We start from the raw sequence: 327762 nt of genomic DNA, 5'->3' as shown, positions 1-327762 counted from the left end.
GCGCATCGGCGAACTGCTTGATCGCTTCCCGCCCTGCCAATGTGCCAACTTCTTCCAGGCCGCTGGATATCAACGGTCAATGTGAAATTGCTCTAAAGTTCTCGGCCTCAGATTTCCTTGGCTGGGCAAGAAGGTGTGGCATGAAGGCATCGATTTTCACGGACGCGCAGAAGGCGTTTGTGATCGAATAGGGTGAGGAAGGTACGCCGGTGGCGGAGGTCTGCCGCAAGGCTGCGAGAAGCTGGACCGCTGGCGTAGACACTACAACGAAGAGCGACCGCACAGCGCGATCGGAAATATTCCCCCGATCATGCTGGCGAACTCGGCGGGAGCCACCAGCCCTCCGCACCTGGGTCAGGCGGCAAACTTTAGACCCGAGCGGTCCAAGGTTGGGCAGCAGAGCACAACCGGCGGACTCTCGTTATGACTGCGGGACCAATAGGGGGCAGGTCATGAACAACACGCTGTTCGCGTCAGCCAAGGCCGCCAGCATATCCTCGCTCCAAAACCGCCAAAACGGATTTCAGCCGCTCACGAGTACGAGTGGGCATAGAATTCGAAAGCCTGTTCGATTTGATCAAAGCTATGGAGCCGGCCACGATCGAGCACGACAGCACGGTCGCAATGTGCGCGAATATAGCCCGCATCATGCGAAACGATCACGAGTGCGCGATCGGCGCGCTTTTCGAACAGCTCGATCCGGCACTTCTCGTGAAAGCGCGAATCGCCGACGGAGATAACCTCGTCAATGAGGAAACAATCGAACTCAATGCTCATCGAAACGGCGAAGCCAAGGCGGGCGCGCATCCCGGCGGAGTAATTTCTTATCGGCTCGTAAAGATACTCGCCGAGGTCAGAAAACTGCTGGATGAAAGGAATCCGCTCCTCGATATCCACGCCGTAAATTCGGCAAATGAAGCGGATATTGTCCATGCCGGTCAGCCCGGACTGGAAACCTCCGGTATAAGCGAGCGGCCACGACGCGGTCATGGTGCGCGTGACGCTGCCGCTCGTCGGCTGTTCTGCACCGCTGATGATGCGGATCAAAGTCGACTTGCCCGCACCGTTGCGACCAAGAATTCCCAACTTTTCGCCGGGCGCAATCTCTAGGTTGATATTGTCAAGGATCTGCCGCGGCCCACGCCGCGTTCGATAGAATTTATCGACACTGTTGAGCGCGATCATTCCGGAATGACCTCCCGACTGACCTTCCGCAACTGCGCCAACGCAAGCAGGGTCATGCAGGCACTGACGATCAGTGCGTACGACATATCGTAGTGCGCGTGAAACTTGCTCCCGAAAAACCCTTGGCGGATGAATTCGATACAATGAACCATCGGCAGATAGAGCACGACCTCCTGCGCCTGCTTGGGCAGTATATCCACGAGGAACGCCGCGCCCGACAATGGGAAGAGCAGATAAGCGGACGGGTGCCAAAGCTTGTCGACGAGCTCGGACTGTTCCGACCAGGCCCCGAGCAACAACGCCGCCGACATGCCGAACCACGCAAGCGCAAGCCAGCCCCCGATCACCTGCAGCAGATCTTCGGGGGGGTCCAGCCAGCCGATCGTGATAAAGAAGACTGCCAAGATGAAGAAAGACGTTGTCGTGCCAGCGACCTCAAGCAGGAGCCGGGCGATAAGGATGTCTATCACCTTCACATGACGGTGATAGAGTAGCGACAGGTTCGGTTTGATCGCATCGATGCACCGCGCCGGCATGTTGCGCCACAAAAGCACGGACGAATAACCGGTCAGCGCGAAAGCGACGATCGGCAGTTCCAACCCATGCGTAGCCTTGGTGATACTCCATAAGGCCGTCACGCCGAGCGTGAACAGCATAGGCTCTACAAAGAGCCAGAGGAAACCAATGTTGTGCCGGCCGTAACGGGTCAGCACCTCTCGCATGAACAGCGCATAGATTACCCGCCGCTGGATAGCCAACGCAGATGCATAGAACGCGAGGGATTGGCGATTAGCCGACATCTCAGCCCTTGTGCTCCCGTACGCCTGCTAACAGCATCGTCATAATGCCCCAGGCGATCAGGCCCAACACCAACGTCGCGAAAATCCCACGCAGGCGACGGGGTTCTAGCGCTTCGTCCGGCACGCTCGGTTCAACGATGCGCTCCAGATATGCCTGCTTGCGCCGCGCCTCGTTGAAGGCGTCCTGCAAGGATGCCATCGCGGCGGCGAGCTGCTTATCCGAGAACTGGCTCTCCAGCTGCAGGCGCTGATACCGCGCGGCGGTCGAAGAAAGTGATTTGCTGCCCCCCGCCACCAGCGAGAGTTGCTGTTCCATCTCGTGCTCCAGCCCCTGCACCTTCGTCGCGAGAACGGCGATCTGCGGATTTTGCGGGGTAAACGCCCGCAGCTGTAGCAACTCGGAACGCGCGGCGATAACTTCGTCCTGAAGCTTCGATATCATCTGGAGCTGGACGGTTGCCTGCTTCTCGGGATCGACGACGCCTTGGCTGTTGCGGAAAGCAGACAAGGCCAAGGCCGCCGCATTGGCCCGCGCCTTCGCTTCGCCCACCTCAACGGAGGCGAAGCGGATGAGATCCTGCCGACCACGTTCGTTCAAACGATTGACCGTCGCCTCCGCCATGCCGATCAAGGCGGCGTTGATACGATACGCCTCCCGCGCAGAATAAGCGCGGACCTTCAGCGTCGTTATCGAAGCGTTGGTCTCATGTTCGATCGAAATCTTGTTGCGGTAGTATTTGTAGAGCTCTTCTGAACTTCGGTTGCCACCAAATCCGTTAAAACGATCGAAAACGGAAATTTTTGGATCAGTATACGCTTTTTCAAACAGGTTGCCCTTGTTCAGAGCGTACAGTGCATCACGCGACTCAATGAAGCTCTCAGCCGCGTATATTTCATCGCTACCGCTTGTGAAGCCAGAAGATTTTAGCAGCACGCCCAGACCGGTTGAAGCAGGCTTATCTGGACTACGAACAACAAATCGCGATTCAGATATATACACATCTGAAGCGATTAGACCGAAGTATATGACTGCAATGATCGTCGGAATGATGACTGCGATCAGAAAAAGCCGATCGACATTCTTTATCCGGCTGATAAAGTTATTATTCATATAGATCCGTATTCCGCAACGATCATAAAATACTGCGTTTGCCGCGATGGTCTATTTGCAACAGACGTCAGCGGAGCCGCAGTTCGTTGATTGCAAGAAGATCATTACAATCCGATCGTTCTTAGCGCAGCAATCGGGAAGACCGTCGATGAGATCACGCCGACAAACTTCTGAATGTCGGAAAGCGGTGCATTGGACACGTAGACGACATCTTTATCGCGAATCGGGAAGCTCTGCGCGACGAAGAAAGTCGAGGGATCCTTGAGATTGACGCGGTATATGACAGGCACCTTACCATCAGGCGTAAGGTGCGCAGTTTCGCGCACCGTCGTATCCAGCGCCGCAGGATCCTCAAACCGGAAGATGAAGACGCCCTTCACGTCGGCGCGCGCATCCTGCAGACCGGCGACCCGCCCCAGCGCCTGCGCAAGCGTCAACCCCGCCCCCTCGAAGGCAATCTCATCATTCTTCGTCGTCGCACCCAGCGCGGTGAAGCTGTACGGCTGGTACAGCGCCGTTACGACGTCGTCGGGTTGCATGCGAATATTCTGGTGCGGATCTCGAATAATCGCACCCAAAGGCATAGATGCCACCTGCGGACCACGCGTGACTTGGATCGACACCTTCCCGACCGGCTGGCGTACCCCACCAACCGTCGCCAACACGTCAAGAAGTCGTTCCCCCTTGGCGGTGACTGGTACACGCGCGCTGTTCGCTACATCACCAACGACCGTGACGTTGGAACTGGTGTTATTGATAACGCGTACAATCACCTGCGGCAAATGCGCCTTACCAGCCAGGCGGCTAACGATCTCGCGCTCGATCTGCGTCGAAGTGCGGCCCGCCGCGACAACCGAGCCAACGAACGGGATATTGATCTTTCCGTCGCTGTCGACCATCTGTTCCGGCAGCGATGAAGCGCGCGCAAGCGCCGTGGAGGAGGTTGAGGCGCCTAGCAGAGCCTGCCCGCCTGCGGCCCCGAACAAGGCGGCTGGCGGCGCTTCCCAAATCGCAATGTCAAGGACGTCGCCGCGACCTATGACCGATCCGACCACATGGCCGTCCCCTAGCGCTTCGGAAAAAAGTGTGGCGCGTTGGCTCGCAAGCACCCGGCGCGCGACATCCTCGGTCACGTCAACGATTCTGATATCCGCAACCGCCAAGGACGTACTGTCAGCCCGCGCCACAGCCCGCGTGGAGGGGCCGGTAGCGGGCATCACCGCGCAGGCTGACAGGGAGACAGCACTGAGGAGAACAGGACCAAACTTGTAAAGCACACTGTTCCGTCGGGTCCACCGAGAATGCGTCATCATATTCCTTCAGTCGGCCCCATTCATCGCCATACGGTACACGCCGACGGTTTTCTCATACCCTGTTCCCAGCTGTAATATGGGCAGGACCGCCGGCCCTGCGCTTATAGCGTGATGCGCACCATGTCATCAACCAAAGCGATCGCGTCCAGCCGCATGGTTGCGGCGTGGTTGCAGCACCCCTGAGGGCGGGCTCGACGGCCGGGCCGAGCACCTCGCGCCGGCATTCGCTGTTGATACGCACCGCATGGCCAGCGCGCCTGGGAGACGATCCGATAGCCCGACGTACCTTGAAGATAGGGCGGGTTCACGATGGGCGGAATCGCGAGGGTTCCCCTTGTCGCTGATCGTGTGATTCACAGGCTGCCGTCACAGCGGAGGTGGCGATGGGTCGGCGATCTGGGCGGAGTTCCTCGCAGGATTTGCGGCATCGGGCCCTGGCTGGGGTCGACGGCGGGATGCCGGCCGCGAGGCGGCGGTGCTCTTCAAGTCAGCCTGGCCTATATCTACAAGGCGCGGACCCGACGGCGGCTGGCCGGTGATGCCGGCATAAACCCGAACCGCGGTCGTCTGCCGCGCAAGCGCTTCCCGGCACAGGGGTGGCGGTAGCTGCGCACATGCGCTCGCAGCCAGGGATCACGCTGGCGCAGGCGCAAGCGTGGCGGCTGGCTGAACGGTGTCATGGTGCTCGACAATCTGCCCGCCCACTAGGTGGGCGGTATCCGCGGGGCGATCACCGCCCGGCGCGCCCAACTCTTCTCCCTGCCGCTCTACAGCCACGACATGAACCCCATCGAGATGGCCTTCGGCAAGCGCAAGGCGGTCCGGCGCCAGCGGCCAGCCCGAACCGTCGATGCCTTTGTCGAGCGCATTGGCGACCCGCTTGATCGCTTTCCGCCCCGAGAATGGGTCAACGTCCTGCGGGCCGCCGGATATCAACGGTCCATGTGAAAATGCTTTAGGCAAACCAACCAGCACAGGTTTCTGGTCACCGCCGGATGCGAGACGCGGGGCACGTCAACGACCTGACGGCCCGCTGCATCGCCCATGCCGACTGTACCGATGCATCCGCGCCCCGATCCTGCGACAGGCCGCTGCCCCCCCCCCCAACATCCCGCGCAAGACCAACCGACGCTGGACAGACGTTTTCCGCCGGAGCTTCTGCAACAGCCGCAATACTACCGTCCGATGTTGTGCGGCCTCAAGGGCGGCTGACGTCTTCCGTTACCCGTTCTCACTGCGCCGACGCGAACAAAATATCGACCGGAGTCTTGGCCACCGGCTTATCCGCGACCCAGGCTTGATAATAGATCTGCTTGAGTTGCTCAGATATTTTCTCAAACTCTTCGAGATGCTTCACGCGCATAACGACCCGCTCCGGCGAAAAATAGGCGGCATTCCCCGCCGGATCATCTCCTAGGATTTCATTCCACCAATGCAGAAAGCCTTGCATGAAATGCGCGCGCCATTTGTCGACCTGACGCTCATCCGCACCCAGTCGTTCGGCAAGATCATGTGCTTCGGGAAAGCGCTCCAGAATGAAGAGCGCCGCGAACTTGGTCCAGGAAACGTTCAAATTCACCACGACGATGGGATCGCCTATCCAATAGGCATTCTCCTCCATCATGTAGTTCAGGACGTAATAGGTCGTCGGGATCGCAGTCCGCATCGAGGAAAATTCGCGTCCGGTCGTATCCTGCGAATAGGCCCGGATCGCATGATCACGACGCAAAATAAGTGCGTAGATCGCCGTAAAAAGATTTTCGTTGTTCATCCCGACGGTTTTGACCTTGCCGAAATGATCAGGCGACACCGGAACAATCGGTGGGCACTTCTTCAGAAATGCTGAAACATCTTCAGCATTTTCAGGGTTTTTCTCGGAGGTATGCGCATAATTGGGATAGATGAGTGCAATGCCGGGATTTTCCTTGACAATGCGGATTACCTTGGGAAAGGCATCATTATAAACAAGGTCATCATCCCCCAATATCCAGATATATTCTCCCCGTGCCTCGTGCGCCGTAACCGTCAGATTGCCGAGCATGCCGACGTTGCGAACATTTCGAACATATCGGAAATTCGGATGCTTCAGGAACGGCTCGACGACCGCTTCCGTATGATCGGTCGAGGCATTGTCGACCACCAGCACCTCTACGTCCGTCAGCTCTCCATCAATTTGGGAGAAGATATTTCGCAGATTGAGGCTGAGCCAACCAGCCCGGTTGTACGTGCTGATGCACAGCGAGAGCAGCGGCCGGCGCCTCAACTGCGGCAACTCCTGATATACGTCTTCCGGTTCCCCCGCCAAGGTCAGCAGGTTTTCCGACAAGCGATCGGACGCTATGTCTGCGATTATGTCGCGCGCGTACTCCTCCCAAGTCGACAGGGGGCGGGAGACTGACTGTGCGGACAGGTCGCGGCGCAGCGCATCATTTTCCGAGAGCTCGAGAATGGCGTCGGTGAGCGCCTGCACATCCTCCATGTCGACGGTGACGCACCCACCCTGTCGTGCGATTTCCGCCATCGAACCCTTGTCGTGAACGATGCAGCCGCACCCATTCCAAAGACTCTCGACGATCGGAAGCCCGAACCCCTCTTCGATCGATGGATAAACCGAGAAATCGACCTGTTGGTACAATTTCCTGAGCCCCTCGTCGTCGACATCGGTCAGCCAGGTGCAGTCCGCGATCTCCTCCACCCGAACCGCGACTTCCTCGGCGAGCGTCGGCCAGGCTGCCGATGCCTTACCCACGATCGTCAAAGAAAGACGCTTCGTCGAAACTCTCGAGGCACGCTCGAAAGCCTCCAGCAGGATGAGATGGTTCTTGCGCGGCTCGATCGAGCCGACCGCGACGATCTGTATAGCATCGGATCGAGCGCGCTTGATGGCGGTATGCCGCTCGTACCCGCTCATCTCGCAGGCCATCGCCATAGTTTTCAGCCGATGATCAAGGCTACTCGTCTTTTCAGGCGACGAGAGAAGGAAGTGCTGAAGATCGGTAGCGGCCGTATCGGACACCGGGAATATCTTGTCGAAGCCTCCCGTGCTTTCCATATATTCGCGATGATTGATGTACCAGGCTTCGCTATATAGATCCCGCCGCTTGTAGGGAATGGCGTCGTGGAAGATCGTCGCACAGCGGAGGTGTTGGGATCGCGCATAATTCAGCACGTCCGCGAGATAAAGATGAACGACCTCCCCCACCATCAGCCACTTGGGGGCACCTGCTTCGGATGGATCTTTCCATTTAGCCCATTGTTGAGCACTGGGGCCATTCCATCTCGCCAGATGATCGAGATGTTCCTGTTCTGCAGGTTGAAGGCGCTTTTTGTCGTGATCCCAACGCACCGGTATCAACGCGACACCCAGCGACATCATCGCCCGCGCCGTCTGTCGTACGACACGTTGAATCCCTGTGTTGAATGGCTGCTCGGCAGTATCGTTGACCCAATAGTACATCGCGCCGAGCTGGCCGACCGGATTGGCGGTATTGTCGAGCAGCGCCGCCACCTCCTGCGAATATTCATTCCAGGTCTTGATGTGGCGGACGGAGGCGTCGTGCTTCAAGCGCCGGAAGAGAGCCTCGTCTCCGGCGAGCTCAGCCAGTGCCCGGGTGAGTTCGCCGACGTCGCGCGTATCGACCGTAAGCGCGCCGCCATCTTCCGCGACCTCCGCCATCGCACCGAAATTGGCGCAGATGCACGGCACGGAATACCAGAGGCTCTCGAGAATGGGCAGACCGAATCCTTCCTCGGTAGAAGGAAATACGGTGAACCGGGCCGAGCGGTAGAGACGATCCAGCTCGGAATCCGAAGGATGCGGAATATAGCGGATATTGGCGTTTTTCGCGATCGCCGCGTTGACGATCGGCGCGATATCGCCGTGCATGTTACCCGCCAGGATTAGCGACCAATCCTCGTTTCCGGGCAATTCCGAAAACGCTTGGAAAGCCTTTAGCAGACGGGCGTGGTTTTTGCGCGGTTCGATGGACCCTACCGACAATATTGTCTTGCTGTTGTCGCCAACCTCCGAAACGACGCGCTTCGACAGGTTTGTCTCGCCTGGCAGCAAAACAGCTGCGATCTTCGGCGCAGTTTTCGCGCGCTGATGCTGCGAGAAAAAGAGCCGTATCTCTTTGGCAGAGCGCTCTGAAATTGGTATCAGCAGGTCGGTGAGAAGCAGCGCCTGCATATACTTCTCATGCGCTTCCAGGCCGGCGCTATACGCGGCCAAGCGCATGGGGATCGCGTCGTAATAGACAGCAGCGATCTTCGCGCCAAGCGCCCGTGCAGCGAGAAAGGCATCCACCGTCGGCGCGACTTCATGGTAGGTGATGTGGCTGACTTCAGGCTGGAAAAACCAGCAGTCCAGCGCCATGGCCGCCGCATCGAGTTGATTCTCGACGCTGCCTACGTCGGGATAAAGTCGCGCCTCGTCAGCGGAGAGCTGCGGCCCATTCCACTGCGCCAGATGGCCGAGCTCTTCCTTGTCGATTAGCGCGAACCGCTTTTCCTCGGGCACCCACTTCACGAAGCGAATGCGCTCGCCATTCTCGACCAGGCCGCGGGCCAATTGGCGCACGACCCGTTGCATGCCCGTATTGGTCGGACATTTGATCGTGTGATCGACGTAGAACAGTACCACGCGCTTGGCCGGGGCAAAACCGCCAAGGCGTTGCGCCGAAGTCAACGCCTTGCCGCGCGCGACAACCTGCGCATGCAATGAGCCCGCCCCCCCGGCTTCTGCCGCCATCAGTCCGGCGTCCAGTTTCTTGCCGAGGGTGAGTTGCGCCTCGTGAAGTTCGACAAGCTGCCGCTTCAGAACCTCGAAACGTACCTCGTCGCGCGCGTCTTGCGCGTACAGCGCATTTTGAATCGCAGATAGCTGCATCGCAGCCTTGGAATCAGATCGACCGGTCAGGCGTGAGAGCTTGCCGTAAGGCTCGATCGAGCGAACCACCGATTTGAGGCCGGGCAGGTTTGCGTCCCGCCCCTCCTTGGAAGATGCCATGTCGGCCAAAATTCGGCGCCGATCCACGCCGCCGCGCAGCTGCAGCACGTAATGCGCGAGACCTGCCGGATCAGCTTCTCGCCTTATGATAGCGACATAGGCCGCCTTGACGAAATCCTCGTCCCAGAAATTCAGGAGGTCGTAAGCAGACGTTACTTTAGTGCCACGATAACTAATGTTTGAAACCGAGGATCGAAGAGACAGTAATTTATCGATCCTCCGTCTTTTCTTCCAGGCACGCAGACCGAACGAGAACTTTGACAGTCGAACGGCAATCTTGGCCTGCTTCAGACCTTCGATCTGAGCGTCAAACGCTCGACCTTCTTTGGACTCATGTAACTGGACGATGATACGCAGCTTGCTCTCGCCCAGCCTCAGGGCGTCCGCGTAATGAGCCCGCCCCGCTTCGTCGGCTGGGCGCCCCAGCAAGGTCAGGTATGCGCTGTGGATAAAAGCATCATCGTTCAAGGCAAGTAATTGCTGCACCGATCCTGCAGGCTTGCGGTGTCTATATCGCTCTACCATCTACACGCTTCCAAAAGGCATACCTGCCAGGCGGCAATCAATCACATTGCGCCGCGCCAATCCCCGGCCTGAGTAAATCAGAGTGGCGCGGAAATCATCCAGCGTAACGTGTCTTCCAGCCCGATCCGATCAAGCGGGCCGACAAGTGCGTCGAGCCGAGAGGAATCCCCCCATAATTGCTTAACGTCGTTGGCACGGACCAACGTCGGATCGACCTCGACCTTCAAATCGTAGCCGACGATCCGTGAGATCATTTCCAGAATACTCGACAACCGATAGGCGCGGCCGGAACTGACATTCACGGTCGCGCCAACGGCGCTAGGGCAGGTCAGGAGCCTGGAGTAGGCTTCCGATACGAAGCGCACATCCGAGAAATCTCTCGCAACGTCGAGGTTGCCTAGCGAAATTGTGTCCTCCCCGGCATGAATGCTCGCGACAATCTTGGGGATGAGAAAATCGCGCGACTGGCCGATTCCCGTGTAATTGAAAGGGCGCGCCACGACGATGGGCAGCTTGTCCTTGAAGAGGCCAGCCACGAGTTCGGTGGCGACTTTACTCACCGAATAGTCGTTTACCGGATCGATGGGGGAATCCTCCCGCATGATCCCTTCCGTCCGGTTGCCGTAAACATTCGAGCTGCTCGCCACCAGCACGGCGGACAGCGGTCCACCGACACCCTCGAGCGCCGCCAGAAGGTTGCGCGTTCCGATGACGTTCGTGCGATATATCTCCTCCACATTGCTGTGGAGAATGAAGGATATGGCGGCCAAGTGCGCGACATAATCGGGTTTTTCTCGTGCGATGATGTCGCTGATCAACGCCCCGTCCGTCATGTCGCCCACATGAATGGTTTCCACGCCGGGAAGCGTACAATCGGAATGCGCCAGTCCGACCACGGTCATCCCCCGCGCAAGCAAGCTTTGCGCGAGGTAACGACCCGTGAAACCTCCGATGCCGGTGATCAAAGCCTTCATGTGCAGACACGCTTGAAGGCGACGTGTCGCTGACCCTTCTCGGTCCGCGCCACGCTCAATCGCTCATGTTTCATTTTCCGCTCCCAGCCGGCGTTTCCGCCAACGCCTTCAAGACATGCGACACCGTCCGACCTGTGTCAGACGATCTCGATTTCGGGGAAGGGGAAGATGAACTTGCCACCCGAATTGAGGTATTCCTGCTCCCGACGGATAATGCCGTCCTTGAAGTGCCAAGGCAGAACCAGATAATAATCCGGCTTCATCGCGTGCGCGTCGGCTTCGCTGATGATCGGGATATGCGTACCGGGCGTTACTTTGCCGAACTTCTCCGGGTTAACCTCGGCGATCGCAGGAATATCTTCGGTCGTGAAGCCGCAGAACTGCAGGACGACATTGCCCTTTGTCGATGCGCCATAGCCTAGCACCGTCTTGCCGTCGCCGCGCAGGGCACGGACCAAGCGCACCAGATCGTCGCGATGGCGGAACACCCGCTCCTCGAACTCGCGGTACGGCTTGGGCGTATTGATGCCCATGCGGTCTTCCTGCTCGAGCAACCAGTTCACGACCGCATCATTCACGCGGACGCTCGTGTTTGACTTGTGCGCGGCAGTCACCGCGAAGCTACCGCCGTTGATGTTATTCATTACGACGTCGACGATCTTGAGACCCGCTGCCTCAAGGATCAGGCGCACAACGCCGAGCGAATAATATTCAAGATGCTCGTGGCAGATCGTGTCGTACGAATTCAGACGAAGCATCGAGGGCATATAGCTCTGCTCGAAATGCCAGATGCCACCCGGCGCCAAGCACTGAGCAATCTGCTGCGCGAAGGCGATCGGATCGTCGAGATCGTAAAACATCGCGATGGACGTGATGATATTCGCCGGCTGCGCACCGGTTGAGGCATATGCAGCTGCCGAGAAGAATTCTGGCACCAGCTTGACGTCATCCGGATAGTAGGCCGCGAACTTGGCGCCGGTAGGATCGATGCCAATACGGTTCAGCGCAGGCTTGTCGTACGCCTTCAGCGTGGTGCAGTCGTTCGAACCGATGTCGAGAACGGTATCGCCGGACTTCAGATCAGCGAGCTTTTCGAGATAACGGACTTTGGCCGTCAAGTGCTCGACCATAGATTTGTTGAGGCCGGATCGATAGCCGTAATTGTCTCCGTACATTTCCGAAGAGTCATAGGTATGATTGAGTTGCAGCAACCCGCTTTCCGGGCAAAGCACCAGTTCGAGCGGGCCGCGCGTCACCGTTTCGTTGGCGTTCTTCGGGAATACACCGGTCAATTCCTGATGACCCAGGTTCAGCACGGATATAAGATTGTCAGACTTTGATACGCGGCAACGTTCCAGGGTCTTATAGGCTTGCATCAAATTCTCCATTAAATTCGCGTTGAACGGCGGCGCCATCTGACCGGGCCCGTCTATTGAACTTTGCTCGCGGCTGCAACGCCCCCTCACCCTGTGACGGTCCATGCCGGCGCGGCGTGGCCTTGCCCTGCGCGGCAGCCGAAAGACCTTGGGCTCAAGCCATTATCCTTCACTTGCGGGTATCAAGCGACCTGCTCCCCTTGGCTTTGAGCGAGCATATTTTGTCGAAAGAGAGATGGCCTAGGCGCGGCGAGGGTCGGGCTCAAACACATTCTTGGACCATGTAGATGGCCGTTGACAAACCCTTCGTCGGTTCCGCTGGCAGCGTGGCGCGTCGATCCTGAGGCTTGCCGCCTCCACCGCCCGCGCGATCGTCGGGTGTAGATAGCCAACGGCGCGGCACGTGCGTGCGCTCGCCACGACAACCTTCGGGGGGAGTTCGACATCCTGCTGTTTGTCGGCGCCCCGTATCACATTGATATCCCATTCCTGTCCGAATGGCCGCCGCGCGCACGTCCTCGGACTATCTTGCCCATGCGGCGGAGCCTGACCAGCTTTCGAAGCTCCGACGCAGCAGCGCTGCAACTGACACTCCAAATCTTCCTTGTCAAAAATGGAGGCGCACGCGTGGCCGCCCGCCCCCTGGCAATCCGCTCAGCCTAAAAACCCGACTGACACTGTTGACGAGGGTGGGCAACAGTGCAACCCATCGCGGCATCACTCACGCTTGACGTTAAGGCTTCACTCGATGACGTCCAATCCAGTATGAATTCGTTCGATCCAACCGAGTTTCTAACGAATTGAACGCTCCGGAACGACGCTGTCGATAGCGAAAACTCTTTAGTAAATATAACCTCCAGCAAGTCAGCAATCAGGGAAAAACAGTGCGGGCTTCTCCCAACATCGTTTACGTGGACGTTCGGCCTCTTCAAGATCCGGATTATCGTTTTCGCGGCGTAGGCCAGCACAGCACCTCGCTGCTGACGGCGCTGCGTCAATGGGATTGGGGGGCGAGCCGGCCCAAGATGGTGGCACTCGCCGACCCGATGCGAGAACCGCTCTACGCCGAACATGCGCGCTTCTTTGATGAGGTGCGGGCGGGAAGCTGGAAGAATGCCGAAAGCAATAGTTGGTTCCTGACGCTCTCGCCGATGACCCACGACCCGCTTCCAGTCTCTGCATTCCTGCTTGATCCGACGGTCTTCAAGATCGCTCTGTTCTACGACTTCATTCAACTTAAGTTCCCCAACCGTTATCTACATGTTACGGAATGGCGAACGACATTCATGAATGCCTTCGCTTGGCTGGAATTTTATGATGCCTTCGCTACAATTTCGCAGGATAGCGCCAATGACTTGATCAAGTATCGCAACGTCGATCCATCGAAAGTCTATGTGTCGGGCGTTGCCGTGCGCCGCTCGCTCGAACCGCCCGAGGGCGAAAGCCCCCTCCCCCGCTCCGAGCGTGAGCATATTCTCGTTGCCGGTGGCGGCGATCCCCGCAAGAATCCCGAGTGCGCGCTTATCGCTCATGCCCGGACACCCGAATGCCGGGGCGTTCCGCTACATGTGTTCGGCAATTACCCACCGGCGCACAAGGAAGCGCTCCGCAACACTTTCGCGGAAGCCGGCGGCGACAATCTGCTGCTTTTCTTCCCACAGCACCTCGACGACGAAGAACTGCGTCAGCTCTACCGCCACGCAATCATGACCATCGTCCCTTCGCGCGCCGAAGGCTTCTCGATCCCGATCATTGAGAGCGCGGCGGCAGGCACGCCGGTCACGGTATCCGCGGTCGGGGCACACCCTGAGTTGATCGGGGACCCGGATCTGCAGTTCGGGCCGGATGATTTCGACAAGCTCAGCCAGATAATGACGCGAATCGTAGGCGACGAAGGGGAATGGTCGAGCAGACTCGAAGCAGTCGCGCCACTGTGGAAAAGCTATACCACCGAGAATGTCGGCAGCCGCTTCATGGAGGGCGTACTGGCGCGCCAGCCGAACGCCGAAGCCATTGAAGCACCGGCGATATCACGGAACCTCCGGCCAAGGCTGGCCATCGTCACACCGCTTCCGCCATCGCAGTCGGGCGTTGCGGACTATTCCAAGGCAACATTGCAACCCCTGGCGAAATATGCCGATCTGCATATCTTCACGGACAGCCCGGGAGTTGAGCCGACACCGGCCTATTCCTCGCTGGCACCGGTCGCGATGGCACCATATTCGCCGAAAACCTTCGATCAGCGGCTTTCGGTGCTGGGCAATTCCCATTTTCACACCTCTGCCTTCCGATATCTGCTCGAACATGGCGGCGCGGCGCTCGCGCATGATGCGCGGATGATCGACTTCTATTTCCACGAGCTGGGATTGAACCGCACCTTGCAGGTGGCGAGTGCGGAAGCCGGCCGCCCCGTACCCGCAGCCGATCTGGTACACTGGCTCAAGCATCAGCGCGATCTTCCGGTTCTTTTCCTGTCTGAGATCGCGAAGGCGGCAGAGCCCCTGCTGGTTCATTCGGCCGTTGGCGCGAAGGGCATAGAGACGCTTTATGGGGTGCAGCCCAAAGTGCTTCCCTTCGCGCAATATCGTCCGATGAGTCTGGAAGCCATCACGTCGCAGGAACGGCGCAAGCGCCGCGAGAAGTTGGGCTGGACCGACAAGGAATTCGTCATCACCTCCTTCGGCTTCGTTTCGCCGGACAAGGCGCCTGAACTTCTGATCTGGGCCACCAACTTCCTGCGCACCTGGGGCGTCGAAGCGCGCCTCGTGCTGTGCGGGCTGATCGGCGAAGATATCGAAGCCGGCCTCCACAATCTCCGCGAAGAGCTCGGGCTCGAGGACGCGGTGACGTTGTTTTCGGGTCGGGCATCCGAAGAGACCTATATGGACCATCTTATCGCGACCGACGCAGCCATCCAGTTGCGCACCTATTTCATGGGAGGGCTCTCCGGCGCGCTCAATGATTGTATCGCAGCGGCCGTGCCGACTGTCGCAAATGAGCATCTGGCGGAATCGTCGTTGGCCCCGCCTTTCGTTCGGCGGGTAAGCGACGATCTTTCGCCGCTTCTGATCGCAGAGGCGTTTCTGGATATCCTCCGATCCGGCGAGCATTTGTCACGACCGATGGAACAAGCGCGCGCGTTCGCCGTCGACCATTCCCTTGAGCGCTATGCGGTTCGCATGATGGAATCGCTTGGTTTCGACGTTGCGAAAAATGCCTGATCCGATGCGACCCATCATCGTCGACCTGGGGGAATTCTACGGCGCCCCCTTGCGCACTGGAATTCAACGGACGGTATGCGAACTGCTGGCGCATTGGCCCCAGGACGTGCCGGTACGCTTCGCGCGGTATGATCCGCACGTCGATGGCCTGATTTCGATTTCCAGCCGGGCACTTGCGTTCCTAGTCAAGATGTTCGGTAAAAACACCCTGTCACCGGCCGAAATCAGCGCCGAGGCGCGAATGATCGACGCGGGCATTCATTCCGAGAAGATCGTCCTGCACCCCGAAGACAAGGTTTTGCTTCCGGAGCTTTTCTACCGCTTCGACAGGAGCGCGTTCTATCAACGTGCGATCGAGCATAAATTATTTCAGCCCTATATGCTGATTTATGACTTCGTGCCGTGGCTCAAGCCGCATCTCTACGGGATAGGCGGCAACATGTACCTGTTCATGCCCTATCTCAGACTGGTCATGGCAGCGACTAAGCGTGCATATATAAGCGCGGCCGTGCGCGACGATCTCGCAAAGCAGATCTTCCGTGGAACCGGCGAGGTTCAGGGCCCGGCGATCACCCTCGGCGCCGACGGCATCAACCTAGAACCCCAGCAATATACTGCGGATCGGCGCAACATCGTGTGCCTGGGAACCTTCGAGGCCAAGAAATTTCAGAACGTCGCCTTCGAGGCCTTTCGTTCGCTGCCGCCCGACCCCGCCGGCGGCAAGTTGCAATTCCTGGGCAAAATCCCGTCTTTCCTACAACCCCAGCTCGCGCAGATCGTCGCGTATGTCGGTGCGGACGTGGAGGTGATCGACAGTCCGTCCGATGACCAGATACGCGGCCATCTACGCCAAGCGCGGGCAAGCCTGTTTATCAGCCCTAACGAGGGGTTCGGCCTGCCTGCCCTCGAAACGTTGTTCTGTGGCATCCCAACCGTGGTCAGTGCGAACCTGCCCAGCGTGTCGGGACTGCCCGATGAGGGTCAGATCCGGCTTGAGACCGTTGACGTGCATTCCGTCGCAGCGGCACTAACGCGCCTGCGGGACGAGGGGGAAATTGAGATGCTTTGGAGCGCGGCGGCAAAATTAACCCTGCCACGCTGGAAGGATTTTGCGGTCAGCCTGGCGAGCTGGGTCGCACAGAACTGATCTTTCCCAAGTAAAGCCCTCTTTGTATCTGCGTGAGCTTGGAGACGTAGTGATGTCCGAGATGAACTCTGAAAAATTAGGTGAATTCGTCCGGATCATCGACGAGGAATACGCTGGCAACCTCGGCGCACCTGGCGTCTCCGAACGCTTTTATCCGATCGATTTCAAATTTAAGACGTCGGTCGATCAGAGTCTGAATCCGTTTTCGCCCGAATATTATGATCAGCAACTGGCGCTCTATCGCGAGATCGCAGGTCGCGAACTCAACCAGTGGGATGGCGAGCTCCATCCGGTCGACGTGCCGTCGCTGGTCAGCGCGCCGAACCCATTAGGTCTGGGCTTACCGAACTTCGTCAGTGAGCACGTCCGCGCGATTTCGACGATGCTCGGTGTTGCCGATCTCCCGTCCAGCCCCTTTGTACTGGATCTTGGTGCGGGGCACGGCCTCAGTTCGGAAATCCTGGCGTTCTGCGGCTGCATCGTCCGTGCCATCGACATCGATCCCGCGCTTGGCGAACTCAGTCAGTTGCGCGCTACCGCCCGCAGCCTGCCGATCCAGCGCAGCATCCTTAGCTACGATGATATCACCACGGTCCCCAACGGCGGATACAAGGCCGCTTTCTTCTTTCAGTCGCTACACCACTGCCTGAAGCCGTGGAGGTTGATCGCGGACCTCTCGACGAAGCTTGAGCCGAACGGGGTGATCGCCTTCACGGGTGAGCCCATCCAGGCAGGTTGGCGAAACTGGGGCCTGAGGCTGGACCAGGAGTCGCTATACGTCGCTCGGAAATATGGCTGGTTCGAATCCGGTTGGTCGCACGAGTTCATCCGCGCCTGCTTCATGCGCAACGGCTATACCTTGCACTTTGTCAGCGGCGGCCACGGCGGCGGCGAGATTGGTTTTGCCGCGCTGGACCCGGCCAAGGCAGCGCTATGCCTGGCCAAGGCGCGGAGCATGGGTCTGGTGGAACGCTATCCGGAAACGGAGGCTGCACGCGTATTGAGCCAATATCCAGCCGACGTTCCGACCGTCGATTTTCCCCTGAACGTTTCGGTTCTCCGTTCTCCGGCCGGTGCCCCTGTTCGACAGGAGGGTGCTGCGTTGATCTGCGAGGAAACAGGAAAAAGCTATCCGATCATCGACGGGAATGCGCAACTTTACGATCCTGAGGACGTGCCCGACACATTAATCGAGGAAGCGTCATCGTTCGGTGAATATATCGAGAGCGCATTGATCCCAAACATGAGCGTTCCTGCCGAACGGCAATATGCGGATGCAAAGACAGTGAACACTGAATTCATGTTCAGCAGTCTTCAATATACCCATCCGGAAGAACGTATAGTTGTGGAACTGGGCGCTTGGCGCTGCGAAACGATCAAGCGCTTCGCGGAAATGGGTTTTGATTCATACGCCGTAGATTTTTTCCCGGGAATGGTCAATGCTGCGGCACGGCTTCATAACGGCCGCCCCTTCCATCGCCTGTCCGCACCAATGTCTGTGCTGCCATTTCAAGACGGAACGGTCGATATTCTGTACATGCATGCAACACTCCATTGCGCGCTGCCCCGGAACAGGGAAGACTTTGCTTGGAGCGATCCTGGAAACATGCATGATGCGCTTTGCGAAGCCCGCCGGGTCCTGAAGCCGGACGGTGCGCTTTTCCTCATGGGCGAGGGCGTTTATCCCGAAGGATTGTCGATTGACGATCGTTACCTTGAAAAGCGGGCTCAAGCGGGCGAAACGTTCTACAAAAGCTGGTACACGATGAGCGAATATGAGCGCGCTTTTGAAAAAGCGGGCATCTATCCGAAGCTCATGAGCAACCAGACTGCGCTCGAGTTGGAACTCCATAGCTATGATAACGGGAAACGCGTCGATCTGGTGAAGATCGGTGATCTTGTAACGATCGACGCTTATGAGCGCCTGGAGCAGATGGCCGCGTGGAACGCGGGGCCCGACTGGGACGTGCGCTTGTTACCGTCCTGGATGCGTGTTCGCCATGCCTGAAGCAACTCACCGCATCGTGCTATTTTAGCGGGATCGTGGCGATCGTTTTCGACCAGATGTTCTTTTGACTCTCGATGAAGCGACTTTGCCGCATTTGCTGTGCCACCTGAAACGCAAAAAGCGCATGCGGATTCTGGAGCAAGTCTGCAGCGATCCGCGCTGCCGCCGCAGGGTCTTCCAGATCGATAGCACCATGGCCTTCCAGCTGCGGCAGCCCGAGATGCGTCTGTCGAGACGCGAGCAACGGCGTGCCGTAGGACAGAGCCTCCACCGCCTTGAACTTGACCCCGTAGTCGTTCTCTATCGGGCACAGCATTATGTTCTCCGATAGAAACAGCGCCTGCACGGTTTCTGCGTCCGCAGGCCCGAGGCAGTCGATGTTGGGGACGTTCGAGGGGAGCTGGTCAGGTCTCGCGCCGACGATGGAGATCCGCGCGGCGGGGCAAAGCGTCAGCAGCTGCGGGGCGAACTGCTGCGCGATCCATTCGATGGCCAACCGATTTGGATAATGGGCGATGTTCCCCACGAAAAAGAGCCTTTTCCCGGGCTGAATAGACCATTTCTCTGGCTTTGGGTCGAGGTAGGGTGTGATGCAGACCGGCGTCGATCGGAGCGGATATCTGGGGGCATCGGGCTCGCCGATCACGACAACTTTGTCGACCTCCGAATTCTTGCGTCGCTCGAAGAGACGTGCGCGGAACAGGCTGATCTTCGCTGCCAGGCGGCCGTGATGACTCATCCCCAGCTTGATCATGTCGGCGTAGAAATCGCCCTCGCGGTTGAGTCCGATCAGGACCGTGCGGACATCGCTTCGCGGCAGCTTCAGAAACAACGCGCTCGGATGATAGTCGATGATGATCGTATCGATCTTATGGGCTCGGATGGCCCAATCGACGCCATCGCTCACGTGGTGCTGATTGAGCCTCTGCGTTTCCCAAGGAAATTGAAACAGCATTTTCCAGGCGAAGGTTGCCAGCGCCCGAAGGGATTTGCCTTCCGGATAGTATCGATCGACGTAATAGGGCTGATAATATGCCGTCACGCCGAGCGACGCGAAGAACTGCATCGTCGCTGCTTCGGCAGCGAACGATCCTGCCACCATCGCAACCAATTCGATGTCGTCGTCTTCGGCGAGCCGCCGGACATGGTTGCGGCAACAGATGCTACCTCCGTTTCCTTCATCCCCGAGTGGCGTGACGGTGAAATAGAGAACGCGCATCTGGCGCTGGTGCAGGACAGCAATTTTACGGTCAAGCGGCATCCGCAGAAACTTCTCACGCCGCCGACCAGCGTATGTGGACAACCTAAAAGAACCTACGCATAGGTTCCGTAACCGCGGCCGCTGGCAGCGCTCCTAAGGTGGTGACGTCAGATGAAGAATTGGATCAAACGTCGTATAAAAAGAGCGGAGGCAGAGCAATTGGTTGCCGACGCTTATCGCATGATATTGGTGCGGGAGCCTGATGAACTGGGTTTGAAGGCGCACGTAGAAGCGCTTGTCAGTGGTCGTATTGATAGGTTTTCGCTGCTCAAGCATTTGCTCGAGTCCGAGGAAGGTATTGCAGTTCGACAAAACGTTTCGGCTTTTATTGCGCAACGGACTCGCCTCTCGGCCAATTTTGAAGAAATTGTCACCGAGGCTTATGAACTTGCCCTCGGGCGATCACCGGATGCCGATGGCATGAAGTATCATGCAAACGCCTTACGTATCGGACAGCAGGATGAATTTGGCCTGCTACGTGACCTGCTGAATTCTCCTGAAAGCAAGACTTATTTTTCCCGTAACGCTCCAATTCAGGCGCAGGGAGTATCGGAAGAAATCGTTCTGCTACTTCAGGAATTGATCGCTATCCGCCTCGCTGACCGGGGATGCGCATGGGCACTGCCGCCCATCTTCCCTTCCGGAAGCGTCATTCCGCCTGCGCAGGCCACCGGATTGATAAGGACCTTGGTCATGCTGTGCGAAACCAAGCCCGCTTTGCCGCATGAGGGCCCCCCGGTTTCTCATCCAGCCTGAGCGTGAGTATCCGGGGTTCATTCGGCGACGATCTTGGCCGCGGCTGCAGCATATTCGACCGGCGTCAGCCAGCCAGGCGATGTGTGAGGACGGCTCTTGCTATAGTCCCGGCGCCAGGCCTCGATCTTGGCCCGGGCATCGGCCAGCGACAGAAACCAGTGCGCGTTCAGCCACTCGTCGCGCAAGCGGCCATTAAACGATTCCACGAAGGCGTTGTCGGTGGGTTTGCCCGGCCGGCTGAAGTCCAGCGTGACGCCGTTCTCGTACGCCGAGCGGTCGAGTGCCTTCGAGATGGACGCCGGTTCGTTGTCCACGCGACGGCGCCCTGCGCCCCCGCGATCAACGAGATCCGCGCCGTGCGCCCACATTTTGAGACACCTGGACGTGCGCAACGCTCTCGCGGCGCCGTCCAGGTGTCAGGGCATTTTTGCCAGAACATCCTGCAGGACATGCTTGTCCAGATTCAGATCCGCGGCCAGCTGTTTCCGTGTGCCGCGATTTCTTCATGTCCCGGCGCCTTGCGGGCAGGCCCACAGGGCCGGGACCTTTCGCTCAAACCAGGCTAAAAAGCTGGCCGGGCGTCAAATTAGAACGACCACCCTGCAGTGTTGCGGCGCATGTCGGCTTCCATCATCAGCTGCGCAAGCTCCTCCAGCTTGACCTTTGGTGTCCAGCCCAGCTCCCGTTCAGCCTTGCCGGCGTCCCCGATCAACAGATCGACCTCTGCCGGACGGTAAAAGGCGGGATTGACGCGCACGAGCGTCTTACCGCTTTTACGGTCGATCCCTTTCTCGTTTTCTTCCTTGCCCGACCAATCGAGTTCAATCCCAACGTGCGCAAAAGCGAGCTCGACGAAGCGGCGGACGGGCTCGGTGCGGTTGGTCGCCAGGACGTAGGTGTCTGCAACGTCGTGCTGGAGCATCAATCGCATGCCTTCGACATAATCCTTGGCATAGCCCCAGTCTCGCTTGGCATCGAGATTGCCGAGTTCGAGCAGTTCGGCCTTGCCTTGCGCGATCTTAGCGACAGTGTCGGTAATCTTGCGCGTCACGAACTCACGCCCGCGCAACGGGGATTCGTGATTGAATAAAATGCCGCTAGTTCCAAAAATTCCGAAACTCTCGCGATAGTTGACGGTCAGCCAATGCGCATAAAGCTTCGCCACGCCATAAGGGCTGCGCGGGTAGAAAGGGGTATCCTCGGTCTGCGGGATCGCCTGAACCTTGCCGAACATTTCGGACGTTGATGCCTGGTAGAAGCGGATGTCGCGATTGACGGTGCGGATCGCCTCCAGAAGATAGGCGGCTCCTAGGCCGGTAATCTGACCTGTAGCGATCGGTTGATCGAACGAGACACCAACAAAGCTCTGCGCGGCGAGATTATAGATCTCGGTTGCCTCCGACGCTTCGATCAGTCGGATGGCCGAACCCATATCTGTCAGGTCGTATTCCACGAGCTTGAGATTGGGATGGTTGGTGATGCCGAGCTCGTCGATCCGCCAGAAATTGACCGAGCTGGTCCGCCGATATGTGCCGTAGACGGTGTAGCCGCTGCTCAACAGATTTTCCGCCAGATATGCGCCATCCTGGCCGCTGATTCCCGTAACGATGGCGGTTTTTGACATAGTTTCGTCCCTTGATGATGTGGCATCGCGCGATAGTGACGTTGCGCGCCGATAACCAGAGAATTTGGTATGAACCCGCGGCAGTCTCTGCTCTGCTCCCCGTTTTCAGGCCGCCGATAACTTCGCTTCGGTGTCCCTATGCCCTTGGCGGGGGCGGTTCGTAAACTCGGCGGGTGCCAAGGCGGCATGGCGGACGCACGGTGTTGTCATTTGTCCGCCATGCCGCGATGATCCGTCTTGCTGCGGCCAGCGATGGGAACAGGTGCCCGTTCAGGCACTTGTCCCCCAAGCGATCATTGAAGCTTTCGACGGAGCCGTTCTGCAGCGGCTTGCCCCGCGCGATGTAATGCCACTCGACCCCGGTGTCCTGGCGCGAGACAAGGACGGCGTGGCTGGTCAGCTCCGTGCCATTGTCGCTGCCTACCATGCGCGGCAGCCCTCTACGCTCGGCAATGGCGCTCAGTTCAGGAACGATCCGCCGGCCCGAGAGCGACGTGTCGACGATACAGGCCAGACATTGCCGATCATGATCGTCGATGACGTTCAGCATGCGCCACCGCCCGCCGCAGGCCAACGCGTCCGACACGAAGGCGAGCGACCAGCGCTGGTTGCGTTCCTGCGGCGGCGCCATCGGCACCCGCATGCCGAGCGCCCGCTTGCGGCCGCCACGCTTGCGCACCGTCAGTCGCTCATCTCGATACAGCCGGTACACCTTCTTCAGCTTGCCATCACGTCGCAGCAGGCTCGCCAGCCGCCGGTAGCCGAAGCGATGACGCTCGTTCGCGCGCTCGCGCATCCGCTCGCGGACAGCATCGGCCTTCCCGCGAAGCGGCTCATATTGCCACGCCGACCGATTGACCCCGACCAGCCTGCAGGCGCGACGCCCGGAGACACCGTGATCGGCCATCAGCTTCTCCAACGCAGCGTAGCGATCCGCAGACCGCGTCAGTTTTTCCCAGCAAGTTCTTCAACGCCGAAAAGTCGAGCATCGACTCCGCCAATAGCTTCTTCAGCCGACGGTTCTCGTCCTCCATTGCCCGCAACCGCGCGGCGTCGGAAACCGTCCGGCCCCCGCATTTCGACTGCCAGGTGTAAAGGGCCGCATCGCTGATCCCGTGCTTCCGGCAGGTCGGCGGTCTTCACGCTGGCCTCATGCTCCCGCAGCACTTCAATGATCGGATCCTCGGTCAATCGGCTTCGCCGCATCACTCTTCTTCAACTGACAAGCTAACGTATCAATCGCGAGATTTCTGGGGAGCAGGTCATCTCCAATCTGGGCGTCCTACCCCCGTCGGTCCGGAGCATCACGAGAGGCCGCTGGTTTGATATTCGGGCGTGCGCGCCGGCACAAGCGTGCCGGGGGCGGGAGCTGGCAGCATGGAGGCGTAGCGCCAAGCTGCCAGCTTGCGCCGGGTTGTCCCGCGCGCGAGTTGCAGCACGTCGGAGATACCGGTATCGCTCGCCACGCACGAGCTTTCGCGGCAGCAATCGTCGTTGATTGCCAGGATGCGCAGTCGCCGCTAGGCACCGAAGGTATCGGCGACGAAGTCCATCGACCAGCGCCGTTCGGCCGCAAGTGCGCTTCTGGAGTGCGCGATCATCGCCATGGCTTGTCGAATTGCAACGTACGAGATAGACATCAACCGCACATTCACCCGAGCCAATAAAGTCAAGCTGTTGCAGGAATATTGCAAGAAATTCGAACGCGTGACCGGCGTGTGCGATGTGCCTCCACGCGACGAAATGCCGCGGCGAACGATCGGGGCATAGGCATGTTGCTTGGCATAACGGTCGATCCTCTGTCGCCAAGTCTCACGGGTATCGGGCGCTACACCTGGCAATTGTGCCAAGGTCTGGCGGGGCACCCTGCGATCGACGAGCTGACGTATTTTCTGAGTGATCATTGGCATGCCGACCCGGGCGGGCTGCTTACTGGCGAGGCGCGTCGACGCGCCTCGCGATTGATCCCCCGTGTCGTACGGCGACGGCGCGCTCGCCAGGGGTTCAAGGGGCGCCTGATGCACGGGACCAATTATTTTCTTCCGGTGCAGGCAGAAACTGGCGTCATCACGGTTCACGACCTCTCGATCTATCTACATCCCGAAACCCATCCCATCGAACGAATCCGCGATTTCGAGAAGAATTTCGAACGTTCGCTAGATCGGGCTGCGCACGTCATCACCGATTCCGACGCCACTCGGCGCGATCTAATCGCGCATCTTTCCTATCCGGCCGCAAAGGTGAGCACGATCCATCTGGGGGTTTCCGAACGCTTTCGGCCGCAAACCAGGGAAGCGCTGGAGCGAGACCTGTTGCGCCTTTTTGGGCGTCCGGTTGGCGATTACATCCTGTCGGTCGCTACCTTCGAGCCGCGCAAGCGCATTGAGGCTGCGATCCTTGCTCATGCGCTCTATTGCGACCGGACCGGGAAGGATATTCCGCTTGTGCTGGTTGGCGCAAAGGGCTGGTCGAATGACCGCTTGCACGTGCTGATCGAGGATGAGCAACGCAAGGGCCGGTTGCTCATGCTGGGACGCGTTGCCGACGCGGATCTCCCGACGATTTATGCCGGCGCGCGCCTTTTCCTTTACCCCTCGATCTACGAAGGCTTTGGCCTCCCGCCGATCGAAGCGATGGCCTGCGGCATCCCGACGATCGTGTCCGATCGATCTTGCCTGCCCGAGGTAACCCGCGGCGCCGCGATGATGATCGACCCGGACGACATCGATCGTCTCAGCATCGGCATCGAGCGGGCGTTGAAGGATGACATCTGGCGGGACGGCGCGATACGCGCCGGAATGGCGGTGGCGGCGCACTACAGCTGGGCACGGTGTATCGAAAAAACCGTCGACGTGTACCGCATGTGTAATGACCTGGTCGCCTAGACCTAGTTTGGCGGAGGTTCAATTTCGGGGATTGGGGCGGGATGGTCTGGTCGATAGTGCGTTTTCTGCTGCCGGTTCTGTCGCCGCACTGGCTGGAACGGTGGCGCATCGCATCGGCCCGCCGCGTCGACCATGGCGTTTCGACACAGGCCGAGCCGTCAGGGCGTCTTCTGGTCGATCTTACGACCATTGCACGCCACGATGCGCGCTCGGGCATTCAGCGAGTCGTGCGATCGACCGTGACCGAGATGCGATCCCTGCCGCGCGGCCAGGACATTCAGGCAGTCCGGTACGACCGCGGGGCCTTTCGTCATACCGCTTGGCCCGCCGCCGACGTTACGCCGGACGTGATCATGAGCCCGCGACCCGGCGACGTCTTTCTCGGGCTGGACCTTTCGTTTGACGCGGTTCGCCAACAGGTTAGGCAATTGCTTCGATACAAGCGGCACGGCACGCGCTTCTGGTTCGTCGTTTACGACTTGTTGCCGCTGCAGAGCCCGCAATATTTCTCGGCCAAGGTCGCCGTACGCTTCCGCTGGTGGCTGGTCGCCACCGCCAAGCTGGCGGACGGCTATATCTGTATTTCGCCACACGTCGCAGACGAATTGCGGACAGTGCTGACGCAAAGATTCGCGCTGCGCGATGAGGTCGCCATCGAGGTCATGCCGATGGGTTTCGACATTCTGCCCGCCGGGGAGCAGCCGGCAGAGGAACTGGCTCCGACTACCGTGATCCGTGCCAAGGACGTCGTATTGGCGGTCGGCACCCTCGAACCGCGCAAAGGCTATGGCTTGCTTCTGGACGCGTTCGAATTGTTGTGGGGCCGGGGCTTCGATGCAACGCTGGTTATCGTAGGCGGCAGCGGGTGGAAGACCCAGGCGCTGCAGCAACGTATCTTGACCCACACCGATTTCCGCCGTCGGTTGCATTGGCTGCCGACCTTGGACGACACGGGTCTGGCGCGATTATACGATTGCGCGAGCACCTTAGTTGCTGCGTCCTATGGCGAGGGGTTCGGCCTGCCGGTTTTGGAAGCGGTTGCGCGAGGTTGTCCGGTTTTGGCCCGCGATATTCCGGCCTTCCGCGTTCATGCCCGATACGGTCTGCGGTACTTTCCTGCGGACGCAAGTCCCAGCCAAGTGGCCGACGCGATCGCCGAGACCGTGCGCGACAGTACTGCATTGCGGGCATCTGCTTCGGCGGCACCTCTCCCGCGATGGCGGGAAACTGCCGACACGATACTAGGCTTGCTGGGGCACGACTTTGCTGTCGCCACGCGTGAATGATGGTGCGATGCCCTGCGGCCCGATTGCCCTTTGATCGCCGCTGCAACCCTCGCCCTGTTTGAGCGGGAGCGCGAGCACATCGATGTCGAGGCTTTCGACATGAGAGTGAGCTGACGGTGCATGAAGTCAAAGCCATCGCGCGTGCCCCAGCCAGGGCCTGACCAACAGAAATGATCGTTCGCCAACACCTGCCACAGCGATCACCGGGACGATCGAGGTGCGCGGCATTTTGGAAGGGCTTCCAGCCCGCCGCGTGCCCGAGCGGACTGATCGAGACCGACACCGCGCGTTTCGAGGCCATCTTGGCAGGCGGCGACGCGCTGTTCGTCGAAGGGACATCTGGCGAATGGCAAATCGCAACCGCTTCTACCGCTACAATCTCGCGCTGTTCGGAGCGAGCGGTACCGCCTCGACCTAGCCGGCGACGCCGCGTCTTCTGCCTTCCGCTCGGCGGCCGCGCGGATGCTGGAACGATTGCACCTCAGTCGAGCGGCTCGTTGTCCCACAACTCGGTATCCACCTGTGCCTGCGCCGCGTTGGCATAGCGGGGGCCTGCCGCGGCATTGGGCGGAAACAGCACATCCACCGCCGCCAGCGCATCCGGCGGGACCGGACGCGCGAAAGTGGCGAGCAGCTCGTCGAGATGCTCGATCCGGGTCGTTCCCGGGATCGGTACGATGAAGTCGCGGCGCGACAGGCCCCACGCCATGCAGAGCTGCGCCATGCTGCAGCCCGCTGCCTCGGCAATCGCGCGCAAACGCGCGGCCATCGCCAGGTTCCGCTCGAGATTATCGCCCTGGAAGCGCGGCATGTCTGCGCGCAGGTCCCCTTCCGGTACGCCCTTTGCGTCCACTCTGCCGGCGAGCAGTCCCCGCCCCACCGGCGAAAAGGCTACGAACCCCACGCCCAGCTCGGCGCAGGCATCCAGTACCGCGATTTCCGGGTTGCGTGTCCAGGGTGAATACTCGCTCTGCATCGCCGCGATCGGATGGGCGGCATGCGCCCGCCGCAGCGTCGCCGCCGACATTTCCGACAGTCCGATCGCGCCGATCTTGCCAGCTTCGACCGCCCGAGCCAGGGCGCCGACGGATTCCTCGATCGGCACGTTCCGATCGAGACGGTGCATGTAATAGAGGTCGATATGTTCGGTGTTCAGCCGCCGCAGCGACTCTTCCAGCGTCCGGGTGATCGCCGCCGGGCTGCCGTCGATCCCGCGCTTGCCGTCCGATCCGCCCAGCACGCACTTGCTCGCCAGCGTGAACGCCGCGCGCCTCTGCATCACGGTGCGCCCGAGCAGTTCCTCGTTCGCGCCGAATCCGTACAACGCCGCGGTATCGAGGAAGGTCACGCCCGCATTCAGCGCATGGAGCAGCAGACGCTCCGCATCGGCAGCGTCGGGGCGAGGCAGATAGGCGTGGCTGAGGTTCATGCAGCCCAGCCCGATGGCGGAAACCGTGAAGGGGCCGAGCTGGCGGGTGGGCAGAGCAGTCATGGTCGGCGCGGCATCCTGTCTAGTTCTTGCGGTCTCGTCGGCGGAAACGAGGCCGCAGTCTGCCCAGTTGCCACGAAAGGGCGCCGAATTTCCAGCTGTCGGTTCGAGCTAACACGGCATCCGGCGAGGAACCGCGCTGTTCGCCATTGCGGCAGGGCGCTCCCAAGATGACGTTAACCTTCAATTTTTAGGCTTAGCGCGCAACCGCACGCCCTCCCCCACGTTCAAGGCAAAACCAGAGGGAGGACAGCACATGGCTGCGGCCGTTTTCGGCATCGGGTGCGCGCGCGCATGAGGCTGCCCGGTACCGACGATTCTTCGACGCTTCTCTACGACCTGCGCAGCGATACGCGCAGCGTCGGCATCCTCACCTTTCATCGCTGCATCAATTACGGCTCCTATTGGCAGGCGCGTTGCCTGGCGGAGGGCGTGCATGCGCGCGGCCACCGGGTGATGTTGCTCGATCATGAATCCCCCCGCGTCACCCGCGCGGAGTGGCGGAAGGCGCTGCAGCCGATGCTGCCGGCGCGCACCAGCGCCGAGGACCGCCGCCACTACGGCGCCAAGCTTCGCAAATTCCTCTGTGCGTTCGATGCGCTGCCGCTGTCGCCCGGCTTCGACCTGGTCGATCCGATCGAGATGCCGCATGTCGATACCGTGCTGGTCGGCAGCGACGAGGTTTGGAACCTGCGCCACCCCTGGTATGGCGGCGCCTCGATCTTCTTCGGCCAGGGGCTCAACGCAGAATGCGTCGCCGCCTATGCCGCCAGCTTCGGCAGCTATGATGCCGATGCCGGGCTGGACCCCTATTGGCAGGACCAGCTGCGCCGCTTCGACAATATCGCGGTGCGCGATGCCAACAGCCGGCAGCTGGTGACTCAGGCGATCGGCAAGGCCCCGGTCGTGGTGCTCGATCCCTGCCTGCAATTCCCGCCGCAGCCCGATGCTGCGACGCCGGTGCCAGAGGGTCGCTACGCGCTGGTCTATGGCATGGACCTGCCAGAGGATTTCGCCGCCGCCGCCCGTAACTGGGCAGGCCCACGCGGCGTCCGGCTGATCAGCATCGGCTATCGCAACGACTGGGCGGACGAACAATGGCTCGACGCGGGCCCGCACGACTTCGCTGCGGCGATGGCCGGAGCGCAGGCGGTGCTGACCAACTTCTTCCATGGCTGCGTGTTCGCATTGCTCAACGACACGCCCTTCGCCTGTGCGCCCGCGCTCGACCGGATGAACAAGGTGCGCGACCTGGCCGAGTTGCTCGGCGCCGAGCAGCATTTGCTGGTGCCCGGTGCGCCAATCGACCTCGGCGCCATCCTCGACGTGCCGCTCGACGCTGCGATCGGGGGCAGGATCGAGGCGATGCGCGACCAGTCGAACGCCTATCTGGACAAGGTACTAGGCTGACGGACCTTTCCCGGCCGAGCAGAAGCCCGGCCGGGAAGCGCGTTCAGGCGTCCACGTCGCTCTTGGTCCGCCCCGCGCCCGGGCCGGCGGCGAGATCGGCACCGGTCGTCGGGTTGGTCGAGGGATCGGATTTGGTCCGCTCCGCCAGCTGGGTCAGCGCGGCAGTATCGGCCGAGCCCAGCGTCACCGTCGGCATGCCGTCGCCATTGTCGGCGGGCAGCGTCTGCTGGAGATCGTCGACGCGGTCCCATTCTGGCCCGTCGTTCCACGGACCGCGCATGTCGCCCTCGCCCTGCGAGGTGTTGACGTACATGCTCGAATATTCCGGCACGCCCGGCAGCTTGCCCGGCGGGAAATTGTCCTCGATCGAATAGAGCGCCTTCTCGAACGACTTCTGGTGCGCCACCTCGCGCGTCATCAGGAACTTGAGCGCGTCCTTGATGCCGGCATCGTCGGTGATGTTGATCAGCCGCTCATAGACGATCTTGGCGCGGCTCTCCGCGGCGATGTTCGAGCGCAGATCACAGGTCGGGTCGCCCCGGCTATCGACATAGGCCGCCGTCCACGGCACGCCCGCCGAGTTGGTCAGCGCCGGGCCGCCGCCATAGAGAATCGCCTGGGTATGACTGTTGCCGCCCTGCGTGAGCGACATGTACAGCTCGGCCTCTTCCATATCGCCTTCGGAGATATGCGCCTTCACGCCCTTGTTGAGCATCGCGACGATCGATCCGATCACTTCAAGATGGCTCAGTTCCTCGGTGGCGATGTCGAGCAGCAGGTCCTTGCGGCCGGGATCGTCCTCGGCCAGCCCTTGCGTGAAGTAGCGCATCGCCGCGGCCAGTTCGCCGTCCGGCCCGCCGAACTGCTCGAGCATCAGCGAGGCGAGCACCGGGTTGGGCTCGGCGACGCGTACGGTATATTGCAGGCGTTTGTTGTGCATGAACATGCAGTCTCTCCTTGCGCATTGCGTACGGGAAGAGAGCGGATGGCCCTGCACATGGTTCAGATACTTATTCATTGATCGATTATTTGCACTTAACGTGCATCAACTGAGCGCCGCCGCGTCAATGACTGTGCGGCTCGTTCCGGCTTCTTCAACATAGCTGCCTTGACCGTACTGAACGACGCAGGCGATCAGCGGAACGCGCGCCCGAGTCGCTTCGTTGACCTGGGAAGAAGCAGCGAAAATCAGGAGCTTGGCGAATGAGCGACAAACAGCCGATGCAGGCAAGCGGCGGTGATGCGCGCAAGGGCGCGCCCGACGGCGTCTCCGACGTCGATACCCATGGCAAGTCCAAAGGGGAAAGCGAAGGCGGCGCCTATCCGAACCCCTATCCGGAAAAGGCGGAGAAGGAAGGCCCCGGCCACCTGATGGGCCATGGCGGGCAGAGCCATATCAACTACGAAGGCGGTCCGAACCCGAATGCGACGACCAAGGGGGAGTAGGACGTACCCACCTCCTGCCTTCTTTTTCCCCCTCCCGCTTCCGGGAGGGGGAGAGAAGTCACCCCATCGCTGGCGTGAGCGCCTGGGCACCGCCCGGCTCGATTGACGTGGCCTTGCCTTCGATCGCCGGTGGCGTTTCCGCAGATGCCGGGCTGTCGGCATTCGCTTCCTCCTCCTGCCCCACCGGCAGCGTCTTGCCCGTGGTGCGATCCAGCCCGATCGCGGTCACGATGTCGATCGCCGTTGCCGCCGCGACGAAGGCGATCGCGCCCCAAACCGCCTTGTTCTGCGGTGCCCGCCGCGCGGCGAGACCGAGCGCGGCGATGTCCATCGCGTCGCCCGCCACCCGGTTCCACACGCGGACGCTATGCGCCGGTCCCGAGAGCAGCGCCGCACCCGCCAGCAGCTCGCGCGCGCCGAACGCGCGCACCACGCCGTCATGGTCTTCCGCCGACAGCCCCCGCGCGATCCGCTTCGACGCGGCGAGTTCGGCGATGCCGAGCCCGATCGAGAAAACGCCCAGTCCAAATCCCAGCTTGCGATAGTCCATCGGTCCGCTCCTTGCGCTTCGTGTGATCGATGCGCCCGGCATTGCGGTGCCGGACGGCGACCAACCAACCGCCTGCAAGCAACGGCCGTTCCGACAATTTCGTCAATATTATCCTATGTTTAAAGAATCACTTACAGGGGAAGCGCTGCTGCATCATCGCAGCGAACGCCGCCTTCACGCTGATGCCCCGCTGCGTCGGCGGGATCTTCTCGAACGCCGCAATCAGATCATTGCTGCTCATCTTCGCCTGCCCCTTGGGCGGCGGGCAGCTGCTAGGCGTCTTGCCCGCCGCAGCCGCGGCGGCGAGGTCGCCGCGATAGGCGGTCGACGCGCCTTCGATCTCCTGCTTGAGCACCCCGATATCCGACGAGAACATCGCCATCGCCCCCTTGGCCTTGAGCGCGTTCACCTTGGCGAGAAACTCGGCCACGCTCATCGCCTGGGCGGGCACCGCCACGAGCATCAGTCCACCGGCCGCCAGAAACAGTCGTCGCATAGGAAAAACGCTCCCGGGAGGGGTTCCCGGGAGCGTTCTATCGGTGCGAAGCTGAACCTGGCAATGCCAGACCGCTCAGGCCCCCTGGGGCGCCGGGTTGCCGAACGGATCCTTGAGCTTGCGCGTCTTGGGGATCGAGGTGCCGCCCACCGCGGGCATGCCCGGCATGCCGGTGGGGTCGCCGCGATCCAGCGTCTCGCCGGCAATCAGCTTCTTGATCTCCTCGCCGGTCAGCGTCTCGTACTCGAGCAGCGCCTGCGCGATGGTGTGGAGCTGGTCGGTATGGTCGCCCAGGATCTGCCGCGCGCGGTTGAGACCCTTCTCGACGAAGGCCTTCACCTCGGCATCGATCAGCCGCGCGGTCTCGTCCGACATCGGCTTGGAGCGCTGCACCGAATAGCCGGTGAAGCTGTCCTCGCTCTCCGAGAAGTCGAGCGGGCCGAGATTGTCCGACAGGCCCCACTTCGTAACCATCGCGCGGGCGAGACGGGTCGCCTGCATGATGTCGTTCGAGGCGCCCGAGCTCACCTTGTCATAGCCGAAGATCAGTTCCTCGGCGACGCGGCCGCCAAAGGCCACGGCGATATCGGCGTGCATCTTGTCGCGGTGATAGCTGTACGAATCGCGCTCCGGCAGCGGCTGCACCATGCCCAGCGCGAAGCCGCGCGGGATGATCGTCGCCTTGTGGATCGGATCGGCGGTGGGCTCGTGCGCGAACACCAGGGCATGGCCGGCTTCGTGATAGGCGGTCATCCGCTTCTCGTCGTCGGTCATCACCATCGAGCGGCGCTCGGCGCCCATCAGCACCTTGTCGCGGGCGTCGTCGAATTCCTGCGCAGCCACCAGCCGCTTGCCGCGACGAGCCGCGAGCAGCGCCGCCTCGTTGACGAGGTTGGCGAGATCCGCACCCGAGAAGCCCGGCGTGCCGCGCGCAATGACGCGGGCGTCGACGTCCGGTGCGATCGGCACCTTCTTCATATGGACCTGCAGAATCTTTACGCGGCCCTCGATATCGGGGCGCGGCACCTGCACCTGGCGATCGAAGCGGCCCGGTCGCAGCAGCGCCGGATCGAGCACGTCGGGGCGATTGGTCGCGGCGACGATAATGATGCCTTCGTTTGCCTCGAAGCCGTCCATTTCGACCAGCAGCTGGTTCAGCGTCTGCTCGCGCTCGTCATTCTGGTTGCCCAGACCCGCGCCGCGCGAACGGCCGACCGCGTCGATTTCGTCGATGAAGACGATGCACGGCGCCGACTTCTTGGCCTGCTCGAACATGTCGCGCACGCGGCTCGCGCCGACGCCGACGAACATCTCGACGAAGTCCGAACCCGAAATGGTGAAGAAGGGCACACCCGCCTCGCCGGCAATCGCGCGGGCGAGCAGCGTCTTGCCGGTACCCGGCGAGCCGACCAGCAGCGCGCCCTTGGGGATCTTGCCGCCCAAGCGTGCGAACTTCGACGGGTCCTTGAGGAACTCGACGATCTCCTGCAGCTCCTCGCGCGCCTCGTCGATGCCGGCGACGTCGTCGAAGGTGACCTTGCCTTCCTTCTGCGTCAGCAGGCGGGCGCGGCTCTTGCCGAAGCCCATCGCGCCGGAGCCCGAATTCTTCTGCATCTGGCGCAGCACGAAGAAGGCGATGCCGAGGAACAGCAGGAAGGGCAGCGACTGGACGAGGATATACTGCCAGATCGACGGCGAATCTTCCGGACGCGCGTTGATCACCACGCCCTTCGAGCGCAGCGTCTCGACCAGCTTGGGATCGCCCGGGTTGTTCGTGCGGAACTTGCCCTCGCTCGTCGATCCGGTGATCACCCCGGAGCCGACCGCGATGTTGACGTCCTTCACGTCGCCCGACTGCACCTTGTCGAGGAAGGTTGAATAGGGAATCGCATTGCCCGTGGGCTGCGCGGTGCGGGTGTCGAACAAGGTGACGAACAGCGCCAGGGCTGCGAGAATACCCACCCAGATGAGCAGGCTCTTCATCCAGGGGTTGTTGCCCCCGTTTTCCGGACCCTGCTGCTTGCCGTTATCGCTCATCGTGTACCCGGTACCTTTCAAGCCCTAAGATAGGCGCGGCGGCGTCAATGACAATGGAACAACGTCGATCATGGTGATCGATGCGGGGGCGCCGGCGCGAACTGCCAGCGGGGCCCCGGTCGCACCACGACTCCGGCCAAGGTCGCCACCCTACCGGCATCCACCGCGGCGATCAGCCGGTCAAGCCCGGAACCGCGCGGGGGCGGGGCATCGGCCACCGTTTTGAGCGCGCGGGCGACGAGGCGGCGACGAAGTTCGCGAGGGAGATCGGCGAGGTCGAGCGTAACCTTGTGAGCGTCAACTCCGGCACGTGCGGCCCATTCGCGATCGGCCACCCAGTCCAGCGCCGCCTCGGCATCGCGCAGGTTGGTGGCGGCAAGGGCCAGGCGCGCGGGCGGCAGTTCCGGCGTTTCGGCGAGCAGGCGGCGGACCCGGCTGCGGTCGAAGCGGGGGTGGCGGTTGGAAGGGTCCTCGACGGGTTCGATGCCGGCGGCGTGGACCCGCGCCGCCAGTTCGGCCCGCGACCAGCCGAGCAGCGGGCGGACCAACAAGGTCGACGCGCCAGTGCGCAGCGGCCGGCAGGGCAGCATCGCGGCGAGTCCGCCCAGCCCTGCCCCGCGCCGGGCGCGGAGGAGGAAGGTTTCGGCGAGGTCGTCCTGCTGGTGTGCCACCGCGACCCAGGGGGCGCCAGCGTCGATCGCCCAGTCGGCGAGACAGCGGTAGCGCATCGCTCGCGCGCGATCCTGGAGATTGCCGCCGGCCAGCATCTCGGGCCGCGGCGGCAGGATCGCATGGGGCACGCCGATCCGCGCGCAGAGCATGCCGACGGAGGTTGCTTCGTCCGCTGATTCCGCGCGCAGCCCGTGATCGACCGTGGCGGCGACGACGGCACCGGGAAAGGCCGCGCGGGCGAGCAGCAGCAGCGCCAGGCTGTCCGTCCCCCCTGAAACGGCAACGCCGACCGGAGCATGGGCGCTGGGCGTCTGCCCGGCTACCTCGCGCCAGTCGGCGAGGAAGCGGGCGACGTCCGCGCCCGCGAACGCGTCGATCAGCGACGCGTCACTTGCAGCGCTGATCCGCACGGCCCTTGGCGACGCCCGCGCGCATTTCGGCCGAGAGCCCGGGGCCATAGACCTTGTTCAGCTCGTCATAGACCTTGCAGACCTCGCCCGACGGCTTGTTCAGCTTCACCAGCGCCTGCGCCAGATAATAGAGGCTGTCCGGCGCGCGCTCGCCATTGGGGTCCTTGGTGTAGTTCTCGTACAGCGCCACCGCCGCGAGGCTCGGCTTGTTGTCGTCGAGATAGGCGCGGCCGAGCAGGTTGCGCGCGAAGCTGGCGCGCTTGCCGGTCGGGTACTTGACCTTGTACTGCTCCAGCGCCTTGGCGGCTTCCGGGTAGAGCTTGGCCTGCCACAGGCGGAAGCCATAGAGATACAGGTCCTCGCCCGCATCGCCGGTGCTCGGCTTACCCACCGCGGCGACCTTGGCGGGGCGATCGCCCGAGGGCTGGGCCGGAGCGGATGCGGAATCGCCCGAAGCGGCGACGGCGCCGTCGGTCGGCATCGCATCGGCGACCGGCTGCGGCGGAGTTTCGAGCGCCTTGACCCGCGCGTCGGTGGCGGCCTTGTAGGCGCCAAACGCCTCTTCGAGCTGGCGCATGCGATACTGGTTCTGCTCGATCTGGCCGGTCATCGTCTGGATCTGGCTTTCCAGCGCCGCGACGCGTTCGGTCAGGTCGGCGAGCGGGGTCGTTGCCGGCACGCCCGGCGGCGTGTTGTCGACCTGCTGAGTGATCTGCGGTTCCACCGTCATCCCGGCGCCGCCGGGGAAGACCTTGCGCTGCACCGCGCGCATCTCGCGCTCGAGCTTGTCGACGCGCTGGCCGACATTGCCGTCCTGCGCCATCGCGGTGCCGTTGAAGCCGAATGCGGCAAAGGCCAGTGCCGCTGCGAGAGCAATACGCATCGTCGATCAATCCTTACGCGCCTCCCGGGGAACGGAGGCGTGGCGCCGCTATAGCCAAGCGGCGCCGGCTTGCGCCACCCCCTCAGGGGTTGGGCGTGTCACCCGCCGGCGTGGTGGCCGCAGGCGCGGCGGTCGTGTCGGTGCTGTCCGTGCGCGGCGTGCTGCGGCGACGCAGCGGGCGTTCGCGCAGCGGGGTCGCGCCGACGGTCGCGTCCGGCGTCGGCGACGGGGTCGCACCGGGCTGGCCGCGAGCCCGTAGCGCCGCGGACGTCAGCTCCGCCTCCACCACCTTCACCTCGGTGCCGAGCGGCGCGACTTCGCTGCCGTTGAGCAGCACCTGCAGCTGGTCCGGGCGCCCGGTGCGGATACGCGGATGATCGGCATCGTCGGGCACGTCGTAGCGCTCGCCGGCGGTCAGTTCCTTCTCGGCGAGCTTCTTGCCGGTCGCGTCGGTGATGCGGATCCAGGCCGGACCGCGCGCGACGAGGGTGACGTGCTCAACGGCGGGCACGGTCGGCGTCGGGGTCGGCGCGGGGGCTGCGGCCGTGGGGGTCGGCGTCGGTCCGAGCTGCTGGACGAGGCTGTCGCCCTGCGACGCGCTGCCGCCACGGAACCAGTCGGTGCCGTACCAGATGCCGATGCCGGCGACGATCACCAGCGCCACGATCACGCCGAACCAGACGATCCCGCCGGGCGCGGCGCGCGACGGCTCCTGCAGTGGATATTCGGGGGTGATCGCAGGCCGCTCGATCTGGCCGAGCTCGGCGCGGACGTCCTGTGCGATCGACACCTCGTCAACGTTGACCGCGCGGGCATAGGCCTTGGCGAAGCCGCTGGCATAGGTGATCGACGGCAGCCCCGAATAGCTGCCCTGCTCGATCGCTTCGAGGTGGCGCTGCGGAATGCGGGTGCGCGCCGCGATCTCGGGGAGATCCAGCCCCAATGCTTCACGCGCAGCGCGGAGCCGATCGCCGGGACGCGTGGTGGACGGGGTGAATTCTTCGGGCGTGTCGCCTTGCATTCTATCCTCCGGCGAACGCGTTAGACCCTGGAACGCCCGCCTTATGCTGCAGGGGATGCCCTCCCGGCCATGTTGCTGTCAACGCCGGGAGGAAATCATTCCGGTGGATGGTCAGGCCAGTTCGACGCCCTGTGCCTCGGCCCACTGGGTCAGCACGTCGCGCAGGGGTGCCTCGGGATGCCGCAGCATCTCGTCCATCGCCGCCATTACCGCGCCGCGATCGAGCCCGCGCAGCATCGCCTTGATCGGCCCCACCGCCGCCGGAGTGATCGACAGCCGGTCGATACCGAGCCCGATCAGCGCCAGCGCCTCGAGCGGGCGACCGCCCATTTCGCCGCACACCGCCACCGGCACGTTCGCTGCGCGCGCCTGGTCGCTCACCCGCTTGAGGAAGCGCAGGATCGCCGGGCTCAGCCAGTCGTAGCGCAACGCCAGCTTGGGGTGGGCGCGATCGGCGGCGAACAGGAACTGGGTAAGGTCGTTGGTGCCGATCGACAGGAACTGCAGCTTGGGCAGCAACAGGTCGAGCACCTCGGCCAGCGCCGGCACCTCCAGCATCGCGCCGTAGCGGATCTCGGTCGGCATCTTGCGCCCGCGCGCGGCGAGCCAGGCATGCTGCGCCTCGAACAGCGCACGCGCCTCGTCGAACTCCCAGGGCTCGGAGACCATCGGGAACATCACGTTGAGCGTCCGCCCCGCCGCCGCCTCGATCAGCGCGCGCGCCTGCGCCTTCATCAGGCCGTCGCGATCGAGCGCGAGGCGCAGCGCGCGCCAGCCCATGGCGGGATTCTCTTCCTCGCCATCCTCGTCATGGTTGAGATAGGGCAGCGCCTTGTCGCCGCCGATGTCGACGGTGCGGAACACCACCGGCCGGTCGCCCGCGGCTTCCAGCACGTCGCGATAAAGCCGGCGCTGCGCCTCGCGCTGCGGCAGGGTGGCGGAGACGAGGAACTGGAATTCGGTGCGGAACAGCCCGATGCCGTCGGCGCCCGTCAGGTCGAGCGCGGACACATCGTCGCGCAGCCCGGCATTGACCATCAGCGTCACGCGGTGCCCGTCCTTGGTCACCGGCGGCACGTTCTTGAGCTGGGCGAAGGCCGCACGCCGCTTCTGGCTGAGCGCAAGCTTGGCCTCGAACGCTTCCTCCATGGCGAGCGAAGGGCGGACGAACACGCTTTCCTCGCCCACATCGAGCAGCAGCAAATCGCCCTCGGCCACCTCGCGGCGGATCTCGCGGACGCGCCCCAGCACCGGCACGCCCATGGCGCGGGCGACGATGGTGACGTGCGCGGTCAGCGAACCTTCCTCGAGTACCACGCCCTTCAGCCGCCGCCGATCATATTCGAGCAGTTCGGCCGGCCCCAGGTTTCGCGCGATCAGGATCGAATCCTGCCGCAGCCCCAATTGCGCGGCGGTGCCGAGCTGGCCCGAGACGATGCGCAGCAGCCGGTTGGAGAGATCCTCCAGATCGTGCATCCGGTCGCGGAGCAGCGGATCGTCGATCTCGCGCATGCGCTGGCGGGTGCGCTGCTGGACGCGCTCGATCGCCGCCTCGGCGGTCAGGCCGGAATCGATCGCCTCGTTGATGCGGCGGCTCCAGCCCTCGTCATAGGCGAACATCTTGTAGGTCGCGAGGATCTCCTCATGCTCCCCGCCGACGCCGAACTCGGCCTGGCTGGTCATGCGGTCGATCTGCTCGCGCATCTTGTCGAACGCGGCATAGACGCGGTGGCGCTCGGCCTCGGTATCCTCGGCGACGGTGTGCTCGATGACGATGCGCGGCTGGTGGAACACCGCGACGCCGCGCGCCATCCCCTCCACCAGCCGGAAGCCGCGGATCGTGCCCGCCGCGGTCGGCTGAAGCCGGGTGGAGGTGCCGCCCGCCGCATCGATCAGCTCGGCATTGGCGATCAGCTCGGAAAGCACCATCGCCACGGTCTGCAGCGCCTCGATCTCGATATCGGCATAGCGCCGGGGATCGACATGCTGCACGGCAAGCACACCCACCGCCCGCTCGCGCCGGATGATAGGCACGCCGGCGAAGCTGTGGAAGCGGTCTTCGCCCGTCTCCGGGTTATGGACGAAATTGGGGTGGCTGGTCGCCTCGTCGAGGTTGAGCGTTTCGACATGCGCGGCGATCGTGCCGACCAGCCCTTCGCCCAGCCCGAGCTTGGTGACGTGCACCGCCTCCTGCGCCAGGCCGCGCGTGGCGAACAGCTCGAGCACGCCTTCGCGCAGCAGATAGATCGAGCAGACCTCGCTGTGCAGCGCCTCGCCGATGATGTTGGCGACAGAATTGAGCTTCGACTGGACCGGCAGCCGTTTCGCCATCAGGTCGTGCAGGCGGGTGAGGATTTCCCGGGCGGAGGCGGCTGCGGTCAAGGCCATGCTTCAGCGGTAACAGATTGTGCGCACCCGCGCCAAGCCGGGTGCGCAGCAAAAGCGCAATAGCCGGCGCCATCGACGCTGCGGCGGGCGCGGAATGCTCGCCGCACCGGCTATCGTCATTCCCGCGAAGGCGGGCATCCATTGCCAGGACGCTTGAGGGAGGAACCGCGGGTTCAGCGCCAATGGATCCCCGCCTTCGCGAGGATGCCGATGGATTTGTGAAAGGCGCGGCCTCTTACGCCGCGCGCTTCTCCAGCGCGTGCGCGGCTTCGGCCATCAGCGTTTCGATGATCGTCGCCACCGGCTCTTCCTTGGTGACCATGCCGACCGACTGGCCGGCCATCACGCTGCCATGCTCGACATCGCCGTCGATCACCGCACGGCGCAGCGCGCCGGCCCAGTAATGCTCGATCTGGAGCTGTGCCTCGGCCATTTCAATGCCGCCCTGATCGAGCGCCTGCGCCACTTCGCGCTGCTTGGCGGTGAACAGCTCGCCGCCGGCATTCTTGAGCGCGCGCACCGGGATCACCGGCAGGCGCGGATCGATCTGCACGCTGGCGATCGCGTCACGGGCAGAGGCGCGGATGAACGCCTTCTTGAAATTGGCGTGCGCGATGCTCTCGGTCGCCGCCGCGAAGCGCGTACCGAGCTGGACGCCCGCCGCGCCCATGTCGAGATAGCCGGCGATCGCCTCGCCGCGCCCGATCCCCCCGGCGACGAACACGGGCACTTGGGCGGCGACTTCCGGCAGGATCTCCTGCGCCAGCACGCTGGTCGAGACCGGGCCGATATGGCCGCCGGCCTCCATGCCTTCCACGACGAGCGCATCGACGCCCGAGCGGATCAGCTTCTTGGCGAGGCTGAGCGCCGGGGCGAAGCAGATCAGCTTGGCGCCGTGGCCCTTGATCGCGTCCAGCGACCCCGCCGGCGGCAGCCCGCCCGCGAGCACGACATGGCCGACGCCGTGCTTGCCGCACACGTCGATCAGCTCGAACAGCTGCGGGTGCATGGTGATCAGATTAACGCCAAAGGGCTTTGAGGTCAGCGCCTTGGTCGCGGCGATCTCGGCATCGAGCAACTCGGGGCTCATCGCGCCGCACGCGATCACGCCGAAACCGCCCGCGTTGGAGATGGCGGCGACGAGGTTGCGCTCAGACACCCAGGACATCGCGCCGCCGAGGATGGCGACCTCGCTGCCCAGGAATTCGCAGCCGCGCGCCATGCGGCGGGCCAGGCGCTCGGCGCCGATCGTGGAGGTGCTGGTCATGCGCGGCGCCTAGCGCTGCGGGGGCGGACTCTGCAAGGGGCCGCAAGCATCGCACTGTGCCGGTTTCATCCTTGCCCGCCTCGCCGGAAATCATCATGATAGCGCTATCAATGATAAGAAAATCCAGGAGTTGCGATGTCCTCCCCCGTTGATTCCACCCTCGCGGTCGATCGCCGCACGCTGTTGCAAGCCTCGGCCGCGGCCGCCGCGCTGGCTACGGCAAGCGCGCATGCCGGGACGGCGCCGGAGCCGCTGCGGCTGATGGAGGACAAGGGCGCCGGCTTCCCGCTGATCCACGGCGGCGTGCCCGCGACGCTGCTGGTGGACATGGGTGCCGACGCGGCCCTTACCCATGTCGCCGACGCGTTCGCGCAGGATCTGGCGCGCGTCGGCGGCGCTGCGCCCAAGCGTGTCCAGCGGCTGGAAGACGCGCAAAGCCCGGTGGTGCTGATTGCCCAGCTCGGCCGCTCGCCGATCCTCGACGCGCTGGTGCGCGACAGCCGGATCGATGTGCGCGATCTGGCTGGCGAATGGGAAGCCTATCGCCAGATCGTTCTCGACCACCCTGCCCCCGGCGTGCCGCAGGCGCTGCTGATCGTCGGGTCTGATCGGCGCGGCGCGGTCTATGGCACCTATGACGTGTCGCAGCGGATCGGGGTCTCGCCCTGGCACTGGTTCGCCGACGTCCCCGTCGCCCGGCGCGCGGACGTGACGCTCGCCCCCGGCAGCCGTCGGGACCAGCCGCGGGTGCGCTATCGCGGCTTCTTCATCAATGACGAGGATCCGTGTTTCAGCGGCTGGGCCAAGAAGCAATTCGGCGGGATCAACGCCGCGATGTACGCCCATGTCTTCGAGCTGCTGCTTCGGCTGAAGGGCAATTATCTCTGGCCGGCGATGTGGGGCAAGGCGTTCAACGACGACGATCCGCAGAACATGGTGCTCGCCGATGCGATGGGCGTGGTGATGGGCACCTCGCACCACGAGTCGATGACCCGCGCGCAGGAGGAATGGCACCGCAACACCGACAAGGGCATCACCGGCGGCAAATGGGATTATGCGACCAACGCCGAGAATCTCCGTCGCTTCTGGCGCGGGGGCATCGAGCGGATGATGTCGAAGGGCGACGGCAAGGGCTATGACTGCCTAGTCACTGTCGGCATGCGCGGCGACGGCGACGAGGCGATGGCGGAGGGAACCGCGACCGAGCTGCTCGAGAAGATCGTCGCCGACCAGCGCAGCATCCTGGCTGACGTGACCAAGCGCCCGGCCGAGGCGACGCCGCAGATGTGGGCGCTCTACAAGGAAGTGCAGGACTATTATGACCACGGCATGCGCGTGCCCGACGACGTCACGCTGCTGTTCGCCGACGATAATTGGGGCCAGATCCGCCGGCTCGCGACCGCCGATCTCAACCGCAAGGGCGGCTACGGCGTCTATTACCACTTCGATTATGTCGGCGCGCCGCGCAACTACAAGTGGCTCAACACCAACCAGATCGAGAAGACTTGGCAGCAGATGGACCTCGCCTGGCAGCGGGGCGCGCGGACGATCTGGATCGTCAATGTCGGCGACCTCAAGCCGATGGAATATCCGCTGAGCTTCTTCCTCGACCAGGCCTGGAACCCCGAGGCGATGACGCTGGAGGCGCTGACCGCCTATCCGGCGCGCTGGGCGGGCGCGGCGTTCGGCGCGGCGCAGGCGGAGAAGGTCGGCGCGCTGCTCACCCGGTACGGACAGCTCGCCGCGCGGCGCAAGCCGGAGCTGCTCGATGCCGACAGCTTCGCGCTCGGCCCGGTGCGGAGCGACGGCAAGCTCGACGGCGGCGAGTTCGGCCGCGTGGTCGCCGAATGGGAGGCGCTGGAGCGCGACACGGCGGCGGTAAAGCCGAGCATCACGGCGGACGCGCGCGACGCCTGGTTCCAGCTGGTCGAGCACCCGATACTCGCCGTCGCGAACGTCTATCGGCTCTATTACGCCGCTGCTTGGAACCGCCGCCTCGCCGCCGCGAACGACGCGCGCGCCAATGCCTTTGCCGAGCAGGCCGAGCGCGCCTTCGCCCGCGATGCGGAGATCACCGCCGCCTATCATGCACTGAACGGCGGCAAGTGGGACGGGATGATGGCCCAGACCCATATCGGCTATACCAGTTGGCAGGAGCCCAAGCAGCAGGTGATGCCGGCGGTGCGCCGGGTAGAGGGAAAGGCCGGACCGATCGTCTTCGTCGCGCCGACGCCGCCCGCCGATCAGATCGTGATCGAGGCACCGGATTTCGCCGCAGCCAGCGGCGGCAAGGGTCTGCGCTGGCGCCGCGTGCCGCATCTCGGTCGTACGCAGGGTGCGGTGACAACCTTCCCGCAGGGCCGCCCCGCCACCGCCGCTGCGGACGGGGTCCATATCGACTATGCAGTGGTGCTACCGAAGGGCGGGCCGCTCACCGTCGCGCTGGAGCTGGTGCCGACGCTCGACACCACCGGCCGCAACCAGCAGCGGATCGGCGTGTCGGTGAACGACGGCCCGGTGCAGATCCTCACCGACAGTCTCGTCCCCGCCCCTAACGACACCAAGACCGAAGCCCAGCGCGACTGGAACAAGGCGGTCGAGGAAAACGGCCGTACGCTCACCGCGCGCTTCCCCGCGGTGGCAGCCGGTCGGCATGTCGTGAAGGTCTGGCGCATCGACGACAATGTCGTTCTGCAGCGCCTCGTCGTGACGACGGGGGCGTAGCCGGACCGGCCACGCCCCTGCGCGGATCAGGCGGCGACGTCGTCCGCGTCGAGGCCATAGGCGGTGTGCAGCACGCGCACCGCCAGCTCGGTATAATCTTCTTCGATCAGCACCGAGACCTTGATCTCCGACGTGGTGATCGCCTGGATGTTGATGCCGCGCGCGCCCAGCGTCTGGAACATCGTCGCCGCGACACCGGCATGGCTGCGCATGCCGACGCCGACCACCGACACCTTGGCGACGCGCGTGTCGTGGCTGATCCCGGTGAAGCCGATCGACTCCTTCGACTGCGCCAGGATCTCCAGCGAGCGGGCAAGGTCCGCCGCCGGCACCGTGAACGTCACGTCAGTCGCACTGGCGCTGCCGGCGCTCTGGTGCGCGATGTTCTGGATGATCATGTCGACATTGATGCTGGCATCGGCAAGCGGCGTGAAGATCGATGCCACCGCGCCGGGCTTGTCCGGCACTGCGGTGAGCGTGATCTTGGCCTCGTTCTTGTCGTGCGCGATGCCGGTGATGAGCTGGCGTTCCACGTCCTGAATCTCCTCTTCGCCCACGATCATCGTCCCGGGCAATGTATCTGCCATCGGCGCGTCGTCGCCCGTGAAGGACGAGAGCACCTGCACGCGAACCCCTTCCTTCATCGCCAGGCCGACCGAACGGGTCTGGAGCACCTTGGCGCCGACGCTGGCGAGTTCGAGCATTTCCTCATAGGTCACGCGCTTCAGCTTGCGCGCGCGGGGCACGATGCGCGGATCGGTGGTATAGACCCCGTCGACATCGGTGTAGATGTCGCAGCGGTCGGCCTTCACCGCCGCCGCCACGGCCACCGCCGAGGTATCCGATCCGCCGCGTCCGAGCGTGGTGATGCGGTCCTCGTGCACGCCCTGGAAGCCGGGGATCACGGCCACTTCGCCCTTGCCCATGCTGGCGAGCAGCGCGTCGGTGCCGATATCCTCGATCCGCGCCTTGGCGAACGCATCCGAGGTCTGCACCGGCAGCTGCCAGCCGAGCCAGGAGCGCGCTGGTACGCCGATCGCCTGCAGCGCGATCGCCAGCAGGCCGCTGGTGATCTGCTCGCCGGCAGAGACGACGACATCATATTCCTTGGGGTCGTAGAGCGACGAGGCCTCGCGGCAGAAGCCGACCAGCCGATCGGTCTCGCCCGCCATCGCCGAGACGACCACCGCGACCTGGTTACCCGCCTCCCACTCGCGTTTGACGCGGGCGGCAACGCTGCGGATACGCTCGATCCCGGCCATCGATGTGCCGCCGAACTTCATTACGATACGCGCCATGGCTGGTTGCTTGTTTCCTGCCCTTGGGAGAGATGGGCGTGCCTGATAGGAGCCAGCGATGCCGAACGCAACAATAGCTACGATTGACCCCCGTGAAGCGGAACATTTCGGTCGTCTGGCGGCCGATTGGTGGAATCCGAAGGGTTCCTCGGCCATGCTCCACAGACTGAATCCTGCGCGGCTGGGATATATCCGCCGTGCGATCGACGCGCATTGGGGCGGTGATTCGGCGGATTTCATGCCGCTGACCGGCAAGACCGCGATCGACGTCGGCTGTGGTGCCGGGCTGCTGTGCGAGCCGCTCACCCGGCTCGGCGCGCGGGTGACCGGCGTCGATGCGGCGGGCGAGAATATCGGTGCGGCGCGCGCGCATGCCGAACAGTCCGGGCTGCCGATCGATTACGTCCATGGCGGCATCGAGGATCTGGCCGGCCGGACCTTCGACCTCGTCACCTCGATGGAGGTGATCGAGCATGTCAGCGATCCCGCCGCCTTTGTGCGCGGGCTGGCAGGCGCGCTGGCCGAGGGCGGGCTGATGGTGCTCTCCACCCCCAATCGCACGCCGCTGTCGCGCCTCGCGATGATCACACTGGCCGAGGGCACCGGCGCCATCCCCAAGGGCACGCACGACTGGAGCCGCTTCCTCAAGCCCGAGGAGCTGGAGGCATTGCTCACCGACGCCGGCCTCAAGGTCTTCGATCGGCGAGGCCTGACCTTCTCGCCCACCCGCGGCTTCGTGGTGAACGAGCATGACGCGCTCAACTATCTGGTGACCGCCGTCCGCGCCTGAGCGGGCGGACGGCGGCCGCCCGTCATTTGTTAAGATCGAGCAGCAGGATCGGCCCGACGTCGAACACCTGCTTGCCCGTGGCGAGCTGCAGCGACACGGTGAGCTCGCCCCCCGCATAGTCGCGATCGGCCACGCCATTGGCATGGACCATCTGCCAAGTGCCGCCCACCGCGGCCTCGCCGCGAAACACCGGCGTGTAGGGCGCCTTGGACAGGCCGAGCTGGATCCCGGCGATCTTCGCGGTCGCCGCCCCTTCGGGCAGGGTCGAGGCGCGCGCCCAGACCGCGATGACCAGCTTGTCGCCCTTCTTCACCGGTTGGTTGACGGCCGAATTGAGGCCGATCGTCCAGGGCTGGTCCGATGCCGCCGGGATCGCGATGCGCAGCGCCCGGCCGCCCTGCACATTCTTGTCCTTAACCACCGAAGGCTGCCCCGACACGCCGTAGACGGCGAAGCTTTCCGGCGCCGGTGCGTTGATGATCTGCTTGGAAACGTCCCCCTGCGCCTGCGCGGGCAGCGCAGCCACGCCGAGACAGCACGCGAACATGATCCGCCATAGGTTCATGGCACCCCTCCTCCTTGATTGTCGTTGTCGAACGCTTCTTGTGCGGCGAATGCTAGGGTTTGCGTCAACGCTGTCAACACGCGACGATTGACAGCGCGGGCCGGTCCCGGGACAGGTGCGGCCATGTCAACGATCAAGCTGCACCCGAGCTGGCTCGCCCCGCTCGAGGGGGAATTCGCCCAGCCATATATGGCGGCGCTGCGCGACTATCTCCGCGCCGAGAAGGCGGCGGGCAAGCGCATCTTTCCGGCCGGCAGCAACTGGTTCCGCGCGCTCGACCTGACGCCGCTGGAGCAGGTGCGCGTGGTGATCCTCGGGCAGGACCCCTATCACGGTGAGGGCCAGGCGCACGGCCTGTGCTTCTCGGTAAAGCCGGGCGTGCGCACCCCGCCGAGCCTGGTCAACATCTACAAGGAGATGGAGACCGACCTCGGCATCCCCCGCGCGCAGCACGGCTTCCTCGAGCATTGGGCGGAACAGGGCGTGCTGCTGCTCAACGCGGTGCTGACGGTGGAAATGGGCCGCGCCGCCGCCCACCAGGGCCGCGGCTGGGAGCGCTTCACCGACGCGGTGATCCGGCTGGTCAACGCGAAGGCCGAGCCCGTGGTGTTCCTGCTCTGGGGCAGCCATGCGCAGAAGAAGGCGGCGTTCGTTGACTCGATTGACAAGGGCGGCCGGCACCTGGTGCTGAAAGCCCCCCACCCCTCGCCGCTCTCGGCGCATTCGGGGTTCTTCGGGAGCCGGCATTTCAGCAAGGCCAATGCGTTTCTGGAGAGCATCGGGCAGACGCCGATCGATTGGGCGCTGCCGCCGTTGGGGTGACGCGTTGTGGCGTCGGTGGCTGCGTGCTATATTTGTATAGCAAGGAGGCGGCGATGCTCGCGGTACGGATCGACACAGATACGGAAAAGCGCTTGGAAGCGCTGGCCGCGCGGACCGGGCGAACGAAGACCTTCTACGCGCGCGAGGCGATCCTCGCCCATCTCGACGACCTCGAAGACTTCTACCTCGCCGAAGAGCGGATAAAGGATTTCCGTGCCGAGGATGCGATCCCGCTGGCGGACCTGAAGGCCGAGCTTGGCCTGGACGATTGAGTTCGCCCCCGAGGCGGCAAGGGAATTGCGCAAGCTCGGCAAGCAGGAAGCCGGGCGCATCCTCCGGACGCTGGAAGAGCGGATCGCGACGCTCGAAGATCCTCGGTCGCTGGGCGCCCCGCTCACCGGCGAGCATAGCGGCTATTGGCGGTGGCGGATTAGCGACTATCGGGTCATCGCGCGGATCGAAGATGCGCGGGTAGTCATCCTCGTCGTCCGCGTCGGGCACCGCCGCGAGGTGTATCGGTAGCGATCAGCCTCGCGGGCCGTGCCCATAGCGGTTCAACAGACCCACCATCTCCTCGGGAGGCATGCCCTCTTCCTGACAAACAGCCAGAGGCTCATCATCCTCGGCAACCCACAACAAAGGACATTGGCGGCCGGTGCGTAATTGTACCCAAACTCCCACTGGCGCATCGCCGACATAGTCGAGCAACTGGTTGCACAGCCAGCCGGTCCACTGCTCGTCGGCAGGGTAATCGCCCGCGTCGAAACCCGCGACATATCTCTCGAAGTTGGTGCGCGACAGCGTGGACCAACACCCGAAGCCGAAAGGCTGCTCCAAACCACGCACAGGGATCTCCAGCACCGCCCGCACGAAGAAATATTGTCCGCCGAGAACGCAGAAATCCTCGGACAGGAAATCACCCTCAAGACGGAGCGCGTTATTGGGCTCGTACACGGCCTCGTGCGGCCAAGGGTCCGGCGCTCGGGCAGCGAGATCAAATGGCCAGCCATGCTCGACATCGCAGGTGGCGCACTGCCACCGGCCGACCCGCAGGCGGTCGATGGCAGTGGGTGTCCTGCGCTTGCCGAACCCGAACACGCGCCGATCCGTTCAATCGTGCTCGCGGCCGCCGGCGCCCATGTAGAGCTCGCTGCCGGTTTCGCGGAACACCTTGCTCATTTCCGCCATGCCCGTCTCGGCATCCACCGTCGCCGGCGTCGCCGCCAGGAAGGTATCGGCCGAGGCGTTCTGCTTCGCCGCGAAGTCGCGCACTTCCTGCGTGATCTTCATCGAGCAGAATTTCGGCCCGCACATCGAGCAGAAATGCGCGGTCTTCGCACCCTCAGCCGGCAGCGTCTGGTCGTGATACTGCTCGGCCGTGTCCGGGTCGAGCGACAGGTTGAACTGGTCGCGCCAGCGGAACTCGAAGCGCGCGCGGCTCAGCGCGTCGTCGCGCACCTTGGCGGCCGGATGGCCCTTGGCGAGATCCGCCGCGTGCGCCGCCAGCTTGTAGGTGACCACGCCCACTTTCACGTCGTCGCGGTCGGGGAGCCCCAGATGCTCCTTCGGCGTGACGTAGCAAAGCATCGCCGTGCCGTACCAGCCGATCATCGCCGCACCGATGCCGCTGGTGATGTGGTCATAGCCCGGCGCGATGTCGGTGGTCAGCGGCCCGAGCGTGTAGAAGGGCGCCTCGCCGCACGCCTCAAGCTGCTTTTCCATGTTCTGCTTGATCTTGTGCATCGGCACATGGCCGGGGCCCTCGATCATCACCTGCACGTCCTGCTCCCAGGCGCGCTTGGTCAGCTCGCCCAGCGTGTAGAGCTCGGCGAACTGCGCCTCGTCGTTCGCGTCAGCGATCGAACCCGGGCGCAGGCCATCGCCCAGCGAATAGGCGATGTCGTACGCCTTCATGATCTCGGTGATCTCGTCGAACCGCTCGTAGAGGAACGACTCGCGGTGATGCGCGAGGCACCACTTGGCCATGATCGAGCCGCCGCGGCTGACGATGCCGGTGACGCGCTTGGCGGTCATCGGAATATAGGGCAGCCGGACGCCCGCATGGATGGTGAAATAGTCGACGCCCTGCTCGGCCTGCTCGATCAGCGTGTCGCGGAAGATCTCCCAGGTGAGGTCTTCGGCGATGCCGCCCACCTTCTCCAGCGCCTGGTAGATCGGCACGGTGCCGATCGGCACCGGCGAGTTGCGCAGGATCCATTCGCGGGTGTCGTGGATGTTGCGGCCGGTGGAAAGGTCCATCACCGTGTCCGCACCCCAGCGGATCGACCAGACCAGCTTGTCGACCTCGCTCGCCACATCGCTGGCGACCGCCGAGTTGCCGATATTGGCGTTGATCTTGACCAGGAAGTTGCGGCCGATCGCCATCGGCTCCGATTCCGGGTGGTTGATGTTGTTCGGGATGATCGCCCGGCCGCGCGCCACTTCGTCGCGCACGAACTCGGGGGTCACATAATCGGGGATAGAGGCGCCCCAATCCTGCCCGTCGCGAACATATTCGGCCAGCCGCTCGCGGCCGAGATTCTCGCGCTCGGCGACATATTCCATCTCGGGCGTGATGATGCCGCGCTTGGCATAGTGCATCTGGCTGACGTTCATGCCCGGCTTGGCGCGCAGCGGGCGCTTGGCCACGTTCGGGAACTGCGGCACGCCGGCCGAGCGATCGGGGCCCTTCAGCCCATTGTCCTCAGGGCGGACTTCGCGCGCGTCATAGGCCTCGACGTCGCCGCGGCCGAGGATCCAGTCGCGGCGGATCGCCGGCAGGCCCGCCATGATGTCGATCTGCGCGTTCGGATCGGTGTACGGGCCCGAAGTGTCGTAGACGCGCACCGGCGCCTCGCCACTGCCCGGCTCCAGATGGATCTCGCGCATCGCCACGCGGTGCTTGCCGACATGGATCTTGCGGCTGCCGCGGATCGGGCCGGTGGTGACGCCGATTTCGGTCTTGGCGGGGATGTCGGCCATGCTCGTCTACTCCTTGGGCGGACGTAGAGAGCGAACGGACCTCGGGGAACAAGACCCTCCCTCCCTACGCCGGTGTCAACCGGATCAGGTTCAGCGGGTCGAAGGCTGCAGCCTTCCTCTCAACCGCTGCGCCAGCGGTCCCCCGGGGAATGGATACCCGTCTACAGACACGCGGCGCGCCGGGCAATCCCGACGCGCCGCCATCCTACCAAAGGTTAGGGAGATCAGGCGAAACGCACGGCCGTCCGCGCACGGCGGCGGCGGAGTGCCCCGCCGGCCAGGCCGAAGCCGCCGATCAGCAGCGCCCATGCAGCCGGCTCGGGCACGCCCGCACCGGCGGTGGCGCCGGGGCTGAAATCGGCCTTGAACTGTACGTCGCCCAAGGCGCCGTGCGCGTCCTCCCACGGTGCTCCTGCGATCGCGTCGAGGCTGCTGCCGGCATTGGTGTAGACGAAGTCGCCGCCCGCATAGGCATTGCTGCCGAAGCTGCCCGCGGTGGGCATCCAGCTCATCTCGCCGCCCTGCGGCTGGCCCAGCCCTGCGGTCGTGAGGAAGGCGACATAGCGCTGGCCCGCGCGCAGATCGAGCGCGCCGATATCGAAGCGCAGCGCCTCGAAAGCATCGCCGGCGGTGCCGCCGAAGCTGCGCGCATCGCTCGCGTACAGTGCCGCACCGAGCGGACCCGAACGCCCCCAGGCATAGACAAAGGCGCGCACCCTGGCCGCGCCGCCGCCGAGATAGAAGGTAAAGCCGTTCAGGGCATTGTCGCTGCCGACGGTGAAGGTCTGCCCATAGGTCGGCGTGTAGCGCGCGCCGAAATAATCGATCTTCGACGCATAGCTACCGCTGGTATCGATGCCGGACGCCGCGGCTGGCGCCGCAATCGTCGCGCCCAGCACGCCCAGGCCGCCAATGAGTGCTGCAAGTTTCATACACCTCCCCCTGATGTTGCCCAGAGACCGCATAGGACGCGAGTCTCGGAAGGTCAGGCTACCCCCCAAGACTCGCCGCGGCAATTTGTAAGTAGTTAAAAACTCGGGCGTTCGTCGCAATTATCGGACAACGATCAAAAGGTATAGGCAAGCCCCAGCGCGCCGTACCACTGGTTGCGCGAACCGGCGATGCGGACCACCGGCGAGTCCGCCGCATCGTCGAGCATCCGCCGATAGGCAACACCGCCGACCATTGACAGCCCGTGGGTGAGGTCGCCAGTGAGCGCGACAGTGCCCATCGCGCCGAGCGTCCAGTCCTTCCAGCCCTTGCGGGCGTAGTAGACCGGCAGGCCACTGCGCGCGCTGCCGCCCGGCGTCACCCCGAAATAGGTCTGGGCATAGCCGTTACCCATGTAATTGGCCGAGAGGTTGAGTAGCACAAAGCTCTTGCGGCTGAGCGGCGTGCCGTAGCTGACCGAGGGCGACATCACATAGCTCTTGTGCACGCTGCCCACGTCATGGACGTAGGAGAAGCTGGCGGTCAGCTTGTCATAGTCGCTGGTGATCAGCCCCTGCTTGCCGATACCGACAAAGCCGCCCGCCTCGATCGCGGTATCGACCTTGCCGAGCGCCGCCACCTGGCGATCATCGATCCGCGAGGTACGGTTGAGGTTGACGTTGACCACCGGGCCGGCCTGGAAGTCCCAGCCCGGGCCGTTGTTGTCGGCGATCACGTCGGCCCAGGCGCGGCTGCCCAGCACGACGAAGTTGATGCCCGAGACGCGACCGCGGACGAGCGGTGCGGCGGTGACGACGTTCTTGTCCGAACCGTCATAGCTCGGCACCGTCGCCACCCCGACGCCGAGCGTCACGGTGTCGCGGGTCATGTCGGGCGGCGACTCGGCATTCTGTTGAGCGAGGGCGGGCGCCGCCGCAAACAGCGGAACCGAGGCGAGCGCGGCGCGCGTCGCGGTGCGCAGGAAAGGCATGGGGTACTCCGGGGAACAGGATCATGAGATCAGAGCCCGGGAAACGCCTGCAATCTCACGCAGTTCCTAGAGCAGGTAGCGCAGCTTCACTTCCTGCCGGTCGCTGCCGCCTTGCAGCGGAAACTGCGCCGCGGAGAAACGCGGCGGGCCGAAGCCGATCACCGGGTTACGCGAAAAGCCGAAACCTTCGCGTGGAATGCCCATGAAGGTGTCGAGCTTGCCGTTGCCATTGGCGTCGTGGATCACCGCCACGGCGTAGTCGCCGGGGGCGAGCCCACTCAGGCGCAGCTTGCCGTCGGCGGCGGGAATCGTCCGCTTGATTGCGCCGTGGCCGTCGCGGCAATCGGGAAACTGGCTGGCGGCGGGCGCGATGCAGATCTGCAGCAGCCCGCGGGTCGAGCGCAGCTTGGTGAAATCAAGCTCCAGTGTCGCCAGCGGCGCGGCGCTGGTCAGCAGCGGCAGAGCGACGAGCGCCCAGGCGCCGCGCCGCAGGATCGAACCGGCCCAGCCCCTGGTCGGTCCCGCAAAGCCGGTCCCAGAACCGGAAATATAGCCCATAGTTGCACCCATACCGCTCGTGATGCCGCTGGTGATGGCTCGCCGTGATCAGCCACGCACCCAGAGGGCCCCGCCACATCCAGGCCGGGAAGATCTCCCAGCCCATGTGATTGGTCACCCCCATAACCGTCATGATCGTCAGGACCAAGCCGAGCGCGCCGACCTGAATGGGAATTACGAAGACCAGCAGCGGAATCACGATCGCGCCAGACAGTGCTTCGCCCCAATGGAAGCTCATCGCCGCCCAGGCGGTGGGGGGGCGGCTGGCATGGTGCACGGCGTGATAACGACGGAACAGCGCGGGCACGTGCATCGCGCGGTGCGTCCAGTAGAACCAGGTGTCGTGGAGGAAGAGGTAGAGGAACACCGACACCGGCAAATACCAGAGCGGCCACGCGTGAACGTCGGCATAGATCCGCGTCCACCCTTGCGCCTTCCACCCCCAGGCGACGATGCCGGCGGGGATGCCGTAGATCGCCGCCGAAGCGAGGCTCCAGCCGATCTCCATGCGGATCTGCTTTGCCTGACCGTCATAGAGGCCGGGGTGGCGCAGCCGTGTCGCCAGTGCGAACCCCGCCGAGGCGGCGACGTACCGGACCCCGACGATCACCGTCATGGCGATCGCGGAGGCGAGGATGGCAAGGGCGATATCCATGCCTGCCGCTGCTACCCCTTCGCGCGGCGAGCGGCAATGCGGCGCAGACCCGATTGTACGCGCGTTCGAACCGTTGCCCGTGTGTAACATTCGTAATTCTACGAAGAAGCGCGGCACCGAAATATCAACACCCGACTGCGTAGATGGCACAACCCAGAAGAACACATACGGGTCGGGAGAGGTTGTCGTGAAACTACGGTATCTGCTGCTCGCATTTTGCTCGAGCGTCATCGTCCATCCTGCACTCGCCCAGTCGACGGACGAGGCGCCGAAGCCTGCCAAAGCCGCGCAAGTGCCCGAGAAGGAAGTCTTCTCGACCGGCGTCGCCAAGGGCCGTGACCGGCTGGACAGCGCGACCTCGACCAGCGCCTTCCGCGCCAGCGAGTTCGAGAAACTCGGGCCGCGCCCGCTCGGCGACGTGCTCCGCACCATGCCGGGCCTGCGCGTCGAGAGCGGCATCGGCGAGGGCAACGCCAATTACACCGTGCGCGGCCTGCCGCTGGCGGCCGGCGGCTCCAAATACATGCAGTTCCAGGAAGACGGGCTGCCGGTGCTCGAATTCGGCGACATCTTCAATGTCGCGGTCGACGTGTTCATGCGCGCCGATTTCAACGTGGCGGCGATCGAGTCTATTCGCGGCGGCTCCGGCTCCACTTTCTCGTCCAACGCGCCGGGCGGGCTGATCAACCTGATCTCCAAGACCGGCGAGACGCGCGGCGGCGCGGTGCAGGCCACGGTCGGGCTGGGTTATGGCGAGAAGCGCTTGGACATGGATTATGGCCAGCCGCTCGGTGATGGCTGGCGCTTCCATGTCGGCGGCTATTACCGCACGGGCGAAGGTCCGCGCGACATCGGCTTCACCGGCTACAAGGGCGGCCAGATCCGCTTCAACGTCACCAAGCAGTTCGCCGCCGGCTATGTGCGGGTGAGCGGCAAGTGGCTCGACGATCGCTCGCCGACCTTCGCGCCCTATCCGATCAAGATCACCGGCACCAACGACAACCCCGTGGTCAGCAGCGTCAGCGGCTTCGACATCCGCAAGGATTCGCTGCTCTCGCCGTTCATCGGCCCGGTGACGACGCTGGACGGTAACAATCAGCTCGCACGCTACGACGTGGCCAACGGCATGCACGCCAAGAGCAAAACGATCGGTCTGGAGGCGCAGTTCGACGTCGCCGGAATAACGATCAGCGAGCGTGCGCGCTATTCGGCCAATTCGGGCGACTTCCTGCGCGTCTTCCCCTCCGCCGTCGGCCCGATCGCGACGATCGCCGCGTCGCAGGCGGGCGCCGGCGCCACGGCGACCTATGCCAGCGGCCCGAACATCGGCAAGCTGGTGCCGACCGACGCCAACGGCAACGGCCTGCTGTCGTTCAACTACATGGCACAGACCCGGATCGGTGCGCTCGACAACTTCACCAACGATGTCCGCGCAACCAAGGTGTGGAAGCTCGGCCAAGGCGACCTGACCGTCACCGGCGGCCTCTACAAGGCCAACCAGAAGCTCTACGCCACCTGGCTGCACTCGGGCATCGATACCGATGTAGCGGGCGACGGACAGACCGCGATGGTCAACATCACCAGCGCCGGCGGTGTCGCCCAGACCCAGAACGGCTATTACACCTTCAGCCGCAACGGCAGCAAGTTCCGCCGCATCTTCGACGTATCGTACGACATCCTAGCCCCCTATGGCTCGGTGAACTACCATGTCGGCAAGCTCTCGATCGGCGGCAGCGTCCGCTATGACCGCGGGCGGGTGCGCGGCTCGTTGGTCGGCGCCGATCTGGGCGGCGGCCGCGTCGGCATCAAGCAGTTTGACATCAACGGCAACGGCGTGATCTCGGCTCCCGAGACCCGCGTCGCCTTCCTGCCGCTCGATACGCCCGCGCCGGTGAACTATAATTACGGCTATTGGAGCTATTCGAGCGGCATCAACTACCGCGTCGCCGAGCCCTTTTCGGTCTTCGCCCGCTACAGCCGCGGCGCGCGCGCCAATGCCGACAAGATCCTGTTCACGCCCGCGGTGAGCGCGGTCGACGGCGGCGTGCCCAACGCGGCGGATAAATATGACCAGGTCCGCCAGCTCGAAGGCGGCTTCAAGTTCCGCAAGGCGGGCGCGACGCTCAACGTCACCGCCTTCCGCGCGACCGCGGACGACCACAACGTCCTCAACGGATCGGCCAACCAGACCATCCGCAGCTACCGCGCGACCGGCGTAGAGATGGAGGGCGGCTACCGCCGCGGCATCTTCAGCATCACCGCCGGCGCTACCTACACCACCGCCAAGATCACCAAGGACTTCCTCGATCCAACGCTGACCGGCAAGGAACCGCGCCACCAGCCCGCCTGGACACTGGAGGCCACCCCGCAGATCGAGCTTCGCCACGCCACCTTCGGTGCGAACGTGGTGACGATCACCAGCAGCTATGCGCAGGACAGCAATCTGCTCAAGATGCCGGGCTTCACCGTGGTCAACGCCTTCGTCGTGGTGAAGCCGATCGATCGGGTGCAGGTAATGCTCAACGCGAGCAACCTGTTCGACAAGGCCGGCTTCTTCGAGTTCAACCAGAGCGAAGTGCCGGCAAACGGCATCGGCTGGGGCCGCTCGATCAACGGCCGTACCGTCTCGCTTTCGGCCAAGCTCGACTTCTGACGTAAGGAGGCGCCGGCTCGCCCGGCGCCTCCCCTATCTTCAGGCGAACACTGCCTTCTTCGCCCGGCGGCGCAGCGCGGCGCCGGCGAAGCCGAAGCCACCGATCAGCATCGCCCAGGCGGCCGGCTCGGGCACCGCGCTCGGCGCCAGCGTGGCGGTGAGGGTCAGGTCGTCGATCGCCAGGCCATGGTCCGACCCGCCGACATCGCGGTCGATCCAGCGAATCGCGAAGCCGCTGCCATCGGCGATCAACAGCTTGCCGATCGTCGCGCCGATCGCCTTGCGGTTGCCCGCGGTGTTGCCGTCGAGCGCGCTGCTCGCGCTGCCCGAACCCGTGCCATTCTTGATGCTGGCGAAGTCGAGCGCGTCGAACGCCGTCCAGCTGCCGTTCGACAGCGAGGTGGCATCGAGCGAATATTCGAAGCTGAGGCGATCGCTGCTCGCGGAGCCGAGGCGCCACTGCTCGCCGAAATAGCCGAGCGAGATCGACTCGATCGCGCCGCCCAGCGCGTTGGTGAAGAAGGCGCCGAACAGGATCGGCGTCGCGCTGCCCGAGGTGACGCTGCCCAGCGCCCGCTCGTCGCCGGTGCCGAAAGCATAGGCGGTGCCGGTATTGGCGTTGCTCTTCGCATAGGCGTCGTCCGAGCCGGCGCTGCTGCTGCCGCGCTCGTCGAGCTTCCAGCCCGTGGGCAGCGCCTTGCTGGTGCCGCTGGTCGCCAGCGTGTCAAAGTTCTGGGTGTAGGTCTTGCTCGTCAGCGCGACCTGGGCCTGCGCGACGGGCGCGCCGAGCAGCGTGGCGGCGACCAGCGTCGCGCCAAAAAGCTTCTTCTGCATTGCTTTGGTTCCCCTACTTCACAAACCGCAAGCGCGGTGGCCCAGCACTAGGGGCGAAGTGTGCAAGCCGTGTGACGATAGTTAAAAGAAAATGAACCACTTGGCCCTGCGCCGGGGCGCCCTCGGCCAGCGACCGTTTTGCACCGCGTCCCCAAGGGTGGGGTTCCCACACCCCCGCCCTTGGGCTAGGCGACGGCCATGCCTTCAACCATTAGTTGTGACGTCGCCATTGTCGGCGGCGGCCTTGCCGGCGGGCTTATCGCGCTGGCAATCCGGAAGAAGAAACCCGATTGCACCGTCCGGCTGATCGAAGGCTCGGCGCGGATCGGCGGCAATCACCTCTGGTCGTTCTTCGCGGACGACGTCGCGCCCGAGCATCGCTGGCTGTCGGCGCCGCTGATCGGCCATGGCTGGAACGGCTATGACGTCGCCTTTCCCGGCCATTTCCGCAGCCTGCCCTCGCGCTACTACTCGGTCGAGTCCGAGCATTTCGATCGCGTGGTGCGCGCCGAGCTGGGCGAGAAGAGCCTGTTGCTCGAGCGCGAGGCGGCGGATGTCACCCCCACTGCGGTAGCGCTGGCGGACGGCGACCTGGTCGAAGCCGAGGGCGTGATCGACTGCCGCGGTGTGAGCGACACCAGCGCGCTCCAGCTCGGCTGGCAGAAATTCCACGGCGCCGAGCTGGTGCTGAGCGACCTGCACGACGTGACGCGGCCGGTGATCATGGACGCGACCGTGTCGCAGATCGACGGCTATCGCTTCGTCTACTGCCTGCCGTTCAGCCCGACCCGGATGTTCGTCGAGGACACCTATTACAGCGACACGCCGTCGCTCGACATCCTCGCCACCGGCGACCGGATCGAAGCTTATGCCGATGCGGCGGGTTGGCAGGTCGACCGCGTGCTGCGCGAGGAAGTCGGCAGCCTGCCGGTGGCGATGGGCGGCGACCATGCCGCCTATTGGGCGGCCGGCGGCCGCGGCATCGCCAAGGCGGGGATGAAGGCCGGGCTGTTCCACCCGATGACCGGCTATTCCTTCCCCGATGCGATCCGCACCGCCGCGCTGATCGCCGAGACCCGCGACTATTCGGGCGAGGCGCTGCACCAAATGCTGTATGGCTATTCCCGCGCGCTCTGGCGCAAGCGCGGCTTCTATCGCATGCTCGCCGCGATGTTGTTCAAGGCGGCCGAACCCGAGGAGCGCTATCGCGTGCTGGAACGATTTTACCGTCTGGATGCAGGACTGATCCAGCGCTTCTACGCCGCGCAATCGACTTTCGGGGACCGCGTGCGGGTGCTTTCGGGCAAGCCGCCGGTGCCGGTGGGCCGCGCGCTTTCCGCGATCTGGGGCCGCTGATGCGCCGCGCAGTCGTGATCGGCGCCGGGTTCGGCGGCCTCGCCCTCGCCATCCGCCTCCAGTCGGCGGGGGTCGACACCACCGTGATCGAAGCTCGCGACAAGCCGGGCGGCCGGGCCTATTATTGGGAGCGCGACGGCTTCACCTTCGACGGCGGCCCGACGGTGATCACCGATCCGGACGCGCTGAAGGAGCTGTGGCGCCTGTCCGGCCACGACATTTCGGAAGACGTGAACCTCAAGCCGGTCACGCCCTTCTACCGCCTGTCCTGGCCCGACGGCACGACCTTCGACTATACCAATGACGATGCCGTGCTGGCGGGCGAGATCGCCAAGCTCGATGCCAGCGACATTGCCGGCTATCGCAAGTTCCTCGATTATTCCGAGCGCGTCTATCAGGAAGGCTATGTGAAGCTGGGGGCCAAGGCGTTCCTGGACTTCAAGTCGATGCTGAAGGCCGCACCGGCGCTGATGCAGAACCAGGCCTGGCGCTCGGTCTATTCGGTGGTCGCGGGCTATGTGAAGAACGAGAAGCTGCGTGAGGCGCTGTCGTTCCACACCCTGCTCGTCGGCGGCAACCCGATGGCGACCAGCAGCATCTATGCGCTGATCCACAAGCTGGAGCGCGACGGCGGCGTCTGGTGGGCCGAGGGCGGCACCAACCGGCTGATCGCCGGCATGATCACGCATTTCGAGCGGCTGGGCGGCACGGTGCGGATCGGCGATCCGGTCGACGAGATCCTGACGCTGGGCGATCGCGTGGTCGGCGTGCGGACGCACAGCGGCTTCGAGGTCGAGGTCGATGCGGTGGCGAGCAACGCCGACATCGTCCACAGCTATCGCGACCTGCTGCGCAATTCGCGCAGCGCACGCCGGACGGCGAACCGCTTGGTCAACAAGCGCTTCTCGCCCTCGCTGTTCGTGGTGCATTTCGGGCTGCGGGGTACCTTCCCCGACATCCCGCACCACATGATCCTGTTCGGGCCGCGCTATAAGGGGCTGCTCGACGACATCTACACCCATGGCGTGGTGAGCGAGGACTTCTCGCTCTACCTCCACCACCCCAGCGCCTCGGACCCGAGCATGGCACCTGCGGGGCATTCGACCTTCTACGCGCTGGCGCCGGTGCCGCATCTCGGCAAGTTTCCGGCCGACTGGAACGAGGTGGGGCCGATCCTGGAATCGCGGATCCTGGCGGAGGTCCAGCGCCGGCTGATCCCGGATCTCGCCGAGCGGATCGTCACCAAGTTCCACTATGCGCCGACCGACTTCCGCGACGATCTGGCGGCACATCACGGCTCGGGCTTCAGCCTCGAGCCGATCCTGACGCAGAGCGCCTGGTTCCGCGTCCACAATCGCGACGATGCGATCTCGAACCTGTATTTCGTGGGTGCGGGCACGCATCCGGGCGCGGGTATCCCCGGCGTGGTGGGAAGCGCCAAAGCGACGGCCGAGCTGATGCTGGGCGAGATGGCCTGAACCATCTTAAGCCCCTCCTCCTGGGAGGAGGGGTTGGGGGTGGAGGGATTCCAGAGCGCTTGTTGGTCTCGGTGAGACACGGCCCCACCCCAACCCCTCCCCTGAAGGGGAGGGGCTAAGTACCCCCTCTCCCTCCCCGCGAAAACACGCTATCAGCCCCGCCACAGGAGCATCACATGAAGCGTATCGCCGTCTATTGCGGTTCGGCCAGCCCGGCCGACCCCGTCTATATCGAAGCCGCCCGTACTCTCGGCCGCACGCTCGCCGAGCGCGGCATCGGCGTCGTCTATGGCGGTGGCCGTCTGGGTCTGATGGGCGCGGTCGCCGATGCGGCGCTCGAGGCCGGCGGCGAGGTGATCGGCGTGATCCCCACCCTGCTCGTCAACGCCGAGGTCGCACATAAGGGCCTCACCAGCCTCGAAGTCTGCGAGACGATGCACGAGCGCAAGGCGCGCTTCACCGAGCTGGCCGACGGTTTCATCAACCTGCCCGGCGGCACCGGTACCATGGACGAGCTGTGGGAGGCGATGAGCTGGGCGCAGCTCGGCTATCATGCCGATCCGATCGGCCTGCTCAACATCGCCGGCTATTATGACAAGCTGGTCGAATTCTGGGAGCATATGGGCAATGTCGGCTTCGTCCGTCCGCAGCACCAGGGGCTGCTGCTGGTCGACAGCACGATCGACGGCCTGCTGACCAAGATGGCCGAGGCCCAGCCGGTGGTGCCGATCGCGCAGCTGCGGCGCGAACAGCTGTAATGCGCTTTCCCGGCCGCGATGCGATCGTCGCGACCGCAGGCGAATCGATCGCCCGCGGCTCGCGCAGCTTCGCCGCCGCGAGCAAGCTGTTCGACCCCGAGACCCGCGAGCGCGCCTGGCTGCTCTACGCCTGGTGCCGCCGCTGCGACGACATCGTCGACGGCCAGGATCACGGCCATGGCATGACCCGCGTCGCCGACCCGGCCGCGCGGCTGGCCGAAGTCCGCGAACGTACCGCGGCGGCGCTGGCCGGCGAATGGGTCGGCGACGCCGCGTTCGACGCGCTGCGCATCGTCGCGGCCGAGACGCACATGCCGCACCGCTTCGCGTGGGACCTGATCGACGGCTTCGCGCTCGACGCCGAGGACTGGCGCCCGCGGACCGAGGACGATCTGCTGCGCTATTGCTACCATGTCGCCGGCGTGGTCGGCTGCATGATGGCGGTGGTGATGGGCGTCGCGCCCGACGACGACGCGGTGCTCGACCGCGCCTGCGACCTCGGTCTGGCCTTCCAGCTCGCCAACATTGCCCGCGACATCGGCGAGGATGCCGAGGCGGGACGGTGCTATTTGCCAGCAGACTGGCTTGCCGAAGTGGGCCTCACCGCAGCCGATCCACTGGCGGACCGGAATGCGCTGGCGATCCTCGGCACCCGGCTCGCCGATCGCGCGGAAGGCTATGAGATCAGCGCGCGGGGCGGTGCGGCGGCGCTCTCGTTCCGCTCGGCCTGGGCGGTGCTGGCAGCCGCCGATATCTATGGCGGGATCGCGCGCAAGGTGCGGGCACGCGGCCCGCAGGCCTGGGATAGCCGCACCACCACCTCGGGGAGAGAGAAGCTCGGCGCGATCGTGAAGGCGTGGGGCGAAGCCCGCCGCCGGGCACCGACCCCGCGCCCTGCCGGCCTCTGGACGCGGCCGCGCTGACCCGGCTCAACCGTTCAGCGCGTTGATCGCCGCATGCACCCGCGCCTCGATCTCGCGGCGGGGCAGGCCTGGCGGGATCGGCTCGCCGAAGCGGAAGACGATCTCGTCGGGACGCATCAGCCCCTTGCGCGGCCAGACAGTCCCGCTGCGCACCGCCACCGGCACCACCGGCAGGTCGAGCGCGCGGTAGAGCCCCGCAAAGCCCGAGCGCAGCGGCGGCGCCTCCCCCGGCAACACTCGCGTCCCCTCCGGAAAGATCAGCACCGAGCGCCCGCTCGCCCGCGCCGCCTGCGCCGCGCGCATCATCGCCCGCAGCGCCGTCGCATTGGCCTCGCGGTCGACCACGATCGTACCGTAGCGCTGCGCCGCCCACCCCCAAAGTGGAATGCGCGCCAGCTCGCGCTTCATCACCGTCGCCGGGCTGTCGAGCATCCGGGTCAGCTCCAGCGCTTCGAAATAGCTTTCGTGCTTGCCGGCGAACAGCAGCTGCCCCTCGGGCACCTGCCCCTCGATCCGCACCCTCGCGCCGACGATATTGCGCACCATCCATTGCAGCGTCCACGCCCAGAAGTTCGAATAGGCGCGCAGGAACCGGCTGCCGAACAGCGCCGCGATCGGCACGCACAGCACCAGCACGACCGACACCCCATAAAAGACGATTCGAAACACCCAGGTACGCAGCGCGTCCATCAATCGACCCCCAGCAGCAGCGCCCCCCGGCGCACCAGATATTTGTGATATTCGCGCATCAGCATCCGCCAGCCCGGGCTGCTCGGCACCCCGTCGCCAACGATCGTCACGCCCTGCAGCACATGGCGCAGCTCCAGCCGGGCGCGCGCCATGTGCCAGTCCGACGTGACCAGCCTTATGCTGCGATAGCCATGGTCATGCACCCAGCGCCCGGTTTCGTCGGCATTCGAGCGGGTGTCGACCGCCTCGTGCCCGAGATCGACGCAGCAGCGGAACAGCGCGCGGTCGGCGGGGAATTGCGCGGCCAGTTCGCGCGGGCGCACGTCCGGGTTCACGCCGCTGACCAGCATCCGCTGAGCATCCTCGCGGCGCAGCGCATCGAGCCCCCGCTGGATCCGCCCGGGCCCGCCGGTCAATACCACCACGGCATCGGTGCGGTACGCGCCTAGCGGCTTGCCGAGGCTGAACAGGAACAGCGCGAAGCCCGCGGCCCAGGCAAGCGCCAGCAGCACCAGCAGGAAGAACAGCCGCCGGATCACAGCTTGCGCCCCAGCGTGTGGAGCACGGTCAGCCGCGTCGCCACGGTGGCGAGCAAGGCAAAGCCGATCGGCAGCAGCAGGAGCAGGGTCCAGTCGACCGGCGCCAGCGTCGCGCCGCCCAGCACTTCCGATCCGGTCAGCGCCAGCTTGGTCTGGAACAAGGCGACCAGCGCCAGCGCCGCCAGCGTGCCGATCGCGCCGCCGAGCAGCGTGTCGCGGGCGATTCGGCGCTGGAGGAGGCGCGCTACCTGGAGGTCGGTCGATCCGAGCATGTGGAGCACGTCGATGGTATCGCGGTGCGTGTCCAGCCCCGCGCGCGCAACGAGCAGCGCGACCCCGGCGGTCGCCGCCGCGATCACCAGCACCAGCCCGATCGCGACCAGGCCCAGCGCGCCGAGCAGCCCCCGCACCGGAGAGAGCCAGCGCGCGCTGCTATCGACCCGCGCCTGCGGAGCAACGCGGCGGGCGGCAGCGGACACCCGCGCGGCCGATCCTTCGGTCGCGGTCACGTCGATCAGCACCGGCATCGGCAGCTCGGGATCGAGCCCGACATCGCCGAGCCAGGGCTTGAGCAGCGCCGCCAGTTCGGCACGATCGGCCTCGCGCACACGGGTGACGCCCGGCACCTTGGCAATGGCGGCGACCAGCGCCTTGGCCCGCACGTCGCGCAGGCCGGCATCGGGCTCGACCAGCTGCACGGTCAGCTGCCCGGCAAGCTGGCGATCGAGCCCGCTGGCCGAGCGCGCCACGCCAAGCCCCAGCGCGCCGGCCATCACGGTGAGGAACAGCATGATGCCCATGATGCCCGCCATCACCCAGCCGCGCTGCCCTTGCCCGAGCAGCCGCAGGTCGATCGCGGCACGGTGCCGAAAGCCGTTCATGCGCCCCCCGGCGGATGGCGGAGCAGGCCACTGGGATCGACCAGCCTGCCCCTCTCGACGCGCATCAGCTGCGCGCGCGGGATGCGGCCGATCAGGTGCAGGTCGTGCGTCGCGACGACGATGGTGGTGCCCAGCCGGTTGAGCGCCTCGAACAGATGCAGCAGCCGATCGGCCATCTCGGGATCGACGTTGCCGGTCGGTTCGTCGGCGACGAGAATCTCGGGCCGGGCGATCACCGCGCGGGCGATGGCGATGCGCTGCTGCTCGCCGCCCGACAGTGTCGGCGGCTTGGCGGTGACGCGCGCGCTGAGCCCCACCCAGGCGAGCATCTCCATCACTGGCGCCTCGATCTCGCTCTCGCGTACGCCCGCCACGCGCAGCGGCAGCGCGACATTGTCATAGGCGGAAAGCTGGGGCAGCAGCCGGAAGTCCTGGAACACCACACCGATCCGGCGGCGGAAGCCGGGCAGCCGCGCGCGGGGCAGCGAGCCCGCATCCTCGCCGAACAGCCGCACCGCGCCACGCGTAGGGCGCTGGGCGAGGTAGAGCAGCTTGAGCAGCGAGGTCTTGCCGGCGCCGGACGCGCCGGTGAGGAAATAGAAGCCGCCCGTCGCCAGCGTGAAGCTCACGTCCGACAGCGTTTCCGGTCCGGTCCCATAACGCAGGCCGACATTTTCGAAGTGCACGATGTTGCCCATGCGCCGTGCGGCCCGGCCTCCTTTTCGCGTGGTCGGCGATCGCCATCGCACAGCCCCGGATGGCGCTCAAGCCGCCGTCCGTCCCAAGCCGCTTGCTGGCCCGAATCGGCCCCGCTAGACTCGTACGTCCTGCCGCGTTTCGGGCAGGTACCAGGGGGTTTGGGCATGATCTTGGAGTGCAGCCAGTGCGGATCGCGCTACGAGGTGCCGGATTCGGCGATCGGCCCGGACGGCCGCACCGTGCGCTGCGCCAATTGCAAGCATAGCTGGTTCCAGTCGGGCGCGTCGCCGGCGCCCGCCGCCCCGCCGCCTGCCGCGGCCGCAGCCCCCGCGCCGGAGCCCGAACCTGCGCCGCTTCCCCCGCGCAGCTTCGCCGCGGCCGATCCCGTGCCGGAACCCAGCTACGATCCGTTCGTCGAACCCGCACCGAAGCAGGGCCACGGCATTCGCTGGACGATCGCGGCGCTGGTCGCGCTCGTCTCGGTCCTGCTCGGCGGCGCGGCGCTGCTCTACTGGAAGGCGCCGCAGGTGCTGACCCAGCTCGGCCTGCCGATCGGGGGCGCGAATGCGCAGCTGGTGTTCAGCGAGAAGAACGTGGCGCTCCAGGCGCGCGCCGACGGCAGCAAGCTGTTCATCGTCTCGGGCAAGGTGCTCAACGACAGCGGCGCGGCGCAGCATGTGCCGGACATCCGCATTCAGCTGCTCGATGGCGAGCGCCGCGAAGTCTATAGCTGGCGGATCACCCCGCCGATCCGCACGCTGGAGCCCAAGGCCGGCTTCGACTTCAACGGCGCCAAGGTCGACGTGCCGAGCGGCGCCAAATCGGTGAAGCTCAGCTTCGTGAGCGAATTCGACGGGTGACGACGAACAGGCGGCCGCCGTCGAGCAGCGCCGCCGCCACCATGCCCAGCCCAGAGGCGAGCACCAGCGCCTGCGCGCCCAAGCCTGCCTGGACCAGCCAGAGGCCCAGCCCGCCGGTCACCAGGAAGAAGGCTAGGATGCCGTTGATGCCGGCGGCAACCTGATCGCCCAGCGAGCGCAGCGCGTAGACGAACACCACCTGGACGCCGTCGAACAGGATGAACGGCGCCCAGAGCAACAGCATCGTCGCCGCCATCGCATGGACCTCGCCCGGCGCGGGGAAGCGCGCAACGACCAGCATCGGTACCAGCATCAGGCAGGCCGCGAGCAGCCCGGTGGCGAGCGCAGCGAGCAGCGCGGCGATTCCCGCGCGCCCCGCCGCCGCCTGCGGCACCCCCTCGCCCACCGCATTGCCGACGCGCACGCCTGCCGCCGATCCCAGCCCTAGCGCCACAGCGAAGGTGACGTTGTGGATCGAAAAGACGATCTGGAAGGCATGCGCGGTGGTCTCGCCCAATTGGGTGGAGAGCGCAATCAGGATCGAGAAGCCGACCAGCTCCAGCCCCGACGCGACCGCCGGCACCACGCCGAATCGGGCGAGCGCCCAGGCGCCGCGCCACGTCTCCGCCCGCCCCCAGTCGCCAAGCAGGCGCACGCCGCGCTGCTCGGCACGCGGCAGCGTCCAGGCGGCGGCGAGCATGCCGATCGCGCCGAGCGCCGAGGCGATGGCGGTGGCCGCCGCCGCGCCTACCGCGCCGAGTGCCGGCAGGCCCCAGGCGCCGGTCGCCAGCAGCCAGGCGAGCAGCGCGTTGATCGGCAGCACCGCTAGGTTGACCACCGTCACCCGTGCAGGCCGGCTGACCCCTTCCAGGAAGAAGCTGGTCGCGATGTTGAGCAGCTGGAAGGGATAGGCGAGTGCCATCACCTGCACCACCGGCGTGCTCGCCGCGACCAGATCGGGCGCGACGCCCATGCCGGCGAGCAACGGGCCTGCGAAGCCGAACAGGATGCCCATGCTCGCCAGGCCGAGCAACAGCGCGAGCAGCAGGCCTTCGTGGAGCACCCGGCCGGTCTGGCGCAGTTCGCCCGCGCCGTCGGCGCGCGACACATGGACGAGGATGCCGGTGAGCGCCCCCAGCCCCATCACGATTCCCGGGAAGGTGATCGTGCGGCTGGCGCCCAGGGCCGCGACCTGATGGGTGCCGGCCAGGCCCACCACCACCACGTCGGTGACGTGGAGGATCGTCCAGTTGAGCCCGGTCAGCATCACCGGCCAGGCCAGCGCGAGGAGGCGGCGCGTTTCGGCGGCGAGCGGCGTGGCAACGGACATGGCCCGGGGCATAGGCGGAAGCGACAATGCAAGAAACCCGCACAAAGCGGGTTGCCAGCCCCATTTCGCTTTGCTAGGGGCCGCTGCCTTACCAGCCGCTGGTATGGAAATGCCGGCGGAAATTCACGTGCGGTCGTGGCGGAACTGGTAGACGCGCAACGTTGAGGTCGTTGTGGCCGAAAGGCCGTGGAAGTTCGAGTCTTCTCGACCGCACCATGAATTCAGAGGATGGGGGCTCCGGCCCCCATTTTCGCATCCGCGCAACAGGCGCGACAATTTATCCGATAATCCGGCACAGTTTTGCGACATGTGCGTCGTACCCCGCTTAAGGACGAGCGGGCCTGCGGGCCCGCTTGTGATTCGGAAAAGGGACGGAGCAACGATGAAGCGACTGGGGACGACCCTGGCAGGACTGTTGGCTGGCGTATCGCCGCTGGTGGCACAGGCACAGACGACGACGCCTACAGGGCAGTCGGGCAGCCGTCCCGCCCAGTCCCAGCCGACCGCGCCGGCCCAGGACGATCCCTATACCGACGAGATCGTCGTCACCGCCAGCGAGCCGCGCGGCGCGGTGAAGGGCGACATCCCGCCCGAGATTCAGCTCAACCAGGCCGATATCCGCGCCTATGCGGTCTCCTCCGTCTCCGACCTGCTGACCCAGCTCGCGCCGCAGACCGGCAGCGGGCGCGGCAGCGGCATGCCGGTGGTGCTACTCAACGGTCGCCGCATCTCCAGCTTCGCCGAGATCCGCGACCTGCCGACCGAGGCCATCGAGCGCGTCGACATCCTACCGGAGGAAGTCGCGCTCAAGTTCGGCTATTCGGCGGACCAGCGCGTGGTCAACTTCGTGCTGCGCGAACGCTTCCGCGCGCTGACCACCGAACTGCAGGGCGGTGTACCGACCGAGGGCGGCAACAGCACCCAGCAGGTGCAGGCCGACATCCTCAAGATCAACCGCGACCGCCGCGTCAATCTCGACGTGAAGTACCAGGGCACGACAGGCCTGCTCGAAAGCGAGCGCAACGTGCTGCCGACCTTCAACGACGGCAGCGGCGTCAACCAGGCGCCCTATCGCACCCTGGTTGCGCCGAGCCAGGACCTCAACATCAACGGCAGCTATGCGCGCAACCTGAGCGAGAAGGTCGGCGCGACGGTCAACGGTACGCTTGAGGTGCAGCAGAGCGAGGCACTGCGCGGCCTGGCGCTGTCGCAGGTCGCCGCGCCGCTGGCGCTGTCGGGCGAGCCGAGCCCGCTGACCGCGAGCAGCCGCACGATCACCGCGCATCTCGGCACCACGCTCAACGGCGACGGGCTGCCGTGGAGCAACAGCTGGAGCTGGTCGGTCACCGGTAATTACGACCGCGTCGAGAGCAAGACGATCACCGATCGCGGCTTCGATTCGCTCGGTGCCGTGCGCTCGGCCGATCGCGGCAACTCGACGTCGAACGTCGGCACGGTCGACGCGCTGCTGCGCGGGCCGCTGTTCGCGCTGCCGGCGGGCGACGTCTCCACCTCGCTGCGGATCGGCGGCAGCCTCAGCGGCTTCGACAGTACCAGCTTCCGCAACGGCGTGGCGCAGACGCCCGCTTCGCTCACCCGCAACATCGCCAGCACCCAGCTCAACATCGACGTGCCGATCGCCAGCCGCCGGAAGGACGTGCTCCAGCCGCTGGGCGACCTCACGATCAACGGCAATGTCGCCGTCCAGCACCTTTCCGACTTCGGCACGCTGACCACCACCGGCTACGGGGTGAACTGGTCGCCGTTCAAGCCGGTGCGGCTGCTCGCCTCCTGGACCGATGCGGAGGACGCACCGAGCACCAGCCAGCTCGGCGGACCGATCGTCTCCAGCCCGAATACGCGCGTGTTCGACTATCGCACCGGCCAGACGGTTACGATCACGACGATCACCGGCGGCAACCCGGCGCTGCAGTCGGAAAAGCGCCACGTGATGAAGCTGGGGCTCGAACTGCGGCCGCTGGAGAAGACCGACCTCTCCCTCCGCGCCGATTACGTCACCAGCCGCATCCGCAACGACATCGCGACCTTTCCCGCCGCCACCGCGGCGATCGAATCGGCATTCCCCGATCGCTTCGTGCGCGATCCCGACGGCGATCTGGTGAGCATCGACAATCGCGCGGTGAACTTCGCCGAGAACAACACCAGGCAGCTGCGCTGGGGCTTCAACCTCTCGGTGCCGATCAAGTCGTCGCTGGAAGAGAAGATCGCCGCCATGCGCGCCCAGCGCGAGAAGGAACGCGCCGATGCGATCGCCGCGGGCAAGCCGCTGCCGGCGGAAGGCCAGGCGCGGCTGTTCGGCCAGCAGGGCCAGAACGGCCAGCGTCCACCCTTCGGCGGCAGCCTGTTCGGTCCGCCCCCGGCACCGCCTGCAGGCGCGGCACCGGGCGGTGGGGGCCCGGGCGGCGGTGGTGGCGGACGCGGTCGCGGCGGCTTCGGCGGGCCGAACGGCGCACTCGCCGGCCGGCTGCAGTTCAGCCTCTACCACACCTGGTATTTCAAGGATCAGATCAAGATTCGCGACGGCGTGCCGATCCTCGATTTGCTGCACGGCGACGCCGCAGGCAATGCGGGCGGCCAGCCGGCGCACCAGATCGACGCGCAGGCGGGCTTCACCAAGGACGGCGTCGGCATGCGGCTCGGCTTCAAATGGCAGAGCAGCACCAGCGTCTATACCGGGCTGAACAACACCAACCAGCTCAACTTCGGCGATCTCGGCACGTTCAACCTGCGGGTGTTCGCGGACCTCGGCCGCCAGTTCAAGCTGGTGCGCGCGCATCCCTGGCTGCGCGGCACGCGGGTGAGCCTGGGGGTGACCAACCTGCTCAACAGCCGCCAGCGGGTGACCGATCAAACCGGCGCGGTGCCGCTCAATTACCAGCCCGATCTACTCGATCCCACCGGCCGCGCGGTGACGCTCAGTATCCGCAAGCTGTTCTTCTGATCGCCAGGCGGGCGCGGCACCGGTTGCGTGCGGCGCCCGCTTGGCCCATCACCCGGCACGAACCGAGTGGGGGATGGCGAATGAAGCGTGGATTGCTGCTGGCGGCATGGGCCGCGGCGAGCGTGCTGGCGATGCCGGCGCAGGCACAGGTGAGCGCCGACTGGGTCCGCGCGCACGAGACCTTCCTCGCCGGCGACGAGCTCCGCGGCCGCGGCAGTGCGACGCCCGATGAAGCGATCGCCGCCGCCTATGTCGCCGCGCAATTCCGCGGCTTCGGCCTCCAGCCCGCACCGGGCATGGACGGTTATCTGCAGAAGGCGGAGATCGTCCGACTGAAGCTCAAGGCGCCGATCACGCTGACCGCCAACGGACAGGCGGTGCCCGGCGCGGTGCTGCTCGCCGGCGACGGCCAGGGCAGCGAAGGCGTGGCGCGCCTCACGCCCGCCAAGGCGATGTCGAAGATGGCCCCCACGCCGGTGATGCTGGTAACCGGCGACATGCCGGCGATGCAGCTCTATCGCATGGCACGGGCCCTCAAGAGCCCGCGGCTGCTGCTGATCCGCGAGAGCGCCGACACCCAGGCGATGGTGCAGGCGCTGCACGGCGAACCCCGGCTGCCCGGCGGGCTGCGCGGCGTGCCGCACGATCCGAGCCCGTCGGTCGTCGTGGTCCCGGCCGCCGCCTTCGATGCGCTCGCCGCGCAAAAGGACGGGAAGGTCGCGCTGACCGTACCGGTGGAAGAGAAGGTCGCGACCACCACCAACGCGATCGGCTGGCTGCCGGGGACCGACCCCAAGGCGGGGGTGCTGCTCCTGAGCGCCCATCTCGATCACCTCGGCGTCCAGCCCGACGGCACGATCATGCACGGCGCCAATGACGACGCCTCGGGCACCACTGCCGTGCTCGAACTCGCCCGCACGCTTGCCGCCAAGGGCAAGAACAAGCGCGGCATCCTGTTCGTCGCCTATGGTGCCGAGGAGATCGGCGGCTATGGCTCGACCTATTTCGGCGCGCACCCGCCGGTGCCGCTCGACCAGATCGTCGCCAATGTGGAGGTGGAGATGATCGGCGCGCAGGATCCCAAGCTCCCCGCCGGCACGATGATGATGACCGGATTCGAGCGCTCGACGCTCGGCGAAACGCTGAAGAGCCATGGCGCGCTGGTCACCAGCGATCCGTATCCGGAGCAGAACTTCTTCCAGCGCTCGGACAATTATTCGCTCGCGCTGAAGGGCGTCGTCGCCCACACCATCTCGGGCTGGGCGGTGGTGCCGACCTATCACAGCAAGGACGACACCGTCGCCAATATCGACATCGGCTTCATGACCAAGGCGATCCAGTCGCTGGTCGAGCCGCTGCATGCGCTGGCCAACAGCGACGCCAAGCCGGAATGGAAGCCGGGCGGCAAGCCCGAATGACCGGGCCCACGCTGGCGCCCCGCGCCGGCTTGCTCTAGCGAGGGTTCATGCACACGCCTCATATCGTCGCGCTGGGGGGAACACTGCGCGCCCAGTCCAGCACCGGTCGCCTGCTCGCCGCCGCTCTCGCCCGTGCCGAGGCGCGCGGCGCGCGGACTACGCTGCTCACCGGGCCCGACATCGTGTTCCCGCATTTCGAGCCCGAGCATGGCGATAGCGACGCCAAGGTGATGCGCTTCGTCGAAACGCTGCGCAGCGCCGATGCGGTGATCATCGGCTCGCCCGGCTATCACGGCACGCTTTCCGGGCTGGTGAAGACCGCGCTGGATTATGTCGAGTTGCTCAGCCGCGACGACCGCGTCTATTTCGACGGCATGCCGGTGGGCCTGGTCGCCACCGCCGCGGGCTGGCAGGCCTCGGTCTCGACGCTGCAGGCGCTGCGGACGATCACCCACGCGCTGCGCGGCTGGCCGACGCCGATGGGGATTGCGGTCAACACCGTCGAGACGCCGGACGTGGAAGCGCACTGCCAGGGTTCGCTCGACGTGATGGTCGGGCAGATCTTCGACTTCCTGAAGCGCTAGGGGCCGGCTCCGTCATCCTGGCTTCCGCCGGGATGACGGACTGAAGCGTCTACTCAAACCAGTGCCGGCGGAGGAAATAGCCGGTGATGCCGAGCGCCATTGCCAGGCACATCCCCACCACGCCCCAGAATGCCCAGGGCTCGTGCGCGTAGGGGATGCCGTCGACGTTCATGCCGAGCAGCCCGGTCAGGAAGGTCAGCGGCAGGAACACCATCGCGACGATCGCGATCACCAGCGAGCGCTGGTCGAGCAATTCGCCGCGCAGATCGGTGAGCGTTTCGTGGGTGAGTGCGGCGCGCTCGCGGATGCTCTCCACTTCTTCCGCCATACGCGCGGCGCGGTCGGCGGCGGCGGAGAGGTGCAGCCGGTCGTCCTCGCGCAGCCAGTCGCCCGGCAGCCCGGCCAGCTTCTCGATCGCGGCGCGCTGTGGGTTGAGGAAGCGGCGGTAGCCGATCGCCTGCACCCGCACCTTGTTGACCATCCGGCGCAGCTCAAAGGCGCGGTGGCCGGAGATCTGCTCCTCGCAATCGTCGAGCGAATCGCCGAGCTCGGCGACGACGGGGTCCAGTTCCTCGGTGATCGCCTGGGCGAAGGCGGCAATCAGGTCGCCGGGATCTAGAATCTTGCCGGTTTCTACTTCCTCGCGAACCGGCTGAAGCGCGGTCAGGTGCTTGCGGGTGACCGAGAAGACGCAGCCGCCCATCGCATAGATGCGGATCGAGGCGAGCGGATCGGAGGCGGTGGTGGCCTCGCTCGAAAGCCCGCGCAGGTTGATCACCGCGCCGTCGCCCACTGCGTCGCAGCGCGGCCGCGTCTCGGTCGCGGTCAGCGAATCGATTACGTAGGGCGAGAGCTTGGCCTCACCGCCCAGCCAGAGCTGGGCGCGCTCGTCATTGGTGGTGAGGTGGATCCAGGTCAGGCCGCCGCTCTCCGACAGCGCCGCGCGCATCGTCGGCTGCTCGACCTTCCCGTCCTTCACGACATAGGCGAAGCCGCTCAACCTGCCATCTCCAGCCAGAGCGACAGGCCTTCGCCGGGATCGGCAGGCGGACGGGCGAGGATGCGCGCGGCATCGGCACGCGCGCGGTTGAGGATGGCGTCGGGCACATCGCCTAGATGGAAAAGCCGATCGGCCTGCGCAAGCAGCCGGGCGTGACGCAGAGTGAGGTCCTCGGGATCGGGCGAAGACAGCCGCAGCGACACGAGTTGCGCCTGCGGTGCAGCACCTTCCGCCAGCCAGCGATCGACATCGCCGTCCCCCGCCAGCAGGTCGAGCATCCCGCCCTCGCCCAGCGCGTCCGCCAGCGCACGGCGGCGCGCACCGGCATCGGGCCAGCGCGCCTTCATCGCCGCCCGGCTGCGGCCCAGCCCTGTGGCAAGCGCGCCGAGGCTGGCCGGCAGCAACGCCTCCAGCCGCTGGCGCAGCGCTGCCGCCAGCCCCGCCGAGACCCCGCCGGTGCCGATCGCGATCAGCACCGGATCGCGGTCCAGGATCGCGGGCAAGGTGAAGTCGCACAGCTCGGGCCGGTCGACGCAATTGACGAGCACGCCGCGCGCCTTGAGCCGGGCGACCACATCTTCGGGTTCGTCGAGCGCGACGATGGCGAGCGCGGCGGCATCGCCCTCGCCCACCACCTGCGCGCCGGCGCGGTCGAGCAGGCGGCGCTTGGCGTCCGCCGGCTCGCCTTCGCCGACCAGAATCACCGGCCGCCCCGCCAGCTTCACGAACAGGGGCAGCGCGGCGAGCGTCACTTCAGCCAGTCCGGCACCTGCTCGGCGGCCATGATCTCCTCGGCGGAGATGCGGCCGGCGACGATGGCGTAGCGGTCGCCCGACACGAGTACCTCGGGCACCAGCGGGCGGCTGTTGTACGTGCTGGCCATGGTCGCGCCGTACGCGCCGGCGGTCTCCAGCACCGCGAGGTCGCCGGACTTCACGGCGTCGATCTCGCGCGCCTTCACGAACACGTCGGTGCTTTCGCACACCGGGCCGGCGACATTAGCGACGAAGCGCTCGCCCGTCGGCTTCGCCGCCGCGAAGCCGTGATAGGCGTCGTACAGCGCCACCCGAGCGAGATCGTTCATTGCCGCATCGACCACCACCCAGGGATGGACCTGCCCCGGCTTCACCCACAGTACTTCGGTGACCAGCACACCCGCGCTGCCGGCGATGGTGCGACCGGGCTCGAACATCAGCTCGACGTCCCAGTCCCTGGTCACCCGCGCGATCATCTCCGCATAGGCTTCCGGCGTCGGCGGCACTTCGCCGGGGCGATAGGCGACGCCCAGCCCGCCGCCGAGATCGACATGGGTGATAGTGTGGCCATTGGCGCGGAGCTCGGCGAGCAGCCGGCCGACACGCTCGAACGCCGCTTCCAGCGGCGCGAGGCCGAGCAGCTGGCTGCCGATATGCACCGCGATGCCGTGCAGATCGAGGCCCGGCAGCTTGCCGAGCCGGTCGAAGATGGCGGGCGCCTCGCCGATCGGCAGGCCGAACTTGTTCTCCGCCTTGCCGGTCGAGATCTTCTCGTGCGTGCCGGCATCGACGTCGGGGTTCACCCGCAGCGCCGCGCGCGCGGTGAGGCCGCGCTCGGCCGCCAGTGCCGCCAGCACTTCGCCTTCCTCGACCAGCTCGAGGTTGAACTGACCGATCCCGGCCTCCAGCCCCTTGACCAGCTCGCGACGGGTCTTGCCGACGCCCGAGAAGACGATGTCCTTCGGCGCCACGCCCGCGGCCAGCGCACGCGCCATCTCGCCGCCCGAGACGACATCGGCGCCGAAGCCTTCGTTGGCCAGCAGCTTGAGCACCGCAAGGTTGGGATTGGCCTTGATCGCGAAGGCGAGGTGGATCCGCCCCAGCGGCTTCAGCGCGTCGCGAAAAGCGCGGGCATTGGCCTGGAAGCGTTCGGTGGAATAGACATAAACGGGCGTACCCACCTCGGCAGCGATGCGCGCGAGGGGCAGCGATTCGACGTGCAGTTCGCCGTCGATCATCGAGAAATCGGTCATGGGCCTCTGGGTGCGGCGCGAATGGCCGCCAAAATCAGTTGGGTGGCAGGTCGAACTCGTCGCTCCGCCGTGCCTCGGACGCCTGGATCAGGTCGTCGCTGCGCGCGGGGCGAGTCTGCGCCGTGGGTTTGAGAAGATCGGGAGGCGTGGGCGTCGCCGCGGCGCCATACGGCGCCACCGGCAGCGATGCCCCCGGCGGCGGGGCCAGGGCCTCGCGCACGCCGCAACCGCTCAGCACCAGGCCCAGGGCCGGTACGGTGAGCAGCAGTCGCTTCCTCATGCTTCCTCCTCACGGCCCTTGCGCGCCGCTGCTATCGCCGCGCGAACCCGCGACGGTGCCGTGCCGCCGAAGCTGGTACGGCTGTTCACCGATGCGTCGACGCTGAGAACGCCGTACACGCGTTCATCGATCCGTGCATCGATTTCCTGGAGCGCTTCGATCGGCAGCTGGTCGAGCCGGATGCCGTCGGCTTCCGCCTTCGCCACCGCGCGGCCGGTGATGTGGTGCGCCTCACGGAACGGGATGCCGCCTTCGCGGACCAACCAGTCGGCCAGGTCGGTCGCGGTCGAGAAGCCGGCCTCGGCCGTCGCGCGCATCCGCTCCAGCCGGAAGGTCGCGCTCTCGACCATGCCAGTCATCGCCGCGATGCTCAGGCCGAGCAGGTCGTGCGCCTCGAACACCGGCGGCTTGTCGTCCTGCATGTCCTTCGAATAGGCGAGCGGCAGCCCCTTCATCGTCATCATCAGGCTGAACAGCGCGCCGCTGATCCGACCCGAATGGCCGCGGACCAGTTCGGCCGCGTCGGGGTTGCGCTTCTGCGGCATGATCGAGCTGCCGGTCGACCATTGGTCGGAGAGCGCGACGAAGCCGAAGGGCTGGCTCGCCCAGATCACGAATTCCTCGGCCAGCCGGCTGAGGTGCAGGCTGCACTGCGCGGCCGCCGTCAGATAATCGAGCGCGAAATCGCGGTCCGATACCGAATCGAGCGAGTTGCGCGTAGGCCCGTCGAAGCCGAGCGCCTTGGCCGTCGCCTCGCGATTGAGGTTGAAGCCGGTACCGGCCAGCGCCGCCGATCCCAGCGGGCACAGGTTCATGCGGGCGCGGGCGTCGTTCAGCCGCGAGCGATCGCGCGCGAACATCTCGAAATAGGCCATCAGATGATGGCCCAGCGTCACCGGCTGCGCGACCTGAAGGTGGGTGAAGCCCGGCATCACGCTGTCGGCATGCTGCTCGGCGCGGGCGAGCAGCGCGTCTTGCAGCGCGCCCAGCGCCGCATCGGCCTGGTCGATCGCGTCGCGGACCCACAGGCGGAAATCGGTCGCGACCTGGTCGTTGCGCGAGCGCGCGGTGTGGAGGCGACCCGCGACGGGGCCGATCTTCTCCGCCAGCCGGCTTTCGGAGAGCATGTGGATGTCTTCGAGCGCCAGATCCTCGGGCACGCCGTTCGCGGCGAATTCCTCGGCGATCTGGTCGAGCCCGGCGCCGATTGTGGCGGCATCCTCCGCACCCACGATCCCCTGCTGGCCCAGCATCGCGACATGCGCCTTGGAGCCGCGCAGATCCTGCTGCCACATCCGCTTGTCGAAGGGGATCGAGGCGTTTATCTCGCGCATCACCGCGGACGGGCCTTCGGCGAAGCGCCCTCCCCACATGGAATTGGAGCTGTCCTTGCGCTCGGTGATCGGTCTTCTCCTTCTGGGCGCCCTCGCAGTTGCGGGGTGCGATAAGCAATCGCAGCCTTCTCAGCAAGCAAACGTAACGGCACCCGCCACTGCAAGCGTCCCCGCCCCGGGCGGCGCCGTCGACCGCAGCCACAAGGGCGAGGCGGCACCGACGATTCCCTTCACCGATGCTGCAGGCAAGAAGACGACGGTGGCGGCCTTCAAGGGCAAGCCGGTGCTGCTCAACCTATGGGCGACCTGGTGCGCGCCGTGCATCAAGGAGATGCCGACGCTGGATGCGGTGGCGGGCAAGGCGGGCGACACGCTGGTCGTGCTGCCGCTCAGCCAGGACCTCAAGGGGATGGAGGTGGTCGGCCCCTTCTTCCAGAAGAACGGCTACCAGCATCTGAAGCCCTATCTGGATACGGATACCGCGTTCAGCGTCCAGCTGGGCGTGAACCTGCCGACGACCATCCTGTACGACTCCGCCGGAAAGGAAGTATGGCGCGTCTCGGGCGAATTCGACTGGGCGGGCGACGCCGCTGCGAAGCTGATCGCCGAGGCCAAGTGACGGGTCGGGTCACCCTCACCCTTCCGCCGCTTCGCGGCTCCCTCCCTCTCCCAAGGGGAGAGGGATTTTAGCGCCCTCTCCCTTTGGGAGAGGGAGGGGACCCGCCGCCGCAGGCGGTGGGGAGGGTGAGGGTGGCAGCCTAGTTCATCCGCGCCAGCACCTCGCGCAGCCACGCTTCCGTCTCGTCCGCATGGGTGAGCGGCAGCATGTGTCCGCCATCGACCAGCGTCACCCTGCCCCCCGCAATCTCCGCCGCAGTCCGCTCGCCGTGCAGCGCTGGATCGAGCAGCGCATCCTGCCGGCCATAGAGAATCGATACCGGCATCCGAATCTCGCCGTAGCGCGCGATCAGCGGCGGCATCGCCTGCTGCGCCATGCGGATCTCGAAGCTGCCCATCCGGTAGGCGGACGATCGCGCCGACAGTGCTCCCCCGCCCGCCGTGGCGAAGTCCGCCGGCACGGGATCGGGTGCGAATACCGCCTCCGCCCCCTGCTTGCCGAAGGCCACGGCCATCGGCACCGCGATCGTCCAGGCGAGCAGCTCGCGGACGCCCAGCGGCGCCATCAGCCCGCGAAACACCGCTGGCGGCTGTTCGACGATCTGGGTGAGCGGCGCGATCAGCGCCAGTGCGCCGGGCACCTCGGGCCGCTCGGTGGCGAGCGCCAAGGCCACCGCCCCGCCCATCGAATGGCCGACGACCAGCGGCCTCGTTAGCCCCAGCGTCTCGATTGCTTCCGCGATCATCCGCCCCTGCCGCGCGAGATCGGGCCGCGGTCCGGTCAGACGTGAATGCCCCCAGCCGGGGCGATCGACCAGGATCACGCGGTGGTCCTTGGCCAGCCGCCCGGCGAGCGAATGGCTGAAGTTGCGTAGCTGCGCCATGATCCCGTGGATCATCACGATCGCCGGCCCGGCCGCGTCTTGCGGCCCCAGCTCGACGATATGCAGCCGCGCCCCGTCGACATCGACGAAGCGGCCATCCGCCGGCACCATCGCCTCGGCCTTGCGTCCTGCCCAGGCCGACCATCCAGCCAACCCGAGCAGGCCCATGCCTGCCAATCCGAACGCTATCCGCATGCCGTCCCCCGCTGTTGCTCAGTCGATATAACCTGCCGCGCGCAGGAAGGCTGCCAGAGACTCCGGGAAGGGGGGACTGGGCGTTCGGTGTCCGGCCGGGCAGTCGCCCCCTGGCCAGCGGGCGCGCGGCATGTCGCAGCCTTCCCGGAAGTCGACGCCCTTTGGGTTATAGTGCCGCAGCATCTGCCGCCACGCGGTAGCGTATCGGCCGGCTCGGGCAGCCACTGCGACATAAGCAGCACAACTGCCGTTGCGATCGGCATCGGTACGATCGAAGCAGCGGGTGCGCAGCTTTGCCATCTCACGCTGGAAGAGGCCCCGATAGGCGCGCTCGCGTGAGACATCGACGGCCATGCCGTTTCGGAAGCTCAGCACCACGGGCGGCCGCGGGGTACATGCGTTGCACCCGAACGCGCTGTCGAACGCGCCATCGCCCAGCACGAAATCGGCGACGCCGTCACCCGACAGGTCCGATATCTTCGCCGGCAGCTCCCCCTGCAGATATCCCGGTAGGATTTGCTCGCGATATCCGCTGCCGTCTGGAAGCAGGATCTGCTCGCGCACGTCGCCGCCGGACCCGCCGGACTGATTCTCGAGGACGATGCCCGGGCGGCTGTCGCCAGGCTGCAGTCGGGCGACGGCGATTCGGTAGAAGGACGACTGCGAATCCCCCAGCGTCCGATAGTCCGGCAAGCCCGGCGCCGTGACCGTCACCAGCGGCTGATTGTTCACGTGGTCGAAGCTGCAGCCCTCGGTCTGCGGCGGGGTGCGGCAGGGCGCCGGCTCGATCCGGATGCGAACGCCTGCGGAGGTCCAGGTCACCACCCCATCGCTGGGCTTCCAGAAATGAAACGCGCCTTCGGCCACCGTCTCAGCCGGATGCCCGATAGCGGCAGGCGCAGCGAGCAGGAACGAAGCGGCAACCGTAGAAAAGAAGAGCAGGACTCGCATCTGATGCCCCGGTCTGGAGGAAGCTCGAAGCTACTCCCGCTTGCTTTTTCAGTACATCGCTATTTTGGAACGCTTCGTCGCAGGACTACTCCGCCACCGGCGCCTCGCCTTTCTCGCGCTCCTGTGCCTGCCGCGCCCACATCTCGGCATAGATGCCGCCTTCGCGCAGCAGTTCGGCATGGGTGCCCTGCTCGACCACCCTCCCCGCTTCCAGCACGACGATCCGATCGGCGTGGACCACGGTCGAGAGTCGATGCGCGATGACGATGGTGGTGCGACCCTGCTCGATCGATTCGAGCGTTGCCTGGATGTCGGCCTCGGTGCGGCTGTCGAGCGCGCTGGTCGCCTCGTCGAGGATCAGGATCGGCGGATTCTTCACCAGCGTGCGGGCGATCGCCACGCGCTGCTTCTCGCCGCCGGAGAGCTTCAGCCCGCGTTCGCCCACCCGCGTGTCGAGCCCGTCGGGCAGCGCCTGGATGAAGTTGGCGATCGAGGCGCCGCGCACCGCTTCGGCGATCTGCTCGGGCGTCGCGCCCTCGCGGCCATAGGCGATGTTGTAGCCTATCGTCTCGTTGAACAGCACCGTGTCCTGCGGCACGATGCCGATCGCGGCGCGCAGGCTGGCCTGGGTCACGTCGCGGATATCCTGCCCGTCGACGGTGATGCGGCCGCCGGTGACGTCGTAGAAGCGGTACATCAGCCGTGCGAGCGTCGACTTGCCCGCCCCCGAGGGTCCCACCACCGCGATGGTCGCGCCCGCCGGGATGTCGAGATCGATGCCCTTCAGGATCTGGCGATCGGCGTCATAGCCGAACTGCACGCCCTCAAACCGCACATGGCCCTGCTGGATCGCGAGCGGCTGCGCGTTCGCGGGGTCCTTCACCTCGGCGCCGGTATCGAGCAGGTCGAACATCGCACCCATATCGATCACGCCCTGGCGGATCGTGCGATACACCCAGCCGAGCATGTCGAGCGGGCGGAACAGCTGGCTGAGCAACGTCGACACCAGCACCACGTCGCCCGGGGTGAAGCGGCCGGTGGACCAGCCGAACACGATCAGCGCCATGCCCGCCGCGAGCATCAGGTTGGTGATCACCGCCTGGCCGATATTGAGCCAGGCGAGCGAATTCTCGCTGGTGACGGCGGCGTTCATATACGCCGTCATCGCCTTGTCGTAGCGCGCGCTCTCGCGGGCTTCGGCGTTGAAATACTTCACCGTCTCGAAGTTGAGCAGCGAATCCACCGCGTGCGCGACCGCGCCGGTATCGAGGTCGTTCATCTGCTCGCGCAGCTTGGAGCGCCAGTCGGTCACCCAGCGGGTGAAGGCGATATAGACCACCACCATCGCCAGCGTGCCGGCGACCAGCCACCACCCGAAACGCGTGCCGAAGATGCCCAGCACCATGCCGAGCTCGAGGATGGTCGGCGCGATGTTGAACAGCAGGAAGTAGAGCATCGTATCGATGCTCTTGGTGCCGCGCTCGACCACCTTGGTCACCGCGCCGGTGCGACGGTTGAGGTGGAAGCGAAGGCTCAGCTGGTGGAGATGGCGGAACACGTCGGAGGAGAGCCGGCGGGTCGCGTCCTGCCCCACCCGCTCGAACACCGCGTTGCGCAGGTTGTCGAACAGCACCGTGCCCAGCCGCGCGGCGGCATAGCCGGTGACCAGCGCGACGATCAGCCACACCGTATCGCGCGGGCCCGAGGCCATGCGGTCGATCGCGCCCTGCAGCGCGAAGGGCGCGCCATAGACCTGCACCAGCTTCGAACAGAGCACGAGCAGCAGCGCGAGCACGATCCGTACCCGCAGCCCCGGCGCATGGCGCGGCCAGAGGTACGGCAGGAAGCGCTTCATCGTGCCGAGCATGGGCCGGTCGAGCGTGGCGGACGAGGTTTCGGGAGGCATCCGCCCTAATCTGGGACGCCACGCCACGCGACGCAACCACGGGAACAGCCCGGAGGTCTGTCCGTTGAATCGGGCAGGAGGTCATCTGCCATGGACCAACTGCTCTACGTGCTGGCGATCATGGGCTGCAGCGACGATGCGCAAGCCTGCCGCCAGGTCCGCCTGGAACCCGTCAACTATACGTCGCAGGTCGCCTGCCAGGAAGCCATGGAGGGCGCACTTCGTCGCGCCACCGATGTCGACTATCCCGTCGTCCAGGCGGCATGCCAGCGGCGGAGCGAGCGACTGGTGTCACGCGAACCCCAGCTGCCGGTGACCGGCGGCTGACGCCTATTCGTGCGAGCGCCCGAAGTCCGGCCGGGCATCATCCTGCCCCTGGTCGATGATCGAGCGGCGGATCGCGCGGGTGCGGCTGAACAGCTCGAACAGCTCGTCACCCTTGCCCCAGCGGATCGCGCGCTGGAGCGCGGTGAGGTCCTCGGTGAAGCGCTGAAGCATGTCGAGCACCGCCTCGCGGTTGCTCAGGAACACGTCGCGCCACATCGTCGGATCGGAGGCAGCGATGCGGGTGAAGTCGCGAAAGCCGCCGGCCGAATATTTGATCACCTCGGACTGGGTGACTTCCTCCAGGTCCGAGGCGGTGCCGACGATCGTGTAGGCGATCAGGTGCGGCAGATGGCTCGTCACCGCGAGCACGCGGTCATGGTGCCCCGGCTCCATCGTCTCGACATTCGCGCCCAGCCGCCGCCAGAATTCGCTCACCCGCTCCACCGCCAGTGGATCGCTGCCCTCGGGCGGGGTGACGATGCACCAGCGATGGTGGAACAGCGAGGCGAAGCCGGCGGTCGGCCCGCTATTCTCGGTACCGGCCACCGGGTGTGCCGGAATGAAGGTCGCGTCCGGCAACGCCGCGCGCACCGCCTCGATCACGCTCTCCTTGGACGAGCCGACGTCGCTGACGATGGCGTCGGCGGGCAGGTCGGCAGCGAACTCCGCCGCCACCGCGCCCATCGCGCCCACCGGCACGCAGAGAATGACGAGGTCCGCATCAATCACCGAGGTGCCCGCGCTGTCCGCCACGTCGTCGCACAGGTCGATCGCCACCGCGGTTTCGCGCACGGCCGGATCGGCGTCATAGCCGGTCACCCGCACGCTCGGCATATGCTGGCGAATGCCGCGGGCGATCGACGAGCCGATCAACCCGAGGCCGATAATGGTAATGCGCGCGAAAGGCAGCATCAGGCGCCGAGCAAGCGGCGCAGCGAGGCCGCCACGCCCTTGATCTCTTCCTCGGTACCGATGGTGATGCGCAGCCCGTGCGGCAGACCCTGGCCGGGCAGCCAGCGGACGATATAGCCGTCCTCCATGAGGTGCTTGTAGGCCTGCTCGCCGGTCACCTCGCCCTCGAACAGGACGAGCTGGAAATTGGCCTTGGAGGGCACCGCGCGGACGCCCTTGTTGCCCATGCTGGTGATCTCGTCGGCGAACCACTGGCGCCACTTGGCGTTGTGCGCGCGGCTGTGCTCGACGAAATCCTTGTCGCCCAGCGCGGCGATCGCCGCGCGGCCGGCGCCGATGCTGAACGCGAAGGGCGCGCGGATGCGATGCATCGCGGCGATGATGTCCGGATGGCCATAGCCCCAGCCCACCCGCTCGGAAGCCAGACCGAAGATCTTGGAGAAGGTGCGCGTCACCAGCACGTTGGTTTGGGTGCGGGCGAGCTCGAGGCCGCCATCGTCATCTTCGGGCTCGAGATATTCGGTGTACGCCTGATCGAGCACCAGCAGCACGCTCTTGGGGAGCGCGGCATGGAGGCGGGCGATCTCCTCGCGCGCCGTATAGGTGCCGGTCGGGTTGTTGGGGTTCGCCAGGAAAACGACCTTGGTCTTCTCGGTCACGCAGGCGAGGATCGCGTCGACATCGGTCGCATAGTCGTGATCGAGCGCCACCACCGGCGTCGCGCCGACGCGGCGTGCCGCGATGTCGTACACCGCGAAGCCGTAGCGGACATAGATGATCTCGTCGCCCAAGCCCGCGAACGCACCGGCGGCGAGGTGCAGCACCTCGTCCGAGCCGGTACCGTAGACGATCCGCTCGGGCTCCACCCCGTAATGCGCGCCCAGCGCCTCGCGCAGCGCGACCGCGCCGGCATCGGGGTAGCGCTCCAGCTCGGTCGCGGCGGCGGCATAGGCGTCGCGCGCGGCCTGGGGCGTGCCGAACGGATTCTCGTTCGACGAGAGCTTGGCGGCGGGCTTGCCCGAATCGGTGGTGGCGCGGCCCGGGACATAGGGGGCGATGGCCATCACCCAGGGCTTGGGGACGGGTGCGTTCATGGGCCGGGGGATTGAAGGAATGGCGGCCGATTGGCAAGCCGTGCGGCGGGGAAGCTTGAACGCGCGGCCCGCTCCGCCTAACCGCCGGATATGTCCGATGATCCGCGTTTCGGCCTTCGCCGCTCGGTAACGCTGCCGGGGCCGTTGCGCCTCGACGGCGGCGTGCTGTTCTCGCCGGTCGACATCGCCTACGAAACCTATGGCACGCTGAACGAGGACGCGAGCAACGCCATCCTCGTCTGCCACGCGCTGACCGGCGACCAGCACCTCGCTTCCGAACATCCCGTCACCGGCAAGCCCGGCTGGTGGGCGCGCATGGTTGGCCCAGGCAAGCCGATCGATACGGACCGCTGGTTCGTGATCTGCTCGAACGTGCTGGGCAGCTGCCTCGGCTCCTCGGGCCCGGCCACGATCAACCCCGCGACCGGCCAGCCCTGGGGGATGCAGTTCCCGGTCATCACCATCCGCGACATGGTGCGGGCGCAGGCGATGCTGCTCGATCACCTAGGCATCGACCGGCTGTTCGCCGTGGTCGGCGGATCGATGGGCGGCATGCAGGCGCTTAGCTGGGCCGCGACCTTCCCCGAACGCGTCCGCGCCGCGGTGGTGATCGCATCGGCCGCGCGGCACTCAGCCCAGAATATTGCCTTCCACGAAGTCGGCCGCCAGGCGATCATGGCCGACCCCAAGTGGCGCGGCGGTGCCTATTACGAGGCGCAGGATCCTCCCGCTGCGGGCCTCGCCGTGGCGCGGATGGCGGCGCACATCACCTATCTGTCCGAGGCGGGCCTCACCGCCAAGTTCGGCCGCAAGCTCCAGGGTCGCGAGGCCAAAACCTTCGGCTTCGATGCCGATTTCCAGGTGGAGAGCTATCTGCGCCACCAGGGGCTGGCCTTCGTCGACCGGTTCGACGCCAACTCCTATCTCTACATCACCCGGGCGCTCGATTATTTCGACCTGGCCGAGGAGCATGGCGGGCTGCTCGCCAACGCCTTCCGCCAGTCGCAGGCACGGTTCTGCGTGGTGAGCTTCGATACCGACTGGCTCTACCCCACGGCGGAATCGCGCAGCATCGCCCATGCCCTCAACGCCGCCGGCGCGCCCGCCAGCTTTGTCGAACTCAGCTCGCCCTTCGGCCACGACGCCTTCCTGCTGGAGAGCCCGGAGCTGGACCGCGTGATCGGCGGCTTCCTTGCGGCGGGAGAACGCGCATGAGCCTCCGCCCCGACCTCGCGATCATCGCCTCCCATGTGAATCGCGGCGCACGCATCCTCGACGTCGGCTGCGGCGACGGCGCGCTGATGGCGGCGCTGCGCGACGATCGCGGCTGCGACGCGCGCGGGCTGGAGCTGGAGCCGACCAATGTCGCCGCCGCGGTGGGTCGCGGCCTATCGGTGATCCAGGGCGACGCCGATACCGATCTGGCCGACTATCCCGACGACAGCTTCGACTATGCCATTCTCAGCCAGACGCTGCAGACCACGCGGCGGCCCGACTGGGTGCTCGAGCAATTGCTGCGGATCGGCCGCCACGCTTTCGTCTCCTTCCCCAATTTCGCCCATTGGCGGGTGCGCGCCTCGCTGCTGTTCGGCGGCCGCATGCCGGTCACGCGGCTGCTGCCGATCGCCTGGTATGCGACGCCCAACATCCACCATGTCACCATCGACGATTTCCGCGCGCTGGTGAAGGAACGCGGCATCGCCATCGAGGGCGCCTGGTTCCTCTCGGGCGACCAGCAGACCGGTTCGGGGCTCGCCAATCTCCTGGCGGAACACGCCGTCTTCCTGTTGAGGCACGATCGATGACCGAGGTTACCCTGCTCGCCACCCACGTGGCGTACCGCGACGATATCGGCGACCTCGTCACCCGCCGACCGGTGCCGGGTCCGGGGCTGGAGCAGATCGGCGCCTTCCTGTTCCTCAACCATCACGGGCCCCAGACCTACCGCCCGAACAATGCCGGCCTGCCCTTCGGCCCGCACCCGCATCGCGGCTTCGAGACGGTGACCTTCATCCTCGAAGGCTCGCTCGCCCATACCGACTCGGCTGGGCATGAAAGCATCATCCGTGCCGGCGGCGTGCAGTGGATGACCGCGGGGCGCGGCATCGTCCATGCCGAGGTCTCGCCCGCCGAGTTCAAACGTGACGGCGGGCCGATGGAGATCCTCCAGCTCTGGGTCAACCTGCCGAGCCGGCTCAAGATGGCCGCGCCGCGTTATGTCGGGCTGCAGGCGGAGGCGTTTACGGGTGTGGCGGCGGGCGATGGCGCGACGGTGCACCTCGTCTCGGGCGATTTCGGCGGCCGCACCGGCCCGATCGAGTCGCTGACCGGCGTGTTCCTGTGCTGGGCCGAACTGGCGGCAGGCGCGACGCTGACCTTCGACGGCCTGAAGGACCGCGACCTGTTCCTCTACGCGGTGCGCGGGAGCGTGAAGGTCGGCGATCGCACGCTGCCCAACTGGCACCTCGCCAACCTCTCGGCAGGCGACACGCTGACGCTCACCGCCGACGAACCCGCGCTGATCCTGTTCGGCCATGCTGCGCCGATCCCCGAGCCGGTGGTCGCCCACGGCCCGTTCGTGATGAACAGCGTGCAGGAAATCCACCAGGCCTATGCCGATTATCAGCGCGGTACGTTCGGCGTGGCGGAAATCGTGGCGGGCTGAGTCCGCCCTACCCTCTTAGCCGTCATTCCGGCGAACGCCGGAATCCATCGGGGGTCGCCGTTACAGCGGGAGCGACGACCGAACGGCGTCTGGATCCCGACTTTCGTCGGGATGACAGAGAAAAGAGGCCGCCCCTGCTTCTCGCAGCGGACGGCCCCTGCGCTATCAATGCGCCGCCTGCTCGCCGCGGACGATGCCGCTCTTGCCGAGCTGGTCGTCGATCTGCGCCATCAGGCGGTCGAGGCCGGCCTGGTCCTTCGCCTCGGCACGCGCGACGAGCACGTCCTGGGTGTTGGACGCGCGCAGCAGCCACCAGCCGTCATCGGTGTTGACCCGCGCGCCGTCGGTACGGTCGACCTGCGCGCCGTCGGCCTCGAGCCGGTCGAGCACTTCCTCGACGACCGGGAACTTGCGGCTCTCATCGACCTGGAAGCGCATCTCCGGCGTGTTGACCATCGCCGGCATCTCGTCCTTGATCTGGGTGAGCGACTTGCCGATCACGTGTACCGCCTGGATCAGGCGGATCGCGGCGTACTGAGCGTCGTCGAAGCCGTAATAGTCCTGCGCGAAGAAGATGTGGCCGCTCATCTCGCCCGCGAGCGGGGCGCCGGTTTCCTTCATCTTGGTCTTGATCAGGCTGTGGCCGGTCTTCCACATCACCGGCTTGCCGCCGAGCTCCGCAATGCGGTCGTAGAGCGCCTGGCTGGCCTTGACGTCGGCGATGATCGTCGCGCCCGGATCGATGCGCAGCACCGGCTCGGCGAGGATGGCGAGCAGCTGGTCGCCCCATACCACCCGGCCCTGGCCGTCGATCGCGCCCAGGCGATCGCCGTCACCGTCGAAAGCAAGACCGAAATCGAGGTTCTTCTCGGCGACGAGCTTCTTCAGATCGGCGAGATTCTTCTCTTCGGTAGGATCGGGGTGATGGTTGGGGAAATTACCGTCCACGTCGGTGAACAGCGTATGGTGTTCACCCGGCAGCAGCTTGACGAGCTTCTCGATCACCGGGCCGGCAGCGCCGTTGCCCGCGTCCCAGCCGATCTTGTACGAACCGCCGGCATAGCCCGCGATCAGGCGGCTGACATAGAGGTCCTCGATGTCGGCATCGGTCACCGTCTCGGTGCCGTCACCCTCGTCCCAGTCGCCTTCCGCCGCCATCTTGCCCAGCGTCTGGATGTCCTGGCCGAAGAACGAGCGGTGCTGGAACACCATCTTGAAGCCATTGTAGTTGCCGGGATTGTGGCTGCCGGTAATCTGGATGCCGCCATCCACCTCCAGCGTTGCCTCGGCATAATATAGCATCGGCGTCGGCCCCATGCCGGTGCGCACCACGTCGCAGCCCGAGGCGGTCAGGCCCTCGATCAGCGCGGCCTCGAGCATCGGCGAGGAGATGCGGCCGTCGCGGCCCACCGCCACCCGGCGGCCGCCGGCGCGGCGCAGCAGCGTCGCGAAACCGCGGCCGATCGCCCGAGCGTCGTCCGGACCCAGCGTCTTCCCCACGATTCCGCGGATGTCGTATTCGCGCAGCGACGTAGGATCGAAACGGTGCGTCATGTAAGCCCTCCCGAAGGTAAAGATGCGCGCCTCTTCCGCGACTCGAAACGAAGTTTCAAGGCGCGCGAGACACAGAAAGATTAATATTTTGCACTGCAACATCGTCGCAGGCAAATGTTACGTGAAGAGGACGGACCTCAGCCGCGCAGCAACGTATCGCGGGCCAGATTGATCCGTCGGGTGAGCTCGGCCGAGCCCCCCTTGTCGGGATGCAGCGCCGAAACGAGCCTGCGGTGCGCCGCGCGGATCTCGTCGGGACCCGCCGCGGCATCGACGCCGAGGATCGCGCGCGCCTCGCTCTCGCCCAGCCTGGGCGGCGGCGCTGCAGGCGCCTTCTTCTTCGGCTGCAGCCAGCGCCACAGGATGTAGAGCAAAGCCGCCGCGATGAGGAGCTTCGCCATCAGGCGAACAGCGGCGCGTTAACGTCGGGAAGGGCCAGACCGGCCATCATCTCGCGCAACTCCTGCCGCGCCGCGACATGGCTGAGCCCCATCTCGCCGAACTCGCGCGAATCGAGCATCGTCAGCCCCTGGGGAAACAGCTCGCGATAGATCACGCGCTCGGAGAGCCCCGAGATCACCCGGAAGCCGACGCGCTTGGAGAGCTGGTCGATCGCCTCGGACACGCGCTTCATGTTGCGCGCCTCGATGTGCTGCATGCGGTTGCGCAGCACCACCCAGTCGATCGTCTCGCCGTCCGCCTTGGCGCGGCGCTTGCGCGATTCCCAGATCATCTCCGAATAGAAGCTGGGCCGCGTCACCCGGAAGCTGTCCGGATCGACCTGTCCGATCAGGTCGAAATCGACGAAGCTGTCGTTCATCGGGGTGACCAGCGTGTCGGCATTGGTCACCGAGATGCGGGCGAACTTGTCGTCGCGGCCGGGGGTGTCGATGACCAGGAAGTCGGCGCCTTCGCCGAGTCGATCGAGCGTATCGGTGAAGAAGTCCATGCTCTCGCCGTCATGCGTCTCATAGACCGGCATCGGCAGCTCGCGGCCCATCCGGCGCATCGTCGCGCGGCGATTGTCGAGGTAGCGGCCCATCGTCCGCTGGCGGTGATCCAAATCGAAACAGGCGACACGCGCGCCCTTTGCCGCCAGCGCGATCGCCGCGTGCACCGCGGTGGTCGACTTGCCCGTGCCGCCCTTTTCATTGGCAAAAACCAGCACATGCAGTCGTTTAGCGGGCTGATTCAACGCAGCTATTCCTTCACTTGATCGGGCGGCCTCCCCCCCATAGAAGGCCCCGCTTCCGTTCATATCGAAAGTGCCCAAGCGTGCAAACCGTTCGCCAGATCGACGATCTTCGCCAGGCGCTGGACGCCTTCCGCAGCGAAGGCGCCCGGCTGGCCTTCGTGCCCACCATGGGCGCGCTGCATGACGGGCATATGGCGCTCGTCGAAGCCGCCAAGCGCGCCGGCGGCCGCGTGATCGTATCGATCTTCGTCAATCCGATCCAGTTCGGACCAAACGAGGACTTGGCAAAGTATCCGCGGCGTGAACAGGCCGATTCGCGGCTGCTCGCCAATGCCGGGGTCGACCTGCTGTGGATGCCGACGCCCGAGATCATGTACCCGGAGGGCTTTGCCACCAGCGTCCACGTCTCGGGTGTGAGTGAGCCGCTCGACGGCGCGCACCGCCCGGGCCATTTCGACGGCGTGGCGACAGTGGTGTCCAAGCTGTTCCACCAGGTGCAGCCGCATGCCGCGCTGTTCGGCGAGAAGGACTGGCAGCAGCTCCAGGTGATTCGCCGCATGGTCGCAGACCTCGACATGCCCATCGAGATCCAGGGCGTGCCGACCCAGCGCGAGGATGACGGCCTCGCCCTCTCTTCGCGCAACGCCTATCTGATGCCCGAGGATCGCGCCCGCGCGGTGGCGCTGCCGCGCGCGCTCGGCGCCGCCGCCAAGACGATCGGCGAAGGCGGCGACCGGGCGGCGGCGCTCGCCCAGGCGCAGGACGCGCTGGCCGCCGCCGGGTTCGAGGTCGATTATGTCGCGCTGGTCGATGCCGAGTCGCTCGCCGCGCCGATCGAGGGCCGGCCGATGCGGCTGCTCGCCGCCGCCCGGATCGGCGGCACCCGGCTGATCGACAACATCCCCGTACTATGAACTAATACGGTTAAGCCGTTTAACCTTTTATTGTCCTTACCCCCCCAAATTCGGAGTCAACAAGGGCACCGAATCTGGGGCGGACCGACGATGGCGAATAGTGAAAAGAGTGCGCGTTTTCTGATCGAGAGCCGGCTGCGCGATGCTGCGCGCGGCAGTGCCGATGCCTGTTTCGATCTTGGCATTGTCTATTCGAGCGGCGCCGAGGGCGTGACGATCGACTTGGTCGAGGCGCACAAATGGTTCAACATCGCCGCGATGACCGGCAGCGTCGAGGCCCAGGCTTGCCGCGCCGACATCGCCGAGGACATGACCGCGCGCGAGATCATCGAAGCGCAGAAGGCCGCCCGCGCCTGGCTGCGGGGCCTGGAAAGCCGCGCCGCCTGATACGGCTCACTGGGCCTTCTGGCCCCAGTTGATTGACACGCGGGTGCGGCCGAGATGGCTTTCCACCACCACGCGCAGGCTGCGTTCGCTTTCTTCCCCGGCTTCATAGCTGAAGCCCGTCTCGCGACGATATTTGAGGCCCGAGGCATTGGCCTGGGCGCGCGACCAGCCGAGCACTTGCTTTTCCGGCGCATCGGTCTCGTAGACCAGATTGCCGCTGACATGCCGCCCGGGCAGCCCGTCCGGCGCCGCGGTGCAGCTGAGAATCGTCGCATTGGCATAGACCGGCACGAAGTCGGGCTTGTTGCTGCAATCGATCGCCGCCGAGACGTTCGCCGGCACCCCCGCGGCCGCGGCGGACGCGACATTCTGCGCCACCGGATCATCGGTTGTCTGCTCGCCGCCCCGGCCGCAGCTCGCAAGCAGCGCGAAGGCCCCGAGCAACGTTGCGCGCGCGATGATATGACGACGATGCATCCTGGCCCCTTTTCCGCCCCGTCGACCTCGCGTCGGCGCTAGCCGCTAGGAACGGCCCGGCGCGCGCTTTGCTCCCGCCCCTTGGTGCGGCCGATCGGCGCTGCTAGCGATGTCCCCGGGTCGCAAAGGCCCGCCTTGGGGATTGCCGCACACATGGTTCGATTGTCGTCCGCCGGGCTGGCGCTGGCCGGTGCCGTGCTCGCACTGCTCTTCTGCGGCGGGCTGCTGGTCTACGGTGCCGGGCGCGGCATCGATCTGACGGACGAGATCTTCTACCTCGTCTGGGCGCGCGATCCCGAAGCCTATGCGCTGCTCTACCAGCCCTTCGGCTATCTGCTCCACCCGCTCTATGCGCTGTGCGGCGGCGATGTCGCGCGCTACCGGCTGGTGGGGTTCGCGATCACCGCGGCGGCAGGCGCGCTCCTCGGGCGGCAGCTGGCGCCCGAAGGGACGCGGCACCGGACCTTCGCGACCTTCGGTGCGGCGGCGGCGCTGGTCATCTACTTCCCGTGGATCGTCACCCCCAGCTACAATTCCGCCGCCAATGTAGGCGCGATGCTGGTGCTGGCAGGGGCGGCGGCGCTTTTGCGCGGCGAAGGTCTTCCTGTACGCGTGACCGCAAGCCTGGCGATTGCCTGCGGGCTCTGCGCCGCCGCCTTTGCCAAGCCGCCGCTATTCGCATTGGGCAGCGTGCTGGTCGTCGCGCTGGCCGCATGGTCGTTCCGGCGGAACCGTGGGCGGAGCATAGCGCTGCTCGGCGCAATGGCGCTGGCCGTACCGCTGATCGCGCTGTTCCTGCCGCTACCCCGCATCCCGGGCCTGCTCGCACGGATCGCGGCGAGCCAGCACATCCTCGCGCTGCCCAACACCCCGCTGCACCTGCCGATCAAGGTACTCGGCGACTGGGCGGCGGTGCCGCCGCTGCTGTCCGCGTCGGCGCTGGCGGCGATCGGCGCACTGGCACTGCGGCGCGCGCGCTGGGGCAAATGGCTCGGCTACGCCGCCATCGCGTTTGGCCTGCTCTATCTGGCCTCGACGATTCCCGACACGCTCGACGGCGGCATCCCCGAATTCCCCGGACTCGCGCTGGTGCTGATCGCGACCGGCTATGCGGCGCTGGTCGCCCGCCGCGACGCACTGCTGCTGGCGCTGCTCCTGATCGCCCCATTCGCGGTGGCGCTGGGCACCTTCAACAACCAATGGGCCCAGCTGGATTTCAGCATGGTCTTCCCGCTGCTCGCGGTGTTCCGGCTGGCCAGCGAGGACGCCGTCCGCTGGCGGCAGGCGGCGGCCTATGCGGTGGGCATCGCCGCCGCACCGCTGCTGCTGCTCGCTGCGACCCAATCGCCGTACAGTCTGTCGGACTCGCTGTTCGCCCAGCAGATCCCGGTGCGCCACCCGCTCACCGGCAGTCCCCTGTTGGTCGATACCGAAACCGCAGACTTCCTGAACGGTGCGCATGGACGAGCGCAGGGTGCGCTGCTGGTCGATCTCTCGGGAACGGGACCGGGCGTCGCCGCCGCGCTGGGCGCAAAGGCGCCGGTGCTGCTCTGGCTCAATCCGGCGACTGCGACCTGGCCCGATGTCGTGTGGGACCGCCTGAGCGAAGCGGATCGGGAACGCGCCTGGTTCGTGGTGCCGGTGCTGCCGCTGTTCGCGCCTTCGGGACCGGCGCGCTGGCTGGCCGCGCATCGCGGCGGCTATTGCGCGATCCCGCTGCCGCGCATGATGTTCTGGTGGGAAGAGCGGGCGCTCGAACTCTGGCGGCCCTGCGCCGCGCCCGCACGGGGCGCAGGCCGCTAGGTCGGTCGATCAGAACGGCACGTCGTCGTCCAGATCGTCCGGGAAGCCGCCACCGAAGCCGCCGCCGCTGTTGCTGGCACCGCCGCTGCGCTGGCCGCCGCCGTTGAAGTTGCCGCCGCCACGACCCGCCGGAGCACCGCCGCCGAAGCCGCCGCCACCGCCGCCGCCGAACGAATCGTCCGAGCCCCAATCGTCGCCGCCACCGCCGCTGCTACGGCCGGCACCCTGGCCGCCGCCGGGGCCGTCGAGCAGGACCATCTGCGCGTTGAAGCCCTGCAGCACGATCTCGGTAGAATAGCGGTCGGCGCCGCTCTGGTCCTGCCACTTGCGGGTCTGCAGCTGGCCTTCGAGATAGACCTTGCTGCCCTTGCGCAGATAGCGCTCGGCGACATTGGCGAGACCTTCGGAGAAGATCTTCACCGTGTGCCACTCGGTCTTTTCCTTGCGCTCGCCGCTGTTGCGATCCTTCCAGCTCTCCGAGGTGGCGATGCGCAGCTCGACCACCTTGCCGCCATTCTGGAACGCCCGGCTCTCGGGGTCGCGCCCCAGATTGCCGACGAGGATCACCTTGTTGACGCTGCCCGCCATGCCGCAAAAACTCCGATATACGATGGTGCGCCCGCGCGAAGGGGCGCTAGAAAGACTCTGCTATGGCCGACATCCTTAACCTGAACAAAGCGAGAAAAGCGAGAGCGAAAGCGACGGCCAAGGCCGAAGCCGAGGCCAACCGCGCCCGCTTCGGCCGCACCAAGGCGGAAAACGCGCGCGATGCGATCGAGGCCGAGCGCAAGGTCCGCACGCTCGACCAGGCGCGGCGCGAAACGCCCGAAGATCCGGCCTGACCCGGCACGGGCGCCACCGCCAACCCCTACCCGGGGTTGGGAGGAACATGGTGAACGAATCGTATACGCACGCGGCGAACGCGCCTCCGGCGCGGTTGGGGGCGCAGGGTTCCCCGTCGCGTAGAGGAGTAGTTCGTGGTGTCATCCTGGTCGAAGCGCCTTGCCTTGCTGGCGGCAGGCCTGTCCCTGCAGGCGGTGTCCGCCGCCCCCGCCCTGGCCGCGAGCGCCCCGCGGTTCACCAGCACCGTCGAATTCGGCGACAGCCTGGTCGATGCCGGCAACTATTACATCACCAGCGGCGGCACCTATCCCGATGCCGCGGGCGGCTTCTTCGAGGGGCGCAACACCAACGGCTATGACTATACCGACCTGCTGAGCCAGCAGATCACCGGCACGGCGACCGTCGCGTCGCTGGCGGGCGGCACCAACTATGCCTTTGGCGGTGCGCGCGTGCTCGGCGGCGGCTATCCCGATTTCGCCGCGCAGATCGCCCAGTATCAGCAGCACCTCGCCGCGACCGGCGGCAAGCTGGACAGCCATACGCTCGTCTCGATCACCTTCGGCGACAACGACGTCGGTGCGATCGACAATGGCGATCTCGGCGGCTTCGCACGCGCGAGGAAGCGCTGCAAGCGATCGCCGGCAGCTATGCCGCGGGCATCCAGACGCTGGCGGACATGGGGGCGCGCAACATCCTGTTCACCGGCTTCCTCTATCTCGACACCAAGACCTCCTACGAGTTGCAGAACCTGCTGACCGCCGATCTTGCCAAGCTGGCGCTGCCCGAGGGCACGCATCTCTACAGCTACAACATTCTCGACTTCTTCCAGCAGGCCGCCGCCGATCCGACCAAGCTGGGCCTGCCCGCCGGGCTCGACACGGTGACGCCGTGCCGCGCAGCGGGCGCGCAGCCGGATTGCTCGCACTATCTGTTCTTCGACGGCGACCATCCCACCGCTGCCGCGCACCAGGCGATCCTCAACGATATCGAGCACAAGTTCGGGCTGCTGGGCACCGCCCCCAGCGCGGTGCCCGAGCCTTCGGTCTGGGGTCTGCTGCTTGCCGGCTTCACGCTGCTCGGCTGGCGGATGCGCCACCGGCAGGCGGGCGTGCGCGCGCCCGCGCTGGCGACGAACTGAGGCGGTTCCCGCTGTCAAAGCGGAACGCATCGTGTACAACGGCGGCAGACCGATGCTGCCGCCGCTTCCCTACCCCGCCCTCCACGCCAGCCATTCGGGCGTGTGGCTCGCCACGCCCGAGGGCACGCGCGGGCTGAGCCGCGGCGAGGCGATCCGCATTGCCGCCGATACGCCGGTGCTGCTGCTCAACGCGCCGCTCGTCGGGCAGCGGCTTGGGCACCCCGAGCTGAGCGGGCTCGACCTGCTCGAGCTGTTCGCCTTTCTCCGCCCCGCCCGCTTCATGGTGCCGACCCCCAAGGGCCTCGCGCGCGCCTGCGGGCTGGAGCCGCCCAGGGACGACGCCCATGTCGCCGCCTTCCTCCGCGACGCCGCCGCAAACCTGCTCGCGCTTGCCGAGGGCGACTGGCCAGAGCGCGAGGGCGCCTGGCATGGGCTGCAATCGCTGGGCCGCCTGCGCTGGCCGTGGAGCGCCGCGCTCGGCCAGCGCATCGCCAAGCCCGAGCGCGCCGAGCGCTGGCTCTTCTCCAAGCTGCCCGAATGGGAGGAAGGCGCCCCCCGCCCCGCCCCGCGCACGATCACGCTCGACCCCACGGAGGTCGCCGAGCGGCTCGCCCGCCTGACCGGCGCCACCGCCGAGCGCCGCCAGGGCCAGCGCGACTATGCCGAGGCGGCCGCCCAGGCCTTTGCCCCGCGCAGCGTGCCCGACACCCCCAATCTGGTGCTGGCGGAAGCCGGCACGGGGATCGGCAAGACGCTCGGCTATCTGGCTCCTGCCTCGCTCTGGGCAGAGCAGTCGGGCGGGCCGGTGTGGGTCTCCACCTTCACCAAAGCGCTCCAGCGCCAGCTCGGCAACGAAGGCGAGCGGCTGTTCCCCGATGCCGAGCAGCGCCGCGCACGGATCGTCACCCGCAAGGGCCGCGAGAATTACGTCTGCCTGCTCAACCTGGAGGACGCGCTGCAGGGCGGGTTTGCGGGACGTGCGGCAATCCTCGCCCAGTTGGTCGCGCGCTGGGCCGCCTACACCGCCGACGGCGACATGATCGGCGGCGACCTGCCCGGCTGGCTCCCTACCCTGTTCCGCCGCAACGGCTCCACCGCGCTCACCGATCGGCGCGGCGAGTGCATCTATGCCGGCTGCCCGCACTATCGGAAATGCTTCATTGAGCGCGCCGCCCGCGCCAGCGCCGATGCCGACATCGTCATCGCCAACCATGCGCTGGTGATGGTCAACGCCGCACGGGGCCGCGAGAACCAGACGCGCCCGACCCGCTATGTGTTCGACGAGGGCCATCACCTGTTCGACGCGGCCGATGCGATGTTCTCGGTCGCGCTCACCGGGCAGGAGTCGATCGAGCTGCGCCGCTGGCTGACCGGGCCCGAATCCGGTTCGCGCGGACGCCGGCGGGGCTTGGCCGCCCGCCTTTCGGACGTTGCCAGCTATGACGATGCGGGCGGCCGCGCCATTGCCGAAGCCGTCGATGCCGCCCGCGCGCTCCCGAGCGACGGCTGGCTCCAGCGGCTGAACGAAGGCGAGCCGTTCGGGCCGATCGAGGCGCTGCTCGCCGCCGTGCGCGGCCTGGTCTATGCCCGCGATACCAATGGCTCTGCGGACGCGGGCTATGGGCTCGAAACCGAACTCACCGAACCCGATGCCGCGCTGGTCGAGGCCGCCAGCGCCGCCACCGCCGCGCTCGACGCGCTCCTCCGCCCGATGGTGGTGCTCGGCCGCCGGCTCGAAGCGGTGCTGGCCGAGGCGCCCGACTGGATGGACGGGCCCGCCCGCGCCCGCATCGAAGGCGCGATCGCCTCGCTCGGCTGGCGGGTGGATACGGTCGGCGCCTGGCTGGCGCTGATCGCGCGGATCGGCGGCCCGGCCGATCCCGAATTCGTCGACTGGCTGGCGGTCGACCGCGTCGAGGGCCGCGAGTTCGATATCGGCCTCCACCGCCACTGGCTCGACCCCGCCAAGCCGCTCGCCAAGACGGTGCTGGAGCCCGCGCACGGCGTGCTCGTCACCTCGGCGACGCTGCGCGCCGGCGGCGACTGGGACGTGGCCGAAGCGCGCTCGGGCAGCGTCCACCTCCTCCGCCCCGCCCAGCGTTTCGAGGCGAAGAGCCCGTTCGACTATCCCAACCAGGCCGAGGTGCTGATCGTCACCGACGTGAAGCGCGGCGACATGCCCGCGCTCGCCAATGCCTATGCCCGGCTGATCGCCGCGGCGGGGGGCGGCACGCTGGGGCTGTTCACCGCGATTCGCCGGCTGCGCGCGGTCCATGCCCGCATCGCCGACCGGCTGGCACGTGACGGGCTGCCGCTGCTCGCCCAGCATGTCGATCCGATCGATACCGGCACGCTAGTCGACATCTTCCGCGACGATCCACGCGCCTCGCTGATCGGCACCGACGCGCTTCGGGACGGCGTCGACGTGCCCGGCGATTCGCTGCGGCTGGTGGTGATGGAAGGCGTGCCCTGGCCCAAGCCCAGCGTGCTCCACGCCGCCCGGCGGCTGGCCGGGGGCGGATCGGCCTATGACGATCGCATCGTCCGCGCCCGGCTCGCCCAGGCGTTCGGCCGGCTGATCCGGCGGGCGGACGATCGCGGCGCCTTCGTGCTGCTCTCCGCCGCCACCCCGTCGCGACTGCTCGACGCCTTTCCGCCCGGCACGCGGATCACCCGCACGACGCTGGATGCGGCGGTCGAGCGGGTTCGGCTTTCCTTGGGGCCCACGTTGCGGCATGAGGCAGGCGAAGCCGCCAGCGTCCAACTCGGGGAAGCATGAAGACCCTTCTCGTCCTCCGCCACGCCAAGTCCGGTTGGGACGATCCGGTCGCCCGCGATTTCGACCGGCCGCTCAATCTCAAGGGCCAGCGCGCCGCGGTGGCGATGGGCCGCTATCTACGCGAACAGGGGCTGCGCTTCGACCATGCCATCGCCTCGCCGGCGGTGCGGGTGGAGGAAACGCTGGCGCAGGTATCGAACGGCTATGGCGAGACGATCGCGCCGGCTTGGGACAAGAGGCTCTACCTCGCCTCGCTCGGCACGCTGCTCGATGCGATCGAGGCGCTGCCCGATGCCGCCAATGTGGTGCTGCTTTCCGGGCACAACCCCGGGCTGGAGGAACTGGTGCTCGATCGCGTGTCCGCGTCGGGCCCGCTGCGCGACGAAGTCGAGCAGAAATACCCCACCGCAACGCTTGCCGAACTGCGCTTCGATATCGCGCATTGGGCCGAGGCGTCCCGCGCAGACGCCGAACTCGTCCGGTTCGTGCGTCCGCGCGATCTCGATCCCAGCCTCGGGCCCGATGCCTGAGGCCTAGCGGTCTTCTTCCAAGGCGTCGGACAGCGAGTCCCGGATCGCCTGCAGCTCGGCGGCCTTGCTTCGGCCGCGCGCCGCTTTCTCTTCCGCCAGCAGCTTCTGCACGCCGCGGATAGTGTAGCCCTCCTCGCTGAGGAGTTGGTGGATGCGGCGCACGAGCGCCACGTCGTCTGGTCGATAATACCGGCGGTTGCCCGCACGGGTGAGTGGCTTCAGCTGGGGAAACCGGGTTTCCCAATAGCGCAAGATATGCTGCGGCCTGCCGATTTCAGCGGCGAGCTCACCTATGGTCCGCAACGCACCGGCGGCCTTCTCGGACGCCGGCATCGCGGGCCTCAGCGGGCTGAGACGATGCGGTCGCGCATCATCTGGCTGGCGCGGAAGGTAAGCACGCGGCGCGGTGCGATCGGCACCTCGACCCCGGTCTTGGGGTTGCGGCCGACCCGCTCGCCCTTGTCGCGCAGCACGAAGCTGCCGAAGCCCGAGATCTTCACGTTCTCGCCCTTCGCCAGCGATTCGCACATGTGCTTCAGGATCTGCTCGACGATCCGCGAGGCGTCGGCGCGCGACAGCCCCACTTCGCGATGCAGCGACTCAGCCAAGTCTGCCCTGGTCAGCGTTCCCGCAGCGTTCATTCCAGCAATTCCTTTCGTGTACTGGGGTACCCGTATCAGATTGTTACGCGCTATCAAGAATGATCTTGAAGCGGCAGTAACGCCTCAGACATATTCTGGAAAAACACGTAACTCGTCCAAAATGGGGATACCGGCCTGTAACGCCTAGAAGCGGACGACGGCTGCACCCCAGGTGAACCCACCGCCCATTGCTTCCAAAACGAGTAAGTCGCCGCGCTGAATGCGGCCGTCCCGCACCGCGGTGTCGAGCGCGAGAGGCACCGACGCAGCCGAGGTGTTGGCGTGGCGATCGACGGTGACGATCACCTTTTCGGGCGCAAGGTCGAGCTTGCGCGCGGTGGCGTCGAGGATGCGGGCATTGGCCTGATGCGGCACCACCCAGTCGACGTCGCCGGGCTGGAGGCCGGCCATCGCGAGCGATTCGTTCATAACGGAGGCAAGGTTGACGACGGCGTGGCGAAACACCTCGCGCCCCTTCATCCGCAGCTTGCCGACGGTGCCGGTGGTCGACACGCCGCCATCGACATAGAGCAGGTCGTTATAGCGGCCATCGGCATGGAGTTTCGTGGAGAGGATGCCCTGCGGCGCCTCGCCCTCGGTGTCCTGCGCCTCGAGCACGATCGCGCCGGCGCCGTCGCCGAACAGCACGCAGGTGGTGCGGTCTTCCCAGTCGAGCAGGCGGCTGAAGGTCTCGGCGCCGATCACCAGCGCGCGGCGATGGACGCCCGCGCGGAGCATCGAATCGGCAACCTGCACCGCATAGAGGAAGCCCGAACACACCGCTGCCACGTCGAAGGCGACGCAATCGAGGATGCCGAGCGCGTTCTGCACGCGCGTCGCGGTGGCGGGGAAGGTCTGGTCCGGCGTGGCGGTGGCGAGCACGATCAGGTCGATCGACGATGCCTCGATGCCTGCCGACTCCAGCGCGGCACGCGACGCATCTGCGGCCAGGGTGCCGGTGGTTTCATCAGGACCTGCGATGTGGCGGAAGCGGATGCCGGTCCGCTCTACGATCCATTCGTCGCTGGTATCGACGCGCTCCGCCAGCTCCGCGTTGGAGACACGCTGCGCCGGCAGGGCCGAACCCGTACCGAGAATCACCGAACGTACGGTCATGCGACCCCTTCTTATCCCGTCTTCCTACGCGGCCTTGGCCTCGAAGTTCCCCAGATCCTCGGCAATGCGCCGGGTCAGTTCGTCGCGCACCATCTTGGCGGCAAAGCCGATCGCGGTATCCACGCCGACTTCGTTCGCGCCGCCATGGCTCTTCACGACGATGCCGTTGAGCCCGAGGAAAACGGCACCATTATGATTGTTCGGGTCGAGATGGTGGCGCAGCAGCTCGGTGGCCGGCTTCGAGATCAGGAAGCCGAGCTTCGAGCGGAGCGAGGAACTGAACGCGCGGCGCAGCAGATCCGCGACAAAGCGCGCGGTGCCCTCGGCGGTCTTGAGTGCGATGTTGCCCGAGAAACCGTCGCAGACGATCACGTCGACATCGCCGCGCGACAGCCGGTTGCCTTCGATGAAGCCAGTGAAGTCGAGCGGCAGATGCTTGGCCGCACGCAGCTGGGCGGCAGCATCGCGGATGCTGTCGGTGCCCTTCATCTCTTCGGTGCCGATGTTGAGCAGCGCCACGCGCGGGCGATCGAGATCGAGCGCCGTGCGCGCATAGGCAGCACCCATTACCGCGAACTGGACGAGGTTGCGCTCGTCCACTTCGGTGTTGGCGCCGAGATCCAGCATCACCGTGTCGTTCGCGCCGAGCGACGGCAGCAGCGCGGCGAGCGCCGGCCGGTCGATCCCCGCCATGGTGCGGAGCGACAGCTTGGCCATCGCCATCAGCGCGCCAGTATTGCCCGAGGACACGGCCGCACCGGCACGCCCCTGCTTCACCAGATCGATGGCAATGCCCATCGAGGTGGTCTTGGCACGGCGAATCGCCTGGCTCGGCTTGGCATCGGACGCAACGATTTCGGCCGCGTGGACGACCTCCGACGCGGCTGCCAGATTCGGATGCGCCTTCAGGCCGTCTCGAATGCGCGACTCGTCGCCGACGAGAAGGAACTCCATCCCCTCGAAGCGGCGACGTGCACGTGCGGCGCCGGCGAGCATGACGGCGACCCCCTCATCGCCGCCCATTGCATCGACGGCGATCCGCGAGGGAACAGTCATACCGGCAACCCCCCGTTGCGGCCCTCGTTGCTAAACGTCGTTCAGCCCTCGACCGAAACGATTTCGCGGCCATTATAGTGGCCGCAAGCGTTGCACAGGTTGTGCGGACGCTTGAGTTCGCCGCAGTTCGGGCACTCCTGGAACGATTCGACGGTCAGCGAATCGTGCGAACGACGCATGCCGCGCTTCGAGGGCGAGGTCTTTCTCTTAGGAACGGCCATTTCGGCACCTTCAACAAGCTAAATGAATCAATAAGTCGCGATAGGCCCACAGGGTAATTCAGGCAAGCGACGGCTAGGCCGGCCGCTCGCCGGACCAGCGGACAGGTCACGAAGCGAGCCCGCGCGTATAGCGATTCTCGTCCGCGTTGCAAGCAGAAGCCGCACGTGGCAGGGGTTCGCGCCTTGGTTTTAGGGGGACGCGCATGTTTTTTCTGCCGGTTACACTCACCAGCGCGGGCGCTGCGGCGCTGCTCAACCTGTGGCTGGCGATTCGCGTCATCCAGCTGCGCTATGCGGACAAGGTGCTGACCGGCGACGGCGGCAGCCCCCGACTCCTCGCGCGTATGCGCGCGCAGATGAATTTCGTCGAATACACGCCCTTCATCCTGATCCTGATCGGCCTGATCGAACTGGCCCAGGGCACGCGACTCTATCTGTGGGTGATCGCCGCGGTGTATCTGATCGGCCGCGTGCTGCACGGCTTCGGCATGGACGGCTGGCAGCCGGGCCGCGCGATCGGCGCGCTGACCACCTTCCTCACCCTCGCCGGGCTCGGCCTTTATGCCGCGTGGCTCGGCTATACGGGTTCGAACCCGCTGCATTGAATCGTCAGGCGCGCGCCAGCACCGAATCGGCGACGAACGGGTTGGTGCGCCGCTCCTGGCCGAAATTGCTCGGCTGGCCATGGCCGGGGACGAACACGGTGTCGTCCCCCAGCGGCCACAACCGGGTGGTGATCGCGTCGATCAGGTCCTGATGGTTGCCCAAGGGAAAGTCGGTGCGCCCGATCGATCCCTGGAACAGCACGTCGCCGACGATCGCCAGCTGCGAGTCGGGATGGTGGAACACCACATGCCCCGGCGTGTGCCCTGGGCAGTGATAGACGTCGAGCACCAGTTCACCCACCGTCACCTGATCGCCCTGCTCCAGCCAGCGATTCGGCTCGAACGGCTTGCCCGGCACGCCATAGGCGCGGCCGTCATCCTCCAGCCGCGCGATCCAGTAGCGATCCGCCTCCTGCGGCCCCTCGATCGGCACGCCCAGTTCCTCGGCAAAGATCCCGGCCGAACCGCAATGGTCGATATGGCCATGGGTGATCAGCAGCTTTTCGATGGTGACGCCGTGCTGGGTCGCCGCCGCGCGCAGCCGGTCGAGATCGCCGCCCGGATCGACGAACGCGCCGCGCATCGTCTTGGTGCACCAGAGCAGCGTGCAATTCTGCTGGAGCGGGGTGACGGGCACGATCGCCGCGCGGAGCGGCGGCTGGGCGGCGTTGGGATCGGAAGCCATGCGCCCTCGCTACCCCGTGGGCGCGCGTGCGGCAACCAAGGCTTGCCCTTCGCAGTGCGGCTCTGCATTTCAGCGGGCTGATGGTTTTGCGTCCCCCCTTCGTCCTGCTCGACGACGCGCGCGCCGATGGCGAGGCGCGACTCTATGTCGATCCCGTCGAGATCGTCGTCGCGCACCGGCTGGACGAAATAGCGCCTGCGCTGGACCGCCTGCGCGCGGCGGCGTCCGAGGGTTTGGATGCCGTCGGATGGCTCGCCTATGAAGCCGGAGCCGCGCTCGAACCCGCCGCGCCCGCGCGCGACATGGAAGGTCCGCTGCTCTGGTTCGGCCTGTTCCGCTGCCACCAGCGGCTACCCGCCGACGCGGTCCCAGCGCTGCTCCCCGATCCCGACGGCGCCTGGGCCGGACGCCCCCGCCCGCAGCTCGACCGCGCCGCCTATGATACGGCCCTCGCGCGCGTGCTCTCTTATATAGAAGCCGGCGACATCTATCAGGCCAACCTCACCTTCCGCGCCGAGGTGCCCATCGCTGGCCACCCGGCGGCGCTCTACGCGCTGCTCCGCGCCCGCGCCGCCGCAGGCCATGGCGCGCTGGTCGCGACGGGGGAGCAATGGCTGCTCAGCCTCTCGCCCGAGCTCTTCTTCACGCTGGAGGACGGCACCCTCACCGCCCGCCCGATGAAGGGCACCGCGCCGCGCGACGTCGATCCCGCGATCGACGCCGCCCTCGCCCAAGAGCTCGCGACCGATCCCAAGCAGCGCGCCGAAAACCTGATGATCGTCGACCTGATGCGCAACGACCTCGGCCGCGTGGCACAGCCGGGCAGCGTCACGGTGCCGCAGCTCTTCCACGTCGAGACCTATCCCACCGTCCATCAGATGACCTCGACGGTCACCGCGCGCCTGAACGAAAGCCTCGGAGCCGTCGACCCTCTCGCCGCGTTGTTCCCCTGCGGATCGGTGACCGGCGCGCCGAAGATTCGTGCAATGCAAGTAATCGCCGAAGTCGAACCCAGCGCGCGTGGCGTCTATACCGGTTCGATAGGGAGGATCGATGCCGATGGTGGGGCCGAATTCAACGTCGCGATCCGGACCTTGGCCATCGACGCGACCGGCCGCGCCAGCCTGGGCCTCGGCTCGGGGGTCGTCGCCGACTCCTATGCTGATAGCGAATGGGCGGAGTGCCTGGCCAAGGGGGCGTTCGTGACCAAGGACGAACCGGACTTCGACCTGATCGAGACGATGCGCTTCGATCCCGAGGACGGCATCCTCCTGCTCGAACGCCATCTCGAGCGAATCCGCGACAGCGCCGCGACCTTCGGCTTCCCGTTCGACCGCCACGTCGTCCGCAACGAGCTCCAGGCCGCCACCTTCCGCCTGCGCGATGCCGCCAAGGTGCGGCTGCTGCTCGGCCCCTCGGGCGCGGTGGCAATCGGCATCTCGCCGCCCCCGGCCCCGCCGGCCGGGCCGGTAAAGGTCCGGATCGTACCCCATTCGGTGCCGCGCGACGATTTTCGCCTCGCCCACAAGACCACGCGCCGGAAGCTCTACGATGAACCCCGCCGCGCCGCCGGCACGTGGGAAGTGGTGTTCACCGATGCCGAGGGCTATCTGACCGAGGGCAGCTTCACCGCGCTGTTCGTCGAGCGCGACGGCGTGCTGGTGACTCCGCCGCGCTCACGCGGCCTGCTACCCGGCGTGCTCCGTGCCGAGCTGCTCGCCAGCGGTCGCGCGGTGGAAGGCGACCTCCGCCCGGAGGACCTGACTGGCGGCTTCCTGCTCGGCAACGCGCTGCGGGGACTGGTTGCAGCCGTTACAGTTGCGGAAGGCGCCGAAGCGGACCTATAGGCGCGCATCTTCCCCGGAAAAGGCGTCTAGACTCATGCAGACCTCCGCCGCGCTCCAGCGCATCCAGCCCTCCGCCACGCTCGCCATGACCAGCCGCGTGTTCGAGCTGAAGCGTGCCGGCGTCGACGTGATCGGCCTGGGGGCCGGCGAGCCCGATTTCGACACGCCCGAATTCGTCAAGGAAGCCGCGATCCAGGCGATCCGCGACGGCAAAACCAAGTACACCAATGTCGACGGCACGCCCGAGTTGAAGGACGCCGTGATCGCAAAGTTCAAGCGCGACAACGGCTTGGACTACGCGCCCCAGCAGATCACGATCAACGTCGGCGGCAAGCACACGCTGTTCAACGCGATCGTGGCGACGGTGGAAGCCGGCGACGAAGTGATCGTCCCTGCGCCATATTGGGTCAGCTATCCTGACGTAATTCAGTTTGCGGGCGGCACGCCGGTGTTCATCGCCGCCGGTGCGGACCAGGGCTACAAGATCACCCCCGCCCAGCTCGAGGCCGCGATCACGCCCAAGACCAAGTGGGTGATCCTCAACTCGCCGTCCAACCCCACCGGCGCCGCCTATTCGGCCGCCGAGCTCAAGGCGCTGGGCGAGGTGATCGAGCGCCACCCGCATGTCTGGGTGTTCGCCGACGACATGTACGAGCACATCCTGTACGACGGCTTCGAATTCGCCACGATCGCGCAGGTCTGCCCGTCGCTCTACGACCGCACGCTGACGGTGAATGGCTGCTCCAAGGCCTATGCGATGACCGGCTGGCGCATCGGCTTCGCCGGCGGCCCGGCGCCGCTGATCAAGGCGATCGCCAAGCTCCAGTCGCAGTCGACCTCGAACCCGTGCTCGATCGCCCAGGCGGCCGCCGTCGCGGCGCTGACCGGCGACCAGAGCTTCCTCAAGGATCGCGCCGCCGCCTTCCAGACGCGCCGCGACCTCGTCGTCTCGATGCTCAACGAGATCGACGGCATGAACTGCCCCACGCCCGAGGGCGCCTTCTACGTCTACCCGGAATTCAGCGCGTTGATCGGCAAGACCACGCCCAAGGGCAAGGTGATCGCCACCGACGAGGACATGATCGGCTATTTCCTCGACGACGCCCGCGTGGCGGCGGTGCACGGCGCTGCGTTCGGCCTGTCGCCGGCGATGCGGATCAGCTATGCGACCTCCGAGGCGCTGCTTCGCGAAGCCTGCACCCGTATCCAGACGGCTTGCGCCGACCTGCGCTGAGGGACCTGTAACGCGGGAGCTTCCGCGTCCTTATATGAGGGTAGCATGACCCGAAGCACGTTGAAGCTCCCGCTTTCGCTCGCTGCCCTCGCCGGCGGCGCCTTCCTGCTGATCGCGGCCGGAGGCTTGCGCATCGAGAAGGTGACCGCCGTTGCGGTGCCGGCACCCGCCGTGGACGTGTCCAAGGCCAAGAAGCCGCAGACCGCGGTGTTCGCGGGCGGCTGCTTCTGGGGCATGGAAGCGGTGTTCCAGTCGGTGAAGGGCGTGCAGTCGGTCACCAATGGCTATGCCGGCGGCGCGGCGGGCACCGCGACCTACGACCAGGTCAAGAACGAGAATACCGGCCACGCCGAGGCGGTGAAGGTGGTCTATGATCCCACCCGCGTCAGCTATGGCACGCTGCTCCGGGTGTTCTTCTCGGTCGCGCACGACCCTACCCAGAAGGGCGGCCAGGGCCCCGATCGCGGCCCCAGCTATCGCAGCGCCATCTTCCCCCAGACCGCCGAGCAGCGCCGCGTCGCCGGGGCGTATATCGCCCAGCTGACCCAGGCCAAGGCGTTCGCCAAGCCGATCACCACCAAGCTGGAGACGGGCAGCTTCTACCCGGCCGAGGAATACCACCAGGACTTCTTCTGGAAGCACCCGACGCACCCGTACATCATGCGCTGGGACCAGCCCAAGGTCGCCGCGTTCCGCTCGACCTATCCGCAGCTGGCGCACTGATCGCTTCTTCCCCCTCCCGAACGCGGGAGGGGAACGTAGCGCTTAAAAATCGATCGCGATGCCCTTCAGCTCCCAGTCGCCATAGCGGACGGGATCCTTGTCCAGCGGGTCCTGTTCGGGCCGCTGCATCGGTTCGGGCTTGGGCACCGGCGGGCTCTTCGAGAGATAGGCCGGGGGCTGCACATGATCGGGTCGCTTGCCCATCGGGATTGCCTTCCTTGGTTGCCCGGCCCATGTCGGCCGCCAAAGGAGCATGGTCAAGTGAACGGTTGGGTAGCGCAGGCACGAGCAGACAATATGATGGGAGTGCGCTGACCATGGCCCGCCCGACCACCCGCCGCCCCGCCGGTGCCGAGCCCGACGCCCCCGGCGTCCCCGCCCGCCGCGCCGCGCTCAAGCTGCTCGACGCCGTCCTCCGCCGCGGCCTCGCGCTCGAACAGGCGCTCGACTCCGCCGCGCAGGGCCTGGCGCCGAATGACCGCGGCCTCGCCCATGCCATCGCCGCCGAGGCGCTGCGCCGGCTGCCCGATCTAGACGCGCTGATCGATTCCGCCACCCGCCAGCGCCTGCCCGACGACGCCAAGGCCCGCTTCGCGCTGCGCATTGCGCTGGTCCAGGCGATCGCCCTGGGCACCCCCGGCCATGCCGCGATCTCGACGGTGCTGCCGCTGGTCGATGGCGGCCCGCGCAAGCTGGTCCACGGCGTGTTCGGCACGCTGATGCGCGGCGACGCCACGCTGCCCGACGTGCCGATGCTCCCCGATCCGGTGGCGCTGCGCTGGCAGGCGCAATGGGGCGACGCGGTGGTGCAGGCCGCCTGCGAAGCGATCGCCACGCCGCCGCCGCTTGATCTCAGCCTGAAGACCGACGGGGTGACGGTGGAAGACGCGACCAGCCTCGCCCCGCGCCACGCCCGGCTCGAACCCGGCACCAGCGTGCCCGACCTCCCCGGTTTCGCCGAGGGCGACTGGTGGGTGCAGGACCTCGCCGCCTCGGTCCCCGCCCGGCTGATCGGTGCGGGCACCGGCACCGTGCTGGACCTGTGCGCCGCCCCGGGCGGCAAGACGCTCCAGCTCGCCGCCGCCGGTTGGCAGGTGACCGCGGTCGACGTCGCCGAAAACCGCCTCGCTCGCCTGCGCGAAAATCTGGAACGCACCGGCTTGTCGGCACAGATCGTAACCGCCGACCTGCTGACCTGGAACCCCGCCGAGCCCGCAGACGCCGTGCTGCTCGACGCGCCGTGCAGCGCCACCGGCATCTTCCGCCGCCATCCGGACGTGCTCCACCGCGTCCGCCCGTCGCTGATCGCCGAGATGGCCGAGCTCCAGGCCAAGCTGCTCGATCGCGCCGCCGGCTGGGTGAAGCCGGGCGGCACTTTGGTCATCGCCACCTGCTCGCTGGAGCCGAAGGAAGGCGAGGCACACCTCGCCCCCTTCCTCGCCGCGCATCCCGAGTTCGCGCTGGTGCCGGCGACCGCCGACGAGCTTCCCGCCGGCATTGCGCCGCGTGAGGACGGTTCGGTGCGCGTTTTGCCCGGCATGCTGGCCGATCAGGGCGGGCTGGACGGCTTCTTCATCGCCCGGTTTCGCCGCCGCTGATCGCACGTTCAGGGCCCTTCGTCCCGCCTGCGCAGCAAGCTGTGGATAAGCCTGTGGAGAATCCGTGCGTAACCGGTGGGCACCCGCCCCCTCCGGTTGCGCCCGACTCGCCCCTTCCCTAGGAGACGACCATGTCCGTCCGCATCGCCCCTTCGATCCTCTCGGCCGATTTCGCGCGGCTCGGCGAGGAAGTCCGCGCCATCGACGCCGCCGGCGCCGACTGGATCCATGTCGACGTGATGGACGGGCATTTCGTGCCGAACATCACCATCGGCCCCGCGGTGGTGAAGGCGCTGCGCCCGCACTCCGCCAAGAATTTCGACGTGCATCTGATGATCACGCCGGTCGACCCGATGCTCGCCGCCTTTGCCGAGGCCGGCGCCGACACGATCTCGGTGCACCCGGAGGCCGGCCCGCACCTCCACCGCACGCTCCAGACGATCAAGGCGCTGGGCAAGCGCGCCGGCGTGGTGCTCAACCCGTCCACGCCGGTCGACGCGGTCGACTATGTGATGGACCTGGTCGATCTGATCCTGGTGATGAGCGTCAACCCCGGCTTCGGCGGGCAGAAGTTCATCATGAGCCAGCTGCCCAAGATCACCGAGCTGCGCCGCCGCATCGAAGCCAGCGGCCGCGCGATCGACCTGGAAGTAGACGGCGGCATCGACCGCGAGACCGCGCCCAAGGCGATCGCCGCCGGTGCCAATGCGCTGGTCGCCGGCACCGCGACGTTCACCGGCGGCCCGAGCCAGTACGCCGCCAATATCGCGGCATTGCGCGGGGCTTGACCGACCCGACACCGGACTCCGCCGCCGACGGAGTTGAGGAAGGCAAGCGGCTGATCCGGGTAGGCGGCGACCGCGGCCTGTCGCTGGTCGACCGCATCGCCGATCGCTTCCAGCGCCTCGCCTGGCGCTCGCCCTTCTACGCGATGCGGCTGAAGGGTCGGCACCCGCTCAAGCTGCTCACCGCCGCCGACGATCCCTTTTTCGGCGATCCGCAGCGCGGCAACGCCCTGCTCGACGGCGAAGTGCGGCTGTGCGGCGAGGTCCGCACGATCGAGACGCTCGACTTCGCCAAGCCCGACTGGTCCCCCGCCTTCACCCAGCATCTCCAGGGCTTTGCCTGGCTGCGCGACCTCTCCAGCGTCGCCACCCGCCAGCAGGGCGCGCCGATCGCCGAAGACATCATGCGCCGCTGGCTGAAGGTCCATGGCGAGCAGGTCGCCGACCCCGCCTGGCGCCCCGATCTGGTCGGCCGGCGTATCCTGGCCTGGGTGGCGCATGCGCCGCTGATCCTGTCCTCCACCGACCAGGTCTATCGCTCGGGCGTGATGCACGCGCTGGCCCGCGGTGCCCGCCATCTCGACCGCAGCGCCGACAAGGTGCCGGCGGGCGTCCCCCGGCTGGCGGCCTGGGCGGGTCTGACCGTTGCGGGGCTGGTCCTGCCCGGCGGCGACCCGCGTCGCGCCTTTGCCGAGGCCGGGCTCAACCGCGCGATCACCGCCTCGGTCTATGAAGATGGCGGCACCGTCGGCCGCTCGCCCGATGGCCAGCTCGATGCGATCCAGCTGATCACGCTGCTCTGCGAAACCTATGCCGCCCGCCGCATCGAGCCGCCCGCCTTCGTGCTCGGCGCGCTCAACCGGATGGTCGCGGCGCTGCTCGGCGTGTGCCACGGCGATGGCGGGCTCTCCAGCTGGCAGGGCTGCGCGCCGATCGGCGGCGAGTGGATCGAGCAGGCGATCGAGGCGACCGGCGTCCGCACCCGCCCGCTCAAGCAGGCACGCGACTGGGGCTATCAGCGCCTGTCCTGCGCCGGCACCGTCCTGATCCTCGACGCCGCGCCCCCGCCCGACGCCCGGGTGGCGCAGACCGGCTGTGCCTCCACCCTCGCCTTCGAACTTTCCGACGGGCAGGACCGGATCGTCGTCAATTGCGGCGGCAGCCGTGCGGCGGACGCGCGCCTGCCCGCCGAGCTGATCCAGGGCCTGCGCACCACCGCCGCGCACTCCACGCTGACGCTCGACGACAGCAACTCGACCGCGATCCACGCCGACGGCACGCTCGGCCGCGGCGTCAGCGAAGTGGAGCTGGTCCGGCAAGAGACCGAGCATGCCAGCCGCATCGAAGCGGCGCAGGATGGCTATGTCCGCCGCTTCGGCCTGCTCCACCGCCGCGAGCTCACCCTGTCGCACGACGGGCGCGACCTGCGCGGCGAGGATCTGCTGCTCCCCGCAGGCAAGCGGCGGATCGACTCCAAGCCGTTTGCGGTACGCTTTCACCTCGCCCCGCAGGTCGAGGCATCGCCCACCGCCGACGGGCACGGCGCGATCCTGCGCACCGCCTCGGGCATGCTCTGGCAGTTTCGCGCCAAGGGCGGCACGCTGGCGATCGAGGAGAGCCTGTGGATCGACGCGCGCGGCCGTCCGCACGCCACCCAGCAGCTGGTGATCCATGGCGAGACGCCCGCCGGCGGCGCCAGCCTGAACTGGGTGTTCCACCGTTCTAAATAGGCGCTCCAAATAGGGCTTGCCCCGGGCCGTCCGATTGAGGAGAGGGGCGGGCCATGGACATCAAGATCACCCGCGCGCTCCTCTCGGTCTCCGACAAGACCGGGATCGTCGAACTCGGCCAGGCTCTGGCTGCCCAGGGGGTCGAGCTCGTCTCGACCGGCGGCACCGCCACCGCCCTCCGCAATGCAGGCCTGGAGGTCCGCGACATCTCGGACCTCACCGGCTTCCCGGAGATGATGGACGGCCGGGTGAAGACGCTGCACCCCAAGGTGCATGGCGGCCTGCTCTCGGTGCGCGACAATCCCGAGCACCAGGCCTCGATGGCCGAGCACGAAATCGCGCCGATCGACCTCGTCGTGGTGAACCTCTATCCCTTCGCCCAGACCGTCGCCAAGGGCGCCGACCGCGACGAGATCATCGAGAATATCGACATCGGCGGCCCGTCGATGGTCCGTTCGGCCGCAAAGAACCATGAGTCGGTGGCGATCGTCACCGATCCGGCCGATTATGCGCTGGTGATGGGTGGCACGACGACGCTGGAGCAGCGCCGCAAGTTCGCCGCCAAGGCCTATGCCGCCACCGCGGCGTACGACGCGATGATCTCCAGCTGGTTCGCCTTTGCCGACCAGGGCGAGGCCTTCCCGGAGACGCTCAATTTCTCGCTGAAGCGCGGCCAGGCGCTGCGCTATGGTGAGAACCCGCACCAGCAGGCGGCCTTTTATGCCGCGACCGGCCCGGCCGCGCGCGGCATCGGCCAGGCCCGCCAGCTGCAGGGCAAGGAGCTGAGCTACAACAATTATAACGACGCCGATGCGGCGCTCGAGCTGGTCAGCGAATTCCGTGATGGCCCGCCGACCGCGGTGATCGTCAAGCACGCCAATCCCTGCGGCGTGGCGAGCGGCGCGACGCTGGCCGAAGCCTATGCCGCCGCCTTTGCCTGCGACACCGTCTCGGCATTCGGCGGCATCATCGCGGTCAACCGCCCGCTCGACCGTGCCACTGCCGAGCAGATCACCGGCATCTTCACCGAAGTGGTGGTGGCGCCCGACGCCGACGAAGAGGCGCTGGCGCTGTTTGCGGCGAAGAAGAATCTCCGCCTGCTGCTCACCGGCGAATTGCCTGATCCGGCGCGTGCGGGCCTGTTCGCCAAGTCGATCGCCGGCGGCTGGCTGGTCCAGGGCCGCGACAACGGCATCGTCACGCGCGACCAGCTCAAGGTCGTCACCAAGCGCCAGCCGACCGAGCAGGAACTGGCCGACTGCCTGTTCGCCTGGACGGTGGCCAAGCACGTCAAGTCGAACGCGATCGTCTATGCCAAGGACGGCAGCACCGCGGGCGTCGGCGCCGGCCAGATGAACCGCCTGGAAAGCGCCCGCATCGCCGCATGGAAGGCCAAGGACGCCGCCGACAAGGCCGGCTGGGCGACCCCGCGCACGATCGGCTCGGCTGTGGCCTCGGACGCCTTCTTCCCCTTCGCCGACGGCCTGCTGGCGGCAGTGGAAGCGGGCGCGACCGCAGTGATCCAGCCCGGCGGCTCGATCCGCGACGACGAAGTCATCGCGGCGGCGGACGAAGCCGGGCTGGCGATGGTGTTCACGGGCATGCGCCACTTCCGGCATTGAGGCACGCGCGCCGCGCTTCCGACGGGGCGCGGCGTTACGACACACCACCCGTCCCCCACGCTAAGGCGGGGGTCCATTGGTGCTGCAGCTGCGGTTCCTTCCCGGGACGTTCGGGTGAATGGATTCCCGTCTTCGCGGGTGTGCCCCCCCTCCACCACCGCCTGCGGCGGCGGTCCCCCTCCCCCGGCTTCGCCGAGGGAGGAAACAATTAGGCGGCCTCGCCTGCCATCGTCTCGGCGCGTGGCGCCTTGCGGAACAGCGCGCGGTCCTCGGGGCCGAAGCCGAAGCGGATGATCACGAACAGGAAGGTGATCAGGATCGCCGGCATGCCTAGGCTCATCTCGGCCCATTCGAAGCGATGCGGCAGCGCGGTGAAGGCGCCGCCCACCAGCCCGGCGATCGCCATCGCGGCGAAGAAGCTGGGGCGGATGCTCACCACCGGGGCGCCGAGCTTGGCCTGGAGCAGCAGCCCCTTCGCGATCGAGCCAATCGTGAGCGAGAGCGCCAGCGCCACCGCCGGGCCCGCCGACTGCACCGGCACCGGCCAGCCCTGCCCGCGCGCCACGAAGATCAGCACGAAGCTCAAGCCAATCTGCAGCATCAGCACGCAGATCGAGATCACCAGATTGGTATGCCGTGCGATATAGACCAGCGCCGTCTCGCACACCGCGCCGGGCGACGCGAGCACCTCGGCGAAGAGCAGGATGCACAGCACCGCCGAGCCGATCACGAACTCGCGGCCGAGCAGGCCCATCACCCCCTCGGCGGGGATCGAGAACATCACGGCAAGCCCCGCCTGCGCGCAGAGGATCCAGAAGCCCACCTGGCGCACCTGATTCGCCACCGCGGGGCGGTCGCCGGCGGCGAGGCTCTGGGTGATCACCGGTCCCAGGATCGGATCGAAGCTCGACTTCAGCCGCTGCGGAACCGAGGCGACCTGCTGCGCCATGTAATAGATGCCGACCACCGAGGGCGCGAACAGCAGGCCGAGGATGAAGCGATCGACATTGCGCGTCGCCCATTCGATCGCATCGGCCCCCGCTAACGGCGCGTTGAGTCGGGCCAGCCCCCAGATCTCCGCCAATTGCGGGCGCCAGCCGACCGGCAGGCCATATTCGCGCACGAATGGCACAATCGAGGCGACCAAGGCCGCGCTCATCGACAGCACATAGGCCATCAGCAGCCCGTCGCGCGACGAGACGAAGGAGAAGACATAGGCCGCGATGCTGATCGTCCAGGGCTCGATGATCGCGCGCGCGGTCACCGCCGCACCGATATTGTGGCGGTAGGCCAGTGCGGAGAGCGACACGTCGGACAGCGCGATCGCGATCACCGCGACGGAAAGGAAGCGCTCCAGCCCCATCACCGGGCTGTTGGGGAACATTGCCTGCGGGAACAGCATCATGATGCCGCTGGCGATCAGCGCCGCGACAAAGGCGACGACCATCGCATCCCACACGACATGGCTGTGCGGCCGCTCCGTGCGCGCCAGCGCCTGGGCCAGCCCCCGCTTGAGGCCGAGCGTCGCGACCAGCGCGACGAACTCGATGACCAGCACCGCGATCGCGTACCGCCCGACGATCTCCGGGCCATAGGAACGCCCGGCGATGAACAGGAACGGCAGCCGGGCGACCAGCCGGATGATGAAGCCCAGCATGTTTGTCCGCCCGCCCTTGGCGAGCGCGTTGATATCCTTGGACGCTTCCGCCTGGCTCAATGCGCGGCGCCCCAGCTGGGCCCGACGCCGATCTCCACGCCCAGCGGCACGGTGAGCTGGATCGCCGGTTCGGCGGCGGTGGCCATCACCCGCTCGATGATCGGCCGCGCCGCCTCGACATCGCCCTCGGGCAATTCGAACACCAGTTCGTCGTGGACCTGGAGGAGCATGCGGACCTTATCCAGCCCCGCCTCGCGCAACGCCGGGACCATGCGGGTCATGGCGCGCTTGATGATATCGGCGCTGGTGCCCTGGATCGGCGCGTTGATCGCGGCGCGCTCGCTGCCGGCGCGCTCGTTGGGGTTAGACGCCTTTAGGCGCGGGAAGTGCGTCTTCCGGCCGAACAAGGTCGTGGTGTAACCGCGCTCCTTCGCCTCGCGCAGCGTGTCGGCGATGTAGCGATTGATGCCCGGGAAGCGCTCGAAATAGCGGTTGATCATCGCCTGCGCCTCGTCCGGCGTCACGTCGAGCCGGCCGGCCAGACCCCAACGCGAGATGCCGTAGAGGATCGCGAAGTTGATCGTCTTGGCGCGGCCGCGAGTATCGCGGTTCACTTCGCCGAACAGCTCCATCGCGGTCAGGCTGTGGATGTCGTCGCCGTTGGCGAACGCGGTGCGCAGCGCGGGCACGTCGGCGATGTGCGCGGCCAGGCGCAGCTCGATCTGCGAATAGTCGGCCGATAGGATGACGTTGCCCGGCTCGGCCACGAAGGCGTCGCGGATCTGGCGGCCGGTCTCGGTGCGGACGGGGATGTTCTGCAGGTTCGGGTCGGTCGAGGACAGCCGCCCGGTCTGCGCGCCGGTGAGGCTGTAGCTGGTGTGGACCCGGCCGGTGTGCGGGTTGATCTGCGCCTGCAGCGCATCGGTATAGGTCGATTTGAGCTTGGAGAGCTGGCGCCAGTCGAGCACCTTGAGCACCATCTCGCGGCCGGGCGAATCCTTGTCGGCGGCAATGCGCTCCAGCTCGTTGACGTCGGTGGAATAGACGCCGGACTTGCCCTTGCGGCCGCCCTTGATCCCCATCTTGTCGAACAGCACGTCGCCCAGCTGCTTGGGGCTGCCGATGGTGAACTTGAACCCGGCGATGGCGTGGATCTGCTCCTCCAGCGCGGCGATCTGTTGCGCGAAGTCGGACGAGAGCTTCGAAAGCACCGCGGCATCGACCTTGATGCCGGTGGCCTCCATCTCGGCCAGCACCGCGACGAGCGGACGATCAACGCTCTCATAGACTCGCGTCACGCTCTCATAAGCGAGCCGCGGCTTGAGGCGGCGCCACAGCCGCAGCGTGACGTCGGCATCCTCGGCGGCGTAGCGCGTCGCCGCCTTGAGATCGACCTGGCCGAAGTTCAGCTGGCTCTTCCCCGTGCCGACCACGTCCTTGTAGGCGATGCAGCTGTGCGCGAGGTGCGTGGCGGCGAGCTCGTCCATGCCGTGGCCGTGCAGGCCGGCATCGAGGTCGAAGCTCATCACGATCGTGTCGTCATAGGGCGCGACGCGGATACCGGCGCGGCCGAGCACGATCATGTCGTATTTGAGGTTGTGGCCGATCTTGAGGACGGCAGGGTCCTCCAGCAGCGGCTTCAGGCGGGCGAGCGCCTCGGCGCGGTCGATCTGATCGGGCTTCTCGGCGAACATGTCCGTCCCGCCATGGCCGAGCGGGATATAGCAGGCGTTGTTGGGCGCCAGCGCCATGCTGACCCCGACCAGATCGGCCTGGGTCGCATCGAGCCCGGTGGTCTCGGTGTCGATCGCCACCCAGCCCTGGTGGCGGGCGGCGGCGACCCAGCGATCGAGCGCATCGAGATCGGTGACGGTTTCATAGCCGTCATGGTTGCAGGGCGGGTCCTCCTCGACGCCCGGCGCTTCGTGCACCTCCACCGGCGCATCGGCGACCGAGGACAGCCGCGACAGCAGCGTCTTGAAGCCGTGATGCTCGAGGAAGGCGCGCAGCGGCGCGTCGGGGATGCCCTGCAGCTCCAGCGCGTCGAGCGGCTCGGGCAGCGGCACGTCGCAGGCGAGCGTAACGAGCTTGTGGCTCAGTCGCGCGAGTTCGGCATGCTCGATCAGATTGTCGCGCAGCTTGCCCTTCTTCATCGATGGGGCAGCGGCGAGCACCGATTCGAGATCGCCATGTTCGAGAATCAGCTTGGCGGCGGTCTTGGGTCCAACGCCGGGCACGCCCGGGACATTGTCGACGCTATCGCCCATCAGCGCCAGCACTTCGCCGAGCTTCTCAGGGCCGACGCCGAACTTCTCGCGCGTGTCGTTCGGGCCCATGCGCCGGTTGTTCATCGTATCCAGCATGTCGACCGAAGGATCGGTCATCAGCTGCATCAGGTCCTTGTCGGAGCTGACGATCGTCACCGCCCAACCCTGTGCCAGCGCCGCCTTGGTGTAGCTGGCGATCAGGTCGTCGGCCTCCCAGCCCAGCTCCTCGATGCAGGGCAGGCTGAAGGCGCGGGTGGCGTCGCGGATCATCGGGAACTGGGGAACCAGATCCTCGGGCGCGGGCGGGCGGTGCGCCTTGTACTGGTCGTAGAGATCGTTGCGGAAGGTGTGCTCGGACTTGTCGAGAATCACCGCCATGTGGGTGGGGCCATCGGCCTTGTGGAGCTCATCCGCGAGCTTCCACAGCATCGAGGTGTAGCCGTACACCGCCCCCACCGGCTCGCCATGCTTGTTGGTCAGCGGCGGCAGCCGATGATAGGCGCGGAAGATGTAGCTGGAGCCGTCGACGAGATAGAGATGGGGCATGGGGCGGGAGATAGCAGCGCGCCGCGCCGCCGTCATCCCGCCGAGGTCCCTGTTTTAACCTCTAGTTTTCAGGCGCCCAGCTGATGCTCGGCGACGATCGCGCGCACCACGCCCTGCATCAGCAGCTGGCGCTCGTTGATAGGCCGCGGCGTGTCGCCGATCATCACCGCCAGCGCATAGGAACGGCCATCGGGCGCGGTGAGCAGCGCGACGTCATTATAGCCTGCCGTGCGGCCGAACAGGTCCTGGCCGGTGCCGGTCTTGTGCGCGAGCTGCCAGCCCGGCGGCAGCGCGCCGCGCAGCCGGTACTTGCCGGTGTGCGAGGCCTGCATCGTCGCGATCAGCCACTGGGTCGAGACCGGCGAGAGCAGCTCGCCGCGCTTCAGCCGGGCGAGCGCACCGGCGATGGCGAGCGGCGCCGCGCCGTCGGGCGGATCGGCGACATAGCGCTGGTAGGCAGCGACGCGGGTCTCGCGGGGCAGCTGCGCGCGGGCGACGGCGAAGCTATTGCCCATCGAATATTCGGGCTTCCACACGCTCAGCCCGGAGGTGCCGAGCTGGAGCAATTTCTCGCCCGGGCCGAAGCGGATCGAGCCCAATGCATTCCGCGCGATGAACGAGCGCACCGCCGGCGGCCCGCCCACCAGGCGCAGCAGCTTGTCGTTGCAGGTATTGTCGCTCATCGTCAGCGCGCGGCGCAGGATCTCGCCGACCGTGCTCTGATAGCCCTGGTCGCCCTTGACCAGCGAGGCGACGGGCTGGTGGAACAGGGTGAAGTCGGCGCGGGTGATGACAAGCGGGTCGTTCAGGTGGATGCGGCCCTGGTCGACCTGGTCGAGCACGGTCATCGCCACCCACAGCTTGGAGACGCTCTGCTGCGGCAGCTTGCGCGCGCCGCCCTGCGAAGCGGTCCAGTTGCGGTCGACGCTGGTCACCGCGATGCCGACGACGCCGTTGAAATTCTGCGCGAGATCCGAAAGCCGGTTCACCAGGCCCGCGGGCGGCGGCACTTCCGGGCGAGGCGCGGCCTGGGCGCGCGGGATCGGCATCAGCACGCCGTAATTGGGCGCGGGCAGATAGGCGGCGAGCTCGGGATGTTCGTGGACGGCGCAGCCCAGCAGCACCGCGGGCCCAAGTCCTGCCACGGTCAGCGCACGCTCGACTTTCGAAAACCGGATTTTACGCACCGCAACCAACCTCTTGCCCACTTCCATCATGCGTCTGCCCCTAGAGGCGGCAAAGCAAGGGATTCCCGCAATGCGACGAAGCGAGTCGCTGGAGCGACGAGATGCAAGTGTGTCCGCAACCCGATCAAGGCACCAGCACCGTGTCCACCGCCTCGGCTGCCGTCTCCGGATAGTCGAGCGTATAGTGCAGCCCGCGGCTCTCCTTGCGATGCAGCGCCGAGCGAACGATCAGGTCGGCACTTTCCAGCAGGTTGCGCAGCTCGATCAGGTCGGGGGTGACGCGGAAATGGCCGTAATAGTCGGCGACTTCCTCGCGCAGCAGCTTGATGCGATGCGCCGCGCGCTCCAGCCGCTTGGTGGTGCGGACGATGCCGACATAGTTCCACATGAAGCGCCGGATCTCGGTCCAGTTCTGCTTGATCACGACTTCCTCGTCGGAATCGGTCACCCGGCTCTCGTCCCACGGCCGGATCGCCGGCGGCGGGGCGAGCTCGCCCCAATGCGCGCTGATGTGATTCGCCACCGCCTCGCCGAACACGAAGCATTCGAGCAGCGAGTTGGACGCGAGGCGATTGGCGCCGTGCAGCCCCGACTGACTGACCTCGCCCGCGGCATAGAGCCCCGGCAGATCGGTGCGCCCATCGCGATCGATCATCACCCCGCCGCAGGTGTAATGCTGGGCGGGGACCACCGGGATGGGCTCCTTCGTCATGTCGATGTCGAGGTCGAGCAGCCGGTGGTAGATGGTCGGGAAATGGTGCTGGACGAACTCGGGGCCCATGTGGCTGATGTCGAGGTGGACATAGTCGAGGCCGAGCCGCTTGATCTCATGGTCGATCGCCCGCGCCACGATGTCGCGCGGCGCCAGCTCCAGCCGGGAATCGAAATCGGGCATGAAGCGGTGGCCCGCCTCGTCGCCGGCTTCGGGAGGCAGCAGCAGATGCCCGCCTTCGCCGCGTACGGCTTCCGTGATCAGGAAGTTCTTGACGTCGAGATTGTAGAGGCAGGTCGGGTGGAACTGCATCATCTCCATGTTCGAGATGCGGCAGCCCGCGCGCCAGGCCATCGCGATGCCATCCCCGGTCGCACCGCGCGGGGCGGTGGAAAACAGGTAAGTGCGCCCCGCCCCGCCCGTCGCCAGCACCGTCGCGCGGGCGGTGAAAAGCTCGACCAGGTTGGTCGCCCGGTTGAAGGCATAGACGCCCCAGACATTGCCCGCGCCCGAATAGCGCAGCTCATGCCGGCTGGTGGCAAGGTCGATCACCACCATGTCGGGCACCAGCGTGATGTTCGGATGCGCCTGCGCCGCGCGGAGGAGCGCGGTCTGCACCGCCAGGCCGGTCGCGTCGTCGACATGCGCGATGCGCCGGTGGCTATGGCCGCCCTCGCGGGTGAGGTGCAGCGCATTGCCCTCGGTATTGAACGGCACCCCGAGCTGGACCAGCCGCTCGATCGCGGCGGGCGCATTCTCGACCACCATCTCGACGGTCGCGCGGTCGTTGAGGCCGGCGCCGGCGACCATCGTGTCCTCGATATGGCTTTCGAAGGTGTCGCCCTCTTCCAGCACCGCGGCGATCCCGCCCTGCGCCCAAGCCGTGGAGCCCTCGGCAAAGCCGCCCTTGGCCAGCACCGTCACCTTGAACCGGTCCGCCAGATGCAGCGCGGTGGTGAGCCCCGCCGCGCCGGAACCGAGAACCAGGACATCGCTTTGGTGATTGGTGTCGGACAAAGAGGCACTCCTTTGCGGCGCTTAAAGCGCGCATGGGCCGGGTTCCGCAATCCCTACCCTCGGGCATAAGGGGTTAGCGAAGAGGAGAGATGCATGCGGTTGGGCTGGTGGATCGGAGTGGCGGCGCTGTTCGGCAGCGGCTCGGCGCAGGCGGCGACGTGCCGGCTTGGGGCCGCTGGAACGACGGTGCCGGTGGCGATCGAGGGCACCGGGCGCTCGATGCTGGTGCATGTGCCCGCCGGCCGGAGCGCCGCGCGGCTGCCGCTGGTGTTCGTGTTCCACGGCAGCACCGGCAAGGGCCGCGACATTCTCGCCCAGTCGAAGCTGGAGGCGACCGCGGACCGCCACGGCTTCCTCCTCGCCGCACCCGATGGCGGCATCCCGGCCGAGAAGGGCTTCGTGTGGAACATCCCCGGCGTGCCGACGGTGACCGGCAAGATCCCCGGCCCGGACGATGCCAACGACGTCGCCTTCGTGCAGACCGCGATCGACCAGTTGGCGGCCAAGGGCTGCGTGGATCGAACGCGCATCTACGCCACCGGCTATTCGGGCGGCGGCCGGATGACCTCGTGGCTCGGCTGCGTCGCGGCGAACCGCTTCGCCGCGATCGCGCCGGTGGTGGGCCTGCGTGCCGGCAATCCGCGCAAGGACCTGCCCCGCGTCCCCGATCCGGCAACCTGCACGCCCGCGCGGCCGATGCCGGTACTGGCGTTCGCCGGCGATGCCGACACCACCAACCCGATTCAGGGCGGCGGCGCCGGCTATTGGCAGTACACGATGCACACGGCGCTGGTCCGCTGGGCGGACTTGAACGGGTGCCGCATGGGGCCGGTGGAGCGCGCGGTGTCGGCGGAGGTGAAGGAAGAGCAGTTCACCCGCTGCTCTAGCGGCGCGGATGTGGCCGGGCGGGTCAAGCATGGTGCGAGCCATATCTGGGTAGCGGATAACGAGGCGATGTGGGCGTTCTTCGCGAAGCACCGGCGGTGAGCGCTCGATGACGAAATGGCTGCTTCTTTGCGGGGTCGCGTTTCTTCTTGGCGGCTGCGGCACGGAGTCGATGTGTTCGTCGAAAACGTTGCAGGTCGCGCGTGACCCGGGGAGCGATCGCTTCGCTGCTACGATTGTCAAAGACTGTGGGGCGACGACGGACTATGTGACGGCAATCCTGGTCGGTCACAGGACGGAATCGCCAAAGGCCGCCACCGAGGTTTTTGTTGCCGACAGCGACCATGGTGCCGCTGACGATGCCGGTGGTGGAGCGATCTGGACGAACGTCGTCTGGATTGCTTCTGGCAAACTAGCCATCACCCGTGCATCGAAAGCGCGTGTTTTCAAGCAGCTGCCCTCTGCGAAGGGAGCAAACATCACGTACAGGACAAGCGATCCGCTTGCATCGCCGCTGGTGGATTGAACGCCCGCTGCGCCACCTCGGCGAGAATCGTGGAAGGCCACAGCTTTCGTCCTGGCGACGGCGGAGCTTGCGAGAGCTGCTTGCGCCTGACACGCTGTTTTGCGTGAATCGATCGAGACCAATCTCGGTATAGCGGGAATCGTTGCGCTCGTGATCCTGACCCTACCCTATTGGGGTGTGGGCCCCGCCGTGTTCCTCGATTCCAAGCGCTCAGTCATTTCCCGTGCATCGTCACCCGACTGGAAGCGCGTTGCGCAGGTGGAACGCGTGGTCGTTGGCGGCGAGCCTTCGATCGTCATCCTCGTCCGGCGATCCTGGGAGCCAGACTGGTATCTGACGGGCTGTGTCGCGGCGTCGCATTATCAAGACGAGCAAGCCCGGATTGAATGGGACTCGAACACCCGTCTGATCATCTTCCACGGAGGCCCGCAAAGCTACTGGGACAAGTCTTCTGCCCCGTTCCATAACAATTCATGCAGCGACGTTACGGCCATCTTCCAGAAGAAGGGCTCATAGGAACCGCTCAGGCCGATCGCCCCCCTACGCCGCCCGCGTCAAATTCAGGAACACATCCTCCAGGTCCGCCTCGCGGGTCGACACATCGACGATCCGCAGCCCCGCCGCCTGCACCGCGCCCAGCACTTCGCCGGCGTTCGCCTGATCCTTGCGATAGGTGATCACCAGCACCCGCTCGCCCTTCAGCTCCACCTTCTGGAAGCAGGCATTGTCCGGCGCGGCGGCGATGTCGCGGTCCACCGTCACCTCGACCACCTTTTCCTGCGCCATGCCGACCAGTTCGCGCGTCGGCTTGTTGGCGATCAACTGGCCGTGGTTGATGATCGCGATGCGGTCGCACAGTTCCTCGGCCTCTTCGAGATAGTGCGTCGTCAGCACCACCGTCACGCCGCGCTGGTTGAGCTGCTTCACATAGGCCCAGAGCTGCTGGCGCAACTCCACGTCGACCCCCGCGGTCGGCTCGTCGAGCACGATGATCGGCGGCGCATGCACCATCGCCTTGGCGACCATCAGCCGCCGCTTCATGCCGCCCGAAAGCGTACGCGAATAGGCATTGGCCTTGTCTTCCAGATGCACCGCGCGGAGCAGCGCCATCGCGTCGAACTTGCCCTTGGCCACGCCGTACAGCCCCGCCTGGATCTCCAGCGTCTCCTTGGGCGTGAAGAACGGGTCGAACAGGATTTCCTGGTTGACGATGCCGATGCTCGCCTTGGCGTTGCGCGGATGCGCGTCGATATCGAAGCCCCAGATCGAGACCTTGCCGTCGGTCTTGTTGACCAGCCCGGCTAGGATGTTGATCAGCGTCGACTTGCCCGCGCCGTTCGGCCCGAGCAGCCCGAAGATCTGCCCGCGCGGCACATTGAAGCTCACCCCGTCCAGCGCGCGCTTGCCGCCCTGATAGGTCTTGCAGAGAGTGTCGATCGCGATCGCAGCCTGGGTCATGGCCGGCAGCTTTAAGACCCTGCGCATCCGATTGCGAGCCCCCGCGCGCTTTGCTAAGGCGCGGAACATGATCGCCCCGCCCGAAGTCATCCGCACCGCCCATGCACGTGTCGCCTGTGACGGCACTGGCCCCGGCCTGCCCGCAGCGCTCGGCCACCCGCGCGTCTATCTGCAGATCGATGAGACCGGCTATGTCGATTGCGGCTATTGCGACCGCCGCTTCGTGCTGATCGGCGGCCCCGCCGACGGCGCCGACCAGAGCCAGCTGCCCGACCATCCGGCAGGCGCCAGCATTTGAGATGGCGGAGCAGCCCAGTCGGAAATTCGGTTGGGCCGATCTCCTGCTCACTTCTGGCCTGGCAGCAACGGTGGGCGCGCTCGGGAGCCTGACCACCGAACTGCTACGCGAGAACCAGGCTGCGGGCACCAAGCGCTGCGAGATCGCGGCCGCTCTCTTGCAGGATGAGACCCCTTCCCCCTATATGGATAGGGAGATGCAGAAGCGGATCACGGCCGCTGCGGCCGCACGGTTCGAGCGCTGCATGAAGGAGTGAAGGCGATGATCGGTTTCAGCCTGGCGCTGCTCTCCGTCGGTATCGGCCTGACGCTTGCCGGTGTCATTCTGAAGGTCCGCGAACAAGCCGAACACCGCTGATCGTCGCGTCGATGCGTGACTCTTTGGTTGCGCATCCTATATCGTTGGCATGAGCATCCCCAACGATCCCCGCGCCTTCCTCTATCGCGACGGGCTCGATCCCGACGCTGCCGTTCGCCTGACCGCCGATGCGCTGGGCCAGGCCGAGGATGGCGAGCTCTATCTGCAATATCGCAAGTCCGAGGCGTTCGGCTTCGACGACGGCCGGCTGAAGACCGCCGCCTATGACACGCAGTCGGGCTTCGGCCTGCGCGCGGTCTCGGGCGAGACGACGGCCTTCGCCCATGCCAACGAGATCAGCGCCGCCGCGATCCGCCGCGCCGCCGAGACGATGGCGCTGATCGATCCCGCCAGGCAGGGCAAGGCCCCCCCGCCCCAGGGCAACAACCGCCACCTCTATACCGATGCCGATCCGCTCGATCTGGTGCCCTTCGCCGACAAGGTGAATCTGTGCCAGACGATCGACGCCGCCGCCCGCGCGCGCGATCCGCGCGTGAAGCAGGTCTCGGTCAGTCTCACCGGCCAGTGGAGCGTGGTCGAGGTGGTGCGCGCGGACGGCTTCGTCGCCATCGATGTGCGGCCGCTGGTGCGGCTCAACGTCTCGGTGGTGGTCGAGCAGAATGGCCGGCGCGAGACCGGCAGTTTTGGTACCGGCGGGCGGGTGGTCTATGACCGGCTGTTCCAGCCCGAAACCTGGAACCGCGCGATCGACGAGGCGCTGGCGCAGGCGCTGGTCAATCTCGATGCGGTCGCGGCCCCGGCCGGCGACATGACCGTGCTGTGCGGCCCCGGCTGGCCCGGCGTGCTGCTCCATGAGGCGGTGGGCCATGGCCTCGAAGGCGACTTCAACCGCAAGGGCACCAGCGCCTTTTCCGGCCGCATCGGGGAGCGCGTCGCGGCGCCGGGCGTGACGGTGGTCGACGACGGCTCGATCCACGATCGCCGCGGCTCGCTTTCGATCGACGACGAGGGCACGCCGACGCGCGAGACGGTGCTGATCGAGGACGGCATCCTCAAGGGCTATATGCAGGACCGGCTCAACGCCCGGCTGATGGGCGTCGAGCCCACCGGCAACGGGCGTCGTGAGTCGTTCCAGCACGCGCCGATGCCGCGGATGACCAACACCTTCATGAAAGGCGGCAAGGACGATCCCGCCGAGCTGCTCTCCCGCGTGAAGAAGGGCATCTACGCCAAGAGCTTCGGCGGCGGACAGGTCGATATCGTCTCGGGCAAGTTCGTTTTCTCGTGCACCGAGGCGTACCTCATCGAGAGCGGCAAGCTGGGCGCCCCGATTAAGGGCGCGACACTGATCGGCGACGGGCCGACCGTGCTCCACCGCGTGACCGGCATCGGCAACGACTTCGCGCTCGACGAAGGCGTGGGCATGTGCGGCAAGGGCGGCCAGTCGGTGCCGGCGGGCGTCGGCCAGCCAACGCTGCTGGTGGAAGGCCTGACGGTGGGCGGAACGGCGGCGTGATCAGCCGCTGCCGGTAAGCACGTCGATCGCGCCGAGGATGCGGAAACGCTCCTCGGCGAGCGATCCGACCCGCTCGCGCATTTCGGCGGTACGGATCGCGGCGGCGAATTCCGTCATCAGAACCCACGTCTTGCCGTTGATGTCGAATTGCGGGTGCAGGCGCGGCGTTGTCGGTGCGCTTTCGCCAGGCATTGCGAGCGGGATGACGAAGCGTGTGCCGATCGTGGCCAAGTTGTCGGCCTGGCAGTCGATCACCAGGCCCCCACCCGCCAGTCGATGCACGTCGAACTGGGCCATCAGAACAGGCGATAACGCTCGAGCGGCAATCCGTTCTCTTCGACCCAACGGTTATGGGCTTCGGCCCATTCGCGATTCTCTTCCTGCCAACGCCGGTCGCGCTCTGCCTTGGCGGCGGCGCGGATTGCGCCTTCGCAGACCTGGGAGAGATTCAGGCCCATTTCGCGCCCTGCAGCCACCACGCCTGTGTCGAGCGACAGGTTCACTGCCTTGCGCTTGCCGGACGCGATCGGATCGTGCTTCATGCGGATAAGCTATGCGCATGCCCCATGCGCGTCAACGCCGGGAGACGCCGCCATGGCCCTTGTCGAACTCGGCCGGTTCAACCGGCAGGAAGCCTTCATCGTCCAGGGTCGGCTGGAGGATGAGGAGATCCCCAGCTTCGTGTTCGATGCGGGCGCCAGCATCGCCGACGGCAGCTATCTGCTGATTCCGGTGCGGGTGATGGTGGACGACGAGGATCTCGCCGCCGCCCGCGCCATCGTCGACGCGGCGGGAGGTCCTACGCCGTAATCCCCTGAAGCAGCTTGGGCACGTCGCCGCTCTCGCCGCGCGCTTCGCCCATGAACCAGTTCTTCAGCGGCGGCAGCTTGTCCACCGCCGACAGGCCGAAGCGCCGTACCGCATTGGGCAGCGCGCCGGGGATGCCGAACAGCCGGGTGAGCCCGTCGGTCGCCAGCGAGACCATGAAGGTGTCGAGCCCGCGCCAGCGCTGATAGCGGGCGAGCAGCTCGGGATCGCCCATGTCGAGCCCCAGCCGCTTGCCGTCGACCAGCACCTCGACCAGCGTCGCCACGTCGCGGAAGCCGACATTGACGCCCTGGCCCGCGATCGGATGGATGCCGTGCGCCGCATCGCCGACCAGCGCCAGCCGCTCGGCGGTGATCCAGGCGGCATGGTGGAAGCCCAGCGGATAGGAGGAGCGCGACGACAGCGGCCCCAGCTTGCCCAGGAATCCGCCCATCTTCTTTTCCGCCTCGGCCAGATAGGCGCGGTGGGAGATCTTGTGCATCGCCGCCGCATCGCGGGCGTGGACCGTCCATACCACCGCCGAGCGATGGCCGTTTTCGTCGTCGAGCAGCGGCAGGATCGCGAACGGGCCCTGCGGGTAGAAGATCTCGTAGGCGATGTTCTCGTGGGACCGCTCATGGTTGAGCGTCGCGATCATCGCGGCATGGTCATAGGTCCAGCGCGCGACCTTGAAGCCGGCCGAATCGCGGGTGGGCGAGTTGCGCCCTTCCGCCGCGATCAGCAGCTGCGCGCGCACCGTCGCACCCGAATCGAGCGTCGCGACCACGCCGTGGGGGCCGCGCTCCACCGAGACGGCGCGAGTCTGCATCCGGACGTCCGCCAGGGGCGCCGTCTGGGCCGCCTCGAACAATGCGGTGCGCAGCACGCGATTCTCGAACATATGGCCGAGCGCGCCGTCATCGGCGTCCGGCGCGAAGTCGAGCTTGCCCGGTTCCAGCCCGTCGGAGACGCGGATGCCCTCGATCGGGCACCCCTTCCCCGCCAGCCGCCCGGCGACGCCGATCGCCTCGAACATTCGCATCGGCGCGCTTGCGATCGCCGAGGCGCGGCCATCGAAGGTCGCGGCGAGGATGGTTTCCGGGTTCGCCGGATCGATCACGATCGAGCTGATGCCATGCGCATCGAGCGCAACCGCCAGCGCGCTGCCGACCAGCCCGCCGCCGAGGATGAGAATGTCCGCCTGGTCCATGGCCCTGCCCTAGCAGGTTCGCACGCGCCTGCCAGCCGTCAACAGGTGCAGGGGCGGGAAACCCCTGCACCTGTGCGCCATCAATGCTGGTGGAGCCGCTCGATCATTCCGTCCATCCGCTTGGCGAGGAAGCCGGGCGAATAGCTGTCGCGATAGTTGCGCGGATCGGCCTTGGTCGAGGCCATCGGCTCGAACGGCACGAAGCTCGTGGTCAGCGCCACCGCGCCGCCCATCGTGCCCGCGCCCTGAATCGCCAGCGTCAGCTCGGTGACGTGGAGGATGAAATCGGGCGGGATCGGGCACGGCTCGCCCATCCGCAGCGCGCGGGCGGTCTCGGCGACGCCGAGCATTTTGTCCTGCGCGCCGACCTCGCGGCGCTTGGCGCCGGCGACCAGCTTCTTGAAGAAAGAGGTCTTGCCCGCGGCGTTGGCGCGCATCGTCGCGAACGACTTCCAGTGCCGCACGAAGGGCAGCACCCGCCCGCCAACACCGAAGCCGCGGCCGAACAGCGGCTGGAGCCGCAGGCTGCGCGCCTTGCGGGCGTTGAGGCTGAGCTGCGAGAAGCGCTCGAGGAACACCGGCGACTGGTAATGCCGATAGGTATCGGTGCTCAGCTCGCCCTCGTCGCCGATCACCCGCATGCGGTGGTCTGCCGGGGCCGCGATGCTGCAGGTGACGCGCGCAGTGACGCCGCTGACGAAATCGAGCGTCGCGACCGAGAAATCGGGCGTGTCCACCGGGTGCATCGGCTGGTCGGTCTTGTGCGGCACCACCACCTTGGAGAAGGCGGTGACCGAGCGCACCGGGCCGAACATCGCCAGCATCCACACCAGGTGATAGCCGACATGCTCGAAGGTGCAGCCCATCTCGTACTCATGGATGTACGGCCAGGGCGCGCCGGTGCGGCTGCGCCAGGTCTCGGGCTTCATCAGGTAGATGGGGTTGTCGTCGAACTCGGCATAGATCAGCAGCGGCTTGCCGATCGCGCCGTCGCGCACCGCCTTCCACATCGTCTGGACGCTGTCGCTGAGGAAGTTGCACGGCGCGCTCGACAGGACGAGCCCGCGTTCCTCGGCGATGCGGAGCAGCGTGCGCGCCTCTTCCAGATCGGTGGTGAGCGGCTTTTCCGAATAGACGTGCTTGCCGGCTTCGAGCAGCGCGCGGGTCAGCTCGAAATGCGCCTCGATGCTGGTGAGGTTGAGCACCAGCGTGACTTCGGGATCGTCGAGGATCGCCTGGAGATCGGGATAGACCGAGAAGCCGTAATAGTCGGAGACCTTGGCCGAGCGCGCCAGATCGATGTCGTACACGCCGCGCACGTCGATCTCCGGGTGCGCCCAGGCGGTGGTCATGTAATGGTCGAAGACATAGCCGCAGCCGATGATCGCAACGCCCGTCTTGCCGGTGCTTTCGCCCTGCATCTTCATTTGCCCTGTCCCCCGATCCGTTCGCGCACTGTGTCCATGGTTTCCATCACCGCGATGCTGTCCGCCAACGTCATCTCCGGACTCTCCTGGAGCCCCGCGGCGAGGCAGCGGCCGACTTCCTCGACCTGATAATGATAGCCGTTGCCGGCGAACAGCTGCCGATCGACCTTGCCGCCGCGCGTCAGCAGGCCGTGGAGCTGCGACAATTTCTGCGGCAGCCCCTGTTCGCGGAGCAGCGCCTTGCGGCCGAGCCCGCTGCCGCTCCCCTTCCGCCGCGGGGTCATCCGCTGGAGCCGTACGCCATAGGGGCGGAAGATGGGGCCTTCGAACGCGACGCTGCCATGCGTGCCGCCGATGCGCAGGCCATTGTCGCCGAGCGCGCGCAGGCTGGTGTTGACCGTCGCCACCACCCCGCCGGCGAAGCGCAGGCTGATCGCCGCGTCCTCCTCGACGCCGGTATCGCCGATCCGGCCGAACGCCTCCACGCCATCAGGCGCGCCGAATAGCCAGTGTAGCAGCGAAATCGGGTAGACGCCGAGCTGGGCTAGCGCCCCGCCCCCGCGCTGCGGATCGAAGCTGGTGTTGGCCGCGTCGGGTTCGTTGGTGAAACAGAATTCGCCATGCGCCTGGCGTACCTCGCCGATCGCGCCGTCGCGGACCAGGTCGCGCAGGCGGCGCGCGGCGGGATTGAAGCGGGTCCACATCGCTTCCATGCAGAACACGCCTTGCGCGCGGGCGGCGTCTGCGATTCGCCGTGCCTCCGCCACCGAGGATGCGAAGGGCTTCTCGATCAGCACCGCCTTGCCCGCCTCGATACAGGCGATCGCATGGCGGGCATGTTCGGACGGCGGCGTGGCGATATAGGCGACGTCGAAGGGCGAAGCCGCGGTGATGCTGTCATAGCCCTCGGCCACCTCGGGAATGCCGAAGACGGCAGCAAAGCGCCTGCCCGACTCCGCGCTGCGCGATACCACCAACTGCGGCTTGGCGCCCTTGGCGTGGCGAAGGCCCGAGACGAACTTCGCCGAAATCCCGCCGGTGCCGAATATCGCCCAACGTGTGTCCACTATGAATCCCCCAACGTCGTTGCGGCGTACTGCCTGAAGCCAGCAATCCCAGCTCCGTTTCTGATACTGCTCGCGGTTTCCACCAAAAGCAGCGACCGCAAATACGTTCCACAGGCGCACCGATTCCGAGGCGCGGTTCGTTAACGGCATAGCAGGGAAGAACTTGCTGCGCTGCAAAATGTTCGACGAACCGAGTCCCGGATGCGATGGTAAGCCTGCCGTATACCTCCGCGCCTTGACGGCGGAGTCCGCAGGCGCGATGATTCCGGGACGTTTTCCTTACAGATCCGGAGGCTGGGCGATGGCGTCCCGCGCAGAGGCGCCGCATTGGCGCGACACGATGAAGGCGGGCGTCCGTCGCGGCGGATTCGTCCTGGCGGGCACCGCGCTGTTCGTGGTGACCGTCGCGCTCGTGCTGGCGCTGCTGAGCTACCATGCCTCCGATCCCGCGCTGAACACCGCCGCAGGCGGCCCGGTGCGCAACTGGCTCGGTCCCGTCGGCGCCTGGATTGCGGACATCCTCTACACGCTGGCCGGCCTGCCGGTGCTGCTGCTCGCCCCTGTCGGGCTGCTTTCCGCCCATCGGATGATGATCGACCGCCCGATCGAGCATCCGCGCCGGATGATCGGCAGCGCGCTCGCCGCCGCCGCGCTCGCCGCGATCGGGCTCGGGCTGCTTCATTTCGACTGGTCGTTGCCGCTCGACTGGCGGCTGCCCGCCGGCATGGGTGGGATGATCGGGCTGTCGATCGCCGGCGGTATCGACTGGCTGATCGGGCTTGCCGGCGATCCGGCGGTATCTTTCTGGGTGGGCCGTGGCATCGGCCTGCTGCTCCTTCTTGGCGGGCTGTGGTTGTGGTGGATGCGGCTGGAGTTCACCTCGCCCCTGCGCCTGTTCCGCATGCCGCGCTTCACCCGCTCGACGGGCGAAGAGCGAATCGTCACCGCACCCGAGGGCACGGGCTTCCGCGCCCGGCCGCAGACGGTGGCGGCGTTCGACGAGGATCCCGACGGGGATGACGACGACCTCCCCTTCGATCGCGATCCGCCCCGCGCCGCCGAACCGCGCCGCGTGGTAGTGCCGGACAACCGCCCCGGCCCGGTGATCGCCGATCGCACCGTCTCCACCGCGCCTGCCCGCACCAAGCCGCCGGTGCAGGCCGCGCTCGACTTCAAGGACAGCTACCAGCTGCCGCCGCTCGACCTGCTCACCCCGCCCCCGGCCAATCGCACCGCGACGGTCGACAAGGCGGCGCTGGAGCGCAACGCCCGGCTGCTCGAAAGCGTGCTCGAGGACTTCCATGTGAAGGGCGAGATCGTCGAGGTCCGCCCCGGACCCGTAGTCACCATGTACGAGCTGGAGCCGGCGAGCGGCATCAAAGCCAGCCGCGTGATCCAGCTGGCCGACGACATCGCCCGCAACATGAGCGCGATCTCGGCCCGCGTCGCCACCATCCCCGGCCGCACCGTGATGGGCATCGAGCTGCCCAATGCGACGCGCGAAGGCGTGAGCCTGCACGAGCTGATCGGCAGCCAGCAGTTCGAGGAACAGGGCGCCACCCTGCCGGTGGTGCTCGGCAAGAACATCGCCGGCGAGCCGGTGATCGCCGACCTGGCACCGATGCCGCACCTGCTCGTCGCCGGTACCACCGGCTCGGGCAAGTCGGTGGGGCTCAACTGCATGATCCTGTCGCTGCTCTACCGGCTCACGCCCGAGCAGTGCCGGCTGATCATGATCGATCCGAAGATGCTGGAACTCAGCATGTACAAGGACATCCCCCACCTGCTCGCCGACGTGGTGACCGATCCGCCCAAGGCGGTGCGCGCGCTGAAATGGGCGGTGGAGCAGATGGAGGATCGCTACCGGATGATGGCCTCGGTCAACGTCCGCAGCCTGGCGAGCTACAACGACAAGGTGCGCACGGCCAAGGCCAAGGGCCAGACGCTCGGCCGCAAGGTGCAGGTCGGCTATGATCCCGAAACCGGCAAGCCGATCTACGAGGAAGAGACGCTCGACCTGCAGGTGCTGCCGCTGATCGTCGTCATCGTCGACGAGCTCGCCGACCTGATGATGACCGCAGGCAAGGAAGTCGAATTCCTCATCCAGCGGCTCGCGCAGAAGGCGCGCGCGGCCGGCATCCACCTGATCATGGCGACGCAGCGCCCCTCGGTCGACGTCATCACCGGCGTGATCAAGGCCAACCTGCCGACCCGGATCAGCTTCCACGTCACCTCGAAGATCGATTCGCGCACCATCCTCGGCGAACAGGGCGCCGAGCAGCTGCTGGGCAAGGGCGACATGCTCTACATGTCCGGCGGCAAGGGCATCACCCGCGTGCACGGGCCCTTCGTCAGCGACGACGAGGTGCAGGCGGTCACCGATTTCTGGCGCGCGCAGGGCGCACCGGATTACATCTCGGCGGTCACCGAGGAGCCCGAGGATGGCGGCTTCACCCTGGAAGGCGCGCCTGACGGCGAGGACAGCCCAGAGGAGCAGACCTATCGCCGCGCGGTGCAGCTGGTGGCGGAGAGCCAAAAGGCCTCGACCTCGTGGCTGCAGCGCCAGCTGCGCGTCGGCTACAACTCGGCGGCGCGGCTGATCGAGCGGATGGAGCGCGAGAATCTCGTCTCCAAGCCCGACCATGTCGGCCGCCGCGAGGTGCTGATGGATACCGACGGGCGGCCGCTCTAAGGGGATCCGTAACGGGATCGAATCGGGTGGGGTACGGGTTCAGAGCCCGTTCAAGCCCCGCCCGCTACCCGGGCGATCAGCAATTCGGAGACGTTCCTCGTGTTTTCCCGTTCCTTGGCCCTGTCGCTCCTCGCCGCGCCGTTGCTCGTAGCAGCCGCGCCGGCACCCGAGCTCGACCAGGTCCAGCAGCATCTGAAGGCGGTCACCAGCATGACCGCGGACTTCACCCAGGAAGACCGCAACGGCCGCGTCGTCGCCGGCACGATGACGCTGAAGCGCCCCGGCAAGATCCGCTTCCAGTACGAGAAGGGCGTGCCCCAGCTGATCGTCGCCGACGGCAGCAGCCTCTATTTCATCGACTATCAGGTGCGGCAGGTTCAGCGCTGGCCGATCGGCAATTCGCCGCTGCGCGTACTGCTCGATCCGAATCGCGACATCAGCGGCTATGCGAGCGTAAAGCCCACCGCCGATCCGCGCGTGGTCTCGGTCGAGGTGCACGACAACAAGCACCCGGAATATGGCCGGATCACGCTGGTCTTCCAGAAGGACGCCGCCGCGCCCGCCGGCCTCAAGCTTCAGGGCTGGGTCGCGCTCGATGCGCAGAACAACCGCACCACGATCCGGCTGAGCAACCAGCGCTTCAATGCCGCGGTCGCCGATTCGAGCTTCCGCTGGACCGATCCGCGGCCGCAGGGCCGCACGCACTAATTTTGCTTTCTGTGCAATCGTTCATCCAAGCGACAGGTTCGCCGGTCTAAGAGCGTAGTGCGGATGGGGTTTTTGCCCGGGATTTTTCCCCCTGTTGCCCGGGCCTGGTACCCCTTCCCGCCTGCGTGACGAACGCTAGGTCGGCCCTCGCTCCATTGCCCCCGGAGCGGGGGCCTTTCCTTTTCCGGCTGGTCTGGCGCTGGCGCGAAGAATCGCTACATCGGCGCGCGTGAAGATCGCCTCCTGGAACATCAACTCCGTCCGCTTCCGCATCGCCATCGTCGAGCAGTTTCTGCGCGAGGAAGCCCCCGACATATTGTGTCTCCAGGAGACCAAGGTGATCGACGGCGACTTTCCCGAGTCGCCGTTTCACGATCTCGGCTATACCCATGTCATCAAGCACGGTCAGCGGATGCATCACGGCGTCGCGATCGTCTCGCGCGTGCCGCTGGTCGAGGACGATCGGCTCGACTGGCAGGCCAATCAGGAAGCGCGCCATGTCGGCGTGCGGTTGCCCAACGGCGTGCGGCTCGAGAATGTTTATGTTCCGGCGGGCGGCGACGTGCCCGACCGGGAGGTGAACCCCAAGTTCGGCCAGAAGCTCGATTTCGTCCAGCGGATGACCGAATGGTCCGAGTCGCTGAACGTGCCAACGATTCTCACCGGCGACTTCAACATCGCCCCGCTCGAGTCGGACGTGTGGAGCCACAAGCAGCTGCTCGACGTGGTCAGCCATACGCCGATCGAGGTGGAGGCGCTGGGCCGGCTGCAGGCGGCGCATGGCTGGGTCGATCTCGGCCGCAAGTTCATCCCCGCGCCGCAACGCTGCTTCACCTGGTGGAGCTACCGCGCCAAGGACTGGGCCGCCTCCGATCGCGGGCGGCGGCTCGACCATATGTGGGCCAGCCCCGAGGTTGCGGAAAAGGCGGTGGCGCACAAGGTATGCGAGCCGTGCCGCTCCTGGCTCAAGCCCTCGGACCATGTGCCGATCGTGACGGAGTTCGACTTTTGACGAGTGCCCGCGCCGCCGCCGAAGCCGTGGACGCGCTGCGTCGCGGCTGGCCGATCGCCATCCGGGGGACGGAAGGCACGCTCAGGCTGCTGGCGGTCGAGACCGGCGATGTCGCGCGGCTGGCGGCGTTCGATTCCGCGGGCACCGCGCCGGTGCTGCTCTCGGCCGGCCGCGCGGCGACGCTCAAGCTCGCCAACCAGCGCGACGCGGCGACTCCGGATGCGCCGGTGCTGGTCGAACGGGTCGACTGGCTCGATTTCGACGCGGCGACGGCACTGGCCGATCCGCAGTTCGATCTCGCGACGCCGCTCAAGGGCCCGTTCCGTGCGGTTCCCGTAGTGCAGCCCGATGCTGCGACGGCAGCGCTGCGGCTGGCGCGGATTGCCGGGCTGCTCCCCGCCTTCTTCGTGCTGGAGGGGGATGCCGAGCACGCCATCACCCTCGCCGATATCGACGCACACGAGGATGCCGATCGCCTGCGCATCGTCGGCCGCGCGCGGCTGCCGGTAGAAGCCGCAGAAGACGCCGAGATCGTCGCCTTCCGCACCGACGAGATGCCCGGCGAGCATATCGCGCTGCTGATCGGCCAGCCCAACGGCGAAGCGCCGTTGGTGCGGCTCCACAGCGAATGCCTGACCGGCGACATGCTCGGCAGCCTGAAATGCGATTGCGGGCCCCAGCTCAAGGCGGCGATCGCGGAAATTTCCAAGAGCGGCTGGGGCATCCTGCTCTATCTGCGCCAGGAGGGCCGCGGCATCGGCCTGATCAACAAGCTGCGCGCCTATGCGCTGCAGGACCAGGGCTTCGATACGGTCGATGCCAACACCCGGCTCGGCTTCGCGATCGACGCGCGCAACTTCCGGGTGGCGGCGCGTATGCTGAACCTGCTCGGCCAGCCGCGCATCCGGCTGCTCACCAACAATCCGCAAAAGGTAGAGACGCTGCGCGCCGCGGGCGTCGACGTGCTGGAGCGTGTGCCGCACGTGCTGCCGGCCAACCCGCACAATGCGCGGTATCTGGCCACCAAGCGCGACCGCACCGGGCACGAGTTTTAAGCTTGGGACGAAACAGTTCCCTTGTTTCGCCTGCAGATCACTGAAACGGTAGGACTGTATACTTGCCTCTGTGAGGTTGCCGAAAAAAATGATCCTGTTGTCGATTGCGTTGCTGTTCGGACAGCAGATTTCGGCCGATGCCGAGCAGGCGGAGATCGTCGTCATCGGCCAACGCTTGGCTCGCTGGAGCGCTACCTACATGATCCGCGGTAGCAAGCTCCGGTGCGCTACCAAGACGTCAACCGGCGACCCCGATATCGATTCGCTTGGATGCAAGGCATTCGAAACCTGTGCGGACCAGCTTGCCCCACGCATCGCCAAAAGCGATGAAAAGTCGCTTGCGAACAGCGATCGCTTGGCGATGAAGGCCGGCATCAAGCAAGATCTTTCCGCATGCGTCGCCGATCAACGGACGGTCCTGATCGCAGAACTCGCGAGAAATCGGCAGAATAGCCCTCGATAACCGCGCGGCAGAGCGCCTTGGCAGGGACAGAGGCTGACTTCGAGCGGTGGCAACATAGCCGCGTGCCCCGTGCTCCTGCGAAAGCAGGAGCCCAGCATGGCGAAATACAGGACAACCCTGGGCTCCTGCTTTCGCAGGAGCCCGGCAACGTCGTCAGGCGATCAGCCGGGCGACCTCGTCGAAGTCTTGGGCGATGTGCTGCACGCCTAGCGCCTTGAGCCGCTCGCCGTGATCGGCCGCGCAGTGCGAGCCCGCGCACAGCCCGATCACCGTCGCGCCCGAGGCGACCGCGCCCTTCACCCCCACCGGCGAATCCTCGAGGATCACACAGTCCGCGATCGGCACGCCCAGCGCGGCGGCGGCGTGGAAGTAGAGGTCCGGCGCCGGCTTGCCGTTGGCGACATGCTCGCGGCCGCTGAACAGCTTGTCGCCGAACAGGTCGCGCACCCCCAGATGCCGGAGGTGGGTGTCGAGCCAATGGGTCGGGCTGGACGAGGCGATCGCCTTGGGCAGGTCCGCAGGCAGGCTTTCGAGGAAGCGGAGCGCGCCCGCCACCGCCGGCAGCCCCTCGGAGAGCGCCCGCGCATCTTCCTCGGCACGGGCTTCATGGAAGCCCTCCGGCACCGGACGACCGATCCAGTTCTCGATCGCGGCGAGGAAGTCGTGCCCCGCCAGTCCCATGAAGTTCGCCATCGAATGTTCGGGCGTGGTCGGGTGACCGATGCTGGTCAGATAGTCGGCGATCTGCTTGTTGCCGGCATATTCGCTTTCGAGCAGCACACCGTCGAAGTCGAAGATGATACCGGCGAAACGCACCGGGATCGTGGTGGACAGGCGCGTCAGTTCGTTCATGCGCGGTCTCCGAACAGTGCCGTGCCGACACGAATATGGGTGGCGCCGAGCGTAACCGCGGTCTCGTAATCGCTCGACATGCCCATACTGAGTCCCTTGAGGCCATGGTCGCGCGCCAGCTTGGCGAGCAGCGCGAAATAGGGCGCGGCCTCCAGCCCGGCGGGCGGCACGCACATCAGCCCGGCGACCGGCAGGGTCGCGGCCTTCGCCTCGGCGAGCAGCGCCGGCAGCTCGGCCACGGGGCATCCGCCCTTTTGCGGCTCGTCGCCGATATTGACCTGAAGGAAGCAGGCGGGGCGGCGATCGGCCTTGTCCATCGCCTTGGCGAGCGCGGTCACCAGCGAGGGCCGATCGACGCCGTGAATCGCATCGAACAGCGCGACCGCTTCGTCGGCCTTGTTGGACTGGAGCTGGCCGACCAGGTGGAGTTCGATGCCCGGCGTCGCCTCGCGCAGCTGCGGCCATTTGCCCTGGGCTTCCTGGACGCGGTTCTCGCCGAACACGCACTGGCCGGCGTCGATCAGCGGCTGGATCGTCGCGGCGTCATGGGTCTTGGAGACCGCAATCAGGGTGATGTCGGCTGGCTTGCGGCCGGCGATCTTGGCGGCGCGGGCAATCGCGGTCTGCACCGCGGCGAGCCGCTGGCTGGCATCGTCTTGAAGCATGGGGCGGGCTATAGGCATGGCGATGCCGACCCGCCACCCCCCAATCCCGCGCCTGTGGCTGATGACCGATCCGCGGCTGGGCGACGGGCTATGGGACGCGCTGGCGCGGCTGCCGCGCGGCAGCGGGGTCATCTTCCGCCACTACCACCTGCCCAGTGCCGAACGCCGCGAGATGTTCGCCCGCATCGCCAAGATCGCGCGGCGGCGCGGGCTCTTGCTGCTGCGAGCAGGTGCCGAGCCGATGCGCAGCGAGAGAGGCACCCATGGGCGGCGGGGCCGCGGCCTTACGACGTGGCCGGTACATTCGCGGCGGGAAGCGATCGCCGCCATCCGAGCCGGCGCCGATGCGCTGCTGGTCTCGCCGGTCTTTCCCACCCGCTCGCATCCCGGCGCCCCGGTACTCGGCCCGGTGCGGTTCGGCTTGCTGGTTCGGGGACTGAAGGTGCCCGTCATCGCGCTTGGCGGGATGGACGCGGACAAGGCCAGGCGACTCAAGCCGCTAGGGATACATGGTTGGGCGGCGATCGATGCCTGGACCCACTAACCGGGTCCCTGCAGATCAGAAGTGGAAGGCCGTGCCGATATAGATCGACTGGCTGTCGCGACGTGTATCTTCGTTGAACTGCGTCAGACGATCGCGCTCGCTCTTGTAGCGCACGCCCGCGGTCACATCGAGGCGACGCGACACGGCGTAGGAGCCACCGAGATCGAACGAATAGCTGGGCTTGTCGCCAATCAGCACCGGGGTGCCCGCCAGCGGACGATCCTCGCTCGCGGCGATGCGGCCGCTCAGGCGCTTGCCGGCATAGCTGAGCGCGACCTCGGAGCGATCGCGGCTGCCCGGCTGGGTGTTCGCCATATCGATATGAGTCACGTCGCCCGAAACGGCGAAGCGACGCCAGCCCACCGCGACGCCCAGATTATAGGCGATCGGCGCGAGGCTGACCGAGGCCGGCTTGGCCGTCGCGGTACGGCTCGCCAGTTCCACTGCGCGATTCGTGCTGGCACGAACCGCGACATTGACGCCGCGAGTCGAACCGGTGCGCGACTCGGCCGGGGTGAAGCGGAAGCCCGCGCCGTTCATTCCGCTGCGCGCCAGCATGGCGGCGAGCTTGGGATCGGCGGATGCAGGCGTGAACCCACCGGCGACCTGCGCCAGCGGTGCGGGGCGAACGGCCGCCTTCAGGGCGCGGTCTCGTTCCTGTGCCTGGAGCGTGGGCGCGACGAGGAGCCCGGCGGCGCAGAGCGCCCCCAGCCCAAGTCCCGACATCCAACGTACCAAGCGCATTTGCATACCTCTCTAATGGTTGCCCCTACCATGGAATCAAAGCGACGTTCCACCGGTGGCATCAATTTTCCCGGAGTGTTGCACAAGACCCACAGAATCGTACCATCCGCGACCAATCGGATACCAGCGCGTCGGCCTTGCTCCCGCCACATCCCGCCCTATAGATGCAGGCACTCATTCCCTTGCCGGTAGGAAGTACGACGTCCATGAACCGCCTGTTGCGCTTTGCGATCCTGGGGTCGCTCGCTGTTTCCGCCTCCGCCTGCAGCCACCAGAAGAAGGGCGTGAACGCGGACCTGGCGGCATCGAAGGTGACGACGATCGGCGTCAACGCCTATCTGTGGCGCGCCACGCTGGACACGCTGAGCTTCATGCCGCTGCTCCAGACCGACTCCAACGGCGGCGTGATCGTCACCGACTGGTATGTGAACCCCAACGTCCCCACCGAGCGGATGAAGGTGACGGTGACCGTGCTCGACCAGGATCTGCGCGCCGATGCGCTGCGGGTCGCGGCGCTGCGCGAAGTGAACCGCAACGGCGCCTGGGTCTCCGCACCCGTGCAGGCCGCCACCGTCCAGAAGCTCGAGGACATCATCCTGACCCGTGCACGCGACCTGCGCCGCGCGGCCGTCGCGACCAACTAATCGGAATCCCAATATGGCGTCTCGCTTCAATCCCTTGAAGGCGGACGCGGCGTGGCAGAAGGCGTGGGAGGAAAACCGCACCTTCGCCGCCCGCGACGATTCGCCCAAGCCGAAGTCCTACGTGCTCGAGATGTTCCCCTATCCCTCGGGGCGCATCCATATGGGCCATGTGCGCAACTACACGATGGGAGACGTGCTGGCGCGCTTCCGCCGGATGAAGGGCATGGAAGTGCTCCATCCGATGGGCTGGGACGCCTTCGGCATGCCCGCCGAAAATGCCGCGATGGAGAAGAAGGTCCATCCGCGCGCCTGGACCCGCCAGAACATCGCGACGATGAAGGCGCAGCTCAAGCGCCTCGGCTTCGCGCTGGACTGGACGCGCGAGATCGCCACCTGCGAGTCCGACTATTACGGCCAGGAACAGGCGCTGTTCCTCGACCTGTATGAAGCCGGCCTGGTCTACCGCAAGGAAAGCGCGGTCAACTGGGACCCGGTCGACATGACCGTGCTCGCCAATGAGCAGGTAATCGACGGGCGCGGCTGGCGCTCGGGCGCGCTGGTCGAGCGGCGCAAGCTCAACCAGTGGTTCCTCAAGATCACCGATTTCGCCGACGACCTGCTCGAAGGGCTGAAGGGCCTCGAGCATTGGCCGGACAAGGTGAAGCTGATGCAGGAAAACTGGATCGGCAAATCCGAAGGCCTGCAGTTCACCTGGTCGCTGTCGAACGGCGACGGGCTGACCGTCTATACCACGCGGCCGGACACGATCTTCGGCGCGAGCTTCGTCGCAATCGCGGCGGACCATCCGATCGCGCAAGCGCTCGCCGCGGGCAACCCCGAGGTCCAGGCATTCATCGAGCGCTGCAAGCAGGGCGGCACCACCGCCGCCGAGCTGGAGACGCAGGAAAAGCTCGGCTGGAACACCGGGCTCACCGCGCAGCATCCGTTCGACGCGAACTGGCAGGTGCCGGTGTACATCGCGAACTTCGTGCTGATGGACTATGGCACCGGCGCCGTGTTCGGCGTGCCGGCGCATGACCAGCGCGACTTCGAATTCGCGACCAAGTACGACCTGCCGATCCGCCGCGTCGTCTCCGAAGGCGACAAGACCGATCCCACGTTCGACGGCACCGAGGCCTATACCGGCCCCGGCACGCTGGTGAATTCGCACTTCCTCGACGGCCTCGACGTCGTCGATGCCAAGCGCGAAGTGATCCGCCGCGCCGAAGAGGGCAATTGGGGCACCGGCAGCACCGTGTGGCGCCTGCGCGACTGGGGCGTCAGCCGCCAGCGCTATTGGGGCACCCCGATCCCGATCATCCATTGCGAGGATTGCGGCCCGGTCGGCGTGCCCAAGGACCAGCTGCCGGTCTCGCTGCCCGAGGACGTCTCGTTCGACGTCCCCGGCAATCCGCTGGATCGTCACCCGACCTGGAAGCATGTCGATTGCCCCAAGTGCGGCAAGCCCGCGCGACGCGAGACCGACACGCTCGACACCTTCGTCGATTCGAGCTGGTATTTCCTCCGCTTCGCCAGCCAGCCTTCGGACAAGCCGTTCGACAAGGCGGTGGCCGAGCAGTGGCTGCCGGTCGGCCAGTATATCGGCGGCGTCGAGCACGCGATCCTGCACCTGCTCTACGCGCGCTTCTTCACCCGCGCGCTGCGCCATATCGGCCGCATCGACGTGGCCGAGCCGTTCGCGGGGCTGTTCACGCAAGGGATGGTCACCCACGCCAGCTATTATCAGCTCGAAGAGCATGAAGGGCTTGAGCGGAAGGTGTATTTCGAGCCGACCCAGGTCTCGTTCCGCGCCGATGGCTCCGCCTATCTGACCGACACCGGCGCCGAGGTTACCGTCGGCCGCGTCGAGAAGATGTCGAAGTCGAAGAAGAATACCGTCGACCCGACCGAGATCGTCGACCAGTATGGCGCCGACGCGACCCGCTGGTTCGTGCTCTCCGACAGCCCGCCCGAGCGGGACCTGGAATGGAGCGAGAGCGGCATCGAAGGCGCGTGGCGCTTCGTCAACCGGCTGTGGCGCCTGTTCGATGGCCTGGAAGCAGCGGAAGGCGAGGACAAGGATCTCGACCGCAAGCTCCACCGCACCATCGCCGGTGTGGCCGAGGACATCGAGGCGCTGACCTTCAACAAGGCCGTCGCCAAGCTCTACGAGCTGACCGCGGCGATCGAGAAGGCCAAGCCCTCCGCCTCGCGCACTGCCGCGATCCGCGCGCTGGTCCGCATCGTCGCGCCGATGGTGCCGCACATCGCGGAAGAGGCCTGGGCCGCGATGGGCAAAACCGGCATGATCGCCGACGCCGAATGGCCGGCGGTCGATCCGGCGCTGCTGGTCGACGACGAAGTGACGATCGCGGTGCAGGTTAACGGCAAGCTGCGCGATACGCTGGTGATGCCGAAGGGCGCCGCCAAGGACGTGGTCGAGGCCGCGGCACTTGCGTCGGACAAGATCGTTCGGCTGCTCGAAGGCAACGCACCGCGCAAGATCATCGTGGTGCCCGATCGATTGGTGAACATCGTCGCATGAACAAGACCATGGCCCTGCTCGCCCCCCTCGCCTTCGCGCTCTCCGCGTGCGGGCTGCATCCGATGTACCAGGGGGGCAGCGGCGGCGCGGTTGCGACGACGCTCTCGGCGGTCGAGGTAGCGCCGATCGAAGGTCAGTCAGGCTGGCTGGTGTCCAACGCGCTCAAGGATCGGCTGGCGAACAATGGCGGCGCGGCGGCGTACCGGCTCGAAGTGAAGCTCGACGACCAGATCATCGGCCTAGGCGTGCGGCGCGACGACTCGGTCTCGCGCGAGCGGCGAACGCTGCGCGCGCGCTATCAGCTGATCGACCTGCGGAGCGGCCAGGTGGTGCTCGACGCCACCGCGGGGTCGGACGCGGGCATCGACGTGGTGGGATCGGAATATGCGACGATCGCCGCCGAGAAGTCGGCGCTGGAGCGGCTCTCCGGAATCGTCGCCGACCAGATCGTCGCGCGGCTGGCGCGGACGGTGCGCGAAGGCGGCGCGCGGCCCCAGTGAAGGCCAATGCGGGCCAGATCCGCGCGGCGGTAGACTCGCCCAAGCCCGAGACCCGGCTCTATCTGCTCCACGGCCCCGACGAAGCAGGCGCCGCCGATCTCGCCCAGCGGCTCGGCAAGGCGCTGGGGTCGGATGTCGAGCGCATCGATATCGACATGAAGATGCTGCGCGACCAGCCCGGCATTCTAGCCGACGAGGCGGCGTCGCTCTCGCTGTTCGGCGGGGCGCGCTACATCCGGGTTTCGAACATCGAGGAAGGCGCGGCAGAGGCGATCGCGCTGCTGCTCGGCGCCGAGCGCGCGGGCAATCCGGTCGTGGCGATCGGGCCGAACCTCAAGACCAGCGGCAAGCTGGTGAAGGCGGCGATCGCCGCGCCGACCGCGATGGCGTTCGCCTGCTACGTCCCCGAAGGCGCGGGCGCGGCGCAGCTGGCGGGCACGATCGCGCGCGAGCACGGGCTTCGCCTCACCGGCGACGTGCCGCATCGGCTGGCACTGGCCTCGGCCGGCGACCGCGCGGTGCTGACCCGCGAGATCGAGAAGCTGGCGCTGTTCCTCGATGCCGATCCCGAACATCCCCGCGATGCTGATGGCGCCGCGCTCGACGCGATCGGCGCCGACCTTGGCGAGGGCGAGCTGTTCGGCGCGATCGAGGCGGTGCTCGACGGGCGCGTGGCCGAAGTCGGCGAGGAACTGGCCAAGCTCGGCGAAGGCGGCGGCTCGGCGATTCCGCTGATGCGCCAGCTCGTGCGCCGGCTGATGACGCTGGCCGAACTGCGCGCCGAGATGGACCAGGGCGCCAGCGTCGACGACGCGATGGAGCGCCACCGCGTCTTCTTCAAGGAACGCCCCGCGACGGGGCGTGCGCTGCGTCGCTGGTCGGCACCGCAGATCGCGCGGGCGATCGAGCGGGTGCGGACGGCCGAGCGGGCGATGATGAGCTCGGGCAGCGCGGGGGAATTGCTGGCGGAAGTGGAATGCGTGGCAATCGCGCGGGCAGCGGCAAGAGCGAAGGGCTGACACGTGCGCTCCCCTCCCGCAGGCGGGAGGGGAACGTTTGCTCGAAGGGATTCCCTTCCGCGCTTTGGCATGCTTCAACCGCCGCATGCGTCACCTCGCCCTGCCCGCTCTCCTCGCTCTTCCCCTCGCCGCCCACGCCCAGCAGGCCGTGCTGTTCGACGGCCGCACCACCGCAACCATCGTCCATGACGACGCGACCTCGGCAAAGCTGGCCGGGGACCTGCTCGCCCGCGACATCGGCAAGCGCGCCGGCAAGACCCCCCTCGTGGCAAGCGACCTCGCCGCCTGCGCCAAGCTCTGCGTCGTCATCGGCCAGAAGGATTCCGCCCTCGTCCGCACCGTCGCCGCTGATACGAAGATCGATCTCGCCGCGCTGAACGGCCAGTGGGAGCGCTATATCCGCGTCCTCGCCCCGTCGAAGCAGCACCCCGGCCGCTCCTATCTGCTGATCGCCGGATCGGATCCGCGCGGCGCGATCTGGGGCACGGTGGACCTCAGCCGCGCGCTCGGCATCTCGGCCTGGGAATGGTGGGCGGACGTCACCCCGCGCCATGCCGACCGGCTGGTCGTCGACGGCCGCCGGCTGCTCTCCGAGGCGCCGTCGGTCCAGTACCGCGGCATCTTCCTCAACGACGAGGATTGGGGCCTCCAGCCCTGGGCGGCCAAGACCTACGAGCCCGAGACCGGCGACATCGGGCCCAAGACCTACGCGAGAGTCTTCGAGCTGATGTGGCGGCTCAAGGCCAATCTGATCTGGCCGGCGATGCACGAAAGCACCAAGCCCTTCTACCAGATCCCCGGCAACGCCGAGATGGCCAAGGCGTACGGCATCGTCGTCGGCACCTCGCATGCCGAGCCGATGCTGCGCAACAACGTCCGCGAGTGGGACGAAAAGGCCGAGGGCCCCTTCAACTTCTTCACCAATCGCGACCGCATGGTCGATTACTGGCGCCGCCGGGTGGACGACGTGAAGGCGTACGAGAACGTCTACACGATCGGCCTGCGCGGCAAGCATGACTCGGCGCTGGAAGGCGCGAAGAGCCCCGAACAGGCGCTCGCCGCCACGGCCCAGGCGATCGACCTGCAGCGCGGCCTGCTCGCCACTGCGCAGGGCAAGCCGGCGGACCAGATCCCGCAGGTGCTCACCCTCTACAAGGAAGTGCTCGACGTCTATCGCAGCGGGCTCAAGGTGCCCGAGGACGTGACGCTCGTCTGGCCCGAGGACAATTACGGCTATCTCGGCCAGTTGCCGACCGCCGCGGAGCAAGCGCGCAAAGGCGGATCGGGCCTCTACTACCACATCAGCTATTGGGGCCGGCCGCACGACTATCTGTGGCTGGCGACCACCCATCCCGCGCTGATCCGCGAAGAACTCGACCGCGCCTGGCAGACCGGCACGCGCAAGCTGTGGGTGGTCAATGTCGGCGACATCAAGCCCGGCGAGGTGCTGGCGAGCTACTTCCTCGACGTGGCGTTCGACGCGAAGCTGCTCAACAAGCCGGTGCGCACTCAGCTGTACGACTGGGCGACCATGCAGTTCGGCGCACAGGGGCCGGCCGTGGGCGACATCCTCATGGACTATTACGACCTCGCCTGGGAGCGGAAACCCGAGTTCATGGGCTTCAGCACCGTCGAGCCCGAAACGCCGATCCGCATCGGCGACTATGTCCGCACCGGCGGCGACGAGGCGCAGGCACGGATCGCCCGCTACCAGGCGCTACTCGACAAGGCCGAGGCGCTGGGCAAAACGATGCCCGCCGATCGCCGCGACGCCTTCTTCCAGCTCGTCCTCTACCCGGTGCGCGGGGCGGCCAAGCTCAACGAGCGCAACCTTAAGCTCGATCTCGCCGCGCTCTATGCGCGTCAGGGCCGTGCCAGCGCCAATGCGCTCGCCGACCAGGCCCGCGCCGCGCACCAGACGATCGTCGCCGATACCGCCGCCTACAACGCCCAGAACGGCGGCAAGTGGCGCGGCATCATGGACATGGCCCCGCGCCAGCTCGCCGTGTTCGCCGAGCCGCCCTATCCCAAGATCGACCTCACGCCGGTCGCGCAATGCGGCGCCGATGCCCGCGCGCTGGCCTTCGCGCCGGGCAAGCCGGAAACGCGGTACATGACCGTCTACGCCAAGGGCGCGGTGAGCGATTGGACGGTGGAGGGGCTGGAAGGCGTCGAACTCTCCGCCCGTTCCGGCCGGCTCGATGCCAGCAACGGCTATGAGATGCGCGTTGCCGTAGCCTATGACGGCAAGGGCGCCATCGCCGCCGGCAAGATCCGCTGCAACGGCGCGATGGTCTATCTCGAGCCGGTGCTCCAGCCCTTCCCCGCCGGCGACGCCACACCGGAGGTGAACCACATCATCTCCCTCACCCCAGCCGACCTGAAACTGGCCGGCACGCCGTGGGAGCGGATCGCCGAGCTCGGCTCACGCGGCGCCGTGCTGCGCAGCAAGCTCGACCTGTCCTCCAGCGACCGTGCCGATGCCGTGGCCCCGCTCGTCCTGCCCTTCGTGCTGGGCAACAAGGGCGATGCCGAGCTGAGGATCGTCGCCCTGCCGGTCCACGCCCTCACCTCCGCCAACAAGCTGCGGCTGGGCGTGCGGGTGGATGGCGGCGCCATTACGGTGCTCGATTACGAGACGCATGGCCGGAGCGATGAGTGGAAGGCCAATGTCCTCTCCAACACCGCGGTGCGCACACTGAAGCTAGGCCTGCTCGCCGCGGGCGCACACAAGATCGAAGTCTTCGCGATGGACCCGGGCTTCCTGCTCGACCGGATCGATGTGCGCCTCGACGGCGCCCCCGATTATTACGGCGCGCCGCCGATCCGCTGAGCCGCCAGCTCGGCGGCTGCGACGTCGCGCAGCCGCCGGGCGACCTCGGGATTGATCCCCAGATCCTCGGCGGCGCGCTCGCGCGGGCCGAGGCTGCGCGGATCGCGGCCGGTTATCGCGCCGAACTCGACCAGCGCCTCGAGATAATAGCCCTCGGCGCTGGCGTGATACTGGTCCCAGGTCCACAGGCTGAACTGGCCCCAGGCAATGCCGTCATAGGGATTGGCATCGGCAAAGCCGTCGCGGATCGCGCGGTTCCAGGCGGTGCCGACCGGCAGCACGCCGTGGATGCCGTAGCCCGGCGCCAGCCCCAGCCGGTTCGCCGCCAGCAGGTCTTCTGCCATCCGGTAGATCGACGAGCCGTGCCAGTGCCCGCCCGGTCGATAGGTCTGGTCGGCGCGCGACCAGGTCGCGACCAGCTCCACCTGTGCCGCCGGGTTGCGGGCATGGACGAGCGCCGCCAGCTCGCGCGCCGCCGCCAGATGGCGGGTGGGGTCGCCCGGCCGCTCGGCATCCAGCGTGCTGAAGCCCTGCAGCACCACCACGTCCCAGCGCCGATCGACCAGCGCACGGCGGTTGGCGAGATGCCAGGCGAGGTCCTTGCCGGGCGAGGTTTCCAGGCTCACCTGCCAGTCGAGCCCCGATTCGATCGCGAAGGTGCGGAACAGCGCGGGCACGCCGCCGATCCCCTCATGGTTGAGGTCCATCACGCGATCGGGGCGGTAGCGCATCACCGGCGAATTGGCGCCGAAGGTAAAGCTGTTGCCGATGAACAGGATCGTCTTCGCCGCCGCGGGCAGCGTCCACAGGAGACAAGCGAGCAGGAGGGCGAAGCGGCGAGGAAACGTCTGCATGTCGTCTTCCTTAGCCGCCCGCCCGCCGGTTTCACAATGACTTGGGCCGGAAACGCTGTTCCCTATTCGTTCAACCGGCGGTATATCGGCGCCATGGCCGCGCCGCCCATTCGGAAAATCCTGCATATCGACATGGATGCGTTCTACGCCTCGGTCGAGCAGCGCGACGATCCCAGCTTGCGGGGCAAGCCAGTGGCGGTGGGCTCGGCCGCGGCCCGCGGGGTGGTGGCGGCGGCGAGCTACGAGGCGCGCACCTTCGGGGTGCGCTCCGCCCTGCCCTCGGTCACCGCGCTGCGGCGCTGCCCGGACCTGATCTTCGTGCGGCCGCGCTTCGACGTGTACAAGGCGGTGTCGCAGCAGATCCATGCGATCTTCGCCGACTATACCGATCTGATCCAGCCGCTGTCGCTCGACGAAGCCTATCTCGACGTGACCGAAGATCGCCGCGGGCTCGGCACCGCCTGGGCGACGGCGAAGGAGATCCGCGCGCGCATCCTGGCGGAAACCGGGCTCACCGCCTCGGCCGGCGTTTCGTACAACAAGTTCCTCGCCAAACTCGCCTCGGACCATCGCAAGCCCAACGGCCAGTTCGCGGTCACGCCCGAGATGGGCGCCGCCTGGGTGGAGACGCTGCCGGTATCGCGCTTCCACGGGGTGGGGCCGGTCACCGCCGCCAAGATGCAGCGGCTGGGGATCGAGACGGGCGCCGACCTGCGCGCCAAGTCGCTCGACTTTCTCCAGCAGCATTTCGGCAGCAGCGCCGAATGGTATCACCAGATCGTCCGCGGCGTGGACGAGCGGCCGGTGAACCCCAATCGCGAGCGCAAGTCTTCGGGCTCCGAGACGACGTTCAGCCGTGACCTCACCGAGGATGCCGAGATCGAGGCGGCGGTGCTCGGTCAGGCCGACGACGTCTGGGAATGGTGCGAACGCACCCAAGGCTTCGGCCGCACCGCGACGGTGAAGATCAAGTACGCCGACTTCCAGATCATCACCCGCAGCCGCAGCCACACCGCCCCGATCACCAGCCGCGAACAGCTCCACGCCGCGAGCATCGCGCTGCTGCGCTCGGTACTTCCGACGCCCAAGGGCATCCGGCTGGTGGGCGTGACCGTCTCCAATTTCGAGCGCGGGCTGGCCGAGCCGCTGCCGTTGTTCGGGCATGCGGACGCGCAGTAACCGCCGCAATCTCAACATCCTGCACCTTTGGACGCAAGGAACCGGGTCCAAGGGTCGCGCGCTTTCCCGCGACAAGAAACAGGGGAAGCAGGATGGATCCGAAGGGGCGCGACGCGCACAGCCCGTGGGCGATGCCATGGGCGGGATGGAAGTCCGTGCTGTGGCGCAGCTGGAACGAGGCGAGCGACGACAATATCGGGCTGATCGCCGCCGGCGTGGCCTTCTACGGCTTCCTCGCGCTGGTGCCGCTGCTGGGCGCGGTGGTGCTGAGCTATGGCCTGATCGCCGACCCGGTGACGGTGCTGCACGACGTCCGCGGGCTTTCCACCGTCCTCCCGCGCGACATCGCCGCAGTGGTGGGCGACCAATTGCTCGGCCTGGTCCACAGCCCCGACGGCCAGAAGGGCTTCGGCATCCTGATCGCGCTCGCGATCGCGCTGTTCGGCGCGCGCAACGGCGCCGGCGCGATCATCGCGGCGCTCAACATCGCCTATGAGGAGAAGGAGAAGCGCAGCTTCATCTGGGTGAACCTCACCGCCATCGCGATCACCATCGGCGCGGTGGTCGCGGCGGTGCTCGCTGCGGGCGCGATGACGGCGCTCGGTGCGCTCGATCACCTGCTGCCCTTCGCCCCCGACGCGCTGCTCGTGCTCGGCAAGATCGCGAGCCATGTGCTGCTGACGCTCGCCGGCGCAGCGGGCGCCGCCGCACTCTATCGCTTCGGCCCGTCGCGGGCGAAGCCGCGCTGGACCTGGATCACGCCGGGATCGCTGCTCGCCGCACTGCTGTGGCTCGGGCTGACGCTCGGCTTCGGCGCCTATGTCCGCTATATCGGGCGCTTCGATGCGACCTACGGCGCGCTCGGCACGATCGTCGCGCTGCTCACCTGGCTGTACCTCTCCTCCTATATCCTGCTGTTCGGCGCCGAGCTCAATTCGGAGCTGGAGCACCAGACCGCGCACGACACCACCACCGGCGCACCCCAGCCGCTCGGCCAGCGCCGCGCCTGGGTGGCCGACAATGTCGCCGAGTGAGGGGCGACAACGGCTCGTCGCGTGGACGGTGGCCCTGCCCGCCCCGCTTCCCCTATAGCGGCGCGATGCGTCGCCTTCCCCTGATCCCGCTGCTGCTGGCGCTGCTCTGCGCCGCCCTCCCCGCCCAGGCCCAGCAAAACGCCTTCGACCTGGTCGGGCCGGACCTGAAGCTGACGGTGACGCGCGGCAACACCACGCTGCCGATCGGCGCGGTGCCCTCGCTCCAGCCGGGCGACAAGGTCACGGCGGAAGCGGCGCTGCCCCCGGACCAGTCGGCGCATTATCTGCTGGTCGTCGCCTTTCTGCGCGGCGCGACCAACCCGCCGCCCAAGGACTGGTTCTTCGTCGCCGAGACGTGGCGCAAGAAGAAGAACAAGCTCGAACTGACCGTGCCCGAAGGCGCCGAACAGGCGGTACTGCTGCTCGCGCCCGACACCGGCGGCGGGTTCGATGCAGTGCGCGACGCGGTGCGCGGTCGACCGGGCGTGTTCGTCCGGGTGGCGCAGGACCTGTTCCAGGCCTCGCTCGACCGGGCGCGGCTCGATGCGTTCGTCACCGCGATCGCGCGGATCGGCGACACCGCGCCCGAGCGGCTCGCCACCGCCGCGCCGGTGCTCGCCAATGCGCTGCGGATCAAGCTCAATGCCGAATGCCTGAGCCGCCCGCGCGGGCTGCAGGCTGCCTGCCTCACCCAGAATCGCGATTCGCTGGTGCTGCAGACCCAGCGCGGCACCACGCTCGCCGAGACGCTGACCGGCACCCCCGCCGACCTCGCCTACAGTATCGCCGCGACGCCCCAGGCGGGCGGCGGCTACTACAGCTCGTACATCGGGCTGGCGCGCGACGTGGCCAAGCTGTTCGGCGCGTTCCGCAGCCCGCAATACCAGTATCTGCCGGCGCTGGCGCTGGGCCGCGGCGACACGGTGAAGCTGCTGCTCAACGCCGCGCCCTCGTTCCAGAGCCCGCGTTCGGTGCTCGCCGCACCGCTGCCGCCGATCGGGCCTGCGACGCCGCCGATCTGGCAGGCGGGCGGGCCGACGCCGGTGTGCCTCGCCAAGCCCGATCTGGTGCTGCCGCTGGAGGACGCGCCCCTCCTCTACGCCACCGATTTCGGCCGATCGCTGTCGGTGCGGGTGACCAGCAATGAAGGTGCGACCCGCGACTTCCCCGTGCTGCCCGATGTCGAAAAGGGCGGCGTGAAGCTGGACGGGGCGGTGCCGGCGGACCTCGGCACCGTCTCCAACGCGGTGCTGCAGGGCCGCTGGGGGTTCGACAGCTTCTCCGGCCCGCGCCTGCCGGTGCAGCTCGACAAGATGGGCGCGTGGCGCGCGGTGCCGGACAGCAATGTCGTGGTGGGCCGCGAGCATCCGCTGGTGCTGCGCGGGGGCGCCGCCTTCTGCGTCAGCCAGATCGCGCTGAGCGACGCCGCGGGCACGCGCACCCCGGTGCCGTTCAAGGTGACCGGCCAGGACGAGCTGACCATGACGCTGCCGCTCAAGGACGCCAAGCCCGGCGCGCTGACGCTCAACGTCGCCCGATTCGGCAGCGCGCCGCCGGACACGATCCCGCTGGTCGCGCGGCTGGAGGCGAGCCGGCTGGATCGCTTCGTGGTGCACGAGGGCGATGCCGAGGGCGTACTTGAAGGCGCGCGGCTCGACCAGGTGGCGGGACTCGACTGGCACGGGCTGCACTTCGCGCCCGGTGCCCTTTCGCGCGTCGGCGAGGGCGACCGACTGGTGCTGACCGCGCCGGGCCCGATCCCTGCCGGCGACGGCGAGGCGGTGGTGCGGCTCCGCGACGGGCGCAGCGTGAAGCTGGCGGTCCGCGCAACCGCCCCCCGCCCCGCGGCGACGCTGCTCAGCCGCGCGGCGAGCGGCAAGCCCGCCACCGGCGCGCTGCCGATCACCCTCCCCGACGGCGTGCTGCCTGCCGATGCCGCGATCGACTTCTCGTTCAAGGTTACGCGCGGGTCGCTCAGCGATAGCGGCGTGGTGGAGATCGCCGGTGCCGAGGGCCCGAGCGCCCGGCTCGGCTTCCGCGACGGCGCGCTGCAGCGGATCGGCGGTGACGTGGTGGTCGCCCATTTCACGCCGCGCGCGCTGCTCGGTGCCGGGATCGCCGGACCGCTGCGCTACCGCCTGGTGCAGGACGGCACGCCGGGCGACTGGCAGCCGCTGGTCACGCTCGCCCGACTGCCGGTGCTGGCCGGGCTGACCTGCCCAGGCGACGCCGCGCCCTGCACGCTTGCCGGCCAGGACCTGTTCGTCGTTGCAGCGCTGAGCGATTCGGCCGTCTTCACCCGATCGACATCGGTGCCGCTCGGCTTCGTGGGCAGCACGATTGCCCTGCCCGCGCCGGCGGGGGGCACGCTCTACCTGCGCCTCCACGATGCGCCGGAGGCCGTCGCGCGCGTGACACTTACCAAATGAATCAAAGTATCTTTGGAGCACATTGACGACTCGCCTGGCCCTCGATCATGTTCCGTCCCGTCGCGGCGCAGAAACGCGACGAAAATCGACACATCGTCGGAGGAGAAGGAACCATGATCGTCAAAGCACTAAAATTGATAGCGCTACCGTCGCTGCTTGCGATGGGGGTTTCGGTCGGCAGCGCCCAGGCGCAAACCATCTGTTCGAATCAGACCGGTACCAACAACGGCTTTTTCTTCACCTTCTTCCGTGACAGCGGCTCCGGCTGCATGACGCTGGGCAGCGCGGGCAACTACAGCGTCAACTGGAACCTCGGATCGAACGGCAACCTCGTCGTCGGCAAGGGCTGGCAGACGGGTTCGATCAACCGCGTTATCGGCTATAATGCCGGCGTGTTCGTGCCGGGCAACAACGGCTATCTCGCGCTCTACGGCTGGTCGACCAACCCGCTGGTCGAATATTATGTCGTCGAAAACTGGGGCAACTTCACGCCGCCGGGGAACAGCCAGCAGCTCGGCACGGTGAACACCGACGGCGGCAGCTATCGCATCTACCGGACCCAGCGGGTCAATGCGCCGTCGATCATCGGCAACGCCACCTTCTACCAATATTGGAGCGTGCGCACCGCCAAGCGCGCGACCGGCACCAATAATACGATCACCTTCCGCAACCATGTGAATGCCTGGGCGGGGCTGGGCATGAACCTCGGCACGATGAACTATCAGGTGCTCGCGACCGAGGGCTATGGCAGCGTCGGCAATTCCAACGTCACCGTCTGGCAGCAGTGAGGGTGCGGGCGGGAGGGCTTGGGGCCCTCCCGTCTCGCAGGCGCGTCAGTTGACGCTGGGCAGCGCCGCGCGGCAATCTTCGGCGCATTCGCGGCACATCGTCGCGCAGAGCCGGCAATGTTCGTGGTCGTGCTTGGCGCATTCCTCCGCGCACAGCTCGCAGGCGCGGATGCACGTCTCCAGCATCGTGCGCAGCATGGCGATGTTCTGCCCCGTGCGCCGCGTCGCCAGCCGCGCGGTCGCCGCGCAGACATCGGCGCAATCGAGGCAGGTGCGCACGCATTGCCGCATGTCCATCGCCTCGGCGACGCAGGCATCGGCGCAGCTGGTGCACATCAGCGAACACAGCATGGCGTGGCGCGCCGCCTTGGCGAGCGCTTCATTGGCATCGGCGCCCACATCGGGGTGCAGCGCGATCATCTTTTCGAGAGACATGGGATGGCTCCTTGCTGGCCGGCATCGGTCGCATCCCCAACGGGCCGAAGCGCCGAGGGTTCAGATAAAAGACCGTGGAACCAGCCCGTTGCGCCGCCCGTTGTCGAACATAACAGGAACTTCAGGAGGCGATCATGGCCGAACCACTGCACAATCCGAAGCTCGACGAACATCCCGGCTCCAACACTGAAAAGGATCCGGACGACTGGGTTTCGGGCGATGATCCGATGACCGGCGCGCAGGCCTCCTACCTCACCACGCTGCTGGAAGAAGCAGGCGAGCCACCGATCGAAGGCGAGCTCAACAAGGCGGAGGCCTCGAAGCGGATCGATGCGCTGAAGGAACAGCTCGGCCGCTGAGCGGCGCCGGCTCAACCCGCCTTGGCGAGCGTGTCGAATGCCTTGAGGCGGGTGAGCAGCGCGCGCATCTGGTCGAGCGGCACCATGTTGGGGCCGTCGCTGGGGGCGGTGTCGGGCGCCTGGTGCGTCTCGATGAACACCGCCGCCACGCCGACCGCGATCGCGGCGCGGGCGAGCACCGGCACGAACTCGCGCTGGCCGCCCGAGCTGGTACCCTGCCCGCCCGGCTGCTGCACCGAGTGGGTGGCGTCGAACATCACCGGATAGCCGGTCTCCGCCATGATCGGCAGCGACCGCATGTCGCTGACCAGCGTGTTGTAGCCGAAGCTCGCGCCGCGTTCGCACAGGATGATGTTCTCGTTGCCCGTGGACGCCAGCTTCTTCGCGACGTTCTTCATGTCCCAGGGCGCGAGGAACTGGCCCTTCTTGACGTTCACCGCACGGCCGGTCTGGGCGGCGGCGAGCAGCAGGTCGGTCTGGCGGCAGAGAAAGGCGGGGATCTGCAGCACGTCGACCACTTCGGCCACCGGCGCGCACTGGCTCGCATCGTGGACGTCGGTCAGCACCGGGCAGCCGAACTGCGCCTTGAGATCGGCGAACACCTTGAGCGCCGCGTCCATTCCGATGCCGCGCGGCGCGTCGATCGAGGTGCGGTTCCCCTTGTCGAACGACGTCTTGTAGATGAAGCCGATGCCGAGTTCGGCGCACAGCGTGGTCAGCGCCTCGGCCATGAAGAAGGCATGGTCGCGGCTCTCCATCGCGCACGGCCCGGCGACGAGCACGAACGGCTTGTCGTTGGCGATCTCCAGGGCACCGACCTTGACCGTCTTCATTCCCAAATCCCTCAGAACGTGCCGCAATCGGCAAGTATGGTATCCACGTCGCGGCCGCGCGCGGCCTGCATGCGGATGGTGGCCTCGCTGGACAGCAGGTCCCATGCCGCGGCTTCGATCTCGGGCCATAGCGCCCTCGGCACCGCGACGATACCGTCATGGTCGGCGAAGATGACGTCGCCATTGGCGATGCACACGTCGCCCATGGTGATCGGGCGGTTCATCGCCTTGACCGTGCCTTCGTACTTGATGTCGTCGCAGGTCTGGCCGCGGGCATAGACCGGCAGGCCCAGCGCACGCACGTCCGCGGTATCCCGCGTTGCGCCGTCGATCACGGCGCCCACCGCGCCCGATCGGATCGCAAGATTGGCGTTCAGATCGCCGAAATAGGCGAAGTCGGGCAGTTCGGTCGCGACCATGATCACGTCGCCCGGCCGCACGAAGCGATAGGATTGCAGCGCACCGTAGATGCCGTTCCAGGCGCCGCCGGGCTCGCGATCGGGCCGGTTGGGCAGTGCGGCGAGCTCGAGCGTCTTGGCGCGGCCGAGAAACTTGCCCCCCGTGGTCGGGCGGAGTGCCTTGGGCAGCACCACCCGGTGGCCGCGTTCCTTGAGAATGTCCGACAGCAGCGGCGAGGAGAGATGCGGCAGCATCGTGCGGAAGCGCGAGACTTCCGCCTGGCGGAAGCCCGCCGCCACCGTCTCGGCGATCACCAGGTCGTGGTGGTGGTTGATGTCGATCTGTTCGATCGGATCGAGATCGAACAGGATCGGGCGGGTGCCGAAGCGGCGCGTTGCCGGGCCCTCGCCGGTGCGGCGGACGATATAGAGGCTCATCGCCTCGACGATCGTCTCCGGCAGCTCGACGCTGTTGGGAATGCGGCCGGTGCCATAGGCGGGCACCTGCCCGTCCCAGCAATATTGCTTGGCGCGGGTGACCGCCACCAGGCTGTCCGCCTCCGGATCGGCGAGCAGCCGCTCGATGGCCCGGCCGATCGTGTCGGCGCTGACGAAGGGGGCGGTGCAGAGCAGCTGGACCCAGATGTCGGCATCCGGGCGCTGCGCGCATTCCCAGGCGAACATGCCGTGGCCGTCGGTGGCGTTGGTGGCGAGTTCGGCCGGGCGCTGGAGCCAGGTGACCGGCAGGTCGCTCGCCAGCTCGGCCATCGCCGCGCTCTCGGTGTCGAGGCACACTTCGCCGATCGCCGGGCAGTCGAGCGCCTGGAGCAGCTTGCGGCGGAACAGATGCTCGCCGTCGAGGATGCGGGTATTCTTGTCGGAAACGCGCTCGCTGCTGCCCTTGGCGGGGACGAAGGCAACGATCTTCAGGGGCTTAGCCATTCAACATGTCCTTGGCATGCAGCATGCCGTGCAGATGGCCCGCACCGTCGACCACGGGCAGGACCGAATAGCCGCCTTCGCGCTCGCGCAGCAGCAGCAGCGCGTCGCCCAGCGTGGCCGCAACGTCGATCACGCAGGGGCGTGGCTGCATCAGCGCGCTGGCGGGGGTATCGTAGACGTCGCGGCGGGACTGGAAGTGGCGGCGGATGTCGCCGTCGACGACCAAGCCCAGCAAGTTGCCGTCGTCCCCCACCACGCACGCCGCCCCCATCCGCCCGCGCGACATGGTGGCGAGCAGATCGGCGACCGGCGCCTGCGGCCCCACCACCGGCAACTCGTCGCCCGTGCGCATCAGCGTGCGCAGCGGCAGCGACTGGCGGCCGAGCAGACCGGCGGGATGGTGACGGAGGAAATCGGCACGCGTGAAGCCGCGGCTGCGGCTGACCGCCACGGCCAGCGCATCCCCGATCGCCAGCTGCAGCGTCGTGCTGCAGGTGGGTGCCATGCCGATGTGATCGGCCTCGCATGCGGTGCAGGCCGGGATCAGGATGTCGACCGCACGGCCGAGCGGTGAATCGGGCCGGCCGATCACGCCAATCAGCACGCAGGCGCGGCCCTTCAGCACGGGCAGGATGCGCAGGATCTCGTCGGTGGTGCCGCTGTTCGAGAAGAGCAACACGACATTGCCGTCCTGCACCGCGCCGAGATCGCCATGCGCCGCCTCGCCCGCATTGAGCGGGAAGGCCGGGGTGCCGAGGCTGGAGAAGGTCGCCGCGACCTTGGCGGCGATCAGGCCGGACTTGCCCATGCCCAAGCAGGTGAGGGGGCTCGACTGGCCGGCGATGACTGCGACGGCGTCGGCGAGCGACGACGGCAAGGCGGCCTCGAACGCCTGAAGCGCACGGCGTTCGGCGGCGATCACTTCGCCGGCCCAGGCAAGCGCGGGCACGGGGGTATCCTCGGCCACCGGCGCGATCAGGGCGTGCTTCATGCGGCGCAGTCCCCGGCAGCGTTCCGCCGGCAGCGTCGCGCGTCGGACAATGAGGATGCTGCCAATGCCTGCTCCGTTACGAACTCTCGGGACCAACACGCCCCATTGTGTCTCTTATAGGAACGGCGGACCTCGGCCGGGACGACGCTAGGAAAAACTTGCCTAGTGCGGGACGCTGCCGGAACCACGTCGTCCCCAGCCGGTTGGGCGGGCATCTCCCCTCGATCCGATTTCGGAGCGCCCATATGGCCGACCAGCAACGATCCTCGCGCGTGCTCACCGTGCTGGCTGCGATCCTCGCGCTGGTCGGGCTGGCGATCGGCGGCGGCGGGCTGTGGCTCGCGCTGCTGGGCGGATCGATCTACTATCTGCTCGCCGGGCTGGCGCTGCTCGCCACCGCCTGGCTGCTCTATCGACGGCGCGCGACGGCGCTGACGCTCTATGCGGTGCTGCTGGTCGCGACGATGGTCTGGGCGGTGGCCGAGGCCGGGTGGGACTTCTGGGCGCTCGCCCCGCGCGGCGACATCCTGGTGCCGCTCGGCATCGTGCTGGCGCTGCCCTTCGTGACGCGGCGGCTGGGTTCGCCGCGCTGGCCGGGCCGCGCCTGGCCGCTGGTCGGCAGTCTCGGCATCGCCGCCCTCGTGCTGCTCGCCACCGCCTTCACCAATCCGCACGACCTGGCCGGCGAACTGCCCGGCGCGCGCGGCATTGCGCCCGCAAGCGTTCTGGGCGGCACGCCGAAGGAAGACTGGGACGCCTATGGCCGCTCCTCGCGCGGCGATCGCTGGTCCCCGATCGACCAGATCACCCCCGCCAATGCGAGCAAGCTGGAAAAGGCCTGGGAATTCCACACCGGCGACCTGAAGACCGGCGCCGATCCGGACGAGTTCACCTATGAGGTCACGCCGATCAAGGTCGGCAACCTCGTCTATCTCTGCTCGCCCCACAACATCGTCTTCGCGCTCGATGCGGAGAGCGGCAAGCAGGTCTGGCGCTACGATCCGCAGATCCGATCCTCGCAGGAGATGCAGCACCTGACCTGCCGCGGCGTGTCCTACCACAGCAACGGCGCCGCGGCCGGCACCGGCGGCATGTGCGACAACCGGCTGATCATGGGCACCAACGACGCGCGGCTGATCGCGCTCGACGCCGCGAGCGGCCGCCCCTGCCCCGGCTTCGGCACCAATGGCCAGGTCGATGTCTGGCCCGGCCTTCCCGGCCAGCAGCGCGGCTGGTGGCAGATCACTTCGCCGCCCGTCATCATCGGCAACCTCGCGGTGTTCGGCGGCGCGGTCTATGACAACAAGACGACCTTCATGCCTTCCGGCGTGGTGCGCGCCTATGACGTGAACACCGGCCGCGCGGTCTGGGCGTTCGATCCGGCCAATCCGAACGACACGCGCCCCAAGGCGCCGGGCACCGGCCGCTACACGCCGTCGAGCCCGAACAGCTGGACAATCGCCGCCGCCGATCCGGCGCTGGGCCTGGTCTACATCCCCACCGGCATGGCCGCGATTGACCAATGGGGCGGCCGCCGCACGCCGGAGACCGAGCGCTTCGCCACCTCGGTGATCGCGCTGGAAGCCGCCACCGGCAAGGTCCGTTGGACCTTCCAGACCGTCCATCACGACCTGTGGGACATGGACGTCCCCGCCCAGCCCGCGCTGGTCGACCTCAACCTGCCGGGCAAGGGCCGGGTGCCGGTGCTGATCCAGTCGACCAAGACCGGCAACATCTTCGTGCTCGATCGCCGCACCGGCAAGCCGGTGGTGCCGGTGCGCGAGATCCCGGTGCCGCAGGGCGCAGCACCCGGCGACCGCACCTCCCCCACCCAGCCCGAATCCGCGCTGAGCCTGATGGAGAAGAAGCGCGTCACCGATGCGGACATGTGGGGCGCGACGATGTTCGACCAGCTCGCTTGCCGCATCAAGTTCAAGCGGCTGCGCTACGAGGGGCCGTATACCCCACCTTCGCAGCAGGGCACGCTCGTCTTCCCCGGCAATTTCGGGGTGATGGACTGGGGCGGCATGGCGATCGATCCCGTCCGCATGGTCGCCTTCGCGCACCCCAATTACATGGCGTTCGTCGATCGGCTCGTCCCGCGCCCCGAATCCGATGCGGCTCCGCGTGGGCAGCACGGTCCGGCCGGCGGCTCGGACTTCAGCGGCTCCGACATCAAGGGCTTCAACCCCAACACGGGTGCGCCCTTCGCCGTCGCGCTCAACCCGTTCCTCTCGGCGCTGGGCCTGCCCTGCCAGGCGCCGCCCTGGGGCTATGTCGCCGGGATCGACCTGGTGAGCGGCAAGACCGTGTGGCAGCACCGCAACGGCACCTCGCGCGACCAGACGCCCGTGCCGCTGCCCTTCAAGCTGGGCGTGCCCTCGCTCGGCGGGCCGATGCTGACCGCAGGTGGCGTGGCGTTCATGGGATCGGCGCTGGATTATTATCTGCGCGCCTATGACGTGACGACCGGCAAGGTGCTGTGGCGCGGCCGGCTGCCCGCGGGTGGCCAGGCGACGCCAATGAGCTACTGGTCTGCGAAGAGCGGCCGGCAGTTCGTTGTGATCGCGGCCGGCGGCCATGGCTCGCTCGGCACCAAGCGGGGCGATTCGATCGTCGCCTATGCCCTGCCCAAGGGGGTGCAGTGACAGCAGCGGATCGTTACGGGCTAAGTATTGATCCAGGATATGGGTTTGACTTTGCTCCTGAAATACATGCCTGATCCGGAACGGGCATGATCGGCCCGTAGAACGGGGACAGGTCAACTTTGCGACGCTCGCTGATCCTGATGGGTCTCACCGGCCTGCTGCCGATCGTCGTCCTCGGCTCGGCCTATGGCGCGGTGACCCTGCGCGAGCAGCGTGCGGCGCTCGATCGCCAGGCAACCCTCGCCAGCCGATCGACCGCTCGCCTGGTGGGGCGCGAGATCGCCGCGACGCTGGACGCGGTGAAGATGATCAGCCGCTCGCCGACGCTGGACGGCGGCATCGATCGGCCCCGCTTCACGCTGCTCGGCCTGCGCCTGTTGCAGGACCATCCCAATTGGGCAGCACTCAGCGTCGCCGATTCCGACGGCAACCGCCTGCTCGATCTGCCCAGTCCGATCGGCGGCAGGCTGGGCAAGGTGGTCGATCCGGTCAGCCTCGCCCGCGCGGTGCGGACGCGCCAGCCGCAGGTCGGCCATGTCATCCGCGGTGCCGGCCTGACGGCATTCGCCGTGCGCGCGCCGGTGCTGAACCGCGGCGCCGCGCCCTATGTGGTCTCCGCCGTGATCCCCATCACCGCCATGCAGCACCTGCTGTTCGCCGAGGAGATTCCCCCCGGCTGGCGGCTGCGGATCTTCGACAAGCGCGGCGCGGTGATCGCCCAGTCCGGTGCGACGGCGCGCGAGGCGATGCAGTCCGTGGTCACTGCCGTACCCGAATCGGGCTGGCAGGTGGAAGTGGCGGTCCCCCGCGGCAGCTTCGCCGCGCTCACCCGCCAGGCGCAGATCGTGCTGATCGGCGGCAGCATCGTCGCGCTGGCGCTGTTCGCCGCCCTGACCTTTGCGCTCATGATCGAGCTGCGCCGCTTCCGCCAGCGCCAGGCGGCGACCTTGCAGGCGCAGCGGCTGGAAGCGCTGGGACGGCTCACGGGCGGCGTCGCGCATGATCTCAACAATTTGCTGACCCCGATCCTGGGCGGGCTCGACCTGCTGCGCGCGCGGATCGGCGAGGATGCCAAGGCGCTCCGCTATATCGACAGCGCGACGAGCAGTGCCGAGCGCGCCCGCACCCTGGTCGCGCGACTGCTCGCCTATGCCAAGCGCCAGGCGCTGACCCCCGAGGCGATCGATGTCGGTGGGCTGCTCGCCGACCTGCACGAGCTGCTCCAGCGCTCGGCAGGCCCGACCATCGCCTGCACGATCCGCAGCGCGGCGGACCTGCCCGCCGTCCGCGCCGATCGCAACCAGCTCGAGCTGGCGGTGCTCAACCTGGTGATCAACGCGCGCGATGCGATCCAGACCGACGGGCGTGTCAGCGGCACGATCATCGTCGAGACGCGCCTGCCCCGCCGCGACGAGGCGCGCGGCCTTGCCCGTGGCGACTATCTGGCGCTGGCGGTGCACGACGATGGCTGCGGCATGGACGCCGCCACGCTGCGCCGGGCGATGGAGCCCTTCTTCACCACCAAGGCAGGCGACCGCGGCACCGGGCTCGGCCTGTCGATGGTCCATGGCTTTGCCGAGCAATCGTCAGGCCGCCTGATGCTGGAAAGCGCCCCCGGCCAGGGCACCAGCGCAACCCTGATCCTGCCGGCGACCGACGCCCCCGCGCCTACGCTCGACACCCTGCGCGAGCGGCCGACCCGCACTGCCGAGATCCTGCTGGTCGACGACGATCCCGCCGTGCGGGAGGCGGCCGCAGAAGTTCTCCGCGCCCATGGCCATCTGGTCGCGGAGGCGGAGTCGTTGAGCCAGGGCATGGCCGCGCTCAATCATGCGCCGGGCACCGCGTTGGTCATCACCGATTACATGATGCCGGGCGGCACCGGCGGCGAGTTCATCACCCGCGCCCGCGATGCCGGGCTCCCACAGCCCTTCCTGCTGCTCACCGGCTATACCGATGCGGCGGAGGATCTGCCGGGCGACGTGCCCCAGCTGCGCAAGCCGTTCCGCGAGCGCGAGTTGCTCGACGCGGTGGACGCGCTGCTGGGCTGAGCGGTCACATCTCGCCGGGTGCAGGCAGCCAGGCGGGATCGAAGCGGACGTGCCGCGGCGGCACCGGCGACATCTTGCGCAGCGCCTCGATGTCGCCGAACGCGATGCGCTGGCCGTGTCGGGCGATCAGCCCCTCGCGTTCGAGCAGCCGCATCGTCCGGTTGACGTGCACCGCGGTCAGCCCGAGCGCGTCGCCCAGCAGCTCCTGGGTCAGCGGCATGTCGAAGCGGCCCTCTTCCACCGCGCCGATCTTGGCCAGCCGATCGTGGAGATCGAGCAGCAGCCGCACCATCCGCTCGCGCGCCGAGGATTTGCCCATCGCGGCGACGATGTCCATCAGCGCCAGCCGTTCGACCTGCACGCCCATCAACAGCAGCGGCCCGAGCCGCGGATAGGCGATCAGCACCTCGCGCAGGCGGTCAAACGACACCTTGGAGACGCGACATTCGGTCACCGCCGTCAGCGTATCCGCGGCGGTGTCGAGCACCATGCTGGGCGTGCCCATCATGTCGCCGGTGATGTGGACCTTGACGATCTGCCGCTGCCCGGCGGGAAGCCGGATCGACGAGGTCGCCCAACCGTCCAGCAGCAGATACATGCCATCAACGGGTTCGCGGTCGCGCCGGATGGTCGCATTGCGGCGATAGACGATCTCCGGATCGCCCAGGCCGCGCAATGTCTGTGCTTCTTCATCGGTGAGCGACGCCTGCTCGTGGAATCGCGTCAACGGGTAGTTCGGCACCCCAGATGCTCCCCTGTCCTGGATGTGTCCCCCGCCGGCAGAACGCCGGCGAATGGAGGGGCGGCCCCACCATAGGAGGCCGCACCGCTCGCGAAACAATGCCTAGCGGGCGGGTGCCTCACTGACAATTCCATCCTAGGGGGTATTCGCCTTAACCTGTTATAAGCTTTGGTCTTTCATCCGTGAAGACAAGGTGCTTGCGCTTACACCTCCGGCAGCTGTTCGAGCAGCTTGTCCGGGGTGATCGGGAAGCTGCGCACACGGACCCCGCAGGCATGGTGGATGGCGTTCGCAATGGCCCCTGCCGCGCCGCAGATGCCCAGCTCGCCGACGCCCTTGGCCTGGAGCGGGCTGCCCGCAGGATCGCGCTCGTCGACCAGCACCACGTCGAGCGCGGGCACGTCGGCATTCACCGGCACATGATATTCGGCGAGGTCGTGGTTGACGAGGTGGCCGTCGCGCGGATCGAAGACGAGCTCCTCGGTCAGTGCGCTGCCGATGCCCCATACCATGCCGCCCAGGCACTGCGAGGTCGCGGTCTTTTCGTTGAGCGCGCGGCCCAGGCCGAAAGCGCCGGTCATTCGCCGCACGCGCGTCTCGCCGGTATAGGCGTTCACGCCAACCTCGACGAAGAAGGCGCCGTACATCGCGATGGCGAACTTCTCGTCGATTCCGCCATTCTTGAAATGGCCGGTCTCGGTCAGGTCGGCCTTGAGCAGTTCGGTGAACGGGATGCGGCGGTTGCCGGTGATTGCCTCGCCGTCCTTGAGCGTGAGATCGGCTTCGTCGACGCCGAGCTGCTGCGCCAGCTGTTCGCGGATCGCCTCGCAGGCGGCGAACACCGCCGAGCCGGTCGATGCCGCCCCCCAGCTGCCGCCCGACCCCGCACCCGGCGGGAAGCGCGTGTCGCCGAGCTGGACGAGCACCTTTTCCGGCGGCAGACCGAGCATCTCGCCCGCGATCTGGCCCAGCACCGTATAGGTGCCGGTGCCGATATCGGTCATGTCGCTCTCAACCACCGCGGTGCCGTCGGCGGCCAGCGTTACCTTGGCCTGTGCCTCGTTGAGGTTGTGGACGCGGCAGGCGGTCGCCATGCCGGTGCCGATCCACCATTCTCCCTCGCGGCGCTGGAGCGGGCGGCGATCGCTGCCGTCCCAGCCGAAGCGCTCGGCGCCGACCTTGAGGCTCTCCGCGAAGCGCCGCGAGCTATAGGGCAGGCCCTCGCTCGGATGCTGTTCGGGGATGTTGCGCAGCCGCAGCTCGACGGGATCGATACCGCTGGTTAGTGCCAGCTCGTCCATCGCCGCTTCAAGGCACTGCATGCCCACCGCCTCGCCCGGCGCGCGGACCGAGCCCGCGGTCATCCGGTGGATGCGGGCGAGGTCGATGCGCAGCGTGCGATGCTCGCCGCGATAAAGGAATTCGCTCGCCTGGGTGACCGGCTCGGCGAACTTCTCGCCGGGCAGGTTGGAGACCCAGGCCTCATGGCCGAAACCGTTGAGCTTCCCCTCCGCATCGGCGGCGAGGCGGATGCGCTGGCGCGTCTCCGATCGGCGCATCACCGTCTGGAACACCTGCTGGCGGCTCATCACCACCCGCACGGGACGGCCCAGCTCGATCGCCGCCACCGCCGCTGCGGTCAGCTCGGCGCTGATCCCCAGCTTAGAGCCGAAGCCGCCGCCGACATAAGGCGAGATCAGCCGCACCTGCTCGGGCTTGATCCCGAGTGCGTCGGCCAGCTCCTTCTGATTGTATTTGAGCATCTGCAGGCTCGAATGGGCGGTGAGCGTATTGCCGTCCCATTCGGCGATGCTGGCATGCGGCTCCATCGCCGCGCTGGCATGGCCCTCGGTGGTGTAGGTGACGTCGACGGCATGGGCAGCATCGCGCATCGCGGCGTCGAGATTGCCCTGCTGCACCGGGTCGCCGAACGGTTCATGGGCGGCGTGGCTGTCCTCGGAATCGAGCGGCACCTTGGCGGGATCGTCGGCGCGATAGGCGATGCGCAGCCGGGTGGCGGCGTCGCGCGCCTGCTCGAAGGTCTCGGCGACGACGAGCGCTACCGGCTGGCCGAAATAATCGACCTTGTGGATCTCGCGCACCGGCGATTTGCCCGCGCCGCCCTGCGCCGAGCGGGTGATCATCCGCGGATCGGCGATCACCGCCAACACGCCGGGCATGGCGAGCACGGGATCGGATTCGATCTCGATCACCTCACCACGGCTGATCGTCGCGAGGACGAGCACGCCCTCCGCGCAGTCCGCGATCTTGTACTCAGCCGCATAGGGCGCGACGCCGCTGGTCTTGGCGCTGCCGTCGGGGCGATCGAGCGGGCGGCCGATGATGCCCTGCGCCATCGCATCGAGCCGGTTGCGGTCGTCCGGCTTGTCCATCGTGTACAGGCGAGTCACAGCGTACCTCCCGTCGCTTCGCGCAGCACGGCCTTGAGCGTGCGGCGGGTGAGCGGAATCTTGAAATCGTTGCTGCCCTGCCCGCGGGCTTCGTCGAGCAGCAGCGCGGCGGCCTGGTCGAACAGCGCGTCGGACGGCGCCTCGCCTTCGAGCAGCGCCTCGACGCGGGCATCGTGCCACGGCTTGTGCGCCAGCCCGCCGAACGCGAGCCGCGCCTTGGCGATCTTGCCCTCCTCGACATGAATCACCGCCGCCACCGAGACGAGGGCGAAGGCATAGGAGGCGCGGTCGCGGACCTTGCGGTAGAGCTGCGTGCCGCCCGCCGGGGCCGGCAGCACCACGCCGGTGATCACGTCGCCGGGTTCGAGGATATTGTCGCGCTCGGGCGTGTCGCCGGGTAGGCGATGGAAATCGCGCACCGGGACCATGCGCTTGTCGCCCTTCGCGTCGACGATCTCGACCGTCGCGTCGAGCGCCGACAGCGCAACCGCCATGTCGCCGGGATAGGTGGCGATGCAGGCGTCGCTCGCGCCGAGGATGGCGTGGATGCGGTTGAACCCGCCGATCGCCGCGCAGCCGGTGCCCGGCTCGCGCTTGTTACACGACTGACTGAGGTCGTAGAAATAATAGCAGCGCGTCCGCTGGCAGAGATTGCCGCCCGTGGTCGCCTTGTTGCGCAGCTGGAAGGTGGCACCCGCCAGGATCGCGCGGGCCAGCACCGGATAGTCGGCACGAACACGCGGATCGGCGGCGCAGGCGCTGTTCGAGACGAGCGCACCGATGTGCAGCCCCTCGCCATGCTCCGTGATGCCGCCGAGCGGCAGGCGGTTGACGTCGACCAGCGCGGTCGGTGTCTCCACCTCCAGCTTCATCAGGTCGAGCAGATTGGTCCCGCCGGCGATCGGCTTGGCACCGTCGGCGACGAGCAGCTGGCCCGCATCGCCCAGGCCATGGGCCCGCTGATAGTCGAAGGGTTTCATGCCTGCGCCTCCGCCACTTCCGAAATCGCCGCGACGATGTTGGAGTAGGCCCCGCAGCGGCAGACATTGCCGCTCATCCGCTCGCGAATCTCGTCCTCGGAAAGCTTGGGGGTGCCGGCGACGTCGTCGCTGACATAGCTGGTCCAGCCCGCCGCGATCTCGTCGAGCATCGCCTTGGCCGAGCAGATCTGGCCGGGGGTGCAGTATCCGCACTGATAGCCGTCGTGCCGCACGAACGCCGCCTGCAGCGGGTGCGGCGCGTCGGGCGTGCCGAGGCCTTCGATCGTGGTGACGCTGTCGCCGTCGTGCATCACCGCGAGGGTGAGGCAGCTATTGATGCGCTGGCCGTTGAGCAGCACCGTGCAGGCGCCGCACTGGCCGTGATCGCACCCCTTCTTGGTGCCGGTAAGGCCGGCATCGCGGCGGAGAAAATCGAGCAGACTGGTACGGGGATCGACGTCGAGCTCATGATCGACGCCGTTGATGGTGATGGGCATGCGCGGACTCCCTGGTCAGGGGGGCGAACGCGCAGGTGTCAGGATTGGTCCCGACTTAGGTTAACAAGAATGGGAGTCGGTCAGTGGCCCTTGCGCGGGATCAGATGGAGCAGCCCCGCGACGACCGCGCCGACGACCAGCCCCGCCACCGCCGAGCCCAGCGCATAGACCAGCCATGCGACCACGCCACCCACTGGGCCGGTCGCGGCGCCCGCCACTTCGGACCAATGGTGCAGCGCATGCGGCACCGCGCCGACGCCGAATTCCTCCAGCCCGTGGAGCAGGATGCCGCCGCCCACCCAGGCCATCGCCGCCACGCCGATATGCGACAGCGCGGTGAGCAGTACCGGCATCGCCGTCACCAGCCCGCGCCCGAACACCGCGACACCGCCCGATCCGCCGTTCCGGCTGAGGTGCAGGCCGATATCGTCCATCTTCACGATCAGCGCGACGACGCCGTAGACGCCGATGGTGATCGCGAACGCCACCAGCACCAGCGCACCCGCACGCGTGACGAAGGACATGTCGGCGGGCAGCTGGGCCAGCGCGATCACCATGATCTCGGCCGAGAGGATCAGGTCGGTGCGGATCGCGCCGAGCACCTGGCGCTTCTCCAGCGCCTTGGCATCGGTGATCTCGGCCACCGCATCGGCATCGTGCGTGCCGGTCAGCGCCTCGAGGATCTTCTCCGCCGCCTCGAAGGAGAGATAGGTGCCGCCCAGCATCAGGATCGGGGTCAACGCCCAGGGCGCGAAGGCGCTGAGTAGCAGCGCGAGCGGCAGGATCACGACGAGCTTGTTGGCGATCGAGCCGAGCGCGATCTTGCCGATGATCGGCAGCTCGCGATCCGGCGTGAGCCCCACGACATAGCGCGGCGTGACCGCGGTATCGTCGATCACCACGCCGGCGGCCTTCACCCCCGCGCGGCCGGCAGCGGCGCCCACGTCGTCGAGCGACGCCGCCGCCAGTTTCGCCAGCGCCGCGATATCGTCCAGCAATGCGACCAGGCCACCCGCCATCAAATCCCCCTCATGTTTCGCCCGGGCTAGCCGAGATGAAGCGGAAATGCACGCGGATGGCCGAGGCTCCGTCTCAATTGGGCAGATCGATCGCCTTCTCGATCTTGAACTGCACCGACGCCCCCGCCGCGCCGCTGCCCGGCTGGCCGCCGCCGACGGTCGCGCGATAGGTGCCGGCGAGCACCCGGTGCTGGCCGTCCACCGTCACCGTGCTCAGGTCGCGCGGTGACAGGCTGAAGGTGACCTTCCGCGTCTCGCCGGGCTTGAGCGACACGCGCTGGAAGCCGCGCAGAGCCACCTTGGGCGCGCCGGGATCCTCGGGGAAGTTGAGGTAGAGCTGCGCCACCTCGTCCCCTGCCCGCGCGCCGGTGTTGCGCAGCTCGGCGGTGACCGTCAGCCCCGCCTCGGCCTTCTCCACCACCGGCGCGCCATAGGCGAAGCTGGTGTAGCTGAGCCCGAAGCCGAACGGATAGACCGGCGTACCGGTGAAGTAGCGATAGGTCCGCCCTTTCATGCCGTAATCGCCGAAGGGCGGCAGGTCGTCGACGCTGCGGTAGAAGGTCAGCGGCAGGCGGCCCGAGGGGCTGGTCTTGCCCGACAGGACATTGGCGATCGCGGTGCCGCCCACCTCGCCCGGATACCAGGCCTCCAGGATCGCGGCGGCGTTGTCCTTGGCCCAGCTCAGATTGATTGGGCTGCCGTTCATCGCGACGACCACCAGCGGCTTGCCGGTCGCCTTGGCGGCGTCGAGCAGCGCCTGCTGATCAGGGAGCAGGTCGAGGCTGGTCTTGTCGCCGCCCTTGAAGCCGGGGACCTGGATCGGCGATTCCTCGGCCTCCAGGTCCGAGGTAATACCCACCACCGCGACCAGCACGTCCGCCTTGGCGGCGGCCGCCTTCATCGCGGCGACCGGATCGGCGCTGATCCGCTTCCACACGAGATCGATGCCCGAGAGCACATGCTCGTCGGTGCGCACCTCGATCGGATAGCGCTTGCCCTTGACCAGCTGCACCTCGCGCATCGTCGGCAGGCTGCCCCAGCCGGACTTGGTGAGGTCGACGAACGGCTTGCCGTCGAAGCTCATCGCGCCGCCGAAGCCGGTCAGGCCCAGCCGGTAGGTCCCGGTCTCGGGGGGCACGAGAAAGCCGGTCCAGATCGTGCGGTGATGTTCGGAGACGGTCGGCAGGTCGAGGCTGCGCGCCGAGACATCGGCCTCGACCCGGGTCACCACCGGCGTATCGGCGAACTGCATCTTGGCGACGGCGTCGCGGAAGGTGCCGGGGGCGAACTCGGCGGGCGCCGGCGTCGTGGGATTGAAATAGCGCGCGAGCAGGCCCGGCTTGCCGCTGGGCGTGCGCAAGGCCGAGCCGGGGACGCGGTCGCCATCGGTCACCGAGGCGCCGAAGGGGGCATAGGAGACGTTCGCGCGCGGGAAGGCGCGGCGCAGGCCCTCGACCACCGAGACGGGCTGCCCCGACAGCGACGAGGAATAATTGCCGCGCAGCACCCGCGTCGCGTCGCCGAGCGGGCCGATCACGGCGATGCGGCTGCCGCGCTTGAGCGGCAACAGCCCGTCATTCTTGAGCAGCACCAGGCTCTTCTCCGCCGCGTCCAGCGCCAGCGCGCGGTGCGCCGGCGCGCCGACATCGGCGGGCTTGCCGCTGGTCGTGCGGATGCCCGGCAGGTCGCCGTTGCGCAGCCGCGCGGAGAACAGCCGCACCAGCGTTCGGTCGATCTCGGCCTGGGTGATCAGCCCCTTGGCAAGCGCGTCGCGATACCGATCCCCCAGCCCCGCCGTATCGGTGAGCGTCGCGCCGTTGCACTCATTGTCGACGCCCGCGCGGATCGCCGCCGCCACTGCGGTGGGGCCGTCCGGCGCATAATGATGGTTGTCGCTGATGTCCTTCACCGCATCGCAATCGGAGACGACATAGCCCTTGAAGCCCCAGGCGCCGCGCAGATGCTCCTTGAGCAGTTCGTCGCTGGCGCAGGCGGGCTGGCCGTCGATGCGGTTATAGGCGCACATCACCGATCCCGCCTTGCCCTCGACGATCGCGGCGCGGAACGCGGGCAGATAGGTGTCCTCCAGATCGTGGCGCGAGACGAACACGTTCGCCGCGTGCCGCGTCGATTCCGGGCCGCTATGGACGGCGAAATGCTTGGGGGTGGCGATCACGTTGGGCAGGTCCGGATTGGGCCCCTGCATGCCCTGGATGAAGGCGACGCCGATCTTCGCGGTGAGGAACGGATCCTCGCCGTACGTCTCCTGCCCCCGCCCCCAGCGCGGATCGCGGAAGATGTTGATGTTGGGCGACCAGGTATCGAGCCCGGTACCGATCCGCCCCATCCGCCCGGTCTCGCGGGCGAGCGCGTGCAGCCCCTGCACCTCGCTGCTGATCGCCGCGGCGACATCATGGACCAAAGGCGCATCGAAGCTGGCGGCAAGGCCGACCGGCTCGGGGAAGTTGGTGGTCGGCAGCGTGCCGAGCGCGCCGTGGAGCGATTCGGTCCACCAATTGTAGCGGGGGATGTTCAGCCGCGGGATCGCCGGGGCGACGTTGAGCAGCTGGGCGAACTTCTCCTCCGGCGTCAGCTGCGCGACGATCGCCGCCGCCTTGGCATCGGCCTCGGCGCGTGGATCGGCCGCGGTCTGGGCAAGTGCGGGCAGCGGCAGGAGCGCGGCGGCCAGCAGCGCGGCGCGGAAGGTGCGATTCATGGTGATCTCCCCTGGGGCCGTCAGACCGGCTGCAGCCCGTGTTCGTGAATCTTGCGGATCAGGTCGCGGTGGCGCGGCAATCCGGCGCAGAGCCGTTCGGTCTGCGCGGCATTCTCGCGCATCGCTCGCTCGGCGAGCCGCTGGTCGCCGGACAGTGCCTCGGGCTCGACCTCGCTGCGGAAGCCCATGCCGTAGAGGACGTACTGGTAGCTGGCGGGCGGGAAGACCTCCTCCACCCGATCGAACTCGTCATGGAACCAGGGCGGCTGGTAGCGCCACAAGGTGAGCAGTTCCTGCAGCCGCTCGGGAATCGTCTCGGGCAGCAGATTGTCGCGCCAGAATGCGGTGTCGGTCCGCTTGGTCAGCACATAATGGAGCTTGAGGAAGTCGATGATCCGGCCCCAGCGATAGAGCGTGGTGGCGTTGAAGCGCTTGGCGACCACGTCCATCACCTCGCGCACCGCCGGCATCTGCTCGGCGATCAGCTTGGCGGAAAGCTCGATCAGCACGATTGCAGACGCCTCCAGCGGCTCGAGGAAGCCCGCCGCAAGGCCGACCGCGACGACATTGTTCTTCCAGAAGATCTCGCGGTGCCCCGAGCGGATGGGGATGCGGCGCACGGCCACGTCGGCGCCTGCGCGGCCGAGATAGGCGCGCAAGGTCGCCTCGGCCTGGTCGTCGCTGGTGTGGGCCGTGGAATAGACATAGCCGGTGCCGCGCCGGGTCGGCAGGCCGATGTCCCAGATCCAGCCGGCATCCTGCGCCGTCGACAGCGTGTGGGTGGCGATCGGCGCATTCTCTTCCGCATAGGGGACCTGCGCGGCGAGCGCGGCGTCGCAGAACAGCACGTCGCCGCAGTCCTTGAACTTCACCCCCATCGCCTCGCCGAGCAGCAGCGAGCGGAAGCCGGTGCAGTCGACGAACAGATCGCCTTCGATCCGCCCGGCCTGTTCGGTGTCGATCGCGGCGATGTCGCCATTCTCGGCCAGTTCGACCGAGCGGACGTCGGCGAGCACATGGCGCACGCCGAGCTTGGTGGTGCAGTGGCGGGTCAAGAAGGGCGCGAACTTGCCCGCGTCGAGGTGATAGGCATAGTTGGCCTGCCCGTCATATTCGGGCGTGGCGATCGTCTTGGGGGCAAGCCCCGCGTCGCAGATCCGGCCCTGCGGCGTGACCGTGTCGCAGAAGCTGCGACCCTTCGAATCCGTGATCCAGTGCGGCACCAGGCTCAGCTGGTGGAAGCCCTGGGGCAGCATCAGCGGATGGTAATAGGCGTCGTCCTCGGCGCCGGTGGTCCAGCGGGCGAACAGCGCGCCCTGCTTGAACGCGGCGTCGCACTCGCGGAAGAAGTCGGTTTCGGAGACGCCGATCTTGGCGAGCGTGGTCCTGAGCGTCGGCCAGGTCCCCTCGCCCACCCCGATGATCGGCGTGTTCGGCGATTCGACCAAGGTGACGGTGAAACCGCCGGGCATCCGGCTCTGGTGCCGCGCCGCGATCACCCCGGCGGTGAGCCAACCGGCGGTGCCGCCGCCGACGATGACGATGTTCTGAACCCGTTTCACGCGCGCCGACCCGTGGAAAAAGAAGGGGATGCCGGACGATACCGACATCCCCAGTCGTGGGAAGAGACCTTAGAAGCGATAGCGCACGCCCGCCGTGAAGCGTCGGCCATAGGCGAACACGTCGAGCAGCTGGTTCGAGAAGCGGCCATGCGTGCTCTGCACCTCGTCGGTGATGTTGAGCGCTTCGCCGAAGATGTTGATCGCTTGCGTGATCTGGTAGCTCGCGCTCAGATCGATCTGCAGGCTGGAATTGACGAAGGTCGGCTCGGCACCGAACGACCCCGTATTCTGCGCCTGGCCGAAGGCGAGCAGGTACTTGTCACGCCAGTTCGCCGCCGCGCGGAATTCCACGCCGTGCTTGTCGTAGAAGCCGACGAAGTTGGCCGAATTGGCAAGGCCGGTCACCGCGAAGCCGCTCTGGCTGATATCGGTCGGATCATAGGGCCGGTTGGTTTCGACGAAGGTGGCGTTGGCGATGAAGCCGAAGCCGCTGTTGCCGAAGGTGTTCTGCCAGGCGAGCTCGACGCCCTTCACCGTCGCCTTGGGGCCGTTGACCCGCTGCGACACCGCGAACTGCGCCAGCGTGCCGGTCGACGGATCGACGACGCCGTTGATCGACTGGCGCTGCACGCCCTGAACGATGAAGTTGCGCACGTCCTTCAGGAAGAAATTGACCGCGGCGTAGGAGTTGCGCTGGTAATACCATTCGAGCGCGGCATCGAAATTGTCCGCGAGGTACGGCTGCAGCGTAGGGTTGCCACCGTCCGCGGTGAGCGCGCCGATGCGCTGGCCGACGCCGATGTTGAGCGCCGGGGTCAGCAGGTTGAGCGTCGGCCGGGTCAGCGTGCGCGAGGCATCGAGGCGCAGGTGCAGCGCATCGGTGAGCTCGAGCTTCAGGTCCATCGACGGCAGCAGGTAGGAATAGCTCGACTTGGTGGTGATCGCCTGCTGGTTGCCGAACGCGATGGTCAGCAGCGTCGGGTCGGTGGTGCTCGGCGTGATCGAGACCGGCAGGCGGCCGATGCCGGTGGAGGAGACATGGGTCACTTCCTCGCGCACGCCGGCGTTGAAGAAGAACGGCATGCCGGCAACTTCGCTCTTGAAGTTCGCCGAGAGGTAGAGCGCCCAGGTCTGCTCGCCGATGTCGCGCGTGCTGCCGACATCGTCCGCAACGGCGAACTGGCCGTTGAAGCCGGCGCAGCAGCCGGTGTTGTAGCCGGGGATGGTCGTCGTCTGCGGATTGCCCAGGCCGGTCAGATAGTTCTGGAAGTCCTGCGCGCGGAAGTTGAGCAACACCGGCGGCAGCGCGCCGGTATAGCCCGGCAGGAAGTTCGAGGTGCTGACGGTGCCCTTGAACAGGCTCGCCGGCAGCGCGACGCCGCCGCTGGTGCCCGACGCGGGGCCATAGCCCGAATAGGCCTGCCAGTAATTGTTGGCGAAGGTGTTCGCGCTGCGGAACTTGAACTTGTCGTCGAGATAGGAGCCGCCAAAGCGCAGCGTCAGGTCGTCCTGTTGCCACTTCAGCCCCAACCGGGCCTGCTTGATCTCGTCGGTATTCTTGTTGGCGATGTTGACGGTGACGTGGCTGCCGATCGAAGCCAGGTCCGCCCAGCGGCTGCCCGTGCCGTTGACACCGTAATCGTGGAGGACCGGGATCACGTCCTTGCTGTCGCCGTTGATCGAAATACCGAGCGACGGGCCGATGCCGAAGCCATAGCCGACATCCGCGCCCTTGGAGTTGATCCGCCCGTCGGGGTTCAGCCAGCTCTTGGACCAGCTGCCATCGGCCTCGACCTGGAGATGCTCGGTCGCGTCCCATTTGACGTTGAGGCCGGTCTGGTTGGTGCGGCGGAGGTTGCTGTCGGTGCCGGCGGTGAAGTCGGTCTGCGAGCCCGCCTGGGTGAAGTCGGTCGTCGTGCCGTTCTTGTCGAGCTTGACGTTGCGCAGGCTGCCCTGATTGAACCAGATGCCGAAACCGAAATTATCGGTGTTGATGCGCTGGTCCGAATAATTGTTGTCGAGCGTCAGCAGCACGCCGTCCGACGGCTTCCACTGCAGGGCAATCCGTCCGTCGATACGCTCGTCGCGGGTATAGTTCTGGACGGCGCCGAACTGCTGCTCGAACCAGCCGACCACGGTCTGGCGGTTGCTTTCCTGCGCCCAGGCGGCGGACTTGTTGTCGCTGGTCGGGCTGCAGCTCGTCGCGGTGCTGCCTGCCAGCTGGCACGGCGCATAGCGGCCGCCGGGCCAGCCATGGACGAACACGTTGTTGGTCTGGGTGTCGTGCCGCGTGTAGATCGCGTTGGCGAGAATGCCGAAGGTGTCGTCGGCGAAGGTCTTGCTGATCAGCACGCCGCCGGTCGGCACCACCTTGCCGGCATCGTCCTGGATCGAGCCCGAGGCCGAAACCGCGAGGTGGAAGCCCGGGCGATCGAACGGCTTGGGATAGGCGACGTTGATCGTCGCGCCGATCGAACTCGACGACAGCGATACGTCCGGCGTCTTGAGCACGGTCAGCCCGCCGACGAAATCCGAGCCCACGGTCGAAAAGTCGATCGAGCGGCCGCCGGTCGCAGTCGAGAGGCGCCGGCCGTCGACCAATGTCTCGTTGAAATCGCCGCCGAAGCCGCGGACGGTGACGCCGTTCGGCTCGCCGCGCGGCCCGTCGCGCTGGATCGAGATGCCCGGCAGGCGCTGCAGCGAGGCCGCGACGTTGGAGTCCGGGAACTTGCCGATATCCTCGGACGAGATCTGCTCGATCACGCCGGAGGCATTCCGTTTCGCATCCAGATTGCGCTGCAGCGAACCGCGAATACCGGTGACGATGATCTCTTCGTCCTGCGCCTGGCTGGTCGACGGCGCCGTCGTCTGCGCCTGGACCGGTGTGACCAGGCTCAGCGCCATTACGCTCGTGGCACCCGCCAGTACATGGCGCGCAAGACGCGCGCGCCGCTGCGAAGAACCCATTCCGACGATGTTCGGCATGTGCTTACCCCCTCCGTGTTTATTGTTGGGATCGATACAGACCCGCACGCGCTACACCGCAGTGCAACGTGACATATGCTCGGAGAATAGGCGCAAGCCTTCGCATCCGCACAAATAGCGGCACAACATCCTCCCCGATTCATTCTTCTTCTGCGAATCTGTACGGAACTGTAGCGATTGACGTTAGCGCTATCAACTGGTTTTTGTCGGCGTATTCTTGCGCTTTAGTCAGGCCATTGGCGCCGGCGGCGTGAGCCGATATGCAGAACTGGGCGCACCACGCGCCGATGGAGAGGACAGGAATGGCTGAAGGCGTGACGTTGCTCGATTCGGTGGAGCACCGCGATCTGCGGGTCCGTCCTGCCGCCGGCCCCCTGCCCTATTTCGTGCCGGTCGTGGCGTCCGAGTTCGCGGCCGCGGCCGCCGCGTGCCCGGTGCTGCTCACCAAGGATGCCGAGACCGGGCGCTTCTATGTCGGCGCGATGCTTGGCTTCCAGCCGGGGGAGTCGCTGGTCGAGCTCCGCGCCGGCGAGGGCTTCTGGCCGCTCCATGTCGAGCGCCAAGGCTTCTTCATCGCGGGCGATTCGATCGCGATCGACCCGAAGGATGCGCGCTTCGCCGGGCAGGACGGCGAGCCGCTGTTCGGCGACGACGGCGCCCCTGCCCCGGCGCTCCGCGGCATCCAGCAGACGCTGGCCCAGCTGCACCGCGGCGTGGAGGAGACCCAGGCCTTTGTCGACGCGCTGCTCGCCCACAAGCTGCTCGAGCCGATCGACGTGACGCTGCGCTTCGACGACGGCACGTCGCTCGACCTGACCGGGCTCTACACGGTGAGCCTGGATTCGCTCCACGCACTGGACGACGGCGCGGTGCTCGCGCTGTTCCGCGCCGGGCATCTCCAGCTGGCCTATACGCTTGCGGGCTCGCTACGGCAGATCGCGGTGCTCGCCGCTCGGCGCAATCGCCGGCTCGCGGCCTGACGATGCTGCGCGAAGTCGCCGCCGACATCACACCCGCCGACTTCGCCGAGGCACGCCGCGCCTGCATGCCGATCGTGCTGCGGGACGCGGCGGCATCCCTTCCCGTCACCCTGGCAGCGGCGACCGTCGAAGGCCTGTGCGCCTATCTGCGCCACTTCGACAGCGGACGGACGGCGCAGGCGTTCGTCGGCGATCCGGCGATCGGCGGGCGCTATGCCTATGGCGACCAGCCCGACGGCTTCAACTTCGCGCGCGAGACGCTCGGCCTGGGTGCGGCGCTGGACCGCATCGCCCACGCCGCCGCCGATCCGCACCAGCCCAGCGTCTATTGCGGCTCGCTCCCTGCCGAGGACCATCTGCCCGGCTTCGCCGAGGCCAATCCCCTGCCGCTGGTGCCGCAAGGCGTGCTACCACGCCTTTGGATCGGCAACGCCTCGACGATCGCCTGCCATTATGATCGCTTCGACAATTTCGCTTGCGTGATCGCGGGCGAGCGGCGCTTCACGCTCTACCCGCCCGATGCGATCGGCGATCTGTATGTCGGCCCGATCGACCACACGATGGCGGGCCAGCCGGTGAGCCTCGCCGCCACCGCAGCCCCGCTGGATCCCCGCTATCCCCGCTTCGCCGCCGCCCAGGCGCGCGCACGGACGGTGACGCTCCACCCCGGCGACGCGCTCTATCTGCCCAAGCTCTGGTGGCACCAGGTCGAGGCGACGGCGCCGTTCAACCTGCTGATGAACTATTGGTGGGACGATTTCGCCAGCGGCCCCGATTCCCCCTACACCGCGCTGCTGCTGGCGATGACGGCGCTGGCCGACCGTCCCCCGGCCGAGCGCGCGGCGTGGCGCGCCTTTTTCGACCATTATGCCTTCCGCCCCGACGGTCACCCGCTCGCGCATCTGCCGCCCGAGCGCCACGGCATTCTCGCCGACAGCCGGGAAAATCGCGGACGGATCCGCGCCTTCGTGATGCAGTTGCTGCGCGGCGGCTGACGCTCAGCTGTGCTCGGTGCTGAAGGCGCGGTCGCCCGCGTCGCCGAGCCCCGGCACGATATAGCTGTGCGCGTTGAGCTCGGCATCGAGCCCCGCCGTCCAGATCGCTACGTCCGGATGCGCCGCCCGCACCGCATCCACCCCCGGGCGCGCGGCGAGCAGGCAGACGAAGCGCAGGTCGCGCGCCCCCGCCGCCTTCAGCCGATCGAGTGCCGCCACCGCGCTGTTGCCGGTCGCCAGCATCGGATCGACCATCAGCACCGGCCGCGACGCGATATCGGCAGGTGCCTTGAAATAATATTCGATCGCTTCGAGCGTCTGCGGATCGCGATAGAGGCCGAGATGCGCCACCGCGGCCTCTGGGAGCAGATCGAGCAGCCCCTCGGCCATGGCGAGCCCGGCACGCAGCACCGGCACCACCACCGGGGGCGCACAGCCCAGCACCGGCGAGTCCATCGCCGCCACCGGCGTTTCGATCGCCAGCGGGGCCAGCGGCAGGTCGGCCAGCGCCGCCGCACCGAGCAGCGTCGCCACCGCGCGCAATTCGGCGCGGAAGCGCTCGGGCGGCGTCGTCCGGTCGCGCAGGCGGGTGAGGCGGTGCTGGACCAGCGGATGGGCGACGATCGTCAGCCCCTCGATCGCGATATCGGGTTCGGCCATGGCTGGCGTGGTGCGCGATGCACCGCCGGCATGCAAGCCGGCGGTGCATCGGGTCAGCGAACGACCGGGAATTCGTACACCGCGGTCGCGGTCGCCGGCACGGTGAGCGAACGGCCGAGCGCCGGCACCCGCGCCTCGCCGATCGTCACGCCGGGCGCGGCGCCGGCCTTGTTCTCCGCCGCGAGCGACGCGCCCGAGAGCAACCAGCGCCGCCCCACCCCGCGCGTCCGCACCCCCTGCAGCGCGATGGCGGCCGTCTGCGGCTTCACCGTCGCGTTGACGATGGCGATCTTGAGCGTCCGCCCGTCGGCGCTGAGCGCGGCGATCATGTCGAGCGGCCAGGTCGCGCTGCCCGCCTTCACCTGTGGATGGCTGTAGCCGACCACGAACTTTGGGTCCGGCTGCGGCGCGTTGCCGTCGAGCGCGATCGGCACCGTGCCGGCGCCGAAATGCGCGCCATAGAGCTTGAACACCATGCCGGTGGCGTTGAGCGTCGAGGCGGTCGGCGTGATGTCCATCGTCGAGGCGCCGGTGGTGAAGGCGCTCATCGTCAGGAAATCGGTGTGGCGCAGCATCTCCTGCAGCACCATCGAATAAGCGAGCGCGTTCTTGAGCGTCGGCGGCCCGAAATAGGCATATTCGTCGATCGACAGGAAGATCTTGTCGCGGCGCAGCGCCGGGAAACGCTGCTCGTAGATCTTCCACTCCTCGGCCTTCATCCGCACCTGGTTGGAGGGCGAGCGGACATATTCGAGCAGTTCGGCATCGGCGGGGGCATCGGGCCGCTGCTCGGCGCGATCATACCAATGCTCACTCACCCCGGCAAAATTGCCCCAGGCCTGCGCGAACAGCCCGCCGGTCCAATCCTCGTCGGTGCCGAACTTGTGCTGGATGCTGGCGAGCGTCGGGTTCTCCTTGGTGCCCCTGGGGTGCATCTGGTCGGGCATAGCGCCCGATCCGATCAGCACGATGCCGGGATCCTTGGCGCGCATCGCCCGGGCGAACGCGTTGTGCTTGATCATGAAGTAATCGAGCGTGGTGCGGCCGATCTGCCACCAGCCATAGGGCTCGTTGCCGATGTTCCAGAAGCGCACGCCGTACGGCGCCGGATGACCGTTGGCGGCGCGCTTGGCGCCCCATTCGCTGGTCGCCGGGCCGTTGAGATACTCGACCTCCTCGGCCGCGGAGTTGGCATCCCCCAGCCCGGCATTGACCGTGACATAGGGTTCGACGCCGACCAGCCTGGCCAGCGTCATCCACTCGTCCATGCCCTGGTCGTTGGTCTGCATCGCGCTCCAGGCATGGTCGAACATCGGCGGGCGCTGGTCGCGCGGGCCGATCGCCTCGTGCCAGTCCCAGTCGGAGAGGAAATTGCCGCCGGGCAGCCGCCAGAAGCCCGAGTTGAGCGTCCGGGCAAGCGCCGTGGTGTCCGCCCGCCAGCCATCGATATTGTCGTCGGGCATCAGCGACACCGCGGCGACGCGGAAGCGGCCGCTGCCCGTGCCGGTGATCTCGAAACGGGCATCCTTGCTGTCGGCCTCCGGGGTGAAGGCGAAGGTCACCCGCTGCCAGCCCGGCCCGGGAGTCGGCAGCGCCACGGTCTGGCTCTCGCCGCTCCCCTGCCCCCAGGCGAGCCGCACCTGCACCCGCGCGCCGGCATCGCCGCTCAGCCACAGCGAACCGACAATGCGCTTGCCCTTGGCGATACCGATGCCGTCCTGCGAGAGACCATGGGGGGTCGTCGCATCCAGGGCGACGCTGGGGCTCTGCGTGCCGACATAGGGGTCGTGCGTGTCCATGGTGACGGCGTCGTCGCCGCCGATCGGGCGCCATTTGCGATAGGCGACCCCCGGCCGCCCCTCGGCATTGGGCGGCGGGGGCACGTCGCGCGCAGCGGGCACGACCTGGTAATAGAATTTGCGGTCGTCGAGCATCTCCGCCCACAACGTCCGCGCGACCAGGCCGCCGATCGGCTCGATGAACATGCCATATTCATATTTGGTCACGGGTGCCGAGGCGCGGCCCGCATCGATCGTTGCCTGCAGGGTCTGCGCGCCCGCCGGCGAAAAGGTGCACGCGAACAACAAGGCAGACACGCCGGTGCGCAACCGTGCCATGGTCCTCTCCCTCTTTTTATTTACTCCGACCTGTTGTATCCGAAGAAAGATGTTAACGCTACCGTATATCGGAGTGTTGGCGGCTTTACTTGGCAAAGCGCCCCGCTCCGCCGCGGCGGAACTGCGCCGACAAGAATAGAGGGCCGACGCGGCCTTGCATGGGAGAGAGAGCGATGGGCAAACGGACTTGGATGACGTGCGCAGCGCTGCTGGCGAGCCTTTGCGGCGCACCGGCGATGGCGCAGGTGCAGACGCAGATCCCGCCGGTCGTGGCCGGCGCGAAGCCGGTGACGGTGCAGCGGATCAAGGTCCACTCGCCTGCAATCGAAGGCAATCTCGAGGGCGAGAGCGCCGATCGCGACGTGATCGTCGTGCTGCCGCCGGACTATGCCCGCGCGCCCCGCAAGCGGTATCCCGTCGTCTATGCGCTCCACGGCTATTCGATCGGTGCCGAGCAGTGGATCAAGGAGATCCATGTCCCCCAAATCGTCGAGGGTGCCTATGCGCTCGGCGCCAGGCCGGTGATCCTGGTGCTGCCGGATAGCAAGACGCTGCACAACGGGTCGATGTATTCTAGCTCGCCGACCACGGGCGATTTCGAGCGCTTCGTCGCGCATGATCTCGTCGCCTATATCGACGCGCATTACCGTACCATCGCGACGCGCGAGAGCCGCGGCCTGGTCGGCCATTCGATGGGCGGTTATGGCGCCAGCCGCATCGGGATGAAGCATGCCGATGTGTTCGGCGCGGTCTATATGATGAGCCCCTGCTGCCTCTCGGCGCGCGACGCGAGCCTGCTCGATGCCAATGGGCTCGCGCAGATCGCGGCGATCAAGACCCGCGAGGATGCGACCAAGCTCTCCTGGGGGCTGCGCGCGACGCTGGCGGCAGCGGCGGCCTGGTCGCCCGATCCCAAGGCGCCGCCGCTCTATCTCGACCTGCCGATCGACGACGGCAAGCAGCGGCCCGAGGTGCTGGCGAAATGGGCCGCCAACGCGCCCCTGGCGTTCGTCGACCAATATATCGGGGAGCTCCGCCGCTACCGGGCGATTGCGATCGATGTCGGCGACAAGGACGGCCTACGCGGCGACGCCCAGACCTTGCACGAGACGCTGGACCGCTACGGCGTGCCCAACAGCTTCACCGTCTATTCCGGCGACCACACCAGCGCGGTGGCAGACCGGTTCCAGAATTACGTCCTGCCCTTCTTCAGCAAGAACCTGGTCTTCCCGAACCAGCGCTGAGGCCGTTTCGGGGGCGACGCGAGCCGATGGCGGATCGCGTCGCGGGCCGCGTCATGCCAGGTCGGGCGCAGCGCCTCCGAGCCGTGGCCCCGCCATTGGTCGTCGTGCAACTGCTCGATCATGCCTCACCCTTCGTCCTGCAACAACGCTGCAGTGCGGCAGAGTGTTCACCATTTCTTTACCATGATCCAGCGCTTCTTGGTTACGCGAGCATTGGTGGCTGCACCGCGTTCTCGAGCAGCGCCGGTATTTGCTGGGCAAATGCAAAATAGCCCTTGGAGCAGAAGGGCCATGCCTGCTCGTCCCAGGCGCGGCGATGTTCGGCAATGCGCGCCCTTTCGTGGTATGCGGCCAGCGACTCCGCGACCGGCCCCACGGGCGCATAGCCGGTGACGATCTGCGCAGCGCCCTCTGCCTGCGCGACCGCCAGCACCGCTTCCATGTCGTCCACCCAGAGCGCGCGTGCCCTCCAATGCGACGACGCGCGTTGCAGGCCGTCCGCAACGGCGGCAAGGTCGGCCGCGCCGCTGCAATGCGCGCGACACGCCACCACGCGCCGGACATCCAGTGCCTCCAGCTGCGCTTCGGTTTCCAGCGAGAGATCGTCGGGTGTCAGCAGCAGCAGCGAGGGTAGACCCGGCTCGGGCGCCGTCGGGGTTCGGATGCGTCCAAGTTCCGCAGCGGATGTTTCACGTGGAACGTCCGCAGAAACCGCAAGTCCCTTGGGATCGAAGCGCCCACCCGTCTGCACCCGGATTCGCTCCGCGTCGGCGAGATACACCTTCCCCGGCGTATGCAAGCCGGCAACCCAACGCCATGACAATGTGTTCGACGCCGGGTCCGCATCGACGAAGTGGCGGAAGGTGACTTCGGCGCCAAGCTCCCAAGGCAGCCGAAGCGTGAAGATCCAGATCGAGGCAAACTGCATCCGCGCCCAATTGTGCAGATAGCCGGTCTCACGCAGCTCGCGCGCCCAAGCGTCGAAGGCATCGATCCCGGTGCGCCCTTCTACTGCTGCGGCATAGCCATCCGGCAGCCCCTGCTTGGCCCACCGGGCGCACGCCGCCCGCCAATCCTGCCAGACGGACGGATGCTGCTCGAGCCAGCCCTTCCAATAGGTTCGCCAGTACAGCTCGCCGATGAACTTGGCCGCCGCCCCGGCGCCGTGCACGCGCACGACCGCTTCTGCAACCTCCGCCTCACTGATCAGCCGCCGCCGCAAGGCCGCTGAAAGCCGCGACACGGCGTGATGCTGCCCCTGCCCCCGCTCCTCATTGCGATGCCGGGCATAGGCCTCCCCCGCGTGCGGCAGAAAGGCCGCCAGGCGCGCCTGCGCCGCGCTCCGCGACAGCGGGAAGTCGAAGGACAGGATCGGCCCACGGCCCGACGCGGAGAGCAGCATGACAACAGGCTGCCATGTCGCCGGCCAAGCTCAAACCTGCCACAAAGGGCAGCGGAACCCGATCAGATCCGCTCGCCGCTCAGCCGCTGGCAGACCATGTCGAGCTGGTCGAGGGTCGAATAGCTGACCGACAGCGTGCCGCCCTTCTCGCCATGCGCGATGCGGACGTTGAGACCCAGCACATCGCCCAAATGCCGCTCCAGCGCGACGATATCGGGATCGCCTTCGCTGCGATTCTCGCTGGCCTTACGCTTCGGCGCTGGCTTGGCGGTACGCGCCAGCTTCTCGGTATCACGCACCGACAGCCCCCTGGCGACGACTTGGCGCGCCAGCTTCTCGGGATCGGGCGAACCGATCAGCGCACGGGCATGGCCCATTTCCAGCGAGCGATCGACCACCATCTCGCGCACCGGCGCCGGCAGATCGAGCAGGCGCAGCAGATTGGCGATGTGGCTGCGCGACTTGTGGACGATCTTGCCCAGCGCTTCCTGGGTATGACCGAACTCGCGGACCAGCCGGGCATAGCCCTCGGCTTCTTCGATCGCATTGAGGTCCTGGCGCTGGATATTCTCGATCAGCGCGATTTCCAGCGTCTCGGCGTCGCTCAGCTCGCGAACGATCACCGGCACCTCGTGGAGCCGCGCCCGCTGCGCCGCCCGCCAGCGCCGCTCGCCGGCGACGATCTGGAAGCTCTGGCCGTGCGGCCGCACGAAGATCGGCTGGATAAGCCCGCGGGTGCGGATCGACTCCGCCAGCGTGTCCAGCGCCTCTTCGTCGAAATGACGGCGCGGCTGGTTGGGATCGGCGACCAGCGAGCTGATCGGCAGCATCCGCACGCCCGAACTGCTCGTCGGATTGCCCTTGATCGGCTCTTCGGGGATGCTGTCGCCCAGCAAGGCGGAAAGCCCGCGGCCGAGACCGGGGCGGGGCTTGCGGGCGGCGGCGGGAGATTCGGTCATGCGGCTTTCTGCAATTTGGGAAGGCGGTCGATCACTTCGCGGGCGAGCGCGATATAGGCTTCGGAGCCGGCGCAGCGATGATCGTAAATAAGCGCGGGTACGCCGTGGCTCGGCGCTTCGGACAGGCGGACGTTGCGCGGGATGACCGTGTCGAACACCACCCTGCCCAGCACCGCGCGGACATCGTCCGAAACCTGGTCGGTGAGCCGATTGCGGCGATCATACATCGTCAGCGCGACGCCAAGGATCGACAGGCCCGGGTTGAACCGGGTGCGGATCCGCTCGACGGTGTTGAGCAGCTGGCTGAGCCCTTCCAGCGCGAAGAACTCGCACTGGAGCGGCACCAGTAGTGCATGCGCCGCAACCATCGCGTTGACCGTCAGCAGCCCCAGCGAAGGCGGGCAATCGACCAGGATCACGTCCCAGCGCTCGGCGCGGTGGCGCTTGATCGCCGCGTCGAGCCGGTGGGTGCGCGCATCAAATTCGATCAGCTCGATCTCGGCGCCCGACAGGTCCTGCGTCGCCGGCACCACGTCGAGGCCCGGCACGGTGGTGGGCACCGCCACGTCCTCGAGATCTGCATCCGACACCAGCAGGTCGTAGCTCGAATGCTCGCGCTCGCCGCGGCCGATGCCGAGCCCGGTCGAGGCATTGCCCTGCGGGTCGAAATCGATCAGCAGCACCCGCTTGCCGGTGGCGGCGAGGGCGGTGCCGACGTTGATGGCGGTCGTGGTCTTGCCCACCCCGCCCTTCTGATTGGCGATCGTGATGGTGATCATCTGGCGCCTATCTGTGTTGCGACCACGATGCCCGAGTCCGGCTGCGTGATGCTGGGTTCCACGTGAAACCGACCTTGCCATTTCGCGCGCGCGGCATCCACCTCCGATTGCGCACTCCGCCCCTTGGGCAGCAACCAGACTGTGGACGAATCGGTGCAATGCACTGTGGATAACATCAGCGCGGACAATTCGGCGACTGCGCGGGCGGAGACGACCGCGGCGCGACGATCGGGGCGATAGGATTCGACCTTGCTGCCGATCACCGTCACACGATCGCCGATCCCGAGCTGGTCGGCGGCATCGCGGAGGAATTGGACGCGCTTGGTGCGTGGTTCGACCAGCACGACAGGGCGATCGGTGAGCAGCGCTACTACAATGCCGGGCAATCCGGCACCGCTGCCGACATCAAGCCACGCCCCCTCCCCGGCCGCTTCCGCCAGCGGCACGAGCTGGGCGGAGTCGGTGAGGTGGCGGCCCCAGAGGCTGTCCAGGGTCGAGCGGGCGATCAAATTCTGGTGCTCCGCTTCGGCTACCAGGATATCGCCGAACTTGGCGACCAGTGTTTCACGTGAAACACCGAAGTGATTGCGAACCCAGCTTCTTGCTTCATCTTCGTTCATGCCACGGCCTTTCGCGCGTGCAACAAGATGGCGGAGAGCGCAGCGGGGGTGATGCCGCGAATGCGAGCGGCGGCTCCCAGCGTCTCGGGCGCGGCAACGGTCAGCCGTTCGACCATCTCGTTCGACAGCCCGGGAATGGCGGCATAGTTCATGTCGACTCGCAGCCGGACCGCATCGTTGGCACGCAGCTGCGCTACCTCGGCATCCTGCCGTTCGAGATAGGGTGCGTAGCGCGCGTCCTCGACATACTCCGCCAACAGCGCCGGATCGGCATCCGGGTCAGCATCCAGTACATGCTCGAGCGCAACGCCGGGAAAGCGCAGCCACTCGCGGGCCGGTCGCTTCGCACCATCCTGCGCAACCGGCGCGCCACGGGTGGCAAGCTGATGCGCGGTACGCTCGACGGCGAAGATCGCATCGAGCTTCTTCCGGCCGTCCCGGTTACGATTGAGTCGAGCCTGCCGCTCAGAGCCCAGCAGCCCCAGCGCGTCGCCGATCGGACCCAGCCGCGTCTCGGCATTGTCGGCCCGCAGGCGCAGGCGGAACTCGGCGCGGGCGGTGAGCATGCGATAGGGTTCGGTCACCCCCTGCAGCACCAGGTCGTCGATCATCACGCCGAGATAGGAGGTCGCGCGATCGAGCACCAAGGGCGCGACGCCCAGCGCCAGTGCCGCGGCATTGGCGCCGGCGGCGAGCCCCTGCCCGCCTGCCTCTTCATAGCCCGTCGTGCCGTTGATCTGGCCGGCGAAGAACACGCCGGGGATCTGCGGCAGCGCCAGAGTCGATTCCAGCGCGCGCGGATCGATATAGTCATACTCGACCGCATAGCCGGGCACGGTGATGACGGCCTGCTCCAGCCCCGGGATCGAGGCGATCATCGCCGCCTGCGCGTCGACCGGGAGCGACGTCGAAAGCCCGTTGGGATAGATCCAGTGATGGTCGAGCGCCTCGGGCTCCAGGAACACCTGGTGCCCGTCGCGGTCGCCGAAGCGATGGACCTTGTCCTCGATCGAAGGACAGTAGCGCGGGCCCTGCGCCTCGATCGCACCGGTGAACAGCGGCGAGCGATCGAGCCCGCTGCGGATCGCATCATGCGTCGCCTGCGTGGTGCGGGTGACCGCGCAGTGGAGCTGCGGCAGCGGGCGCGTCGCGTTCATCGCCGACATCGTCCAGGGCTCGGCATCCGAGGCCTGCTCCTCGGTTCGGGCCCAGTCGATCGTGCGGCCGTCGAGCCGTGGGGGCGTGCCGGTCTTGAGCCGACCCATCGGTAGTGCCAGCTCGCGCAGCTGCGCGGCGAGGCGAAGCGCGGATGCCTCCCCTACCCGCCCGCCCTCGAACCGCTCCTCGCCGCGGAAAAGGCGGCCGCCGAGGAAGGTGCCGGTGGCGAGCACGACGGCGGGAGCGGCCAGGCGGGTACCGTCGCGGAGCTGCACGCCCGCGATGCGGCCACCCTCCAGGATCAGCGCTTCCGCCTCGCCCTCGATGAGCGTCAAATGGTCCTGCGCACGCAGCATCGCCTGGATCGCGGCGGCGTAACGCGTGCGATCGGCCTGGACGCGGGGCCCCTGCACGGCGGTGCCCTTGGAGCGGTTGAGCATGCGATAATGGATGCCGGCGGCGTCGGCCGCGCGCGCCATCAGCCCGTCGAGCGCGTCGATCTCGCGGACGAGATGGCCTTTGCCAAGCCCACCGATCGCCGGGTTGCACGACATCGCGCCGAGCTTGTCCAGATCGAAGCTGAGCAGCGCGGTGCGGGCACCACGGCGCGAGGCCGCAGCCGCTGCCTCGGTACCGGCATGGCCGCCGCCGATCACGATCACGTCGAATTGCATAGAGCTGCTAAACGCCTTCGGCGCGCGCTTGTCCAGAGGGGTGCGGTGGAACGCCTCATGCGTGTTCCACGTGGAACACTTTATTTACCGATGCAGAACTTTCCGAACAGCGCATCGAGCACGTCCTCGACACCTGCCCGACCGGTGATCGCATCGAGCGCGCGGCGGGCGGCGCGGAGCTCCTCGGCGAAGAGCAGGGGATCATCGAGCAGCGACGCCCGCGCCAACGCATCGGCCGCTGCGATGCACCAGCCCCGCTGGCGCGCATTGAGCGCGACGAGGTCTGGCGGCGGCAACAGGTCGGATGCGGCCGCCGCCATGCGCTGCCAGAGCGCGTCCAGCCCCCTGCCCTCGCGCACCGACACGACCAGCTGATCGGGCTGCGCTGGAGCACGGCCCTCGGCATCGGCGCGGGCATGCACCCACAAGGCGCAGGCATGCGGCGGCGGCGCGTCGTCGCCGAGCCACAGCAGCAGATCGGCTTCGGCCAGCGCATCGCGGGCGCGTGCCACGCCGATCGCCTCGATGGGATCGTCGGTGTCCTCCGCCAGCCCGGCGGTGTCGATTAGCAGCCAGGCGATGCCTTCGCGGACCACCGGCACTTCGATGCGGTCGCGCGTGGTGCCGGCGATCGGCGAGACGATTGCTGCGTCGCGCTCGGCGAGGGCATTCAACAGGGTCGACTTGCCGGCATTTGGCGGTCCACCCAGCGCCACCCGCAACCCGTCGCGCAGCCGCTCCACCGGCGGCCTCGCGGCGATGGCCGCGATGTCGCTGCCCAAGGAGGCGGCAGCGGTTCGCAGCGTCGGCAGCGGATCGGCGCCGGCGACATCATCCTCATCGCCATGGTCGAGCTCGGCCTCAATCCGCGCGGCCAAGCCGAGCAACCGGGTCGTCCAGTCCTCGGCATGCTGCCGCACCGCCCCGCCCGCGCTGCGGATGGCGGCACGCCGCTGCGCCTCGGTCTCGGCCATCAGCAGGTCGCCCAGCCCTTCGGCCTCGCTCAGGTCCAGCCGGCCATGGAGCAGTGCCCGCCGCGTGAACTCCCCTGCCTCCGCTGCGCGAAGTTCGGGAAGTTCGGCGAGTGCCGCCTCCACCGCACGCACCACCGCGCGGCCACCATGCAGGTGCAGCTCGGCAAGATCCTCGCCGGTCGCCGATCGCGGCCCCGGGAAGCACAGCACCAGTGCCTGGTCGAGCGGCTCGCCCGCCGTGTCGCGCAACGTTCGCAGCGCAGCACGTCGCGGTGTGGGAAGGTCACCCGCAAGCTGCTGCACCGCAGCAAATGCCTCTGTCCCGCTGATGCGCAGCACCGCGATCGCCGCCGGCGGCGCCCCGCTCGAGACCGCGAAGATCGTGTCCATGCGGGTGGTCGTCAGCTCCCGGGCTTCTTGGTCGCGGCGTCGAACATGCCGCGCCAGAAGTTCATCCCCGCCTCGCCCATCGGCGCCCAGCTGCGCATCATCTGCTCGAAGCCTTCGGGCGTGCCGTGATTCTCGATCGCCTGCACCATCAGCTTCACATAGCGATCATGAACGGGCGTGAGGTCGGGCAGTCCCATGGCGCGGCGCGCTTCTTCCGGCGTGCACTCGACTTCGACGTTGATCTTCATGTGATCCCTTCCGCGCTTGAGCGCATCCCCGGCCGCCTGCTAGGCCAAGGCCATGTATGCGCGCGACCATGCCCTGATCGCAACGCCCATCGGCCCGATCCGGATCGAAGGCAAGGACGGGCATCTGGAGCGGATCACCATCGGCGCGGAAGGCCCGCCAAGCCGCGGGAGCGCGGTTGCCGTCCGCATCGCTGCGGAGCAGCTCGAACAATGGTTTGCCGGCGAACGGCTCGCGTTCGACGTAACACTGTCGCCGGCCCCGACACCACGGGGCGCGTGTTTGCGCGAGGGCCTGATCGCGGTGCCGTTCGGGCAGACCACAAGCTATGGGGCACTTTCACGCGCGCTGGGTTCAAGCGCCCGCGCGATTGGCCAGCTATGTGCACGAAACCCGTTTCCGCTCGTTGTACCCTGCCACCGCATCCTCAACCAGGGCGGCGGACTCGGGGCCTATTCGGCCGGGCAAGGGCCGATCACCAAATCCTGGCTGCTCGATCATGAGCGGCGCTTAACCGGAGACTATCTGCTATGAGCACTCTGACGATCGATGCCCTGGACGAGACCGGCAGCTTCTCCGCCTATGTCGCGCGTCCCGAAGGCACCCCGCGCGCCGCGATCATCGTGATCCAGGAAATCTTCGGGGTGAACGAGGGCATCCGCCAGAAGTGCGAGGACTTCGCCAAGGAAGGCTATCTCGCGATCGCACCCGACCTGTTCTGGCGCCTCAAGCCCGGCATCGAGCTCGATGCCGACGTGCCGGAGGAGTTCCAGCAGGCGCTCGACCTGTTCGGCAAGTTCGACCAGGACAAGGGCGTTGCCGACATCGAATCGACCATCCAGGTGGCGCGGGCCGAGCTGGGTGGCGGCAAGGTCGGCGCGGTCGGCTTCTGCCTCGGCGGCCGCCTAGCCTACATGACCGCCGCGCGGACCGATATCGATGCGAGCGTCGGCTATTATGCGGTGGGGATCGACGGACTGCTCGACGAGAAGCACGCCATCGCCAAGCCGCTGATGCTGCATATCCCGCAGGCCGACCACTTCGTCTCGCCCGAGGTGCAGGCGAAGATGCACGAGGGGCTGGACGATCACCCCAAGGTCACGCTGTACGACTATCCGGGCGAGGACCATGGCTTCGCCGCTGAACTCGGCAAGCGCCGCTCGGAAGAAGCCGCGCAGCTCGCCGACAAGCGCACTGCCGAGTTCTTCGCCGCCAACCTCGGCTGAGGGCCCTACCCGCCCCTCCCTGCCGCGCAGGGAGGGGTCTGGGGGCTCAGAACAGGCTAGTGATGCCGGCAGTGCCCGGCGTGCCCACCCAGCCCTCATAGATCATCTTGAACGCTACGAAGACGATCACCGCCAGACCGAAATAGGCGATCCAGCGGTGCTTATCGATCAGCTTGGCAATCAGGTTCGCCGCCAGCCCCATCAGCGCCACCGACAGCAGCAGCCCGACCACCAGAATTCCCGGATGCTCGCGCGCCGCACCGGCGACTGCCAGGACGTTGTCGAGGCTCATCGAGACATCGGCGACGGCAACTGCCCACGCAGCGCCCGCGAAGCTCCGGGCGGCGCGCACGCTCGAGCGCTCATCGCCCTCGATCTCTTCCGACCCTGCGCTCTCGCCGCCATGGCGGATCTCGCGCCAGAATTTCCAGCTGACCCAGAGCAGCAGCAGCCCGCCCGCGAAGATCAGCCCAACGATCCCCATCAGCCAGCTGACGATCAGCGCGAAGGCGATGCGCAGAATCAGCGCCGCCCCGATGCCGATCAGGATCACCTTCTTGCGCTGGTCCGCGGGCAGCCCCGCCGCCAGCGCGCCGACGACGATGGCATTGTCGCCGGCCAGCACTAGGTCGATCATCAGCACGGAGCCAAAGGCGGCCAATGCGGCCGGATCACCGAGATTGGAGAAATCGGCGACGATGTGCTGCCAGATGTCGAGCGGGGAGCCGACGCCCCCGGCGGCTGCGCTGAGAAGAAGATCGATCATGCCAAAACCCTAGCGCCCTGATCGGCGCACGCAACGCCTACGCTTGCCCGAGCCGAGACGTTCCCTGCACCCAAACGCAAAAAGGCCGGGCACCCAGGCCCGGCCTTTCCCAAATCGCGAAGGCAGGTGCCCGCGTTACTGGTTCATGCTGTCGAAGAAGTCTTCGTTGGTCTTCGAATCCTTCATCTTGTCGAGCAGGAATTCCATCGCGTCGATCGTGCCCATCTGCATCAGGATGCGGCGCAGCACCCACATCTTGGTGAGCTTGGCCTTTTCGACCAGCAGCTCTTCCTTGCGGGTGCCCGACTTGCCGACGTCCAGCGCCGGGAAGATGCGCTTGTCCGCCACCTTGCGGTCGAGGACGATTTCCGAGTTGCCGGTGCCCTTGAACTCTTCGAAGATCACTTCATCCATGCGGCTGCCGGTATCGATCAGCGCGGTGGCGATGATCGAGAGCGAGCCGCCTTCCTCGATGTTACGCGCCGCACCGAAGAAGCGCTTCGGGCGCTGCAGCGCGTTCGCGTCGACACCGCCGGTCAGCACCTTGCCCGAGCTCGGCACGACGGTGTTGTAGGCGCGACCGAGGCGGGTGATCGAGTCGAGCAGGATCACCACGTCCTTCTTGTGCTCGACCAGGCGCTTGGCCTTTTCGATCACCATTTCCGCGACCTGCACGTGGCGCGTCGCCGGCTCGTCGAAGGTCGAGCTGATCACTTCGCCCTTCACCGAACGCTGCATGTCGGTGACTTCTTCCGGGCGCTCGTCGATGAGCAGCACGATCAGGAAGACTTCGGGATGGTTGTCGGTGATCGCCTTGGCGATGTTCTGCAGCAGCACCGTCTTACCGACGCGCGGCGGCGCGACGATCAGCGCGCGCTGGCCCTTGCCCTGCGGTGCGACGATGTCGATCACGCGGGCCGACTTGTCCTTGACCGTCGGGTCGAGCGTGTCGAGGCGCAGCTTCTGCTCGGGATAGAGCGGGGTCAGGTTGTCGAAGTTGACGCGGTGGCGCACCGCATCCGGATCGTCGAAATTGACCTTCACCAGCTTGGTGAGGGCGAAATAGCGTTCCCCGTCCTTCGGTCCGCGGATCTCGCCTTCCACGGTGTCGCCGGTGCGCAGGCCGAACTTCCGAACCTGGTTGGGGCTGACATAGATGTCGTCGGGGCCGGCGAGATAGTTCGCCTCGGGCGAGCGCAGGAAGCCGAAGCCGTCGGGCAGCACTTCGATCGTGCCTTCGCCCATGATCTGGTCACCCTGTTCGGCCTGGGCCTTGAGGATGGCGAAGAGCAGGTCCTGCTTACGCAGCGTCGACGCGCTCTCGACGCCCAGTGCCTCGGCCATCGTGACCAGTTCGGCGGGGGCGGTTTTCTTGAGGTCCTTGAGATGCATGGAAGGTCCGGAAATTCTAAGGGGGAGAGCGTCGATCGGCGATAGGTACGCGCAGGATTCGATGCTTGAAGGAAGGATGCACCGAGGTCCGGTACACACCTACAAAATTAGGTGGGGGCTCCCGCCAAGTCAACTGCGATTCGGCGCAGATTTACCCCGCCGAATCGCAGTGGTTCTCAGAACGGCTTCACCTCGGCGAGGATGACGATGAAGACCAGCGCCAGCGCCGGCACTTCGTTGAGGAAACGCAGCGTGCGGGTCGCGATCGGCGCCTCGCCACGGCCGAGCTTGCGGGCATAGCCCACCGCCCATCCATGATAGCCGCTGAGCAGCACGACGAGCAGCAGCTTGGCATGGAGCCAGCCGATCCCCGGCTGTCCGTCGAACAGCCCGATATTGGCCGAGAGCGCCATCCCGAGCACCCAGACGATGAGCATCGAGGGCGTGAGGATCATCCGCTTGAGCAGCGCCTCACGCCTCGCCCAGGCCGCCGCCTCGGGGGTGCCCAGCGCCTCCTGGTGGTGGATCAGGTAGCGCGGGAACAGGAACAGCCCCGCCATCCAGAATACCACGAAGATGACGTGGAACGCCTTCACCCAAAGATAGGCACTACCGAGCCAGCCGATCATGCCGAGGTCCCCCGCACGCGGGCCAGCAGCTGCTCGACATGCGCGATCGGCGTGTCGGGCAGGATGCCGTGGCCCAGGTTGAACACATGCGGCCGTTCCGGGAAGGCCGAGAGGATCTGGTCGATCGCGCTGTCGAGCACCGCGCCGCCGGTGATCAGCGCCAGCGGATCGAGATTGCCCTGCACCGGCAGCCCCTCGGGCAGCACCGCATTGGCCCAGGCGGGGTCGACCGTCTCGTCGAGTCCGATCGCATCGACGCCGGTTTCGCGGGCATAGGCGGCGAGTTTGCCCCCTGCCCCCTTCGGAAATCCAATCACGGGCACCAGATCCCGCACGGCCGCCGCAATCCGCGCATTGGGGGCGATCACCCAGCGTTCGAACTGGGCGGGGCTGAGGCTGCCCGACCAGCTGTCGAACAGCTGCACCGCCTCCACCCCCGCTTCGGCCTGCGCACGCAGATAGGTGATGGTCTGGTCGGCGATGCGATCGACCAGCGCCTGCATCAGGCCTTCATCGCGATAGGCCAGGCGACGCGCCTCGGCCTGCTCGCGGCTTCCCTGGCCGGCGATCATGTACGTCGCCACGGTCCAGGGAGAGCCCGCAAAGCCCAGGAAAGTGGTCTGGGGTTCCAGGACCGCCTTCACCCGCCTTATCGTGCCGTAGATGGGCTCCAGGACGCTGGAATCGGCATCGAAGCCGTCGAGCACATCCCGCGCCGTCACGGTCGGGGCGAGTCTGGGGCCTTCACCGGTCTCGAACCACAGCTTTTGGCCAAGCGCCATCGGCACCACCAGGATGTCGGAAAACAGGATCGCGCCGTCCATGCCGAAGCGGCGGATCGGCTGCAGCGTGATCTCGGCCGCGGAGTCGGAATCCATCGCGAGGGCAAGGAATCCGCCCTTCTCGGCACGGAGCGCACGGTATTCGGGCAGGTATCGGCCGGCCTGGCGCATGAGCCAGACGGGCGGAACGGGCTGGCGAGTCCCTTGCAGGGTCGCGAGCAGCGGCTTGGAAGCGCGAACAGTCAGAGCCGGGATCCCACTACTAGAAGATTCGATTCTCAGGATGTTGGAGTCTGTTGGCCGGTGAAAGCCGGGGCTTATGGTGATGTGAGTCAGTTGCCAACAATTTGACTCCTATCGCCATACGGAATCGCACGGATTCGGAAAATCTGTCCACAAGACTCACAGGCTGTGAATGGAAAGCACAAGCTGGGGATGCCGCTGTGGACGAATCACCAGCTGAATCGCGGAATCGGCCGGGTTGGCCCGATGCCGAGGTTACGCTACCGCTTGTTCGCCATGTTATGCACAGATCGGTCCCCAGCCTGATGCGGCTGCACCTGCACCTGCTCTCGGACTCCACCGGCGAGACCCTGGAAAACATCGCCAAGGCGGCGCTGGCGCAGTTCGACGATGTCGAACCGCTGCGCCATTTCTGGCCGATGGTGCGCAGCGAGGCGCATCTGGAGCGCATCCTGCAGGAGATCGCGCAGAACCCCGGCCTGGTGATCTACACGCTGGTCAATCGCGACATCCGCCGCATGCTGGAGACGCGCTGCCGCGCGCTGGGGCTGCCGGCGATCGCGCCGCTCGACCAGGTGAGCCATGCGCTCTCCAACCTGCTCGGCCAGGAAGCCAAGGCGCGGCCGGGGCGCCAGCACATGCTCGACGCCGCCTATTTCGCCCGGGTGGACGCGATTCAGTTCACCATCGCGCATGACGACGGCATCGGCTGGGAGGATTGGGAGGAAAGCGACATCCTGCTCGCGGGTGTGTCGCGCTCGTCGAAGACGCCGACGTCGATCTATCTCGCCAATCGCGGCTACAAGGTCTCGAACATCCCGATCGTGGTGGAATCGCCGCCCCCGGCCAAGCTGTTCCAGCTGCAGCGGCCGCTGATCGTGGGCCTCACGACGAGCGCGGATCGGCTGGTGCAGATCCGCCGCAACCGGCTGCTCTCGCTCAACCAGGCGCCCGAGACCGATTATGTCGACCAGGAAGCGGTGCAGCGCGAAATCGCCTTCGCCCGCCGGATGTTCGCCGACAATGGCTGGCCGGTGATCGACGTGACCCGTCGCTCGATCGAGGAAACCGCCGCCGCGATCATCCAGCTGTGCAACGACCGTGAAATGGACCGCCGATAATGCCGACTCTCGTTCTCGCCTCGCAGAGCGCCTCCCGCCGGGCGATGCTCGATGCCGCCGGCGTGGCGCACGAGGCGCTGCCGGCGCTGGTCGATGAGGCCAGCGCGAAGGAGTCGCTGCTTGCCGAAGGCACGAGTCCGCGCGACCTCGCCGACGCACTCGCCGAGCTGAAGGCGCTCAAGGTCTCGCGCATGGCGCCCCAAGCGCTGGTGCTGGGCGGCGACTCGCTCGTCGCGCTCGACGACGGCAGCCTGCTCGACAAGCCCGAGAGCCGCGAACAGGCGCGCGACCATCTCCAGCGCATGTCGGGCAAGACCCACGACATCTACAGCGCCGCGGTGATCGCCGAGGGCGGTCGGCCGGTGTGGCGCCATGTCGATCGTGCCCGGCTGCACGTCCGCCCGCTGAGCGCGGCGTTCATCGAGTCCTATCTTGACATCGAATGGCCGGCCATCGCCGGGTGCGTCGGCTGCTTCCGGATCGAAGGGCCTGGCGTGCAGCTGTTCAGTCGCACCGAAGGCAGCCATTTCACCATCCTCGGCATGCCGCTGCTGCCGATTCTCGACTATCTGCGCACCCGGGGAGTGATGCCCAAGTGACTCGTTATGCCGAGGTGATCGGCGATCCGATCGCCCATTCCAAATCGCCGATCATCCACAAATTCTGGCTCGATGCTCTGGGGATCGAGGGCAATTATCGCCGCACCCATGTGCTGGGCGACGACCTCGCCGACTATTTCGCCCGCGCGAAGGACGATGCCGATTGGCGCGGCTGCAACGTCACGATTCCCCACAAGCTGGCGGTGATGGACATGGTCGGCGATCCCGGCGGCGTGCGGAACACGATTGGCGCGATGAACACCGTGATCCGCGGCGAGGACGGGGCGCTGATCGGCACCAACACCGATGCCGGCGGCTTCTTCTCGCCGATTGCCGGGCTGGAGCTGGAAGGCCGCCATGCGGTGGTGGTCGGCGCGGGTGGCGGCGCCCGTGCGGTGCTGTTCGCGCTGTCGCGCGTCGGCATTGGCCGGGTGACGATCCTCAATCGCAACGTGCTCAAGGCCGCCGCCCTGCTCTCCAGCTTCGGGGTGAAGGGCGACGCGCTGCCGATCGGCGCGCCCCTGCCCGCGGCCGATCTGCTGGTGAACGCCAGCCCGCTCGGCATGGACGGCCAGCCGCCGCTCGACCTGAACCTCGACCCGCTGCCCGAGCATGCGGTGGTGTACGACATCGTCTATGCGCCGCTCGAAACGCCGCTGCTCGCCCAGGCGCGCGATCGCGAGCTGGATACGGTGGACGGGCTCGAGATGCTGGTCGGCCAGGCTGCGCTCGCCTTCGAGCTGTTCTTCGGCGCCGAGCCCCCGCGCGACCGCGACGAGGAACTGCGCGCGCTGCTCACTGCATGATCAGGCGGCCGATCGTGCTGGGCCTCACCGGCTCGATCGGCATGGGCAAGTCGACCGTCGCAGCGATGTTCGCCGCGGACGGCGTGCCGGTGTTCGACGCGGACGCGACCGTCCACCACCTCCAGGGGCCGAACGGCGCGGCGGTGGCGGCGATCGAGGCGGAGTTTCCGGACACGACCACCGAACTGGGCGTGAATCGCACGCTGCTGCGCGAGGCGGTGATGGCGGACCCCACCGCTTTCGCCCGACTCGAAGCGATTCTCCACCCCGCCGTGGCCGAGGCACGCGAGTCGTTCCTCGCCGCCCACGCCGATGCGCGGCTGGTCCTTCTTGACGTACCATTGCTGTTCGAGGCCGGCGGCTGGCGGCACGTCGACAAGATCGCCGTGGTCTCTGCGCCGCCCCAAGTGCAGCGCGAACGCGTCCTCGCCCGCCCCGGTATGACCGCGGCGCGCTTCGACGCCATCCTCGCGCGCCAGATGCCCGATGCCGAAAAGCGCGCGCGCGCCGATTTCGTGATCCCCACCGGTGAAGGTCTGCAGGTTACGGAAGATTGCGTACGCACGGTCATCGCTTGCCTCGCGCCGCCTGCGGGTGGATAAGCGCTCCATGCGGGAAATCGTGTTTGACACCGAAACGACGGGACTCAGCTTCTCAGGCGGCGACCGCCTCGTCGAAATCGGCTGTGTCGAGCTGGTGAACCGGGTTGCCACCGGCAACCATTTCCACGCCTATATCAATCCGCAGCGTGCCATGCCGGTGGAGGCGTTCAACGTCCACGGTCTGTCCGAGCGATTCCTTTCCGACAAGCCGCTGTTCGAGGACGTCGTCGAGGATCTGCTGGCGTTCATCGGCGACTCGCCAATGGTCGCGCACAATGCCGGGTTCGACTTCAGCTTCCTCAACGGCGAGCTCGGCCGCTGCAGCCGTCCCATCGTCGATCTGAGCCGCATGGTCGATACGCTGGTGCTCGCGCGCACCCGGCATCCCGGCGCCAAGCACACGCTCGACGCGCTGTGCAGCCGCTACGGCATCGATCTCAGCGCGCGAACGCTGCACGGCGCGCTGCTCGACGCGCAGCTGCTGGCGCAGGTCTATGTCGAGCTGACCGGCGGGCGCCAGATCACGCTGGGCCTGGCCGAGGAAGTACCGGTGGTGCCGGAGACCGTCGAGGAGGCGCCGACTCGGGTACATATCCGGCCGGCGCGGCGGTTCACCGCGAGTGCGGTGGAACTTGAGCGCCACGCAGCGTTTCTGAAGTCCCTGGACGAGCCGCTATGGGGTGTTCCCACAATCGACGCGGTTTCAGTGCACCCCTAGGTCGCTCGTCCTTAATTGCGAAGTGGAGGTACATTATGGATATCCGGATCTCGGGGCATCAGGTCGATACGGGCGCAGCGCTCAAGACGCAGGTGACGGATCGGGTCCAGGGTATCGCCGACAAATATTTTTCCCGCGCCATCTCCTCGCAGATCACCTTCGGCAAGGGCCCGCACGATAACGGTTTCACCTGCGATATCGTGATGCACGTGACGCAAGGGCTGGTGCTCAAGGCGACGAACGCGGGCATGGAGGCGCATGGCGCGTTCGATGGCGCGGCGGACCGGATCGACAAGCAGCTGCGACGTTATGTCCGACGCCTCAAGGATCGCCGCCCGACCGAAGTGATCGCGCTGGCCGAAGGCGGCGCCTATGACAATGGTTTCGACAATGCCGGCTATACCCTGTTCCAGGAAGCGCGCGAGGAAGAGGAAGTCGCCGATGCGCCGCTGGTGATCGCGGAGACCCGCGTCGATGTGCCGGAGGCAACCGTTTCGGACGCGGTGATGATGCTCGATTTGCGCAATACCAATGCATTGCTGTTTCGCAACAGCGGTACGGGCGCCTATAATATGGTCTACCGCCGCGGCGACGGAACGATTGGCTGGGTTGAGCCCAACCGCGCACCGGCGTAAGGCGCCGGCTTGCAGGCGGGCAGCCGCTTCTTTGGAACGAGTAAATGACTGATCTGAGCGATTTGCTCGTACCGGAGGCGGTGCTCGCCGGGGTTACGGCGGGCAACAAGAAGGCGCTGTTCCAGCAGCTCGGTACCAGTGCGGCGGCGACCTACGGGGTCGACGCCAAGCTGGTGGCCGAGCGGCTGGCCGAGCGCGAGCGGCTGGGCTCGACCGGCTTCGGCGGCGGCATCGCGATCCCGCATGCCCGGCTCGACGACCTGCCGCGCGTGTGCGGCGTGTTCGCCCGGCTGGAGCAGCCGCTCGATTTCGGTGCGGTCGACGATCTGCCGGTCGACCTGGTGTTCATGCTGCTCTCGCCGGCCAATGCCGGGGCCGAGCATCTCAAGGCGCTCGCCTCGGTCTCGCGGCGGCTGCGCGAGCGGCCCTTTGCCGAGAAGCTGCGCGGTGCCGGCTCGAAGGACGCGCTCTACGTGCTGCTCACCGGAGTAGAGGCGCGTGACGCCGCCTGAATCGGCGCCGACGGGCGCCGAGGCGCATTACCGGGCGCTTGAATCGCTCTACGCCGCCGCCCCGATCAACCAGCTCTTCCCCTCGGTGCTCGAGATTCCGGAGGCGGGGATCGCGCGGATCCGCTTCGATGTGGACTCGCGCTATTTCCACGCCGCTGGGGCGACTCACGGCACCAGCTATTTCAAGATGCTCGACGATGCCGCCTTCTATGCGGCGAACAGCCTGGTCACCGATCGCTTCCTGCTGACCACCGCCTTCAACCTGCTGCTGACTAGGCCACTGCCGGAGGGACCGGTGATCGCCGAGGGCCGCTGGGTGAGCGGCCGGCGCCGGGTGTTCGTCGCCGAGGCGCGGCTGATCGACGCGAACGGCGAGGAAGCCGCGCGCGGCACCGGCACCTTCATGCGTTCGCGGATCGCGCTCGCCACCCTGCCCGGCTATCGCGCCGCATGACCCTGCGGCTGACCAGCGCGATGCTGGTGAGCGCGCTGGTGCGGCGGGCCGATGCCGCCGGCGGATCGGCGATGGTGCTGGCCAAGGGCGATGCAACCTCGGGTGCGATCCTGCTCCTGCTGCTCGATCGCGGCACACACCCGCGCTTCCTCGAACGCGCCATCGGCCCGGAGGGTGTGCCTGCCCTGCTCCCCTCTGGCCCCCAGCAACTGGCCGACGAGGCGGAGGCGAGCGCCTATTGGCGGCGGCGGCGGGAGCGCGACCCCGATTTATGGGTCGTCGAACTGGATATCGCAGGGGGCGAACGGTTCGCCGCTGAAACGATGAACCTTTGTTGACAGTCCGGCCCTCGCCCGCGAAAGGGTTCACCACGTCAATTCGCGTTGTGCCGTTCGGGGTGTGAAGTCGATCGGTTACGCAGTCGGGGGGTAAGTCCGACGGTCCAGTCTCCTCCGGAGCAGTGGCCGATCGCACGCCAACCGCACAATACAGATATGAAATGAAGTTTCTGCCACGGGCTGCGACTTTCGCAGCTGTGACTTTTTGCGCTGGCGCACTTGCGAATGCAGCCACGCTCAACCTGAGCCCGCTCCCGCAGCAGGAAGCGAAGAATCAGGCGACGGTGCAGCCCGCACCGGCACAGGTTTCCAACGTCCTTGCTTCCCAGCAGGTTCCCGCGCCCCAGGCAGCGGTCGAGCAGCAGGGGAACGATGCCGGGGACGACACCACCCCGGAATACGCCACCCTTTCCGACGCGGTCGCCGCGCAGGAAGACGTTGCCGCGCTCGACGAGGATCGCGAACTCCGCTGCCTCGCCACCGGCGTCTATTTCGAAGCCCGCAGCGAGCCGCTGTCGGGCCAGTTGGCGGTCGCTGACGTGATCCTGAACCGCAGCACCTCGGGCCGCTTCCCCGGTTCGGTCTGCTCGGTGGTGACCCAGAAGGGTCAGTTCTCGTTCGTGCGGAACGGCAAGCTGCCCACCCCGCCGGCCAACGCCCATTGGCGCCGCGCCCTCGCGGTGGCGCAGGTCGCCCGCAAAAATCTGTGGGAAAGCCCCGCCGGCGACGCGCTCTATTTCCATGCGCGCTACGTCAGCGGCGCCCAGGGCCGCGCTTCGGTCGCGACCGTGGGGAACCACATCTTCTACCGCTGATCGGACCTCGTTCGCTTGAAAAGCCGCCGAAGCGATTCGGCGGCTTTTCTGTGTTCGCTGAATGTTCTATGTTCCGGGGATGAACGCGCACGCCCCCTTGCCCCCTGCCCTCACCCCTGAAGCCGAGGCGCTGGTCGCTGCCGATGTGGTACGAGGCGTATGTCGGATGCTGCTGCGCCACGATTGCGTGGCGATCGGCGAGGTGCCGCTGGAGGGCGGCCGGCGGGTCGATCTGATGGCGCTCGATGCGCGCGGCAACATCGTCATCGTCGAGATCAAGGTGTCGCGCGCCGATCTGCTCGGCGATGCCAAATGGCCGGAATATCTCGGCCATTGCGATCGCTTCTTCTGGGCGGTGCCGCAGGGGTTCGATCTGCGCCCGCTCGACCAGCCGCATTTCCTGCCCGAACGCACCGGGCTGATCGTTGCCGATCGCTATGACGCGGCGGTGGCGCGCGAGGCGGCGACGGTGCCGCTGGCGGCCCCTGCCCGTCGCAAGGCCACCCTAGCCTTCGCCCGCCGGGCGGGGCGAAGGCTGCTGGGGATGCTCGATCCGGACGTTGCCGACGGGTTCTGAGCGGCTAGAGCTTCGGCCCGGCCGCTGCGGCGGCGCGACCCACCTTGGGGGCATCGGCGAGCAGCTTGGCGATCGAGGGATAGCGGGTCTCGCGCTTGGCATATTCGCGCGCCGACAGTCCGCCGCCGAAATCGGCCCGATCGGGATCGGCGCCAGCGTCGAGCAGCTTCTTGGCGACTTCGGCGTCGTGCGCGAGCACCGCGCGGATCAGCGGGGTAACGCCGCCATTGTTCGCCAGATTGACGTTGGCCTTCTTGGCGAGCAGCGCGTCGACCCCGGGGGCCCAGCCGAGGCCAGCGGCGAAGATCAGCGGCGTGTTGCCCTCGCGATCCTGGATGTTCACGTTGATGCCCGGCTGGTTGATCAGCACGGTAAGGTAGGTCGGATCCTGGCGCTTAACGACGATGTGCAGCGCGGCCTCCCCGGTGCCATAGGGATCCTTGACGTTGATCATCGAGGATGCCTTGTCGCGCAGGAACTCGTTGACCTTGTTCCCGTCCGCCTTACGGATCGCGTCGAGGAACTGGATGCTCTCGCGCGGCTGGCCCATGCCTTGGGCGAGCGCCGGAAGCGGCAGGAGGAGAAGCGCCGCGGCGGCGGCAGAGGCGAGACGGAACGTCATTGCTGGATCGGTACCTTCGATACGGGCGACGGATGCAGCGGCGTTCCTAGCAAAGACTGGCGGTGGATACCATGAACTGGATGTTTCGCGCGTTGATAGCGTCTGCAATGTTGGCCCTGGCGGCGTGCGGCACGGGTAGCAGCGAAGCGCCGCCGCTCGCCGGCGCGCGGATCGGCGGGCCGTTCACCCTCACCGACCAGAACGGCAAGACCGTCAGCGATGCCGATTTCGTCGGCAAATACCGCATCGTCTATTTCGGCTACACCTATTGCCCCGATGTCTGCCCGACCGACCTGACCAAGATCGGCGCGGCGCTGCGCACACTCGACAAGCAGGCGCCGCGCATCGCACAGAAGATCGTGCCGCTGTTCATCTCGGTCGATCCCGAGCGCGACACCCCGGCGCAGCTCAAGCAATATGTCGGCAATTTCCACCCGCGCCTCGTCGGGCTCACCGGCACGCCGCAGGCGATCGCGCAGGTGGCGAAGGCATATGCGATCGCCTATATGAAGGAGCCGACGCCGTCGGGCTATCTGATGGGCCACACGGAAGTGGCCTATCTGATGGGACCGGACGGCAAGCCGATCACCAGCCTGCCGCTGGAGAAGGATCCCCAGGCGATCGTCGCCGAGCTTGAGCATTGGGTGCGTTGACCATCAAATTCTGGGAAGATCTGCCGCTGGAGGCCCTGGACCGCGCGCAATGGGAAGCCCTGTGCGACGGCTGCGGCAAATGCTGCCTGCACAAGCTGGAGGACGAGGAAACCGGCGAGCTGTTCGCCACCAACGTCGCCTGCAAGCTGCTCGATCGGCGGATGGGCATGTGCAAGGATTACAAGCACCGCCGCGCCTATGTGCCCGAATGTGTGCGGCTGACGACGCGCAACGTGCGCGACATCGAATGGCTGCCCACCACCTGCGCCTATCGCCTGCGCGCAAACGGCGAGAAGCTGCCCGATTGGCATTATCTCGTCTCGGGCGACCGCGAGGCGGTGCACAAGGCGGGGGAATCCACCCGCGGCTGGACCATCTCCGAAGACGATGCCGGCGATCTCGAACATCACATGACGGACCGCCGCCTTTGATCGAGGGGCTCGAAGTGATCCGCCATCCCCGCGCGCGGCGGATGCGGCTCGCGATCGACCCCCGCGACGGCAAGGTGCGGCTGACCATCCCGCCCCGCGCCTCGCTCGCCAAGGCGATGCAATGGGTGGGCGAGCAACAGGGCTGGATCGACGCCCAGCGCGAGCGGCTGCCGGGCGGGCGGCCCTTCGTACCCGGCGCCTGCGTGCCGTTCGGCGATGGCGAGCTGATGATCGTCTGGCCGGTCGCGGGGGTGCGCGGGGTGCGGCGTGAGGGAGACCAGTTGCTCTGCGGCGGGACCAAGGAAGGGTTGGGCCGCCGCGTCGAACGCTGGCTCCGCTCGGAGGCGCTCCGCGTGCTGAGCGAGGAAACCGCGCATTATGCCGCGCTGGCCGGAGTGCGGGTCACCAAGGTGGCGATCGGCGATGCGCGCAGCCGCTGGGGGAGCTGCGCCTCGACGGGGGTGATCCGCTACAGCTGGCGGCTGATCCTGGCACCCAGCGAAGTCCGCCGGGCGACGGTGGCACATGAAGTGGCGCACCGGGTGCATATGAACCACGGTCCCGATTTCCACGCGCTGGTCGAACAGCTCTACGGCGCCGATCCTACCCCGCACCGGCACTGGCTGCGCAAGCACGGGTCCAGCCTGCACTGGGTCGGACGCGAATAACCTTCCGCCCGCAGGTCCCCACCCGCAAGCGGGAGGGGAGTTTAGATTCAATATTCGTCGTTGGGCCGCTGGCGATCCTGCGGCGCGGGCTGGCGCTGCGGCTGGCGGGGCTGTTGCTGCGCCGGCGGGCGGCCGGTCATCCGGTTGATCCAGTCGCGGTCGAGCCGCTCGCCCTGCTGCTGGACCGGCGCCGGGCGTCCCCCCTGCTGCACCGGTGCGGTACCGTCCATCTCCTCGCCGTCCTCCGGCTCGGTCGGCACCTGCGGCGGCGGGGCGATCGGATTGCCGTCCGGATCGACCATCATCCCATTGTCGGGGGCGCCATAGGCGTCCTCGTCGGGCTCGAGCATGTTGTCCGGCGGGGTCAGCTGCGTCTCGAACTGCTCGACCGGGCGGTTGGCGACGGCCTGGATCATGAAGTCGTGGAAGGCGCGCGCAGGCGCCCGGCCGCCCTGCAGGCCCGGGATCACCTTGGCATCGTCGCGACCCATCCACACGCCGGTGGTAAGGCCGCTGGAGAAGCCGATGAACCAGCCGTCCTTGTTCGACGTGGTCGTGCCGGTCTTGCCCGCGACCGGACGGCCGATCTGCGCGGCACGACCGGTGCCGGTGGCGACGGCGGTCTGCATCAGGTCGATCATCTGTGCGGCGACATAGTTGGCGACCAGCACGTGACTCGTGTCCACCTCGTGCTGGTAGATCACCCGGTTGTTCGCGGTGACGCGGGTGATGCCATAGGGCGTCACCGCCACGCCGTTATTTCCCACCGAGGCGAAGGCGCGCGTCATGTCGATCAGGCGGACGTTCGAGGTGCCGAGCACCATCGCCGGCTGGGTGTTGATCGGCGTGGTGATGCCGAATCGCTTGGCCATGTCCGCCACGGTGGAAAAGCCCACCTCCTGACCCAGCTTCGCCGCGATCGTGTTGACCGAATAGGCGAAGGCGGTGCGGATCGTGATCGGGCCGCTGTTACGGCGCGAGTCATTGCGCGGGGTCCAGCCGTCGATCGTCACCGGCTCGTCAACCACCACGTCGTCGGGCTTGTGCCCGGCTTCGAGCGCCGCGAGATAGACGAACAGCTTGAACGACGAGCCCGGCTGGCGCTGGGCCTGCGTCGCGCGGTTGTAGATCGACGACACATAGTCCTTGCCGCCGACCATTGCCCGCACCGCGCCGTCGCGGTCGATCGAGACGAGCGCGCCCTGCGCGCCGTCGGGCGCGTTGACGCGGATCGCCTGGTCGGCGCTGCGCTGCATGTTGAGGTCGAGTGTGGTCCACACGTCGAGCGGCGCGTCGGTTTCGTCGATCAGCGTCTCCAGCTGCGGAAGCGCCCAGTCGGTGAAGTAGCGCACGCTGTTCTGCTTGGGCTCGGGTGCCAGCTGCACAGCGTGGGGATCGGTGCTGTTGGCCTGCGCCTCGCTGATCTTGCCGGCATCGGCCATCAGCTTGAGCACCACCGTCGCACGATCGACCGCCGCTTCGGCGTCGGCGGTCGGCGAATAATGCGACGGCGCCTTCACCAGGCCCGCGATGATCGCGGACTCGCCGAGCGACAGGTTGGTCGCAGGATGACCGAAGAACTTCCGGCTCGCCGCGTCGATCCCGTAGGCGCCGCCGCCGAAATAGACCTTGTTCAGGTAGAGCTCGAGAATCTCCTGCTTGCTGAACTTGCGCTCGAGCGCCAGCGCCAGCACGGCCTCGCGGACCTTCCGGCCCACGCTGTACTTGTTCGACAGGAAGATGGTGCGCGCCACCTGCTGGGTGATGGTCGAGCCGCCCTGCAGGCGTCGCCCTTCGTCATGCAGCCGCTTGGCCACCCAGAAGATGCGCGCCACGCCGATCGGATCGACGCCCCAGTGCGATTCGAAGCGGCGATCCTCGGTCGCGATGATCGCGTCCTTCATCGCCTGTGGGATCTGGTCGTACTTGATCCATTCGCCATAGCTCGGCCCGAGCGAGACGAGCACGGTGCCGTCGACCGCGTGGACGCGGATCATCTGGCCGTTGGGCGAGGACTTCATCTGGTCGAAGCTGGGCAGCGTCGAGCGCGCCGAATAGACCGCGATCACCAGCGCGATGCAGGCGATCAGCGCCAACGCCACGCCGCTGATCAGCGACCAGAGGAAGAACTTCTTCCAGAAGGAGCCCCGGCGCCACCAGGGCGCAGCTGCGGTTTTCGATTTCACGGCCATGTACGGCGTGGTCGATTACAGCGTGCGGGGCATTCCCACAAGGATCAGGCGGCCGATGCGCCCGCAGCGCGCGGCCGGAACTCCAGGCTGACCGAATTCATGCAGTAACGAAGCCCCGTCGGCGGCGGGCCATCGGGGAAGACATGGCCGAGATGGCCGTCGCAGCGGGCGCAGCGCGCCTCGATGCGGCGCATGCCATGACTGGTATCGGCATGTTCGCTCACATGGTCCGGCGCCACCGGCTGCGTAAAGCTGGGCCAGCCCGAACCGGAATCATATTTGTCGATGCTGTCGAACAGTTCGAGCTGGCAGGCGGCGCAGCGATAGATGCCGTCGGCCTTGTTGTCGTTGTAGCGGCCCGAAAAGGCGCGCTCGGTGCCCGCCTCGCGCAGCACGTGGAACTGCTCGGGGGTGAGGCGCTTGCGCCATTCGGATTCGGGGAGATTCAGCTGTTCCATAGGCCCGAGATGTGGGTTCGGCAGGCTGTGCCGTCAATCCGCCGAACGGCTCAATCCGGGATAGTGATCCGCTGCACCACCGCACCGCTTTCGCGCAATTGCGCCTTCAGCACCTCGGGCTTGGGGGCGTAGAGAAAGCCGAAGCTCACCGTGCCCTTGCGGGTGCGCACCGCATGATGGAGCCGGTGCGCCTGAACGATCCGCTTCATGTAGCTGGAGCGGGGAATGTACCGATGGCGGATCCGTTTGTGCACGATCAGATCGTGGAAGCCGAAATAAATGGCGCCATAGGCCGCGATCCCCGCGCCGATCCAGGTAAAGCCCGGCCACCAGCCGAGCTGCAGGCCGCCGAGCAGCAGTACGAAGGACGGCACCGCGAAGATCGCGGCGTACAGGTCGTTCAGCTCCCAATTGCCGGTGCGGGGGCGGTGATGGCTCTCGTGGAGGAACCAGCCCGGCCCGTGCATGATCCAGCGATGCGCGGCATAGGCGAACAGCTCCATGCCGAGCACGGTGGCGAGGAAGATCAGGACGGCGTTGAGCGGCGACATGGGCCCCATGTAGGCGATCCCGCCGCGCCATTCCATTGACTTTGCCCAAAGAGGCAGGGTCAGTCCTGGGGCATGTCCAGCAAATCCGCGCCCATCGCCGAGATCAGCCAGTCGTGGAAGATCTGAACCGGCCGCAGGGTGAGTGCGCGCGGGCGGCAGACGAACCAGTAGCTGTAATGGCTCTCCACCGTCAGGTCGAACAGCTGCACCAGCCGCTCGTCCCGGGCGGACTGATAGTGCGATTCGAGCATGAACGCGACGCCCAGCCCCTGCGCGGCGGCCTCCAGCATCAAATTGCCCGAATCGAACAGGTCGATCGCCGCCGGCTCCAGATCGGGATAGCCCGCCGCCATTCGCCAAGCGGTGAAGGTCTCGGGCATTTCGCGGTGGACCAGCGCGGTGAGCCGCGACAGGTCCATCGGGTCGCGCACCGGGTTCGGGCCCTCCACGAGGCTGCGCGCGCCGATCACGTGCACCCGGTTGCGGTCTAGGCGGCGCGAATAATAGCCGGGGTCAATGTCGCGGGCGATGACGATCGCCGCGTCGAGCCCGTCGCCCAGGCGCGCCATGCCGTGGCTGCCGGTGTCGACGTCCAGATGCAATTGGGGATGCTGCTTCTTCAGCTCCGGCAGGCGCGGCAGCAGCTGTTGGGTCGCATAGAGCGGCAGCACGCCGAGGCGGAGCCGCAGCAGCTCGCTGCCGCTGGTCATCGTCTCGATCGCGTCGGTCATCGTGTCGAGCGCCGGCGCGATCAGGCTGAGCAGCCGGTCGCCGTCGTCGTTGAGCCGCAGCGACTGGTGCCGCCGCTCGAACAAGGGCTTGCCGATGAAGCGCTCGAGCGCCTGCACGCGCCGGCTGAGCGCGGGCGAGGACAGCGCCAGTTCCTCGGCGGCGGCCTTGATCGAGCCCAGGCGGGCAACCTGAACAAAGGCTTCGATCGCGGTGAGCGGCGGAAGGCGACGCATCGATCCGTGTCTCTCAATTGGTGCGGTGCAGCAATGGCATCATGCGAGCGATACGCGCCCGCACAACCCCTTCCCGCTGATAGCGAATATCGCCCCGGACAATCGCGATTGCAAGCCATGCATCTACGCGGTGTAAATTTCGCACTTGCACAAAAACGTGCCGCACCGCACATAGGGGGTGCCTTTCAGGCATCCTCTCCTAAAACTTTCCAAGGCCGCCCTTTTTGAGGCGGCCCTTTTTTTTGTCTTCGCCGTTCTTAGCTTTCGGGCCTACCGCCACGAAGGAATCCAGAATGGCCGATGACGAATCCCGCACGAGGCGGCTGCAGGTCGCCAATGCGCGCCCCGAAGACAGCGGCCGCGGACTGGCCCATATCCCGCGCAGCCTGATGGCGGCGCTTGGCATCACCGAGGGTGATGTGATCGAAATCGTCGGCAAGCGCAGCACGCCTGCGCGCGCCGTCCTCCCCTATTCCGAAGACGAAGGGCTGGAGCTGCTCCGCATCGACGGGCTCCAGCGCGCCAATGCCGGGGTCGGCTCGGGCGACTTCGTCGAGGTGCGCCGCGCCGATTCGAAGCCGGCGACTCGCGTCGTGTTCGGCCCGGCCCAGGCGAATCTGCGCCTGCGCGGTACCGGCGAGGCGCTGAAGCGCACCTTCTTCACCCGTCCCCTCACGTCTGGCGACACGATCGCGACGGTCGGCCACCAGCGCGCCGACGTGCCGCCCAATGTGCAGCAGTTCGTGCGTGCGCCGGCCTATGCGTTGCAGGAGATCCGCCTGACGGTGCTCTCCACCGTGCCCCGCGGCGTGGTGCATATCGACGAGAATACCGAGGTTGAGCTTCGTACCGAGTACGAGGAAGCCAAGGAAAGCCGCCGCGCCGACGTCACCTATGACGATATCGGCGGCATGGCCGCCACGATCGACCAGCTGCGCGAGATGGTCGAGCTGCCCTTGCGCTACCCCGAGCTGTTCCAGCGCCTGGGCGTCGATCCGCCCAAGGGCGTGATCCTGCACGGCCCTCCCGGCACCGGTAAGACGCGCCTCGCCCGTGCGGTCGCCAACGAAAGCGATGCCAGCTTCCACCTGATCAACGGGCCGGAGATCATGGGCTCGGCCTATGGCGAATCCGAGCAGCGGCTGCGCCAGGTGTTCGAGGAAGCGGCGAAGAACGCGCCCTCGATCGTGTTCATCGACGAGATCGATTCGATCGCGCCCAAGCGTGGCCAAGTAACCGGCGAGGCGGAGAAGCGTCTCGTCGCCCAGCTGCTGACGCTGATGGACGGGCTGGAAGCGCGCGCCAACATCGTCGTCATCGCCGCGACCAACCGCCCCGAGGCGATCGACGAGGCGCTGCGCCGTCCGGGCCGGTTCGATCGCGAGATCGTCGTCGGCGTGCCGGACGATCGCGGCCGCCGCGAGATCCTGGGCATCCACACCCGCGGCATGCCGCTGGGCGATACCGTCGACCTCGCCGAGCTGGCGCGCACCACCTACGGCTTTGTCGGCGCCGATCTCGCCGCGCTGACCCGGGAGGCGGCGATCGATTCCGTGCGCCGGATCATGCCGCGCCTCAATCTCGAGGAAGGCACGATCCCGCCCGAGGTGCTCGATACGCTGTCGGTCACCCGCGACGATTTCCTGGAGGCACTGAAGCGCGTCCAGCCCTCGGCGATGCGCGAAGTGATGGTGCAGGCGCCGACGGTCCGCTGGGAGGATGTCGGCGGGCTCGACGATGCGCAGATGCGGCTCAAGGAGGGCGTCGAGCTGCCGCTCAAGGATCCGGACGCATTCCGGCGCCTCGGCATTCGGCCGGCCAAGGGCTTCCTGCTCTATGGCCCGCCGGGCACCGGCAAGACGTTGCTCGCCAAGGCCGTGGCACGCGAGGCGGAGGCGAACTTCATCGCCACCAAGTCGAGCGACCTGCTGAGCAAATGGTATGGCGAAAGCGAGCAGCAGATCGCCCGGCTGTTCGCCCGCGCGCGCCAGGTGGCACCCTGCGTGATCTTCATCGACGAGCTCGACTCGCTGGTCCCCGCGCGCGGCGGTTCGATGGGCGAGCCGCAGGTGACCGAGCGCGTGGTCAACACCATCCTCGCCGAGATGGACGGGCTGGAGGAGCTCCAGTCGGTGGTGGTGATCGGCGCGACCAACCGGCCGAACCTGATCGACCCTGCCCTGCTCCGCCCGGGCCGGTTCGACGAACTCGTCTATGTCGGCGTGCCCGACAAGGCCGGGCGCGAGCGCATCCTGCGCATCCAGACCGACAAGATGCCGCTGGCATCGGACGTCGACCTGGGCTCGATCGCCGAGCAGACCCAGCGCTACACCGGCGCCGATCTGGAAGACGTGGTCCGCCGCGCCGGCCTGGTCGCGCTGCGCCAGTCGCTGGCGACGCGCGAAGTGACGATGGCGCATTTCGAGGAAGCGCTGAAGGACTCGCGCGCCACCGTAACGCCGGAGATGGAGAGCGATTACGAAGCGATGCAGGGCAGGCTGAAGCAGCAGGCCTCAGCAATCCAACCGATCGGCTTCATCGCGCCCGGCATGCTGGAAGGCCGCGGCCCGAAGGGCTAGGCTGCCGCATCCAAGGCCGCCGACGACCATGGCGTCGTCGGCGGCCTTTCCTTTTTCCAGCGAGCAGCATGACCGATTCCAACCCGCTTCAGCAATCCAACCGCCAATGGCTCTGGCCGGCGCTCGCCCTGCTGGGGCTTTCGCTGGCGGGCCTTGCGGCATTCCTCTGCCTGCGCTTCGCCAGCGGGTTCGCGTTCGACCCTGCGCTGCTGCTGGCGTTCCGCACGCCCGGCGATCTCGCTACCCCGATCGGCCCTCCTTGGCTGCTCCAATCGGCGATCGATATCAGTGCCCTCGGCGGCTACACCGTGCTTTGGCTGGCGGGCGCGGCAACGCTCATCTTCCTGTTCGCGTTCGGCAAGCGCTCGGAGGCGCTGCTGCTCGCTGGATCGCTCGTTGGCGCATCTACGATCAACGCGCTGCTCAAGCTATTCCTGCATCGCCCGCGTCCCGACGTGGTGCCACATCTCGCGCATGTTTCGAGCGCGAGCTTCCCGAGCGGGCACGCGATGATCTCGGCCGCCGTCTATCTCACCCTCGGCATCATGGTCGCGCAGACGCAGACCAGCCGCTGGGCCCGTGCGTATCTGCTCGGCTTCGCGGTGCTGCTGGTGCTGCTGATCGGCTGCAGCCGCGTGTTCCTCGGCGTCCACTGGCCTTCGGACGTGCTGGCCGGCTGGTGCTTCGGCGCGATCTGGGCGCTGTGCATGTTCGCGCTCAACGCCCGGCTGCACCGGCGCTAGCGCTCAGCCGTCCGAGGCCTGGGTCGTCCAGCCGAGCCTTGGAATCGTGATCGAGCGCTTGCCCGACAGGTCGACGCGGGTGACGAACAGCCCCTTGCTCTCGATATATTGCATCAGCCGCCGCGCGCGGCCGAGCGAGCTGGTGCCGTAGCTGGTCGCGATATCGGTATCGCTGGGGCAGGGCAGCCCTTCGCGCGCCGCCTTGGCGACGAGCAGGAAGGGAGCGAGCATGTCGTCGGGCAGCGCCCGCGCCGCTTCCAGCGCCTGTGCCCACTCGTCGTCGGGGTCGCCATGGATGCCCGCGCGCGCCGCCGACAGGCGCCGCACGAAGCCCGAAATGTCGAGCGGCGGACGGGTAAGCCCCACCATCCGGCAGCGCACCTGGAAATCCTGGTAGAGCACGGCGGGCGAGCGCAACGTCGACTGCTCGTCCTCGACGATCGCGCGCAGCACGTCAGCGACCAGCCCGGCGACTTCCTCGGGATCGCGATCTGGCTCGACTTCCATCGGCGAGGGCGCCGAACGGGCAAGCTGCTCGAGCACGGTCTCAGGCTGCGTATAGGCATGCGCAGGCGGCGGGGCCGGCGGCACCCATTCGGGCTCTGCCGGGGCCAGCAGCAGGTCCTTGATGTCCTCGGTCGGCGCCTGGGGCAGCGGGGTCAGCTTCGGCGACGAGCTGCGCGCGCTGGTTTCCACCGCGCCGATACGGATCGCGACCGGACGGCGGGTGATCGCCGGGCCGAGGCCGAGAAAATGCCCGCGCTGCAGGTCGCGGATCGCCTCGGCCTGGCGGCGCTCCATGCCGAGCAGGTCGGCGGCGCGTTGCATGTCGATGTCGAGGAAGGTGCGGCCCATCAGGAAGTTCGACGCTTCCGCCGCGACGTTCTTGGCCAGCTTAGCCAGCCGCTGCGTCGCGATCACGCCAGCGAGCCCGCGCTTGCGGCCGCGGCACATCAGGTTGGTCATCGCCGAGAGCGAGGCACGGCGCACCTCTTCCGCCACTTCGCCGCCACCGGCGGGCGCGAACAGCTGGGCTTCGTCGACCACGACCAGCGCCGGATACCAATGGTCGCGCGGCGCATCGAACAGGCCGTTGAGGAAAGTGGCGGCGCAGCGCATCTGGCCTTCCGCCTCCAGCCCTTCCAGGCTCAGCACCACCGACGCACGATGTTCGCGGATGCGCGCGGCGAAGCGGGCGACGTCGCGCTCGCTATGGTCGACCGCCTCGATCGCGAGATGGCCGTAGCGATCGGAAAGGGTGACGAAATCGCCCTCGGGATCGATCACCACCTGCTGGACGTGCCCCGCCGATTGTTCGAGCAGGCGGCGGAGCAGGTGCGACTTGCCGGAGCCCGAATTGCCCTGGACGAGCAATCGGGTTGCAAGCAACTCCTCCAGATCGACCGGCACGGGTCCGCCCGTGCCGTCGACGCCCATGTCCACGCTGACGGTCATCGCCGCCGCTTTGCCGGATCATGGGGGGCAGCGGCAAGGGCTGCCGCCACGAAAACTGTGGGTGTTTGTTTCGCTTCAGGCCGCGTCGGCAGCATGCAGGCGCTGGCGGCGGCGTTCGAGCGCCTGCATCGTCTTCTCGGCGAGCAGCGTGAGGCGCGCGGTATCCTGCTCGGTGAGCTGCGGGCGCGCGGTGCTGTCGATCACGCAGAGCGTGCCGATCCGCTTGCCGCTGGCGGTGCGCAAGGGGGCCCCGGCATAGAAGCGGATATTGGGATCGCCGGTCACCAGCGGGTTCTCCGAAAAACGCGGATCGGCCTGCGCATCGTTGACCACGAAAACGTCCGGCCCGCGGATCGCATGGGTGCAGAAGGAGATCGAACGCGGCGTTTCCTGCGGCGCCAGCCCGACGCGCGCCTTGAACCATTGCCGGTTCTCGTCGATCAGCGAAATAAGGGCGATCGGCACGCCCAGCGCCGCTGCGGCTTCGCGAACGATTGCGTCGAACTCGGCTTCGTTGGGGGTGTCGAGCACGCCGTAGCCCTTGAGCTCGGCGAGGCGGGCGGGTTCGTCCGAGGGTTCAAGCGGCATGCGATGTCTTCCTGCGTTTGCGCCCCCCGGCACATTCGGTCTAAATACCGGGGCACAAGTTAACATTTTAACATATGTTCGGCAGCGCAAGCGTCTGCCGGGCAGTCTGATGGCAGCCATGCGTCCCGATCCCATTGAACATCTCCGCCGGGTTTTCGGCTATGACGCCTTTCGCGGCGTGCAGGGCTCGGTGGTCGACCGCGTCATGGCAGGGCAGCGTACGCTCGCGGTGATGCCGACGGGCGCGGGCAAGTCGCTCACCTATCAGCTGCCCTCGGTGATGCTGGAAGGGACTTGCGTCGTCGTCAGCCCGCTGATCGCGTTGATGCACGACCAGCTGCGTGCGGCCGAGGCGGTGGGTATCCGCGCCGCGACGCTGACCAGCGTCGACGACAATCGTGCCGAGACGATCGAACGCTTCCGCGCCGGTCAGCTCGACCTCCTCTACATCGCCCCGGAGCGGGCCTCGGGCGAGGGCTTCCGCAATCTGCTGACCCAGGCGCCGCTCAGCCTGTTCGCGATCGACGAGGCGCATTGCGTGTCCGAATGGGGGCATGATTTCCGCCCCGACTACCGGCTGCTGCGCCCGCTGCTCGATCGCTTCCCCGAGGTGCCGCGCCTCGCGCTGACGGCGACTGCCGACGCGCATACCCGCGCCGACATCCTCGAACAGCTGGGCATTCCCGAAGACGGGCTGATCGTCGCCGGCTTCGACCGGCCGAACATCCGCTACCATATCGCCCCGCGCGAGAACACGACGCGCCAGATCATCGACATCGTCGCCGAGAATCCCGGCCCCGGCATCGTCTATGCCCAGACCCGCAAGGGCGTGGAGCAGCTCGCCGAAAAGCTGGCGGCGGAGACCGGGCGACCGGTCCTCCCCTATCATGCCGGGCTCGATCCCGACGTGCGCCGCCGCAACCAGGCACAGTTCGTCGCGAGCGAGGACATGGTGGTGGTCGCCACCGTCGCGTTCGGCATGGGCATCGACAAACCCGACGTGCGCTTCGTCGCGCATGCGGGCCTGCCCAAGTCGATCGAGGCCTATTATCAGGAAACCGGCCGCGCGGGCCGCGACGGCGATCCCTCGGTCGCGCATCTCTTCTGGGGCGCCGACGATTTCGCCCGCGCCCGCCAGCGGATCGGCGAGGTCGAGCCCTCGCGCCAGCCCGGCGAGCGCACGCGGCTGACCGCACTCGGCGCGCTGGTCGAAACGGCGGGGTGCCGGCGCCGCATCCTGCTCAAGCATTTCGGCGAGGACGCGCCGGAGACCTGCGGCAATTGCGACAATTGCCTGAATCCGCCAGCGGCGATCGACGTCAGTGTCACCGCGCAGAAATTCCTTTCGGCGGTGTTCCGCACCGGCATGCTCTACGGCATCGGCTATATCGAGGGCATCCTCACCGGCGTCTCGACCGAGCGCAGCCTGATGAACCGGCACGAGAAGCTCTCGGTGTTTGGCATCGTCGACGGCGACGAAGTGGCGATGCTGAAACCCGTGTCGCGGGCGCTGCTGCTGCGCGACGCCTTGCGCACCAACGAACATGGCGGGCTCGAATTCGGGCCCGAGGCGCGCGCGATCCTCAAGGGCGAGGCGAAGCTGGAGTTGGTCCTGCCGCCCAAGCGCGAGCGGCGTCGCCGCGGGGCAAAGGGTTCGGTGCCTAACCCGGTCGGCAACCCGCTGTTCGAGGCGCTGCGCGCCAAGCGCCGTGAGATCGCGCAGGAGACCGGGTTGCCGCCCTATGTGATCTTCCATGATTCGGTGCTGCGCGACATGGCGATGGTGCGGCCGTCGTCGCTGGCGGAGATGGGGCAGCTCTCAGGTGTGGGTGCGCGCAAGCTCGATGCCTATGGGCAGGACTTCCTGAACGTCCTCCGCCAGTTCTGATCGACTTCCTTGGAGCGTGCCCCCGCGCTACAGCCTCGCGCTGGAATCAGAAGGAGGACCTGCCATGCCCAACAAGATCGACGACAGCATCTCGGTGGCCCCGCAGATCCGTCCTGAGGACGTGCCGGCGCTCGCGGCGGCGGGGTTCGTGCACATCATCAACAACCGTCCCGAGGGCGAGGAGTTCGGCCAGCCAACCGGCGCCGAGATCGCCGAGGCGGCGGAGGCGGCCGGGCTCGGCTATACCGAGATCCCGGTGACGCCGGGCGGCTTCTCGATGGCGCAGGTCGAGGCGATGGCCGAGGCGCTGGGCTCGGTCGACGGACCGGTGCTGGCCTATTGCCGCTCGGGCACGCGCTCGTGCAACCTCTGGGCACTCGCCACGGCCTATAAGGGCGGCGAGCCGGACGAACTGGTCACGAAGGGCGCGGGGGCGGGCTACGACCTGTCCGGTATCCGCCCGGCGCTGGCGCAGCTTTCGGGGCGCTGAGCCTTCATTCTATCGCTCCCCTCCCGCTTGCGGGAGGGGTCGGGGGAGGGGCTGACATGGAAGTAGTACCATGACGCTCCAGCCCCTCCCCTAGCTCCTCCCGCAAGCGGGAGGGGAACGCCTGTTGCAAACGACGGGCCCTGCTACCTTACGCACAAAAAATGGGCTGGTGGTTGCCCACCAGCCCAGTCGTCCGCAGGAGGAACCTCGGTGGGGCGCCGCGGCAGGAGAGGATCCCGCGGCGCCCGAACTTGTCAGTAGTTGTAGGCGCGCTCGCCATGCTCGTTGATGTCGAGCCCTTCGACTTCCACTTCCTTCGAAGGACGGATGCCGATGGTGAGCTTCAGGCCGTAGAAGAGGATCGCCGAGACCAGGCCCGACCAGAGCAGGGTGATGCCCACCGCTTCGGCCTGGATGATCAGCTGCGCCGCGGTGTCGTAGCTCGGAGCCGCGACTGCCGGGAACTTGGTGTAATCGATGACGCCTTGCCCGCCGAGCGCCGGGTTGGCGACGATCGCGGTGCCGAGCGCACCGACGATGCCGCCGACGCAGTGGACGCCGAACACGTCGAGCGAGTCGTCGTACTTCAGCTTGTTCTTCACCGTGGTGACGAAGAAGAAGCAGATCGGCGAGACGATCAGGCCGAGCACGATCGAGGTCATCGGCGCGGCATAGCCCGAGGCCGGGGTGATCGCGACAAGGCCGGCGACCGCACCGGTCACGCCACCCAGCAGCGACGGCTTCTTGTGCACGACCTGCTCGATCACTGCCCAGCTCACCGCAGCAGCGGCAGTGGCGACGAAGGTGTTGATGAAGGCAACCGCGGTCACGCCGTTCGATTCCAGGTTGGAACCGGCGTTGAAGCCGAACCAGCCCACCCACAGCAGCGAGGCGCCGATCATGGTCATGGTCAGCGAGTGCGGCGGCATCGGCTCGCTCTTGAAGCCCACGCGCTTGCCGATCACGAGGCAGCCGACCAGGCCGGCAATGCCCGCGTTGATGTGGACGACGGTGCCGCCGGCGAAATCTAGCGCGCCCTTGCCCCACAGGAAGCCGTAATCGGTCGGTGCGTCGACCAGGAAGTCTGGGCCCGCCCAGTACCAGACCATGTGCGCGATCGGGAAATAGGCCAGCGTCATCCACAGCACGGTGAAGATGATCAGCGGGGTGAACTTCACGCGCTCGGCAAAGGCACCGACGATCAGCGCCGGCGTGATGCAGGCGAAGGTCATCTGGAAGCAGACGAAGGCGAATTCGGGGATGTAGACGTTGTTCGAGAAAGTCGCGCCATAGGTGCTGGCACTCACCCCGACCAGGAACGCCTTGGAAAGGCCGCCGAAGAAGTGGTTCTCGCCGCCGCTGGTGAAGGCAATCGAATAGCCCCAGCTGACCCATACCAGCGAGGCGACCGAGACGATCATGAACACCTGCATCAGCACCGAGAGCATGTTCTTGGTGCGCACCAGGCCGCCATAGAACAGCGCCAGCGCCGGCACCGACATCATCAGCACGAGCGCCGAGGAGATCAGCATCCAGGCCGTGTCGCCCTTGTTCACCATCGTCGCCTGCTGGGCGACGGTGGGCGCCTTGATCAGTGCCGTCTGTGCCCAGGCGGGCATCGCCGCGACCAGCGCGGCCGCGCCGAGCGCGAGCCCGGCGGTCTTCCATCCTTGCTTCATTGCTACCCCCTTGCTCACAGCGCCGTCTCGTCGGTCTCGCCGGTGCGGATGCGCACGGCCTGGCCCATGTCGAGGACGAAGATCTTGCCGTCACCGATCGCGCCGGTGCTCGCCGCTGCCTGGATCGCCTCCACGGCGCGGTCGGCAAGATCGCTGCCCACGGCGACCTCGATCTTGATCTTCGGCACCATGTTCGTGCTGTACTCGGCGCCGCGATAGATCTCGGTCTGGCCCTTCTGGCGGCCGAACCCCTTCACTTCGGTAACGGTCATGCCCGTCACCCCGACGGTGGTGAGCGCCTCGCGCACCTCGTCGAGCTTGAAGGGTTTGATGATGGCGATGATGAGCTTCATGTCGCCCCCTCTGGCGGTTGTCCCGGGAGCAACTTCGCAAGGGGCGTGCCAAATGGAACGCACAGAGGGGATGTGCGTTTCGTACCGCCAAATATTACGAACTGGTGAATTTTGCGACGCGTGTCTGCCCGAAAAACGGGCAGATCACTGCAGCGTCGCGCTGTCCTCGCCATGGCGGCCGAAGAACTGCATCAGCTGGACGATCAGCTCGGCGCGGTCCTCCAGCCGGGGTGCTTCGAGCAGCGCCTGCTTCGAGGCTGCATCGAACGGCGCGATCTGGGCGATGCCGTTGACCAGCGATTCGTCGTCGAGCCGGGTCACCGCCTCCCAATCGACCACATAGCCCAGACCATCGGCGAAGCGGCGCGATTCCATCTCGATCGAAGCGCGACCCGCCAGCGACAGCGATTCGGACTCGCCCGCCACTTCCAGCGCCGCCTCGACCTGGCGGAACGGCGTGCTCACCTCCAACTCGCGGACGATGGTGAAGCGGCTCAGCCCCTCCAGCACGATGTTGAAGCGCCCGTCATCGAGCGCCTCGACATCGGCGATCCGGCCGACACAGCCCACGTCGAACAGGGTCGGCGGGTCCTTGTCGTCGCGCGGCTGGACCATGCCGATGCGACGATCGCGCGCGAGGGCCTCGGAGACCATCGCGCGGTAGCGCGGCTCGAAGATGTGGAGCGGCAGGTGCATGCGCGGAAACAGCAGCGCACCTGCCAGCGGAAACACCGAAAGCCGCGTCGTTTTCATCCGAACAGGATCTGCGACAGCTTGCGACGCTGGGCGGCGACCCAAGGATCTTCCAGCCCAACGACCTCGAACAGCTTGAGCAGCCGCTGGCGCGCGGCGCCCTCATTCCAGGCGCGATCGTCGCGGACCATGGCGAGCAGGGTCTCGGCCGCGCCCTCGCGATCGCCTGCCGCCATCTGGCCGCCGGCGAGCTCGTAGCGCGCATCCATGTCCTCGGGATTCGCGGCCGCACGCGCGGCGAGCCCGGCGAGATCGCCGACCGGCTGGGCTTCGCGGGCGAGGCTCAGCGCGGCGCGGGCGCGCTCGACTTCGGGCGCCTTGGCGGCGTCGCCCTGGATGGCGTCGAGCGCGGCCTGCGCCTCGTCATGGCGGCCTAGGGTAGTCAGTGCGCGGACGCGGCCCGCGGCAACCACCGCGTGATCGGGTGCCATTTCGGCGATCTGGTCGAAGATCGCGAGCGCGCGCTCGGCATCGCCGTCCGCCAGCACCTGCTCGCCCATCGCGATCAGCGGCTCGAGCTCGGCTTCCGCGTCGGCCTCTTCCCCGCTGATCGGCAGCTGGCGGAGAATCTGGTCGAGCATCGTGCGCAGCTGCGATTCGGTGCGCGCGCTGGTCAGGTCGGCGACCAGCTGGCCCTGGAACATCGCATAGACCGTCGGGATCGAGCGGACCTGGAATTGGCTGGCGATGAAGTTGTTCTTGTCGACGTCGATCTTGGCCAGCATCACGCCCTTGGCGGCATATTCGTCGGTGACCTTCTCGATCACCGGGCCCAGCGCCTTGCACGGCCCGCACCATTCGGCCCAGAAATCGATGATGACGAGCTTCGACATCGACGGCTCGACAACGTCTTTGCGAAAGGCGTCGACCGCCTGTTTGTCGGCGGGGCTCATACCAAGCGTGGCCAAAATGCGCTCCTTAAGCGATCTGCGGATGCCGGCACCTCTTACAGGGGCCTGGGCGGGTCGGCTCCTATTTGGGCGTTCGGGGGCGAACCGCCAAGCCTTTTCCAAAAAGTGCAAATTGGGGGTTGCGCCCTTTGAAACCCGCTGTTAGTTGGCCCGCCTCACCCGCCGAGAGCGCTTCGAAACGCTCCCGGCCACGACGCCAGAGCGGGCGTAGCTCAGGGGTAGAGCACAACCTTGCCAAGGTTGGGGTCGAGGGTTCGAATCCCTTCGCCCGCTCCAGTCGCTTTTGCGACTGCACCATCACTGTCACGGCATCAGCCGTTTTCTCCCTTCCGACAAATGCCAGCGCATCGCGAGCGCCGCGCCGTCCGCATCCTGCGCGCGGATCGCCTCGACGATCGTCGCATGCTCGCGCACCATCGCCGCGATCGGCTCGGCCTCGCGGAGGCGGGCGATATCGACACCGGCGCGCATGATTCGCATCGTTTCCTCGTGGAGATGCTCGAACGCTTTCTCGAAGGCGGGATTCGAGGTGGCGCGGAAGATCGCCCGGTGCAGCCGCCAATCCTCGTCATGGGCGGGATCGCTGGAGAGCAGCGCCTTGCGCAGATCGGCCATCGCCGATTCGATCTCCGCCAGCTGCTCGGGCGAGCGCCGGCGCGCCGCCAGCCGTGCGGCTTCCGATTCGAGCGCGAATCGCACCTCATAGGTGCCGAGCGTCGCCGAAAGCTCGTCGAAGGCCATGTGCGCGCCCAGCCGCAGCGACGGGCGACGCATCACATAGGAGCCCGCCCCGCGCCGCGCTTCGGTAATGCCGTCCGCGGCCAGCCGCACCAGCGCCTCGCGCACCACGGTGCGCGACATGCCGAAGCTTTCGGCCAGACGCGATTCGGAGGGGAGCCGGTCGCCGACGTTCAGCCCGCCCAGGATGATCTCGACGATACGCGAATAGGCCTGGTCGGCGAGGCGCTGGTCGGCGGGTGCGTGGTTTCGCAGCATGATGCGCCACGATACTAAGCCGTTTGAAAATGGCGAGTCGTGCCATGGTCTTAGGAGAAGCCGATGTCCGCCACCCCCGCCCCCATCCGCGTCGGCATCGGCGGCTGGACCTTCGAGCCCTGGCGCGGCACCTTTTATCCCGACAAGCTGCCGCAGAAGCACGAGCTCGAATATGCCGCGGCCGCGCTCACCGCGATCGAGATCAACGGCACCTATTATTCCACCTTCAAGCCGGCGAGCTTCGCCGGCTGGGCCGCGGCGGCGCCCGGGGGCTTCGTCTATACGGTGAAGGGCTCGCGCTTCGTCACCAACCGCAAGGTGCTGGCCGAGGCGGGCGAATCGATCGCGCGCTTCTGTGGCCAGGGGCTGACCGAGCTGGGCGACAAGCTCGGCCCGATCTTCTGGCAGTTCATGGCGACCAAGAAGTTCGACGCCGAGGATTTCGGCGCCTTTCTCAAGCTGCTGCCCGCCGCGCAGGACGGCGTGAAGCTGCGTCATGCGGTGCAGGTGCGGCACGACAGCTTCCACAAGCCGGAGTTTGTCGCGCTGTGCCGGGCGGCGGGCGTGGGGATCGTCTTTGCCGATTCGCCGCAATATCCGGCGATCGCCGATGTCAGCGGCGACTTCGTCTATGCGCGGCTGGAGGCGGGCGAGGACGAAAATCCGCTGTGCTACCCCGAATCCGATCTGCCGCGTTGGGTGGAGGCCGCCAAGATATGGGCGGCGGGCGGCCAACCGGAGGGGCTGCCCACCTTCGCCCCGGAGCCCGCGCCCGTGCAGCCGCGCGAGACCTTCGTCTTCTTCATCCATGGCGGGAAGGTGCGCGCGCCTGCGGGTGCCCAAGAGTTCATCCGCCGCCTCGGCTGAACCTCGAACCCTTTGCCATGCCGCTTCGTTGAGTCCGGGCAACCCCAGGAGGCACACATGATTCACGATCCCGAACAGCAGAAGCCGCAGGACGACGAAGCCGAAGCGATGGAAGAAGCGCAGAAGGACGCCGCCGAGGAACGCGAGGAAGAAGGCGGCTATCAATGAGGTCCGGGGCGTGGCGGCGGGAGACCGTGCGCCGCGCCCTGCCCCCGATGTCGGGCGTGTCCACCCGTCGTTCAAGGTCTAGCCAAGCGGCTGCGTAATTGATAATCACTCGCAGCATGAACGCCCCCGCTGCGATCCCCGTGCCCGTACGCCTTGCCCAGCTGCATCGCCATGCCCCCGGCACCGTAGCCGGAGTCGAATGGGACCGGCTCGCCGAACCCGAGGCGCGCCGCCTGCGCGAACTGGGCCTGGACGAGGGCGTGGAAGTCGAACTGCTCCACCGCTCCGGCCTGTTCGGCGGGCCCCTCGCCTGCCGCATTGGCCGAATGACCGTGGCGCTCCGCCGCCATGTCGCGGCCGCGATTCATGTGACGCCGCTGGCCAAGCACGCATGAACGCTACGCCATTGGTTGCGCTGGTCGGCAATCCCAATGCCGGCAAGAGCGCGCTGTTCAATGCACTCACCGGCGCGCGGCAGAAGGTGGGCAATTATCCCGGCGTCACCGTCGAGCGCCATTCGGGCCGCATGGCGCTGCCCGACGGCCGTCCCATCGAGCTGGTCGATCTGCCCGGCGCCTACAGCCTCGATCCCGGCAGCCCTGACGAGCAGGTGACCCGCGACGTGCTGCTCGGCCGCCAGCAGGGCGAGCGGCTGCCCGACGCGATCCTCACCGTGGTCGACGCCTCCAATCTCGACAACCATCTCCGCTTCACGCTCCAGCTGATCGCGCTCGGCCTGCCGATCGTGGTGGCGCTCAACATGGTCGATCTCGCCGAGCGCGACGGCCTCAAGCTCGACGCGGAAGCGCTGGAGCGCGAGCTCGGCGTCCCCGTTGTCTCCACCGTCGCGGTGCGACGCCGCGGGCTCGATGCGCTCAAGGAGCGGATGGGCGAGATGGTCAAGGGCGTGACCAGGATACGCCCCTCGGCCGGCGTGCAGCACGACATCGTCCTGCTCCAGCGCCGCGCCCGCCAGATCGCCACCGCCGTGACGATTTCGGAAACCGCCGCGCGGCGCTGGACGCACCGGCTCGACGCGCTGTTCCTCCATCCGGTGGCCGGGCCGATCATCCTGCTCGGCACGATGTTCCTGATGTTCCAGGCGGTTTTCGCCTGGTCGCAGGTGCCGATCGGCTGGATCGAGGACGGGATGAAGTGGCTCGGCGTCGAGGTCGGAAGCGCGCTGCCCGACGGCGTGTTCCGCTCGCTGATCGTCGACGGGGTGATTGCCGGCGTCGGCGCCGTGATCGTCTTCCTGCCGCAGATCCTGATCCTGTTCGCCTTCATCCTGGTGCTGGAGGCGACCGGCTATATGGTCCGCGCCGCCTTCCTGATGGACCGGGTGATGGCGAGCGTGGGGCTGTCCGGCCGCGCCTTCATTCCGCTGCTCTCCAGCTTTGCCTGCGCGGTGCCGGGAATCATGGCGACGCGCACCATCTCCGACGAGAAGGACCGGCTGACCACGATCCTGATCGCCCCGCTGATGACCTGCTCGGCGCGCCTGCCGGTCTACACGATCATCATCGGCGCGCTGATCCCCGATCGCGCGGTGCTGCCCGGCGTGGGGCTGCAGGGGCTGGTGCTGTTCGCGCTCTATATCCTCGGCATCCTCGGCGCCTTCGTCGTCGCGCTGGTGCTGCGGCGGACGGTGACCAAGGGTGCGACCTCGGGCTTCATGATGGAAATGCCCAAATATCAGTGGCCCAGAGCGCGGGACGTGCTGCTCGGGCTGTGGCAGCGCGCGCTGATCTTCCTCAAGCGCGCGGGCACGATCATCCTCTACACCACGGTGATCCTGTGGGCGCTGCTCAGCTTCCCCAAGCCGCCTGAGGGTAGCGGCATCTCCAAGGTCGATTATTCGATCGCGGGCCGCATCGGCAGCGGGCTGGAGAAGATCGTCGCGCCGATCGGCTTCAACCGCGACATGGCGCTGGCGGTGATCCCGGCAATGGCCGCGCGCGAAGTGGCGGTGGCCGCGATCGGCACCGTCTACGCGGTCGACAATCCCGATGACGAGGCGGGTGAAGAGTCGATCCGCGAGCAGCTCCAGAAGCATTGGAGCCTGCCGAGCGCCCTCGCCTTCCTGATGTGGTTCGTGTTCGCGCCGCAATGCATCTCGACCATCGCGGTGACGCGGCGCGAGACCAACGGGTGGAAGTGGCCGGCCTTCATGATCGGCTATCTGTTCGCGCTGGCTTATGTCGCGGCGGGGATCACCTATTGGAGCGCGGTGGGCCTGGGCCTTTGACCGCTGCCGGGAGGCACCGGGCGGGTGCCTCCCGGCGCCGGATCACTGCAGCGTATAGCTCGTGATCTTGCTCGATGACGTTACCACCAGCTTGGCATCCGGCGTGATCGCCAGCCAGCCGCTTACCGGCGTGGACCATTTGACGTCGTGCGCGCCGTCCAGCGCGATTGCGTAGGTCTTGGCGGTGGTGCTGAAGAACAACAGGCTGTCGGTGACGAGGACGTTGCCGACGAAGGTTTCCCCGGCCGGCAGCGGCCACGACCACAGCACAGCGCCCGTCTGTTCGTTCAGCGCATCCAGCTGGCTGTTCGAATTGCTGCCGGCATAGAGCACGCCCTTCGCGACCGCGGGAAGATTGCTGTAGGAGCGCGCGCTACGCCAGCGGACGGCACCTGCCGCGATGTCAAAGCTCGTCAGCGGCAGCGAGAGGTTGTAGCTGGAGACTCGCGTACCCGAATAGGCAATCACATTGTTCGGCGAACTCACGATGGGCGAGCCGAAGTAAGAGTATCCGTTCCAGACCCAACTCGGGTCCGTGATGCTTTTCACGAGCGCGCCGCTCGCGCGATCGAACACGTCGAGGTTGCCGGAATAATAGTAGACGTACTTGTCGTCGATCGCGAGCGTCTCGCCATCCCAGGTGTGGCCACCGCTTCCGTTGGCGTTCCAGCGATCGCCCAAAGCTGCTAGATCGTAACTATAGACGACGTTGCCGTAATAGCCGGCAGCCATGTAGAGCTCGTTGTCGACGCCCGTCGGCTGTGCGAAGGTCGACCATTGCGCCGCGAACAGCAGGTTGGTGGCGAAGGTCCCCTTTTCGGGATCCAGGATCTTGATCTGGTTGTTTCCCGAAGACGTGAACATGCTGCTCACGGCCAGGCGATTGCCGATCAGGGCAGGACCGCTGGCGCTGTTGACATTACCGAGCGAGAATTGCCAGCGCTCCGCGCCCGTGGCGCCATCGAGCGCGTGTACGACGGTCTCGCTGTTCGAGCTCTTTCGCGTCACGAAGACGAACCCCTTCTTCGCGGCGACAGGCTCCATCCCGGTCGTGTTGGCGGGCGTCCATTCCCAGCTCTTAGCGAAGACCGCCGGATCGAAGGCCGCGTGGACATAGCCGTCATGCGACGCGTTGCGCTGTAAAGTGGTCCAGTCGAGCAGGTCGACATTCAGCGCATAGACGAAGCTCTTGCTCGACCCCGGATACACCGTCGTGCACGCCGCCTCGCGACACAGCCGGAAGCTGATGGTGTTCGAATAGCGCTTCGGCTGCAGTCCGGTCAGCGTCTTGAACTTGTAGGCGAAGACGTTCCCTGTCTGCACCACGGGGCCATCCTGCATCAGGACCGCCGGATCGAACTGCACATCCGGTACCACCGGGTCGGGACTCGTCCCGGTGAAGGAAGCATTTAACGTGAAGTTCGCCGCGAAATTGGTCTCGGCCGCAGTCTGGCTCGTCGCCGAGGGGGTTAGCGTCACCTCCAGCGTCGGCGTTGGCGTCGGCGTGGGTGTCGGCACAGGCACCGGCGTAGAAGTTCCGCCTCCCGAGCACGCAGCCGTCATCCCAGCCAGCAGGGCCATATATATCAGTCGCATTCCGTAATCCCCCAGGCCCGCCATTCCCGGCGGGCAATTGCTTGCCGCCAGATGCCACAGGCCCCGTCGACGCCGAATTGTGCGACAAACTGGGCTGGACGCAAGTGCGATCGTTGCAGAAATGGCGCGCCGATGCCCGTTGCGGGGCGCTCTTCCGGAGAGGGCGGCGACGGACGGGCCTCTGGTTCCGCGGCCGAGTCTTCGCTACACGCGCCGGTCTATGAGCACCGTATCCCCCGAACTCCGCGCAGCCGCGCTCGTCTCCAAGGCCTGGCCCTATGAAGAGGCGCGCAAGCTGCTCAAACGCTATCCGCAGATCGCAAGCGGCGGCGCGCCGGAGAAAGGCCATGTGCTGTTCGAGACCGGCTATGGCCCCTCGGGTCTGCCGCATATCGGCACGTTCAACGAAGTGCTGCGCACCACCATGGTCCGCCGCGCCTTCGAGAGCCTGTGCGACGTCCCCACCCGCCTGATCGCGTTCAGCGACGACATGGACGGCCTGCGCAAGGTGCCGGACAATGTGCCGAACCAGGAAATGCTGCGCGAGCATCTCGGCAAGCCGCTGACCCAGGTGCCCGATCCGTTCGAGAAGTATGAGAGCTTCGCGCATCACAACAATGCGCGGCTGCGCGAATTCCTGGACCAGTTCGGCTTTGAATACGAGTTCGCCTCCTCGACCGACTATTACACCGGCGGCCGCTTCAACGCGGCGCTGAAGGGCGTGCTGCGCCACTATCAGGGCATCATGGACGTGATGCTGCCGACGCTCCGCGCCGAGCGGCAGGCGACCTATTCGCCGGTGCTGCCGATCAGCCCCAAGTCGGGCATCGTGCTGCAGGTGCCGGTCGAGGTGGTGGATGCCGAGGCCGGCCTGATCGCCTTTGAGAATGAGGGCGAGCGGATCGTCCAGTCGGTGCTCGGGGGCAAGGCCAAGCTTCAGTGGAAGGTCGACTGGGCGATGCGCTGGGTCGCGCTCGACGTCGATTACGAGATGGCGGGCAAGGACCTGATCGACTCGGTCACCCAGTCGGGCAAAATCGCCCGCGTGCTGGGCGGCCGTCCGCCCGAGGGCTTCAACTATGAGATGTTCCTCGACGAGAAGGGGGAGAAGATCTCCAAGTCCAAGGGCAATGGCCTCAGCCTGGAGCAATGGCTGACCTATGGTCCCGAGGAGAGCATCGCCTTCTACGCCTATCGCGAGCCGAAAAAGGCCAAGCAGCTGCATCTCGGCGTGATCCCGCGCGCAATAGACGAATATTGGCAGTTCCGCGGCAACTATGCCGGCCAGGCGATCGAGCAGCGGCTCGGCAACCCGGTGCACCATATCCACAATGGCGAGCCGCCGGTCGAGACGCTGCCGGTCACCTTCGGTCTGCTGCTCAACCTCGTCGGCGTGATGGGCGAAGCGACCAAGGAGCAGGTCTGGGGCTATCTTACGAATTATGTCCCGGACGCGAATCCCGAAACCTATCCGGCGCTCGACCGTCTGATCGGCTATGCGCTTGCCTATGCCCGCGATTTCGTCGCCCCGACGCTGCACAAGCGTGCGCCGGTGGGTGTCGAGATCGAAGCCCTGCAGCGCCTCGACGCCGAACTCGCTGCCCTGCCCGCCGACGCGACCGCCGAGGCGATCCAGGACCAGGTCTACGAGATCGGCAAGACCGGCGGCTTCGAGAACCTGCGCGACTGGTTCAAGGCGCTGTACGAGACGCTGCTCGGCTCCGAACAGGGGCCGCGCATGGGCAGCTTCATCGCGCTGTACGGCATCGAAAACAGCCGCAAGCTGATCGCCGACGCGCTGGCGAAGGCGGCGTAAGGAGCGGGGGAGAACCTTTCCACCGTCATCCCGGCGGAAGCCGGGATCCATTCGCTTCTCCGTTTGAAGCGAGAGCCGAACTGGAGAGGACAATGGATCCCGGCTTCCGCCGGGATGACGAGGTGGAGAACGTGGACCGCGTTCGCCATGCCAAGAGGGAGAAGACCATGCGACGCCGAATCCGCCATATCCGATCCGCGACGCGGGCCTTCCTGCACGGTGAGGCGGCGGGGGGTATCTTCCTGATCGCCGCGGCCGCGCTGGCGATGCTGGCGGCGAACCTGCCCGGCATTTCCGAGACCTATTTCCACACGCTGCATCTGGCGACCGGCCCGGTGATCGCACCGCTCTATGGCCCGATGACGGTGCATCTGTGGATCAACGACGGGCTGATGGCGGTGTTCTTCCTGCTCGTCGGGCTGGAGATCAAGCGCGAGTTCGTCGACGGACGGCTGGCGAGCTGGGACCGCCGCCGCCTGCCGGTGATCGCCGCCGCCGCCGGCATGGCGGTGCCGGCGCTGGTCTATCTCCTGATCGCCGGCCGCACGCCGGGCGTGACCAGCGGCTGGGCGATCCCCGCTGCAACCGACATCGCCTTCGCGATCGGTGTGCTGGCGATCCTGGGCAGCCGCGCCCCCGCCGCGCTCAAGCTGTTCCTGACGACGGTGGCGATCGTCGACGACATGGGCGCGGTGGCGATCATTGCAGTCGCCTATACCGCGCATATCGACCTGATCGCGCTCGCCGGGGCGGCGGTGGTGCTGGGCGTGATGATCGCCTGCAACCGCTTCGGCGTGCGGCATCTTGCCATCTATCTGGCGCTGGCGGTGGTGCTTTGGGTGCTGGTGTTCCAGTCGGGCGTGCATGCTACCATCGCGGGCGTCGCCGCGGCGATGACCATTCCGCTGGTCAAGTCCCCCGCTGCGCCCGACGCCGTGGACTCACCGCTCCATAGGCTGGAGCATGCGCTGCACCCCTGGTCCGCCTTCCTGATCGTGCCGCTGTTCGGCTTCGCCAATGCCGGCGTCTCGTTCGAGGGCTTGTCGCCCGCGATCCTGCTCGAACCGCTGCCGCTGGGCATCGCGGCGGGGCTGTTCCTCGGCAAGCAGCTCGGCATCTTCGGCAGCATCTGGCTGGCGGTGAAGACCGGCATCGCCAAGCGCCCCGGCAATGCCGGCTGGCGGCAGATCTACGGCGTGTCGCTGCTCGCGGGCATCGGCTTCACGATGAGCCTGTTCATCGGCGGTCTCGCCTTCCCCGGCAACGAACTGCTGGTCGACGAGGTGAAGATCGGCGTGCTGCTCGGCTCGCTCGTGTCGGCGGTGGCGGGCTACGCGGTCCTGCGGTCCGCCAGCACGGCGACGCCCAAGATCGCCAACCCGCCCAGCGCGAGCAGCGCGCCGACCCAGCCGGTCGACGTCCAGCCGTAACCCGCCGCGATCGCGAGGCCGCCCAGCCAGGGGCCGAGCGCATTGGCGGTGTTGAACGCCGAATGGTTGAGCGCGGCGGCCAGCGCCTGCGCGTCGCCCGCCACGTCCATCAGCCGGGTCTGGAGCACCGGCCCCAGCGCCCCGGCAAAGCCGATCGCGAACACGTCCAGCGCCACCAGCGGCAGCGAATGCGCCGCCAGCGGATAGAGCGACAACGCGACGGCGCTGGCGACCAGCAGTGCTGCGCCGGTCGGCATCAGCGCGCGATCGGCGAAGCGCGGCACGACGATGTTGCCGGCAATCATCCCCATGCCGAAGACCGCCAGCACCAGCGGCACGCCCCAGGGCGGGGTGCCGGTGACGTGCATCAGCGTCGAGGCGACATAGGTGTAGACGCAGAACAAGCCGCCAAAGCCAATCGCGCTGACGCCGAGGGTCAGCCAGACCTGCCCGTTCGCCAGCGCGCTGAGCTCGCGCAACGGGCTCGCCCCCTGCTCCGGCTTGTCCTTGGGCGCGAGCCAAACGACCAGCGCGACGGTGACCAGCGCCAGCGCCGCGACCACGGCGAAGCCCCAGCGCCAGCCCACCGCCTGGCCCAGCCAGTTGGCCGCCGGCACGCCGAGCACGGTCGAGACGGCGAGGCCGAGCATCACCCGCCCCACCGCCTGCGAGCGCTGGTCATAGGGCACCAGCGATGCCGCGACGAGCGCGGCGATCCCGAAATAGGCGCCGTGCGGCAGGCCACTGAGGAAGCGGAACAGCAGCATCCAGTGATAGGTCGGCGCCAGCGCGCTCAGCGCATTGAACAAGGCGAAGCTCGCCATCAGCGCGATCAGCAGCGTCCGCCGCGACCATTTTGCCGCCGCCACGGCGAGCAGCGGCGCGCCGACCACCACGCCCAGCGCATAGGCGCTGATCACATGGCCCGCGGTCGGCTCGTCGATGCCGAGGCCCCTGGAGAAATAGGGCACGAGGCTCATCGTCGCGAATTCAGTGGTGCCGATCGCGAACCCGCCCATGGCGAGCGCGAAGTGGACCAGACCCGGCGAGCGGGTGGCGGAGCGTTGAACGGGAGCGTGCACGCCCTCCAAATGGGTTTGCTGCAGTGCAGCGTCAAATAGAAATACGTATGCCGACGAATGCTTTGCGCGCAATCAAGGCGCGGGGTGCAACTGCGCCGTCCAGCCCCGCCGTCGCAGGACCAGCCCGTAATAGAGCGCGGACCCCAGCATCTGTGCACCCGTGGCGATCAGCGCGGGCAGGCCCTCGGCGGGATCGAGGGCGTTGAGCCAGGCGACCGCCGCCAGCACCAGCAGCGTGGCGATGGCGGGGACCGGGTGCAGCGGCATGCGATAAGGGGCATTGTCGGTGCGACCGCGCTTTCGCCCGACGATGGTCGCCAGCGCCAGCCCCGCATAGATCGCGATCAGTCCGGTGCCGCTGAGCAGCAGGAGCAGCCGCAGCGGCACGAAACAGGCGGCGATGCCGATCCCGCCGGACACCAACGTCGCCCGCGCTGGCGAACCGAAGCGGGAGTGGATCGCGGCCAGCCAAACGTCCAGCGGCCGGCCCCAGCTCCCGTCGCGCGCCGTGGCGTAGAAGAACCGGCCATTCGCCAGGATGCAGGCAATCACCGCATTGACGATCGCGACGACGATTCCGATCGCGACCCACAGGTTGAGCGCCGATCCGCCACGCGTCCGAACGAACGTACCGAACGGATCCTCGGCGGACAGGAAGGCCGCGAGATCGGGTGCGGCGACCAGCGCGGCGACGATCGGCGCGGCTTCCAGGAGCAGCGCACCGGCAAGCGCCAGCAGGATCGCGCGGGCGATGCGCTGGGGCGCTGCGTGCATCTCCTCGCCGAAATAGACCGCCGCGCCATAGCCGTTGAGCGCGAAGATCGCGACCGAGGTCGCCAGCCCGATATTCGCGGCGCTCGCCGGCCCCAGCCCGTCGCCGACGGGGGCTACCGGATGCAGCAGCAGTGGCAGGACGTTGCGGACCGGTGCTGCCATGCCCAGCGCCAGGATCACCAGCACCGCTGCCACTTCGGCGGCGAGAAAGGCACCGGTCAGCAGCGCGTTGAATCGGATGTTGAGGATGCCGACCAGCGTCGAGGCGAGCAGCACTGCGATCGCCACCGGCACCGGGGGCAGGTCGGGCAGCACCGTCGAGGCCACCGACGCGATTCCCAGCGCCGCCACCGGCGGGAAGAGCAGGTTGTTGCAGGCGTTGACGCCCAGCATCACGAACCCGGCTGCCGGCCCCAGCGTCTGCCCCACCATCACATATTCGCCGCCCGCGACCGGGAAGGCCGAGGAGAGTTCTGCATAGATCAGCGCGGTGGCGAGGCAGACCACACCGGCGATCGCCAGAGCCAGTAGCGCGCCCGTGCCAGCGATCTGCAGGCTGCCCGGCACGATCACGAACAGCGAGGATGCCGGGGTGGTGATCGACAGGGTGAGGAACAGCACGCCGGCGGTTCCCAGGCTGCGATCCAGTCGTGGGTTCGTCGTCGGCATCGTCCCCCCAAGGTGTAGCGCAGCGTGGGGGAGGGCTGCACGCGCGTCAATCACGCCGGCTTGCCCTGCCTGCGCGATTCGCTAGGTTGCGCGCGTGGCTTCTCCCACCCCTTCGGCCGGCGACGGCGCGCGCGCCCGGCTCGTTCACGCGCTCGGCGAAGTCGCGGGCGGTGACCGCAAGGCGCTCAAAACCGTCTATGATCTGACGGCGGCGAAGCTGATGGGCGTTTGCCTGCGTATCTGCCAGGACCGCGAGGCCGCAGAGGATGTGATGCAGGAAGTGTATCTGAAGGTGTGGGACAAGGCAGGGCGCTTCGATGCCTCGCGCGCCAGCCCGATCACCTGGCTGTGCACGATTGCCCGCAACACCGCGATCGACTGGCGCCGCGCGCGCGGGCTGGGCGAGACTGCCCCGGTCGAGGCTGCGCTGGAGCTGCCCGATGGTCGTCCTTCCGCTGAAGCCCTGCTCGAAGCCGGCGAGACGCAGGCGCGCATCTTCGATTGCCTGGACGCGCTGGAGGAAAAGCCGCGCGGGGCGATCCGCGCCGCCTTCTTCCACGGCCGCACCTATCCCGAACTTGCTGCCGCCGCCGCGGTGCCGCTCGGCACGATGAAGAGCTGGATCCGGCGCGGGCTGCTGCAATTGCGGGGGTGCCTCGGCGATGGCTGAGCCGCTGCGCCCCGAAGACGAGGATATCGCCCTCGCTGCCGAGCTGGCGCTGGGGCTGCTGGAGGGCGACGACCTCGCCGCGGCCCGCCGCCGGCAGCTGGCGGACCCCGCCTTCGCCGCCGCGGTGGAACGCTGGGTGCTCGATTTCGCGCCGCTGGCGCTGGGCGGTGTCGATGCGCCGGTCTCGGCCGGATTGTGGCAGCGGATCTCAGCGCGGCTGCCGGGCGAGGATCACGGCACCGTCGTCGCACTGCGGCGCTGGCGGGCGACCGCGATCGCGACCAGCGCGGCCGCGGCGGTGCTGCTCGCCATCCTGCTGCTGCGTCCGGTGCCGCAGCCGGTGGTGCTGCCGCCACCGCCGGTCGTCGTCGCGCAGATCACCGGCGAGAAGGGCGCCGCCTTCGCCGCGCGCTACGATGCCGATGCGGGCATGCTGCATGTCCGCACCGAGGCGATGTCCGCCAGCCACCGCGCGCCCGAGCTGTGGGTGATCCCGGCGGGTGGCAAGCCGGTGTCGCTCGGCCTGGTCGCTGCGCAGGGCAAGCGCGACATGGTGGTGACGCCGGCCCACCGCGCGCTACTGGCTGAGGGCGCCACGCTGGCGGTGACGATGGAAGACGCCGCCACCGCACCGCATGCAGGCCCCAGCGGCCCTCCGGTCGCCGCAGGAAAAATCACGATTCTTTAAGCATCGCTGCATCCGGGGCGCAGGCCGCTCCGTAGCTCCGTCGCATCTCCGCCAAGAGGGGTGCGTAGCAAGAGGAAGCTAGAAGATGCGCAAGACCCGTCTCGCCTCGGTCACCGGAATCGTCGGTGCCGCGCTGCTCGCCACCGGCGCCGTTGCCGCCGTCCAGAAGTTCCCGATGGTCGGCGGTGCCGCGATGTACCCGACCAAGAACATCGTCGAAAATGCGGTGAACTCGAAGGACCACACCACGCTGGTCGCCGCCGTGAAGGCCGCCGGGCTGGTCGACACGCTGTCGGGTCCGGGTCCGTTCACCGTCTTCGCGCCGACCAACGCCGCCTTCTCCAAGCTCCCCGCCGGCACCGTCGACACGCTGGTGAAGCCCGAGAACAAGGCGACGCTTACCAAGATCCTCACCTATCACGTCGTCGCCGGCAAGATGAGCGCGGCGCAGATCGCGGCCAATGCCAAGGCGCATGGCGGCAAGGCGACGCTCACCACCGTCGAGGGTGAGCCGATCACGATCATGAAGGGCCCGAGCGGCGGCTGGTGGATCCAGGATGCCAAGGGCGGCAAGGCCAAGATCACCATCGCCGACGTCAACCAGTCGAACGGCGTGATCCACGTGATCGACAGCGTCCTCATGCCCTGAGGCTGTCGAGGGGTCTCGCGCGCTCCCCCCTTTGGGCGAGGCCCCGGCCCGCCGGCGACCCTCCTTGCCGGCGGGCCTACCTGTTTACAGGCCGAGCCATTCCAGCGGCGCGGGCAGGTCGGTGGTCGTGTAGTCCACTTGCAGTACGCGGCGATGGCGGGCTGCACTGCTCGCGGCCGAGGCATGGAGGATGGGCGTGTGATAGGCCCAGATATCGCCAGCGTCGGCGAGGCACGTCGCGGTGCCGCATGTCGCGACTGCCTTCGCGATCTCCGCTTCCGGCACGCGCCCGAGCCGATGTGAACCGGGGGCGACAAGGAGCGGCGCATTATCCTCCGGCACCGGATCTAGATGAATCCGCACCGTCACCATGGCGTCGAGAACAGCGAAGGGCGGCTCGACATGGAGCAGGCCCCGCTTGGTCGACCACGGTCCATAGCCGGGAATATCCGCGCGTGCGCGGACGGCGATGGTGCGATCCTGATGCCAGCCCAGCGCCCAATTGTTCGCCGCGCTCTTGTCGAACCAGATCGCGCGCACGGGCCGCGCAGCGGTGCCTAGATGTTCAGCGGCTGCCGCGCCCAACGCATCGGATGCAAGCAGTTCGGCGAGACCATCGACGCCGTGCAGTCGCAGCCCGGCCCTGTCGGCCGGCAGCGCCTCTGCCAGCGCTCTTAGTCGGCCAAGAAAAGGGGCGGCCGCACCAGCAAGGTGCGCCGCCCCATCGCGTTCGAAATCGAGCGTCACGCCTGGATCAGAGCTTTTCGGTCAGCTCCGGCACCAGCGTGAACAGATCGCCGACCAGGCCAATGTCCGCCACCTGGAAGATGGGGGCGTCCTCGTCCTTGTTGATCGCGACGATCGTCTTCGAATCCTTCATGCCGGCGAGGTGCTGGATCGCACCCGAAATGCCGACCGCGACATAGACCATGGGTGCCACGATCTTGCCGGTCTGGCCGACCTGATAGTCGTTGGGCGCATAGCCTGCGTCCACCGCCGCGCGGCTGGCGCCGACCGCGGCACCCAGCTTGTCGGCCAGCGGATCGATCAGCGCGTGGAACTGCTCCTGCGAGCCCAGCGCGCGCCCGCCCGAGACAATGATCTTGGCGCTGGTCAGCTCCGGACGCTCCGACGTCGCGATCTCCGAACCGGTAAAGGTCGAGAGACCCTTGTCGCCGGCTGCCGCAACGGCTTCCACCGTGCCGCTGCCGCCGGTCGCCGCCGCCTTGTCGAAGGCGGTGCCGCGCACGGTGATCACCAGCTTCTTGTCGCTGGTCTGCACCGTGGCGATCGCGTTGCCGGCATAGATCGGCCGAGTGAAGGTGTCCGGACCCTCGACCGAGAGGATGTCCGACAGCTGCATCACGTCCAGCGCGGCGGCGACGCGCGGCGCCACGTTCTTGCCCGTGGTGGTTGCCGGGAACAGCACCGCGTCATGGCTGTCCATCAGCTGGACGACCAACGGCGCGACATTCTCGGCGAGGAAATGCTCGTACGCCGCATCGTCGGCGACATGGACCTTGCCCACGCCGGCGATCTGCGCAGCCGCCTCGGCCACGGCCGAGACGCCCTTGCCGGCGACGAGCAGGTGGACTTCACCCAGCTTTGCCGCCGCAGTGACGGTGGAGAGCGTCGCGTCCTTGACGCTCTGATTGTCGTGTTCGACCCAAACCAGCGTCTTCATCACGCGACTCCCATGCCCTTGAGCTTCTCGACCAGCTCGTCGACCGAACCCACCTTGATGCCCGCCTGACGCTTGGCCGGCTCGACCACCTTGAGCGTCTTGAGGCGCGGGGTGACGTCGACGCCGTAGTCGGCGACGGTCTTCTTCGCGACCGGCTTGGTCTTTGCCTTCATGATGTTCGGCAGCGTCGCGTAGCGCGGCTCGTTGAGGCGGAGATCGGTGGTGACGATCGCCGGCATCTTCAGGTCCACGGTCTCGAGGCCGCCGTCGATTTCGCGGGTGACCTTCACGCGCTCGCCGTCAATCTCGACCTTCGAGGCGAAGGTGCCCTGCGCCCAGCCGAGCAGCGCCGCGAGCATCTGGCCGGTCTGGTTCGAATCGTCGTCGATCGCCTGCTTGCCCAGGATGATCAGCCCAGGCTGTTCCTCTTCGGCGACCTTGGCGAGCAGCTTGGCGACGGCCAGCGGCTCGATTTCCTCATCGGTCTGGATCAGGATGCCGCGATCGGCGCCCATGGCGCGCGCGGTGAGCAGCACATCGGTCTCCGCCTTGGCGACGCCGATGGTGACGACGACGATCTCGGTCGCCGCGCCCTTTTCCTTCAGCCGCACCGCTTCCTCGATCGCGATCTCGTCGAAGGGGTTCATGCTCATCTTGACGTTCGCCAGATCGACGCCCGTCCCGTCCGCCTTCACACGGGGCTTCACGTTGTAATCAAGCACGCGCTTGACCGGTACCAGGACCTTCATTCGCATCCTTCCTGTCTGCCAGGGTTATCCCCGGACAATTGGGTTACGTTTACGCGAACGTCAACCGCTCGCAAGCGATTCGGCGTACGCCTGCATCAGCGTGCCGAAGGATTCCGGGGGCGGAAATTTTGGATAGCTGTACGAAGCGCCCGTCGCGGCCCAGGGCAGCGCTTCCTCGGTCCAGGTCTCGAAGAAGGGCGGGGCAGACATGGGCGCATCGAGCATCGTCGTGCGGATGTTCACGAAGGTGTCGAGACCCTCGGGCCGGGTGAACAGCCAGCTTTTGCAATGCTCGCAGTGGAAATGCCGGGTGGCGCCGTGGAGGCCGCCGATCACCGGTTCGCCCGCGATCACGGCGAAGCTCTCCGCGGGGTAGAGCCCGCTCAGCGAATAGGCGCTGGCGGTCATGCGCTGGCAGCCGGTGCAGTGGCAGGCCATGGTGACGAGCGCATCGCCCGTCACCCGCAACCGCACGCGGCCGCAGCGGCAGCCGCCCTCGACCGACTTGCCAGTCGGGGCGGCCGTGTCGCTCACGCGACCTTCTTCACCTCCGCCACGATCTTCTGGGCGGCGTCGCCCAGGTCGTTGGCGGGAACGATCGCGAGGCCCGAATTGGCCAGGATGTCCTTGCCCTGCTGCACGTTGGTGCCTTCCAGGCGGACGACCAGCGGCACTGCCAGGTTCACTTCCTTGGCAGCCGCAACGATGCCCTCTGCGATGATGTCGCAGCGCATGATGCCGCCGAAGATGTTGACCAGGATGCCCTTCACGGCCGGATCGCTCAGGATGATCTTGAACGCCGCGGTGACCTTCTCCTTATTCGCGCCGCCGCCGACGTCGAGGAAGTTGGCCGGGAACATGCCGTTCAGCTTGATGATGTCCATCGTGGCCATCGCCAGGCCGGCGCCGTTGACCATGCAGCCGATGTCGCCGTCGAGCTTGATGTAGGCGAGGTCGTACTTCGACGCCTCGAGCTCCATCGGATCCTCTTCGGTCTCGTCGCGCAGTTCCATCAGGTCCTTGTGACGGAACATCGAGTTTGAATCGAAGCCGACCTTGGCGTCGAGCACCATCAGCTTGTTGTCTTCGGTGACGGCGAGCGGGTTGATCTCGATCTGCGAGGCGTCGGTGCCGAGGAAGGCGTTGTACACCTTGCCGGCGAGGCTCTGCGCCTGCTTGGCGAGATCGCCCTCGAGGCCGAGCGCCTTGGCGACGGCGCGGCCGTGGTGCGGCATGAAGCCGGTCGCGGGATCGACGTCGAAGGTGTGGATCTTCTCCGGCGTGTCATGCGCGACGGTTTCGATGTCCATGCCGCCTTCGGTCGAGACAACGAACGCGACTCGGCCGGTGGCGCGATCGACCAGCAGCGCGAGGTAGAATTCCTTGGCGATGTCCACGCCGTCGGTGACGTACAGGCGGTTGACCTGCTTGCCGGCAGCGCCGGTCTGGATCGTCACCAGCGTGTTGCCGAGCATCTCGGTCGCGGCGTGACGGACTTCGTCCTCGGTCTTGGCGAGGCGGACGCCGCCCTTGGCTTCGGCCGGCAGTTCCTTGAACTTGCCCTTGCCGCGGCCGCCGGCATGGATCTGCGCCTTCACGACATAGAGCGGCCCAGGCAGCTTCTTCGAGGCTTCGACGGCCTCCTCGACGCTCATCGCGGCAAAGCCGGCCGGCACGGGCACGCCAAACTTTGCGAGCAGTTCCTTGGCCTGATATTCGTGGATGTTCATGGGAGCAGTCCGCCTTTTCAAGGGAACGGGGATAAGGATCGCGCCCGCCTAAGCACAGCGCGCGCGCGAAATCCACCCTTTTAGGGATTATTGCGATTGCGAATGGTTTGCAACATGAGCGTCATCCGGGTGGGCGCGAGTCTTAGGCTCGGCGGGCTTACCATCCGGTGAAAGGGAAGGGGGCAACGCGGCCACCCCCTCCCTCCGCCTCTCCCGATGGGAGAGGGGTTCAGAGGCATTATGCCTCGGTGCGGGCCTTGACGATCTTGCCCGGGTTCGCGGGCGGCTCGCCCTTGGGCAGTGCGTCGACGTGGTCCATGCCGTCGATCACTTCGCCCCAGACGGTGTACTGGCCGTCGAGGAAGGTCGCGTCGTCGAGGCAGATGAAGAACTGCGAGTTGGCGCTGTTCGGGTTGTTGGTGCGCGCCATCGAGCAGACGCCGCGGACATGCGGCTCCTTCGAGAATTCCTGCGCCAGGTCCGGCTTGTCCGAACCGCCCATGCCGGTGCCCGAGGGATCGCCGCCCTGTGCCATGAAGCCGTTGATCACGCGGTGGAAGATCACGCCGTCGTAGAAGCCTTCGTCGGCCAGGCCGGCGATGCGCGCGACATGGTTCGGCGCGAGATCGGGGCGCAAGCGGATGCGGACGTCGCCGGTGTCGAGCGTGAGTACGAGGGTAGTGGGTTCGGCCATGGGGCACCTCTTCTCTAAAACTGGAACGAAGCCCTAAGCGGTGCGCTGCCGACTTGCAAATCCCCGCCGGGGATGGCAGCGCCCCGGACAAGGGGCCGCAGCACGGGAGGTCGGACGGTGAGCGAGACCGAACTGCACGAAGAGGCCGCCGCGCCCGAGAGCCAGCTCGACGAGGACGATCGGCTCAAGCCCGAATTCGTCAGCGCGGTGCTCAATGCGGTGGACGAGGGCAATGACGAGGCCGCGCATGTGCTGGTCGCGCCGCTCCACCCCGCCGACATCGCCGACCTGATCGAGCTGGTGCCGTCCGAGCGGCGTGCCGACGTGGTCACCGCGATTTCCGACCTGATCGACGGCGACGTGCTCGCCGAGATGAACGACTGGGTGCGCGAGGCGCTGGTCGACGCGCTCGAGCCGCACCAGGTCGCCGATATTGCCGCCGAGCTCGATACCGACGACGCGGTCGCGATCATCGAGGACATGGACGTCGAGGACCAGCGCGAGGTGCTCCGCGCCCTCGACCCCGACGATCGCGCCGCGATCGAAGAGGCGCTGTCCTACCCGGAGGAATCCGCCGGCCGCCTGATGCAGCGCGAGCTGATCGCGGTGCCCGAGCATTGGACCGTCGGCGACGTGCTCGATTATCTGCGCGGCAATGACGAGCTGACCACCGATTTCTGGGAAATCTTCGTCGTCGATCCCTCGCACAAGCCGATCGGCACCTGCGAGCTCTCCTGGATCCTGCGCACCCCGCGCGGCATCACGATCAGCGACGTGATGAAGCGCGAGCAGACCCTGATCCCGGTCGACATGGACCAGGAGGAAGTGGCGCTGCGCTTCCAGAAATACGCGCTGATCTCGGCCGCCGTCGTCGATCTCAGCGGGCGGCTGGTCGGCATGATCACGGTGGACGACATCGTCCACATCATCTCGCAGGAAGCCGGGGAGGACATCCTTCGCCTGTCGGGCGCAGGCGAGGGCGACATCAACGAGCCGGTGCTGCTCACCGTGCGAACGCGCCTGACCTGGCTGTTCGTCAATCTCGGCACGGCGATGCTTGCCGCCTCGGTGGTCGGGCTGTTCCAGGGCGAGATCGCCAAGTTCGCGCTGCTGGCGGTGCTGATGCCGATCGTCTCGGGCATGGGCGGCAATGCCGGCACCCAGACGCTGGCGGTGGTGGTCCGCGCGATCGCGACCAACCAGCTGACCGAATCGAACACCTTGCGCATGATCTGGCGCGAGTTGCGCATCGCCGCCGCCAATGGCGCGTCGCTCGGGCTGGCAATCGGGGCGGGGACGATGCTGGTCTACGACATTCCGTGGCTGGCGGTCGTGATCGCGGCGGCGATGATGATCAACAACGTGATCGCGGGGCTCTCGGGGGTGCTGATCCCGGTGACGCTGGACCGGCTGCGCGTCGACCCCGCCGTGTCTTCGGCGGTGTTCGTCACGATGATGACCGACGTGATGGGATTCTTCTCCTTCCTCGGTCTTGCGACATTGGTGGGCCTCGGCGGCTGACTTGATCGCGGGGCAGGGACCGCCCAAATCGGCGGCGTGCCACTCCATCTCACCAAGGTCGCCTTTGCCTGCGACAGCGTCGATTTCCTGCGGTCCCGGCTCGAGGCGCGCGCTGCCGCGGGCGGCGTCGCGCTGACCACGCGCTATCTGCCGAAGCGGCACGAAGAGATCGACGGCGGTTCGCTGTTCTGGATCCTCAAGCACCAGCTGATCGGCCGCTCGCCGATTCTCGGCTTCGGCGAGGCCGAGGGCGGGCGGACCGCGATCCTGCTGGAGCCCAAGCTGGTGCTGGTCCAGGCGCGGCCCAAGCGGGCGCACCAGGGGTGGCGCTATCTCGAAGCGGCCGATGCGCCGCCGGATCTGGGCGATCTGGAGGGCGGGGCGGACGAACTGCCGCCGTCGCTGATGGGCGAGCTGGCCGGGCTGGGGCTGCTTTGATCTTTAAGCCCCTCCCCTTCAGGGGAGGGGTGTGGGGTGGGGCAGTGTCTCACCGAGACCAACAGACGTTCTGGAATCCCTCCACCCCCAACCCCTCCTCCAAGGAGGAGGGGCTAAGGCTTGCTCAAACCGCCTCCGCCCGAAGCGGGCGGCTTAGCAGCGCGTCGATCACCTCGACCACCGGCGCGCCTTCGAGCAGCGCGTTGACCGCCAGCGTCACCGGCATCTCGACGGCCGCTTCCGCCGCGGCCTCGCGTAGCACCGGTGCGGTGAAGGCGCCCTCGGCCACGGTCTTGCGATCCGACAGCAGCTCGGCGGCGCTGCGCCCCTGGCCGAGCCCGACGCCCAGCGAGAAGTTGCGCGAGTTGGTCGAAGAGCAGGTCAACACCAGGTCGCCGAGCCCTGAAAGCCCTGTCAGCGTCTCCGCCTGCGCCCCCCGCGCTAGGCCGAAACGCGTCATCTCGGCAAAGCCCCGCGCGATCAGCGCCGCGCGTGCGTTGAGCCCGAGCCCGGCGCCCTCCACCACCCCGCAGGCGATCGCGAGCACGTTCTTCACCGCCCCGCCGATCTCCGCGCCGATCACATCGGCCGAGGCGTAGGGTCGAAAAGCGGGCGCGCCGAGCCGGTCGCTCAACCGCGTGCGCAGGTCCGCATCTTCGCAGGCCAGCGTCACCGCCGTCGGCTTTCCCGCCGCGACTTCGTGCGCGAAGGTGGGGCCGGACAGCACCGCAATCGGTGCCTCCGGGGCGACGCTCCGCGCCACTTCGCCCACCAGCAGCCGGGTGCCCGCCTCGATGCCCTTGGCGCACAACACCAGCGGGGTCGCACCGACCGTCATCTCGGCCAGCACCGAACGGACATGCTGCGCCGGCGCCACCACCAGCAGCGCTTCGCAGTCGGCAAGATCGCCCAGGCTGCCGGTTGCGCGAATGCTCGGCGACAGAGGCACGCCTGCCAGAAACTGTCGATTCTCGTGGGAGGTATTGATGCTCTCCACCACCTCCGGCTCGCGCGCCCAGAGCAGCACCGGCGCTTCGCCGCGGGCCGCTACCTGCGCAAGCGCGGTGCCCCAGGCGCCGCCACCGATCACGCCGATCTTCATGCCTTCACTCCTGCACCGCGCACCTTTTCCGCGTCCGGGTCGAGCGGCCAGCGCGGCCGCGCCGGCACGTCGAGCGGATCGGTGAGGCCCTGGGCGAAGCGCTCGGCGCCGGCCCAGGCGATCATCGCGGCATTGTCGGTGCACAGCCACAAGGGCGGCGCGACGAAGGGGAGGGCGTGTTCGCTGGCCAGCGCCTCCAGCGCGGTCCGCACCGCCGTGTTGGCCGCGACCCCGCCCGCGACGACCAGCGCAGTGGGCTGCGTAACGGCCAGCGCCAGGCGGGTGCGGTCCACCAGGCAATCGACCACCGCCTGCTGGAACGAGGCGGCGAGATCCTCGGCGCTATAGTCGTTCACCGCGCGCGCGACCGCGCTCTTGAGGCCCGCAAAGGAAAAATGCGGCTCGCCCGAGCCGACCAGCGGGCGCGGCAGCGGCACCGCCTTCGGATTGCCGCGCTCGGCGGCCTTCTCCACCGCCGGGCCGCCGGGGAAGCCGAGGCCGAGTAGCTTGGCGGTCTTGTCGAACGCCTCGCCCGCGGCATCGTCGATCGTGGTGGCGAGCCGGCGATAGTTGTTGACGCCCTCGACCAGCAGCAGTTGGCAATGCCCGCCCGAGACGAGCAACAGCAGATAGGGAAATTCCAGGCTCCGGTCGCCGAGCCGCGGCGAAAGGGCATGGCCCTCGAGATGATTCACCGCCACCAGCGGCTTGCCCGCGGCGAGCGCCAGCGCCTTGCCGGTGACGAGCCCCACCATCACCCCGCCGATCAGCCCCGGGCCCGCGGTGGCGGCGATCGCGTCGACATCGGCCAGTGTCACGCCCGCTTCCTCCAGCGCCGCCTCGACCAGCGGCCCCAGCATCTCGACATGCGCGCGCGCGGCGATCTCGGGTACCACGCCGCCATAGGGCCGGTGCGCCTCTTCCTGGCGCGCGAGCTTGTGCGCACGGATCGTGCCGTCGCTTTCCACCAGGGCCGCCGCGGTTTCGTCGCAGCTCGATTCAAGTCCGAGGATGAGTGCCATGCATCCCATCTAAGCCGCTTGGCGGCAGGGTCCAGAGGCCGAGGGCGTTTGGATCCGCGAAGACCCCCATTGCTCTCGCTTTCGCGCGACCCTAGCACCTGCCCCATGACTGCACTTCGCATCGGTACCCGCGGTTCCCCGCTCGCTCTTACCCAGGCCCATATGGTGCGCGATGCGCTCAAGGCCGCGCACGGCATCGAGGGCGAGATCGTCATCGTCCGCACCACCGGCGACAAGGTACAGGACCGTCCGCTCGCCGAGATCGGCGGCAAGGCGCTGTGGACCAAGGAGCTCGATCGCGCGCTGCTGGAAGGCGAGATCGACTGCGCGGTGCATTCGATGAAGGACGTGGAGACGGTCCGCCCCGAAGCGATCGCGATTGCCGCGATGCTGCCCCGCGCCGATGTCCGCGATAGTTTGGTCGGCGCCAAATCGCTCGCTGCGCTCAAGCCCGGCGCGGTGATCGGCACCGCCTCGCCGCGCCGCGCCGCGCAGGTGAAGCGCCACCGGCCGGATGTGACCACCGTGCTGTTCCGCGGCAATGTCGACACCCGGCTCGCCAAGCTGGCGGCGGGCGAGGCGGACGCGACGCTGCTCGCCTCGGCCGGGCTGGAGCGGCTCGGGCGTTTCGATGTCGGCCATATCTTGCCCACCAACGTGATGCTGCCCGCCCCGGCACAGGGGGCCGTGGGGATCGAGGCGCGCGCCGACGATTCGCGCATGCTCGGGCTGCTCGCCGCGATCGACCACCCGAAGACCCGCGCCTGCGTGCTGGCGGAGCGCGCGCTGCTCGCCGCGCTGATGGCCGATTGCCATTCGCCGGTGGCTGCGCTGGCGACGATCGAAGGCGCGATCCTCACCATCGAGGCCGAGCTCTACGCCGCCGACGGCAGCGCGCATGTCCATGGCATGATCGAAGGTGCCCCCGAGGACGCGATGCTCCCCGCAACGCTCGCCCGCGACCTGCTCGACCGCGCGCCCGAAGCGGTGCGCGCGCTGTTCGCTGGATGAGCCGCGCCATTGCGGTGCTGCGGCCCGAGCCCGGCAACCGCATCACCGCCGCCGCCGTGGAAGGACGCGGGCGCACCGCGATCCGCCTGCCGCTGTTCGAGACGCGGCCGCTGGCATGGGACGTGCCCGATCTCGCCGCCTATGACGCGCTGATCCTGACCAGCGCCAATGCAGTGCGGCTGGCGGGCGAGGGGCTGGGGCTGCTGCGCGGTCTGCCCGTTTGGACCGTGGGCGAGGCCACCGCATCGGCCGCCCGGCGCGCCCATCTGGACGTCGTTGCTGTAGGCGATGCCGGTGCGGCGGCGCTGGTCGCGCAGGCCGAGGCGGAAGGCATACGGCGTGCCCTGCACCTGGCGGGCCGCGAGCGGACGCTGGAGGCGGGCGGCATCGTCGCTGCGGTGCTCCCGGTCTATGCCAGCGAGCTGCTGCCGGTCATCGCCGAGCAGGTGGCGGCGCTCGATGGCTGTGTCGCGCTGGTCCAGTCGGCCCGCGCCGGCGCGCGGCTGGCGGAGATCGTGTCCGATCGCGGCGCTGTCGTCCTGGCGGCAGTCAGCGAGGCCGCCGCCGCCGGGGCGGGACGCGGCTGGCGGGCGACCGCGATCGCCCCGCGGCCCGAGACCGAGGCGCTGATCGACCTCGCCATCGCGCTCGCCGATTGACCCGCGCGGCCCGCGCGGCGAAAAGGGCGACCATGAGCGACGAGCCCCTGGCGCCCGAGCCGGTCCGGACCCTGAGTCCGCGCCGCAACCGAATGATCCCCGTTGGGCTGGGTTTCCTTGCCGGCGTCGCGCTCACCGCGGGCGCGATCGAGCTGGCGGGCCCGCATCTCAAGAGCACGGCGGACGACGCAACCAAGCCGGCAGCCTCCGCATCGCCGGCCGTCCAGCCGCTGAAGGTGCCGCCGCCGGTGCTGGCCCCGGCGACCGACGTAGCGACGCTCGACGCGCGCGAAAGCCAGCTTGCCGCCCGGCTCGATGCGCTGGAGCTGGAGCTGCGCCAGGCCGACGAGAGCGCGCGCAATGCTGCGCAATATTCCACCCAGGCCGAACGGCTGATGGTCGCCGCCGCGGTGCGTCGCGCGGTCGAACGCGGCCAGCCGCTGGGCAGCCTGGAGCAGCAGCTCCGCGCCCGCTTCGGCGAACGGCACCCGCAGGCGGTGGCGGCGATCGTGACGGCCGCCGGCGATCCCCTGACGATCGAGGATCTCCGCATCGCGCTCGATACGATCGCGCCTCGGCTCGGTACCGGGCCGGACGACAGTATCTGGGTGCGGATCCGCAGTTTCGTGGGCGACCTGTTCGTGCTCCACCAGGCCGGCATGCCGAGCCCGCGCCCGGCCGAGCGCCTCCGCCGAGCCCGCAGCGCGCTGGCTGCCGGCAATGTCGAGACCGCGATCGCTGAAGTGGCACATATGCCCGGCGCAACCGTGGCGGAAGGCTGGACCAGCGCCGCTTCGCGCTATGTCAACGCCCGCAAGGCTCTGGACGAAATAGAGAAGGCGGCAGCTGCAACGCCGCCCAAACCCCCGGTCGTGGCGCAGGCAGCCGCCCCCGCCCCGGCACCGGAGACACCGAGGAACGACTGAAATGGCAGACATGGGCCGGTTCGACTGGCAGGATCCGTTCGGGCTCGACGGCGAGCTTACCGACGAGGAACGGATGGTGCGCGACGCCGCACGCGATTATGCGCAGGGCGAGCTTCTCCCGCGCGTCACCTCCGCCTATCTGGAGGAACGCTTCGACCGCGAGATCATGGCCGAGATGGGCACGCTGGGCCTGCTCGGGCCTACCATCCCCGAAACCTATGGCGGCGCCGGCCTCGGCTATGTCGCCTATGGCCTGGTCGCGCGCGAAGTGGAGCGGGTCGATTCGGGCTATCGCTCGGCGATGAGCGTGCAGAGCTCGCTCGTCATGCACCCGATCCATGCGTACGGCAGCGAGGAGCAAAGGCGGAAGTATCTGCCAAAGCTCGCGAGCGGCGAGTGGGTCGGCTGTTTCGGCCTGACCGAACCGGATGCCGGCTCCGATCCCGCCGGCATGCGCACCCGCGCCGAGAAGATCAACGGTGGCTACCGGATCACCGGCGCCAAGATGTGGATCACCAATTCGCCGATCGCCGATGTGTTCGTCGTCTGGGCGAAGAGCGATGCGCATGACGGCGCGATCCGCGGCTTCGTGCTCGAACGGGGCATAAAGGGCCTCACCAGCCCCAAGATCGAGGGCAAGCTGAGCTTGCGCGCCTCGGTCACGGGCGAGATCGTGATGGACGGGGTGGAAGTGGGCGAAGACGCGCTGCTTCCCAACGTCCAGGGGCTGAAGGGCCCGTTCGGCTGCCTCAACCGCGCGCGCTACGGCATCGCCTGGGGCACGATGGGCGCGGCCGAGGCGTGCTTCCATGCCGCGCGGCAATATACGCTGGATCGCCACCAGTTCGGCCGGCCGCTCGCCGCGACCCAGCTGGTCCAGCTCAAGCTCGCCAATATGGAGACCGAGATCGCGCTCGGGCTGCAGGCGGCGCTACGCTGCGGGCGAATGTTCGACGCGGGCACGCTGAGCCCCGAGGCGATCAGCATCATCAAGCGCAACAATTGCGGCAAGGCGCTCGATATCGCCCGCGTCGCGCGCGATATGCATGGCGGCAACGGCATCTCGGCCGAATTCCACGTGATCCGCCACGCGATCAACCTTGAGACGGTGAACACCTATGAGGGCACGCACGACGTGCACGGGCTGATCCTCGGCCGGGCGATCACCGGCATCGCGGCGTTCTGATGGCGCCCGATCGGCAGCCGGTGCTGGAGGGCGATCTCGTCCGCATCCGGCCGCTGGTCGCAGAGGATTGGGAGGCGCTCTATGCGGTAGCCTCCGATCCGCTGATCTGGGAAGTCCATCCGCGGCCGGATCGCTGGCAGGAGCCGGTATTCCGCCAGTTCTTCGCCGAGGCGCTGGCCTGCGGGGGCGGGCTGGCGATCGAGGACAAGGCGGCCGGCGCGATCATCGGCTCCAGCCGCTACGACCATCACGTGCCGGAGGAGGACGAGATCGAGATCGGCTGGACCTTCCTCGCCCGCGCCTATTGGGGCGGCACCTATAACCGCGAGGTCAAGCGGCTGATGCTCGACCATATCCACCGCACTGTCGGCACGGTGGTGTTTCTGGTCGGCGAGCATAATGTCCGGTCGCGCGGGGCGATGGCCAAGATCGGCGGGGAGCTGATCCCGGGGCGCAACCATCGCGGTGGCGGCCAGGTCTTCGCCGATCACGTCGTCTACGCGATCCGCCGCCCGTGAAGCCGCTCGCCGGCATCAAGGTCGTCGAGCTTGCCCGGATCCTTGCGGGACCCTGGTGCGGGCAGCTGCTCGCCGATCTGGGGGCCGAGGTGGTGAAGGTCGAGCGGCCGGGGGCAGGGGACGATACCCGCCACTGGGGTCCGCCCTTCCTCCACGATGCCGAGGGCGAGAACCGCGACGCCGCCTATTTCCACGCCTGCAACCGCGGCAAGACGAGCATCGGCATCGACATCGCCACGTCCGAGGGCCAGGCGGCGGCCAGGGCGCTGATCGCTGATGCGGATGTGGTGATCGAGAACTACAAGGTCGGCGGGCTGGTGAAGTACGGGCTCGACGCGGCCAGCCTGCGGGCCGCCAATCCGCGGCTGATCGTCTGCTCGATCACCGGCTTCGGCCAGACCGGGCCCTATGCGGCGCGCGCCGGCTATGACTTCATCATCCAGGGCATGGGCGGGGCGATGAGCCTCACCGGCGATCCCGACGGCGCGCCGCAAAAGGCGGGCGTCGCGTATGCCGACATCTTCACCGGCGTCTATTCGGCGGTGGCGATCCTCGCCGCGCTCCGCCGCCGCGATGTCGAGGGCGCGGGTGCCCATATCGATATGGCGCTGCTCGATACCCAGGTGGCGGTGCTGGCCAACCAGGCGCTCAACTGGATGGCGAGCGGCAAGGTGCCGCACCGCATGGGCAATGGCCATGCGAATCTGGTGCCCTACCAGGCCTTCGCCTGTCGCGACGGCGAGCTGATCGTGGCGGTGGGCAATGATACGCAGTTCGCCAAGCTGTGCGCGATCCTCGGTCTCGATCTGGCGGGCGATCCGCGCTTCGCCACTAATCCGGCGCGTGTCACGAATCGCGATGCGCTGATCCCGGAGCTCGCCCGCGCGATCCTCGATTGGGCGAAGGCCGATCTCTACGAAGCGCTGGAGGCGCAGGGCGTGCCCGCTGGGCCGATCAACCGCGTCGACGAGGTGTTCGCCGATCCGCAGGTCATCGCCCGCGGCATGGCGATCGTGCGCGACGGGCTGCCGGGCCTCGCCAGCCCGATCACCATCGACGGCGAGCGTATGGTCGCCGAGCGCGGGAGCCCGGCGCGGCCCTAATCCGCCGCGTCCCACACGTTGTCATCCCGGCGGAAGCCGGGATCCATTTGCCACTTCGCTGAAGGAAGAGCGGCTACGGAGACCTCAATGGACCTCGGCTTTCGCCGGGGTGACGAATTGGGGATGCTCCGTCGCCTAGCGATCAGATCGCCGGGTAGCGCAGGCGGCCGATGAAGCGGGAGAGGCTCGGCCGGTTGGTGGTGCGGCTCACAAACCCGGCCTTGGCCTTTTCGAACCGCATGATCCCCTCGATTCGCCGCGCGAGAAAGGCGCGGGTGTCTGCCCATTCCTCGCTCTCGTCCTGCACGAACACGGCGATGGTCGCGGCATAGACGCTGCCGAGCGTCATCCGCTTGGTATAATGGTTGTAATCGGTGGCGGTGTCGCCCGCCGCGCGCCACATCGCGTCGGCCGCGCGCCAGCCGAGCTTGCTGGCCCGCGCGAGGTTCTGCGGCATGGCAAGGATCGCCAGCGCCCGGCGCAGGGCGTCGCGATAGGGGGCGAGCAGCGCCAGCCGCGCTTCGACCAGCGCGGTGATGCGCGCGCGGATCTTCATCCCCGCCAGCGTCTCGGGCGAAAGCTCGTCCAGCATCGCGCGGTCGATATGCGCGAACCAGGCGTCGATCATCGCCAGCGGGCCGTCCGAAAAGGCGAGTCGCGCCACGTCGCGGTCGACGCCCATGCCGTCGGCAGTGGCGTCGAGCGCCCGCGCGTTCCAGCCGTCGAAGGCGGCGTTGGCGGCAAGCGACGGCGCGAGCGCCGCGCGCAGTTCGTCGAGGGTGGCGTCGGCGAGATCCATAGATGCTGATCTAGGCGCGAAGCCGCGCCCCGGCAACCGCCTACCCCTTGGGCCGTACCGCGCCCTGTCGCACCAGCACCAGCGCCGCCGCGACCAGCGCCGCGCCAACCAGGTCGGCGCCGCCGAGCTTCTCGTCGAAGATGATCCAGCCAAGCGCCGCGCCCACCGCCGGCTGCACCAGCAGCGCGATGCCGATCACCAGCGGCGAGAGGTGGCCCAGCGCATAGATCATGCAGCCCTGCCCGATCAGCTGGCTGACGATGGCGAGCGCGAGCAGCGGCCACCACAGGTGCGGCACGATCTGCTCGCCCATCGCCAGCGCGATCACCAGCAGCGGCGGAATGGTGGCGAGCGAGGACAGGGCCAGCGCCGGTACCGGCCCGAGCGACACCCGCACCCGCGCCATCAGCGCGAAATAGACCGCATAGAACACGCCGGCGGCGAGGCAGAACAGGTCGCCCGCCAAATGCCGCGAGGAGAGTTCGGCCGAGCGCCCGAGCAGCAGCGCGCCGCCCAGCGCCGCGAGCAGCAATGCCGCGCCCTGCATCTTGCTCGGCCAGGCGCGCGCGACGACGAAGCCGTAGATCGGAAAGATCAGCGAGGCCGAATTGCCGAACAGCGTCGAGTTGGCGAGCGTCGTGCGGACGATGCCGACGTGCCAGCTCGCCAGATCGAGCGCGAACACCACCCCGGCGATGCCGAGGATCCACCAGCGCCCGCGTGCCAGCGCGAGCGGCTTTTCGCCCATCGCCGTCGCCGCCGCGAACAGGATGGGCGTCGCGATGATCAGCCGCCAGAATGCCGCAGAGACCGGCCCTACATCCGCCATCCGCACGAACAACGGTCCCGTGGCGAGCGCGGCATTCGCGATCAACGCTGCGACGAGCGCGGTCGCAACATGGCTTCGTGTCGGGGTAGTTTTTGTTGTCGGTGCGTTGCGCTGCATGGCGCCCTGTAGCGCCCTATCTGTGCGAAGTCACAAGCTGCAAAAGGAATTTCGATGCCCAGCCTGTTCGATCCGATTCAGCTCGGCGCGATCCACGCCGCCAATCGCGTGTGGATGTCGCCGCTCACCCGCGGCCGCTCGACCCGCGGCCATGTGCCGACGCCGGTGATGGTCGACTATTACCGCCAGCGCGCCAGCGCCGGGCTGATCATCACCGAGGCGACCGGCATCAGTCAGCAGGGGCTTGGCTGGGCCTATGCCCCCGGGATCTGGAGCGACGAGCAGGTCGAGGCATGGAAGCCGGTCACCGCGGCGGTCCACGAAGCGGGCGGCAAGATCGTCTCGCAGCTCTGGCACATGGGCCGGCTGGTGCATTCGGACTTCCTGGGCGGCGAGCCGCCGGTCTCCGCCTCGGCGACCACTGCGCCCGGCAGCGTCCGCACCTATGCGGGGGAGGATGCTGGCGAGATAAAGCGGCCCTACACCCAGGCCCGCCCACTCCGCATCGACGAGATCCCCGGCATCCTCGACGACTATGCCCGCGCGGCGGAAAACGCGATCCGCGCCGGCTTCGACGGGGTGCAGATCCACGCCGCCAATGGCTATCTGATCGACCAGTTCCTCCGCGACAATTCGAACTTTCGCGAGGACGAATATGGCGGCTCGATCGAGAACCGCATCCGCCTGCTTCGCGAAGTGAGCCAGCGCGTCGTCGACACGATCGGCGCCGATCGCACCGGCGTGCGTCTCTCGCCCAATGGCGAGGTGCAGGGCGTTAATGACAGCAACCCGGCGCCGCTCTTCGAAGCCGCGGCCGCTGCGCTCGACGAGATCGGCGTGGCGTTCCTCGAGATGCGCGAGCCGCGTCCGGGCGGCAGCCGGGGCCTGCCCGACCAGCCGCCGATCCACCCGGTGATGCGCAAGGTCTATCGTGGCGTGCTGGCGCTCAACTCGGACTATGATGCGGAAAGCGCCCAGGCCGCGCTCGATGCGGGCGAGGCCGACGCTATTGCGTTCGGCCGGACCTTCCTCGCCAATCCGGACCTGCCGCGCCGTCTGCGCGAAGGGCTGCCGCTCAACCCGCAGCGCGAGGAACTGTTCTACGTCGGCGGGGCGGAGGGCTATACCGACTATCCGACCGTGGACGAACTGGCGCTTCCGTCGGCCTGATCGAACCCGTCGATCCAGCGGGTGCTGGCCTCGCGGAGACGCTCGCGCGTCTTGGGTGGGGTCAGCACCGCCGCGAGCGTGAAGGGGAACCAGGGCCAGAACAGGAAGGTCCCGGTCACCAGCAGCGCGATCAGGATAGCCCCGCCGAAGCGCAGCGTCGCCAGCCGCGAATGGGCGGTATAGTTGAGCTTGATCGTGCGCGGCGCCTTGGCGTCGAACCAGCTGCGGGTGACGAAGCTGTCCGGCGTGGCGCGCGCCTGCTTGAGGCCGAATTTCCAGCCCTCTGCACCCCTTCCGCTTGCAGAAAGGGAGGGGGGAGGGGCTTCTCCCGACCGACGACGTCGCCCGGCACGGTCATTCCCTCCACCGACCCCTCCCGCATGCGGAAGGGGCGATTTGGTGTGGGAAATTTCGCGTCCGGTCTTGCGATCGATGACGACCAGCCGCCGGCCCCGCTCTTCGACGCGATAGCGAGAGGGGGGCATGTCCATCGCGTCAGCCCAGCGCCGCGCGGCGGGCGCGCCATTGTTCGGCGGTCTGCGCCCAGCGATCGACCCGCAGATGCTCGAGCGGGGCCGGGAGCTGGGTTGGCCCCCCATTGTCGGCGCCGAGGGCCTGGGCGAGTCGGATCGACGCGGTATTCTCGGGATCGATGGTGTGGATCACCTCGTCCCAGCCGAGCACATCGATCGCATAGTCGATCGCGGCGATGGCTGCTTCACGGGCATAGCCCTTGCCGGCCGCTTCCCGCGCCAGGCCCCAGCCGACTTCCAGCCCAGGCCAGCCTTCGGGAGAGTGCGGGCCGATACGGCCGATCCAGCGGCCGCTCGCGCGCTCGATCACCGCGAACATCGAGAAGCCGCGGATCGTCCAGGCGCCCGCCATGCTGCACAGGCTGCGCCACGCAGTCCCGCGCGGCTGCACGCCGCCCAGGAACCGCATGACGTCAGGATCGGCATGGAAGGTGGCCCATGCCTCGAAATCGCCAGCGTCGTGCTGGCGCAGGATCAGGCGCTCGGTTTCGAGCACCGGCACCTGCATCAGCCGAACTTGGCCTTGAGCGCCAGCATCGCCAGCGCCGCCTTGGCGGCCTCGCCGCCCTTGTCCTTCTGCTTCGGATCGGCGCGGACCAGTGCCTGCGCCTCGTTCTCCACCGTCAGGATGCCGTTGCCGATCGCGACGCCGTCCATCGACAGCGCCATCAGCCCGCGCGCGCTTTCGCCGGCGACGATCTCGAAATGATAGGTCTCGCCGCGGATCACCACGCCGATCGCGACGAACGCGTCATAGCGGCCGCTGTCCGCCGCAAGCGCGACCGCGCCCGGAATCTCCAGCGCGCCCGGCACGGTGATTACCTCGGCCTTGTGGCCCGCCGCCTCGATCGCGGCCTTGGCGCCCGCGATCAGCATGTCGTTGAGATGCTCGTAGAAGCGCGCTTCGACGATGAGGATGTTGGCCATTATTGCTCCGAATCGATGGGCCGCGTGCCGGCGATCGACAGGCCGTAGCCGTCGAGCCCGATCAGCGTGTGATGGGTGTTGGAGAGCAGGATCATCTCCTGCACGCCGAGTTCGGTGAGGATGGTCGCGCCGACGCCGTAATCGCGCAGCTCGTCCATGTCCTTGGGCGGGATCGCGCCGCTGCGGGTCTGCAGCGCGACGGTATAGCCGTCGGGGCGGGGGCGGTTGATCACCACGATCACGCCGGCGCCTTCCTTGCCGATGATCTCCATCGACCGGCGCAGCAGCCCGCCGCGCGGACCGCCCTCGCCGAACACATCGGCAAAGGGCGACAGCGCGTGCATGCGGACCAGCGTGGGCTTGTCGGGATTGATCCGGCCCTTGACCAGCGCGACCTGTTCGCTGCCGGTCGCCTTGTTCCAGAAGGTGAGCGCGCGCCACTCGCCGCCCCATTCGCTGGTGAAGGTCGCCTCGGCGCGTTGCTCGACGAGATGGTCGTGGCGGCGGCGATAGGCGATCAGGTCGCGGATCGTGCCGATCTTGAGGTTGTGGAGCTGGGCGAAGCCGACGAGATCGTCGAGCCGCGCCATCGTCCCGTCGTCCTTCATGATCTCGCAGATCACGCCGGCGGGGTTGAGCCCGGCGAGGCGGGCGACGTCCACCGCCGCCTCAGTATGGCCGGCGCGGACCAGCACGCCGCCGTCGCGGGCGACCAGCGGGAAGACATGACCCGGGGTGACGATGTCCGCACGGTCCTTGGTGCTGTCGATCGCCACCGAGATGGTGCGGGCGCGGTCGGCAGCGGAGATGCCGGTGGTCACGCCTTCCTTGGCCTCGATCGAGACGGTGAAGGCCGTTTCGTGGCGGGTGCCGTTGGCACGGCTCATCAGCTCGAGCCCGAGCTGGTCGACACGCGTCTTGGTCATCGCCAGGCAGATCAGGCCGCGGCCATATTTGGCCATGAAGTTGATCGCATCCGGCGTTGCCATCTGCGCCGGGATTATCAGATCGCCTTCATTCTCGCGATCCTCGTCATCGACCAGGATGAACATCCGGCCGTTGCGGGCCTCGTCGATCAGCTCCTCGGGCGAGGAGAGGAAGCCGTGCTTGAGCGCGGCGAGTTCAGCCTTTGGCACGCAATGCCTCCATGCGCTGAAGATAGCGCGCCAGCACGTCGATCTCCAGATTGACCGCCTGGCCTTCCGCCAGCGTGGCGAAGGTGGTGACCGCGGCGGTGTGGGGAATGATGTTGAGGTGGAATTCGACGCCCTCGGGCGTGTCGTCCACCGCGTTGACCGTCAGCGATACGCCGTCGACGGTAATCGAGCCCTTGGGCGCGACGTACGGCGCGATCTCCGGACCCGCCGCGATCACGACATGGTGCGAGCCGTCGATCGCCTCAATGAGCTTCACCCGGCCGATGCCGTCGACATGGCCGGTGACGATGTGCCCGCCCAGCTCGTCGCCCAGCCGCAGCGCGCGCTCCAGGTTGAGCTTGCGGCCGGCGGTCCACTGGTCGTCGGCGGTGCGCGAGACGGTCTCGCCCGACACGTCGAAGTCGAGCCAGCCGGGGCCCTTGTCGACCACCGTCAGGCACACGCCCGAACAGGCGACCGAGGCGCCGAGATCGATCTCATGGGTGGGATAGGCCGTCGCCACGCGCACGCGCAGGTCGCCCTGGCGCTCTACCGCGTCGATCGTGCCGACATCGCTTACGATTCCGGTGAACATCAGTTGCGCTCGTAGACCTCGAACCGATCGCTGCCAAGCATACGAGAGTCCAGCAGGCGCCAGCGATCATGCGCCTCGGACAATGCGGCGAGGCCGAATGCCTCGACCGCGGGTTTGCCGCCGCCGAGCAGGATCGGCGCGCGGTAGAGGAGGAGCCGGTCGACCAGATCGGCGCGCAGGAACGCGGTAGCCGCCTTGGCACCGCCTTCCACCATCAGCGTGTCGATGCCCGACAGGTGGCGAATGTCGGCGATGTCGGCGATGCGTTCCCAGCCCGGCGGGGTGGGGCCGGTGGAGGAGAGCAGGATGCGGCGCGGCGCGCGATCGGCGAGGCCGGGCAGCCGCACGTCCAGCTTCGGGACATCGGCGAGGAAGGTGCCGCGGCCGACCAGGATGCCGTCATGGCGGGCGCGTTCGAGATGGACATGGGCGCGGGCCTGGGGGCCGGTGATCCACTTGCTCTCGCCGGTCGACAGCGCGATGCGGCCGTCGAGCGAGGTGGCGAGCTTGAGGGTGACGTGCGGGCGGCCCCTGGCAAGGCGGGTGAGGAAGCCGGCCATGCTGCGGCGTGCCTCGGTTTCCATTAGGCCCGATTCGACGGCGATGCCGACCTCTTCCAATCGCGCGAAGCCGGTGCCGTCGGTGCGCGGGTCAGGATCGCGCAGCGCGGCGACCACGCGGGCGACGCCGGCCGCGACCAGCAGGTCCGCACAAGCGGGCCCGCGCGTCGAGACATGCGCACAGGGCTCGAGCGTGACATAGGCGGTGGCGCCGCGGGCGGCCTCTCCGGCCTCTGCCAACGCCATCGCCTCGGCATGCGGGCGCCCGCCGGGTTGAGTCCAGCCGCGCCCGACGACGCGGCCCCCCTGGACGAGCACGCAGCCGACATTCGGGTTGGGCGCCGTCCGGCCCATGCCGCGCTCGGCCAGCCCGAGCGCCACCGCCATCCAGCGCGCGTCGCTCAAATGCCGTGCTTCTCAAGCCAGTCGTCGTACTTCTTGAAGTCGGCCTGGCGCTTTTTCTGGCGATCGAGGAAGGCCGCTTCCTCTTCCTGGCGCTTGGCCTCGTCGACCTTCTGCTTCTCGCGAATCTCCGCCTCGGTGCGGGTGATCGGCCAGCTGTCCACGTAGATGATGTTCTTCTTGTACGGCACCGGCACGTGCGAATCCTTCACGAACACCACGATGATGCCGAAGGTGATCGCCAATGCGAGCATCATGAACCAGAGCTCGTGCTTCTTGCGCGTCGCGAGATAGCCACGGAGGTCGCGCAGCGCCTTGAGCGGCGAAATGTACTTGAGGAAGGTCATCGGTGGCCAAAGATAGGGACGCGGGGGCTCCAGGGCCAGCCCCCGCGTCCACGCCGCTGCGATCGGAGGGCGATCAGCGGGCGTCTTCGATCCGGAATCGCACGGTCATGGTCTTCCAGCTTTCCTCAGGCACGCCGCCGCGGCTGGCCGGGCGGAAGCGCCATTTGCCGAGCGCCTGGCGCTTGGTGACGGCGAAGAAGGCGTCGCTGGTGGCGCTGACCGGCTCCACTACCTTCACGCGGCCGTCGGTGCCGATCAGCACGCGCAGGGTGACGAGGCCATCGCGCTGGGCGCGCATTTCCTGCGCCGGATATTCGGGCTGGAAATCCTGCGCGTAGCGCGGATCGGTGGTCGGGCCGACCAGCAGGGGCATCGGTTTGGGCGGATCGATCGTGCGGATCGGGCCGGGATCGGTCGGCTTTTCGATCGGGGGCAGGGTATCGGTGATCTTCGTCGTGGTTTCGATGTTCGTGGTACTGTTCGACTCCACCAGCGGTTTGGGCGCGACCGGCGGCGCAGAGGTGCGCGGCTGGATTTTCTCCACCGGTTTCGCCTCATCCTCCGGCGGGGGCGGCGGCGGGTCGCGCACGTCGATCGGCTTCATCACTACCGGCGGGTCCTTGAGCACCACGATATTTGGCGCGGCGAAAATCATTCCCGCGAGGATCGCCCCATTGATGGCTAGCGCAGCCCCGAAGCTGACCGAACGCGGTGCATTTGCATGATAGCGGGTATCGGCATGCATCACCTTGCACTCCTTCTCCAACACCGGTCTATGAATGCCGGATGAAGGTGATGGTACAACGTCACATTGCCCACGTAAAGTCCCGCGGGTGCAGCGCTGGCACAGGGGGAAGCGGCGATGCCCTCTTTGCGTCACGGAAACGTCGCACTAAAGGGCGCGAGCATCGGGACATCGCGACGCGGCACGGGAGGCCACGCACCTATGAAACTCATGGCCGGCAATTCGAACCTGCCGCTGGCGAGCGCCATCGCCGACTATCTGGAGATTCCGCTCACCCAGGCGAACGTCCGCCGCTTCGCCGACGAGGAGATCTTCGTCGAGATCCTCGAGAATGTCCGCGGAGAGGACGTGTTCGTGCTCCAGTCGACCAGCTATCCGGCGAACGACAACCTCATGGAGCTGCTGATCATGATCGACGCGCTCCGTCGCGCGTCGGCCAAGCGGATCACTGCGGTGCTCCCCTATTTTGGCTATGCCCGCCAAGACCGGAAGCCCGGGCCCCGCACGCCAATCTCGGCCAAGCTGGTCGCCAACCTGATCACCACCGCGGGCGCCAACCGCGTGCTCTCGGTCGACCTGCATGCCGGCCAGATCCAGGGTTTCTTCGACATTCCCACCGACAATCTGTTCGCGGCGCCGGTGATGTCGGCCGACATCCAGACGCGCTTCATCGACAAGCAGTGGATGGTCGTTTCGCCCGACGTCGGCGGCGTGGTGCGTGCGCGCCAGCTCGCCAAGCGGCTCGACAACGCGCCGCTCGCGATCGTCGACAAGCGGCGCGAGCGTCCGGGCGAATCGGAAGTGATGAACATCATCGGCGAGGTGAAGGGCCGCTTCTGCATCCTGATCGACGACATCGTAGATTCGGCTGGCACGCTGTGCAACGCCGCGGCGGCGCTGAAAGCCGCCGGTGCCGAGGACGTGGTCGCCTATTGCACGCACGGCGTGCTCTCGGGCGCGGCGATGGCGCGCGTCGCCAAGTCCGAGCTGCGCGAGCTGGTGATCACCGATTCGATCGGCAATCACGAGATCGTCGCGGAGGGCGAGAAGGTCCGCCACCTGACCATCGCCCCGCTGATCGCCGAGGCGATCCGGCGCATCGCCGACGAAAGCTCGGTTTCGAGCCTGTTCGATTGAGCCTTTCTTCTAAGCCCCTCCTCCTTGGAGGAGGGGTTGGGGTGGAGGGATTCCAGAACCTTCGTTGGTCTCGGTGAGACCCTGCCCCACCCCAAACCCCTCCCCTGAAGGGGAGGGGCTTAGGAGGCTGCCTTTGCCACCGCTTCCCAGACGAGCGCACCCCCCACCGCCATCATCAGCACATAGATCGCCGTGTAGAAGCGCTCGGGCGACACCCGCCGCACAAGCCACACGCCCGCCAGCGTCGACCCCAGTGCCAGCGGGAACAGCGCCGCCGAGGTGAGCAGGTTCGCGGGCGTGAACTGCCCCAGCGCCCAATAGGCGGGCACCTTGATCCAGTTGGTCGCCGCGAAGAAGATTGCGGTTGTCCCCACCAGCCGGTCGCGTGGCAGGCCGCGCGGCAGCACCCAGAGCTGGAAGGGCGGCTGCCCGGCATGGGCGATCTGGCTGGTGAAGCCCGAGGCGATACCGAACAGGCTGCCTACCCATTCGGGCCAGCGCGCTGCCACCGCTGGCGTCGACCGGCCGCTCGCCCAGAGCCGATAGATCCCGAACAGGATCGAGATCGCCCCCACCGCCGCCAGTACCAGCACCGGCGACACGCTCGCGGCGAAGCCATAGCCGAGCGCGATTCCCGCCATCGATCCCGGCAGCATCCACGCCAGCAGCCGCCAGTCGACGGTGCGGCGGAACGCCCAGACGCTCACCACGTCCTGCAGGATCAGGATCGGCAGCGTGATCGCGGCGGCGCGCACCGGATCGATCGCGAGCGCCAGCAGCGGCAGCGACAGCGCGCCCATGCCGGCGAACCCGCCTTTGGACAGGCCGAGCAGCAGCACGGCGGGCACGGCGAGCGCATAGAAATGCCAGTCGGTGATCATCCGGGCATGCTCTCGCAGGGCTCGTACGGATTGCAAAGCGCTGAGTCCCTTCTACGATTCCTGTATGGGAGAGGATCGTACCGGCCAGATCGCGGTGCTGTTCGTATCGAAGCGCACCGCCGAAGACGATGCAGGCTATGCAGAGGCAGCGACCGCGATGGACGTGCTCGCGGCGCAGCAACCCGGCTATTGCGGCGTCGAATCGCAGCGGGTGGACGCGGGCGTCGGCATCACCATCAGCTATTGGGCCGACGATGCCAGCGCGGTCGCCTGGCGCGACCATCCCGAGCACGCCGCGATCCGCGCGAAGGGGCGGGAGCGCTGGTACGACTGGTATGAGGTGATCGTCACGCGGGTCGAGCGCGGCTATCGGTGGCGCCGGGCATGAGCCGCGCGATCGATCGCGACTTCGCGCTGCTGTTCGGCGTGATGCTGATGATCGCCGCGGGCAACACCGCGCTGCAATCGATCCTCCCCGCGCTCGGCCGCGAGCTGCACGCCGCGGACAGCGCGGTGGCGGCGGTCTTCTCGGTTTCCGCGCTGCTGTGGATGCTGACTGCGCCCTATTGGGCGAATCGATCGGAGCGGGCGGGGCGGCGCAAGATGGTGCTGCTCGGCACTGCCGGCTTCACCGCCTCGCTCGGGCTGTGCGGGCTGTGCCTCGCGCTCGGCATCAACGGCGTGCTGAGCCCCTTCGCCACCTTCGCCGCCTTCGTGGTGGGCCGCATGCTCTATGGCGGATTCGGGTCCGCCGCGCCGCCCGCGGTGCAGGCGATCGTCGCCGCGCGCACCAGCCGCGAGGAGCGCACCAAGGCGCTGACCCTGCTCGCCTCCGCCTTCGGGCTGGGGACGATCCTGGGGCCGGCGGTGGCGCCCTATCTCGTCATGGGCCATCTCTGGCCCGGCGGCCCGCTGATCGGCCTGTCCGGCCCTGCCTTCGCCGCCAGCCTCGTCGGGCTGGTGCTGATGGTCGCGGTGCTGCGGCTGCTGCCGGCCACCTCGGGTGCGATCGAGCATGGCGCCGCCCCCAGCTATCCTTCGATCGGCGGGCAGGGCACCGGCGCCAATGTGACGGCCGCGATGGGCGAGCATGTCGAGCATATCCGCACCTTCGATCCGCGGGTGCGCCCGTGGATGATCGCCGGGCTCGTCACCGGCCATGCCCAGGCGATGACCGGCCAGGCGATCGGCTTCCTGATCATCGACCGGCTGGCCCTCGCCCCCGCCGCCGCGCTGGAGCCGACGGGGCTGGTGCTGATGATCGGCGCGGGCGCCTCGCTGCTCGTCCAATGGGGGCTGATCCCGCTGCTGGAGCTCAAGCCGCGCGCGCTGATCCTGGCGGGTGCGGCGCTGGGGGCGGTCGGCTGCGGGATGACCGCGATGGCGGGCTCGCTGTACGGCATCGCGCTCGGTTACGCCACGATCGCCCTGGGGATGGGCTTTGCGCGGCCCGGATTTACCGCCGGCGCGTCGCTTGCAGTGGGGCCGCATGCGCAGGGATCGGTGGCGGGGCGAGTGACCTCGATCAACGGCGCGGCCTTTGTACTGGGCCCCTCGATCGGCGTGGCGATGTACGAATTCTGGGGCGCGCTGCCCTATCTGGTGGCCGCGGGCGCGCTGGTGCTGCTGTTCGGCTATGGCTGGATGGCGACGCGGCGGCCGGTCCTGGCCTGATTCGAACCGCAAACGTCTCTTTGCAACGGAGCGCGGATCGCGGCGCCCGAATGCGATGTATCACGATGTCGGAAGCTGCTTGGATGCCCCGTGAGGATTCGAACCTCAATTGACGGAGTCAGAGTCCGTAGTCTTACCTTTAGACGACGGGGCACCAGACAGGTCGCGCCAGATAGGGGGATGCAGCGGCCCTGTCAACGCGCAATCGCGCGCTCGCCTTGCGCTGCCATCTTTGCTCGTCTAGCCTCGCATCCAAGCACCGGCCGAGCCGTTTTGGTTCGGTGACGGAAGAAGATAAGTGAGTTGATTTTATGGGGGATGGCTCCGCCAGAATGCCCCGCGGGAGGCGCGTTTCCGCCGCCCGCCCTGCGCCGCCGCCGGCCGCGAAAGGGCCGGCACCGCGTTGGCCCGAAGCGCGCCATTATGCCGCGCTGGACTTGGGTACGAACAATTGCCGGCTGCTGATCGCGCGTCCGCAAGGATCGGGCTTCGCGGTGATCGATGCGTTTTCGCGAATCGTCCGCCTGGGCGAGGGTCTGGCGACGACCGGCCGCCTGTCCGATGCCGCGATCGAGCGGACGCTCGCCGCGCTGCGCATCTGCGCGGACAAGCTCAAGCGCCGCAACGTGGCGCTCGCCCGCTCGGTAGCGACCCAGGCCTGCCGCCAGGCCGAGAACGGCGCCGAATTCATCGAACGCGCCTATCGCGAGACCGGCATCGCGCTCGACATCATCACGGCGGAGGAAGAGGCGCGGCTGGCCGTGCTCGGCTGCCATGCGCTACTGGAACCCGGCGACGGGCCGGCTTTGGTGTTCGACATCGGCGGCGGCTCGACCGAGCTGGTGCTGGTCGATTCGCATGCGCCGATCCCGCGCATTCTCGACTGGCACAGCGCACCCTGGGGCGTGGTGTCGCTGAGCGAGGCGACCGGGCAGAGCAAGGCGATCGACGCCGATGCCCGGGCGGCTGCCTATGCGGACATGCGGGCGCGGGTACGGGAGAGCTTCGCGCCCTTCGTTGCGCGGCTGCGCCAGCCGAAAGGCACGCGCCGGCTGCTCGGCACCAGCGGCACGGTGACGACGCTCGCCAGCGTGCATCTGGGGCTTGCCTCCTATGATCGCTCGGCGGTCGACGGGCTGATCGTGCCGAGCGCCGCGATGCGCGAGGTGAGCGCGCGAATCGCCGCGATGAGCGTCAAGGAGCGTGCCCAGGTGCCGTGCATCGGCAACGAACGCGCCGATCTCGTCTCGGCGGGCTGCGCGATCCTGGAGACGATCCTCGACATCTGGCCCGCCGAGCGGCTAGGCATCGCCGATCGCGGCATTCGCGAAGGCATCTTGCGGCGGCTGATCGGCGGCGCGCCCTTATAAGGTTGTGAGGAAGAAGCGATGAGCAGGGGCGGTGGCCGCGGCCATGTTCGCGTGCGCACGGCGCGCGGCCGTACGGCGCAATCGACGCGCTGGCTGGAGCGCCAGCTGAACGACCCCTATGTGCGGCGCGCCAAGGCCGAAGGCTATCGCAGCCGCGCGGCCTACAAGCTGACCGAGCTGGACGAGAAGTTCGGCTTCCTGAAGGGCGCCAAGCGGGTGGTCGATCTCGGCGTCGCGCCGGGCGGCTGGACGCAGGTGGTGCGCCGCGTGCTGCCCAAGGCGGCGGTGGTCGGCATCGACCTGCTGCCGGTCGATCCGATCGAGGGCGCGACGCTGCTCCAGATGGACTTCATGGACGATGCAGCACCCGATCGACTGATCGAGGAACTCGGCGGCGCGCCGGACCTGATCCTGTCGGACATGGCGGCGAACACCGTCGGCCATCCGCAGACCGATGCGCTGCGCACCATGGCGCTGGTCGAGACCGCGTTCGACTTCGCGCTCAAGACGCTGGCACCGGGCGGCGATTTCGTCGCCAAGGTGTTCGCGGGCGGTGCCGATTCGGCGCTGATCGCGGAAATGAAGCGCGCCTTCACGACGGTGAAGCACGCCAAGCCGCCCGCCAGCCGCAAGGGCTCGGTAGAATGGTATGTGGTGGCGCAGGGCTTCAAGGGCCGGGCGGAGAGCGCCGGCGAGGAAGAACAGGAATAGACCCCCCGCCAGGCGAGGACGGGGCAAGGGGCACGCCATGACGAGGCCAGCGTACAGCGAAGCGCTCGTGCAAAGCGGCGTGCTCACCCGGCTCGTTGCATTTGACCCGCACGTTGCAGGCACCCCGCCACTCGGCCTCGACCTGCCCGACAGCGACATCGACATCCTCTGCCATGCGCCAGACCCGGTGGCTTTCGCCGCGGCGGTCTGGGCGGCCTATCGTGACCTGCGCGGTTTCGCGATGTGGCAGTGGCAGGGCAGCGATCGCCCTATCGTCGCACGCTTCCACTGTGGCGGTTGGCTGTTCGAGCTGTTCGGCCAAGCCCGCCCCGTTGCCGAGCAACTCGGCTGGCGGCATTTCGCGATCGAGCAGCGGTTGCTCGCATTGGGCGGTGAACCGCTGCGCGCTGCCGTGATGGCGCGCCGGCACGCGGGCGCCAAGACCGAGCCCGCCTTCGCGCAGGTACTGGGGCTGAACGGCGACCCCTACGCCGCGCTGCTCACGCTGGAGCAGCTCGACGACGCCACCATCCGCGCCCGGATCGGTGCCTGAAACAAAAAGGGCCGGCGTCGCCGCCAGCCCCTTTGTACGTCGTTCGATCGAAGGCGATCAACCCTCGTAGTCGCCGCCCAGATTCTGGTTGCGCGGCGGGGCTGCGGCGGTGAGGCGGAGCGCCTCGGCCTGGGCCTGGATCGAACCGATCTCGTCGGGTGCATCCTCGTCGTCGACACGGACGCGCTGCAGGCTCGACACCACTGCTTCCTGCAGATGGTCGGGACGCACGGTCTCTTCGGCGATTTCGCGCAGCGCGACGACCGGGTTCTTGTCGCGATCGCGATCGATGGTCAGATCGGCACCGCCGGAGATCTGCCGCGCGCGCTGGGCGGCGAACAGCACCAGGTCGAACCGGTTCGGAATCTTGTCGACGCAATCTTCGACAGTGACGCGCGCCATCCTGTTCTTCCTTAGATGTCAGGGCCGGGAAAGACCGGCCAGTTAGGGGCCGAGCCCGCAAATGTCAAGAAAAGCCCGCCATGGCGGTGCGAGGGAGCGCGACGCGGCTTCGATCGTTACGCAGGTTCACCCACCGGAGGTTTCCCGCTCGATGGCACCTTATGCCGATCCCGAACCGCTTGCCGAGGGCGTGGCTACCGGGCATGCCTCGGCGATGCCGCCGCTCGCCCAGCCAAGCTTCACCGTCGACGGCAACCGGCTGACGCTGCTGCCAGAAGGGCCCGAGCGGATGCGTGCGCTGCTGGCGCTGATCGCGGGTGCCGAGCGGACGCTGCGGGTGCTCTACTATATCTATCTCGACGACGAAGCCGGCGCCGCGGTGCGCCAGGCGCTGCTCGACGCGGCCGCGCGGGGCGTGCGCGTCTATCTGATCGTGGACGGGCTCGGCAGCGAGCATGCCGAGAGCAACGATTTCTTCGAGCCGCTCCACGCCGCCGGCGTCGAAGTCTGCCGATTCGTGCCGCGCTGGGGGCGGCGCTATCTGCTGCGCAACCACCAGAAGCTGGCGCTGGCCGACGAGGCACGGGTGATCGTCGGCGGGTTCAACATCGAATCGAGCTATTTCGGCACCGTCGCCGAGCAGGCGTGGCGCGACATGGGGCTGCTGGTCGAAGGTCCGGCGGCGGAGCGACTGACCGGCTATTTCGATTCGCTCGCCGCCTGGGCCAAGCGCCCGCGAGCGACGCTCCGCTCGCTCGGACGCACCCTGAAAGCGTGGAGCGAGCCCGAAGGCGAGACCCGCTGGCTGCTCGGCGGCCCGATGCGGCGGCTCTCGCCCTGGGCGCGGGTGGTGAAGCACGACATGGAGCGGGCGAACCGGCTCGACCTGATCGCCGCCTATTTCGCGCCGAGTCCTGCGATGCTGCGCCGGCTCGACAAGGCTGGGCGGCGCGGGCAGGTGCGGCTGGTACTGCCCGCGAAGCTCGATCACACCGCGGCGATCTGGGCGGCGCGCTTCACCTATGCCGGGCTGCTGCGCAAGCGGGTGGAGATCTACGAATATCAGCCGACCAAGCTGCACACCAAGCTCTATGTCATCGACGATGTCGTCCATATCGGCTCGGCCAATTTCGACATCCGCAGCATGTTCTTGAACCTGGAGCTGATGCTGCGCGTCCAAGACCCGGCCTTCGCCGCACATGTCCGCAGCTATGTCGATGGCGAGATCGCGCAGTCCGAGCGGATCACCCCCGAACTCTACAAGGCGCGGACCGGCTGGTGGACGCGGGTGAAGCAGTTCGGCGCGTATTTCGTGATGGCGGTGCTCGACTATAACGTCACCCGCCGCCTGAACTTCGGCGACAAGGGCCCGGTGGAGCATTGATCGCGGGATAAGGTCTACCCCGCAGCCACTTCCAGCGGCTCGACATCCACTGACACATGCATCGCCTGCGCGCCCGAGCCGAGCACGATGCCGTCGATCGGGGCGATGTCGGCATAGTCGCGGCCGATCGCCATGACGATGTGATCCTCGGCCATCCAGATGCCGTTGGTGGGATCGACGCCGACCCAGCCCAGGTCCGGCCCGCACCAGAGCAGCACCCAGGCATGGGTGGCATCCGCGCCCACCAGCCGCGGCTGGCCCGGCGGCGGCAGGGTGCGCAGATAGCCCGAGACATAGGCGGCGGGCAGCCCGGCGGCGCGCAGACCGGAGAGCATGATCTGCGCAAAATCCTGGCAGACGCCGCCCCGCTTGGCGAACGCCTCGTGCGGGGGCGTGTCGACCAAGGTCGCGGTGGGATCGAAGGCGAAGTCGCGCTGGATCCGCTGCGCCAGCGCGATCCCGGCTTCGAGGATGCCCCGATCCTGCCGCAGCTCTTCCGCGCACCAGGCGGCGATGCTGCGGTCCAGCGGAATCAGCGGCGAGGGGAAGAGGTACGCGGCGGGGCCGGCCGGCGTGGGATCGCGGCTGTCGCGCGCCCAGGCGGCGATCTGGGCTATGGTCGGGTCGCTCGCGGCGGGGATCGGGATCTGGCGGTCGACGCGGACGCGGGCGCGGCTCTCGATCGTCAGGCTGCTCGCATCATGCTCGACCAGCAGCCGCACGACATTGGCGAGCCCGGCCTCGGCGCGTGCCGGATAGGTGCGCCCGCCCGGCTGCACGCTCAGCGCATATTCCTCGATCATCTGACCGGACCAGAGGATCGGCTTGAGCCGCAGATTGCAGCGCGCGAAGGCGACCGGCTGGTCGTAGTCGAACCGCGTCACATGGCGGATGCCGTAGAGCATCATGCGAGGACGAGCCCCGCCGCGCGCAGCGGCTCGGCGCCGTGGAGGAAATAGCGGCGGGCGATCGCCTCGGAAAGGCTCCACAGCCGCGACTGGAGATCGCCGAACCAGGCATCGTCGATCGCGGTGGCGCGCGCGGTGACCAGCGTGGCGGCGATGCTGCGGGCCTGTTCCTGCTGGGCTTCGGCCAGACCGTCGTCGGACAGCACCGGCAGCGCGTTGAGGTGCGCCGAGATCGCTGCGGCCTGGAAGGCGAGGCCGCGCGGATTGCCGGGGTCGAGCGCGAGCAGGTCGAGCACCGGCACCCGGGCGATGCCGGTCAGATAGCGCTGGCGATAGCTGATCTGGCTGTCGGCCAGGTCGAGCAGCGTCGAGAGATCGTCGGCGGTCGCCTGGGCGCCGCCGAGCGCGCGCAGGAAACCGATCGTCGCCAGCGCGCGCTCGATGCGGCGGCCGAGATCGTGGAAGCGCCACGCATCGGTGCGGCCCATATGCTCGCCCGCCTGCCCCGCCAGCGCCGAATAGCGCCGCTGGAGCGAGCCGGCGCGATCGAGCAGCACCCCGCGCTCGGGGAAGGGCGCATCGAGCAGGCGGATCATGTCGGCTGAGAGCCGGTCGCGCGAGACCGCGCCGATCGAGCGCGCCTGGCGGTTGATCGCGCGGACGCTGGTCCAGCCCTCAGTCGATTCGAGCGCGGTGCGGGCGAGTTGGGTCAGGTCCTGCCGCTTAAGGCCGCGGGGGGCGGGCGCTGCGCCTGCGGTGACCACCAGCTGCGCAAGCCGGTCCACCGTCTCCGCCGAAAGCGCCGCGCCGGTATCCGCGCTGATCGAGTGGCCGAGCAGCACGCGCAGCACCGAGAGCAGCGCCTCGCCGCGTTCCAGATAGCGACCGAGCCAGAACATGTTGTCCGCCACCCGGCTGGGCAGCGTGCCCGGATTGCGGCGCAGCTGGGTCGAATCGCCCGAGGGGAGCAGCGACACGGGCGCGACCGGATCGGGCCCGTTGATGCACACATCCGCCGACCAGCTGCCTTCGCCCATCACCGCGGCGCGGGCATCGGCATGGTCGCCGATTCGCGCGAACCCGCCGGGGAGCACCGTCCAGGCACCCGCAGCATCGCGCGCGGCGAAGACACGCAGGGTGAAGGGGCGGGGCGCCAGCCGGTCCTCGGCGACGAAGGGCATGGTCGAGAGGCAGACGACTTCCTGCCCGACATAATCCTGCGGCCGCCGGGTCATGTCGTCGCGCAGCGCCGCCCGTGCGGCCTCGTCGAGATGCGCGCCGAGCACCGCCTTGCCCTCGGGCAGGCCGAGCGGCGGAGTGCCGAAGGCGGGGGCCACGACCATCTGGTCGAGATTGGCCGCGACATGCGCCGCTTCGGCCGACTGTCCGCACCACCAGGTCGCGATATTGGGCAGGCGCAGCGACTCGCCGAGCAGGATCTCGCTCAGCCGCGGCAGGAAGGCGGCGAAGGCAGGAGCTTCGAGCAGCCCGGCGCCCGGGGCATTGGCGATCACGACATTGCCCGCCACGGTCGCGTCGATCAGCCCGGCGACGCCGATCTTCGAATGCGAATCGAGCGCGAGCGGATCGAGATAGCGCGGGTCGAACCGGTGCCACAGCGCATCCACGCGCTTGAGCCCGGCGATCGTGCGGACGTAGACGCGGTCGTCGAGCACCGCGAGATCGGCACCCTCGACCAGCAGGAAACCGAGATAGCGGGCGAGATGCGCCTGCTCGGCATAGCTGGCGGTGAAGCGGCCGGGGGTGAGCAGCGCCATGCGCGGCTCGGCGCGGCGGCAGGCGGCGGCGATGCCGTCGCGGAAGGCGGCGAAGAAGGGGGCGTGGCGCTCGATGTTGAGCCGACCCTGCAGGCCCCCCAGCGTGCGCGCCATCGCCAGCCGGTTCTCCAGCGCATAGCCGGCGCCGGCGGGCGCACGGAGATGGTCGGCAAGCACGCGCCAATGCCCGTCCGGACTGCGGCACAGGTCGAAGGCGACGAAATGGAGGTGATGGCCGCCCGGCGGGGTCAAATGGGTCAGCGGGCGCAGGAAGAAGGGGCTGCCGGTGAGCAGCGCGGCGGGCAGGTGCCCGTCGGCGATCAGCTGGTTCGGGCCGTACAGGTCCTGGAGCAGCCGCTCCATCAGCTCGGCGCGCTGAGCGACGCCGGTCTCGATGCCGCGCCATTCGGCCTGGTCGATCAGCAGCGGCACCGGGGAGAGCGGCCAGGGGCGCTCGTCGCCCTCGTCGCCGATGCGATAGCCGGTGCCGATATCCTCGGCATGGCGATGCGCGCGTTCGCGGGCGATCGTCAGCCCGTCGCCGGAAAGCCCCGCCAGTTCCTCGAACAGCCCGCTCCAGGGGGCGCCGCGTTCGGCGCACAGCACATCGCCGGCGGGTGCATGGCCGCAATAGTCGGCGATCCAGCGATCGGCGATCGTGCCCGCATCAAACAATCCCGCCTCGGCAAGGCTGGCCACAGCTGCTTCCCTTTCTCGGCCGCGGTGATGGGCGAAACGATGGTGCCATGCAACACGGGAGATATGCGGGACTGTCTCAGCCGAGCTTGGCGAGCGCCTCGTCCAGGGTACACAACCCTGCAACGCCGCGTGCGTTGCACCCCGGTACGCGAAGAATCCGGTCGTGCGGGCCGTTTAGACCGAGTGGTGCTGCGGTGCGGAGCTGCTCCAGCGTCTGCGCGCGGTAGCGGAGGCGGACATAGCGCCTGCCCGCACGGTCGTGCAGCCGCTCCAGCAGCAGCGCGCCGCCGGGCACCGGATCGTCGGCGGCGAAGCCGGGGACCTGCCAGTGCACGTCGAACAGTCCGCCGAGATTGGCGATATTGGTGTCGTGGCCGGAGATCATTGTCACCTTCGGGCCACTACCCGCCAGCCCTTCGCGGACGATCTCGGCCAACCCCGCGAAATTCGCCGCCGCGATCGGGCGGGGACGGGCGAGGATGCGGAATTCGAGCGCGTGGAATTCGCCCAGCGCGGTCACGTCCGCCAGCGTCGCGCGACCCCAGCCGATCTGTGCCATCGGCATGCCCTCGGCCGCCTCGAGCAGCAGGATCTGCGCGGCAGTGGAGGCGCGGTCGATCGCACCGGTCAGCTTGGGGCGCTTGTCGGCGCGCGCGGGGGCGAGGCCGGTGGGGGTGCCCGACACGCCGCAGCCGGGACGCTTGGTGCCGCACAGGATGGTGTCGATCCGCGCCAGCAGGGGCCGGTAGCGCGCATCGAGCGCGGCGAACCCGCCGGGCCCGACTTCGGCCGCTACCGCCGCATCGGCCTTGGCGGGATCGAGCGGCGCCTTGCCCGATTCGATCGCGTTGAAGCGCGGATCCGGCACGTCCTGCGCGTAGTGGTCGATGGCGAGGGTGCAGCCGGGCGTCAGCGCCGCCGACCAAGCCCTGGCGGTTTCGATCGTGCGCTGGTCGCTGTCGGCGACGATGCGAACCGCCCCCGGCACCGGGCAACCCTTGGCGGGGAGCAGGCGGTGGAAGCGCAGCGTGGTGCCGTCCGCTGCGCCCAATTGCGCTACCGCCGCTGCACCGTGCGGCGTGAGCCAGCCCGGCTTGGTCGGCCAGGTGGGCCAGCGCTCGGGCGTCACCTCGGGGGGCATCGCCGGGGCCTTGGTGGGCGGGCGCACGCCATGCCGCATCAGCAGCACGACGCGGTCTACCACCAGCGGATCGGCGGCGCGCGCCTCGGCAATCGCAGTAGAACCGAGCGCGAGGGTCAGCGCCAATCCGATCCGCAGTTTCATCGTCTGGCCTTCCTTTAGAAGTGGATCTGCACGCCGCCGCGCAGCTGGGTGCCGTAGCGCTCGCGCTCGACCAACTGGGTGCGGGTGCCGATATAGCGCCGCCACGGCGCGTCGGTGAGGTTGATCGCATCGCCGAACAGCGTGAACTGCGGCGTCACCTGATAGCTCAGGTGCAGGTCGAGCTGGCCGTTGCCGTCGGTATATTGGTCGGCGGCGGCGGTGGTCGCGATCGTGTCGAGATAGGAGGAGCGATAGTTGAACGCCACGCGCGCGCTCAGCCCGTATTTCTCGAAGAAGATCTGGGCATTGCCGACATTCTTCGATTGATAGGCCAGCGGCACGTCGCCTGCGCGGATCGCGCCGGCATTGGCATGGCCCCACACATGGGTGAAGTTCGCCGACACGCCGAAGCCGCTCAGCACGCCCGGCAGGAAGGTGAACTGCACCTGCACGTTACCCTCGACGCCGGTGACCTGCTCCGAATCCGCATTGAGCAGGGTGGTGACGTTGGCTGCCGCATAGGTGACGTTGGCGGCGGTGACGTTGGTCTGGCGGCTGGTATTGCTGTAGATCGGGTTGTCGATCTGCTTGTGGAAGAACCCGGCCGACAGGATCGACCCCGCCGCCGGATAATATTCCAGCGCCGCGTCATAGTTCACCGCGCGATAGGGCTTGAGCCCCGGATTGCCGAGCGAGAGCGCCGCCACTGCGGGATCGCTGGTGTCGACGAGCACATAGGGCGCGAGATTGGCGTAGTTGGGCCGGCCGATCGAGGTGGTCACCGCGCCGCGCAGCAGCAGGTTGCGGGCAAGCGCATATTTGGCGTTCACGCCCGGGAACACGTCGGTGTAGCTGGTATGGCCGAAGATGTTATAGCCGTCGGTCAGCGTCGAGGCCGCATTGACCAGCTTGGCCTTCACGTCATCCTCGGTATGCTCGACGCGCACGCCCGGCACGAGGGTGAGCCCGCCGAACTGCAGCGTCGCCATCACATAGCCCGCGGCGATCTTTTCCTTCACGCCGAAGTCGTTGGCCAGCGTGTCGCTGATCGTCGAGGTCTTGTCGACGGCAACGGCATTCGGATTGGCATCGAAATAGGCCTTGGCCGCGTCATAGTTGATCCGCGTGCCGAAGCCGAACATGCCGTCGTAGAAATCGCTGTCGCCGGGATAGCCGATCGGGTTGGCCAGCGTCCACTTCGCACTGCCGGTCTTGTAATTGGTCTTGTTCTGATCGTTGACCTTCTCGCGGCTGAGATATTTGCCGCCGAGCTTGAAGGTCGAGCCGTCGCCGATGGCGAGGTCGTGGCTATAGTCGAACCGGCCCTGCCACAGCTCTTCGTACGTGCTGCGCTGGTCGAAATTGACCTTGCTGTAGGTGAACAGCGACGGCGTGGCGAACGCCGCGGTGGTCGGTGCCAGCGTGTAGGGGTAGGTCGACGGATCATAGTTGAGCGTCAGCGCGCCCTTGGCGGTGGTGAAGGTGAACTCGCTGCGCAGCGGATCGTCCTTCTCGGCGCGGGTCCAGTTGCCCGAGACTTCCAGCGTGCCGCCCGCGACCTCGCCGAATTCGCCGCCGAGCGTCACCGACTTGGTGTTGTCGTTCTCGTTGCGGCGGCGGACGAGGATCGTGCCGGTGCCCTTGAGCGGCGCAGTGAAGCTGGTGACCGCGACGCGGTTCTGGTCCCGCGTCTCGTGATCCTCGAACTTCGAATAGCTGGAGCGCAGGTACAGCTTCACCGAGTCGCTCGCGTGCCAGTCGAAATTGCCGACCACGCCCAGCCGCTTGCGAGTGAGATTGTACTCGCGCAGGCCGTTGCCGTCGGGCACGCCGGCGGCGTTGAAGGCGGTCGAGCCCTGGTAATTCTCGCTCTGGATCGGCCGATCGGAATAGTTGACCGAGACCACCGCGCCGAACTGTTCCTGCGCACCGAAGCGGCCGCCCAGCGTGGCGTCCAGCTCGTACGGCACCTTGTGGTTGAGCGAATACCAGCCCTGCGCCGCGCGCGCATCGAGGAAGAAGGGCTTCACGCTGTCGAAGCCGGTGCGGGTGCGGATCGCGACTTCGCCGGCGATGGCGTTGGCGTCCTGGCTGGCGAGCAGCGACTTGGTGACCGCGACCGACTGGATCATCGCCGAGGGCAGATCGTCCAGCTTCACCTGGCGGCCCGCGGGCTCGGGCGCGGGCAGCGTCTGGCCGTAGAGGGTCACGTTGAGCAGGCTGGGATCGATGCCGCGGACGATCGCATAGCGGCCCTCGCCCTGGTCGTTGGCGACCGACAGGCCGGGCAGGCGCTTGATCGCCTCGGCGACATTCTGGTCGGGCAGCTTGCCGACATCGTTGGCGTGGAGCGTCTCGATCACATTGTCCGCGGCGCGCTTCTCGGCGACGGCTTCGCGCTGCGAGGCGCGGAAGCCGGTGACGACGATGTCGGCGGGTACCTCCACCGTGTCCGGCTCGGCCTGGCTAGTCTGCGCCGGGCGTTCTTCCGCGACGATCACGTAGCGGCCGGGGCCGGTGCTGCGCGCGGCGAGACCGGTATGTGCGAGCATTCGCTGCAGCGCCTCGTCGACCGGCAGCTTGCCCGACACCGCGTTGATCCGCCGGCCCCCGCCGACGCTGCCCGCCACGATGATCTGCACGCCGCCCTGGCGCGCGAACAGCCGCACCGCGCCGGTGACGTCCTGCGCGGGGATGTTGAAAGTCTGCACCTGCGCTAGCGCGGGCTGGGCGAGCGTGCTCATCGCCACGACTGCCGTCGCGCCGAGCCAGCGATTCTTCGAGATCATGTCTTACACCCCAAGGCGCCGGAATGGCGCGGTTCTCGATTGCCCGACGGCGGGGGCGGCGATTTCCTTAACCGCGCGCTACTTTTTTCCGGGGGTACCGAGGAGGATCGCGTCCGGGCCGAAACGCGCCTGGGTGCCGAGGCCGATCGCGGCGCTCTGCGCGAAGCCGGCGGGATCGTCGATGCGGAAGGCACCGTACAGCTTCTCGCGAGCAAGCGCCGGGCTGGCGAGCGTGATCTGTAGCTGGTTGTGGCGGTTGAGCTCGGCGACGGCCTCGCCCAGCGTCTCGCCGTCGAGATCGAGCCGGCCGCTGGTCCAGCCGAGCGCGCGTTCGATGCCGGGGGCGTCGACATGCTCGACCTTGGCGGGCGCGGTGCCGTCGATCGCGAAGCGCGCACGCTGGCCCGCGGCGAGGCGCAGTGTGCGCCCGGCGGCGGCGACCTCGACCACGCCTTCGCTCACCAGCACGTCCACCGTGCCGCTGTCGCGATCGGCATCGACCTGGAACACGGTGCCGATATCGGTGATCGTCACCTCGCCGACCGTAACGCGGAACGGTGCTGCGGCATCGTGGCGGACGCGGAACAGCGCCTTGCCGTCATGGAGCGCGACGGTGCGGGCGGTGCTGCCGATGCGGGTGACGAGGTCGCTGCGTGCGTCGACCGCGAGCGAGGAGCCGTCCTGCAGCGCCACCGATCGCACCTCGCCGATGCTGGTGCGGATCGCCTCGCCGCGGGAGGGCAGCAGCAGCGCGGCGGCGACGAGCGCGGCGGCCAGGGTGGCGCTTGCCCCGCCCAGCCACCAGAACCGGCGGGAGCGGGCGGGATCTTCCGCCACCAGCGTTTCGGGCACCGCGGCCCCCAGCATCACCAGCGTCGCCTGCGCCCGCAGCAGCGCGCCGGCATGGGCAGGATCGGCACACAACCAGCGATCGAGGCCGGGCGGGGCGATGTCGGGCGATGCGTCGATACGGGCCGCCCAGCGGGCAGCCTCGTCTTCAAGCCGGGATGCGGTGTCGCCGCGGTTCGCCAACGCCTTGATCTTCCTTCTCGAACCGCTCGGTCCGTACCGCGTGCTGGATGCGCCGCAGCGCCTTCTGCACGTCGTTCTCGACGATGCTTTCACTTACCCCGAGCCGCCGCGCAATCTCTCGTTGCGGCAGCCCTTCGACCCGCTTGAGCGTGAAGATCGTCCGGCACCGCTCGGGCAGATCGGCGAGCAATCGCTCCACCATCCGCACCTGCTCGCGCGCCGCCACCGCCGCTTCCACGCCCAGTTCCTCTGCCTCGACGAGCCACTGCGCGATTTCCGTAATTTCTTCAAAGCGAACCACGCGCGCGCGGCGCAACTGGTCGCGCCAGAGGTTCTTCACCACCTGCATGAAATAGGCGCCGGGCCGATCGACATGGGCGATGCTGTCCATCGCGGCGAAGCGGCAATAGGCTTCCTGGATCAGATCGTCGATGTCGGCTTCGGCAACGCCGGCACGGCGCAGCGCACCGCGCACCTGCGGCTCCTGCGGCACCACATGGCGTGCCACCCAGCGAATGATCTCGGACGAAGCTGTGCGCACGGACCTGCCTTCCCGCAGGCCCGCTAGGCCGGTCGTGCGAAAGTCTCGTGACGAAGCGGTTACAGATCTGGGAGCGTCTGGTCGGCGGTGCCCCAGCCCCGCAGCGCCCGGCTGCCCGCGCGTTCGATCAGCGCGGCGGCGTCCTGAATGGTGAAGGCGTGGGCGCTGTCGATCGTCCTGAGCTCGGTCCAGGTGACCGGGGTTGCAACCGGCGCGTTCGCGCGTGCGCGGGCAACATAGGGGAGCACCGCCGTCGCGCCGCGCTGGTTGCGCAGATAGTCGATGAAGATGCGCCCGACACGATTTGCCTTTTTTAGATTGGCGGTGAAGCGCTCGGGCTCGGCTTGGGCGAGCGCGCGGGCGAAGCGCTCGCAGAAGCTCTTCGCCGCCGGCCATTCCGCCTGCGGCACCAGCGGCACCACCACGTGCACCCCCTTGCCGCCGGAGAGCATCGGCCAGCTGGTGAGCCCGATCTCGGCGAGCTGCTCCTTCAGATGCTCGGCCGCCTTCTTGACCACCTCAAAATCGAGGCCCTCGTCGGGATCGAGGTCGAACACCAGCCGATCGGGCTTCTCGACATCGGCGACGCGCGAGCCCCAGCCATGGAATTCGATCGTGCCCATCTGCACACAGGCGAGCATGCCGTCGGCATCGGAGACGTAAAGATAGGGCTCGGTCGATCCGTCCTTCTCGCGGATGTCGACATGGTGGACCTGCTCGCCGAAGCTGCCGGCATCGTGCTTCTGGAAGAAGCATTGCTTGGCGCGGCCCTGCGGACAGCGGACCAGGCTGATCGGCCGCTCGGCGAGCCAAGGCAGGGCGATGGGGGCGACCGCCGCGTAATAGTCGGCGAGGTCGCCCTTGGTCAGTTTCGATTCGGGAAAGATCACGCGATCGCGGCTGCTGATTTTGATCGAGGACGGCGCGGCGTCGGGGAGCGCGGCCGGCTCCTCGGCGACGACGGCGTCGGCTGTCTTGTCCTCGCGGAGGCCCAGGAAGCTCGCATGGCGGACGACCTTCTCGGCAGTGAACTCGGCAAAGGCGATCTCGGCGACCAACTCGGGCCTCACCCAATGCGCGCCGCGTGCCTCCGGGCGGGGGACCTTCGCGGCAGGCTTCTCGGTGGTGAGGGCGTCTAGGCGTTCGCGCACCGAGAGCAGCGTCTCGGTGTTGAACCCGGTGCCGACCTTGCCGGCATAGACGAGTCCGTCGGGTCCGTTCAGCCCGAGCAGCAGCGACTTGAAGCCGCGACCCTTGGCGCTGGAGGCGGTCCAGCCGAGGATCACGAACTCTTGCCGGTGCGTGCACTTGATCTTGAGCCACGCCTTGCTGCGCGTGCCGCGATAGGGCGCGTCGGCACGCTTCGAGACGACGCCTTCGAAGCCTTCGCGGCACATGCTCTCGAACAGCTTCTCGCCCTGGCCGATGATGTGTTCGGAGAAGCGTATGCGATCGTCGGCGCCGTCGAGCAGCGCGCGCAGCCGTTCCTTGCGGTCGATCTGCGGGAGGGCGGTCAGGTCCTCGCCGCCCTCGGCGAGCAGGTCGAAGGCAAAGCAGAGCAGACCCTCGCCGCCCGCCGAGATCGCCTCCTGCAGCGTGGAGAAATCGGGCTTGTCGCCTTTCATCGCGACGATCTCGCCGTCGATCAGCGCACCCGGCGGCAGGGTGGCGGCCGCCTCGGCGATGCCGGGGAATTTCGCGGTCCAGTCGAGGCCGGAGCGGGTGTAGATCTTGGGCCCACCGTTGCCGGTGGCGATCAGCGCGCGATAGCCGTCATATTTGATCTCGTGGAGCCACTGGTTGCCGGTGGGGACGGTATCGACCAGCGTGGCGAGCTGCGGGGATTGGAAGGGCGGTAGCTTTGATGTGCCCGCTTTCTTTCCGCTTTTCTTGGACGCCGCGACCGCTTTCCCTGGCTTGGCGGCGGGCTTGGAGACCTTGTGGGGCTTCTTCCCCTCGGCAATCTCCTGCATCGTGCGGCCAGTGGTGACGCTGGTCAGCCCAGCCTCGACCAGTTCGTCCGTGGCGCCGGCATGCTCGTCGTTGATCTTGCGGAGCAGCCAGTTCTCGGCCTTTTCCTTGCCGCGGGGTTTCAGCCGGATCAGCAGCCATTCGCCCTGCATCCGCTCGCCGTGCAGCACGAAATGGAGATGGCCCTTCTCCAGATCCTTGGCGCTCTTGCCCGGGATTGGCTCCCAGGTGCCGGTGTCCCACAGCATCACCGTGCCGCCACCATATTCGCCCTTGGGGATGGTCCCCTCGAAATCGGCATAGGAGAGCGGATGGTCTTCTGTGCGCACCGCCAGCCGTTTCTCGTCGGGATCGAGGCTGGGCCCGCGCGTCACCGCCCAGCTCTTCAGCACGCCATCCACTTCCAGCCGGAAGTCCCAGTGCAGCCGGGTCGCGTCATGCTTTTGAACAATGAAGCGGTTGCCGCTGCCCTTGGCGACCTTGCCCGCGGGCTCTGCGGTCTTGGCGAAGTCGCGCTTGGCGTTGTAGCGGGCGAGGCTGTCGGGCTCAGGCACGCTTCTTCGCCGCCGGTTTCTTGGCCGGTGCCTTCTTCGCCGGCGCCTTCGCCTTGGGTGCCGCCTTGGTGTCGCCGGTGTTCAGCGACTTCTTCAGCGCCGCCATCAGGTCCACCACGTTCGATCCGCGGCTCTCTGGCTTGTCCGGATCCTCGAGGATCTTGGCGCCCTTGGCCTTTTTCTTCTTTTCGATCAGGTCGCGCAGCGCATCGACATAGCGATCGTGAAATCCCTTGGGATCGAACTTGCTCGCCTTCTTCTCGATCAGCGTCTGGGCCAGATCGAGCAGCTCGGGGTCCGGCTCGCTGTCCGGGATCTCACGGAAATAGCCCTGCGCCTTCTGCACCTCGTCGGCATAGCGCAGGGTTTCGAGGATCATGCCCCGCCCGCAGGGCTTGAGGCTCACCACATATTCGCGGCCGCGCATCGCGAGCTGGCCGAGCCCCACCTTGCGCGCCCGCCGCAGCGCCTCGCGGAGCACGATGAACGCTTCCTCGGCGAGGTCGTCCGCCGGCACGACGAAATAGGGGCGTTCATAATAGAGCACGTCGATCTCGTCGGCGTCGACGAACTGGGTCAGCTCCAGCGTCTTGCGCGATTCGAGCTTCACCGCGTCTATCTCGTCCTGCTCGAGCAGGACATACTCGCCCTTCTCGACCTCATAACCCTTCACGATCTCGTCCGGCTCGACCGCGCCGACGCCGGGGGCGACCTTCTCGTACTTGATCCGCTGGCCGCTCGGCTCGTGGATCTGGTGGAACGCGATCTGCGCGCCGGACTTGGTGGCGGTGTAGATCTCGACGGGAATCGAAACGAGGGCCAGCCGTATCTGTCCCTGCCAATAGGCGCGCGCGGCCATGCGGAAGTCTCCTCGTTGCAGGCCCGATTCAATTCCCCAAAGTTCAGTCTGTTCCGCCCATCGCAACGGCGGCGTTTAGGCTGTAGAGGCAGACCCCATGAGCACCGATCCCTTCGCGCTTTTCCACACTTGGTACACCGAGGCGCGGTCTACCGAACCCAACGATTCCAACGCGGTGGCGCTGGCCACGGCGGACGCACAGGGGCACCCATCGGTGCGGATGGTGCTGCTCAAGGGTTATGACGAGCGCGGCTTCGTCTTCTACACCAACCGCGAGAGCCGCAAGGCGGGTGATCTTGCCGCCAACCCGCATGTGGCGCTGCTCTTCCACTGGAAGTCGCTGCGCCGCCAGATCCGCATCGAAGGGCCGATCGCCTTCGCCAGCGATGCGGAGTCGGACGCCTATTTCGCCAGCCGCAGCCGCGATTCGCAGCTCGGCGCCTGGGCCTCGGACCAGTCGCGCCCGCTCGACAGCCGCGCCACCTTCGAGGCGCGCTTCGCCGAGGCGCAGGCGCGTTTCGAGGGTCAGCCGGTGCCGCGTCCGCCGCACTGGGGCGGCTATCGCGTGACGCCCGAGCGGATCGAATTCTGGCTCGACCGCGAGCATCGCCTCCACGAGCGCCGGGTGTTTACCCGCGCCGGCGAAGGCTGGGCTGAAGGCATGCTCTACCCATGAGCAATCTCGCCCGCCGCGCGGCGATCGCCAGCGTGTGCAGCGCGCTCTTCCTGGGCGCGCTCAAATCCTATGCAGCGGTGAAGACGGGGTCCGTCGCGGTGCTCGCCAGCCTTGCCGATTCGGGGCTCGACCTCGTCGCGTCGCTGGTGACGCTCGGCGGGGTGCACTGGGCGTCGCAGCCGGCGGACGACGAGCACCGCTTCGGCCATGGCAAGGCCGAGGCGCTGGCGGCACTGTTCCAGGTGGTGATCATCGCCATCTCCGGCTTCGCCATCCTGCTGCGCGCGGTGCAGCGGTTGATGCAGAACCAGCTGAGCGCCGATCCGGAGGCGGGCATCGTCGTCTCGGTGATCGCGATCGTCGTGACGCTTGCGCTCACCCAGTATCAGCGTTCGGTGATCCGCCAGACCGGCTCGATCGCGATCACCACCGACAGCATCCATTACAGCTCGGACCTCTACCTCAACGCCGCGGTGATCGGCGCGCTGGTATGCGAGAGCTATCTCGGCCTCACCGGCGCCGACCCGGTGTTCGGCATTGCCATTGCCTTTTGGCTGCTCTGGGGCGCGTGGCGGGCCTCGGTCGCGGCGATCGACCAGCTGATGGACCGCGAATGGCCCGAGGAGAAGCGCCGCCGCTTCGTCGAGATCGCGGCCACGCATCCCGAGCTCAAGAGCCTGCACGACCTGCGCACCCGCACCAGCGGCAACCGCGATTTCGTGCAGTTCCATGTCGCCATGCGCGCCTGTATGACGATCGCCGAGGCGCATGACGTGGTCGAGCGGCTGGAAGGCGCGCTGGGCGAGGCGTTCCCCGACACCGAAATCCTGATCCATGTCGATCCGGACGGCCATGTCGACGAGCCGGACAACGCGATGGCCGAGACCAATCTGCTGGAGGATGGCGGTCCACAAACCATCGGACAGTAACAACCGGACCAAGCGCTTCCTATCTGTGCGACCCAACGCCCGAGGAGTCGCCGTCTTGCATGCCCCCCAACCTACCGCCCGGCTCGGCCGCGGCCTGACCTTCGCCATGGCGGCGGCGGCGGGCATCGCGGTCGCCAATATCTATTACAACCAGCCGATGCTGGGCATCATCGAGCGCGACCTGCCCGGCCAGCCCGCGGGGCTGGTGCCGACCGCGACCCAGCTCGGCTATGCGGCCGGCCTGTTCCTGCTCGTGCCACTGGGCGACCTGCACGAGCGCAAGCGGCTGATCATCCTCCAGTTCCTGGTGCTGGCGGCGGCGCTGGTCGGCGCGGCACTGGCGCCCGATGCCTGGATGCTGATCGGCGCGTCGCTGCTGGTGGGAGCGGCGGCGAGCGTGGCGCAGCAGATCGTGCCCTTCGCCGCCCACCTCGCTGAGCCGGCGCGGCGCGGGCAGACGGTGGGCACGGTGATGGCCGGGCTGCTCTGCGGAATCCTGCTCAGCCGGACGCTGTCGGGCTTTGTCGGCACGCACTTCGGCTGGCGCGAAATGTTCTGGCTGGGCGTGCCGCTGGCGCTGGGCACCGCGGCGGTAATGGCGTGGCGGCTGCCGCGGAGCGAGCCCGAGGCGACGCTCGGCTATGGCGCGCTGCTCGGATCGCTGGGAAGCCTGTGGCGCGAATTTCCCGCGCTGCGGCTGGCGGCGATCACCCAGGCGCTGCTGTTCGCGGGCTTCACGGCGTTCTGGACCATCCTCGCGCTCTACCTCCAGACGCCGCGCTTCAACCTTGGTGCCGATGTCGCCGGGTTGTTCGGCATCGTTGGTGCGGCAGGCATCCTCGGTGCGCCGCTGGCGGGCCGCATCGCCGACAAGCGCGGCCCGCATTTGGTGGTGCTGATCGGCGCGTTGCTGGCGGTGGCGAGCTGGCTGCTGTTCGGCCTCTGGGTCAGCATCGCCGCGCTGGTGATCGGCGTGGTCGTGCTCGACTTTGCAGTGCAGAGCGCGCTCGTTTCCAACCAGCACATCATCTTCGCGTTGCGGCCCGAGGCGCGGGCGCGGCTCAACACCGTGCTGATGGGCTCGATGTTTCTCGGTGCCTCCGCCGGCTCCGCCACCGCGACGCTGGCCTGGGGGATGGGCGGTTGGACCGGCGTGGCGCTGCTCGGCGGTGGCCTGTCGCTGATTGCTGCACTGCTTCAGGTTATGAATCGCCGGAAAGGCTGAAATCGGACGGAACAGCCGCCGCTGCGTGTCGTTGGCCCGCGCATCAGGAGAAGCGCGATGCCCGATCCCGAAGACCAGACCCGCACCCAGCCCCGCCCCAACCTCTCGACCGAACCGGGCGAGAAAGACGAGGCGGGCGGCACCAGCACGCAGCCGCGGCCCAATATCTCGACCGAGCATCAGCGGGAGGGCGATGCCGCCCATCCCAGCGACACGCTCGATCGCGGCCAGCCCTGACGCGACCGCAAAGGGGCAAGACCGTGGAAGAACCGGAAACGGGCGCCACTGCACCTGCGCGCGATCAGGACGGCGCCACCGCCGCGCTGTTGATCATCGACATGATCAATACCTTCGACTTTGAGGGCGGCGAGGAGCTGCGCGCGCGCGCCGAGGCGATCGCGGGGCCGATCCTCCAGCTGCGTGATGCGTTCGATGCCGCCGATCTGCCGACGGTCTACGTCAACGATAATTTCGGCGAATGGCATTCGGAGAAGTCGCGGCTGATCGAACAGGCGTTCGACGGCGCGCCGGACGGTCTGGCGAAGCTCAAGCCGCGCGACTGCGACTATTTCGTCCTGAAACCCCAATTCTCCGGCTTCTACGCGACCAACCTGCCGGTGCTGCTGCCCAAGCTGGGCGTGCGGCGGCTGGTGCTGACCGGGGTCGCCACCGACATCTGCGTGCTGTTCACCGCCGGCGACGCGCACATGCGCGATTATGCGCTGTGGGTGCCCGAGGACGCGGTGGCGACGCAGGACGACGATCGTGGCCGCTGGGCGCTGGAGATCATCGCGCAGAGCATGGGTGCCGATATCGCCGCCATCAGCCAGCGATCGCCACACGAATGGCTCGCCGAGGCCGAACATGCCTGAGCGCGGCGCGCGTCTTCTCCCGCTGTTGCTGCTGCTCGGCGGCTGCAGCGGTGCGAGCATCCTGCGCCCGGGCGGGCCGATCGGCGCGAACAATCGCACCATCCTGCTCGATTCGCTGGTGATCATGCTGGCGATCGTGGTCCCCACGATGATCGCCACGCTGGTCTTCGCTTGGTGGTTCCGTGCAGGCAACGGCAAGGCCAAGTATCGGCCGGAATTCGTCTATTCGGGGCGGATCGAGCTGATCGTCTGGTCGATTCCGCTGCTGACCATCCTGTTCCTCAGCGGGTTGATCTGGATCGGCAGCCACGCGCTCGATCCTGCCAAGCCGCTCGCGGAAAAGACGCCGCCGCTGGAAGTGCAGGTGGTGTCGCTCGATTGGAAATGGCTGTTCGTCTATCCCGCGCAGGGCATCGCGACGCTGAACGGCGCAGTGGTGCCCGCGGGCGTGCCGATCCGCTTTCGCCTCACCTCGGCCAGCGTGATGAACAGCTTCTTCGTGCCGCGGCTGGGCAGCCAGATCTACACGATGAACGGCATGGCGACGACTCTGCACCTCCAGGCCGACCGGCCCGACAGCTATTACGGCCAAAGCGCGCATTATAGCGGCGACGGCTTTTCGGACATGAACTTCCGGCTGCAGGCGGTGCCGGTCGCGGACTTCACCCGCTGGGTGACCGGCGTGAAGGCGGCGGGCGGCTTGCTCGACGGACCCGCCTATCGCGTGCTCGCCCGCCAGAGCCAGCATGAGCCCGCCAAGCACTGGGGCGCGGTGCAGCCGGGCCTGTTTGACATGATTGTCGCGCAACACCTCCCGCCCGCCCCCGGCCCGAACCAGGGCCGCGATGGCCAACCCCAGATTTCCCTCGGAACGGCGGAGTGACGATGCTCGGTAAGCTCACCTGGTCCGCAATTCCGTTCAGCCAGCCGGTCCCGCTGATCGCCGCGGGCGGGGTGGGCCTCGCGCTGCTCGCGGTGCTCGGCTGGATCACGGTGAAGGGGCATTGGCCCTATCTGGGGAAGGAATGGATCACCTCGGTCGATCACAAGCGGATCGGGGTGATGTACGTGCTGCTCGGCCTCGTCATGCTGCTGCGCGGTTTTGTCGACGCGATCATGATGCGCACCCAGCAGGCGAGCGCAATCGGGCATGCCCAGGGCTATCTGCCGCCCGAGCATTACGACCAGATCTTCTCCGCGCACGGCACGATCATGATCTTCTTCGGCGCGATGCCGGTGGTCATTGGGTTGATGAACTTCGTCGTGCCGCTCCAACTCGGCGTGCGCGACGTCGCCTTCCCCACGCTCAACTCGACGAGCTTCTGGCTCACCGCCTCGGGCGCGCTGCTGGTCAACATGAGCCTGGTGATCGGCGAGTTCGCGCGCACCGGCTGGCTGCCTTATGCCCCTTTGAGCGAGACGACCTACTCGCCCGGCGTCGGCGTCGATTACTATGTCTGGGCGATCCAGATCTCGGGCGTCGGCACGCTGATGTCCGGCATCAATCTGGTGACGACGATCCTCAAGCTGCGTGCACCGGGCATGGGCTATCTGCGGATGCCGATGTTCTGCTGGACCGCGCTCGGCGCCAACATGCTGATCGTCGCGGCCTTCCCGATCCTCACCGCCACGCTCGCGATGCTGACGCTGGACCGCTACCTCGGCTTCCACTTCTTCACCAATGAAGCCGGCGGCAACATGATGATGTTCGTCAACCTCATCTGGGCCTGGGGGCATCCGGAGGTCTACATTCTCATCCTGCCGGCCTTCGGCATCTTCTCCGAGATCTTCTCCACCTTCTCGTCCAAGCCGCTGTTCGGCTATCGCTCGATGGTCGCGGCGACGCTGTTCATCGTCGTGGTGTCCTTCACGGTGTGGCTGCACCATTTCTTCACCATGGGGGCGGGGGCGGACGTCAACGCCGCCTTCGGCATCGCCACCAGCATCATCGCGGTCGGCACCGGGGTGAAGATCTACAACTGGCTGTTCACCATGTATGGCGGCCGCCTGCGCTTCCCGACGCCGATGCTGTGGTCCCTCGCCTTCATGATGACCTTCGTCATCGGCGGCATGACCGGCGTGCTGCTCGCCGTGCCGCCGGCCGACTTCATGCTGCACAACTCGATGTTCCTGGTCGCGCACTTCCACAACGTGATCAACTCGGGCGTGATCTTCGGCGCCTTTGCCGGCATCACCTACTGGTTCCCCAAGGCGTTCGGCTTCCGGCTCGACGAGTTCTGGGGGAAGATGGCCTTCTGGTTCACTCTCGCCGGCTTCCTGATCGTGTTCGGAGCGCTCTATGTGCTGGGCCTGGAGGGGATGACCCGGCGGCTGCAGCATATCGACTTCACCGAATGGGCGCCGTGGCTCTACGTCTCGGTGGTGGGGATCGGGGTGATGATCCTCGGCGTCGCCTCGCAGATCCTCCAGATCGTCGTCAGCATCCGCAATCGCGATCAGTTGCGCGACGAAACCGGCGATCCCTGGGACGGCCGCTCGCTCGAATGGGCGACGAGCTCGCCGCCGCCGGCGTTCAACTTCGCGGTGCTGCCGAAGGTACACGGCGAGGAGCCCTATTGGACGATCAAGCGCCAGGCGATCGAAAGCCAGGGCCTAGCCGACGAGCCCAAGTATGAGGCGATCGAGATGCCGCGCAACAGCGCGACCGGCATCGTCACCGCCTTCTTCGCCACGCTGATCGGCTTCGCGATGATCTGGATGATCTGGTGGCTGGCAGCGCTCGGCTTTGTCGGCGCCTATGCCACCTTCGTCGTCTTCGCCTGGCGTGACCAGGAGGAGAAGGAAATCCCGGTCGAGGAGGTCGCGCGGATCGATCGCGCCCGTCGCGCCGCGCGCCACAAGTGGCTGCAGGAAAATCCGGAGCAGCCGGCATGAGCGCCAAGGCACAGGATCCCTATCGCATCGGCCGCGGCGGCGGGGGCGACAGCAACACCGGCCGCGGCGAAGGTGGCCCGGCGAGCAAGCGCACAACGGTGGGCTATGGCTTCTGGATCTACCTGCTCAGCGACATCATCCTCTTCTCGGGCTTCTTCGCCGCCTATGCGGTGCTCGCCAAGCAGACCGCCGGTGGGCCTTCCCCACACGAACTGTTCGGTCAGGGGCGCGTGGCGATGGAGACGGCGGCGCTGCTCCTCTCCAGCTTCACCTGCGGGCTGGCCGGCGTGGCGGCGGAAAAGCGGAAGCTGCTGCCCGCGCAGCTTTGGCTGCTCGCCACCGGGCTGCTCGGTGCGGTGTTCCTCGGGCTGGAGCTGAGCGAGTTCGCCGAGATGATCGGCAAGGGCGCGGGGCCGCAACGCAGCGCATTCCTGTCGGCCTTTTACGGGCTGGTGGGCTTGCACGGGCTGCACATCGCGGTGGGACTGCTCTGGCTCGGCACGATGATGGCGCAGCTCTGGGTGAAGGGCTTCCAGCCGCAGATCCAGCGCCGGCTGATGTGCTTCAACCTGTTCTGGCACGCGCTCGACATCGTCTGGGTCGGCATCTTCACCATGGTCTATCTGATGGGAGTGGCGCCATGAGCGAGCGCGAAACCGACAGCGGCGATACCGCCCCAGGCGACGAAGCCGCCGAGGGCGAGGAATTCGCCGGCGGCACCAGCGGCTATGTGGTGGGGCTGGGCCTCGCCGCGCTGCTAACCGCGGCGGCGTTCGCGATGATCAACCTGCCTTTAGTCTGGCGGCCCGCGATCCCGATGGCGCTGGTGGTGCTCGCCATCGCGCAGATGGGCATCCACCTCGTCTTCTTCCTCCACGTGACCACCGGGCCGGACAACACCAACAATGTGCTGGCGCTCGCCTTCGGCACGCTGGTCGTGCTGCTGCTGATCGGCGGATCGGTGTGGATCCTGGGGCACCTCGACCACAATATGATGCCGATGGGGCGGCAGATGCACGGGTTTCCGTGATCTGCCGAATCAGCCCATGATGCCGAGCAGCGCGAGGATCAGCAGGAACAGCGTGGCGATGATCGTGATGAACCACAGCAGCACGCCGGTGCGCAGAATCGCCGACCACCAGCGCAGGCCATAGGCTTGTTTCAGCTGGCGGCAGATGTGCACCGGCGGCACCACGAAGGCCAGGGTGGCGAGGATGTTGCTCGAGACATGCACCGCGCTCCCGAGCGTGATGACGATAAACAGCATCGACATCGCCGCGATCGAGTAGGTAACGAACACCGCATGGTCGTACAGCTTGTACTGGCGTTTCCAGAAGAACAGCAGCCACACGAATGGAATCGACAGCGGGATCAGCAGCCATGAGAACTTGTAGATGCTCGATTGGAGCTTGTAGAGCATCAGCGACGGGTTCTTCTGCCACTTCTCGACGCCGTGATCGAGCGTGTACCAGCCGGTATTGACGTGCTTGATGACGTCGTCGTCGCCGGCAACAGCTTCGACCGGTGCGATCTGTGCGGTGGCCGCCTTGATCGCGGCAATCTCGCGATCCGCCTTGGCGATATCCCGGTCCAGCTCGGCGCGATCGCTGTCGTCGGCGGCAAGCTTGTCCCGCTTGGCGACATCCTTGGCGCGTCCCTCCTCGCTATGCTTCAGCGCGCGCTGAAGCGCCGCGGTCGGCCGCGCCGTCGGCGCCTCCAGATCGGTCGGCGTCGAGATGCCCAGGATCTGGAAGATCGCGAACATCGTGAAGATCGAGAACAGGAACATCGCCATCGGCGAGACGAAGCGCGCGCGCTCGCCGGCGATGTAGCGGCGGGTCAGGTCGCCCGGCCGCCAGGCGAGCAGCGGCAGCGTGCGCCACATCTTGCCTTCGAAATGCGCGACGCCGTGGAGCAGCTCGTGCCCGATCGCGCCCAGCGAGCGGTGGACATGCCCCGATTGCCCGCATTCGTGACAATGCGGGCCGATCAGCGCGGTCCCGCAATTCAGGCAGATCGTGCCGTGATGTCCATGCCCATGGCTTTCCCCGGCATGCGGCTCCACCGCACGGCCGAGCATGCCCCCCATCACCAGTTCGCCGGCTGCGTCGAATTCCCCCATGGGCCCTGAGGCTATCAGCTTCGCCACGCGCATGCTAGCATCCGCAGCATGGCCGATATCGACACGCCCGACACCCAGATGCTGATCGCCGACATGGGCCGCCGCGCCCGCGCCGCCGCCACGGTGCTGGCGGCGTTGCCAAGCCCGGCCAAGGCGGAGGGCTTGCGGGCTGCCGCCGCCGCGATCCGCGCATCGCAGGACGCGATTCTCGCCGCCAATGCCGAGGACATGGCCGCCGGCAAGGCGAATGGCCTGTCCGACGCGATGCTCGACCGGCTGCTGCTCGACGCCAAGCGGATCGAGGGCATGGCCGCCGGCATCGAGGCGGTGGCCGGGCTGGAGGATCCGGTTGGCAGCACGCTCGACGAGCGGACCCGGCCCAACGGCCTGGTGCTCAAGCGCGTCCGCGTGCCGATCGGCGTGATCGGCATCATCTACGAGAGCCGTCCCAACGTCACTGCGGACGCTGGCGCCCTGTGCCTGATGTCGGGCAACGCCGCGATCCTGCGCGGCGGTTCGGAAGCGATCCGCAGCAACCGGGCGATCCACGCCGCGCTGGTCCAGGGGCTAACCCAGGCAGGCCTGCCCGCCGACGCGATCCAGCTGGTGCCGGTGACCGATCGCGCCGCGGTCGGCGCGATGCTGACGGCCGAGGGGCTGATCGACATGGTCGTGCCGCGCGGCGGCAAGAGCCTCGTCGCGCGGGTGCAGGCCGAGGCGCGCGTGCCGGTGCTCGCCCATCTCGACGGGATCAACCACAGCTATGTCGATCGCGCCGCCGATCCGGCGATGGCCCAGGCGCTCGCGGTCAACGCCAAGATGCGTCGCACCGGCATCTGCGGCGCGACCGAGACGCTGCTGATCGACCGCGGCTTCTCCGACCCGAAGCCAATCCTCGCGGCGCTGGCCGATGCCGGTTGCGAACTGCGCGGGGATGCCGAAGTGCAGGCACTCGACGCGCGCGTGCAGCCCGCGACCGACGAAGATTGGGACACCGAATATCTCGAGGCGATCCTTTCGGTGAAGCTGGTAGACGGCGTAGCGGGCGCGCTGGCCCACATCGCCGCGCACAGCTCGCACCACACCGACGCGATCATTACCGAGGATGCCGACACGGCGACGCGGTTCCTGAACGGCGTCGACAGCGCGATCGTGATGTGGAACGCCTCCACCCAGTTCGCCGATGGCGGCGAGTTCGGGCTGGGCGCCGAGATCGGCATCTCCACCGGCCGTCTCCACGCCCGCGGGCCCGTGGCGCTGGAGGGGCTCACCACGTATAAGTGGCTGGTGCTCGGTACCGGCCAGGCGCGGCCTTGAAGGCCGGTTTGGCGGAGCGTAGATTGATCCCATGAACAAGCCGGCGCGCATCACTGCAGAACTCTCCGCCGAGACGCTGGCGATGGTGGAAGAACTCGCCGCCTGGCAGGGGCGGAGTGCCGCCGAGTTCGCCGCCGAGGCGATCCAGCGCGTCGCCGAGACGGAAGCGGATTACCGCGCCTTCATCCAGGAAGGTATCGACGCTGCCGATCGAGGAGACGTCGTTCCGCACGCGCAGGTGATGGCGGAACTGGATGCAATGATCGAGCGGCATCGGCAACGATGCGAGAACTAGTTTGGACGACGCCCGCTATCGGTGATCTCCAAGCGATCGACACATGGCTTTCCGAGCATCGATCTCCCGACTTGGCCCGCCGGAGACTGGCGAAGCTTCGTGAGCGTGCTGAGTTTTTGATCGAGTTTCCGCATCTCGGCCGCCCAGGCGATAAGAATGTTCGGATTCTTCGAGCGTTCGATACGCCCTACGTGATCGTGTACCGACTGAAGGGCGAGAAGCTGGAAATCCTCCGCATCCGCCACGAACGTGAAGATTGGCTCGTCATCCGTTGAAACGCATTGGACTTCTCGGGGGCTCGTTCAATCCGGCGCATCGCGGGCATAGGCGGCTGTCGCTCCATGCCCTGCGCGCGCTCGATCTCGACGAAGTGTGGTGGATGGTCTCGCCCGGCAATCCGCTGAAGGACAAGGCCGGCATGGCCCCATTCCAGGCGCGCATGGCCTCGGCGCGAGCGATGGCGCGGCATGCGCCGATCCGCCCCACCGCGATCGAGAAGCGGATGAAGACCCGCTATACCGCCGATACGCTCACCAAGCTGCCCCGGCTCTACCCGAATCACCGCTTCATCTGGCTGATGGGGGCGGACAATCTGGCGCAGTTCCATCGCTGGGAACGGTGGCGGCACATCGCCCGTCAGGTTCCGATTGCGGTTATCGCGCGTCCGGGGTATGACAGGGGCGCCCATGCAAGTCCTGCAATGGGTTGGCTGCGGCGCGCTGTGCGGCCCGCAGGCCAGGCGAAACATTGGACGCGATGGAGATTGCCGGCACTTGTGCTGTTGCGCTTCCGCCCCGATCCGACGTCGGCAACACGCCTTCGGGCTGCCGATCCTGCCTGGCACCGGCGATTCCTCGGCACCTCTCCGGATATGGAAAAGGAAGGGCCGGCGCCGTCTCCACTCACTTTGCACAGACAGTCGCTAGACTAGGAGCAACCTTGGCCACTTCCCCCAATATGCAGCGTTCGAACGACGCCGACAGCGTCGAAGCGCTGCATAGGCTCGTGCTCACCTCGCTGGAGGACGATCAGGCGGTGGAAACCGTCTCGATCCCGCTCGCCGGCAAGAGCAGCATCGCCGATTACATGGTGATCGCATCGGGTCGCTCGACCCGGCAGGTCGCCTCGATGGCGATGAAGCTGGCCGACAAGATCAAGGCCGAGCAGGGCCGCACGCCTCGCGTCGAAGGCCTGCCGGCCGCCGACTGGGTGCTGATCGATGCGGGCGACGTGATCGTCCACCTGTTCCGCCCGGAAGTGCGCAGCTTCTACAATCTCGAGCGGATGTGGTCGTTCGAGGGCCAGGCCTGATCTGATCCCGAAGGTCCGCGCGCAATGCTGCTGCACATCGTCGCGCGCGGCCGGATCGGGCGCAGCCCCGAGGCCGAACTGGTCGACCGCTATCTGAAGCGGGTGACCTGGTGCACGCGCGTCACCGAACTGCCCGATACCGGCGGCAAGATGCCGGTGCTCGCGCCCGGCACCCGCGTGGTGATGCTCGACGAGCTCGGCGAGAACCTGCCCTCCAAGACGCTGGCGACCCGGCTCGGCGCATGGCGTGACGACGGGGTGCGCGAGACGCGCTTCCTGATCGGCGCGGCCGACGGGTTCGACGATGCCGATCGCCAGGCGGCGGACATGCTGCTCAGCTTCGGCAAGGCGACCTGGCCGCACATGATGGCGAGAGCGATGCTCGCCGAGCAGCTGTGGCGCGCGGTCTCTATCCTTGCCAACCATCCCTATCACCGCGAAGGCTGATGGGACCGGCGCGCGGCCTCGGCATCGCGGCGGCGCTGGTCGCGATTGGCGTGACCGGCGTACTCGCCCAGCCGCAGCCCGACGCGACCCAACAGACCGCGCGCGTGGTGACCGACGCCGCGCATGCGGCCCAGGCGGCCGAGCGGCGGGCCGCTGAACTCGACCGCGCTGCCGCCGGCGAACGCGATAGCGAAGCCCGCGCGCGCGCCGAACAGGCGGCGGCAGCGCAGCGGATCAAAGCGGCCGAAGCCGAGCAGGCCGCCGCCGAGGCACGCGTGGCGCTGCTCGATCGGTTGCTCGCCCGCCAGCGCACCACCTTTGCCGAACGCCAGCGGCCCGCGATCGAACTGGTCGCCGCGCTGCAGGCCATGGCCCGGCGCCCGGCGGTGCTGGCGCTGGCCCAGCCGGGATCGGCGCAGGACCTCGTCCATGTCCGCGCGACGCTGGCCAGCCTGTTGCCCGCGATCGAGGCGCGGAGTGCCGGCGTGCGGGCGGACCTGGCGCGCTCGGAGGCACTGCGCGTCGCGGCGAGCAAGGCAGTCGCCGAGCTGCGCACCCGGCGCACCGCACTCGAATCGCGGCGGCTCGCTGCGCTCCAGCTCGAATCCGAACATCGGCTGCGCGCCATGACGCTGGACCGGAATGCGCTGGTGGAATCGGACCGCGCCCTGGCGCTGGGCGAGAAGGCGCGCGACCTTGCCGCCGAGCAGGACCGCAGCCAGAGCGCCGCGCAGGTGCGATCGGACCTGCTCGTCCTGGGCGGCCCGCTGCCCCGCCCCGGCACCGCGGCCGATCGGGTAACCGGCCCCGGACCCTATCGCCTTCCCGTCACCGGCCAGCTCGTCACCGGCTTCGGCGAGATTTCGCCCGCCGGCGTCCGTGCCCGCGGCCCTAGCTTCGCGGTCCAGCCAGGGTCTACCGTCGTTGCGCCCGCCGCCGGCACCATCGCTTATGCCGCGCCGTTCGTCGGCTATGGTCAGGTCGTGATTGTTGACCATGGCAAGGGCTGGACCAGCCTGATTTCGGGCTTTTCCACGCTGGCCGTTCGCCCGGGCGCGAAGGTGACGCAAGGCGCAACGCTCGGTACCGCCGGCCCGCGCATCACGGTCGAACTCCGTCGCCGCGGGCAGCCGCTGGACCTGACCCAATTGCTCGACTGACACCGCGTGCAAATCCCGTTATCCTCGCCTACATTACCAGGGTCGCCCTTCCGGAAAGTCTCTTGATGCTGCGTTCGTTTCTACAGGTTTCCGCCGCTGTCGGCGCACTTGCGATCATTCCCATCACATCCGGTGCCATGGCGGGGGTCGATACCAGCAGCTATCGCGAGCTCGACACCTTTATGGAAGTCTACAACACCGTGAAGGCGAATTACGTCGAGAAGGTCGACGACAAGACGCTGGTGAAGGGCGCGATCGAAGGCATGCTCGCGGCGCTCGATCCGCACAGCAGCTATGCCGACGGGCTCGATTTCGACAATCTCAAGATCCAGACCGAAGGCAATTACGGCGGCCTCGGCCTCACCGTCACCCAGCAGGACGGCGCGGTGAAGGTGATCGCGCCGAACGACGACGGCCCCGCCGCGCGCGCCGGCATCAAGGCGGGCGACTACATCACCCATCTCGACGGCAAGTTCATCGTCGGCGGCAGCCTGGACGAGGCGATCACCCAGATGCGCGGCAAGCCGGGCACCAAGATCGCGCTCACCATCGTCCGCCCGGGCGCCGACAAGCCGCTGCAGTTCACCCTGACGCGCGAGATCATCACCCAGAAATCGGTGAAGGCGGACGTCAAGGACGGCATCGGCATCATCCGCATCAGCACCTTCACCGCGCATACCGGCGGCGACACCGCGCTGGCGATCCAGGAGATCGACAAGAAGCTGGGCCACAAGCCGCTCGGCTATATCCTCGATCTGCGCAATAATGGCGGTGGGCTGCTGACCGAGGCGATCGGCGTCTCCGACGTGTTCCTCAACCATGGCGAGATCGTCTCGCAGCGCGGCCGCGAGAAGACCGACATCGAGCGCTATTATGCCGAAAGCGTGTTCCCGGGCGATCTCGCCAGGGGGCTGCCGGTGATCGTGCTGACCGATGCCGGCACGGCTTCCGCCTCCGAGATCGTCGCCGGCGCGCTGCAGGACCATCACCGCGCGCTGGTGCTGGGCGTGCGCAGCTTCGGCAAGGGATCGGTGCAGACGATCCTGCCGATGGGCCCCCACGCCGCGCTGCGTCTCACCACCGCGCGCTATTTCACGCCCTCCGGCCATTCGGTGCAGGAAGGCGGCATCAAGCCCGACATCGCCGTGCCGCAGCTGAGCGACCCCGACTACAAGTCGCGGCCCGAGCTGCGCGAGGCCGATCTGCGTCGCCACCTGATCAACATGGAGAAGGTGGACGACAGCGTGCTGGAATCGGACGACACCCCCGATCCGCGCTTCACCGCCACCGCCGACGAGCTGAAGAAGAAGGGCATCACCGACTTCCAGTTGACCTATGCGGTGCAGACGCTCGCCCGCCTCGGCAAGGCACCGGCTGCGAGCGCCGCCAAGTGAGCCGCAACCTGGGCCGGATGCCGCGCAACGTGCCCGTGCTCGCGCGCTGGCTGGCGCTGCTGCTGCCGCTGGCGCTGCTCGGCGGGGCGATCGGATCGCAGTTCATCGGCGGCCTGGTGCCGTGCGAGATGTGCGTGTGGCAGCGCTGGCCGCATCTGGCGGCGATCATCGTGGCAGGGCTCGCCTTCTTCGTGCGCGGGCGGCGGCAGGTGGCGGCACTGGTGCTGCTTGCCGCCCTGCTGATCGCAGTGAGCGGCGCGATCGGCGTCTATCACGCCGGCACCGAATATCATTGGTGGCAGGGCATCACCGAATGCACCGCCGCGCCCCGCCAGGGCTCGCCGATGGAGATGCTCACCCAGGCACTCCGCGCGCCGATCGTGCGCTGCGACGTGCCCCAATGGACGATGGTCGGAATCAGCCTGGCCGGCTATAACGCCATCTTCTCGCTGGGCGGCGCGGTGCTGATCGCGCTGCTCGCAACGCGAAAGGCAGTGCGATGAGCTGGAAGCCGGGGGATCGGCGCGAAACCCGTGAGGTCATGGTCCGGGTGGACCAGGCCGGCGAATATGGCGCGACGCGAATCTATGCGGGGCAGCTCGCGGTGATGGGCGATCGCACCCCCACCGCGCGCACCATCGCCGGCATGGCCAACCAGGAAGAGCACCACCGCGCCTTTTTCGACGCGCTGATCGCCCGGCGCGGCGTGCGCCCGACGGCGCTTCAGCCCTTCTGGGACGTGGCGGGCTTCGGGCTCGGCGTCGTTACCGCGGCGCTCGGTCCGCAGGCGGCGATGGCCTGCACCGCGGCGATCGAGACCGAGATCGACCTCCATTACCAGCAGCAGCTCGCGCAATTGGGCGACGAGGATCCGGAACTGCGCGATGCCGTCGCGCGATTCCGCGATGAGGAGATCGAGCATCGCGATACCGCGATCGCCTCGGGCGCGGAAAGCACGCCCGGCTATCCGGTGCTCTCGGCGCTGATCCGTGCAGGATGCCGGTTCGCGATCGGCGTGTCGAAGCGGATCTGACAGCGGCTATTCAGGCGCGCCGCGGCAGGGTGGCGCGCACAACAGGAGGAACGCAGGTGCTCAAGAGGATCGCCATCATCACCGCGGCCGCTGCGGCGCCGCTGCTCGCTGCCGCGCCGGCGCATGCCCAGAATGCCGTCCAGAACGGCGTGCTGATCATCTACGGCAACGACAAGTGCCCGACCAACAAGAACGGTGAGGAAATCGTCGTCTGCCAGCGTCTGGACGAAGGCGAGCGTTTCCGTATCCCCAAGAACATCCGCGATACCACGCCGACCGATCCGCAGAAGGGCCAGTCCTGGGCGGTGCGCCAGCAGGATGCGCTGACCACGGGCAATTTCGGCACCGGCAGCTGCTCCACCGTGGGCGCCAGTGGCGGCACGGGCTGCTTCGTCCAGCGCGCGACCGCCGCGCGGGCCGAGCGTCGCGCGCAGAAAAAGGCCGAGACCGACCTGCCGCTGCCCTGATCGGGCTCATGCCGGCGCGCGGGTGATCCACGCGGGCGCCGGCAGCCGTACCGCATCGACGATCAGCCACAGCATCGCCACCGCGCGTACGCTCGCGGCGATCAATATGTCCTGCTGGGTGGCATAGGGCCAAGCATCGGCGAGACCTGCGAGCCACCAGAATTCCGTCACATAGGCCGCGATGTCGCCGACCACGAACAGCGCGATCGGCGCCAGGCGCGGGCTCGTCATCAGCAGCAGCGGGTAGAGCCACAGGTCGAATTGCGGCGACCAGACCTTGTTGGTGAGCAGGAACCAGGCGAGCACCGGCGTGAACAGCACCCACGGTCGTTCGCGGTGCTTGCGCCAGCCGATCGCGACGATGCCCGCTGCGCCGAGCAGGAAGGCGAGGGAGGCGGCCAGATTGCGCTGCGGAGTGTCGCTCACCCAGACGCTTTGGTCCGACAGGACCGACCAGGTGGCGGCGACAGTGCCGGGACGTGCTTCGGAGAAGCGGTAGAATTCGGACCAGTTCTCCGGTGCCGCCACCGCCACCGGGAGGTTCACCGCGGCCCATGCGCCGATCGCGGCCAGCACGCAGCGTGCCGCCGTCGTCCACCGGGTGCGCCAGGCCTGCCCGGGCGCGGTCAGCGCCGCCAGCCCGATCAGCGGCAGCAGCAGCACCGGGAACAGCTTCGCCGCCGCGCCCAGCGCGGCGATGGTGGCGGCCAGCACCAGTCGCTGCCGCCGCGCGGCGAGCATCGCCGCCACTGCCAGCGTCACCGCACCCAGATCCCAGTTATGGCCGAGATAGAGGATCAGCGGCGGCGCACAGGCCCAGAGCCATAGCCGCACCCGGTCCATGCCTTCGCGGACGAACATCCAAAGTATCAGCCCGGCCAGCAGCGCATTGCCCAGCGACACCATGGTGAGGAAGGTCGCACCGTCCGCACCCAAACCGAACAGGCCTCGGGCGAGCGCGCCCTCGATCCAGATCTGCAGCCCGGTGAGCACCGGATATTCCATCGGCGTCTGGAAATAGGGGATCCGCCCCTCGCCGATATGGCGCTCGACCCAGAAGGGCGGCGCGTCGCTGTAGCAGCCGCTGATATACTGGATCGCGCCGGTCCAGCCGTGCGGCATGCAATGCGCCTTGAACACCCAGCCGAGCAGGCAGGTGAGCGCCATGCCGAGTACCAGCGCCCGCACGCGCCCGTCGATCCGTTGAACCATGCCCGAAACCCTCCGGTCGGCGCTGGTACAGGGCCGCTGGCCGAGCGTCCATCTGGACAGCAGGTGCTTGAGAACATAGAAGGAACGAGATGGCGCAACTCGACACCCGTGCAAAGCTGGCGATCCTCGCCGATGCCGCGAAATACGACGCGTCCTGCGCGTCCTCGGGCACCGCCAAGCGCACGTCGAAGGACGGCAAGGGGCTGGGCTCCACCACCGGCATGGGCATCTGCCACGCCTATGCGCCCGACGGCCGCTGCATCAGTCTGCTGAAGATCCTGCTGACCAACAGCTGCATCTTCGACTGCCATTACTGCATCAACCGCAAGAGCTCGAACGTGCGCCGCGCGCGGTTTACGCCGGCCGAGGTGGTCGAGCTCACGCTCAACTTCTACCGGCGCAACTATATCGAGGGGCTGTTCCTCTCCTCGGGCATCATCCGCTCGTCTGACTATACGATGGAGCAGATGGTCGAGGTGGCGCGGGGCCTGCGGGAAGACCATCATTTCCGCGGCTATATCCACCTCAAGACGATTCCCGACGCCGATCCGGCGCTGATCCACCAGGCAGGGCTGTATGCCGATCGCCTGTCGATCAACGTCGAGCTGCCGACCGTCGCCGGCCTCAAGCGGCTCGCACCCGAGAAGTCGGCGCCGCAGATCGAAGGCGCGATGCTCGGCATGCGCAGCGCGATCGAGGACGGCGCGGATGCGCAGAAGCGCTATCGCTCGGCGCCGAAATTCGCCCCCGCCGGCCAGTCGACCCAGATGATCGTTGGCGCCGATGCCGCGACCGATGGCGACATCATCGATCGTGCCGCCGGTCTGTACGGCCGGTTCGGGCTGCGCCGCGTCTATTATTCGGCGTTCAGTCCCATCCCCGATGCCAGCACGGTGCTGCCGCTGCAGCGCCCGCCGCTGATGCGCGAGCACCGGCTATACCAGTCGGACTGGCTGATGCGTTTCTACGAATACCGCCCCGACGAGGTGGCGCAGGCGGTGGACCCGGCGACGGGCATGCTGCCGCTCGACATCGATCCCAAGCTCGCCTGGGCGCTGCGCTTCCGCGACCGCTTCCCCGTCGATCTCAACCGCGCCCCGCGCGAGGCGTTGCTGCGCGTGCCGGGGCTGGGCACCAAGGCGGTCGCCTCGATCCTCGCCGCGCGCAAATGGCGGCGGCTGCGACTGGAGGATGTCGCGCGGCTCACCATTTCGCTGGCGAAGATCCGCCCGTTCATCGTCACCGCCGACTGGCGCCCGGTCGCGCTGACCGACAAGGCCGATCTGCGCGCCTGGATCGCGCCCAAGAAGGAGCAGCTGGAGCTGTTCGCGGCGTGAGGGATGGCTTGCGAACGACTCGCGGGAGCAACCTCGGGCAGGGCCGCCGGTTGGGGCTGGGAAACCAGGGAGATACCCACATGGCCGACCAGCCCCGCATCTTCGCCGACCTCATCGCCGATCACGATCGCCAGCGCGAGCTGATCGCCAAGATCGACGCCACCTCGGGCGACAGCCCCGAGCGCCGCGATCTGTTCGAGCAGCTCCGCCTCGAACTCCAGTCGCACGCTGCGGCCGAGGAAGAGTCGCTCTACGCGACGATGCTCGCCAACCCGGAGCTGCGCGAGGATGCGCGGCATTCGGTGTCGGAGCACAAGGAAGTCGACGATCTGCTCGGCGAGCTGATGGACATCGAGATGTCGTCGTCGGCCTGGCTGTCCAAGTTCCGCGCGATGAAGGACCGCTATCTCCACCATATCGACGAGGAGGAGGAAGAGATGTTCCCCACCGCCGAGAAGGAGCTTTCGGCGGAAGAGGAAGAGCGGCTCGGCAAGATCTTCGAGAAGCGCAAGCCCAAGGAGCTGGAGCGCGCCGAAGCACACCCGCCGGGCGACGAGCGCGAATAAGCGTTGCGCGCCGTAACGCTTGCCGCCGAGGATGATTTCGAGGGCTGGCGCGATGCGGCGCGGGCGCTGGCCCAAGCGCATGTCGCGCCGCCCGAGGTGGTGTGGCGGGTAGGCGAAGGCGGCGGCGATCTGTTCGCTGCCGAGGCCGCCCCGCCGCCAGCGGCCAACGGTACGCAACTGCGCGTTCCCAAGGCGTTCGTGGAGCTGGCCCAGGCCGTCATCCTCCATTCGGACCCGCAGCGTTTCTCGCTGCTCTACACTCTGCTCGCCACCGATCCGCACCGGATCGAGGACCGCGCCGATCCGCTGGTCCGCCGGCTGGAGCTGATGGCCAAGGCCGTCCGCCGCGACATCCACAAGATGCGCGCCTTCCTCCGCTTCCGCGAACTGGTCGACGAGAGCGGTCCGCGCTTCATCGCCTGGTTCGAACCCGAGCATCACATCGTCCGCGCCAATGCCCGCTTCTTCGTCGAGCGGTTCGCCAGCATGCGCTGGTCGATCCTCACTCCCGAAGTCTCGCTGCACTGGGACGGCACCACGCTCAGCGAGGGCCCTGCCGCCACCCGCGGCGATGCGCCCGCCGACGACCCGGTCGAGGCAGTGTGGAAGACCTATTACGCCTCGATCTTCAATCCGGCCCGTCTCAAGACCGGCGCGATGCTGAAGGAGATGCCGCGCAAATACTGGAAAAACATGCCCGAAACCGCGTTGGTCAAGGAGCTCGTGGCCGGTGCCCGGGCGCGGGAGACGGCGATGGTGGAGACGGCACGCACTTCGGTCGGCGGCAATGTCGAGGGCGCCTGGGAGGCGCTGCGCGACGAAGCGGCGGCATGCACCCGCTGCCCGCTCTACAAGCCCGCCACCCAGACGGTGTTCGGCGAGGGGCCGCTCGACGCCGACATGATGCTGGTCGGGGAGCAGCCGGGCGACCAGGAGGATCTCGCGGGCCGCGCCTTTGTCGGCCCCGCCGGGCAGATGCTCAACAAGGCACTGGACGAAGCGGGGATCGATCGCGCCCGCGTCTACGTCACCAATGCGGTCAAGCACTTCAAGTTCGAGCCGCGCGGCAAGCGCCGCATCCACGCCAAGCCCGATGCCGGCGAGATCACCGCCTGCCGCTGGTGGTACGAGCAGGAGCTGGCGCTGGTCCGCCCCAAGCTGGTCGTGGCGCTCGGCGCCACCGCCGCGCGGCAAATCACCGGCAAGGCCGCGACCATCTCCAGGCTGCGCGGCCAGAAGCTGGCGCTGCCCGAGGGCGGCACCGGCTGGGTGACGGTGCACCCCAGCTACCTCCTCCGCCTCCCCGATGCCGACGCCGCGGCGCAGGCGTACCAGGAGTTCGTCGCCGATCTGCGCGCCGCCTGGGCCTTGCTCTAGCGCAGGAAGCCGGGTCAAAAGGGCGCATGATGAAGATGATATTGGGCGCCGCGCTCGCGCTGCTGCTGCCGCTTTCCGCCTCGGCGCAGGATTTTTCGAAGATCCCGCTGACGATGTTCGCGCTGAGCGGCTGCTGGCAGGGCGAAGGCGAAGTGCGGGGCAAGCCGGTGACGCTCACCCTCACCGCCTATCCCACCCTGGAGCGGACGATGTTCGCGATCGACGCCACCAGCGTGGCAGTCGGCGACCCCAAGGATCGCTATGCCGCCCACCTGCTGTTCGGCGCGGTCGGCGAGGACGGCGGCATCGCCGGCCTGTGGGCGGACAGCTTCGGCGCCGCCTATACCGCGACGGGCAAGGGCGCGTTGACCGGCGACGGCTTCACGATCTCCTATGCCTATCCCGACGCCGAGTTCGTCAATCGGTGGCGCAAGCGCGACCGCACGCTCGAATGGCAGATCACGGCGAAGGACAAGGCCGGCAAGGAGACGGTGTTCGCGCACTACAGCCTGCGCGACACCAAGTGCCGCTAGGCGGCGGATAGCGCCGCGCCCCTTGCGCGAAACGATCCGCACGCCGATGTTTGGGCTTTAACACCTGTCCTGTAAGGGGCGGGCGATTGGCATTGGACGCATTGGGGATTTTGGTGGCAGATCCATACGTAACGCTCGGGGTGGCGCGTAGCGCGAGCGAGGACGAGATCAAGAAGGCCTATCGCAAGCTCGCCAAGGAGCTGCACCCCGATCGCAACAAGGACAATCCCAAGGCATCGGAGAAGTTCAGCCAAGTCACGCAAGCCTATGACCTGCTGACCGACAAGGACAAGCGCGCCCGCTTCGACCGCGGCGAGATCGACGGCGATGGCAATCCGATCGCGCCGTTCGGCTTCGGCGCAGGTGCGGGCGGCGGCGGGAGCGGTTTTCGTCCCGGCGGCGGCCAGTTCGATTTCGGCGGCGGCGAAGCGGATATCGGCGATATCTTCGAAGGCCTGTTCGGCGGCGGCAAGCGCGGCGGTGGGGGCGGCTTCAGCGGCGGGTTCGGCGGCTTCGGCCGGCGTCCGCAGCCCAAGGGCGCCAACATCGCCTATCGCCTGGCGGTGTCGTTCGAGGATGCCGCCAAGCTCGCGCCGCAGCGGATCACGCTCAAGGACGGCAAGACGATCGACCTGAAGCTGCCCGCCGGCGTCGAGGAAGGCACCCAGATGCGCCTCGCCGGCAAGGGCGAGGAAGGCCCCGGCGGCGCCGGTGACGCGATCGTCACGATCGAGATCCAGCCGCACCGTTTCTATGTGCGCGACGGCGACGACATCAAGCTCGACCTGCCGGTGACGCTGGCCGAGGCGGTGCTCGGCGCGCAGGTGCGCGTGCCGACCCCGGACGGCCCGGTGATGCTGACGGTGCCCAAGGGATCGAGCTCCGGCAAGGTGCTGCGCCTCAAGGGGCGGGGCTTCCACAAGCGGGGCGGTGCGCGGGGCGACCTCTTCGTGACGCTGATGGTCGAGCTGCCGGTCGACGACGACGCCCTCATCGAATTTGCGCAAGGATGGAAGAACAAGGGGAACCCGCGGGGACGCATGGGCGTCTGACCCGGGTGGACGAACCGACGCGCGCCTCGATCTCGCCCCAGTCGCCTGAAGGACGGCGGCTCGGGGTCGGCGGAAAGGTGCCGCGCCGGCTGGCCGAGCTTGGCGTTACCGAGCGGATGCTTGAGATCGTCAAACGCGTCGCCATCGGCACCTTCAACGACGGCTTCACCTATGCGGGCAACCTCGCCTACCTCTCGCTGGTAACGCTGTTCCCCTTCTTCATCGTCGCGACCGCACTGGCGAGCCTGGTCGGGCGCACCGGCACCGGCGTCCACGCGCTGGAGGCGTTCCTCCAGACCGTGCCGCCCGACGTCGCCAAGCTGCTGCGCGAGCCGGTGATCGAGGTTCTGCACGGCCGCACCGGCGGGCTGTTGTGGCTGGGCGCGCTGGTCGGCCTGTGGACCACCGCCGGTTTCATCGAGACGATCCGCGGCATCCTGCGCCAGGCGTACGGCACCACCTCCAGCACGCCCTTCTGGCGCTACCGGCTCGCCTCGATCGGGATGATCGTCGCGGCGGTGCTGCTGGTGATGCTGGCCTTCACCTTCCAGGTGATCCTCACCGGCATCGAACAATTTCTCTACCGCGTGCTGCCGCTCGCCACCGAGGCGCAGCACTTCGCCTCGGCGAGCAAGGCGGTGCCGGCCTTCGCGCTGTTCGGCGCGCTCTACGTGCTGTTCTTCGCCCTCACCCCGTCGCGCTATCGGGCGCGTTGCTACCCCAAATGGCCGGGTGCGCTGTGCACGACGCTGTGGTGGCTCAGCGTTACCGGCGGACTGCCCTGGGTGCTCTCCACGCTGGGCGGCTACGGGGCCACCTATGGCAGCCTGGCGGGCGTGATGGTCGCGCTGATCTTCTTTTTCCTGGTGGGACTCGGCCTCGTCGTAGGGGCGGAGCTCAACGCCGCTCTGGCGGAAGTGCCCGAAGCCGGTCTAGAGGGGGACCAAGCACAGGAGATTCAGAAGACGTGACCGGATTGATGCAAGGGAAGCGCGGGCTCATCATGGGCCTCGCCAACGACAAATCGCTGGCATGGGGAATCGCCAAGGCACTGCACGCCCAGGGTGCGGAGCTGGCCTTTTCCTACCAGGGCGACGCGCTGCTCAAGCGGGTGAAGCCGCTGGCCGAGCAGGTCGGCTCCGATTTCCTCATCGATTGCGACGTGGCCGACATGGCCGCGCTGGACACCACCTTCGAGATGCTGGCGGCGCGCTGGCCGACGATCGATTTCGTCGTCCACGCGATCGGCTTCTCGGACAAGAGCCAGCTGCGCGGCCATTATTACGACACCACGCTCGAAAACTTCCTGATGACGATGAACATCTCGGTTTTCAGCTTCACGGCGGTGGCGCAACGCGCGCAGCGGATGATGCCCAACGGCGGCAGCCTGCTGACGCTCAGCTATTACGGCGCCGAGAAGGTGGTGCCGCACTACAACGTGATGGGCGTCGCCAAGTCGGCACTGGAGACCTCGGTCAAATATCTCGCGATGGACCTGGGGCCGGAGAATATCCGCGTCAACGCCATCTCGGCCGGCCCGATCCAGACGCTGGCGGCACGCGGCATCGGCGACTTCAACTATATCCTCAAGTGGAACCAGCTGAACTCGCCGCTCCGCCGCAACGTGACGATCGAGGATGTCGGGGGCGCCGGCCTCTACCTGCTGTCGGACCTCGCCTCGGGCGTGACCGGTGAGATCCACCATGTCGATGCCGGCTACAATGTGATCGGCATGAAGGCCGAGGACGCGCCGGACATCGCGCTGGCCTGAGCGGAGCCGGGGCGGCCCCGCGCCGCCCCGCTCAGTCGCTGTCCAGCAACCAGGCGCGGGCAGCCTCGACATCGTCGAACAGTATCGCGCCGGGCCGCACCTCCACGATCCGGCGGATCTGCAGCCGGGTCAGCATCGTCGAGGCGACGAAGGCGAGCCGGCGGGCCCAGTGCGTCATTTCGGTATCGGCGAAGTTCTTGAGCACGAAATCGGCGGTGGCCTGGGGCAGGACGTGCACGCCGCGGGCATCGTACAGCGTGCGGTGCCGGCCCGCATCGGGGCCCAGCGTGAGGATCGCCGCGCGAACCTCCTCCGCAATCCAGCCGACGTCCTCCGGCGACGGCACGCCGGTGACGCGGATGACGATCAGGCGGACTTCACGCTCGACATCGATCGTGAAGTCGACCGCGTACGGCGAAGTCGGATCCATCGCCTTGGATCTCGACCAATCGCCGTGCCGGGTCAACTATCTGACGGAACAGCCTTTGGCTGCCTCTGTCCTCGCTCAGGCGCGCACCACGCCCAGTTCGTGGAACGGCTTGGGCTCCTCCGGCGGCCGCGCCGGCTCGTTGAGCTCGCACTGCCAGATGCCCACATCGATCCACTGGCCGTGCTTGTACCCCGCCTCGCGGAACACGCCGGTGCGGCGGAAGCCCACCGCTTCGTGCAGCGCGATCGAGCTGTCGTTGGGCAGGGTGATCATCCCGAAGGCATGGACGAAGCCCTGCGCGCGGAGCGTATCGACCAGCGCCTCGTAGAGCAGCCGCCCCGCACCGCGGCGCTGGGCGGTGTCGGCCATGTAGATCGTGCTTTCGACGACATAACGATAGGCCGGGCGCTCGCGGAACTTGCTCGCATAGGCATAGCCGATCACCCCGCCGTCGGCGCCGTCGCCATTGGTGGCGACCAGCCAGGGATAATAGCCCTCGCTCGCCGCCATCCGCGCCGCCATCGCGGCGGCGTCGGGCGGCTCGATCTCGAACGAGGCGGTGCCCGTCAGCACGTTCGGCGCGTAGATGGCGGCGATCGCCGCTGCGTCGTCCGGCGTCGCGGCGCGAATTCCGATCACTTCAGTGCTCCCATGGCGAATTGCAGAAGGGCAAGGTCGCTCGGCTGCGCGCTCGGCACGCCCAGCGCCATGCATTCGAGGCAGCGCGCCTGAACCGAGCCGCTGGCGGTCAGCCGCTTGGCGTCGCCCAGTGCCTGGGCGAGCAGCATGCGCCGCTCCTCGCCGATCCGGGCATAGGCGTCGCTCCCGGCAGGCGCGTCGGCCCAGTTGCCGTCGTCGTCATCGTCGCTGCCGAGCGAGCCGAGGAAGCCGGCGATCGCCGCGCTCAGCGCGCTCGGCTTCTTGGCGAGATAGACCGGGCGCACCTTGGCCGGATCGAGATTGGCGCGCTTGGCGGCCTCGGCAATCGCGTCGTTCAGCCCGCCGAAGCGATCGACCAGGCCGATCTGCCGCGCGATGCCGCCGATCCACACCCGGCCCTGGCCGATCTCGTCGACCCGCTGCGGGGTGAGCTTGCGCGACGCGGCGACCAGCCCGACGAAGCGGCCATAGCCCGCCTCGATCGCCGATTGCAGGATCGTGTCGACCGTCGCGTTGGTGCCGCCATAGACGCTCGGCTGGCCGGTGAGCGGGGTGCTCTCCACCCCGTCGGTGGTCACGCCGATCTTGGCGAGGCTGTTCTCGAAGGTCGGGATGATGCCGAAGATGCCGATCGAACCGGTGATCGTGTTCGGCTCGGCGAAGATCACGTCGCCCGCGGTCGACACCCAATAGCCGCCGCTTGCCGCCAGGCCGCCCATCGAGACGACGATCGGCAGCTTCTGCGCCTTCGCCTGCAGGATCGCCTGGCGCATCTGCTCCGAGGCCATCGCCGAGCCGCCGGGCGAATCGACGCGGACGACCAGCGCCTTGAGCTTGCCGTCCTTGAGGCCGTCGAGCACCAGCTTGCTGACGGTGTCGCCGCCCGCGGTGCCGGCGCCGCCCTTGCCGTCGACGATCTCGCCGGCGATGGTGATCACGCCGATCGCGTCGCCGCTGGTCGGCAGCGGATTGGCCTGCAGCCAGTCGGCGAGCTTGATGCCGTTGAAATTGCCGGCGCGGGCGCCGCTCGGCGCACCCACCAGCTGCGCGACGTGCTTGCCGAAGGCGATCCGGTCGCCGAGCTGGTCGACCAGGCCGTACGCCTTGTTGGCGCTGGCGATGTCGCCCTTGGCGGCGGTGATCGCCACGTCGGGCTTCATCAGGAAGTCGGCGATGCGGGCCTTGGGCCGCGCCTTCAGGATGCCCTCGCGCCACTGGTCGAGCAGGCCGCCATAGAGCGCGGTGTTCGCCTCGCGCGCCTCGGGCGACATGTCGGCGCGGATATACGGCTCCACCGCCGACTTGAACTTGCCGACCTTGTAGACATGGACGTTGATGCCGAGCTTCTCGGTCAGCCCCTTATAATAGAGCTGGCGGCCGCCCGGGCCCATGAACAGCGATCCGCCCATTGGGTGGACCCAGATCTCGCTGGCATTGGCCGCGATCTGGTAGCCGCTGTCGGTATAGGCGGTGGCATAAGCGAGCACCGGCTTGCCCGCCGCGCGGACGCGGCCGACCGCGGCGGCGACGTCGCTCACCGTGGCGGGATAGCCGCCGAGGAAGCTGTCGAGATCGAGCACCACCGCCTTGACGCGGGAATCGGTCTTCGCTGCGTCGAGCGCGCGGATCACGTCGCGCGCGCCCACCTGGCCGGCGGCGCGGGCGCCGCTCACGCTGGACAGCGGATCGGCCTCGCTCGGCTGCTCGACCAGCGCGCCGTTGAACGCGACGATCAGTGCACCGTCGCGAATCGTCGCGGGCGTCGGGCGATGCGACAGCGCCGCGAACAGCGCGGAAAAGAACAGGAGGAGCAGAACCAGGACGAGCAGGTCCTTGATTCCGACGAGTATCTTCCAGGCGGTACGAACCAGCTTCACCGGCGGCTCCTCAAAGGGTATTCCGCCATCGGTGCTACCGGATGCGCGCAGACGAGGCAACGACCCGCCTTATCGATCCAACACGCTGAAAAAAGTTCCCGCCGCACCCGTTGACGAAGCAAATTTCGGTTCACATATCCCTGGTGTTAGCACTCCGGGGGACCGAGTGCTAAACAGCGATTTCCACCTGAAAGAGGATCAGGCAATGAACTTCCGTCCGTTGCACGACCGCGTGCTCGTCCGCCGCGTCGAAGCCGAGGAAAAGACCGCCGGCGGGATCATCATCCCCGACACCGCCAAGGAAAAGCCGCAGGAAGGCGAAGTCGTCGCCGTCGGCACCGGCACCAAGGCCGAAGATGGCAAAGTGACCCCGCTCGACGTAAAGTCCGGCGACCGCATCCTGTTCGGCAAGTGGTCCGGCACCGAAGTGAAGGTGAACGGCGAAGACCTGCTGATCATGAAGGAAAGCGACATCCTCGGCATCGTCGGCTGAGCGACCTCGCACACTCCTCAACTTCCTAAACTTAGCGAAATTTGAAAGGGCAGTCCCATGGCAGCCAAGGACGTAAAGTTTTCGCGCGACGCTCGTGAGCGCATCCTGCGCGGCGTCGACATTCTCGCCGACGCGGTGAAGGTCACGCTGGGCCCGAAGGGCCGCAACGTCGTGATCGAGAAGAGCTTCGGCGCGCCCCGCATCACCAAGGACGGTGTGTCGGTCGCGAAGGAAATCGAGCTCAAGGACAAGTTCGAGAACATGGGCGCGCAGATGGTGCGCGAAGTGGCCTCGAAGACCAACGACATCGCCGGCGACGGCACGACCACCGCGACCGTTCTGGCGCAGGCGATCGTCCGCGAAGGCATGAAGTCGGTTGCCGCCGGCATGAACCCGATGGACCTGAAGCGCGGCATCGATCTCGCCGTCGCCAAGGTCGTCGAGGACGTCAAGGCGCGCTCGAAGCCCGTCTCGGGCTCGCAGGAAGTCGCCCAGGTCGGCATCATCTCGGCGAACGGCGACCGTGAAGTCGGCGAGAAGATCGCCGAGGCGATGGAGAAGGTCGGCAAGGAAGGCGTGATCACCGTCGAAGAGGCGAAGGGTCTCGAATTCGAGCTCGACGTCGTCGAAGGCATGCAGTTCGATCGCGGCTACCTCTCGCCCTACTTCATCACCAACCCGGAGAAGATGGCGGTCGAGCTCGCGGATCCGTACATCCTGATCCACGAGAAGAAGCTGTCGAACCTGCAGTCGATGCTGCCGATCCTCGAGGCGGTCGTGCAGTCGGGTCGTCCGCTGCTTATCATCGCCGAGGACATCGAAGGCGAAGCGCTGGCGACCCTGGTCGTCAACAAGCTGCGCGGCGGCCTGAAGGTCGCAGCGGTCAAGGCACCGGGCTTCGGCGATCGTCGCAAGGCGATGCTGGAAGACATCGCCGTCCTCACCAAGGGTGAAGTGATCAGCGAAGACCTCGGCATCAAGCTCGAGACCGTCACGCTCGGCATGCTCGGCACCGCCAAGCGCGTCACCATCGACAAGGACAACACCACCATCGTCGATGGCGCCGGTGAAGCCGAGTCGATCAAGGCTCGCACCGAGCAGATCCGCCAGCAGATCGAAGTCACCACCAGCGATTACGACCGTGAGAAGCTCCAGGAGCGTCTCGCCAAGCTCGCCGGCGGCGTGGCCGTGATCAAGGTCGGCGGTGCGACCGAAGTCGAGGTGAAGGAGCGCAAGGACCGCGTCGACGACGCGCTGCACGCAACCCGCGCAGCCGTTGAAGAAGGCATCGTCCCCGGCGGCGGCACGGCCCTGCTGTACGCGACCAAGGCCCTCGAAGGCCTGTCGGGTGCGAACGAGGACCAGACCCGCGGCATCGACATCGTCCGCAAGTCGCTGACTGCGCTGGTTCGCCAGATCGCCAGCAACGCGGGCCAGGACGGCGCCGTCGTCTCGGGCAAGCTGCTCGACCAGAACGACACCTCGTTCGGCTTCAACGCCGCGACCGACACCTACGAGAACCTCGTGGCTGCCGGCGTGATCGACCCGACCAAGGTGGTGCGCACCGCACTGCAGAACGCGGCTTCGGTCGCCGGCCTGCTGATCACCACCGAGGCGACCATTGCCGAGCTGCCGGAAGACAAGTCCGCTGCTCCGGCGATGCCGGGTGGCATGGGCGGCATGGGCGGCATGGACTTCTAAGTCCGCGTCCAACGCAAAAAGAGGGGCCGGCGGAGCGATCCGCCGGCCTTTTTTGTGCCGTTCGTCAAGCGATCCGCCATCGGCCCTTTCGCCCCCCTCCCGCGTGCGGGAGGGGGATTTTGGGCGATCAATCCTTCTTCTTGTCGTCCTTGTCGTCCTTGTCGACCGGCAGCGACGGCACCGCGGCGCGCGCGGTTGCGGTCGGTGCTGCAGGCGGACGGCAGCCCTTCGAGACGCCGAGGCCCTTCAGATAGGCACGGCGAATCGTGCCGCCGTAGAGCGCGGCGGTCACCCGCTTCTCCTGCTTGTCGGCGCCGGTGACCATGCGCACCAGGCCAAAGCCTGGGATCAGCGTACCGATGATCGCGCGGCTGCCCGCCGCCGCGATCGCACCGCCATTGCCGCCCTTGGCGCTAGGCGCATCGGCATCGGTGCCGAGCACGGCGTTGAGATTGGCGATGCCCGCGCGAATCTGCGTGCAGCTCTTGGTCCCCTGCGACGAATAGGGGGCAGAAGCCGCCAGCAGCAGCACGTCGGGAATCTTCTTCTCGTTGATCCGCAGGTCGCGCAGCGGCGCCTGCGCGCCTTCGCCGACGCTCTGCTTCTGCTGCTGCGCCATGGCCGGGGTGGTCAGGAGCATCGCGGCCAGCCCGGCCGCCAGAATCGTCCGCATGTCGTATCTCCCTGTTGTCCTGCAAAGCTGCGCAGCAAAGGCACGGACCCGCAACATTGTTCCATCGCAACGATGTGCTGAATTGACTTTTGTGCCGCCGCGGTTAGGGCCGTCGACGGGCCACGCGGTCCCAACGCCGCGCGTGCTCTCTGTGAGGAGAGTCTACATGACTGATTTGACTGCCGCCGACGCCACCACTGCGCCTGCGAAGCCCGCTACCAAACCGGCGCGTCCCTATTTTTCCTCTGGTCCCTGCGCCAAGCCCCCGGGCTGGTCGCCCGAGAAGCTCGCCACCGAGTCGCTCGGCCGCTCGCACCGCTCGAAGCTGGGCAAGACCCGTCTCCAATATTGCATCGACCTGATGCGCGAGCTGCTTCGCTTGCCGGACACGCATCGCATCGGCATCGTGCCGGGCTCGGACACCGGCGCTTTCGAAATGGCGATGTGGACGATGCTGGGCGCCCGCCCCGTCACCACGCTCGCCTGGGAAAGCTTCGGTGAGGGTTGGGTCACCGATGCTGCCAAGCAGCTCAAGCTCGAGCCGACCGTGCTGCGTGCCGATTATGGCAAGCTGCCCGATCTGGGCGCCGTCGACTGGTCGAACGACGTGCTGTTCACCTGGAACGGCACTACCTCGGGCGCCCGCGTGCCGAACGGCGACTGGATCGCCGCCGACCGCGAAGGCCTGAGCTTCGCCGACGCGACCTCGGCGGTGTTCGCCTACGACCTGCCCTGGGACAAGATCGACGTCGCCACCTTCTCCTGGCAGAAGGTGCTGGGCGGCGAGGGCGCACACGGCGTGCTGATTCTCGGGCCCCGCGCGGTCGAGCGTCTCGAGACCTACACGCCGGCCTGGCCGCTGCCAAAGGTGTTCCGCCTCGTCTCCAAGGGCAAGCTCGCCGAGGGCGTGTTCAAGGGCGAGACGATCAACACGCCGTCGATGCTGGCGGTGGAAGACGCGATCTTCGCGCTCGAATGGGGCAAGGGCCTGGGCGGCGCCGAAGGACTGATCGCCCGTTCGGACGCCAACGCCGCCGCACTCGACAAGATCGTCGCCGAGCGCGACTGGCTCGGCCACCTCGCCGAGGATCCGGCGATCCGCTCGCGCACCAGCGTGTGCCTCACCGTCGAGGGCGCCGATGCCGACTTCATCAAGAAGTTCGCCGGGCTGCTCGAAAAGGAAGGCGCGGCCTATGACGTGGCCGGCTATCGCGATGCGCCGGCAGGCCTGCGCATCTGGTGCGGCGCCACCGTCGACACCGCCGATATCGAAGCGCTCGGCCCCTGGCTCGACTGGGCCTACGCCACCGCCAAGGCGGGCTGATCCGGCCGTGCTCCTGCGAAAGCAGGAGCCTAGGGCCACACGCGATTCCCTCACGAATTCCGGGCGCCTGCCGTCGCAGGCGCACCGTTGTGCACAGGAGCATTCCATGCCCAAGGTACTGATTTCCGACAAGATGGACCCTAAGGCCGCGCAGATCTTCCGCGAGCGCGGCGTCGAAGTGGACGAGATCACCGGCAAGACCCCGGACGAGCTCAAGGCGATCATCGGCAACTATGACGGCCTCGCCATCCGCAGCTCGACCAAGGTCACCAAGGACATTCTCGAACACGCGACCAACCTGAAGGTCATCGGCCGCGCCGGTATCGGCGTCGACAATGTCGACATCCCCGCGGCTTCGGCCAAGGGCGTGGTGGTGATGAACACCCCGTTCGGCAACTCGATCACCACCGCCGAGCACGCCATCGCGCTGATGTTCGCGCTCGCCCGCCAGCTGCCCGAGGCCGATGTCTCGACCCAGGCCGGCAAGTGGGAGAAGAACCGCTTCATGGGTGTCGAGCTGACCGGCAAGACGCTGGGCCTGATCGGCGCGGGCAATATCGGCTCGATCGTGGCGGACCGCGCGATTGGCCTGCGAATGCGCGTGATCGCTTATGACCCGTTCCTCACGCCCGAGCGCGCGCTGGAAATGGGCGTCGAGAAGATGACGCTCGACGATCTGCTGCTGCGCGCCGACTTCATCACGCTGCACACGCCGCTGACCGACCAGACCCGCAACATTCTCAGCCGCGAAAATCTCGCCAAGACCAAGAAGGGCGTGCGGATCATCAACTGCGCGCGCGGCGGCCTGATCGACGAGGCGGCGCTGAAGGACGGGCTCGATTCGGGCCATATCGGCGGCGCGGCGCTCGACGTGTTCGTGCAGGAGCCGGCCAAGGAGCATCCGCTGTTCGGCACGCCCAACTTCGTCGCGACCCCGCACCTCGGCGCCTCGACTACGGAGGCGCAGGTCAATGTCGCGATCCAGGTTGCCGAACAGCTCGCCGACTATCTGGTGACCGGCGGCGTCACCAACGCGCTCAACGTGCCGAGCCTCTCGGCCGAGGAAGCGCCGCGGCTCAAGCCGTACATGGCGCTGGCCGAGAAGCTGGGCGGCCTGGTCGGCCAGCTGGCGCATGGCGAGCTGACCAGCATCGCCATCGAAGTCGAGGGTGCGGCGGCCGAGCTCAACCAGAAGCCGATCACCAGCGCAGTGCTGGCGGGCCTGATGCGGGTCCATTCGGACACGGTGAACATGGTCAACGCACCGTTCCTCGCCAAGGAGCGCGGTCTCGATGTGCGCGAGGTTCGTCATGATCGCGAAGGCGATTATCACACGCTGGTGCGCGTTACCGTCGGCACCCAGGCGGGCGACCGCTCGGTGGCGGGCACGCTGTTCGGCAATGCCGCGCCGCGTCTCGTCGAGCTGTTCGGCATCAAGGTCGAGGCCGATCTCGCCGGGCACATGCTCTACATCGTCAACGAGGACGCGCCGGGCTTCATCGGTCGCCTCGGCACCACGCTGGGTGAGGCGGGCGTCAACATCGGCACCTTCCACCTCGGCCGCCGTTCGGCAGGCGGCGAGGCGATCCTGCTGCTCTCGGTCGACGAGGCAGTGGACGACGCGTTGCTCGGCAAAGTCCGCGCGCTGCCGGGCGTGAAGACCGCGATGGCGCTCGGCTTCTGAAGCCATTAGGGGAGGCGGCCATGACTGGTCTCCTCCCCGAAGGGTTTCACGATCGATTGCCGCCTGCCGCCGATGCGGCAGCCCGGCTCGAGACGCGCGTGCTGGGGCTCGCGCGTCTCTATGGCTATGAACAGGTGGATCCGCCGCTCGCCGAGTTCGCTGACGAGCTGGCGACGCGGCTCAAGACGGGCGCGGTGCACAATGCCGTGCGCTTCGTCGATCCGGTGTCGCAGCGAAGCCTCGCCATCCGTCCGGACCTGACCGCGCAGGTCGGCCGTATCGCCGCGACGCGCATGGGCCACCACCCGCGCCCGGTTCGGCTCTGCTATGCAGGACAGGTGCTCAAGCTCAAGGCGCCGGCGCTCGATCCGCGCCGCGCGATGCGCCAGATCGGCTGCGAGCTCATCGGGCGCGACAGCGTAGCCGCAGCCATGGAAGTCGTCCGCGTGGCGATCGAGTCGCTGCAGTCGGCGGGTGTCGAGGGGCTCGCGATCGACTTCACGCTGCCCGATCTGGTCGACACGCTGGCCGGCGGTACGTTGCCGTCGGAGAAGCTGACGACCCTGCGCGAACGGCTCGATGGCAAGGACGCAGGCGGCGTGGCGGCGATCGATCCCAAATATCTGCCGCTGATCGAGGCTGCCGGCCCGTTCGAAAGCGCGATGGCGAAGCTGCGCGCGACCGATGCCGGCACCGCGCTGGCGAGCCGCATCGACGGGCTCGCAGCCATCGCCGCGAGCATCCCGGCAGGCGTCGCGCTGACACTGGACCCCACCGAGCGTCACGGTTTCGAATACCAGACCTGGCTCGGTTTCTCGATCTTCGCGCGCGGGGTGCGCGGCGAGATCGGGCGTGGGGGCACCTATACGGTGGTGCACGATGGCGGTCGTGAGGAGCCCGCAGTCGGCTTCTCGCTCTATGCCGATCCGATCCTCGATGCCGGCATGGGCGGCGACGCGCGGCGCCGGCTGTTCCTGCCGTTCGGCACCGATGCGGCAATCGGCGCCGCGCTGCGTGCCGAGGGCTGGGTGACGGTCACCGCGCTGGAGGCGGAGGACACGCCCGAGGCCCAGCTGTGCAGCCACGAACTGCGAGACGGCGTGCCGACCGCGCTATGAACCATCGCCGTCGCCCCCGCACGAGGGGCGACGGCATGGACCTCACTCCATCTGGTCTATCAGCGCCTGGATCGGGGCGAAGGCGAAGGCGACCGAGCTGTCCGCCACGCCATAGGGGATGAACAGACTGTCGCCGTGGCGGATCGCGCCGCAGGTATAGACGACGTTGGGCACATAGCCCTCGCGGTCTTGGTCGGCCGCCGCCAGCAGCGGCGCGCGCGAGCGGGCGAGCACCTTGGACGGATCGTCCTTGTCGAGCAGCGCCGCGCCGATCGAATATTTGCGCATCGCGCCGACGCCGTGAGTCAGCACCAGCCAGCCCTGGTCGGTCTCGATCGGCGGACCGCAATTGCCCATCTGCACCAGCTCCCAGGGGAATTGCGGCTTGATGATCAGCTCGCCGCCTTCCCAATGGGTGATGTCGTCCGACGTATGCAGGAAGATGTTTTCGCCGTCCTGGCGGCCGAGCATCATGTACTTGCCGCCCACCTTGCGCGGGAACAGCGCCATGCCCTTGTTGCGCGCGGCGCTGCCGGTCATCGGTACGAGGTCCAGCCCGCGCCAGTCATGGGTGCGCAGCAGCTCGGACTGGATGCCCGAGCCGTTATAGGCGGTGTAGGTGCCGATCCATTCGACCGTGCCGTCGTCATGGGTGAAGTGGCAGATCCGGAGATCCTCCAGCCCGTTTGACTGGGCGCGGGTGATCGGGAAGATCACCGTGCCGGACAGCGTCGAATCGCGATGGCGATAGATGCGCACCGGGCCTTCCATCGCCCGCTCGTCGGGCTCGCGCGCGTCGGCGGCGGTGGCGAAGGGCGGCTCGGGGGCCAGCACCAGCTCGTTGCCGTCGGTGATGATGCCCTCGCGGAAGGCGACCGAGGAGATATGGCCCTCGCCAACCGCGCGCAGCGACATCAAGATGCGCATACTGCCCGGCGGCATGCCGGTCTGGTCGTAATGCGGCACCGCGCTGGGATTCATCAGCGCGGCGGCGGCATAGCTGTATTCGTGGCAGAAATAGGCACCGAGCAGCTGGCGCTTCTCGTCGCCGATCGCCGCTCCGTCGAGACCGAGCATCGCCTCGATCTCGTCATAGCGCGTCATGAACACGCGGCGGGTCTGCCAGTGGCGCGCCTCGAAATCCTTGAGGACCAGTTCGAGTTCGGCGCGCGCCTGGCCGGGCGACAGCGCCAGCACTTCGCTGACGATCCGCTCGGTTCGGCTGGGCGCGCCGCCATTGGTTGACGCCCAGGCGACGTGGAACGGCCGCACGACGACGCGCGACGGATCGGCACGAAGCCGCAAGGGATGGTGAAACAGTTCCGGCATTTGGCAACCCCCGGGGAACGCGCTCGTTACGGCGCCGTCCCCCGGTATCGCTTCAGGCGACGGCGAGTTCCGGTCCTGCCACGCTTTTATTGCGCTTTGAAAGAGCCGAAATCGCGCAATTCGCCAGTTGGAGTGCGAGAATCGACTCGGCACCTTGATTTCGATTAAGCCCGGTCGGCATCAGCCCATCGAAGCAACCGCCATCGGCAACGCTGGCGAGCGGCGTGTCGAGATCATTGGCACCCAGATACCAGCGATAGGCACGCATCGCCTCCTCTGCCCAACGTGCTTCCCCGGTCGCTTCGTGCGCGGCAAGGCAGGCGTCGATCGTCGCCTGTGCCTCGAGCGGCTGCTGGTCGAACGGCAGCGGATCGGCATATTCGCGGCCGAAGCTCTCGGTGCCGACGGCGCGGAAACGGCCCTCGGGCGAGGTCTGGCGCTCGGCGATCCAGGCGAGCGTCTCCAGCCCGGTGTCGAGGAAGTCTTGGCGGCCGAGCACCTTGCCGGCGCGGAGCAGCGCTTCGGGCAGGCGGGCATTGTCGTACGCCAGCACGATTTCGAACCAACTCCACGCCGGACGGCGGGTGCGTTCGAGCAGTGCGACCAGCTCGTCGCCGAAACGGGTGAGGATCTCGCGCGACAAGGCGTGGCCCGGATGCGCCTCCGCCATCGCCGCGGCGCCGAGCATCGCAAAGGCATGCGCGCGCGGGCTGCCGAGATCGAAAGCGATCGACGCCGTCTCGTCGAACAGCACCGAGGCCCAGTCGCGGTGCTTCTGCGCGCGGGCGTCGCGGGCGGTGACGCCCAGCGCCCAGATCGCGCGGCCGTTCGAATCTTCCGAGCCTTCGTCCTCGCACCAGGTGCGGTCGAAGTTCATAAAGTTACGAAACTTGCGCTTGTCGGGATTCCAGGCGTGCTGGACGAAGCCGCCATAGATGGCCGTCCAGCGATCGCGCACCGTCTCGTCGACCGCGTCGATCTTGCTCATCAGGATCAGCGCGCGGGCATTGTCGTCGATGCAATAGCCGTGGCGGCGATCGGGCACCGAATAGATCGAGTGCTGGAGCATGCCGGTGGCATCGCTCATCCGCTCCACCGCCGTGAGTTCGGGGCGGAGCGGCGGAAGCTCGTTTGACGATCGTGCGAGCCGCTGGGGCTTGTCGTCGAGGATCGCGTCGATCTCGCCCACGGCACGTTCGGCCAGCCGCGCCCACAACATGGTACGGCCGCGCGCATAGGCACGGTCGGCGAGCGTCTTGCGCGCCGCGACATCGCCCAGCAGACGGTTGATTTCGCGACCGAATGCTGCGCTGTCGCCGAAGTCGACGATCACGCCGTGGCCATCCGCCAGGATCTCGGTTGCATGAATATAGGGCGTGGAGATCACCGGCTTGCCCATGCTGACCGCATAGGAAAGCGTGCCGGAGGTGATCTGTGCCGGGTTCAGATAGGGCGTCACGTACAGATCGGCCGCCTGGAGATAGTCGAGCAGGTCGCTCTGCTCGACGAAGCGGTTGACGAACTGCATGTTGCGGCCGAGCCCGGCCGCCTCCACCTGCGCCAGCAGTCGGTCGCGATACGCCTCGCCTTCATGCGCCACCAAATTTGGATGGGTGGCGCCCAGCAGCACGTACAGCGCGTCCGGATGCTCGGCGACGACCGCGGACATCGCCTCGATCATCGTCTCGATGCCCTTGTTGGGCGCGAGCAAGCCAAAGGTGAGTACCACGTCGCGGCCTTCCCAGCCGAACTTCGCCTTGAACGGCGCAGTATCGGAATAGGAGCGATCGGGCACGCCATGTGGAATGTTGACGATCTTGCTGTCGTCGACGCCGTGGACGCGCTTGAGGATCTCGCGGCCCTTCTCGGCCATGACGATCAACGTCGAGGCGCGGCGGATCAGCGCTTCCATCACCCGGCGCTCGTCGGCGCTCGGGCGCTCGAGCACGGTGTGGAGCGTGACGATCACCGGCACCGAGACGCGGTCGGTCAGCGCGAGCAGCAGCTCGCCCGCCGCGCCGCCGAAAATGCCGTATTCGTGCTGGATCCACAGCGCCTCGGCGCCGCTCGCCTCGATCTTGCGGGCGGTTTCCAGATAGGCGCTGCGATCGTTCTGCGCGATCGAACCCGTCACCTGCGGCGGATAGGCGTAGTGGCCGGGCAGGTCGTCCATCGCATAGACGTCGACCTGAATCTCCGGATAGCGCTCGGCCAGTGCCGTGTAGGTGTCGGTAGTAAAGGTGGCGATGCCGCACTTGCGCGGCAGGAAGTTGCCGATCAGGGCAAGATGCCGGATCCGAGGACCCATAGGAGACCGTGCCATGGCGGACCTTTCGCTACTGCATGATGGACTCGGCCCAAATCTGGGCCTTATGTCCTGTTAAACTCCCGTTTTTCGAATAAGTTGCAGTTCCGCTGCAACGCACAACTCTATACCTGATGAACCGTGCTGTAAATCTGCCGTTCAGCCGCGGCCGCGGTATCCGGGAACCCCCTGATCGGGGATCCAGACGTCCTCGGGCGGCTTGCCCGACTGCCAGAACACGTCGATCGGGATACCCCCGCGCGGATACCAATAGCCGCCGATGCGCAGCCAGAGCGGCTGCATCTCGCGGAACAGCCGCTCGCCGATGCCGACGGTGCAATCTTCGTGGAACGCGCCGTGGTTGCGGAAGCTGCCCAGGAACAGCTTGAGCGACTTGGATTCGACGATCTTCTCGCCCGGCACATAGTCGATCACCAGATGCGCGAAATCGGGCGCGCCGGTGATCGGGCAGAGCGAGGTGAATTCGGGCGCGGCGAAGCGCACCAGATAGCGCGTGCCCGCACGCGGATTGGGTACATAGTCGAGTTCCGCTTCCTCCGGGCTGGCGGGCAGGGCGGATTGCTTACCGAGATGCTTGGCGTCCATGGCCGCCATGTAGGCGTTTGCCGTGCGGTTTCCATAGGGCTAGGACCTACCCGCATGGACGGATTGATCACCACCGATGCGCTGGCCGGCATGCTCGGCGCCCCCGACCTGCTGGTCCTCGACGCGACCTACACCTCCACCATTCCGGGCGCAGCGAAACAGGATCCGCGTGCGGAATTCGAGGCGGGGCACATTCCCGGGGCGCGGCTGCTCGACCTCGACACGCTGGTCGATGCCGAGAACCCGCTGCCTTCGATGCTGCCCAAGCGCAGCGTCTTCGAGGAGCGGATGGCGCAGCTGGGGGTGATGGGCACCACCCGCATCGTCCTCTATGACAACAGCCCGCACCACACCGCCTGTCGCGCCTGGTGGGTGCTGCGAATGTTCGGCGTGCATGCCGAAATCCTCGACGGCAATATGGGCCATTGGCGCGCTGAAGGGCGTCCGGTGGAGACCGGGCCGCACACCTCCACGCCGTCCAGCTTCACCGCGGGTACGCCCGCCGCGCAGCTGCGGACGCTTGAGGATATGCGCACCACGGCCGAGCAGATCGTCGATGCGCGCTCGGCGGCGCGCTTCTCCGGCGCCGAACCCGATGCGCGCCCCGAATGCGCCGCCGGGCACATGCCGGGCGCGAAGAACATCCCCTCGGGCCGCTTCTTCCAGCCCGACGGACATTGGCTGCAGCCCGAGGCGCTCCGCGCGCTGTTCGACGATGCCGGCATCGACCTCACCAGGCCGTTGGTCGCGACGTGCGGTTCGGGCATCACGGCGGCGATCATCGTCTTCGCTGCGCACCTGCTGGGTCACGAGATCGCACTCTACGACGGCAGCTGGACCGAATGGGGGGCGCAGCCCGATACCGCGAAGGTGGTCGGCGCATGAGCACGCAGGACGATAAGGACGCGACCAAGGTCGTCCATGCCGGCCGTCGGCCCGAATGGACGCAAGGCATCGTCAACCCGCCGGTGTGGCGCGCCTCGACGATCCTCTACGACAATATCGCCGAAATGCGGGAGCGCGGCAGCGCCGACACGCACCACAAGCTCTATTATGGCCGCCGCGGCACGCCGACCCAGTGGTCGCTCGCCGATGCGCTGACCGAACTCGAGCCGGGCGCGCAGGCGACCTTGCTCTACCCGTCCGGGGTCGCGGCGATCACCACCGCGCTGCTCGCGGTGCTGTCGCCCGGCGACGAGGTGTTGTTGCCCGACAGCAGCTACGAACCCACGCGCGCCTTCGGGAACGGCATGCTCAAGAGGCTGGGGATCACCGCCACCTATTACGACCCGCTGATCGGCGAAGGCATTGCCGCGCTGTGCAGCGAGCGGACCAAGGCGATCCTGCTCGAAAGCCCCGGCAGCCTCACCTTCGAGGTGCAGGACGTGCCGGCAATCGTCGCCGTCGCCAAGGCGCGCGGGATCGTGACGCTGCTCGACAATACCTGGGCGGGGCCGCTCTACTTCCCCGCGATTGAGAAGGGCATCGACTATACGATCCTGTCCTGCTCCAAATATGTCGTCGGCCATTCCGATGTGATGATGGGATCGGTCACCGCCGCGCCCGGCCACTATGAGAAGCTGCGCGCGACCACCTACCAGCTTGGCCTCTGCGCCAGCCCGGACGATGCCTATCTCGCCTCGCGCGGGTTGCGGACGATGGAGGTGCGGCTGCGCCAGTCAGGCGCGAGCGGACTCAAGATCGCGCAGTGGCTGAAGACCCGGCCCGAAGTGGCGCGGGTGCTCCACCCGGCGCTGCCCGACTGCCCGGGGCATGAGGCGTTCGTGCGCGACTTCCGCGGGTCCGCCGGCCTGTTCTCCTTCGTGCTGAACGGCGGCGACGATGCCGCGCGCACCGCACTTATCGACGGCCTCCGGCATTTCGGCATCGGCTTCAGCTGGGGCGGCTATGAAAGCCTCGCCATTCCGGCCGATCCGCAGCGGATCCGCACCGCGTCTCGCTGGGAGGCCGAGGGGCCGATGATCCGGCTCTATGTCGGGCTGGAAGATGCGGACGACCTGATCGCCGATCTCGAGGCAGGCTTCGCCCGCTTCGCCGCCGCGCGCGGATGATCCGCGAACTGCTCGACCGGTTCGCCGGCATGGGGATGCGCATGCCCTCGCCGGCCGAGCTGGCCGAGGTGGCGGTGGCGCTGGGCCTGGCCGTGCTGGCGCTCACGATCGGCGTGGTGGTCGGGCGGCGCATCGGCGCGCAGGTTGCCGGATTGTGGCACCGCATCGCCGGAGAGCACATCAACGGCATCCAGGCGCGGCTTTGCCGGATCACGCGCTACCTCATTGTCGCGCTGCTGCTGTCGCCGGTGGCAGGCGGCTATGCATGGCATCCGCCGGCGACGCTGCTGCTCGGCATCGCGCTCGGGCTGGCGATGGCGCTGGCGGTGGTGGAGGTGTTGCGCGGCCTCGGCCTGCCACGGCTCGCCACCTGGCCGATGGGCGCGATCGCCTTCACCTCGCTGCTCAGCAAGACGATGGGCGGGCTGGGCGTGATCGAGGCGCTGCTGGCGCGCGTGGGCTTCGACATCGGCACGCGGCGGCTGTCGCTGCTGTCGCTGCTCACCTTCCTGGTCACCGTCACGATCATCTATGCGCTTGTGCGGATCGCCAACCGGCTGCTCGCCCAGTGGATCGGCCGGGCCAAGGGGCTCGATCCCACCCAGCAGCTGCTCGGGCAGAAGCTGGCGAGCATCGCCATCGTCACCGCAGCCTTCTTCGTCGGCATCGACCTGCTCGGCATCGACCTGACGACTTTCGCGGTGTTCTCGGGCGCATTCGGCTTGGCGATCGGTTTCGGCATGCAGAAGACGGTCGGCAATCTGATCGCGGGGATCATCCTGCTGATGGACCGATCGATCAAGCCGGGCGACGTGATCGTGGTGGGGGACAGTTTCGGCTGGGTGAACAAGATCGGCGTGCGCGCGGTCTCGGTGATCACCCGCGACGGCAAGGAGCATCTGATTCCGAACGAGAATCTGATGACCCAGGAAGTCGAGAACTGGTCCTACACCGATCGCAACGTGCGGGTGCGGATCGCGGTGACGGTCGCCTATGGCTGCGACCTCGAGCTGGCGCAGGACCTGATGCTGCGCGCGGCGACCGAAAGCCCGCGCGTGCTCGATACGCCGCCGCCCAATGTCTGGCTGAACGCGCTGGGCGAGAACGGCGCGGCGCACGAGATCCTGGTGTGGATCAGCGACCCCGAGAGCGGCGTCGGCAATGTGCGCAGCGACGTGCTCAACCGGCTGTGGAAGCTGTTCGGCGAGCACGGCATCACCGTTCCGGCGCCGCGGCGCGATGTGCTGATACGCGGCGGCCCGGAACCGGACCGCCGCTGACGCTTCAGCGCTTCGGGCAGCGCGCCGTCACGCTGTTGCAGATCACCGTGCTCTTCCCCAGCGACACGGCCCAGTTGAGCCCGCGCGGATCTGGCGCGCCTTCGTAAAAGTCGGTGCTGATCAGCTGCGCGCCCGAGGCGATTGCCGCGTCGAGCCGGCGGCGGTCATGATTGCGCGCCTCCAGCGTCTCGGCATCGGCGCGGGTGCGGACCATGAAGCCCGCCTTCACGCGGCGGGTGATCGTCGCGGGGTCCTCGGTCGGGCTCTGGGTGTTGAAGAACGCGGCCTCGGGGGCGTCCTCGGGGTACCAGCCGAACATCATCCGGCCCTTCAGGCTGGCATGGCCGGTGCGGTAGCGCTCCTCGTTCGCGTCCGAGGTATCGAGCACGAACAGGAACTTGCCGCGCGAGGCACCGACCGTCGGCCAGCGATGCGCGGTCACCGCGTCGCGCAACGTGGGGAGCGACCCGCGCACGTCATCCGGCGCGATCACGCGCTCGCGGCCGATCGTCGCGGCGATGTCCGCATCGAGCGCGTCAAGCGTGGCGGCGTCGAAGCCGATATCGGTAGTGCGCACGCCGGGGATCGGGCGCACGTCGCTGGCATTGACCAGGATCATCACCGGCAGATGGCCCGGATGCGCGTCCGACCAGCGGCGGAACAGCGCCATGCAGGCGCGGAAGACGCGGCAATGCGTCTGCCAGTCGATGCCGGGGATGTGGATCGTCTTGGCGCCCGGCGCGGCCATCTCGGCCTTTATCGCGTCGGTGGCATTCGCATAGGGCGCGGCATAGGCCCCGCCCTGCGGATCGGGCGCGACGTCGATCTCGAGCTGGCGCAGGCCGAGCGCGAGCTGGCTTTCGAGCGGCGGATGGCCATAGGCGAGGCCTTCCCAGTTGCTCGGCAGGAGCGTGCGGAGGCGCGCTTCCACCTCGGGCAGCGGATAGGGGCGGTAGCTGTTGTGCGAGCCGAGCACCCTGACCTGATCGAGCCGCAGCGAATCCAGGCGCTTGTCGGCGTCGGGCGTGGCGCCACCCGGTGCCATCGCCATCAGCAGCGCCGCCGCGGCGACCATCATCCCTTTGCGCATTCCGTCCTGTCCTTTTGCGAAGCGAACCCAAGGCGGTGCCTTTGGCGGGCTTTCGTTCCGGATCGATGACAGTCGCGCGCACAAAAACGGCGGCGGTCCGCTGGGGACCGCCGCCGCATTAGGGGAGCTAACCGATTAGTTGCCGGTCGGGCTGGCCGGTGCGGTGGCCTGGGCCGACTGGCCGCTGGTCTGCGCCTGGGCTGCGGCCGCCTGGATGCGCTGGTTGAGCGCGGTATCCGAGGCCATCGCCTGGCTGATCTCGTTGAAGCGCTGCGGCTGCAGGCCCGACGACGTGATCGCGGCGACGAACTTGGGGTTCTTTTCCGCGGTCGGAATGCTGGTGTCCGCGTTGATCTTGTTCACCGCGAGCGCTGCCTTGGCGTACTGCTGGACCTCGGTGTCGGTGAAGGTTGCCGAACCGGCGGTCGCCGTCGCGGCAGTGCCTGCACCCGTGGTGCCCTGGTCGGGGGTCGCCGGCGTAGTCTGTGCCGGGGCCGCATCGGCCGGGGTCGTCTGGGCCGGGGTCGTGGTCTGGGCGAAGGCGGTCGACGCCATCAGCGTGCCGGCGATTGCCAGGCTCGAAAAGATCGTCTTCATTCTCAACTCCTCGCAACAATGAAACTGTTTTGCATCGGTGTAACGTAACAGTGGGAAATGGTTTTCCGCTTCACACCCGATTCACGATGGGCTGTGGCCATGGCGGGACGGCATGACCCAGGTTAGGACGGGCGCGGCCGGAATCACGCCGCTGGAAAAGCCGGGGATTTTCGCCTATATGCGGCGGATGCAGACAGTGTCGGCCGCCCCCATGCCCATCCCCGGGCACATCGATCCCGTGCCCGTGCCGCGTGCCCTCGCCGCGCGCGAAGACGGGCGTACCGACCTGATCGGTCTCTCTCGCGACGGTATCCGCGAGGCGCTGGCCGCCGCCGGGCTCGAGCCCAAGCAGGCCAAGCTGCGCGCGAAGCAGCTGTGGCACTGGATCTACAATCGCGGCGCCACCGAGTTTTCGGCGATGACCGATATCGCCAAAGCGCAGCACCCCTGGCTGGCCGAACGCTTCGTGATCGGCCGCCCGGAAGTGGTCGAGGCGCAGGTCTCGAACGACGGCACCCGCAAGTGGCTGCTCCGCTCGCCGGACGGGCAGGATTACGAGATGGTGTTCATCCCCGATGCGGATCGGGGAACCCTGTGCGTCTCCAGCCAGGTGGGCTGCACGCTCAACTGCCGCTTCTGCCACACCGGCACGATGCGCCTCGTGCGCAATCTCACCGCCGGCGAGATCGTCGGTCAGGTGATGCTTGCGCGCGATTCGCTCGGCGAATGGCCGAGCCAGCCCGAAGGCCGCCTGCTCACCAACATCGTGATGATGGGCATGGGCGAGCCGCTGTACAATTTCGACGAAGTGAAGGCCGGCCTCCAGATCGTGATGGACGGCGACGGCCTTGCGCTGTCCAAGCGCCGCATCACCCTCTCGACCTCGGGCGTGGTGCCGATCATGGCGCGCGCCGGCGAGGAGATCGGCGTGAACCTGGCGGTGTCGCTCCACGCGGTCACCAAGGACGTGCGCGACGAGATCGTGCCGCTCAACAAGAAATACGGGATCGAGGAGCTGCTCCAGGCCTGTGCCGATTACCCGGGCGCCAACAATGCCCGCCGCATCACCTTCGAATATGTGATGCTCAAGGACAAGAACGACAGCGACGCCGATGCGCATGAGCTGGTCCGGCTGCTGCGCAAGTACAAGCTGCCCGCCAAGGTGAACCTGATCCCGTTCAACCCCTGGCCGGGCGCGCCGTACGAATGCTCGACGCCGGAGCGGATCCGCTCCTTCTCGAACATCGTGTTCGAGGGCGGCATCTCGGCGCCGGTGCGCACCCCGCGCGGGCGCGATATCGATGCGGCGTGCGGCCAGCTGAAGACCGCGTCGGAGAAGAAGAGCCGGGCGCAGCTCGACCGCGAGGCCGAAGAGAAGTTCGCAGCGCTCGGTTGAGCCCTGCACGCTTCTGCTTGTAGGATGCGGCCATGCCGCTGCTCCTGCTCGCCCTCGCGCTTGCCGCCCCCGCCGACCCTTGCGCCGATGCGAAGACCACGGTGGACATGAACCTGTGCCTCGCGCGCGCCAGCAACGCCGCCGAGGTGGAGATGAACACCTATCTGGTCGCCGCCCGCAAGCGCGCCGCGAGCGACGGGGTGACGGTGGTCAAGGCGTTCGACGAGGCGCAGGGTAGGTGGATCGCCTGGCGCAAGGGCGAGTGCGACGCGGTCTATGCGCATTGGCAGGGCGGCTCGATCCGCAATGCCGCGCTGCTCAATTGCCGGATCGAGCTAACCCAAGCGCGCGTCCACCAACTCTGGAAGACCTGGCTGACCTATCCGGATTCGACGCCGCCGATCCTGCCCGAGCCGGGCGTCAGCCCGGGCGGAACATCCTGAACAGCGCGTCCTCGCCGACCTCGAAATAGTCCGCCGGGCCGCCGCCGCGCAGGATCGGGCGGGCCCGGGCGGTCTGGTAGACGCCGTCCTCCAGCATCGCGCGATCGATATGGATGCCGGTCGCCTCGCCCAGCACCAGCCAGGTATCGACCTCCGCGCCCTCCTTGTTTTCCAGACGGATCAGCTGGGTGAGCCGGCATTCGAACTGCGCCGGGCTGCCGGCGACGCGATCCGGGCGCACGGTGCGCGAGGGGAGTGCTTCGATACCGGCATGGGCGAACTCGTCGACCTCCGGGTCGACCGGCGCCGAGGTCGCGTTCATCACCTCGGCGAGCGGGCGCGTCGCAAGGTTCCAGACGAACTCCTTGGTCTCGGCGATATTGGCGACGCTGTCCTTCCACGCGGTGGAGGCGAAGCCGAGGATCGGCGGCCGATAGTTGAACAGGTTGAAGAAGCTGTAGGGCGCGAGATTGCGCACGCCGCCGGCCGACATGGTGCTCACCCAGCCGATCGGGCGGGGCCCAACGATCGCGTTGAGCGGGTCGTGCGCAAGGCCATGGCCGGAGGCGGGTTCGTAGAAATGGAAGTCGGTGGGCATGCACGCTCCGGATTTTTGTGGCCGCGGTGAAACCGATTCCGCTGCTGCTGCGAATCTCCTACACTGGCCGGGTCCAGAGGAGGAAGCGCACATGGCCGAAGGTCCACCAGAAAGGACGCAGCTGATCTACCGCCACCGGCTGGTCACCCGGCTGTGGCACTGGATCAACGCAATCGCGCTGCTGATCATGGTCGGCAGCGGGCTGATGATCTTCAACGCGCATCCCCGGCTCTATTGGGGGCAATATGGCGCGAATTTCGACAATGCCTGGCTGGAGCTGCCGCGCTTCCCCGGCTGGGTGACGATCCCGTCCTATTACAGCCTCGCCGGTGCGCGGCACTGGCACTTCTTCTTCGCGCTGGTGCTGGCGTTCGGGCTGCTGGTCTATCTGCTGTGGAGCCTGGCGAACGGCCATATCCTGCGCGACCTGCGCATCCGCGCGCGCGAACTGGGGCCGGGGCATCTGTGGAAGGACTTCAAGGACCATCTCGCCCTGCGCTTCCATGATCCCAAGGACCCGCGCGCCTACAACATCTTCCAGAAGCTGGCCTATGTCGGCACGCTGTTCGTGTTGTTGCCGGGGGTGATCCTCTCGGGCGTCGCGCTCTCGCCCGGTATGGACGCGGCCTGGCCCTGGCTGACCGCGCTGTTCGGCGGGCGGCAATCGGCGCGCTCGGTGCACTTCATCGCGATGGGCGCGATCCTCGCCTTCCTGCTCGTCCACCTGACCCTGGTGCTGCTCGCCGGCCCGATCAACGAACTGCGCTCGATGATCACCGGCTGGTGGCGCGTGCCCGCGGAGAAGCAGCCATGATCCTCACCCGCCGCAACCTGCTGGTCGGCAGCGCCGCCGGGCTGCTCGCCGGCTGCGACCGGTTCACCGACAGCCCGGTGCTGGCCAGTGCCGAGGAGGCGCACCGCTTCCTCCAGCGCTCGATCGGCCGCGGGGCGCTCGCCACCGAATTCCGGCCCGAGCAGCGCAGCCCGATCTTTCGGGTGAACGGCACCCACAACCCCAACACGCCCGAATACAACATCTGGGCGGGCACCCGCTTCGCCGACTGGCGGCTGAAGGTGGGCGGGATGGTCGCGAAGCCGATGCAGCTCACGCTCGACCAGCTTCAGCACATGCCGCAACGCGCGCAGATCACGCGGCACGACTGCGTCGAGGGGTGGAGCGCGATCGGCAAGTGGCAGGGGCCGCAGCTTTCGACGATCCTCAACGCGGCCGGGCTCAGTTCGCAGGCGCGCTACATCGTCTTTCATTGCGCCGACCGGTATGGCGATGGCGGCTATTATGAATCCGTCGACCTGATCGACGCCTTTCACCCCCAGACGATCCTCGCCTGGGCGCTCAACGACCATCTGCTCGATGTCGGCCACGGCGCGCCGCTGCGGCTGCGGGTGGAGCGGCAGCTCGGCTACAAGCAGGCCAAATATCTCGTGGGGATCGAGGCAGTCGCCTCGCTGGCCGGGATCGGCAAGGGCAAGGGCGGCACCTGGGAGGATATGAGCGGCTACCAATGGTATGCGGGAATTTGAACCCTATCCCGAAACCTACTGGCAGATAGGTTGTTTGCCGCGCGTCGAAACGCAATACGCGTATTCCCGACACAATCTCTGCCTAGTGGAGCGACATGGCCCTGATTGACCGCTTCCTCGACCGCGCCGTGAAGCGCGGCGAGCTCACCCTGATCCGACCCGACGGCACCACCCGCATCTTCGGTAGCCCCGATCCGGGCCTCAAGCCGGTCACCATGCGACTGTCCAAGGGCGCCGAGGGCCGCATCGTTCGTGATCCCGCGCTGGGTGCGGCCGAAACCTATATGGACGGCAGCCTGAACCTCGAGCACGGCGACATCCTCGATCTGCTCAACCTGGTGACGGCCAACAACGCCTGGGAAAAGAGCGACGCGGCGCTCAGCCCGTCGAAGCTCAGCCTGGCCGCGGGCAAGGTCGCGCATCTGCTCGGCCGCTACAACATGGCGCGCAAGTCGAAGCAGAACGTCGCGCACCATTACGACCTTTCGGCGCGGCTCTACGATCTCTTTCTCGACGCCGATCGGCAATATAGCTGCGCCTATTACACCGATCCGGGCAACAGCCTGGAGCAGGCCCAGGCCGACAAGAAGGCGCACATCGTCGCCAAGCTGGCGATCGAGCCGGGCATGCGCGTGCTCGACATCGGCTGCGGCTGGGGCGGCATGGCGCTCTACATCCACGCCAAGACCGGCGCCGAGGTGCTGGGCATCACCCTGTCCGAAGAGCAGCTGAAGATCGCCCAGGAGCGCGCCGAAGCTGCCGGCGTGGCCGACAAGGTGAAGTTCGAGCTGATCGACTATCGCGCGCTGCAGGGGCAGTTCGACCGCATCGTCTCGGTGGGCATGTTCGAGCATGTCGGCACGCCGCAATACCGCACCTTCTTCACCAAGTGCCGCGAGCTGATGACGCCGGAAGGCGTGATGCTGCTCCACACCATCGGCCGTGCGGGCGAGCCGGGCTATACCGATGCGTTCACGCTCAAGTACATCTTCCCCGGCGGCTACATCCCCGCACTGTCGGAGATCGCACAGGGCTATGAAGGGCTCCGCTACTTCCTCACCGACGTGGAAGTGCTGCGCATGCACTATGGCCACACGCTCAAGGCCTGGTACGACCGTACCGTCGCCGCGCACGATGCGATCGTCGAGCTGTACGACGAGCGCTTCTTCCGCATGTGGACCTATTATCTGGCGGGGTCCTATGTGAGCTTCATGAATGGTGGCCTGGTCAACTACCAGCTGCAATTCTCGCGCTCGCGCACCGCGCTGCCGCTCACCCGCGACTATATGGCCGAAGCCGAAGCGAAGCTGACCGCCGGCAGCCAGTGATCTTGGCTGCCGGCGGCGCGCATCAGAAGGAGAAGCGGGCCTGCAGACGGGCGGACCGCGCCGTCTGATAGCCGGTCACCTGCCGGTAATAGGGGCTGGCGACGCCGTTGCCGTCGGTGCCATACTCGTTGAAGTCGGTCTTGGCGTGCAGGTTGAGCACGTTGAAGACGGTGAAGTTGAGGTTGACCTTCGACTTCCCGATCTCGGTCTCCCAAGCGAGCGACAGGTCGTTGCCGAACACCCAGTCGCTGGTGAACACCGATCCGCGCGGGATCAGCTTCACCGGCGCATCGGCGGCCGGCGTGTTCGGGTCGGTGGCGATCTGCCCGTTGGCCAGCACGCGGCAGTAGAGCCCCGCCGCACCATAGGCACGGGCATAGGGATCGACCGACGCGGGCACCTGGCCGATACAGCCGTAATGGCGCGGCGAGGTGGCCGAGGCGCTGAAGCCGATCGTCAGATGCTCGAGCGGCGCATAGGAGCCCCACAGCTTGAACACGTGGCGGCGATCGTTGGGCGAATAGCCATAGGTGCCGTTGGTCAGGCCGGGCTGGTCGAAGTCCGTCGTCAGGCCGGTATCGCTCTGGCCATTGTCGGTCTTCACCCCGCCCTCGTAATTGCCCTTGGTCCAGGACAGGACGTAAGAGCCGTTGAGCTCGAAGCGGCCGTCGAACTCATGGCCCACCTCGAAGACGATTGCCTTGTAGGTACGCTTCGCCTCGGGATAGCCCAGGTCCTTTGCCGAGAAGGTGACGGTGCGCACCTTGGACTCGCCGTTGATCGGCTTGGCGAGTTCGACGGTGATCGGGCGACCCGGGTTGAGCAGCACATATTGGGTGAAGCCGGTCCAGATCTTGTCGCAGCCGGTGATGCCGTTCTGAGTGCAATAGTTGTTCACCGCGCGGTCGATCGCGGCGTCTTCCAGCACTTCGTTGAGCTTGGTGTACATGCCGTAGACGTTGAAGCGCCAGCGGCCGATCCGCTTCTCGTAGCCGAGGATGAATTCGTCCTCCGACTGCGGCTTGAGCGACTGCGACACCGCCGCGCCGACCGCGACCGGCTGGCCCGATCCGGTGACGTCGCAATTGACCACCTTGTCGTCCGGGCAGGCCGCCGCGCCGGCATAGGAGACCGGTGCACCGAGCTGCGGGATGCCGTCGGGGCCGATGCCGGCGAGCAGGTTGGTCCGGGTGTAATAGGTCTCGCCGCCGGTCAGGCGGATGTTGGTGTTCGATGCGACCGGCAGGTACATGCGGGAGAAGCTGCCATAGACCTTGTCGGTCCGCGCCCCGAACGGATCGAGGGTGAAGCCGAGCCGCGGCCCGAACTGCGTGCCGGATTCATAGAAGCGCGCGCCCGCCGAATTGTTGTTGGTGAAGCGGTCGCCGCGCAGGCCGAGGCTGAGGTTCAGCCGCTCGTTGAACAGGGCCCACGCGTCCTGGATGTAGAAGGCCTCGTTGCGCGAGGTGAAGCTGCCGATGTTCGAGTAATAGGTCTGGCGGACATAGTCGATGCCGATCGGCAGACCGAACTGGTCGCCCTGCTTGGCGCGGTAGATGGTGTAGCCATAGCCCAGGCCTGCGCCCACCGCGCGGTTCTCCGAGGCGAGATCCTCGCGATCATAGCCGAACTTGAAGTGGTGGTCGCCGAACAGGTGCACCGTCACGTCGGCGTCGGCGCGGTAGAATTTGCGGACGTCGTTGTTGATGCCCACCCCGCCGCCGGGGATGGTGAGTGCCGTGCTCGGATCGGTGCGCGCGTCCGTCACACCCGGCACGATCTTCGAATCGGCGTTGACGCTGCGATAGCTGCTGTTGTTCTCGCCGCGGCCATAGGCTGCAGAGAGGGTCAGCCACTTGGTCAGGATGCTGGTGTAGCGGGCGACATAGTTGCTGCCCCCCGCCTTGCCGTACGAGGCGCCCGCGAACGGACCGTCGATCCCATGATCCCGGTCGAACCGCACCGTCGAGGTGCTGCCATAGGTCTGGGTGGTGCTGTCGGACTTGGTATTGAAATAGGTGAATTCGAGGTGGTTCTGGTCGTTGATATAGCCGTCGATCTTGGCGCCGTAGAAGGGTGAGCCGGTATGGTAGAAGGAGCGGGAGGTGCCCTGCTTCGTCTTGGTCTTCAGGTCATATTCGGTGCCGGCGCTGATGCTGTTGTTGTCGCGCGCCTGGTAGAGGCCGAAGAAGAACAGGTGGTCCTTCCAGATCGGGCCGGAGAGCGTGGCGGTGAGCGACTTGGAATCGGCCTCGCCGTTGCCGTTGTCCGAATAGATGGTGTCGCGCGTCTTCGACCGCAGCGTATTGGGGTTCCAGTTGTACAGCAGCATGCCGTGGAATTCGTTGCTGCCGGACTTGGTGGTGGCGTTGATGAAGCCGCCGGTCGAACGGCCGAACTCCGCCGAATAGCCGCCCGTCTTGGTTTCCAGCGTCTTGTAGAAGTCGTAGGGGACTTCGACCGGTGACAGCCCCTTGCGGAAGTCGGTGATGTTCAGCCCGTTGATGAAGAACGCGTTTTCCGAGACGGCGCCGCCGTTGAACGAGGTCTGTCCGGAAAAGGCGCTCGAACCCGCGCTGGCGCCCGGCGCCAGCTGGATCGCGGCCTGCAAGCTGCGCGCGAGCGGCAGGCGTTGGCTCACATCGGCCAAATCGAGGACGAGGCCGGTGGTGGTGCGGTCGAAATCGGCGGTGGCGACGCGCGAGCTCTTCACCACGATCTCGTTGCTGCTGCCTTCGGGTGCGAGCGCGAAGATATTGCCGGTATTGTTGGCCGAGATCCGGACGCCGGATTCCTCATATCCCGGATAGCCCGCCGCGGTGATGGTGAAGCTGTACGACCCCGTTTGCATCTCGGGCAGGCTGAAATTGCCTTCCTTGTCGGTCGTTGCGGTGCGGGTGAAGCCCTGATCCTCGGACTTGGCCGACACCGTCGCCCCGACGATCGGCTTGCCGTCCGGATCGACCACGCGGCCGGTGGCGCGGACGGTAGAATAGCCCTGCGCATGGACCAGTGTCGGCACGAGTGGAAGGATCACCAGCGTCGCACCTGCGACGGACGCACGAAGGAGGCCGCGGCAGAGCCGCAGGCGAGCGTTGTTCATGATGGACTACCCCTTTTTGGCCCGACCCCCGGGCAAGATCCGCGTTCGAATGTTATACGGATATCGTATACAACAGAAGATTGCTGCTTTTTGTCAAACGGAAACTTTCTTTAGGGGGCAACGGCTTAGGGGTGTATTGCTGCACTGCAACGCGTGAATCGTTAACTTTTCGGTTTGGATGCCGCCTTTGGCGGGCTGCATCCTTCGTGACCCGCATGGCCAAATCGCCGCCGGAGTTGCACCCCGGGCGCGCGGGCCGTACAGGGCGCGCGTTTCCCCATTTCGGAGTCCCTGCCCCATGTCGGATAAGATCAATCGCGTCGTCCTCGCCTATTCGGGCGGCCTGGACACGAGCGTGATCCTGAAATGGCTGCAGCAGACCTATAACTGCGAGGTCGTGACTTTCACCGCCGATCTCGGCCAGGGCGAGGAGCTGGAGCCTGCCCGCAAGAAGGCCGAGATGGCCGGCGTGAAGCCCGAGCACATCTTCATCGAGGATGTGCGCGAGGAATTCGTGAAGGACTATGTGTTCCCGATGATGCGCGCCAACGCGCTCTACGAGGGGCTGTACCTGCTCGGCACCTCGATCGCGCGGCCGCTGATCGCCAAGCGCCAGATCGAGATCGCCAAGATGGTCGGCGCCGATGCGGTGAGCCACGGCGCCACCGGCAAGGGCAACGACCAGGTCCGCTTCGAGCTCGGCTATTATGCGCTGAATCCGGACATCAAGGTCATCGCGCCGTGGCGCGAATGGGACCTGACCAGCCGCACCAAGCTGATCGAGTTCGCGGAATCGCACCAGATCCCGGTGACCAAGGACAAGCGCGGGGAATCGCCCTTCTCGACCGACGCGAACCTTCTCCACACCTCGTCCGAGGGCAAGGTGCTCGAGGATCCGTGGGAGGAAGTGCCCGACTACGTCTATTCGCGCACGGTGAACCCGGAAGACGCGCCCGACACGCCCGAGACGATCACGATCGATTTCGAGCGCGGCGACGGCGTTGCGCTCAACGGCCAGGCGATGTCGCCGGCGACGCTGCTCACCTCGCTCAACGAGCTCGGCCGCAAGCACGGCATCGGCCGGCTCGACCTGGTCGAGAACCGCTTCGTCGGCATGAAGTCGCGCGGCATGTACGAGACGCCGGGCGGCACCATCTATCACCTCGCCCATCGCGGCATCGAGCAGATCACGCTCGACCGCGGCGCCGCGCACCTCAAGGACGAGCTGGCCCCGCGCTATGCCGAGCTGATCTACAACGGCTTCTGGTTCTCGCCCGAGCGCGAGATGCTGCAGGCCGCGGTGGACTATAGCCAGGAGAAGGTCACCGGCACCGTGCGGCTCAAGCTGTACAAGGGCAGCGTGATCGTCACCGGCCGCAAGTCGCCGTACACGCTGTACAGCGAGAAGGTGGTGACGTTCGAGGACGACCAGGGCGCGTATGACCAGCGCGACGCGGCGGGCTTCATCAAGCTCAACGCACTCCGCCTGCGCCTGCTCGGCCGCCGCGAGGGGTAATTGCTACCGCCGTTTCCTCTCCCGGCGCAGCCGGGGGAGGGGGACCGCGCCGCGCCAGCGGCGTGGTGGAGGGGGCGCCGCGGATGCGGCGTCCTTTTTTTTGTAAGTGCGAGGGGATCCCCCTCCACCACCGCCTTCGGCGGCGGTCCCCCCCCCGGGCTGCGCCCGAGGGAGGAAACGCTTAGGTGCGGGACGCCGCCCGATAGGCGCGCAGGCTGTCCCAAGCGTAGAGCGCGCAGCCGGACCAGATCAGCGCAAAGGTGGCGAGGTGCACCGGCAGCACCTGCTCGCCGAATATCACGACCGCCTCCAGGAATTGCAGCGTCGGTGCGATGTACTGGAGCAGCCCCATGGTCGCGTAAGGCAGCCGCTTGGCGGCCGCGGCGAACAGCAGCAGCGGCGTCGCGGTGACCACCCCAGCGGCGATCAGCAGCAGGTCGATCCGCATCGATCCGCCGAACGCCGCAGTGCCGCTATGCTGCGCCCAGAGCAGCACCGCCAAGGCAGGCGGCCCCAGCAGCAACGTCTCCACGGTCAGTCCGCCGAGCGCATCGATCGCCGCGACCTTGCGCAGCAGGCCATAGCCGCCGAAGCTCAGCGCCAGCGCGAGCGGGATCCACAGGGCACCGCCGCCATGCAGCGTCAGCAGCAGCACGCCGAGCGCCGCCAGCCCGATCGCCACGCCCTGCCAGCGCCGCAGCCGTTCGCCGAGCACCAGCATGCCCAGCGCGACATTGACCAGCGGGTTGATGAAATAGCCGAGGCTGGCGTCGAGCACATGGTTGTTCTGGACCGACCAGATATAAACCAGCCAGTTGATCGCGATCAGCGCCGCGCTGCCGACGAGAAGCAGCAAGGTTCGCCCCCGGGCAGCGGCGACGATGCTCCGCACCCGGCGCAGCGCCACCACGATCACCGCGAGGAGCAGCAGCGACCAGAGCACGCGGTGCGAGAGCACCTGCAGCGCAGGCACCGATTGCAGCAGGTGCAGATAAAGGGGCAGCACACCCCACAGGCTGTACGCGGCGATGCCGAGGAAAAGGCCGGCGCGATCGGCGCCTTGAGCGTTGGACATGTCGCCCTGTTGCGCCGTGTTGCGGTGCAACGCAACACGCGGCGGAGGTCAGGCGGGGCGAATCGGGGTCGCCGCCTCGGCGCCGACGACGGTGGTCCAGGGAACGACATCCCAGTGCGTGACGATACCCCCGGTCACATAGGGATCCTGCTCGGCAAAGGCCCGCGCCGCATCCGCATCGCCGAACAGCAGCAGCGCGCTCTCCGGCGGGTCGCCCACCGCCCCGCCGAGCAACAGCGTGCCCGCATCCGCCGCCGCCCAGGCAAGCGCGAGATGCGCGTACCGGAGCGCACCCCGGCGCGCCAGATAGTCGGGCGCCAGGGTGTAGCGGAGCAGGACGTGCGCCATGCTCAGTCGGCGAACAGCAGGACCGGGGTCTCGAGCAGCTTCTTCACCGCCTGGACGAAGCTCGCTGCATCCCAGCCGTCGACCACGCGGTGGTCGCAGCTGATCGACAGGTTCATCAGCTTGGCGCGGATGATGTCGTCGCCGTGGAACACCGGGCGCTCGACGATCTTGTTCGGGCCGATGATCGCCACTTCCGGCCGGTTGATCACCGGCGTCGTTGCGATGCCGCCGAGCGGGCCGAGCGAGGTGACGGTGAGCGTCGAGCCGCTCAGCTCCTGCGAGGTCGCCTTGCCGGTGCGCGCAGCGTCGGCGAGGCGGGTGATCTCGCTCGCCAGCTGCCAGACATTCTTGTCCTGTGCATCGCGGATCACCGGCACCATCAGCCCGGCATCGGTCTGCGTCGCCATGCCGAGATGGACGCGGCCATGGCGGGTGACCACGCCAGCCTCGTCGTCATAGCGAGCGTTGAGCATCGGGAAGTCGGGCAGGGTGCGGCACAGCGCCACGATCAGCAACGGCAGCATGGTCAGCTTGGGGCGCTGGCCACGGTTGTCGTTGAGGTCGCCGCGCATCGCTTCCAGCGCGGTGACGTCGATCTCGTCGACATAGGTGAAGTGGGGGATGGCGCGCTTGGACGCGGCCATGTTCTCGGCGATGCGGCGGCGCATGCCGATCACCTTCACCGGCTGATCCTCGCGGGCGCGGCTGGCGTTGGGGGCGTGATAGCCCTGCGCGCTGCCATAGCGGAGGAACGCATCGAGATCGGCATGGCGGAGGCGGTCGCCCTCGGCGGGCTTTACCTGCGCGAGGTCGATGCCGAGGTCCGCCGCGCGGGCGCGCACGGCGGGGGAGGCGAGGACTTTGGTCTCCTGCGCTCCCCCTCCCGCGTGCGGGAGGGGGCTGGGGGGTGGGCCCCCGGCATCCACAGGTGCATCGCTGGTGGAGAGCGAGGGCCCACCCCCGGCCCCTCCCGCAGGCGGGAGGGGAGCGCTGGGCTCGACGTCCGTCGCTTCTTCGACCCCAGGATTCTCGGCCTCCACCTGCTCCTCGACGGGGGTCTCCGCCTCGGCCGCAGCCTCGCCCTCAACCTCGATCACCATCAGCGCCGAGCCGATCGGCACCTGGTCACCCACCTCGCCGGCAAGCTCGACCACCACGCCGGAGACGGGCGATTCCATCTCCACCGTGGCCTTGTCGGTCATCATGTCGGCGACCTGCTGGTCTTCCTCGACGCGGTCGCCGATCTTCACGTGCCAGGCGACGATCTCGGCCTCGGCAATGCCTTCGCCGATGTCCGGCAGACGAAAGGTAAAACGAGCCATGGGCGTCAGTCCTTGAGGAGTTTGTTGAGCGCCTCGCGGATCCGCACCGGACCCGGGAAATAGGCCCATTCGAGGCTGTGGGGATAAGGCGTGTCGAAGCCGGTGACGCGGGCGATCGGCGCTTCGAGATGGTAGAAGCAGCGCTCCTGCACCAGCGCCGACAATTCCGCACCGAAGCCGGAGGTGCGCGTCGCCTCATGGACGATCATGCAGCGGCCGGTCTTCTTGACCGAAGCCTCGATCGCCTCGATGTCGAGCGGCACCAGCGTGCG

General features: G+C 67.1%; 314 protein-coding genes, 3 tRNA genes, 3 pseudogenes and 1 riboswitch (1 of these 321 only partly in view). Of the genes and pseudogenes, 161 read left to right on the top strand and 159 right to left on the bottom strand.

Features of this window, described 5'->3' with window-relative positions; all coding sequences use genetic code 11:
* Together ABIC35_RS14935 and ABIC35_RS21720 are read left to right on the top strand one after the other, a co-directional pair.
* On the top strand, positions 1-191 hold a 191-nt coding region (locus tag ABIC35_RS14935; RefSeq protein WP_354278501.1), incomplete at its 5' end, for a hypothetical protein.
* A gap of 29 nt (positions 192-220) precedes the next feature.
* On the top strand, positions 221-427 hold the full coding sequence (locus tag ABIC35_RS21720; protein WP_436286785.1) for an integrase core domain-containing protein: 207 nt from the start codon (positions 221-223) through the stop codon (positions 425-427).
* A gap of 104 nt (positions 428-531) precedes the next feature.
* Here the strand turns inward: ABIC35_RS21720 and ABIC35_RS14925 are convergent, their stop codons facing one another.
* The 4 genes from ABIC35_RS14925 to ABIC35_RS14910 all read right to left on the bottom strand — a co-directional run bounded on the left by ABIC35_RS14925 (position 532) and on the right by ABIC35_RS14910 (position 4259).
* Complete coding sequence (locus tag ABIC35_RS14925) at positions 532-1185, bottom strand: ABC transporter ATP-binding protein (protein WP_121073066.1); 654 nt, start codon at positions 1183-1185, stop codon at positions 532-534.
* Positions 1182-1985: an ABC transporter permease gene (locus ABIC35_RS14920; RefSeq protein ID WP_121073064.1), complete on the bottom strand. Its 804-nt coding sequence runs from the start codon at positions 1983-1985 to the stop codon at positions 1182-1184. The genes ABIC35_RS14925 and ABIC35_RS14920 overlap by 4 nt, the downstream gene beginning before the upstream one ends.
* A gap of 1 nt (position 1986) precedes the next feature.
* On the bottom strand, positions 1987-3096 hold the full coding sequence (locus ABIC35_RS14915; protein ID WP_121073062.1) for a hypothetical protein: 1110 nt from the start codon (positions 3094-3096) through the stop codon (positions 1987-1989).
* 104 nt (positions 3097-3200) lie between these two features.
* A complete protein-coding gene (locus ABIC35_RS14910) occupies positions 3201-4259 on the bottom strand; it encodes a polysaccharide biosynthesis/export family protein (RefSeq protein ID WP_354278496.1) in 1059 nt (352 codons plus the stop codon).
* 930 nt (positions 4260-5189) lie between these two features.
* Between ABIC35_RS14910 and ABIC35_RS21715 the strand changes: the two genes are divergently transcribed.
* Entirely contained in the window at positions 5190-5357 is a 168-nt protein-coding gene (locus tag ABIC35_RS21715; protein ID WP_220667325.1) for a hypothetical protein, read from the top strand.
* 283 nt (positions 5358-5640) lie between these two features.
* Here the strand turns inward: ABIC35_RS21715 and ABIC35_RS14900 are convergent, their stop codons facing one another.
* The 3 genes from ABIC35_RS14900 to ABIC35_RS14890 form a co-directional block, all read right to left on the bottom strand.
* Positions 5641-9903 (bottom strand): glycosyltransferase, encoded by a 4263-nt coding sequence (locus tag ABIC35_RS14900; protein WP_354278495.1) that lies wholly within the window; start codon positions 9901-9903, stop codon positions 5641-5643.
* A 116-nt stretch (positions 9904-10019) separates the two neighbouring features.
* Positions 10020-10916 carry a GDP-mannose 4,6-dehydratase gene (locus ABIC35_RS14895; RefSeq protein ID WP_121073056.1) on the bottom strand — a complete coding sequence of 299 codons (897 nt, stop codon included), beginning with the start codon at positions 10914-10916 and terminating at the stop codon, positions 10020-10022.
* Between the two features lie 137 nt (positions 10917-11053).
* Positions 11054-12292, bottom strand: a complete 1239-nt coding sequence (locus ABIC35_RS14890) for a class I SAM-dependent methyltransferase (protein ID WP_121079052.1) — start codon at positions 12290-12292, stop codon at positions 11054-11056.
* An 884-nt stretch (positions 12293-13176) separates the two neighbouring features.
* Here ABIC35_RS14890 and ABIC35_RS14885 point away from each other — a divergent pair.
* The 3 genes from ABIC35_RS14885 to ABIC35_RS14875 are packed head-to-tail and all read left to right on the top strand — an operon-like array spanning position 13177 to position 18668.
* Positions 13177-15513: a glycosyltransferase gene (locus ABIC35_RS14885; protein ID WP_147425815.1), complete on the top strand. Its 2337-nt coding sequence runs from the start codon at positions 13177-13179 to the stop codon at positions 15511-15513.
* The gene (locus tag ABIC35_RS14880) at positions 15485-16660 is read left to right on the top strand and encodes a glycosyltransferase (protein ID WP_220667324.1); all 1176 of its coding nucleotides are present in this window, start codon (positions 15485-15487) and stop codon (positions 16658-16660) included. The genes ABIC35_RS14885 and ABIC35_RS14880 overlap by 29 nt, the downstream gene beginning before the upstream one ends.
* A 52-nt stretch (positions 16661-16712) precedes the next feature.
* Positions 16713-18668: a methyltransferase domain-containing protein gene (locus ABIC35_RS14875; RefSeq protein WP_121073050.1), complete on the top strand. Its 1956-nt coding sequence runs from the start codon at positions 16713-16715 to the stop codon at positions 18666-18668.
* A 19-nt stretch (positions 18669-18687) separates the two neighbouring features.
* Here the strand turns inward: ABIC35_RS14875 and ABIC35_RS14870 are convergent, their stop codons facing one another.
* Positions 18688-19929 (bottom strand): glycosyltransferase, encoded by a 1242-nt coding sequence (locus ABIC35_RS14870; protein WP_121073048.1) that lies wholly within the window; start codon positions 19927-19929, stop codon positions 18688-18690.
* A gap of 111 nt (positions 19930-20040) precedes the next feature.
* Between ABIC35_RS14870 and ABIC35_RS14865 the strand changes: the two genes are divergently transcribed.
* Entirely contained in the window at positions 20041-20685 is a 645-nt protein-coding gene (locus tag ABIC35_RS14865) for a DUF4214 domain-containing protein (RefSeq protein ID WP_121073046.1), read from the top strand.
* Between the two features lie 17 nt (positions 20686-20702).
* Here the strand turns inward: ABIC35_RS14865 and ABIC35_RS14860 are convergent.
* From ABIC35_RS14860 to ABIC35_RS14835, 5 genes and pseudogenes are all read right to left on the bottom strand, one after another.
* Positions 20703-21002: pseudogene (locus ABIC35_RS14860) on the bottom strand (integrase core domain-containing protein); the annotation flags it as partial.
* Positions 21003-21271: 269 nt separating this feature from the next.
* Positions 21272-22309, bottom strand: a complete 1038-nt coding sequence (gmd, locus tag ABIC35_RS14855; RefSeq protein WP_121073044.1) for a GDP-mannose 4,6-dehydratase — start codon at positions 22307-22309, stop codon at positions 21272-21274.
* Between the two features lie 105 nt (positions 22310-22414).
* Positions 22415-23515: pseudogene (locus ABIC35_RS14850) on the bottom strand (IS3 family transposase).
* Positions 23516-23613: 98 nt separating this feature from the next.
* A complete protein-coding gene (locus tag ABIC35_RS14840) occupies positions 23614-23775 on the bottom strand; it encodes a hypothetical protein (RefSeq protein WP_183049508.1) in 162 nt (53 codons plus the stop codon).
* Positions 23752-23889 (bottom strand): annotated as a pseudogene (locus tag ABIC35_RS14835) (IS3 family transposase); the annotation flags it as partial. The gene ABIC35_RS14840 and the pseudogene ABIC35_RS14835, both read right to left, overlap by 24 nt.
* Before the next feature lie 192 nt (positions 23890-24081).
* Between ABIC35_RS14835 and ABIC35_RS14830 the strand changes: the two are divergent.
* Positions 24082-25194, top strand: a complete 1113-nt coding sequence (locus ABIC35_RS14830; RefSeq protein WP_121073042.1) for a glycosyltransferase family 4 protein — start codon at positions 24082-24084, stop codon at positions 25192-25194.
* A 56-nt stretch (positions 25195-25250) separates the two neighbouring features.
* Positions 25251-26480, top strand: a complete 1230-nt coding sequence (locus ABIC35_RS14825; protein ID WP_183049283.1) for a glycosyltransferase family 4 protein — start codon at positions 25251-25253, stop codon at positions 26478-26480.
* Between the two features lie 481 nt (positions 26481-26961).
* Here the strand turns inward: ABIC35_RS14825 and ABIC35_RS14820 are convergent, their stop codons facing one another.
* On the bottom strand, positions 26962-27972 hold the full coding sequence (locus ABIC35_RS14820) for an aldo/keto reductase (RefSeq protein ID WP_121073038.1): 1011 nt from the start codon (positions 27970-27972) through the stop codon (positions 26962-26964).
* A 291-nt stretch (positions 27973-28263) separates the two neighbouring features.
* On the opposite strand from ABIC35_RS14820, the gene ABIC35_RS14815 reads away from it, so the two are divergent.
* Positions 28264-29379 carry a polysaccharide pyruvyl transferase family protein gene (locus ABIC35_RS14815; RefSeq protein ID WP_121073036.1) on the top strand — a complete coding sequence of 372 codons (1116 nt, stop codon included), beginning with the start codon at positions 28264-28266 and terminating at the stop codon, positions 29377-29379.
* 43 nt (positions 29380-29422) lie between these two features.
* Here ABIC35_RS14815 and ABIC35_RS14810 read toward each other — a convergent pair whose 3' ends face one another.
* Positions 29423-30325, bottom strand: a complete 903-nt coding sequence (locus ABIC35_RS14810) for a manganese catalase family protein (RefSeq protein WP_121073034.1) — start codon at positions 30323-30325, stop codon at positions 29423-29425.
* Between the two features lie 257 nt (positions 30326-30582).
* On the opposite strand from ABIC35_RS14810, the gene ABIC35_RS14805 reads away from it, so the two are divergent.
* A complete protein-coding gene (locus ABIC35_RS14805; RefSeq protein ID WP_121073032.1) occupies positions 30583-30825 on the top strand; it encodes a hypothetical protein in 243 nt (80 codons plus the stop codon).
* Positions 30826-30883: 58 nt separating this feature from the next.
* On the opposite strand, the gene ABIC35_RS14800 is transcribed toward ABIC35_RS14805, so the two are convergent.
* The 8 genes from ABIC35_RS14800 to ABIC35_RS14765 form a co-directional block, all read right to left on the bottom strand.
* Positions 30884-31375 (bottom strand): hypothetical protein, encoded by a 492-nt coding sequence (locus ABIC35_RS14800; protein ID WP_121073030.1) that lies wholly within the window; start codon positions 31373-31375, stop codon positions 30884-30886.
* 127 nt (positions 31376-31502) lie between these two features.
* Positions 31503-31871, bottom strand: coding sequence for a hypothetical protein (locus ABIC35_RS14795; RefSeq protein ID WP_121073028.1), 369 nt, complete (start codon positions 31869-31871; stop codon positions 31503-31505).
* A gap of 75 nt (positions 31872-31946) precedes the next feature.
* Entirely contained in the window at positions 31947-33908 is a 1962-nt protein-coding gene (gene ftsH / locus ABIC35_RS14790) for an ATP-dependent zinc metalloprotease FtsH (RefSeq protein WP_121073026.1), read from the bottom strand.
* Positions 33909-33976: 68 nt separating this feature from the next.
* Positions 33977-34990, bottom strand: a complete 1014-nt coding sequence (gene tilS / locus ABIC35_RS14785) for a tRNA lysidine(34) synthetase TilS (protein ID WP_183049282.1) — start codon at positions 34988-34990, stop codon at positions 33977-33979.
* Positions 34968-35873: a hypothetical protein gene (locus ABIC35_RS14780; RefSeq protein ID WP_121073022.1), complete on the bottom strand. Its 906-nt coding sequence runs from the start codon at positions 35871-35873 to the stop codon at positions 34968-34970. The genes tilS and ABIC35_RS14780 overlap by 23 nt, the downstream gene beginning before the upstream one ends.
* A gap of 82 nt (positions 35874-35955) precedes the next feature.
* Positions 35956-36894, bottom strand: a complete 939-nt coding sequence (locus ABIC35_RS14775; RefSeq protein WP_121073020.1) for a helix-turn-helix domain-containing protein — start codon at positions 36892-36894, stop codon at positions 35956-35958.
* 111 nt (positions 36895-37005) lie between these two features.
* Positions 37006-39282: a phosphoenolpyruvate--protein phosphotransferase gene (gene ptsP / locus ABIC35_RS14770; RefSeq protein WP_121073018.1), complete on the bottom strand. Its 2277-nt coding sequence runs from the start codon at positions 39280-39282 to the stop codon at positions 37006-37008.
* 235 nt (positions 39283-39517) lie between these two features.
* A complete protein-coding gene (locus tag ABIC35_RS14765; protein ID WP_183049281.1) occupies positions 39518-40549 on the bottom strand; it encodes an NAD(P)H-dependent flavin oxidoreductase in 1032 nt (343 codons plus the stop codon).
* A gap of 135 nt (positions 40550-40684) precedes the next feature.
* Between ABIC35_RS14765 and ABIC35_RS14760 the strand changes: the two genes are divergently transcribed.
* On the top strand, positions 40685-43273 hold the full coding sequence (locus ABIC35_RS14760; RefSeq protein WP_121073016.1) for a glycosyl hydrolase 115 family protein: 2589 nt from the start codon (positions 40685-40687) through the stop codon (positions 43271-43273).
* Positions 43274-43299: 26 nt separating this feature from the next.
* On the opposite strand, the gene ABIC35_RS14755 is transcribed toward ABIC35_RS14760, so the two are convergent.
* Positions 43300-44571 (bottom strand): aspartate kinase, encoded by a 1272-nt coding sequence (locus ABIC35_RS14755; protein ID WP_121073014.1) that lies wholly within the window; start codon positions 44569-44571, stop codon positions 43300-43302.
* Between the two features lie 58 nt (positions 44572-44629).
* On the opposite strand from ABIC35_RS14755, the gene ubiG reads away from it, so the two are divergent.
* Positions 44630-45361: a bifunctional 2-polyprenyl-6-hydroxyphenol methylase/3-demethylubiquinol 3-O-methyltransferase UbiG gene (ubiG, locus tag ABIC35_RS14750; RefSeq protein WP_121073012.1), complete on the top strand. Its 732-nt coding sequence runs from the start codon at positions 44630-44632 to the stop codon at positions 45359-45361.
* A gap of 22 nt (positions 45362-45383) precedes the next feature.
* On the opposite strand, the gene ABIC35_RS14745 is transcribed toward ubiG, so the two are convergent.
* Positions 45384-45926: a hypothetical protein gene (locus ABIC35_RS14745; protein ID WP_121073010.1), complete on the bottom strand. Its 543-nt coding sequence runs from the start codon at positions 45924-45926 to the stop codon at positions 45384-45386.
* 123 nt (positions 45927-46049) lie between these two features.
* Here ABIC35_RS14745 and ung point away from each other — a divergent pair, with 123 nt between their 5' ends.
* The 3 genes from ung to ABIC35_RS14730 are packed head-to-tail and all read left to right on the top strand — an operon-like array spanning position 46050 to position 47270.
* Positions 46050-46748, top strand: coding sequence for a uracil-DNA glycosylase (ung, locus tag ABIC35_RS14740; RefSeq protein ID WP_121073008.1), 699 nt, complete (start codon positions 46050-46052; stop codon positions 46746-46748).
* 53 nt (positions 46749-46801) lie between these two features.
* Complete coding sequence (gene relB / locus ABIC35_RS14735) at positions 46802-47020, top strand: type II toxin-antitoxin system RelB family antitoxin (protein WP_121079048.1); 219 nt, start codon at positions 46802-46804, stop codon at positions 47018-47020.
* Positions 47004-47270, top strand: a complete 267-nt coding sequence (locus tag ABIC35_RS14730) for a type II toxin-antitoxin system RelE family toxin (protein WP_121073006.1) — start codon at positions 47004-47006, stop codon at positions 47268-47270. Before relB ends, ABIC35_RS14730 begins: the two co-directional genes overlap by 17 nt.
* 3 nt (positions 47271-47273) lie before the next feature.
* On the opposite strand, the gene ABIC35_RS14725 is transcribed toward ABIC35_RS14730, so the two are convergent.
* From ABIC35_RS14725 to ABIC35_RS14700, 6 genes are all read right to left on the bottom strand, one after another.
* Positions 47274-47846, bottom strand: a complete 573-nt coding sequence (locus ABIC35_RS14725) for a DUF2199 domain-containing protein (protein ID WP_121073004.1) — start codon at positions 47844-47846, stop codon at positions 47274-47276.
* Between the two features lie 12 nt (positions 47847-47858).
* Positions 47859-49730 carry a phosphomethylpyrimidine synthase ThiC gene (gene thiC, locus ABIC35_RS14720; protein WP_121073002.1) on the bottom strand — a complete coding sequence of 624 codons (1872 nt, stop codon included), beginning with the start codon at positions 49728-49730 and terminating at the stop codon, positions 47859-47861.
* 44 nt (positions 49731-49774) lie between these two features.
* Positions 49775-49885: riboswitch (TPP riboswitch) on the bottom strand.
* Between the two features lie 69 nt (positions 49886-49954).
* Positions 49955-50662 (bottom strand): PEPxxWA-CTERM sorting domain-containing protein, encoded by a 708-nt coding sequence (locus ABIC35_RS14715; RefSeq protein WP_354278494.1) that lies wholly within the window; start codon positions 50660-50662, stop codon positions 49955-49957.
* Between the two features lie 134 nt (positions 50663-50796).
* Positions 50797-51651 (bottom strand): MipA/OmpV family protein, encoded by an 855-nt coding sequence (locus ABIC35_RS14710; protein WP_121073000.1) that lies wholly within the window; start codon positions 51649-51651, stop codon positions 50797-50799.
* Positions 51652-51717: 66 nt separating this feature from the next.
* Positions 51718-52077 carry a DUF2141 domain-containing protein gene (locus ABIC35_RS14705; protein ID WP_354278500.1) on the bottom strand — a complete coding sequence of 120 codons (360 nt, stop codon included), beginning with the start codon at positions 52075-52077 and terminating at the stop codon, positions 51718-51720.
* Positions 52067-52864: a sterol desaturase family protein gene (locus tag ABIC35_RS14700; RefSeq protein WP_121072998.1), complete on the bottom strand. Its 798-nt coding sequence runs from the start codon at positions 52862-52864 to the stop codon at positions 52067-52069. Before ABIC35_RS14700 ends, ABIC35_RS14705 begins: the two co-directional genes overlap by 11 nt.
* 187 nt (positions 52865-53051) lie before the next feature.
* Between ABIC35_RS14700 and ABIC35_RS14695 the strand changes: the two genes are divergently transcribed.
* The gene (locus tag ABIC35_RS14695) at positions 53052-55517 is read left to right on the top strand and encodes a TonB-dependent receptor domain-containing protein (protein ID WP_121072996.1); all 2466 of its coding nucleotides are present in this window, start codon (positions 53052-53054) and stop codon (positions 55515-55517) included.
* Between the two features lie 39 nt (positions 55518-55556).
* Here ABIC35_RS14695 and ABIC35_RS14690 read toward each other — a convergent pair whose 3' ends face one another.
* On the bottom strand, positions 55557-56351 hold the full coding sequence (locus ABIC35_RS14690; protein ID WP_121072994.1) for a PEPxxWA-CTERM sorting domain-containing protein: 795 nt from the start codon (positions 56349-56351) through the stop codon (positions 55557-55559).
* Between the two features lie 198 nt (positions 56352-56549).
* Here ABIC35_RS14690 and crtY point away from each other — a divergent pair, with 198 nt between their 5' ends.
* The 4 genes from crtY (at position 56550) to ABIC35_RS14670 (ending at position 60866) form a co-directional block, all read left to right on the top strand.
* Positions 56550-57707, top strand: coding sequence for a lycopene beta-cyclase CrtY (gene crtY / locus ABIC35_RS14685; RefSeq protein WP_121072992.1), 1158 nt, complete (start codon positions 56550-56552; stop codon positions 57705-57707).
* Positions 57707-59185, top strand: coding sequence for a phytoene desaturase (locus ABIC35_RS14680; RefSeq protein WP_121072990.1), 1479 nt, complete (start codon positions 57707-57709; stop codon positions 59183-59185). The genes crtY and ABIC35_RS14680 overlap by 1 nt, the downstream gene beginning before the upstream one ends.
* A gap of 176 nt (positions 59186-59361) precedes the next feature.
* Positions 59362-59943 carry a TIGR00730 family Rossman fold protein gene (locus ABIC35_RS14675; protein ID WP_121072988.1) on the top strand — a complete coding sequence of 194 codons (582 nt, stop codon included), beginning with the start codon at positions 59362-59364 and terminating at the stop codon, positions 59941-59943.
* A complete protein-coding gene (locus ABIC35_RS14670) occupies positions 59943-60866 on the top strand; it encodes a phytoene/squalene synthase family protein (RefSeq protein ID WP_121072986.1) in 924 nt (307 codons plus the stop codon). The genes ABIC35_RS14675 and ABIC35_RS14670 overlap by 1 nt, the downstream gene beginning before the upstream one ends.
* Before the next feature lie 6 nt (positions 60867-60872).
* Here the strand turns inward: ABIC35_RS14670 and ABIC35_RS14665 are convergent, their stop codons facing one another.
* Genes ABIC35_RS14665 through ftsE form a run of 4 tightly spaced genes read right to left on the bottom strand, consistent with a single transcriptional unit; the run spans position 60873 to position 63674 of the window.
* Positions 60873-61556: a lysophospholipid acyltransferase family protein gene (locus ABIC35_RS14665; RefSeq protein WP_121072984.1), complete on the bottom strand. Its 684-nt coding sequence runs from the start codon at positions 61554-61556 to the stop codon at positions 60873-60875.
* Positions 61556-62095: a YdcF family protein gene (locus ABIC35_RS14660; protein WP_121072981.1), complete on the bottom strand. Its 540-nt coding sequence runs from the start codon at positions 62093-62095 to the stop codon at positions 61556-61558. Before ABIC35_RS14660 ends, ABIC35_RS14665 begins: the two co-directional genes overlap by 1 nt.
* The gene (locus ABIC35_RS14655) at positions 62092-62976 is read right to left on the bottom strand and encodes a cell division protein FtsX (RefSeq protein ID WP_121072979.1); all 885 of its coding nucleotides are present in this window, start codon (positions 62974-62976) and stop codon (positions 62092-62094) included. The genes ABIC35_RS14660 and ABIC35_RS14655 overlap by 4 nt, the downstream gene beginning before the upstream one ends.
* Positions 62973-63674 (bottom strand): cell division ATP-binding protein FtsE, encoded by a 702-nt coding sequence (gene ftsE, locus ABIC35_RS14650; protein ID WP_121072977.1) that lies wholly within the window; start codon positions 63672-63674, stop codon positions 62973-62975. The genes ABIC35_RS14655 and ftsE overlap by 4 nt, the downstream gene beginning before the upstream one ends.
* A 165-nt stretch (positions 63675-63839) precedes the next feature.
* On the opposite strand from ftsE, the gene ABIC35_RS14645 reads away from it, so the two are divergent.
* Entirely contained in the window at positions 63840-64535 is a 696-nt protein-coding gene (locus ABIC35_RS14645) for a zinc-ribbon domain-containing protein (RefSeq protein ID WP_121072975.1), read from the top strand.
* Here ABIC35_RS14645 and ABIC35_RS14640 read toward each other — a convergent pair.
* The gene (locus tag ABIC35_RS14640; protein WP_121072972.1) at positions 64507-65865 is read right to left on the bottom strand and encodes an MATE family efflux transporter; all 1359 of its coding nucleotides are present in this window, start codon (positions 65863-65865) and stop codon (positions 64507-64509) included. The two genes, ABIC35_RS14645 and ABIC35_RS14640, sit on opposite strands and share 29 nt — an antisense overlap.
* 129 nt (positions 65866-65994) lie before the next feature.
* Here ABIC35_RS14640 and ABIC35_RS14635 point away from each other — a divergent pair.
* From ABIC35_RS14635 to ABIC35_RS14620, 4 genes are all read left to right on the top strand, one after another.
* Positions 65995-66081, top strand: a tRNA-Leu gene (locus ABIC35_RS14635).
* 166 nt (positions 66082-66247) lie between these two features.
* Entirely contained in the window at positions 66248-68827 is a 2580-nt protein-coding gene (locus ABIC35_RS14630; protein ID WP_121072970.1) for a TonB-dependent receptor, read from the top strand.
* 80 nt (positions 68828-68907) lie between these two features.
* Positions 68908-70245: a M28 family metallopeptidase gene (locus ABIC35_RS14625; RefSeq protein WP_121072968.1), complete on the top strand. Its 1338-nt coding sequence runs from the start codon at positions 68908-68910 to the stop codon at positions 70243-70245.
* Between the two features lie 47 nt (positions 70246-70292).
* Positions 70293-70829 (top strand): NADPH-dependent FMN reductase, encoded by a 537-nt coding sequence (locus ABIC35_RS14620; RefSeq protein WP_121072966.1) that lies wholly within the window; start codon positions 70293-70295, stop codon positions 70827-70829.
* A 49-nt stretch (positions 70830-70878) separates the two neighbouring features.
* Here ABIC35_RS14620 and ABIC35_RS14615 read toward each other — a convergent pair whose 3' ends face one another.
* The 5 genes from ABIC35_RS14615 to argH are packed head-to-tail and all read right to left on the bottom strand — an operon-like array spanning position 70879 to position 75490.
* A complete protein-coding gene (locus ABIC35_RS14615; protein WP_121072964.1) occupies positions 70879-71829 on the bottom strand; it encodes a zinc transporter ZntB in 951 nt (316 codons plus the stop codon).
* Positions 71826-72581, bottom strand: coding sequence for a precorrin-2 dehydrogenase/sirohydrochlorin ferrochelatase family protein (locus tag ABIC35_RS14610; RefSeq protein WP_121072962.1), 756 nt, complete (start codon positions 72579-72581; stop codon positions 71826-71828). The genes ABIC35_RS14615 and ABIC35_RS14610 overlap by 4 nt, the downstream gene beginning before the upstream one ends.
* A complete protein-coding gene (gene lysA / locus ABIC35_RS14605) occupies positions 72578-73837 on the bottom strand; it encodes a diaminopimelate decarboxylase (protein ID WP_121072960.1) in 1260 nt (419 codons plus the stop codon). The genes ABIC35_RS14610 and lysA overlap by 4 nt, the downstream gene beginning before the upstream one ends.
* Positions 73838-73871: 34 nt before the next feature.
* Positions 73872-74117, bottom strand: coding sequence for a hypothetical protein (locus ABIC35_RS14600; protein ID WP_121072958.1), 246 nt, complete (start codon positions 74115-74117; stop codon positions 73872-73874).
* Entirely contained in the window at positions 74114-75490 is a 1377-nt protein-coding gene (argH, locus tag ABIC35_RS14595) for an argininosuccinate lyase (RefSeq protein ID WP_121072956.1), read from the bottom strand. The genes ABIC35_RS14600 and argH overlap by 4 nt, the downstream gene beginning before the upstream one ends.
* Between argH and ABIC35_RS14590 the strand changes: the two genes are divergently transcribed.
* Positions 75489-76070 (top strand): TlpA family protein disulfide reductase, encoded by a 582-nt coding sequence (locus tag ABIC35_RS14590; protein WP_121072954.1) that lies wholly within the window; start codon positions 75489-75491, stop codon positions 76068-76070. The genes argH and ABIC35_RS14590 overlap by 2 nt on opposite strands.
* A 139-nt stretch (positions 76071-76209) precedes the next feature.
* Here the strand turns inward: ABIC35_RS14590 and ABIC35_RS14585 are convergent, their stop codons facing one another.
* The 3 genes from ABIC35_RS14585 to ABIC35_RS14575 form a co-directional block, all read right to left on the bottom strand.
* The gene (locus tag ABIC35_RS14585; RefSeq protein ID WP_121072952.1) at positions 76210-77148 is read right to left on the bottom strand and encodes an alpha/beta fold hydrolase; all 939 of its coding nucleotides are present in this window, start codon (positions 77146-77148) and stop codon (positions 76210-76212) included.
* Between the two features lie 18 nt (positions 77149-77166).
* Positions 77167-78099 carry a hypothetical protein gene (locus tag ABIC35_RS14580; protein WP_121072950.1) on the bottom strand — a complete coding sequence of 311 codons (933 nt, stop codon included), beginning with the start codon at positions 78097-78099 and terminating at the stop codon, positions 77167-77169.
* Positions 78100-78184: 85 nt separating this feature from the next.
* Positions 78185-80005 carry an ABCB family ABC transporter ATP-binding protein/permease gene (locus ABIC35_RS14575; protein WP_183049279.1) on the bottom strand — a complete coding sequence of 607 codons (1821 nt, stop codon included), beginning with the start codon at positions 80003-80005 and terminating at the stop codon, positions 78185-78187.
* A 90-nt stretch (positions 80006-80095) separates the two neighbouring features.
* Between ABIC35_RS14575 and ABIC35_RS14570 the strand changes: the two genes are divergently transcribed.
* On the top strand, positions 80096-80332 hold the full coding sequence (locus tag ABIC35_RS14570) for a hypothetical protein (protein ID WP_121072948.1): 237 nt from the start codon (positions 80096-80098) through the stop codon (positions 80330-80332).
* A 3-nt stretch (positions 80333-80335) separates the two neighbouring features.
* Here ABIC35_RS14570 and ABIC35_RS14565 read toward each other — a convergent pair whose 3' ends face one another.
* Together ABIC35_RS14565 and hisC are read right to left on the bottom strand one after the other, a co-directional pair.
* Positions 80336-81244 (bottom strand): prephenate/arogenate dehydrogenase family protein, encoded by a 909-nt coding sequence (locus ABIC35_RS14565; RefSeq protein ID WP_121072946.1) that lies wholly within the window; start codon positions 81242-81244, stop codon positions 80336-80338.
* Positions 81244-82338 (bottom strand): histidinol-phosphate transaminase, encoded by a 1095-nt coding sequence (hisC, locus tag ABIC35_RS14560; RefSeq protein ID WP_121072944.1) that lies wholly within the window; start codon positions 82336-82338, stop codon positions 81244-81246. Before hisC ends, ABIC35_RS14565 begins: the two co-directional genes overlap by 1 nt.
* Positions 82339-82428: 90 nt before the next feature.
* On the opposite strand from hisC, the gene metX reads away from it, so the two are divergent.
* From metX to ABIC35_RS14545, 3 genes are read left to right on the top strand one after another with little or no spacing between them, the layout of a single operon-like run.
* On the top strand, positions 82429-83553 hold the full coding sequence (gene metX / locus ABIC35_RS14555) for a homoserine O-acetyltransferase MetX (protein ID WP_121072942.1): 1125 nt from the start codon (positions 82429-82431) through the stop codon (positions 83551-83553).
* Positions 83550-84143: a methionine biosynthesis protein MetW gene (gene metW / locus ABIC35_RS14550; RefSeq protein WP_121072940.1), complete on the top strand. Its 594-nt coding sequence runs from the start codon at positions 83550-83552 to the stop codon at positions 84141-84143. Before metX ends, metW begins: the two co-directional genes overlap by 4 nt.
* Complete coding sequence (locus tag ABIC35_RS14545) at positions 84140-85003, top strand: pirin family protein (protein ID WP_121072938.1); 864 nt, start codon at positions 84140-84142, stop codon at positions 85001-85003. The genes metW and ABIC35_RS14545 overlap by 4 nt, the downstream gene beginning before the upstream one ends.
* A 165-nt stretch (positions 85004-85168) precedes the next feature.
* Here ABIC35_RS14545 and pgmG read toward each other — a convergent pair whose 3' ends face one another.
* The 3 genes from pgmG to ABIC35_RS14530 form a co-directional block, all read right to left on the bottom strand.
* Entirely contained in the window at positions 85169-86557 is a 1389-nt protein-coding gene (gene pgmG, locus ABIC35_RS14540) for a phosphoglucomutase/phosphomannomutase PgmG (protein WP_121072936.1), read from the bottom strand.
* Between the two features lie 137 nt (positions 86558-86694).
* On the bottom strand, positions 86695-86958 hold the full coding sequence (locus tag ABIC35_RS14535; protein WP_121072934.1) for a J domain-containing protein: 264 nt from the start codon (positions 86956-86958) through the stop codon (positions 86695-86697).
* On the bottom strand, positions 86958-87752 hold the full coding sequence (locus tag ABIC35_RS14530) for a division plane positioning ATPase MipZ (protein ID WP_121072932.1): 795 nt from the start codon (positions 87750-87752) through the stop codon (positions 86958-86960). The genes ABIC35_RS14535 and ABIC35_RS14530 overlap by 1 nt, the downstream gene beginning before the upstream one ends.
* A gap of 80 nt (positions 87753-87832) precedes the next feature.
* Between ABIC35_RS14530 and panC the strand changes: the two genes are divergently transcribed.
* Together panC and ABIC35_RS14520 are read left to right on the top strand one after the other, a co-directional pair.
* Positions 87833-88666, top strand: a complete 834-nt coding sequence (panC, locus tag ABIC35_RS14525) for a pantoate--beta-alanine ligase (protein ID WP_121072930.1) — start codon at positions 87833-87835, stop codon at positions 88664-88666.
* A gap of 90 nt (positions 88667-88756) precedes the next feature.
* Positions 88757-89053, top strand: coding sequence for a sel1 repeat family protein (locus tag ABIC35_RS14520; RefSeq protein ID WP_121072928.1), 297 nt, complete (start codon positions 88757-88759; stop codon positions 89051-89053).
* Between the two features lie 6 nt (positions 89054-89059).
* Here the strand turns inward: ABIC35_RS14520 and ABIC35_RS14515 are convergent, their stop codons facing one another.
* Complete coding sequence (locus ABIC35_RS14515; RefSeq protein WP_121072926.1) at positions 89060-89530, bottom strand: hypothetical protein; 471 nt, start codon at positions 89528-89530, stop codon at positions 89060-89062.
* A gap of 153 nt (positions 89531-89683) precedes the next feature.
* Between ABIC35_RS14515 and ABIC35_RS14510 the strand changes: the two genes are divergently transcribed.
* Positions 89684-91333 carry a hypothetical protein gene (locus ABIC35_RS14510; RefSeq protein ID WP_147425814.1) on the top strand — a complete coding sequence of 550 codons (1650 nt, stop codon included), beginning with the start codon at positions 89684-89686 and terminating at the stop codon, positions 91331-91333.
* 9 nt (positions 91334-91342) lie between these two features.
* Here ABIC35_RS14510 and ssb read toward each other — a convergent pair whose 3' ends face one another.
* Entirely contained in the window at positions 91343-91921 is a 579-nt protein-coding gene (gene ssb, locus ABIC35_RS14505; protein ID WP_121072922.1) for a single-stranded DNA-binding protein, read from the bottom strand.
* Positions 91922-91983: 62 nt separating this feature from the next.
* On the opposite strand from ssb, the gene ABIC35_RS14500 reads away from it, so the two are divergent.
* The 5 genes from ABIC35_RS14500 to ABIC35_RS14480 all read left to right on the top strand — a co-directional run bounded on the left by ABIC35_RS14500 (position 91984) and on the right by ABIC35_RS14480 (position 96623).
* Complete coding sequence (locus ABIC35_RS14500) at positions 91984-92175, top strand: DUF4169 family protein (RefSeq protein WP_121072920.1); 192 nt, start codon at positions 91984-91986, stop codon at positions 92173-92175.
* A gap of 135 nt (positions 92176-92310) precedes the next feature.
* Entirely contained in the window at positions 92311-92931 is a 621-nt protein-coding gene (locus ABIC35_RS14495; RefSeq protein ID WP_183049278.1) for an SGNH/GDSL hydrolase family protein, read from the top strand.
* Positions 92853-93314: a PEP-CTERM sorting domain-containing protein gene (locus tag ABIC35_RS14490; protein ID WP_121072916.1), complete on the top strand. Its 462-nt coding sequence runs from the start codon at positions 92853-92855 to the stop codon at positions 93312-93314. The genes ABIC35_RS14495 and ABIC35_RS14490 overlap by 79 nt, the downstream gene beginning before the upstream one ends.
* 52 nt (positions 93315-93366) lie before the next feature.
* The gene (locus tag ABIC35_RS14485) at positions 93367-96093 is read left to right on the top strand and encodes an ATP-dependent DNA helicase (protein ID WP_121072914.1); all 2727 of its coding nucleotides are present in this window, start codon (positions 93367-93369) and stop codon (positions 96091-96093) included.
* A complete protein-coding gene (locus tag ABIC35_RS14480; RefSeq protein WP_121072912.1) occupies positions 96090-96623 on the top strand; it encodes a SixA phosphatase family protein in 534 nt (177 codons plus the stop codon). The genes ABIC35_RS14485 and ABIC35_RS14480 overlap by 4 nt, the downstream gene beginning before the upstream one ends.
* 3 nt (positions 96624-96626) lie before the next feature.
* Here ABIC35_RS14480 and ABIC35_RS14475 read toward each other — a convergent pair whose 3' ends face one another.
* From ABIC35_RS14475 to rpmF, 5 genes are all read right to left on the bottom strand, one after another.
* Positions 96627-96956 (bottom strand): MerR family transcriptional regulator, encoded by a 330-nt coding sequence (locus tag ABIC35_RS14475; RefSeq protein WP_121072910.1) that lies wholly within the window; start codon positions 96954-96956, stop codon positions 96627-96629.
* Between the two features lie 8 nt (positions 96957-96964).
* On the bottom strand, positions 96965-97273 hold the full coding sequence (locus ABIC35_RS14470) for an integration host factor subunit alpha (RefSeq protein WP_313536955.1): 309 nt from the start codon (positions 97271-97273) through the stop codon (positions 96965-96967).
* A 135-nt stretch (positions 97274-97408) separates the two neighbouring features.
* On the bottom strand, positions 97409-98380 hold the full coding sequence (locus ABIC35_RS14465) for a beta-ketoacyl-ACP synthase III (RefSeq protein ID WP_121072906.1): 972 nt from the start codon (positions 98378-98380) through the stop codon (positions 97409-97411).
* 24 nt (positions 98381-98404) lie between these two features.
* Positions 98405-99436 carry a phosphate acyltransferase PlsX gene (gene plsX, locus ABIC35_RS14460; protein WP_121072904.1) on the bottom strand — a complete coding sequence of 344 codons (1032 nt, stop codon included), beginning with the start codon at positions 99434-99436 and terminating at the stop codon, positions 98405-98407.
* Between the two features lie 41 nt (positions 99437-99477).
* On the bottom strand, positions 99478-99657 hold the full coding sequence (gene rpmF / locus ABIC35_RS14455; protein ID WP_064310610.1) for a 50S ribosomal protein L32: 180 nt from the start codon (positions 99655-99657) through the stop codon (positions 99478-99480).
* 203 nt (positions 99658-99860) lie between these two features.
* On the opposite strand from rpmF, the gene ABIC35_RS14450 reads away from it, so the two are divergent.
* Positions 99861-100262: an MAPEG family protein gene (locus tag ABIC35_RS14450; RefSeq protein WP_121072902.1), complete on the top strand. Its 402-nt coding sequence runs from the start codon at positions 99861-99863 to the stop codon at positions 100260-100262.
* A gap of 4 nt (positions 100263-100266) precedes the next feature.
* Here ABIC35_RS14450 and ABIC35_RS14445 read toward each other — a convergent pair whose 3' ends face one another.
* Complete coding sequence (locus ABIC35_RS14445; protein ID WP_121072900.1) at positions 100267-100947, bottom strand: MBL fold metallo-hydrolase; 681 nt, start codon at positions 100945-100947, stop codon at positions 100267-100269.
* Positions 100948-101027: 80 nt separating this feature from the next.
* Here ABIC35_RS14445 and pabB point away from each other — a divergent pair, with 80 nt between their 5' ends.
* Genes pabB through msrA form a run of 3 tightly spaced genes read left to right on the top strand, consistent with a single transcriptional unit; the run spans position 101028 to position 104751 of the window.
* Positions 101028-102794, top strand: coding sequence for an aminodeoxychorismate synthase component I (pabB, locus tag ABIC35_RS14440; protein WP_183049277.1), 1767 nt, complete (start codon positions 101028-101030; stop codon positions 102792-102794).
* 34 nt (positions 102795-102828) lie between these two features.
* On the top strand, positions 102829-104028 hold the full coding sequence (locus ABIC35_RS14435; protein ID WP_121072898.1) for a pyridoxal phosphate-dependent aminotransferase: 1200 nt from the start codon (positions 102829-102831) through the stop codon (positions 104026-104028).
* Between the two features lie 45 nt (positions 104029-104073).
* On the top strand, positions 104074-104751 hold the full coding sequence (gene msrA / locus ABIC35_RS14430) for a peptide-methionine (S)-S-oxide reductase MsrA (RefSeq protein WP_121072895.1): 678 nt from the start codon (positions 104074-104076) through the stop codon (positions 104749-104751).
* A 42-nt stretch (positions 104752-104793) separates the two neighbouring features.
* Here msrA and ABIC35_RS14425 read toward each other — a convergent pair whose 3' ends face one another.
* The gene (locus ABIC35_RS14425; protein WP_121072893.1) at positions 104794-104955 is read right to left on the bottom strand and encodes a DUF1674 domain-containing protein; all 162 of its coding nucleotides are present in this window, start codon (positions 104953-104955) and stop codon (positions 104794-104796) included.
* Positions 104956-105068: 113 nt separating this feature from the next.
* On the opposite strand from ABIC35_RS14425, the gene ABIC35_RS14420 reads away from it, so the two are divergent.
* The 4 genes from ABIC35_RS14420 (at position 105069) to purH (ending at position 110486) form a co-directional block, all read left to right on the top strand.
* On the top strand, positions 105069-106349 hold the full coding sequence (locus tag ABIC35_RS14420; RefSeq protein WP_121072891.1) for an RsmB/NOP family class I SAM-dependent RNA methyltransferase: 1281 nt from the start codon (positions 105069-105071) through the stop codon (positions 106347-106349).
* A 131-nt stretch (positions 106350-106480) separates the two neighbouring features.
* Positions 106481-107137: a ribulose-phosphate 3-epimerase gene (rpe, locus tag ABIC35_RS14415; protein WP_121072889.1), complete on the top strand. Its 657-nt coding sequence runs from the start codon at positions 106481-106483 to the stop codon at positions 107135-107137.
* Positions 107134-108864 (top strand): heparinase II/III family protein, encoded by a 1731-nt coding sequence (locus tag ABIC35_RS14410; protein ID WP_121072887.1) that lies wholly within the window; start codon positions 107134-107136, stop codon positions 108862-108864. Before rpe ends, ABIC35_RS14410 begins: the two co-directional genes overlap by 4 nt.
* A 53-nt stretch (positions 108865-108917) precedes the next feature.
* Positions 108918-110486, top strand: coding sequence for a bifunctional phosphoribosylaminoimidazolecarboxamide formyltransferase/IMP cyclohydrolase (gene purH, locus ABIC35_RS14405; RefSeq protein WP_121072885.1), 1569 nt, complete (start codon positions 108918-108920; stop codon positions 110484-110486).
* A gap of 208 nt (positions 110487-110694) precedes the next feature.
* Here the strand turns inward: purH and ABIC35_RS14400 are convergent, their stop codons facing one another.
* The 4 genes from ABIC35_RS14400 to nadB form a co-directional block, all read right to left on the bottom strand.
* The gene (locus tag ABIC35_RS14400) at positions 110695-112203 is read right to left on the bottom strand and encodes a lipopolysaccharide biosynthesis protein (RefSeq protein ID WP_121072883.1); all 1509 of its coding nucleotides are present in this window, start codon (positions 112201-112203) and stop codon (positions 110695-110697) included.
* Positions 112200-114956 (bottom strand): DNA polymerase I, encoded by a 2757-nt coding sequence (gene polA, locus ABIC35_RS14395; protein ID WP_121072881.1) that lies wholly within the window; start codon positions 114954-114956, stop codon positions 112200-112202. The genes ABIC35_RS14400 and polA overlap by 4 nt, the downstream gene beginning before the upstream one ends.
* 68 nt (positions 114957-115024) lie before the next feature.
* Entirely contained in the window at positions 115025-116134 is a 1110-nt protein-coding gene (locus ABIC35_RS14390) for a serine hydrolase (protein WP_354278499.1), read from the bottom strand.
* A gap of 133 nt (positions 116135-116267) precedes the next feature.
* Positions 116268-117872 carry an L-aspartate oxidase gene (gene nadB, locus ABIC35_RS14385; RefSeq protein ID WP_121072879.1) on the bottom strand — a complete coding sequence of 535 codons (1605 nt, stop codon included), beginning with the start codon at positions 117870-117872 and terminating at the stop codon, positions 116268-116270.
* Between the two features lie 93 nt (positions 117873-117965).
* On the opposite strand from nadB, the gene ABIC35_RS14380 reads away from it, so the two are divergent.
* The 3 genes from ABIC35_RS14380 to ABIC35_RS14370 all read left to right on the top strand — a co-directional run bounded on the left by ABIC35_RS14380 (position 117966) and on the right by ABIC35_RS14370 (position 119799).
* On the top strand, positions 117966-118859 hold the full coding sequence (locus ABIC35_RS14380) for an alpha/beta hydrolase family esterase (RefSeq protein WP_121072877.1): 894 nt from the start codon (positions 117966-117968) through the stop codon (positions 118857-118859).
* Positions 118860-118866: 7 nt separating this feature from the next.
* The gene (locus ABIC35_RS14375; protein ID WP_121072875.1) at positions 118867-119283 is read left to right on the top strand and encodes a hypothetical protein; all 417 of its coding nucleotides are present in this window, start codon (positions 118867-118869) and stop codon (positions 119281-119283) included.
* A 99-nt stretch (positions 119284-119382) separates the two neighbouring features.
* Positions 119383-119799: a hypothetical protein gene (locus ABIC35_RS14370; RefSeq protein WP_121072873.1), complete on the top strand. Its 417-nt coding sequence runs from the start codon at positions 119383-119385 to the stop codon at positions 119797-119799.
* Positions 119800-119823: 24 nt separating this feature from the next.
* On the opposite strand, the gene ABIC35_RS14365 is transcribed toward ABIC35_RS14370, so the two are convergent.
* Positions 119824-120741, bottom strand: coding sequence for an ABC transporter ATP-binding protein (locus ABIC35_RS14365; protein ID WP_121072871.1), 918 nt, complete (start codon positions 120739-120741; stop codon positions 119824-119826).
* A 67-nt stretch (positions 120742-120808) separates the two neighbouring features.
* Here ABIC35_RS14365 and ABIC35_RS14360 point away from each other — a divergent pair, with 67 nt between their 5' ends.
* From ABIC35_RS14360 to tldD, 3 genes are all read left to right on the top strand, one after another.
* Positions 120809-121039 (top strand): zinc-finger domain-containing protein, encoded by a 231-nt coding sequence (locus ABIC35_RS14360; RefSeq protein WP_084582405.1) that lies wholly within the window; start codon positions 120809-120811, stop codon positions 121037-121039.
* A gap of 1 nt (position 121040) precedes the next feature.
* On the top strand, positions 121041-121295 hold the full coding sequence (locus ABIC35_RS14355) for a hypothetical protein (protein ID WP_121072869.1): 255 nt from the start codon (positions 121041-121043) through the stop codon (positions 121293-121295).
* 150 nt (positions 121296-121445) lie between these two features.
* Positions 121446-122873: a metalloprotease TldD gene (gene tldD / locus ABIC35_RS14350; protein ID WP_121072867.1), complete on the top strand. Its 1428-nt coding sequence runs from the start codon at positions 121446-121448 to the stop codon at positions 122871-122873.
* On the opposite strand, the gene ABIC35_RS14345 is transcribed toward tldD, so the two are convergent.
* Positions 122874-123170, bottom strand: coding sequence for a CcdB family protein (locus ABIC35_RS14345; RefSeq protein WP_121072865.1), 297 nt, complete (start codon positions 123168-123170; stop codon positions 122874-122876).
* Positions 123170-123415, bottom strand: coding sequence for a type II toxin-antitoxin system CcdA family antitoxin (locus ABIC35_RS14340; RefSeq protein WP_121072863.1), 246 nt, complete (start codon positions 123413-123415; stop codon positions 123170-123172). The genes ABIC35_RS14345 and ABIC35_RS14340 overlap by 1 nt, the downstream gene beginning before the upstream one ends.
* A 52-nt stretch (positions 123416-123467) precedes the next feature.
* On the opposite strand from ABIC35_RS14340, the gene ABIC35_RS14335 reads away from it, so the two are divergent.
* A complete protein-coding gene (locus ABIC35_RS14335; protein WP_121072861.1) occupies positions 123468-123683 on the top strand; it encodes a putative signal transducing protein in 216 nt (71 codons plus the stop codon).
* Here ABIC35_RS14335 and ABIC35_RS14330 read toward each other — a convergent pair.
* The 3 genes from ABIC35_RS14330 to ABIC35_RS14320 all read right to left on the bottom strand — a co-directional run bounded on the left by ABIC35_RS14330 (position 123673) and on the right by ABIC35_RS14320 (position 127384).
* Positions 123673-124890: a UbiH/UbiF/VisC/COQ6 family ubiquinone biosynthesis hydroxylase gene (locus tag ABIC35_RS14330; RefSeq protein WP_121072860.1), complete on the bottom strand. Its 1218-nt coding sequence runs from the start codon at positions 124888-124890 to the stop codon at positions 123673-123675. The genes ABIC35_RS14335 and ABIC35_RS14330 overlap by 11 nt on opposite strands.
* 80 nt (positions 124891-124970) lie before the next feature.
* Complete coding sequence (locus ABIC35_RS14325; RefSeq protein WP_220667321.1) at positions 124971-126317, bottom strand: Gfo/Idh/MocA family protein; 1347 nt, start codon at positions 126315-126317, stop codon at positions 124971-124973.
* Positions 126314-127384 carry a Gfo/Idh/MocA family protein gene (locus tag ABIC35_RS14320; protein ID WP_183049275.1) on the bottom strand — a complete coding sequence of 357 codons (1071 nt, stop codon included), beginning with the start codon at positions 127382-127384 and terminating at the stop codon, positions 126314-126316. Before ABIC35_RS14320 ends, ABIC35_RS14325 begins: the two co-directional genes overlap by 4 nt.
* 301 nt (positions 127385-127685) lie before the next feature.
* On the opposite strand from ABIC35_RS14320, the gene ABIC35_RS14315 reads away from it, so the two are divergent.
* The 5 genes from ABIC35_RS14315 to ABIC35_RS14295 all read left to right on the top strand — a co-directional run bounded on the left by ABIC35_RS14315 (position 127686) and on the right by ABIC35_RS14295 (position 133314).
* Positions 127686-130076, top strand: coding sequence for a DNA translocase FtsK (locus ABIC35_RS14315; protein WP_121072856.1), 2391 nt, complete (start codon positions 127686-127688; stop codon positions 130074-130076).
* A 99-nt stretch (positions 130077-130175) separates the two neighbouring features.
* Entirely contained in the window at positions 130176-130784 is a 609-nt protein-coding gene (locus ABIC35_RS14310; RefSeq protein WP_121072854.1) for a LolA family protein, read from the top strand.
* Positions 130785-131013: 229 nt separating this feature from the next.
* A complete protein-coding gene (locus tag ABIC35_RS14305) occupies positions 131014-131796 on the top strand; it encodes an exodeoxyribonuclease III (RefSeq protein ID WP_121072852.1) in 783 nt (260 codons plus the stop codon).
* Complete coding sequence (gene ribA / locus ABIC35_RS14300; RefSeq protein WP_121072850.1) at positions 131793-132851, top strand: GTP cyclohydrolase II; 1059 nt, start codon at positions 131793-131795, stop codon at positions 132849-132851. Before ABIC35_RS14305 ends, ribA begins: the two co-directional genes overlap by 4 nt.
* A gap of 88 nt (positions 132852-132939) precedes the next feature.
* Positions 132940-133314, top strand: a complete 375-nt coding sequence (locus tag ABIC35_RS14295) for a hypothetical protein (RefSeq protein WP_121072848.1) — start codon at positions 132940-132942, stop codon at positions 133312-133314.
* A gap of 153 nt (positions 133315-133467) precedes the next feature.
* Here ABIC35_RS14295 and ABIC35_RS14290 read toward each other — a convergent pair whose 3' ends face one another.
* Together ABIC35_RS14290 and ABIC35_RS14285 are read right to left on the bottom strand one after the other, a co-directional pair.
* Positions 133468-134166, bottom strand: coding sequence for an HAD family hydrolase (locus ABIC35_RS14290; protein ID WP_183049274.1), 699 nt, complete (start codon positions 134164-134166; stop codon positions 133468-133470).
* Positions 134163-134831: a YggS family pyridoxal phosphate-dependent enzyme gene (locus ABIC35_RS14285; protein WP_121072846.1), complete on the bottom strand. Its 669-nt coding sequence runs from the start codon at positions 134829-134831 to the stop codon at positions 134163-134165. Before ABIC35_RS14285 ends, ABIC35_RS14290 begins: the two co-directional genes overlap by 4 nt.
* Positions 134832-134847: 16 nt before the next feature.
* Between ABIC35_RS14285 and ABIC35_RS14280 the strand changes: the two genes are divergently transcribed.
* Positions 134848-135375 (top strand): thiamine phosphate synthase, encoded by a 528-nt coding sequence (locus ABIC35_RS14280; protein ID WP_121072844.1) that lies wholly within the window; start codon positions 134848-134850, stop codon positions 135373-135375.
* Positions 135376-135390: 15 nt separating this feature from the next.
* Here ABIC35_RS14280 and ABIC35_RS14275 read toward each other — a convergent pair whose 3' ends face one another.
* A complete protein-coding gene (locus tag ABIC35_RS14275) occupies positions 135391-136119 on the bottom strand; it encodes a hypothetical protein (protein ID WP_354278492.1) in 729 nt (242 codons plus the stop codon).
* Positions 136120-136325: 206 nt separating this feature from the next.
* On the opposite strand from ABIC35_RS14275, the gene ABIC35_RS14270 reads away from it, so the two are divergent.
* From ABIC35_RS14270 to ABIC35_RS14250, 5 genes are all read left to right on the top strand, one after another.
* Positions 136326-136763 (top strand): DUF3576 domain-containing protein, encoded by a 438-nt coding sequence (locus tag ABIC35_RS14270; protein ID WP_121072840.1) that lies wholly within the window; start codon positions 136326-136328, stop codon positions 136761-136763.
* Between the two features lie 13 nt (positions 136764-136776).
* Entirely contained in the window at positions 136777-139308 is a 2532-nt protein-coding gene (gene leuS, locus ABIC35_RS14265; RefSeq protein ID WP_121072838.1) for a leucine--tRNA ligase, read from the top strand.
* Positions 139305-139808, top strand: a complete 504-nt coding sequence (gene lptE, locus ABIC35_RS14260) for an LPS assembly lipoprotein LptE (RefSeq protein ID WP_121072836.1) — start codon at positions 139305-139307, stop codon at positions 139806-139808. Before leuS ends, lptE begins: the two co-directional genes overlap by 4 nt.
* Positions 139805-140827 carry a DNA polymerase III subunit delta gene (gene holA / locus ABIC35_RS14255; protein WP_121072834.1) on the top strand — a complete coding sequence of 341 codons (1023 nt, stop codon included), beginning with the start codon at positions 139805-139807 and terminating at the stop codon, positions 140825-140827. The genes lptE and holA overlap by 4 nt, the downstream gene beginning before the upstream one ends.
* Before the next feature lie 85 nt (positions 140828-140912).
* Positions 140913-143660 (top strand): glycosyl hydrolase 115 family protein, encoded by a 2748-nt coding sequence (locus ABIC35_RS14250; protein ID WP_121072832.1) that lies wholly within the window; start codon positions 140913-140915, stop codon positions 143658-143660.
* Here the strand turns inward: ABIC35_RS14250 and ABIC35_RS14245 are convergent.
* Positions 143636-144514: a PEP-CTERM sorting domain-containing protein gene (locus ABIC35_RS14245; RefSeq protein ID WP_121072830.1), complete on the bottom strand. Its 879-nt coding sequence runs from the start codon at positions 144512-144514 to the stop codon at positions 143636-143638. The genes ABIC35_RS14250 and ABIC35_RS14245 overlap by 25 nt on opposite strands.
* Positions 144515-144607: 93 nt before the next feature.
* Between ABIC35_RS14245 and dinB the strand changes: the two genes are divergently transcribed.
* The 4 genes from dinB to ABIC35_RS14225 all read left to right on the top strand — a co-directional run bounded on the left by dinB (position 144608) and on the right by ABIC35_RS14225 (position 149944).
* A complete protein-coding gene (gene dinB / locus ABIC35_RS14240; protein ID WP_121079032.1) occupies positions 144608-145693 on the top strand; it encodes a DNA polymerase IV in 1086 nt (361 codons plus the stop codon).
* A 92-nt stretch (positions 145694-145785) separates the two neighbouring features.
* Positions 145786-146727: a YihY/virulence factor BrkB family protein gene (locus ABIC35_RS14235; RefSeq protein ID WP_121072828.1), complete on the top strand. Its 942-nt coding sequence runs from the start codon at positions 145786-145788 to the stop codon at positions 146725-146727.
* A gap of 65 nt (positions 146728-146792) precedes the next feature.
* Entirely contained in the window at positions 146793-149156 is a 2364-nt protein-coding gene (locus ABIC35_RS14230) for a hypothetical protein (RefSeq protein ID WP_121072826.1), read from the top strand.
* Between the two features lie 113 nt (positions 149157-149269).
* On the top strand, positions 149270-149944 hold the full coding sequence (locus ABIC35_RS14225) for a glycoside hydrolase family 11 protein (protein ID WP_354278491.1): 675 nt from the start codon (positions 149270-149272) through the stop codon (positions 149942-149944).
* Positions 149945-149989: 45 nt separating this feature from the next.
* On the opposite strand, the gene ABIC35_RS14220 is transcribed toward ABIC35_RS14225, so the two are convergent.
* On the bottom strand, positions 149990-150379 hold the full coding sequence (locus ABIC35_RS14220; protein ID WP_121072823.1) for a four-helix bundle copper-binding protein: 390 nt from the start codon (positions 150377-150379) through the stop codon (positions 149990-149992).
* 134 nt (positions 150380-150513) lie between these two features.
* Between ABIC35_RS14220 and ABIC35_RS14215 the strand changes: the two genes are divergently transcribed.
* Entirely contained in the window at positions 150514-150738 is a 225-nt protein-coding gene (locus tag ABIC35_RS14215; RefSeq protein WP_121072821.1) for a DUF3072 domain-containing protein, read from the top strand.
* 11 nt (positions 150739-150749) lie between these two features.
* On the opposite strand, the gene kdsA is transcribed toward ABIC35_RS14215, so the two are convergent.
* From kdsA to ABIC35_RS14200, 3 genes are read right to left on the bottom strand one after another with little or no spacing between them, the layout of a single operon-like run.
* Positions 150750-151571, bottom strand: coding sequence for a 3-deoxy-8-phosphooctulonate synthase (gene kdsA / locus ABIC35_RS14210; protein ID WP_121072819.1), 822 nt, complete (start codon positions 151569-151571; stop codon positions 150750-150752).
* 11 nt (positions 151572-151582) lie between these two features.
* Positions 151583-152911, bottom strand: a complete 1329-nt coding sequence (locus ABIC35_RS14205; RefSeq protein ID WP_121072817.1) for a cytidylyltransferase domain-containing protein — start codon at positions 152909-152911, stop codon at positions 151583-151585.
* Complete coding sequence (locus ABIC35_RS14200; protein WP_121072815.1) at positions 152904-153902, bottom strand: KpsF/GutQ family sugar-phosphate isomerase; 999 nt, start codon at positions 153900-153902, stop codon at positions 152904-152906. The genes ABIC35_RS14205 and ABIC35_RS14200 overlap by 8 nt, the downstream gene beginning before the upstream one ends.
* A 245-nt stretch (positions 153903-154147) precedes the next feature.
* On the opposite strand from ABIC35_RS14200, the gene ABIC35_RS14195 reads away from it, so the two are divergent.
* Both ABIC35_RS14195 and ABIC35_RS14190 read left to right on the top strand, forming a co-directional pair.
* Positions 154148-156550: a membrane-bound PQQ-dependent dehydrogenase, glucose/quinate/shikimate family gene (locus ABIC35_RS14195; protein ID WP_121072813.1), complete on the top strand. Its 2403-nt coding sequence runs from the start codon at positions 154148-154150 to the stop codon at positions 156548-156550.
* Between the two features lie 119 nt (positions 156551-156669).
* Positions 156670-158601, top strand: a complete 1932-nt coding sequence (locus ABIC35_RS14190; RefSeq protein ID WP_121072811.1) for a hybrid sensor histidine kinase/response regulator — start codon at positions 156670-156672, stop codon at positions 158599-158601.
* A gap of 4 nt (positions 158602-158605) precedes the next feature.
* On the opposite strand, the gene ABIC35_RS14185 is transcribed toward ABIC35_RS14190, so the two are convergent.
* The 8 genes from ABIC35_RS14185 to ABIC35_RS14150 form a co-directional block, all read right to left on the bottom strand.
* On the bottom strand, positions 158606-159343 hold the full coding sequence (locus tag ABIC35_RS14185; RefSeq protein ID WP_121072809.1) for a Crp/Fnr family transcriptional regulator: 738 nt from the start codon (positions 159341-159343) through the stop codon (positions 158606-158608).
* Between the two features lie 203 nt (positions 159344-159546).
* Positions 159547-161736: a xanthine dehydrogenase family protein molybdopterin-binding subunit gene (locus ABIC35_RS14180; RefSeq protein ID WP_121072807.1), complete on the bottom strand. Its 2190-nt coding sequence runs from the start codon at positions 161734-161736 to the stop codon at positions 159547-159549.
* A 14-nt stretch (positions 161737-161750) separates the two neighbouring features.
* Positions 161751-162734 (bottom strand): FAD binding domain-containing protein, encoded by a 984-nt coding sequence (locus ABIC35_RS14175; protein ID WP_121072805.1) that lies wholly within the window; start codon positions 162732-162734, stop codon positions 161751-161753.
* The gene (locus tag ABIC35_RS14170) at positions 162731-163231 is read right to left on the bottom strand and encodes a 2Fe-2S iron-sulfur cluster-binding protein (RefSeq protein WP_121072803.1); all 501 of its coding nucleotides are present in this window, start codon (positions 163229-163231) and stop codon (positions 162731-162733) included. The genes ABIC35_RS14175 and ABIC35_RS14170 overlap by 4 nt, the downstream gene beginning before the upstream one ends.
* An 80-nt stretch (positions 163232-163311) precedes the next feature.
* Positions 163312-164250 (bottom strand): DUF808 domain-containing protein, encoded by a 939-nt coding sequence (locus ABIC35_RS14165; RefSeq protein ID WP_121072801.1) that lies wholly within the window; start codon positions 164248-164250, stop codon positions 163312-163314.
* Positions 164251-164323: 73 nt separating this feature from the next.
* Entirely contained in the window at positions 164324-166966 is a 2643-nt protein-coding gene (locus tag ABIC35_RS14160; RefSeq protein WP_121072799.1) for a glycoside hydrolase family 3 C-terminal domain-containing protein, read from the bottom strand.
* 20 nt (positions 166967-166986) lie between these two features.
* Positions 166987-168576 (bottom strand): tryptophan halogenase family protein, encoded by a 1590-nt coding sequence (locus ABIC35_RS14155; protein ID WP_183049272.1) that lies wholly within the window; start codon positions 168574-168576, stop codon positions 166987-166989.
* 21 nt (positions 168577-168597) lie between these two features.
* Positions 168598-171513 carry a TonB-dependent receptor gene (locus ABIC35_RS14150; protein WP_354278490.1) on the bottom strand — a complete coding sequence of 972 codons (2916 nt, stop codon included), beginning with the start codon at positions 171511-171513 and terminating at the stop codon, positions 168598-168600.
* Between the two features lie 302 nt (positions 171514-171815).
* Between ABIC35_RS14150 and ABIC35_RS14145 the strand changes: the two genes are divergently transcribed.
* Together ABIC35_RS14145 and ABIC35_RS14140 are read left to right on the top strand one after the other, a co-directional pair.
* Positions 171816-172493 (top strand): SapC family protein, encoded by a 678-nt coding sequence (locus tag ABIC35_RS14145; protein WP_121072797.1) that lies wholly within the window; start codon positions 171816-171818, stop codon positions 172491-172493.
* Positions 172494-172495: 2 nt separating this feature from the next.
* A complete protein-coding gene (locus ABIC35_RS14140; protein WP_121072795.1) occupies positions 172496-173488 on the top strand; it encodes a cupin-like domain-containing protein in 993 nt (330 codons plus the stop codon).
* Between the two features lie 3 nt (positions 173489-173491).
* Here the strand turns inward: ABIC35_RS14140 and upp are convergent, their stop codons facing one another.
* The gene (upp, locus tag ABIC35_RS14135; RefSeq protein ID WP_121072793.1) at positions 173492-174148 is read right to left on the bottom strand and encodes a uracil phosphoribosyltransferase; all 657 of its coding nucleotides are present in this window, start codon (positions 174146-174148) and stop codon (positions 173492-173494) included.
* Positions 174149-174201: 53 nt separating this feature from the next.
* Entirely contained in the window at positions 174202-176265 is a 2064-nt protein-coding gene (locus ABIC35_RS14130) for an alpha-N-arabinofuranosidase (RefSeq protein WP_354278489.1), read from the bottom strand.
* A gap of 173 nt (positions 176266-176438) precedes the next feature.
* Between ABIC35_RS14130 and ABIC35_RS14125 the strand changes: the two genes are divergently transcribed.
* Entirely contained in the window at positions 176439-177509 is a 1071-nt protein-coding gene (locus ABIC35_RS14125) for an alpha/beta hydrolase (RefSeq protein WP_121072791.1), read from the top strand.
* 202 nt (positions 177510-177711) lie between these two features.
* Here ABIC35_RS14125 and ABIC35_RS14120 read toward each other — a convergent pair whose 3' ends face one another.
* The 7 genes from ABIC35_RS14120 to ABIC35_RS14090 form a co-directional block, all read right to left on the bottom strand.
* Positions 177712-178911, bottom strand: a complete 1200-nt coding sequence (locus ABIC35_RS14120; protein ID WP_121072789.1) for an FAD-binding domain-containing protein — start codon at positions 178909-178911, stop codon at positions 177712-177714.
* A gap of 62 nt (positions 178912-178973) precedes the next feature.
* A complete protein-coding gene (locus ABIC35_RS14115; protein WP_121072787.1) occupies positions 178974-179870 on the bottom strand; it encodes a ParB/RepB/Spo0J family partition protein in 897 nt (298 codons plus the stop codon).
* A complete protein-coding gene (locus ABIC35_RS14110; protein WP_121072785.1) occupies positions 179867-180649 on the bottom strand; it encodes a ParA family protein in 783 nt (260 codons plus the stop codon). Before ABIC35_RS14110 ends, ABIC35_RS14115 begins: the two co-directional genes overlap by 4 nt.
* Positions 180646-181269, bottom strand: coding sequence for a 16S rRNA (guanine(527)-N(7))-methyltransferase RsmG (gene rsmG / locus ABIC35_RS14105; RefSeq protein WP_121072783.1), 624 nt, complete (start codon positions 181267-181269; stop codon positions 180646-180648). The genes ABIC35_RS14110 and rsmG overlap by 4 nt, the downstream gene beginning before the upstream one ends.
* A complete protein-coding gene (gene mnmG, locus ABIC35_RS14100; RefSeq protein WP_121072781.1) occupies positions 181266-183101 on the bottom strand; it encodes a tRNA uridine-5-carboxymethylaminomethyl(34) synthesis enzyme MnmG in 1836 nt (611 codons plus the stop codon). The genes rsmG and mnmG overlap by 4 nt, the downstream gene beginning before the upstream one ends.
* Positions 183102-183181: 80 nt before the next feature.
* Positions 183182-184465 carry a tRNA uridine-5-carboxymethylaminomethyl(34) synthesis GTPase MnmE gene (mnmE, locus tag ABIC35_RS14095; RefSeq protein WP_121072779.1) on the bottom strand — a complete coding sequence of 428 codons (1284 nt, stop codon included), beginning with the start codon at positions 184463-184465 and terminating at the stop codon, positions 183182-183184.
* An 11-nt stretch (positions 184466-184476) separates the two neighbouring features.
* The gene (locus ABIC35_RS14090) at positions 184477-184713 is read right to left on the bottom strand and encodes a DUF6489 family protein (RefSeq protein WP_121072777.1); all 237 of its coding nucleotides are present in this window, start codon (positions 184711-184713) and stop codon (positions 184477-184479) included.
* Between the two features lie 52 nt (positions 184714-184765).
* Here ABIC35_RS14090 and ABIC35_RS14085 point away from each other — a divergent pair, with 52 nt between their 5' ends.
* Both ABIC35_RS14085 and ABIC35_RS14080 read left to right on the top strand, forming a co-directional pair.
* Positions 184766-185245, top strand: coding sequence for a methylated-DNA--[protein]-cysteine S-methyltransferase (locus tag ABIC35_RS14085; protein ID WP_121072775.1), 480 nt, complete (start codon positions 184766-184768; stop codon positions 185243-185245).
* Positions 185242-185937: a dienelactone hydrolase family protein gene (locus ABIC35_RS14080; protein WP_121072773.1), complete on the top strand. Its 696-nt coding sequence runs from the start codon at positions 185242-185244 to the stop codon at positions 185935-185937. Before ABIC35_RS14085 ends, ABIC35_RS14080 begins: the two co-directional genes overlap by 4 nt.
* Positions 185938-185983: 46 nt before the next feature.
* Here the strand turns inward: ABIC35_RS14080 and ABIC35_RS14075 are convergent, their stop codons facing one another.
* The 4 genes from ABIC35_RS14075 to hemE all read right to left on the bottom strand — a co-directional run bounded on the left by ABIC35_RS14075 (position 185984) and on the right by hemE (position 189677).
* The gene (locus tag ABIC35_RS14075) at positions 185984-186703 is read right to left on the bottom strand and encodes a TerC family protein (protein ID WP_121072771.1); all 720 of its coding nucleotides are present in this window, start codon (positions 186701-186703) and stop codon (positions 185984-185986) included.
* A gap of 135 nt (positions 186704-186838) precedes the next feature.
* Positions 186839-188095 carry a transcription termination factor Rho gene (gene rho, locus ABIC35_RS14070; RefSeq protein ID WP_064313625.1) on the bottom strand — a complete coding sequence of 419 codons (1257 nt, stop codon included), beginning with the start codon at positions 188093-188095 and terminating at the stop codon, positions 186839-186841.
* 176 nt (positions 188096-188271) lie between these two features.
* Positions 188272-188724, bottom strand: coding sequence for a CopD family protein (locus ABIC35_RS14065; protein ID WP_121072770.1), 453 nt, complete (start codon positions 188722-188724; stop codon positions 188272-188274).
* Positions 188721-189677, bottom strand: coding sequence for a uroporphyrinogen decarboxylase (gene hemE / locus ABIC35_RS14060; protein WP_436286781.1), 957 nt, complete (start codon positions 189675-189677; stop codon positions 188721-188723). The genes ABIC35_RS14065 and hemE overlap by 4 nt, the downstream gene beginning before the upstream one ends.
* Positions 189678-190054: 377 nt before the next feature.
* On the opposite strand from hemE, the gene ABIC35_RS14055 reads away from it, so the two are divergent.
* The 11 genes from ABIC35_RS14055 (at position 190055) to ABIC35_RS14005 (ending at position 196926) form a co-directional block, all read left to right on the top strand.
* Entirely contained in the window at positions 190055-190870 is an 816-nt protein-coding gene (locus ABIC35_RS14055; protein WP_183049464.1) for a pyruvate, water dikinase regulatory protein, read from the top strand.
* Positions 190870-191469, top strand: coding sequence for a Maf family protein (locus ABIC35_RS14050; protein WP_121072766.1), 600 nt, complete (start codon positions 190870-190872; stop codon positions 191467-191469). Before ABIC35_RS14055 ends, ABIC35_RS14050 begins: the two co-directional genes overlap by 1 nt.
* Entirely contained in the window at positions 191466-192275 is an 810-nt protein-coding gene (gene aroE, locus ABIC35_RS14045; RefSeq protein WP_121072764.1) for a shikimate dehydrogenase, read from the top strand. Before ABIC35_RS14050 ends, aroE begins: the two co-directional genes overlap by 4 nt.
* On the top strand, positions 192272-192877 hold the full coding sequence (gene coaE, locus ABIC35_RS14040; RefSeq protein ID WP_121072762.1) for a dephospho-CoA kinase: 606 nt from the start codon (positions 192272-192274) through the stop codon (positions 192875-192877). The genes aroE and coaE overlap by 4 nt, the downstream gene beginning before the upstream one ends.
* A 7-nt stretch (positions 192878-192884) precedes the next feature.
* The gene (gene dnaQ, locus ABIC35_RS14035) at positions 192885-193595 is read left to right on the top strand and encodes a DNA polymerase III subunit epsilon (protein ID WP_121072760.1); all 711 of its coding nucleotides are present in this window, start codon (positions 192885-192887) and stop codon (positions 193593-193595) included.
* Between the two features lie 35 nt (positions 193596-193630).
* Complete coding sequence (gene hpf / locus ABIC35_RS14030; RefSeq protein WP_121072758.1) at positions 193631-194230, top strand: ribosome hibernation-promoting factor, HPF/YfiA family; 600 nt, start codon at positions 193631-193633, stop codon at positions 194228-194230.
* 44 nt (positions 194231-194274) lie between these two features.
* Positions 194275-194742 (top strand): PTS sugar transporter subunit IIA, encoded by a 468-nt coding sequence (locus tag ABIC35_RS14025; RefSeq protein ID WP_121072756.1) that lies wholly within the window; start codon positions 194275-194277, stop codon positions 194740-194742.
* Entirely contained in the window at positions 194729-195196 is a 468-nt protein-coding gene (locus tag ABIC35_RS14020) for a PaaI family thioesterase (protein ID WP_121072754.1), read from the top strand. The genes ABIC35_RS14025 and ABIC35_RS14020 overlap by 14 nt, the downstream gene beginning before the upstream one ends.
* A complete protein-coding gene (locus ABIC35_RS14015; RefSeq protein ID WP_121072752.1) occupies positions 195193-195534 on the top strand; it encodes a DUF1491 family protein in 342 nt (113 codons plus the stop codon). Before ABIC35_RS14020 ends, ABIC35_RS14015 begins: the two co-directional genes overlap by 4 nt.
* A 284-nt stretch (positions 195535-195818) precedes the next feature.
* Positions 195819-196349, top strand: coding sequence for a cell wall hydrolase (locus ABIC35_RS14010; RefSeq protein WP_354278488.1), 531 nt, complete (start codon positions 195819-195821; stop codon positions 196347-196349).
* 79 nt (positions 196350-196428) lie between these two features.
* Entirely contained in the window at positions 196429-196926 is a 498-nt protein-coding gene (locus tag ABIC35_RS14005; protein WP_093296577.1) for an MmcB family DNA repair protein, read from the top strand.
* 4 nt (positions 196927-196930) lie between these two features.
* On the opposite strand, the gene ABIC35_RS14000 is transcribed toward ABIC35_RS14005, so the two are convergent.
* Positions 196931-197548: an ankyrin repeat domain-containing protein gene (locus ABIC35_RS14000; RefSeq protein ID WP_121072748.1), complete on the bottom strand. Its 618-nt coding sequence runs from the start codon at positions 197546-197548 to the stop codon at positions 196931-196933.
* A gap of 71 nt (positions 197549-197619) precedes the next feature.
* Between ABIC35_RS14000 and ABIC35_RS13995 the strand changes: the two genes are divergently transcribed.
* The 3 genes from ABIC35_RS13995 to ABIC35_RS13985 are packed head-to-tail and all read left to right on the top strand — an operon-like array spanning position 197620 to position 199300.
* On the top strand, positions 197620-198201 hold the full coding sequence (locus ABIC35_RS13995) for an SCO family protein (RefSeq protein WP_121072746.1): 582 nt from the start codon (positions 197620-197622) through the stop codon (positions 198199-198201).
* Positions 198189-198632: a YcgN family cysteine cluster protein gene (locus ABIC35_RS13990; RefSeq protein WP_121072744.1), complete on the top strand. Its 444-nt coding sequence runs from the start codon at positions 198189-198191 to the stop codon at positions 198630-198632. The genes ABIC35_RS13995 and ABIC35_RS13990 overlap by 13 nt, the downstream gene beginning before the upstream one ends.
* Positions 198629-199300 (top strand): M48 family metallopeptidase, encoded by a 672-nt coding sequence (locus tag ABIC35_RS13985; RefSeq protein ID WP_121072742.1) that lies wholly within the window; start codon positions 198629-198631, stop codon positions 199298-199300. Before ABIC35_RS13990 ends, ABIC35_RS13985 begins: the two co-directional genes overlap by 4 nt.
* Positions 199301-199347: 47 nt before the next feature.
* Here the strand turns inward: ABIC35_RS13985 and ABIC35_RS13980 are convergent, their stop codons facing one another.
* From ABIC35_RS13980 to ABIC35_RS13965, 4 genes are read right to left on the bottom strand one after another with little or no spacing between them, the layout of a single operon-like run.
* Positions 199348-201492: a transglycosylase domain-containing protein gene (locus ABIC35_RS13980; RefSeq protein ID WP_121072740.1), complete on the bottom strand. Its 2145-nt coding sequence runs from the start codon at positions 201490-201492 to the stop codon at positions 199348-199350.
* Between the two features lie 44 nt (positions 201493-201536).
* A complete protein-coding gene (gene msrB, locus ABIC35_RS13975) occupies positions 201537-201950 on the bottom strand; it encodes a peptide-methionine (R)-S-oxide reductase MsrB (protein ID WP_121072738.1) in 414 nt (137 codons plus the stop codon).
* 50 nt (positions 201951-202000) lie between these two features.
* On the bottom strand, positions 202001-202501 hold the full coding sequence (locus tag ABIC35_RS13970) for a sterol desaturase family protein (RefSeq protein ID WP_354278498.1): 501 nt from the start codon (positions 202499-202501) through the stop codon (positions 202001-202003).
* A 59-nt stretch (positions 202502-202560) separates the two neighbouring features.
* The gene (locus ABIC35_RS13965) at positions 202561-203466 is read right to left on the bottom strand and encodes a LysR substrate-binding domain-containing protein (protein ID WP_121072734.1); all 906 of its coding nucleotides are present in this window, start codon (positions 203464-203466) and stop codon (positions 202561-202563) included.
* A gap of 293 nt (positions 203467-203759) precedes the next feature.
* Between ABIC35_RS13965 and ABIC35_RS13960 the strand changes: the two genes are divergently transcribed.
* Positions 203760-206045 carry a CDC48 family AAA ATPase gene (locus ABIC35_RS13960; RefSeq protein ID WP_121072732.1) on the top strand — a complete coding sequence of 762 codons (2286 nt, stop codon included), beginning with the start codon at positions 203760-203762 and terminating at the stop codon, positions 206043-206045.
* Between the two features lie 68 nt (positions 206046-206113).
* Complete coding sequence (locus ABIC35_RS13955; protein ID WP_121072730.1) at positions 206114-206788, top strand: phosphatase PAP2 family protein; 675 nt, start codon at positions 206114-206116, stop codon at positions 206786-206788.
* A 3-nt stretch (positions 206789-206791) separates the two neighbouring features.
* On the opposite strand, the gene ABIC35_RS13950 is transcribed toward ABIC35_RS13955, so the two are convergent.
* Both ABIC35_RS13950 and ABIC35_RS13945 read right to left on the bottom strand, forming a co-directional pair.
* Complete coding sequence (locus tag ABIC35_RS13950; protein WP_121072728.1) at positions 206792-208243, bottom strand: ATP-binding protein; 1452 nt, start codon at positions 208241-208243, stop codon at positions 206792-206794.
* Positions 208244-208318: 75 nt separating this feature from the next.
* Complete coding sequence (locus ABIC35_RS13945) at positions 208319-208831, bottom strand: GAF domain-containing protein (RefSeq protein ID WP_121072726.1); 513 nt, start codon at positions 208829-208831, stop codon at positions 208319-208321.
* A gap of 118 nt (positions 208832-208949) precedes the next feature.
* Between ABIC35_RS13945 and recQ the strand changes: the two genes are divergently transcribed.
* Both recQ and ABIC35_RS13935 read left to right on the top strand, forming a co-directional pair.
* A complete protein-coding gene (gene recQ / locus ABIC35_RS13940; protein ID WP_121079022.1) occupies positions 208950-210719 on the top strand; it encodes a DNA helicase RecQ in 1770 nt (589 codons plus the stop codon).
* A gap of 64 nt (positions 210720-210783) precedes the next feature.
* Positions 210784-211209, top strand: a complete 426-nt coding sequence (locus ABIC35_RS13935; protein ID WP_121072724.1) for a TIGR01244 family sulfur transferase — start codon at positions 210784-210786, stop codon at positions 211207-211209.
* A gap of 254 nt (positions 211210-211463) precedes the next feature.
* On the opposite strand, the gene ABIC35_RS13930 is transcribed toward ABIC35_RS13935, so the two are convergent.
* From ABIC35_RS13930 to ABIC35_RS13915, 4 genes are all read right to left on the bottom strand, one after another.
* Entirely contained in the window at positions 211464-212888 is a 1425-nt protein-coding gene (locus ABIC35_RS13930) for an ammonium transporter (RefSeq protein WP_121072722.1), read from the bottom strand.
* 14 nt (positions 212889-212902) lie between these two features.
* Entirely contained in the window at positions 212903-213241 is a 339-nt protein-coding gene (locus ABIC35_RS13925) for a P-II family nitrogen regulator (RefSeq protein WP_010542740.1), read from the bottom strand.
* A 144-nt stretch (positions 213242-213385) separates the two neighbouring features.
* The gene (locus ABIC35_RS13920; RefSeq protein WP_121072720.1) at positions 213386-213994 is read right to left on the bottom strand and encodes an LON peptidase substrate-binding domain-containing protein; all 609 of its coding nucleotides are present in this window, start codon (positions 213992-213994) and stop codon (positions 213386-213388) included.
* Positions 213991-214887 carry a tetratricopeptide repeat protein gene (locus tag ABIC35_RS13915; RefSeq protein ID WP_121072718.1) on the bottom strand — a complete coding sequence of 299 codons (897 nt, stop codon included), beginning with the start codon at positions 214885-214887 and terminating at the stop codon, positions 213991-213993. The genes ABIC35_RS13920 and ABIC35_RS13915 overlap by 4 nt, the downstream gene beginning before the upstream one ends.
* A 219-nt stretch (positions 214888-215106) precedes the next feature.
* On the opposite strand from ABIC35_RS13915, the gene ABIC35_RS13910 reads away from it, so the two are divergent.
* Positions 215107-215181, top strand: a tRNA-Gly gene (locus ABIC35_RS13910).
* A 27-nt stretch (positions 215182-215208) separates the two neighbouring features.
* Here the strand turns inward: ABIC35_RS13910 and ABIC35_RS13905 are convergent.
* Positions 215209-215901: a FadR/GntR family transcriptional regulator gene (locus ABIC35_RS13905; RefSeq protein WP_093296240.1), complete on the bottom strand. Its 693-nt coding sequence runs from the start codon at positions 215899-215901 to the stop codon at positions 215209-215211.
* A gap of 63 nt (positions 215902-215964) precedes the next feature.
* Here ABIC35_RS13905 and ABIC35_RS13900 point away from each other — a divergent pair, with 63 nt between their 5' ends.
* The 3 genes from ABIC35_RS13900 (at position 215965) to feoB (ending at position 219184) form a co-directional block, all read left to right on the top strand.
* A complete protein-coding gene (locus tag ABIC35_RS13900; protein ID WP_121072715.1) occupies positions 215965-216768 on the top strand; it encodes a DUF72 domain-containing protein in 804 nt (267 codons plus the stop codon).
* Between the two features lie 284 nt (positions 216769-217052).
* On the top strand, positions 217053-217331 hold the full coding sequence (locus tag ABIC35_RS13895; protein ID WP_121072713.1) for a FeoA family protein: 279 nt from the start codon (positions 217053-217055) through the stop codon (positions 217329-217331).
* Positions 217328-219184, top strand: coding sequence for a ferrous iron transporter B (gene feoB, locus ABIC35_RS13890; protein ID WP_121072711.1), 1857 nt, complete (start codon positions 217328-217330; stop codon positions 219182-219184). Before ABIC35_RS13895 ends, feoB begins: the two co-directional genes overlap by 4 nt.
* A gap of 42 nt (positions 219185-219226) precedes the next feature.
* Here the strand turns inward: feoB and ABIC35_RS13885 are convergent, their stop codons facing one another.
* Complete coding sequence (locus ABIC35_RS13885) at positions 219227-220702, bottom strand: outer membrane protein assembly factor BamB family protein (protein ID WP_354278487.1); 1476 nt, start codon at positions 220700-220702, stop codon at positions 219227-219229.
* Between the two features lie 298 nt (positions 220703-221000).
* Here ABIC35_RS13885 and ABIC35_RS13880 point away from each other — a divergent pair, with 298 nt between their 5' ends.
* The gene (locus ABIC35_RS13880) at positions 221001-222596 is read left to right on the top strand and encodes a lysine--tRNA ligase (protein WP_121072707.1); all 1596 of its coding nucleotides are present in this window, start codon (positions 221001-221003) and stop codon (positions 222594-222596) included.
* 167 nt (positions 222597-222763) lie between these two features.
* On the top strand, positions 222764-224026 hold the full coding sequence (gene nhaA / locus ABIC35_RS13875; protein WP_121079020.1) for a Na+/H+ antiporter NhaA: 1263 nt from the start codon (positions 222764-222766) through the stop codon (positions 224024-224026).
* On the opposite strand, the gene ABIC35_RS13870 is transcribed toward nhaA, so the two are convergent.
* On the bottom strand, positions 223927-225045 hold the full coding sequence (locus tag ABIC35_RS13870; protein ID WP_121072705.1) for an MFS transporter: 1119 nt from the start codon (positions 225043-225045) through the stop codon (positions 223927-223929). The two genes, nhaA and ABIC35_RS13870, sit on opposite strands and share 100 nt — an antisense overlap.
* Before the next feature lie 135 nt (positions 225046-225180).
* Positions 225181-226551: an APC family permease gene (locus tag ABIC35_RS13865; RefSeq protein WP_121072703.1), complete on the bottom strand. Its 1371-nt coding sequence runs from the start codon at positions 226549-226551 to the stop codon at positions 225181-225183.
* A gap of 94 nt (positions 226552-226645) precedes the next feature.
* Here ABIC35_RS13865 and ABIC35_RS13860 point away from each other — a divergent pair, with 94 nt between their 5' ends.
* The 3 genes from ABIC35_RS13860 to ABIC35_RS13850 all read left to right on the top strand — a co-directional run bounded on the left by ABIC35_RS13860 (position 226646) and on the right by ABIC35_RS13850 (position 228558).
* Positions 226646-227221 carry a sigma-70 family RNA polymerase sigma factor gene (locus ABIC35_RS13860; RefSeq protein ID WP_121072701.1) on the top strand — a complete coding sequence of 192 codons (576 nt, stop codon included), beginning with the start codon at positions 226646-226648 and terminating at the stop codon, positions 227219-227221.
* Positions 227214-227909, top strand: coding sequence for an anti-sigma factor (locus tag ABIC35_RS13855; protein ID WP_121072699.1), 696 nt, complete (start codon positions 227214-227216; stop codon positions 227907-227909). Before ABIC35_RS13860 ends, ABIC35_RS13855 begins: the two co-directional genes overlap by 8 nt.
* Positions 227910-227994: 85 nt before the next feature.
* Positions 227995-228558, top strand: coding sequence for a fasciclin domain-containing protein (locus ABIC35_RS13850; protein WP_121072697.1), 564 nt, complete (start codon positions 227995-227997; stop codon positions 228556-228558).
* 84 nt (positions 228559-228642) lie between these two features.
* Here the strand turns inward: ABIC35_RS13850 and ABIC35_RS13845 are convergent, their stop codons facing one another.
* The 6 genes from ABIC35_RS13845 to ABIC35_RS13820 form a co-directional block, all read right to left on the bottom strand.
* On the bottom strand, positions 228643-229305 hold the full coding sequence (locus ABIC35_RS13845) for a phytanoyl-CoA dioxygenase family protein (RefSeq protein WP_121072694.1): 663 nt from the start codon (positions 229303-229305) through the stop codon (positions 228643-228645).
* Positions 229306-229312: 7 nt separating this feature from the next.
* Positions 229313-230242 carry an electron transfer flavoprotein subunit alpha/FixB family protein gene (locus ABIC35_RS13840; RefSeq protein ID WP_121072692.1) on the bottom strand — a complete coding sequence of 310 codons (930 nt, stop codon included), beginning with the start codon at positions 230240-230242 and terminating at the stop codon, positions 229313-229315.
* Positions 230242-230991, bottom strand: a complete 750-nt coding sequence (locus ABIC35_RS13835; protein ID WP_121072690.1) for an electron transfer flavoprotein subunit beta/FixA family protein — start codon at positions 230989-230991, stop codon at positions 230242-230244. The genes ABIC35_RS13840 and ABIC35_RS13835 overlap by 1 nt, the downstream gene beginning before the upstream one ends.
* A 60-nt stretch (positions 230992-231051) precedes the next feature.
* On the bottom strand, positions 231052-231525 hold the full coding sequence (locus ABIC35_RS13830) for a GFA family protein (protein WP_121072688.1): 474 nt from the start codon (positions 231523-231525) through the stop codon (positions 231052-231054).
* Complete coding sequence (gene sucC / locus ABIC35_RS13825) at positions 231522-232721, bottom strand: ADP-forming succinate--CoA ligase subunit beta (RefSeq protein ID WP_084584214.1); 1200 nt, start codon at positions 232719-232721, stop codon at positions 231522-231524. Before sucC ends, ABIC35_RS13830 begins: the two co-directional genes overlap by 4 nt.
* A gap of 238 nt (positions 232722-232959) precedes the next feature.
* Positions 232960-233415 (bottom strand): peptidylprolyl isomerase, encoded by a 456-nt coding sequence (locus tag ABIC35_RS13820; RefSeq protein ID WP_121072686.1) that lies wholly within the window; start codon positions 233413-233415, stop codon positions 232960-232962.
* A gap of 117 nt (positions 233416-233532) precedes the next feature.
* Here ABIC35_RS13820 and mgtE point away from each other — a divergent pair, with 117 nt between their 5' ends.
* Entirely contained in the window at positions 233533-234936 is a 1404-nt protein-coding gene (gene mgtE, locus ABIC35_RS13815; protein ID WP_121072684.1) for a magnesium transporter, read from the top strand.
* A gap of 36 nt (positions 234937-234972) precedes the next feature.
* A complete protein-coding gene (locus tag ABIC35_RS13810; RefSeq protein WP_121072682.1) occupies positions 234973-235374 on the top strand; it encodes a DUF1489 family protein in 402 nt (133 codons plus the stop codon).
* Between the two features lie 124 nt (positions 235375-235498).
* On the opposite strand, the gene ABIC35_RS13805 is transcribed toward ABIC35_RS13810, so the two are convergent.
* Together ABIC35_RS13805 and tsaD are read right to left on the bottom strand one after the other, a co-directional pair.
* Positions 235499-236476, bottom strand: a complete 978-nt coding sequence (locus ABIC35_RS13805) for an NAD(P)H-dependent glycerol-3-phosphate dehydrogenase (RefSeq protein ID WP_121072680.1) — start codon at positions 236474-236476, stop codon at positions 235499-235501.
* On the bottom strand, positions 236473-237498 hold the full coding sequence (tsaD, locus tag ABIC35_RS13800; RefSeq protein ID WP_121072678.1) for a tRNA (adenosine(37)-N6)-threonylcarbamoyltransferase complex transferase subunit TsaD: 1026 nt from the start codon (positions 237496-237498) through the stop codon (positions 236473-236475). The genes ABIC35_RS13805 and tsaD overlap by 4 nt, the downstream gene beginning before the upstream one ends.
* Before the next feature lie 105 nt (positions 237499-237603).
* On the opposite strand from tsaD, the gene hemC reads away from it, so the two are divergent.
* Genes hemC through ABIC35_RS13770 form a run of 6 tightly spaced genes read left to right on the top strand, consistent with a single transcriptional unit; the run spans position 237604 to position 242901 of the window.
* On the top strand, positions 237604-238509 hold the full coding sequence (hemC, locus tag ABIC35_RS13795; RefSeq protein ID WP_121072676.1) for a hydroxymethylbilane synthase: 906 nt from the start codon (positions 237604-237606) through the stop codon (positions 238507-238509).
* Complete coding sequence (locus tag ABIC35_RS13790; protein WP_121072674.1) at positions 238506-239168, top strand: uroporphyrinogen-III synthase; 663 nt, start codon at positions 238506-238508, stop codon at positions 239166-239168. Before hemC ends, ABIC35_RS13790 begins: the two co-directional genes overlap by 4 nt.
* 32 nt (positions 239169-239200) lie before the next feature.
* Complete coding sequence (locus ABIC35_RS13785) at positions 239201-240094, top strand: hypothetical protein (protein WP_121072672.1); 894 nt, start codon at positions 239201-239203, stop codon at positions 240092-240094.
* Position 240095: 1 nt separating this feature from the next.
* A complete protein-coding gene (locus ABIC35_RS13780) occupies positions 240096-241280 on the top strand; it encodes an acyl-CoA dehydrogenase (protein WP_121072670.1) in 1185 nt (394 codons plus the stop codon).
* A complete protein-coding gene (locus ABIC35_RS13775) occupies positions 241280-241798 on the top strand; it encodes a GNAT family N-acetyltransferase (RefSeq protein ID WP_121072668.1) in 519 nt (172 codons plus the stop codon). The genes ABIC35_RS13780 and ABIC35_RS13775 overlap by 1 nt, the downstream gene beginning before the upstream one ends.
* Positions 241795-242901, top strand: coding sequence for a CaiB/BaiF CoA transferase family protein (locus tag ABIC35_RS13770; protein ID WP_121072666.1), 1107 nt, complete (start codon positions 241795-241797; stop codon positions 242899-242901). The genes ABIC35_RS13775 and ABIC35_RS13770 overlap by 4 nt, the downstream gene beginning before the upstream one ends.
* 142 nt (positions 242902-243043) lie before the next feature.
* Here ABIC35_RS13770 and ABIC35_RS13765 read toward each other — a convergent pair whose 3' ends face one another.
* Together ABIC35_RS13765 and ABIC35_RS13760 are read right to left on the bottom strand one after the other, a co-directional pair.
* Complete coding sequence (locus ABIC35_RS13765; protein WP_121072664.1) at positions 243044-243700, bottom strand: COQ9 family protein; 657 nt, start codon at positions 243698-243700, stop codon at positions 243044-243046.
* 40 nt (positions 243701-243740) lie between these two features.
* A complete protein-coding gene (locus ABIC35_RS13760) occupies positions 243741-244646 on the bottom strand; it encodes a DMT family transporter (protein WP_121072662.1) in 906 nt (301 codons plus the stop codon).
* A 54-nt stretch (positions 244647-244700) separates the two neighbouring features.
* Between ABIC35_RS13760 and ABIC35_RS13755 the strand changes: the two genes are divergently transcribed.
* The gene (locus ABIC35_RS13755; RefSeq protein WP_121072660.1) at positions 244701-245816 is read left to right on the top strand and encodes an alkene reductase; all 1116 of its coding nucleotides are present in this window, start codon (positions 244701-244703) and stop codon (positions 245814-245816) included.
* Here the strand turns inward: ABIC35_RS13755 and ABIC35_RS13750 are convergent.
* From ABIC35_RS13750 to ABIC35_RS13715, 8 genes are all read right to left on the bottom strand, one after another.
* Positions 245777-246301 carry a hypothetical protein gene (locus ABIC35_RS13750; protein ID WP_354278485.1) on the bottom strand — a complete coding sequence of 175 codons (525 nt, stop codon included), beginning with the start codon at positions 246299-246301 and terminating at the stop codon, positions 245777-245779. The genes ABIC35_RS13755 and ABIC35_RS13750 overlap by 40 nt on opposite strands.
* A 10-nt stretch (positions 246302-246311) precedes the next feature.
* Positions 246312-246857 (bottom strand): GNAT family N-acetyltransferase, encoded by a 546-nt coding sequence (locus tag ABIC35_RS13745; RefSeq protein ID WP_121072658.1) that lies wholly within the window; start codon positions 246855-246857, stop codon positions 246312-246314.
* Complete coding sequence (gene ribH, locus ABIC35_RS13740; protein WP_093296194.1) at positions 246857-247276, bottom strand: 6,7-dimethyl-8-ribityllumazine synthase; 420 nt, start codon at positions 247274-247276, stop codon at positions 246857-246859. Before ribH ends, ABIC35_RS13745 begins: the two co-directional genes overlap by 1 nt.
* Entirely contained in the window at positions 247276-248412 is a 1137-nt protein-coding gene (gene ribB, locus ABIC35_RS13735; RefSeq protein WP_121072656.1) for a 3,4-dihydroxy-2-butanone-4-phosphate synthase, read from the bottom strand. Before ribB ends, ribH begins: the two co-directional genes overlap by 1 nt.
* The gene (locus ABIC35_RS13730) at positions 248399-249007 is read right to left on the bottom strand and encodes a riboflavin synthase (protein WP_019369068.1); all 609 of its coding nucleotides are present in this window, start codon (positions 249005-249007) and stop codon (positions 248399-248401) included. The genes ribB and ABIC35_RS13730 overlap by 14 nt, the downstream gene beginning before the upstream one ends.
* Positions 249007-249954: a bifunctional diaminohydroxyphosphoribosylaminopyrimidine deaminase/5-amino-6-(5-phosphoribosylamino)uracil reductase RibD gene (gene ribD / locus ABIC35_RS13725; RefSeq protein ID WP_121072654.1), complete on the bottom strand. Its 948-nt coding sequence runs from the start codon at positions 249952-249954 to the stop codon at positions 249007-249009. Before ribD ends, ABIC35_RS13730 begins: the two co-directional genes overlap by 1 nt.
* A gap of 14 nt (positions 249955-249968) precedes the next feature.
* On the bottom strand, positions 249969-250316 hold the full coding sequence (locus tag ABIC35_RS13720; RefSeq protein ID WP_121072652.1) for a hypothetical protein: 348 nt from the start codon (positions 250314-250316) through the stop codon (positions 249969-249971).
* A 73-nt stretch (positions 250317-250389) separates the two neighbouring features.
* Positions 250390-251061 (bottom strand): energy transducer TonB, encoded by a 672-nt coding sequence (locus tag ABIC35_RS13715; protein ID WP_121079016.1) that lies wholly within the window; start codon positions 251059-251061, stop codon positions 250390-250392.
* 201 nt (positions 251062-251262) lie between these two features.
* On the opposite strand from ABIC35_RS13715, the gene ABIC35_RS13710 reads away from it, so the two are divergent.
* Positions 251263-252198 carry a ribose-phosphate pyrophosphokinase gene (locus tag ABIC35_RS13710; protein WP_121072650.1) on the top strand — a complete coding sequence of 312 codons (936 nt, stop codon included), beginning with the start codon at positions 251263-251265 and terminating at the stop codon, positions 252196-252198.
* A gap of 119 nt (positions 252199-252317) precedes the next feature.
* Here ABIC35_RS13710 and ABIC35_RS13705 read toward each other — a convergent pair whose 3' ends face one another.
* Positions 252318-253079 (bottom strand): sulfite exporter TauE/SafE family protein, encoded by a 762-nt coding sequence (locus ABIC35_RS13705; protein WP_121072648.1) that lies wholly within the window; start codon positions 253077-253079, stop codon positions 252318-252320.
* 64 nt (positions 253080-253143) lie between these two features.
* Between ABIC35_RS13705 and ABIC35_RS13700 the strand changes: the two genes are divergently transcribed.
* Both ABIC35_RS13700 and ABIC35_RS13695 read left to right on the top strand, forming a co-directional pair.
* Positions 253144-253467, top strand: coding sequence for an antibiotic biosynthesis monooxygenase family protein (locus ABIC35_RS13700; RefSeq protein WP_121072646.1), 324 nt, complete (start codon positions 253144-253146; stop codon positions 253465-253467).
* On the top strand, positions 253464-254753 hold the full coding sequence (locus tag ABIC35_RS13695; protein ID WP_121079014.1) for an MFS transporter: 1290 nt from the start codon (positions 253464-253466) through the stop codon (positions 254751-254753). Before ABIC35_RS13700 ends, ABIC35_RS13695 begins: the two co-directional genes overlap by 4 nt.
* An 80-nt stretch (positions 254754-254833) precedes the next feature.
* Here ABIC35_RS13695 and ABIC35_RS13690 read toward each other — a convergent pair.
* Positions 254834-254907, bottom strand: a tRNA-Gln gene (locus ABIC35_RS13690).
* A gap of 157 nt (positions 254908-255064) precedes the next feature.
* Here ABIC35_RS13690 and ABIC35_RS13685 point away from each other — a divergent pair.
* The 3 genes from ABIC35_RS13685 to ABIC35_RS13675 are packed head-to-tail and all read left to right on the top strand — an operon-like array spanning position 255065 to position 257387.
* Positions 255065-256123, top strand: a complete 1059-nt coding sequence (locus ABIC35_RS13685) for a Ppx/GppA phosphatase family protein (protein WP_436286780.1) — start codon at positions 255065-255067, stop codon at positions 256121-256123.
* A gap of 18 nt (positions 256124-256141) precedes the next feature.
* Entirely contained in the window at positions 256142-256834 is a 693-nt protein-coding gene (locus ABIC35_RS13680) for an RlmE family RNA methyltransferase (protein ID WP_121072642.1), read from the top strand.
* Positions 256835-256871: 37 nt separating this feature from the next.
* Positions 256872-257387 carry a DUF4269 domain-containing protein gene (locus tag ABIC35_RS13675; protein WP_121072640.1) on the top strand — a complete coding sequence of 172 codons (516 nt, stop codon included), beginning with the start codon at positions 256872-256874 and terminating at the stop codon, positions 257385-257387.
* A 57-nt stretch (positions 257388-257444) separates the two neighbouring features.
* Here the strand turns inward: ABIC35_RS13675 and rpoZ are convergent, their stop codons facing one another.
* A complete protein-coding gene (gene rpoZ / locus ABIC35_RS13670; protein ID WP_121072638.1) occupies positions 257445-257789 on the bottom strand; it encodes a DNA-directed RNA polymerase subunit omega in 345 nt (114 codons plus the stop codon).
* A 151-nt stretch (positions 257790-257940) separates the two neighbouring features.
* Between rpoZ and ABIC35_RS13665 the strand changes: the two genes are divergently transcribed.
* Positions 257941-259173: a phospholipase D-like domain-containing protein gene (locus ABIC35_RS13665; protein ID WP_183049270.1), complete on the top strand. Its 1233-nt coding sequence runs from the start codon at positions 257941-257943 to the stop codon at positions 259171-259173.
* 14 nt (positions 259174-259187) lie between these two features.
* Here ABIC35_RS13665 and ABIC35_RS13660 read toward each other — a convergent pair whose 3' ends face one another.
* The 8 genes from ABIC35_RS13660 to ABIC35_RS13625 form a co-directional block, all read right to left on the bottom strand.
* Complete coding sequence (locus ABIC35_RS13660; protein WP_121079010.1) at positions 259188-260078, bottom strand: transglutaminase family protein; 891 nt, start codon at positions 260076-260078, stop codon at positions 259188-259190.
* Positions 260078-262558 carry a circularly permuted type 2 ATP-grasp protein gene (locus ABIC35_RS13655; RefSeq protein WP_121072636.1) on the bottom strand — a complete coding sequence of 827 codons (2481 nt, stop codon included), beginning with the start codon at positions 262556-262558 and terminating at the stop codon, positions 260078-260080. Before ABIC35_RS13655 ends, ABIC35_RS13660 begins: the two co-directional genes overlap by 1 nt.
* Positions 262559-262634: 76 nt before the next feature.
* Entirely contained in the window at positions 262635-263843 is a 1209-nt protein-coding gene (locus ABIC35_RS13650; RefSeq protein WP_183049269.1) for a histidine-type phosphatase, read from the bottom strand.
* Positions 263844-263857: 14 nt separating this feature from the next.
* Positions 263858-266632, bottom strand: coding sequence for a TonB-dependent receptor (locus tag ABIC35_RS13645; protein WP_121072634.1), 2775 nt, complete (start codon positions 266630-266632; stop codon positions 263858-263860).
* A gap of 78 nt (positions 266633-266710) precedes the next feature.
* Positions 266711-267664: a FecR family protein gene (locus ABIC35_RS13640; RefSeq protein ID WP_121072632.1), complete on the bottom strand. Its 954-nt coding sequence runs from the start codon at positions 267662-267664 to the stop codon at positions 266711-266713.
* A complete protein-coding gene (locus tag ABIC35_RS13635; protein ID WP_354278484.1) occupies positions 267630-268205 on the bottom strand; it encodes an RNA polymerase sigma factor in 576 nt (191 codons plus the stop codon). Before ABIC35_RS13635 ends, ABIC35_RS13640 begins: the two co-directional genes overlap by 35 nt.
* A 59-nt stretch (positions 268206-268264) precedes the next feature.
* Positions 268265-270730 carry a DNA ligase D gene (gene ligD / locus ABIC35_RS13630; protein ID WP_121072628.1) on the bottom strand — a complete coding sequence of 822 codons (2466 nt, stop codon included), beginning with the start codon at positions 270728-270730 and terminating at the stop codon, positions 268265-268267.
* On the bottom strand, positions 270723-271589 hold the full coding sequence (locus ABIC35_RS13625; protein WP_121072626.1) for a Ku protein: 867 nt from the start codon (positions 271587-271589) through the stop codon (positions 270723-270725). Before ABIC35_RS13625 ends, ligD begins: the two co-directional genes overlap by 8 nt.
* Before the next feature lie 97 nt (positions 271590-271686).
* On the opposite strand from ABIC35_RS13625, the gene pdxH reads away from it, so the two are divergent.
* From pdxH to cyoD, 9 genes are read left to right on the top strand one after another with little or no spacing between them, the layout of a single operon-like run.
* Entirely contained in the window at positions 271687-272265 is a 579-nt protein-coding gene (gene pdxH, locus ABIC35_RS13620) for a pyridoxamine 5'-phosphate oxidase (protein WP_121072624.1), read from the top strand.
* Complete coding sequence (locus tag ABIC35_RS13615) at positions 272262-273194, top strand: cation diffusion facilitator family transporter (protein ID WP_121072622.1); 933 nt, start codon at positions 272262-272264, stop codon at positions 273192-273194. The genes pdxH and ABIC35_RS13615 overlap by 4 nt, the downstream gene beginning before the upstream one ends.
* 55 nt (positions 273195-273249) lie before the next feature.
* The gene (locus tag ABIC35_RS13610) at positions 273250-274419 is read left to right on the top strand and encodes an MFS transporter (protein ID WP_121072620.1); all 1170 of its coding nucleotides are present in this window, start codon (positions 273250-273252) and stop codon (positions 274417-274419) included.
* Between the two features lie 57 nt (positions 274420-274476).
* On the top strand, positions 274477-274656 hold the full coding sequence (locus ABIC35_RS13605) for a hypothetical protein (RefSeq protein WP_121072618.1): 180 nt from the start codon (positions 274477-274479) through the stop codon (positions 274654-274656).
* A 23-nt stretch (positions 274657-274679) separates the two neighbouring features.
* On the top strand, positions 274680-275291 hold the full coding sequence (locus ABIC35_RS13600; protein ID WP_121072616.1) for a cysteine hydrolase family protein: 612 nt from the start codon (positions 274680-274682) through the stop codon (positions 275289-275291).
* Positions 275284-276174 carry a ubiquinol oxidase subunit II gene (cyoA, locus tag ABIC35_RS13595; protein WP_121072614.1) on the top strand — a complete coding sequence of 297 codons (891 nt, stop codon included), beginning with the start codon at positions 275284-275286 and terminating at the stop codon, positions 276172-276174. Before ABIC35_RS13600 ends, cyoA begins: the two co-directional genes overlap by 8 nt.
* Positions 276175-276176: 2 nt before the next feature.
* A complete protein-coding gene (locus ABIC35_RS13590; RefSeq protein ID WP_183049268.1) occupies positions 276177-278186 on the top strand; it encodes a cbb3-type cytochrome c oxidase subunit I in 2010 nt (669 codons plus the stop codon).
* The gene (cyoC, locus tag ABIC35_RS13585; protein ID WP_121072610.1) at positions 278183-278830 is read left to right on the top strand and encodes a cytochrome o ubiquinol oxidase subunit III; all 648 of its coding nucleotides are present in this window, start codon (positions 278183-278185) and stop codon (positions 278828-278830) included. The genes ABIC35_RS13590 and cyoC overlap by 4 nt, the downstream gene beginning before the upstream one ends.
* Entirely contained in the window at positions 278827-279216 is a 390-nt protein-coding gene (gene cyoD, locus ABIC35_RS13580; RefSeq protein WP_121072608.1) for a cytochrome o ubiquinol oxidase subunit IV, read from the top strand. Before cyoC ends, cyoD begins: the two co-directional genes overlap by 4 nt.
* 9 nt (positions 279217-279225) lie before the next feature.
* On the opposite strand, the gene ABIC35_RS13575 is transcribed toward cyoD, so the two are convergent.
* Positions 279226-280308, bottom strand: coding sequence for a DUF3667 domain-containing protein (locus ABIC35_RS13575; protein ID WP_121072606.1), 1083 nt, complete (start codon positions 280306-280308; stop codon positions 279226-279228).
* A gap of 48 nt (positions 280309-280356) precedes the next feature.
* On the opposite strand from ABIC35_RS13575, the gene ABIC35_RS13570 reads away from it, so the two are divergent.
* From ABIC35_RS13570 to ABIC35_RS13520, 11 genes are all read left to right on the top strand, one after another.
* Positions 280357-281625, top strand: coding sequence for a glutamate-5-semialdehyde dehydrogenase (locus ABIC35_RS13570; RefSeq protein ID WP_121072604.1), 1269 nt, complete (start codon positions 280357-280359; stop codon positions 281623-281625).
* Between the two features lie 31 nt (positions 281626-281656).
* The gene (locus ABIC35_RS13565; protein WP_121072602.1) at positions 281657-281920 is read left to right on the top strand and encodes a CopG family ribbon-helix-helix protein; all 264 of its coding nucleotides are present in this window, start codon (positions 281657-281659) and stop codon (positions 281918-281920) included.
* A complete protein-coding gene (locus ABIC35_RS13560; protein WP_121072600.1) occupies positions 281908-282195 on the top strand; it encodes a type II toxin-antitoxin system RelE/ParE family toxin in 288 nt (95 codons plus the stop codon). Before ABIC35_RS13565 ends, ABIC35_RS13560 begins: the two co-directional genes overlap by 13 nt.
* Positions 282192-282851: a nicotinate-nucleotide adenylyltransferase gene (locus ABIC35_RS13555; RefSeq protein ID WP_121072598.1), complete on the top strand. Its 660-nt coding sequence runs from the start codon at positions 282192-282194 to the stop codon at positions 282849-282851. The genes ABIC35_RS13560 and ABIC35_RS13555 overlap by 4 nt, the downstream gene beginning before the upstream one ends.
* Before the next feature lie 26 nt (positions 282852-282877).
* Entirely contained in the window at positions 282878-283231 is a 354-nt protein-coding gene (gene rsfS, locus ABIC35_RS13550; RefSeq protein ID WP_093296138.1) for a ribosome silencing factor, read from the top strand.
* Positions 283232-283255: 24 nt separating this feature from the next.
* Positions 283256-283678: a 23S rRNA (pseudouridine(1915)-N(3))-methyltransferase RlmH gene (locus ABIC35_RS13545; protein WP_121072596.1), complete on the top strand. Its 423-nt coding sequence runs from the start codon at positions 283256-283258 to the stop codon at positions 283676-283678.
* The gene (locus tag ABIC35_RS13540; RefSeq protein WP_121072595.1) at positions 283678-284838 is read left to right on the top strand and encodes a murein hydrolase activator EnvC family protein; all 1161 of its coding nucleotides are present in this window, start codon (positions 283678-283680) and stop codon (positions 284836-284838) included. Before ABIC35_RS13545 ends, ABIC35_RS13540 begins: the two co-directional genes overlap by 1 nt.
* A gap of 65 nt (positions 284839-284903) precedes the next feature.
* The gene (locus ABIC35_RS13535; RefSeq protein ID WP_121072593.1) at positions 284904-286232 is read left to right on the top strand and encodes a S41 family peptidase; all 1329 of its coding nucleotides are present in this window, start codon (positions 284904-284906) and stop codon (positions 286230-286232) included.
* Between the two features lie 17 nt (positions 286233-286249).
* Positions 286250-286735, top strand: coding sequence for a disulfide bond formation protein B (locus ABIC35_RS13530; protein ID WP_121079006.1), 486 nt, complete (start codon positions 286250-286252; stop codon positions 286733-286735).
* The gene (locus ABIC35_RS13525; RefSeq protein ID WP_121072591.1) at positions 286732-287265 is read left to right on the top strand and encodes a demethoxyubiquinone hydroxylase family protein; all 534 of its coding nucleotides are present in this window, start codon (positions 286732-286734) and stop codon (positions 287263-287265) included. Before ABIC35_RS13530 ends, ABIC35_RS13525 begins: the two co-directional genes overlap by 4 nt.
* Before the next feature lie 56 nt (positions 287266-287321).
* Complete coding sequence (locus tag ABIC35_RS13520; RefSeq protein ID WP_121072589.1) at positions 287322-287732, top strand: hypothetical protein; 411 nt, start codon at positions 287322-287324, stop codon at positions 287730-287732.
* 6 nt (positions 287733-287738) lie between these two features.
* Here ABIC35_RS13520 and ABIC35_RS13515 read toward each other — a convergent pair whose 3' ends face one another.
* Positions 287739-288944 carry a DUF2029 domain-containing protein gene (locus ABIC35_RS13515; protein WP_121072587.1) on the bottom strand — a complete coding sequence of 402 codons (1206 nt, stop codon included), beginning with the start codon at positions 288942-288944 and terminating at the stop codon, positions 287739-287741.
* Positions 288945-289033: 89 nt separating this feature from the next.
* On the opposite strand from ABIC35_RS13515, the gene ABIC35_RS13510 reads away from it, so the two are divergent.
* The 7 genes from ABIC35_RS13510 (at position 289034) to fabI (ending at position 295580) form a co-directional block, all read left to right on the top strand.
* Positions 289034-290281, top strand: coding sequence for a putative DNA modification/repair radical SAM protein (locus ABIC35_RS13510; protein WP_121072585.1), 1248 nt, complete (start codon positions 289034-289036; stop codon positions 290279-290281).
* A gap of 80 nt (positions 290282-290361) precedes the next feature.
* A complete protein-coding gene (locus ABIC35_RS13505; protein ID WP_121072583.1) occupies positions 290362-290847 on the top strand; it encodes a hemerythrin domain-containing protein in 486 nt (161 codons plus the stop codon).
* A gap of 3 nt (positions 290848-290850) precedes the next feature.
* On the top strand, positions 290851-292224 hold the full coding sequence (locus ABIC35_RS13500) for a UdgX family uracil-DNA binding protein (protein ID WP_121072581.1): 1374 nt from the start codon (positions 290851-290853) through the stop codon (positions 292222-292224).
* Positions 292225-292253: 29 nt separating this feature from the next.
* A complete protein-coding gene (locus tag ABIC35_RS13495; RefSeq protein WP_354278483.1) occupies positions 292254-292757 on the top strand; it encodes a hypothetical protein in 504 nt (167 codons plus the stop codon).
* 113 nt (positions 292758-292870) lie between these two features.
* On the top strand, positions 292871-293809 hold the full coding sequence (locus ABIC35_RS13490; protein ID WP_121079004.1) for a DnaJ C-terminal domain-containing protein: 939 nt from the start codon (positions 292871-292873) through the stop codon (positions 293807-293809).
* Between the two features lie 5 nt (positions 293810-293814).
* Positions 293815-294780 (top strand): YihY/virulence factor BrkB family protein, encoded by a 966-nt coding sequence (locus ABIC35_RS13485; protein ID WP_354278482.1) that lies wholly within the window; start codon positions 293815-293817, stop codon positions 294778-294780.
* The gene (gene fabI, locus ABIC35_RS13480) at positions 294777-295580 is read left to right on the top strand and encodes an enoyl-ACP reductase FabI (protein WP_121072575.1); all 804 of its coding nucleotides are present in this window, start codon (positions 294777-294779) and stop codon (positions 295578-295580) included. The genes ABIC35_RS13485 and fabI overlap by 4 nt, the downstream gene beginning before the upstream one ends.
* A gap of 31 nt (positions 295581-295611) precedes the next feature.
* Here fabI and ABIC35_RS13475 read toward each other — a convergent pair whose 3' ends face one another.
* From ABIC35_RS13475 to sppA, 3 genes are all read right to left on the bottom strand, one after another.
* Entirely contained in the window at positions 295612-296010 is a 399-nt protein-coding gene (locus tag ABIC35_RS13475) for a hypothetical protein (RefSeq protein ID WP_121072573.1), read from the bottom strand.
* 75 nt (positions 296011-296085) lie between these two features.
* Entirely contained in the window at positions 296086-296649 is a 564-nt protein-coding gene (locus ABIC35_RS13470; protein ID WP_121072571.1) for a GNAT family N-acetyltransferase, read from the bottom strand.
* The gene (sppA, locus tag ABIC35_RS13465; protein ID WP_121072569.1) at positions 296646-298547 is read right to left on the bottom strand and encodes a signal peptide peptidase SppA; all 1902 of its coding nucleotides are present in this window, start codon (positions 298545-298547) and stop codon (positions 296646-296648) included. Before sppA ends, ABIC35_RS13470 begins: the two co-directional genes overlap by 4 nt.
* A 205-nt stretch (positions 298548-298752) precedes the next feature.
* Here sppA and groES point away from each other — a divergent pair, with 205 nt between their 5' ends.
* Both groES and groL read left to right on the top strand, forming a co-directional pair.
* On the top strand, positions 298753-299040 hold the full coding sequence (gene groES / locus ABIC35_RS13460; protein WP_010544804.1) for a co-chaperone GroES: 288 nt from the start codon (positions 298753-298755) through the stop codon (positions 299038-299040).
* A gap of 57 nt (positions 299041-299097) precedes the next feature.
* Positions 299098-300741 carry a chaperonin GroEL gene (gene groL, locus ABIC35_RS13455; RefSeq protein ID WP_121072567.1) on the top strand — a complete coding sequence of 548 codons (1644 nt, stop codon included), beginning with the start codon at positions 299098-299100 and terminating at the stop codon, positions 300739-300741.
* 127 nt (positions 300742-300868) lie between these two features.
* On the opposite strand, the gene ABIC35_RS13450 is transcribed toward groL, so the two are convergent.
* Positions 300869-301414: a hypothetical protein gene (locus tag ABIC35_RS13450; protein ID WP_121072565.1), complete on the bottom strand. Its 546-nt coding sequence runs from the start codon at positions 301412-301414 to the stop codon at positions 300869-300871.
* Between the two features lie 166 nt (positions 301415-301580).
* On the opposite strand from ABIC35_RS13450, the gene ABIC35_RS13445 reads away from it, so the two are divergent.
* The 3 genes from ABIC35_RS13445 (at position 301581) to ABIC35_RS13435 (ending at position 305540) form a co-directional block, all read left to right on the top strand.
* The gene (locus tag ABIC35_RS13445) at positions 301581-302738 is read left to right on the top strand and encodes a phosphoserine transaminase (RefSeq protein ID WP_121072563.1); all 1158 of its coding nucleotides are present in this window, start codon (positions 301581-301583) and stop codon (positions 302736-302738) included.
* Positions 302739-302844: 106 nt separating this feature from the next.
* Complete coding sequence (serA, locus tag ABIC35_RS13440; protein WP_121072561.1) at positions 302845-304422, top strand: phosphoglycerate dehydrogenase; 1578 nt, start codon at positions 302845-302847, stop codon at positions 304420-304422.
* A gap of 20 nt (positions 304423-304442) precedes the next feature.
* Complete coding sequence (locus ABIC35_RS13435) at positions 304443-305540, top strand: ATP phosphoribosyltransferase regulatory subunit (protein WP_121072559.1); 1098 nt, start codon at positions 304443-304445, stop codon at positions 305538-305540.
* A gap of 42 nt (positions 305541-305582) precedes the next feature.
* Here ABIC35_RS13435 and ABIC35_RS13430 read toward each other — a convergent pair whose 3' ends face one another.
* From ABIC35_RS13430 to queF, 3 genes are all read right to left on the bottom strand, one after another.
* Complete coding sequence (locus ABIC35_RS13430) at positions 305583-306869, bottom strand: glycoside hydrolase family 130 protein (protein ID WP_121072557.1); 1287 nt, start codon at positions 306867-306869, stop codon at positions 305583-305585.
* A gap of 52 nt (positions 306870-306921) precedes the next feature.
* A complete protein-coding gene (locus ABIC35_RS13425) occupies positions 306922-309192 on the bottom strand; it encodes a glycosyltransferase family 4 protein (protein ID WP_121072555.1) in 2271 nt (756 codons plus the stop codon).
* A gap of 141 nt (positions 309193-309333) precedes the next feature.
* A complete protein-coding gene (gene queF / locus ABIC35_RS13420) occupies positions 309334-309780 on the bottom strand; it encodes a preQ(1) synthase (RefSeq protein ID WP_121072553.1) in 447 nt (148 codons plus the stop codon).
* Positions 309781-309834: 54 nt separating this feature from the next.
* Here queF and ABIC35_RS13415 point away from each other — a divergent pair, with 54 nt between their 5' ends.
* The 3 genes from ABIC35_RS13415 to ABIC35_RS13405 are packed head-to-tail and all read left to right on the top strand — an operon-like array spanning position 309835 to position 313132.
* On the top strand, positions 309835-310665 hold the full coding sequence (locus tag ABIC35_RS13415) for a sulfurtransferase (protein ID WP_121072551.1): 831 nt from the start codon (positions 309835-309837) through the stop codon (positions 310663-310665).
* Positions 310662-311852 (top strand): cystathionine beta-lyase, encoded by a 1191-nt coding sequence (gene metC, locus ABIC35_RS13410; protein WP_121072549.1) that lies wholly within the window; start codon positions 310662-310664, stop codon positions 311850-311852. Before ABIC35_RS13415 ends, metC begins: the two co-directional genes overlap by 4 nt.
* A complete protein-coding gene (locus ABIC35_RS13405; protein ID WP_354278481.1) occupies positions 311849-313132 on the top strand; it encodes a mechanosensitive ion channel family protein in 1284 nt (427 codons plus the stop codon). Before metC ends, ABIC35_RS13405 begins: the two co-directional genes overlap by 4 nt.
* A gap of 4 nt (positions 313133-313136) precedes the next feature.
* On the opposite strand, the gene ABIC35_RS13400 is transcribed toward ABIC35_RS13405, so the two are convergent.
* The gene (locus ABIC35_RS13400; protein WP_121072547.1) at positions 313137-314222 is read right to left on the bottom strand and encodes a Ca2+-dependent phosphoinositide-specific phospholipase C; all 1086 of its coding nucleotides are present in this window, start codon (positions 314220-314222) and stop codon (positions 313137-313139) included.
* Positions 314223-314357: 135 nt separating this feature from the next.
* On the bottom strand, positions 314358-314819 hold the full coding sequence (locus ABIC35_RS13395) for a DUF4168 domain-containing protein (protein ID WP_121072545.1): 462 nt from the start codon (positions 314817-314819) through the stop codon (positions 314358-314360).
* Positions 314820-315030: 211 nt separating this feature from the next.
* Between ABIC35_RS13395 and rlmN the strand changes: the two genes are divergently transcribed.
* Both rlmN and ABIC35_RS13385 read left to right on the top strand, forming a co-directional pair.
* Positions 315031-316215 carry a 23S rRNA (adenine(2503)-C(2))-methyltransferase RlmN gene (rlmN, locus tag ABIC35_RS13390; RefSeq protein ID WP_436286784.1) on the top strand — a complete coding sequence of 395 codons (1185 nt, stop codon included), beginning with the start codon at positions 315031-315033 and terminating at the stop codon, positions 316213-316215.
* A 32-nt stretch (positions 316216-316247) separates the two neighbouring features.
* On the top strand, positions 316248-316658 hold the full coding sequence (locus ABIC35_RS13385; RefSeq protein ID WP_121072544.1) for a lysozyme inhibitor LprI family protein: 411 nt from the start codon (positions 316248-316250) through the stop codon (positions 316656-316658).
* Here ABIC35_RS13385 and ABIC35_RS13380 read toward each other — a convergent pair.
* On the bottom strand, positions 316636-317256 hold the full coding sequence (locus ABIC35_RS13380; RefSeq protein WP_121072542.1) for a flavin reductase family protein: 621 nt from the start codon (positions 317254-317256) through the stop codon (positions 316636-316638). The two genes, ABIC35_RS13385 and ABIC35_RS13380, sit on opposite strands and share 23 nt — an antisense overlap.
* 91 nt (positions 317257-317347) lie before the next feature.
* On the opposite strand from ABIC35_RS13380, the gene ABIC35_RS13375 reads away from it, so the two are divergent.
* The 3 genes from ABIC35_RS13375 (at position 317348) to ABIC35_RS13365 (ending at position 320126) form a co-directional block, all read left to right on the top strand.
* Positions 317348-318070: a cytochrome b/b6 domain-containing protein gene (locus tag ABIC35_RS13375; protein WP_121072540.1), complete on the top strand. Its 723-nt coding sequence runs from the start codon at positions 317348-317350 to the stop codon at positions 318068-318070.
* A complete protein-coding gene (locus tag ABIC35_RS13370; RefSeq protein WP_121072539.1) occupies positions 318067-318798 on the top strand; it encodes a molybdopterin-dependent oxidoreductase in 732 nt (243 codons plus the stop codon). The genes ABIC35_RS13375 and ABIC35_RS13370 overlap by 4 nt, the downstream gene beginning before the upstream one ends.
* A gap of 95 nt (positions 318799-318893) precedes the next feature.
* The gene (locus ABIC35_RS13365; protein WP_121072537.1) at positions 318894-320126 is read left to right on the top strand and encodes a class I SAM-dependent methyltransferase; all 1233 of its coding nucleotides are present in this window, start codon (positions 318894-318896) and stop codon (positions 320124-320126) included.
* 22 nt (positions 320127-320148) lie between these two features.
* On the opposite strand, the gene ABIC35_RS13360 is transcribed toward ABIC35_RS13365, so the two are convergent.
* Positions 320149-323229: a TonB-dependent receptor gene (locus ABIC35_RS13360; RefSeq protein ID WP_121072535.1), complete on the bottom strand. Its 3081-nt coding sequence runs from the start codon at positions 323227-323229 to the stop codon at positions 320149-320151.
* Between the two features lie 298 nt (positions 323230-323527).
* On the opposite strand from ABIC35_RS13360, the gene ABIC35_RS13355 reads away from it, so the two are divergent.
* On the top strand, positions 323528-324745 hold the full coding sequence (locus tag ABIC35_RS13355; RefSeq protein WP_121072533.1) for an argininosuccinate synthase: 1218 nt from the start codon (positions 323528-323530) through the stop codon (positions 324743-324745).
* Positions 324746-324926: 181 nt separating this feature from the next.
* On the opposite strand, the gene rarD is transcribed toward ABIC35_RS13355, so the two are convergent.
* The 4 genes in view from rarD to ABIC35_RS13335 are tightly spaced (at most 48 nt apart) and all read right to left on the bottom strand, a layout consistent with a single transcriptional unit that may run on beyond the window.
* Positions 324927-325820: an EamA family transporter RarD gene (gene rarD, locus ABIC35_RS13350; RefSeq protein WP_121078999.1), complete on the bottom strand. Its 894-nt coding sequence runs from the start codon at positions 325818-325820 to the stop codon at positions 324927-324929.
* A 48-nt stretch (positions 325821-325868) separates the two neighbouring features.
* Positions 325869-326168: a YciI-like protein gene (locus tag ABIC35_RS13345; protein WP_121072531.1), complete on the bottom strand. Its 300-nt coding sequence runs from the start codon at positions 326166-326168 to the stop codon at positions 325869-325871.
* A gap of 2 nt (positions 326169-326170) precedes the next feature.
* Positions 326171-327490 (bottom strand): dihydrolipoamide acetyltransferase family protein, encoded by a 1320-nt coding sequence (locus ABIC35_RS13340; protein ID WP_121072530.1) that lies wholly within the window; start codon positions 327488-327490, stop codon positions 326171-326173.
* Positions 327491-327495: 5 nt separating this feature from the next.
* Positions 327496-327762, bottom strand: partial view of an alpha-ketoacid dehydrogenase subunit beta gene (locus tag ABIC35_RS13335; protein ID WP_019370888.1) — the end only. The gene runs 738 nt beyond the window's last position; only the last 267 of its 1005 coding nucleotides appear in the window; its start codon lies beyond the right edge, outside the window; its stop codon occupies positions 327496-327498.

Origin of the sequence: Sphingomonas trueperi, from assembly GCF_040545965.1 — a bacterium.
Classification (GTDB): Bacteria; Pseudomonadota; Alphaproteobacteria; order Sphingomonadales; family Sphingomonadaceae; genus Sphingomonas; species Sphingomonas trueperi_C.
Note: the sequence above shows the minus strand (reverse complement) of the source record. Positions and strands in the feature narration are given on the sequence as shown.

Bases quoted from the DNA above. Each gene is read 5' to 3' on its own strand.
- ABIC35_RS14245 (WP_121072830.1), bottom strand. From the start codon at position 144,514: ATGCAGACGTTTCCTCGCCGCTTCGCCCTCCTGCTCGCTTGTCTCCTG.
- ABIC35_RS14475 (WP_121072910.1), bottom strand. From the start codon at position 96,956: ATGCCGGCGTCCGAGAAGGCCGCCGGTGCGTTGCGGACCATAGGTGAG.
- metW (WP_121072940.1), top strand. From the start codon at position 83,550: ATGAGCCTCCGCCCCGACCTCGCGATCATCGCCTCCCATGTGAATCGC.
- ABIC35_RS14075 (WP_121072771.1), bottom strand. From the start codon at position 186,703: ATGATCGATCTTCTTCTCAGCGCAGCCGCCGGGGGCGTCGGCTCCCCG.
- ABIC35_RS13945 (WP_121072726.1), bottom strand. From the start codon at position 208,831: ATGCCGCTTGAACCCTCGGACGAACCCGCCCGCCTCGCCGAGCTCAAG.
- ABIC35_RS13820 (WP_121072686.1), bottom strand. From the start codon at position 233,415: ATGGCCGAACCCACTACCCTCGTACTCACGCTCGACACCGGCGACGTC.
- ABIC35_RS14055 (WP_183049464.1), top strand. From the start codon at position 190,055: ATGCGGCTGCACCTGCACCTGCTCTCGGACTCCACCGGCGAGACCCTG.
- ABIC35_RS14800 (WP_121073030.1), bottom strand. From the start codon at position 31,375: ATGGACTATCGCAAGCTGGGATTTGGACTGGGCGTTTTCTCGATCGGG.
- ABIC35_RS13660 (WP_121079010.1), bottom strand. From the start codon at position 260,078: ATGCTCTACGGCATCCGCCATGTGACGCGGTTCGACTACGACCAGCCG.
- ABIC35_RS14330 (WP_121072860.1), bottom strand. From the start codon at position 124,890: ATGGACCAGGCGGACATTCTCATCCTCGGCGGCGGGCTGGTCGGCAGC.
- tldD (WP_121072867.1), top strand. From the start codon at position 121,446: ATGAGCATCCCCAACGATCCCCGCGCCTTCCTCTATCGCGACGGGCTC.
- ABIC35_RS14000 (WP_121072748.1), bottom strand. From the start codon at position 197,548: ATGACGTTCCGTCTCGCCTCTGCCGCCGCCGCGGCGCTTCTCCTCCTG.
- ABIC35_RS13370 (WP_121072539.1), top strand. From the start codon at position 318,067: ATGATCCTCACCCGCCGCAACCTGCTGGTCGGCAGCGCCGCCGGGCTG.
- ssb (WP_121072922.1), bottom strand. From the start codon at position 91,921: ATGGCGGGCAGCGTCAACAAGGTGATCCTCGTCGGCAATCTGGGGCGC.
- ABIC35_RS14110 (WP_121072785.1), bottom strand. From the start codon at position 180,649: ATGATCACCATCACGATCGCCAATCAGAAGGGCGGGGTGGGCAAGACC.
- rlmN (WP_436286784.1), top strand. From the start codon at position 315,031: ATGCCCATCCCCGGGCACATCGATCCCGTGCCCGTGCCGCGTGCCCTC.
- ABIC35_RS14235 (WP_121072828.1), top strand. From the start codon at position 145,786: ATGGATCCGAAGGGGCGCGACGCGCACAGCCCGTGGGCGATGCCATGG.
- ftsE (WP_121072977.1), bottom strand. From the start codon at position 63,674: ATGGGCAACATCGTGCACTTCGAAAATGTCGGCCTGCGTTATGGGACC.
- dinB (WP_121079032.1), top strand. From the start codon at position 144,608: ATGGCCGCGCCGCCCATTCGGAAAATCCTGCATATCGACATGGATGCG.
- ABIC35_RS14295 (WP_121072848.1), top strand. From the start codon at position 132,940: ATGATCCTGTTGTCGATTGCGTTGCTGTTCGGACAGCAGATTTCGGCC.
- ABIC35_RS14355 (WP_121072869.1), top strand. From the start codon at position 121,041: ATGGCGGAGCAGCCCAGTCGGAAATTCGGTTGGGCCGATCTCCTGCTC.
- crtY (WP_121072992.1), top strand. From the start codon at position 56,550: ATGCCTTCAACCATTAGTTGTGACGTCGCCATTGTCGGCGGCGGCCTT.
- ubiG (WP_121073012.1), top strand. From the start codon at position 44,630: ATGCCGAACGCAACAATAGCTACGATTGACCCCCGTGAAGCGGAACAT.
- ABIC35_RS13360 (WP_121072535.1), bottom strand. From the start codon at position 323,229: ATGAACAACGCTCGCCTGCGGCTCTGCCGCGGCCTCCTTCGTGCGTCC.
- ABIC35_RS14795 (WP_121073028.1), bottom strand. From the start codon at position 31,871: ATGCGACGACTGTTTCTGGCGGCCGGTGGACTGATGCTCGTGGCGGTG.
- rpe (WP_121072889.1), top strand. From the start codon at position 106,481: ATGTCCGTCCGCATCGCCCCTTCGATCCTCTCGGCCGATTTCGCGCGG.
- ABIC35_RS13530 (WP_121079006.1), top strand. From the start codon at position 286,250: ATGCCGCGCAACGTGCCCGTGCTCGCGCGCTGGCTGGCGCTGCTGCTG.
- ABIC35_RS13870 (WP_121072705.1), bottom strand. From the start codon at position 225,045: ATGGGCGGGTTCGCGATCGGCACCACTGAATTCGCGACGATGAGCCTC.
- purH (WP_121072885.1), top strand. From the start codon at position 108,918: ATGGACATCAAGATCACCCGCGCGCTCCTCTCGGTCTCCGACAAGACC.
- ABIC35_RS14345 (WP_121072865.1), bottom strand. From the start codon at position 123,170: ATGGCCCAGTTCGACGTGCATCGACTGGCGGGTGGGGGCCTGGTGATC.
- ABIC35_RS14115 (WP_121072787.1), bottom strand. From the start codon at position 179,870: ATGACCGAATCTCCCGCCGCCGCCCGCAAGCCCCGCCCCGGTCTCGGC.
- ABIC35_RS13980 (WP_121072740.1), bottom strand. From the start codon at position 201,492: ATGGCCGTGAAATCGAAAACCGCAGCTGCGCCCTGGTGGCGCCGGGGC.
- ABIC35_RS13700 (WP_121072646.1), top strand. From the start codon at position 253,144: ATGGGAGAGGATCGTACCGGCCAGATCGCGGTGCTGTTCGTATCGAAG.
- ABIC35_RS13445 (WP_121072563.1), top strand. From the start codon at position 301,581: ATGACTGATTTGACTGCCGCCGACGCCACCACTGCGCCTGCGAAGCCC.
- ABIC35_RS14655 (WP_121072979.1), bottom strand. From the start codon at position 62,976: ATGAACGGCTTTCGGCACCGTGCCGCGATCGACCTGCGGCTGCTCGGG.
- ABIC35_RS14890 (WP_121079052.1), bottom strand. From the start codon at position 12,292: ATGCAAGCCTATAAGACCCTGGAACGTTGCCGCGTATCAAAGTCTGAC.
- ABIC35_RS13565 (WP_121072602.1), top strand. From the start codon at position 281,657: ATGAACAAGCCGGCGCGCATCACTGCAGAACTCTCCGCCGAGACGCTG.
- ABIC35_RS14315 (WP_121072856.1), top strand. From the start codon at position 127,686: ATGGCGTCCCGCGCAGAGGCGCCGCATTGGCGCGACACGATGAAGGCG.
- ABIC35_RS14140 (WP_121072795.1), top strand. From the start codon at position 172,496: ATGCTGCGCGAAGTCGCCGCCGACATCACACCCGCCGACTTCGCCGAG.
- ABIC35_RS13425 (WP_121072555.1), bottom strand. From the start codon at position 309,192: ATGGCACGGTCTCCTATGGGTCCTCGGATCCGGCATCTTGCCCTGATC.
- ABIC35_RS14380 (WP_121072877.1), top strand. From the start codon at position 117,966: ATGCGGTTGGGCTGGTGGATCGGAGTGGCGGCGCTGTTCGGCAGCGGC.
- ABIC35_RS14450 (WP_121072902.1), top strand. From the start codon at position 99,861: ATGTTTTTTCTGCCGGTTACACTCACCAGCGCGGGCGCTGCGGCGCTG.
- ABIC35_RS13720 (WP_121072652.1), bottom strand. From the start codon at position 250,316: ATGACCTTCCTCAAGTACATTTCGCCGCTCAAGGCGCTGCGCGACCTC.
- nhaA (WP_121079020.1), top strand. From the start codon at position 222,764: ATGCGACGCCGAATCCGCCATATCCGATCCGCGACGCGGGCCTTCCTG.
- ABIC35_RS14120 (WP_121072789.1), bottom strand. From the start codon at position 178,911: ATGCTGCTCTCCGCGTCGGGCCGTGGGCCGATCCTGTCCTTCGACTTC.
- relB (WP_121079048.1), top strand. From the start codon at position 46,802: ATGCTCGCGGTACGGATCGACACAGATACGGAAAAGCGCTTGGAAGCG.
- ABIC35_RS13755 (WP_121072660.1), top strand. From the start codon at position 244,701: ATGCCCAGCCTGTTCGATCCGATTCAGCTCGGCGCGATCCACGCCGCC.
- ung (WP_121073008.1), top strand. From the start codon at position 46,050: ATGTCAACGATCAAGCTGCACCCGAGCTGGCTCGCCCCGCTCGAGGGG.
- rsfS (WP_093296138.1), top strand. From the start codon at position 282,878: ATGCAGCGTTCGAACGACGCCGACAGCGTCGAAGCGCTGCATAGGCTC.
- ABIC35_RS14755 (WP_121073014.1), bottom strand. From the start codon at position 44,571: ATGGCGCGTATCGTAATGAAGTTCGGCGGCACATCGATGGCCGGGATC.
- ABIC35_RS14670 (WP_121072986.1), top strand. From the start codon at position 59,943: ATGCGCTTTCCCGGCCGCGATGCGATCGTCGCGACCGCAGGCGAATCG.
- ABIC35_RS13385 (WP_121072544.1), top strand. From the start codon at position 316,248: ATGCCGCTGCTCCTGCTCGCCCTCGCGCTTGCCGCCCCCGCCGACCCT.
- ABIC35_RS13395 (WP_121072545.1), bottom strand. From the start codon at position 314,819: ATGAAGACGATCTTTTCGAGCCTGGCAATCGCCGGCACGCTGATGGCG.
- ABIC35_RS14810 (WP_121073034.1), bottom strand. From the start codon at position 30,325: ATGTTCATGCACAACAAACGCCTGCAATATACCGTACGCGTCGCCGAG.
- ABIC35_RS14275 (WP_354278492.1), bottom strand. From the start codon at position 136,119: ATGCGCTTGGTACGTTGGATGTCGGGACTTGGGCTGGGGGCGCTCTGC.
- ABIC35_RS13745 (WP_121072658.1), bottom strand. From the start codon at position 246,857: ATGCAGGTGCCGGTGCTCGAAACCGAGCGCCTGATCCTGCGCCAGCAC.
- ABIC35_RS14090 (WP_121072777.1), bottom strand. From the start codon at position 184,713: ATGAAGATCAACGTCGAAGTCGAGTGCACGCCGGAAGAAGCGCGCCGC.
- ABIC35_RS14170 (WP_121072803.1), bottom strand. From the start codon at position 163,231: ATGCCCATCACCATCAACGGCGTCGATCATGAGCTCGACGTCGATCCC.
- ABIC35_RS14805 (WP_121073032.1), top strand. From the start codon at position 30,583: ATGAGCGACAAACAGCCGATGCAGGCAAGCGGCGGTGATGCGCGCAAG.
- ABIC35_RS13760 (WP_121072662.1), bottom strand. From the start codon at position 244,646: ATGCAGCGCAACGCACCGACAACAAAAACTACCCCGACACGAAGCCAT.
- ABIC35_RS13935 (WP_121072724.1), top strand. From the start codon at position 210,784: ATGCCCAACAAGATCGACGACAGCATCTCGGTGGCCCCGCAGATCCGT.
- polA (WP_121072881.1), bottom strand. From the start codon at position 114,956: ATGCCCCATCTCTATCTCGTCGACGGCTCCAGCTACATCTTCCGCGCC.
- ABIC35_RS14625 (WP_121072968.1), top strand. From the start codon at position 68,908: ATGAAGCGTGGATTGCTGCTGGCGGCATGGGCCGCGGCGAGCGTGCTG.
- ABIC35_RS13930 (WP_121072722.1), bottom strand. From the start codon at position 212,888: ATGAAGCAAGGATGGAAGACCGCCGGGCTCGCGCTCGGCGCGGCCGCG.
- kdsA (WP_121072819.1), bottom strand. From the start codon at position 151,571: ATGAAGACGGTCAAGGTCGGTGCCCTGGAGATCGCCAACGACAAGCCG.
- ABIC35_RS13785 (WP_121072672.1), top strand. From the start codon at position 239,201: ATGAGCGACGAGCCCCTGGCGCCCGAGCCGGTCCGGACCCTGAGTCCG.
- ABIC35_RS14130 (WP_354278489.1), bottom strand. From the start codon at position 176,265: ATGGCACGGTTGCGCACCGGCGTGTCTGCCTTGTTGTTCGCGTGCACC.
- ABIC35_RS14285 (WP_121072846.1), bottom strand. From the start codon at position 134,831: ATGCTTCAAGACGATGCCAGCCAGCGGCTCGCCGCGGTGCAGACCGCG.
- ABIC35_RS13545 (WP_121072596.1), top strand. From the start codon at position 283,256: ATGCTGCTGCACATCGTCGCGCGCGGCCGGATCGGGCGCAGCCCCGAG.
- ABIC35_RS14290 (WP_183049274.1), bottom strand. From the start codon at position 134,166: ATGAACGAACTGACGCGCCTGTCCACCACGATCCCGGTGCGTTTCGCC.
- ABIC35_RS14915 (WP_121073062.1), bottom strand. From the start codon at position 3,096: ATGAATAATAACTTTATCAGCCGGATAAAGAATGTCGATCGGCTTTTT.
- ABIC35_RS14715 (WP_354278494.1), bottom strand. From the start codon at position 50,662: ATGAAACTTGCAGCACTCATTGGCGGCCTGGGCGTGCTGGGCGCGACG.
- ABIC35_RS14545 (WP_121072938.1), top strand. From the start codon at position 84,140: ATGACCGAGGTTACCCTGCTCGCCACCCACGTGGCGTACCGCGACGAT.
- recQ (WP_121079022.1), top strand. From the start codon at position 208,950: ATGCGTCCCGATCCCATTGAACATCTCCGCCGGGTTTTCGGCTATGAC.
- ABIC35_RS14820 (WP_121073038.1), bottom strand. From the start codon at position 27,972: ATGACTGCTCTGCCCACCCGCCAGCTCGGCCCCTTCACGGTTTCCGCC.
- mnmG (WP_121072781.1), bottom strand. From the start codon at position 183,101: ATGCAATTCGACGTGATCGTGATCGGCGGCGGCCATGCCGGTACCGAG.
- ABIC35_RS14225 (WP_354278491.1), top strand. From the start codon at position 149,270: ATGATCGTCAAAGCACTAAAATTGATAGCGCTACCGTCGCTGCTTGCG.
- ABIC35_RS14420 (WP_121072891.1), top strand. From the start codon at position 105,069: ATGGCCCGCCCGACCACCCGCCGCCCCGCCGGTGCCGAGCCCGACGCC.
- ABIC35_RS14565 (WP_121072946.1), bottom strand. From the start codon at position 81,244: ATGCTGCCTTTCGCGCGCATTACCATTATCGGCCTCGGGTTGATCGGC.
- ABIC35_RS13790 (WP_121072674.1), top strand. From the start codon at position 238,506: ATGAGCCGCGCCATTGCGGTGCTGCGGCCCGAGCCCGGCAACCGCATC.
- ABIC35_RS14875 (WP_121073050.1), top strand. From the start codon at position 16,713: ATGTCCGAGATGAACTCTGAAAAATTAGGTGAATTCGTCCGGATCATC.
- ABIC35_RS14215 (WP_121072821.1), top strand. From the start codon at position 150,514: ATGGCCGAACCACTGCACAATCCGAAGCTCGACGAACATCCCGGCTCC.
- ABIC35_RS13835 (WP_121072690.1), bottom strand. From the start codon at position 230,991: ATGAAGGTCCTGGTACCGGTCAAGCGCGTGCTTGATTACAACGTGAAG.
- ABIC35_RS13920 (WP_121072720.1), bottom strand. From the start codon at position 213,994: ATGAAAACGACGCGGCTTTCGGTGTTTCCGCTGGCAGGTGCGCTGCTG.
- ABIC35_RS14435 (WP_121072898.1), top strand. From the start codon at position 102,829: ATGCAGACCTCCGCCGCGCTCCAGCGCATCCAGCCCTCCGCCACGCTC.
- cyoC (WP_121072610.1), top strand. From the start codon at position 278,183: ATGAGCGCCAAGGCACAGGATCCCTATCGCATCGGCCGCGGCGGCGGG.
- ABIC35_RS13645 (WP_121072634.1), bottom strand. From the start codon at position 266,632: ATGATCTCGAAGAATCGCTGGCTCGGCGCGACGGCAGTCGTGGCGATG.
- ABIC35_RS14765 (WP_183049281.1), bottom strand. From the start codon at position 40,549: ATGACCAGCACCTCCACGATCGGCGCCGAGCGCCTGGCCCGCCGCATG.
- ABIC35_RS14005 (WP_093296577.1), top strand. From the start codon at position 196,429: ATGAACGCGCACGCCCCCTTGCCCCCTGCCCTCACCCCTGAAGCCGAG.
- ABIC35_RS13510 (WP_121072585.1), top strand. From the start codon at position 289,034: ATGGCGCAACTCGACACCCGTGCAAAGCTGGCGATCCTCGCCGATGCC.
- ABIC35_RS14925 (WP_121073066.1), bottom strand. From the start codon at position 1,185: ATGATCGCGCTCAACAGTGTCGATAAATTCTATCGAACGCGGCGTGGG.
- rsmG (WP_121072783.1), bottom strand. From the start codon at position 181,269: ATGAACGAAGATGAAGCAAGAAGCTGGGTTCGCAATCACTTCGGTGTT.
- ABIC35_RS14830 (WP_121073042.1), top strand. From the start codon at position 24,082: ATGTTGCTTGGCATAACGGTCGATCCTCTGTCGCCAAGTCTCACGGGT.
- sucC (WP_084584214.1), bottom strand. From the start codon at position 232,721: ATGAACATCCACGAATATCAGGCCAAGGAACTGCTCGCAAAGTTTGGC.
- serA (WP_121072561.1), top strand. From the start codon at position 302,845: ATGCCCAAGGTACTGATTTCCGACAAGATGGACCCTAAGGCCGCGCAG.
- ABIC35_RS14200 (WP_121072815.1), bottom strand. From the start codon at position 153,902: ATGAAGCACGCCCTGATCGCGCCGGTGGCCGAGGATACCCCCGTGCCC.
- ABIC35_RS14760 (WP_121073016.1), top strand. From the start codon at position 40,685: ATGTCCTCCCCCGTTGATTCCACCCTCGCGGTCGATCGCCGCACGCTG.
- msrB (WP_121072738.1), bottom strand. From the start codon at position 201,950: ATGGAACAGCTGAATCTCCCCGAATCCGAATGGCGCAAGCGCCTCACC.
- ABIC35_RS13560 (WP_121072600.1), top strand. From the start codon at position 281,908: ATGCGAGAACTAGTTTGGACGACGCCCGCTATCGGTGATCTCCAAGCG.
- ABIC35_RS14230 (WP_121072826.1), top strand. From the start codon at position 146,793: ATGCGTCGCCTTCCCCTGATCCCGCTGCTGCTGGCGCTGCTCTGCGCC.
- hpf (WP_121072758.1), top strand. From the start codon at position 193,631: ATGGATATCCGGATCTCGGGGCATCAGGTCGATACGGGCGCAGCGCTC.
- groL (WP_121072567.1), top strand. From the start codon at position 299,098: ATGGCAGCCAAGGACGTAAAGTTTTCGCGCGACGCTCGTGAGCGCATC.
- ABIC35_RS13540 (WP_121072595.1), top strand. From the start codon at position 283,678: ATGGGACCGGCGCGCGGCCTCGGCATCGCGGCGGCGCTGGTCGCGATT.
- ABIC35_RS13505 (WP_121072583.1), top strand. From the start codon at position 290,362: ATGGCCGACCAGCCCCGCATCTTCGCCGACCTCATCGCCGATCACGAT.
- ABIC35_RS13855 (WP_121072699.1), top strand. From the start codon at position 227,214: ATGGCTGAGCCGCTGCGCCCCGAAGACGAGGATATCGCCCTCGCTGCC.
- ABIC35_RS14600 (WP_121072958.1), bottom strand. From the start codon at position 74,117: ATGAGGAAGCGACTGCTGCTCACCGTACCGGCCCTGGGCCTGGTGCTG.
- ABIC35_RS14465 (WP_121072906.1), bottom strand. From the start codon at position 98,380: ATGACCGTACGTTCGGTGATTCTCGGTACGGGTTCGGCCCTGCCGGCG.
- ABIC35_RS14375 (WP_121072875.1), top strand. From the start codon at position 118,867: ATGACGAAATGGCTGCTTCTTTGCGGGGTCGCGTTTCTTCTTGGCGGC.
- ABIC35_RS13970 (WP_354278498.1), bottom strand. From the start codon at position 202,501: ATGTCGCCGCTCAACGCCGTCCTGATCTTCCTCGCCACCGTGCTCGGC.
- msrA (WP_121072895.1), top strand. From the start codon at position 104,074: ATGACCCGAAGCACGTTGAAGCTCCCGCTTTCGCTCGCTGCCCTCGCC.
- ABIC35_RS14675 (WP_121072988.1), top strand. From the start codon at position 59,362: ATGAAGCGTATCGCCGTCTATTGCGGTTCGGCCAGCCCGGCCGACCCC.
- ABIC35_RS13590 (WP_183049268.1), top strand. From the start codon at position 276,177: ATGCTCGGTAAGCTCACCTGGTCCGCAATTCCGTTCAGCCAGCCGGTC.
- ABIC35_RS14895 (WP_121073056.1), bottom strand. From the start codon at position 10,916: ATGAAGGCTTTGATCACCGGCATCGGAGGTTTCACGGGTCGTTACCTC.
- ABIC35_RS14025 (WP_121072756.1), top strand. From the start codon at position 194,275: ATGACTGATCTGAGCGATTTGCTCGTACCGGAGGCGGTGCTCGCCGGG.
- ABIC35_RS13625 (WP_121072626.1), bottom strand. From the start codon at position 271,589: ATGGCCGCGCGCGCCTATTGGCAGGGACAGATACGGCTGGCCCTCGTT.
- ABIC35_RS14690 (WP_121072994.1), bottom strand. From the start codon at position 56,351: ATGCAGAAGAAGCTTTTTGGCGCGACGCTGGTCGCCGCCACGCTGCTC.
- lptE (WP_121072836.1), top strand. From the start codon at position 139,305: ATGAACAAGACCATGGCCCTGCTCGCCCCCCTCGCCTTCGCGCTCTCC.
- ABIC35_RS14065 (WP_121072770.1), bottom strand. From the start codon at position 188,724: ATGATCGGCTGGCTCGGTAGTGCCTATCTTTGGGTGAAGGCGTTCCAC.
- ABIC35_RS13955 (WP_121072730.1), top strand. From the start codon at position 206,114: ATGACCGATTCCAACCCGCTTCAGCAATCCAACCGCCAATGGCTCTGG.
- ABIC35_RS13915 (WP_121072718.1), bottom strand. From the start codon at position 214,887: ATGAGCCCCGCCGACAAACAGGCGGTCGACGCCTTTCGCAAAGACGTT.
- plsX (WP_121072904.1), bottom strand. From the start codon at position 99,436: ATGACTGTTCCCTCGCGGATCGCCGTCGATGCAATGGGCGGCGATGAG.
- ABIC35_RS13715 (WP_121079016.1), bottom strand. From the start codon at position 251,061: ATGCATGCCGATACCCGCTATCATGCAAATGCACCGCGTTCGGTCAGC.
- ABIC35_RS13900 (WP_121072715.1), top strand. From the start codon at position 215,965: ATGTCCGCCACCCCCGCCCCCATCCGCGTCGGCATCGGCGGCTGGACC.
- ABIC35_RS13730 (WP_019369068.1), bottom strand. From the start codon at position 249,007: ATGTTCACCGGAATCGTAAGCGATGTCGGCACGATCGACGCGGTAGAG.
- ABIC35_RS13695 (WP_121079014.1), top strand. From the start codon at position 253,464: ATGAGCCGCGCGATCGATCGCGACTTCGCGCTGCTGTTCGGCGTGATG.
- ABIC35_RS13685 (WP_436286780.1), top strand. From the start codon at position 255,065: ATGGGGGATGGCTCCGCCAGAATGCCCCGCGGGAGGCGCGTTTCCGCC.
- ABIC35_RS13960 (WP_121072732.1), top strand. From the start codon at position 203,760: ATGGCCGATGACGAATCCCGCACGAGGCGGCTGCAGGTCGCCAATGCG.
- ABIC35_RS14865 (WP_121073046.1), top strand. From the start codon at position 20,041: ATGAAGAATTGGATCAAACGTCGTATAAAAAGAGCGGAGGCAGAGCAA.
- ABIC35_RS14665 (WP_121072984.1), bottom strand. From the start codon at position 61,556: ATGGACGCGCTGCGTACCTGGGTGTTTCGAATCGTCTTTTATGGGGTG.
- ABIC35_RS14775 (WP_121073020.1), bottom strand. From the start codon at position 36,894: ATGCAAGGCGACACGCCCGAAGAATTCACCCCGTCCACCACGCGTCCC.
- ABIC35_RS13535 (WP_121072593.1), top strand. From the start codon at position 284,904: ATGCTGCGTTCGTTTCTACAGGTTTCCGCCGCTGTCGGCGCACTTGCG.
- ABIC35_RS14150 (WP_354278490.1), bottom strand. From the start codon at position 171,513: ATGCCGAACATCGTCGGAATGGGTTCTTCGCAGCGGCGCGCGCGTCTT.
- ABIC35_RS13780 (WP_121072670.1), top strand. From the start codon at position 240,096: ATGGCAGACATGGGCCGGTTCGACTGGCAGGATCCGTTCGGGCTCGAC.
- ABIC35_RS13575 (WP_121072606.1), bottom strand. From the start codon at position 280,308: ATGGGGGAATTCGACGCAGCCGGCGAACTGGTGATGGGGGGCATGCTC.
- tsaD (WP_121072678.1), bottom strand. From the start codon at position 237,498: ATGGCACTCATCCTCGGACTTGAATCGAGCTGCGACGAAACCGCGGCG.
- ABIC35_RS14620 (WP_121072966.1), top strand. From the start codon at position 70,293: ATGCACACGCCTCATATCGTCGCGCTGGGGGGAACACTGCGCGCCCAG.
- ABIC35_RS13495 (WP_354278483.1), top strand. From the start codon at position 292,254: ATGAAGATGATATTGGGCGCCGCGCTCGCGCTGCTGCTGCCGCTTTCC.
- leuS (WP_121072838.1), top strand. From the start codon at position 136,777: ATGGCGTCTCGCTTCAATCCCTTGAAGGCGGACGCGGCGTGGCAGAAG.
- ABIC35_RS14745 (WP_121073010.1), bottom strand. From the start codon at position 45,926: ATGAACCTATGGCGGATCATGTTCGCGTGCTGTCTCGGCGTGGCTGCG.
- queF (WP_121072553.1), bottom strand. From the start codon at position 309,780: ATGGACGCCAAGCATCTCGGTAAGCAATCCGCCCTGCCCGCCAGCCCG.
- ABIC35_RS14870 (WP_121073048.1), bottom strand. From the start codon at position 19,929: ATGCCGCTTGACCGTAAAATTGCTGTCCTGCACCAGCGCCAGATGCGC.
- lysA (WP_121072960.1), bottom strand. From the start codon at position 73,837: ATGACCGATTTCTCGATGATCGACGGCGAACTGCACGTCGAATCGCTG.
- ABIC35_RS13905 (WP_093296240.1), bottom strand. From the start codon at position 215,901: ATGCTGCGAAACCACGCACCCGCCGACCAGCGCCTCGCCGACCAGGCC.
- ABIC35_RS14590 (WP_121072954.1), top strand. From the start codon at position 75,489: ATGGAATTGGAGCTGTCCTTGCGCTCGGTGATCGGTCTTCTCCTTCTG.
- ABIC35_RS14680 (WP_121072990.1), top strand. From the start codon at position 57,707: ATGCGCCGCGCAGTCGTGATCGGCGCCGGGTTCGGCGGCCTCGCCCTC.
- ABIC35_RS14335 (WP_121072861.1), top strand. From the start codon at position 123,468: ATGGCCCTTGTCGAACTCGGCCGGTTCAACCGGCAGGAAGCCTTCATC.
- ABIC35_RS13415 (WP_121072551.1), top strand. From the start codon at position 309,835: ATGGACGGATTGATCACCACCGATGCGCTGGCCGGCATGCTCGGCGCC.
- ABIC35_RS13750 (WP_354278485.1), bottom strand. From the start codon at position 246,301: ATGCCCCCCTCTCGCTATCGCGTCGAAGAGCGGGGCCGGCGGCTGGTC.
- ABIC35_RS14080 (WP_121072773.1), top strand. From the start codon at position 185,242: ATGAGCACTCTGACGATCGATGCCCTGGACGAGACCGGCAGCTTCTCC.
- cyoA (WP_121072614.1), top strand. From the start codon at position 275,284: ATGCCTGAGCGCGGCGCGCGTCTTCTCCCGCTGTTGCTGCTGCTCGGC.
- hemE (WP_436286781.1), bottom strand. From the start codon at position 189,677: ATGCGCCAGGCCGGCCGATACCTGCCCGAATACCGTGCGCTCCGTGCC.
- ABIC35_RS13925 (WP_010542740.1), bottom strand. From the start codon at position 213,241: ATGAAGCTCATCATCGCCATCATCAAACCCTTCAAGCTCGACGAGGTG.
- ABIC35_RS13995 (WP_121072746.1), top strand. From the start codon at position 197,620: ATGAACTGGATGTTTCGCGCGTTGATAGCGTCTGCAATGTTGGCCCTG.
- mnmE (WP_121072779.1), bottom strand. From the start codon at position 184,465: ATGGACACGATCTTCGCGGTCTCGAGCGGGGCGCCGCCGGCGGCGATC.
- ABIC35_RS13880 (WP_121072707.1), top strand. From the start codon at position 221,001: ATGAGCACCGTATCCCCCGAACTCCGCGCAGCCGCGCTCGTCTCCAAG.
- ABIC35_RS13705 (WP_121072648.1), bottom strand. From the start codon at position 253,079: ATGATCACCGACTGGCATTTCTATGCGCTCGCCGTGCCCGCCGTGCTG.
- hisC (WP_121072944.1), bottom strand. From the start codon at position 82,338: ATGAACGCACCCGTCCCCAAGCCCTGGGTGATGGCCATCGCCCCCTAT.
- ABIC35_RS14250 (WP_121072832.1), top strand. From the start codon at position 140,913: ATGCGTCACCTCGCCCTGCCCGCTCTCCTCGCTCTTCCCCTCGCCGCC.
- ABIC35_RS13895 (WP_121072713.1), top strand. From the start codon at position 217,053: ATGAACGCCCCCGCTGCGATCCCCGTGCCCGTACGCCTTGCCCAGCTG.
- ABIC35_RS13965 (WP_121072734.1), bottom strand. From the start codon at position 203,466: ATGCGTCGCCTTCCGCCGCTCACCGCGATCGAAGCCTTTGTTCAGGTT.
- ABIC35_RS14280 (WP_121072844.1), top strand. From the start codon at position 134,848: ATGGCGATGCCGACCCGCCACCCCCCAATCCCGCGCCTGTGGCTGATG.
- ptsP (WP_121073018.1), bottom strand. From the start codon at position 39,282: ATGGCCTTGACCGCAGCCGCCTCCGCCCGGGAAATCCTCACCCGCCTG.
- thiC (WP_121073002.1), bottom strand. From the start codon at position 49,730: ATGGCCGACATCCCCGCCAAGACCGAAATCGGCGTCACCACCGGCCCG.
- ABIC35_RS14780 (WP_121073022.1), bottom strand. From the start codon at position 35,873: ATGCGTATTGCTCTCGCAGCGGCACTGGCCTTTGCCGCATTCGGCTTC.
- ABIC35_RS13475 (WP_121072573.1), bottom strand. From the start codon at position 296,010: ATGGATCCGACTTCGCCGTACGCGGTCGACTTCACGATCGATGTCGAG.
- ABIC35_RS13430 (WP_121072557.1), bottom strand. From the start codon at position 306,869: ATGCCGGAACTGTTTCACCATCCCTTGCGGCTTCGTGCCGATCCGTCG.
- ABIC35_RS14325 (WP_220667321.1), bottom strand. From the start codon at position 126,317: ATGAAGATGCAGGGCGAAAGCACCGGCAAGACGGGCGTTGCGATCATC.
- pdxH (WP_121072624.1), top strand. From the start codon at position 271,687: ATGAGCACCGATCCCTTCGCGCTTTTCCACACTTGGTACACCGAGGCG.
- ABIC35_RS14425 (WP_121072893.1), bottom strand. From the start codon at position 104,955: ATGGGCAAGCGACCCGATCATGTGCAGCCCCCGGCCTATCTCTCGAAG.
- ABIC35_RS14445 (WP_121072900.1), bottom strand. From the start codon at position 100,947: ATGGCTTCCGATCCCAACGCCGCCCAGCCGCCGCTCCGCGCGGCGATC.
- ABIC35_RS14180 (WP_121072807.1), bottom strand. From the start codon at position 161,736: ATGGACAAGCCGGACGACCGCAACCGGCTCGATGCGATGGCGCAGGGC.
- ABIC35_RS14520 (WP_121072928.1), top strand. From the start codon at position 88,757: ATGGCGAATAGTGAAAAGAGTGCGCGTTTTCTGATCGAGAGCCGGCTG.
- ABIC35_RS14480 (WP_121072912.1), top strand. From the start codon at position 96,090: ATGAAGACCCTTCTCGTCCTCCGCCACGCCAAGTCCGGTTGGGACGAT.
- ABIC35_RS13365 (WP_121072537.1), top strand. From the start codon at position 318,894: ATGGCCCTGATTGACCGCTTCCTCGACCGCGCCGTGAAGCGCGGCGAG.
- rpmF (WP_064310610.1), bottom strand. From the start codon at position 99,657: ATGGCCGTTCCTAAGAGAAAGACCTCGCCCTCGAAGCGCGGCATGCGT.
- ABIC35_RS13650 (WP_183049269.1), bottom strand. From the start codon at position 263,843: ATGAAACTGCGGATCGGATTGGCGCTGACCCTCGCGCTCGGTTCTACT.
- ABIC35_RS13680 (WP_121072642.1), top strand. From the start codon at position 256,142: ATGAGCAGGGGCGGTGGCCGCGGCCATGTTCGCGTGCGCACGGCGCGC.
- ABIC35_RS13450 (WP_121072565.1), bottom strand. From the start codon at position 301,414: ATGCGGACGATTCTGGCGGCCGGGCTGGCCGCGATGCTCCTGACCACC.
- ABIC35_RS14640 (WP_121072972.1), bottom strand. From the start codon at position 65,865: ATGTCCGTTGCCACGCCGCTCGCCGCCGAAACGCGCCGCCTCCTCGCG.
- ABIC35_RS13525 (WP_121072591.1), top strand. From the start codon at position 286,732: ATGAGCTGGAAGCCGGGGGATCGGCGCGAAACCCGTGAGGTCATGGTC.
- ABIC35_RS13340 (WP_121072530.1), bottom strand. From the start codon at position 327,490: ATGGCTCGTTTTACCTTTCGTCTGCCGGACATCGGCGAAGGCATTGCC.
- ABIC35_RS14630 (WP_121072970.1), top strand. From the start codon at position 66,248: ATGAAGCGACTGGGGACGACCCTGGCAGGACTGTTGGCTGGCGTATCG.
- ABIC35_RS21715 (WP_220667325.1), top strand. From the start codon at position 5,190: ATGAACCCCATCGAGATGGCCTTCGGCAAGCGCAAGGCGGTCCGGCGC.
- groES (WP_010544804.1), top strand. From the start codon at position 298,753: ATGAACTTCCGTCCGTTGCACGACCGCGTGCTCGTCCGCCGCGTCGAA.
- ABIC35_RS14700 (WP_121072998.1), bottom strand. From the start codon at position 52,864: ATGGATATCGCCCTTGCCATCCTCGCCTCCGCGATCGCCATGACGGTG.
- ABIC35_RS14085 (WP_121072775.1), top strand. From the start codon at position 184,766: ATGTATGCGCGCGACCATGCCCTGATCGCAACGCCCATCGGCCCGATC.
- upp (WP_121072793.1), bottom strand. From the start codon at position 174,148: ATGGCCGAACCCGATATCGCGATCGAGGGGCTGACGATCGTCGCCCAT.
- coaE (WP_121072762.1), top strand. From the start codon at position 192,272: ATGATCAGGCGGCCGATCGTGCTGGGCCTCACCGGCTCGATCGGCATG.
- ABIC35_RS14585 (WP_121072952.1), bottom strand. From the start codon at position 77,148: ATGCGGATAGCGTTCGGATTGGCAGGCATGGGCCTGCTCGGGTTGGCT.
- ABIC35_RS13665 (WP_183049270.1), top strand. From the start codon at position 257,941: ATGGCACCTTATGCCGATCCCGAACCGCTTGCCGAGGGCGTGGCTACC.
- metX (WP_121072942.1), top strand. From the start codon at position 82,429: ATGTCCGATGATCCGCGTTTCGGCCTTCGCCGCTCGGTAACGCTGCCG.
- dnaQ (WP_121072760.1), top strand. From the start codon at position 192,885: ATGCGGGAAATCGTGTTTGACACCGAAACGACGGGACTCAGCTTCTCA.
- ABIC35_RS14205 (WP_121072817.1), bottom strand. From the start codon at position 152,911: ATGGCTAAGCCCCTGAAGATCGTTGCCTTCGTCCCCGCCAAGGGCAGC.
- metC (WP_121072549.1), top strand. From the start codon at position 310,662: ATGAGCACGCAGGACGATAAGGACGCGACCAAGGTCGTCCATGCCGGC.
- feoB (WP_121072711.1), top strand. From the start codon at position 217,328: ATGAACGCTACGCCATTGGTTGCGCTGGTCGGCAATCCCAATGCCGGC.
- ABIC35_RS14160 (WP_121072799.1), bottom strand. From the start codon at position 166,966: ATGAATCGCACCTTCCGCGCCGCGCTGCTGGCCGCCGCGCTCCTGCCG.
- ABIC35_RS13405 (WP_354278481.1), top strand. From the start codon at position 311,849: ATGATCCGCGAACTGCTCGACCGGTTCGCCGGCATGGGGATGCGCATG.
- ABIC35_RS13675 (WP_121072640.1), top strand. From the start codon at position 256,872: ATGACGAGGCCAGCGTACAGCGAAGCGCTCGTGCAAAGCGGCGTGCTC.
- pabB (WP_183049277.1), top strand. From the start codon at position 101,028: ATGGTTTTGCGTCCCCCCTTCGTCCTGCTCGACGACGCGCGCGCCGAT.
- ABIC35_RS13435 (WP_121072559.1), top strand. From the start codon at position 304,443: ATGACTGGTCTCCTCCCCGAAGGGTTTCACGATCGATTGCCGCCTGCC.
- ABIC35_RS13850 (WP_121072697.1), top strand. From the start codon at position 227,995: ATGCGCAAGACCCGTCTCGCCTCGGTCACCGGAATCGTCGGTGCCGCG.
- ABIC35_RS13355 (WP_121072533.1), top strand. From the start codon at position 323,528: ATGTCGGATAAGATCAATCGCGTCGTCCTCGCCTATTCGGGCGGCCTG.
- ABIC35_RS13765 (WP_121072664.1), bottom strand. From the start codon at position 243,700: ATGGATCTCGCCGACGCCACCCTCGACGAACTGCGCGCGGCGCTCGCG.
- ABIC35_RS14155 (WP_183049272.1), bottom strand. From the start codon at position 168,576: ATGTCGGTATCGTCCGGCATCCCCTTCTTTTTCCACGGGTCGGCGCGC.
- ribH (WP_093296194.1), bottom strand. From the start codon at position 247,276: ATGGCCAACATCCTCATCGTCGAAGCGCGCTTCTACGAGCATCTCAAC.
- ABIC35_RS14570 (WP_121072948.1), top strand. From the start codon at position 80,096: ATGGACCAACTGCTCTACGTGCTGGCGATCATGGGCTGCAGCGACGAT.
- ABIC35_RS14575 (WP_183049279.1), bottom strand. From the start codon at position 80,005: ATGCCTCCCGAAACCTCGTCCGCCACGCTCGACCGGCCCATGCTCGGC.
- rarD (WP_121078999.1), bottom strand. From the start codon at position 325,820: ATGTCCAACGCTCAAGGCGCCGATCGCGCCGGCCTTTTCCTCGGCATC.
- ABIC35_RS14510 (WP_147425814.1), top strand. From the start codon at position 89,684: ATGGTTCGATTGTCGTCCGCCGGGCTGGCGCTGGCCGGTGCCGTGCTC.
- ABIC35_RS14340 (WP_121072863.1), bottom strand. From the start codon at position 123,415: ATGAAGCACGATCCGATCGCGTCCGGCAAGCGCAAGGCAGTGAACCTG.
- ABIC35_RS13710 (WP_121072650.1), top strand. From the start codon at position 251,263: ATGAAACTCATGGCCGGCAATTCGAACCTGCCGCTGGCGAGCGCCATC.
- ABIC35_RS13605 (WP_121072618.1), top strand. From the start codon at position 274,477: ATGCCCGATCCCGAAGACCAGACCCGCACCCAGCCCCGCCCCAACCTC.
- ABIC35_RS14050 (WP_121072766.1), top strand. From the start codon at position 190,870: ATGCCGACTCTCGTTCTCGCCTCGCAGAGCGCCTCCCGCCGGGCGATG.
- ABIC35_RS13380 (WP_121072542.1), bottom strand. From the start codon at position 317,256: ATGCCCACCGACTTCCATTTCTACGAACCCGCCTCCGGCCATGGCCTT.
- ABIC35_RS13775 (WP_121072668.1), top strand. From the start codon at position 241,280: ATGGCGCCCGATCGGCAGCCGGTGCTGGAGGGCGATCTCGTCCGCATC.
- ABIC35_RS14490 (WP_121072916.1), top strand. From the start codon at position 92,853: ATGGGGGCGCGCAACATCCTGTTCACCGGCTTCCTCTATCTCGACACC.
- ABIC35_RS13375 (WP_121072540.1), top strand. From the start codon at position 317,348: ATGGCCGAAGGTCCACCAGAAAGGACGCAGCTGATCTACCGCCACCGG.
- ABIC35_RS14645 (WP_121072975.1), top strand. From the start codon at position 63,840: ATGATCTTGGAGTGCAGCCAGTGCGGATCGCGCTACGAGGTGCCGGAT.
- rpoZ (WP_121072638.1), bottom strand. From the start codon at position 257,789: ATGGCGCGCGTCACTGTCGAAGATTGCGTCGACAAGATTCCGAACCGG.
- hemC (WP_121072676.1), top strand. From the start codon at position 237,604: ATGACTGCACTTCGCATCGGTACCCGCGGTTCCCCGCTCGCTCTTACC.
- pgmG (WP_121072936.1), bottom strand. From the start codon at position 86,557: ATGACGCACCGTTTCGATCCTACGTCGCTGCGCGAATACGACATCCGC.
- ABIC35_RS14015 (WP_121072752.1), top strand. From the start codon at position 195,193: ATGACCCTGCGGCTGACCAGCGCGATGCTGGTGAGCGCGCTGGTGCGG.
- ABIC35_RS14165 (WP_121072801.1), bottom strand. From the start codon at position 164,250: ATGGCGGGTGGCCTGGTCGCATTGCTGGACGATATCGCGGCGCTGGCG.
- rho (WP_064313625.1), bottom strand. From the start codon at position 188,095: ATGCATCTCAAGGACCTCAAGAAAACCGCCCCCGCCGAACTGGTCACG.
- ABIC35_RS13570 (WP_121072604.1), top strand. From the start codon at position 280,357: ATGGCCGATATCGACACGCCCGACACCCAGATGCTGATCGCCGACATG.
- ABIC35_RS13840 (WP_121072692.1), bottom strand. From the start codon at position 230,242: ATGAAGACGCTGGTTTGGGTCGAACACGACAATCAGAGCGTCAAGGAC.
- ABIC35_RS14195 (WP_121072813.1), top strand. From the start codon at position 154,148: ATGGCCGACCAGCAACGATCCTCGCGCGTGCTCACCGTGCTGGCTGCG.
- ABIC35_RS14175 (WP_121072805.1), bottom strand. From the start codon at position 162,734: ATGAAACCCTTCGACTATCAGCGGGCCCATGGCCTGGGCGATGCGGGC.
- ABIC35_RS14710 (WP_121073000.1), bottom strand. From the start codon at position 51,651: ATGCCTTTCCTGCGCACCGCGACGCGCGCCGCGCTCGCCTCGGTTCCG.
- ABIC35_RS14485 (WP_121072914.1), top strand. From the start codon at position 93,367: ATGCTGCCGCCGCTTCCCTACCCCGCCCTCCACGCCAGCCATTCGGGC.
- ABIC35_RS14270 (WP_121072840.1), top strand. From the start codon at position 136,326: ATGAACCGCCTGTTGCGCTTTGCGATCCTGGGGTCGCTCGCTGTTTCC.
- ABIC35_RS13400 (WP_121072547.1), bottom strand. From the start codon at position 314,222: ATGCGCAAAGGGATGATGGTCGCCGCGGCGGCGCTGCTGATGGCGATG.
- ABIC35_RS13950 (WP_121072728.1), bottom strand. From the start codon at position 208,243: ATGACCGTCAGCGTGGACATGGGCGTCGACGGCACGGGCGGACCCGTG.
- ABIC35_RS14360 (WP_084582405.1), top strand. From the start codon at position 120,809: ATGATCGCCCCGCCCGAAGTCATCCGCACCGCCCATGCACGTGTCGCC.
- ABIC35_RS13345 (WP_121072531.1), bottom strand. From the start codon at position 326,168: ATGGCGCACGTCCTGCTCCGCTACACCCTGGCGCCCGACTATCTGGCG.
- ABIC35_RS14500 (WP_121072920.1), top strand. From the start codon at position 91,984: ATGGCCGACATCCTTAACCTGAACAAAGCGAGAAAAGCGAGAGCGAAA.
- ABIC35_RS14535 (WP_121072934.1), bottom strand. From the start codon at position 86,958: ATGGCGAAGCTCCTCATCGCGGCGGCTTTGCTCTACATCCTGTGGCGC.
- ABIC35_RS14515 (WP_121072926.1), bottom strand. From the start codon at position 89,530: ATGCATCGTCGTCATATCATCGCGCGCGCAACGTTGCTCGGGGCCTTC.
- ABIC35_RS14125 (WP_121072791.1), top strand. From the start codon at position 176,439: ATGGGCAAACGGACTTGGATGACGTGCGCAGCGCTGCTGGCGAGCCTT.
- ABIC35_RS14815 (WP_121073036.1), top strand. From the start codon at position 28,264: ATGAGGCTGCCCGGTACCGACGATTCTTCGACGCTTCTCTACGACCTG.
- argH (WP_121072956.1), bottom strand. From the start codon at position 75,490: ATGTGGGGAGGGCGCTTCGCCGAAGGCCCGTCCGCGGTGATGCGCGAG.
- ABIC35_RS14920 (WP_121073064.1), bottom strand. From the start codon at position 1,985: ATGTCGGCTAATCGCCAATCCCTCGCGTTCTATGCATCTGCGTTGGCT.
- ABIC35_RS13515 (WP_121072587.1), bottom strand. From the start codon at position 288,944: ATGGTTCAACGGATCGACGGGCGCGTGCGGGCGCTGGTACTCGGCATG.
- ABIC35_RS14580 (WP_121072950.1), bottom strand. From the start codon at position 78,099: ATGCGAGTCCTGCTCTTCTTTTCTACGGTTGCCGCTTCGTTCCTGCTC.
- ABIC35_RS13805 (WP_121072680.1), bottom strand. From the start codon at position 236,476: ATGAAGATCGGCGTGATCGGTGGCGGCGCCTGGGGCACCGCGCTTGCG.
- ABIC35_RS14145 (WP_121072797.1), top strand. From the start codon at position 171,816: ATGGCTGAAGGCGTGACGTTGCTCGATTCGGTGGAGCACCGCGATCTG.
- ABIC35_RS14365 (WP_121072871.1), bottom strand. From the start codon at position 120,741: ATGACCCAGGCTGCGATCGCGATCGACACTCTCTGCAAGACCTATCAG.
- ABIC35_RS13615 (WP_121072622.1), top strand. From the start codon at position 272,262: ATGAGCAATCTCGCCCGCCGCGCGGCGATCGCCAGCGTGTGCAGCGCG.
- cyoD (WP_121072608.1), top strand. From the start codon at position 278,827: ATGAGCGAGCGCGAAACCGACAGCGGCGATACCGCCCCAGGCGACGAA.
- ribD (WP_121072654.1), bottom strand. From the start codon at position 249,954: ATGGCGGTGGCGCTCGGGCTGGCCGAGCGCGGCATGGGCCGGACGGCG.
- ABIC35_RS13865 (WP_121072703.1), bottom strand. From the start codon at position 226,551: ATGCCGACGACGAACCCACGACTGGATCGCAGCCTGGGAACCGCCGGC.
- gmd (WP_121073044.1), bottom strand. From the start codon at position 22,309: ATGTCAAAAACCGCCATCGTTACGGGAATCAGCGGCCAGGATGGCGCA.
- ftsH (WP_121073026.1), bottom strand. From the start codon at position 33,908: ATGAGCGATAACGGCAAGCAGCAGGGTCCGGAAAACGGGGGCAACAAC.
- ABIC35_RS14220 (WP_121072823.1), bottom strand. From the start codon at position 150,379: ATGTCTCTCGAAAAGATGATCGCGCTGCACCCCGATGTGGGCGCCGAT.